General features: G+C 65.7%; 426 protein-coding genes, 10 tRNA genes and 2 pseudogenes (2 of these 438 only partly in view). 235 read left to right on the top strand and 203 right to left on the bottom strand.

Features of this window, described 5'->3' with window-relative positions; all coding sequences use genetic code 11:
• Positions 1-212: the 3' end of a proton-conducting transporter transmembrane domain-containing protein gene (locus H7F16_RS09095; protein ID WP_185797239.1), read on the top strand. Its footprint begins 1,321 nt before the window's first position; the window shows 212 of its 1,533 coding nt (coding positions 1,322-1,533); its start codon lies beyond the left edge, outside the window; it ends in the stop codon at positions 210-212.
• Positions 213-235: 23 nt separating this feature from the next.
• The gene (locus tag H7F16_RS09090) at positions 236-2,593 is read left to right on the top strand and encodes a YbcC family protein (RefSeq protein WP_185797238.1); all 2,358 of its coding nucleotides are present in this window, start codon (positions 236-238) and stop codon (positions 2,591-2,593) included.
• Between the two features lie 34 nt (positions 2,594-2,627).
• Here the strand turns inward: H7F16_RS09090 and H7F16_RS09085 are convergent, their stop codons facing one another.
• The 3 genes from H7F16_RS09085 to H7F16_RS09075 all read right to left on the bottom strand — a co-directional run bounded on the left by H7F16_RS09085 (position 2,628) and on the right by H7F16_RS09075 (position 3,748).
• A complete protein-coding gene (locus H7F16_RS09085) occupies positions 2,628-2,951 on the bottom strand; it encodes a type II toxin-antitoxin system HicB family antitoxin (RefSeq protein WP_185797237.1) in 324 nt (107 codons plus the stop codon).
• A gap of 269 nt (positions 2,952-3,220) precedes the next feature.
• A complete protein-coding gene (locus H7F16_RS09080) occupies positions 3,221-3,418 on the bottom strand; it encodes a hypothetical protein (RefSeq protein ID WP_185797236.1) in 198 nt (65 codons plus the stop codon).
• A 240-nt stretch (positions 3,419-3,658) separates the two neighbouring features.
• Positions 3,659-3,748 (bottom strand) — tRNA-Ser (locus H7F16_RS09075).
• Between the two features lie 200 nt (positions 3,749-3,948).
• Here H7F16_RS09075 and H7F16_RS09070 point away from each other — a divergent pair.
• The 9 genes from H7F16_RS09070 (at position 3,949) to H7F16_RS09030 (ending at position 13,308) form a co-directional block, all read left to right on the top strand.
• Positions 3,949-5,208 (top strand): Coenzyme F420 hydrogenase/dehydrogenase, beta subunit C-terminal domain, encoded by a 1,260-nt coding sequence (locus H7F16_RS09070; protein WP_185797235.1) that lies wholly within the window; start codon positions 3,949-3,951, stop codon positions 5,206-5,208.
• A gap of 252 nt (positions 5,209-5,460) precedes the next feature.
• Entirely contained in the window at positions 5,461-5,859 is a 399-nt protein-coding gene (locus tag H7F16_RS09065) for a hypothetical protein (RefSeq protein ID WP_185797234.1), read from the top strand.
• Between the two features lie 433 nt (positions 5,860-6,292).
• The gene (gene tgt, locus H7F16_RS09060) at positions 6,293-7,423 is read left to right on the top strand and encodes a tRNA guanosine(34) transglycosylase Tgt (RefSeq protein ID WP_185797233.1); all 1,131 of its coding nucleotides are present in this window, start codon (positions 6,293-6,295) and stop codon (positions 7,421-7,423) included.
• 215 nt (positions 7,424-7,638) lie between these two features.
• Complete coding sequence (gene lon / locus H7F16_RS09055) at positions 7,639-10,044, top strand: endopeptidase La (protein ID WP_185797232.1); 2,406 nt, start codon at positions 7,639-7,641, stop codon at positions 10,042-10,044.
• Between the two features lie 145 nt (positions 10,045-10,189).
• Positions 10,190-10,588, top strand: a complete 399-nt coding sequence (locus tag H7F16_RS09050) for an HU family DNA-binding protein (RefSeq protein ID WP_185797231.1) — start codon at positions 10,190-10,192, stop codon at positions 10,586-10,588.
• 13 nt (positions 10,589-10,601) lie between these two features.
• Positions 10,602-10,676 (top strand) — tRNA-Val (locus H7F16_RS09045).
• 128 nt (positions 10,677-10,804) lie between these two features.
• Positions 10,805-10,880: transfer RNA gene (locus H7F16_RS09040), tRNA-Val, on the top strand.
• A gap of 89 nt (positions 10,881-10,969) precedes the next feature.
• Complete coding sequence (locus tag H7F16_RS09035; RefSeq protein ID WP_185797230.1) at positions 10,970-12,010, top strand: phosphotransferase; 1,041 nt, start codon at positions 10,970-10,972, stop codon at positions 12,008-12,010.
• 2 nt (positions 12,011-12,012) lie between these two features.
• The gene (locus tag H7F16_RS09030; protein ID WP_185797229.1) at positions 12,013-13,308 is read left to right on the top strand and encodes an aspartate aminotransferase family protein; all 1,296 of its coding nucleotides are present in this window, start codon (positions 12,013-12,015) and stop codon (positions 13,306-13,308) included.
• A gap of 35 nt (positions 13,309-13,343) precedes the next feature.
• On the opposite strand, the gene H7F16_RS09025 is transcribed toward H7F16_RS09030, so the two are convergent.
• Complete coding sequence (locus tag H7F16_RS09025) at positions 13,344-13,544, bottom strand: hypothetical protein (protein WP_185797228.1); 201 nt, start codon at positions 13,542-13,544, stop codon at positions 13,344-13,346.
• Between the two features lie 215 nt (positions 13,545-13,759).
• Between H7F16_RS09025 and H7F16_RS09020 the strand changes: the two genes are divergently transcribed.
• From H7F16_RS09020 to H7F16_RS09010, 3 genes are all read left to right on the top strand, one after another.
• Positions 13,760-14,692, top strand: a complete 933-nt coding sequence (locus tag H7F16_RS09020) for a pirin family protein (protein ID WP_185797227.1) — start codon at positions 13,760-13,762, stop codon at positions 14,690-14,692.
• A gap of 214 nt (positions 14,693-14,906) precedes the next feature.
• Positions 14,907-14,983 (top strand) — tRNA-Asp (locus tag H7F16_RS09015).
• Between the two features lie 25 nt (positions 14,984-15,008).
• Positions 15,009-15,085, top strand: a tRNA-Asp gene (locus H7F16_RS09010).
• Positions 15,086-15,130: 45 nt separating this feature from the next.
• Here H7F16_RS09010 and H7F16_RS09005 read toward each other — a convergent pair.
• Together H7F16_RS09005 and H7F16_RS09000 are read right to left on the bottom strand one after the other, a co-directional pair.
• Positions 15,131-15,565: a GNAT family N-acetyltransferase gene (locus tag H7F16_RS09005; protein WP_185797226.1), complete on the bottom strand. Its 435-nt coding sequence runs from the start codon at positions 15,563-15,565 to the stop codon at positions 15,131-15,133.
• Positions 15,562-16,947: a M20/M25/M40 family metallo-hydrolase gene (locus H7F16_RS09000; RefSeq protein ID WP_185797225.1), complete on the bottom strand. Its 1,386-nt coding sequence runs from the start codon at positions 16,945-16,947 to the stop codon at positions 15,562-15,564. The genes H7F16_RS09005 and H7F16_RS09000 overlap by 4 nt, the downstream gene beginning before the upstream one ends.
• Positions 16,948-17,063: 116 nt before the next feature.
• Between H7F16_RS09000 and H7F16_RS08995 the strand changes: the two genes are divergently transcribed.
• The 4 genes from H7F16_RS08995 (at position 17,064) to ispG (ending at position 21,574) form a co-directional block, all read left to right on the top strand.
• Positions 17,064-17,630 carry a 5-aminolevulic acid synthase gene (locus tag H7F16_RS08995; RefSeq protein ID WP_185797224.1) on the top strand — a complete coding sequence of 189 codons (567 nt, stop codon included), beginning with the start codon at positions 17,064-17,066 and terminating at the stop codon, positions 17,628-17,630.
• Between the two features lie 142 nt (positions 17,631-17,772).
• The gene (gene hemA / locus H7F16_RS08990; protein WP_185797223.1) at positions 17,773-18,996 is read left to right on the top strand and encodes a 5-aminolevulinate synthase; all 1,224 of its coding nucleotides are present in this window, start codon (positions 17,773-17,775) and stop codon (positions 18,994-18,996) included.
• Positions 18,997-19,113: 117 nt separating this feature from the next.
• Positions 19,114-20,376, top strand: coding sequence for a helix-turn-helix domain-containing protein (locus H7F16_RS08985; RefSeq protein WP_185797222.1), 1,263 nt, complete (start codon positions 19,114-19,116; stop codon positions 20,374-20,376).
• A gap of 73 nt (positions 20,377-20,449) precedes the next feature.
• A complete protein-coding gene (ispG, locus tag H7F16_RS08980) occupies positions 20,450-21,574 on the top strand; it encodes a flavodoxin-dependent (E)-4-hydroxy-3-methylbut-2-enyl-diphosphate synthase (RefSeq protein WP_185797221.1) in 1,125 nt (374 codons plus the stop codon).
• A gap of 146 nt (positions 21,575-21,720) precedes the next feature.
• Here ispG and H7F16_RS08975 read toward each other — a convergent pair whose 3' ends face one another.
• Positions 21,721-22,479 carry a DsbA family protein gene (locus H7F16_RS08975; protein WP_185797220.1) on the bottom strand — a complete coding sequence of 253 codons (759 nt, stop codon included), beginning with the start codon at positions 22,477-22,479 and terminating at the stop codon, positions 21,721-21,723.
• An 88-nt stretch (positions 22,480-22,567) separates the two neighbouring features.
• On the opposite strand from H7F16_RS08975, the gene H7F16_RS08970 reads away from it, so the two are divergent.
• The 5 genes from H7F16_RS08970 to H7F16_RS08950 all read left to right on the top strand — a co-directional run bounded on the left by H7F16_RS08970 (position 22,568) and on the right by H7F16_RS08950 (position 29,666).
• Positions 22,568-23,716 carry a pyridoxal phosphate-dependent aminotransferase gene (locus tag H7F16_RS08970; protein WP_185797219.1) on the top strand — a complete coding sequence of 383 codons (1,149 nt, stop codon included), beginning with the start codon at positions 22,568-22,570 and terminating at the stop codon, positions 23,714-23,716.
• Complete coding sequence (locus tag H7F16_RS08965) at positions 23,716-24,912, top strand: N-acetylmuramoyl-L-alanine amidase (protein WP_185797560.1); 1,197 nt, start codon at positions 23,716-23,718, stop codon at positions 24,910-24,912. Before H7F16_RS08970 ends, H7F16_RS08965 begins: the two co-directional genes overlap by 1 nt.
• 110 nt (positions 24,913-25,022) lie before the next feature.
• A complete protein-coding gene (locus H7F16_RS08960; RefSeq protein WP_185797218.1) occupies positions 25,023-27,554 on the top strand; it encodes a PBP1A family penicillin-binding protein in 2,532 nt (843 codons plus the stop codon).
• Between the two features lie 117 nt (positions 27,555-27,671).
• A complete protein-coding gene (gene prfB / locus H7F16_RS08955) occupies positions 27,672-28,799 on the top strand; it encodes a peptide chain release factor 2 (RefSeq protein ID WP_185797217.1) in 1,128 nt (375 codons plus the stop codon).
• Between the two features lie 66 nt (positions 28,800-28,865).
• A complete protein-coding gene (locus H7F16_RS08950) occupies positions 28,866-29,666 on the top strand; it encodes a DUF2189 domain-containing protein (RefSeq protein WP_241741347.1) in 801 nt (266 codons plus the stop codon).
• Positions 29,667-29,711: 45 nt separating this feature from the next.
• Here the strand turns inward: H7F16_RS08950 and H7F16_RS08945 are convergent, their stop codons facing one another.
• The 4 genes from H7F16_RS08945 to H7F16_RS08930 all read right to left on the bottom strand — a co-directional run bounded on the left by H7F16_RS08945 (position 29,712) and on the right by H7F16_RS08930 (position 33,011).
• Positions 29,712-30,215, bottom strand: coding sequence for a bactofilin family protein (locus H7F16_RS08945; RefSeq protein WP_185797216.1), 504 nt, complete (start codon positions 30,213-30,215; stop codon positions 29,712-29,714).
• Positions 30,205-31,545: a DUF5930 domain-containing protein gene (locus tag H7F16_RS08940; protein ID WP_185797215.1), complete on the bottom strand. Its 1,341-nt coding sequence runs from the start codon at positions 31,543-31,545 to the stop codon at positions 30,205-30,207. The genes H7F16_RS08945 and H7F16_RS08940 overlap by 11 nt, the downstream gene beginning before the upstream one ends.
• Before the next feature lie 174 nt (positions 31,546-31,719).
• Positions 31,720-32,550, bottom strand: coding sequence for a ferritin-like domain-containing protein (locus tag H7F16_RS08935; RefSeq protein ID WP_185797214.1), 831 nt, complete (start codon positions 32,548-32,550; stop codon positions 31,720-31,722).
• The gene (locus tag H7F16_RS08930) at positions 32,550-33,011 is read right to left on the bottom strand and encodes a peroxiredoxin (protein WP_185797213.1); all 462 of its coding nucleotides are present in this window, start codon (positions 33,009-33,011) and stop codon (positions 32,550-32,552) included. Before H7F16_RS08930 ends, H7F16_RS08935 begins: the two co-directional genes overlap by 1 nt.
• 125 nt (positions 33,012-33,136) lie before the next feature.
• On the opposite strand from H7F16_RS08930, the gene H7F16_RS08925 reads away from it, so the two are divergent.
• The 8 genes from H7F16_RS08925 (at position 33,137) to H7F16_RS08890 (ending at position 46,955) form a co-directional block, all read left to right on the top strand.
• Positions 33,137-36,595: a DUF3971 domain-containing protein gene (locus H7F16_RS08925; RefSeq protein ID WP_185797212.1), complete on the top strand. Its 3,459-nt coding sequence runs from the start codon at positions 33,137-33,139 to the stop codon at positions 36,593-36,595.
• Entirely contained in the window at positions 36,592-37,623 is a 1,032-nt protein-coding gene (gene queA / locus H7F16_RS08920) for a tRNA preQ1(34) S-adenosylmethionine ribosyltransferase-isomerase QueA (RefSeq protein WP_185797211.1), read from the top strand. The genes H7F16_RS08925 and queA overlap by 4 nt, the downstream gene beginning before the upstream one ends.
• Positions 37,624-37,711: 88 nt before the next feature.
• Entirely contained in the window at positions 37,712-38,941 is a 1,230-nt protein-coding gene (locus H7F16_RS08915; protein ID WP_185797210.1) for an MFS transporter, read from the top strand.
• Between the two features lie 63 nt (positions 38,942-39,004).
• Positions 39,005-39,589, top strand: coding sequence for a DUF924 family protein (locus H7F16_RS08910; protein WP_185797209.1), 585 nt, complete (start codon positions 39,005-39,007; stop codon positions 39,587-39,589).
• A 72-nt stretch (positions 39,590-39,661) separates the two neighbouring features.
• Positions 39,662-41,059 (top strand): dihydrolipoyl dehydrogenase, encoded by a 1,398-nt coding sequence (gene lpdA / locus H7F16_RS08905; RefSeq protein WP_185797558.1) that lies wholly within the window; start codon positions 39,662-39,664, stop codon positions 41,057-41,059.
• A gap of 67 nt (positions 41,060-41,126) precedes the next feature.
• Positions 41,127-42,278, top strand: a complete 1,152-nt coding sequence (locus H7F16_RS08900; protein ID WP_185797208.1) for an MFS transporter — start codon at positions 41,127-41,129, stop codon at positions 42,276-42,278.
• Between the two features lie 122 nt (positions 42,279-42,400).
• The gene (uvrA, locus tag H7F16_RS08895; RefSeq protein ID WP_185797207.1) at positions 42,401-45,259 is read left to right on the top strand and encodes an excinuclease ABC subunit UvrA; all 2,859 of its coding nucleotides are present in this window, start codon (positions 42,401-42,403) and stop codon (positions 45,257-45,259) included.
• Between the two features lie 247 nt (positions 45,260-45,506).
• Positions 45,507-46,955 (top strand): NCS1 family nucleobase:cation symporter-1, encoded by a 1,449-nt coding sequence (locus tag H7F16_RS08890; RefSeq protein ID WP_185797206.1) that lies wholly within the window; start codon positions 45,507-45,509, stop codon positions 46,953-46,955.
• A gap of 49 nt (positions 46,956-47,004) precedes the next feature.
• Here H7F16_RS08890 and H7F16_RS08885 read toward each other — a convergent pair whose 3' ends face one another.
• The 3 genes from H7F16_RS08885 to H7F16_RS08875 all read right to left on the bottom strand — a co-directional run bounded on the left by H7F16_RS08885 (position 47,005) and on the right by H7F16_RS08875 (position 49,570).
• Positions 47,005-47,214 (bottom strand): YgaP family membrane protein, encoded by a 210-nt coding sequence (locus H7F16_RS08885; RefSeq protein ID WP_185797205.1) that lies wholly within the window; start codon positions 47,212-47,214, stop codon positions 47,005-47,007.
• 97 nt (positions 47,215-47,311) lie between these two features.
• Entirely contained in the window at positions 47,312-47,950 is a 639-nt protein-coding gene (locus H7F16_RS08880) for a Crp/Fnr family transcriptional regulator (RefSeq protein WP_185797204.1), read from the bottom strand.
• Positions 47,951-48,070: 120 nt separating this feature from the next.
• A complete protein-coding gene (locus H7F16_RS08875; RefSeq protein ID WP_185797203.1) occupies positions 48,071-49,570 on the bottom strand; it encodes a CoA-acylating methylmalonate-semialdehyde dehydrogenase in 1,500 nt (499 codons plus the stop codon).
• A gap of 236 nt (positions 49,571-49,806) precedes the next feature.
• Between H7F16_RS08875 and H7F16_RS08870 the strand changes: the two genes are divergently transcribed.
• From H7F16_RS08870 to coaD, 3 genes are all read left to right on the top strand, one after another.
• The gene (locus tag H7F16_RS08870; protein WP_185797557.1) at positions 49,807-50,694 is read left to right on the top strand and encodes a LysR family transcriptional regulator; all 888 of its coding nucleotides are present in this window, start codon (positions 49,807-49,809) and stop codon (positions 50,692-50,694) included.
• Between the two features lie 85 nt (positions 50,695-50,779).
• Entirely contained in the window at positions 50,780-51,214 is a 435-nt protein-coding gene (locus H7F16_RS08865) for a CBS domain-containing protein (RefSeq protein WP_185797556.1), read from the top strand.
• A gap of 72 nt (positions 51,215-51,286) precedes the next feature.
• A complete protein-coding gene (gene coaD, locus H7F16_RS08860) occupies positions 51,287-51,778 on the top strand; it encodes a pantetheine-phosphate adenylyltransferase (protein ID WP_185797202.1) in 492 nt (163 codons plus the stop codon).
• Positions 51,779-51,834: 56 nt separating this feature from the next.
• On the opposite strand, the gene H7F16_RS08855 is transcribed toward coaD, so the two are convergent.
• From H7F16_RS08855 to gap (H7F16_RS08840), 4 genes are all read right to left on the bottom strand, one after another.
• On the bottom strand, positions 51,835-51,999 hold the full coding sequence (locus H7F16_RS08855) for a hypothetical protein (protein ID WP_185797201.1): 165 nt from the start codon (positions 51,997-51,999) through the stop codon (positions 51,835-51,837).
• 318 nt (positions 52,000-52,317) lie between these two features.
• On the bottom strand, positions 52,318-53,322 hold the full coding sequence (gene gap, locus H7F16_RS08850) for a type I glyceraldehyde-3-phosphate dehydrogenase (RefSeq protein WP_185797200.1): 1,005 nt from the start codon (positions 53,320-53,322) through the stop codon (positions 52,318-52,320).
• A gap of 124 nt (positions 53,323-53,446) precedes the next feature.
• Entirely contained in the window at positions 53,447-53,593 is a 147-nt protein-coding gene (locus H7F16_RS08845) for a hypothetical protein (protein ID WP_185797199.1), read from the bottom strand.
• Between the two features lie 11 nt (positions 53,594-53,604).
• Positions 53,605-54,609 (bottom strand): type I glyceraldehyde-3-phosphate dehydrogenase, encoded by a 1,005-nt coding sequence (gene gap, locus H7F16_RS08840; protein ID WP_185797198.1) that lies wholly within the window; start codon positions 54,607-54,609, stop codon positions 53,605-53,607.
• 186 nt (positions 54,610-54,795) lie between these two features.
• On the opposite strand from gap (H7F16_RS08840), the gene H7F16_RS08835 reads away from it, so the two are divergent.
• The gene (locus H7F16_RS08835; protein WP_185797197.1) at positions 54,796-55,767 is read left to right on the top strand and encodes a DUF808 domain-containing protein; all 972 of its coding nucleotides are present in this window, start codon (positions 54,796-54,798) and stop codon (positions 55,765-55,767) included.
• A gap of 59 nt (positions 55,768-55,826) precedes the next feature.
• On the opposite strand, the gene tkt is transcribed toward H7F16_RS08835, so the two are convergent.
• Positions 55,827-57,842 (bottom strand): transketolase, encoded by a 2,016-nt coding sequence (gene tkt / locus H7F16_RS08830; protein WP_185797196.1) that lies wholly within the window; start codon positions 57,840-57,842, stop codon positions 55,827-55,829.
• A 240-nt stretch (positions 57,843-58,082) separates the two neighbouring features.
• On the opposite strand from tkt, the gene H7F16_RS08825 reads away from it, so the two are divergent.
• The 3 genes from H7F16_RS08825 to H7F16_RS19615 are packed head-to-tail and all read left to right on the top strand — an operon-like array spanning position 58,083 to position 59,262.
• Positions 58,083-58,562: a hypothetical protein gene (locus tag H7F16_RS08825; protein ID WP_185797195.1), complete on the top strand. Its 480-nt coding sequence runs from the start codon at positions 58,083-58,085 to the stop codon at positions 58,560-58,562.
• Positions 58,562-58,933: a cell division protein ZapA gene (locus H7F16_RS08820; RefSeq protein ID WP_185797194.1), complete on the top strand. Its 372-nt coding sequence runs from the start codon at positions 58,562-58,564 to the stop codon at positions 58,931-58,933. The genes H7F16_RS08825 and H7F16_RS08820 overlap by 1 nt, the downstream gene beginning before the upstream one ends.
• Complete coding sequence (locus H7F16_RS19615) at positions 58,930-59,262, top strand: MliC family protein (RefSeq protein ID WP_185797193.1); 333 nt, start codon at positions 58,930-58,932, stop codon at positions 59,260-59,262. Before H7F16_RS08820 ends, H7F16_RS19615 begins: the two co-directional genes overlap by 4 nt.
• 45 nt (positions 59,263-59,307) lie before the next feature.
• Here H7F16_RS19615 and grxD read toward each other — a convergent pair whose 3' ends face one another.
• The 5 genes from grxD to H7F16_RS08790 form a co-directional block, all read right to left on the bottom strand.
• Positions 59,308-59,670, bottom strand: coding sequence for a Grx4 family monothiol glutaredoxin (grxD, locus tag H7F16_RS08810; protein WP_185797192.1), 363 nt, complete (start codon positions 59,668-59,670; stop codon positions 59,308-59,310).
• Positions 59,671-59,823: 153 nt separating this feature from the next.
• Positions 59,824-60,060, bottom strand: a complete 237-nt coding sequence (locus H7F16_RS08805; protein WP_185797191.1) for a BolA/IbaG family iron-sulfur metabolism protein — start codon at positions 60,058-60,060, stop codon at positions 59,824-59,826.
• 25 nt (positions 60,061-60,085) lie between these two features.
• The gene (locus H7F16_RS08800; protein WP_185797190.1) at positions 60,086-60,595 is read right to left on the bottom strand and encodes a GNAT family N-acetyltransferase; all 510 of its coding nucleotides are present in this window, start codon (positions 60,593-60,595) and stop codon (positions 60,086-60,088) included.
• Positions 60,592-62,751 (bottom strand): phosphoribosylformylglycinamidine synthase subunit PurL, encoded by a 2,160-nt coding sequence (gene purL / locus H7F16_RS08795; protein ID WP_185797189.1) that lies wholly within the window; start codon positions 62,749-62,751, stop codon positions 60,592-60,594. The genes H7F16_RS08800 and purL overlap by 4 nt, the downstream gene beginning before the upstream one ends.
• Positions 62,752-63,221: 470 nt before the next feature.
• Complete coding sequence (locus H7F16_RS08790; protein WP_185797188.1) at positions 63,222-64,115, bottom strand: LysR family transcriptional regulator; 894 nt, start codon at positions 64,113-64,115, stop codon at positions 63,222-63,224.
• A gap of 245 nt (positions 64,116-64,360) precedes the next feature.
• Between H7F16_RS08790 and murI the strand changes: the two genes are divergently transcribed.
• The 11 genes from murI to H7F16_RS08735 all read left to right on the top strand — a co-directional run bounded on the left by murI (position 64,361) and on the right by H7F16_RS08735 (position 73,423).
• A complete protein-coding gene (murI, locus tag H7F16_RS08785) occupies positions 64,361-65,173 on the top strand; it encodes a glutamate racemase (protein WP_185797187.1) in 813 nt (270 codons plus the stop codon).
• Positions 65,174-65,325: 152 nt separating this feature from the next.
• Entirely contained in the window at positions 65,326-66,354 is a 1,029-nt protein-coding gene (gene argC, locus H7F16_RS08780; protein ID WP_185797186.1) for an N-acetyl-gamma-glutamyl-phosphate reductase, read from the top strand.
• A gap of 19 nt (positions 66,355-66,373) precedes the next feature.
• Complete coding sequence (ccmE, locus tag H7F16_RS08775) at positions 66,374-66,823, top strand: cytochrome c maturation protein CcmE (RefSeq protein WP_185797555.1); 450 nt, start codon at positions 66,374-66,376, stop codon at positions 66,821-66,823.
• Between the two features lie 65 nt (positions 66,824-66,888).
• Complete coding sequence (locus H7F16_RS08770) at positions 66,889-67,500, top strand: holin-associated N-acetylmuramidase (RefSeq protein ID WP_422121118.1); 612 nt, start codon at positions 66,889-66,891, stop codon at positions 67,498-67,500.
• Positions 67,491-67,889 (top strand): 3TM-type holin, encoded by a 399-nt coding sequence (locus H7F16_RS08765; protein ID WP_185797184.1) that lies wholly within the window; start codon positions 67,491-67,493, stop codon positions 67,887-67,889. The genes H7F16_RS08770 and H7F16_RS08765 overlap by 10 nt, the downstream gene beginning before the upstream one ends.
• 68 nt (positions 67,890-67,957) lie before the next feature.
• A complete protein-coding gene (argS, locus tag H7F16_RS08760) occupies positions 67,958-69,703 on the top strand; it encodes an arginine--tRNA ligase (RefSeq protein ID WP_185797183.1) in 1,746 nt (581 codons plus the stop codon).
• Positions 69,704-69,774: 71 nt separating this feature from the next.
• Positions 69,775-70,794 carry an SPOR domain-containing protein gene (locus tag H7F16_RS19885; RefSeq protein WP_185797182.1) on the top strand — a complete coding sequence of 340 codons (1,020 nt, stop codon included), beginning with the start codon at positions 69,775-69,777 and terminating at the stop codon, positions 70,792-70,794.
• Positions 70,791-71,807: a glycoside hydrolase family 3 N-terminal domain-containing protein gene (locus H7F16_RS08750; protein WP_185797181.1), complete on the top strand. Its 1,017-nt coding sequence runs from the start codon at positions 70,791-70,793 to the stop codon at positions 71,805-71,807. The genes H7F16_RS19885 and H7F16_RS08750 overlap by 4 nt, the downstream gene beginning before the upstream one ends.
• Positions 71,797-72,585, top strand: a complete 789-nt coding sequence (locus H7F16_RS08745; RefSeq protein ID WP_185797180.1) for a segregation and condensation protein A — start codon at positions 71,797-71,799, stop codon at positions 72,583-72,585. The genes H7F16_RS08750 and H7F16_RS08745 overlap by 11 nt, the downstream gene beginning before the upstream one ends.
• A complete protein-coding gene (gene scpB / locus H7F16_RS08740) occupies positions 72,582-73,229 on the top strand; it encodes an SMC-Scp complex subunit ScpB (protein ID WP_185797179.1) in 648 nt (215 codons plus the stop codon). Before H7F16_RS08745 ends, scpB begins: the two co-directional genes overlap by 4 nt.
• Before the next feature lie 5 nt (positions 73,230-73,234).
• Complete coding sequence (locus H7F16_RS08735; protein ID WP_185797178.1) at positions 73,235-73,423, top strand: hypothetical protein; 189 nt, start codon at positions 73,235-73,237, stop codon at positions 73,421-73,423.
• A gap of 49 nt (positions 73,424-73,472) precedes the next feature.
• Here the strand turns inward: H7F16_RS08735 and H7F16_RS08730 are convergent, their stop codons facing one another.
• The 8 genes from H7F16_RS08730 to H7F16_RS08695 all read right to left on the bottom strand — a co-directional run bounded on the left by H7F16_RS08730 (position 73,473) and on the right by H7F16_RS08695 (position 78,983).
• Positions 73,473-74,546 (bottom strand): 2'-deoxycytidine 5'-triphosphate deaminase, encoded by a 1,074-nt coding sequence (locus tag H7F16_RS08730; protein ID WP_185797177.1) that lies wholly within the window; start codon positions 74,544-74,546, stop codon positions 73,473-73,475.
• 73 nt (positions 74,547-74,619) lie between these two features.
• Positions 74,620-74,697 (bottom strand) — tRNA-Pro (locus tag H7F16_RS08725).
• 63 nt (positions 74,698-74,760) lie between these two features.
• Complete coding sequence (locus tag H7F16_RS08720; protein WP_185797176.1) at positions 74,761-75,504, bottom strand: MerR family transcriptional regulator; 744 nt, start codon at positions 75,502-75,504, stop codon at positions 74,761-74,763.
• Between the two features lie 15 nt (positions 75,505-75,519).
• Complete coding sequence (ihfA, locus tag H7F16_RS08715) at positions 75,520-75,822, bottom strand: integration host factor subunit alpha (protein WP_185797175.1); 303 nt, start codon at positions 75,820-75,822, stop codon at positions 75,520-75,522.
• Positions 75,823-75,912: 90 nt separating this feature from the next.
• Complete coding sequence (locus H7F16_RS08710; protein ID WP_185797174.1) at positions 75,913-76,884, bottom strand: beta-ketoacyl-ACP synthase III; 972 nt, start codon at positions 76,882-76,884, stop codon at positions 75,913-75,915.
• A gap of 1 nt (position 76,885) precedes the next feature.
• Positions 76,886-78,001 carry a phosphate acyltransferase PlsX gene (plsX, locus tag H7F16_RS08705; RefSeq protein WP_185797173.1) on the bottom strand — a complete coding sequence of 372 codons (1,116 nt, stop codon included), beginning with the start codon at positions 77,999-78,001 and terminating at the stop codon, positions 76,886-76,888.
• 26 nt (positions 78,002-78,027) lie between these two features.
• Positions 78,028-78,234, bottom strand: a complete 207-nt coding sequence (rpmF, locus tag H7F16_RS08700; protein WP_185797172.1) for a 50S ribosomal protein L32 — start codon at positions 78,232-78,234, stop codon at positions 78,028-78,030.
• A gap of 161 nt (positions 78,235-78,395) precedes the next feature.
• Entirely contained in the window at positions 78,396-78,983 is a 588-nt protein-coding gene (locus H7F16_RS08695; RefSeq protein WP_185797171.1) for a YceD family protein, read from the bottom strand.
• A 209-nt stretch (positions 78,984-79,192) separates the two neighbouring features.
• On the opposite strand from H7F16_RS08695, the gene H7F16_RS08690 reads away from it, so the two are divergent.
• A complete protein-coding gene (locus H7F16_RS08690; protein WP_185797170.1) occupies positions 79,193-79,672 on the top strand; it encodes an outer membrane protein assembly factor BamE in 480 nt (159 codons plus the stop codon).
• Between the two features lie 63 nt (positions 79,673-79,735).
• Here the strand turns inward: H7F16_RS08690 and msrB are convergent, their stop codons facing one another.
• On the bottom strand, positions 79,736-80,128 hold the full coding sequence (gene msrB / locus H7F16_RS08685; RefSeq protein WP_185797169.1) for a peptide-methionine (R)-S-oxide reductase MsrB: 393 nt from the start codon (positions 80,126-80,128) through the stop codon (positions 79,736-79,738).
• 104 nt (positions 80,129-80,232) lie between these two features.
• Between msrB and H7F16_RS08680 the strand changes: the two genes are divergently transcribed.
• The 3 genes from H7F16_RS08680 to H7F16_RS08670 all read left to right on the top strand — a co-directional run bounded on the left by H7F16_RS08680 (position 80,233) and on the right by H7F16_RS08670 (position 83,661).
• Positions 80,233-80,973, top strand: coding sequence for a GNAT family N-acetyltransferase (locus H7F16_RS08680; protein ID WP_338401984.1), 741 nt, complete (start codon positions 80,233-80,235; stop codon positions 80,971-80,973).
• A 46-nt stretch (positions 80,974-81,019) separates the two neighbouring features.
• On the top strand, positions 81,020-82,822 hold the full coding sequence (locus H7F16_RS08675) for an ABC-F family ATP-binding cassette domain-containing protein (protein WP_185797168.1): 1,803 nt from the start codon (positions 81,020-81,022) through the stop codon (positions 82,820-82,822).
• A gap of 221 nt (positions 82,823-83,043) precedes the next feature.
• Positions 83,044-83,661 (top strand): outer membrane protein, encoded by a 618-nt coding sequence (locus H7F16_RS08670; protein WP_185797167.1) that lies wholly within the window; start codon positions 83,044-83,046, stop codon positions 83,659-83,661.
• 34 nt (positions 83,662-83,695) lie between these two features.
• On the opposite strand, the gene H7F16_RS08665 is transcribed toward H7F16_RS08670, so the two are convergent.
• Positions 83,696-85,075 carry a pyridoxal phosphate-dependent decarboxylase family protein gene (locus tag H7F16_RS08665; protein ID WP_185797166.1) on the bottom strand — a complete coding sequence of 460 codons (1,380 nt, stop codon included), beginning with the start codon at positions 85,073-85,075 and terminating at the stop codon, positions 83,696-83,698.
• Between the two features lie 162 nt (positions 85,076-85,237).
• On the opposite strand from H7F16_RS08665, the gene cysS reads away from it, so the two are divergent.
• From cysS to H7F16_RS08645, 4 genes are all read left to right on the top strand, one after another.
• A complete protein-coding gene (cysS, locus tag H7F16_RS08660) occupies positions 85,238-86,629 on the top strand; it encodes a cysteine--tRNA ligase (protein WP_185797165.1) in 1,392 nt (463 codons plus the stop codon).
• 163 nt (positions 86,630-86,792) lie between these two features.
• Entirely contained in the window at positions 86,793-88,418 is a 1,626-nt protein-coding gene (gene cimA, locus H7F16_RS08655) for a citramalate synthase (RefSeq protein WP_185797164.1), read from the top strand.
• Positions 88,415-89,185, top strand: a complete 771-nt coding sequence (locus H7F16_RS08650) for a squalene/phytoene synthase family protein (RefSeq protein WP_185797163.1) — start codon at positions 88,415-88,417, stop codon at positions 89,183-89,185. Before cimA ends, H7F16_RS08650 begins: the two co-directional genes overlap by 4 nt.
• 138 nt (positions 89,186-89,323) lie before the next feature.
• Positions 89,324-89,866: a Hint domain-containing protein gene (locus tag H7F16_RS08645; RefSeq protein ID WP_185797162.1), complete on the top strand. Its 543-nt coding sequence runs from the start codon at positions 89,324-89,326 to the stop codon at positions 89,864-89,866.
• On the opposite strand, the gene H7F16_RS08640 is transcribed toward H7F16_RS08645, so the two are convergent.
• On the bottom strand, positions 89,863-91,095 hold the full coding sequence (locus H7F16_RS08640) for an MFS transporter (RefSeq protein ID WP_185797161.1): 1,233 nt from the start codon (positions 91,093-91,095) through the stop codon (positions 89,863-89,865). The two genes, H7F16_RS08645 and H7F16_RS08640, sit on opposite strands and share 4 nt — an antisense overlap.
• A 94-nt stretch (positions 91,096-91,189) precedes the next feature.
• On the opposite strand from H7F16_RS08640, the gene H7F16_RS08635 reads away from it, so the two are divergent.
• A complete protein-coding gene (locus tag H7F16_RS08635; RefSeq protein WP_185797160.1) occupies positions 91,190-91,819 on the top strand; it encodes a DNA-3-methyladenine glycosylase family protein in 630 nt (209 codons plus the stop codon).
• The gene (locus H7F16_RS08630; protein WP_185797159.1) at positions 91,816-92,481 is read left to right on the top strand and encodes an alpha/beta hydrolase; all 666 of its coding nucleotides are present in this window, start codon (positions 91,816-91,818) and stop codon (positions 92,479-92,481) included. Before H7F16_RS08635 ends, H7F16_RS08630 begins: the two co-directional genes overlap by 4 nt.
• 66 nt (positions 92,482-92,547) lie before the next feature.
• Here the strand turns inward: H7F16_RS08630 and H7F16_RS08625 are convergent, their stop codons facing one another.
• The 3 genes from H7F16_RS08625 to H7F16_RS08615 are packed head-to-tail and all read right to left on the bottom strand — an operon-like array spanning position 92,548 to position 95,890.
• Complete coding sequence (locus H7F16_RS08625; RefSeq protein WP_185797158.1) at positions 92,548-93,522, bottom strand: glucokinase; 975 nt, start codon at positions 93,520-93,522, stop codon at positions 92,548-92,550.
• 12 nt (positions 93,523-93,534) lie between these two features.
• Positions 93,535-94,857 (bottom strand): GH1 family beta-glucosidase, encoded by a 1,323-nt coding sequence (locus tag H7F16_RS08620; RefSeq protein ID WP_185797157.1) that lies wholly within the window; start codon positions 94,855-94,857, stop codon positions 93,535-93,537.
• Between the two features lies 1 nt (position 94,858).
• Positions 94,859-95,890 carry a LacI family DNA-binding transcriptional regulator gene (locus H7F16_RS08615; protein ID WP_185797156.1) on the bottom strand — a complete coding sequence of 344 codons (1,032 nt, stop codon included), beginning with the start codon at positions 95,888-95,890 and terminating at the stop codon, positions 94,859-94,861.
• Between the two features lie 267 nt (positions 95,891-96,157).
• Between H7F16_RS08615 and H7F16_RS08610 the strand changes: the two genes are divergently transcribed.
• From H7F16_RS08610 to H7F16_RS08590, 5 genes are all read left to right on the top strand, one after another.
• Complete coding sequence (locus H7F16_RS08610) at positions 96,158-97,504, top strand: ABC transporter substrate-binding protein (protein WP_185797155.1); 1,347 nt, start codon at positions 96,158-96,160, stop codon at positions 97,502-97,504.
• A 101-nt stretch (positions 97,505-97,605) separates the two neighbouring features.
• Complete coding sequence (locus H7F16_RS08605; RefSeq protein WP_185797154.1) at positions 97,606-98,829, top strand: carbohydrate ABC transporter permease; 1,224 nt, start codon at positions 97,606-97,608, stop codon at positions 98,827-98,829.
• 11 nt (positions 98,830-98,840) lie between these two features.
• A complete protein-coding gene (locus H7F16_RS08600; RefSeq protein ID WP_185797153.1) occupies positions 98,841-99,980 on the top strand; it encodes a carbohydrate ABC transporter permease in 1,140 nt (379 codons plus the stop codon).
• A 13-nt stretch (positions 99,981-99,993) separates the two neighbouring features.
• Positions 99,994-101,619, top strand: coding sequence for an alpha-amylase family glycosyl hydrolase (locus tag H7F16_RS08595; protein ID WP_185797152.1), 1,626 nt, complete (start codon positions 99,994-99,996; stop codon positions 101,617-101,619).
• An 11-nt stretch (positions 101,620-101,630) separates the two neighbouring features.
• Positions 101,631-102,719 (top strand): ABC transporter ATP-binding protein, encoded by a 1,089-nt coding sequence (locus H7F16_RS08590; protein WP_185797151.1) that lies wholly within the window; start codon positions 101,631-101,633, stop codon positions 102,717-102,719.
• A 55-nt stretch (positions 102,720-102,774) separates the two neighbouring features.
• Here H7F16_RS08590 and speB (H7F16_RS08585) read toward each other — a convergent pair whose 3' ends face one another.
• Positions 102,775-103,734 carry an agmatinase gene (gene speB, locus H7F16_RS08585; protein ID WP_185797150.1) on the bottom strand — a complete coding sequence of 320 codons (960 nt, stop codon included), beginning with the start codon at positions 103,732-103,734 and terminating at the stop codon, positions 102,775-102,777.
• Positions 103,731-104,654, bottom strand: a complete 924-nt coding sequence (locus tag H7F16_RS08580) for a LysR family transcriptional regulator (protein ID WP_185797149.1) — start codon at positions 104,652-104,654, stop codon at positions 103,731-103,733. Before H7F16_RS08580 ends, speB (H7F16_RS08585) begins: the two co-directional genes overlap by 4 nt.
• An 84-nt stretch (positions 104,655-104,738) precedes the next feature.
• Here H7F16_RS08580 and H7F16_RS08575 point away from each other — a divergent pair, with 84 nt between their 5' ends.
• Together H7F16_RS08575 and H7F16_RS08570 are read left to right on the top strand one after the other, a co-directional pair.
• Positions 104,739-105,527, top strand: coding sequence for a phytanoyl-CoA dioxygenase family protein (locus H7F16_RS08575; RefSeq protein ID WP_185797148.1), 789 nt, complete (start codon positions 104,739-104,741; stop codon positions 105,525-105,527).
• Positions 105,528-105,713: 186 nt separating this feature from the next.
• Positions 105,714-106,709: an SLAC1 family transporter gene (locus H7F16_RS08570; RefSeq protein WP_185797147.1), complete on the top strand. Its 996-nt coding sequence runs from the start codon at positions 105,714-105,716 to the stop codon at positions 106,707-106,709.
• A gap of 31 nt (positions 106,710-106,740) precedes the next feature.
• Here the strand turns inward: H7F16_RS08570 and H7F16_RS08565 are convergent, their stop codons facing one another.
• Both H7F16_RS08565 and hemB read right to left on the bottom strand, forming a co-directional pair.
• Positions 106,741-107,298 (bottom strand): lipid-binding SYLF domain-containing protein, encoded by a 558-nt coding sequence (locus H7F16_RS08565; protein ID WP_185797146.1) that lies wholly within the window; start codon positions 107,296-107,298, stop codon positions 106,741-106,743.
• Between the two features lie 173 nt (positions 107,299-107,471).
• Positions 107,472-108,485 (bottom strand): porphobilinogen synthase, encoded by a 1,014-nt coding sequence (gene hemB, locus H7F16_RS08560; RefSeq protein WP_185797145.1) that lies wholly within the window; start codon positions 108,483-108,485, stop codon positions 107,472-107,474.
• 126 nt (positions 108,486-108,611) lie between these two features.
• Between hemB and H7F16_RS08555 the strand changes: the two genes are divergently transcribed.
• Both H7F16_RS08555 and mfd read left to right on the top strand, forming a co-directional pair.
• Positions 108,612-109,139: a component of SufBCD complex gene (locus H7F16_RS08555; RefSeq protein WP_185797144.1), complete on the top strand. Its 528-nt coding sequence runs from the start codon at positions 108,612-108,614 to the stop codon at positions 109,137-109,139.
• A gap of 41 nt (positions 109,140-109,180) precedes the next feature.
• The gene (mfd, locus tag H7F16_RS08550; protein ID WP_185797143.1) at positions 109,181-112,627 is read left to right on the top strand and encodes a transcription-repair coupling factor; all 3,447 of its coding nucleotides are present in this window, start codon (positions 109,181-109,183) and stop codon (positions 112,625-112,627) included.
• Positions 112,628-112,703: 76 nt separating this feature from the next.
• On the opposite strand, the gene H7F16_RS08545 is transcribed toward mfd, so the two are convergent.
• From H7F16_RS08545 to H7F16_RS08535, 3 genes are all read right to left on the bottom strand, one after another.
• Positions 112,704-113,930 carry a multidrug effflux MFS transporter gene (locus H7F16_RS08545; protein ID WP_185797553.1) on the bottom strand — a complete coding sequence of 409 codons (1,227 nt, stop codon included), beginning with the start codon at positions 113,928-113,930 and terminating at the stop codon, positions 112,704-112,706.
• Between the two features lie 218 nt (positions 113,931-114,148).
• Positions 114,149-114,784, bottom strand: coding sequence for a DsbA family protein (locus tag H7F16_RS08540; RefSeq protein ID WP_185797142.1), 636 nt, complete (start codon positions 114,782-114,784; stop codon positions 114,149-114,151).
• Positions 114,781-116,259 (bottom strand): class I adenylate-forming enzyme family protein, encoded by a 1,479-nt coding sequence (locus tag H7F16_RS08535; RefSeq protein ID WP_185797141.1) that lies wholly within the window; start codon positions 116,257-116,259, stop codon positions 114,781-114,783. The genes H7F16_RS08540 and H7F16_RS08535 overlap by 4 nt, the downstream gene beginning before the upstream one ends.
• 63 nt (positions 116,260-116,322) lie before the next feature.
• Here H7F16_RS08535 and H7F16_RS08530 point away from each other — a divergent pair, with 63 nt between their 5' ends.
• Positions 116,323-116,946, top strand: a complete 624-nt coding sequence (locus H7F16_RS08530) for a helix-turn-helix domain-containing protein (protein WP_185797140.1) — start codon at positions 116,323-116,325, stop codon at positions 116,944-116,946.
• 121 nt (positions 116,947-117,067) lie between these two features.
• Positions 117,068-117,658, top strand: coding sequence for a hypothetical protein (locus tag H7F16_RS08525; protein ID WP_185797139.1), 591 nt, complete (start codon positions 117,068-117,070; stop codon positions 117,656-117,658).
• A gap of 57 nt (positions 117,659-117,715) precedes the next feature.
• On the opposite strand, the gene H7F16_RS19880 is transcribed toward H7F16_RS08525, so the two are convergent.
• Positions 117,716-117,838, bottom strand: coding sequence for a hypothetical protein (locus tag H7F16_RS19880; protein ID WP_277818366.1), 123 nt, complete (start codon positions 117,836-117,838; stop codon positions 117,716-117,718).
• A 7-nt stretch (positions 117,839-117,845) separates the two neighbouring features.
• On the bottom strand, positions 117,846-119,669 hold the full coding sequence (locus tag H7F16_RS08520) for an extracellular solute-binding protein (protein ID WP_422121114.1): 1,824 nt from the start codon (positions 119,667-119,669) through the stop codon (positions 117,846-117,848).
• A 316-nt stretch (positions 119,670-119,985) separates the two neighbouring features.
• On the opposite strand from H7F16_RS08520, the gene H7F16_RS08515 reads away from it, so the two are divergent.
• Positions 119,986-120,759: a 3-hydroxybutyrate dehydrogenase gene (locus H7F16_RS08515; protein ID WP_185797138.1), complete on the top strand. Its 774-nt coding sequence runs from the start codon at positions 119,986-119,988 to the stop codon at positions 120,757-120,759.
• Between the two features lie 111 nt (positions 120,760-120,870).
• On the opposite strand, the gene H7F16_RS08510 is transcribed toward H7F16_RS08515, so the two are convergent.
• Genes H7F16_RS08510 through H7F16_RS08500 form a run of 3 tightly spaced genes read right to left on the bottom strand, consistent with a single transcriptional unit; the run spans position 120,871 to position 123,481 of the window.
• Entirely contained in the window at positions 120,871-121,554 is a 684-nt protein-coding gene (locus H7F16_RS08510; RefSeq protein ID WP_185797137.1) for a DUF502 domain-containing protein, read from the bottom strand.
• 53 nt (positions 121,555-121,607) lie between these two features.
• Positions 121,608-122,516, bottom strand: coding sequence for a pseudouridine-5'-phosphate glycosidase (locus H7F16_RS08505; protein ID WP_185797136.1), 909 nt, complete (start codon positions 122,514-122,516; stop codon positions 121,608-121,610).
• Positions 122,517-122,566: 50 nt separating this feature from the next.
• Positions 122,567-123,481, bottom strand: coding sequence for a PfkB family carbohydrate kinase (locus H7F16_RS08500; RefSeq protein ID WP_185797135.1), 915 nt, complete (start codon positions 123,479-123,481; stop codon positions 122,567-122,569).
• Positions 123,482-123,669: 188 nt separating this feature from the next.
• Between H7F16_RS08500 and H7F16_RS08495 the strand changes: the two genes are divergently transcribed.
• The 3 genes from H7F16_RS08495 to tsf all read left to right on the top strand — a co-directional run bounded on the left by H7F16_RS08495 (position 123,670) and on the right by tsf (position 126,597).
• The gene (locus tag H7F16_RS08495; RefSeq protein ID WP_185797134.1) at positions 123,670-124,629 is read left to right on the top strand and encodes a homocysteine S-methyltransferase family protein; all 960 of its coding nucleotides are present in this window, start codon (positions 123,670-123,672) and stop codon (positions 124,627-124,629) included.
• Between the two features lie 223 nt (positions 124,630-124,852).
• Positions 124,853-125,617 carry a 30S ribosomal protein S2 gene (gene rpsB / locus H7F16_RS08490; protein ID WP_185797133.1) on the top strand — a complete coding sequence of 255 codons (765 nt, stop codon included), beginning with the start codon at positions 124,853-124,855 and terminating at the stop codon, positions 125,615-125,617.
• A 71-nt stretch (positions 125,618-125,688) separates the two neighbouring features.
• Positions 125,689-126,597 (top strand): translation elongation factor Ts, encoded by a 909-nt coding sequence (gene tsf / locus H7F16_RS08485; protein WP_185797132.1) that lies wholly within the window; start codon positions 125,689-125,691, stop codon positions 126,595-126,597.
• A 309-nt stretch (positions 126,598-126,906) separates the two neighbouring features.
• Here the strand turns inward: tsf and H7F16_RS08480 are convergent, their stop codons facing one another.
• On the bottom strand, positions 126,907-127,665 hold the full coding sequence (locus H7F16_RS08480; RefSeq protein ID WP_185797131.1) for a helix-turn-helix transcriptional regulator: 759 nt from the start codon (positions 127,663-127,665) through the stop codon (positions 126,907-126,909).
• Positions 127,666-127,784: 119 nt separating this feature from the next.
• On the opposite strand from H7F16_RS08480, the gene H7F16_RS08475 reads away from it, so the two are divergent.
• On the top strand, positions 127,785-128,957 hold the full coding sequence (locus H7F16_RS08475; protein ID WP_185797130.1) for an NAD(P)/FAD-dependent oxidoreductase: 1,173 nt from the start codon (positions 127,785-127,787) through the stop codon (positions 128,955-128,957).
• Positions 128,958-129,006: 49 nt separating this feature from the next.
• Here H7F16_RS08475 and rpe read toward each other — a convergent pair whose 3' ends face one another.
• Entirely contained in the window at positions 129,007-129,708 is a 702-nt protein-coding gene (rpe, locus tag H7F16_RS08470; protein ID WP_185797129.1) for a ribulose-phosphate 3-epimerase, read from the bottom strand.
• Positions 129,709-129,952: 244 nt separating this feature from the next.
• Here rpe and H7F16_RS08465 point away from each other — a divergent pair, with 244 nt between their 5' ends.
• Positions 129,953-130,987, top strand: a complete 1,035-nt coding sequence (locus H7F16_RS08465; RefSeq protein WP_185797128.1) for a LacI family DNA-binding transcriptional regulator — start codon at positions 129,953-129,955, stop codon at positions 130,985-130,987.
• A gap of 15 nt (positions 130,988-131,002) precedes the next feature.
• Here the strand turns inward: H7F16_RS08465 and H7F16_RS08460 are convergent.
• The 10 genes from H7F16_RS08460 to iscR form a co-directional block, all read right to left on the bottom strand.
• Positions 131,003-131,079: transfer RNA gene (locus H7F16_RS08460), tRNA-Arg, on the bottom strand.
• 64 nt (positions 131,080-131,143) lie between these two features.
• Positions 131,144-132,367 (bottom strand): cysteine desulfurase, encoded by a 1,224-nt coding sequence (locus H7F16_RS08455; protein WP_185797127.1) that lies wholly within the window; start codon positions 132,365-132,367, stop codon positions 131,144-131,146.
• Between the two features lie 3 nt (positions 132,368-132,370).
• Complete coding sequence (locus tag H7F16_RS08450; RefSeq protein WP_185797126.1) at positions 132,371-132,937, bottom strand: Yip1 family protein; 567 nt, start codon at positions 132,935-132,937, stop codon at positions 132,371-132,373.
• Positions 132,937-133,416 (bottom strand): YIP1 family protein, encoded by a 480-nt coding sequence (locus H7F16_RS08445; RefSeq protein WP_185797125.1) that lies wholly within the window; start codon positions 133,414-133,416, stop codon positions 132,937-132,939. Before H7F16_RS08445 ends, H7F16_RS08450 begins: the two co-directional genes overlap by 1 nt.
• 1 nt (position 133,417) lies before the next feature.
• Positions 133,418-134,704, bottom strand: a complete 1,287-nt coding sequence (gene sufD / locus H7F16_RS08440; protein ID WP_185797124.1) for a Fe-S cluster assembly protein SufD — start codon at positions 134,702-134,704, stop codon at positions 133,418-133,420.
• Positions 134,704-135,459 carry a Fe-S cluster assembly ATPase SufC gene (gene sufC / locus H7F16_RS08435; protein WP_185797123.1) on the bottom strand — a complete coding sequence of 252 codons (756 nt, stop codon included), beginning with the start codon at positions 135,457-135,459 and terminating at the stop codon, positions 134,704-134,706. Before sufC ends, sufD begins: the two co-directional genes overlap by 1 nt.
• 36 nt (positions 135,460-135,495) lie before the next feature.
• Positions 135,496-135,807, bottom strand: coding sequence for a YbjQ family protein (locus tag H7F16_RS08430; protein WP_185797551.1), 312 nt, complete (start codon positions 135,805-135,807; stop codon positions 135,496-135,498).
• An 18-nt stretch (positions 135,808-135,825) separates the two neighbouring features.
• A complete protein-coding gene (gene sufB / locus H7F16_RS08425) occupies positions 135,826-137,364 on the bottom strand; it encodes a Fe-S cluster assembly protein SufB (protein WP_241741385.1) in 1,539 nt (512 codons plus the stop codon).
• Positions 137,365-137,395: 31 nt separating this feature from the next.
• On the bottom strand, positions 137,396-138,415 hold the full coding sequence (locus H7F16_RS08420; RefSeq protein ID WP_185797122.1) for a cysteine desulfurase family protein: 1,020 nt from the start codon (positions 138,413-138,415) through the stop codon (positions 137,396-137,398).
• Positions 138,416-138,514: 99 nt separating this feature from the next.
• Positions 138,515-138,976: a Fe-S cluster assembly transcriptional regulator IscR gene (gene iscR / locus H7F16_RS08415; protein ID WP_185797121.1), complete on the bottom strand. Its 462-nt coding sequence runs from the start codon at positions 138,974-138,976 to the stop codon at positions 138,515-138,517.
• A 152-nt stretch (positions 138,977-139,128) separates the two neighbouring features.
• Between iscR and H7F16_RS08410 the strand changes: the two genes are divergently transcribed.
• From H7F16_RS08410 to H7F16_RS08395, 4 genes are all read left to right on the top strand, one after another.
• The gene (locus H7F16_RS08410) at positions 139,129-139,788 is read left to right on the top strand and encodes an alpha/beta hydrolase (protein WP_185797120.1); all 660 of its coding nucleotides are present in this window, start codon (positions 139,129-139,131) and stop codon (positions 139,786-139,788) included.
• A 1-nt stretch (position 139,789) separates the two neighbouring features.
• Positions 139,790-140,053, top strand: coding sequence for a hypothetical protein (locus H7F16_RS08405; RefSeq protein ID WP_185797119.1), 264 nt, complete (start codon positions 139,790-139,792; stop codon positions 140,051-140,053).
• Positions 140,053-140,649, top strand: coding sequence for an HD domain-containing protein (locus tag H7F16_RS08400; protein WP_185797118.1), 597 nt, complete (start codon positions 140,053-140,055; stop codon positions 140,647-140,649). Before H7F16_RS08405 ends, H7F16_RS08400 begins: the two co-directional genes overlap by 1 nt.
• Before the next feature lie 108 nt (positions 140,650-140,757).
• Complete coding sequence (locus H7F16_RS08395; protein ID WP_185797117.1) at positions 140,758-141,972, top strand: NADP-dependent isocitrate dehydrogenase; 1,215 nt, start codon at positions 140,758-140,760, stop codon at positions 141,970-141,972.
• Between the two features lie 81 nt (positions 141,973-142,053).
• On the opposite strand, the gene H7F16_RS08390 is transcribed toward H7F16_RS08395, so the two are convergent.
• The gene (locus H7F16_RS08390) at positions 142,054-142,266 is read right to left on the bottom strand and encodes a hypothetical protein (RefSeq protein ID WP_185797116.1); all 213 of its coding nucleotides are present in this window, start codon (positions 142,264-142,266) and stop codon (positions 142,054-142,056) included.
• A gap of 365 nt (positions 142,267-142,631) precedes the next feature.
• Here H7F16_RS08390 and H7F16_RS08385 point away from each other — a divergent pair, with 365 nt between their 5' ends.
• Positions 142,632-143,234 (top strand): YitT family protein, encoded by a 603-nt coding sequence (locus H7F16_RS08385; RefSeq protein ID WP_185797115.1) that lies wholly within the window; start codon positions 142,632-142,634, stop codon positions 143,232-143,234.
• Positions 143,235-143,327: 93 nt separating this feature from the next.
• A complete protein-coding gene (typA, locus tag H7F16_RS08380; RefSeq protein WP_185797114.1) occupies positions 143,328-145,145 on the top strand; it encodes a translational GTPase TypA in 1,818 nt (605 codons plus the stop codon).
• On the opposite strand, the gene H7F16_RS08375 is transcribed toward typA, so the two are convergent.
• The 4 genes from H7F16_RS08375 to recA form a co-directional block, all read right to left on the bottom strand.
• Positions 145,142-146,017 (bottom strand): LysR family transcriptional regulator, encoded by an 876-nt coding sequence (locus H7F16_RS08375; RefSeq protein ID WP_185797113.1) that lies wholly within the window; start codon positions 146,015-146,017, stop codon positions 145,142-145,144. The two genes, typA and H7F16_RS08375, sit on opposite strands and share 4 nt — an antisense overlap.
• A 202-nt stretch (positions 146,018-146,219) precedes the next feature.
• Positions 146,220-146,510, bottom strand: coding sequence for a DUF1330 domain-containing protein (locus tag H7F16_RS08370; protein ID WP_185797112.1), 291 nt, complete (start codon positions 146,508-146,510; stop codon positions 146,220-146,222).
• A 3-nt stretch (positions 146,511-146,513) separates the two neighbouring features.
• Positions 146,514-149,168, bottom strand: a complete 2,655-nt coding sequence (gene alaS / locus H7F16_RS08365) for an alanine--tRNA ligase (RefSeq protein WP_185797111.1) — start codon at positions 149,166-149,168, stop codon at positions 146,514-146,516.
• Between the two features lie 151 nt (positions 149,169-149,319).
• The gene (recA, locus tag H7F16_RS08360) at positions 149,320-150,393 is read right to left on the bottom strand and encodes a recombinase RecA (protein ID WP_185797110.1); all 1,074 of its coding nucleotides are present in this window, start codon (positions 150,391-150,393) and stop codon (positions 149,320-149,322) included.
• Between the two features lie 202 nt (positions 150,394-150,595).
• Here recA and H7F16_RS08355 point away from each other — a divergent pair, with 202 nt between their 5' ends.
• On the top strand, positions 150,596-151,198 hold the full coding sequence (locus H7F16_RS08355; protein WP_185797109.1) for a hypothetical protein: 603 nt from the start codon (positions 150,596-150,598) through the stop codon (positions 151,196-151,198).
• Here the strand turns inward: H7F16_RS08355 and H7F16_RS08350 are convergent.
• The 3 genes from H7F16_RS08350 to H7F16_RS08340 all read right to left on the bottom strand — a co-directional run bounded on the left by H7F16_RS08350 (position 151,168) and on the right by H7F16_RS08340 (position 154,859).
• Positions 151,168-152,874 (bottom strand): ATP-binding response regulator, encoded by a 1,707-nt coding sequence (locus tag H7F16_RS08350; protein WP_338401983.1) that lies wholly within the window; start codon positions 152,872-152,874, stop codon positions 151,168-151,170. The two genes, H7F16_RS08355 and H7F16_RS08350, sit on opposite strands and share 31 nt — an antisense overlap.
• A gap of 93 nt (positions 152,875-152,967) precedes the next feature.
• Positions 152,968-154,116, bottom strand: coding sequence for an RsmB/NOP family class I SAM-dependent RNA methyltransferase (locus H7F16_RS08345; RefSeq protein ID WP_185797107.1), 1,149 nt, complete (start codon positions 154,114-154,116; stop codon positions 152,968-152,970).
• A complete protein-coding gene (locus H7F16_RS08340) occupies positions 154,113-154,859 on the bottom strand; it encodes an SDR family NAD(P)-dependent oxidoreductase (protein ID WP_185797106.1) in 747 nt (248 codons plus the stop codon). The genes H7F16_RS08345 and H7F16_RS08340 overlap by 4 nt, the downstream gene beginning before the upstream one ends.
• A gap of 286 nt (positions 154,860-155,145) precedes the next feature.
• On the opposite strand from H7F16_RS08340, the gene H7F16_RS08335 reads away from it, so the two are divergent.
• Positions 155,146-155,781 carry a hypothetical protein gene (locus tag H7F16_RS08335; protein ID WP_185797105.1) on the top strand — a complete coding sequence of 212 codons (636 nt, stop codon included), beginning with the start codon at positions 155,146-155,148 and terminating at the stop codon, positions 155,779-155,781.
• A 28-nt stretch (positions 155,782-155,809) separates the two neighbouring features.
• Here the strand turns inward: H7F16_RS08335 and H7F16_RS08330 are convergent, their stop codons facing one another.
• A complete protein-coding gene (locus tag H7F16_RS08330) occupies positions 155,810-156,481 on the bottom strand; it encodes a glycosyltransferase family 32 protein (RefSeq protein ID WP_185797104.1) in 672 nt (223 codons plus the stop codon).
• A gap of 262 nt (positions 156,482-156,743) precedes the next feature.
• Entirely contained in the window at positions 156,744-158,192 is a 1,449-nt protein-coding gene (gene guaB / locus H7F16_RS08325; protein WP_185797103.1) for an IMP dehydrogenase, read from the bottom strand.
• A gap of 271 nt (positions 158,193-158,463) precedes the next feature.
• On the opposite strand from guaB, the gene H7F16_RS08320 reads away from it, so the two are divergent.
• Positions 158,464-159,162: a type 1 glutamine amidotransferase gene (locus H7F16_RS08320; RefSeq protein ID WP_185797102.1), complete on the top strand. Its 699-nt coding sequence runs from the start codon at positions 158,464-158,466 to the stop codon at positions 159,160-159,162.
• Here H7F16_RS08320 and H7F16_RS08315 read toward each other — a convergent pair.
• Positions 159,159-160,028 carry an NAD(P)-dependent oxidoreductase gene (locus H7F16_RS08315; protein ID WP_185797101.1) on the bottom strand — a complete coding sequence of 290 codons (870 nt, stop codon included), beginning with the start codon at positions 160,026-160,028 and terminating at the stop codon, positions 159,159-159,161. The two genes, H7F16_RS08320 and H7F16_RS08315, sit on opposite strands and share 4 nt — an antisense overlap.
• Before the next feature lie 113 nt (positions 160,029-160,141).
• Between H7F16_RS08315 and H7F16_RS08310 the strand changes: the two genes are divergently transcribed.
• Both H7F16_RS08310 and H7F16_RS08305 read left to right on the top strand, forming a co-directional pair.
• Complete coding sequence (locus H7F16_RS08310; protein ID WP_185797100.1) at positions 160,142-162,607, top strand: penicillin acylase family protein; 2,466 nt, start codon at positions 160,142-160,144, stop codon at positions 162,605-162,607.
• Positions 162,604-163,104: a GNAT family N-acetyltransferase gene (locus tag H7F16_RS08305; RefSeq protein WP_185797099.1), complete on the top strand. Its 501-nt coding sequence runs from the start codon at positions 162,604-162,606 to the stop codon at positions 163,102-163,104. The genes H7F16_RS08310 and H7F16_RS08305 overlap by 4 nt, the downstream gene beginning before the upstream one ends.
• Here the strand turns inward: H7F16_RS08305 and H7F16_RS08300 are convergent.
• Positions 163,101-163,934 carry an NAD(P)H-binding protein gene (locus tag H7F16_RS08300; protein ID WP_185797098.1) on the bottom strand — a complete coding sequence of 278 codons (834 nt, stop codon included), beginning with the start codon at positions 163,932-163,934 and terminating at the stop codon, positions 163,101-163,103. The two genes, H7F16_RS08305 and H7F16_RS08300, sit on opposite strands and share 4 nt — an antisense overlap.
• Before the next feature lie 105 nt (positions 163,935-164,039).
• On the opposite strand from H7F16_RS08300, the gene H7F16_RS08295 reads away from it, so the two are divergent.
• A complete protein-coding gene (locus H7F16_RS08295) occupies positions 164,040-164,414 on the top strand; it encodes a winged helix-turn-helix transcriptional regulator (protein WP_185797097.1) in 375 nt (124 codons plus the stop codon).
• 7 nt (positions 164,415-164,421) lie between these two features.
• On the opposite strand, the gene hflX is transcribed toward H7F16_RS08295, so the two are convergent.
• From hflX to dusB, 9 genes are all read right to left on the bottom strand, one after another.
• The gene (hflX, locus tag H7F16_RS08290; protein WP_185797549.1) at positions 164,422-165,672 is read right to left on the bottom strand and encodes a GTPase HflX; all 1,251 of its coding nucleotides are present in this window, start codon (positions 165,670-165,672) and stop codon (positions 164,422-164,424) included.
• A gap of 83 nt (positions 165,673-165,755) precedes the next feature.
• Complete coding sequence (hfq, locus tag H7F16_RS08285; RefSeq protein WP_023664101.1) at positions 165,756-165,989, bottom strand: RNA chaperone Hfq; 234 nt, start codon at positions 165,987-165,989, stop codon at positions 165,756-165,758.
• A gap of 156 nt (positions 165,990-166,145) precedes the next feature.
• Positions 166,146-167,657: a TrkH family potassium uptake protein gene (locus H7F16_RS08280; protein ID WP_185797096.1), complete on the bottom strand. Its 1,512-nt coding sequence runs from the start codon at positions 167,655-167,657 to the stop codon at positions 166,146-166,148.
• On the bottom strand, positions 167,657-169,033 hold the full coding sequence (gene trkA, locus H7F16_RS08275) for a Trk system potassium transporter TrkA (RefSeq protein ID WP_185797095.1): 1,377 nt from the start codon (positions 169,031-169,033) through the stop codon (positions 167,657-167,659). Before trkA ends, H7F16_RS08280 begins: the two co-directional genes overlap by 1 nt.
• Positions 169,034-169,100: 67 nt before the next feature.
• Complete coding sequence (gene ntrX, locus H7F16_RS08270) at positions 169,101-170,534, bottom strand: nitrogen assimilation response regulator NtrX (RefSeq protein ID WP_185797094.1); 1,434 nt, start codon at positions 170,532-170,534, stop codon at positions 169,101-169,103.
• Positions 170,531-172,834 (bottom strand): sensor histidine kinase NtrY-like, encoded by a 2,304-nt coding sequence (locus H7F16_RS08265; protein WP_185797548.1) that lies wholly within the window; start codon positions 172,832-172,834, stop codon positions 170,531-170,533. Before H7F16_RS08265 ends, ntrX begins: the two co-directional genes overlap by 4 nt.
• Before the next feature lie 87 nt (positions 172,835-172,921).
• The gene (locus H7F16_RS08260) at positions 172,922-174,286 is read right to left on the bottom strand and encodes a response regulator (protein WP_185797093.1); all 1,365 of its coding nucleotides are present in this window, start codon (positions 174,284-174,286) and stop codon (positions 172,922-172,924) included.
• A complete protein-coding gene (locus H7F16_RS08255) occupies positions 174,286-175,392 on the bottom strand; it encodes a two-component system sensor histidine kinase NtrB (RefSeq protein WP_185797092.1) in 1,107 nt (368 codons plus the stop codon). The genes H7F16_RS08260 and H7F16_RS08255 overlap by 1 nt, the downstream gene beginning before the upstream one ends.
• Positions 175,389-176,369: a tRNA dihydrouridine synthase DusB gene (dusB, locus tag H7F16_RS08250; RefSeq protein WP_185797091.1), complete on the bottom strand. Its 981-nt coding sequence runs from the start codon at positions 176,367-176,369 to the stop codon at positions 175,389-175,391. The genes H7F16_RS08255 and dusB overlap by 4 nt, the downstream gene beginning before the upstream one ends.
• Positions 176,370-176,561: 192 nt before the next feature.
• Here dusB and H7F16_RS08245 point away from each other — a divergent pair, with 192 nt between their 5' ends.
• From H7F16_RS08245 to H7F16_RS08235, 3 genes are read left to right on the top strand one after another with little or no spacing between them, the layout of a single operon-like run.
• On the top strand, positions 176,562-177,722 hold the full coding sequence (locus H7F16_RS08245) for a bifunctional 2-C-methyl-D-erythritol 4-phosphate cytidylyltransferase/2-C-methyl-D-erythritol 2,4-cyclodiphosphate synthase (protein WP_185797090.1): 1,161 nt from the start codon (positions 176,562-176,564) through the stop codon (positions 177,720-177,722).
• Positions 177,719-178,216: a phosphatidylglycerophosphatase A family protein gene (locus tag H7F16_RS08240; protein ID WP_185797089.1), complete on the top strand. Its 498-nt coding sequence runs from the start codon at positions 177,719-177,721 to the stop codon at positions 178,214-178,216. The genes H7F16_RS08245 and H7F16_RS08240 overlap by 4 nt, the downstream gene beginning before the upstream one ends.
• Positions 178,213-178,707: a CinA family protein gene (locus tag H7F16_RS08235; protein ID WP_185797088.1), complete on the top strand. Its 495-nt coding sequence runs from the start codon at positions 178,213-178,215 to the stop codon at positions 178,705-178,707. The genes H7F16_RS08240 and H7F16_RS08235 overlap by 4 nt, the downstream gene beginning before the upstream one ends.
• A gap of 17 nt (positions 178,708-178,724) precedes the next feature.
• On the opposite strand, the gene H7F16_RS08230 is transcribed toward H7F16_RS08235, so the two are convergent.
• Entirely contained in the window at positions 178,725-179,573 is an 849-nt protein-coding gene (locus tag H7F16_RS08230) for a CE1 family esterase (protein ID WP_185797087.1), read from the bottom strand.
• A gap of 60 nt (positions 179,574-179,633) precedes the next feature.
• Entirely contained in the window at positions 179,634-180,101 is a 468-nt protein-coding gene (locus H7F16_RS08225) for a type II toxin-antitoxin system RatA family toxin (RefSeq protein WP_185797086.1), read from the bottom strand.
• Between the two features lie 79 nt (positions 180,102-180,180).
• Between H7F16_RS08225 and hpt the strand changes: the two genes are divergently transcribed.
• The 4 genes from hpt to H7F16_RS08205 all read left to right on the top strand — a co-directional run bounded on the left by hpt (position 180,181) and on the right by H7F16_RS08205 (position 182,861).
• A complete protein-coding gene (hpt, locus tag H7F16_RS08220) occupies positions 180,181-180,720 on the top strand; it encodes a hypoxanthine phosphoribosyltransferase (RefSeq protein ID WP_185797085.1) in 540 nt (179 codons plus the stop codon).
• A complete protein-coding gene (locus tag H7F16_RS08215) occupies positions 180,717-180,884 on the top strand; it encodes a hypothetical protein (RefSeq protein WP_185797084.1) in 168 nt (55 codons plus the stop codon). The genes hpt and H7F16_RS08215 overlap by 4 nt, the downstream gene beginning before the upstream one ends.
• Positions 180,885-180,977: 93 nt before the next feature.
• Complete coding sequence (locus H7F16_RS08210; protein ID WP_185797083.1) at positions 180,978-181,871, top strand: cytochrome c; 894 nt, start codon at positions 180,978-180,980, stop codon at positions 181,869-181,871.
• Between the two features lie 90 nt (positions 181,872-181,961).
• Positions 181,962-182,861 carry a hypothetical protein gene (locus tag H7F16_RS08205; protein WP_185797082.1) on the top strand — a complete coding sequence of 300 codons (900 nt, stop codon included), beginning with the start codon at positions 181,962-181,964 and terminating at the stop codon, positions 182,859-182,861.
• Between the two features lie 15 nt (positions 182,862-182,876).
• Here H7F16_RS08205 and lipA read toward each other — a convergent pair whose 3' ends face one another.
• Positions 182,877-183,827: a lipoyl synthase gene (lipA, locus tag H7F16_RS08200; protein WP_338401982.1), complete on the bottom strand. Its 951-nt coding sequence runs from the start codon at positions 183,825-183,827 to the stop codon at positions 182,877-182,879.
• Positions 183,828-184,024: 197 nt separating this feature from the next.
• On the opposite strand from lipA, the gene H7F16_RS08195 reads away from it, so the two are divergent.
• Positions 184,025-184,585, top strand: coding sequence for a hypothetical protein (locus H7F16_RS08195; RefSeq protein WP_185797080.1), 561 nt, complete (start codon positions 184,025-184,027; stop codon positions 184,583-184,585).
• Here H7F16_RS08195 and H7F16_RS08190 read toward each other — a convergent pair.
• Complete coding sequence (locus H7F16_RS08190; protein WP_185797079.1) at positions 184,582-185,673, bottom strand: DUF6456 domain-containing protein; 1,092 nt, start codon at positions 185,671-185,673, stop codon at positions 184,582-184,584. The genes H7F16_RS08195 and H7F16_RS08190 overlap by 4 nt on opposite strands.
• A 203-nt stretch (positions 185,674-185,876) precedes the next feature.
• Between H7F16_RS08190 and H7F16_RS08185 the strand changes: the two genes are divergently transcribed.
• Positions 185,877-186,191 (top strand): DUF6477 family protein, encoded by a 315-nt coding sequence (locus tag H7F16_RS08185; RefSeq protein WP_185797078.1) that lies wholly within the window; start codon positions 185,877-185,879, stop codon positions 186,189-186,191.
• 64 nt (positions 186,192-186,255) lie between these two features.
• Here the strand turns inward: H7F16_RS08185 and H7F16_RS08180 are convergent, their stop codons facing one another.
• The gene (locus tag H7F16_RS08180; protein ID WP_241741372.1) at positions 186,256-187,821 is read right to left on the bottom strand and encodes a trimethylamine methyltransferase family protein; all 1,566 of its coding nucleotides are present in this window, start codon (positions 187,819-187,821) and stop codon (positions 186,256-186,258) included.
• A 279-nt stretch (positions 187,822-188,100) separates the two neighbouring features.
• Between H7F16_RS08180 and guaA the strand changes: the two genes are divergently transcribed.
• Positions 188,101-189,663, top strand: a complete 1,563-nt coding sequence (guaA, locus tag H7F16_RS08175) for a glutamine-hydrolyzing GMP synthase (RefSeq protein WP_185797077.1) — start codon at positions 188,101-188,103, stop codon at positions 189,661-189,663.
• Between the two features lie 76 nt (positions 189,664-189,739).
• Here the strand turns inward: guaA and H7F16_RS08170 are convergent, their stop codons facing one another.
• On the bottom strand, positions 189,740-190,336 hold the full coding sequence (locus tag H7F16_RS08170) for a nitroreductase family protein (protein ID WP_185797076.1): 597 nt from the start codon (positions 190,334-190,336) through the stop codon (positions 189,740-189,742).
• Between the two features lie 177 nt (positions 190,337-190,513).
• Between H7F16_RS08170 and H7F16_RS08165 the strand changes: the two genes are divergently transcribed.
• The 8 genes from H7F16_RS08165 (at position 190,514) to H7F16_RS08130 (ending at position 198,576) form a co-directional block, all read left to right on the top strand.
• The gene (locus tag H7F16_RS08165) at positions 190,514-191,509 is read left to right on the top strand and encodes a zinc-dependent alcohol dehydrogenase family protein (RefSeq protein ID WP_185797075.1); all 996 of its coding nucleotides are present in this window, start codon (positions 190,514-190,516) and stop codon (positions 191,507-191,509) included.
• Between the two features lie 42 nt (positions 191,510-191,551).
• Complete coding sequence (locus H7F16_RS08160; protein ID WP_185797074.1) at positions 191,552-192,847, top strand: MFS transporter; 1,296 nt, start codon at positions 191,552-191,554, stop codon at positions 192,845-192,847.
• A 208-nt stretch (positions 192,848-193,055) separates the two neighbouring features.
• Positions 193,056-194,144 (top strand): OmpP1/FadL family transporter, encoded by a 1,089-nt coding sequence (locus H7F16_RS08155; protein WP_185797073.1) that lies wholly within the window; start codon positions 193,056-193,058, stop codon positions 194,142-194,144.
• Positions 194,145-194,239: 95 nt separating this feature from the next.
• Complete coding sequence (locus H7F16_RS08150) at positions 194,240-195,106, top strand: ATPase (protein ID WP_185797072.1); 867 nt, start codon at positions 194,240-194,242, stop codon at positions 195,104-195,106.
• 83 nt (positions 195,107-195,189) lie between these two features.
• Positions 195,190-196,107 carry a homoserine O-acetyltransferase MetA gene (gene metA / locus H7F16_RS08145; RefSeq protein ID WP_185797071.1) on the top strand — a complete coding sequence of 306 codons (918 nt, stop codon included), beginning with the start codon at positions 195,190-195,192 and terminating at the stop codon, positions 196,105-196,107.
• A complete protein-coding gene (locus tag H7F16_RS08140) occupies positions 196,082-197,041 on the top strand; it encodes an alpha/beta fold hydrolase (RefSeq protein ID WP_185797070.1) in 960 nt (319 codons plus the stop codon). Before metA ends, H7F16_RS08140 begins: the two co-directional genes overlap by 26 nt.
• A 46-nt stretch (positions 197,042-197,087) precedes the next feature.
• On the top strand, positions 197,088-197,963 hold the full coding sequence (ppk2, locus tag H7F16_RS08135) for a polyphosphate kinase 2 (RefSeq protein ID WP_185797069.1): 876 nt from the start codon (positions 197,088-197,090) through the stop codon (positions 197,961-197,963).
• A gap of 1 nt (position 197,964) precedes the next feature.
• Positions 197,965-198,576: a TetR/AcrR family transcriptional regulator gene (locus H7F16_RS08130; RefSeq protein WP_185797068.1), complete on the top strand. Its 612-nt coding sequence runs from the start codon at positions 197,965-197,967 to the stop codon at positions 198,574-198,576.
• Between the two features lie 55 nt (positions 198,577-198,631).
• Here H7F16_RS08130 and H7F16_RS08125 read toward each other — a convergent pair whose 3' ends face one another.
• The 5 genes from H7F16_RS08125 to H7F16_RS08105 form a co-directional block, all read right to left on the bottom strand.
• Positions 198,632-199,708, bottom strand: a complete 1,077-nt coding sequence (locus tag H7F16_RS08125) for an ABC transporter ATP-binding protein (RefSeq protein WP_185797546.1) — start codon at positions 199,706-199,708, stop codon at positions 198,632-198,634.
• A 14-nt stretch (positions 199,709-199,722) separates the two neighbouring features.
• Positions 199,723-200,529, bottom strand: a complete 807-nt coding sequence (locus H7F16_RS08120; RefSeq protein WP_185797067.1) for an ABC transporter permease — start codon at positions 200,527-200,529, stop codon at positions 199,723-199,725.
• Entirely contained in the window at positions 200,526-201,401 is an 876-nt protein-coding gene (locus H7F16_RS08115) for an ABC transporter permease (protein WP_422121117.1), read from the bottom strand. The genes H7F16_RS08120 and H7F16_RS08115 overlap by 4 nt, the downstream gene beginning before the upstream one ends.
• A gap of 132 nt (positions 201,402-201,533) precedes the next feature.
• Positions 201,534-201,791: a hypothetical protein gene (locus tag H7F16_RS08110; protein WP_185797066.1), complete on the bottom strand. Its 258-nt coding sequence runs from the start codon at positions 201,789-201,791 to the stop codon at positions 201,534-201,536.
• 100 nt (positions 201,792-201,891) lie between these two features.
• A complete protein-coding gene (locus H7F16_RS08105) occupies positions 201,892-203,286 on the bottom strand; it encodes an aminotransferase class I/II-fold pyridoxal phosphate-dependent enzyme (RefSeq protein ID WP_185797065.1) in 1,395 nt (464 codons plus the stop codon).
• A gap of 84 nt (positions 203,287-203,370) precedes the next feature.
• Here H7F16_RS08105 and H7F16_RS08100 point away from each other — a divergent pair, with 84 nt between their 5' ends.
• Positions 203,371-203,583 (top strand): DUF1127 domain-containing protein, encoded by a 213-nt coding sequence (locus H7F16_RS08100; protein ID WP_185797064.1) that lies wholly within the window; start codon positions 203,371-203,373, stop codon positions 203,581-203,583.
• A 55-nt stretch (positions 203,584-203,638) separates the two neighbouring features.
• Here the strand turns inward: H7F16_RS08100 and kdsA are convergent, their stop codons facing one another.
• The 4 genes from kdsA to H7F16_RS08080 form a co-directional block, all read right to left on the bottom strand.
• The gene (kdsA, locus tag H7F16_RS08095) at positions 203,639-204,469 is read right to left on the bottom strand and encodes a 3-deoxy-8-phosphooctulonate synthase (RefSeq protein WP_185797063.1); all 831 of its coding nucleotides are present in this window, start codon (positions 204,467-204,469) and stop codon (positions 203,639-203,641) included.
• A 10-nt stretch (positions 204,470-204,479) separates the two neighbouring features.
• On the bottom strand, positions 204,480-206,213 hold the full coding sequence (locus H7F16_RS08090; protein ID WP_185797062.1) for a KpsE/RkpR family capsule polysaccharide export protein: 1,734 nt from the start codon (positions 206,211-206,213) through the stop codon (positions 204,480-204,482).
• Positions 206,197-206,856, bottom strand: a complete 660-nt coding sequence (locus tag H7F16_RS08085; protein ID WP_185797061.1) for an ABC transporter ATP-binding protein — start codon at positions 206,854-206,856, stop codon at positions 206,197-206,199. Before H7F16_RS08085 ends, H7F16_RS08090 begins: the two co-directional genes overlap by 17 nt.
• 151 nt (positions 206,857-207,007) lie before the next feature.
• A complete protein-coding gene (locus H7F16_RS08080) occupies positions 207,008-208,219 on the bottom strand; it encodes a Na+/H+ antiporter NhaA (protein WP_185797060.1) in 1,212 nt (403 codons plus the stop codon).
• Between the two features lie 129 nt (positions 208,220-208,348).
• Here H7F16_RS08080 and H7F16_RS08075 point away from each other — a divergent pair, with 129 nt between their 5' ends.
• From H7F16_RS08075 to H7F16_RS08050, 6 genes are all read left to right on the top strand, one after another.
• The gene (locus tag H7F16_RS08075; RefSeq protein ID WP_185797059.1) at positions 208,349-208,963 is read left to right on the top strand and encodes a uracil-DNA glycosylase family protein; all 615 of its coding nucleotides are present in this window, start codon (positions 208,349-208,351) and stop codon (positions 208,961-208,963) included.
• Positions 208,964-208,989: 26 nt separating this feature from the next.
• Positions 208,990-209,766: an SseB family protein gene (locus tag H7F16_RS08070; RefSeq protein WP_185797544.1), complete on the top strand. Its 777-nt coding sequence runs from the start codon at positions 208,990-208,992 to the stop codon at positions 209,764-209,766.
• 239 nt (positions 209,767-210,005) lie between these two features.
• Positions 210,006-210,470: a 50S ribosomal protein L13 gene (gene rplM, locus H7F16_RS08065; RefSeq protein WP_185797058.1), complete on the top strand. Its 465-nt coding sequence runs from the start codon at positions 210,006-210,008 to the stop codon at positions 210,468-210,470.
• A 2-nt stretch (positions 210,471-210,472) separates the two neighbouring features.
• Positions 210,473-210,961, top strand: a complete 489-nt coding sequence (rpsI, locus tag H7F16_RS08060) for a 30S ribosomal protein S9 (RefSeq protein WP_185797057.1) — start codon at positions 210,473-210,475, stop codon at positions 210,959-210,961.
• A gap of 128 nt (positions 210,962-211,089) precedes the next feature.
• Complete coding sequence (locus tag H7F16_RS08055; RefSeq protein ID WP_185797056.1) at positions 211,090-211,779, top strand: FkbM family methyltransferase; 690 nt, start codon at positions 211,090-211,092, stop codon at positions 211,777-211,779.
• 178 nt (positions 211,780-211,957) lie between these two features.
• A complete protein-coding gene (locus H7F16_RS08050; RefSeq protein WP_185797543.1) occupies positions 211,958-212,731 on the top strand; it encodes a class I SAM-dependent methyltransferase in 774 nt (257 codons plus the stop codon).
• A gap of 3 nt (positions 212,732-212,734) precedes the next feature.
• Here H7F16_RS08050 and H7F16_RS08045 read toward each other — a convergent pair whose 3' ends face one another.
• Entirely contained in the window at positions 212,735-213,913 is a 1,179-nt protein-coding gene (locus H7F16_RS08045; RefSeq protein WP_185797055.1) for a BaiN/RdsA family NAD(P)/FAD-dependent oxidoreductase, read from the bottom strand.
• A gap of 104 nt (positions 213,914-214,017) precedes the next feature.
• Here H7F16_RS08045 and H7F16_RS08040 point away from each other — a divergent pair.
• The 5 genes from H7F16_RS08040 to H7F16_RS08020 all read left to right on the top strand — a co-directional run bounded on the left by H7F16_RS08040 (position 214,018) and on the right by H7F16_RS08020 (position 218,239).
• Positions 214,018-214,092, top strand: a tRNA-Gln gene (locus H7F16_RS08040).
• A 360-nt stretch (positions 214,093-214,452) separates the two neighbouring features.
• The gene (locus H7F16_RS08035; protein ID WP_185797054.1) at positions 214,453-215,469 is read left to right on the top strand and encodes a polysaccharide pyruvyl transferase family protein; all 1,017 of its coding nucleotides are present in this window, start codon (positions 214,453-214,455) and stop codon (positions 215,467-215,469) included.
• Complete coding sequence (locus H7F16_RS08030; RefSeq protein ID WP_185797053.1) at positions 215,466-216,395, top strand: glycosyltransferase family 8 protein; 930 nt, start codon at positions 215,466-215,468, stop codon at positions 216,393-216,395. The genes H7F16_RS08035 and H7F16_RS08030 overlap by 4 nt, the downstream gene beginning before the upstream one ends.
• 89 nt (positions 216,396-216,484) lie before the next feature.
• Entirely contained in the window at positions 216,485-217,612 is a 1,128-nt protein-coding gene (locus tag H7F16_RS08025; RefSeq protein ID WP_185797052.1) for a WD40/YVTN/BNR-like repeat-containing protein, read from the top strand.
• A 171-nt stretch (positions 217,613-217,783) separates the two neighbouring features.
• The gene (locus H7F16_RS08020) at positions 217,784-218,239 is read left to right on the top strand and encodes a hypothetical protein (RefSeq protein WP_185797051.1); all 456 of its coding nucleotides are present in this window, start codon (positions 217,784-217,786) and stop codon (positions 218,237-218,239) included.
• Here H7F16_RS08020 and aroB read toward each other — a convergent pair.
• Both aroB and H7F16_RS08010 read right to left on the bottom strand, forming a co-directional pair.
• The gene (gene aroB / locus H7F16_RS08015) at positions 218,221-219,345 is read right to left on the bottom strand and encodes a 3-dehydroquinate synthase (protein WP_185797050.1); all 1,125 of its coding nucleotides are present in this window, start codon (positions 219,343-219,345) and stop codon (positions 218,221-218,223) included. The genes H7F16_RS08020 and aroB overlap by 19 nt on opposite strands.
• A gap of 5 nt (positions 219,346-219,350) precedes the next feature.
• Entirely contained in the window at positions 219,351-219,893 is a 543-nt protein-coding gene (locus H7F16_RS08010) for a shikimate kinase (protein ID WP_338401981.1), read from the bottom strand.
• Positions 219,894-220,131: 238 nt separating this feature from the next.
• Between H7F16_RS08010 and H7F16_RS19875 the strand changes: the two genes are divergently transcribed.
• From H7F16_RS19875 to H7F16_RS07995, 4 genes and pseudogenes are all read left to right on the top strand, one after another.
• Complete coding sequence (locus H7F16_RS19875) at positions 220,132-220,266, top strand: hypothetical protein (RefSeq protein ID WP_277818365.1); 135 nt, start codon at positions 220,132-220,134, stop codon at positions 220,264-220,266.
• Positions 220,256-221,800: a hypothetical protein gene (locus H7F16_RS08005; protein ID WP_185797048.1), complete on the top strand. Its 1,545-nt coding sequence runs from the start codon at positions 220,256-220,258 to the stop codon at positions 221,798-221,800. Before H7F16_RS19875 ends, H7F16_RS08005 begins: the two co-directional genes overlap by 11 nt.
• Before the next feature lies 1 nt (position 221,801).
• Positions 221,802-222,737 (top strand): site-specific tyrosine recombinase XerD, encoded by a 936-nt coding sequence (locus H7F16_RS08000; RefSeq protein ID WP_185797047.1) that lies wholly within the window; start codon positions 221,802-221,804, stop codon positions 222,735-222,737.
• Between the two features lie 71 nt (positions 222,738-222,808).
• Positions 222,809-223,540: pseudogene (locus tag H7F16_RS07995) on the top strand (transporter associated domain-containing protein); the annotation flags it as partial.
• Here the strand turns inward: H7F16_RS07995 and H7F16_RS07990 are convergent.
• Positions 223,537-225,108, bottom strand: coding sequence for a helicase HerA-like domain-containing protein (locus tag H7F16_RS07990; protein ID WP_185797045.1), 1,572 nt, complete (start codon positions 225,106-225,108; stop codon positions 223,537-223,539). The pseudogene H7F16_RS07995 and the gene H7F16_RS07990 overlap by 4 nt on opposite strands.
• 408 nt (positions 225,109-225,516) lie before the next feature.
• Here H7F16_RS07990 and H7F16_RS07985 point away from each other — a divergent pair, with 408 nt between their 5' ends.
• Positions 225,517-226,146, top strand: a complete 630-nt coding sequence (locus H7F16_RS07985; RefSeq protein WP_185797542.1) for an invasion associated locus B family protein — start codon at positions 225,517-225,519, stop codon at positions 226,144-226,146.
• Between the two features lie 46 nt (positions 226,147-226,192).
• On the opposite strand, the gene H7F16_RS07980 is transcribed toward H7F16_RS07985, so the two are convergent.
• The 4 genes from H7F16_RS07980 to H7F16_RS07965 are packed head-to-tail and all read right to left on the bottom strand — an operon-like array spanning position 226,193 to position 230,418.
• Complete coding sequence (locus H7F16_RS07980) at positions 226,193-227,401, bottom strand: beta-ketoacyl-[acyl-carrier-protein] synthase family protein (protein ID WP_185797044.1); 1,209 nt, start codon at positions 227,399-227,401, stop codon at positions 226,193-226,195.
• The gene (locus H7F16_RS07975; RefSeq protein WP_185797043.1) at positions 227,398-227,658 is read right to left on the bottom strand and encodes an acyl carrier protein; all 261 of its coding nucleotides are present in this window, start codon (positions 227,656-227,658) and stop codon (positions 227,398-227,400) included. The genes H7F16_RS07980 and H7F16_RS07975 overlap by 4 nt, the downstream gene beginning before the upstream one ends.
• A gap of 23 nt (positions 227,659-227,681) precedes the next feature.
• Entirely contained in the window at positions 227,682-228,776 is a 1,095-nt protein-coding gene (lpxD, locus tag H7F16_RS07970) for a UDP-3-O-(3-hydroxymyristoyl)glucosamine N-acyltransferase (RefSeq protein ID WP_185797042.1), read from the bottom strand.
• Between the two features lie 31 nt (positions 228,777-228,807).
• A complete protein-coding gene (locus H7F16_RS07965) occupies positions 228,808-230,418 on the bottom strand; it encodes a L,D-transpeptidase family protein (protein WP_185797041.1) in 1,611 nt (536 codons plus the stop codon).
• 315 nt (positions 230,419-230,733) lie between these two features.
• Here H7F16_RS07965 and mepK point away from each other — a divergent pair, with 315 nt between their 5' ends.
• A complete protein-coding gene (mepK, locus tag H7F16_RS07960) occupies positions 230,734-231,303 on the top strand; it encodes a peptidoglycan L,D-endopeptidase MepK (RefSeq protein WP_185797040.1) in 570 nt (189 codons plus the stop codon).
• Positions 231,304-231,355: 52 nt separating this feature from the next.
• Here the strand turns inward: mepK and H7F16_RS07955 are convergent, their stop codons facing one another.
• Together H7F16_RS07955 and H7F16_RS07950 are read right to left on the bottom strand one after the other, a co-directional pair.
• Positions 231,356-232,084 (bottom strand): RlmE family RNA methyltransferase, encoded by a 729-nt coding sequence (locus H7F16_RS07955; RefSeq protein ID WP_185797039.1) that lies wholly within the window; start codon positions 232,082-232,084, stop codon positions 231,356-231,358.
• Positions 232,081-233,217 carry a Ppx/GppA phosphatase family protein gene (locus H7F16_RS07950; protein WP_185797038.1) on the bottom strand — a complete coding sequence of 379 codons (1,137 nt, stop codon included), beginning with the start codon at positions 233,215-233,217 and terminating at the stop codon, positions 232,081-232,083. Before H7F16_RS07950 ends, H7F16_RS07955 begins: the two co-directional genes overlap by 4 nt.
• 266 nt (positions 233,218-233,483) lie before the next feature.
• On the opposite strand from H7F16_RS07950, the gene H7F16_RS07945 reads away from it, so the two are divergent.
• From H7F16_RS07945 to H7F16_RS07895, 11 genes are all read left to right on the top strand, one after another.
• Positions 233,484-233,798, top strand: coding sequence for a virulence factor (locus H7F16_RS07945; protein ID WP_185797037.1), 315 nt, complete (start codon positions 233,484-233,486; stop codon positions 233,796-233,798).
• 17 nt (positions 233,799-233,815) lie between these two features.
• Positions 233,816-234,736 (top strand): methylenetetrahydrofolate reductase, encoded by a 921-nt coding sequence (locus H7F16_RS07940; RefSeq protein WP_185797541.1) that lies wholly within the window; start codon positions 233,816-233,818, stop codon positions 234,734-234,736.
• Positions 234,737-234,751: 15 nt separating this feature from the next.
• A complete protein-coding gene (locus tag H7F16_RS07935; RefSeq protein WP_185797036.1) occupies positions 234,752-235,732 on the top strand; it encodes a methyltetrahydrofolate cobalamin methyltransferase in 981 nt (326 codons plus the stop codon).
• 44 nt (positions 235,733-235,776) lie between these two features.
• Positions 235,777-235,995, top strand: coding sequence for an N-(5'-phosphoribosyl)anthranilate isomerase (locus H7F16_RS07930; RefSeq protein WP_241741344.1), 219 nt, complete (start codon positions 235,777-235,779; stop codon positions 235,993-235,995).
• Positions 235,996-236,133: 138 nt separating this feature from the next.
• The gene (locus H7F16_RS07925) at positions 236,134-237,285 is read left to right on the top strand and encodes a CaiB/BaiF CoA transferase family protein (protein ID WP_185797034.1); all 1,152 of its coding nucleotides are present in this window, start codon (positions 236,134-236,136) and stop codon (positions 237,283-237,285) included.
• A 91-nt stretch (positions 237,286-237,376) separates the two neighbouring features.
• Positions 237,377-239,413, top strand: a complete 2,037-nt coding sequence (locus H7F16_RS07920; protein ID WP_185797033.1) for an ASKHA domain-containing protein — start codon at positions 237,377-237,379, stop codon at positions 239,411-239,413.
• 79 nt (positions 239,414-239,492) lie between these two features.
• A complete protein-coding gene (locus H7F16_RS07915) occupies positions 239,493-240,038 on the top strand; it encodes a sigma-70 family RNA polymerase sigma factor (protein WP_185797032.1) in 546 nt (181 codons plus the stop codon).
• Complete coding sequence (locus tag H7F16_RS07910; RefSeq protein WP_185797031.1) at positions 240,035-240,694, top strand: anti-sigma factor; 660 nt, start codon at positions 240,035-240,037, stop codon at positions 240,692-240,694. The genes H7F16_RS07915 and H7F16_RS07910 overlap by 4 nt, the downstream gene beginning before the upstream one ends.
• Positions 240,695-240,867: 173 nt before the next feature.
• The gene (locus tag H7F16_RS07905; protein ID WP_206682586.1) at positions 240,868-241,425 is read left to right on the top strand and encodes a fasciclin domain-containing protein; all 558 of its coding nucleotides are present in this window, start codon (positions 240,868-240,870) and stop codon (positions 241,423-241,425) included.
• 177 nt (positions 241,426-241,602) lie between these two features.
• A tRNA-Gly gene (locus tag H7F16_RS07900) sits at positions 241,603-241,676 on the top strand.
• 79 nt (positions 241,677-241,755) lie between these two features.
• Positions 241,756-242,109, top strand: coding sequence for a RidA family protein (locus H7F16_RS07895; protein WP_185797030.1), 354 nt, complete (start codon positions 241,756-241,758; stop codon positions 242,107-242,109).
• Positions 242,110-242,174: 65 nt separating this feature from the next.
• Here H7F16_RS07895 and pgi read toward each other — a convergent pair whose 3' ends face one another.
• The 11 genes from pgi to H7F16_RS07840 form a co-directional block, all read right to left on the bottom strand.
• Positions 242,175-243,776, bottom strand: a complete 1,602-nt coding sequence (gene pgi, locus H7F16_RS07890; RefSeq protein ID WP_185797029.1) for a glucose-6-phosphate isomerase — start codon at positions 243,774-243,776, stop codon at positions 242,175-242,177.
• Positions 243,777-243,780: 4 nt separating this feature from the next.
• Positions 243,781-244,452 carry a 6-phosphogluconolactonase gene (gene pgl / locus H7F16_RS07885; protein WP_185797028.1) on the bottom strand — a complete coding sequence of 224 codons (672 nt, stop codon included), beginning with the start codon at positions 244,450-244,452 and terminating at the stop codon, positions 243,781-243,783.
• Complete coding sequence (zwf, locus tag H7F16_RS07880) at positions 244,449-245,903, bottom strand: glucose-6-phosphate dehydrogenase (protein ID WP_185797027.1); 1,455 nt, start codon at positions 245,901-245,903, stop codon at positions 244,449-244,451. The genes pgl and zwf overlap by 4 nt, the downstream gene beginning before the upstream one ends.
• A gap of 293 nt (positions 245,904-246,196) precedes the next feature.
• Positions 246,197-246,781 (bottom strand): HNH endonuclease, encoded by a 585-nt coding sequence (locus H7F16_RS07875; RefSeq protein ID WP_185797026.1) that lies wholly within the window; start codon positions 246,779-246,781, stop codon positions 246,197-246,199.
• Positions 246,782-247,107: 326 nt separating this feature from the next.
• Positions 247,108-247,896, bottom strand: a complete 789-nt coding sequence (locus tag H7F16_RS07870) for an FAD binding domain-containing protein (protein WP_185797025.1) — start codon at positions 247,894-247,896, stop codon at positions 247,108-247,110.
• A 15-nt stretch (positions 247,897-247,911) separates the two neighbouring features.
• Entirely contained in the window at positions 247,912-250,290 is a 2,379-nt protein-coding gene (locus H7F16_RS07865) for a xanthine dehydrogenase family protein molybdopterin-binding subunit (protein ID WP_185797024.1), read from the bottom strand.
• Between the two features lie 21 nt (positions 250,291-250,311).
• The gene (locus H7F16_RS07860) at positions 250,312-250,797 is read right to left on the bottom strand and encodes a (2Fe-2S)-binding protein (protein ID WP_185797023.1); all 486 of its coding nucleotides are present in this window, start codon (positions 250,795-250,797) and stop codon (positions 250,312-250,314) included.
• Between the two features lie 36 nt (positions 250,798-250,833).
• Positions 250,834-251,361, bottom strand: a complete 528-nt coding sequence (locus H7F16_RS07855; protein ID WP_185797022.1) for an SRPBCC family protein — start codon at positions 251,359-251,361, stop codon at positions 250,834-250,836.
• Positions 251,362-251,432: 71 nt separating this feature from the next.
• The gene (locus H7F16_RS07850) at positions 251,433-253,631 is read right to left on the bottom strand and encodes a PAS domain-containing hybrid sensor histidine kinase/response regulator (protein WP_241741343.1); all 2,199 of its coding nucleotides are present in this window, start codon (positions 253,629-253,631) and stop codon (positions 251,433-251,435) included.
• Positions 253,619-254,779 (bottom strand): FIST N-terminal domain-containing protein, encoded by a 1,161-nt coding sequence (locus tag H7F16_RS07845; protein WP_185797021.1) that lies wholly within the window; start codon positions 254,777-254,779, stop codon positions 253,619-253,621. Before H7F16_RS07845 ends, H7F16_RS07850 begins: the two co-directional genes overlap by 13 nt.
• 84 nt (positions 254,780-254,863) lie before the next feature.
• Positions 254,864-255,550 (bottom strand): response regulator transcription factor, encoded by a 687-nt coding sequence (locus H7F16_RS07840; RefSeq protein WP_185797020.1) that lies wholly within the window; start codon positions 255,548-255,550, stop codon positions 254,864-254,866.
• 163 nt (positions 255,551-255,713) lie between these two features.
• On the opposite strand from H7F16_RS07840, the gene H7F16_RS07835 reads away from it, so the two are divergent.
• Positions 255,714-256,157, top strand: coding sequence for a transglycosylase SLT domain-containing protein (locus tag H7F16_RS07835; RefSeq protein WP_185797019.1), 444 nt, complete (start codon positions 255,714-255,716; stop codon positions 256,155-256,157).
• A gap of 102 nt (positions 256,158-256,259) precedes the next feature.
• Here H7F16_RS07835 and H7F16_RS07830 read toward each other — a convergent pair whose 3' ends face one another.
• The 6 genes from H7F16_RS07830 to H7F16_RS07805 all read right to left on the bottom strand — a co-directional run bounded on the left by H7F16_RS07830 (position 256,260) and on the right by H7F16_RS07805 (position 267,481).
• Positions 256,260-257,891 (bottom strand): alpha-D-glucose phosphate-specific phosphoglucomutase, encoded by a 1,632-nt coding sequence (locus H7F16_RS07830; protein ID WP_185797018.1) that lies wholly within the window; start codon positions 257,889-257,891, stop codon positions 256,260-256,262.
• Positions 257,892-257,902: 11 nt separating this feature from the next.
• Entirely contained in the window at positions 257,903-260,029 is a 2,127-nt protein-coding gene (gene glgX, locus H7F16_RS07825; protein WP_422121113.1) for a glycogen debranching protein GlgX, read from the bottom strand.
• Positions 260,026-261,459 (bottom strand): glycogen synthase GlgA, encoded by a 1,434-nt coding sequence (gene glgA / locus H7F16_RS07820; protein ID WP_185797017.1) that lies wholly within the window; start codon positions 261,457-261,459, stop codon positions 260,026-260,028. The genes glgX and glgA overlap by 4 nt, the downstream gene beginning before the upstream one ends.
• Before the next feature lie 87 nt (positions 261,460-261,546).
• Positions 261,547-262,818 carry a glucose-1-phosphate adenylyltransferase gene (glgC, locus tag H7F16_RS07815; protein WP_185797537.1) on the bottom strand — a complete coding sequence of 424 codons (1,272 nt, stop codon included), beginning with the start codon at positions 262,816-262,818 and terminating at the stop codon, positions 261,547-261,549.
• Positions 262,819-262,864: 46 nt separating this feature from the next.
• Positions 262,865-265,048, bottom strand: a complete 2,184-nt coding sequence (gene glgB / locus H7F16_RS07810) for a 1,4-alpha-glucan branching protein GlgB (protein WP_185797016.1) — start codon at positions 265,046-265,048, stop codon at positions 262,865-262,867.
• 39 nt (positions 265,049-265,087) lie between these two features.
• Positions 265,088-267,481, bottom strand: a complete 2,394-nt coding sequence (locus tag H7F16_RS07805; protein ID WP_185797015.1) for a glycogen/starch/alpha-glucan phosphorylase — start codon at positions 267,479-267,481, stop codon at positions 265,088-265,090.
• A 349-nt stretch (positions 267,482-267,830) separates the two neighbouring features.
• Here H7F16_RS07805 and H7F16_RS07800 point away from each other — a divergent pair, with 349 nt between their 5' ends.
• Positions 267,831-268,265, top strand: coding sequence for an RrF2 family transcriptional regulator (locus H7F16_RS07800; protein ID WP_185797014.1), 435 nt, complete (start codon positions 267,831-267,833; stop codon positions 268,263-268,265).
• A gap of 55 nt (positions 268,266-268,320) precedes the next feature.
• On the opposite strand, the gene H7F16_RS07795 is transcribed toward H7F16_RS07800, so the two are convergent.
• The 3 genes from H7F16_RS07795 to H7F16_RS07785 form a co-directional block, all read right to left on the bottom strand.
• Positions 268,321-269,376 (bottom strand): dipeptidase, encoded by a 1,056-nt coding sequence (locus H7F16_RS07795; protein WP_185797013.1) that lies wholly within the window; start codon positions 269,374-269,376, stop codon positions 268,321-268,323.
• 63 nt (positions 269,377-269,439) lie between these two features.
• Positions 269,440-269,844 carry a Cu(I)-responsive transcriptional regulator gene (gene cueR, locus H7F16_RS07790; RefSeq protein WP_185797012.1) on the bottom strand — a complete coding sequence of 135 codons (405 nt, stop codon included), beginning with the start codon at positions 269,842-269,844 and terminating at the stop codon, positions 269,440-269,442.
• Between the two features lie 4 nt (positions 269,845-269,848).
• A complete protein-coding gene (locus tag H7F16_RS07785) occupies positions 269,849-272,266 on the bottom strand; it encodes a heavy metal translocating P-type ATPase (protein ID WP_241741342.1) in 2,418 nt (805 codons plus the stop codon).
• 269 nt (positions 272,267-272,535) lie between these two features.
• Between H7F16_RS07785 and H7F16_RS07780 the strand changes: the two genes are divergently transcribed.
• The 3 genes from H7F16_RS07780 to H7F16_RS07775 all read left to right on the top strand — a co-directional run bounded on the left by H7F16_RS07780 (position 272,536) and on the right by H7F16_RS07775 (position 273,457).
• On the top strand, positions 272,536-272,739 hold the full coding sequence (locus H7F16_RS07780) for a heavy-metal-associated domain-containing protein (RefSeq protein ID WP_185797011.1): 204 nt from the start codon (positions 272,536-272,538) through the stop codon (positions 272,737-272,739).
• 158 nt (positions 272,740-272,897) lie between these two features.
• Positions 272,898-273,032: a hypothetical protein gene (locus H7F16_RS19870; protein ID WP_277818364.1), complete on the top strand. Its 135-nt coding sequence runs from the start codon at positions 272,898-272,900 to the stop codon at positions 273,030-273,032.
• Positions 273,033-273,100: 68 nt separating this feature from the next.
• Entirely contained in the window at positions 273,101-273,457 is a 357-nt protein-coding gene (locus H7F16_RS07775; protein WP_185797010.1) for a TfoX/Sxy family protein, read from the top strand.
• A 23-nt stretch (positions 273,458-273,480) separates the two neighbouring features.
• On the opposite strand, the gene ndk is transcribed toward H7F16_RS07775, so the two are convergent.
• The gene (ndk, locus tag H7F16_RS07770; RefSeq protein WP_185797009.1) at positions 273,481-273,903 is read right to left on the bottom strand and encodes a nucleoside-diphosphate kinase; all 423 of its coding nucleotides are present in this window, start codon (positions 273,901-273,903) and stop codon (positions 273,481-273,483) included.
• 227 nt (positions 273,904-274,130) lie between these two features.
• Here ndk and H7F16_RS07765 point away from each other — a divergent pair, with 227 nt between their 5' ends.
• The 3 genes from H7F16_RS07765 to H7F16_RS07755 are packed head-to-tail and all read left to right on the top strand — an operon-like array spanning position 274,131 to position 277,207.
• The gene (locus tag H7F16_RS07765; RefSeq protein WP_185797008.1) at positions 274,131-275,978 is read left to right on the top strand and encodes an ABC-F family ATP-binding cassette domain-containing protein; all 1,848 of its coding nucleotides are present in this window, start codon (positions 274,131-274,133) and stop codon (positions 275,976-275,978) included.
• Positions 275,975-276,589: a MarC family protein gene (locus H7F16_RS07760; RefSeq protein WP_185797007.1), complete on the top strand. Its 615-nt coding sequence runs from the start codon at positions 275,975-275,977 to the stop codon at positions 276,587-276,589. The genes H7F16_RS07765 and H7F16_RS07760 overlap by 4 nt, the downstream gene beginning before the upstream one ends.
• A 42-nt stretch (positions 276,590-276,631) precedes the next feature.
• Positions 276,632-277,207: a retropepsin-like aspartic protease family protein gene (locus tag H7F16_RS07755; RefSeq protein ID WP_185797006.1), complete on the top strand. Its 576-nt coding sequence runs from the start codon at positions 276,632-276,634 to the stop codon at positions 277,205-277,207.
• A gap of 7 nt (positions 277,208-277,214) precedes the next feature.
• Here the strand turns inward: H7F16_RS07755 and H7F16_RS07750 are convergent, their stop codons facing one another.
• Both H7F16_RS07750 and H7F16_RS07745 read right to left on the bottom strand, forming a co-directional pair.
• Positions 277,215-277,673 (bottom strand): DNA polymerase III subunit chi, encoded by a 459-nt coding sequence (locus tag H7F16_RS07750; RefSeq protein WP_185797005.1) that lies wholly within the window; start codon positions 277,671-277,673, stop codon positions 277,215-277,217.
• A 7-nt stretch (positions 277,674-277,680) separates the two neighbouring features.
• Positions 277,681-279,153: a leucyl aminopeptidase gene (locus tag H7F16_RS07745; protein WP_185797004.1), complete on the bottom strand. Its 1,473-nt coding sequence runs from the start codon at positions 279,151-279,153 to the stop codon at positions 277,681-277,683.
• A gap of 179 nt (positions 279,154-279,332) precedes the next feature.
• Between H7F16_RS07745 and lptF the strand changes: the two genes are divergently transcribed.
• The 6 genes from lptF (at position 279,333) to rsmA (ending at position 286,961) form a co-directional block, all read left to right on the top strand.
• Positions 279,333-280,457: an LPS export ABC transporter permease LptF gene (gene lptF / locus H7F16_RS07740; protein WP_185797003.1), complete on the top strand. Its 1,125-nt coding sequence runs from the start codon at positions 279,333-279,335 to the stop codon at positions 280,455-280,457.
• Complete coding sequence (gene lptG / locus H7F16_RS07735; protein WP_185797002.1) at positions 280,448-281,545, top strand: LPS export ABC transporter permease LptG; 1,098 nt, start codon at positions 280,448-280,450, stop codon at positions 281,543-281,545. Before lptF ends, lptG begins: the two co-directional genes overlap by 10 nt.
• The gene (locus H7F16_RS07730; protein ID WP_185797001.1) at positions 281,545-283,698 is read left to right on the top strand and encodes an LPS-assembly protein LptD; all 2,154 of its coding nucleotides are present in this window, start codon (positions 281,545-281,547) and stop codon (positions 283,696-283,698) included. The genes lptG and H7F16_RS07730 overlap by 1 nt, the downstream gene beginning before the upstream one ends.
• A 25-nt stretch (positions 283,699-283,723) precedes the next feature.
• A complete protein-coding gene (locus H7F16_RS07725; protein ID WP_185797000.1) occupies positions 283,724-285,085 on the top strand; it encodes a peptidylprolyl isomerase in 1,362 nt (453 codons plus the stop codon).
• Positions 285,082-286,053, top strand: a complete 972-nt coding sequence (pdxA, locus tag H7F16_RS07720; RefSeq protein ID WP_185796999.1) for a 4-hydroxythreonine-4-phosphate dehydrogenase PdxA — start codon at positions 285,082-285,084, stop codon at positions 286,051-286,053. Before H7F16_RS07725 ends, pdxA begins: the two co-directional genes overlap by 4 nt.
• Before the next feature lie 65 nt (positions 286,054-286,118).
• On the top strand, positions 286,119-286,961 hold the full coding sequence (gene rsmA / locus H7F16_RS07715) for a 16S rRNA (adenine(1518)-N(6)/adenine(1519)-N(6))-dimethyltransferase RsmA (protein ID WP_185796998.1): 843 nt from the start codon (positions 286,119-286,121) through the stop codon (positions 286,959-286,961).
• An 815-nt stretch (positions 286,962-287,776) separates the two neighbouring features.
• Here the strand turns inward: rsmA and H7F16_RS20040 are convergent.
• The 6 genes and pseudogenes from H7F16_RS20040 to H7F16_RS07685 all read right to left on the bottom strand — a co-directional run.
• Positions 287,777-288,043: pseudogene (locus tag H7F16_RS20040) on the bottom strand (DUF4167 domain-containing protein); the annotation flags it as partial.
• Between the two features lie 238 nt (positions 288,044-288,281).
• Positions 288,282-289,136, bottom strand: coding sequence for a peptide chain release factor N(5)-glutamine methyltransferase (gene prmC / locus H7F16_RS07705; RefSeq protein WP_185796996.1), 855 nt, complete (start codon positions 289,134-289,136; stop codon positions 288,282-288,284).
• The gene (gene prfA / locus H7F16_RS07700) at positions 289,133-290,191 is read right to left on the bottom strand and encodes a peptide chain release factor 1 (RefSeq protein ID WP_185796995.1); all 1,059 of its coding nucleotides are present in this window, start codon (positions 290,189-290,191) and stop codon (positions 289,133-289,135) included. The genes prmC and prfA overlap by 4 nt, the downstream gene beginning before the upstream one ends.
• A 51-nt stretch (positions 290,192-290,242) precedes the next feature.
• The gene (locus H7F16_RS07695; RefSeq protein ID WP_241741341.1) at positions 290,243-290,689 is read right to left on the bottom strand and encodes a DUF1499 domain-containing protein; all 447 of its coding nucleotides are present in this window, start codon (positions 290,687-290,689) and stop codon (positions 290,243-290,245) included.
• Positions 290,690-290,715: 26 nt separating this feature from the next.
• A complete protein-coding gene (gene speB, locus H7F16_RS07690; RefSeq protein ID WP_185796994.1) occupies positions 290,716-291,681 on the bottom strand; it encodes an agmatinase in 966 nt (321 codons plus the stop codon).
• A 469-nt stretch (positions 291,682-292,150) separates the two neighbouring features.
• Entirely contained in the window at positions 292,151-293,314 is a 1,164-nt protein-coding gene (locus H7F16_RS07685; protein WP_185796993.1) for a M20 aminoacylase family protein, read from the bottom strand.
• A 90-nt stretch (positions 293,315-293,404) separates the two neighbouring features.
• Between H7F16_RS07685 and mazG the strand changes: the two genes are divergently transcribed.
• The 3 genes from mazG (at position 293,405) to H7F16_RS07670 (ending at position 296,497) form a co-directional block, all read left to right on the top strand.
• Positions 293,405-294,241 carry a nucleoside triphosphate pyrophosphohydrolase gene (gene mazG / locus H7F16_RS07680; protein WP_185796992.1) on the top strand — a complete coding sequence of 279 codons (837 nt, stop codon included), beginning with the start codon at positions 293,405-293,407 and terminating at the stop codon, positions 294,239-294,241.
• A 135-nt stretch (positions 294,242-294,376) separates the two neighbouring features.
• Positions 294,377-295,384 (top strand): Fe(3+) ABC transporter substrate-binding protein, encoded by a 1,008-nt coding sequence (locus H7F16_RS07675; RefSeq protein WP_185796991.1) that lies wholly within the window; start codon positions 294,377-294,379, stop codon positions 295,382-295,384.
• A gap of 165 nt (positions 295,385-295,549) precedes the next feature.
• Positions 295,550-296,497 (top strand): nucleoside hydrolase, encoded by a 948-nt coding sequence (locus H7F16_RS07670; protein WP_185796990.1) that lies wholly within the window; start codon positions 295,550-295,552, stop codon positions 296,495-296,497.
• A gap of 17 nt (positions 296,498-296,514) precedes the next feature.
• Here H7F16_RS07670 and H7F16_RS07665 read toward each other — a convergent pair whose 3' ends face one another.
• Complete coding sequence (locus H7F16_RS07665; RefSeq protein WP_185796989.1) at positions 296,515-297,540, bottom strand: ATP-binding protein; 1,026 nt, start codon at positions 297,538-297,540, stop codon at positions 296,515-296,517.
• Between the two features lie 142 nt (positions 297,541-297,682).
• Here H7F16_RS07665 and H7F16_RS07660 point away from each other — a divergent pair, with 142 nt between their 5' ends.
• Entirely contained in the window at positions 297,683-298,003 is a 321-nt protein-coding gene (locus H7F16_RS07660; RefSeq protein ID WP_185796988.1) for a hypothetical protein, read from the top strand.
• Here the strand turns inward: H7F16_RS07660 and iolB are convergent, their stop codons facing one another.
• From iolB to H7F16_RS07620, 8 genes are all read right to left on the bottom strand, one after another.
• The gene (gene iolB / locus H7F16_RS07655) at positions 298,004-298,819 is read right to left on the bottom strand and encodes a 5-deoxy-glucuronate isomerase (RefSeq protein ID WP_185796987.1); all 816 of its coding nucleotides are present in this window, start codon (positions 298,817-298,819) and stop codon (positions 298,004-298,006) included.
• Between the two features lie 71 nt (positions 298,820-298,890).
• Positions 298,891-299,787, bottom strand: coding sequence for a myo-inosose-2 dehydratase (gene iolE, locus H7F16_RS07650; RefSeq protein ID WP_185796986.1), 897 nt, complete (start codon positions 299,785-299,787; stop codon positions 298,891-298,893).
• A gap of 14 nt (positions 299,788-299,801) precedes the next feature.
• Positions 299,802-301,631, bottom strand: coding sequence for a 3D-(3,5/4)-trihydroxycyclohexane-1,2-dione acylhydrolase (decyclizing) (gene iolD, locus H7F16_RS07645; protein WP_185796985.1), 1,830 nt, complete (start codon positions 301,629-301,631; stop codon positions 299,802-299,804).
• Positions 301,628-303,547 (bottom strand): bifunctional 5-dehydro-2-deoxygluconokinase/5-dehydro-2-deoxyphosphogluconate aldolase, encoded by a 1,920-nt coding sequence (locus H7F16_RS07640; RefSeq protein WP_185796984.1) that lies wholly within the window; start codon positions 303,545-303,547, stop codon positions 301,628-301,630. The genes iolD and H7F16_RS07640 overlap by 4 nt, the downstream gene beginning before the upstream one ends.
• Positions 303,548-303,646: 99 nt before the next feature.
• On the bottom strand, positions 303,647-304,477 hold the full coding sequence (locus H7F16_RS07635) for a MurR/RpiR family transcriptional regulator (RefSeq protein WP_185796983.1): 831 nt from the start codon (positions 304,475-304,477) through the stop codon (positions 303,647-303,649).
• A gap of 66 nt (positions 304,478-304,543) precedes the next feature.
• The gene (locus tag H7F16_RS07630) at positions 304,544-305,062 is read right to left on the bottom strand and encodes a gamma carbonic anhydrase family protein (RefSeq protein ID WP_185796982.1); all 519 of its coding nucleotides are present in this window, start codon (positions 305,060-305,062) and stop codon (positions 304,544-304,546) included.
• Positions 305,059-305,700, bottom strand: coding sequence for a guanylate kinase (gene gmk, locus H7F16_RS07625; protein ID WP_185796981.1), 642 nt, complete (start codon positions 305,698-305,700; stop codon positions 305,059-305,061). Before gmk ends, H7F16_RS07630 begins: the two co-directional genes overlap by 4 nt.
• Positions 305,701-305,716: 16 nt before the next feature.
• Positions 305,717-306,616, bottom strand: a complete 900-nt coding sequence (locus H7F16_RS07620; protein ID WP_185796980.1) for a YicC/YloC family endoribonuclease — start codon at positions 306,614-306,616, stop codon at positions 305,717-305,719.
• 233 nt (positions 306,617-306,849) lie between these two features.
• On the opposite strand from H7F16_RS07620, the gene H7F16_RS07615 reads away from it, so the two are divergent.
• Entirely contained in the window at positions 306,850-307,422 is a 573-nt protein-coding gene (locus H7F16_RS07615; protein ID WP_185796979.1) for a PAS domain-containing protein, read from the top strand.
• Positions 307,423-307,476: 54 nt separating this feature from the next.
• Here H7F16_RS07615 and H7F16_RS07610 read toward each other — a convergent pair whose 3' ends face one another.
• A complete protein-coding gene (locus H7F16_RS07610; RefSeq protein WP_185796978.1) occupies positions 307,477-308,847 on the bottom strand; it encodes a class II 3-deoxy-7-phosphoheptulonate synthase in 1,371 nt (456 codons plus the stop codon).
• A 157-nt stretch (positions 308,848-309,004) separates the two neighbouring features.
• Here H7F16_RS07610 and H7F16_RS07605 point away from each other — a divergent pair, with 157 nt between their 5' ends.
• The 8 genes from H7F16_RS07605 to H7F16_RS07570 all read left to right on the top strand — a co-directional run bounded on the left by H7F16_RS07605 (position 309,005) and on the right by H7F16_RS07570 (position 318,667).
• On the top strand, positions 309,005-310,021 hold the full coding sequence (locus H7F16_RS07605) for a GlxA family transcriptional regulator (RefSeq protein WP_185796977.1): 1,017 nt from the start codon (positions 309,005-309,007) through the stop codon (positions 310,019-310,021).
• Positions 310,022-310,163: 142 nt separating this feature from the next.
• Positions 310,164-311,345 (top strand): ABC transporter substrate-binding protein, encoded by a 1,182-nt coding sequence (locus tag H7F16_RS07600; protein WP_185796976.1) that lies wholly within the window; start codon positions 310,164-310,166, stop codon positions 311,343-311,345.
• Positions 311,346-311,479: 134 nt separating this feature from the next.
• Positions 311,480-312,271 carry an ABC transporter ATP-binding protein gene (locus H7F16_RS07595; protein ID WP_185796975.1) on the top strand — a complete coding sequence of 264 codons (792 nt, stop codon included), beginning with the start codon at positions 311,480-311,482 and terminating at the stop codon, positions 312,269-312,271.
• A 95-nt stretch (positions 312,272-312,366) separates the two neighbouring features.
• Positions 312,367-313,077, top strand: a complete 711-nt coding sequence (locus H7F16_RS07590) for an ABC transporter ATP-binding protein (RefSeq protein WP_185796974.1) — start codon at positions 312,367-312,369, stop codon at positions 313,075-313,077.
• Position 313,078: 1 nt separating this feature from the next.
• Complete coding sequence (locus tag H7F16_RS07585) at positions 313,079-314,089, top strand: branched-chain amino acid ABC transporter permease (RefSeq protein ID WP_185796973.1); 1,011 nt, start codon at positions 313,079-313,081, stop codon at positions 314,087-314,089.
• Positions 314,086-315,384 (top strand): branched-chain amino acid ABC transporter permease, encoded by a 1,299-nt coding sequence (locus H7F16_RS07580; protein WP_185796972.1) that lies wholly within the window; start codon positions 314,086-314,088, stop codon positions 315,382-315,384. Before H7F16_RS07585 ends, H7F16_RS07580 begins: the two co-directional genes overlap by 4 nt.
• Before the next feature lie 158 nt (positions 315,385-315,542).
• Positions 315,543-317,969 (top strand): GcvT family protein, encoded by a 2,427-nt coding sequence (locus H7F16_RS07575; RefSeq protein ID WP_185796971.1) that lies wholly within the window; start codon positions 315,543-315,545, stop codon positions 317,967-317,969.
• 89 nt (positions 317,970-318,058) lie between these two features.
• Complete coding sequence (locus tag H7F16_RS07570) at positions 318,059-318,667, top strand: nucleotidyltransferase family protein (RefSeq protein WP_185796970.1); 609 nt, start codon at positions 318,059-318,061, stop codon at positions 318,665-318,667.
• Here H7F16_RS07570 and H7F16_RS07565 read toward each other — a convergent pair.
• The 3 genes from H7F16_RS07565 to ypfJ all read right to left on the bottom strand — a co-directional run bounded on the left by H7F16_RS07565 (position 318,644) and on the right by ypfJ (position 321,618).
• A complete protein-coding gene (locus tag H7F16_RS07565) occupies positions 318,644-320,233 on the bottom strand; it encodes an ArnT family glycosyltransferase (RefSeq protein ID WP_185796969.1) in 1,590 nt (529 codons plus the stop codon). The genes H7F16_RS07570 and H7F16_RS07565 overlap by 24 nt on opposite strands.
• Before the next feature lie 360 nt (positions 320,234-320,593).
• Positions 320,594-320,677 (bottom strand) — tRNA-Leu (locus H7F16_RS07560).
• Positions 320,678-320,766: 89 nt separating this feature from the next.
• A complete protein-coding gene (gene ypfJ / locus H7F16_RS07555) occupies positions 320,767-321,618 on the bottom strand; it encodes a KPN_02809 family neutral zinc metallopeptidase (RefSeq protein WP_185796968.1) in 852 nt (283 codons plus the stop codon).
• Between the two features lie 87 nt (positions 321,619-321,705).
• Between ypfJ and H7F16_RS07550 the strand changes: the two genes are divergently transcribed.
• Both H7F16_RS07550 and H7F16_RS07545 read left to right on the top strand, forming a co-directional pair.
• Positions 321,706-322,290, top strand: coding sequence for a YqaA family protein (locus H7F16_RS07550; protein WP_185796967.1), 585 nt, complete (start codon positions 321,706-321,708; stop codon positions 322,288-322,290).
• Positions 322,290-322,757, top strand: a complete 468-nt coding sequence (locus tag H7F16_RS07545) for a disulfide bond formation protein B (protein ID WP_185796966.1) — start codon at positions 322,290-322,292, stop codon at positions 322,755-322,757. The genes H7F16_RS07550 and H7F16_RS07545 overlap by 1 nt, the downstream gene beginning before the upstream one ends.
• A gap of 197 nt (positions 322,758-322,954) precedes the next feature.
• Here H7F16_RS07545 and H7F16_RS07540 read toward each other — a convergent pair whose 3' ends face one another.
• Positions 322,955-323,707, bottom strand: a complete 753-nt coding sequence (locus H7F16_RS07540; RefSeq protein WP_185796965.1) for a DUF1684 domain-containing protein — start codon at positions 323,705-323,707, stop codon at positions 322,955-322,957.
• Positions 323,694-324,875, bottom strand: a complete 1,182-nt coding sequence (locus H7F16_RS07535) for a deoxyguanosinetriphosphate triphosphohydrolase (RefSeq protein ID WP_185797534.1) — start codon at positions 324,873-324,875, stop codon at positions 323,694-323,696. The genes H7F16_RS07540 and H7F16_RS07535 overlap by 14 nt, the downstream gene beginning before the upstream one ends.
• Positions 324,876-324,951: 76 nt before the next feature.
• Here H7F16_RS07535 and erpA point away from each other — a divergent pair, with 76 nt between their 5' ends.
• The 4 genes from erpA to H7F16_RS07515 all read left to right on the top strand — a co-directional run bounded on the left by erpA (position 324,952) and on the right by H7F16_RS07515 (position 327,389).
• Complete coding sequence (gene erpA, locus H7F16_RS07530; RefSeq protein ID WP_185796964.1) at positions 324,952-325,284, top strand: iron-sulfur cluster insertion protein ErpA; 333 nt, start codon at positions 324,952-324,954, stop codon at positions 325,282-325,284.
• Positions 325,285-325,379: 95 nt separating this feature from the next.
• Entirely contained in the window at positions 325,380-326,096 is a 717-nt protein-coding gene (locus H7F16_RS07525; RefSeq protein ID WP_185796963.1) for a hypothetical protein, read from the top strand.
• A 53-nt stretch (positions 326,097-326,149) separates the two neighbouring features.
• Positions 326,150-326,929, top strand: a complete 780-nt coding sequence (gene xth, locus H7F16_RS07520) for an exodeoxyribonuclease III (protein WP_185796962.1) — start codon at positions 326,150-326,152, stop codon at positions 326,927-326,929.
• A 175-nt stretch (positions 326,930-327,104) separates the two neighbouring features.
• The gene (locus H7F16_RS07515) at positions 327,105-327,389 is read left to right on the top strand and encodes a hypothetical protein (RefSeq protein ID WP_241741340.1); all 285 of its coding nucleotides are present in this window, start codon (positions 327,105-327,107) and stop codon (positions 327,387-327,389) included.
• A gap of 3 nt (positions 327,390-327,392) precedes the next feature.
• On the opposite strand, the gene H7F16_RS07510 is transcribed toward H7F16_RS07515, so the two are convergent.
• The gene (locus tag H7F16_RS07510; protein WP_185796960.1) at positions 327,393-328,568 is read right to left on the bottom strand and encodes an FAD-dependent monooxygenase; all 1,176 of its coding nucleotides are present in this window, start codon (positions 328,566-328,568) and stop codon (positions 327,393-327,395) included.
• Between the two features lie 91 nt (positions 328,569-328,659).
• Entirely contained in the window at positions 328,660-329,082 is a 423-nt protein-coding gene (gene dksA / locus H7F16_RS07505) for an RNA polymerase-binding protein DksA (protein WP_185797533.1), read from the bottom strand.
• Positions 329,083-329,245: 163 nt separating this feature from the next.
• Here dksA and H7F16_RS07500 point away from each other — a divergent pair, with 163 nt between their 5' ends.
• From H7F16_RS07500 to H7F16_RS07470, 7 genes are all read left to right on the top strand, one after another.
• On the top strand, positions 329,246-330,079 hold the full coding sequence (locus tag H7F16_RS07500) for an AAA family ATPase (RefSeq protein WP_185796959.1): 834 nt from the start codon (positions 329,246-329,248) through the stop codon (positions 330,077-330,079).
• A gap of 464 nt (positions 330,080-330,543) precedes the next feature.
• Entirely contained in the window at positions 330,544-331,944 is a 1,401-nt protein-coding gene (locus H7F16_RS07495) for a DUF2927 domain-containing protein (protein ID WP_185796958.1), read from the top strand.
• A 56-nt stretch (positions 331,945-332,000) separates the two neighbouring features.
• Positions 332,001-332,165 carry a hypothetical protein gene (locus H7F16_RS07490; RefSeq protein WP_185796957.1) on the top strand — a complete coding sequence of 55 codons (165 nt, stop codon included), beginning with the start codon at positions 332,001-332,003 and terminating at the stop codon, positions 332,163-332,165.
• A gap of 12 nt (positions 332,166-332,177) precedes the next feature.
• A complete protein-coding gene (locus H7F16_RS07485; RefSeq protein ID WP_185796956.1) occupies positions 332,178-333,359 on the top strand; it encodes a vWA domain-containing protein in 1,182 nt (393 codons plus the stop codon).
• On the top strand, positions 333,356-333,709 hold the full coding sequence (locus H7F16_RS07480) for a hypothetical protein (RefSeq protein WP_185796955.1): 354 nt from the start codon (positions 333,356-333,358) through the stop codon (positions 333,707-333,709). Before H7F16_RS07485 ends, H7F16_RS07480 begins: the two co-directional genes overlap by 4 nt.
• Complete coding sequence (locus H7F16_RS07475; RefSeq protein ID WP_185796954.1) at positions 333,706-334,305, top strand: DedA family protein; 600 nt, start codon at positions 333,706-333,708, stop codon at positions 334,303-334,305. The genes H7F16_RS07480 and H7F16_RS07475 overlap by 4 nt, the downstream gene beginning before the upstream one ends.
• 70 nt (positions 334,306-334,375) lie before the next feature.
• Positions 334,376-335,062, top strand: a complete 687-nt coding sequence (locus tag H7F16_RS07470; protein WP_185796953.1) for a M48 family metallopeptidase — start codon at positions 334,376-334,378, stop codon at positions 335,060-335,062.
• Here H7F16_RS07470 and H7F16_RS07465 read toward each other — a convergent pair.
• From H7F16_RS07465 to H7F16_RS07455, 3 genes are read right to left on the bottom strand one after another with little or no spacing between them, the layout of a single operon-like run.
• Entirely contained in the window at positions 335,059-335,601 is a 543-nt protein-coding gene (locus H7F16_RS07465; protein WP_185796952.1) for an RSP_2648 family PIN domain-containing protein, read from the bottom strand. The two genes, H7F16_RS07470 and H7F16_RS07465, sit on opposite strands and share 4 nt — an antisense overlap.
• Positions 335,602-335,605: 4 nt before the next feature.
• The gene (locus H7F16_RS07460; protein ID WP_185796951.1) at positions 335,606-336,868 is read right to left on the bottom strand and encodes an RSP_2647 family RNA methyltransferase; all 1,263 of its coding nucleotides are present in this window, start codon (positions 336,866-336,868) and stop codon (positions 335,606-335,608) included.
• A 43-nt stretch (positions 336,869-336,911) separates the two neighbouring features.
• Positions 336,912-337,607 (bottom strand): DUF6778 family protein, encoded by a 696-nt coding sequence (locus tag H7F16_RS07455; protein ID WP_185796950.1) that lies wholly within the window; start codon positions 337,605-337,607, stop codon positions 336,912-336,914.
• A 260-nt stretch (positions 337,608-337,867) separates the two neighbouring features.
• Here H7F16_RS07455 and edd point away from each other — a divergent pair, with 260 nt between their 5' ends.
• Both edd and eda read left to right on the top strand, forming a co-directional pair.
• Entirely contained in the window at positions 337,868-339,673 is a 1,806-nt protein-coding gene (edd, locus tag H7F16_RS07450) for a phosphogluconate dehydratase (RefSeq protein WP_185796949.1), read from the top strand.
• A gap of 91 nt (positions 339,674-339,764) precedes the next feature.
• Positions 339,765-340,403, top strand: coding sequence for a bifunctional 4-hydroxy-2-oxoglutarate aldolase/2-dehydro-3-deoxy-phosphogluconate aldolase (eda, locus tag H7F16_RS07445; RefSeq protein WP_185796948.1), 639 nt, complete (start codon positions 339,765-339,767; stop codon positions 340,401-340,403).
• Positions 340,404-340,497: 94 nt separating this feature from the next.
• Here the strand turns inward: eda and H7F16_RS07440 are convergent, their stop codons facing one another.
• Positions 340,498-340,773: a hypothetical protein gene (locus H7F16_RS07440; protein ID WP_185796947.1), complete on the bottom strand. Its 276-nt coding sequence runs from the start codon at positions 340,771-340,773 to the stop codon at positions 340,498-340,500.
• Positions 340,763-343,576, bottom strand: a complete 2,814-nt coding sequence (locus H7F16_RS07435) for a [protein-PII] uridylyltransferase family protein (protein ID WP_422121112.1) — start codon at positions 343,574-343,576, stop codon at positions 340,763-340,765. Before H7F16_RS07435 ends, H7F16_RS07440 begins: the two co-directional genes overlap by 11 nt.
• 331 nt (positions 343,577-343,907) lie before the next feature.
• Between H7F16_RS07435 and H7F16_RS07430 the strand changes: the two genes are divergently transcribed.
• The 4 genes from H7F16_RS07430 to H7F16_RS07415 all read left to right on the top strand — a co-directional run bounded on the left by H7F16_RS07430 (position 343,908) and on the right by H7F16_RS07415 (position 346,313).
• Positions 343,908-344,360 (top strand): DUF2852 domain-containing protein, encoded by a 453-nt coding sequence (locus tag H7F16_RS07430; protein WP_185796945.1) that lies wholly within the window; start codon positions 343,908-343,910, stop codon positions 344,358-344,360.
• Positions 344,361-344,450: 90 nt separating this feature from the next.
• Complete coding sequence (locus H7F16_RS07425) at positions 344,451-344,885, top strand: RDD family protein (RefSeq protein WP_185796944.1); 435 nt, start codon at positions 344,451-344,453, stop codon at positions 344,883-344,885.
• A 157-nt stretch (positions 344,886-345,042) separates the two neighbouring features.
• On the top strand, positions 345,043-345,882 hold the full coding sequence (locus H7F16_RS07420) for an arginyltransferase (protein WP_185796943.1): 840 nt from the start codon (positions 345,043-345,045) through the stop codon (positions 345,880-345,882).
• Entirely contained in the window at positions 345,879-346,313 is a 435-nt protein-coding gene (locus tag H7F16_RS07415; protein ID WP_338401978.1) for a VOC family protein, read from the top strand. Before H7F16_RS07420 ends, H7F16_RS07415 begins: the two co-directional genes overlap by 4 nt.
• A 29-nt stretch (positions 346,314-346,342) precedes the next feature.
• Here the strand turns inward: H7F16_RS07415 and gstA are convergent, their stop codons facing one another.
• Positions 346,343-346,948: a glutathione transferase GstA gene (gene gstA, locus H7F16_RS07410; RefSeq protein ID WP_185796942.1), complete on the bottom strand. Its 606-nt coding sequence runs from the start codon at positions 346,946-346,948 to the stop codon at positions 346,343-346,345.
• 409 nt (positions 346,949-347,357) lie between these two features.
• On the opposite strand from gstA, the gene H7F16_RS07405 reads away from it, so the two are divergent.
• Together H7F16_RS07405 and ilvN are read left to right on the top strand one after the other, a co-directional pair.
• Complete coding sequence (locus H7F16_RS07405; protein WP_422121111.1) at positions 347,358-349,124, top strand: acetolactate synthase 3 large subunit; 1,767 nt, start codon at positions 347,358-347,360, stop codon at positions 349,122-349,124.
• Between the two features lie 75 nt (positions 349,125-349,199).
• Entirely contained in the window at positions 349,200-349,760 is a 561-nt protein-coding gene (gene ilvN / locus H7F16_RS07400) for an acetolactate synthase small subunit (protein ID WP_185796941.1), read from the top strand.
• 102 nt (positions 349,761-349,862) lie between these two features.
• Here ilvN and H7F16_RS07395 read toward each other — a convergent pair whose 3' ends face one another.
• Both H7F16_RS07395 and H7F16_RS07390 read right to left on the bottom strand, forming a co-directional pair.
• Complete coding sequence (locus H7F16_RS07395; protein ID WP_185796940.1) at positions 349,863-350,309, bottom strand: cytochrome c-type biogenesis protein; 447 nt, start codon at positions 350,307-350,309, stop codon at positions 349,863-349,865.
• Positions 350,306-352,276 (bottom strand): heme lyase CcmF/NrfE family subunit, encoded by a 1,971-nt coding sequence (locus tag H7F16_RS07390; RefSeq protein ID WP_185796939.1) that lies wholly within the window; start codon positions 352,274-352,276, stop codon positions 350,306-350,308. The genes H7F16_RS07395 and H7F16_RS07390 overlap by 4 nt, the downstream gene beginning before the upstream one ends.
• Before the next feature lie 256 nt (positions 352,277-352,532).
• Between H7F16_RS07390 and rocF the strand changes: the two genes are divergently transcribed.
• Positions 352,533-353,453: an arginase gene (gene rocF / locus H7F16_RS07385; protein WP_185796938.1), complete on the top strand. Its 921-nt coding sequence runs from the start codon at positions 352,533-352,535 to the stop codon at positions 353,451-353,453.
• Positions 353,454-353,494: 41 nt separating this feature from the next.
• Here the strand turns inward: rocF and H7F16_RS07380 are convergent, their stop codons facing one another.
• Positions 353,495-353,773, bottom strand: coding sequence for an usg protein (locus H7F16_RS07380; protein WP_185796937.1), 279 nt, complete (start codon positions 353,771-353,773; stop codon positions 353,495-353,497).
• Between the two features lie 196 nt (positions 353,774-353,969).
• On the opposite strand from H7F16_RS07380, the gene gyrA reads away from it, so the two are divergent.
• From gyrA to gluQRS, 5 genes are all read left to right on the top strand, one after another.
• Positions 353,970-356,684 (top strand): DNA gyrase subunit A, encoded by a 2,715-nt coding sequence (gyrA, locus tag H7F16_RS07375; protein ID WP_185796936.1) that lies wholly within the window; start codon positions 353,970-353,972, stop codon positions 356,682-356,684.
• Positions 356,677-356,991: a hypothetical protein gene (locus H7F16_RS07370; RefSeq protein WP_185796935.1), complete on the top strand. Its 315-nt coding sequence runs from the start codon at positions 356,677-356,679 to the stop codon at positions 356,989-356,991. Before gyrA ends, H7F16_RS07370 begins: the two co-directional genes overlap by 8 nt.
• 113 nt (positions 356,992-357,104) lie before the next feature.
• Positions 357,105-357,479 carry a DoxX family protein gene (locus H7F16_RS07365; RefSeq protein WP_206682585.1) on the top strand — a complete coding sequence of 125 codons (375 nt, stop codon included), beginning with the start codon at positions 357,105-357,107 and terminating at the stop codon, positions 357,477-357,479.
• 85 nt (positions 357,480-357,564) lie between these two features.
• Complete coding sequence (trmFO, locus tag H7F16_RS07360; protein WP_185796933.1) at positions 357,565-358,899, top strand: methylenetetrahydrofolate--tRNA-(uracil(54)-C(5))-methyltransferase (FADH(2)-oxidizing) TrmFO; 1,335 nt, start codon at positions 357,565-357,567, stop codon at positions 358,897-358,899.
• Positions 358,881-359,735, top strand: a complete 855-nt coding sequence (gluQRS, locus tag H7F16_RS07355) for a tRNA glutamyl-Q(34) synthetase GluQRS (RefSeq protein ID WP_185796932.1) — start codon at positions 358,881-358,883, stop codon at positions 359,733-359,735. The genes trmFO and gluQRS overlap by 19 nt, the downstream gene beginning before the upstream one ends.
• Before the next feature lie 50 nt (positions 359,736-359,785).
• Here the strand turns inward: gluQRS and hisI are convergent, their stop codons facing one another.
• A complete protein-coding gene (gene hisI / locus H7F16_RS07350; protein WP_185796931.1) occupies positions 359,786-360,145 on the bottom strand; it encodes a phosphoribosyl-AMP cyclohydrolase in 360 nt (119 codons plus the stop codon).
• 66 nt (positions 360,146-360,211) lie between these two features.
• Here hisI and H7F16_RS07345 point away from each other — a divergent pair, with 66 nt between their 5' ends.
• A complete protein-coding gene (locus H7F16_RS07345) occupies positions 360,212-360,661 on the top strand; it encodes an iron-sulfur cluster assembly scaffold protein (RefSeq protein ID WP_185796930.1) in 450 nt (149 codons plus the stop codon).
• Between the two features lie 140 nt (positions 360,662-360,801).
• Here the strand turns inward: H7F16_RS07345 and H7F16_RS19865 are convergent, their stop codons facing one another.
• From H7F16_RS19865 to sciP, 5 genes are all read right to left on the bottom strand, one after another.
• Positions 360,802-360,924, bottom strand: coding sequence for a hypothetical protein (locus tag H7F16_RS19865; protein ID WP_277818363.1), 123 nt, complete (start codon positions 360,922-360,924; stop codon positions 360,802-360,804).
• A gap of 141 nt (positions 360,925-361,065) precedes the next feature.
• On the bottom strand, positions 361,066-363,150 hold the full coding sequence (gene recG / locus H7F16_RS07340; RefSeq protein ID WP_185796929.1) for an ATP-dependent DNA helicase RecG: 2,085 nt from the start codon (positions 363,148-363,150) through the stop codon (positions 361,066-361,068).
• The gene (gene ligA / locus H7F16_RS07335; protein ID WP_185796928.1) at positions 363,147-365,393 is read right to left on the bottom strand and encodes an NAD-dependent DNA ligase LigA; all 2,247 of its coding nucleotides are present in this window, start codon (positions 365,391-365,393) and stop codon (positions 363,147-363,149) included. Before ligA ends, recG begins: the two co-directional genes overlap by 4 nt.
• Positions 365,394-365,460: 67 nt before the next feature.
• Entirely contained in the window at positions 365,461-366,180 is a 720-nt protein-coding gene (gene ctrA, locus H7F16_RS07330) for a response regulator transcription factor CtrA (protein ID WP_185796927.1), read from the bottom strand.
• Between the two features lie 91 nt (positions 366,181-366,271).
• On the bottom strand, positions 366,272-366,550 hold the full coding sequence (gene sciP / locus H7F16_RS07325; RefSeq protein WP_185796926.1) for a CtrA inhibitor SciP: 279 nt from the start codon (positions 366,548-366,550) through the stop codon (positions 366,272-366,274).
• A gap of 132 nt (positions 366,551-366,682) precedes the next feature.
• On the opposite strand from sciP, the gene mnmA reads away from it, so the two are divergent.
• Positions 366,683-367,819, top strand: coding sequence for a tRNA 2-thiouridine(34) synthase MnmA (gene mnmA / locus H7F16_RS07320; RefSeq protein WP_185796925.1), 1,137 nt, complete (start codon positions 366,683-366,685; stop codon positions 367,817-367,819).
• 178 nt (positions 367,820-367,997) lie between these two features.
• Here the strand turns inward: mnmA and lpxB are convergent, their stop codons facing one another.
• From lpxB to pyrH, 13 genes are all read right to left on the bottom strand, one after another.
• Entirely contained in the window at positions 367,998-369,113 is a 1,116-nt protein-coding gene (gene lpxB, locus H7F16_RS07315; RefSeq protein ID WP_185796924.1) for a lipid-A-disaccharide synthase, read from the bottom strand.
• A complete protein-coding gene (locus H7F16_RS07310; RefSeq protein WP_185796923.1) occupies positions 369,110-369,910 on the bottom strand; it encodes an LpxI family protein in 801 nt (266 codons plus the stop codon). Before H7F16_RS07310 ends, lpxB begins: the two co-directional genes overlap by 4 nt.
• Entirely contained in the window at positions 369,907-370,704 is a 798-nt protein-coding gene (gene lpxA, locus H7F16_RS07305) for an acyl-ACP--UDP-N-acetylglucosamine O-acyltransferase (protein ID WP_185796922.1), read from the bottom strand. Before lpxA ends, H7F16_RS07310 begins: the two co-directional genes overlap by 4 nt.
• A 4-nt stretch (positions 370,705-370,708) precedes the next feature.
• Positions 370,709-371,173 (bottom strand): 3-hydroxyacyl-ACP dehydratase FabZ, encoded by a 465-nt coding sequence (fabZ, locus tag H7F16_RS07300; protein WP_185796921.1) that lies wholly within the window; start codon positions 371,171-371,173, stop codon positions 370,709-370,711.
• A gap of 105 nt (positions 371,174-371,278) precedes the next feature.
• Entirely contained in the window at positions 371,279-371,920 is a 642-nt protein-coding gene (locus H7F16_RS07295) for an OmpH/Skp family outer membrane protein (protein WP_185796920.1), read from the bottom strand.
• Positions 371,920-374,268, bottom strand: a complete 2,349-nt coding sequence (gene bamA, locus H7F16_RS07290) for an outer membrane protein assembly factor BamA (protein WP_185796919.1) — start codon at positions 374,266-374,268, stop codon at positions 371,920-371,922. Before bamA ends, H7F16_RS07295 begins: the two co-directional genes overlap by 1 nt.
• A 136-nt stretch (positions 374,269-374,404) precedes the next feature.
• Complete coding sequence (locus H7F16_RS07285) at positions 374,405-374,542, bottom strand: hypothetical protein (protein ID WP_185796918.1); 138 nt, start codon at positions 374,540-374,542, stop codon at positions 374,405-374,407.
• A 94-nt stretch (positions 374,543-374,636) separates the two neighbouring features.
• Positions 374,637-375,974 carry an RIP metalloprotease RseP gene (gene rseP, locus H7F16_RS07280; RefSeq protein ID WP_185796917.1) on the bottom strand — a complete coding sequence of 446 codons (1,338 nt, stop codon included), beginning with the start codon at positions 375,972-375,974 and terminating at the stop codon, positions 374,637-374,639.
• Between the two features lie 6 nt (positions 375,975-375,980).
• Positions 375,981-377,168 carry a 1-deoxy-D-xylulose-5-phosphate reductoisomerase gene (gene dxr, locus H7F16_RS07275; RefSeq protein ID WP_185796916.1) on the bottom strand — a complete coding sequence of 396 codons (1,188 nt, stop codon included), beginning with the start codon at positions 377,166-377,168 and terminating at the stop codon, positions 375,981-375,983.
• Position 377,169: 1 nt separating this feature from the next.
• Positions 377,170-377,961, bottom strand: coding sequence for a phosphatidate cytidylyltransferase (locus H7F16_RS07270; RefSeq protein ID WP_185796915.1), 792 nt, complete (start codon positions 377,959-377,961; stop codon positions 377,170-377,172).
• Positions 377,958-378,731 carry a polyprenyl diphosphate synthase gene (gene uppS / locus H7F16_RS07265; RefSeq protein WP_185796914.1) on the bottom strand — a complete coding sequence of 258 codons (774 nt, stop codon included), beginning with the start codon at positions 378,729-378,731 and terminating at the stop codon, positions 377,958-377,960. Before uppS ends, H7F16_RS07270 begins: the two co-directional genes overlap by 4 nt.
• A gap of 56 nt (positions 378,732-378,787) precedes the next feature.
• Positions 378,788-379,354: a ribosome recycling factor gene (gene frr / locus H7F16_RS07260; protein ID WP_185796913.1), complete on the bottom strand. Its 567-nt coding sequence runs from the start codon at positions 379,352-379,354 to the stop codon at positions 378,788-378,790.
• Positions 379,355-379,454: 100 nt separating this feature from the next.
• The gene (pyrH, locus tag H7F16_RS07255) at positions 379,455-380,189 is read right to left on the bottom strand and encodes a UMP kinase (protein ID WP_185796912.1); all 735 of its coding nucleotides are present in this window, start codon (positions 380,187-380,189) and stop codon (positions 379,455-379,457) included.
• Positions 380,190-380,368: 179 nt separating this feature from the next.
• Here pyrH and miaA point away from each other — a divergent pair, with 179 nt between their 5' ends.
• The 6 genes from miaA (at position 380,369) to H7F16_RS07225 (ending at position 388,663) form a co-directional block, all read left to right on the top strand.
• Positions 380,369-381,238, top strand: coding sequence for a tRNA (adenosine(37)-N6)-dimethylallyltransferase MiaA (miaA, locus tag H7F16_RS07250; RefSeq protein WP_185796911.1), 870 nt, complete (start codon positions 380,369-380,371; stop codon positions 381,236-381,238).
• 86 nt (positions 381,239-381,324) lie between these two features.
• Positions 381,325-382,167 carry a helix-turn-helix domain-containing protein gene (locus H7F16_RS07245; protein ID WP_185796910.1) on the top strand — a complete coding sequence of 281 codons (843 nt, stop codon included), beginning with the start codon at positions 381,325-381,327 and terminating at the stop codon, positions 382,165-382,167.
• A gap of 254 nt (positions 382,168-382,421) precedes the next feature.
• Positions 382,422-384,071, top strand: a complete 1,650-nt coding sequence (locus H7F16_RS07240; RefSeq protein ID WP_241741339.1) for an ABC transporter substrate-binding protein — start codon at positions 382,422-382,424, stop codon at positions 384,069-384,071.
• 146 nt (positions 384,072-384,217) lie between these two features.
• Positions 384,218-385,303 carry an ABC transporter permease gene (locus H7F16_RS07235; RefSeq protein ID WP_185796909.1) on the top strand — a complete coding sequence of 362 codons (1,086 nt, stop codon included), beginning with the start codon at positions 384,218-384,220 and terminating at the stop codon, positions 385,301-385,303.
• 7 nt (positions 385,304-385,310) lie between these two features.
• Positions 385,311-386,474, top strand: a complete 1,164-nt coding sequence (locus tag H7F16_RS07230; protein ID WP_422121110.1) for an ABC transporter permease — start codon at positions 385,311-385,313, stop codon at positions 386,472-386,474.
• Between the two features lie 101 nt (positions 386,475-386,575).
• On the top strand, positions 386,576-388,663 hold the full coding sequence (locus H7F16_RS07225) for a dipeptide ABC transporter ATP-binding protein (RefSeq protein WP_185796908.1): 2,088 nt from the start codon (positions 386,576-386,578) through the stop codon (positions 388,661-388,663).
• 63 nt (positions 388,664-388,726) lie between these two features.
• Here H7F16_RS07225 and H7F16_RS07220 read toward each other — a convergent pair whose 3' ends face one another.
• On the bottom strand, positions 388,727-389,326 hold the full coding sequence (locus H7F16_RS07220; RefSeq protein ID WP_185796907.1) for a lytic transglycosylase domain-containing protein: 600 nt from the start codon (positions 389,324-389,326) through the stop codon (positions 388,727-388,729).
• Positions 389,327-389,513: 187 nt separating this feature from the next.
• Between H7F16_RS07220 and ssb the strand changes: the two genes are divergently transcribed.
• The 10 genes from ssb (at position 389,514) to H7F16_RS07170 (ending at position 398,460) form a co-directional block, all read left to right on the top strand.
• On the top strand, positions 389,514-390,065 hold the full coding sequence (gene ssb / locus H7F16_RS07215) for a single-stranded DNA-binding protein (RefSeq protein WP_185796906.1): 552 nt from the start codon (positions 389,514-389,516) through the stop codon (positions 390,063-390,065).
• A gap of 131 nt (positions 390,066-390,196) precedes the next feature.
• Positions 390,197-391,513 carry a vanadium-dependent haloperoxidase gene (locus tag H7F16_RS07210; protein WP_206682584.1) on the top strand — a complete coding sequence of 439 codons (1,317 nt, stop codon included), beginning with the start codon at positions 390,197-390,199 and terminating at the stop codon, positions 391,511-391,513.
• The gene (locus tag H7F16_RS07205) at positions 391,510-393,144 is read left to right on the top strand and encodes a CRTAC1 family protein (RefSeq protein WP_185796905.1); all 1,635 of its coding nucleotides are present in this window, start codon (positions 391,510-391,512) and stop codon (positions 393,142-393,144) included. Before H7F16_RS07210 ends, H7F16_RS07205 begins: the two co-directional genes overlap by 4 nt.
• Before the next feature lie 93 nt (positions 393,145-393,237).
• Entirely contained in the window at positions 393,238-393,597 is a 360-nt protein-coding gene (locus tag H7F16_RS07200) for an SUF system Fe-S cluster assembly protein (protein ID WP_185796904.1), read from the top strand.
• Positions 393,598-393,699: 102 nt separating this feature from the next.
• Positions 393,700-394,317: a hypothetical protein gene (locus H7F16_RS07195; RefSeq protein WP_185796903.1), complete on the top strand. Its 618-nt coding sequence runs from the start codon at positions 393,700-393,702 to the stop codon at positions 394,315-394,317.
• Positions 394,310-395,023 (top strand): DUF3307 domain-containing protein, encoded by a 714-nt coding sequence (locus H7F16_RS07190; protein WP_185796902.1) that lies wholly within the window; start codon positions 394,310-394,312, stop codon positions 395,021-395,023. Before H7F16_RS07195 ends, H7F16_RS07190 begins: the two co-directional genes overlap by 8 nt.
• A gap of 31 nt (positions 395,024-395,054) precedes the next feature.
• Positions 395,055-395,414 (top strand): HesB/IscA family protein, encoded by a 360-nt coding sequence (locus H7F16_RS07185; RefSeq protein WP_185796901.1) that lies wholly within the window; start codon positions 395,055-395,057, stop codon positions 395,412-395,414.
• An 89-nt stretch (positions 395,415-395,503) separates the two neighbouring features.
• Entirely contained in the window at positions 395,504-396,247 is a 744-nt protein-coding gene (gene tpiA / locus H7F16_RS07180) for a triose-phosphate isomerase (protein ID WP_185796900.1), read from the top strand.
• Positions 396,248-396,331: 84 nt separating this feature from the next.
• Positions 396,332-397,279, top strand: coding sequence for a DMT family transporter (locus tag H7F16_RS07175; RefSeq protein ID WP_185796899.1), 948 nt, complete (start codon positions 396,332-396,334; stop codon positions 397,277-397,279).
• On the top strand, positions 397,279-398,460 hold the full coding sequence (locus H7F16_RS07170; protein ID WP_185796898.1) for a cytochrome P450: 1,182 nt from the start codon (positions 397,279-397,281) through the stop codon (positions 398,458-398,460). Before H7F16_RS07175 ends, H7F16_RS07170 begins: the two co-directional genes overlap by 1 nt.
• A 126-nt stretch (positions 398,461-398,586) precedes the next feature.
• Here the strand turns inward: H7F16_RS07170 and H7F16_RS07165 are convergent, their stop codons facing one another.
• The gene (locus H7F16_RS07165; protein ID WP_185796897.1) at positions 398,587-399,048 is read right to left on the bottom strand and encodes an Lrp/AsnC family transcriptional regulator; all 462 of its coding nucleotides are present in this window, start codon (positions 399,046-399,048) and stop codon (positions 398,587-398,589) included.
• A gap of 138 nt (positions 399,049-399,186) precedes the next feature.
• Here H7F16_RS07165 and cobA point away from each other — a divergent pair, with 138 nt between their 5' ends.
• The 6 genes from cobA to H7F16_RS07135 all read left to right on the top strand — a co-directional run bounded on the left by cobA (position 399,187) and on the right by H7F16_RS07135 (position 404,020).
• The gene (gene cobA, locus H7F16_RS07160) at positions 399,187-399,960 is read left to right on the top strand and encodes a uroporphyrinogen-III C-methyltransferase (protein WP_185796896.1); all 774 of its coding nucleotides are present in this window, start codon (positions 399,187-399,189) and stop codon (positions 399,958-399,960) included.
• Positions 399,957-400,259: a DUF2849 domain-containing protein gene (locus H7F16_RS07155; protein WP_185796895.1), complete on the top strand. Its 303-nt coding sequence runs from the start codon at positions 399,957-399,959 to the stop codon at positions 400,257-400,259. The genes cobA and H7F16_RS07155 overlap by 4 nt, the downstream gene beginning before the upstream one ends.
• 23 nt (positions 400,260-400,282) lie before the next feature.
• Positions 400,283-401,953 carry a nitrite/sulfite reductase gene (locus H7F16_RS07150; protein WP_185796894.1) on the top strand — a complete coding sequence of 557 codons (1,671 nt, stop codon included), beginning with the start codon at positions 400,283-400,285 and terminating at the stop codon, positions 401,951-401,953.
• 1 nt (position 401,954) lies between these two features.
• Positions 401,955-402,701, top strand: coding sequence for a phosphoadenylyl-sulfate reductase (locus H7F16_RS07145; protein ID WP_185796893.1), 747 nt, complete (start codon positions 401,955-401,957; stop codon positions 402,699-402,701).
• Complete coding sequence (locus H7F16_RS07140; RefSeq protein ID WP_185796892.1) at positions 402,698-403,105, top strand: DUF934 domain-containing protein; 408 nt, start codon at positions 402,698-402,700, stop codon at positions 403,103-403,105. Before H7F16_RS07145 ends, H7F16_RS07140 begins: the two co-directional genes overlap by 4 nt.
• Positions 403,106-403,183: 78 nt before the next feature.
• The gene (locus tag H7F16_RS07135) at positions 403,184-404,020 is read left to right on the top strand and encodes a ferredoxin--NADP reductase (RefSeq protein ID WP_241741338.1); all 837 of its coding nucleotides are present in this window, start codon (positions 403,184-403,186) and stop codon (positions 404,018-404,020) included.
• A gap of 117 nt (positions 404,021-404,137) precedes the next feature.
• Here the strand turns inward: H7F16_RS07135 and H7F16_RS07130 are convergent, their stop codons facing one another.
• The gene (locus H7F16_RS07130; protein WP_185796891.1) at positions 404,138-404,563 is read right to left on the bottom strand and encodes a hypothetical protein; all 426 of its coding nucleotides are present in this window, start codon (positions 404,561-404,563) and stop codon (positions 404,138-404,140) included.
• 281 nt (positions 404,564-404,844) lie between these two features.
• Between H7F16_RS07130 and infC the strand changes: the two genes are divergently transcribed.
• The gene (gene infC, locus H7F16_RS07125; RefSeq protein ID WP_338401976.1) at positions 404,845-405,333 is read left to right on the top strand and encodes a translation initiation factor IF-3; all 489 of its coding nucleotides are present in this window, start codon (positions 404,845-404,847) and stop codon (positions 405,331-405,333) included.
• Positions 405,334-405,495: 162 nt separating this feature from the next.
• Here infC and H7F16_RS07120 read toward each other — a convergent pair whose 3' ends face one another.
• The 6 genes from H7F16_RS07120 to H7F16_RS07095 all read right to left on the bottom strand — a co-directional run bounded on the left by H7F16_RS07120 (position 405,496) and on the right by H7F16_RS07095 (position 412,992).
• Positions 405,496-406,503, bottom strand: a complete 1,008-nt coding sequence (locus H7F16_RS07120) for a molybdopterin-binding protein (RefSeq protein WP_185796890.1) — start codon at positions 406,501-406,503, stop codon at positions 405,496-405,498.
• Positions 406,503-407,540 carry an XdhC family protein gene (locus H7F16_RS07115; RefSeq protein ID WP_241741337.1) on the bottom strand — a complete coding sequence of 346 codons (1,038 nt, stop codon included), beginning with the start codon at positions 407,538-407,540 and terminating at the stop codon, positions 406,503-406,505. The genes H7F16_RS07120 and H7F16_RS07115 overlap by 1 nt, the downstream gene beginning before the upstream one ends.
• A gap of 99 nt (positions 407,541-407,639) precedes the next feature.
• Positions 407,640-409,775 (bottom strand): OmpA family protein, encoded by a 2,136-nt coding sequence (locus tag H7F16_RS07110; protein ID WP_185796889.1) that lies wholly within the window; start codon positions 409,773-409,775, stop codon positions 407,640-407,642.
• Between the two features lie 157 nt (positions 409,776-409,932).
• A complete protein-coding gene (locus H7F16_RS07105) occupies positions 409,933-411,204 on the bottom strand; it encodes a vWA domain-containing protein (RefSeq protein WP_185796888.1) in 1,272 nt (423 codons plus the stop codon).
• Positions 411,197-412,090 (bottom strand): MBL fold metallo-hydrolase, encoded by an 894-nt coding sequence (locus H7F16_RS07100; RefSeq protein ID WP_185796887.1) that lies wholly within the window; start codon positions 412,088-412,090, stop codon positions 411,197-411,199. Before H7F16_RS07100 ends, H7F16_RS07105 begins: the two co-directional genes overlap by 8 nt.
• Positions 412,087-412,992: an AAA family ATPase gene (locus H7F16_RS07095; protein ID WP_422121109.1), complete on the bottom strand. Its 906-nt coding sequence runs from the start codon at positions 412,990-412,992 to the stop codon at positions 412,087-412,089. The genes H7F16_RS07100 and H7F16_RS07095 overlap by 4 nt, the downstream gene beginning before the upstream one ends.
• Before the next feature lie 89 nt (positions 412,993-413,081).
• Between H7F16_RS07095 and H7F16_RS07090 the strand changes: the two genes are divergently transcribed.
• Positions 413,082-414,101, top strand: a complete 1,020-nt coding sequence (locus tag H7F16_RS07090) for a glycosyltransferase family 2 protein (RefSeq protein WP_241741336.1) — start codon at positions 413,082-413,084, stop codon at positions 414,099-414,101.
• A 141-nt stretch (positions 414,102-414,242) separates the two neighbouring features.
• Complete coding sequence (locus tag H7F16_RS07085) at positions 414,243-415,208, top strand: phosphoadenosine phosphosulfate reductase (protein WP_185796885.1); 966 nt, start codon at positions 414,243-414,245, stop codon at positions 415,206-415,208.
• Here the strand turns inward: H7F16_RS07085 and H7F16_RS07080 are convergent.
• Positions 415,205-415,579: a lysozyme inhibitor LprI family protein gene (locus H7F16_RS07080; protein WP_185796884.1), complete on the bottom strand. Its 375-nt coding sequence runs from the start codon at positions 415,577-415,579 to the stop codon at positions 415,205-415,207. The genes H7F16_RS07085 and H7F16_RS07080 overlap by 4 nt on opposite strands.
• 108 nt (positions 415,580-415,687) lie before the next feature.
• Here H7F16_RS07080 and pyrC point away from each other — a divergent pair, with 108 nt between their 5' ends.
• From pyrC to H7F16_RS07015, 13 genes are all read left to right on the top strand, one after another.
• Positions 415,688-416,728, top strand: coding sequence for a dihydroorotase (pyrC, locus tag H7F16_RS07075; protein ID WP_185796883.1), 1,041 nt, complete (start codon positions 415,688-415,690; stop codon positions 416,726-416,728).
• Positions 416,729-416,780: 52 nt separating this feature from the next.
• Complete coding sequence (locus H7F16_RS07070) at positions 416,781-417,458, top strand: orotate phosphoribosyltransferase (RefSeq protein WP_185796882.1); 678 nt, start codon at positions 416,781-416,783, stop codon at positions 417,456-417,458.
• 504 nt (positions 417,459-417,962) lie between these two features.
• Positions 417,963-419,462 (top strand): replicative DNA helicase, encoded by a 1,500-nt coding sequence (locus H7F16_RS07065; protein WP_185796881.1) that lies wholly within the window; start codon positions 417,963-417,965, stop codon positions 419,460-419,462.
• Positions 419,463-419,564: 102 nt separating this feature from the next.
• Positions 419,565-420,353, top strand: a complete 789-nt coding sequence (locus H7F16_RS07060; RefSeq protein ID WP_185796880.1) for an L-fucose dehydrogenase — start codon at positions 419,565-419,567, stop codon at positions 420,351-420,353.
• Positions 420,354-420,705: 352 nt separating this feature from the next.
• A complete protein-coding gene (alr, locus tag H7F16_RS07055) occupies positions 420,706-421,752 on the top strand; it encodes an alanine racemase (RefSeq protein WP_185796879.1) in 1,047 nt (348 codons plus the stop codon).
• Positions 421,749-422,531, top strand: coding sequence for an MlaE family ABC transporter permease (locus tag H7F16_RS07050; protein WP_185796878.1), 783 nt, complete (start codon positions 421,749-421,751; stop codon positions 422,529-422,531). Before alr ends, H7F16_RS07050 begins: the two co-directional genes overlap by 4 nt.
• Positions 422,528-423,274 (top strand): ABC transporter ATP-binding protein, encoded by a 747-nt coding sequence (locus H7F16_RS07045; protein WP_185796877.1) that lies wholly within the window; start codon positions 422,528-422,530, stop codon positions 423,272-423,274. Before H7F16_RS07050 ends, H7F16_RS07045 begins: the two co-directional genes overlap by 4 nt.
• Positions 423,275-423,646, top strand: coding sequence for a hypothetical protein (locus tag H7F16_RS07040; protein ID WP_185796876.1), 372 nt, complete (start codon positions 423,275-423,277; stop codon positions 423,644-423,646).
• Between the two features lie 91 nt (positions 423,647-423,737).
• Positions 423,738-425,096, top strand: a complete 1,359-nt coding sequence (gene radA, locus H7F16_RS07035; protein WP_185796875.1) for a DNA repair protein RadA — start codon at positions 423,738-423,740, stop codon at positions 425,094-425,096.
• A gap of 20 nt (positions 425,097-425,116) precedes the next feature.
• The gene (locus tag H7F16_RS07030) at positions 425,117-425,704 is read left to right on the top strand and encodes a CvpA family protein (RefSeq protein ID WP_185796874.1); all 588 of its coding nucleotides are present in this window, start codon (positions 425,117-425,119) and stop codon (positions 425,702-425,704) included.
• 167 nt (positions 425,705-425,871) lie between these two features.
• Positions 425,872-427,335, top strand: coding sequence for an amidophosphoribosyltransferase (purF, locus tag H7F16_RS07025; RefSeq protein ID WP_185796873.1), 1,464 nt, complete (start codon positions 425,872-425,874; stop codon positions 427,333-427,335).
• A gap of 172 nt (positions 427,336-427,507) precedes the next feature.
• The gene (locus H7F16_RS07020) at positions 427,508-428,179 is read left to right on the top strand and encodes an SDR family NAD(P)-dependent oxidoreductase (RefSeq protein WP_185796872.1); all 672 of its coding nucleotides are present in this window, start codon (positions 427,508-427,510) and stop codon (positions 428,177-428,179) included.
• A gap of 73 nt (positions 428,180-428,252) precedes the next feature.
• Positions 428,253-428,987: an SDR family oxidoreductase gene (locus tag H7F16_RS07015; RefSeq protein ID WP_185796871.1), complete on the top strand. Its 735-nt coding sequence runs from the start codon at positions 428,253-428,255 to the stop codon at positions 428,985-428,987.
• 92 nt (positions 428,988-429,079) lie between these two features.
• Here H7F16_RS07015 and H7F16_RS07010 read toward each other — a convergent pair whose 3' ends face one another.
• The 6 genes from H7F16_RS07010 to H7F16_RS06985 form a co-directional block, all read right to left on the bottom strand.
• The gene (locus H7F16_RS07010; RefSeq protein WP_185796870.1) at positions 429,080-430,189 is read right to left on the bottom strand and encodes a cystathionine gamma-lyase; all 1,110 of its coding nucleotides are present in this window, start codon (positions 430,187-430,189) and stop codon (positions 429,080-429,082) included.
• A gap of 49 nt (positions 430,190-430,238) precedes the next feature.
• Positions 430,239-431,138, bottom strand: coding sequence for an NAD(P)-dependent oxidoreductase (locus H7F16_RS07005; protein ID WP_185796869.1), 900 nt, complete (start codon positions 431,136-431,138; stop codon positions 430,239-430,241).
• Entirely contained in the window at positions 431,135-432,565 is a 1,431-nt protein-coding gene (locus tag H7F16_RS07000) for an aldehyde dehydrogenase family protein (protein ID WP_185796868.1), read from the bottom strand. The genes H7F16_RS07005 and H7F16_RS07000 overlap by 4 nt, the downstream gene beginning before the upstream one ends.
• Before the next feature lie 7 nt (positions 432,566-432,572).
• On the bottom strand, positions 432,573-434,135 hold the full coding sequence (locus tag H7F16_RS06995; RefSeq protein WP_185796867.1) for a trimethylamine methyltransferase family protein: 1,563 nt from the start codon (positions 434,133-434,135) through the stop codon (positions 432,573-432,575).
• Positions 434,136-434,210: 75 nt separating this feature from the next.
• A complete protein-coding gene (locus H7F16_RS06990; protein ID WP_241741335.1) occupies positions 434,211-436,685 on the bottom strand; it encodes a GcvT family protein in 2,475 nt (824 codons plus the stop codon).
• Between the two features lie 42 nt (positions 436,686-436,727).
• Entirely contained in the window at positions 436,728-439,169 is a 2,442-nt protein-coding gene (locus H7F16_RS06985) for a GcvT family protein (protein WP_185796866.1), read from the bottom strand.
• A 123-nt stretch (positions 439,170-439,292) separates the two neighbouring features.
• On the opposite strand from H7F16_RS06985, the gene H7F16_RS06980 reads away from it, so the two are divergent.
• Positions 439,293-440,144: a LysR family transcriptional regulator gene (locus tag H7F16_RS06980; protein ID WP_185796865.1), complete on the top strand. Its 852-nt coding sequence runs from the start codon at positions 439,293-439,295 to the stop codon at positions 440,142-440,144.
• Between the two features lie 103 nt (positions 440,145-440,247).
• Here H7F16_RS06980 and H7F16_RS06975 read toward each other — a convergent pair whose 3' ends face one another.
• Positions 440,248-440,934: a UTRA domain-containing protein gene (locus H7F16_RS06975; RefSeq protein ID WP_185796864.1), complete on the bottom strand. Its 687-nt coding sequence runs from the start codon at positions 440,932-440,934 to the stop codon at positions 440,248-440,250.
• A complete protein-coding gene (locus H7F16_RS06970) occupies positions 440,931-442,334 on the bottom strand; it encodes a formimidoylglutamate deiminase (RefSeq protein ID WP_422121108.1) in 1,404 nt (467 codons plus the stop codon). The genes H7F16_RS06975 and H7F16_RS06970 overlap by 4 nt, the downstream gene beginning before the upstream one ends.
• Positions 442,335-442,368: 34 nt before the next feature.
• Here H7F16_RS06970 and hutI point away from each other — a divergent pair, with 34 nt between their 5' ends.
• The 3 genes from hutI to hutU are packed head-to-tail and all read left to right on the top strand — an operon-like array spanning position 442,369 to position 446,774.
• Complete coding sequence (gene hutI, locus H7F16_RS06965) at positions 442,369-443,565, top strand: imidazolonepropionase (protein ID WP_185796863.1); 1,197 nt, start codon at positions 442,369-442,371, stop codon at positions 443,563-443,565.
• Entirely contained in the window at positions 443,555-445,084 is a 1,530-nt protein-coding gene (gene hutH, locus H7F16_RS06960; protein WP_185796862.1) for a histidine ammonia-lyase, read from the top strand. Before hutI ends, hutH begins: the two co-directional genes overlap by 11 nt.
• A 4-nt stretch (positions 445,085-445,088) precedes the next feature.
• Entirely contained in the window at positions 445,089-446,774 is a 1,686-nt protein-coding gene (gene hutU, locus H7F16_RS06955) for a urocanate hydratase (protein ID WP_185796861.1), read from the top strand.
• 39 nt (positions 446,775-446,813) lie between these two features.
• Here hutU and H7F16_RS06950 read toward each other — a convergent pair whose 3' ends face one another.
• Entirely contained in the window at positions 446,814-447,761 is a 948-nt protein-coding gene (locus tag H7F16_RS06950; RefSeq protein ID WP_185796860.1) for a PHP domain-containing protein, read from the bottom strand.
• 127 nt (positions 447,762-447,888) lie between these two features.
• Between H7F16_RS06950 and H7F16_RS06945 the strand changes: the two genes are divergently transcribed.
• Both H7F16_RS06945 and H7F16_RS06940 read left to right on the top strand, forming a co-directional pair.
• On the top strand, positions 447,889-448,401 hold the full coding sequence (locus H7F16_RS06945; protein WP_422121107.1) for a flavin reductase family protein: 513 nt from the start codon (positions 447,889-447,891) through the stop codon (positions 448,399-448,401).
• 102 nt (positions 448,402-448,503) lie between these two features.
• Positions 448,504-448,863, top strand: coding sequence for an ArsR/SmtB family transcription factor (locus tag H7F16_RS06940; RefSeq protein WP_185796859.1), 360 nt, complete (start codon positions 448,504-448,506; stop codon positions 448,861-448,863).
• Here the strand turns inward: H7F16_RS06940 and H7F16_RS06935 are convergent.
• Both H7F16_RS06935 and H7F16_RS06930 read right to left on the bottom strand, forming a co-directional pair.
• A complete protein-coding gene (locus H7F16_RS06935) occupies positions 448,860-449,594 on the bottom strand; it encodes an SDR family oxidoreductase (RefSeq protein ID WP_185796858.1) in 735 nt (244 codons plus the stop codon). The two genes, H7F16_RS06940 and H7F16_RS06935, sit on opposite strands and share 4 nt — an antisense overlap.
• A gap of 4 nt (positions 449,595-449,598) precedes the next feature.
• Positions 449,599-450,186, bottom strand: the 3' end of a protein-coding gene (locus H7F16_RS06930) for a glycosyltransferase (RefSeq protein ID WP_185796857.1). 1,059 nt of this gene lie beyond the right edge of the window; 588 of the gene's 1,647 nt are visible here — the last part of the coding sequence; its start codon lies off the right edge, out of view — the gene reads right to left on this strand; the stop codon is at positions 449,599-449,601.

The raw sequence follows: 450,186 nt of genomic DNA, 5'->3' as shown, positions 1-450,186 counted from the left end.
GTGGCACCCTGCCTGCCACGCCCGCCCCCGGGCCGCTGGAATGGGCGCTGATCCTGCTTGCGCTGGCCAGTTTCGGCGCCGTGGCGCTGGCGCAGGCGATGTTCCCGCTCTGGTCGCAACACCCCGCCGCGCGTGGCTTGCGCGTCCACCTTGCCAACGGCCTTTACGCCAACGCCCTGTTCGACCGCCTGACCGGCGGCTTCGCACGGTGATCCCCTTGGAGATGGAGAAAGACATGCTCGTCAAACACCGCGACAATTTCACCGGCCCCTTCCTCGAGATCATCAGCGCCGCCCGCGCCGCGATGCAGGCCATTCCGCCCGCCTTCCCCCTGTCGGCCACAGTGGCGGTGAACCCCTTCCTCGGCCAATCGGCGCTGGGTCTGGCCGAAACCTCGGCGCGGCTCGGCCGTGTCGGGGGGCTGCGCCTGACCCTGCCGCGCAGCCACTTCGCGGCCGAGGTCGCGGCGGGGCGCATCACCCACGCCGATCTCGCAGCGGCAGCCAGCGAGGCCGATCTGACCTTGCCCGAACTTCTGGCTGCGCTCGACGCACCCGAAGCGCCGTTGCAGCCGATCCCGACGGTTGCCGACCTTGCCGCGCAGCTGTCCGGCATCGACTGGCCGACGATCCTTCTCGACCGGATCGGCAGCTTTTGCGCGGCCCGTTTCGATCAGGGTCAGGCCCTCTGGCCGCTCCCCGCGGGCGAAGGGCTTTACGCCGCATGGCGCGCCCATGCCACGCATGACCTTGTGCCCGAAATCGCGGGCTTGACCGGCTTTGCCGACCATGCCGCCGCCGCCCCCGACGATGCATGGTCTGCCGTGGCCCGCGCCGTGTCCTCGCTTGGCATCGGCGCGCCCGAGGCCGAGCTTTATTTCCACGCCCTGTTGCACCGCCTTGGGGGCTGGGCGCAGGCCGCGCGCTGGCAGCTATGGCAGGCCGAGCTTCAGGGCGGCACCGACGGGTCGCTTGCCGATCTTTTGGCGCTGCGGCTGATCTGGGACGAGGCACTGCTCGCCCGTTACGGCGCGCCTTTGGCCGAACTTTGGGCTGCGGCACGCGTGGCCTTTGGCGCGGCTGCGGCACCCGGCTATGACGACGCGCTCGACGCGGCGCTTCAATCGGCAGCCGAACGGGCGGCGCAGCGGCGGCTGGCAGATGCGCTTCAGGGGGAAACCCCGCAGTCCACTGCCCCGAAGCTGCAAGCGGCCTTCTGCATCGACGTCCGGTCCGAGGTGTTCCGCCGCGCGCTCGAAAGCCTCGATCCGGCCATCGAAACCATCGGCTTTGCCGGGTTCTTCGGCCTGCCGCTCGCCCATCGCCCCTTTGGCGCTGTCGCCGCCGAAGCCCATCTGCCCGTGCTTCTGGCACCCGCTCTGAACAGCGCGCCCGCCGCCGCGCCGCAGGTGGAAGAGGCCGCCCGCATCGCCGCCCGCTCGACCCGCGCTTGGGGCCGCTTCCGGCAGGCCGCCGTCTCGTCCTTCGCCTTTGTCGAGGCGGTCGGCCCGCTTTACGGTGCCAAATTGCTGCGCGATGCGCTCGGCTTCGGTGGCAAATCCGCAGCCCCCGAGCCCGCCCCCGTGATCGAAGGGCTGGACCGGAACGCCAAGGTCGCCATAGGTGCCAAGGTTCTGGGGGCCATGTCGCTGCGTGCGGGCTTCGCGCCCTTGGTGCTTTTGGTCGGGCACGGCGCGCATGTGGTCAACAACGCGCACCGCTCCGCCCTGCAATGCGGCGCCTGCGGCGGTCACAGCGGCGCGGTCAGCGCACGCGCCCTTGCCGCCCTGCTGAATGACCCCGAAACCCGTGCTGGTCTTGCGGGGCAGGGGATCGACCTGCCCGCAACCACCCGCTTCGTCGCCGCCCTGCACGATACGGTCAGCGACGAGGTCACCTTGTTCGACGCGCCCGAAGGCATGGCCGACGTGGGCCACTGGCTGCAACAGGCGGCGCAGATCGCACGTGCCGAACGGGCCGGACGGCTGCCGCGCGCGGGCCATCGGGGGCGCGCGCTGCAAGCCCGTGCCCGCGACTGGGCCGAAACCCGTCCCGAATGGGGCCTGTCGGGCTGCGCCAGCTTCATAGCCGCCCCCCGCTTTCGCACCAAGGGCCGCGACCTCGGCGGCCGGGCCTTCCTGCACAGCTACGACTGGCGGCAGGACGAGGGGTTCGCCACGCTGGAACTGATCCTGACCGCACCCGTCGTGGTGGCAAGCTGGATCAGCCTGCAATATTACGGCTCGACGGTCGCGCCGCAGGCGTTCGGCGGGGGCAACAAGCTTTTGCACAACGTCGTGGGCGGCTTCGGCGTCCTCGAAGGCCACGGCGGCGCGCCGCGTGTCGGCCTGCCGTGGCAATCGGTGCATGACGGGGAAAGGCTGCAACACGACCCGCTGCGCCTGACCGTGCTGGTCGAGGCTCCGGCCCAGGCGATCACCGACATCCTCGCGCGCCATGCAGGTGTCCGCGACCTGTTCGACCAGAAATGGCTGCATCTGCTGCGGATCGACGATGCCGGTCAGGTGGCCGACCGCTACCTGCAAGGCATGGGATGGGAACCCTTCGCCAGCCCCGCGCGCAAGGCTGCCTGACAGAAGAAGGGGGTGGCGGTCCGTGCCGCCGCCCTTACCCGGCTCTGTGGTCCGCCCCGGCAACCGGCGTGGTCACGGCGCCGGACGCCTGCCCGAAACTGCGGCGGGCATAGAAGACGGGCAAAAGCAAAGCCCCCATCGCAACCGACTCCGCGATGTCGTCACGATCCAGCAGCGCGGCCAGCGCCGAGGGTTCGACATGCGGCCTGCTTGCAAACCATGTCTCCATCGCCTGTTTTGCCGCTTCGGGCACCCCCGCCCAGGTTTCCGATCCGGCACGACATCCAGGAAGGTCAGGAAAGGTCACGCCAAAGGAACTCGGCCCTTCGGGGCGGATGACAGCCGTGTAGCAAAGCATCTGTGACCTTCCGCTGGATCGACAAGGCCATACACGCCGCCAAGATAAGCCCCTGTTGCACGCCATCGCATCGGGCAGGGCCTTTTTTGCAGGAATCGGGCAAAAATGATAGAATGAAAATTCCATCCATGCGGATGGGTAGAACGTTACACATCTTTTGCGCACCGATGGTCCGTAGGGTCACTCCCTCACGGCAGGGTCGCAACAGGCTAAAACGCGCGCCAGCCCGAAGGCTGCGCCCGCATTTGCGGCCCTGTGGCGTGGCCTATCTACGGGCCGCTGGCATTAGTGGGGGCTGTCTCGCTCAGCATTTGATACATGCCTGACCAGCTCCGCCAGTTTTCGCCCAGATAGCCCCCGAAGGCCAGCACGGTAAAAATCACCCCGCCGCCGATCAATCCGAGAAGAACAAGGTATTCCGTCAGTGCCAATCCGCTTTCGTCACGTCGAAAATCAATACGCAACATCCTGTCTCCTGTTTGTGCTGCCCGCGCCAAAAGTTATTAATTAAGCTTTACATACTATAGTTTGGGTCGCCTGTGCTGGAAAAAATCCTGGCGCACCCATTCCGGGCGCGGTGCTGCTGCATCCGCCACACAGCGGGGCAGGCCCAAGCGCCGCGACATAAGGGGCGCCGGAACGGGCTGAAAGGGCAGGGCGATGCCCGCGCCCGCCTGTTCGCGCCATGGCAGACGGATCGGCAGACTTGGCGGAAGCGGTGGGATTCGAACCCACGGTAGGGTTCCCCCTACGCTAGTTTTCAAGACTAGAGCCTTAAACCACTCGGCCACACTTCCTTGGGCAGGGTGGTTACCACGCCCTACGGCGTATTCAAGGGCCGCCATCGGGGTTTCGCGGCCAACCCCGGGGCGGGGCGCGCGCGGGCGTGACAAAACGTCCTGCGAAACTGTCAGATTTTTCTGACAGTTTCGTTGGACTGCACCGCGCTTTAACGCTACTCTGCCCGCGACGTCGCACCGACGTCTTGGGGCATGTGATGGCCGACGGACAGACCGCGAACCTTTGCTTCGATACCGGCTTGCAAAGTCCGGTGATCGGCGGCGCGGCGCGGCCGGGGCTTTGCACCGATTGCGGCGTCTCCCGGCTTGGCGACGGCAAGGCCTGCGGCAAGGCCTGCCAGTTCATCAACCCCGACTATGCCGGCCTCGAACGCCGCGTCCACGGGCGCACCGCCGATCCGGGCCTTGGCGAGGAAGGCTTCTTCGGCGTCACCCAAAGCATGATGCGCGCGCGCCTTGCCAAGCCTCTGGCCGGTGCGCAATGGAGCGGCATCACCACAGCCCTTGCCGCGCGCCTGCTGGAAACCGGCACCGTCACCGCCGTTCTGACCGTCGCCCCCGATCCCTTCGACCGCTGGAAACCGGTGCCCGTGGTGGTGACCGATCCCGCCGCCCTTGCCAATGTGCGCGGCATGCGGATGGGCTGGGCCCCGACGCTGGCGCTGCTCGAACCCGTCGCTGCGGCAGGCCACCGCCGCATCGCGCTGATCGGCATTCCCTGTCAGGTCCACGCCCTGCGCGCGCTCGAGGCGGAACTTGGCTTCGAAAGCATCCATGTCATCGGAACCCCCTGTTCCGACAACACCACGACCGAGAATTTCCACGCCTTCCTCCGCCAGATCGACCCGCATCCCCAGACGATCAGCTATCTCGAATTCCGCGCCGACTACCGCGTCGAGTTGCGCTTCGACGATGGCCGCAAGCCGCGTCTCGTGCCATTCCTGAAATTGCCGCTGTCCAAACTGCCCGCCGATTTCTTCCCCGTTACCTGCAAGACCTGCGTCGACTATACCAACCGTCTGGCCGATGTGACCGTGGGCTACATGGGCGGCGATGGCGACCAATGGGTGATCGCCCGCAACCCGCGTGGCGTTGCCCTTCTGGCCATGCTGCAAGACCGCCTGAAAACCCGCCCTCTCACCGACAGGGGCAAGCGCGAAACGGCGGTGCGCGGCTTCATGGCCAACACCGAACGCGCGGCGGGCGGCTTGCCCCTGCGCAGCATGCCCGACTGGCTGCGCCCCGTCGTCGCCTTCCTGCAACCGCGCATCGGGCCGCGCGGTCTCGAATTCGCGCGCGCGCGGGTCGAGATGAAGGCCATCGAGACCGTCCTTCACCTGCGCCGCAGCTTTCCCGCGCGGGTCAAGAACATGGTGCCCGCGCATGTCTGGGGATTGGTGCGCAAATACGGCATCGAACCCGCCGATCACGAGCGCCGCGACACCGACAAGACCTGACACGCGATTCGCTTTTCCGGCCAACGCCGCTGTGTCTTGGCCCGTCAGCCCACCGATTGTTTCCCGTTTGGAAACATGCCCCGCTTTGGCCCGGTAATTGTCGCGCATTCTTCCACAACGCCAAGGGCGCGCCCCATTCCGGCAGCATCTTGTTGATCGGGTGGCGGGAAAGTGCGATAAATAAAAGGCGTCCGAAATCCTGGGGGGGACAAGGGCGCCTGTTCCGAGTGTCCTCTTGCGAGTGGCTGCCAAATGACCGACCAGAGCTTTGCCTTGCTCTCTGTCCGCATGCTTGCGGCGGGGACGAAACTCCGAACCGGAGTGGCGCCCGACGATTACACCGCCGTCGAGGAACTCAGCGCCGGCGAGGCGATCTACGACCCCATAAGCCGCCGCTTCCACGATATCTCCGACATGTCTTGCGGCACGCTCGACCGCGACCGCGCGCGTGACTGCGGCCTCGACCTGTTCCAGCTCGGTCCCGTCGCGGGTGCCGCCCCGCCCGTCACCTGCATGATCGAAAGCCGCAATCTCTCGCCGATCCCGCGCAAGTCCGACGGTCCGAACACCGAACCGACGGTGTTCTACCGGCTCAGCTTCGGGGTGCGCGTGGTCATCGATACCGGCACCGCCCTGTGCGAGATGCGCTGACCGCGCAGGCCCGCTTCTGACGATCCTGTTGCACGGATGCGAACAGGGGGCCGCCCACCGACGGCCCCCCTTTTGCCCAATGGGCGAATATGACACTGACTGCGGGCATAATTCCCGGTTGAAAAGGCGGTCAAACCGCAGCCGTCGGGCCTGAAATCCGCGCCCTCCGACCAATCCAGTCGCGTGTCGGTCAATATGCGGTGCCCGCATCTACGGGCCAAAACAACCGTTCAAAGTCTTTGCCGTGGTTTCAAACACAGGCATCCTGTGCCTCTGCCCCCCTGTTGTGGCCGATTCCCCGCCCTGCCGCTGTTCCTTGGGGAACAGGGCACGGGAAAGCGGGCGGAAAATGCGGGGCAGGGCGCGGAACAGGGGGCTTTCCTTTGCGCGGCCTTTGCCGCAAAAGGGGCCGCTTTTCCAAAGGGGGCGCATCATGGCGGCAGGGTTCGGCTTCACGGTTCACGCGACCGACGGCAAGGCACGCACGGGCGTGATCGAAACCACGCGCGGCGCGATCCGCACCCCGGCCTTCATGCCGGTCGGCACCGCCGCGACCGTCAAGGCGATGCTGCCCGAAAGCGTGCGCGCCACGGGCGCCGACATCCTGCTTGGAAACACCTATCACCTGATGTTGCGCCCCACCGCCGAACGCATCGCGGCACTGGGCGGCCTGCATCGGTTCATGAACTGGGACAGGCCGATCCTTACGGACTCGGGCGGGTTTCAGGTCATGTCGCTCGCCTCACTGCGCAAGCTGACCGAAGAGGGCGTCCGCTTCTCGAGCCATATCGACGGCTCCAAGCACATGCTCTCGCCCGAACGCAGCATGGAGATCCAGAAGCTTCTCGGCTCTGACATCGTCATGTGCTTCGACGAATGCCCCGCGCTGCCCGCCACCGATGCCGAGGTGGCGAAATCCATGCGCCTGTCGATGCGTTGGGCGCAACGCTCGCGCGATGCCTTTGGCGACCGCCCCGGACATGCGCTTTTCGGCATCATGCAAGGCGGCGTCACCCGCGCGCTGCGCGAGGAATCCGCCGCCGCCCTGCGCGCCATCGGTTTTGACGGCTATGCCGTTGGCGGTTTGGCCGTGGGCGAGGGGCAAGAGGCCATGTTCGACGTGCTGAACTACGCCCCGGGCCTTTTGCCCGAGGACAAGCCGCGTTACCTGATGGGCGTGGGCAAACCCGACGACATCGTGGGCGCGGTCGAGCGTGGCATCGACATGATGGATTGCGTGCTTCCCTCGCGCTCGGGGCGCACGGGGCAGGCATGGACCCGCATGGGCCAGATCAACATCAAGAACGCCCGCCACCAGAACGACCCGCGGCCTCTGGACGAACACTGCGGCTGTCCCGCCTGCCGCAACTATTCCCGCGCCTATCTGCACCATGTGAACAAGGCCGGCGAGATCATCGCCTCGATGCTGATGACCTGGCACAACCTGCATTACTATCAGGAATTGATGCAGGGCCTGCGCGACGCCATCGCCGCAGGAAGCCTTGCGGCCTTTGTCGCCGATTTCCACGCCCGCCGCGCGCAGGGCGACATCGAACCGCTCTGACCGCCAAAGGGATGGAACCCACCGTTTCATGGGCGCAAATGCCGCGAATGCGCCGCAAAGCTTGCTTGCCCCCGCCTTGACAGGGGCGCATCATATTCGCCAAAGGCGTGGTTGACTCGCCCTATGTGCCCCCCCAGATATAGGGGGCGAACAGGGGAAAGCCGAGTGCTGCCGAAGACCGGGGCCGGAGCTTTCCTGCCAGACAAGGAAATATCATGAGCGAACCGCTTTCCCAAAGTTATCCGGTGCTTCCGCTCCGCGATATCGTGGTGTTCCCGCATATGATCGTGCCGCTTTTCGTCGGACGCGAAAAATCGGTGCGGGCACTGGAAGAGGTCATGGCCGATGACAAGCAGATCCTGCTGTCCAGCCAGATCGACCCCAGCGTGGATGATCCGGGCACCGATGCGATCTATCGTGTGGGTGTGCTTGCCAATGTGCTGCAACTGCTGAAATTGCCCGATGGCACCGTCAAGGTGCTGGTCGAGGGCAAGGCGCGGGTGAAGATCACCGAATTCCTCGCCAACCCCTCGTTCTTCGAGGCGCAGGCCGACACCCTCGATGAAACGCCCGGCGACAAGGCTTCGGTCGACGCGCTGATCCGTGCCGTGGCGGAAGAATTCGAACGCTACGCCAAGATCAAGAAGAACATCCCCGAAGAGGCGCTTGCCGCCGTTTCGGAAACGCGCGAACCCGCGCGTCTGGCCGACCTCGTCTCGGGCCATCTCGGCATCGACGTGGGCCAGAAACAGGATCTTCTCGAAACGCTCGACGTGGCCGAGCGTCTGGAAAAGGTCTACGGCCAGATGCAGGGCGAAATGTCCGTGCTTCAGGTCGAGAAGAAGATCAAATCCCGCGTCAAGACCCAGATGGAAAAGACGCAGCGCGAATATTACCTCAACGAGCAGATGAAGGCGATCCAGCGCGAACTGGGCGATGGCGAGGACGGCCAGAACGAGATCAACGAGCTTGAAGAGCGTATCCGCAAGACGCAACTGTCCAAGGAAGCCCGCGAAAAGGCGGATGCCGAGGTCAAGAAGCTGAAGTCCATGTCGCCCATGTCGGCCGAGGCCACCGTGGTGCGCAATTACCTCGACTGGCTTCTGGGCGTTCCGTGGGGCGTGAAATCCAAGGTCAAGAAAGACCTCGGCCGCGCCGAAGACGTGCTGAACGCCGATCACTACGGGCTCGAAAAGGTCAAGGAACGGATCATCGAATATCTTGCGGTGCAGGCCCGTTCGGCCAAGCTCAAGGGTCCGATCCTCTGCCTCGTCGGCCCTCCCGGCGTGGGCAAGACCTCGCTTGGCCGTTCGGTCGCGAAAGCCACGGGGCGCGAGTTCATCCGCATCTCGCTTGGCGGCGTGCGCGACGAATCCGAGATCAGGGGCCACCGGCGCACCTATATCGGCTCGATGCCCGGCAAGATCATCCAGGCGCTGAAAAAGGCGAAAACCACCAATCCGCTCATCCTGCTCGATGAAATCGACAAGATGGGGCAGGATTTCCGTGGCGATCCCGCAAGCGCCATGCTCGAGGTGCTGGACCCCGAACAGAACGCAACCTTCGTGGACCACTATCTCGAAGTGGAATACGACCTGTCGAACGTGATGTTCATCACCACCGCGAACTCCTACAACATGCCCGGCCCCCTGCTGGACCGGATGGAGATCATCACGCTGGCGGGCTACACCGAGGACGAGAAGCGCGAGATCGCCAAACAGCACCTGATCGAAAAGCAGGTCGCCAACCACGGCCTGAAAAAGGGCGAGTTCAAGATCGACGATGCCGCCCTGACCGAGATGATCCGCACCTATACCCGCGAAGCGGGCGTGCGGAACCTCGAACGCGAGATCGCCAAGCTCGCGCGCAAGGCCGTGACCGAGATCGTCAAGAAAAAGGGCAAATCCGTCGAGGTGACGCCCGAGAAGCTTGAAGAATACCTCGGCGTCAAACGCTACCGCTACGGTCTTGCCGAACAGGAAGATCAGGTCGGCGTGGTCACCGGTCTTGCCTGGACCAGCGTGGGCGGCGATCTCTTGTCCATCGAGGCGCTGAAACTGCCCGGCAAGGGGCGAATGAAGACGACCGGCAAGCTGGGCGATGTGATGAAGGAATCGATCGAGGCGGCGGCATCCTACGTCCGCTCGATCAGCCCCGAGCTGGGCATCAAGCCGCCCAAGTTCGAAACGCTCGACATCCACGTTCACGTGCCCGAAGGCGCCACCCCCAAGGATGGCCCCTCGGCCGGTCTGGCGATGGTGACCTCTATCGTGTCCGTCCTCACGGGTATTCCCGTGCGCAAGGACATCGCCATGACGGGCGAGGTGACGCTGCGCGGCAACGCGCTTGCCATCGGCGGGCTGAAGGAAAAGCTGCTGGCCGCCCTGCGCGGTGGCATCAAGACCGTGCTGATCCCGCAAGAGAACGCCAAGGATCTGGCCGACATTCCTGACAGCGTGAAAAACGGCATGACCATCGTTCCGGTCAGCCATGTGCGCGAGGTGTTGAAGCTGGCCCTTGTCCGCCAGCCCGAGCCTGTCGAATGGGACGAAGCCGCCGAAGAGGCCGCCGCAGCGGCGCGCAAGGCGGCCTCGGACCTGCCGGTGCAAACCGCGCATTGATCGCGTGACAATGTGACCGAAGGGGGCGTGCCACAGGGCGCGCCCCTTTTTCGTTCCGGCCCCTCGTGCCGCTGGCATCGCTCGCGTCTTGCGTCTATCTTTCGATAAAACAACGCCTGTTAGGGCGATATCAGGGGGCGAGCACATGGCCGCGACAGCGACGAAGAAGCCGACAGCGAAAAAGATCACCACACCCAAGGCAAAACCCGAAACGGCGGTCAGTGCCGACCCCGCAGCCGATGCGGCCAAGCCCGACCACGGCCCGCAGCTGAAGAAAAAGGAACTGGTCGACCGCGTCACCGAAGCCGTCGGTGGCAAGAAAAAGGTCGTCAAGGAAATCGTCGAAGCCACGCTCGCCGCCTTGGGCGAGGCGTTGCAAAAGGGCGAAGCGCTGAATCTTCCGCCCTTCGGCCGTGCCAAGATCGCCCGCTCCAAGGGCGAGGGGCGCGAGTCCTCGATGACCGTCAAGCTGCGCGGCGCGGGCGAAAAGATTGCCCCGAAACCGCGGAAAGAGGCCCTTGCAGAGGTCGGTGAAGACAGCTAAACACCGCGCCATCGGGCGATTAGCTCAGCGGTAGAGCGCTTCGTTCACATCGAAGATGTCAGCGGTTCAAATCCGTTATCGCCCACCATGCTACAGGAAGCGTCGCCCCGTGCGGCGCTTCTTGCATTTTGGCTCCCCCCAGCCCGACCCGCCTTTTGCCCTGCCTTTTGCGCTTGCCGCCACGGCCCCGCTTGGGCTAAACCCCGCGGCAAGGGCGGGCGGTTAGCTCAGTTGGTAGAGCGTCTCGTTTACACCGAGGTTGTCGGGGGTTCGAGTCCCTCACCGCCCACCATATCCCCCCCAGAAATCGCGCCGATCAATTCCGGCTTTCCTTTCGCGGCACTTCTTGGTCAAACAGGGGACAAGGGGCCGGAGGGGACCATGACCATCATCACGCCGCCGCTTGGCGGATCGCTCGACACCTTGCCACCCGCCTTTTCGGCGGATCAGGTGGCCGACCTTGCGGCCCGCCACTGGGGCCTGACAGGGCGCCTGTCACCGCTCACCTCCGAGCGCGACCTCAACCACCATCTGGCCGGACCGCAAGGCGGCTTCGTCGTCAAGATCGCCAACCTTGCCGAAGGCCACGGCATCCAGCGCATGCAGAACCGTGCCCTGCGCCATATCGCGGCACAGGATGCAGGGCTGCCCGTGCCCCGCGTTGTTGCCGCGCTGGACGGTCAGGATGATGTGGTCCTGCCCGATGGCCATCTGATGCGGGTGCTGACCTGGCTCGACGGCGTGCCGTTGCACGCGGCCCCGCAAAGCCCCGCTCAATCGGTGGCGCTGGCGCAGATGCTTGCCCGCCTGACCCGCGCCCTGTCCGGCTTTGCCGATTCCGGCGCCGACCACATCTTGCAATGGGATATCAAGAACGCAGCGCAACTCGTTGCCCTGCTTGATGATATCTCAGATCCCGTCGCGCGTGACCTTTGCGCCGACGTGCTGCATCGTTTCGCCGCAAGCGTGGCGCCGCACCTGCCCCGCCTGCGCTGGCAGGTGGTCCACAGCGACCTCAACCCGCATAACGTGCTGGTCGACCCCGCAGCCCCCGACCGCGTGGCGGGCATCCTCGACTTCGGTGACATGGTCCGCACGCCGCTTGTCTGCGACCTTGCCGTCGCGGCAGCCTACCGCATCGACCGCGAAGACGCGCTTGGCTCGCTCACCCGCTTTGCGGCGGCCTATCACGCGGTGAACCCTCTTACCCGCGACGAGCTGGGCGTCTACTTCGACCTTGTCGCCGCCCGCATGGTCACCACCATCGCCATCGCAAGCTGGCGCGCCGCGAAATACCCCGAAAACGCCCCCTATATCCTGCGCAATTTCCCCTCGGCGCGGGCGGGGCTGCAATCTCTTGCCGCACTCGACCCGGTCGAGGTCGCCGCCGCCCTTTCATCCGCTTGCCCCGTAGCGAGGTAGTCATGCGCGACCCGATGCCCAACGCCTTTGTCGCCGGAGCGGTCGACCTGCCCGAAACCGAAGCGCAACTCGTCGCCCGCCGCCAGCGCGTGCTTGGCCCCGCGTATCGCCTGTTCTACCAGACCCCCGTCCATCTGGTGCGGGGCGAGGGCGTCTGGCTTTACGACCCCGAAGGCAACGCCTACCTCGACACCTACAACAACGTGGCCTCGGTCGGGCATTGCCACCCGCATGTGCTGGCCGCCACCGCCCGCCAGTCGGCGCTGCTTGCCAGCCACACCCGCTATCTGCACGACACGGTTCTCAGCTATGCCGAAAGGCTGCTTTCCCATTTCCCGTCAGAGCTTTGCCACGTGATGTTCACCTGCACGGGGTCCGAGGCGAATGACCTTGCCATCCGCCTTGCCCGCGCGGCGACGGGCGGCATGGGGGTGATCGTCACCGAAAACGCCTATCACGGTGTGACGGCGGCCGTGGCCGAATTCTCGCCCTCTCTCGGCCCCGGCGTGCCGCTGGGCGGCCATGTCCGCACCGTTCCGGCCCCCGATGCGCGCCTTGGCGACCCGGCCGCAACCTTTACCGCCCATGTGCAGGCCGCCATCGACGACCTGATCCGCCACGGCATCAAACCCGCCGTGCTGATCGTCGATACCATCTTTTCCTCGGACGGGGTTTTCGCCGCCCCCGCCGGTTTTCTGCAAGGTGCGGTCGATGCCATCCACGCCGCAGGGGGCCTGTTCATCGCCGACGAGGTGCAGCCCGGTTTCGGCCGCACGGGCGATGCGATGTGGGGGTTCGCGCGTCACGCCGTGCTGCCCGACATGGTCTCGCTCGGCAAGCCGATGGGCAACGGCTATCCGGTGGCGGGGCTTGTCCTGCAACCGCATGTGGTCAAGGATTTCGGCGCAAAGGCCCGTTACTTCAACACCTTCGGCGGCAATGCCGTAGCCGCCGCAACCGCGATGGCCGTTCTTGACGTGGTCGAGGGCGAGGGGCTTCAGGAAAACGCCCGCAAGGTCGGGGCGGAATTCGCCACCGCCCTGCGCGGCCTGACCGACCCGCGTCTGGGCGATCTGCGAAGCGCCGGGCTGTTCCTGGGGCTCGACATCGTGACCGACGGCAAGCCCGATGCCGCAATGGCCGCCCGCATCGTCAACGGCCTGCGCGACGAGCGCGTTCTCATCAGCGCGACCGGCCCAAATGGCAACGTCCTCAAGATACGCCCGCCGCTGGTCTTTGGCAGCGCGCATGTCGCGCTCTTTGCCGAGCGGCTAGAGCGTGTCCTGAAGCGGCTCTAACGCAAGGGGGGCGCGAAAGCCCCCCTTGGCAGCGATCAATTCGAAACAGCCGCGGCAAGAACGACCAGCAGCAGCAAGGGCACGATCAGCCCCTGCGCACTCGAACTGGTCTGCTGTTCGACAACGGCGGGGGCCATGACCGGCTCGGTGACCGGCTCGGCCATGCCGCCGGCAAGGGCGGTCTGGGCGACAAGCGCGAAAAGCAGGGCGGCGGCGGTGGTTTTGACAGGTTTCATGGGCAGCATGTCCTTTGGCTGATCCGACCGCGCGGGCTGGGCAAGCGAAGCCAACCGGTCCACCCCCACAGCGCCCGAACTGCGGTTCCGGTTCCCTCGGCCCGCAAGATTCTTGCGCGCTCTGTGCCTCACCGCACAGAGACGGCGCGGGGCAGGGTGCATGACAGCGGCCCCCCGATCCCCTATCTTTTCAGAATGAAACTCCGGAGGCCGATATGAGCTGGAACCCCGCCCTCGACCCGTCGATCCCGATCGGCGATGCCGTCGATGCCATCGAGACGGTGATCGTGCCCCGCGCCCGCGACCTTGGCGGCTTCGAGGTGCGCCGCGCCTTGCCCTCGGCCCAGCGCCAGATGGTCGGGCCCTTCATCTTTTTCGACCAGATGGGCCCCGCCGAATTTCTGACGGGGCAGGGCATCGACGTGCGCCCCCACCCCCATATCGGGCTTGCCACGGTGACCTACCTGCTCAAGGGCAAGATGCACCACCGCGACAGCCTCGGCACCGACCAGTGGATCGAACCGGGGGCGGTGAACCTGATGTTCGCAGGCCACGGCATCACCCATTCCGAACGCACCGATGGCCCGATGCGCCAGTCGCCCCATGGCCTCTTCGGCCTTCAGACATGGCTTGCCCTGCCAAAGGCGAACGAGGATGACCCCGCCGCCTTCCACCACGCCCACGGCGCGGCCCTGCCCGACCTCGAAGGCGAGGGCAAGCAGGTCAAGCTGATCCTTGGCACGGCATGGGGCGAACGGGTCGATCTGAAAACCCCGTCCGAGGTGTTCTACGCCGATGCCACCCTGTCCCCCCGCGCCGCGATTCCCCTTCCCGATGACCACGAGGATCGCGGCATCTACATCATCGCGGGCAGCGTTTCGGTGGGCGGCCAGACCTTTCCTGCGGGCCAGATGCTGGTGTTCCGCCCCGGCGACCGCATCTCGGTCAGGGCGGGCGAGGATGGCGCGCGCCTGATGCTGCTGGGCGGTGCGACGATGGATGGTCCGCGTCATATCTGGTGGAATTTCGTCGCCTCGTCGAAAGAGCGCATCGAGGCCGCCAAGGAAGCATGGCGCGCCGGCGACTGGGCGCATGGCCGCTTCCGCCTGCCGCCGGGGGATGATGCAGAGTTCATTCCGGCGCCGTAAGGGCGATTTTTGATGCAAAAATCGCGCCGGAATTTGGCGCAAATTCCGGTTCTGCGCCAACGGTCGGAAGCGGTTTCTGCGTCAGAAACCGCTGCGGGATTTGCGTAAATCCCGCAAGTCGCGGCGAGCGGCGAAAAAATCCGAAAGGTCGCTTGACGCCGCCCGCGCCCTTCCGTAATACCCGCTCACGTTCGGAGGGCCGGGCCGTGGATACGCGGTTGTAGCTCAGTTGGTTAGAGTACCGGCCTGTCACGCCGGGGGTCGCGGGTTCGAGCCCCGTCAACCGCGCCACAGCCCTCCCTCCCGAACGTATTGCGCGGTTGTAGCTCAGTTGGTTAGAGTACCGGCCTGTCACGCCGGGGGTCGCGGGTTCGAGCCCCGTCAACCGCGCCACTCTTCAAAAAAGGCGACCCGATCGGGTCGCCTTTTTGCTTTTCCTCACAGCGTCATGCGGTAGCGCACATGCCCGTCATAGGGGGTGAAACGGTCGTAAAGCCGCCGGGCCACGCTGTTGCCTTCGTCGGTGTGCCAGTAAAGCCGGTGCCAGCCCTTGGCTCGGGCCAGCGCCTGCAAATCCTCGATCAGGGCACGCCCCATCCCCTTGCCACGGGCGGCGGGCGACAGGAACAGGTCCTCCAGATAGCAATCGTTCCCCAGAACCCAAGTCGACGGATGGTTGAGGTGGATGGCAAAACCCACCATCTCGCCGCCGTCAAAGGCCAGCCGCGCCTTGACGGGGCTGGCCGGGTCCATCAGCCGCGCCCATGTGGCCTCCGTCACCTCGGGCGCCAGCGTCACATCGTAAAAGGCAAGGTACTGGTCCCAAAGCCCGCGCCAGCCCGCCTCGTCCTGCGGGGTCGCGTCGCGGATCATGCCAGCCTCGCCAAGACGCGCGCCCAGGACCGGATGCCCTTGTGGAAACAGTCGAGGTCGTATTTCTCGTTGGGCGAATGGATCTGGTCGTCATCGCGGCCAAAGCCGATCAGCATCGCGTCCATGCCCAGATAGGTCTTGAAATACCCCGCGATCGGAATCGATCCGCCCGCGCCGACAAAGGCCGCCGACCGCCCCCATTCCTCGGTCAGCGCCGCCCGCGCGGCCTCGAAGGCGGGATCCTCGATCGACATGACCGAAGCGGGGCTTCCCTCGACCGCATCATGCCAGATGATCTCGCAATCGGGCGGCAGTTGCGCCTCGGCCCAAGTCCGAAAGGCGGTCAGCACCTTGGCGGGGTCCTGCGCCGACACCAGCCGGAAACTCACCTTGGCATGGGCCTCCGACGGCAGCACCGTCTTGAATCCCGCGCCATTGTAGCCGCCCCAAAGCCCGTTCACTTCGGCCGTCGGGCGCGACCAGATCATTTCCAGCGGCGTGCGGTCGGCTTCGCCCGCAGGCACCGACAGGCCGACATCGCCAAGGAACTTGCGGTGGTCGAAAGCCAGCGCCTGCCATTGCTGGCGCAGGCTGTCGGGCAATTCGGCCACGTCGTCATAGAAGCCCGGCACCTGCACACGCCCCGAGTCGTCATGCAGCCCCGCCAGAATCCGCGTCAGCACGTGCAAGGGGTTGCGCGCAAGGCCGCCATACATGCCCGAATGCAGGTCGCGGTCCGCAGCCCGCAGGGTGAATTCCGATTTCGCCAGCCCGCGCAGCATGGTCGTGATGGCGGGCACCGCATCCTCGAACAGCCCCGTATCGCAGATCAGCGCCAACTCGGCCCGCAACTCGTCCGCGTTCTCCTGCATGAACGGGATCAGCGAGGGCGAACCCGATTCCTCCTCGCCCTCGAGAAAGATCGTCAGCTTTGCGGGCAGGCTGCCATGCACGGCCTTCCACGCGCGGCAGGCTTCGATGAAGGTCATCAACTGCCCCTTGTCATCCGACGCGCCGCGCGCACGGATCACCTTGCCCTTGGGCGTATCCTGCACCTCGGGGTCGAACGGGTCGCGGTCCCACAGCGACAGGGGATCGACCGGCTGCACATCGTAATGGCCGTAAAACAGCACATGCTTGCCGCCTGTCCCGCCATGCGCCACCACCATCGGATGGCCCGGCGTGGGCCGCGACGCGGCCTCGAAGCCCAGCGTCCGCAAATCCTCGACCAGCCAGTCCGCCGCCTTCGCGCACTCGGCCTTGTAGGCGGGGTCGGTCGAGATCGACGGGATCCGCAACAGCTCCATCAGTCGCGCAAGCGCGTCGGGCAAGTCCTGATCGATCCGGTTCAGAACGGCGTCAAGATCGGCGCGGGCTGTCATGGGCTGTCTCCTTCTTGTGATGCGATGGCGACCCTATCAGCACTTCCGCCCCTGTCCAGAGCGGCAGAGCCGCGCTAAAAGACGCGCCAGACGGTACGAGCGGACGGAGAGAACGAATGTCAAAGGCAACCTTCGGCGGGCTGGCACTGGCCCTTTTGGCCGGCATCCCCTGCGCCTTCGCGCAAGATGTCGCCTCGGGCGATTCCGCATCGGCCACGCTTTTCGCCCCCAAGGCCGCCGAGGTCGAAATGACCGCCCCCGATCTTTTGCCCAAGGACCAGTCCAAGGTTCTGAAAATGGTCGCCCGCGACCAGCTTTACTATGCCGCCATCGCCATTTCCCCCGACGAGGGGCTGATGTCGGAAGCCACAGTCGCCGCCGCCAATTACCATTCGGTCGAAGCGGCCTCGGCCGTGGCGCTGGCCGAATGCAATGCCAAAAAGACGGGGGCCGCCGAATGCGTCGTCGCCGCCGTCGTCCGCCCCGAGGGGTGGCAGCCGGGCGGTGTGCAACTGTCGTCCGACGCGACCGCCGCCTTCCAGTCGGCCTATGACGGCGGCGCGATGGCGCTTTCTGCGGCCACGGGGTCATGGGGCATCGGCGCGGATGAAGCCGCCGCCATCGCCGCCTGTGTCGAAAAGAACCCGAAAGCCGTCGATTGCGCCGTGGCGATCAAGGGCTAGGGCTGCGACAATCGGCCTTGCCGGTTTTCGGCCAAAGGCCCTTTCCAAGCGGCGTGACTTGACCCAAGTCAAGGCCGCGTCCGGGACTCATCTTTACCACGGGTCGCAAACCGGCAGCGCCGGACCAGACCGGGAGACGACGATGGATTACGAAGCCGCACTCGATGCCAGCTTGCAGCGCCTGCATGACGAAGGCCGCTACCGCACCTTCATCGACATCGAACGCGTCAACGGGCACTTCCCCAAGGCGATCTGGCGGCGGCCCGACGGCACCTCGCAAGACATCACCGTCTGGTGCGGCAACGACTATCTCGGCATGGGCCAGCACCCCGAGGTTCTGGCCGCGATGCACGAGGCGCTCGATGCCACCGGCGCAGGCTCGGGCGGCACGCGCAACATCTCGGGCACCACGGTCTATCACAAGCGGCTCGAGGCCGAGCTGGCCGATCTGCACGGCAAGGACGCGGCACTGGTGTTCTCGTCGGCCTATATCGCCAATGACGCCACGCTCTCGACCCTGCGCAGCATCTTCCCCGGTCTCATCATCTATTCCGATGCGCTCAACCACGCCTCGATGATCGAAGGCGTGCGCCGGGGCGGCGGGCCGAAGCGCATCTTCCGCCATAACGATGTGGCACATCTGCGCGAACTCCTCGCCGCCGACGACCCGGCCGCGCCCAAGCTCATCGCCTTTGAATCGATCTATTCGATGGACGGCGATTTCGGCCCGATCAAGGACATCTGCGACGTCGCCGCCGAATTCAACGCGCTCACCTACCTTGACGAGGTCCACGCCGTCGGCATGTACGGGCCGCACGGGGCAGGGGTCGCCGAACGCGATGGCGAGATGCACCGCGTCGACATCATCAACGCAACCCTGGGCAAGGCTTACGGCGTGTTCGGCGGCTATATCGCCGCCTCGGCCCGCATGGTCGATGCCGTCCGCTCCTACGCGCCCGGTTTCATCTTCACCACCTCGTTGCCGCCCGTCGTCGCGGCCGGGGCCGCTGCGGCCGTCAGGGTGCTGAAAACCGCCCAGCACCTGCGCGACGCCCAACAGCTGCACGCCCGCGTCCTGAAGATGCGTCTCAAGGCGCTTGGCCTGCCGATCATCGATCACGGCAGCCACATCGTGCCGGTCCATGTGGGCGATCCCGTGCATTGCAAGATGCTTTCCGACATGCTGCTCGACCGCTACGGAATCTACGTCCAGCCGATCAACTTTCCGACCGTTCCGCGCGGCACCGAACGGCTGCGTTTCACCCCGTCGCCGGTCCACGATCTTAAGCAAATTGAACGGCTTGTGACCGCTATGGACGCACTTTGGCGCCATTGTGCGCTAAATCGCGCCGAGGCCTCGGCCTGAGCCTTTAGATAAATGCAATATCTCTTGCCCTGTGCTAGCTTGTCGTCAATACGACAGAACACGAGTCGGTGAACAACCGCGATTCGGACATCTTGGGGCAGTGAAGGGACAGAGCGCATGATCGGGCGGAGGTCAAAACCTTCGGCGGCTGAAATCGACAAGCCAAAGGGCTTTGACGATTTCGATCTGCGGCTTGGCGACCTCATGCGGGGCGAACGCGCGACGCTGGGCAAATCCCTGCTCGACGTGCAGCGCGAACTCAAGATCAAGGCCACCTACATCGCCGCCATCGAAAACGCCGACGTCTCCGCCTTCGAGACGCAGGGCTTCGTCGCGGGCTATATCCGGTCCTATGCGCGCTACCTTGGCATGGACCCGGACTGGGCCTTTGCCAAATTCTGCACCGAAGCGAATTTCACCGTCGCCCACGGGATGAGCGCGGCAGCCTCTTCCGCCACGATGACCGCCAAGCGCGTCGTCAAAGACTTCGGCGATCCGCTCGCCAATCCGAATGCGACCTTCATTCCCCGCACCGAAAGCCTGTTCTCGCGCATCGAACCGGGTGCCGTCGGGTCGGTTCTTGTCCTTGCGGTCCTGATCGGCGCCATCGGCTATGGCGGCTGGTCGGTGTTGCAGGAAGTGCAGCGCGTCCAGCTTGCCCCCGTCGATCAGGCCCCCAGCGTCGTCGCGGAAATCGACCCCTTGGGCGACATGAAGCCGGTCGAACCGATCGTCGCGGAAACCGCCGTTCCGGCCGATGCCGCCGCACCGGCCAGCGACGAAACCGCCGTGGCCGCGGCTGATGCCGCCTCGCCCGAATTGCTCGACCGCCTCTACCGCCCCGAGGCGCTGGACGTTCCCGTCCTGACCTCGCGCGATGGTCCCATCGCCTCGATCGACCCGCGCGAGACGGGCGCCCTTGCCGCGACCGCCGCCGAAACCGAAATCGCCACCGCCGTCGAGAATGCGGTCGGGGATGCGGTCTCCTCCGATGTGCAGGTCGTTGCCGACGCCGCCCCCACGCTCGAGGTTTTTGCCGTCCGCCCGTCATGGGTGCGTGTGCAATCGGCCGATGGAACCGTGCTGTTCGAAAAGATCCTCGACGCGGGCGAACGCTATGTCGTCCCGCAGCTCGAAGAGGCCCCGCTTCTGCGCGCCGGCAATTCCGGCTCGATCTATTTCGCCGTCAACGGCAAGACCTATGGCCCGGCAGCGACCGATGCCACCGTGGTCAAGAACCTTGCCCTTTCGGCTGAAAACCTTGCGCAAACCTATGCCGAGGCCGATATCGGTGCCGACGCCGATCTGGCAAAATTCGTCAACGTGGCCGAAGCGGCCCCCGCCGAATTGCCCGCTGCGAATACCGCACCCGTCGAGTAATCCGCACCACCTGTTGCCGTTCGCGCCGCAGCCCTTTATCTATGCTCCAAGGCCATCGCCAAAAGGGGCATCCATGTCGCTCAACGCCGTCCGTCCGTGGCGCAACATCTACCGCCGCCCCTCGCGCCAGATCAGTGTGGGCAAGGTCAAGGTCGGCGGCGACGCCCCGATCTCGGTCCAGACCATGACCAACACGCTGACCACCGATATCGCGGCCACCATCGAACAGGTGCAGCGCTGCGCCATCGCGGGGGCCGATATCGTCCGCATTTCGACCCCCGATCAGGAAAGCACCCGCGCCCTGCGCGAGATCGTCGCCGAAAGCCCCGTGCCGATCGTGGCCGATATCCATTTCCACTACAAACGCGCCATCGAAGCCGCCGAGGCCGGGGCCGCCTGCCTGCGGATCAATCCCGGCAACATCGGCGATGCCAAGCGCGTCGCCGAAGTGGTGCGCGCGGCCAAGGATCACGGCTGTTCCATCCGCATCGGTGTGAATGCCGGAAGCCTCGAAAAGCACCTGCTTGAAAAATACGGCGAGCCTTGCCCCGAAGCGATGGTCGAATCCGGCCTCGACCATATCAAGTTGTTGCAGGACAACGATTTCCACGAATTCAAGATCAGCGTCAAAGCCTCGGACGTCTTTCTTGCCGCCGCCGCCTACCAGCAACTGGCCGAAGCGACCGACGCGCCGATCCACCTTGGCATCACCGAAGCGGGCGGGCTTATGTCGGGCACGGTCAAATCGGCCATCGGCCTTGGCAACCTGCTCTGGATGGGCATCGGCGATACGATCCGCGTCAGCCTCTCCGCCGATCCGGTGGAAGAGGTCAAGGTGGGCTTCGAGATCCTCAAATCCCTCGGCCTGCGCCATCGCGGCGTGACCATCATCTCCTGCCCCTCCTGCGCGCGGCAGGGTTTTGACGTCATCAAGACCGTCTCGGCGCTGGAAGACCGCCTTGCCCATATCACCACCAGCATGAGCCTTTCGATCATCGGCTGCGTGGTCAACGGCCCCGGCGAGGCGCTGATGACCGACATCGGCTTCACCGGCGGCGGGGCAGGGTCGGGCATGGTCTATCTGGCGGGCAAGCAAAGCCACAAGCTCGGCAACGAGGCGATGGTGGATCACATCGTCGAACTGGTGGAAAAGAAAGCGGCCGAGATCGAAGCCGAGAAAGCCGAGGCCGCCGAATAGGCGGCCACGATTCTTCTGCAAAAAGTCACTCGCCCCGATCCCGGTCGCTGGTCCCTTGGCAGTCAGGCGAGCAAACGGAATTTTCGCAGAAAATGCGCCAAGGAAAAAGCGGCGCTGAAACGCGATAAGCGTTTCAGGCCAATCGCTTATCCCTCGCTCTTCGCGCGTTCCGACGCGATGATCTGGCGCATTCCGTCCAGCGGCACATAGCCCCGCACCATCGTTCCGTCGACGACAAAGGTCGGCGTGCCGGTGATTTCAAGCTTTTGCGCCAGCGCATGGTTCGCCTCGATCACCGCCGTCACCTCGGGCGCGTCCATCTTGGCCTTCAGCTCCTCCCAGTCATAGCCCAGATCGCCCGCCAGCCGCTCCAGCGATTCCGGCGTCGCATCGGCCCGCAGCGAGATCAGCGCGTCATGCGTCGTGGCATAGGCTTCGGGACCGTGCAATTGCTGCACCGCGATGGCAAAGCGCGAAGAGATCACCGATTGCTCGCCAAGGATTGGGAATTCCTTCATCACGAAGCGGATGTTGCCGTCGGTCTGGACCAGTTCGTCCACCTCTTGCCATGCCTTGCGGCAATAACCGCAGCGATAGTCGAGGAATTCGACCACCGTCACATCGCCCTCGGGGTTGCCGCCGACCCAGCTTGTCCCGTCGTTGAAGATCGCTTCGTGATTGTCCGCGACGATGGTCTTTTCCTTTTCGGCCGCCGCCGCCTCCTGGCGCGCCTGCAGCACATCCATCGCCTCTACCAGCACTTCGGGATGTTCCAGCAGGTAGGCCCGCACCTCGGCACGAAAGGCGTCGCGCGCCTCGGGGGTCATGCTGTCCTGCGCGAATGCGCTCGAAGCCGTCAGGCCCGCGAACAGGGCCAGCGATAGGGCGAAGGGACGGCTCTGCATCGGATACCTCGAACTGGTGCCCGCAACGGGCTATGGCTTGACCTTGCCCCGGCATCCGGGACACTTGGTACACCTTAAGGGGGGCGAGATGCGGATTTCAAGGCGGGGTCAGGTCGATCCCTTCATCGTGATGGATGTTCTGCGCGCGGCCCGCATGGCCGAAGAGGCGGGCCGCCACATCATCCACATGGAAATCGGCCAACCCGCCACGCCCGCGCCCGCCGCCGCGCGCAAGGCGCTGGCCCGCGCGATGGAGCAGGACGCGCTCGGCTATACCGTGGCCCTCGGCCTGCCCGAACTGCGGCGCGGGATCGCGGCGCTCTATGCCCGCTGGTACGGGATCGACCTCAACCCCGACCGCGTGATCGTGACCTCCGGCTCCTCTGCCGCCTTCCTTCTGTCCTTTACCACGCTCTTTGACGCAGGCGACCGCGTCGGGCTGGGCGAACCGGGCTATCCGAGCTACCGCCAGATCCTGCGCGCGCTGTCGCTCGACCCCGTCGGCCTGCCCGCAAGCGATGCGAACCGGCTGCAACCCGTGCCCGCCGATTTCGCGGATGTGGATCTTGCGGGGCTGATCGTCGCCTCGCCCGGCAACCCCTCGGGCACCATGCTCGACAAGCCGCGCCTTGCAGACCTCATCCATGCGGCGCAGGCCCGTGGCATCAGCTTCATCTCGGACGAGATCTACCACGGCCTCCACTACGCCACCCGCGCCGTCACCGCGCTCGAGGTGTCGGACAACGTCCACATCATCAATTCCTTCTCCAAGTATTTTTCGATGACGGGCTGGCGCATCGGCTGGATGGTCGTGCCCGAAGACCAGATCCGCACCGTCGAGCGGCTGGCGCAGAACATGTTCATCTGCCCGCCCCATGCCAGCCAGATCGCGGCCCTCGCCGCACTCGACTGCATCGACGAGCTTGAAGCCAACCGCGCCACCTATGCCGAAAACCGCCGCCTCATGCTGCAAGGGCTGCCAAAGGCCGGCTTTACCAGCATCGCCCCGCCTGATGGCGCCTTTTACATCTACGCCGATGTCTCGGACCTGACCGGCGACAGCCTTGCCTTTGCCGCCGAAATCCTTGACGGGGCAGGGGTCGCCGTGACCCCCGGTCTCGATTTCGACCCCCGCCGCGGCGGCCAGCGGTTGCGCTTTTCCTACGCCGGAGCCACCGCCGACATCGTCGAGGGGCTGGCGCGGCTTCAAACCTTCATGCAGGGGCGCAAGGCGTGATCCGCTTTATCCTCTCGGCCCTTTTGGCGCTTGCCCTGTCCGCGCCCCTTGCCGCGCCCCTTGCCGCGCAGGACCTGACGGCGCTGGCCCGCCTCGACCCCGCCGCCTCGCGCATCGCGGATTCGGCGGGCGGGGCCGACATCACCCTTGCGCTCAGCCAGCCCGTTCCGTGGCGCGTCCGGCTGCTGGCCGACCCGCCGCGCCTCGTCCTCGACTTCCGCGAGGTGGACTGGTCCGGCGCCGCCGCCATGCCGCATGAAAGCGCCATCGTCGAAACCCTGCGCGCGGGCGTGTTCCGTGCGGGATGGTCGCGCCTCGTGCTGCAACTCGCAGGCCCCTTTACCGTGACGCACGCTGCGATGCAGACGGGGGCGGGGGCCAAGGTGACCGTCCGCCTCGATCCGGCCAGCCCCGCCGCCTTTGCCGCCGCCGCCGCCTTGCCCGAACCGCCCGATTGGGCCTTGCCGCAACCTGCCGCGCTGCCCTCCTCCAACCCCGATCCGCAGGGGCCGCTGCGCGTCGTCCTCGACCCCGGTCACGGCGGCATCGACCCCGGCGCCGAACGCGATGGCGCGACCGAGGCCAGTCTCATGCTGTCCTTTGCCCGCGAACTCAAGGAACGGCTGATCCGCGAGGGTTTTCAGGTCACCATGACCCGCGAGGACGATGTTTTCGTCCCGCTCGAGACCCGGATCTCCATCGCCCGTGCCGCCAACGCGCAGGTCTTTCTCTCGCTCCACGCCGATGCCTTGGCCGAGGGCGAGGCGACGGGGGCCACGATCTACCATCTGGCCGATGACGCCAGCGACGAAGCCTCGCGCACTTTGGCCGAACGCCATGACCGCGACGATCTTCTCGCAGGTGTCGATCTCAGCCAGCAAGACGACCTTGTCGCGACAGTCCTGATGGACATGGCCCGCACCGATACCGCCCCGCGCATCCAGAACCTTGCCGCCTCTCTTGCCGGCGCGATGCAACAGGCAGGTATCCGGATGCACCGCCACCCGATCCAGCAGGCCAGTTTTTCCGTGCTGAAATCGCCCGATATTCCCTCGGTCCTGCTGGAACTCGGCTTTCTGTCCTCGGGGTCCGACCTCAAGCGCCTGAACGATCCGGAATGGCGCGAGACGATGCAGGGCGCAATCCTTTCGGGTCTGCGTGCATGGGCCGCCACCGACAGCAAACTGAAGCCCTAGGGGCGGCGTTTTTGTGCGCGTGGTCACGCCATCGTTTTGACCTTGCGCGCCTTGCGCGTGTATAAGGCGCGGGCGCAAGACTGGCGCGGCATCTTGGCGGGGTTTTGGGCGTGTTCAGATTCGTCGGTTCTTTTCTCGGGGCGATCTTCACGGCGATCACGCTGGGCATCCTCTTTGCCGCCCTGTCCATCGGCGGCATCTTCTACATGTATTCCCGCGACCTGCCGAGCCACGAGAGCCTTGCCAAATACACCCCCGCCACCATCAGCCGCATCTACAACGGCGAAGGCGAGATCATCGACGAATTCGCGCAGGAACGCCGGCTTTTCGTGCCGATCGAGGATATCCCCGATCTGGTCAAGCACGCCTTCATCAGCGCCGAAGACAAGAATTTCTACACCCACCACGGCTATGACGTGGGCGGCATGGCAGCGGCCTTCCGCGATGCGATCCTGACGCGCGGCAAGGAAGTGCGCGGCGCGTCGACGATCACCCAGCAGGTGATGAAGAACTTCCTGCTTTCCGGCGACCGCACGGGCGAACGCAAGATCAAGGAAATCATCCTCGCCACGCGGCTCGAGGAAACGCTGTCCAAGGACAAGATCCTCGAACTCTACCTGAATGAAATCTTCCTTGGCCAGAACAGCTATGGCGTGGCCGCAGCGGCGCAGACCTATTTCAACAAGCCGCTCACCGCCCTGACCCCGGCCGAAGCCGCCTATCTGGCAACCTTGCCCAAGGCGCCGTCCGAAATGCACCCCGTGCGCAACCGCGAAAAGGCGCTCGACCGGCGAGCCTATGTTCTGAACCGCATGGCCGAAGACGGCTACATCACCCCCGAACTGGCCAAGTCGGAAGCCGAGACCCCGCTTCTGACGGTGCAGAACGGCGATTTCCCCGCCTTCCGCGAATCCCTGCCGCCGCGCGGCTATTTCACCGATGAAATCCGCCGCCAGCTCTCGACCACCTTCGGCGAGGATGAATTCTTCACCGGCGGCCTGTCGATCCGCGCCACGGTCGACCCCGAGATGCAGGTGGTGGCCGCCGCCGCCCTGCGCGAGGCGCTCGAGAAATACGACCGCGCCCAAGGCATCTGGCGTGGCACCAAGAAAGCCCTGACCCCAGACGAGCTGGCCGACTGGCGCACCGCCCTTGCGGCCGTCGATGTGCCGCGCGACATCGCGGGCTGGTCGGCCGCCGTTGTCCTGTCGCTGGGCGAAACCGATGCCACCATCGGCATCGAAGGCCAGAAGGACGAGGCCACGATTCCCGCCAAGGACGTTACTTGGGCGCGCAAGCTGAACGCTGACGGCTCGCTCGGACGCAAGGCCAAGGTCGCGGGCGACCTCGTCTCGGTGGGCGATGTCGTGCTGGTGCGTCAGGTCACGGCCGAAGATGGCAGCTTCGAACGCTGGTCGCTGCGTCAGGTGCCCGAAGTGCAGGGCGCCTTCATGGCGATGGACGTCTATTCCGGCCGCGTCCTGTCGATGCAGGGCGGCTTCTCCTATCAGGACTCGGTCTTCAACCGGACCACGCAGGCCACGCGCCAGCCCGGCTCCAGCTTCAAGCCCTTCGTCTATGCCGCAGCCCTCGATTCCGGCTTCACCCCCGGCACCATCGTCGTCGACGCCCCGATCGAGGTGGAAACCGCCCAAGGGCTGTGGACGCCCAAGAACGCGTCCAACAAATTCTACGGGCCCACCCCGCTGCGCACCGGCATCGAACAGTCGCGCAACCTGATGACCGTGCGCGTGGCGCAGGAAATCGGCATGGAAAAGGTCGCGCAATACGCCGAACGCTTTGGCGTCTATTCTCCGATGCAACCCTTCCTCGCCAACGCCCTCGGCGCGCAGGAAACGACCCTGTTCAAGATGGTTGCCGCCTATTCCATGTTCGCCAATGGCGGCGAGCGGGTTGAACCCACCCTCGTCGACCGGGTGCAGGACCGCTATGGCCGCACCGTCTATCGCCACGACACGCGCGTCTGCACCGATTGTGCATCGCCGTCGCTTCCCGCCGGGCAGGGCGTGACGCTGCAATCCGAACGCGAACGCGTGATGGACGCGGTCACCGCCTACCAGCTCACCTCGATGCTGCAAGGCGTGGTCCAGCGCGGCACGGCCTCGGGGTCGGTGCGCCTGCCGGTGCCCGTGGGCGGCAAGACCGGCACCACCAACGACGCCAAGGACGTGTGGTTCATCGGCTTCACCTCGAACATCGCCGCGGGCTGCTACATCGGCTACGACCAGCCGCGCACCCTTGGCGGCGGTGCCTCGGGCGGCGGCTTCTGCGGCCCCGTGTTCCAGAAATTCATGACCGAGGCGGTCAAGAAATACGGCGGCTCCGAATTCCGCATCCCCCCCGGCGGCCATTTCGTCAAGCTAGACCGTTACACCGGCGCGATGCTGCCCGATGATGCCACCGGCCCCAATGTTCAGGCCGAGTATTTCCGCGATGGCGTCGACGGCATCGGGATGCTGGTCGATGGCGGCTTTGCGATGGGATCGAACCTGCCGCTCTTTGCCTATGGCGAAACCGACGCGGGCGAGGGCGAGGCCACCGTCACCACCTCGAGCGGGGAAACCGCCGTCATCCCCAAAAAGGCCGACTTCGGCACGCTCAGCTCGGGCGGTCTTTACTAGCCTTCTTCCCCGGCGCTGATTTCTCTGCCGTGAAATTCGCGGGCAAGGGCCGCACCCTTGCCCGTTCGCGCCCCCCGCGCTATCACCCCGCCCGTAGACCATGACAGGACTTGCCCCATGCGCGCCGAAACGCAGAACAACGTCGATGCGATCAGCAAATCGCTGAAACTGCTTGCGCAGCGGCTTGACTGGGAAACCGCGCCGCATCGCCTCGAGGAATTCGACGCGATGATCGAGGCGCCCGATCTGTGGAACGATCCTGCCAAGGCGCAAAAGCTGATGCGCGAGCGCCAGCAATTGCTTGATGCCGTCTCGACCTACCGCATGATCGAACGCGGTCTGAACGACAACGTCGAGCTGATCGAGATGGGCGAAGCCGAGGATGACGCCGAAATCGTCGCCGAAGCCGAAGCCGCGCTGAAGGCGCTTGTCGATGTCGCCGCCGCCAAGGAACTCGAAGCCCTGCTCGACGGCGAGGCGGACGGAAACGACACCTTCCTTGAAATCAACGCAGGCGCCGGCGGCACCGAAAGCTGCGACTGGGCCTCGATGCTGGCGCGCATGTATGTCCGCTGGGCCGAGAAAAAGGGCTACAAGGTCGAACTCCAGTCGGAAACCGCCGGCGAAGAGGCGGGCATCCGGTCCGCCGCCTACAAGATCACCGGACCCAATGCCTATGGCTGGCTGAAATCGGAATCCGGCGTCCACCGGCTGGTCCGCATCTCGCCCTATGACTCGGCCGCGCGGCGGCACACCTCGTTCTCGTCGGTCTGGGTCTATCCCGTGGTCGATGACAACATCGAGATCGTCATCCCCGACAACGAGATCCGCATCGACACCTACCGCTCGTCCGGCGCCGGGGGCCAGCACGTCAACACCACCGACTCGGCGGTGCGCATCACCCACCTGCCCACCAACATCGTCGTGACCAGTTCGATGAAGTCGCAGCACCAGAACCGCGAAATAGCGATGAATGCGCTGAAATCGCGGCTCTACCAGATGGAGCTTGACCGCCGCAACGCCGAGGTCAACGCCCAGCACGCCGCCAAGGGCGATGCCGGCTGGGGCAACCAGATCCGCTCTTACGTGCTGCAACCCTACCAGATGGTCAAAGACCTGCGCACCGGTGTCGAAACCTCTGACACGCAAGGGGTGCTTGACGGCGATCTCGACAAATTCATGGCCGCGACGCTGGCGATGGACGTGGCAGGCAAAAGCCGCGCCGAGGCGATGGCCGACGATTGATCTGAAATACATCTTTGCGCGCTGGCCGCTGCCGCATAGCCTCTCGGACCAGAGGAGTGTGACACGATGGCCGACACGACAGGGATGCAGCCCCACCCCCAAACCGCACCGCGTGCCGTGCCCGAGGTGCTGGAACTCGACCTTGCCGACCTGCGCCACGCGCTCGGCTCGGGGTGGCGCGACTTTCTGGCCGAACCCTTCTACGGGGCCTTCTTCTCGCTGGTCTATGTGATCGGCGGATGGCTTGTGGTCTTTGCCTTCACGGTCAAGGGGCAGGTCTGGTGGACCTTGCCAGCAGGGGCGGGCTTTCCCATCCTCGGCCCTTTCATCGCCTGCGGTTTTTACGAGATCAGCCGCCGGCGCGAGGCGGCAACCCCCCTTGTCCTGCGCGAAATCCTTGGCGTCGTCTTTCGCCAGAAGGACCGCCAGATCCCGTCGATGGCCGTGGTCATCGTCGTGTTCTTTCTGTTCTGGAACTTCCTTGCGCATATGATCTTTGCGCTTTTCCTTGGGCAGGCGACGCTGGTGAACGTGTCGTCCTCGCTTGGCATCTTCGCCACGGGGCAGGGGCTTTCGATGCTGGCCTTCGGAACGGCGGTAGGGGCGGCACTTGCCACGCTGTTCTATGCCCTGACGGTCGTAAGCCTGCCCATGCTGCTGGATCGTGACGTCGATTTCGTCACCGCCATGCTGACCTCGGTAGCACTTGTCCGCACCAATCCGGTGTTGATGCTGGGATGGGGGGCGATGATCGCTGCGGCACTTTTCCTCGGGATGGTGACGGGCTTCTTGGGCTTGCTGCTGGTGCTTCCGGTGCTGGGCCATGCAAGCTGGCACCTCTACCGCCGCGCGGTCGACTGGCAATGAAAAAGGGCGCCCGAAGGCGCCCTTGTATCGATCTATCGCGGCTTCTTACTCGGTCTTGGCCGCAGCCGTGGTCACCGGCGTGACCGGAGCCGACGAACGCCCGTTCGACAGCGGGTCTTCCTGCCGCTGGACCGAACCTTCGAAATGCGCGCCGCTTTCGATGGCGATGGTCTTGTGGATGATGTCGCCCTCGACCCGCGCGGTCGCGGTCAGGCGCACTTTCAGGCCACGAACGCGGCCGACGACCCTGCCGTTCACCACGATATCATCGGCAACGATCTCGCCGCGGATGGTGGCGCTTTCGCCCACGGTCAGCAGATGCGCGCGGATATCGCCCTCGACCGTGCCTTCGACCTGGATGTCACCGGTGGTGCGCAGGTTGCCGACAACCGTCAGGTCCGACGACAGGACCGAGGCCGCAGCCTTCACCTTGGGAGCCGAGGGCGAAAACTCGGCCTGGGGCTTCGGTGCGGTGGCTTCCGGCATCTTCGGCCTTTCGATTTCGGGGTTCTTCGGCCCGGGTTCGTTGATCTTGCTTTTAGAAAACATCTCGCGCTGCCTTTATGAAGGTCATCGGGTTGATTGCTTTGCCGTCGACCCGGATTTCGTAATGCAGATGGGTTCCGGTCGAACGTCCGGAATTGCCCATATCACCGATCCGGTCGCCGCGCGATACCCTATCGCCGACACTGACGCGGATCTGTGACAAGTGACCGTAGCGGGTCTCGAGTCCGAAGGCATGTTTGATCTTCACCAGACGGCCATAGCCCGATTCCCAGCCCGCATAGGTCACGACCCCGTCGGCCGTGGCCACGATCGGCGCGCCGTAGCTTCCGGCAAGGTCCTGCCCCTCGTGCTTGCGGTGGCCGCGCCCGAACGGGTCGTCACGCCCGCCGAAACCGCTTGTGTAGCGGACCGGCGTGTTCACCGGCATCGAGAACGGCGCCTTGAAGGCCGCGATGCGATACATGTTCATCCGGTCCAGCCCGGACAGCAGCGCATTGGCCCGCGTCTCTTCCGGCGTACCCGACAACCCCGAGGTCGACAGCGCCAGCGGCGCAAGCGGGCCGCCCTGACCGGAATAACCCTTGCGCACCGTCGACAGCAACTCGTCCGACGACAGCCCCGCCTGCCGGAACATCTTGTCCAGCGGCTCGACCGACACGGTCAGCGCCTCTTCCAGCTTGGTGAAGATCTCGTCCGTGCGGCGCTGCAAGGCGCGGCGCTCGGCCTCGATATCCGCGACACGCTCTTCCGACTGCTCGGCCTCGACCGCCATCGCGTCGCGTTCCTTGGCCGCAGCGCCAAGGGCATCGGTCATGTAGGACAACGTCGCCTCGGTGTCGCGGGCGCGGCCTTCGGCACCGACGGGCGAATTGCCCGCCTCGTTCATCGCCACCGTCACCGACTCAAGCGAGGCGCGCGCCTCGTCGCGTTCCTTGATCGTGCGGCGCAGCGTCTTCTGGATCACGTCGATGCCGGTTTCCAGCTCGCGCCGCCGGTCTTCCGAGGCAAGCAACCGGCTCTGCATTGCCGCCACCTGCGTCAGCGCAAGGTTGAAGCGTTCCTGCGCGCGCACGGTCTCTTCGGCGCGGCGGTCACGGTCGTCCGACATGCGGTTCAGCCGCTGTTCGTATTCGGCCTGCTGGCGCTGGGTCTGTTCGCGCGACGAACCGGCGCCGATCGTGTCCATCATCAGAATCGCCGTGGCGAGGATGGTCCAGCCCACGAACAGCGTCGCCGTGCCAAGCGCCACGGCCTGTGTCAGCGGGCGCAACCGGATGAAGCGTGTTTCGGTATCGGATTTCAGGAAAAGGCGTTGTTCCGGAAGATACCGCTCGACCGCAGCATTGATCCGGTATGAGACGCGGGTAAGCACTGTGGCGGGTTCCGTTCGTGGCTGCGGGATCCAACGCCCCTGCAGGGCAGGAACGCCCTGTGATTAGCCACGCCTCGCCCATGCCGCAACGGTTTTGACCGGACGGTCGCTTTCGCCTCCGCTTTTCCGCCCAAGATCGGCAGAAACCCGCCGAGACAGTCCTGGTTCCTTAATTCAGATTATTTTTTGTGACGGCGGGATGCCGTCGGCCAAGGGCCAGTAAAAGTCGGGCGGCAAGCCGGCCTCGGCGCGCTTTTCCTCGTTGAACGGCGGTTTCAGCGCCCCGTGGAAGTAGTGGCGCACCAGATCGTGGAAGACCTCTTTCGGGTCGCTGCCCGCCCGTCCGCACAGCCAGTTGAACCACTTCGACCCATAGGCGACATGGCCGACCTCTTCGGCATAGATCGTCTCGAGCGCCGCGACCGCGCCCGCATCGCCGCTTGCGCGAAACACCCCGATCATGCCGGGCGTCACATCCAGCCCGCGCGCCTCGAGAACCATCGGCACCACCGCAAGCCGCCCGAGCAGGTCGCCCGCCGTGTCCTCGGCGGCGCGCCACATGCCGGCATGGGCGGGCAGGGCGCCATAATGGCTGCCAAGCGCTTCAAGACAGTCGCTTACCAGATTGAAATGCTTGGCTTCCTCGTCCGCGGCCTTGACCCAGTCGTCATAGAAGCCAAGCGGCATCGGCTGGTCGGCAAAGCGGGCGATGATATCCCAGTGCAGATCGACCGCGTTCAGCTCGATATGTGCCACGGCATGCAGCAGCGCCAAGCGGCCGGCGGGGGTGCCGGGCCTGCGGCGCGGCACATCGCGCGGGTCGAGGAGATCGGGCTTTTCCGGTCGGGCAGGCCGCAGCGGTGGCAGGGCCTGCCCCACGGGAATCGGCGTTCCGGCCGCGCGGGCGGCGAACCACTCGGCGGCATGGGCACGGCCAAGCGCCGTTTTCTCCCGCCCGTCCGCCGTGGTCAGAACCTGAACCGCCCGCTCGGCCAGCGACAGCATCAAAGCGCCTGTGCTGCCGCCAACACCTCGTCGGCATGGCCCTTGACGCTGACCTTGTTCCAGACCCGCGCAACCTTGCCCGCGCCGTCGATCAGCACGGTCGTCCGCTCGATGCCCATGTAGGTCTTGCCGTACATGCTCTTTTCCAGCCAGACGCCGTAATCCTCGCAGGTGTGCCCGTTCTCGTCGCTGGCGAGGATCACGCCAAGCCCGTGCTTCTTGCAGAACTTGTCATGGGCCTTCACGCTGTCTTTGGAAATTCCGATGACAGTGGTGTTCGCGGCGGTGAAATCGGCAAGACGGGCGGTGAAATCCTGCCCTTCAAGCGTGCAACCGGGCGTGTCGTCCTTGGGGTAAAAATACAGCACCACCTTGCCCGGACGGAACGAGGACAGGGTCACATCCGTTCCGCCATCGCGGGGAAGGGTGAATTCGGGCGCATCGGCCCCTTGGGTCAGCATCTTGGGCGGCTCCTTGCATTTTGAAGTCCAATGCTTTGCGTTCTAGTTGCCTTCGGGCAAAGATAAAGGCAATCCCCGCCAAAGGGACGCGAATTGCGGGCGTCGGGCGGACAAAAGGGCAGGGCATGACCGACAGGGCGGAAACGGGCGACAGCCCCGGTGCGGATGGTTCCGCCGCCGGTCCGCTTGCCGTGCCGCCCGTGACGGCGCCGCATCCCGCGCCCGAAGCGACCCCCGAAGCGGCCCCTGAAGCGGCCCCCGACGCGCCGCCCGCATCCGAACCGGCCGCGCGCAAAAGGCGCAGCCGTCTGCCGCACGGGGTTTTCGCCTTCGTCCTGCTTCTTGGCTTTGCCATCGGCACGCTGATCGCCGTCCTTGGCCTGACGGGTGCCTCCCTGCGCCTTCCCGTCTTTGCCGTGGCCGAGGTGGAAAGCCGCCTCAACCGCGCGCTCTCCGATGCGCTGCCCGACGGGGCCGTGTCTTTGGGCGGAATCGAGATCGGCATCGATTCCGACTGGGTGCCGCGCCTGCGGCTCGAAGATTTGCGGGTCGAGAATTCCAAGGGCGACCCGCTGCTGACCCTGCCGGAAACCGGCATCACCTTCGACCTCGACTCGCTGCTCGACGGTCAGGTGCGCCCGCGCAACCTGCGCATCAGCGGGGCGCGCATCGACCTGCGCCGCGATGCGCAGGGCCGTTTCGATCTGGCGCTTGGCGCGGGCAATCTGGGCACATCCATCGACGGCATCCCCGCCCTGTTCGACATGGTCGACGCGGCCTTCGCCGTCCCGCTGCTCTCGCGGTTGCAAACGGTCGAGGCGGATGCCCTTGGCGTCTCGCTGCGCGACGACCGCCTGAACCGCACATGGGAGGTGGGCGACGGCCGCCTGCGCCTTGAAAACCGCGCCCGCGACATTCGTGCCGAACTGGGGATCTCGCTGCTCGGCAATGCCACGACGCCGGCGCAGGCGGTTCTGACCATCGTCTCGGACAAAAGCGCCACCGAAGCGCGGATCACCGCGACCGTCGATCAGGTCGCCGCCGCCGACCTTGCCGATCAGGCCCCCTTGCTGGCAGCCTTGCGCGTTCTCGACGCGCCGATCTCGGGCCGTCTTGCGGCGACGCTGGGCGGGCAGGGCATCACGGCGCTCGAAGCCAGCCTGTCCCTCGGCCAAGGCGCCCTCCACCCGACCGAGGCGGCCCAGCCCGTTCCCTTCGACCGCGCCACGCTCGACATCGGTTACGACCCCGACCACGGCCGCATCAAGCTGACCGCGATAGATGTGGAAAGCCCCGCGCTGCGCATCAAGGCCACGGGGCAAAGCTATCTGCAATCCGCCGATGGCACCTATCTGACCGGCCCGCTCGGCGGCCGCCTGCCGCAAGTGTTCCTGACACAGGTCCATGTCTCGGAAGCGATGGTCGATCCGGCGGGCCTTTTCGAAAAACCCGTTCTCTTCACCGAAGGCGCCATAGACTTCCGCCTGCGGCTTGACCCGTTCAGCGTCGACATCGGCCAGATCGCCCTGATCGAAAGCGGGCACAGGCTTTCGGCCAAGGGGTCGGTCGGTGCCGGAAACGACGGCTGGCGCGCCGCCCTCGATGTGATGCTGGACGAGATCACCACCGACAACCTGCTGCAACTCTGGCCGGTGACGCTGGTGCCAAAGACCCGCCAATGGCTTGCCGCCAATGTGCTGAACGGCACGCTCGCCGATGTGCGCTCGGCCGTCCGCATCACACCGGGCAAGCCCACCCGCATGCAGATGGGCTACGATTTCCGCGACACCGAGGTGCGTTTCATCCGCACCATGCCGCCCATCACCCGCGCCAACGGCTATGCCACCATCGAAGGCCAGACCTACACGATGGTTCTGTCGAAAGGCGTCGTCACCCCGCCCATCGGCGGCACCATCGACATGGCGGGTTCGGTCTTTTCCGTCCTCGACATCACCCGCAAACCCGCGCAGGCCGAGGTCCGGCTGAAAACCCGCTCCAGCCTGACCGCCGCCCTGTCGATTCTCGACGAACCGCCCTTCCGTTTCCTGACCAAGGCAGGACGCCCCGTCGAGATCGGCACGGGCGAGGCCACGCTCGACGCCGTGCTGCGCTTCCCGCTCATTCCGCGCATCATGCCCGGCGATGTCAGCTTTGCCGTCGACGGGCGTGTCAGCGGCTTCCGCTCTGACCTGCTGGTCAAGGGCAAGACCGTCGCGGCCTCTGACCTTTCGGTCAGCGCAGACCCAAAGAGCATGCGTATTTCCGGCAGCGGCACCGTGGGCAAATTGCCCTTCGACATCACCTTCTCGCAGCCCTTCGGTCCCGATGCCGCAGGCAAGGCGCGCATCGAGGGCACGGCAGAACTCTCGCCCCTGACAGTGTCGGAATTCAACCTCGGCCTGCCGGCGGGCATGGTCGAAGGCACGGGGAAGGCACAGGTCACCATCGCCCTGCCCAAGGGCGAACCGCCCCGCCTGTCGCTGGTCTCGGACCTGAACCGCGTCGCCGTCTCGATCCCCGGCACGGGCTGGTCGAAACCGCGCGACGCCTTGGGGCGGCTCTCGGTCGAGGCGGTGCTGTCCTCGCCTCCGGTCGTCGAACGGCTCGCCCTCACGGCTCCCGGGATCGATGCCGAAGGCTCGGTCCGCATGCGCAAGGATGGCGGGTTGGACATCGCCCGCTTCTCGCCCGTGCTGATCGGCCAATGGCTGCAAGGCTCGGTCGAGATCACGGGGCGCGGTGCAGGCCGCCCCGTCGCGGTCGCCATCACCTCGGGCAGCATCGACATCCGCAAGATGGCCGAAGGCGCGGGCAAGGGCGAGGGCGAGGGGGCCGATATCCCGATTGCCGTCAAACTCGAGGAATTGCGCATTTCCGACGACCTGCGCCTTACCGCATTCGAGGGCAACTTCACCCCGCGCGGCGGCTTCAACGGGTCGTTTCAGGGCCTCGTCAACGGCATTGCCTCGGTCACCGGAACGGTCGTGCCTTCGGCGAACGGCTCGGCGGTGCGCATCAGGTCCGACAATGCCGGCGCGGTGCTCGATTCGGCCGGAGTCTTCGCCTCGGCCCGTGGCGGCAGCCTCGACATGCGGCTGACACCCCGCGCGGAACCGGGCGTCTACGATGGCGTGGCCGATATCGCCGACGTCCGCGTCGCCAATGCGCCGGTTCTGGCAGAACTGCTCTCGGCCGTCTCGGTCATCGGCCTGCTCCAGCAATTGAACGGCGAGGGGCTGCTGTTCAACCAGTCGACCGGCGAATTCGTCGTCACCCCCGGCGCGGTGCAGATCACGCGCGCCTCGGCGGTCGGCGCGTCGCTGGGCGTGTCGATGGCGGGCGTCTACGGCACCGCCAGCAAAGAGATGCGCCTGCAAGGCGTGGTCTCGCCGCTCTACCTGCTCAACGGCATCGGCTCGGTCTTTACCAAGCGGGGCGAGGGTGTGTTCGGCTTCAATTACGAGGTCACCGGCAATGCCGAGGGCGCGACCGTATCCGTCAACCCGCTGTCGATCCTTACCCCCGGGCGCTTCCGCGAACTCTTCCGCAGCGCCCCCCCCAAACTCGGAGACAGCGGCGGATGAAACTGTCCGACTTCGACTTCCACCTTCCCGAAGACCTGATCGCCACGCGCCCCGCGCGGCCCCGCACCCATGCGCGGCTCTTGCTGGCGCAGGGTGACAGCATCAGCGACCGGCATGTCTACGACCTGCCGCAGATCTTTCGCCCCGGCGACCGTCTGGTGCTGAACAACACCCGCGTGATCCCCGCCCGCCTGACCGGCCAGCGCCAGCGCGGCGAGGCCGTGGCGAAGATCGAGATCACCCTGCTCGAACCCCTCGCCACGGGCTGGCGCGCGCTTGCCAAGCCCCTGCGCAAGGTGAACACGGCCGAGGTGATCCGCTTTTCCGACCGGCTTTCCGCCACCGTGACCGAGAAATCGGAAACCGACCTGCGGCTTGACTTCAACCTAGCGGGCGATGATTTCGACGCCGCCCTGGCCGAGGCGGGCGCCATGCCGCTTCCGCCCTATATCGCCGCCAAACGCGCCCCCGATGCGCAGGACCGCGACGATTACCAGACCGTCTTTGCCCGCCATACCGGCGCGGTCGCAGCCCCCACCGCCTCGCTCCACTTCGACCGGGCGCTGCTCCAGACCCTTGCCGACATGGGCGTCACCTTTACCGAAGTCACCCTTCACGTCGGCGCGGGCACCTTCCTTCCGGTGAAGGTCGAGGATGTGACCACCCACAAGATGCATGCCGAATGGGGGCAGGTCACCCCGCAGGCGGCGGCCGAGATCAATGCCACCAAGCGGGCAGGGGGGCGCGTCATTCCCGTGGGCACCACCGCCCTGCGGCTGATCGAATCCGCCGCCGCTTCGGGGCAGGTCGAACCCTGGACCGGACCGACCGACATCTTCATCTACCCCGGCTACCGCTTCCGCGTCACCGACGCGCTGATGACGAACTTTCACCTGCCCAAGTCGACGCTGATGATGCTTGTTTCCGCGCTGATGGGGCAGGACCGCATCCGCACGATCTATGACCACGCCGTCACCAACCGTTACCGGTTCTTCAGCTACGGTGATTCCTCTTTGCTGATTCCCTGACGCAGGTCGCGGGGCAGTCGTCGGTTTTCCGGCGCGCCAGCCCCTGCCGCCATGCTATATCTGCCCTGTCGCCCCGAAGGATGCCGCCATGCTGACCGTTCTGAAAACCTCGTGGCCGCTGCTTCTGGGCGTGATGCTCCTGATGGTCGGCAACGGCATACAAGGCTCGCTCCTCGGCATCCGCGGCAGTATCGAGGGGTTCTCGACCTTCGAGATCTCGGTCGTCATGTCGGCCTATTTCGCGGGGTTCCTGATCGGCTCGCAACTTGCCCCCGCGATGATCCGCAAGGTCGGGCATGTGCGGGTCTTTGCGGCACTCGGCTCGCTCATCTCGGCGGTGCTGGTGGTCTATCCCGTGGCCCCCGACTGGATCGTCTGGTCGCTCTTGCGCGTGCTGATCGGCTTTTGCTTCTCGGGGATCTACATCACCGCCGAAAGCTGGCTCAACAACGCGGCCACCAACGAAACCCGCGGGCAGGCGCTGTCTGCCTATATGATCGTGCAGATGCTGGGTATCATCGCCTCGCAGGCGCTGCTGAACGTGTCGGATCCTTCGGGTTTCACGCTTTTCGTGATCCCCTCGGTCCTCGTCTCTCTGGCCTTCATGCCGCTTTTGCTGGCCCCGACGCCCGCGCCCACCTTCGCCACGACCAAGGCCCTGTCCTTTCCGGCCCTGTTCCGCATCTCGCCGCTGGGCTGCGCGGGGATGCTGCTGACGGGCGGCGTCTTTTCGGCCATGTTCGGCATGGCGGCGGTCTGGGGCTCGATGAAGGGGCTGTCGGTGCGCGACATCTCGGTGTTCATCGGCGCGCTCTATGTCGGCGGGTTGATCCTGCAATATCCCATCGGCTTCCTGTCCGACCGCATGGACCGCCGCAAGCTGATCATGGCGCTTTCGGCCATTGCCGCCGTGGTGATGATCGTGCCGTCGATCTTCGATCTTCCCTTCTCGCTCTACCTTGTCGTGGCACTGCTTCTGGGCGGAATCACCAACCCTGTCTATGCGCTGCTCATCGCCTATACCAACGACTTCCTTGGCAAGGACGACATGGCCGCCGCCAGCGCGGGGATGATCTTCCTCAACGGTTTCGGCGCGATCTTCGGCCCCGTCGTCACCGGCTGGATCATGGGGCGCATGGGCCCCTCGGGGTTCTTCCTGTTCATCGCCATCCTCTATGTCGCTCTGGCCGGCTACGCGCTCTGGCGCATGACGCGCCGCGCCGCACCGGCGGGCACGGGCCATTTCGCCAACCTCGTGCCGACGGCCTCGCCCGTGGCGGCATCGGCGGTGATCGGTCAGGGGCAGTCGGGGCGCTGACCCGCCCGCGCTTGCCAGCCTTGCCAAAGCCTGTCACCCTTTCCCCGCAATGGGAGGCGCGCCATGTCCGATCCGGTCGAGGTTCTTGAATTCTGGCTCGGCACCATCGGGCGCGAGGGCTGGTATGCGGGCGGCGATGCGATCGACCACGCTTGCCGCGACTTTCACGCGGTGTGGGAGGCGGCACGCGATGGCGGGCTTGGTCACTGGATCGACGGCACCGTCGGCACGCTTGCCTTTCTTATCCTGACCGACCAGTTGCCGCGCAACATGTTCCGCGGCACGGCCGACAGCTTCGCCACCGACCCGCTGGCCCTTGCCGCGGCACGGACGGCGCTCGACAAGGGGTGGGACCTGAACGCGCCCGAACCCGACCGGCAGTTCTTTTACATGCCCTTCGAACATTCCGAAGACCCCGCCGATCAGGCGCTTTCCGTGCAACTCATGGCCGAACGCATGGCCTCTGATCCCGAAATGCTGCTGCACGCCCGCGCGCATCAGACGATCATCGCCCGCTTCGGCCGCTTTCCCACGCGCAATGCCGCCTTGGGCCGCGTCTCGACACCGCAAGAGACCGCGTTTCTGGAACAGGGTGGCTACATGGCCGTTGTCCAGGCCTTGCAGGAAAGCCATGCACCCAGTGCATAGGCCCACGGCGCTGCATGCGTTGCTTGGCAAATAAGAATAGTTTAAGGCCAAACTACTTTTCCAAGGGAGGAAATCATGGCCGCTTCATACGACGTCATCGTGATCGGCGCCGGCCCCGGCGGCTATGTCGCCGCGATCCGTGCCGCGCAACTGGGCAAAAAGGTCGTCATCGTCGAGCGTGAAAACCTCGGCGGCATCTGCCTCAACTGGGGGTGCATCCCGACCAAGGCCCTGCTGCGTTCGGCCGAGGTGTTCCACCTGATGCACCGCGCCAAGGAATTCGGCCTTGCCGCCACGGGCATTTCCTATGACCTGAACGCCGTCGTCGCCCGCTCGCGCGGGGTGGCGAAGCAACTGTCGTCGGGCATCGGCCACCTGATGAAGAAGAACAAGATCACCGTGGTCATGGGCGAGGCCACGCTTCCCGCCAAGGGCCGCGTCTCGGTCAAGACCGACAAGGGCGTCGAAGAGCTGACCGCCCCCGCCATCATCCTTGCCACCGGCGCGCGCGCCCGCCAACTGCCGGGTCTGGAAGCCGATGGCGACCTTGTCTGGTCCTATCGCCACGCGCTGCAACCCGTGCGCATGCCCAAGAAACTGCTCGTCATCGGCTCGGGCGCCATCGGCATCGAATTCGCGTCCTTCTTCAACACGCTGGGCGCCGATACCACCGTGGTCGAGGTGATGGACCGCATCCTGCCCGTCGAGGACGCCGAGGTCGCGGCCTTTGCCAAGAAGGCCTTTGTCAAACAGGGGATGAAGATCCTTGAAAAGGCCGGCGTCAAACAGCTTGACCGCAAGCCGGGCAAGGGTGTCACCGCCCATATCGAACAGAACGGCAAGATCGAGACCCATGATTTCGACACGGTGATTTCCGCCGTGGGCATCGTCGGCAACACCGAGAACCTCGGCCTCGAGGCGCTTGGCGTCAAGATCGACCGCACCCATGTCGTGACCGACGAATACTGCCGCACCGGTGTCGAGGGGCTTTACGCCATCGGCGACATCGCGGGCGCGCCCTGGCTTGCCCACAAGGCCAGCCATGAGGGCGTCATGGTCGCCGAACTCATCGCGGGGCTGCACCCCCATGCGATCAAGCCCAATTCCATCGCCGGCTGCACCTATTGCACGCCGCAGGTCGCCTCGGTCGGCCTGACCGAAGAGAAGGCCAAGGCTGCCGGCTACGACATCAAGGTGGGCCGCTTCCCCTTTATCGGCAACGGCAAGGCGATTGCCCTGGGCGAGGCGGAAGGCTTCGTCAAAACCGTGTTCGACGCCAAGACGGGCGAGCTGCTGGGGGCCCATATGGTCGGCGCGGAAGTGACCGAGCTGATCCAGGGCTACGTGATCGGCCGCAGCCTCGAGACCACGGAAGAGGACCTGATGAACACCGTCTTCCCGCATCCGACCCTGTCCGAGATGATGCACGAAGCGGTGCTTGACGCCTACGGCCGCGCGCTGCACTTCTGACGGCAGCGGGGGGCTGTCTGCCCCCCGCACCCCCCGAGGATATTTGAGGCAAGAGGAACAGGGCAGGATGCGCGCCGCTTTGACCGTTCTTGCCCTCTGGGCCGCGGGGCTTGGCGCTGCGGCGCAGTTCGGCAAGATGTCCTTCGCCTTCGATCTTTTCGCCGCCCGCTATCCGGCGGCGGGTCCTGTCGGGGTTGGCCTGCTGGTCTCGGTCGTGGGCATCGTCGGGCTGGTTTTCGGAACCACGGCGGGGCTTCTGGTGGCCCGCATCGGGCCGCGCCGCGCCATCGTGGTGGCGCTTGCCCTTGGCGCTGCCATGTCGGCGCTGCAATGCCTGCCCTTGCCCTATGCCGCGCTGTTCCTGACGCGGGTGGTCGAGGGGGTCTCGCATCTTTCCATCGTCGTCGTCGGCCCCACGATGATCGCAGGCATCGCCTCGCCGCGCCGGCAGGGGCTGGCCATGACGCTGTGGAGCAGTTTCTTCGGCGTGACCTATGCGCTTCTCGCGCTGGTCGCCCCGCCCTTGCTTGCCGGAGGAAGCCTGAGCGCGCTCTTTCTTGGCCATGCGCTCTGGCTTTCGGTGCTGGCGCTGGTCCTGTCGGCGCTTTTGCCGCCCGATCCGCCGGGCAGGACGCAAGAGATGGGCGGCATCCTTGCCGAACATCTGTCGATCTACGCATCCCCCCGCATCGCCGCGCCCGCCACGGGCTTTGTCTGCTACACGGCGCTTTATGTGGCGGTGCTGACGCTGCTTCCGCCGCTGATGCCGCCCGCGATGCAGGCCGGTGTCGCGGCAGGTATGCCGCTGGTCTCGATCCTCGTCTCGCTGACCCTTGGCGTCTGGCTTTTGTCGCGCATCACCGCCGTGCAGCTGGTGCAGGCCGGTTTTGCCGTCGGGGCGCTTGCCGCGGCGCTGCTCTGGCTGTGCTGGGGGCAGGGGGGGCCGATGCTGGCCGCCAGCCTGACGCTCGCCGCCGCGATGGGCATCGTGCAGGGGGCAAGCTTCGCCTCGATCCCGCAGCTGAACGCCGGCGCCGCCGACCGCGCCCGCGCCTCGGGTGCCGTGGCGCAACTGGGCAACCTTGGCACCACCACAGGCACGCCGCTTCTGGCATGGCTGATCCTGCACGTCGGCCCCGCCGGTGTCGCGGCCTTTGCCTTGCCGCTGTGCCTGCTTGGCATTGCGATCCACGGGCTGCAATCGCGCCGCCGTCGCTGATCCATCCCCAGGAAAATCGCGCGCGTTCACGGCGGTTGCCCTCTTGTTCACCACTTGTTCACTTTTTTCGGTTGGAGACTCGCCCCGCGTGACCTATCTCTGACGCATAGCCGGGGGATAGCATGGCCGAGCAAAAGTTCATCGAGGTGCGGGGCGCGCGCGAACACAACCTCAAGGGCGTGGATGTCGACATCCCGCGCGACCAGCTTGTCGTTATCACGGGGCTGTCCGGCTCGGGCAAATCCTCGCTCGCCTTCGATACGATCTACGCCGAAGGCCAGCGCCGTTATGTCGAAAGCCTCTCGGCCTATGCGCGGCAGTTCCTCGACATGATGGGCAAGCCCGATGTCGACCATATCTCGGGCCTGTCGCCCGCGATTTCGATCGAGCAGAAGACCACCTCGAAGAACCCGCGCTCGACGGTCGGCACCGTCACCGAAATCTACGACTACATGCGCCTTTTGTTCGCCCGCGTCGGCACGCCCTTTTCGCCCGCGACCGGCCTGCCCATCACCGCCATGCAGGTGCAGGACATGGTCGATGCCGTCATGGCGATGGAGGAGGGCAGCCGCGCCTATCTGCTTGCCCCGATCATCCGCGACCGCAAGGGCGAGTATAAGAAAGAGTTTCTCGAACTGCGCAAACAGGGCTTCCAGCGCGTCAAGGTGAACGGCGCCTTCTACGAGCTCGAGGAGCCGCCCACCCTCGACAAGAAGTTCCGCCACAACATCGATGTGGTGGTTGACCGCATCGTGGTGCGCGACGGCATCCAGACCCGCCTTGCCGACAGTTTCCGCACCGCGCTCGACCTTGCCGATGGCATCGCCATCATCGAAACCGCCCCGGCCGAGGGCGAAGGCCAGCGCATCACCTATTCCGAGAAATTCGCCTGCCCCGTGTCGGGCTTCACCATTTCCGAAATCGAGCCGCGCCTCTTCTCGTTCAACGCCCCCTTCGGCGCTTGCCCCGCATGCGACGGGCTCGGGGTGGAACTGTTCTTCGACGAACGGCTTGTCGTGCCCGATCAGGGCCTGACCCTGCTGCAAGGCGCGCTTGCGCCCTGGTCCAAGCAGAAATCCCCCTATTTCACCCAGACCATCGAATCGCTGGCAAAACACTACCAGTTCGACCGCAAGACCAAGTGGAAGGACCTGCCCGCCAAGGTGCAGCAAGTGTTCCTTCACGGCTCGGGCGAGGAAGAGATCAAGTTCCGCTACGACGAGGGCGGCCGCATCTACGAGGTGTCGCGCGTCTTCGAAGGCGTGATCCCGAACATGGAACGCCGCTACCGCGAAACCGACAGCTCCTGGGTGCGCGAGGAGTTCGAGCGTTACCAGAACAACCGCGACTGCGGCACCTGCCACGGCTACCGCCTCAAGCCCGAGGCCCTTGCCGTCAAGATCGCGGGCCTGCACGTGGGTCAGGTCGTCCGCATGTCGATTGCCGAGGCCTACGCCTGGATCGGCACCGTGCCCGACAGCCTTGGCCCGCAAAAGAACGAGATCGCGCGCGCGATCCTCAAGGAAATCCGCGAGCGGCTGGGTTTTCTGGTCAATGTGGGGCTGAATTATCTGACGCTCTCGCGCAATGCGGGCACGCTGTCGGGCGGGGAAAGCCAGCGCATCCGGCTTGCGTCGCAAATCGGCTCGGGGCTGACGGGCGTGCTTTACGTGCTGGACGAACCCTCGATCGGCCTGCACCAGCGCGACAATGACCGCCTGCTCACCACGCTGAAGAACCTGCGCGATCAGGGCAATACCGTGCTGGTCGTGGAACATGACGAAGATGCCATCCGCGAGGCGGATTATGTCTTTGACATCGGCCCAGGCGCGGGCGTTCACGGCGGCCGCGTCGTCGCCCACGGCACACCGCAGCAGATCGAGGCCGATCCCGCCAGCCTTACAGGGCAATACCTGTCCGGTCGCCGCGAAATCGCCGTGCCGAAAACGCGCCGCAAGGGCAGCGGGAAAAAGCTGACCGTGGTCGGCGCGACGGGCAACAACCTGCAAAACGTCACCGCCGAATTCCCGCTTGGCATGTTTGTCTGCGTCACCGGCGTTTCGGGCGGGGGCAAATCGACGCTTACCATCGAAACCCTGTTCAAGACCGCCGCCACCCGCCTGAACGGGGCGCGCGAAACCCCCGCGCCCTGCGAGACGATCAAGGGCTTCGAGCATCTCGACAAGGTGATCGACATCGACCAGCGTGCCATCGGCCGCACCCCGCGGTCGAACCCCGCCACCTATACCGGCGCTTTCACCCCCATCCGCGACTGGTTCGCCGGCCTGCCCGAGGCGAAAACCCGTGGCTACCAGCCCGGACGCTTCAGCTTCAACGTCAAGGGCGGGCGCTGCGAGGCCTGTCAGGGCGATGGCGTCATCAAGATCGAGATGCACTTCCTGCCCGACGTCTATGTCACCTGCGAGACCTGCAAGGGCCAGCGCTACAACCGCGAAACCCTTGAAGTGAAGTTCAAGAACAAAAGCATCGCCGATGTTCTCGACATGACCTGCGAGGATGCGCAAACCTTCTTTCAGGCCGTGCCCGCCATCCGCGAAAAGATGGATGCGCTGTGTCAGGTCGGTCTTGGCTATATCAAGGTCGGCCAACAGGCGACGACCCTCTCGGGCGGAGAGGCGCAGCGCGTCAAACTCTCCAAGGAACTGTCGCGCCGCGCCACGGGCCGCACGCTCTACATCCTCGACGAACCCACCACAGGCCTGCATTTCGAGGATGTCCGCAAACTGCTTGAAGTGCTGCACGAACTTGTCGATCAGGGCAATACGGTCGTGGTGATCGAGCATAACCTCGACGTTATCAAAACCGCCGACTGGATCATCGACATCGGTCCCGAAGGCGGCGACGGCGGCGGGCAGATCGTGGCCGTAGGCACGCCCGAGGATGTGGCGAAGGTCGAGGCCAGCCACACCGGCCGCTATCTGCGCGACACGCTCAAGCCGCGCCGTGTCGCGGCCGAATAGCGGGCAATTAGCGGAAAGCCGCCTGTAAAGATCGGTTTCCGCTCTAGCTTTTTCAAAAATATCCGAAAGGTCATGCTCAATTTACGGGCATTGCTCTGTTGGCCCATTGCGCGCATTTTCGCCGGACGCCGCTTTTTGCGGCCTTTGCCGAAGACTCATGCTGAACCGGCCACAGAGCCGGAACCGTCGCCTCATGGGGCAGCCGGGCCTATGCCTGCGCCCCGAAATAACAGGAAGGGACACGCCTTTGAAACTGACCAATCCGTCACCCTCGCTTCACAACGAGGATCTGGCCCCCGCGACCGAGCGGAAATGGGGAGCCTTCTCGATCTTCAACGTCTGGACCTCCGACGTTCATAGCCTTTGGGGCTATTACCTCGCCGCAAGCCTGTTCCTGCTTTGCGGCAGCTTCCTCAACTTCGTGATCGCCATCGGCATCGGGTCCCTGGTGATCTTCGCGCTGATGTCGATGGTCGGCAATGCGGGCGTCCGCACCGGCGTTCCGTTCCCCGTGCTGGCGCGCGCCTCCTTTGGCACCTTCGGCGCGAACATTCCCGCCCTTGTCCGCGCGGTCGTCGCCTGCTTCTGGTATGGCGCGCAGACCGCAGCGGCAGGGGGTGCCATCGTGGCGCTGCTCGTCCGCTCGCCCGCGCTTCTGGAATTCCACCAGACCAGCCATTTCCTCGGCCATTCCACGCTCGAGGTGATCTGCTACGTCATCGTCTGGGCCGCCCAACTGCTGATCATCCAGCGCGGCATGGAAACCGTGCGCAAGTTCCAGGATTGGGCCGGCCCCGCCGTCTGGGCGATGATGCTGGTGCTTGCGACCTATCTGGTCATCAAATCCGGCACCTTCTCGTTCGGGTCGGAAATCCCGCAGGACGTGCTGCTCAAGGCCACCGCCGATGCCGGCGTTCCGGGCACTCCGGGCAGCTTTGCCGCCCTTGCCGCCGTTGCCGCGACCTGGATCACCTATTTCGCGGCGCTCTACCTCAACTTCTGCGACTTCTCGCGCTATGCCACCAGCGAGGCTGCGCTGCGCAAGGGCAATCTCTGGGGCCTGCCGATCAACCTGCTGGCCTTCTGCCTTGTCGCAGGCGTCACCACCACCGCCGCCTTCTCGGTCTATGGCGAGGTGCTTCTGCACCCCGAAGCCATCTCTGCCAAGTTCGACTCGTGGTTCCTTGCGCTGCTTGCCGCGCTGACCTTTGCGGTCGCCACGCTGGGCATCAACGTCGTGGCGAACTTCGTCTCGCCCGCCTTCGACTTTGCCAACGTCTTTCCGCGCCAGATCGACTTCAAGAAGGGCGGATACATCGCGGCCGGCATCGCGCTGGTGCTTTACCCCTGGGCCCCGTGGGAAACCGGTGCCGCCCATTTCGTCAACTTCATCGGCTCGACGATGGGCCCCATCTTCGGGATCATGATGGTCGACTACTACCTGATCCGCAAAGGGCGCCTCGATGTGAACGCGCTCTATCAGGAAGAGGGCGAGTTCAAGTTCGCGGGCGGTTTCCACACCAAGGCGTTTATCGCGCTGGCCGTGGGCATGGTCTTCTCGTCGATCCTGCCGACCTTCACCACCGTGTTGCCCGCATGGTGGGGCACCTATGGCTGGTTCTTCGGCGTGGGCATCGGCGGGGCGGTCTATTACGCCCTGCGCGCCGGTGAAGCGGCCCGCACCCAAACCGCCTGACCGACAGGCGCAACATGCAAAGGGCGGGGGAAACCCCGCCCTTTTCCGTTCAGCCCCGTTTTACAGGGCAGGTCGACAGTCCCAGAACGCTGTACAGCGGGCAATTCGACACCGCAGCCGTTGCCAGCGGCACCACGCCGATCAGCAGCGCGTAATGCCACGGCCCCTCGCCCTTGCCGAAAAAGAAAGCCCCGAGCAACACCAGCCCGAGGATGACACGCAAGGTCCGATCAAGGGGTCCGACGTTCGTCTTCAGCATGTTCCCGATCCTTTGCCAACGGCCCGCTCAGGCGGGTCACGCAAAGGGTAACAGATTCGCCGCCGTCCCGTATTGATCTGGACACGGGGTCACGTGGTCAGGTGGCCGCCGCACGGCGCAGGGCGGCAGGGTCGCGCAGATGCACCTCGCCGCGTTCCGTGGTCACCCAACCCGATTTGGCAAAGGAATCGAGCTTGCGCGACACGACCTCGCGCGCCGACCCGATCCGCGCCGCGATCTCGGACTGTGTGGCCCGCACCACATGCCCCTCGGCCAGGTCCAGCAAGACCGACGCCAGCCGCGCATCGACACGGCCAAAGGCGACCGATTCCAGCAGCCGCGTCAAATCCGCCATCCGCTGCCCGAAGGACCGCAGCACAAAGGACCGGAACCCCGCGTCGGCATCCATCAGCCGCAGGAACATCGCCTTCGGTATGATGACGGTCTCGCAATCGGCCACCGTGGTCGCAGCCCCCGTATAGGGTTCGTCGCCCAAAAGCCCCAAGGTCGTCTGCACGCAGGATTGCCCCGGCTCGACCGCGTAAAGCAGAATCTCGCGCCCGTTCGGTCCGGTCAGAAACACCTCGACCCGCCCCGATAGCAGCACCGGATACCCCTGCGCCGTATCGCCGGGGGCGAAAAGGTCGATGCCCCTTGGCAAACTCCGCTTCGGCAATCCTGCCAATTCCGTCCGCGCCGCCTCTGACAGCGGCCCCACACGACCGATCCAGTCCATACGCACCACCCTTCGAAACTTGCCCGAATGAAACAGGCTGCACCCTCCGCAGGCAAGGCCAAGAATGACAAAGGGCCACCCTATAGGCGGCCCTTTGCACTTTGGTTTATGCCGTCAGGCTCAATCCATCGGCTTGAAATTCAACGATGCACCTTCCTTGATGCCCGAAGGCCAGCGCGAGGTGATCGTCTTGGTCCGCGTGTAGAAGCGGAAGGAATCAGGCCCGTGCTGGTTCAGGTCACCAAAGGCCGATTTCTTCCACCCGCCAAAGGTGTGATAGGCCAGCGGAACCGGGATCGGCACGTTGATCCCGATCATGCCGACGTTGACGCGGGCGGCGAAATCGCGCGCCGTGTCGCCGTCGCGGGTGAAGATCGCGGTGCCGTTGCCGTATTCATGGTCCATCGCATAGCCCAGAGCTTCCTCGTAGGTCTTGGCGCGGACGGTCGAAAGGACCGGCCCGAAAATCTCTTTGCGATAGATGTCCATGTCGGTGGTGACATGGTCGAAAAGATGCGGGCCGACGAAGAAGCCGTTCTCGTAGCCTTGCAGCTTGAAGCCACGGCCATCGACCACCAGCTTCGCGCCCTGCGCCACGCCCGATTCCACCAGCTTCAGGATATTGGCCTTGGCCGCAGCGGTCACCACCGGGCCATAGTCGATATCATTGCCGCCGGTATAGGGGCCGACCTTCAGCTTCTCGATCCGCGGGATCAGCTTTTCGATCAGCCGGTCGGCGGTTTCATCACCCACCGGCACGGCAACCGAAATCGCCATGCAGCGTTCGCCGGCCGCACCATAGCCCGCACCGACCAGCGCGTCGGCGGCCTGGTCCATGTCGGCATCCGGCATGATGATCATATGGTTCTTGGCCCCGCCGAAGCACTGCACGCGCTTGCCGTTCGAGCAGCCGCGCCCATAGATGTATTCGGCGATCGGCGTCGAACCGACAAAGCCGATCCCCGCGATCAGCGGGTTGTCAAGGATCGCATCGACCGATTCCTTGTCGCCGTTCACGACCTGCAACACGCCATCGGGCAGACCGGCCTCTTGGAACAGCTCGGCCAGCATCAGCGGAACCGACGGGTCGCGCTCGGACGGCTTGAGGATGAAGGCATTGCCGCAGGACAGGGCGGGGCCCATCTTCCACAGCGGGATCATCGCCGGAAAGTTGAAGGGCGTGATGCCCGCCGCCACACCGATGGGCTGGCGCATGGAATACATGTCGATGCCGGGGCCGGCGCTGTCGGTGAATTCACCCTTCAGCATATGCGGCGCGCCGATGCAGAACTCGATCACTTCCAGACCGCGCTGGATGTCGCCCTTGGCGTCAGGCACGGTCTTGCCATGTTCCGACGAAAGCACTTCGGCCAGTTTCTGCATGTCGCGGTTCAACAGGCGGACGAATTCCATCATCACCCGCGCGCGGCGCTGCGGGTTCGTGGCGCCCCATTTGACCTGCGCCTTGGCCGCATCGGCGGTGGCGGCGTCAAGCTCGGCCTTGGTGGCCAGCGCCACGCGCGCCTGCACTTCGCCCGTTGCGGGGTTGAACACATCGGCAAAGCGGCCCGAGGTGCCGGGAACATGCTTGCCGTTGATCCAGTGACCGATCTCTTTCATGGGAATCCCTCCGATTGCGTTGGGCTGACAATAGCCTTGCGGAAATGCCTGAAACAGAGAAGATATGGCAAAAGCGTTTTGCATTTTTGCAGGACGCCGGAAGCGTAACGATAGGGATTGCCCCGTGGCCCAAAGCCACGGGGCGCGCCCGACCCGCCCCCACGGGGCGGGCGCACGTATACGTGCACCCACCCCTCGGTTCGGGCGCGCCCCTACCGATGTTTTACGAGGCGGTTTTGGACTGGGACGACCTTCGCATCTTTCTTGCCGTGGCCCGCAGCGAAAGCCTGTCTGCGGCGGGCAAGCGGCTCAAGATCGACCCCGCCACCGTGGGCCGCCGCATCGCGCGTCTGGAAGAGGCGATGGGCGCGCGTCTTTTCGCCAAATCTCCCCAAGGCTACGCCCTGACCGAGGAAGGCACCCGCCTGCTTTCGCATGCCGAACGCGCCGAATCCGCGATGGAGGGCGCGCGCGAGGCGCTTTCCGGTCCCGAAGGCCTGTCGGGCCAGATCCGCATCGGTGCGCCCGACGGCTGCGCCAACTACCTGCTGCCACAGGTCCTCGCCGCCATCTGCGACGCCAATCCGGGGCTCGAGGTGCAGATCGTCGCCCTTCCGCGCGTGTTCAACCTCTCCAAACGCGAGGCCGATATGGCCATCGCCGTCAGCCGCCCGACGGCGGGCCGCCTGACGGTGCAGAAACTCACCGACTACCGCCTGCACCTTGCCGCCCACCCCGACTACCTGTCGCGGCACGACCCGATTCGCGCCCCCGAAGATCTGCGGGCGCACCGCCTGATCGGCTACATCCCCGACATGATCTTCGACAAGGAACTCGACTACCTTTCGGAAATCGGCGCGGGGCAGGTGCCGCTCGCCTCGAACTCGGTCTCGGTGCAACTGAACTGGCTGCGCTGCGGGGCAGGGGTCGGCATCGTGCATGACTTCGCCCTTCCCGCCGCGCCCGAACTTGTCCGTGTGATCCCCGACCGCATCAGCCTGACCCGCGCCTTCTGGCTGATCCGCCACGCCGATGATGGCCGCGTCGAACGGCTCAACCGCTTTGCCGACCTTCTCGCCAGCGGCATCCGGGCCGAGATGGCCCGCCTCGAACGCGCTGTCTGAGTCCCGTTTTGACAATCCTTTGCTTGACAGACTCCTGTCTGCGGGCTGACGCTGAGGCATTGCGGCTCGGAACGGGAGGTCCATGATGCATGTAAGCCAGATCCTGAAATCCAAATCCGACGATGGCGTGGTGACGGTTCCGCCCGGAACCAGCCTTGCCAAAGCGGCCGAGCTTCTGTCCTCCCGCCGCATCGGGGCTGTCATCGTCTCGTCCGACGGCAAGCGCGTTGCGGGGATTCTGTCGGAACGCGATATCGTGCGCGAACTTGGCCGCCGCGGGGCCGCCTGCATGACCGACAGCGTCGATACCGTCATGACCTCGACCATCACCTCATGCCGCCGCGACGACAAGGCCGACGAGGTCTTGCAGAAAATGACCGACGGCCGCTTCCGCCACATGCCGGTGATGGAGGGCGACCAGATGATCGGCCTCATCTCGATCGGCGATGTGGTCAAGGCGCGACTGATGGAACTGGCGATGGAAAAGGACGCGCTCGAAGGCATGATCAAGGGCTTCTGACCCCCGTTTTCACCTTGCATCGCACGGCGCAATATTGTTGCGTGCAAGCCAGTTGACAGGGCAGGGGGACCCATGCGCATCGGCCTTTATCCGGGAACCTTCGACCCGATCACGCTGGGTCATGTCGATATCATCCAGCGCGCGATGGCGCTGGTCGACCGCTTGGTGATCGGCGTCGCCATCAACCGCGACAAGGGGCCGATGTTCTCGCTCGAAGAGCGCGTCGCGATGGTCGAAGCCGAATGCGCCGCCATCGTCGCCAAGACGGGCGGCGAAATCGTCGTCCACCCGTTCGAGAACCTGCTGATCGATTGCGCCCGCGATGTCGGCGCCACCGTCATCGTGCGCGGCCTGCGCGCCGTGGCCGATTTCGAATACGAATTCCAGATGGTCGGCATGAACCGTGCCCTGGACGCCAGCATCGAGACCGTTTTCATGATGGCCGATGCCCGCCGTCAGGCAATTGCCTCGAAACTGGTCAAGGAAATCGCCCGCCTCGGCGGCGATGTGTCCAAGTTCGTGACCCCTCCGGTCGTCGACGCACTGAAGAAAAAGCTCGGCTGAAACGAAAAACGGGGGGCGTTTGCCCCCCGCTCCGGCACCGATGGCGCCCGAATTCCTTATTTGCCGTAGACGGCAGCCCATGCGATCTGGCTTGCATCTTCGGGGAAGATCCCCAGATCAAGCGCGATGTCGCGCGGCAGGCGGGCGATCTCGTCCCGCGTCCGCCGATAGGATGCCCGGTTGGCGGCGGCGGTTTTCAGCGTTTCGATCACGTTCAACATTTTCCAAATCCTTTGTATCGCCAAGGGCTTTTCGGTGTCCCTTCGGCTTGGTTGGAAGATGGGTGCGGATGGTTGCGCTAACAACGCCCAAGGCATGGATGCCGCTATGCGTTCAGCGCATAGGTCTTGCGGAAATATCAGGGCGGAATTTGACGCAAATTCCGCGTCGGAAAATGGCGCATTTTCCGGGCGCTTGCGTCAACCTCCGGAATTTGCGTCAAATTCCGTTGCGATTTCCGCGCCGGAAATCGCCCCGCGCAATGCAAAGGGCGGACGCCGTTGCCAGCGCCCGCCCCGGACTTCCGGCCTTGTGCCGGATCAGATCAGCTTGCCCATCGCCACGGCCGTATCGGCCATGCGGTTCGAGAAGCCCCATTCGTTGTCATACCACGTCAGGATCGACACGAAGGTTCCGTCCATCACCTTGGTCTGGTCCATATGGAACACCGAGGAATGCGGATCGTGGTTGAAGTCCGACGAGACATTCTTGAACTCGGTATAGCCCAGAATGCCCTTGAGCGGCCCGTTTGTCGCCGCGGCCTTGATCGCGGCATTCACCTCTTCGACGCTGGTCGCGCGCTTGGCGATGAACTTCAGGTCCACGACCGACACGTTCGGCGTCGGCACGCGGATGGCGAAACCGTCAAGCTTGCCCTTCAGCTCGGGCAGCACCAGCCCCACGGCCTTGGCCGCTCCGGTCGAGGTCGGGATCATGCTCAGGGCCGCCGCGCGGGCGCGATACAGGTCCTTGTGCATCGTATCCAGCGTCGGCTGGTCGCCGGTGTAGGAATGGATGGTCGTCATCATCCCCTTTTCGATGCCGATCACATCGTTCAGCACCTTGGCGACAGGCGACAGGCAGTTGGTCGTGCACGAGGCGTTCGAGACGACGATATCGTCCTTGGTCAGCGTGTCGTGGTTCACGCCATAGACGATGGTCTTGTCCGCACCGTCACCGGGGGCCGAGATCAGCACCCGCTTCGATCCGTTCTCGAGATGGGCAAGGCACTTTTCCTTGCTGGTGAAGATGCCCGTGCATTCCATCACGATATCCACATGGCCCCAGGGCAGGTCGGCGGGGTTGCGGATGGCGGTCACCTTCATCGGCCCGCGGCCCACATCGATCCAGTCCTCGCCCGTGGTCACGGTCGCCGGAAAGCGGCCATGCACGGAATCGAAGCGCAACAGATGGGCGTTGGTTTCCACCGGACCCAGATCGTTGATCGCCACCACCTCGATATCGGTGCGACCCGATTCGATGATCCCGCGCAGCACGTTGCGCCCGATGCGGCCGAACCCGTTAATGGCTACTTTGACGGTCATGGCGTATCCTTCCGATTGGTCCCTCTGGCGGTCTGCGCCACAGGCGATGCCCCGTGGCGAATCTCGCCACACCCGATAGCGCTAACATCGACAGAACGCGTCGGAATTCAACCCGAGTCTGTCGCTAATGCCGCCAGAATGACACGAAATAGATAAGCTCCGCCAGCTTTCGCAGCAGGAAGAAGCCCGCAGCCCCGCCATTCAGGGCCTGGTCAAGCAAAAGCGCGCCGATTGCCAGCGCGCCTATGATAAGTGCGATCCTGTCGGTCACGACACCTCCGCTTACTGGAGGAGCCGCCCCATCACACCGGCCACGTCGGCCATGCGGCAGGAAAAGCCCCACTCGTTGTCATACCAGGCCAGCACGCGCACGGTGCGGCCACCGACCACCTTGGTCTGGTCAGGCGCGAAGATAGACGATTGCGGCGTATGATTGAAGTCGATCGACACTTTCGGTTCTGGGTCATAGGCCAGCACCATGCCCATGTAGCCGGCCGCCGCCTCGCGCACGATCTCGTTCACGTCCTGCACCGTCACCGACTTGCCCGCCACGAAGGTCAGGTCCACGGCGCTGACATTCGGTGTCGGCACCCTGATGGCCGATCCGTCCAGCTTGCCGGCCAGCTCGGGCAGCACCTCGCCGATCGCCTTGGCCGCGCCGGTCGATGTCGGGATCATCGCCATTGCCGCCGCGCGGGCGCGGTAAAGGTCGTTGTGGCGGCGGTCCAGCGTGGGCTGGTCGCCCGTGTAGCTGTGGATCGTGGTCATGATCCCCGACTCGATGCCGATGGCGTCGTTCAGCACCTTGGCCAGCGGCGCAAGGCAGTTCGTCGTGCAGGACCCGTTCGACACCACCAAATGCTCGGCCGTCAGCCCGCGATGGTTCACGCCGTAAACCACCGTCCGGTCCGCCCGCTTGGCCGGGGCCGACACCAGCACCCGCTTGGCCCCGCGCCCCAGATGCACCGCCGCGCGGTCGCGGTCGTTGAATTTGCCGGTGCATTCCAGCACCACATCCACGCCCTCCCAGTCGAGCGTCGCCGGATCATAGCTCGACATCACCCGGATCGGCCCGCGCCCAAGGTCGAGCGCTCCGTCATGCACCTTGACCACCCCCGGAAAACGCCCGTGAACCGAGTCGTATTTCAGCAGATGCGCATTCGTCTCGATCGGCCCCGTGGCATTGATCGCCACCACCTGCACGTCGTTGCGGCCCGATTCCGCGATATGCGCCAGCGTGCAGCGCCCGATGCGACCGAAGCCGTTGATCCCGATGGTGATGGTCATGCGCGCCTTCTCCCTGTGTAGGTGACGCGTTTCTCTTATCGGCTCAAACCCGTGCTGCAAGTGCAAAACCGATGTATTTTCAATATGTTAACGCAAACATCGACGGTTTGCGCTAACAGGGCCAAGCCTTTGCAAAGCCATTGCTCTGCACTAGGTAGGAACACAGGCAATTTCGGAACGGTGAACATGAGCGGACTTCTCGCACTTCTCGACGATGTGGCGGCCATCGCCAAAGTGGCCGCGGCTTCGGTCGACGATATCGCCGGGGCCGCGGCCAAGGCAGGGGCCAAGGCAGCGGGTGTGGTGATCGACGATGCCGCCGTCACCCCGAAATACGTCCACGGCTTCAAGGCCGACCGCGAATTGCCGATCATCTGGAAAATCGCGCGCGGCTCGCTCAAGAACAAACTGGTCCTTCTGCTGCCCGCCGCCCTTCTGCTTGCCAATTTCGCGCCTTGGGCGATCACACCGCTCCTCATGGTGGGCGGGGCCTATCTCTGCTTCGAGGGGGCGGAAAAACTGTTCCACGCCATGCTTCCCCACGCGGATGAGGCGGTGGAAGAAGACTTCGACACCAAAGACCCCGCCCATCTGGAAGAGGACAAGGTCGCAGGGGCGATCAAGACCGATTTCATCCTCTCGGCCGAGATCATGACCATCGCCCTTGCCGCGATCCCCAACTCGACCTTCTGGATCGAGGCGCTGACACTGGCCATCGTCGGAACGGTCATCACCGTCGGCGTCTATGGCGCGGTGGCGCTGATCGTGAAGATGGATGATATCGGGCTGTTTCTTGCCAAGAACGGCCGCACGGGGGCAGGGCGCGCCTTCGGGCGCGGTCTGGTCAAGGGAATGCCGGTGCTGATGGCCTTCCTGTCGGTCGTCGGCACGGCGGCGATGCTTTGGGTCGGCGGCAACATCATCACCCACGGGCTCGAGGTGCTGGGCTGGCCTTGGCTTTATGAAACAATCCACCACGCCGCCGAAGCCGCAGCCCATGCGGTCCCCGTGGCGCAGGGCCTTGTCGCATGGGCCGTGACGGCAACGCTCGACGGTATCTTCGGCGTGGCTTTGGGCTTGATCCTGATCCCCGTTGCCACCCGCATCATCGGGCCCGCCATCGCGGCGGTCACCGGCAAGAAAAAGGCCGCGCATTAAGCGCGGCCCAATTTCCTTCGAAGGAAATTGCAAAACTCTTCAAAGAGTTTTGCCCCCCGTCACAGCATGGATTTCGCCACAGCCACGGCATTCTCTGCCGTGATGCCGAATTCCTTGTACAGCCGCTCCATCGGGGCCGAAGCGCCGAACGACGACATGCCGACGAACCCGGCCTTGGCCTCGCGCCCGCCTTGGCCCAGAAGCCAGCGGTCCCAGCCTTGGCGCACGCCCGCCTCGATGGCCACGCGCACGGGGCCGGGGGGCAGGACCTTGCGGCGATAGGCCTCGTCCTGAGCTGCGAACAACTCCATGCAGGGCATCGAGACGACGCGCGTGCCGATGCCTTCGGCCTCGAGCGCATCGCGTGCCTTCAGCGCGATCTCGATCTCAGACCCCGTCGCGATCAGGATCACCTGCCGCTTGGCAACGGCCTCGGCCAGCACATAGGCGCCTTTGGCGACCATGTTCGTGTTCGTATGCGTCTTGCGCACGGCGGGCAGGTTCTGGCGGCTCAGCGCCAGCACGGTCGGGCGCTTCGTCTCGGTCAGCGCCACTTCCCAGGCTTCGGCGGTTTCCACCAGATCGGCGGGGCGGATCACCAGCGTGTTCGGCGTCGCACGGCTCATCGCCAGATGCTCGACGGGCTGGTGCGTCGGCCCGTCCTCGCCCAGACCGATGGAATCATGCGTCATGACGTAGACGACCGGAATCCCCATCAGCGCCGAAAGCCGCATCGACGGGCGGGCATAATCGGTAAAGCACATAAAGGTGCCGCCATAGGGCCGCACGCCGCCATGCAGCGCCATGCCGTTCATCGCGGCGGCCATCCCGTGTTCGCGGATCCCGTAATAGACGTAACGGCCCTTGCGATCCTCGGGGGTGAACACGCCCAGATCGGCGGTCTTGGTGTTGTTCGACCCCGTGAGGTCAGCCGACCCGCCGATGGTTTCGGGCATCACGGGGTTCACCGCCGCCAGCACCTTTTCCGACGACGCGCGGGTGGCGAGTTTCGGCGCAGCCTCGACCGCCGCCTTCTTCACGCCACGGATTACAGATGCCAGCTTTGCCGGAGCGGTGCCCGCGAAGATCCGCGCGAATTCGGCCCGCTTGGCGGGCGACAGGGCGGCAAGCCGCGCCTCCCATTCCGCCCGCGCCGCCGCGCCGCGCTTGCCCATCGCTTCCCAGCCCGCTTTCACATCGGCCGGAATTTCAAAGGGCGCGTAGTCCCAGCCATAAGCCGCCTTTGCCGCCGCCATCTGGCCCGCGTCCGTCAGGGCGCCGTGGCCTTTCGACGTATCCTGCGCCGCATGGCCCAGAGCGATATGCGTCTTGCAGGCGATCATCGTCGGCTTGTCCGACTTTTTCGCCGCCGTGATGGCGCGGTCGATATCCTCGGGGTCATGCCCGTCGCAGGCCAGCACGTTCCAGCCGCTCGCGGCAAACCGCGCCTTCTGGTCGGTCACATCGGCGATGGAAACCTTGCCGTCGATGGTGATGCCATTGTCATCCCACAGCACGATCAGGCGGTTCAGCTTCTGCTTGCCCGCAAGCCCGATGGCCTCTTGGCTCACGCCTTCCATCAGGCAACCGTCGCCCGCGATCACATAGGTGTGGTGATCGACGATCTTCGCCCCCCAACGCGCGCGCAGGTTCTCTTCGGCAATGGCGAAACCGACGGCATTGGCAATGCCCTGACCCAGCGGTCCGGTCGTCGTCTCGACCCCGGCGACATGGCCGAATTCCGGATGCCCCGCCGTGATCGCGCCCCACTGGCGGAAATTCTTGATCTGCTCCAACGTCACATCGGCATAGCCGGTCAGGTAAAGCAGCGAATAGATCAGCATCGACCCGTGGCCTGCCGACAGGATGAACCGGTCCCGGTCCGCCCAACGCGGTGCCTTGGGATCGAAGCGCAGGTGCTTGTCGAACAGCACGGTTGCCACATCGGCCATGCCCATCGGCATGCCCGAATGGCCCGAATTGGCGGCAGCCACCGCATCCAGCGTCAGCGTGCGGATGGCGCAGGCGCGTTTCCAGTGATCCGGGTGACGGTCGCGAAGGGTTTGGATGTCCAAGGCCGTGGTCCTGTCTGAGAGCTTGCGGAAAACTTGCCTGCTCAATAGCAGCAGATGCGGCAAGTTCAAGCAAACAAGCCAAGTCCTTGGTTGCAAAGGCCGCTGTCGTCTTGCCAGTTTAGGTTAATATCCTCGGCTAGGGGCTTGCTGCCGATTCGCAAATTGGCTCTGGCAAGGGCGGCACGGCTCCGCGATAACAGACGGCAAGAAAGCACCGCAGGCATTGCGAAAGGTCACTTCATGCAGGAACTGGCAGAGTTCGAACGCCGGATCAACGCGGCCCTCCAGCGCATCGCCGCCGGAGTCGAGGGAACAGCCCCCGCAGACGGGGCCGCATCCGCCGAAATCGCCCGCCTGAAAGCCGAACTCGCCGCCGAACGCCAGCAGACCGCCGACCTTCGCGCCCAGCTTGCCGCCGCCCCCAAGGCCGCAGCGCGCCCCGCCACACCGGGCGAACTCGAAGCCCGCGTCGAAAAGCTGACGCGCCAGATCGACGTGCAGGGGCTGGAAATGCAGCGCATGCGCAAGAACGTGGTGCAACTGCGCGAGAACCTGCGCGCCCTGCGCCGCGCCGCTGCCGACAAGATTCCCGACTCCGACCAGATCAACCGCGCCATGATGGCCGAGCTTGAATCGATCCGCGTCACCCGCTTTGCCGAAATGGCCGAACTCGATGAAATCATCGCCGAACTCGATCCCCTGATTGCCGAGGTGTCCTGATGCCCGAACTGACCATCACCATTGGCGGCCGCAATTTCCAGGTCGCCTGCCAGTCGGGCGAGGAACACTTCCTCCAGACCGCCGCCGCCATGCTCGACACCGAAGCGCAGCCGCTTCTGTCCAGCATGGGGCGTCTGCCCGAAGCGCGCCTGCTTCTGATGGCGGGGCTGATGCTCGCCGACCGGACCGCAGCGGTCGAGGATGAGAACCGCACCCTCAAGGCGCGTCTGACCGAACTCGAACAGCGCCCCACGCCCGAACCGCAGCGGATCGAGGTTCCCGTGATCCCGCCGCAGGTGGGCGAGACGCTGGCCGAAATCGCCGCCCGTGCCGAGGCGCTTGCCGCCCGCATCGAGGAACGCCGCGCGTGAAGGCGGCGCTTCTCGCCCTCGTGGTCGCTGCCGCACCGGCCTATGCCGAAACGCAGGCCACCACCGCGCGCTATGCCTGCGACCGTGGCGTGACCGTGCCCGTCGTCTATGTGAACGGCGACGACCCGTCGCTTGCCGTGCTTGTGGTCGAGGGCAGCCAGATTCTGCTCTATTCCGAACCCGCCGCCTCGGGGGCGCGCTACGGCTGGCCGTCAGACGGGTCGTCCTATGTGTGGTGGACCAAGGGCGATACGGCCACGCTTTACTGGAAAGACGGCGAAGCGGGCAGCGAAGTCCCGCTCTTGTCGGGCTGCACCCTGCAAAACTGAAAAAGCCCGCACAAGGCGGGCTTTCTTGCGGCGCTTGGCGGCGGTTCAGCCGTTTGCAGCCCTGATCTTTTCGGCCGCGTCCTTGTCAAAGGCCACGCCCTTCGTCTCGAACAGCGTGTCGAGCTCGCCCGAAAGCGTCATCTCGGTGACGATATCGCAGCCGCCCACGAACTCGCCCTTGACGTAAAGCTGCGGAATGGTCGGCCAGTCGCTGAAATCCTTGATGCCTTGGCGGATTTCGGCATCGGCCAGCACGTTCACATCGGCGAAATTCACGCCCATGTAATTCAGCACCCCCGCCACGCGGGACGAGAACCCGCATTGCGGCATCATCTTGGTGCCCTTCATGAACAGAACGACATCGTTCTTTTCGATCGTCTCGCGGATCTGGTCTGTCGCAGAGGTCATGGCTCGTCCTTGGACTTACGTTTCAATGTTAAGATATATGGCCAAAGTCTGGCCCAGACAACCAGGGGAAAGGCGATAAGCATCGCGGCAACTCCCCAATTCTCACCTATCCAGCGCAGGCATTCGGCATAGATGCCGCTCCGCCCCATGCGTTCATTCCGGCGCCTTGGTCGTCAGCGCCAGCGCATGCAGCTCTCCATGCGCGCCATCCATCTTGCCCTTCAGCGCGGCATAGACCGCCCGCTGCTGCTGGACACGGTTCATGCCCTTGAAACTCGCATCGATCACTTCCGCCGCGAAATGCTGCCCGTCATCGCCCTCGACCGTGATCTTGGCATTCGGAAAGCTGGCCCGGATAAGGTTTTCGATATCGCGCGCGTCAACGGCCATTGCGGTCTCCCTCTTTGAGCCGAATTTAGGCGCGCGGGGCAGGGGCCGCAAGGGTCAATGCCGCCCATTCCGACCGCAGCATCCCGTAAAGCATGACGTCGACGTTGCGCCCCAGCACAGGCCGGAACCAGTGGTCGCGCAACCGCCCTTCAAGCGTGAAACCCGCCCGTTCGTAAACCTTTTGCGCGCGCAGATTCTCGCCCGAGGCGTCAAGCCACAGCTTGCCCGCCTGGAATTCGGCAAATGCGTAATCCACCAGCATCCGCACAAAGGCCGCACCCTCGCCACGACCCGCCCGCGCAAGGGCAAGACGCCGCAATTCCACCCGTCCCGAAGGGTCGCCAATCTCGCAAAACAGGGCCGACCCCATCGGCCCCGCGTCATCCCCGGCAATCAGCAGCCGCGCCTTGGGATCGGCCAGATAGGCCGCCAGCGCCACCTCGTCCTCGTCGGTGATAAAGGGCGCATAGTCCGGCCGCTGCGCCAGCGACCGGATGAATGGGAAATCGTCCGGGGTCGCGGCGCGAAGCTTCACGCCACCGCCTTGGCGAATGCGCTGCGATAAAGGTTCGACAGCTCCGCCAAAGACGCGGCCTCGGACCCGAAGGCCACGACCTCGCCGCCAAAGCTGCCCACGACCGCAACGGGCACACCTGCCGCCTTGCCTGCCGCCACCAGCTTTTCGGCATTTGCCGCCGAACAGGCCACCAGATAGCGCGCCTGATCCTCGCCGAACAGGAAGCCCGCTTCCGAAACGGGAAGCGTGACACCCAGCCCCGCGCCTTCGGCCATTTCAAAGGCCGCCAGCCCAAGGCCGCCATCGGCCAGATCGGTCGCCGCCCGCACCAGCGCACGGTTCGCCCGCAGGAATTCGCCATGCCTGCGCTCGGCCGCCAGATCGATGCGCGGCGCATCGCCCGCCTCGATCCCGAACATCTCGGCCAGCACCGCCGATTGGCCCAGATGCCCCTCGGTCACACCGATCAGCACCGCCGCATCGCCCGCAACCGGACGCCCCGCGATCAGCTCGTCCAGCGACGACAAAATCCCCACCGCGCCGATCGTCGGCGTCGGCAGAATGCCCGACCCGTCGGTTTCGTTGTAAAGCGACACGTTGCCCGACACGATGGGCATATCCAGCGCCGCGACCGCAGCCCCGATGCCTTTGATCGCACCCACGAACTGCCCCATGATCTCGGGCTTTTCGGGGTTGCCGAAGTTCAGGTTGTCGGTCGTCGCCAAAGGCCTCGCCCCCACGGCGCAGAGGTTGCGATAGGCTTCCGCAACGGCCTGCTTGCCGCCCTCGAAGGGGTTGGCCTTCACATAGCGCGGCGTCACGTCACTGGTGAAGGCCAGCGCCTTGCCCGTGCCATGCACCCGCACCACGCCCGCACCCGCGCCGGGGGCCACCACGGTATCGGCCATGACCATGCTGTCATACTGCTCGTAGACCCATGCCTTCTGCGCGTAGCTGGGCGACCCGATCAGCGCCCGCAGCCCCGCAATCGCGCCAATCGCCGGAACATCGGCCAGCGGTGCGGCGGCGGGCGTTTCCACCCAGGGGCGGTCATATTCCGGCGCGCTCGACGACAGTTTCGACAGCGGCAGGTCGGCTTTGACCTCGGTTCCATGCAGGATCAGGAAGCGGTCCTCGGGGATCGTCTCGCCCACGATGGCGAAATCGAGGTCCCATTTGACGAAAATCGCCCGCGCCACATCCTCGAGCTCCGGCTTCAGCACCATGAGCATCCGCTCCTGGCTTTCCGACAGCATCATTTCATAGGCGGTCATGTTCGCCTCGCGCTGCGGCACGTCATTCAATTGCAGCTTGATGCCCAAGCCGCCCTTGTCGCCCATCTCGACCGCCGAACAGGTAAGACCCGCAGCCCCCATGTCCTGAATCGAAATCACCGCGCCCGAGGCCATCAGCTCAAGGCAGGCTTCGAGCAGACGCTTTTCGGTAAAGGGGTCGCCGACCTGCACGGTGGGGCGCTTTTCCTCGATCGTGTCGTCGAATTCGGCCGATGCCATCGTGGCACCGCCCACCCCGTCGCGCCCCGTCTTGGCGCCAAGGTAGACGACCGGCATGCCGACGCCGCTGGCGACCGAATAGAAGATCTTGTCCGCATCGGCCAATCCGGCGGCGAATGCGTTCACAAGGCAGTTGCCGTTGTAGCTGCGGTGAAAGCGCACTTCGCCCCCGACCGTCGGCACGCCAAAGGCATTGCCATAGCTGCCCACGCCTTCGACGACGCCTTTCACCAGATGGCTGGTCTTGGGGTGTTCCGGCACCCCGAAAGACAACGAGTTCATCGCAGCGATCGGCCGCGCGCCCATCGTGAACACATCGCGCAAGATGCCGCCCACACCCGTCGCCGCCCCCTGATGCGGTTCGATGTAGCTGGGGTGGTTGTGGCTCTCCATCTTGAAGATCACCGCCTGACCGTCGCCGATATCGACAACCCCCGCATTCTCGCCCGGCCCGCAAATCACCTGCGGCCCCGTGGTCGGCAGCGTGCGCAGCCATTTCTTCGACGACTTATAGGAACAATGCTCGTTCCACATGGCCGAGAAGATGCCAAGCTCGGTAAAGGTCGGCGCGCGCCCGATGATCTGCAGGATCCGCTGGTATTCGTCGGGCTTCAGCCCGTGGGATGCGATCAGTTCCGGTGTGATGGCGGGTTCGGTCATGGTTGCATCCCTTGCAAGACGGCGTCCTTGCAGGCGCTTTACCGTCAACCCCCCAAAAGGGAAAGGGGCCAAGCCTTTCCCTGCGGCCTTGCCGCCGAATTTTCTGCAAAGCCGAATCGTCCCCGCCAGAACCCGCAGGCGCGGTCTTTCATCTCTGCCCTGATTTTGGTCGCCCCGGCCCCGCCCTGTCGCTTTGGCGTGCAGCGGTGGCGATAGTTGGGGCGAAAGCAAAAAAAAGGCCGAGGTTCCGCTCGGCCAAGTCCAACAGGGAGGTATGAGGTGGTGAGAGAAACCTCAATCACCGCCTCGCCGATGCATTTAGGGTCTGGGGCGCGGTGCCGCAAGACAAACCATGCTGCGAACGCAGCATTGCCGCTATGCATTTCTTGCATGGCTTGTTTCGCGTGGCCGTCTGGGCCACCCTCGGGCCACCCTCGGGCTTGCCGCGTTGCCCGTTCTCAGGCGCCTTCTCAGGCCTGTTCGCGCTTGCGGTATTTGAAGATTTCCTCGGTCACGAACTCGCGGAACGCCGCGACCCGCTTGGAATGGCGCAGCTCCTCTGGGTAGGCAAGGAACACCGGCACCTCGCCGCTTTCCACCTCGGGCAGCACCCTGACCAGATGCGGCAGGTCCTCGGTGATGTAATCGGGCAGAACCCCGATGCCGATATGGTTTATCACCCCTTGCAGCACGCCGAAGTAGTTGTTCACCGTCAGCATCGACGGAATGTCGTTCGACATCAGCTGCTGCACCAGCGTCGCCCCCGCCGCGACCTGCGCCGTGCCGGGGTGCTGGCAGATCAGGCGGTGGCTGTTGAATTCGGCCATCGTCAGCGGCGTGCCATGTTCCGCCAGATATTCCGGTGTCGCGTAAAGCCGCATCTTGATGTTCATCAGCCGCTTGCGGATCAGGTCGGCCTGCGACGGCTCTTTCATCCGGATCGCCACATCCGCCTCGCGCATCGGCAGGTCAAGCACGCGCTCTTCCAGCATCAGGTCGATCTTCAGCCCCGGATATTTCTGGTAAAGCGCCGTCAGGCGCGGGGCCAGCCACAGCGTGCCGAAGCCCGTGGTCGTGGTCACCCGCAATTCACCGAAAACCTCGTCCTCGCTGTCGCGGATGCGGGCGGCGGTGGCATCGAGCCGCTTGACCATCTGTTGCGTGGCATCGAACAGCAATTCGCCCTGTTCGGTCAGGATCAGCCCCCGCGCGTGGCGGTGGAACAGCGTGACATTCAGGCTTTCCTCAAGCGCGCGGATCTGCCGGCTGACCGCCGATTGCGACAGGTGCAACACCTCGCCCGCATGGGTCAGCGATCCCTTGTCCGCCACCGCATGGAAAATCCTCAGCTTGTCCCAGTCCATCGCGCCCGTCCTTCTGCCCGTGCCAACCCCCGCTGTCCCCAGCCCCCATGTAAACAGTATAGCAGCCATGTAAATCCTGCATAGGTCGCTTGCTGCCACAAAACCTGCGATTGCACGCCGCATGGGCAAATCCGGCGTCCGTCGCCCGCCTTGGCGGCGCAACCGTCTTTCGCAGGCGGCACTTAGCGCCTATGATCGGCCACAGGCAGCAGCGAACACGCCAAAGGGCGGGGCAGGGGGCAGATATGGCGGTTGGCATCTTCGACAGTGGCCTTGGCGGCCTGACCGTCTATGACGCCGTGGCGCGCCGCCTGCCCGATGTGCCCTTTGTCTACTTTGGCGACAATGCCCACGCGCCCTATGGCGTGCGCGACCACGAGGATATCTTCAACCTCACCTGCGCCGCGACCGAACGTCTCTGGGCCGAGGGCTGCGATCTTGTCATCCTCGCCTGCAACACCGCATCCGCCGCCGCATTGAAACGGATGCAGGAAACCTGGGTGCCGCCCAACAAGCGCGTCCTTGGCGTCTTCGTCCCCCTGATCGAGGCGCTGACCGAACGCCAATGGGGCGACAACTCTCCCCCGCGCGAGGTTGCGGTGAAGCATGTGGCCCTTTTCGCCACTCCCGCCACCGTCGCAAGCCGCGCCTTCCAGCGCGAACTGGCCTACCGCGCCATCGGCGTCGATGTCGAGGCGCAACCCTGCGGCGGCGTGGTCGACGCCATCGAACAGGGCGACGAGATTCTGGCCGAGGCCTTGGTGCGCAGCCATGTCGAAGCCCTCAAACGCCGCATGCCCGCACCCGAAGCCGCCATCCTTGGCTGCACCCACTACCCCCTGATGCAAAAGGTGTTTCAAGAGGCGCTGGGGCAGGGGGTCAAGGTCTATTCCCAAGCCAACCTCGTGGCCGAGTCGCTGGCCGACTATCTGGCACGCCGGCCCGAGTTTCTGGGCTCGGGGACGGACTCGAAGTTCCTGACAACGGGCGACGCAAGAAGCGTCTCGGACCGCGCCACGCAATTCCTGCGCAAGCGGGTGGTGTTTGAAGCGGCGTGACCCGCAACCAGCCTTGCGGTGTCATAGCCGCCGCAGCCTGCTTGTCATCACGGATCAATGAAGCCCCGCGTCGGGCGGCGGGCCTCTGACCCCTTGCCCTCCAATCTGTTTTCCCCCATCACAGCCCCATCCATGCCAAGGGGGGTAAGCCCATGACCGCATCCGTCGCCATCCTCGGCGCTTCCGGCTACACGGGGGCAGAGCTTGTCCGCCTCATCGCAACCCATCCGGGTCTGCGCATCACCGCGCTTTCGGCCGACCGCAAGGCGGGGATGGAGATGGCCGATGTCTTCCCCTTCCTGCGTCACCTGACCCTGCCCAAGCTGGTGAAGATCGACGAGATCGACTTTTCCGGCATCGACCTGTGCTTCTGCGCCCTGCCGCATGCCACCACACAGGCCGTCATCAAAGAGCTGCCGCGCAGCCTCAAGATCGTCGATCTTTCCGCCGATTTCCGGCTGCGCGACGTGGCGGAATACGAAAAATGGTATGGCCAGCCCCATGCCGCGCCCGATCTGCAAAAGGAAGCGGTCTACGGCCTGACCGAATTCTACCGCGACGACATCCGCAAGGGCCGGCTGATCGCGGGCACGGGCTGCAACGCGGCCACCGGCCAATATGCCCTGCGCCCGCTGATTGCGGGCGGGGTGATCGACCTTGACGATATCCTGATCGACCTCAAGGCCGGGGTGTCCGGCGCGGGGCGCTCGCTCAAGGAAAATCTGCTCCACGCCGAGCTTTCGGGCGGCACGCACAGCTATTCGGCGGGCGGCAAGCACCGTCATTTGGGCGAATTCGATCAGGAATTCTCGAAAATCGCGGGCCGTCCCGTGCTGGTGCAATTCACCCCGCACCTTCTGCCGATGAACCGCGGCATCCTTGCCACGACCTATGTGCGGGGCGATGCGAAGGCGGTCCATGCCACGCTGGCCGCCGCCTATGCGGACGAACCCTTCCTTAGGGTGCTTCCTTTCGGCGCACTCCCCTCGACACGCGACATCGCAGGCTCCAACTTCTGCCATATCGGCGTGATCGGCGACCGCATCGCCGGACGCGCCGTGGTGATCGCGGTTCTGGACAACCTGACCAAAGGCTCGTCGGGTCAGGCCATCCAGAACGCGAACCTGATCCTTGGGCTTGGGGAAACCGACGGGCTTATGCTCGCTCCGGTCTTCCCGTAAGGAGAATGCCATGGCCGGAATGAAGGGCCTCAAGAAGCAGCGCCGCATCCAGATCATCGCGCTGGCCGCGGTGCTTCTGGTCGGCTCGACCGCGCTGATCGGCTATGCCATGCGCGACGGGATCAACTTTTTCCGCTCGCCCAGCCAGATCGCCGAGAAGGCCCCCGCCGAGGGCGAGGTGTTCCGCATCGGCGGACTGGTCGAGGAAGGCTCGCTCAAACGCGGTCAGGGCAGCACCATCAGTTTCAGCGTCACCGACACCAAAACCTCGGTCCCCGTCAGCTATACCGGCGTGTTGCCCGACCTTTTTGCCGAAGGCCAGGGCATGGTCGGCACCGGCAGCATGGTGAACGGCACCTTCGTCGCCACCGAAATCCTTGCCAAACATGACGAAACCTACATGCCCAAAGAGGTCGTCGACGCGCTGAAGGAACAGGGCGTCTATGTCGAGCCGAAACCCGGCAGCTAGGCGCGCGCAGCCCTAGGCCCGCGTTAACCCCGCTTTGCCATGCTGCCCCCGAACGGAATGGGGGCATCATGGACATCGCAGCACTGGCCCGCGACATCGCGCAATCCGAAGGCGGCTACGTCGATGATCCGGCCGATCCGGGCGGGCCGACCCATCGCGGCGTGACCCTCTCGACCTTGCGCCGCCTGCATCTCGACCTGAACCATGATGGCCGCTGCGACACCGCCGATCTTCTTGCCCTGACGCTTGACCAGACGGCCGAGATCTATGTGGCGGAATTCTTCCACCGCCCGCGCCTGTCCCTGCTGCCTGAAATCCTGCAACCTTCGGTCTTTGACATGCAGGTGAACTCTGGCGCGCAAGCGGTTCGTATCCTTCAGAAACTTCTGAACAGAATGGGCTTTCCCTGCGCCGTCGATGGCCATGTCGGCCCGCAGACCGCCCGGGCCGCCGCCGCCGCCGCCCGCGCCGCACCCGACCATCTCGCCTGCGCCTATGGCATCGCGCGGCGCAATTACTACTACGCCCTTGCCGGCGCCCGCCCCGTCCTGCGCCGCTTTGCCCGCCGGCGCGATGGCGGCAAGGGCGGCTGGATCACCCGCGCCGAGCGTTTCATCGCCCCGCGCTACCACCTCACCGACAGCCAACACCGCGAAAGGACAGCCACATGGGCCTGATCGACCGCCTTCTTTCCTCGACCGAGGCGACCGCCACCCTGCGCGCCCTTGCCGATGCGCTGAACGCCGAAATGCCGGCCGCCGCCAAACGGGCAGGGCGCTATGACCAGATGGTCGACGCCGTGAACCGCCTGCCGCGCCCGATCATGGCGCTTGGCGCGCTTTTGCTTGTCGGCTACGCCATGCTTGACCCTGCGGGGTTCTCGGCCCGCATGACCGCGCTTGCCAACATGCCCGAGGCGCTGTGGTGGCTGATCGGCGGGGTCATAACCTTTACCTTTGGCGCGCGCGAAACCCATTACCTGCGCAACCGTCCCGCCAGCCCGCCGCAATCGGCACCGGCGGAACCCAATGCCGCCTTGGATGACTGGCAAAAGGCCCAACCCTGACGGGCCGTCCTTGACCTGTCGGGATGCCTCTGGCATTGCCAAAGGCAACCAGACAGGAACTTGATCAAATGAACCTCTTCTCGGATATCCGGGACCTCGTCCTTGCCGCGCTGAACGAAATGGCCGCCGAAGGCCAACTTCCCGCAGGTCTCGATTTCGCTGCCGTTGCCGTCGAACCCCCGCGCGATGCCGCCCACGGCGATATGGCAACCAATGCCGCGATGGTGCTGGCCAAGCCCGCAGGGCTGCAACCCCGCGCCATCGCCGATGCCCTCGCATCCCGCCTGATGGCCGATCCGCGCATCGCGGGGGCCGATGTGGCCGGGCCGGGCTTCCTCAACCTGCGGCTCAATCCGGTGATCTGGCAGGGCCTCGTGCGTTCGGTGCTGACCCAAGGCATCGCCTATGGCCGCGCCAACCTTGGCGCGGGGCTCAAGGTCAACGTCGAATTCGTCTCGGCCAACCCCACGGGGCCGATGCACGTGGGCCATGTGCGCGGCGCGGTATTCGGCGATGCGCTCGCCCGCCTGCTGGCCTTTGCCGGCTGGAACGTCACGCGCGAATATTACATCAACGACGGCGGCGCGCAGGTCGATGTCCTCGCCCGCTCCGCCTTTGAACGCTACCGCGAGGCGAACGGCCTCTCTCCCGAAATCCGCGAAGGCCTTTACCCCGGCGACTATCTCATCCCCGTGGGCGAGGCGCTCAAGGCCAAATACGGCACCTCGCTTCTCGACCAGCCCGAATCCGTCTGGCTCAGGGACGTGCGCGACTTCGCCTCGGCCATGATGATGGAGGAGATCCGTGGCGACCTCGCCCTGCTCGGCGTGCAGATGGATGTCTACTCCTCCGAAAAGGCGCTTTACGGCACGGGCGAGATCGAGGCCGCGATCGAAACCCTGCGCAGCATGGGCCTGATCTACGAAGGCACGCTCGAACCGCCCAAGGGCAAGGAACCCGACGACTGGGAACCGCGCATCCAGACGCTGTTCCGCTCGACCGCGCATGGCGACGATGTCGACCGCCCGGTCAAGAAATCCGACGGCTCATGGACCTATTTCGCCCCCGACATCGCCTATCACTACAACAAGGTGCGTCGCGGCTTCGACGCGCTGATCGACATTTTCGGGGCCGACCACGGCGGCTACGTCAAACGCATGAAGGCCGCCGTCTCGGCCCTGTCGAACGGCCGCGTGCCGCTCGACATCAAGCTGATCCAGCTTGTGAAGCTTTACAAGAACGGCGAACCCTTCAAGATGTCCAAGCGGGCAGGGACCTTCGTCACCCTGCGCGATGTGGTCGAACAGGCGGGGGCAGACGTCACGCGCTTCGTGATGCTGACCCGCAAGAACGACGCAGCACTCGACTTCGACTTCGACAAGGTGCTGGAACAGTCCAAGGACAACCCCGTTTTCTACGTCCAATACGCCAACGCCCGCATCAATTCCGTCCTGCGCAAAGCGCGCGAGGCCGGGCTTGCCGTCGATGACGCCACGCTTTCCGCCGCTGACCTTGCGGGCCTGACCCACGAGGCCGAAGTGACCCTCGCCAAGAAACTCGCCGAATGGCCGCGCCTTGTCGAAATCGCCGCCCGCAACAACGAACCGCACCGCGTCGCCTTCTACCTCTACGAACTCGCCTCTGATTTCCACGGCCTGTGGAACCGTGGCAACGACGACACCTCGCTCCGCTTCATTCAGGAAGGTGAATCGGCAACGTCCCAAGCGAAAATCGCCCTTGCCCGGGCCGTTTCGGTTGTGATTTGCAGCGGTCTTGCTATCTTGGGCGTCACTCCGGTCGAGGAAATGCGCTGAAAAACAAGCGTCCGACCAGAGAAGGCGGGCATTTGGCGGGGCGGGTCCAACCACCCCGTATGAGGCAGGGCATGGCGGACGTGGACTTCGAAGATTTCGATGACGGCTACGGTGCAGCCGACGGGCGGACCGAGGCGCGGGGGTTGCAACCCTCGCGGCTGGTGAACATCGCGGGTGCCGTCAGCTCGGTCGCCTTGGTGATCGGCCTTGGTGTCTGGGGCTACAAACTCGCCGTGCGCGACGTGAACGGCATTCCCGTCGTCCGCGCGCTCGAGGGGCCGATGCGCATGGCCCCCGCCAATCCGGGCGGCGAGGTGGCCGCCCATCAGGGTCTTGCCGTCAATGACGTCGCAGCCCTCGGCGCCGCAGCGCCCCCGCCCGAACAGCTCATCCTCGCCCCGCGCCCCGTCGAACTGACCGATGAGGACGCCGCCGCCGAAGACCTGAACGGCGCGGCCCCTGCTACCCCGTTGCAAGACACCGCCCTTGCCCCCGTCGTGGCCCCCGTGGCCCCCCTTGCCGCCACCGAAGGCGGGGCCGATGCCGACGCCGTGGCCAAGGCCCTTGCCGAAGCCCTCGCCGCCGATCCCGATGCCGCCAGCATCGAGGAAGACGTGGGCAGCGTTGATACCACCCTTGCCGCGACCGATGTCGCAACGCCCGAAACCGCCGCACCCGAAGCCGCCGCCGCCGCGCCGTCGACGCGCCCTCTCGCGCGTCCGGCCAGCTTTGGCGCCGCGTCCGTGGCAACCGACCCCGCCGCCACCGACACCGCCCCCGCCTTGGCCGAAACCGCCGCCCCGCCGCCCGTGGTCGAGGTGGACCCTTCCGCCATTCCCGTCGGCACGCGCCTTGTCCAGCTTGGCGCCTTCGACACCGCCGATCAGGCGCGGGGCGAATGGCTCAAGCTGACCAACCAGTTCGGCCCCGCCTTTGCGGGCAAGGCGATGGTCGTGCAATCCGCCGAAAGCGGCGGCTCCACCTTTTTCCGCCTGCGCGCCCACGGCTTCGCGGACGAGGCCGAAACCCGCAGTTTCTGCCTGACGCTGCTCGAACAGAACGCCGCCTGCATTCCGGTCGAACAACGATGACAGCCCGACCGACAGGGGCCACGATCTTCGGCTGTTCCGGGCCTGTGCTGACCGCCGACGAACGCGCCTTCTACCGTGACGCCGACCCCTTCGGTTTCATCGTCTTTGCCCGCAACGTCGAAACCCCCGACCAGCTGCGCCGCCTCACCTCTGACCTGCGCGACAGCGTCGGGCGCGAGGCTCCGGTTCTGGTCGATCAGGAAGGGGGGCGCGTCCAGCGCCTGCGCGCGCCGCATTGGCGCGAATGGCTGCCCCCGCTCGATCAGGTCGAAGCCGCTGGCCCGCATGCGGCACTGGTCATGGCCCTGCGCGCGCGGGTCATGGCGGCCGAATTGCGTGCCGTGGGCATCGACGCCAATTGCGCCCCCTGCGCCGATCTGGCTCTGCCCGAAACCCATCCTTTCCTGAAGAACCGCTGCTACGGCGGCAACCCCGGCCTTGTGACCGGCATCGCCCGCGCCGTCGCCGACGGCTTCCTTGCCGGCGGCGTGCTGCCCGTCATCAAGCACCTTCCCGGACATGGCCGCTCATCGGCCGACACGCATCACGACCTGCCCACCGTCACCGTAGACAGGGCCACCCTGCGCGACACCGATTTCGCCCCCTTCCGCGCCCTGAACGACCTGCCTATGGCGATGACGGCCCATATCGTCTTTGCCGCGCATGATGCGGATCATCCCGCCACGCAATCGCCCGAAATGATCCGCGTGATCCGCGACGAGATCGGCTTTTCCGGCCTTCTCATGACCGATGACCTCAACATGCAGGCCCTGTCCGGCACCTTGGCCGAACGTGCGGCCCGCTCCATCGCCGCAGGCTGCGACATCGCCCTGCATTGCAAGGGCGACATGGCCGAAATGCAGGCCGTCGCCGCCGCCGCAGGCCGCATGTCCGCCGCCACGGCCACCCGTGCCGCCGCGGCCCTGCGCTGCCGCCGCGACCCGGAACCTGCCGACATCGACGCGCTTCTGGCCGAATTCAACGCCCTCTCCGGTGCCGCCCATGTCCGATGACTGGAGCGAAGCCGAACGCCTCACCCCGGCCGAACGCCTCGCCTCCGAGGCGCTGATCGTCGATGTCGACGGCTTCGAAGGCCCGCTCGACCTGCTGCTGACCCTGTCGCGCACGCAAAAGGTCGATCTGCGCCGCATCTCGGTTCTGGAACTTGCCAACCAGTATATGGTTTTCGTCGAACGCGCCCGCGCGCTGCGGATCGAGCTTGCCGCCGATTACCTTGTCATGGCCGCCTGGCTTGCCTTCCTGAAATCGCGCCTCCTGCTGCCGCCCGATCCCGGCGATGACGGCCCCTCGGCCGAAGAACTCGCCGCACATCTCGCCTTCCAGCTCGAACGCCTCGAAGCCATGCGCGAAGCCGCCGCCCGCCTGATGGCGCGCGACCAGTTGGGCCGCGATATCTTTGCCCGTGGCGTGCCGGAAGACGTCACCCGCCACCGCACCGTGACCTATACCGCCACCCTGATCGACCTGATGCGCGCCTATGCCCGCATCCGCACCAAGGACGAATTCCGCCCCTTCGTGATGGACCGCGACCACGTTTTCACGATGGAACAGGCGCTCGACCGGATGCGCGGCCTGATCGGCTATGCCGGTGACTGGGCCGACCTCACCTCTTTCCTGCCCGAAGGCTGGGACGTGAACCCGATGCGCCGCCGGTCATCGACCGCCGCGCATTTCGCCGCCATCCTCGAACTTGCCAAACGCGGACAGGTCGAACTGCGGCAGGGCGAAACCTTCTCGCCGATCCAGCTTCGCCGAAGGGACGGCGCATGACCGACACGCCCGAACCCATCGAAAAGACCCTGTTCGAAGCCCCCCCGATGGGCGAGCAAGAGCGCATGGTCGAAGCCATCCTCTTTGCCAGCGCAGACCCCGTCACCGTGTCCGAGCTTCAGGCCCGCATGCCCCACGGCTGCGACCCGGCCGAAGCTTTGGTCCACCTGCGCAAACGCTACGAAGGGCGCGGCGTGCATCTGGTGCGCGTGGGGGATGCCCATGCCTTCCGCACCGCCGCCGATCTTGGCCACCTGTTGCAAAAGGAAACCGTGGAACAGCGCAAACTGTCGCGCGCCGCCATCGAAACCCTTGCCATCGTCGCCTATCACCAGCCCGTCACCCGCGCCGAGATCGAGGAAATCCGCGGCGTCGCCGTCTCGCGCGGAACCATCGACCAGCTTCTCGAACTCGACTGGATCCGCCTTGGCCGCCGCCGCATGACCCCCGGTCGCCCCGTCACCTTTGTCGTGACCGAACATTTCCTCGACCATTTCGGCCTTGAATCCGCCCGCGATCTTCCGGGCCTCAAGGAATTGCGCGCGGCGGGCCTGCTCGACAACCGCCCCCTCCCGGGCAGCATGCAAAAACAGGATGACGAGGACGAGGCCACCACCGGCCAAAGCGAATTGTTCGAGGATTAGTGAAAATGGACCTGTCGAAACTTCTGATGATGATCCTGAACCCGATCATCCGCCGTCTGGTCAACCGCGGCATCGACGCAGGCTTCGACCGCTTCGCGGGGCCGGAAGAAAAGGGCGCAAAGCCCGATCCGCAGACGCGGGCGACGATAAAACGGCTGAACCAGTCGATCCGCATCGGCCGCAAACTCTGGTAGCCAATTCCGTTCGAACGGATTTGCAAATTCCTTCCAAGGAATTTGCGCGCTATTTGAACTGTTTCGCCAGTTTCAGACCCTGACCCTGATAGTTCGATCTGATCTCGCGGCCGTAAAGCGTATCGGGCCGCTCGGCCATATGCTCGTAGACCAGCCGCCCCACGACCTGCCCGTGTTCCAGCACAAAGGGCGCCTCGTGGCAGCGCACTTCCAGCACGCCGCGCGACCCCGCGCCCCCCGCCGCCGCATGGCCGAAACCGGGGTCGAAGAAGCCTGCGTAATGCACGCGGAATTCGCCCACCATCGCCAGATAGGGGGCCATCTCGGCCGCATAGTCGGGCGGGATCGTCACGGCCTCGCGGCTGACCAGAATGTAGAAGGCACCGGGGTCAAGGATGATCCGCCCCTCGCTGGTGCGGACCTCCTCCCAGAACTCGCCCGCCGGATAATGCCCGATCCTGTCCAGATCGATCACCCCCGTATGCGGCTTGGCGCGATAGCCCACCAGATCGCCTGTCGCGGGCCGCAGATCGACCGAAAAGCCCAAGCCATCCGAAATCACCGCCTCGCCCGACACCAGCCCCTCGCTGGCATGCAGCCTTGCCAGTTCGGCATCCGACACCACGGCTTGCCCGCTGCGGAACCGGATCTGGTTCAACCGCATTCCCGGCCGCACCAGCACCGAAAAACTGCGCGGGCAGACCTCGGCGTAAAGCGGGCCTTTGTATCCGTCGGGAATCCGGTCGAACTCTGCGCCGCCATCCGTGATGGTCCGCGTCAGCAGATCCAGCCGCCCGGTCGAGGATTTCGCATTGGCCACCGCCGTGATCCCCGCAGGCAGGGCCAGCCCCTCCATCAGCGGAATCACATAGACGCAGCCCTTTTCCAGAACCGCGCCATTCGACAGGTCTACCGCGTGCATCTCGAATTCCGCGATGCGCTCGGCCACCGTCCGCCCGTGCCCTGCAAGAAAGCTGGCCCGCACGCGGTAAGCCACCGTGCCCAACCGCAGATCGAGGCTCGCCGGCTGCACCTGCGCCTCGATCACCGCCGGATGGGCCGCAATCGCGCCCGTGCCGATCAAACCGCAGATGGCCTGCGCCGGAAGTACGCCTGTCGTCACCATGACCCATCCCCCCGCAGGCCTGAAACGGAACCGCCCGCGCTGCCGGATGGCAGGCGGGCGGTTTCGGTGTTGGTCGGGCCGGAGAGATTCGAACTCTCGACCTTCCGCCCCCCAGACGGACGCGCTAACCAGGCTGCGCCACGGCCCGACACGCCGCCTACATACCGCTTTTCGGGGCAGGGGCAAGCAGGAAAAACCGCCAAAACGTCAATCACCGCGCCCGACGCCGCACGCCCAGTGCCAGACGCCCGCGCAGCTCGACCAGACGCGCGCGGATCGCCGCCAATTCGGCACGGCTGGCCGTAAGATCGGCCGGATCGGCCTGCCGCAACCGCATGGCAAGGGTGGTTTCCCCAAGGGTTTCAACAGGCTGCTTCGAATCGTCCTCGCCCCGTTCCTCGGTCGCGTCATCGGCCTGTGCCGCCTCCGGGGCAGGGGGCGGCGCAAAGGCGATCGGCTCGGGCAGGGGGGCTTCCTCGACCTCGACAAAGGGCGCTTCGGGAATGTCCTCCGGCTCGGGCGGGGCAGGGGCTTCGGTTGCGGCCGCCTGCCGCGCAAGGGCGGCTTCCAGCGAAATCACCTGCGCCGTCTGCACCTCGGCCGTATCGCTGGCCGTCTCGGCCGCAACGCCGAATTCGGCGGCCAGCACAGCCTCGACATCCGCCTCGGGCACTGCGGCCGGACCCATCCCGCCAAGGGCCGCCACATGGCGCACGCCCTGCTCGCGCAAGATCTTCTGCACGCCGCGTATGGTCAGCCCGTCCTCATGCAGCAGCTTCTTGATTCCCGCCAGCAGCGCCATATCGGCGGGGCGGTAATAGCGCCGCCCGCCCGCCCGCTTCACGGGCCGGATCTGGGGAAAGCGGCTTTCCCAGAACCTCAGCACATGGGCGGGCGTGTCGAGATGCTCGGCCACCTCGCTGATCGTGCGGAATGCGTCGGGCGATTTGTCCATCCGCGCCGGCGACCCTTACTTCTTCGATCCGGCGGCGACCCGGTCCTTCATCAGATGCGAGGGGCGAAAGGTCAGCACGCGGCGCGGGCTGATCGGCACCTCGTCGCCTGTCTTGGGGTTGCGGCCCACGCGGGCCGTCTTGTCACGGACCGAAAAGGTGCCAAAGGACGAAATCTTCACGACCTCGCCCGAAGCCAGCGCTTCCGACATGTGTTGCAGCACGCTTTCGACAAGCATCGCGCTTTCGTTGCGCGACAGACCGACCTCGCGGAACACCGCTTCGCTCAGGTCCATCCGCGTCAGAGTCTTCTCGCTCATCACCAAAACCTCCCCCGGCATTTAACCAAAGGATGGTCGGAATGGTTTCTCAAGTCAATATCAACAGCTTGCAGGGGTGTTTTCAGGCGCTCACCAGCGCAGGACCACCGATCCCCATGCCAATCCGCCGCCAATCGCCTCGGTCACCAGCAGGTCGCCCTGCTTGATCTGGCCGCGGCTCTTGCCCACTGAAAGCGCCAGCGGGATCGACGCGGCCGAGGTGTTGCCGTGGTCCTGCACCGTCACCACCACGCGGTCCATCGGCACCTGCATGCGTTTGGCCGTGCCTTCGATGATGCGGATATTGGCCTGATGCGGCACGATCCAGTCGACATCGCCGCCCGTCAACCCGACCTTGTCCAAAGCCGCATGCGCTGTTTCCGCAAGCTTTTCAACGGCATGGCGAAAGACTTCCTTGCCCTGCATCCGCAAGTGGCCGGTCTGTCCCGTCGAAACCCCGCCATCGACGTAAAGAATGTCCCTGTGCCGTCCGTCCGAATGCAGATCGGTCGAAAGGATCCCGCGATCCTCGGTGCTGCCGGTGCCTTCGGCCCGCTCCAGCACCACCGCGCCCGCCCCGTCGCCGAACAAAACGCAGGTGCCGCGATCGGTCCAGTCCATCAGCTTCGAGAAGGTCTCGGCCCCGATCACCAACACCCGCTCGGCCTGACCCGAGATGATCAGCGCATTGGCATTGGCCATGGCGAAAACGAATCCCGCGCAGACCGCCTGCACGTCAAAGGCAAAGCCCCGCGTCATGCCCAGATTGGCCTGGATCATCGTCGCCGCCGACGGAAAGGTCAGATCGGCGGTCGAGGTGGCAAGGATGATCGCGTCGATATCGTCCGCCACCAGCCCCGCATCCGCCAGCGCCGCCTGCGCCGCCCGCGTGCCAAGGTCCGAGGTGGTCTGCCCCTCGGCCGCGAAATGCCGCCGCTCGATTCCCGAACGCGACCGGATCCACTCGTCCGAGGTTTCGACCAGTGTTTCCAACTCGGAATTCGGGACAAGCCTTTCGGGCAGGTAATGCCCGACGCCTTTTACTACGGCGCGTATCGTCATTTTACGTGGTCCCGCCCTCTGCCCCCGACGGGGCCGCTCTTGCCGCGGCATCCTGCCCCGCCTGATCGGCCGAAGCAACCCGTGCCGCCAGCCGTTCCAGAAAGCCCGATTTCGCAAGCTGATAGGCCAGCCGCACCGCCGCCGCGACGCCCGTCGCATCGGCCGAGCCATGCGATTTCACGACCGTTCCGTTCAGGCCAAGGAACACCCCGCCATTGGCCCGCCGCGGGTCGATCCGCCGTTGGAACCGCTTCAGCGTGCCCATCGCAACCGCCGCCGCGATCTTCGACCAGATTGAACGGGTGAATTCCTCGCGCAGCACATCGGCGATCAGCTTGGCAACGCCTTCGCCGGTTTTCAGCGCGATATTGCCGGTGAATCCGTCGGTCACGATCACATCGACCGATGCCGTGGTGATATCGCTGCCCTCGACAAAGCCGACATATTCGAAATCGCCCACCTCTTGCAGCGCGATCAGGCGCTCTTGCGCCTCTTTCAGCTCGGCGCGGCCCTTGTGTTCCTCGGTGCCCACATTCAACAGGCCCACGCGCGGCCGCGTTAGTTTCAGCCCGTTGCGGGCATAGCTCGCGCCCATCGTGGCGAATTGCACCAGATCATCGGCGTCGGCCTTGATGTCGGCCCCCATGTCCAGCATCACGTTGAAGCCGGTCGGGTTGCGCGACGGCCAGAAACTGGCGATGGCCGGACGGTTGATTCCCGGCAGACGCCGCAGCCGGATCAGCGAAAGCGCCATCAACGCGCCGGTATTGCCGCAAGACACCGCCACCGCCGCATCGCCACGCTTCACGCTTTCGATGCAGGACCACATGCTGGTGCCTTCGCCGTTGCGCATCACCTGCGCGGGCTTGTCATGCATGGTGACCACGCGCTCGGCATGGCAAAGCGTCACGCGACCCCGCAACGCAGGCTCGCGCGACACCAGTTTGCCAAGCTCGACCTCGTTGCCATGCAGCAGAAAGGCGATATCGGGAAAGGTTTCGGCAGACAGCACAAGACCGGCAACCACCGCTGCCGGTCCGCGATCTCCGCCCATCGCGTCAATGGAAATGACGACCGGCGTCGCAGCCTTGGTTTCCGGAGTGGTTCCGTTGGCCATGATGCGACGCTAGGCTCGGGGGCGGCTTACGCCGCGTCCTCGTCCAGATCGACTTCTTTCGCCACGGCGACGATTTCGCGCGCGTCATAGTGGCCACAAGCGGGGCACACGTGGTGCGGGCGCTTCAGGTCGCCACAGTTCGAGCATTCCTGCGGATTGCCTGCGACCAAAGAGTCATGCGAACGACGCATGTTGCGGCGCGAACGGGTGACTCGGTTCTGAGGGACAGCCATGTCTCAACCTCGGGTAGCGGGGACATGCCCCTGGATTTATCTTTGCGATCAGTGGGTTGCCCGCTGCATCGCGAGCGTGGTCCAGCCATCGAACGAGGCGCGGAAAATAGCGGGATTTGGCACGGGCGCAAGCCCCTTTCTTGCCCGCCTTTCCAACCGCCTCATTCGGGCGTTTCCCCCCCGCCCAGACGGTCTTTCAGCGCGGCCAGACCGGCAAAGGGTTTCAGGTCGCCGTCACGCAGCGGGGCCTGTCCGGGCGCGGTAAAGACGGCCTCGCCCAGTTCCACACCCGGCGCGCGCGGATAGAGCGGCAGCGCCAGCGCCAGCGCCTCGAGGGCGACAGCCCCCAGATCGATCACCTCGGGCAGGGGTTCGGTCGTGTCATCCTCGGGCATCTCCGCCTCTTCGCCGTCGGGAAAGGCAAAGTCGGCGTCATAGCGCCGCGCCACCGCTTCCTGTAGCGGCGTGACCACCGGGGCCAGCGTCACCGAACAGGGTTGCTCCACCGTGGCCTCCATCTGGGCCTGCAACACGAAGTCGCGCTTTCCGGCCGCCCGCAACTCGCCCTTGAAGCGAAAGGCGGGCAGGGCGGTGATCTCTAGCGCCTCGGCCATCGCCGCCCGTGTCGCCGCATCGGGCTTCAGGTCGAAATGCACCGGCTTGCGGTTGGGCAGGTTCGCCACGCGCAAGGGATGCGACAGCGGCAGGTCGGCTTTGGCATCTGCGCCATGCGGCAGGGCATCGGACATGACCGTTTCTCCTTTTCGTCCTTGTCGCGGCGGCGGCCGCTGCGGGCAAAGCGGGCAACTCCGCCCTTCCGGCCCCGTTCCATTCTTGAACACTGGGCCGCTCTTCTGTAAGCCTGAAGCCACAAGCCGCCGGGGCTGCAATCCCTTTGGCAATTACGTCGCTTGCAGGCGCGTGACAAGGCGAAGCGGCAAAAGCTATGGGGACGGGGATGGGTTTCATCGCAAAGACGGTGCAGCGCGCGGGCGCAGGGGCTGGCCGGTTCGGCCTGATCGGCCTTCTGCTCATTGTCGTGACCGCCTGCACCACCCTGTACCGCAACCACGGCTACGTCCCGACCGATGACGAACTGGCCTTGGTGCAGGTGGGCGACAGCCGCGATGCCGTGACCGAAAAGATCGGTCGCCCCACCGCCTCGGGCCTGTTGAACGATGTGGGCTGGTTCTACGTGCAAAGCCGCTTTGCCTATCGCGGCGCGTTCGAGCCGCGCGAGATCGACCGTCAGGTCGTCTCGATCACCTTCGATCAGGGCGGCAAGGTCGCCAATATCGAGCGATTCGGTCTCGAGCGCGGCAAGGTCGTGCAACTCTCGCGCCGCGTGACCGAAACCAACATCAAGGGCATCGGCTTCATCCGCCAGCTTCTGGGCAGCTTCGGCAAGATCGGCCCGAGCGCCTTTGCCGACAACTGACACGGCAACCGGCCTGCCATCGCCGCCACGCGGCCCCGCAGCGGGGGCCGCGCCGGTTTCTTCCTAGCTTTCCGGCTCGAAGGTCAGCGCCACGCCGTTGATGCAATAGCGCAGGCCGGTCGGGGCAGGGCCGTCGGGAAACACATGGCCCAGATGCGCGTCGCAGCGGTTGCAATGCACTTCCGTCCGCCGCATCCACAGCGTGCGGTCCTCTTGCTCGCCCACCATCTCGGGGTCGATCGGTTTCCAGAAACTGGGCCATCCGGTGCCACTGTCGAATTTGGTCGCCTGCTCGAAAAGCGGCGCACCGCAGCAGACGCACATATAGGTGCCGGCCTCCTTGGGAAAATTGTCATGCGTAAAGGCCCGCTCGGTGGCGTGTTTGCGCGTGACCTTATAGGCCAGCTCGGGCAATTGCGCCCGCCATTCCGCATCCGATTTGACGATCTTGTCCATCCACCCGCTCCATCCTTGCGGCGCACCTACCGGCTTGCAGCCCGCGCCCGCAGCCTGCCATATCTAATCCGGCCAAGCCGCCGCGCCAAGGGAAAGGGGGGCAAGTGATCGTGACAGCCGCGTTTCCCGCCCTGAAACTGGGCCGCTACAGCCTGACCGAGCGTCCCGACGCCGCTTTCGCCCTGCGCGCGCTGTGCTTTCGCGGGGGCGCAAGCGACCGCGACGCGCTCGACGCGCTGTGCCAGCATCCGACCGTCACCGACACCGCCACCGGCACGACCGTCGCCGCCTTCCGCATCCAGCTTCTGCCCGATGCCGCCGCCCTGCGCCAAAGCTACGCGGCCCGCTTCTACGACCTGGCACGCCTCGCGGCCCTGTCCGGCCCCTTCCTCGAACTGGGCCGCTTCTGCCTGCATCCCGACTGGCATGACCCCGATATCCTGCGCCTCGCATGGGCGGGGCTGACCCGGATCGTCGACGCCCACGGCGTGACCCTGCTTTTCGGCTGCACCTCCTTTTCCGGCACCGATCCCGCGCCGCATCTCGACGCCTTCGCCCATCTGGCGGCCCGCCACCGCGCCCCGTCCGACCGCGCCCCCCTGCAAGGGGCCGACGCGCTCGACTATCCCGCCCTGACGCGGGGATACCGCGCCGACCCCAAGCAGGGCGTCGCATCGCTGCCGCCCCTGTTGCGCACCTATCTCGCGATGGGCGGATGGGTCAGCGACCACGCCGTGATCGACCGCGATCTGAACACGCTCCACGTCTTTACCGGCGTCGAGATCGCCCGCATCCCGCCCGCCCGCGCCCGCCTTCTGCGCGCTCTGGCCACCATGCCCGATTGACCAAGCCTGATTGACCTTCCCGCGCGGCCCGACTAACCCCTCGCGCATGGCACGCGCACCCCTCCTCCAGCTTTCCGGCATCTCGCTGACCTTCGGCGGCAATCCCATCTTCGACGGTCTCGACCTTGTCGTGCAACCGGGCGACCGTGTGGCGCTTGTCGGCCGGAACGGTTCGGGCAAATCCACCCTGATGAAGGTGATGGCCGGTCTCGTCGAACCCGATCACGGCGTCCGCGTCGTGCCCCCCGGCGTGACCGTGGGCTATATGGAGCAGGACCCCGACCTGTCCGGCTACGAGACGCTGGGCGACTATGCCGCAAGCGCGCTGGACGAATCCGAAAGCTACCGCGTCGCGATGGTGGCCGAAGGGCTGAAATTCCGGCCCGAAACCCCTGTCGCCACCGCCTCGGGCGGCGAACGGCGCCGCGCCGCGCTGGCAAAGCTGCTCGCCGAGGCGCCCGAGCTGATGTTGCTCGACGAACCGACGAACCACCTCGACATCCAGGCCATCGAATGGCTGGAAACCGAGCTGTCGACCACCCGCACCGCCTTTGTCCTCATCTCCCACGACCGCGCCTTCCTGCGCGCCCTCACCCGCGCGACGCTCTGGATCGACCGGGGCGAGGTGCGCCGCCGCGAATCGGGTTTCGACGGGTTCGAGGAATGGCGCGAAACCATCTGGGCCGAGGAAGACGAAGCCCGCCACAAGCTGGAACGCAAGATCAAGGCCGAGGCGAAATGGGCCGTCGAGGGCATCAGCGCCCGCCGCAAGCGCAATCAGGGCCGCGTCCGCGCCCTTGCCGCCCTGCGCGAGGAACGCGGCTCCATGATCCGCCGTCAGGGCACCGCCGCGATGGAATTCGAATCCGGCACCACCTCGGGCAAGCGCGTGATCGAGGCCAAGGGGCTGTTCAAGACCTACGGCGAAAAGACCATCGTCCAGAACTTCGACCTGCGCGTGCTGCGGGGCGACCGCGTGGCCTTCGTCGGCCCGAACGGTGTTGGCAAGACGACGCTTCTCAAAATGCTGGTGGGCGAGGTGGCCCCCGATCAGGGCAGCGTCACCCTTGGCACCAACCTCGAAATCGCCGTGTTCGACCAGACCCGCGCCCAACTCGACCCCGAAGCCTCGCTTTGGGACAACCTGACGGGCGATCCATCCATGCGCGTCTCGGGCGCATCGGATCAGGTCATGGTGCGCGGCGTGCCCAAGCATGTGGTGGCCTATCTCAAGGACTTCCTGTTCGACGAACGTCAGGCCCGCGCCCCCGTCCGCTCGCTCTCGGGCGGCGAAAAGGCGCGTCTTCTGCTTGCCAAACTCATGGCGCGGCCCTCGAACCTGCTGATCCTCGACGAACCGACCAACGATCTCGACGTCGAAACCCTCGACCTCTTGCAAGATATCCTTGGCGATTATGACGGCACCGTGCTTCTTGTCAGCCACGACCGCGATTTCATCGACCGCGTCGCCACGGCCACCGTCGCCCTCGAAGGCAAGGGCCGCGCCACCGTCTACCCCGGCGGCTGGTCCGATTACGCCGCCCAACGCCCCGAGGCCGAGGCCGAAGCCGAGCGCAACGCCAACAAACCCCAGCCCAAGGCCGAAGCCAGGCCGGAACCCAGATCCGACGGGCTCACCTTTACCGAACGCAAGCGGCTCGAGGCTCTGCCCGCCCTGATCGAACGGATCGAGGCCGAAATCGCCAAGCTGCACGACTATCTCGCAGCCCCCGACCTCTTCACCAAAGAGCCGGTGAAATTTCGCAAAGCGACCGAGGCATTGGCTGAACGGCAGCAAGCCCTTGCTGCGGCCGAAACCGAATGGTTGAACCTCGAGGAACGCGCCTAGTTCCCGCCTATCGCGGATATGTGAATAATTACAAACCCTTCGGCCATCTTTGGCCGAAAGGGCATGTCGCGCATCGCGGCTTCCCGCCCAAGTCCCGCCCCCTTCGGCATCGGCGGCTTAAGTTGTCTTGTTTCTCAAATCGATAGCCCGCAGGTGTGAACCCTCTGGCAGCCCCGACCTCCTGACACGGGGGCCGCCGATGGAACTTGAAGGAGAGACAGATGATGAAACTTGCAGTGCTTTCGATCGCGATCCTTGGCGCCGCTCCGGCCTTTGCCGGCGGTCCGGTGATCGTGGCCGACGATGCGGTCGTGGCGGCCCCCGCGCCGATGCGCGCGCCCGCGCCCTCGGGTGACTGGGGCGGCTTCTACGGCGGTGCGCAGCTTGGCTACGGCAGCGTGAACGGCAATGCCACCGTCGAGAACGCGCTCGATTTCGGCGGTGACGGCCTGATCGGCGGCATCCACGCCGGCTACCGCATGGACTGGGGCACCTTCGTCGGCGGCGCCGAACTCGCCTACGATCTGACCAACATCGAGATCGGCAACGGTGCTACCGGAAGCTTCGACAACATGGCCAGCCTCAAGCTGATGGGCGGCGTCGATTTCGGCCAGTGGCTCGCCTATGGCACCGTCGGCATGTCGCGCGTCGGCGCCGATTTCTCGGACACGCTGGCCGGCAACGACACGCTCGAAGGCCGCTTTGCCGGTCTGGGCGCGGAATATGCGCTCAGCGAGCAACTCTCGGTCGGCGGCGAGGTGCTTCAGCACAGCCTCAGCAACGACGCGGCCGATTTCGACATGACCACGGTTCAGGCGCGGGTCAACTTCCGCTTCTGATGCCGGAAGGGCGGGCGATGCAGCCCGCCCTTTCTCACATCATCTCGGCCACGACCTTTGCGATCATCGCCACATCCTCTTGCGTGCAGTCGAACTGCCCCACCTGCACCCGTATGACATAGCGCCCCTGATGCCGCGTCTGCGTCAGATAGATCCGCCCGTCATCGTTGATCCGCGCCAGAAGCGCCTCGGTCGCGGCCTCGTCTGCCAGCGCAAAGCTGAACAGCGACAGCGAGGGTTCGGTCACGATGTCGATCCCCTTGATCGCCGCGAGGGCATCCCTCGCATCGCGCGCCCAGGCCACATGGTTGCGGATGCGCGCGCGCAACCCCTCCAACCCGTAGGCCCGCAGCGTGAACCACAGTTTCAATGCGCGGAAGCGGCGGCCCAAAGGCACGGTCCATTCGTTGAAATTGGTGATCTCCTCGCGCCCTGCCGTTTCGAGATAGGTCGGCCGCAGGCCAAGCGTCCTGATCTGCGGGGCAGGGTCCGCGATGAACTGCACCGCGCAATCGAACTGCGCGCCCAGCCATTTGTGCGGGTTGAACACCACCGAATCCGCCCCCTCGACCCCGTCCCACAGGCTGCGGAACTCGGGGCAGATCATGGCCGACCCCGCCCATGCCGCATCGACATGCACGGGCAGTCCGTGCGATTTTGCCACAGCGATGCAATCGGCGATCCGGTCAAAGGCCCCCACGCTGGTGCCCCCCGCGCAGAGCACCACGCCCGCAGGCACGAACCCTGCCTTCAGGTCCGCCGCAATCGCCCCCGCCAGCGCCCCCGGCTTCATCGACAGCCGTGCATCCGTCGGAATCTTCACAAGGTTCTCTTGCCCGATCCCCGCAACACGCGCCGCCTTGTCCACGCTCGAATGCGTCTCGGCGCTGGCGTAAAGCCGCAACCGCGGCTGCCCGGAAAGCCCCGCCTGCACCCCCGCCCAGTCAAGCGCCCGCTCGCGCATCGTCAGCACCGCCGACAGCGTGGCGGTCGTGGCGCTGTCATGGATCGTTCCCGTGAACCGCGCGGGCAACCCCAGCGCCTGCGCCAGCCACGACACCATCACCTGTTCGATTTCCGTCGCCGCCGGCGAGGTTTGCCACAGCATCCCCTGCGACGCGATGGCATTGGCCAATTGCTCGGCCAGCATCGAGGCGGGTGCCGCATTGGCGGGGAAATAGGCAAAGAACCTCGGGTGCTGCCAATGCGTCATGCCATCGGGCACGATCCGCTCGAAATCGGCAAAGATCGTCTCCATCGGCTCGGCCGCTTCGGGCGGGGCGGGGGGCAACTGCCCCGCAATCGCCCCCGGCACCAGCGGCGCGCGCACGGGGCGGTCGCGCAGCCCCGCATGATAGCCATGCGCCCAATCCGCAGCCCGTTTCGACCAGTCGCGCAAATCGTCGTGATTCATCTGCCCCCCCCTTTTTGCCGAGACAAGGCCACGCCGCGCCGCCCCGTGCAAGGGCTCGTGCAAGGGCCCGTGCAAGGGCCCGTGCAAGGCCATGTGCAGATGCACGTTTTCAAGCCGCCGCGAAGTTGCTAGACCGCGCCACGGACTGCATAGGGGTAAACGATGGCGACGATCCGCCTGCACAATTCGAAGACACGGAAGAAAGAGGAATTCCTTCCCCTCGATCCCGCGAATGTGCGCCTCTATGTCTGCGGCCCCACGGTCTATGACCGCGCCCACCTTGGCAACGCCCGCCCCGTGGTGGTGTTCGACACGCTTTACCGCCTGCTGCGCCATGTCTATGGCGCGGATCATGTCACTTACGTCCGCAATTTCACCGATGTGGATGACAAGATCAACGCCACCGCCCTGTCGCGAAAACAGGCAGGCGCAAGCGGCACGCTCGAAGAGCTGATCGCCGAACGGACCGAGGAAACGATCGGCTGGTATCACGCCGACATGGACGCGCTCGGCGCGCTGCGGCCCGACCATGAACCCCGCGCGACCGCCTATATCGGCCCGATGATCGCCATGATCGAAACCCTGATCGCAGGCGGCCACGCCTATGCGCGCGAAGGGCACGTCCTGTTCCGCGTGCGGTCCTATGCGAATTACGGCGCCCTCTCGGGCCGGTCGGTCGATGACATGATCGCAGGCGCAAGGGTCGAGGTCGCGCCCTTCAAGGAAGACCCGATGGACTTCGTCCTCTGGAAGCCGTCCGACGCCGAAACCCCCGGATGGGACAGCCCCTGGGGCCGCGGCCGCCCCGGCTGGCACATCGAATGCTCGGCCATGAGCTACGAGTTGCTCGGCGCCTCCTTCGACATCCACGGCGGCGGCATCGACCTGCAATTCCCGCATCACGAGAACGAACTCGCGCAAAGCTGCTGCGCCCACCCGCAATCGGGCTTTGCCAGCGTCTGGATGCACAACGAGATGCTTCAGGTCGAGGGCAAGAAGATGTCCAAAAGCTTGGGCAACTTCTTCACCGTGCGCGATCTTCTGGATCAGGGCATCCCGGGCGAGGTGATCCGCTTCGTCTTTCTCGGCACGCATTACGGCCGCCCGATGGACTGGACGGCGGAAAAGGCCGCGCAGGCAGAAGCCACCTTGCGCAAATGGCGCAGCCTGACCGCTGGCGTGGCCCCGTCCTCTCCTGCGCAGGCCGTTCTTGCCGCCTTGTCCGACGATCTGAACACCGCAGGCGCAATCGCCGAACTCCACGCCCTTGCGGCCAATGGCGATGCGCAGGCGCTCAAGGCCTCTGCCGCACTCCTCGGGCTGCTTTCGGACGACCTTGGCGCATGGGCGACGGCGGGGGTGGACCTTGCCCCCTATGCCGCGAAACTCGCCGCCCTGCGCGAGACGGCGATGGCGGCCAAGGATTTCGCCCCCGTCGACGCGATGAAGGCCGCGCTTCTGGCGGCAGGGGTCGAGGTGCGCATGTCAAAGGCGGGCGTTGACCTGCTGGCCGGTGCCGGTTTCGATGCGGCGAAACTGGAGGGCCTGCTGTGACGCAAATTTCTTTGAAGAAATTTGCAAATTCCTTCGAAGGAATTTGTCGCGCGACCCGTCCGGCCTTTGCCTTGGCGAACGCGGGGCAGGGGGGCTGTCTGCCCCCCTCGGCCTGCGGCCTCACCCCCCGAGGATATTTCGGGCAAGAGGAAGGGGACCGCGCATGACCGAGACACTCACCCTCTTCGACACCACCCTGCGCGACGGGCAGCAGACGCAGGGGGTGCAGTTTTCCACCGCCGAGAAGCGCCTGATCGCGACGGCGCTCGATGACCTTGGCGTGGATTACATCGAGGGCGGCTGGCCGGGCGCGAACCCGACCGACAGCGACTTTTTCGCCGCCGCCCCGAAAACCCGCGCCACGATGACCGCCTTTGGCATGACCAAGCGCGTGGGCCGTTCGGCCGAGAATGACGATGTGCTGGCGGCCGTGCTGGATGCGGGCACGCCTGCTGTCTGTCTGGTGGGCAAGGCGCATGAATTCCATGTCCGCACCGCGCTTGGCTGCACGCTCGAAGAGAATGTCGAGGCCATCCGCGCCAGTGTCGCCCATTGCGTGGCCAAGGGGCGCGAGGCGCTGCTCGATGCCGAACATTTCTTCGACGGCTATCGTGCCGATCCGGCCTATGCGCTGTCCTGCCTGCGCGCGGCACTCGACGCGGGCGCGCGCTGGATCGTGCTTTGCGACACCAACGGCGGCACCCTTCCCGCCGAAGTGGGCCGCGTGGTGGCCGAGGTGATCGCGGCGGGCATCCCCGGTGAGCGGCTTGGCATCCATTGCCATGACGACACGGGCAATGCGGTGGCCAATTCGCTGGCGGCGGTGGATGCGGGCGCGCGCCAGATCCAGGGCACGCTGAACGGTCTGGGCGAGCGGTGCGGCAACGCCAACCTCACCACGCTGATCCCGACCCTGTTGCTGAAGGCCCCCTACAAGGACCGCTTCCGCACCGGCATCACCGAAGCCGCGCTTGCCAACCTGCTGCGCGTGTCGCGCCAGCTTGACGACATCCTGAACCGCGTGCCGCTGCGTTCGGCCCCTTACGTGGGCGCTTCGGCCTTTGCCCACAAGGCGGGGCTGCATGCCAGCGCGATCCTCAAGGATCCGACCACCTACGAACATATCGACCCCGCCCGCGTCGGCAACGAGCGCGTCATCCCGATGAGCAATCAGGCAGGCCAGTCGAACCTGCGCGCCCGCCTCGCCTCGGCAGGCATTGCCGTCGAGCCGAAAGACCCCCGCCTTGGCCGCATCCTCGAGATCGTCAAGGAGCGCGAGGATCAGGGCTACGCCTATGACGGCGCGCAGGCGAGTTTCGAGCTTGTCGCCCGCGCCGAGCTTGGCCTTTTGCCCACCTTCTTCGAGGTCAAGCGCTACCGCGTCACCGTCGAGCGGCGGAAGAACAAGTACAACCGGATGGTCAGCCTGTCCGAGGCCGTGGTGGTGGTGAAGATCGGCGAGACGAAGATGCTTTCGGTCTCGGAATCGATGGATGAGACCGGCACCGACCGCGGCCCTGTCAACGCGCTTGCCAAGGCGCTGGCCAAGGACCTCGGCCCCTATCAGGCCTGCATCGACGACATGCATCTGGTCGATTTCAAGGTGCGCATCACCCAGGGCGGCACCGAGGCCGTGACCCGCGTCATCATCGACAGCGAGGACAGCGCGGGCCGCCGCTGGTCGACCGTGGGGGTCAGCGCCAATATCGTCGACGCCTCGTTCGAGGCGCTGCTTGACGCCATCACATGGAAGCTGATCCGCGACCACGGCCAGCCGGTCGGCGCATGACCGTCGACGCCTGCGCGGCACTGGTCCAACGCGGCGACCCCGACCGTTTCGCCGCCACGATGACCGCCCCCGTCGCGGCCCGCGCGCCGCTTTTCGTGCTTTACGCCTTCAACCTCGAAGTTGCCCGCGCCCCTTGGGTGACGAAAGAGGCGATGATCGCCGAGATGCGTCTGCAATGGTGGCGCGACATTCTGGCCGAGGCGGCGAGGGGCCAGTCGCGGGCGCATGAAGTGGCAGGCCCCCTTGCCGCGCTGATCCGCGACAATGACCTGCCCGCCGGGCTGCTGGACCGTCTGGTCGAAGCCCGCCGCTGGGACATCTACGCCGACCCGTTCGAGGACCGCGCCGCCTTTGACGCCTATCTCGACGACACCGCCGCAGGGCTGTTCTGGGCCGGCGCTTGCGCCCTTGGCGCCCCCGCCGCAGCCGAGGCACCGGTCCGCGCCTTCGGCTGGGCTGCCGGCCTTGCCGCCTATCTTCGCGCCGTGCCCGCACTGGAAGACCGTGGCAGGGTGCCGCTGATCGACGGACGCGCCGAAGCCGTGGCCGCCCTCGCGCGCGAGGGTCTGGCGCGCCTTGACGACTATGCCCGAACCCGCGCTGCCATTCCGCAACCGGCCCGTGCGGCGCTTCATGCCGGTTGGCAGGCCCCGGCCCTGCTGCGCCTTGCCGCGCGCGAACCCCTGCGCGTTGCCGACGGCACGCTTGCGCTTTCGGAATTTGCCCGCCGTTTCGGCCTGACCCGGCTTTCGCTCCTCGGTCTCTGACCCTCTGCCGCAAACTTACCTTCTTTGCGTCGGCTCTGCGTCGCAAAGCGGCGTCAATCTTTCCCTAAGGAAATGATTGTCTCTGCCGTTAACGCTTTTGTCTTTCCGTGTAGCCGCCATTGCAGGAACCGCCCCGAAATGCGCCCGAGCCGAGCCATTCCCGTAAGAAGCGCCGCTTCGGTCGCCTATTCCATCCAGCCCGAACCCTGCGGCCTTGCGCAGGGCGCGCGTCTGCTGACGCCCTTTGGCTGGTGCGCGGTCGAAGACCTGCTTCCCGGCGATCTGGTGACCGACCGTGATGGCCATGCAACCTGCATCGCGGCGATCGAGACCGTCCATGTCCGCGGCCGCGCCGCCACCGTGCTGCGTGTCGCCGCCGATGCCTGCGGCTACGGCTGCCCCGAACGCCCCGTGCTTCTGCCCCATGATGCCGCGATGCTGGTCGCGGGCGATGCCTTGTCGCTGCATTTCGGGCTGGACGAGGCGCTGGTTCCCGTCGAGGCCCTTGCCAATGGCGAGGATGTCGCGGTCATCGAATTGCCGTCGGGCCTGACTTGGCACAACCTGACGCTCGAACGCCCCGCGCTCCTGGTGGTCGATGGCCTGCTGCTGGCGCAGGGCTGCGCCGCCGTTCCCAGCCTCAGCCCCGCCGATGGGCGCTTGCTGCGCCTGTCGCTTTAGGCTTTTTCCGTCGCGGGCCGCAGCGCCAGCCAGATCAGCGCGCCCCCCGCAAGGACAAGGAAGGGCAGCATGGCAAGGTTCACCGCCTGCCAGCCCGCATGCACCGATCCGCCCGAGCAGTTCATCAACCCCCCCGACGAGAACGACGCCATCGTCACCCCGCCAAAGACGACAAGATCGTTCAGCCCTTGCAGACGGCCCTTTTCGGCGGGGCTCTGTTCGGCCGTCAGCATGGTCGTGGCCCCGATGAAGCCAAAGTTCCAGCCAAGGCCAAGCAGGGCGAGCGCGATGAAGAAATGCTCAAGGTCAAAGCCGCTCATCGCCACCGCGCCCGCGCCCGCAAGAATGAACAGACCCACCGCCACCACCTTCTCGGCCCCGAACCGTGCGATCAGGTGGCCGGTGAAGAACGACGGGATATACATCGCCAGCACATGGCCCGTCACCACATCGGCCGCGTTGGATTTGGTATAGCCGCAGCCCACCACCGCCAGCGGCGACGAGGTCATCACAAGGTTCATGAGCGCATAGGACACGGTCGCGCAGATCATGGCGACCACGATGCGCGGCGTGCGGATCATCTCCATCCGCGTCCGCCCCTTGGACGCGCCCTCGACGGGCGGTTTCGGCTTGGGAATGTCGAGCAGCGTGAACAGGAAGATGCCCAGCAGGTTCAGCAGCATCACCGCGATATAGGTGCCAAGAAAGGGCACCACCATCGCATCCGCCGTCAGCTTCACCAGCTGCGGGCCGACCACGGCGGACAAAAGCCCCCCCGCCATCACCCATGAAATCGCCTTGGGGCGGAACGCCTCTGACGCCGTGTCGGCGGCGGCAAAGCGGTAGAACCCCTGCGCCGACATGTAGATGCCCGTGAACAGCGCGCCGATCACGAACAGCAGGAAACTTTGCGTCAAAAGGCCATAAGCCCCGATGGCCCCGCCCGCAGCGCCCCCCAGCGCCCCGACGGCGAACCCGGCCTTGCGCCCGTATTTCTGCATCAGGGCCGACAGCGGCGTCGCCGTCAGCATCGAGCCGATCACCGCAAAGCTGATCGGCAGCGTCGCCCAGCAGGCATTGGGCGCAAGGCTTTGCCCCGCCAGCCCCGCTACGATGAAGATCATCGGCATCTGCGACCCCATCACAGCCTGCGCCGCGACAAGGACAAGGACATTGCGCTTGGCCAAACGGTCGGACGCGGCGGCGGGAAGGGGGGATGTGGTGGTCATGATGCGCCTTGTCTAGGCCATGCTCCGGCTTTGGCGCAAGCCTGCCAGCGACACATGGCTTGCACATCTTGCCGCATGGGGGAATGCTGGGCGCATGGTCGGTCGCATCCTTTCAACCCCTGACTGTCTGGCCGAGGGCGCCGCATGGCTTGCCGCGCGCGATCCGCGTTTTGCCCGCGTCATCCCCCTGCATGGCCCGCTGCCGCTGCGCCGCAGGGACGAAGGGTTCGCGGCCCTTCTGGGGGCCATCGTCAGCCAGCAGGTCTCGGTCGCCTCGGCCCGGGCGATCATGGCGCGTCTGGAAGCGGCGGGCATGATCCACCCCTCATCCCTTGCCACGGCCAGCGACGAGGCGCTGCGCGCGCTTGGCCTGTCGCGGCAAAAGGCCCGCTATGCCCGCGAACTCGCCCGCGCGGGAATCGACTTCGACGCCCTGCGGCTTATGCCCGAAGAGGATATCGTCACCACCCTCACCGCCGTTCCCGGCATCGGCCGCTGGACGGCCGAGATCTACGCCATGTTCGCCCTTGGCCGCGCCGATGTGTTCGCGGCCAATGATCTTGCCCTTCAGGAAGCCGCCCGCCTGCTTTTCGACCTGCCCGCACGCCCCACGGAAAAGGACCTGCGCCGCATGGCCGAAGACTGGCGCCCGTGGCGGTCGGTTGCGGCGCAGATGCTCTGGGCCTATTACCACGTTGCCAAAAGCCGCGAGGGGATCACATGACGCGCCAACTCAGCTTCAAACGGGCAGGGGCCCCTTCGGGCAAGGCCCGCTCGATCGTCGTGCTGGTCCACGGCTACGGCGCGAATGGCGACGACCTGCTCGGCCTTGCCGACCCGCTGGCCCCGCACCTTCCCGGCACCGCCTTTTTCGCCCCCGACGCCCCCGAACCCTGCGCGGGCAATCCCTTCGGCTTCCAGTGGTTTCCCATCCCCCGCTTCGACGGCTCGACCGAGGCGCAGGCCCGTCAGGGGCTGGCCGATGCAGCAGACGACCTGAACGCTTTCCTCGACGCCCGCCTCGCGGACGAAGGGCTTGGCCCCGAAGCCCTTGCGCTGTTCGGCTTTTCGCAGGGGGCGATGATGTCGCTTCACGTCGCCCCGCGCCGCGACAGGGCCATCGCGGGCGTCGTCGCCTGCTCCGGTCGCCTGCTCGCGCCCGAAAGGCTTCAGGCCGAGATGCGGGTCAAGCCGCCGGTCCTGCTGATGCATGGCGACCGCGACGATGTCGTGCCCTTTTCCGACATGGCCGATGCCGGCGATGCGCTGGTCGGCGCGGGCTTCGACACCTATGGCCATGTGATGAAAGGCTCGGGCCACGGCATCGCCCCCGACGGGCTTGGCGTGGCACTGCAATTCCTGCGCGAACATCTGCCGCAGGCCTAGCAGAAGGGGGGCTTCGCGCCCCCCTTGAACCCCCCGCGGGATATTTGGACGAGTATGAAGGCCGCGTCAGGTGGTGGCGGCAAGATAGGCGGCGCAGCCCGTCAATGCCGCGAAATCATCCTCGACCACAGTGACCGAAAAGGCCGTTTGCAACAGATCGACCCGCCGCGCCTCGCGGAAGGTCTGCGTCAGGCCGAAGCGCGCGAAATGCGGGGTCATGGCGCGCGACATGCCGCCGATCAGGTAGATGCCGCCATAGGGCAGGTGGATCAGCGCAAGGTCGGCAAGGGCCTGCGCCAGAATGCGCGTGTAAAGCCGCGCGGCATGTTCGGCCACCGCATCGCCCGCATCCAGCGCTGCCAGCACATCGGCAGAGGCGAGCGCCCCCGCCTTGCCCGCCACGCTGGCCGCAAAGGCGTAAAGATTGGCAAGCCCCCGCCCGGCCAGCACTTCCTCGACCCCGCAATGCGCGGTCTCTCCGCGCGCGGCAAGCAGCCTTTCGATGAAGCGCATCAGCGCAAGGTCTTCCTCGGACCGCACCGGCATGTTGACATGCCCGCATTCCGACGGCGGCACCACCCGCGCCGCGCCGCTGCCATGCACGGGGGCCGCGTTCACACCCGTGCCCAGCCCCACGACCAGCATGGCCGCCCCGGCCTGTTGCGGCCCCTCGATCACGGGGCGCAGATTGGCCGCCGGAATATGGCCCAAGGCATGCCCCTGCGCCTGCAGGTCGTTCAGGATCGCGACCCGGCTTGCCCCCGTGACTGCCCGCAGCATCGGCGCATCCATCGCCCAGCGCAGGTTGGTCATCACCGCGACCCCGTCCTGCACCGGCCCCGCCGCCGCGACACAGACGCCCGACACGGCCGCCCCCGTTTCCGCCAGATAGTCACGCAGGATATCCGCGATATCCTTTCCCGCGGCCTTGTAGTCACCGTTCGGATAGCGCCGGATCGAGTCGGTCCGCACCACGGTTCCATCGGCCAGCGCCACACGTGTATTGGTTCCGCCGATATCGGCAAGGATGGCAAGCGTCATGGTCGAGGTCCCTCAGTCGTTGCGGGCCAATGCCCGTGCCAGCGCGTGGTACGAGGATTTGGGCACCCTTGCCAAGCTGTCGAAATCCACATGCACCAGTCCGAAGCGTTTTTCATAGCCCTCGGCCCATTCGTAATTGTCCAGAAGCGACCAGTAGAAGAAGCCCTTCACATTGGCCCCGTCCGAAATGGCCCGCTTCGTCGCGGCAAGATGGGCGAAAAGATAATCCTCGCGCACTGTGTCGGTCACCGCACCGCCCGCCAGCTCGTCTGCATTCGCCATGCCGTTCTCGGTCACGTAGATCGGCAGATCGCCGACATAGTCCCGCGCAAGGCGCGTCAGGAAATGGTGCAGGCCGTCGGGATAGATTTCCCAGCCCATCTGGGTTTTCGGCAGGTCGCCCGCAACATCGCCGATATTGGGCCACGGCCCCTCGACATGTTTCTGGATGTGGCGCGTGTAATAGTTCACCCCCAGCCAGTCGAGCTTTTGGCCGATCACGGCCATGTCGTCCTGCCATTTGGCGGGCATATGCGGGGCAAGCCCCTCAAGCACGGCGGCGGGGTAGCTGCGTTTGGTGATGGCTTCGATGAACCAGCGGTTGAAGATGCCGTCCCAGCGGTCGGCGGCGGCCACATCCCTCGGGTCGTCGCTTGCGGCATTGGCGTGGTCGAAGTTCAGCACGATCCCCAGATTGCCCTGACCCATGCCCCGCATCCGCTCGACCGCCAGACCATGCGCCAGCAGGATGTGATGCATCGCCCGCGCCGCCGCGCGGATATCGCGCAGGCCGGGCGCATGGACCCCCATGAAATGCGACAGCCACGCCACGCACCACGGCTCGTTGATCGTGGCGATGGCGGCGACGCGGTCGCCCAGTCTTTCGGTGACGGCCTGCGCGAAATCCGCAAAGCGCAGGCAGGTGTCGCGGTTGGTCCAGCCGCCCTGATCGGCCAGCGCCGAGGGCATCTCCCAGTGGTAGAGCGTCTGGAAGGGTTTCAACCCGCGCTCCAGCATCCCGTCGACCAGCCGGTCGTAAAAGGCCATGCCTTCGGGGTTCACCGTCCGCCCGTCCGGCATCACCCGCGCCCAGGATGTGGAAAAGCGGTAGCCGTCCATATTGGCCCGTTTCAACAGGTCAAGATCCTCGGGCCATCGGTGGTAATGGTCGCAGGCGCGCGCCCCGTCCTCGGCGCGCACCACATTGCCCGGCGTCGCGGCAAAGCTGTCCCAATGGCACGGCCCGCAGCCGCCGAACGCGCTGCCCTCGATCTGGTAGGCCGCCGTCGCGGCCCCGAAAACGAAGCCTTCGGGAAAGTCGAAACGGGACAGCATGTCAATTCCTCGCAGGGGCCGGTCCGGTCGACTGGCCGATGATCAGTTCCGCCTCGAGCAGCCTTTGCTGCGGCGCATGGTCGGGATGCGCGATGATGTCGAGCAGCATCTCCGCCGCCAGCCGCCCCGCCTCGCGCACCGATGACCGGGTGGCGGTGAAGATCGGCACATCCTCGCCGTTCTTCATGTAGGACAGGTCGTCGTCATGGATGATGATCGAGATGTCGCGTCCGATGGCAAGGCCGCGCTCCTCGACCGCGCGCCGCACGCCCATGCCCGAAATCATCGACGCGGCCAGAAAGGCCGTCGGCGGCGCGTCCATCGCCAGCATCGCCTTGGCCGCCCGATAGCCCGACACTTCCGTCATCTCGTCCGATGCCATGATCGCGCTGTCCGGTGCCAGCCCCCGCGCCAGCAGCGCATCGGTAAATCCGGTGCGGCGGCGGATGGCGAAATCCATGTTTTCCAGCCCGTTCACCAGCGCGATCCGCCGATGCCCGAGGTCAAGCAGGAACTCGGTCGCGCGCTGGAAGGCGCGGCGGTTGTTCACGTCAACCCAGGAATAGGGCAGGGCGGCGCCGGTCGCCCGGCCATGAACCACAAAGGGAATGCCGATCTCCACCAGAAGCGGAATCCGCGCATCGTCCATCTGCGGCGCGTGCAGGATCATCCCGTCCACCGTGCCCCGCGCCTTGAGGTCGCGATAGGTCTGCGTCTCGTCCTCGTCCGGCACGACCGACAGCACCATGTCATAGCCGTTCTTGGAATAGGTCTCGCCGGCGCCCGCGATGAAATCGGCAAAGATCGGGTTCATGATCTCGTGCCGCGTCGCCAGCGGGATCACATGGCCGATGGCAAAGGCGCGGCCCGTCGCAAGCCGGATCGCCTTGGTGTTGGGGCGATAGTTGTGCCGCTTCGCCGCCGCCATCACCCGTTCGCGCGTATCCTCGTTCACTTCGGGATAGCCGTTCAGCGCACGGCTCACGGTGGTCGGCGACAGACCGAGCTGCGATGCCAATTCCTTCAGATTCATGGCGGCACAACACCCAAACCGATTTCAATTCGGCAAGACACTAGACAGGATGGGCTGCAAGGTCAAAGCCAAACCCGACCTTTGCGAAAACGATTTCGCAGCCGCATAGCGCCGTAATCCCGCCTTTTGCGGCACTTCACAGCGCTTTGGATTGACAGGTGCGGGGCAATCGGCGACTGTGCGCCATCCAAAGCGGTTTGACCATTGATTCTGCCGGTGTTGGTAACATGCCCCGCGAGAGGGCGGGGTATTCTGGGAGGAATACGCATGAAATCGAAACTCTTCGCCAGCGCAGCCGCGCTCGCGCTTCTTTCCGGTGCTGCCTCGGCGCAGGACCTGAAATTCCCCGTGGGCGAAGGCCCGTTCAACTGGGACAGCTACAAAGCCTATGACGAGGCGACGAACCTCGATGGCCAGACCATCAAGATGTTCGGCCCGTGGCGCGGCGAAGACCAGGTTCTGGTCGAAACCATGCTGGCCTATTTCACCGCCGCTTCGGGCGTGAAGGTGGAATACTCCTCGTCCGAGAACTACGAACAGCAGATCGTGATCGACACCGAAGCGGGCAGCCCGCCCGATATCGCGATCCTGCCGCAGCCCGGCCTGATCGCCGACCTCGCCTCCAAGGGCTACATCGCCCCGCTGGGTGACGAGACGAAGAACTGGCTCAACGACAACTACGCTGCCGGCTCCTCGTGGGTCAGCCTCGGGACGTACAAGGGCAAGGACGGCGCCGATGCGCTTTACGCCTTCCCCTACAAGATCGACGTGAAGTCGCTGGTCTGGTATTCGCCCGACACCTTCGCCGATGCGGGCTACGAAGTGCCGCAGACGATGGAAGAGCTGAAGGCCCTGACCGACAAGATCGTGGCCGATGGCGGCACCCCGTGGTGCATCGGTCTGGGTTCGGGCGGCGCGACCGGCTGGCCCGCGACCGACTGGGTCGAGGACATGATGCTGCGCACGCAGTCGCCGGAAACCTACGACAAGTGGATCAAGCACGAGATTCCGTTCAACGATCCCGCCGTCGTGGCCGCCATCGATGAATTCGGCGCCTTCGCCAAGAACGACAAATACGTCGCCGGTGGCGCTGCCGCCGTCGCCTCGACCGACTTCCGCGACAGCCCCAAGGGCCTCTTCTCCTCGCCCCCGCAGTGCTACATGCACAAGCAGGCTTCGTTCATCCCCTCCTTCTTCCCCGAAGGAACCGAACTGGGCACCGACGCCGACTTCTTCTACTTCCCCGCCTATGAAGGAAAAGACCTCGGCAAGCCGGTTCTGGGTGCAGGCACGCTCGCCTTCATCACCAAAGACGGCGAAGGCGCCCGCGCCTTCATCGAATGGCTGAAAACCCCGATCGCACACGAGATCTGGATGGCCGGTTCCGGCTTCCTGACCCCGCTGAAATCGGCCAACACCGAAGCCTATGCCAACGCGGCGCTCAAGAAGCAGGGCGAAATCCTGCTCAACGCCACGACCTTCCGCTTCGACGGTTCCGACCTGATGCCGGGCGCTGTCGGCGCGGGCACCTTCTGGACCGGCATGGTCGACTACACCGGCGGCAAGTCCGCGCAGGAAGTGGCCGACGGTATCGAAGCCTCGTGGCCCAAGTGATCTGACGCAACGACGTCAACGGCAGGTCCGGCCCCGTCCGGGCCTGCCACTTCAAACAAGGCTGCGGCCCATGCGCCGCGCATAGGGGGGAGGGGTTCGGAATGCATCCTGCAGTGCAGGCCCTGTTCGTGATCGTCATCGGTGTCGGCGGTTGTGTGGGCTATTTCTACTTCTCGAACCTGTTTCTGGATAAAGTGCTCTATCCGGCGCGCGGTCCCCATGCGGGGCGCAACATCAACCGCGCCAACATGATCCGCCCGTGGCTCTTTCTCATGCCCGCGCTGGTCGCCCTCGGGCTTTATCTCGCCTATCCCGTTTTCGCGACCGCCTGGCTGTCGCTCAAGGGCAAGAACGGCGATTTCGTCGGTCTGGCCAACTACAGCCAGATGATGTCGGAAGCGAAGTTCTGGGAATCCATGCGCAACAACATGCTCTGGCTGATCGTTGTGCCCGCGCTGTCCACCGCCTTCGGCCTGCTTGCGGCCCAGCTCTCCGACCGCATCCGCTGGGGCAGCATCGCCAAGTCGCTGATCTTCATGCCGATGGCGATCTCGTTCGTCGGTGCCTCGGTCATCTGGAAGCTGATCTACGACACCCGCCCCGAAGGGCAGGCCCAGATCGGCCTTCTCAACGCGCTCTGGCTGAAATTCGATGGCGGCATCGGCTCGCTCCTGCTCCTCAAGGTGCTGCCCGCGCTGTTCCTTTTGTCGCTGGTCGCCGCTTTCGCCTATGTCGGCTGGCTCTTGCTGCGCCCCCTTGTCACCACCCCCCGGCGCGAGGGGGTCTGGGTCATGGCGGCCCGCGCGCTCGGCATCGCGCTGATCCTGTTCTTCGTGTTCGAGCTGGTCACATGGCTCGCGGGCCTTGCCGGACCGCTGCCCTATGGCACGCCGCAGACATGGCTGACGCTGCCTTACTGGAACAGCTACTTCCTGATGATCGTCCTCGTCTGGATCCAGACGGGTTTCGCAATGGTCATCCTGTCCGCCGCCCTGCGCGGCGTGCCCGAAGACACGGTCGAGGCCGCCATCATCGACGGCGCGAACCCCTTCCAGATCTTCTTCCAGATCAAGGTGCCGCAGATCATGTCCACCATCGTCGTGGTCTGGACCACCATCACCATCGTCGTCCTCAAGGTCTTTGACATCGTGCTGGCCATGACCAACGGCCAATGGGAAACGCAGGTCCTTGCCAACTACATGTATGACAAGCTCTTCCGCTCGCTCGACTGGGGCGTCGGCTCGGCCTCGGCGATGGTGATCATGCTTCTGGTCACGCCGATCCTTGTCTGGAACGTCTACAACGCACGCAAAGAAATGCGCTAAGGGGGCCGAAGATGGACAATATCGCAGGCAAGAAATCCGGCCTCGTCTGGGCTGTGCATCTTTCGACGCTGCTCCTCGTGGCGCTCTGGGTGCTGCCCACCTTCGGCCTTCTGGTCTCGTCCTTCCGCACGGGTGACCAGATCAGCTCCTCGGGCTGGTGGCGTTCGCTCATGACGCAGGAAAGCCAGCTCCCCGCCATCCGCCTTGCCGGAGACGAGGTGCAGAAAGACGGCGCCTATGTCATCGAAGGCCAGCTTTTCGACGGGGCAGGGGCCGAAATCAGCCGCTGGGGCACCTCCTCCAAGGAACCCGAGGCCTATGGTGCCGACGAAACCGCCACGCTCAACGACGGCGTCACCCTCACCGTCACGGCGGCAGGCAGCTTCGCCCTGAAATCGGCAGCCTCGATGGCCGACATGCGCATGCCGCGGGTGTTCGTCACTGCCGCGACACCGCCCGAATTCACCACCAACAACTATTCCCTGGTGCTGTTCAGCCCGCTGGCGGGGCAAACCATCGGTCAGGCCTTTCTCAACACGCTCACCGTCTCGATCCCCGCCACCATCATCCCGATCCTGATCGCCGCCTTTGCCGCCTATGCGCTGGCATGGATGGAGTTTCCGGGCCGCGCCCTGCTGGTCGCCATCGTGGTGGGCCTGCTTGTCGTGCCGCTGCAACTGGCGTTGATCCCGCTTTTGCAACTGCACAACATGATGGGCATCGGCAAAAGCTATCTCGGCATCTGGATGGCCCATACCGGCTTCGGCCTGCCGCTCGCCATCTACCTTTTGCGCAACTACATGGCCGGGCTTCCCCGCGACATCATCGAAAACGCCCGCGTCGATGGCGCGACCGATTTCCAGATCTTCGTCAAGATCATCCTGCCGCTGTCCTTCCCGGCGCTCGCCTCCTTTGCCATTTTCCAGTTCCTCTGGACGTGGAACGACCTGCTTGTCGCGCTCGTCTTCCTTGGCACGGGCAATGACCAGCAGGTGCTGACCGGCAACCTCGTCAACCTGATGGGTTCGCGCGGCGGCGATTGGGAAATTCTATCGGCCTCGGCCTTCATCTCGATCGCCATTCCCCTCGTGGTGTTCTTTGCCATGCAGAAATACCTTGTCCGCGGCCTTCTGGCCGGGTCCGTGAAATAAGAAAGCCTATCGAATGCAAGACGTTATCGGCACAGACGCCGGTTGGTGGCGCGGCGCGGTGATCTACCAGATCTACCCGCGCAGCTTTCAGGACAGCAACGGCGACGGGATCGGTGACCTTGCCGGTATCGCCGACCGTCTGCCCCATATCGCCGCCCTCGGCGCCGACGCCATCTGGATCAGCCCCTTCTTCACCTCTCCGATGAAGGATTTCGGCTACGACGTGTCGGATTACTGCGACATCGACCCGATGTTCGGCACCTTGGCCGATTTCGACCGCGTGGTGAAAACCGCCCACGACCTCGGCCTCAAGGTGATGATCGACCTCGTCCTGTCGCATACCGCCGATGTGCATCCGTGGTTCGCGGAAAGCCGCAAGAACAAGACCAACCCGAAAGCAGACTGGTATGTCTGGGCCGATCCGAAGCCCGACGGCACCCCGCCCAACAACTGGCTGTCGGTCTTTGGCGGCAGCGCGTGGCAATGGGACGCGCGGCGCGAGCAGTATTACCTGCACAACTTCCTCACCTCGCAGCCCGACCTCAACCTGCACCACGCCCCCGTGCAGGACGCGCTTCTCGACGTCGCGCGCTTCTGGCTCAAGCGCGGGGTCAACGGCTTCCGCCTGGATACGATCAACTTCTACTTCGCCGACAAATACCTGCGCGACAATCCTTCGCTGCCGAAAGAGCTGCGCAACGATTCCATCGCCCCTTCGGTGAACCCCTATAACCACCAGTTGCACCTCTTTTCGAAGAACCAGCCCGAAAACCTTGAATTCCTGCGTAAATTCCGCGCCGAGCTGAACCCCTACGGCGCCGCCGCCGTGGGCGAGGTGGGCGATGCCCAGCGCGGGCTCGAGATCATGGCCGAATACACCTCGGGCGGTGACAAGGTGCAGATGTGCTACCCGTTCGAGATGCTGCAACCCGCACGCCTGACCGCCGACCTTGCCGCCACAACCTTCGACCGTCTGGCCAAAGCCGCGCCCGATGCATGGCCCTGCTGGGCCTATTCCAACCACGACACCGTGCGCCATATCACCCGCTGGAACCTTTCCGAAGCGGCAGCAAAGACTTATGCGACGATGCTCATGTGCCTTCGCGGCTCGGTCTGCCTCTATCAGGGCGAGGAATTGGGCCTGCCCGAAGCCGACATCGCCTTTGATGAGCTGCAAGATCCCTACGGCATCCAGTTCTGGCCCGAATTCAAGGGCCGCGACGGCTGCCGCACCCCGATGATCTGGACGACCGACAATTCCCTTTGCGGCTTTTCCTCTGCGACCAAGGCGTGGCTTCCCGTCACCGCCCCGCACCGCCCGCTTTCGGTCGCCGCCCAAACGGGGCAGGCGGGCTCGATGCTCGAACATTACCGCGCCGCACTCGCCTTCCGCCGCGCCCATGCCGCCCTCCGCGACGGCACGATGACCGCATGGCACAGCGACGGCGCCGTGTTCTCGTTCCAAAGGCACGGCGGAGAAGACCTCTTCTGTGCCTTCAACCTGTCCGACGACAGCGCCACCGTCACCTTGCCCGCGGGCAACTGGACGGCCTTGGCATCCGAACTTCACGGCGCCGCCGTCACGGGGGGCGCTGCCCGCCTGACAGGTTGGGGCTTCGTCATTGCGAAAAGATCCTAGGGGGGAAGACGATGGCTGACCTGAAACTGGTAAACGTCGAAAAAGCCTATGGCGAGGTCAAGGTTCTCAAGAACATCAACCTCGACATCAAGACCGGCGAATTGATCGTCTTCGTCGGCCCCTCGGGCTGCGGCAAATCCACCCTTCTGCGGATGATCGCGGGGCTCGAGCGGATCACGGGGGGCGAATTCACCATCGACGGCGCCCTGATGAACGACATTCCTCCCGCCCAGCGCGGCATTGCGATGGTGTTCCAAAGCTACGCGCTCTACCCGCACATGACCGTGCGCGACAACATGGCCTTTGCCCTGAAGATCGCCAAGAAAACCGCCGCCGAGATCAGCGCCGCCGTCGACAAGGCCGCGCGCATCCTGCAACTCACCCCCTACCTCGACCGTCTGCCCAAGGCGCTGTCGGGCGGCCAGCGCCAGCGCGTCGCCATCGGCCGCGCCATCGTGCGCGACCCCAAGGTCTATCTCTTCGACGAGCCGCTCTCGAACCTCGACGCCGCCCTGCGCGTGGCCACGCGGATCGAGATTGCCCAGCTCAAGGAAAACATGCCCGACTCGACCATGATCTACGTGACCCACGATCAGGTCGAAGCCATGACCCTTGCCTCGCGCATCGTCGTGCTGGCGGGCGGGGGCATCGCACAGGTGGGCAGCCCGCTCGAACTCTATGAACGGCCCGAAAACGAATTCGTCGCGCAATTCATCGGCTCGCCCTCCATGAACCTGCTGGCCGGCGAAATCACCGGCACCGGGGCCATCACCACCGTCAAACTCGACAACGGCGGCACCGCCCGCTCCACCGTGCCCACGACCGACGCCGACAAGGGCCTGCGCGTCAACATCGGCGTCCGCCCCGAAGATCTGACCGCCGCCACGGCGGATTCCCTCTTCACGGGCGAGGTTGAAATCACCGAAGCTCTGGGCGAGGTGACGCTCCTCTACTTCAAACGCGCCACGGCCGAGGGCGCGCAACTCGTCGCCAAACTGCCCGGCATCCACACGGGCCTGCGCAAGACCACCGTCTCGCTGACGGCGCTTCCCGAAAAGGTCCATCTTTTCGCCAACGGGAAATCCTTGCTGTACCGCTAAGGAAAAAGGGGGCGAAAGCCCCCTTCAGTTCCTTTTATGGCTTATCTGCAAGCTGTTAGCGCGATTTTCTCGCGTGAAAGATGAAGCCCAGAAAGTTCAGCAACACCTGCGCGGCCAGAATGGCGGTCGTCCCGTCGCGGTCGTAATCGGGCGCCACCTCGACCAGATCGATTCCCACCACGTCATGCGCCTTGGCTGCCGCCTGCAAAATCTCCAGCACCTCGTAGTACAGGAACCCGCCGTGGCTCGGCGTGCCCGTTCCCGGCGCGATTGACGGGCAAAATCCGTCGATGTCGATGGTCACGTAAAGCCTTGCCCCTGCCGGAATGCGGGCCAGAACACCCTCGACCCCCAGCTTGCGCACCTGCCGCACCGACAGGATATCATCCCCCATCGCCCGCGCCGCATCGTAACCGTCCTTGCTGGTGGACGAGACATTGCGGATCCCCAGCGCGGTGATCCCCGTCACATAGTCCTTTTCCGCCGCCCGCCGCATCGGGTTGCCATGCCCGTGCCGCACCCCGTGGCGCACATCGACGAAATCCAGATGCGCGTCGATTTGCAGGATATGGATCGGCCCCTGGTCGTCAAAGGCGCGGATGCAGGGGATGTTGATCGAATGGTCCCCGCCGATGGTCACGGGCAGCGCCCCCGCCTTCAGGATCGCCCGCACGCCCTTTTCGATATTGGCATGGCTGGTTTCGGTGTCGGTATGCACGATATCGGCGTCCCCGATATCGACGATGCTCACCTCCGGCCCCAGATAGATCGCGTCATCCTCGTGGTCGTAAGCGCCCGCATGCCCGAACGAGAACAGCGTCGACGCCTCGCGCACCGCACGCGGGCCGAAACGCGCGCCCGACCGGAACTGCGTGCCAAAGTCGAAGGGCGCGCCCATCACCGCGATATCCGCGTCGATCCTGTCCCAGTCGCCCACATAGGGCCGCTTGCCAAAGGTCGAGATGCCGACGAAGGGCAGGTTCAACCGCCCGCTGTCATAGGTATTTCCGCTCATGCTGTATCCTGTTCTGATGCCGCCATGCTGTCGGCTTCCCTGCCAAAGGGCAAGAGGGCGGGAAGCAATTCCACCAGCCGATGCGCCGCCCCCGTGGGCGGATGCCCGGCATGATGCGCCAGAACCACCGGCTCGCTTCCCGCGTCCGAAATCGGCAGCGTCATCACCCGCTGCCCGTCATGGCTGTGCCGCGCAAGCGGCCGCGCATAGCTTATGCCCACGCCCAGACCGTTGGCCGCGAAGCTCCGCATCAACTCAAGGCTCGCCGTCCGGTGCGCGATGCGCGGGCTCAGCCCCGCCTGGCTGAACAGCCCGCGGATATGCCCGACCGACAGGCCCTGATCGGTCAGGATCAACGGCACTTCGGCCAGTTCGGCCAGAGTCACCGACCGCCGCCGCCGCAGCAGCGGATGGTCGATCGCCAGAACCGCATGGGGCACGACCCGCGTCAGCACCTGCCGCGCCACCTCTGTCCCAAGCCCGAGGTCCCATGTCAGCGCAAGGTCGATCCGTCCCAGCCGCAGCCCTTCGGTAATCGCCTCGAACCCCAGCACGGCGGGCTCCACGGCAATCCCCGTGCCCTCCAACCCGCGCAACACCCGCGCCAAAAGGGCAGGGGCCAGATCCTCGAAACAGGCAAGCCGCACAGGGGCCTGCACCACCGCCCCCGCCATCAGCCGCTCCATCGCGCCAAGCTGCGCCTGCGCCTCGGCCAGCCAGCCACGGCCAAAGGCCGTCGGCACCACCCGCCCACCGGCGCGCCGCTGGAACAGGGGTTGCCCCAAGGCCGCCTCAAGCTGCCCCAGCGCCACCGAAAGCGCCGGCTGCGAGACATGCAACGCCTCGGCCGCCGCCGTCACCCCGCCAAAGCGACCGACCGCGCAGGCATATTCGATCTGCCGCAAGGTGCCATTAATCATTGCTATGACCCATATCAGAACATATTATTTGAAACTATAAAGCCCCGCTGCCAGACAGGCCAGACCGAAGATAAGGGGCAAGTCATGGTCACCATAACCGATCAGATGGTCACGGATTTCCAGCGCGACGGCGCGGTCCTGATCAAGGGCCTTTGGGCCGATTGGGTCGAAACCCTGCGCGAGGGTGTCGCCCGCAACATGGCCGAACCGGGGCCCTACGCGGCCGAGAACCTCAAACCCGGCGAGGGCGGGCGTTTCTTCGACGATTACTGCAACTGGAACCGCATCCCCGAATTCGAACGCGTGATCCGCGAGTCGCAGGTGGCCGATGTGGCCGCGCGCCTCATGTCGTCGCGCCGCGTGCAGCTGTTCCACGACCACGTTCTGGTCAAAGAGCCGGGCACCTCGAAACCCACGCCCTGGCATCAGGACGGCCCCTATTACTTCGTCGCGGGCCGCCAGACCGTCAGCTTCTGGTCGCCGCTCGATCCCGTGCGCGAAGCCTCGCTGCGCTGTGTCGCAGGCTCGCACCGCTGGGAGAAAGAGGTGCTTCCCACCCGCTGGCTGGCCGAGACGAGCTTCTATCCCGACAGCGACAAATACATGCCCGTGCCGGACCCCGACGCCGAAGGCATGCGCGTGCTGGAATGGGAGATGGAGCCGGGCGATGCCGTGGCCTTCGATTACCTGACGCTGCATGGCGCGCGCGGAAACGAGACCGCCCAGCGCCGCCGCGCCTTTTCGCTGCGGTTGGTGGGCGATGATGCGCGCTATGTCGAACGCCCCGGCCGCACCTCGCCCCCCTATCCGGGACACGAGATGCAGGCAGGCCAGACCCTGCGGGAAGACTGGTTCCCCGTGCTGCGCGGCTAAGCGTTTCCTGACGCAGGAAACGCGACGCATTCTGCACGCAGAATGCGGTCCCACGCGGGGCAGCCGTTTTCTGCGTGCAGAAAACGTTGCGAATTCTGCGTCAGAATTCGCAGCCCGCCTGCGACCCGATGCCCCTTTCGCTTCCCGCGCCAATCCCTATCGTGGCGGGACGCAGAAGGAGACGTCATGGAACCCGCCCGCCACCGACCCAAGATGTTCCCCCCGCCGGAATTCCCGCCGCGCAAGCCGCGCCGCTTTGCCCGCACGCCCCCCGCGATCTTTCCGCCGATCCTCGGCCTGCTCGGTCTTGGCCTTGCCCTGCGGCGCGGCTTCGCGGCGCTGTCGCTTCCGGCCGAAATCGCGGACCTTCTGCTTGGCATGGCTGCGATGCTCTGGGCCTTTGCCCTGTTCGCCTATCTTGCCAAATGCGCGCAAAGGGCAGGGGTCGTGGCGCAGGATCTGCGCGTGCTGCCCGGCCGCAACGGCCTTGCCACCGCCACGATGGGCGGCATGGCGGTCGCCGCGGCGCTGGTTCCCGTGGCGCCGGCTCTGGCCTTTGCGCTGCTGGTCGCCGCGCTGGCCGCGCATCTGGCGCTGGCAATTACGGTCACAGCCCTTTTCCTGCGGCTGCCCGCCGCTGCCCGCCCGGTCGATCCGGGCTGGCATCTGGTCTATGTCGGGGCCATCGTCGGCGGACTGGCCGCCGAACCGCTTGGCCTGCACGGCCTGTCCGATGCGCTTTTCGGCCTGTCGCTGACTGCGGCGGTCCTGATCTGGGTCGCCTCGGCCCTGCAATTCGCCAAGGCGACACCTCCGGCACCGCTGCGCCCCTTGCTCGCCATCCACCTGTCGCCCGCGGCGCTTTTGTCCACGACCGCAACGGTCAACGGCTGGCCCATGCTGGCGCTGGCCTTCGCGGCCTTCGGAACGGCGCTGCTGGTGGCGCTTCTGTCGCAGGCGCGCTGGATCACGGCGGCAGGGTTTTCGCCGATGTGGGGGGCCTTCACCTTTCCGCTCGCGGCCTTTTCCGCCGCACTTCTTGCGCTGAAAGGGCCCTTTGCCTTGGGCGGCCTTTTCCTGCTTGCGGTGGCAACCCTTGCCATCCCCGCCATCGCGTGGCGCATCTTCACCCTCTGGGGGGCGGGCACCCTTGCCGCCAAGACCAACGCGGCCGAAGCCTAGGGCGCCCGATTTTTCGCAGAAAAATCGCCGCTTACGGGATGATCCGCGTGTATTTCACCCCGGCGAGCGTTGCCCCCGCGATCAGCCCCTGCTGGCCAAAGACAAAGGGAATGACCGGATCCAGCTCGGTCGTCTCCTTGCCGATGCTGGCGCCCTGTTCCGGCGTCGCATAGCGCAGATCGCCCGATGCCGCCCAGCCCGACCCGCGCCGGAACTCGGCCAAGGCTTCGTCGGTCATGAAGAACAGCGCATGCGCATATTGCTGCGCCCCGATCTGCAACCCGATGCTGGCCTTGGTGGCCGAATAGTAATCCACCGTCACATCGCGGATGCGCAACGCACCGCGCCCATAGGCCCCGCCATAGATGAAGCCCGCCTCGGTCACGAGCGGCATGTAAAGCACGCCCGCCGCCCGCTGCGACAACTCGCGCGTGCCGGGATAGCGCCCGAACAGATAGTCGCGCGTCGCGTCGACCCGCGCGTCGATCTGCCCCGCGCCGTTCGACCCCACGCCATTGGCGCAAGCCGCCGTCAGCAGCACCGCCGCGCCCGCACCGCCCAGCAAAGCCCTGCGTGTCACATGTTCCATCGTTCCGCCCTCTCCTGCCTCATTCGGGGCTCTCGTGCCGGCCCCGCTCGTTGCGCCAAGATTAACCTCTTTGCGCGGGCCTGTCATGCCCCGCCATCGCCTCAGGCAAAGCCCCGCCGATCACGTTGCAGGCACCCGCAGGGGCACCCGCAACCGTCAAAAGCGCCCGCGCCCTATCCCCAGACCCATCCCGCGCGCAGCTTTTTCGCCACGGCGGGGGCGAAATAGGTCAGCACCCCGTCGCATCCTGCCCGCTTGAACCCCATCAGGCTTTCCATCATCGCCTTCTCGCCGTCGATCCAGCCGCGCTCGGCCGCGCCCGTGATCATCGCGTATTCGCCCGACACCTGATAGGCATAGGTCGGCGCGCCAAAGGCGTCCTTCACCCGCCGGCAGATATCGAGATAGGGCATCCCCGGCTTGACCATGACCATGTCCGCCCCCTCGCGCAGGTCACGCTCGACCAGCCGCAGGGCTTCGTCGCCATTGGCGGGGTTCATCTGATAGGTTTTCTTGTCGCCCTTAAGCGCGCCCGAAGCCCCCACCGCATCGCGGAACGGCCCGTAAAAGGCGCTCGCGTATTTCGCCGCATAGGACAGGATCGCCACATCCCTGTGCCCCGCCGCCTCGAGCGCCTGCCGCATCGCGCCGATCCGCCCGTCCATCATATCCGAAGGGCCAAGGATATCGGCCCCGCAGTCGGCCTGCACCAGCGCCATCCGCACAAGGCATTCGATCGTCTCATCGTTCAGGATCACCCCGTCGCGCACCAGCCCGTCATGGCCGTTGGCGTTATAGGGGTCCAGCGCGATATCGGTCATCACCGCAATCTCGGGCACCGCCGCCTTGATCGCGCGGATCGCCTTGTTGGCCAGATTGTCGGGGTTCCACGCTTCCTCGCAGCCTTCGGTTTTCAGCGCGGGGTCGGTATAGGGAAACAGGCAAATGGCCGGAATGCCCAGCGCCGCCGCCTCCTCGGCCGCCTTCACCACCAGATCGACCGACAGCCGCTCGACCCCCGGCATCGAATGGATCGGCTCGCGCATGCCCACCCCGTCGCGCACGAACACCGGCCAGATCAGGTCACCGGTCGAGATCACCGTCTCTTGCGCAAGCGCACGCAGGGCAGGGCTGCGCCGCAACCGGCGAAAGCGTGTCATCGGGGTCGGGGCGGCGATGGGGCGCAAGGGCGGTTCCTCTCTCGGGTTGCAGGGGCTTGCGATATTGCTCTCTGACTGCCAGAGAAGAGGTCGCGCCTCAAGCCATGTCGCAACAAAGCGCGGGCTCGGGTCGGGAAACCGGCGGAGAATGCTTTGCAGTGGTATGACAAGATCTTCGAACTCATCGACCTGCGGTCGTTCTCGAACCTGTGGTATTGGCTCGGTCTCTCGATTTTCTGGTCCACCGTCGGCCATTGGGTGCTGGGCGTCCCCCATGACATGATCCGCCGCGCCGAGAACCGCGACGATCCCCACGCCTTGCACGATGTCGAGGCGCTCGCCGCCATCTACGTCCGCCGCCTTCTCTTCATCACCCGCACCGCCGGGGTCTGGCTCGTCGCGGGCCTGTCCTTCGTCCTCAGCGGGCTCGGGCTTCTGGCCGTGGCCTACCGTGTCGAATTCGCGCAGGCCCTGCTGTGCCTGCTTCTTCCCGCAACGGTGATTTTCCTGCTGACCCTGCGCACCGCCCGCCTGATCGAGGCGGGCGACACCCACGGCCCCGCGCTGCTGCGCCGCCTGCGCCGGCACCGCATGGTCGTGCAGATCATGGGCATGGTCGCGATCTTCCTGACGGCGGTTTTCGGCATGTATCAGAACATGCTGATCGGGGTTTACGGCTAAGCCCGCTTGACCCTGCCGCCGCGGCGGTTAAGTCAGGCGCCATGACAGCATCCCGCATTCTCCTCGGTGGCGCGCCCGAAGGCTTCGACGCGCGTCTGCTCGCCCGCGAACTGGCCAAGGGCCAGCCCCTCATCCACATCGCCCGCGATGACAAACGGGCCGAGGCGATGCGTGCCGCGCTGGCCGTCATGGCGCCCGGTGCCGTGGTGCTGGACCTGCCCGCATGGGATTGCCTGCCTTACGACCGCGTCTCGCCCAACCCCGATATCTCGGCCCGCCGCATGTCGACCCTTGCGGCCCTTGCCGAAGGGGTGCGCGGCCCCTTCATCCTGCTCACCACGCTGTCCGCCGCCACCCAGCGCCTGCCCACCCGCGCGGTGATCCGTGACGCCGCCTTTTCCGCCCGCGTGGGCGACAGGGTCGACGAGGCGCGTCTCAAGACCTTCCTTGTCCGCATGGGCTTCTCGCCCTCGTCCACCGTGGCCGAACCGGGCGATTACGCGCTGCGCGGCGGCATCATCGACATCTGGCCCCCGGGCAGCCGCACGCCGATCCGGCTCGATTTCTTCGGTGACGTGCTCGACGGCGCGCGCCGCTTCGACCCCGAAACCCAGCGCACGACCGAGAAACTCTCCTCCATCGATTTCGCCCCCATGTCCGAGGTCATTCTCGACGAGGCCGCGATCACCCGCTTCCGCCAGACCTACCGCATCGAATTCGGCGCCGCCGGCACCGACGACCCGCTGTATGAGGCGGTAAGCGCGGGCCGCAAGCATCAGGGGATGGAGCATTGGCTGCCCTTCTTCCATGACCGGCTCGAAACGCTCTTCGACTATCTCCCCGATGCCACCGTCATGCTCGACGACCAGCTGACACCCGCCCGCCTCTCGCGCTGGGAGGGGATCGAAGACCAGTATGACGCGCGGCGCGAGGCGCTGACCGCCCGTGGCCGGCTCGATTCCGTCTACAAACCCTGCGCCCCCGGCCTTCTCTACCTCGACGACGCGGCATGGGAGGCCGCAATCGCCCCCCACCGCGTCATCCAGCTTTCGCCCAACCCGCAGGCCCCCGGTCCCGGCGTGCTTGATGCGGGCGGTCGCATGGGCCGCAACTTCGCGCCCGAACGCCAGCAGGAAAGCCTTAGTCTTTTCGGTGCTTTGGCCGATCACGTGAAAGCATTGCTTCAAGATGGCAACGTGGTCATCGCCTCATGGTCCGAAGGCGCGCGCGAACGTCTTGAGGGGTTGCTCAAAGATCAGGGCGTAACTGGCCTGAAACACGCCAAAGATTTCCGCGACATCCCCGAAGGCAAAGGCGCGCTCTACCTCATGGTCTGGGCGCTTGACGCAGGCTTCACCGCACCGGGCCTTGCCGTCGTCTCGGAACAGGATGTTCTGGGCGACCGCCTCGTCGGCAAACCCAAACGCCGCCGCAAGGCCGAGAATTTCCTGCGCGACGCCGACACCCTGACCCCCGGCGATCTGGTCGTCCATGTCGAACACGGCGTCGGACGCTACCTCGGTCTGGAAACCATCACCGCCCTCGGCGCGCCCCATGCCTGCGTATCGCTCGAATATGCCGAAGGCGCGAAACTCTACCTTCCGGTCGAGAATATCGAACTGCTGTCGCGCTACGGCCATGAAGAGGGGCTGCTTGACCGTCTGGGCGGCGGTGCATGGCAGGCCAAGAAGGCCAAGCTCAAGGAACGCATCCGCGAAATCGCCGACCGCCTCATGCGCATCGCCGCCGAACGCGCCCTGCGCCACGCCCCGATCCTCGAGGCCCCCCATTCGATGTGGGAGGCTTTCGCCGCCCGCTTTCCCTATACCGAAACCGACGACCAGCTTTCCGCCATCGCCGATGTCGTGGCCGATCTCGAATCCGGCCGCCCGATGGACCGCCTCATCGTCGGCGACGTCGGCTTCGGCAAGACCGAGGTGGCGATGCGCGCCGCCTTCGTCGCGGCCCTTGCCGGCATGCAGGTCGCGGTGATCTGCCCGACCACGCTTCTGGCCCGCCAGCACTACCGCAGCTTTGCCGAGCGCTTCCGCGGCTTTCCCATCAACATCCGCCCGCTGTCGCGCTTCGTCGGCACCAAAGAGGCCAACGCCACCCGCGAGGGGCTGGCCGACGGGTCGGTCGACATCTGCGTCGGCACCCACGCCCTTCTGGCCAAGGGCATCCGCTTCAAATCGCTGGGCCTTCTCATCATCGACGAAGAACAGCACTTCGGCGTCACCCACAAGGAACGCCTCAAAGAGATGCGCTCCGAAATCCACGTGCTGACGCTGACCGCCACGCCCATCCCGCGCACCCTGCAACTCTCGCTCACCGGCGTGCGCGATCTTTCGATCATCGCCACCCCGCCCGTCGACCGCCTCGCCATACGCACCTATATTTCCGAATTCGACAGCATCACCCTGCGCGAGGCGCTCTTGCGCGAACGGTTCCGCGGCGGCCAATCCTTCATCGTCGTCCCCCGCATCGCCGACCTGCCCGAGATCGAGGATTTCCTGCGCACCCATGTTCCCGAATGCTCTTACGTCATCGCCCACGGCCAGCTTGCCGCGGGCGACCTCGACGAGCGGATGAACGAATTCTACGACGGCAAATACGATGTGCTTCTGTCCACGACCATCGTGGAATCCGGCCTCGACATCCCGACCGCCAACACAATGATCATCCACCGCGCCGACATGTTCGGCCTGTCGCAACTCTACCAGATCCGTGGCCGCGTCGGCCGCTCAAAGACCCGCGCCTATTGCTTCCTGACCACCAAGCCCCGCGCCCCCCTGACACCGCAGGCCATGAAACGCCTGCGCCTTCTGGGCGGTCTCGACAGCCTTGGCGCAGGTTTCAACCTCGCCTCGCACGACCTCGACCTGCGCGGGGCAGGCAACCTCTTGGGCGAGGAACAGTCCGGCCACATCAAGGAAGTCGGCTACGAACTCTATCAACAGATGCTCGAGGACACGATCGCCAAGATCAAATCGGGCGAGTTGTCGGGCCTCACCCCGCTCGATGACCAATGGGCGCCGCAGATCAACCTCGGCGTGCCGGTCCTCATTCCCGAAGATTACGTGACCGACCTCGACGTGCGTCTGGGCCTCTACCGCCGACTCTCCAGCCTGCAAACCAAGGTCGAACTCGAAGGCTTCGCCGCCGAACTCATCGACCGTTTCGGCGCCCTCCCGCGCGAGGTGAACACGCTGCTCCTCATCGTCCGCATCAAGTCGATGTGCAAACGCGCAGGGATAAGCCGGCTCGACGCGGGGCCAAAGGGGGCAACGGTGCAATTCCACAACGACAAATTCGCCAACCCCGCAGGGCTGGTCGATTTCATCAAGGCCGATCCCGCCGCCCGCGTGGCGGGCAACAAGATCGTCATGCAACGCGACTGGAAAACCGAAAGCGACCGCATCAAGGGCGCCTTCGCCATCGCCCGCGATCTGGCGGAAAAGGTGGTCAGGCCCAAGGAAAAGGCCTGACCCAGCGCTTAACGTGACCCCGCGCTTAACGTGACCCCGCGCTTAACGTGACCCCGCGCTTAACGTGACCCCGCGCTCAACGCTTGGGCAGCACCCGCATCAGGCCAAGACAGACGATCCCGAAACACAGCACCCCGATCATCAAGGGCAGGGGCGAGCCGTCAAAGGCAAGCCCCACCGGCACCGCCAGCACGACCGACAGCACCGTCGAAATCGCCCCGATCACGCTCGACGCCATCCCTGCCTGATGCCCCACCGGCTCCATCGCCAGCGCGTTCAGGTTGCCCATCGTCAGCCCGGTGACGAAAAAGACCGAAATCGTCCAGACCAGATGCGCCCAGAAGGCCGCAGCCTCGGGCCACAGACCAAAGGCCCAGGCCGCCGTCATCGCGGCGGTGAACAGCGTATGGGCCAGAAGCGCCCGCCCGATCATCCCCCGCATCCCGATCCGCATCACCAGCCGCGCATTCAGGAACGACGCCGTCCCCGACATCAGCGCGATCAGCGCAAACCACATCGGAAATTCCGAAGCCCGCCCGAAGGTCACATCGAAGATCGGCTGCGTGGCCGACAGCGTGGCGAAGAGCCCCGCCAGAAACAGCGTCTGCATCGCCGTCGACACCACCACCACCCGATGCGACAGCACCATCCTCAGCGCCTCCCACAGCGCTGCGGCCTGCAGCGGGCGGCGGTCCTCGGGGTGGATCGTCTCGGCCTGCCGCAGCCCCAGCCACAGGCAGGACACCAGCGAGAACAGCAAAAAGCCAAGGAACACCGCCCGCCACCCCGCCAGCGCGATGATCCCCGCGCCGATGAACGGGGCCACCGCCGGCACCAGCATGAAGACCATCATGGCAAAGGACATGATCCGCGCCATCTCGCGCCCCTTGTGCAGGTCGCGCACCAGCGCCAGCGACACCACGCGCGGCCCGGCAGCCCCCAGCCCCTGCACCACCCGCGCCAGCAGCACGGTTTCCAGCGTCGGCGCGAAATAGGCCGCCACGGCCGCCAGACAGTACAGCACCGCCCCCGCCATGATCACCGGCTTGCGCCCGAACGTATCCGACAGCGGCCCCGCGAACAGCGTGCCCAGCCCCATCCCGAAAACGAACGAGGTCAGGATCAGCTGCGCCGCATTCGGCGCATCCGGCGTCAGTTCCCGCGCGATCTGGGGCAGGGCGGGCAACATGGAGTCGATGGAAAAGGCGATGGTGGCGAAAAGCATCGCGATCATCGCGATGAATTCGGTCTGCCCCAGACGGGGAACGTCGGGGCGTTGCTGGGCGGGGCGCAGGGCGGTCATGTCGGTCATCCGCGCGCCATAGCACAGGGCCTGACCCGCCACCATGCGCGGCAATGCACAAAGACCCCGCCGCCTGCGCCCAATCGGCCCCGCTTCCTCTTGCCCCAAATATCCTCGGGGGGTGAGGGCCGGAACGGCCCGAGGGGGGCAGACAGCCCCCCTTGTCTCCGGCGGCCCCAGCCCGCCGTCGTCAGCCCGCCGTCGTCAGCCCGCCGTCGTCAGCCCGCCGTCGATGTCAACTCGTCGATCACGCCCTGCCACAATTGCACGGGCTGCGCGCCCGAAACCACATATTGCTGCGCGATCAGAAAGGTCGGCACCGCCGAAACCCCCTTCGACCGCGCGTCCTGGTCCCGCGCCAGCAGATCGTCGCGGTCCGCATCCGTCGCGAGCAGCCGCGCCACGGCTGCGGCTTCCATGCCGACCTCTCCGGCGATCCGCGCAAGTGTCGCTGCATCGCCCACATTCTCGCCCTCGCGCCAATGCGCGCGGAACAGGCGCGACACCATCGCGTTCTGCTTGCCCTCGATCCCCGCCCAGTGGATCAGCCGGTGCGCGTCCATCGTGTTGGGCAGATGGGCCACCTTCTCGATCTCCATCTCGGCCCCCGCCTCGCGCGCCGCCTTGGCCACGTTCTGCATCATCGAAAGCGCCCGCTCGCGCCCGCCGAATTTCTGGGCCAGATACTCCACATGCCCCACACCCGCAGGCGGCATGTCGGGGTTCAGCTGGAACGGATGCCATTCGATGCGGAACGGATGCGCCGCACGGCTTTCGAGCGCGCGGTCCAGATGGGTCTTGCCGATGTAGCACCACGGGCAGACGATGTCGGAAAAGATGTCCAGTCGGATCACGGCCTGCCCCTTTCGGCATAAAGCGCCACAAGGGCGCGTCGGTTCAGCTTGTTGTTGGCATTGCGCGGCAGGGCGTCAAGCCGGACCCACAGGCGCGGCTGCTTCCAGCGGGCCAGCCGTTCCTCGGCGCGGGCCTGCATCTCGGCCTCGCTGGCATCGCCCACATAGAAGCCGCCGATCACCCGCACCCCGGCCTTGACCTCGATCTCGGTCACGGCCACCTCGGCCAGCCCTGCAAAGGCCGCCTCCACTTCCAGCGGCGAGACACGGTAGCCGCCCGCATTCATCATCTCGTCACCGCGCCCCAGATAGGTGATCGCCCCGTCCGGCGCCATCCGCACCATGTCGCCGGTCACGAACCACTCGCCCCGATAGCGCGCCGCCGTGGCCGCCTCGTCGCCCAGATAGCCCAGCATCAAACCGGGGTCTGACCGGTGGACCGCCAGCACCCCCGCGCCCTCCTCGGCATCAAGCACCGTCACCCGCCGACCGTCCTGCGCATATCCCGCAGCTCCCTCGGGGGCGGGGCGGCGCGGTGATGCCGAAACAAAGGTCGAACATTCCGACATGCCAAGCGCCTCGTAAACGCCGGTTCCGGTCTTTTCATGCCAGTCGCGGGCCAGTGCCGCGGGCATCGCCTCTCCTGCCACCAGCGCATGGCGCAGCTTGGGCAGGGGGGGCAGGGGCGCGCGCAACATCTGCCGCACCACGCCGGGGGCTGCGGCAAAGATCGTCGCGTCGAACCGCTTCAACAGCAGCGGCAAGGCCTCGACCTTCACCCCCGCCGCAGGGATCAGCGCGGTGGCCCCCAGCGTCCAGGGGTCCATCAGCCCCGTGCCCAGCGTATAGGTCCAGTTCATCGCGCCCGCATGCAGCAGCCGGTCGCTTTCCCCCAGCCCCTCCCAGCCCTGATGCATCATCCCCCGCGCCCAGATCGCCCGATGCGCATGGCCGACCGCCATCGCCCGCCCGCTGGTGCCGCTGGTAAAGACGGCATAGGCCAGCCGCTCCGGATCGCCCATCGCCCAGTCGCAGGGCGGCAGCGCCTCCCATTGCGCCAGCCTCTCGGCCATCACCACCGCGCAAGGCAGCGGATCGGGCAGCGCCACGCCCGCATCGGCCACGATCAGCTTCGGCCCGATCACCGCCGCCATCCGCCCGATTTCGGCGGTGGTCAGGGCGGCATTCGTCGGCACCGGCACCAGCCCCGCCGCGATCGCCCCCAGAAACAGCACCGGAAAGGCCACGCCATTGCCCAGCCGCATCAGCACGCGGTCCCCCGGTTCCAGCCCCAGCGCCAGAAGCCCCGTGCCGCATCCGCGCACCGCCGCTTCCAGCCGGGCATAGCTCCAGCGTTCGGCCCCCGTGGGCGTCACGATCTGCAAGGCCGACTTGTCGGGCAATCGCGCTGCAGACGCTGCCAGCACATGATGGGCAAGGTTGAAGGGCGCGGGGCAGGGGGGCCAGATATCCATGCCCCTGTTCTAACCACCGTAACCAAGGTTGCAAGGCGGCCCGCACCCCTGTAATCGCTCTGCATGGCTGGTAGCGATCCAAAATCTATGATCCGCATCGCCCGCGAAAGCGGTGCCGATACCCCTGTCGCCCCCCTCAACCTGGGCGAACGGGTCCGCGAATTGCGCAAGGCGCGCGGCTGGACGCTGGAACAGGCCGCAGGACAGGCCGGTCTCGCCCGCTCGACCCTCTCGAAAATCGAAAACGGCCAGATGTCGCCCACCTACGAGGCGCTCAAGAAACTGGCCGAAGGCCTGTCCATCACCGTGCCCCAGCTTTTCACCCCGCCGTCCAAGGCGCAGGTTTCCGGCCGCATGACCACGACCAAGGCGGGCGAGGGGCAGGGCCACGCCACCGCCACTTACGAACACGAACTCCTCGCCGCGCAGATGACGCGCAAGCAGATGCTGCCCTACCGCGCCCGCATCCGCGCCCGCGACATCGACGAATTCAACGGCTGGGTCCGCCACGATGGCGAGGAATTTCTCTATGTCCTCACCGGCGTCATCCGCCTTTACAGCGAATTCTACGAACCCGTAGACCTGCGCCGCGGCGACAGCGCCTATTACGATGCCAGCATGGGCCATAACGTCATCAGCCTGTCCGACGAGGATGCGACCATCCTCTGGGTCACCTCGCTGGTCTAGGCAGCAGGCCGCCCGCCCCCCCACACATGCATCAGACACGCCTGCCTTGCGGCGCGACCGCTATCCGGCCGAGTAGGGATATGTCGAAAGTATCTATGGATTGCAGACCCCGTTCCGACGAATGTGGCCTACCACTCCGCCCGAAAGCCTGCACGTGCATAGACTCGCCTCGCGCTATCTCATTCCTGCCGCCCTCGTGATGCTCGCCTACGGTCTGGCGATGGTCGCGACCTTTGCGCTTCTCATGCCGCTGCAACTGAAAGTCCTGCCCGAATATGCCAATCACGCCAGCCTTCTGTTCCTGCCCCACGGGGTGCGGGTTCTGACGGCGTGGCTCTACCGCTGGCGCTCGGTCATCCTGCTGCTTCCCGCCTCGCTGGCAGGTCATGTCTATCTTGACGGGTTCGACTTCGCGCTTTCCGAACTCCTCGCCTCTCTGGCCGGGGTCGTCTGCGCCGTCATGGTGTTCGAGGCGCTCTTGCGCCTCGGCGTCGATCTTTATCCCGCCAAGGGCAAGCGCGTGCATTGGCTCGAACTGGCGCTGGTCGGCGGCCTTGCCTCGATCATCAACGGGATCGGCACGGCCCTGTTTTACGGCAACGACCTTACCACCGCATCGGCGCGGTTCCTGGGCGATGTCACCGGCGTCGTGGCGTCCCTGTTCCTGCTGGTGGTCTTTGTCCGCTTTGCCGAAAGGCTGGCCCGGGCCTGACCGGCTTTTGCCACGGCAGGCGAACGGGGGCCGGACGCAACGGTCCGGCCCGCGTCGTCAGCGGTTGAACCACCCCTGAACCGTGTTGGCACCGGCAGAGATATCCTGCCCCGCGCCGGAAACCGTGTTGCAGCCCGCAAGGACCACAGCCACCACACCCAAAATCAGCAGCTTGCGCATCACGCCCTCATTCCTGATACCACCAGACATCCGGCTGGAACCCCGGCCAATCGCCATAGATCGGCAAACGGTCGGGATGGTGCAAGCCCTTGGCATAGGCCAAGCGCGACACATCCGAATACCAGATGGGTATAACGTAGCGCCCCGTGGTCAAGACACGATCCAGTGCTTCGACATGGTCGCGGAACTCGGCCGGATCGGCGGCAGCCAGCAGCCCCGCGATCAGCGCCTCGGCGGCGGGCGAATTCATCCCCATCCAGTTGCGCGATCCCGGCTCGGTCACACCCGCCGACCCCCAATACAGGGTCTGCTCGTTCCCCGGCGACAGCGAAAGCGACCGGACGTAATGCGTCATGTCGAAATCGTAATTCGTCGTCCGTTCCTTGTATTGCGCCGAATCCACCGTGGTCACCCGCGCGTCGATCCCCAGCCGCTTCAACGCCTCGACATAGATCGTCGCGGCGTTGATGATGTCATCGGCCCCGTTGGTGATCAGGATCTCAAAGGCAAAAGGCTCGCCCTTGGCGTTCTTCAGCGCACCGTCCTGCACCGTCCATCCGGCCTCTTCCAGCAGCTTCGCCGCCGCGCGCACGTTCTTGCGGTTGGCCTCGCTCCCGTCCGAAACCGGCAGGCTGTAGCCTTCCAGCGCACCGGGCAAAAGCTGGTCCTTGAACGGGGCCAGCAATTCCGCGACCCGCCCTTCGGCAGGCGCACCCGCCTGCATCCCCAGCGTCGAATTGGCGAAATAGGATGTGATGCGCGGCGGAATGCCCCCGTTCAGCGTCTTGTTCACCAGCTCGAAGTTGAACGCATAGGTCAGCGCCTCGCGCACCCGCCAATCCGCAAACATCGGCTTGCGCGTGTTGAACACGAACCCCTCGATCCCCGAGGGCCGCTTGTGCGGGATGACCTCCTTGACCACGCTGCCTTCGGTCACGGCGGGGAAGGTATAGTTCTGCTCCCACTTCACCGGATTGGTCTCGCGCCAGCTGGTGATGTCGCCCGCCTTGAACGCCTCGAACACAACGCCCGCGTCCCCGAAATACTCGTAGCGGATTTCGTCGAGGTTATAGAGCCCGCGGTTGAACGGCAGGTCGCGGCCCCACCAGTCGGGATTGCGCCTGTAGCTGATCGACTTGCCCGGATCGACCGCGTCCACCACATAAGGCCCCGACCCGATGGGCGCTTCAAGCGTCGAGGCGGTGAAATCCTTCCCCTCCCACTGCGCCTTTTTCAAAACGGGGCGCAGGCCGAGGATCAGCGGCAACTCGCGGTCCTCGGTGTTGAAGGTGAACTTGACCGACCGCTCGCCCGTCTGTTCCGTCTTGGCGATCTTCTTCCATGCTGCGGCATAGCGCGGCTGCCCCAGCGTGCCGAGCGTCTCGAAAGACCAGATCACATCCTCGACCGTCACGGGGCTGCCGTCCGAGAATCGGGCCGCAGGATTGAGCGTGAATTCCACGTAACTCCGCGCGGCATCGGTGCGAATCGATTCTGCCAAAAGCCCGTAAAGCGTGAAGGGTTCGTCGATCGACCGGCCCATCAGCGTCTCGACCGTGTAGCCGGTGATCCCGCTCGGCGCGATGCCGTTCACGATGAACGGGTTGAGCGAATCGAAACCACCGCTTTCCCCGAAGATGATCTTCCCGCCCTTGGGTGCATCGGGGTTGGCATAGGGCAAAGACACAAAATCAGGGGGAAGGGCAGGGGCGCCATACATAGCTATGCCATGAGTCGGCACCACCTCCTCGGCCCGAAGCGCCGCCTCGGGCATCCAGATTGCGAAAGCTACGGCAGCACCACGCAATGCCTGCAAAACAACGTGTCTCATACTGGCAACAATCCTCCACGGTCTTTCCTGCTTGGGGGCAAGCCTAAGCCCGCATCCCAGCAGTTTCAAACTTTTAACTTGGCCCCCGCGATCAGGCGGCGTATATAAGACCCACTGCTCGATAGGTTTCTTGCCTGTATGAAACCTGCCTCAATAACTGAACGCCGGCCTTGTGCCGGCGTTTTTTTCTGCCCGATGCGCATCCGTCGCGGGCCTTCCCTGCCGAAAAATCACGCGATCCGCGAATCCGCAGCGCTGGATTTCGCACCCGCAGCATGCCATCCTGCCGCAAAGCAGCATGAAGCGGGAGCGTCAGATGATCCTCAAGGGAAAGACCGCCATCGTCACCGGCTCGAACTCGGGCATCGGTCTCGGCGTGGCCGAGGAACTGGCGCGGGCAGGGGCAGACATCGTCCTGAACAGCTTCACCGACCGCCCCGAAGACCACGCGCTCGCCGCCCGCATCGGCTCGAACTTCGGCATCAAGGCGCGCTACATCGCCGCCGACATGTCGCGCGGCGACGCGTGCCGCGCCCTGGTCGAACGGGCAGGGGGCTGCGACATCCTCGTGAACAACGCCGGCATCCAGTTCGTCGCCCCGGTCGATGAATTCCCGGCCGAGAAATGGGACCAGATCATCGCGATCAACCTCTCGTCCGCCTTCCACACCTCGGCGGCGGCGCTTCCCTTCATGCGCCAGCGCGGCTGGGGCCGCATCGTCAACATCGCCTCGGCCCACGGCCTGACGGCAAGCCCGTTCAAATCGGCCTATATCGCCGCCAAGCATGGCGTGGTCGGGCTGTCCAAGACCGTCGCACTCGAAACCGCGGGGCAGGGCATCACCTGCAACGCCATCTGCCCCGGCTACGTCCTGACCCCCCTCGTCGAGGCGCAGATTCCCGACCAGATGAAGGTCCACAACATGGACCGCGAAACGGTGATCCGCGAGGTGATGCTGCAACGCCAGCCCTCGCGCCAATTCGCCACCACCGAACAGATCGGCGGCACGACCCTATTCCTCTGCTCGCCCGCCGCCGACCAGATCACCGGCACCACGATCAGCGTCGACGGCGGCTGGACGGCGCTCTAGCAAAGTCTGACGTCCGGGCCCGCACCGGACTCTGGCGCAAACTCCGGCGGCCAGCCCCGCGCCCCCGATTTCTGCACCAGAAATCGTCGCGGAATTTGCGTCAAATTCTGCTTACTTCGCCAGCAACGGCTCTTTATGCGCCGGATAGACCAGCCCGCCCGAGACGATCAGCTTGGCCGCCTCGTCCGGCTTCATGTCCAGCATCACCACATCCGCCGCCGGCACGTAAAGCAGCATCCCCGACGTCAGCGGCGTCAGCGCCACGAAGACCGCGATCATCTCCTCGCCCTGCGGCAGCTTCATCGCGATCTCGCCGCGCGGCTTGCTCGCCACCAGCCCGACCGCCCATGTCCCCTCTTGCGGAAAGCGGATCAGGCAGGTCCGGTCAAAGCTCTTTTCCTTCTGGCTGAACACGGTTTCCGCGATCTGCTTGAAGCCGCCATAGACCGACCGCACCACCGGAACGCGGTCGACCAGCGCCTCGGCCTGCCGCACCAGCGACCGCCCGATCAGCCCCCGCGCCATCCAGCCGATGATGACGGTAAAGACCAGAAACACCGCGACGCCCACACCGCGCAGCGGAAAGGTCGCCTCGGGTCCGAAGATCCGGTGGACGATGGCCTCGGGCTGATAGGCCGCCGGAATCAGCGGCAGAATCCAGCCATCAAGCCACCCTATCGCCGACCATGTCAGCCATAGCGTAAGCCCGACAGGCAGAACCACCACCAGCCCCGTCAGGAAACTCGTCCTCAGCCCTGCAAGGAAACCCCGCTTCGGCCCCGTATTCACTGTCATCTGCGCGCCTTTTCCATTCCGCCCAATCTATGAAGCGGAACCGCGCCGCACAATCACCCTTTGGAGAGCGCCGCCGCGATCCTTGCGCCCAGACGCGCATTGTTCAGCACAAGGGCGATATTGGCCGCCAGCGACCGCCCTTCGGTCAGCTCGAAGATGCGTCCCAGCAGAAAGGGCGTCACCGCCTTCGCGGCGATCCCCTTGGCAGCGGCCTCGGCCAGCGCCGCCTCGATCACGGGCATGATCTCGCCCCGCGCGATCTCGTCACCCGCCGGAATCGGATTGGCCACCAATTGCCCGCCCGGCAGGCCAAGCCTTCCCCGCATCCGGTGCGCGGCGGCAATCGCTTCGGCACTGTCCATCCGCAAGGGCGCCTTCAACCCCGATGACCGCGACCAGAAGGCGGGAAAATCGTCTTGCCCGTAGGCGATCACCGGCACACCCGCCGTTTCCAGATATTCCAGCGTCTTGGGCAGGTCGAGAATCGCCTTCGCCCCTGCGGCCACCACCGTCACGGCCGTCTGCGCCAGTTCCGCCAGATCGGCGGAGATGTCGAAACTCGTCTCGGCCCCGCGATGCACCCCGCCGATGCCACCCGTGGCAAAGACCGAAATCCCCGCCAGCCGCGCGCAGATCATCGTGGCCGCGACCGTCGTGGCCCCCGTTCCCCCTGTGGCAAGGCAGGCGGCCAGATCGGCGCGGCTCAGCTTCGCCACGTCCTTCGCCTGACCAAGCGCCTCCAGCCCGGCATCCGTCAGCCCTACATGGATGCGCCCGCCCGTCACGGCCATCGTGGCCGGCACCGCCCCCTCGGCCCGCACCGCCGCCTCGACCGCCCGCGCGGTCTCGACGTTCTGCGGCCATGGCATCCCGTGGGTGATGATCGTCGATTCCAGCGCCACCACGGGCTTTCCCGCCTTCAACGCGGCGTCGACCTCGGGGGCAAATGTCAGCGGCAGCATATCCTGTCCTTTGTCTCGAAGCGGCTCTCCCGCCGTCTTTGGCCGGCCGGTCAGGCCGGAACCTCGCCACCCACATAAACCGCCGCCGCGCGGATGGCAGCCTGCAAAGCGTCCTCGCGGCCCGCCCCGCGCTTTTCGGCCACGATATGCGCGGCCATGAACGTATCGCCCGCGCCCGTCACCCGCGCCACCATCACCTTGGGCGGCACACCGGAAATCACGCCCAGCCCGCGGCTGCCTTCGGCGCAGGTCCGCCCGCCATCGGTCACCAGCACCCGCCCCGCACCGCGCGCCAGCAGCCCCTCGGCCGCCGCCACCGCATCGGGAAACTCGACCTTTGCCAGCAATCCCGCTTCCTCGAGGTTGACGTAAAGCACCGCCCCCGCATGGCCCAGCAACGGCAACAACCGCTCGGCCTTGCCCGGTGAGGCCGGGGCCACCCGCAGATCGGCCGCCGCAAACAGGGGCGAGCGCGCGATCTCGGCCAGCAGCGCCGCCGTCAGGTTCCCGTCCAGCGCGATCGCCCCCCCCCAGGGCGCCGCACCCGACCCGAGCGACCCGTCCGCCAAGGGGCGCAATATCTTGTCTCCCGCCGCCTCGAGCGAATGGGCATCCGCAACGGCGGCGATCAGCCCGTTCGCCCCCTCGACCGCCATGTAGCGGTCTGTCGGCAAATCCTCCGAGCGATAGGCAAACCCCGTCTCGACACCCAGCCGCCCGCAGGCGGCAACCAGCTCGTCCCCCTCGTCATCGCGGCCTATCGCGGTCAGCACCGCAGGCCGCAGCCCGAACCGCGCCAAGGTCATGGCGATGTTCATTGCAACACCCCCCGGCAGCCGGGTGATCCGGCCGGGCACATCCGATCCCTGCCGCATCGCCAGATGGGACCGGCCGATAATGTCCCAAAGGACGGAACCGATGCACAGGATATCGGGTCGGGCGGGCAAGGGGGGCTTGGCGTTCATCCCCCCTTTCTAAAGGCCAGCCCCCCGCACTGGCAAGAGAAGCAACCCGCCCATCCACGGCCTTGGCCCCACATCTGGTGGCCTGCGATGAAATTCTTTCGACATGTCCGGTTTCCTGCTATCGTTTTGCGGAACTCGCCTGCGCTTTTTTCCCGAATTCCCTTTTCCCCTTGCATCGGAACCCAAAAATGGCCCCCACAGCACTTTCCGGCCTGATCGAAACCCGCAGGCCCTGGCTTGCCGATGGCGGCCTCGAAACGGACCTGATCTACAACAGGGGCTTCGATCTGCCCGATTTCGCCGCCTTCACCCTGCTCGGCGATGCGCGGGGCGAAGCGGCCTTGGGCGACTATTTCGACGGGTTCCTTTCACTCGCCCGCGCCAATGGCACGGGGTTCGTCCTCGATACCGCGACATGGCGGGCAGGGCAGGTCTGGGGCGAACGCATGGGGCTCGACCATGCCGCCATCGCCACCGCCAATGCCCGCGCCACCGATTTTGCCCGAACCCTCCGCGACCGCTGGCCCGATGTGCCCACCGTCATCAACGGCGTCATCGGCCCCGCGGGCGATGGCTACCGCATCGACCAAGAAATGTCGGCATGGCACGCCCGCATGGCCCATGCCGTCCAGATCGAGGCCCTCGCCCTCGCCGGGGTCGACCTCGTCACCGCCATGACCATGACCTATGTCACCGAAGCCATCGGCATCGCGGGGGCCGCCGCCGCCGTCGGGCTGCCTTGCGTCATCTCCTTCACCGTCGAGACCGACGGGCGCCTTCCCTCGGGCCAACCGCTCGACGAGGCGATCTACGATGTCGAGCAACTCGAAACCCCGCCGCTCTGGTACATGGTCAATTGCGCCCATCCCGAACATTTCGCCCATCTCTTCGACCCCGCGCAGGACTGGACGCAGCGCATCGGCGGCCTGCGCGCCAATGCCTCGCGGGCCTCGCATGCCGTGCTGGACAGCATGACCAGCCTCGACGACGGCGACCCGCAGGATTTCGGCGCGCTCTATGGCGCCGTGGCGCAGGCCCTGCCGAACCTCAGGCTCATCGGCGGCTGCTGCGGCACCGATCACCGCCACATCTCGGCTGCGGGCGAAACCTGCCTGCATCACGGCACGGCGCGGCAGGCCCGCGCCTGAACGTCCCGCGCTGAAACATCCCGCGCTGAAACATGCCGCGCGCGGGCCTTTTGCCGCCGCAGGGCAGGGCAGGGCTTGCGCCCCCCCCCGAAACCCGCTAAGGCACCGCCACTTCACAGGCGAGGCTTGGGCCTTGCGGGGAGAAATCCCGCAAAGTCCGCCGGTTGGGGGCATCCGCCCCTGAGACAGCTTCGCCAAGGTCCAAACCGGAAAGGATAAAGACATGGCTCTTCCCGAGTTCACCATGCGCCAACTGCTTGAAGCTGGCGTTCACTACGGCCACCAAACCCAGCGCTGGAACCCGCGCATGGGCGAATACATCTACGGTGACCGCAACGGCATCCACATCATCGACCTGACGCAGACTGTTCCCATGCTGGACCAGGCGCTCAAAGTCGTGCGCGACACCGTCGCCAAGGGCGGCCGCATCCTCTTCGTCGGCACCAAGCGTCAGGCCCAGAAAGCCATCGCCGAAGCCGCCGAGAAATGCGCCCAGTTCTACATGAACCACCGCTGGCTCGGTGGCACGCTGACCAACTGGCAGACCGTCTCGAAATCGATCCAGCGCCTGAAGCAGATCGACGAGCTGATGGCCCACGGCGCCGAAGGCCTCACCAAGAAAGAGCGCCTGAACCTCGAGCGCGAGCAGAACAAACTGCAAGCCTCGCTCGGCGGCATCCGTGAAATGGGCGGCACCCCCGACCTGATCTTCATCATCGACGTGGGCAAGGAAGACCTCGCCATCCTCGAAGCGCAAAAGCTCGGGATCCCGGTCGTCGCCGTCGTCGACACCAACTGCTCGCCCAAGGGCGTGGACTACCTGATCCCCGGCAACGATGACGCCGCGCGCGCCATCGCCCTCTACTGCGACCTGATCGCCCGTGCCGCGCTCGACGGCATGTCGGCCCAGCTCGGTGCCGCCGGCGTCGACATCGGCGCGCTGGAAACCGCGCCCGAAGAAGAAGCCGTCGCCGACGTCGAAGCCTGATCGGCTGTCATACGACATTTACCCGGCAGCCTTAGCTGCCGGGTCATTCAATTCGATACATGGAGTCTGACATGACCGTCACCGCTGCAATGGTCAAAGAACTGCGCGATTCCACCGGCGCAGGCATGATGGATGCCAAAAAGGCACTCACCGAAACCAACGGCGACATGCAAGCCGCCGTTGACTGGCTGCGCACCAAGGGCCTTGCCAAGGCCGCCAAGAAAGCCGACCGCGTCGCCGCCGAAGGCCTCGTCGGCGTCTCGGTGACCGATGGCCGCGGCGTTGCCGTGGAAATCAACTCGGAAACCGACTTCGTCGGCAAGAACGCCGATTTCCAGTCGCTCGTCCGCGAAGTGACCAAACTCGCCCTCGAAACCGGCGAGTCGATCGAGGTTCTCAAAGCCGCCCACCTCAACGGCGAGCCGGTCGAGACCGTGATCCAGAACGCCATCGCCCGCATCGGCGAGAACATGACCCTGCGCCGCATGCACGTGCTGGAAGGCGACACCGTCGTCTCCTACGTGCATAACGCCGCGACCGAAGGCATGGGCAAGATCGGCGTTCTCGTGGCGCTGAAGGGCGATGCCGCCAAGGCGCAGGCCATCGGCAAGCAATTCGCCATGCACATCGCGGCCACCTCGCCGCTGGCGCTGTCGGAAGCCTCGCTCGACCCGACCGTGGTCGAACGCGAACTCGCCGTGCAGACCGCCAAGGCGCTGGAAGAGAACGCAGCCTCGGCCAAGCCGAAGCCCGAAGCCGTGATCCAGAACAACATCATTCCGGGCCGGATGAAAAAGTTCCTCTCCGAAGTCACGCTTCTGGGTCAGGCTTTCGTCATCAATCCCGACCTGACCGTTGAACAGGCCGCGAAAGAAGCCGGCGTCGAAATCACCGGCTTTGCCCGTGTGGCCGTCGGCGAAGGCATCGAGAAAGAGAAAGAAGATTTCGCAGCCGAAGTCGCCAAGATGGCGCAGGCCTGAAATCGCTGGCCGGGTCCGCCCGGCCAGTCCTTTCGCGACCGAAGTCTTTCGACAAATGAAAACGGTGCGAGCCTTGCGGCCGCACCGTTTTTTTGTGCCTCTCGGGGAAGAAAGGGCACAAGGTCACTGCAAGATGCCGGACGGTGGGGAAATTTCCGACCGGCAGATACAAGGCCGGACTTGGGGAAAAGCCCGACCCCTTCGGCAAAACGGGGACAAATCTTCCCGCATCACCTTTGCTCCGCATTGCGGAACCCCGCCACAGTCCTGCTTTACGTCGGGTAACGGAAGTAAGGGATTCCCTACCTTTCAGCCCGGCTTGCTGAAAATCATGTTCAAAAGCGCGGCCTTGGCCACCGCCTGCGCCGTGGTCTCCACATCCAGCGTCTCGCGCGCAAGCTTCAGGTGCTTTTCCACCATCGCGGGCGACACCTCCATCAGCAGGGCGATATCCCCCGTGGTCTTGCCATCGGCCACCCATTCCAGCGCCTCGCGCTGCCGCGGGGTCAGGTTGCGCCTGCGGTTGGGGGCGGGCAACTGGATGATCTTGAGATGCATCATATGCGCCACGGCCTGAATCTCGGCACCACACCGCGCCCAGATCTCCTCGACATCCTCGCTGCTCAGCCCCGCATCGGCGATCAGCCCCAAGGCCCCCTTCGACCGGCTCGAGCTTTGCGGAAAACTCACCGTCACCCCCGCCGTGATGCCCATTTCCGCATTCTGGCGCAGCGCGTCCATCTCGTCGGCCGTCAACTCGCCCCGCGCCGCCTTTTCCCGCACCCATGCCCAGGTGCAGCAGCCCACATTCTCCTGCGCCCATTTGAACACGGGCGTCCGCGCATAAAGCCCTTCGGCAAAATAGCGCCGCGCATAGTCCGGCCCTGCGGTTGTCAGGTAAAGCGCATCGTCGGGGTTCCCGATCGACTGGTCATGGCGAAAGCGCGTATAGCCGTAATTCGCCCTTGAAAATCCGCAGGTCGCGAAGAATGCCGCCGCTTCCTTCCAAATCGCATCGATGTTGCCGGCTTCCGCGACGCGGACCAGCAATCCGATAATCCCGTTCATAGAAAATCCTTCTTCCCGACCGCCGTCTGAATTCCGGCACGGGTTGTCCTGTCCCTTTACCTGTCATAACCAAGCGACAGGCGCCCTGTCGAGGGCCAAGAACCAAAGGGAAGCGAACGATGCAGGCAGATGTGGTGGTGATCGGCGGGGCCGTCATGGGCGCATCGGTGGCCTTCTGGCTGACGAAACTCCACCCCGGTCTCGATGTTCTGGTGGTCGAACGCGACCCCACCTTTGCCCGCGCCTCGACCGCGCTGTCGGCCGCCGGAATCCGCCAGCAGTTCACCAACCCCGTGAACGTCGAAATCTCGCGGTTCGGCATCGACTTCATCAAGAATTTCGAGACCCGCCTTGGCCATGACGTCGGCATCCCGACCCTTGGCTTGCGCGAGAACGGCTATCTCTTCCTTGCCACGACCGAATCCGCCCGCGACACCCTGACCGAGGTTGCCGCCATGCAGCGCAACCACGGGGCCGCGACCGAAATCATAAGCCCCGCCGAAACCGCCGCCCGCTTTCCGTGGCTCAACACCGAAGACCTCGTCGCCGCCTCGTTCGGCCCGCGCGACGAAGGTTTCTTCGACAACATGGGCCTGCTCTCGGGCTTTCGCGCGGCGGCCAAGGCGCAGGGCGCGCGCTTCATCACCGATACCGTCACCGGCCTGACCGTCGCCTCGGGCCGCGTCACGGGGGTCACGCTGGGGCAGGGGGGCCATGTCGCCTGTGCCAAGGCGGTCAATGCCGCAGGCCCCCGCGCAGCCGAGGTCATGGCCTGGGCCGGCCTTCCCCTCGCGGTCGAACCGCGCAAGCGCACCGTTTTCGTGATCGACGCGCCCAACGCCCGCCATCCCGGATCACCCTTGATGATCGATCAGGATTACTGGATCCGTCCCGAACACGGCCAATGGGTCACCGCCACAGTGCCCAGCGACGACGGACCCTGCGACATCGACGATTTCGACGCCGACTTCCAGCTTTGGGAAGATGTCATCTGGCCCGCGCTCTGGCACCGCGCGCCGGGCTTCGATGCGGTCAAGGTCATCCGGCACTGGGTCGGCCATTACGCCTACAACACGCTCGATCAAAATGCGATTCTCGGGCCGCACCCCGACATGCCGAACCTTTACCTGATGAACGGCTTCTCGGGCCACGGGCTGCAACAGGCGCCCGCCGTCGGTCGCGGCATCGCCGAACACATCCTGACAGGGGGGTGGCAGACGCTCGACCTCTCGGATCTTTCGGTCGAACGGATGCTGTCAGGCAAACCTTTCGCAGAGCTTGCCATCGTTTGACCAAAGCGTGCATCGGTTGTGCATTCGCGAATGCACAACCCCATGCGCCTCAGACAAGCCCGGCAACCGCGCTCTCGGCGGCCTTGCGGATTGCCGCGATATTGCGCCCGTAAACCTCGGGGTTGTCGACAGAACCCCCTGAAAACACGGCAGAACCTGCCACAAGCACATCGGCCCCGGCCGCCGCGACAAGTGGGGCCGTTTCCACGGTCACGCCGCCGTCGATCTCGATATGGATCGGGCGCGCGCCGAACATGGCACGCAAAGAACGCACCTTATCTATCTGGGAATGAATGAATTTCTGCCCGCCAAAGCCGGGGTTGACCGTCATCACGCAGACAAGGTCGATCAGGTCCAGCAGATGCGCCACCGCATCGATTCCCGAACCCGGATTGATCGCCAGACCCGCTTTTTTCCCCGTGTTCCGAATGGCTTGCAAGGTGCGGTGAATATGCGGCCCGCTTTCCAGATGCGCGGTGATCACATCGGCACCCGCCGCAGCATAGGCCTCGATGTACTGGTCAACCGGCGCAATCATCAAATGGACATCCATGACCCCTTTGATATGCGGTCTGATCGCCTTGCAGGTGGCAGGGCCAAAGGTCAGGTTCGGCACAAAATGCCCATCCATTACATCGACATGCACCCAGTCCGCACCTTGCGCCTCGATGGCGCGGCACTCGGCACCGAAGTTCGCGAAATCGGCCGAAAGGATCGACGGCGCAATCTTGATCGGGGATGGGAACGCCATGATAACCTCCGGTTCAGCAATCCGGTGTAGGCTTTACAGCGCATGACCCGACAGGACCAGAGTTTCGTTGCAGAAAGCGGAATGTCACGGCAATATTTGACATAATATAGATTATACGATTATCACCCATACGAAAAGACGTCTTTTACAGTTATCTTTTTGATACTTTGCCCCCGAGATTTGATAGTGTTGCCTTAACAGCCCTTCTCTGACATAGGGCTTTCTCAGTCATCGGAATGCGCAAATGCCCGACCGTTTTATCGATCCTGCCGTTCAACGGCCGGTGACGCTGAAAAGCATCGCAAAGCAGCTCGGCGTCTCTGTGACGACTGTCGCGCGCTCGTTGAAGGATGGCCACAAGATCAGCGCCGAAACCGTCCGCCTCGTGCGCGAAACGGCCGAGGATCTGGGCTACGTCCGCAATCTCGACGGCCTGCGCCTTCGCACCGGACGCACCATGTCGATCCTCGCTTTCCTCGGCGCCTCTGCCGATGACGAAATCGGCGATGCCGACTCGGTCGGTATCCTTGCCGGTATCCACCGCCGCCTTGCCGGAACCGACTATACCGTCCGCGCCGTGCCGGTGATCCCCGGTGTCGACATCCTGCCCGAACTGGCCAACGCCGTCCGGATGCGCCAGGCCGATGGCGTCATCATCGACCACACCCGCCCGCAAGACGAGCGTGTCGATTACCTGCGGGAAAGCGGCATGCCCTTCGTCACCTTCGGGCGCACCGATACCAGCACCGACCACGCCTTTTTCGACCTCGACAACCATGACGCGGCCTTCAAAAGCACGCGCTCGCTGATCGACCTCGGTTACAAGCGCATCGCGATCATCGGCTCGGACCCGTCCTTCCGTTTCGTGCAGGACCGTCTCGAAGGCTATCGCCACGCTCTCACGGCGGCCCGCCTGCCCTTCGATCCGGCGCTTGCCCTCAACGTCGAGCGGCAGCCCCGCTTGATCCGTGCGGCCACGTCGCGCCTTGTCGCCGAAGCGCGGCCCGATGCCTTTCTCTGCGAGAACGAGCTTTACCTGATCCCGACCATCGCCGGTGTGCGTGACGCCGGTGCAAAACCGCTCGACGATTACGGCTTCTCGCTGCGCAGCACCAACAATCTTGCCGAATACCTCGCGCTGCGGGTTACCTCGGCCCATTATTCGCGCGAAAGCGCCGGCTGGAACCTTGCCGACCTTTTGTTGCGCCAGATCGGCGGCGCCGCGCCCAAGTGTTTGCAAACCATCGCAAAAACCGATTTGCGGCATTTTAACCTTTGATTTTGCGGGGATTTTTGGCGCACCCAGCACGATTCGAACGTGCGACCTTTGCCTTCGGAGGGCAACGCTCTATCCAGCTGAGCTATGGGTGCGTCGTGGGTTCCGATTATCGAAAAGCGGGGGCGGTTGCAACGTCTTATCCGCCGCCCTGCCCCGCTAACCGTTGAAAAGTTCGTTGGCCAGTTCCAGCGCCGACACCAGCGCGTCAACCTCTTCCACCGTGTTGTAAAGCCCGAACGAGGCGCGGCACGTCGCCCCCACGCCCATATGCTCCATCAGCGGCATGGCGCAATGCGTTCCCGCTCGCACCGCGATGCCGCGCTTGTCGAGGATGGTGGATATGTCGTGCGCATGGGCCTGCCCTGCCAGCGTAAAGCTGAAGATGGCGCCCTTGCTCTCCGAATTTCCCTGCACGTTCAACCAGTTGAGTCCCGCAAGACGCGACCGCGCATAATCGCGCAGGCGGCGTTCATGGGCCGCGATGTTCTCCATCCCCAGCCCCATCATATAGTCCAGCGCCACACCCATCGCGGTCTGCGACACGATGCTCGGCGTTCCGGCCTCGAACTTCATCGGCGGGTCGTTCCATGTGATCGCCTCGCGCCCGACCTCGCGGATCATGTCGCCGCCGCCGATAAAGGGGCGCATCTCGGCCTGTCGTTCGGCCCGCACATAGACCGCCCCCGAACCCGAAGGCCCGTAAAGCTTGTGACCCGTGATCGCGTAAAAGTCGCAGCCGATCGCCTGCACATCCACCGGCATATGCACCGCCGCCTGCGACCCGTCGACCAGCACGGGCACGCCCTTATCCCGCGCGCCACGGCAGATTGCCGCCACATCGACGACCGTTCCCAGCACGTTCGACATATGCGTCACGGCCACCAGTCTGGTGCGCGGCCCGATGGCATCGATCACCGCCTGCGGGTCGAGATCACCCTTGGCGTCGCACTCCACCCATTTCAGCACCACGCCCTGCCGCTCGCGCAGAAAATGCCACGGCACGATATTGGCGTGGTGTTCCATGATCGACAGCACGATCTCGTCCCCGGCCTGCAACCGCGGCGCGGCCCAGGCGTAAGAGACAAGGTTGATCGCCTCGGTCGTGCCGGAATTGAAGATGATCTCGTCTTCCGATCCGGCATTCAGAAAGCGTTTCACGATCCCGCGCACGGCTTCGTATTTCTCGGTGGCAAGGTTCGACAGGTAGTGCAAACCGCGATGGACATTTGCATATTCCATCGAATAGGCCTGCGTCACCGCATCGATCACCACCTGCGGTTTCTGCGCCGAAGCCCCGTTGTCGAGGTAAACCAGCGGCTTGCCGTTCACCTGCCGCGACAGAATGGGAAAATCCTTGCGGACCTGTGCCACATCATACATCGCTCAGACTCCCATATAAGGGTAAAGCAGGGCCGACAGGACCAGAACCATGATCGCAAAGGTCACCAGAACCCCGCCCATGACCCGCCCCACCGACTGGAAGCCATGCGCCTCGGCCATGAAATAGGCCAGCAGCCACAGGAAGGCGAGGACCGAGGCGATCTCGAGCACCCCGCCCAGCATCGGCAGCGCCAGCATCAGAACCACCTGTGCGGCCGCCAGCACCAATTGCACGAACTGCAACCACGCCACCAGCACCGCCACATCTGACAGCCGCGCCCGCCCCCCGAACAGCCGCCCGACGCCAAGCGCGATCCCCGTCAGGATCACCATCCCGGCCCCGACCGTCATCGCCCAGAAGAACGGGCCCGGCGGTTCCATCACCGTTCCGTCCGGCCCGACCAGCGGCCCGATCGACGACAGCAGATGCATCAAAAGCGCCGACAGCACCACCATCAGCGCAAAGGCCGCCCAGCGTCCGTTCTCGCCCAGCGGCCAGCGCAGAATGCCTTGCGCCGCCTGACGCGGGGCCAGAAAACTCAGCTTCACAAGGGACCAGAGCAATTGCATCACCGCTCCGCCTCGACCAGCATGTTGATCCAGAGATAGAGAAATCCGATGCCGACACAGGCACCGACGGCCGTGGCCTGCACCCCCTGCCCCAGAAAACCCGCGACAAGCCCTTGCAGCAGCATCAGCGGCGTCACCGTCAGCAAGGACCAGAACAGCGCGAGCCTTGCGCCATACCAGCTTCCCTTGCCGCCAAACAGCCGTGCGACCAGATGGCTTGCCGTCGCCAGCGCGTAAAGGATCAGCGGCAACAGGAACAAGACCCCCATCATCGCCCCGCCCAGCCGCGCCTCGAAGGGCACTTCGGGGTTCAGGAACGCCTCGCGCCGCAGTCCGGGCCATTGCGCGACGAAGATCAGGAAGCACGCCCCCATCAGCACGGCAAAGGCACGGTCCTCGCGCGGGGCGGCTGCCAGCTTGTCACGCAAAACGCCTTTCGGGTGACGCCATGCCCTTACGATGTCAAGCGTGACGGGCATCTCAGTGATCGTGCCGTGCAAGCCAGCCTTCCAGCCGTGCGCGGATGTCTTCGGCAATCTCCTCGTCCTCGATCTCGGCAATCGCCTCGGCAAGGAAGGCCAGCACCAGCAAGCCCTGCGCGGCCCGCATCGGCACACCGCGCGACCGCAGGTAGAACAGCGCCGTCTCGTCGATCGCCCCGCTGGTCGACCCGTGCGAGCATTTCACGTCATCGGCATAGATTTCCAGCTCGGGCTTGGCAAGGAACTGGCTGTCCTCGTCCAGTAGCAGCGATTGGCTGATCTGGTAGCCGTCTGTCTTTTGCGCGCCCTGCTTCACAAGGATCTTGCCCTGGAACACGCCAACCGCGCCGTTCTTGAGCACCTTCTTGAACACCTGACGGCTTTCGCAACGCAAGCCCGCATGGGTCACAAAGACTGTATCGTCATGGTGGAACTGCCCGTCACCGACCGCGGCCCCGGCCACATGGGCAACCGCATCGTCACCCAGAAGCTCGATCACGGCCTCGTTGCGCGTCAGCACGCCATTGGCGGTCAGCGTAAAGGATTTGAACACAGCCGCCTCGGCCAGACGCGCAAAGACATGCGTCACCGCACGCCGCTCATGGTCGCGCCCTTGCGAGCGGATGTGGTGGAACCGCGCGCCCTTGGCAACATCGACTTCCATGACCTTGTTGAACCGCGCAGCCGCCGGCCCATTCTCGAGGATGGTCAGCTCGGCGCCTTCCTCGAGCTTCACGCAATGGTGCAGGATCGCGTCCGAAGTTTCGGAATTATGGACATAGATCAACGATACCGGCTTTGCCGCCTTGCCCGTCACACGGATCAGCAGACCATCGGTCGCAAAGGCCGAATTCAGCGCCGCCAGCGGGCGCTGCACCGGAACCTGCCCGCGCGCTTCCAGCACAGCGTAAAGACCGGCAGCCCAATGGATATCGCGCGCGCCCGCATCCGCCAGACGCTCGATCTCGACCCCTGCAAGTGCCAGATCGTCCGACTGCGCCGCGTCGAACACGCCATCGACAAAGACCAGTTTCACACGGTCGATCCCGTCGAACACCGGCGGTTCGTCATCGGCCGCAAACAGCGACGCTTTCGGCGCCACCGTCGCCTTAAGGCTTGCCGGGTCGGTATATCGCCAGTATTCGTCGCGCTTGCCCGGCAGACCCATCGCGCCCAACCGCTCGAGCGCGGCCCCCCGCGCGGCCCCCAGCCAGCCGCCCGCAACAAAGGACAGCCCCGCGATCCGCGCAGCCAGCGCGTCCTGCTTCGCTACGGCAAGAGCCATCAGACCCCCTCCGCCAGCAGGTCGGCATAGCCGTTATGCTCGACCTCGAGCGCCAGTTCCGGCCCGCCTGTCTTGATGATCCGGCCCGCCGCCATGATATGCACGACATCGGGTTTGATATGGTCCAGCAGACGCTGGTAGTGGGTGATCACCAGAAACGACCGCCCCTCGCTCCGCAGAGCGTTCACGCCTTCCGAAACCAGTTTCATCGCGTCGACGTCAAGGCCCGAATCCGTCTCGTCAAGAATGCACATGCGGGGTTCCAGCATGGCCATCTGCAAGATTTCGTTGCGCTTCTTCTCGCCGCCCGAGAACCCCACGTTGACGGGGCGCTTCAGCATCTCGGCATCGATCTTCAGCGTCTTGGCCTTTTCGCGCACGACCTTCAGGAACTCGCCCGCCGACATCTCTTCCTCGCCACGCGCCTTGCGCTGCGCGTTCACCGCCGTGCGCAGAAAGGTCATGTTGCCCACGCCCGGAATTTCCACCGGATACTGGAAGGCAAGGAACAGCCCCGCCGCCGCCCGCTCTTCGGGTTCCATGTCAAGAAGCTCTGCGCCCTCCAGCTTGGCCGAGCCTTCGGTCACCTCATACCCGTCGCGGCCCGAAAGCACATAGGACAGCGTCGACTTGCCCGACCCGTTCGGCCCCATGATCGCATGCACCTCGCCCGGCCCGATCGACAGGTTCACGCCCTTGAGGATCTGCTTATCCTCTTCCTGAAGCTTTACGTGCAGGTTCTTGATCTCAAGCATTTTTCTGTCCCGTCATATTCCGTGGCCCCAAGGGCCTTATCCCAGTCTGACCGCCGTGCCGCTGGCCGAAACCATCAGCATCTGTCCGATCACCTCATAGTCGAGGTCCACGCCCACGACCGCATTCGCGCCCTTGTCACGGGCCTTGGCTTCCATTTCCGACAGCGCGGTTTCGCGCGCCTCCGCCAGTTTCGCCTCATAGGCACCCGACCGGCCGCCGATGATGTCCGTCACGCTGGCGAACAGGTCGCGCACGATATTCGCCCCCATGATCGCCTCGCCCGTGACGATCCCGAGGTATTCCGCGATCTGGTAGCCCTCGACCGAAGGCGTCGTCGTCACGATCATCGGCTTGGTCCCCCGCATCTACCCGACAGAGCCCTCGAGGCTGATCGCCACAAGGCTTTGCGCTTCCATTGCAAATTCCATCGGCAGGGCTTGCAGCACTTCCTTGCAGAAGCCGTTCACCACCAGCGCCACGGCCTCTTCCTCGTCCATGCCACGGCTGCGGCAATAGAACAGCTGGTCCTCGTCAACCTTGGACGTGGTCGCCTCATGCTCGACGCGGGAAGAGTTGTTCTTCACCTCGATATAGGGAACCGTATGCGCCCCGCATTTGTCACCGATCAGCAGGCTGTCGCATTGCGTGTAATTGCGGCTGTTGGTGGCCTTGGGATGCATCGACACAAGCCCGCGATAGGTGTTCTGCGCCCGTCCGGCGCTGATCCCCTTTGATACGATCCGGCTTTTCGTGTTCTTGCCCAGATGGATCATCTTGGTGCCGGTATCGGCCTGCTGCGCATTGTTGGCGATGGCGATGGAATAGAATTCCCCCTGCGACTCATCCCCCCGCAAGATGCAGGACGGGTATTTCCAGGTGATGGCCGACCCGGTTTCCACCTGCGTCCACATCACCTTTGACCGGTGCCCGCGGCAATCGGCGCGCTTGGTGACAAAGTTGTAGATGCCCCCCACCCCGTTCTCGTCGCCCGGATACCAGTTCTGCACGGTGGAATACTTCACCTCGGCATCGTCGAGCAGCACGATCTCGACCACCGCGGCATGAAGCTGGTTGGTGTCGCGCTTGGGCGCGGTGCAACCCTCGAGATAAGAGACATAAGACCCCTTGTCCGCGATGATCAGCGTGCGCTCGAACTGACCCGTATTCTCGGCATTGATGCGGAAATAGGTGGAAAGCTCCATCGGGCAGCGCACGCCCTCGGGGATGTAGACAAAGGACCCGTCGGAAAAGACAGCCGAGTTCAGCGTGGCGAAAAAGTTGTCCGACTGCGGCACGACCGAGCCGAGATATTTCTTCACCAGTTCCGGATGCTCGCGCACCGCTTCGCTGATCGAACAGAAAATCACCCCCGCCTTGGCCAGTTCCGCCTTGAAGGTGGTCCCGACCGAGACCGAGTCGAACACCGCGTCGACCGCAACCTTGCGCTCGCCCGCGTTCTCCGCCCCTTCCACACCCGCAAGGATCAACTGCTCCTTCAGCGGAATCCCCAGCTTGGCATAGGTCGCCAGCAACTTGGGGTCGACGTCATCCAGCGACTTCGGCTTGACCGACATGCTCTTCGGCTTGGCGTAGTAATACTGGTCCTGATAGTCGATCTCGGGGTAATGCAGCATCGCCCATTTCGGCTCTTCCATCTGCAACCAGCGCCGATAGGCCGCCAGACGCCACTCCAGCATCCACTCCGGCTCGCCGTTCTTGTCCGAGATCAGCCGGACGATATCTTCCGACAGGCCCTTGGGCGCGTATTCGGTCTCGATATCCGTTTCCCAGCCGTATTTGTACTTGCCGGCCATCGCCTGCACGGTCTCGATGGTCTCGCGGTCCACGCCGTCGCGGACTTCGGTTTCCTCAAGCACAGCTTCTGTGGCAAGCTCGGTCATCATCGTCTCCATCGGGCGAAACGCCCCTGTCTTGTCAGGCAGCCCGTGCAAGGGCCTTGCGGTATTGCGCCAGCCAAACATCGGCAAAGCGCTCCACCTCGTCCTTCGTCGTCTCCGGCCCAAGCGAGATGCGGATCGCCTGCGCGGCCAGCCCCTCGTCGAAACCCATCGCCTTCAGCACCCGGCTCGCCCGCACCTTGCCGCTGGAACAGGCCGATCCCGCCGAAACCGCGAAACCGGCAAGGTCCATCGCCATCACCTGCGTCTCGCCTTTCCAACCCGGCGCGATCAGGCAAAGGGTGTTCGGCAAACGGGGTCCGCCTTTTCCGACTGAAATAGTATTGTTTGTGCCAGAGGACAACGCCGTTTCTAGAATATTTCTAAACTCGCCCACGCGATCCCAGACCCCGGCCTCCAGATCACGCTGTGCCGCCTCGGCCGCGGCACCCATTCCGGCGATGCCGATGATGTTCTCGGTTCCCGCGCGGCGGCCCATTTCCTGCCCGCCGCCCGTCAGCAGCGCCGGCACCTCGAATCCGTCGCGGACGATCAGCGCGCCGACGCCTTTCGGGCCACCGAACTTGTGCGCGGACACGATGGCCATCTCGGCCCCGCTCCATGCAAAAGAGAACGGCACCTTGCCCACCGCCTGCACGATGTCGAGCATCACCGCCCCCTCATGCGCGGGGGCCTCGGTGATCACGCCCGTCTCGTTATTGGCATATCCCCAGCCCAGAACCGCCTGCCCCCCGCCCTCGCGGGCCTGGCTCCACAGGCAGTCATGCGCCGTCGCATCCACCCTGACCGAAGCAAATCCGCGCAGCACGGCCGCGGCTTCCGTGGCGCAGCTGGTAAAGACCACCTCGGCCGGTTTGCAGCCCACGGCCACCGCCACCTGCGCCCTTGCCCGCTCGACCAGCGCCCGCGCCGCCCGCCCCTCGGCATGCACCGAGGACGGGTTGCCACCCAGATCCATCGCCGCGATCATCGCCGCCCGCGCCTCGGGGCGCAGCGGTGTGGTCGCGTTCCAGTCGAGGTAGATGCGCTGTGTCATGCCGCTTCCTCTTGCCCGAAATATCCTCGGGGGGAGTCAGGCCCCGCCTGACGGGGGGCAGACAGCCCCCCCGATTTTTTGCAGAAAAATCGCCGCCCCTCAGACATCGTCGACCACGCGGAACAGGGCGGGCACGGCGGGGCAAGGCGTCATCGAGTTGCCGATCACATCCGAAAGCCGCGTCTGGTGCAGAAAGACATAGACCTGCGCCGACAACCCCTCCCACAGCCGGTTGGTCAGGCTTTGCGCCCTTGTCCCCGACACCCCGCCCGAGACCCCTGCCCCCGTGTGCAGCGCGTCGACCGTCTCCTCGACCGCCTCCATCACATCCGAGATGCGGATCGCGTCGGCGCTCTTTGCCAGCTTGTATCCGCCCCCCGGCCCGCGCACGGCTTCCACCAACCCGGCCCGGCGCAGCTTGACGAACAGTTGTTCCAGATAGGGCAAGCTGATGTCCTGCCGCTTGGCGACCGCCGCCAGCGACACAAGGTCATCGCCCTTGGCCAGCGCCAGATCCGCCAGCGCCACCATCGCGTAACGCCCTTTGGTCGAGAGTTTCATGCCCAGCACCCCGCAAAAACATTGACGCCAAGGCATCGGCCCATTACCTGAAACCGACCCCGTGGGGCAGCGCGATCCGTGCGCCCTTTGGAATGGTTCTAAATTACCCTAGCGATTTCGTCAACAAATCGCTCAAAGACAGGCGCGACACAATGCCCGAAGTCATTTTCGCCGGTCCCGAAGGCCGTCTCGAAGGCCGTTACCATCCGCAAAAGGACCGTGACGCGCCGATTGCCATCGTGCTCCACCCCCACCCGCAATATGGCGGGACGATGAACAACAAGGTTGTCTACAACCTGCATTACGCCTTCTATAATCTCGGCTTCACCGTCTTGCGCTTCAACTTCCGCGGCGTCGGACGGTCGCAGGGCGAATACGATCAGGGCATCGGCGAACTGTCCGATGCGGCCTCGGCGCTCGACTATCTGCAATCGATGAACCAGAACGCCAAGCATTGCTGGGTGGCAGGGTTCTCGTTCGGTGCGTGGATCGGCATGCAGCTTCTGATGCGCCGCCCCGAGATCACGGGTTTCATCTCGGTGGCGCCTCCGGCCAACATGTATGACTTCTCCTTCCTCGCCCCCTGCCCCTCGTCGGGTCTTATCATCAACGGCACCGCCGACCGCGTGGCACCGCCCAAGGATACCAAGACCCTCGTCGGCAAGCTGCACGAGCAGAAGGGTATCACCATCACCCATACCGAGATCGAGGGCGCGGACCACTTCTTCAAGGACGAAGAGGCGCATATGAAGCCGATGATCGATACGGTCTCGGATTACGTGCGCCGCCGGCTGGGCGAAGGGTCGCGTTAAGATGGGCGTCGTCGAAGACCTTGCCGACGGTCTTGCCCGCGACGTCCTCGCCGCGCAGGTCGAACTCGACGACGACCGGTTCTACGAAAAGGTCTCGAAGGTGCTGGGCGATCTGTCGCCCACCACGCAAGAGGCCTTCATGACCGCAATCCGCGTCCGCCTTGCCGAACGGCGCGGGCGCGAATTCCTGGAACGGACGCTCCGCGCCAAGCGGGGTGACGGCGTGGCCCCCGTGGCTCCACGCGGCCCCGACAGCGGCCACTGATGGCTCCCCCGCCCGATGACCGCCTGACCGCCCAGTTCGCCTTTCTGAACGAGGCGGACCGCCTGAAATCCGTGCTTCGCGCAACGACGCTCTGCGATGGCTCGCGCCCCGAGAATTCGGGCGAGCACAGTTGGCACCTTGCGCTTTACGCGATGGTGCTTGCCGATCAGGCCGGTCCCGGTGTGCGGATCGACCGCGTGATCCGCATGCTGCTCATCCACGATCTTGTCGAAATCGACGTGGGCGATGTGCCGATCCATTCCAAGGGCGGCGCGGCCCATGCCAGCGCCGAGACGCAAGCCGCCGAACAACGCGCCGCCGACCGCATCTTCGGCCTGCTGCCCCCCGACCTCGGCGCCGATTTCCGCGCCCTCTGGGACGAATTCGAAGCCGCCGAAACGCCCGACGCGGTTTTCGCCAAATCCCTCGACCGCGTGCAGCCCGTCATGGCGAACCTGCAATCGGGCGGCGGGACCTGGGTCACCTACAACGTCACCGCCGAGCAGCTTGAAACCCGCGTCGGCGCGAAAGTCGCCCGCGGCGCGCCGCGGCTTTGGGATTGGGTGAAGGCGCGCACGCGCGTCTATTTCGGCTGAGCGCCCCGCGACATTTCGCTTCGGTATGCCGTTGCATACAACGCTTCCCAAGCCGCCACTTTTCCACTATAGCGGCGGCAATCGAATCCAACACCGAAAGGGCAGACCATGACCAAGATCAAGGTGGCAAACCCCGTCGTCGAACTCGACGGCGACGAGATGACCCGGATCATCTGGGACTTCATCAAGCAAAAGCTCATCCTGCCCTATCTCGACATCGACCTGAAATACTACGACCTCGGGATCGAAGAGCGCGACCGCACCAACGACCAGATCACCATCGACGCCGCCAATGCGATCAAGCAATACGGCGTGGGCGTCAAATGCGCGACCATCACCCCCGACGAACAGCGGGTCGAGGAATTCAACCTCAAGCAAATGTGGAAATCGCCCAACGGCACCATCCGCAACATCCTTGGCGGCGTGATCTTCCGCGAACCGATCATCTGCAAGAACGTGCCGCGCCTCGTTCCGGGCTGGACCCAGCCCATCGTCGTCGGCCGCCACGCCTTTGGCGACCAGTACAAGGCCACCGATTTCCGCTTCCCCGGCGCGGGCAAGCTTACCATGAAATTCGTGGGCGACGACGGCACCGTGATCGAGAAAGAGGTCTATCAGGCCCCCTCGGCGGGCGTCTACATGGGCATGTACAACCTTGACGACTCGATCCACGATTTCGCCCGTTCGTCGATGAACTACGGCCTGCTCAAGGGCTGGCCCGTCTACCTGTCGACCAAGAACACCATCCTCAAGGCCTATGACGGCCGCTTCAAGGACATCTTCGCCAAGGTCTATGCCGAAGAATTCGAAGAGCAGTTCAAGGCCAAGGGCATCCATTACGAACACCGCCTGATCGATGACATGGTGGCCTCGGCGATGAAATGGTCGGGCGGCTATGTCTGGGCCTGCAAGAACTATGACGGCGACGTGCAGTCCGACACCGTGGCCCAGGGCTTCGGCTCGCTTGGCCTGATGACAAGCGTGCTGATGACGCCCGATGGCAAGATCGTCGAGGCCGAAGCCGCCCACGGCACCGTGACGCGCCATTACCGCGAACACCAGAAGGGCAAGGCGACCTCGACCAACTCCATCGCCTCGATCTTCGCCTGGACCGGTGGCCTGAAGCACCGCGCCAAACTCGACAGCAACGACCAGCTGATGCGCTTTGCCACCACGCTGGAAAAGGTCACCGTCGACACGGTCGAGGATGGCTGGATGACCAAGGACCTCGCGCTGCTCGTCGGGCCCGACCAGAAATGGCTGACCACCATCGGCTATCTGGAAAAGGTCGACGAATACCTGAACAAGGCCCTCGCCGGCTGAACGCAAAAAAGGCCGGAGCGGAAGCTCCGGCCTTTCGCATTTCCCCCCGGGTGGATTTGCCGGTTTCCCGATTCAGGCGGCTTACCACCGCACCGGCCGCATCGGGGCCTCGGGCAAGGGGGATCCGCGCGGCGGCAGGCCGATGTCGCGGCGCATATGGTCGGACAGCAGCTCCAACTCTTCGGCGGCACTGCGCCGCGCAGTCAGCAGCGCCAGCAGCGATGCCCAGAAGACGCGCGCCGCGCCATGCTCGTCGATCACCAGATGCAGCGGTGTTTTCACGGTATTGATCATGTTTTCCTCCGGTCGGTGGAACACACCTGACCGGCCTCTCTGTTTGGGTTTGGGTGGAATCGTCCCGTCAGGGCCAAAGGGCGACGTTCAGGACAGGGTCAGGAAAATGCCCGCTGGGGGCGGCGAAGCGTCAGACGGCGGTGCCGCTGCAAGCTCGCTCGGCCAAGGCAATCCCGAACGACGGCGCGTTACAAATCGAATCCATTGCGCCCTCCTTCCTTTGATTGCAGGCTTTGCACGCTTAGCGCGAGTGGGCCGGCCCTGTAAACCACCCGCCCCACGCCGGACCGGCGCTGCGATCTTTCCGCCACAGCCGCCCGTGCTGCCCACTGGCGGCGCGCCCGCCGCTCGGCTACACCGCGCCCATGACCGACCCGAAAACCCATAGCCTGATCGAGGATGCCCAGGGCCTCGCCTTCGGCGCGACGATGGCGGCCTTTGGCATCACCATCCTGACCCATCTTGGCCTGATCACCGGCCAGACGGCGGGGCTGGCCGTGCTGCTGTCCTATGCCACGGGCCAATCCTTCGGGCTGGTGTTCTTTCTGGTCAACATCCCCTTCTACTGGTTCGGTTACCGCCGCCTCGGGCTTGCCTTTACCGTCAAGACCGCGCTTTCCGTGGCGATGCTGTCGGTCCTGTCGCATTTCATGCCCGGCTGGATCGGTTTCGACCACCTGAACCCGGCCTTCGGAGCGGTGCTTTTCGGCTTCGTCTCGGGGGCGGCACTTCTGGCGATCTTTCGTCACGGTGCCTCGCTTGGCGGGATCGGGATCCTCGCGCTTTACCTGCAAGACCGCACCGGCTTTCGCGCGGGCAAGACGCAGCTTCTGTTCGACGCCGCCCTTTTCGCCATCGCCGCGACCTTCCTGCCGTGGCAGACCGTGGGCTGGTCCTTCCTTGGCGCGGCGGTCGTCAACCTTGTGATCGCCATCAACCACCGCCGCGACCGCTACGTCGCCACCTGACCTTTCGCAGCCGCAGCAAGGTTTCTCTGGCCTTTCCGGCCAATCCAAGCTATGGCCCGCGCCGAACCATATAGATTGAAAGAGACCTCCCCGATGGAGCTTCGCAACATCGCCATCATCGCCCACGTCGACCATGGCAAGACCACCCTCGTGGACGAACTCCTGAAACAGTCCGGGTCCTTCCGTGACAATCAGGCCGTTTCGGAACGTGCGATGGACAGCAACGACATCGAACGCGAGCGTGGGATCACGATCCTTGCGAAATGCACGAGCGTCGAACACAACGGCATGCGCATCAACATCGTCGACACCCCCGGCCACGCCGATTTCGGTGGCGAGGTCGAGCGTATCCTGAACATGGTCGACGGGGTCTGCCTGCTGGTCGACGCCGCCGAAGGCCCGATGCCGCAGACGAAATTCGTGACCTCCAAGGCGCTCGCCCTTGGCCTGCGCCCCATCGTGGTGCTGAACAAGGTCGACAAGCCCGATGCCGAACCCGACCGCGCCCTGAACGAGGTGTTCGATCTTTTCGCAAACCTCGGCGCGACCGATGAGCAGCTCGATTTCCCGCATCTCTACGCTTCGGGCCGGTCCGGCTGGGCCGATGAATCGCTTGACGGTCCGCGCAAGAACCTCGACGCGCTCTTCGATCTGATCGTGCGCCACGTTCCCGCACCCAAGCAGGTCGCCAAGGCCGCCGAACCCTTCCGCATGCTTGCGACCACGCTGTCGGCCGACCCGTTCATCGGCCGCATCCTTACGGGCCGCGTCGAATCCGGCACGCTGAAGGTGGGCGAGCAGATCAAGGCCATCACCCGCACCGGCGAGCGGATCGAACAGTTCCGCGTGACCAAGGTTCTTGCCTTCCGTGGCCTGAACCAGACCGCCATCGACGAGGCACAGGCCGGCGATATCGTCACCATCGCGGGCATGACCAAGGCCACCGTGGCCGATACGCTTTGCGCGCTGGATCAGGATATCCCCCTGCCCGCCCAGCCGATCGACCCGCCGACCATCACCGTCACCTTCGGCATCAACGACAGCCCGCTTGCGGGCCGTGACGGATCGAAGGTGCAGTCCCGCGTCATCCGTGACCGGCTGATGAAGGAATCCGAAGTCAACGTCGCGATCAAGGTCGCCGACACCCCCGGCGGCGAAGCCTTTGAAGTGTCGGGCCGGGGCGAACTCCAGATGGGCGTTCTGATCGAGAACATGCGCCGCGAAGGGTTCGAGCTGTCCATCAGCCGCCCCCGCGTGATCATGAAGGAAGAGAACGGCGTCCGCATGGAACCGGTCGAGGAAGTGATCGTCGACGTCGATGACGAATACTCGGGCGCGGTCATCGACAAGCTGACCGGCGAACGCAAGGGCGATCTGGTCGAGATGAAACCCGCAGGCGTGGGCAAGACCCGCATCGTGGCGCATGTCCCCTCGCGCGGGCTGATCGGCTATCATGGCCAGTTCCTGACCGACACGCGCGGCACCGGCGTTCTCAACCGCATCTTCCACGGCTGGGTCCCCCACAAGGGCCCGATCCAGGGCCGCCGTCAGGGCGTTCTCATCAGCATGGAGAACGGTGTTTCGGTCGCCTATGCGCTGTGGAACCTTGAAGACCGTGGCCGCATGTTCATCGGCCCGCAGGAAAACGTCTACGAGGGCATGATCATCGGCGAACACAGCCGTGACAACGACCTCGAGGTGAACCCCCTCAAGGGCAAGAAACTCACCAACGTGCGCGCCTCCGGCACCGACGAAGCCGTGCGCCTGACGCCGCATATCAAGATGTCGCTTGAAGAGGCCATCGCCTATATCGACGACGACGAACTGGTCGAGGTGACGCCCAAGATCATCCGCATCCGCAAGCGCGTGCTTGATCCGCACGAGCGCAAGCGTTCGGCAAAGGCCTCTTAACCGGCCCGACGATCTGCGGGCGCGTGATTGCGAAAGTGATTGCGCGCCCAGCGGAAGAAACCGGCGATCTGCGGCTCTTCGGCCCGCGCCGCATCCGCGATCATCCACACTTCCGAAGGCGCGGGCCGTGGCCCGTCGATCGGCAGCAGGCGCGCGTCCGTCTCGGCCAGCGCGACCGGCAGCAGCGCGATGCCCATGCCGGCGGCGCATCCCTCGATCATCGCCGTGGGAGCGCCCGTCATAAGGGCTATGACGCCGCCCTGACGCCCCAGCCAGCGATAGGCCGTGGTCTCGGCCAAAGCCCCCGATGCCCGGATGACCGACTGCCCTTCAAGCGAGGCGAGACGCCCGCGAATGCGGTTCGACGCCACATAGGACGGCGCGGCGTAAAGCCCCCATTCGACCCGCCCGATGGATTGGCCGACACAATGCTCGGGCACGGCCGGCATGACACCCACCAGCACGTCATAGACCGCCAGCGCAGGCACATCCTCGATCACATGCATCTCGGCAGGCGTCTCGGCCCGCCCCGACCAGACCGGAAGCGCCTGTGACAGGAACAACCGCGCAGCCGACTCGCACGTTGCAATGCGCAGGGGCGGCGGCGCATCGGTCAGGCGCAGGCGCAAACGGTCGTAGACCGCGCGCATCTCGGTCGCCGCTGCCACCATGTCGCGCCCGCGCGCGTTCGGCGTCATCCGCCCCGTTTCGTCGCGCAAAAAAACCGGCTGTCCCGTCGCCTCGATCGCGGCAAGCCGTCGTGACATCGTCGACTGGCTGACCCCCGCCGCCCGCGCCGCCGCCGACAGCGTGCCTGCCTCGGTGATCAGCAGAATATCGCGTAAGTCGTTCCAGTCGGGGAAAGCAGCCATCAGACGTAACCTCGGAAATTTCGATGCACCGGAAAAACAGCGAAACTCGTGAGGGCACTTGCCGTGTGGTAACACGGATTTGAATGTCAGCTAACCTTAACTATTGTTACCAAATCGTCAACAGAAGGCCGCGCCGCCGTTGCGGGCAAAGAAAAACGGCCCCGCAAGACGCAGAGCCGTTCCACCAGACGGGCCGAAACCGTCAGCCGATTTCTTCGACAACCATCAGATCGCGCACCGAAGCGCCCTTGGCATGGGCCAACGCGGCCTGATACTCGGCCGAATTGTAGCAGGCCACCGCCGCCTCGAGGCTGGGGAAACGCGCCACGACATTGCGCGCGCGGTCATTGCCCTCAAGCTGGACGTAGCGCCCGCCACGGGCCAGAAACACCCCCCCATGCGCGGCTATGGCCGGACCGGCGCCCGCGGCATATTTGCCGTAGGCATCGGCGTCGGTCACATGCACATGGGCAATCCAAAGTGCTGTCGGCATCTCTCAACCCTCCAGCACGGCTTCGGCGGCCTTGATAGCGGCCTCGGCCCCCGCGATGTCGGCCCCGCCGGCTTGCGCCATGTCGGGACGCCCGCCGCCACCCTTGCCGCCCAAAGCCTCGGCCGCCGCCTTGACCAGCGACACGGCGCTGATGCGCCCCGTCAGGTCAGCCGTCACCCCTGCGGCGACGGCAGGCTTGGCCCCCGTATCCGCGATCAGCAGAACCGCGCCCGATCCGAGCCGCGCCTTCATCTCGTCGATCAGCGCGGGCAGATCCTTGCCAGACACGCCCGTCAGCACCTGCGCGATGAACTTCACGCCGCCGATCTCCTTGGCGTCCGGCCCTGCGGCCTTGCCGCCCATGGCGACCTCGCGCCGCAATTGCGCAACCTCGTTCTGCAGCGCGCGGCGTTCCTCGGCCAGCGCCTTGACACGATCGACCACTTCCGCAGCCGAAGCCTTCAACACCGCCGCCACATCGGCAAGCCGCGCATCCTGCATCCGCAGATGGTCCAGCGCCGCCTGCCCCGTCAGCGCCTCGATCCGCCGCACCCCTGCCGACGAGGCACTTTCCGCCAAAAGCACGAAAGCCCCGATGTCGCCCGTCCGCGCCACATGCGTCCCGCCGCAAAGCTCGAGGCTATAGGTCCGCCCGTCGGCACCCTTGCCCGATCCGTCAAGCGCCCCCATCGACACGACGCGCACCTCGTCGCCGTATTTCTCGCCGAACAGCGCCTGCGCGCCAAGCGCCCGCGCATCGTCGGGCGTCATGATCCGCGTCTCGACCGGCGTGTTCTGCCGGACGTATTCGTTGACCTCGGCCTCGACCGTCGCGATCTCATGCGCCGACATCCCCGCCGAATGGCTGAAGTCAAAGCGCAGCCGATCCGGCGCGTTCAACGACCCGCGCTGTGCCACATGCTCGCCAAGCGCGCGCCGCAGCGCCTCGTGCAACAGGTGGGTGGCCGAATGGTTGGCACGGATCGCCCCGCGCCGCTTGTGTTCGACCTCAAGCTTGGCGGGCTGCCCCTTGACGATCTTGCCTTCCACGACTTCGGCCACATGGATGAACACACCGGCCGATTTCTTGGTGTCGGTCACATGGGCCAGCCCCGTCGCCGTGCGGATATAGCCCGCATCGCCGACCTGACCGCCCGACTCGCCATAGAAAGGCGTCTGGTTGACAACGATCTGCACCGCCGACCCTGTCGCCGCATCGGCCACTTCGCCGCCGTCGCGCACCAGCGCGTTCACGACGCCCTCGGCGGTTTCGGTGTCATAGCCAAGGAACTCGGTCGCCCCATGCGCTTCGGCCAGTTCGAACCAGATCTTGGCGTCCTTCGCCTCGCCCGTGCCCGACCATGCGGCGCGCGCCTTGGTCTTTTGCTCGGCCATCGCGGCATCGAATCCGGTCACGTCGACAGCACGACCCTTTTCGCGCAGCGCGTCCTGCGTCAGGTCAAGCGGGAAGCCATAGGTGTCATACAGCTTGAAAGCCGCGGCCCCGGGCAGATCGGCGCCTTCGGGAATGCGCGCCAATTCATCGTCGAGCAGCTTCAGGCCGCGATCCAGCGTCTGCTTGAACTTGGTCTCTTCCAGCTTCAGCGTCTCTTCGATCAGCGATTGCGCCCGCGCAAGCTCCGGATAGGCCGCGCCCATCTGACGGACAAGCGCCGGCACAAGGCGGAACATCACCGGATCCTGCGCGCCAAGGATATGCGCGTGGCGCATCGCCCGCCGCATGATCCGCCGCAGCACATAGCCGCGCCCTTCGTTCGACGGCATGACACCATCGGCGATCAGGAAGCTCGTCGAACGCAGATGGTCCGCGATCACGCGGTGATGCACCTTGCCGGGGCCATCGGGATCATTGCTCGTGGCATGGGCGCTGGCCTCGATCAGGCTGCGCATCAGGTCGGTGTCGTAATTGTCATGCTTGCCCTGAAGCAGCGCGCCGATCCGCTCGAGCCCCATGCCGGTGTCGATCGACTGCATGTCGAGAGGGCGCATCGTCCCGTCGGCGAACTGCTCGTTCTGCATGAAGACGTTGTTCCAGATCTCGATGAAACGGTCGCCGTCCTCGTCATTCGATCCCGGAGGGCCGCCCCAGATATGGTCGCCGTGGTCGTAGAAAATCTCGGTGCAGGGCCCGCAGGGACCGGTCGGCCCCATGCGCCAGAAATTGTCATCCGTCGGAATGCGGATGATGCGTGCGTCGTCAAGGCCCGCCACCTTTTTCCAGATGCCCGCCGCCTCGTCATCGGTATGGTAGACGGTGACGCACAGCTTTTTCGGATCGATGCCGAAATCCTTGGTCAGCAACTCCCAGGAAAAGGCGATGGCTTCGGCCTTGAAGTAATCGCCGAAGCTGAAATTCCCGAGCATTTCAAAGAAGGTATGGTGCCGCGCCGTATAGCCCACATTGTCGAGGTCATTGTGCTTGCCACCCGCCCGCACGCATTTCTGCGCGGTGGTCGCCCGCTTGTAATCCCGCGTCTCTACCCCGGTGAAGCAATTCTTGAACTGCACCATGCCGGAATTGGCGAACATCAGCGTCGGGTCGTTGCGCGGCACAAGCGGCGACGACTCGACAACGCGGTGCCCGTTGCGCTGGAAAAAATCGAGGAAGGTAGAGCGGATATCGTTCAGCGACGCCATGCTCGGAATGCCCTTTCAAAAGGCGGAAAGCCGGTTTTCGGCCCCTCAATTAGCCCCGCCTTACGCCTCTGTCCACCGCTTGGGGCGCATGGGCAGAAAAAAGGCCGGAACCAATGGGTTCCGGCCTGCTTTTTGACCCTTCGGTCAGCGATTACATGTCGACGACATCCGGCTCGTCGCCCGTATCGGCCATCATGAAATCCAGCCCGTTGGCGGCGCGGATCTTGTCCTCGATCTCCTGTGCCATGCCGGGGTTCTGCTTGAGGAACAGTTTCGCATTCTCGCGCCCCTGCCCGATCCGCTCGTCACCATAGGAATACCAGGACCCCGACTTCTCGACCACGCCGGCCTTGACGCCGATATCGACCAATTCCCCCGTCTTCGAGATGCCTTCGCCATACATGATGTCGAATTCCACCTGCTTGAAGGGCGGTGCGACCTTGTTCTTGACGACCTTCACGCGGGTCGTGTTGCCCACCACATCGTCCTTTTCCTTGATCGCGCCGATGCGGCGGATGTCCAGACGGACCGAGGCGTAGAATTTCAGCGCGTTGCCACCCGTCGTCGTTTCCGGGCTGCCGAACATCACGCCGATCTTCATGCGGATCTGGTTGATGAAGATCACCATGCAGTTGCTGCGGCCGATGCTGGCCGTCAGCTTGCGCATCGCCTGGCTCATCAGACGGGCCTGCGCGCCGACCTGCGCGTCGCCCATGTCGCCCTCGATCTCGGATTTCGGCGTAAGCGCCGCGACCGAGTCGACCACGATAAGGCTGACCGCCCCCGACCGCACCAGCGTATCGACGATCTCCAGCGCCTGTTCGCCCGTGTCGGGCTGCGAAATCAGCAGCTCGTCAAGGTTCACGCCAAGTTTCTTGGCGTATTGCGGGTCAAGCGCGTGTTCGGCGTCGACAAAGGCGCAGACGCCGCCCTTCTTCTGTTCCTCGGCCACGACATGCAGCGTCAGCGTGGTCTTGCCCGAGGATTCCGGCCCGTAAATCTCGATGATCCGGCCCTTGGGCAGGCCACCGATTCCCAGCGCGATATCGAGTCCCAGCGATCCGGTCGAGGTCGCCTCGACATCCATGATGGGGTTGTTTTCCCCAAGACGCATGATCGAGCCCTTGCCGAACTGCCGTTCAATCTGCGCCAGTGCGCTTTCCAGCGCCTTCGTCTTGTCCATTTCGCGCTTTCCGTTCAAATCGAGGAGTGTCGCTGTCGACATGTTCCGTCTCCCTATATTTCACAGCCGCGATCTGGCGGCAATTCCTGCGCTTGTTCCCCAAGTGTTCTCATACTTATGAGCACAAAACAGGAACATGGCAAATGGTTTCTCGCCTGTTCAGCATGGAATCGATTGGTTAAGGCTTGGTTTAAGCCGCAGCGCCCGTTTATGTAGGGCGCTGATGAATTACGGGTGCCGTGTCATGCTGGTTTTCTGGGAACAACGTCTCGCCATTCTCGCCACGCCCAAGACAGGCTCGACGGCCATCGAATCCGCGCTCGAGCCGCTGGCCACGATGGCGATCCTGCGGCCTCCGGTGCTGAAGCATACGCCCGTGCAGCGCTACCACCGCTTCATCGGCCCCTATCTCGAGGTGACCTCGGGCAAGCCCTTTACGGTCGTCGCCCTTATGCGCGAGCCGCGCGACTGGCTCGGTTCGTGGTTCCGCTATCGCCAGCGCGACGACGGTGTCGAGGCGTCGAAAAGCACCGCAGGCAAGACCTTCGACCAGTTCGTGACCGCGTGGTGCGACGATCCGCAACCCGAATTCGCGGCTGTCGGCAGTCAGGCGAAATTCCTGCAACCAAAGGCGGAAAAGGGTGTCGACCATCTGTTCCGCTACGAAGAGATCGACAGTTTCGTCCATTTTCTCGAAGACAGGCTCGGCTGCGAAATCGTGCTGCCGCGCCTCAACGTCTCGCCCCCCGGCGCGCTCGACCTCTCGCCCGCGACCGAGGCGCGGTTGCGCAAGGCCGCCGCCCGCGACTTTGCGCTTTACGAAACGCTCAGCGCCTCGGAGATCTGAGCTTTGCCACCCGCAATCCGCTCGGACACCAGATCGCCCAGATCCGCCAGCGTGAATGGCTTGGCCAGAAACACCGAATTCGGCACCTTGCCTTGCGAGGCCGAGGGGCTGTCGGCGGCATAGCCCGACATGAACACTACCGGCAAACCCGGACGTTTCCGCAGGGCCTGCCCCACCCATGACGGCCCGTCCAACCCCGGCAGGACAAGATCGCTCAGCAAAAGATCGACGCAAAGCCCCGCGTTTTCCAGAACCGCAAGCGCCTCTTCCCCGCTGCCAGCCTCAAGCACGGTCAGGCCGCGCAGGCGCAGGGCGCGGGCGGCAAAGGCGCGGACGGGCGCCTCGTCCTCGACCAGCAGAACCACGCCCTCGACAGGTGCGCGCGCACGGCTCCTTGCGGGTGCGGGCTTCGCGCGCGGCGCCTCCTCGCGCAGGGCGGGAAACCACAGCTGGAATTCCGTCCCTTCTCCGGGGACCGATTCAACAAAGACATAGCCGCCCGATTGCTTGACGATGCCATAGACGGTCGACAGGCCAAGCCCCGTCCCCTCTCCCGCCCGCTTGGTGGTGAAGAAGGGTTCGAAGATCTTGTCCAGATGTTCGGCCGCAATGCCCGTGCCGGTGTCGCGGATGCGGATCGTGGCATAGCGGCCCGCAGGCACCGTCACGCTGTCGCGCGGCATCGGGGCTGCCAGATCGGCGACATCGGTGGTGATCCGCAGCACCCCGCCCAAGGGCATCGCATCGCGGGCATTCACCGCCAGATTGGTCACCACCTGTTCGAATTGCTGCCGGTCGGCACGGATCGCGACGCCGACGGCGACGTGATGCAGGTCAAGCGTCACAGACCCGCCGAGCAGACGGTTCAACAGATGCGAAACCTCGCCCAGCACCTCGGTCAGGTCGATGCGTTCGGGCACCAGCGTCTGCTTGCGCGAAAAGGCCAGCAACTGCCGCACCAAAGCCGCGGCACGGCGCGCGTTCTGCTGGATCTGGTCCAGATCGGCATGGTCAAGGTCGCCGGGCGCGTGGCGCATCAGCAGCAATTCGCAATGCCCGTTGATCGCGGTCAGAAGATTGTTGAAATCATGCGCCACGCCTCCGGCCAATTGTCCGATGGCTTGCATCTTCTGGCTTTGCGTGAACTGCACCTCGAGCCGCTTCATGGCGGTGGCATCCTGCAACACGCCCAGCACCTCGCCCTCGCCCAGCGGTTCCAGCGCAAGCTGCACGAAACTGTCCGGATCACGCCCCGCCCCGCGCAGGCGCAACACCTCGGCCCCGCCCGGATGCCGCCCGCCCGCCACCTCGGCGATCCAGTCGGCCACGGGCCTGCCCAGATCCTCGAACAGCTCATGCACCGGCGGCAAGGCCCCGTCGCGCAAGCCGATCATCCGCCGCGCGGCAGCATTTGCGGCAACAAGGCCCCCTTCGTCATCCAGCCGCAACAAGGGCACGGGAAGCGAGTCGAAATCGATCACGCGGCGCGGCGGGGCGGGCGCGCGCCGTGACCAGCGCCGCAGGCTGCGGGCCGCCTGCACGCCCTTTGTGCGCAGCGCATAGACCAGCCCGCCCGAAGCCATCGCGCCAAGCGCCATCAGCAGCAGTGTCAGCCCCCGTTCCGCAGGCGCGGCCAGCACAAGCAAGACCAGCAGGCACAGAAGCACCAGCGCCATGCACCGCCGCCGCCAGCCTGTCTGCCCCCCGCTGAACGCCATCTCGCCCCCAAAGACTTTTCCACCCTTTGGCGGGGAAATCTTAACAGGGGGTTAAGGCGTGGCCGTCTTGCGCAGCACGGCGCAAAAGAATCCGTCTCCGCCTTCAAGCGGCGTAAAGCGGCGCTCGGCTTCAAGGGTGAAATCCGCATGTTCCGCAAGGAAGGCCCGCACTTGCGCGCCGTTCTCGGACTCGATCAGCGAACAGGTCGCATAGCCCAGCACGCCGCCCGGCCTGACCAACCGCGCCGCCTGCCCCAGAATCGCGGCCTGCATCGCGGTCAGCGCCGCCAGCCGTTCGGGCGTCAGCGCCCATTTCCCTTGCGGATCGCGCCGCCAACTGCCCGACCCCGAACAGGGCACATCCGTCAGCACAAGGTCATAGGGCGCGGCGGCATCGGGCTTGCCAAGGAGTTTCACCGAAACGCCCGCCCGCTTGGCCCGCGCCCCGAGGTCCGTCATCCGCCGCGCTTCCGCATCATGCGCATGCATCTGCAACCGCGCCCGCGCCGCCATCGCCAGCGTCTTGCCCCCGCCACCCGCGCAATAGTCGAGCACCCGCAGCCCATCGCGCAGGGGCATCATCTCGACCACCGCCTGCGAGGCCGCATCCTGCAATTCGACCAACCCCTCGGCATAGGCGGCCGAGGCCTGCACCTTGCGCCCCCCCTCGACCACTTCGATCGCACTCGCGGCAAGCGGATGGGCCTGACCGACGATCCCTTCATCCGCCAAGGCGGCAATCGCCTTGTCACGGGTCGTGCGCGCAAGGTTCGCGCGCAGGAACAGCGGCGCGCGATGCCGCATCGCCTGCATCACGGCCGCGAAATCCGCGCCAAGGCTTGCCTGCAAAGGCGCGGCCAGCCAGTCGGGACAATCCAGCGCCTCAAGCCCCTCGGGGATGCGCCCTGCCTTGGCGGGCTGCGCGGGGGCGTGCCCCTCGCCCGAGAACAGCGCCTCTTGCCCGCTTTCACGCGCCCAGCCCAGCACAAGGCCATAGCCGTCCCCGTCCCCGCCCCGCGCGGCGAATGACCGCCGGCACCGCAACGCCGCATAGACGATGTCGCGCACCGCCGCCCTGTCGCCCGACCCGGCATAGCGGCTTGCGCGGCCCCAGTTCGTCAAGGCGACCTCGGCGACCTGTCCGTCCAATATACGGTCAAGCACCCCGATGGCCGCTGCGGCCCGCGCGGCCGGAGTCATGCCTTGCGCTCCTGAAGGATATTGCCGCCATCCACCACCAGCACCGCCCCGTTCACGTAAGAGGCCCCGTCCGATGCAAGAAAGGCCACGACCGCCGCCACCTCCTCGGGGCGTCCGGCCCGGCCGGGGGGCGTGGCGCGCGCGGCACGCCGCTCGGCTTCGGTCAGCGCCTCGGTCCCGATCCATCCGGGGGCCACGGCATTCACCGTCACACCCCGCGCGGCAACTTCCAGCGCCAGCGCATGGGTCAGCCCGACCATACCCGCCTTGGCCGTGGAATAGGCCGCCTCGCCGATGTTGCTGACCATCGGCCCCGTGACCGAGGACATCATCACCACCCGCCCCCAACCGCGCGCCACCATGCCCGGCAGGAAAGCGCGGGTGACAAGGACGGCCGTGGTCAGCGAAGCATCCATCGCGCGCCGCCACTGGTCGGGATCGATGTCGAGAAAGGCCACCTGCTCGGCGGGCGCGCCGACCGATCCCATGCCCGCATTGTTCACCAGAACATCGACCGGCCCCACTTCGGACAGCAACCGCCCGACCTGCTCTGCCTCGGTCAGATCGGCGACATGCGCCGTGACCTTATATCCTTCGGCGATCAGTTCCGCCGCCCGCGCATGGATCCGCCCCGTGGTCGCGGTGATGGCAAGCGCATGGCCCGCCGCCCCCAAGGCCCGCGCCGTGGCAAGGCCGATGCCGCCCGCCGCCCCTGCCCCCGTGATCAATGCCTTGCGCTGCATACGGCCTCCTGTTTGCCGCGAAACCTACCCTGCCCGTCCGGCAGATGCCAGCGCAGGCGGCCCGTGTTCTCGCGTTGCCCAAGGCCCCACCCGCAACCGCCCGGAACAGCCGCCCCCTTGCCGCGCCGCGCGTGTCTGTGGCCGCAAATCCGCCCCGACCATGCCGCCCCACCGCCCCGTCCTGCAAAATCCGCCAAGACATCGGGCGTTCCTTGGGGAACAGCGCCGCAATTTTGGGCAGGTCATAAACCTTAAGCGCGCAACCCCTGCGGCACCGGAGGATAGGATGACCCTGCAACTCGTCTCGATGAACCGTGAAATCGCGCTGCGCCTCAGCGGTCCGGGCGGGCTTTACAACCTTGGCAACGGGCTTGGTCTGATGGGAGGTCTTGCGCTGCACATCTCGGCGGCGATGGCGGTTCAGGGCGCGGGCCTCACCAACGGGGCCTTTGCCATCCTCGACTATCTGGCAGGCAGTCTCGGGGCGACCGCCATCACCCTTGCCATGCTGGTGTTCTTCTGGAGTGGCGAGCGCTATCACCGCGCATGGTCCAAGGGCGCCCCGCCCGATGCGCGGCTGAACCGGACCGGAGACCTGTCCTCGGGCTATGGCGCGCTGCTTCTCGGGTTGGGGCTGTTGCTTCTCGGGCAGCCGGTTCTGGCCGCGACCTCGGGGCTGATGCATGCGGCGGGCAAGTTCGGCAGCGCGCTGCCGCCGCAGGTTCAGGCGCGGCTGCCCTTTGGTCCGCGCGCCTTTCGGCTGATCGTGGTCGCAAGCCGTGGTCCGGCGCTGGTCGCGGTCCTGCTTCAGGCTCAGGCCGCGCTTGCCACGGGTGGCGGCCAAGCGTTGGCTGCCAGCGCGCTGCTGGTGCTGTGCTACATGCTCTGGCTCAGGGCCGATCTGGCGCTCTTGCGCGCCTGACCGCGGGCGGGCCGCCACATGCGCCGTCTCAGGCGTAAAGCGGCTCGCTCTTCTGGCGTTCGGACCAGTGCTTGCCGCCCTTGTTGTATTCCATGCCGACACGCTGGATCCAGTCCTGCCAGCACAGTTGGGCGCGGATGGGATAGGGCTGTTCCATGCCCTCGCGTCTTGCCAATCGTGTGAACACCCCGCCGCCGGTGATCCAGGGGATGCTGTCCTCGGCCGACCGCGCCGCGACCTTTTCAAGCGCAAAGGCAAGCGTCGCGTTGATGAACCCGTTGTCCGCCTCGGCTCCGAAGAAACTGTTCGAATAGAAACCCGTCGTATCCGGCTTTTGCGGAATCGGCCAATGCTCGGCGATGAACAGCTTTTCCTGCAAGGGAAGCTGCCCCCGCAGGTCGATGCGCGGGCGGTTCTTCACATCCGACCAGATGCCGCCCAGACGGGCGATGATGGCAAGCCGCATGATATCGGCCTTCATCGCATTCAGACGACAGGCGCGGATCAGCTCGATGGTGCGCCTGCCCTCTGCGTCGTCCATCAGTTCCTCGAAATCCGCCCAGCTCCAGCAGCGGATCGCGCAGTCAGACGCGTGGTGGTGCCAGCGAAAGATCTGGTCGCGCACCTCGTCGGGGATGGGGTCCTCCATCCGCGCGGCTTCCTTGGTCATCCAGATGAAGTGGATCACATTCGGGATCATCGGCAGCCTCCCTGTCCGGCACGCGTGGCACGGGCGTCGCGCCCCCCACCGGCTTCGCGCCCCATGCGTTCCACCCGAAGATGGCAGCCCTTGGGCCAAGGCGTGGCGCGGGCCGATCGCGCCGCCCTGTCGCGGAAACAATGACCGCCCCCGTCCCGCCGCCACAGGCCCCGCTGTCACCAATCGCGGCCCCCCGCCGCGAATCGAAAAGCCCCGGCCGGGTGGTCCGGTCGGGGCTTTCGCAATTGGTCAGGCGCGCGCGTCAGCCGACGCGGTAGTTTGGGCTTTCCCGCGTGATCTGCACGTCATGGACGTGGCTTTCCTTCAGCCCCGCCCCAGTGATGCGCACGAACTGGCAGTTGCTGCGCATCTCGGCCACGGTGGCGCACCCCGTATAGCCCATGGCCGCGCGCAAGCCGCCCACCATCTGGTGGATGACCGCCGCCGCCGAGCCCTTGTAGGGCACCTGCCCCTCGATCCCCTCGGGCACCAGCTTGTCGCTCGCGGCATCCTTCTGGAAATAGCGGTCGGCCGACCCCCGCGCCATCGCGCCAAGGCTGCCCATCCCGCGATAGGCCTTGAACGAGCGGCCCTGCCACAGGATCACCTCGCCGGGGCTTTCATCGGTTCCGGCAATGGCGCTGCCCACCATCGCACAGGAGGCACCCGCCGCGATGGCCTTGGCGAAGTCGCCGGAATACTTGATGCCGCCATCCGCGATGATCGGGATATCTCCGGCCGCGCGGGCCGAATCCATGATCGCGGTCAGCTGCGGCACACCCACACCCGCCACGATGCGCGTGGTGCAGATCGAGCCCGGCCCGATCCCGACCTTGACCGCATCCGCCCCCGCGCCGATCAGGGCGCGCGTGGCTTCGCCGGTCGCCACGTTGCCGGCCACGACCTGCACGGTGTTCGACAGCCGCTTGATCCGCTCGACAGCCCGCGCCACGCCCTCGGAGTGGCCATGCGCGGTGTCGATCACCACCATATCCACCCCCGCATCGATCAGCGCCTGGCTCCGCTCGAAGCCCGCATCCCCCACGGTCGAGGCCGCAGCCACCCGCAGGCGCCCCATCTCGTCCTTGCAGGCATTGGGGTTCAGAACGGCTTTCTCGGTATCCTTCAGCGTCAAAAGCCCCGTCAGCACGCCCTTGCCATCGGTCACCAGCAGCTTCTCGATCCGCCGCGCCTTCATCAGGCTGATCGCGGCGTCGCGGTCCACGGGTTCGCGCAGCAGCGCAAGGTTGTCCGAGGTCATCATCACCGAAACCGGCGTCTTGTCGTCCGAGGCAAAGCGCATGTCGCGGTTCGTCACGATCCCCAGCACACGGCCCGCCGCATCGACGACCGGAAAGCCCGTGATGTTGTAGCGTTCCATCAGCAGCTTGGCATCGGCCAGCGTCTGGTCGGGCGTCAGCGTGATCGGCGCATAGACCACGCCGCTTTCGAAACGCTTCACCCGCCGGACCTCGCGCGCCTGCGCCTCGGTATCCAGATTGCGGTGGATCACCCCGATCCCGCCCGCCTGCGCCATGGCAATCGCCATCCGGCCCTCGGTCACGGTATCCATCGCGCTCGACAAAAGCGGAATGTTCATCCGGATGGATTTCGTCACGAATGTCGCGGTATCGGCCTCTGACGGCAGAACCGAACTGGCCGCCGGAACCAGCAGGACATCATCGAACGTAAGTGCCTCGCGAATCTCCATGGGTCGCCTCCGTGGGAGTGTTCGTTTGGCGGTTCCCCATTTCACGACATTCAGACAGGCGCAAGCGGGAATCCCCCGTCATCCCCCCGGACTCCGTCCCCGCACCCCGCTGCGGCCCGCGCAATGACGCGGAATTGGGCAAAGGCCGGAACCCTTGCGGCTTTCACACTGCCCAAATATCCCGGGGGTGCGGGGGTTGGCCCCCGCTTCTACCCTTGCCGCGATGCACAGGCCATGCAGATTGGGGCGCGCAGAACAGCAAGAGGCCCCCATGCGCGTCGCGATCGTCGAGAACACCCGCATCACCCATCACGGACAGGTCGGTGTCGCCCTGCATGAACAGGCCGCGCGGATCGACCTTTACAAACCCTGGCACGACGGCCGCCTCCCCGAGGCCGGCGCGCATGACGCGCTGGTCGTGTTCGGGGGCGAGCAATCCGCGCGGTCGGACGACACGCATCCCTATCTGCCCGCCCTGTCCGCACTGATGCGCGACACGTCGGAAACCGGCCGCGCGGTGCTGGGCATCTGTCTTGGCGCGCAGCTTCTTGCCCGTGGCTTCGGGGCGGAAAACCACCTTGGCACCGCGCCCGAATTCGGCTGGCGCGAGGTTGCGCTGACCGGCGAGGGCCAGACCGATCCGGTGCTGTCGCACCTGCCCGACCGCTTTCCCACCTTCCAGTGGCACTCCGACACCTTCAGCCTGCCCGAAAGCGCCGCCCGTCTTGCCCTTTCGCCCGTGGCACAGAACCAGTGCTTCCGCATCGGCCGCGCCACCTATGGCATGCAATTCCATTTCGAGGCCTCGCGCGCCCTCGTCGCCGACTGGACGCGCGAGTTTCCCCACATCACCGACAGGCTCGAACCCGGATGGAGCGCGTGCCTTCATGCCGAACGTGCCGCAACCATCGGCGCGGCCGCCGATGCCACGGGGCTTGCCATCGCCCGCGCCTTCGTCGCGCTGATCTAGCCCTTGCGCAGGCGGCGGATCAGGCTCGAGGTGTCGTTGCGCCCGCCACCCATCTGCTGCACGTCCTTGTAGAACTGGTCCACAAGCGCGGTCACGGGCAGGCTGGCCCCGATCTCGTCGGCGGTTTCAAGGCAGATCTTCAGATCCTTGCGCATCCAGTCCACGGCAAAGCCGAAGTCGAAGGTGCCCGCCAGCATGGTCTTGTGGCGGTTCACCATCTGCCACGATCCCGCCGCCCCCTGCGAGATCACCTCGACCACCGCCTCGCCGTCCAGCCCTGCCTTCTCGCCAAAGGCCAGCGCCTCGGCCAGCCCCTGCACCAGACCCGCGATGCAGATCTGGTTCATCATCTTGGCCAGCTGCCCCGCCCCGCTTTCGCCCAGACGCTTGCAGACCCGCGCATAGGCAGCAATCACCGGCTCGGCCCGCGCATAATCATCCCCGGTCCCGCCGCACATGACCGACAGCACCCCGTTTTCCGCTCCGGCCTGACCGCCCGACACCGGCGCATCGACGAACCCGATCCCGAGCGCCGCCGCCGCCTCGGCCAACTCGCGCGTCACCTGCGCCGAAACCGTCGTATGGTCGATGAAAAGCGCGCCCTTCGACATTCCGGCAAAGGCCCCGTCCGGCCCGGTGCAGACAGCCCGCAGGTCGTCGTCGTTGCCGACGCAGGCCAGCACCACATCGGCCCCCGAAGCGGCGGCGCGCGGGGTCGGCGCGTGGCGTCCGCCGTGGGCCGCGACCCAGGCCTCGGCCCGCGCGGCGGTGCGGTTGTAAACCGTCACCTCGTGCCCCTTGGCCGCCAAATGCCGCGCCATCGGGCCGCCCATCACGCCCAAGCCCAGAAACGCAAGTTTCGCCATCCGCCTACCCCTTTGCCCAAGCGTTGCCCTCCGGCACGTTCTCGACTAGGAAACCATCGCAGCACGCAGGTCAAGAACCCCCCCTTCCGCCACAGGCAAAGAGCTGGTCACCGATGTATCTCGTCTTCCGTTGGCTCTTGCGTCTTGTCTCGGCACTCGTCGTGCTGTCGCTGCTGGCCCTGCTGGTGGCCTATTACTTCCTGTCGCGCTCGCTTCCCGACTATTCGGCCGACTACAGCCTGTCCGGCCTGTCCGCGCCGGTCGAGGTGGTGCGCAACAACGACAACGTGCCGCATATCTTCGGCAAGACCGACGAGGACGTGTTCTTCGCCCTCGGCTTTGCCCATGCGCAGGACCGTCTTTGGCAGATGACCATGCTGCGCCGCACCGCACAGGGCCGCCTGTCCGAGGTTTTCGGCACCCGCACCCTGCGCATCGACGAGCTGACGCGCCGCTATGACCTTTATACCCTCGCGCAGGCCTCGCTCGCCGCGCAGGACGCCGCGACAAGACGCGCGCTCGACGCCTATTCGCGCGGCGTCAACGCATGGATCGAGCAGGTCAACAAGGATGCGCTTGGCCGTGGCGCGCCCGAGTTCTTTTTCTTCACCAATGAAATCGCCGCGTGGCAACCGGCCGATTCCATCGCCCTCATCAAGCTGATGGCGCTGCAACTGACCGGCCAGCTTGAAAACGAGGTGCTGCGCGCCCGGATCTCGCTGCTGCTGCCCGCCTCCCGCGTCAGGGACATCCTGCCCGATGATCCGGGACAGGGCGTCATGGCCCTGCCCGATTATGCCAGCCTCTTTCCCACCGTCGCCCCCTCGGCGGCGCCGCTGCGCATGGCATCGACCGATCCGCTCTCGCCCGTGCCGCAGCTTGGCATGGCGGGGGCCTCGAACGCATGGGCGGCCGCCCCGAACCGGTCTGCGGCAGGTGGCGCGCTTCTGGCGAACGATCCGCATCTTGGCTTCACCGCGCCGTCGCTGTGGTATCTGGCCCGCCTGCAACTGCAATCGGGCGGCGTGATCGGTGCCACGATCCCCGGCATTCCTGCCGTTCTTGTCGGCCGTTCCGATGTGCTGGGCTGGGGCCTCACCTCGAGCTACCTCGACGATCAGGACCTTTACATCGAGGAAGTGAACCCCGCGAACCCCGAGGAATACCGCACCCCCACGGGATGGAAGCCCTTTGCCACGCGCAAATCGATCATCACCGTCAAGGATGCCGCCCCCGTCACCATCACCCTGCGCTGGACCGACAACGGCCCCGTCCTGCCCGGCACGCATTACGACCTCGCCTCCATCACCCCTTCGGGCCATGTCGTCTCGCTTTCCTGGACGGCCCTGTCGGACCGCGACACGACCATGACCGCAGCCATCCGCATGATGCAGTCCAAGACCGTCGATCAGGCGATCGAGGCGGGGCGGCTTTTCATCGCCCCCTCGCAGAACCTGATGCTGGCCGACCAGAAGGGCATCGCCCTGCAAGTGATCGGCGCCATGCCCCGGCGCGACCCCGCGAACCAGAGCAAGGGGCGCATGCCCTCGCCGGGGTGGATCGCCACGAACCGCTGGCAGGGCCTGTTCCCCTACGAGGACAACCCGCGCGAGGTGAACCCCCGCTCGGGCCTGCTGGGCAACACCAACAACAAGACCGTCGACCGCCCCTTCCCGAACCATGTCAGCTACGACTGGGGCGACACGCAGCGCATCCAGCGCTGGCTGGGGCTGATGAAGGAACGCGAGGTCCACACCCGCGAAAGCTTCATCGAGGCGCAGCTCGACACCGTATCCTTTACCGCCCGTTCGCTTTTGCCACTGATCGGGGCCGACCTGTGGTTCACCGGCGAAGCGGCACCCGAAGGCACCCCCGACCGCCTGCGCCAACGCGCGCTGGCGCTGCTTGCCGCCTGGAACGGCGAAATGAACGAACACCTGCCCGAACCGCTGATCTATCAGGCATGGCTGCGCGCGCTTCAGGACCGGCTGATCCGCGACGAACTCGGCCCTCTGGCCGACAGCTTCACCCATGTCGAACCGCTGCTGATCGAACGCATCTACCGCAACATCGACGGCGCAAGCATCTGGTGCGACGTGGTGCAATCGGCCGTGGTGGAAAGCTGCACCGACACCGCCCGCATGGCGCTTGACGATGCGCTGCTGAAGCTGACCGAAACCTACGGGCCCAACCCCGAAAGCTGGCGCTGGGGCGATGCGCATCAGGCGGCGCAGGATCACCCGATCCTCGGTCAGGTTCCGGGCCTGCGCCATTTCGTCAACATCCGCCAGTCGACCAGCGGCGACGACAACACCCTGATGCGCGGCGTCACCAAGGGCACCGAGCCTGATCCCTTCCTCAACGTCCACGGCGCGGGCTATCGCGGCGTCTACGACTTCGCCGACCCTGATTCTTCGGTTTTCATCATCTCGACAGGCCAATCGGGCCACCCGCTCTCGCGCTTTTACGACGATCTGGGCGAGTTGTGGCGCAGGGGCGAATATATCCCCATGTCGCTCGACCCCGAACTTGCCCGCGCGGCGGCGGTGGGCATCACGCATCTGACCCCCGCGCCATGATCCACACCGCACGCCTGATCCTGCGCCGCGCGCGGCCCGACGATCTGGCCGATGTGCATTCCATGCTCTCGGACCCCCGCGCCATGCGCTACTGGTCGCGGCCCGAACATGACAGCATCGACGAAAGCCGCGACTGGCTTGACCGCATGATCGCGGCCCCCGATGCCGATGACTACCTGATCGAACGCGAGGGCCGCGTCATCGGCAAGGCCGGCATGTGGCGCCGCCCCGAAGTGGGCTTCCTGCTCCACCCCGACCATCAGGGCGCGGGCCTTGCCTCCGAGGCGATGACGGCTGTCATCACCCATCTTTTCGACCGCCACGACATGCCCGAACTGGTGGCCGAGGCGGACCCGAGGAACACGCCCTCGCTGCGCCTTCTGGCCCGCCTCGGCTTTACCGAAACCGGACGGGCCGAACGCACCATGAAATGGCGCGAGGAATGGTGCGATTCCGTCTACCTCGCCCTTCCCCGCGCCGCTTGGCCCTTGGCCTAAAGCGCCGCCGCGACCGCAGCCGCCAGCGTTGTCGTCGGTCGCCCGATCAGGCGCGACAGCGTTCCCGAACCATCCTCGAGCGCCCCCTGCGCCGCTTGGACATCGCTGTCCGCCAGCACGGTCGCAAAGCCTTCGGGCAGGCCGAAGGATTGCAGGATGCCCGCATAAACATCGGGCGGCAGATCGTTGTAACCAATTGCCTTTCCGGTCTGGCGCGACACCTCGGCGGCCATCTCGGCAAGGCTGTAGGCCGCGTCTCCGCCCAATTCGTAGACCTTGCCGTCATGCCCGTCACCAAGGGCGGTCACGGCAATCGCCTCGGCATAATCCGCCCGTGCCGCAGCACTGAACCGCCCCGCCCCTGCCGAACCGATCAGCGCGCCCGCCGCAATGGCACCACCAAGGCTGCCGGTGTGGTTTTCCGTATACCACCCGTTCCGCAGCAGCGTCGTCTTCAACCCCGACGCCGCAAGATACCCCTCGGTCGCCTTGTGGTCGGCAGCAAGGATCATCGGCGAGCGGTCGGCTTTCAGAAGGCTGGTATAGATCACCCGCCCCACGCCCGCAGCCTTGGCCGCGTCGATGACCCGCCTGTGCTGCCCGACACGGTCGGTGAAATCGCTCGAGGAAATCAGCACCAGCGTCCTGACGCCGCCCAAGGCGCCAAAGGTTGCGGGATCGTTGTAGTCAAAGGCGCGCGCCTCGGCGCCAAGCCCCGCAGCCTTGGCCGGATCGCGCGCCAGCGCGATGGCCCGCCCGCCGCGTGCCGCTACGGCGGCAAGCGCAAGCCGGCCCAACTGTCCGGTCGAACCCGTGATGGCGATGGTCATGATCGTTCTCCTTGAATGACGATCCCACCCAGTTACGCCTTTACTTACGAAAAGGAAGTACGTACATTTCTGTTAGTATTCCCACCCCGCGCACAGGTCTGCCGCATGAAGGACTATCCCGTCCCGCCGCTCGGTCCGAAACCCGATGTCCTGCACCCGCTTTGCCCGTCGCGGCAGGTGCTGCAACACCTGACCAGCCGTTGGGGCGCGTTGATTCTCGTGGCGCTTCAGGGCCGGACGCTGCGCTTCTCGCAGCTGCGCCGCGCCTTGGGCGATGTCAGCGAACGCATGCTGGCCCAGACACTTCAGGGGCTGGAAGCCGACGGCATGGTCCTGCGCGTGGCGCATGACGTGGTGCCGCCGCATGTCGACTATTCGCTGACCGAAATCGGGGCCGAAGCGGCGGTTCTCGTCAACGGGCTTGCGAAATGGGTCGAACGCCGGTTGCCCGACATTCTGGGCAACCGCAAAGACGCCTGACTGCGGCCTAAAGGTCGCGGTAACGCTTTTCCTGCCGCGCGGTCCAAAGCACGGTCATGGCAAAGCCCGTGTCCGTCGCCTCTTCCGCCAGCACCACGCCTTCGGCATGCAGCCAGGCGCGTCTGCGGCCATCGCTGAAGGGAACGGCAATGACGCGCTCGGTCTTTTCCTCGTCGAACACGCCCGAGATCACATCGAGCAGATGACCGATCCCCTCGCCCGTCAGGGCCGAGACGGGGAACACCCGTTCGCGGGTCTCGGCCTGAACGCGCAGCGCCTCGCGTTGGCTCGGATCGACCAGATCGAGCTTGTTCCAGACCTCGAGTTGCGGCGTGGCCGCATTGACCCCCAGCGATTGCAGGATATCGGCCACATCCGCCGCCTGTTCGGCGCTTTCGGGATGGCTGATATCGCGCACATGCACGACGAGATCGGCTTCCAGCACCTCTTCCAGCGTGGCGCGGAACGCGGCAACCAGTTGCGTCGGCAGATCGGAAATGAAACCCACCGTATCCGAGACGATGATCTTGCGCCCCGAAGGCAGCGTCACCCCCCGCATCGTCGGGTCAAGCGTCGCAAAGAGCATGTCCTTGGCCAGAACATCGGCCCCCGTCATCCGGTTGAACAGCGTCGATTTTCCGGCGTTGGTATAGCCCACCAGCGCCACGATCGGAAACGGCACCTTCCGGCGCGAGGCGCGGTGCAGCTCGCGCGTTCTGACGACCTTGTCCAACTGCCGCTTCAGCCGGATCACCTGATCGTCGATGGCGCGGCGGTCGGCCTCGATCTGCGTCTCGCCCGGACCGCCGACGAAGCCGAAGCCCCCGCGCTGCCGTTCGAGGTGGGTCCATGCCCGCACCAGACGCGTCCGCTGGTAAGACAGCGCCGCAAGCTCGACCTGCAACACGCCCTCGCGTGTCCGCGCCCTGTCGGCAAAAATTTCAAGGATCAGACCCGTCCGGTCCAGCAGCTTGACGCCCCATTCCTTTTCGAGGTTCCTTTGCTGCACGGGCGAAACCGGCCCGTCCACCAGCACCAGCCCCACGTCCAGCGCCTCGAACTTCGCCTTCAGCTCCTCGACCTTGCCGGTGCCGAACAGCATCCCCGGTTGCAGACGCGGCAGGCGCACCACCTCTGATCCGACCACCTCCATATCCGGCAGCGCGGCGGCAAGGCTGACAGCCTCGGCCAGGCCATGCTCGGGCAGGCGGCGCGATTTCGCGGCGCGTATGTCAGGATGCAGCACATAGGCGCGCATCACCTCGGCGGCGGTCGAACGGTCACGCTCTTCCCGCCGCAGGGGCAGGAAGTCGTCCTCGTCATCTTCGGGCAAGTCGGAAATCAGTCTTCGCCTTCATAAAGGTTGATAGGCGCGCCCGGCATGATGGTCGAAATCGCATGTTTGTAGACAAGTTGCGATTGCCCGTCGCGGCGCAGAAGGACGCAGAAATTGTCGAACCAAGTGATCACGCCCTGCAACTTCACCCCGTTGATCAGGAAGATGGTCACCGGAACCTTGGCTTTCCGAACATGGTTAAGAAACGCGTCCTGCAAATTTTGTTTGTCGCCGGCCATTTTTGTCTTTGCCTTTTTTCTTGGTCTTGTCGCGCATATGCGGGCGTCCCTGATCCCTCGTTCAGGTTAGCAGCCCGATTTTCCAAGTATGTAACGGGTTGCGTGGAGTTTCCAGCGTGAAATACCATTTTGCAACTTTGTGCTGAACAAAGCGGTTCAGCGCCGCCATCCGTCCGGCGCAAGCAGAACCAGAATCGCCAAAAGCTCGACCCGCCCCAGCACCATGACGGCCGCAAGCAGCACCTTTGCTTCGGCGCCAAGGCTTGCGTAAACCAGCGGTTCGCTTGCCGCGATCGACGGCAACGGCCCGGTCGAGGTGAGCGCCGCCACGGCAAAGATCATTGCGGGTTCGAACTCTACCCCGACAAGGGTCAGCGCCGCCGTGGCCACGCCGATGGCACAGGCAAAAAGGATGAAGAAGATCCAGGCGAGATAGGCCCCCTCGCGCCGCAAGCGCCGCATCGAGGCGCCCGACCCGCCGACCGAACTCGGATGCACGAGACGCTCCATCTCGCGCTGGCCGTGCCGGAACAGGGCATAGACGCGCAACAGCTTTACCCCGCCCGCCGTCGTGGCGATTCCGCCGCCGAAAATCGCCAGCCCCGCCATGACCAGACCGGGCGTGCCCAGACCCGACCACCCCGTCGCCGCGCGCCAGTCGGCCGATACGAAACCCGTCGTGGTCAGAAAGGACAGGGTCGTAAAGGCTCCGCCCCACAGGGCATGAAGCGCATCGCCGATCCCGCCCCTCTCGCCCGCCGTGGCGATCCAGTGGCGCAGGAACAGCAGCACCGGCAGGACAGCCACGATGCCCAGACCCAGACGCAACTCGGGGTCTTGCCACAGGGGCGTGCCGCGCTGGTACAGCGCCGCCCCGGGCCAAGCCCGCCGCGACAGGGCCGCCACCAGAACGACGAAAATCGCAAGCTCGCCGTAAATGCCCGATGGCCCCGCCGTCATGTCGCCCAAGGGCGTGATGCCGCTTGTCGAAACCGTCGACATCGCATGGCTGAAGGCCACAAGGCTGCGGTCTCCGGCCATAGCCAGCACGGCCCACAGCACAAGCGTCAATCCCAGATAGGCCGGCAGCACCGCCACCGCCTGCAAGGCCATGCGCCGCGCCGGGGTCGCGGTATGGGTGATCTGGCTCAGCCCCTCGGCGCTGCGCCCCGGAACGCGGCCCGACACCACCTCGACCCCGCCAAGGTTCATCGGGGCCAGTATCGCGATACCTGCCACCAGAATGAAGAACCCGCCCATCCAGCCCACCTGCGCCCGCCACAGATGCACCGCATCGGGCAGGCGCGCCGGTTCGTAGAGCGTCGCCCCCGTCGTGGTGAACGAGGACACCATCTCGAACCACGCGTTCAGAAACCGCGTGTCGCGCACCGCCTCGTGCAGCGGCAGGGCCATCACCAGCGGCAGCACCAGATAGGCCAGCACCAGCGCCGCCAGACTTGCCCGCACCGGATTGCGCGGCCTGCGGTTCGCCGTGGCGATGGCGATCAGTCCCGTCAGCACCAGCACGATCACGCCGGAATAAAAGAACGCCCGCGCGGTACGGTAATCAGAGTGGATCACGGCATATGACGCGGGCAACCACATCGACAGCGCCGTGATGCCGGTCATCAGCACCAGAAGCGGCAGGTCGAGCAAACGCCGCAGCATCAGAAGAAATCGATCGAAACTTGCAGCAGGCGCTCCACCTCGCGCACATCCGCCGCCATGGTGAACAGCGCGATAACATCGCCCGCCTCGATCCGCAGATCGCCCGTGGGTTTCACCACCTTGTCGCCCTTCATCAGCGCGCCGACCAGCACGCCTTCGGGAAACTCGACATCGCGCACCAGCTTGCCCGCAAGCGGCGATGTGGACAGAACCTGCGCCTCGATCATCTCGGCCTCGCTGTCGCCCAGCGAATAGATCGCCCGCACCTTGCCGTGCCGGATATGGCGCAGGATCGAGGAGACGGTGGTCGCCCGCGGGTTGATATAGGCATCAATGTCGAGAGGCCCCATCAGCGGCGCAAGCGTCGGGTCGTTGACCAAAGCGATGGACATCTTGCAGCCCGCCTGCTTGGCGCGCACGGCGGCCAGAATGTTGGTCTTGTCGTCATCGGTCACGGCCAGCACGGCATCGGCGCGGTCGATGGCGGCCTCCATCAGGATATCCATGTCCATCCCGTCGCCGTTCAGCACGATGGTCCGCTCAAGCCCGTCTGCCGCCCGCTCGGCCACCGCGCGGTTCTTCTCGATGATCTTGGCGCGCACACGGTCGGTCCGCGCCTCGAGCGCCCGCGCCACACCCAGCCCGACATTGCCACCGCCGATGATGACGATGCGCTCCTGCTTCTTGTTCTGCTTGCCGAATATCTCGAGCGCGCGGTTCACATCCTCGGAATGCACGAAGGCGTAGATCTGGTCCGAGGCGAAAAGCTGGTCCCCCGGTTCCGGCGCGAACAGCCGCCCCTCGCGCCGCACACCCACGACGATGGCCCGCAGCGAAGGGAACAGCTCGTTCAACTGCCGCAGCGGCGTGTTCAGCACCGGACAATCCTCGCCCAGCTGTATCCCCAAAAGCTGGGCCCGCCCGAGCATGAAGCTTTCCGTATCAAAGGTTGCGGGCGCGGCCAGCCGCTGCAACGCGGCTTCCGCAACCTCGCGCTCGGGGCTGATCACCACGTCGATGGGCAGATGGTCGCGGCGGTAAAGATCGGAATAGATCGCGTCGAGGTAGCTTTGCGCCCTCAGCCGCGCGATCTTGCGCGGCACCGAAAAGATCGAATGGGCCACCTGACAGGCCACCATGTTCACTTCGTCGGAATGGGTGGCGGCGATGATCATGTCTGCATCGCGCGCGCCGGCCCGTTCAAGCACGTCGGGGTAGCTCGCAAATCCCACCACGCCCTGAACATCAAGCGTGTCCGAGGCGCGGCGCACCAGATCGGCGTTCACGTCGACCAGCGTCACATCGTTCTTCTCGCCCGAAAGCTGGCGCGCGATCTGCCAGCCGACCTGTCCCGCGCCGCAGATGATTACCTTCATGGCCGTCCCCGCCCTGTGCGAAAGCCTGTCTTGTCAGCTTGCGCCCCACCGGTCAATGCGCGGCCTGTCACGCCTCTTCGGCCTCGTCCTCGTCCATGCCCTCGAAATCCTCGTCAAGCCGCGCCATCCGCCCGCCCGCCTTGGCCGTGGTGACCACGCCCAGCGACTTCAGCTTGCGATGCAGGGCCGAACGTTCCATGCCGACGAAGCTGGCGGTGCGGCTGATGTTGCCGCCGAAACGGTTGATCTGGGTCAGCAGGTATTCGCGCTCGAACACCTCGCGCGCCTCGCGCAGGGGCAGCGTGGCCATGGCACCCCCCAGAACCAGACGGTTCCCCTCGCCCGTGGGCGCCTCTTGCCCCGGCAATTCGCGCGCTTCGATGGGGCCAGACCCGTCCCCCAGAATCAGCACCCGCTCGATCACGTTGCGCAACTGCCGCACGTTTCCGGGCCAGGGCATGGTCTGCAACATCGCCTCGGCCTCGGCCGACAGGTCCCGCAGCGGCAAGCCCTGGCTGCGGTGGAACAGGTCGACGAAATGCCGCGTCAGTTCCGGAATGTCCTCGCGCCGCTCCTCAAGGCTCGGCACGGCGATCGGTACCACGTTCAGCCGGTCGTAAAGCTCTTGCCGGAACCTCCCCGCCGCGATTTCCGCCCGCAAGTCCCGCGTCGTGGACGAGATCACCCGCAAATCGACCCGCACCTTGTCGGTCCCGCCCGACCGCGTGAACTGCTGCTCGGTCAGCACGCGCAAGATCTTCGACTGCGTGCCAAGCGGCATGTCGGCCACCTCGTCGAAATAGACGACACCGCCGTGGCCCTGTTCGAGCATGCCCTTTTCCACGCCACGTTCCGGCGTCTCGCGGCCGAAAAGCACCTCTTCCATCCGCTCGGGTTCGATGGTGGCCGATGACACCGAAACGAACGGGGCCGAGGCGCGGTTCGAATTCACATGGACATAGCGCGCCGCCATCTCCTTGCCCGATCCGGCGGGGCCTGTCAGCATCACCCGGCCGTTGGATTTGGTCACCTTGTCGAGTTGCGATTTCAACGCCTTGAAGGCGGGGCTCGAGCCAAGCATCTCGGTGCTGGTCACATCCTTGCGCCGCAGCTCCGAGTTTTCGCGCCGCAGCCGGCTCGTCTCCATCGCGCGGCTGACCACGACCATCAGCTGGTCGATGTTGAAGGGCTTCTCGATGAAGTCATAGGCCCCCTGCTTGATCGCGGCCACCGCGATCTCGATATTGCCGTGGCCCGAGATGATGACCACCGGCACATCGGGATTGTCGCGCTTGACCGATTTCAGAATGTCGATCCCGTCCATCCGGCTGTCCTTGAGCCAGATGTCGAGGATCATCAGCGCCGGCGGTTCGGCATTGATCTCGGCCATGCAGTCATCGGATGTTCCGGCCAGACGGACCAGATACCCCTCGTCCTTGAGGATGTCCGCAATCAACTCTCGAATGTCTTTTTCGTCGTCGACGATCAGGATGCTGCTCATGATCCCCCCTCGGTGGCATGTTCTGTTGTGGGTGCGGTCTGCGCCGCAGGTTTCTTCGCCCGTTGCGGGCGCTGGGTGCGCGGCAGCCTGATTTCGGCCATCGCGCCCGCGTGGTCATTCCCCTCGAAGACGGGGGCATCCAGCAGGGCCAGCGTGCCGCCATGTTCCTCGATGATCTTCTTTACGATGGGCAGGCCAAGCCCCGTGCCCTTCTCGCGCGTGGTCACATAGGGCTCGAACAGCCGCGTCCGGTCGGGCGGCAGGCCCGTGCCATTGTCCATGATGCGGATGATCGCGGCTTCCGGCTCTTCGGTGAAACTGACGCGGATTTCCGGCACGAACCCGACGGGTTTTCCCTTTTCCGTATAGGATTCAATCGCCTCTCCGGCGTTCTTGATCAGGTTTGTAAGGGCTTGCGAAATCATCGTCGCGTCAAGGTCCATCAGAACCGGCCCCCCGGGAAGGTCCTTGCGCAGCGTCACATCGGGTTGCCCGCTTTCCTGCAACAACACCGCATCCCGTACGAGGGCGGTCAGATCCTGCTCGCGCCGGTCCGGTTCGGGCATGCGCGCGAATTTCGAGAATTCGTCGACGATCCGCCGCAGGTCGTTCGTCTGGCGCACGATCACATCGGTATATTGGTCAAGGTCCGCAGGCTCGGCCACCTGATTGCGGAACTTGCGTTTGATCCGCTCGGCCGAAAGCGCAATCGGTGTCAGCGGGTTCTTGATCTCGTGCGCGATGCGCCGCGCCACATCGCCCCATGCCGCCATGCGCTGGGCGCTGACAAGTTCGGTCACATCGTCAAAGGCGACGACATAGCCTTCCAGCCGCCCGCTGTCGCTGCGCCGCACCGACATGCGCACGAGCAGGCTTTCCAGCTTGCCCTTCCGCGCCAGCCGCACCTCCTCCTGAGCGGCCGGAAGCCCGCCCTCGCGCAGCCGCTCGAACAGCGGCGCGAATTCGGGCACGGCCAGCGAAAGCGCGACCTCGGCGGTGCCGTCGCTGATGTCGAGCAGCTTTTCCGCCGCCCGATTGGCGAAATCGACACGGCCCTCGCTGTCCAGCCCGATCACCCCCGCCGTCACGTTCGACAGCACCGAATCGAACAGACGCCGCCGCCGTTCGGTCTGGCTGTGGCTGACCACCAGCGCATCGCGCTGCCCCTTCAACTGGCGCGTCATCTGGTTGAACAGCCGCCCCAGCGTGGCGATTTCGTCATCGCCCTCTTCTTCCACGACCTGCACGTCCAGATCGCCCTCGCCCACCCGCAGCGCGGCCCCTGCAAGGCGTCCCACGGGCCGCGACAGCCGTTCCGCGAACCACAGCCCGACCCAGACGGCGGCAAGGATCAGGATCAGGGCGAAACCCAGATACAAAAGCCCGAATTCGAACAGCAGACGCCCGCGCTCGCTTTCAAGCTGGTGATACAGGTTCACCGTCTCGCGCGTTTCGTCCAGCAGAGACAGGATCGACCCGTCCACCGTGCGCGAGATGTAAAGGTAGCGGTCGGCAAAGGCATCCAGATGGATCAGGGCGCGGAACTCGTTGTTCTCCCAATCCTGGATAAGCACGGTTTCGCCGGCCCTTGCGCGGTCAAGCTCGTCCTGTGTCGGCTTCTCGAAGTCGAACAGGTAGCTCCGCTCTCCGCGGGTGCGCAATTCGCCCCCGCCGTCGATCAGATAGGCCTCTTTCAACCCCCGCTGGATCGTCGCCTGCGCCTGCGTCAGAAAGGGGCGCATCTGGCTGTCTTCCAGAAAGAACATCGACTGCTTTTGCAGGTTCAGGTCGGCCGCCAGCTTTTCGGCATCCTTGACCAGATCCTGCCGGTGTTCGGCCTCGTAGGCTTCCGCCGCCGACATGCTGGTGCCGACGACCGACCGCACGCGTTCCGAAAACCACCCTTCAAGCCCGAAGTTCACCGTCACCACGGCAAAAACCGCGACCAGCACCGTCGGCACAAGTGCGACGCCCGCGAAAACCCCCGTCAGCCGCAGGTGAAGCCGCGATCCCGCCGACTGGCTGCGCCGGTCCGAAACCATGCGCACGACCCGCGCCATCACCAATGTCGCGACAAGCAGGATATAAACGAAGTCCGCCAGCAGGATCAGCCGCAGCGCGGGCGAGTTTCCCGACTGGTTCAGCGGCCCCAGCGCCAGAAAGGTGCCGACCGCCAGCAAAGGCCCCAGAAAGACCAGACCGAAGGTCATGGCGTTCTGCACCTGCCGCTTCCGCCGCAAGCGCAGCAAGCGCTGCCAAGTGTTGCGTCCTACCGTGCGCTGCACGCCCGCCAACCCCATCCTGCGGGGTAGGACCTGCGCCCCCACCCGCCACATCTTGTGTCCGCGCCGCGGTGATACCCGCAGGACACGCTTGATGTTGCGGTTTTACATCAGTTTGCGGCGGCGTGTCACGCGGATATCGAGGTCGGTGATCTTCTTGCGCAAAGTATTGCGGTTGATACCCAAAAGATCGGCGCATTTCGCCTGATTTCCCGCCGTGGCATCCAGTGCGATCTCGATCAGGGGCATCTCCACCTCGCGCAGGATCCGCTGGTAGACGCCCGCAGGCGGCAATTGCCCGCCATGCAGGTCGAAGTAGCGTTTCAGGTGCCGCGCGACCGAGGCCGACAGCTTCTCGCCCTCGCCTCCGCCTTTCAGCGGCTCCATCGCGGGCTGGCTGCCCAGCACGGCCTCGACCTCGCCGCGCGCGATCTCCGCCTCGGAGCTTGTGACCATCAGCCGCCGCAGGGTGTTTTCCAGCTGGCGCACGTTGCCGGGCCAGCTATAGGCGCGCACCAGTTCGCGCGCGTCGTTCGACAGCCGCCGAAGGGTGCCGAAATCGCGCTCGCCCTTGGTCAGGAAATGCTCGGCCAGCAGCGGTATGTCGTCGACCCTCTCGCGCAGCGAGGGCACGTGCAGCGTGACGCCCGACAGACGGTAGAACAGGTCCTGCCGGAAGCGCCCGCCCTCCATCTGCGCCGAAAGATCGGTCTGCGAGGTCGCCATGATCCGCGGCGCATTCTCTCCCATCATGTCGAGCATCCGCACGATCCGCGCCTGCGTGTCCTCGTCGTAATCTCCGACCTCGTCGAACACCAGACTGCCGCCCTTGGCGCGGCCCATCAGCGTCGAAGGCCCGTCCACCCCCTGAAGGTCCGAGGCCTGCGCCACGACAAAAGGCTGGCTGCGCCGGTCCGAGAAATCGTGGATCGCCTTGCCGATCAGGCTTTTCCCCGTGCCCGATTCCCCGGTGATCAGCACGGCAAGATCGGTGTTCATCACCCGCGCCACCAGACGATACAGCGCCTGCATCGCGGCCGTGCGCCCCACCAGCGGCAGGTCGTCGCCCGCCTCGCGCGCCACGACCACCTTGGCCGGCGCGCGCCGCTTCTGTTCCAGCGCCCGGGCCGAACGCTTCATCAGATCGGGCAGATCGAAGGGCTTGGGCAGATAGTCGAAGGCCTCGGCCTCGGCTGCCTGGATCGCGGTCATGATGGTGTTCTGCGCCGAAATCACGATCACCGGCAGACCGGGCCGCATCTTGCCGATGCGCGGCAGGGCATCAAGCCCGTTGCCATCGGGCATGATCACGTCTGAAATGACCAGATCGCCCTTCCCTTCCTCGACCCAGCGCATCAGCGTCATCAGGCTGCTCGTCGCATGCACCTTGCACCCCGCCCGCGTCAGCGCCTGCGTGAGCACCGTGCGGATCGTCCGGTCGTCATCCGCCACCAGAACCGTGCCATCCATCAGCCTTGCTCCTTCTTGATCTTGGGAACCATCGGCAAGGACACGCGAAACACGGTGCGCCCCGGCACCGAATCCACCGATATCCAGCCCTCGTGGTCTGAAATGATTTTCGAGACCAGCGCGAGGCCAAGCCCCGTGCCGTTCTCGCGCCCTGAAACGAAGGGCTCGAAGATATCGCCGGCCAGATCGGCTGGAATGCCCGGACCGTCGTCGATGATCTCGATCTGCAACGGCAGGGCGGCGGGCGTGCCATCCTTGCGCCGCAGCCGCAGCGACAGGTCATAGAACGTCCGCAGCCGGATCGTCGTGCCCTCGCCGGCCCTCTGGCAGGCCTCGGCGGCATTCTTGATCAGGTTCAGGAACACCTGCATCAACTGGTCCGGATCGGCAAAGGTGGGCGGCAGCGAGGGGTCGTAATCCTCGACGATATGCATATGCGCGGCAAAGCCGACCATCGACGATTTGCGCGCCCGATCCAGCGCGTCATGGATGTTCACCGCGCGCCGCTCGGGCGGGCGCAGGTTGCCGAACTGCTCGACCTGTTCGAGCAGCTTCACGATCCGCCGCGTTTCCTCGACGATCAGGTCGGCCAGTTCCCGGTCTTCCGGCGAAAGCCCCATCGCCAGAAGCTGCGCCGCCCCCGAAATCCCCGCCAGCGGGTTCTTGATCTCGTGCGCCAGCATCTCGGCCATGCCGATGGCCGATTTTGCCGCCGACTTCACATGCATCGACCGCCCCAGACGGTCCGCGATATCGCGGGGCGAGATGATCATCAGGATCACCTCGGCATTGTCATGCATCGGGGCGACCTGCACGTTGCATTGCACCGGCGGGCGCTCTCCGGTCGTCACATCGACGTCGTTGATGAACAGCGGCGACTGGTTCGACCTTGCGCGCCGCAGGGCCTCGTCCATCGGCGCATCGATCGACAAGCGGTCAAAGGCGGGTTGCCCCATCAGCGACCGGCTGGATGCGTTGAGGAAAATCTCGCCCGCGGGGTTCACCTCGGCAATCCGGTTGTCCGGCCCGATCAGCAAGGCGGGCAGCGGAAGCGAGGCCCAGACGACCCCCGGAACCGGATAGGGCGAACGGTAGCCCGGGTTCATGCCGCCACCTGCCCTGCGCCCGCAAAGGCCGCGCTGACCAGCCGCAACACCGTGGCCGGGTCCTCGGCGGTCAGGATCGCGCCCCGCGCGCCAGCCAGTCCCGCCTCGTCCAGATACCAGCCCAGATGCTTGCGGGCGCATTTCATGCCAAGATCGCGGCCATAAAAGCCCAGCATCGCCTCGTAATGTTCGGAAACCAGATCGCCAAGTGCGGCCCCCTGCGGCACCACCGGCGCGGGCGTGCCATAAAGCGCGTGCGAAATCTGCGCGAGCCGCCAGGGCGCACCCTGCGCCCCCCGACCGACCATCACCCCGTCGGCCCCCGATTGCGCCAAAGCCGCCTTGGCGGTCGCCCCGTCCACGATGTCGCCATTGGCGATGACCGGAATCGCCACCGCATCCTTGACCGCGCGAATGGCCGCCCAATCGGCATTGCCCTTGTAGAACTGGCACCGCGTGCGCCCGTGGATCACCACCATCCGCACGCCGTTGTCCTGCGCCCGCTTGGCAAGTTCGGGCGCGTTCAGCAGCGCGTCATCCCAGCCAAGCCGCGTCTTGAGCGTGACAGGCACCGAAACCGCGCGCACCACGGCGCGGATCAGATCAAGCGCAAGGTCCAGATCGCGCAGCAGGGCCGACCCGCACAGCCCCGTCGTCACCCGCTTTGACGGGCAACCCATGTTGATGTCGATGATCTTTGCCCCCTGCGCCTCCATCAGGCGCGCGGCCTCGGCCATCCAATAGGGTTCCCGCCCCGCAAGCTGCACCGAAGTCGCCTGCTCGCCCAATCCCAGCTCGGCCCGCGCCCGCGCCTCGGGCTGGGCGCGCACCACCTCTTGGCTGGCAACCATCTCGGACACGACAAGACCCGCACCGAAGCGCGCCACCATGCGGCGAAACGGAAGATCGGTGATCCCCGCCAAAGGTGCCAGCAGCACCGGAGGGTCGATAAGATTCGGTCCGAGGCAGAGCGCCAATTGCCTGTTCCTTGTGCAGTTGGGTTGGTGGTAGCGCCCGCTTGGCACCAAGACCAAGGCATCGCGCCATGAATATGGACGAAAAACAGCAGATGCACAAATTTTGTGCAGTTTGCCCGATAACCCGCCAGATTGTCAGGCGCAGCGGTCTGGCCTAAACAGGGCGCAAGCCTCAGGAGTGCGACCCTTACCATGCCCACAGACCGCGACACAGCGGCTATCATCGTCGCGGCCGGACGCGGCACCCGAGCGGGGGGCGATCTTCCCAAACAATGGCAAAGCCTCGCAGGGCGGCCCGTGGTCGCACATACCATTTCCGCCTTCCGCGCGGCCTCCATCGCCAACATCGTCCTCGTGATCCACCCCGAAGACCGCCCCCGCGCCGAAAGCCTGCCGCCCGAAGTGCTGACTGGCGTCACCTTCGTCGAAGGCGGGGCCACGCGCGATGCCTCGGTGCGCAATGCGCTCGAGGCGCTTGCCCTCGGTGCCCCTCCCGCCACGGTGCTGATCCACGACGGCGCGCGCCCCCTCGTCTCGGCCGAGGTGATCGGCCGCGTTCTCGACGCGCTGGCCCAAAGCCCCGGAGCAGCCCCCGCCCTTGCCGTGACCGATGCGCTCTGGCGCGGCGAGGCGGGCCTTGTCACCGGCACGCAGGACCGTTCGGGTCTGTGGCGCGCGCAGACCCCGCAGGGCTTCCGCTTTCCCGATATCCTCGCGGCCCACCGCGCCCACCGCGCCCCTGCCGCCGACGATGTCGCCGTGGCCCGCGCCGCAGGGCTTGACGTTTCCATCGTCGAAGGCGACGAGTCCAACATCAAACTGACCTTCGCCGCCGATTTCGCCCGTGTCGAAGCCATCCTGAAAGACCGCGCAATGACCCTCCGCATCGGCAACGGCTACGACGTTCACGCCTTCACCGCGGGCGACCATGTCTGGCTTTGCGGCGTCCGCATCCCGCATGACAAGGCGCTCTTGGGCCATTCCGACGCCGATGTCGGAATGCACGCCCTGACCGACGCGATCTACGGCGCGCTGGCCCAAGGCGACATCGGCCGACACTTCCCGCCCAGCGATCCGCAATGGAAGGGGGCCGAAAGCCATATCTTCCTGCGCCACGCGGTCGAACTGGCCGCAAGCATGGGCTGGAAACTGGGCAATTGCGATGTCACGCTTGTCTGCGAACGCCCGAAGATCGGCCCGCATGCCGCTGATATGCAAGCGAAACTTGCCGAAATAATGGGCGTCTCGCCCGATCAGGTCAGCGTCAAGGCCACCACCTCCGAACGCCTTGGCTTCACCGGCCGCGAGGAGGGGATCGCCTCGCTCGCCACAGCCCTGCTGGTGCGCGCATGACCCTCGCCTATCGCATCGCCACGGTCTTCGGCATCGGCCACCTGCGCCCGGCCTCGGGCACATGGGGGTCTGCGGCGGCCATCGTCGCGGGTCTGCTGATCGACCGCTTCCTTGGCGCGCCGGTGCTTGCGCTCGCAACGGTCGCAGCCACGCTGGCAGGGTTCTGGGCCTGCCGGAGCGAATTGTCCGGCAAGCCCGGTGCAGACCCTTCGGAATTCGTCATAGACGAGGTTGCCGGACAGTGGATCGCCCTGCTCTTTCCCGCCGTCGCCTTCTGGTGGCGCGGACACGAAGGGTTCATGCCCTACCCCGGCTGGGTCGCGGCCTTCTTCTTCTTCCGCTTCTTCGACATCTGGAAACCCTGGCTTGCGGGCCGCGCCGATGCGCGCGGCGACGCCGACGGGGTGATGATCGACGATCTCTGGGCCGGTCTTTTTGCCGGAGTGGCGGTCGTCATCTCGGCAGGCATCGCCCACGGGATCTTCATGCGATGACCGACCCCGCTGCCCTGCTGCAAGCCGCCCGCCAAAAGGGCCTGCGGATCGCAACCGCCGAAAGCTGCACGGGGGGCATGATCTCGGCCGCGCTGACCGATATCGCCGGATCGTCCGATGTGTTCGACCGCGGTTTCGTCACCTATTCCAACGCCGCCAAATCCGACATGCTGGGCGTAAGCCAAACCACGCTCGGCGCATTCGGTGCCGTGTCCGAGGAAACCGCCCGCGAAATGGCCGAAGGCGCCTTGGCCCGCTCGGCCGCGCAACTTGCCGTCTCGGTCACCGGAATTGCCGGACCCGGCGGGTCAGATTTCAAGCCCGAAGGCCGCGTCTGCTTCGGCCTTGCGCAATCTGGCCGGCCCACCCGCTGCGAAACCGTGGATTTCGGCCCCCTCGGCCGCGCCAATGTCCGCAAGGCCTCCGTCGCGCATGCCTTGGCGCTTTTGGCGCAGGCACTGGGCCAGACCGGGGGCCAGTTCGGGGGCTAGACCGGCGCCCGCAAGGGCTAACGGTGCAGGGCAAAGAATCGCAGCACTTCTGCGGTCGCATCGATGTCGCGCGTTTCCCCCTGCCGCGTGGCGCGCAGGCTTCCCGGCCAGGCATGGCCCCCGCCTTCGACCGTCATGACCCGCACTTGCACCCGCCCCTTCGCGTCGGCATGGTTTCTTTCGACCACCCGCATCCCGTCATCTGCCCGATCGATCACCCGCTCGCCCTGCGCCAGAACCGGAAACGGCGCAAGGAATGCCGCCTCGACCGCCGCGACCGGCGCGAAATCGGTTTGCGTCAGGCTCGTCTCTCCCCGACCTCCGGCATAGGGCACCATCGCGTCGGCAGTCCCGTGGATGACCAGAAGCGGCACGGGGGCCGTCACCCTGAACCGCCCCGTATCCATCGTGCCCGAAACCCCGGCCACCGCCCGCAAGCGGCCGGGACGCAGCGCCGCATAGGTTTCGGCCATGATCGACCCGTTCGACATGCCCGTTGCGTAAAGCCGCGCCCCATCAAGCCCGAAGCGCAGCACCGCATCGGCCACCACCGCATCGAGAAAGGCCGCATCATCCACCCCCTCGCGCTGGGCCGCCCCGCAGCAATAGCCGCCGTTCCATGTGGCAATGCGCCCCGTCCCTTGGGGGTAGATCACCGCAAATCCCATGCGAACAGCGGGTCGCGACAGGCCCGAGGCGCGGGCGAACTGCTTTGCGCTGCCGCCCCCGCCATGCAGGGCAAGGATCACGGGCGCCCCCTCGGGCCGGGGCGGCAGGTCGACAAGATAGGACCGCCCGTCCAGCGTGACGGTCTCTGCCACGGCGGGCAGCGCGATCAGGCACAGCAAAAGCACAAGGCGCAGCATCGGCGTCTCCCTTTCAAGGGTGTTTTGCTGATACGCGCCGCCCCGCCCGTTCCGTCGCGGTCAGACCTTTGGGCCGTGCAATTCGGCCGCGCGCCGCTCGAAGGCGCGGACCACGCGCTGCATTGCATCGTTGAACACGACCCCGATGATCCCCTGCAACAGCGCGTTGCGGAATTCGAAGTCCACGAAGAACTCGACCTCGCAGCCCCCCTCGACATCGCGGAAATCCCAGGTCGAGCGCATGTGCCGGAAGGGGCCGTCCAGATATTCCGTCTCGATCCGCTTGCGCGCGGGCCACAGGGTCACGCGGCTGCCGAAACGCTCGCGGAACACCTTGAAGCTGATCACCAGATCCGCCTCCATCACCTCGCCCGCCTCGCCACCCGTGCCGGTGACGGGCATGCGCGACCGGATGCGCGCGGCGGAATTCCACGGCAGAAACTTGGGATAGGCGGCCACATCGGCCACAAGGTCATACATCTGCGTCGCCGAATACGGCAGCCGCTTGACTTCATGATGGGTTGGCATCTGATCGATCCGTGACTTGCCCCACGGTATTGGTTAAGCGGGGGCCGGAAATCAAGAGGCCCAAAGCCGCAGGGACAGTATGACCGACCAACCTTATGTCATCGACCAGATGATCAGCGCCAAAAGCATCGCCGCACGGGTCGAGGCCTTGGCCAAGGAAATCACCGCCCATTACAAGGGCACCGACAAGCTCATCGTCGTGGGGTTGCTGCGCGGCTCTTTCGTCTTCATCGCGGATCTCGTGCGCGAGATCGACCTCCCCGTCGAGGTCGACTTCCTCGAGGCCTCCTCTTACGGCGATGCCATGCATTCCAGCCGCGAGGTCCGCATCCTCAAGGACCTGCGCGGCGAAATCGCGGGCCGCGACGTGCTGGTGGTCGAGGATATCGTCGACACGGGCTTTACGCTGCATCACGTCAAGAACCTGCTTCTGTCGCGCGAACCCAAGCGCCTCGAGGTTTGCGCCCTGCTCGACAAGCCCTCGCGCCGCGAGGTGGATATCCGCGCCACATGGACGGGTTTCGAGATCCCCGACGAATTCGTCGTGGGCTATGGCATCGACTTTGCGCAGCGCAACCGCAACCTGCCCTATATCGGCAAGGTCCGCTTCACCGCATGACGCCGATCTGGTTCATCCGGATGGCCCGCTGGGCGCGCAACCCGCCATCGGCAGACCGCGTCAGGCTGGTTCTGGTGGTGGTGGCGCTGTGCCTGCTTGTCGCGGGGGCCGAACGGCTTTGGGGCTTTCCCGACTGGCTGACCCCGCAAAAGCTGAAACCCTGACCGCCACTTGACCAAGTCACTTGGCGAAAACGTCATTTGTCCGACACCTTCGTCACCACCTAGCATCCTGCCATCAACTTCGGGGTAACCTTCATGCGGCGTGTTCTGACAGTGCTTTGCGGCCTTGCCCTTCTTGGCCTTGCCGCCTTCTGGTATCTCACCGAACCCGCCCCGCTTCCGGCTGACAGCTTCGCGGGCCTCAGCCCCGATGCGGCGCATGGCCAGCAGGTGTTCACCGCCGCAGGCTGCGCCTCGTGCCACATGGCCGAAGGGGCCACGGGCGAGGCGCAATTGATCCTGTCCGGGGGACAGAAATTCCCCTCTGCCTTCGGCACCTTCATCGCCCCCAACATCTCGTCTGACCCCGACCACGGCATCGGCGCATGGTCGCTGCAAGACCTTGGCAATGCCCTGCAACGCGGCATCGGGCGCGACGGCGAACACCTCTACCCCGCCCTGCCCTATACATCCTACCAGCTGATGCAGCCGCAGGACGTGGTCGATCTTTACGCCTATCTGCAAACCCTGCCGCCCGACGCCACCCCCAGCCAGCCGCATGACATGGCCTTTCCCTTCACGCTGCGCCGCGGCCTCGGCCTTTGGAAAACCCTTTTCGCCGCCCCCGCATGGGCCATCGACGCCCCCGACCTGACGCCCGTCGAAACCCGTGGCCGCTACATCGCCGAGGCCCTTGCCCATTGCGGCGAATGCCACACGCCGCGCAACGCGCTGGGCGGTCTGGACCGGTCGCGCTGGCTTGCCGGTGCGCCCAATCCCTCGGGCGAGGGGCGCATTCCCAACATCACCCCCGCCAAGCTGACATGGAGCGCGGACGAGGTCGTGGAATACCTGACCTCGGGCTTCACGCCCGACTACGACTCGGTCGGCGGCCATATGGCGCATGTGGTGGAAAACATGTCCAAACTGCCCGAATCCGACCGTCAGGCCGTGGCGGCCTACCTGCAACGCGTGGCGCCGGTCGAATAGGCCGGTTGCCGCGCCCCGGGCCACGAATGGTTGCGGGTAAACCCAACTTGTGGTAGCCCGTAAAAAAAACCGAGCAGCAGGTTGTATATAATGAACAGGTTCCCCCCCGCGCTTCCGGCGCTTCTCGTCATGCTTTGCCCGTTTGCGGCGCAGGCTCAGGGTCTCGAAACCTCGGGCCAGTTCGAACTCGAATATCTTCGTGGCAACGGTGCCGAGACGATGCTCTTTTCCGCCGACGCCATGCTGCGCTACCGTGGCGGCGCGCTTGGTGTCGAACTTGGCACCGATTCCGACTTTGCGCTGGATAACGGGCCGGAACTCAAATCCTTCTACGCCGCCGCACTGGTCAATTCGGGCTTTGGCGAATTTGCCATCGGCGCACCCGAATCCGTGGCCGACATGCTGATCGACGTGCCCTCCTTTGCGGGCATGAAGGGCATCGACGCGGGCGGCATGATCCCCGGCCAGAACGTCGCCCTCGGCACGCCGTCGATGGTCGGCGTCATCGCCAAGCGCGAAGACCGCCAAAGCTACGGCCTGCGCTATTCAAACAGCGCGGGCGCCATCCGCTACGGCGCTTCGGTGCATAAATTCGAGGGAACCGGCAGCACGCTCTTCCAGCTTGCCGGCGAATACACGATGGGCCAGACGCAGATCGAAGGCATGATCGAGAACAAAAGCCTCGAAGGCGGTTTTTCGGGCCTGATCGGCGTGGCGCATGATCAGGGCCAGTTCACCGTTTCCGCCTACCTGTCACGCCAGACCATCGACGGCGACGGCACGACCTTCCAGCTTTCCGGCGATTACCGCCTGTCCGACAACATGACCATCGGCGGCAGCCTTGCGCGCAAGGACTTCACCGAAGAGGAATATCTTTACGGCGTGACGGCGGCTTGGGGCTTTGGCAATGGCGCCTACCTGTCCGGCGGCATCGCCGACGGAGACAATTCCACCGTGCTGATGGATGCTTCGGTCGGCTACAAGTTCTGATCGCTTCGGGGCGGGTCAGACCCGCCCCAGTTTTTCCAGCCGCGCCGCGCGCAGCCGCTCGAAATCGTCGCCCGCATGATAGGACGACCGCGTCAGCGGCGTTGCCGAGACCATCAGAAACCCCTTGCCATAGGCGCTGGTCTCATAGGCCTTGAATTCGTCGGGAGTGACGAAACGGTCGATCCTGTGGTGCTTGGGCGTCGGTTGCAGGTATTGGCCGATGGTCAGGAAATCGACATCCGCCGCGCGCATGTCGTCCATCACCTGCAAGACTGACTGCCGGTCCTCGCCAAGGCCCACCATGATCCCCGATTTGGTGAACAGCGTCGGGTCAAGTTCCTTGACCTTCTGCAACAGGCGCAGCGAATGGAAATAGCGCGCACCGGGCCGCACCTCGGGGTATAGTCCCGGCACGGTTTCAAGGTTGTGGTTGAACACATCGGGCCGCGCCGCGACAACCGCCTCAAGCGCCGAGGGCGGGCATTTCAGGAAATCGGGCGTCAGCACCTCGATCGTCGTTCCAGGCGCGCGGTGGCGGATCGCACGGATGGTCTGGGCGAAATGTTCGGCCCCCCCGTCCTCGAGATCGTCGCGGTCGACCGAGGTCACGACCACATGTTTCAGACCAAGTTCGGCCACCGCATGCGCCACCCGACCCGGCTCGAAAGCGTCAAGCGTTTGCGGCTTGCCGGTCGCCACGTTGCAAAAGGTGCACCCCCGCGTGCAGATCTCGCCCATGATCATCATGGTGGCGTGGCCCTGGCTCCAGCACTCGCCCACATTGGGACAGCCCGCTTCCTCGCAGACTGTCACCAGCTTCTTTTCCTTAAGGATATCGCGCGTCTGCTTGTAGCCCGCGCTGGTCGGGGCCTTGACCCTGATCCATGCCGGTTTCTTCGGCTGCTCGTTGTCGGGCCGGTGCGCCTTTTCGGGGTGGCGCTGTTCGGGCAGTTTCAGGTCGCGCACGCTCGCTCTCCTTGCTCCGGCCCTGCCCCTGCCAACATCGCGGCAACGCCGATCTTCCCCCGAGATAAGCCCTTTCCCCGCCATGCGCAACCAAGCGTCGGGACTATGCGGCCCTTGGCAAAGCGGCTATTTGATCCATGTCATGGCCCGAATGGTGCCGTTTTTGCCAAGTCGGGCTGACATCAGGGAAACCACACATGCCGACACCCGAAATTGCCTTGGCCATCTTGCTGCTTCTGCTTACGCCGGGGCCGACCAATACGCTGATGATGCTTTCGGGTGCCGACCGCGGGCTGCGCGCCTCGCTGCCGCTCATTCCGGTCGAACTGGCCGCCTATCTTTGCACCGTCGTGCCGCTTACGTTGCTGGCCCATGCCGCAAGCCCGTGGCTCGGCGCGCTGCGTCCGGCCATCGCCATCATCGCCGGCCTCTGGGTTCTGTCGCTTGCCATCCGCCTGTGGCATGTCAGCCCGCATCAGGGCGACCGCCCGCTTGTCAGCCCGGCCCGCGTTTTCGTGACCACCCTTCTGAACCCCAAGGCGCTGATCTTCGGCCTTGTCCTGCTGCCCGCCACCGCACCGGCACAGGGGTTCGCGCTTTTCACGGCGCTTGTGGTTCTTGTCGCCGTGGCATGGGTCTGGATCGGACAGCGCCTGCCTTCGGCGGCGGGCACGGGCCTTGCCCTGATGCGCCGCGCCGCCGCCTGCTGGCTTGGCCTGCTCTCGCTCGGCCTGCTGGCCAAGGGCTTCGGCGCCTAACCGAACAGCGGCCCCGACCGGCCATACCGCTCTTCGTAATGCCGTTTCAGGCGCTGCAAGGCGATGCGCAGCACGATCTTGCCCGACCGCGCCGCCCAGCCCATATGCCGTTCGGTCGTCTCGATCCCCTCGACAAAGCAGCACACGCGCAACACCACATCGCCAAGCCCCGGCCCCAGATCGGCCAGCGCCAGCAACACCCGTTCCCGCGCCGCCCTCGGCCCCTCGGCAAGGCCCGAATCCGACCGGAAACCACCCCTGTCGCCCGCCGTCAGAAAGCGGTCCCAGTTCTGCGCCACGCGCGGCCCCATCTGCGCCAGTTCGAAATCCTCGCGCAGACGTTCGGCCACGCGGATCAACTCGCCCTCCAGATAGGGCTTGCCGTCCTTGTCGCGCTTGCGCCCCAGCATCACGATCGGGCTTTCCGCGACATTGACCCGAATGCGCTGCGGCCCGCCCGCCTCGTCGATCTCGCGCATCTCCATCTGCCGGTGCTGCGCGCCATAGCCGCCGTCGGACTGCGCGGCCGCCATGCGCCGCAGCGCCGCCCGCCCCGCCACGGTCAGCCGGTAAACCGAAACCCGGCCCGGCTTGTCGCAGGTGATCCAGTCCTTCAGCGCAAAGGCCTGCGCCACAGACCGCTCGACCGTGCAAAGCCGCTGCGTCTTGCCCTCGCCGCCCTGCCGCAGCACCACCGCCGTCCCGAGATCGGCCGAGACCGCCAGCACCGCCGATGTTTCCGCCATCCGCCCCAGAACCCGCCGCGCCTCGCGCGACAGCTCCGCCTCTTGCGGCACCGCACCCGCACGCGGCACGGGCCGGTCGGGTCCGGTCCCTGCCTGCGTGGCCGCGTCCGGGTCGCTGACCGCCTTCAACCCGTCAAGCGCCTGGTCCACCAGCACATCGTCGCGCCTGCTTTCATAGCGCCGCACCTGCCGCATCACGGTCGAGGCATGCACCCCCCGTTGCCGCGCAAGTTCGCGCAGCGAGACCCCGTCGCCGGTATGCGCCAGATAAAGCCGCGCGGTTTCGGGCACCCATCCGGGCAAGGGCGCACCCTCGCCGCCATCCTGCTGGCCGTTTTTCATATCGACACCCCCAAAGTGTAAACACAACCCCAACGTGCAATGGTTACCGAACCGTTAACACGACGGGGTTTAGCGACGAATTTGTCAATAATTCAGGTATTTGCGTTAAAATAGTGCCGCAGCACCGCACGGTTGCCCTGCCGATTGCGCAACGCAAGGTTGTGTCACGCTAGATTGACAGCACCCTGACCAAAGGTGTTGCCATGTCCTTCAACTTCGCCCCCCCGCCACGTACCGCCCAAGCCCTGGCCCCGACCGAGGGGGTGGCCGACCGCCGCCGCCCGCGCCTGTTGCTCAGCGCCGCGCGTCACGGCCTGTCGCTCTACCGCCGCGACCGCGACCTGCCGCGCCTGCTGACCCTTGCCGAAAGCCGGATGCCGCCGCTCGACGCGCTTTTCACGGCCGAGGCGCGGATCGAAAGCGCGCGCCGGACCGGTGCGGCCACCTATTCCTTCGCCCGCCATATCGAGGTGCTGATCGCCCTTCTGGCCGAACTGCGCCTGACCTTGCACGCATAGAAAAACCCGCACCGTTTCCGGCGCGGGTCCATTCGCAGCGGTGCAGTCGCAGTGGTGCAGCCGCTCAGATGAAAGCGTCGGGCATCGAGGCTTTCTTCTTCGCCACATACTCGTCCAGCGACTCGCGGATCCCTTCGTCCAGCGCGGGTTGCTGGTAGTCGCCCAGCATCTTCTTGACCCGCTCGGCCGCCAGCGTCTGCGTGTCGCGCGCGCCTTCCTCGGCCCAGGTCTCGAAGGGCTTGTAGTCGAACAGGTCCGACCGCCAGAAGGCCGATTTGAAATTGTCCTGCGTATGCTGGCAGCCAAGGAAGTGGCCGCCCGGACCAACCTCGCGCAGCGCGTCCATGCCCTGCCCGTTGGCGTCCATGTGGATGCCCTGCGCCAGATGGTGCAAGGTGCCAAGCTGGTCGGCGTCCATCACGAATTTCTCGTACGAGGACACAAGCCCCCCCTCGAGCCAGCCGCAGGCATGCAGCATGAAGTTCACGCCCGCCAGCAAGGCCATGTTCAGGCTGTTCGCGGTTTCATAGGCCGCCTGCGCATCGGGCAGTTTCGACCCGCAGAACGACCCGCCCGACCGGTAAGGCAGGTTCAGCCGGCGCGCCAATTGCCCCGCGCCATAGGTGATGTGCGACGCCTCCGGCGTGCCGAATGTCGGCGCGCCCGAGTTCATGTCGATCGAGGTCACGAAAGCGCCAAAGATCACCGGCGCGCCGGGACGGATCAACTGGCTATAGGCCACACCCGCCAGAACCTCGGCCAGCACCTGCGTCAGCGTGCCCGCCACCGTCACCGGCGCCATCGCGCCCCCGACGATGAAGGGCGAGATGATCGCCGCTTGGTTCGCCTTGGCATAGACCTCAAGCGCGCCCATCATGATCCCGTCAAAGGTAAGCGGGCTGTTGATGTTGATAAGCGAGGTCATCACCGTGTTCTGGTCGACGAAATCCGCCCCGAAAAGCAGCTTCGACATCTCGACCGAATCCGCAGCACGGCTCGGCTCGGTCACCGACCCCATATAGGGCTTGTCCGACAGCACCATATGCGCATGCAGCATGTCGAGGTGGCGCTTGTTCACCGGAACGTCGGTCGGCTCGCAGACGGTGCCACCCGAATGGTGCAGCCATTTCGACATATAGCCCAGTTTCACGAATTTCTGGAAATCGTCGATGGTGGCATAGCGGCGCCCGCCTTCGATATCGCGCACAAAGGGGGGGCCATAGACCGGCGCCAGCACCAGATTGCGCCCGCCGACCACGACGTTGCGGTCAGGATTGCGGGCATATTGCGTGAACTGCGACGGGGCCGTGGCGCACAGCTTGCGGGCCAGACCGCGCGGAATCCGCACGCGCTCGCCCTGCACATCCGCTCCCGCTTCCTTCCAGCGCCGCAACGCCTCGGGGTTCTCGACGAAATTGACGCCGATCTCTTCCAGAACCGTATCCGCGTTCCATTCGATGATCTGAAGCGCTTCCTCGTTCAGGATTTCGAAATTGGGAATGTTGCGCTGGATGAATTTCGCGGTCTCGAGGCTGACCGCCGTCCGTTCCGCCCGACGCGCCGACCCGCCGCCGCCCCGCGCCGAACGCCGTCCGCCCGCTGCCGCACCCGCAACATCCATGTCGCCCATCGTCATTCTCCTCGTTCAGGCCCGAAATCGGCCTCCGTTTGACCCGCTTATGCGCCCGAAACGCAAAGCCCCCGCCCCCGAATACGGCGCTTGAGGTGCAAAAACGACATCGCCGCATCACGGCAGCGACCTGTCCCGCCCCCCGCTTCATCCTTGCCCAAATACTCTGGGGGTCTGGGGGTGAAACCCCCATGGCGCAGCGCGGGCGCGGGCGAAAACCTCTCGGGGCCATCGCTTCCCCCCTCTTGAAGAATTCCGCGCTTCATCCTATGCGGGCGCATGACACAAATCGCGCATGACCGCCTTCTCATCATCGACTTCGGCAGCCAGGTAACGCAGCTCATCGCCCGTCGCCTGCGCGAGTTGAACGTCTATTGCGAAATCCACCCCTTCAACAAAGTGGATGACGCCTTCCTGAAATCCTTCGCCCCGAAAGCGGTGATCTTCTCGGGCGGGCCCGCTTCGGTCTTTGCCGATGGCGCGCCGATGCCGCCGCGCGGGGTCTTCGGTCTGGGCGTGCCGATCCTTGGCATCTGCTACGGCCAGCAGGTCATGATGCATTGCCTTGGCGGCAAGGTGGAACGCGGCCACGGCACGGCCGAATTCGGCCGCGCCTATGTCACCCCCACCGATGCCACCGACCCCATCCTTGCCGGCTGGTTTGCCGACGGGCGCGAACAGGTCTGGATGAGCCACGGCGACCACGTGTCGGAAATCGCCCCCGGCTTTGCCGTCTACGGCACCTCGCCCAACGCGCCTTTCGCCATCACCGCCGACACCGCGCGCCATTTCTACGCCGTCCAGTTCCACCCCGAGGTGCATCACACCCCCAAGGGCGCGAAGCTTTACGAAAACTTCGTCAAACTCGCCGGGTTCAAGGGCGACTGGACGATGGGGGCCTACCGCGAAGAGGCGATCCGCAAGATCCGCGAACAGGTCGGCAGCGAAAAGGTAATCTGCGGCCTTTCCGGCGGCGTCGATTCCTCGGTCGCGGCGGTCCTGATCCACGAGGCGATCGGCGACCAGCTCACCTGCGTTTTCGTCGACCACGGCCTGCTGCGGTTGGGCGAGGCTGAACAGGTCGTCTCGATGTTCCGCGACACCTACAACATCCCGCTGATCCATGCCGACGAATCCGACCTGTTCCTCGGCGCGCTCGAAGGGGTCTCGGACCCCGAGGTGAAGCGCAAGACCATCGGGCGGCTCTTCATCGAGGTGTTCGAGAAACACGCCAAATCCATCGGCGGCGCGAAATTCCTTGCCCAAGGCACGCTTTACCCCGACGTGATCGAAAGCGTCAGCTTCTCGGGCGGGCCTTCGGTCACGATCAAATCGCACCACAACGTGGGCGGCCTGCCGGAAAAGATGGGCATGAAGCTCGTCGAACCCCTGCGCGAGCTGTTCAAGGACGAGGTCCGCGCTTTGGGCCGCGAACTGGGCCTTCCCGTCCCCTTCATCGGGCGGCACCCCTTCCCCGGACCGGGCCTCGCCATCCGCTGCCCCGGAGAGATCACCCGCGAAAAGCTCGACATCCTGCGCCGCGCCGATGCCGTTTACATCGACCAGATCCGTAAGCACGGCCTGTATGACGAAATCTGGCAGGCCTTTGCCGCCATCCTGCCGATGAAGACCGTGGGCGTGATGGGCGACGGGCGCACCTATGACTACGCTCTCGCGCTGCGCGCCGTCACATCGGTCGACGGCATGACCGCCGACTATTACCCCTTCACCCACGATTTCCTCGGTGAAACCGCCACGCGGATCATCAACGAGGTGCAGGGCGTCAACCGCGTCTTCTACGATTGCACGTCAAAACCGCCGGGAACCATCGAACTCGAATGACATCCCGTGACCTGTATTGCGAAAGGGCCGCGTCACCAGACGCGGCCCTTTCCTTTCGGATCAGGAAAAGAACGGCTTACGCGCCAAAGCTGCCACGCGCCGAAATCTCGGCAAGGGCAAGGCGCGGGCTCGGAACTTCGCGGGCGCGCAGCCCCTCGGGCAGGCTTGCCGCGTCGCCCCGATGCCCCACGGCCACCACGGCATGCAGCACATGGTTGGCGGGCAGCGCCACGGCTTCGGCTGTCTTGGCATGGTCAAAGCCGCCCATCGCATGGGCGACCAGCCCTTGCAGATGCGCCTGCAGGGCCAGATAGCCCCAGGCGGTGCCCGTATCGAAGGCGTGGAAGGAATTGGCCACCTCGGCCTCTTCCTTCAGAACCGTCGCCTTCGACGCCACGACGATCAGCGCCGCCGCCTTCTCGGCCCATGCCTTGTTGAACGGCACCAGACCATCGGCGATCCGGGCAAAGGCCGCATCGCCGCGCAGCGCCCAGACGAAGCGCCAGGGTTGCAGGTTCGACGCCGAAGGCGCCCAACGCGCCGCTTCCAGCAAGCTCTGGACTTCGCCCTCGCCAAGGGTCGCGTCGGTAAAGGCACGCGGCGACCAGCGGCCAAGGAATTGCGCATCGACGGGCTGTTCTGCGACGCGGATATCTTTAACGGGGGCATTCATGGCTTCACCTGACATTCAAGAAACTTGCCCCGGGAAGATACTCTTGCTGCACCTGCAAACAAGATCGCCGCAGTGCAGACAGACCTCTGCACCGATAAACAGAACTTTCGCATGGCAAAGCACCTTGACGGCAGCACCCGCTTTCCCCCCATCCTGCCCCCGATAGGAGAAATTTCCATGCGCGCGCTTCGCCTTCTGGCCCTGAACGACCTGCAACTGTGCGAAATCCCGATTCCCGACCCCGCCCCCGGCGAGGTTCTGGTCAAGGTCGAGGCCTGCGGGATCTGCGGCACCGACCGGCACCTGTTCAAGGGCGAATATCCCTCGGCCATGCCGGTCACGCTGGGCCATGAATTCTCGGGCCATGTGGTCGCCTGCGGCGCGGGTGTTGCCATCCCCTTGGGCACGCGCGTCACTTGCGATCCGAACACATGGTGCGGCGAGTGCGAGGCCTGCCGTCGTGGCCGCGTCAACCTCTGCGCGCGCAACATCGCAACCGGCCTTGGCCGCGACGGCGGCTTTGCCGAATACTGCGCCTTTCCCGCGCACAAGGCCCATGTCCTGCCCGCCGGCCTGAACCCGCTGCACGGCGCATTCGCCGAACCCCTCGCCTGCACGCTGCACGGACTCGACATCGCGGCCCCGCGGGCGGGCGAGCGTGTCATCATCCTTGGTGGCGGGGTGATCGGAATGCTTGCCCTGCAACTCGCGGCCCTCGCGGGGGCCGAAGTGATGCTCGTCACCCGTCAGGCCGACAAACGCAGCCTCGCGCTGACCCTTGGCGCGCAGCAGACCGCCGCCACCGAACAGGAAGCCCGCGACCTCTGGCCCGCAGGGGCGGATATCACGCTGGAATGTGCAGGCGTGGTCGAAACGGTCGAGATGGCACCCCGCCTCACCCGCTCGGGGGGGCGCGTGGTCATCCTTGGCGTCCTGCCTGCGGGTCAAAGGGTGCAGATCGAACCCTTCGACCTTCTGTTCCGCGAGGTGCAGTTCCTCTCCTCTTTCATAAACCCCTTCACGCAAGACCGCGCCGCAGCCCTGATCGCCGCAGGCCGCATCCGTCTCGACCCGCTGGTTTCGCGCAAACTGACCCTCGATCACGCCGCCGAGGCCATCGCCAACCCGCCGCGCGCGGGCGAAATCCGCGCTATCGTCCTGCCGCAGGGCTGATTGCGTCTGGCAAGGCCGCAAAAGCGCCGCTAGACCTTGCGCATGAACCTTTCGCGCAGCTTCCCCGTCCGCCACAAGGATTTCGGCCTGTTCTGGGCCGGAATCTTCCTTGTGAACATCGCCGTCCAGATCGAGGCCGTCACCATCGGCTGGCAAATCTACGGCATCGGGCGACAGACCATGTCCATCGGCGAAAGCGCCTTTCTGGTCGGCATGGTCGGCCTTGCGCAATTCGTGCCGCTGTTCCTGCTGACGCTCTGGGCAGGCTCGCTGGCCGACCGCCATTCGCGGCGCGGCATCGTCATGCTTGCCCTGCTGGTCGAGGCCGTCTGCGTGCTGGGCCTTGTGGGGGTCGCACTCGAACCCAGCCCGAACGTCTCGCATATCTTCGCCATCGCCGCCGTCTTTGGCGCGGCCCGCGCCTTCCTGTCTCCGGCCTCCTCGGCCACGGTGCCGATGCTGGTGCCGAAATCCGAAATGCCGCAGGCCATCAGCCTGAAATCGCTGGCATGGCAAACCGCCGTCATCATCGGCCCGTGGATCGGCGGCCTGCTCTGCGCCATTTCCACCGCCACCTCATACGGGGTGACTGCGGCGCTTTACCTTGCGGGCCTTGCGATCATCCTTTTCATCCGCACCAACACCACGCCCGAACGCCAGCCCGGCAGCCAGATCCAGCAGATCAAGGAAGGGCTGGTCTACACCTGGCAGAACAAGATCATCTTCGGCGCGATCAGCCTCGATCTCTTCGCCGTGCTGCTGGGCGGGGCGACCGCGCTTTTGCCCGCCTTCGCCTCCGACATCCTGCAAGTCGGCCCCGAAGGCTTCGGCATCCTGCGCTCGGGCCCCGCGCTTGGCGCGGTGGTGATGGCGCTTGCCCTCTCGCGCTGGCCGCTCAAACGCAAGGCGGGCGCGCGCATGTTCCTTGCCGTGGGGGCCTTCGGCCTTGCCACCATCGTCTTTGCCCTCTCGCGCAACATGTGGCTTTCGGTCATCGCGCTCGCCGCCCTCGGTGCCGCCGACATGATCTCGGTCTACGTCCGCCAGACCCTTGTGCAGATCGTCACACCCGACCACATGCGCGGCCGCGTCTCGTCGGTGTCGGGCCTGTTCATCTCGGGCTCGAACGAGTTGGGCGAATTCGAATCCGGTGTCGTGTCGCGCTTCATCGGCCCCGTCGCGGCGGCGGTCGTGGGCGGAATCGGGACCATCGGCGTAACCGGCCTCTGGGCGTGGATGTTCCCCGACCTGCGCCGCGCCGACCGTCTTGACGGAGCCGACGAGACAGGCCCCATCACCGCCCATTCCGCGACCACACCGGCCAGCACGGGCGGCTGATCTGCCACAATCCTGACGCGAAATCTTCACGCTTTGAACAAGATCAAGCGGTCCGCCCGCGGGTTGACCGAACATATTGACGTTTTCTGAACACAGGTAACCATCATGATCACGCGTCAAGTCAATCTTCGTTGACCAGTGTTAAGCCCCTGCATAGCGTAAAATCATGAATTCGCCGCGGGGACACGGCGGTCGCGGAGGGGATCTCATGACAAAACATTTCTGGACGGCGGCACTTCTGCTTTCCACCACCACCCTTGCACAGGCGGGCGGGATCGACCGGTCGGGACAGGGCATCGACATTCTCTTCGCGCAGGGCCGCACGCTCGAACTCAGCTACGGCCGCGCCCAACCCACGATCGAAGGCACCGACCTTGCTTCGACCTCGACGGGCGATGTCGCGGGCAACTACAGCCAGATCGGCATGGCCTACAAAGCCGACCTGACGGACAAGCTGTCCTATGCGGTGATCCTCGACCAACCCTTCGGCGCCGATATCCTTTACGGCGGCGGCCTGTTCCTTCCGGGCACGACGGCACAGGCGCAATCCCATGCCGCAACCGTCTTGCTGCGCTACAAGCTGTCCGACAACTTCGCCGTCCACGGCGGGTTGCGCGCCCAGAAAGCCGATGCCTACATCGCGCTCGGCGGCTTTGCCTATAACGGTGTCGGGCTGAACGGCTACAACGTCACCCTCGATGACGATGTCGGCTACGGCTACACCCTCGGCGCCTCATACGAGATGCCCGAAATCGCCCTGCGCGTGGCGCTGACCTACAACTCCGAAATCACCCATGATTTCGACACGACCGAAGTCGTCCCCGGCTTCGGAACTGTCTCCAGCACGACCGAGGTTTCGACCCCGCAATCGCTGAACCTCGACGCGCAGTCGGGCATCGCCGCCGATACGCTGCTTTTCGGCCAGATCCGCTGGGTGCAATGGTCCACGCTCGAAATCGCGCCGCTCATGCTTGGCGGGGCAAGCCTCGTCACGCTGGACGATACGGTCACCTACACGCTGGGCGTCGGGCACAAGTTCAACGACGCATGGTCCGGCGCGGCCTCTCTCAGCTACGAACGTCCCATCGACCCTGCCGTTTCCCCCCTCGCCCCGACCGATGGCCGCAGGGGTGTCACGCTGGCCGCGATCTACACGCATGAAAACATGAAGGTCACGACCGCTCTCAACTACACCAAGATCGGCGATGCCGTGGCCTCCATCGGCGGCACGGGCATCGCGTCCATGTCCGGCAACTCGGTCCTCGGCGTGGGCGTCAAGCTCGGCTTCCAGTTCTGAAACCAAAGGGCCCCCGCGCGGGGCCCTTTCGTTTTCCGCGTGAAATCCCCCCTGCGCCGCGCTATCACCCGCCAAGGGACCAAGGGGGCAGAACCATGATCTACACATCCGGCGCCGAATTCCTTGCGGCAAAACGCAAACGCGTGCTGCTTTTCGGCATGTCGGGCCTTGGCAAGACGCATCTTTCGAACCTGCTGCGCGATGCCGGAAACTGGTTCCACTACTCGATCGATTACCGCATCGGCACGCGCTACATGGGCGAATTCATCGCCGACAACTTCAAGCGCGAGGCGATGAAAGTGCCGCTTCTGCGCGAATTGCTGATGACGGATTCGGTCTACATCGCCTCGAACATCACCTTCGACAACCTCGCCCCCCTGTCCACCTATCTTGGCAAACCGGGCGATCCGTCGCGTGGCGGCGTGCCCTTTGCCGAATATTGCAAACGTCAGGACCAGCACCGCGAAGCCGAGGTGTCGGCCCTGCTCGACACGCCGCGCTTCATCGACCGGGCGTCCGACATCTACGGCTACGACAATTTCGTCTGCGACTCGGGCGGTTCGATCTGCGAAGTCGTCGATGCCGCCAACCCCGCCGATCCGGTGATGAAGACGCTGTCGGAAAACCTTCTGCTCGTCTGGATCAAAGGGTCCGAAGCCCACCGCGAGGAGTTGAAACGCCGGTTCGACCGCGCGCCCAAGCCCATGTATTACCAGCCCGGATTCCTGCGCGACCTCTGGGCCGAATTCTCGTCCGGCAAGCCCGGATCCGCCATCGACCCCGATGCTTTCCTGCGTTTCGGCTATGCGCGACTTCTGGAACACCGCCAGCCGCGCTATGCCGCGATGGCCAACTGGGGCCTCACCGTCACCGCCGAGGAAGTCGCCACCGTCAAGGATGCGGCGGGCTTTCACGCCCTTGTCGCCGCCGCCTTGGACCGTGCCTCCCCAGACCGTGCTTGACCAGACCGTGCTTGCCCAGACCGTGCTTGATCGTGCCAGCCGGAACACATAAATAAACCTTCCCGTTCAGTTTCAGGTCCACCATGCCCATCACCCTGCCCGAGAGCCTGCCCGCCTATGACGTTCTGCGGAACGAGGGCGTCTCGGTCATGTCGCCCGAACGCGCCGCGCGTCAGGATATCCGCCCGCTGCGGATCGGCCTGCTCAACCTGATGCCGAAAAAGATCCAGACCGAAAACCAGTTCGCCCGCCTGATCGGGGCCACGCCCTTGCAGATCGACCTGCACCTGATCCGCATGACCGAACACCAGACCCGCAACACCGCTGCCGCGCATATGGAAACCTTCTACCGCCCGTTTCAGGACGTGCGCGACGAAAAGTTCGACGGACTCATCATCACCGGCGCGCCCATCGAACACCTGCCCTTTCACGAAGTGACCTATTGGAAAGAGCTGGAACAGGTTTTCGACTGGACCCAGACCAACGTGCAATCCACCTTCGGCGTCTGCTGGGGCGGGATGGCAATGATCAACCATTTCCACGGCGTCCAGAAGCACATGCTGCCGCACAAGGCATTCGGCTGCTTCCGCCACCGCATCCTTTGCCCGACCTCGCCCTTCCTGCGCGGCTTCTCGGATGATTTCGTCATCCCCGTCTCGCGCTGGACCGAAATGCGGCAGGCCGAGATCGACGCGAAACCCGGCCTGACCACCCTGCTCGGGTCAGACGAGGTCGGCCCCTGTCTGGTCGAGGACAGCGCGCATCGCGCGCTCTACATCTTCAACCATTTCGAATATGACAGCGACACGCTCAAGCAGGAATATGACCGCGACATCGCGGCGGGCACCCCGATCAACGTGCCGATGAACTACTATCCCGATGACAATCCCGCGATGCCGCCGCTCAATCGCTGGAGAAGCCACGCCCACCTTCTATATGGCAACTGGATCAACGAGATTTACCAGTCCACGCCCTATGAGATTGAAAAGATTGGCACGTAGCCTGACCTTCCTCGCCGCCGTCGCAGCCACTGCGACGGCGGCAACGCTTTACCGTGCCGGCAACCGCGAAGCCCGCGCCCTTGTCGCCCATCCGCCCCAAGGCCAATTCGTCGACGTGGACGGCACGCGCGTGCATGTGCTGGTCAAAGGCAGCGGTCCCGATCTGGTGCTGATCCACGGCGCATCCGGCTCTCTGCGCGATTTCAGCTTCGATCTGATCGACCGCCTGTCACCCGACTACCGCGTGATCGCGATGGATCGCCCCGGTTTGGGCTATTCCGATCCGCTCCCCGATGGCGACCCCTCGCTTGCGGCGCAGGTCGCCGTGCTGAAGGCCGCCGCCGACAGCCTCGGGGCAACACGGCCCATCCTCGTCGGGCAAAGCTATGGCGGGACGGTCGCGCTGTCATGGGCGCTCGATCACCCTGCCGCCGCATTGGTGACCATAGGCTCGCCCTCGCTGCCCTGGCCGGGCGGGCTTGATCCCTGGTACCGGCTGACAGAAACCGCCCTTGGCCGCGCCCTGCTGATCCCGCTCGCCTCGGCATGGGTGCCTCAGTCCTATGTCGAAGCCGCCGTGACCGGCGTCTTTGCCCCCCAGCCCGTGCCGGCAGGCTACCTCGCCCATCTCGGCACCGACCTTACGCTGCGCCGCACCGCACTTGCGGCCAATGTGCAGCAGATCAACAGCCTGCGCCCGCAGATCGTCGCGATGGAGCAGCGCCTGCCCTCGCTCACCCTTCCGATCGAGCTGGTTCACGGTGACGCGGACAGCATCGTTCCGCTTTCCATCCACTCGGCCCCGCTGGCCCTCCGCCTGCCCAACGCGCATCTGACCGTGCTTCCCGGCGTCGGCCACATGCCGCACCACGCCGATCCCGAAGCCGTGCTTGCCGCCATTGACCGCGCAGCAACCCGTGCCGGATTGCGCTGACCGCCCCGCCCCGCCTAAACTCGTCGCGACTGTGATGGAGGCTTTCATGTCAGATCTGCCCTTTGACGGCGCAATCACCCGCTATTTCGAAAAAGGCGCGCCGAAATCCGTGCGCAAGGCCATCGAAAAGGCGGGCAAGGACGCCATCATCACCGATACCTACCCCTACCGCGAAGAGATGAAGCGCAAGGATTACGACAGCGCGCTCGAAGGGTTGCAGCGCCAGCTTGTCCGCATGCTTGCCGATGTCAAAGCCACCGGAAAACGCGTCGTCGTGGTGTTCGAAGGGCGCGATGCCGCGGGCAAGGGCGGCACCATCGACACGATGCGCGAAAACCTGAACCCCCGCGTGGCAAATGTCGTCGCCCTGTCGAAACCCTCGGACCGCGAGGCCGCAAGCTGGTATTTCCAGCGCTACATCGACTGGCTTCCCGCCGCGGGCGAAATGGCGATGTTCGACCGCTCCTGGTATAACCGCGGCATCGTCGAACAGGTGTTCGGCTTCTGCACCCCCGAACAGCGCACCCGCTTCTTCCGCCAGTTGCCCGATTTCGAACGGATGCTGGTCGACGAGGGCATCATCCTCGTCAAACTCTGGCTCGAGGTGGGCCGCGCCGAACAGCTCCGCCGCTTCCTCGCCCGCGAAGGCGACCCGCTGAAGCAATGGAAACTCTCGTCCATCGACATCGACGGCTTGGGCAAATGGGACGACTATTGCCACGCCATCGACGAGACGATGGAGAAATCCCATTTCGACTATGCCCCGTGGAACGTCGTCCTGTCGGATGACAAGAAACGCGCCCGCATCGCCGCCATCCAGACAGTCCTGCTTGCGGTCGATTTCAAGGGGCGCGACAAAGGGTTGATCGGCACGCCAGACCCCGCGATCTGCGGCGGACCGGGCCTGCGACCCAAGGAATGACATGAAGCGCGGCTATCATCACGGCAATCTGCGTCAGGCGCTTGTCGATGCCGCGCTTACCCTCATTGCCGAAAAGGGGCCGACCGGCTTTACCCTGTCCGAGGCCGCAAAGCAGGCCGATGTCACCCCCGCCGCCGTCTACCGCCATTTCGCCGGACGCGACGACCTGATCGCCGAGGTCGCGCGGCAGGGCTATGACGTTTTCGCTGCCCTCATGGATTACGCCTATGGCGACGGCAAACCCACGGCCCTTGCCGCCTTTGAATCGACGGGCCGCGCCTATCTTGCCTTTGCGCGCAAATATCCCGGCCATTACATGGCGATGTTCGAAAGCGGGCTTTCCTTCAACGCCTATCCCGACCTTGCGCTTGCCGCACAAAAGGCCCGCGCCGTGTTCGAACGCGCCGCCGCTGCCCTCTCCGACCAGATGCCCGCCGACCGCCGCCCCCCGGCCACGATGTTTTCGGCCCATATCCTCGCACTCAGCCACGGCGTGGTGGAACTTTACATGCGCGGCGCTGGCGCCAAATCGCCCTTCGTTCCCGAAGACCTGCTTGAAGCGGGCATAGGCATCTACCTGCGCGGCCTCGGCCTGCTGCCCCCCGACGCGTGACGCGGGCATCCCCCAAGGGGCCCACGCCTTTCCGTCACGAAAACCGCGCCCGTCCCTAGCGGAACAGCACCAGCGCCCCCGGCGACCAGCCCACCCGCGCGCGCGCGCCGATATCAAGCACCGGGCGCCCGAATACGTTGCGCATCGAAATCCGCACCGGCGCATCGGTGCCGTCGATCCGCACGTCGTAATAGGTCATGTCCCCGAAATAGACGACTTCCTCGATCGTCGCCATGCTTTCGCGGTCTGCCGCCGCCGATCCTTCGTAAAGGATCGTCAGCGTCTCGGGCCGGAAGCCGACCGTCGCGCCTTCGTCGGTCTTGCCGCCCATGACCTGACGCGCCTCGATATGGATGCGTCCGAAGCCCGCCGCATCGACCTCGACAGCATCCGCCCCCTCTTCCAGAACCTTGGCGGGCAGGAAGTTCATCGTTCCGATGAAATCGGCCACCTTCCGGCTGCCCGGGCGGCGATACAGCGTTTCGGGGTCTGCCAGCTGCGCGATCTCGCCCTCGAACATCACGGCGATCCGGTCCGACATGACCAAGGCTTCCTCCTGGTCATGCGTCACCAGAATAAAGGTGATCCCGACCTGCCGTTGCAGCTTGATCAGCTCCATCTGCATCTGCTCGCGCATCTTCTTGTCAAGCGCCGAGAGCGGCTCGTCCAGCAACAGCACCTTCGGTTTCAGGATCAAGGCCCGCGCCAGCGCCACGCGCTGCCGCTGCCCGCCCGAAAGCGCATGCGCCGCCCGTCCGCCATAGCCTTTCAGCCCGACCATCTCCAAGGCCTCGGCCACCGCCTTTTCCTTCTCGGCGGTCGAACGCGCATCCTTGCGCAAGCCAAAGCCCACATTCTGCGCCACGCTCAGATGCGGAAAGATCGCGTAGGACTGGAACACCATGTTCGTCGGCCGCTTGTTGGCCGGAACCCCCGCCATATCGCGCCCGTCGACCAGAACCGCGCCGCTCGAGATATCCTCGAACCCCGCGATGGTGCGCAGCAGCGTGGTCTTGCCACATCCCGATGGCCCCAGCAGCGAAAAGAACTCGCCCGGCCGGATCGTTCCGGTGATCCCGCGCAGCGCGTGGTAATCGCCATAATACTTATGAACGTCCCGGAACTCGATCATCGTGTCTTTGGTGCTCACAGGAAGCCTCCGGTATCAGTGCCGCCGGATTTCGCGATGCCACGGCGGCGGAACCATTCGGCGATCGCAAGAAGGGTGATGGACAGACAGACAAGGATGGTGCCAAGCGCCATGATCGCCGGAACCCGCGCGGGGAACCGGAACTGCCCGTAGATATAGGTGGAAAGCACAGGCTCGTTCCCGCCAAGGAAATAGGCCATGATGAATTCATCGAGGCTGATGGTGAAACAGATCAGCAGGGACGAGATGATCCCCGGCATCACCAGCGGCAGGATGATCAGCCAGAACGTCGAAAGCGGCGTCTCGCCCAGATCCTGCGCCGCTTCCTCCAGCGACCGGTCCAGCGACTGGAACGCGCTGCTCAGGATTGCCACGGCAAAGGGCGTGCACAGCAGCACATGCCCCAGAATGATGGTAAAGATCGACAGCGGGAACCCGATGGTCAGCAACACCGCCAGCATCGCCATCGCCACGATCATCTCGGGCAGAACCAGCGGCAGCATGATCAGCCCCAAGGCCCCGCCGCTGCCCGGAAAGTTGAAGCGCGTCGACGCCCGCGCCGCGAACAGCCCTAGAAGCGTGGCAAAGATCGCCGTCGTGGTCGAGATGATCAGCGAATTCTGCGCCGCATTCCACAGGTTCTGGTCCTCCCACATGGTCGCGAACCAGCTTGTGGTAAAGCCCGACAGCGGAAAGGCGATCACCTTGCTGTCGTTAAAGGCGAACAGCGGAAGCAGGATGATCGGCGCATAAAGGAACAGCAGATAGGCGATGGCATAAAGCCGGAAACCGGGGCTTTTCATTTCGACCCCTTCAGGAAGCGGCGGTTCAACAGCAGGAAGACAAGGCTGACAACCGCCACGATCAGCATGGCGGTCATCGCGATGGCCGACCCCAGATGCCGGTCATTCTGCTTGAGCATCGTCACCTCGATCATATTGGCGATCATCGGCAGCTTGCCCCCCCCGATCAGGTCCGGCGTCACATAGTCGCCCACCGTCGGGATAAAGACGATCAGCACTGCCGCGATCACCCCCGGCATCGAAAGCGGCAGCGTCACGCGGAAGAAGGTCATGAAACTGCTTTCGCCCAGATCACGCCCCGCTTCCAGCAAGGAGCGGTCGATTTTTTCGAGGCTGACGAAGATCGGCAGAATGGCAAAGGGTGCATAGGCATGGGCCAGCGTCAGGATCATGGCCTGCACGTTGTAGTTGATCGCCTGCAACGGCGCGTCGATCACGCCAAGGCTCAGCAGGCCCGAATTGACCACACCGTTATAGCCAAGGATCACTTTCCACAGGAACACGCGGATCAGATAGCTGGTCCAGAACGGAATGGTGATCAGGAACAGCCAAAGCGACTTCTTCGACGGCTGCACGTGGAAGCTGACGAAATAGGCCACCGGATAGGCAAGCAGCACCGTCACCGCCGTCACGCTGAACGATACGGTCAACGACCGGCTCATCAGCTTCTGGTAGATCGGCTTGGTCCAGACGGTCAGGAAGTTGTCAAAGCTGACCGCCCCCGTCTCGCGCAGCGTCAGCGAATAGACCAGCACCGCAACCAGCGGGGCGGCCAACAACAGCACTGCGTAAATGAACGTCGGACTTATCAGCAACCAGCCGCTGGCCGCTTCCGACCGACCGCCCGTCGGGCCCTGCTTCTGCGCCATCATCACCCCTGTCGACAGCCACACGGACGAGATGCCGCGTTTGATCAAATTATGCGCATCGCCGCGCAAAGAGCAAGCGCCGTCGCGGCAGGGCGCTCATTTGCCCCGCAACTGCCCGAAAATCAAGCAGTTAGATCAACCCGCGATGCGTTCGACGGCAATGGCGCGCTTTTTCAACTCGTCATGCAGCGTCGGAACCACCCGCACCGCGCCCACCGCCGCGCGCAGGGCCTCGCTCAACCGCGCCTCGCTCGGGCTGCCGCCCACGCGCCACACGATGCGCCGCGCCACGCCATCATCATAGATGATTTCCGTGGCCCCGCCCTTGCCCGTCCGCAAACCGAGGAAATCCGCACCGCCATGCGGCGCGTGGAAGAATGCCTGTTGTCCCATGTTAGGGTCTTTCTGCTCTTGTTGTTGCAAAAAGACTCGTCCAACCCCGCCTTTCGGTCAACCCACGCCTGCGTGAGCAGCGCCTCCTGCGCCGAATCGGTCACACCGCCGGATCGTAGGGCGGTTTTGCCAGCACGCCCGACAGGATCGACACGCCCCGCCCAAAGGCCTCGGGCGAGATGTTTCCCGCAAAGGCCAGACGCACCGCATGGGGCGCCCGCGCATGGCTCAGCGCATATTCGTCGGCCGACCGGACAAGCACGCCCGCCGCCTCGGCCTCGCGGGTAAAGGTCGATCCGCGCCATCCCTGCGGCAGGCGCAGGAAGGCAAAGCGCAACCCCCTTTGCCATGTCAGATCATACCGCCCGAGGGCCGCCACCACCGTCTCGACCTTGGCCGCCAGTTCCTCGGCCACGCGCGACCTGATCTCGGCCGCCGCGCCGCTTTCGAAAAGATGCAGGCAGATGTCCGACACAGGCTTTGCCAGCGCGAAATAGGTGTGCTGCGCCGTGATCCGCCCCGTCTCGCCCATGCCCGAGGGGCAGACGATATAGCCGAACCGCAGTGCCGCACTGATCGTCTTTGACAGGCTGCCCACATGCCAGACCCGCTCGGGCGCAAGCGCGCGCAAGGTCGGCCAATCCGATTCAGACAGGCTGTAGCAATCGTCCTCGATCACCTGAAGGTCGAAATGCCGCGCCAGCGCGACGATCTTTTGCCGCCGCTCCAGCGACATCCGCGCGCCGGTCGGGTTCTGCGCCTCGGGGGTCACGCAAAGCACCTGCGCCCCGTGGCGGCGACAGGCGGCTTCCAGCGCCTCGGGAACCAGTCCCTCGGCATCGGTCTCGACCCCCACAACATCGGCCCGCGCCAGCCGCGCGGCATAGCGAAAGCCGGGATAGGCCAGATCCTCGGTCAGCACCACGGGCCGGTCCCCGCGCAGGCAACACAGCAGGATCAGGCTGATGGCGTTCTGGCCGCCCGCCGTCAGGGCGATGTCATCGGGTCCGAATGCCCCCAGAACCCGGTCGCCCAGCCAGTCGCAGACAGCCGCCCGCAGCGGCATTTCGGCCCGCTGCGTGGTATAGTCCACCCAATCCGGCCCGATGGTGCGCGACAGGGCCACCAGCGCCGCCGAAATCGCCTCACTCTGTCCCACTTCGGGCAGGCGCGGCGCGCGCAGGTCGATCCGCCCGCCATTCTCGCGCTCGATGATCAAGGGTTGGGTCGGCCCCAGACGCGGCACCCGCGCCGCGACAAAGGTGCCGCGCCCCACGGTCGCCGCAAGCAATCCCTCTTGCGTGGCAAGGGCATAGGCGCGGCTCACCGTTCCCGCCGTCACCCCCAAAGCCCAGGCAAGGTCGCGCACCGTGGGCAGTTGCGCCCCTTCGGCCAATTCCCCCGCACGGATCGCCTCGCGCAGCGCCCGGCTCAGCGCGAGGTATTTCGGACCCGGATATTGTGCCAGATCGGGCTTCCATATTGTGTCAGTCACAATGTTCCTCTGGCATTGATACACGGCGCATTGTATCAATTCACAACGGAAACGCAACAATTGTATCGACACAAAGGAAAGATCATGTCCTCCCGGCCTTACGCCCTGCCCCAGTCCGCGAGCCTGCCGCCGCTGTCGCGCATGCTGGTCTCGGTCGCGCTGGCGCTTGCCGCTTGGGAAGACCGCCGCCGCACACGCTCGTCGCTGGCGCGTCTTGATGGTCACCTGCTCAATGACATCGGCCTCGGCGCGGATCGCGCGGCCCTCGAATGCGCCAAACCCTTCTGGCGCGACTGATCCGGCAACGGACCCCTGACTGGACGGGCCGCGATCCCTCGTGGCCCATTTTTTCTTACACCCGCAGCGGATCGGCCTTGGCCAGACGGTCAAAGGCCATCAGGCTTTCGACCAGCGCCGCCATCTGCGAAAGCGGAATCATGTTCGGCCCGTCGCTCGGCGCGGTATCGGGCGCCTCGTGCGTTTCGATGAACACGCCGGCAATGCCCAAAGCCACCGCGCAACGCGCCATCACGGGCGCGAATTCGCGCTGCCCGCCGCTGGAATTGCCCTGCCCGCCGGGTTGCTGCACCGAATGGGTGGCATCCATGATCACCGGATAGCCCGTCTTCTCCATCGTCGGCAGCGACCGCATGTCCGCCACCAGCGTATTGTATCCGAAACTCGTGCCGCGCTCGGTCAGCAAGATCCGGTCATTTCCGGTCGAGGCGACCTTTTCGGCCACGTTCGCCATATCCCACGGGGCCAGAAACTGCCCCTTCTTGATATTGACGACCGCGCCGGTTTCTCCGGCGGCAACCAGCATGTCGGTCTGGCGGCACAGAAAGGCGGGTATCTGGATCACATCCACCACCGCCGCCGCCGCCCGCGCCTGTTCGGGGTCATGCACATCGGTCAGCACCGGCATTCCCATGCCGCGCACGGCCTCGAGCACCTTCAGCCCCGCCTCCATGCCCATGCCACGCTTGCCCTTCAGGCTGGTGCGGTTGGCCTTGTCGTAGCTGGCCTTGAACACGTATTGCGCGCCCGCCTTGGCGCAGGCTTCCGCCATCACCCCCGCGATCATCTGCGCATGGTCCAGACTTTCCAGCTGGCACGGTCCGGCAATCACCAGAAGCGGGCTGTCGTTCGAAACCGACAGCCCGCCGATCTTCACAGTTTTCATATCCTCATCCTCAGGCCGAGACCTGTTCGCGCAAGATCGCGGCGGTCATCGAGATGAGCAGGTATATACCGGCAAAGATGATCAGTGCCACCAGCGTATTCTCGAAAGCCCGCGGATAGGTCGCCACATCCGGCGCGACCGGCGAAACCGAGATCGACACGTAGCGCGCCTGTCGGTTCGCCTCGATCCGCGCCAGCTCCATCGTCTCGAGCGCCTTAGACAGCATCACCTGCCGCGTCTCCGCATCGGCATCGGCAATCGTCATCTCGCTCTTCATCCGCGCCAGCGACTGGCCCTCGCTGTCGTTCTCGACCAGCTTGGCCCGCAACAGCGAGATTTCGTTCTCAAGCGTCGCGATCCGCCGTTTCAGCGGGTCGAGCCGCGCCTGATTGGGGTTCTTGTTCGACTCGATCTGCGCGATGGACAGACGGTCCTGCGTCAACTGCCCTTCCAGCGTGCTGATCTGGCTGGTGATCAGCGACACCTCGACATCCGACGACAGCACCTTGAACCGCTCTTGCAGGTCCACCGCCCGTTGCCGCGCCTCGAGCAGCGCCCTTTCCGCGTCCTGATAATTCTCGCGCGCGCCCTTCATGCCCTCTTCGCGCAGGCGCTGCGTCAGCTTGTCGACCTGCTCCTCGGCATAGCCGATCAATTGCTGCGACATCCGCACCGACAGATCCGCATCGGGGGTGATGACCTCGAGCCTGATGATCCCCTCGGTCGGGTCATAGGAAATGCGGATCATCTTCTGGTAAAGCGAATAGGTCGCCTCGTCCGTCGCATCCGGTTCCAGCCGTTGCAGCGGGTCGATGCTCTCGGCGCTGAACACCTTGCGGAAGCCCAGATCGCGGTCCAGCCGCAACATCGCATCGCGCGATTGCAGATAGCCCTGGATCGCGATGGAATCCTGCATGTTCAGCATCGGGTTCGACTGCAACCCGCCCATCGACGTGCCCGTCGCGGTGGGCGGCATCGCGGTCTGGATGATGAACTCGGTCTTGCTGGCATAAAGCGGTGTGGCGATGGTGTAATAGTAGATACCCGCCAAAAGTCCGGGCAGCCCGACAAAGAACAGCAGTCGCAGCATCAGCAGGAACGACCGCCGCTTGCGGCGACGCGCCAGATCTTCCTGCATCTTGCGGATTTCGGCGGCGTGGTTCATCTCGGCCCGCTGGTCGGGCGCGGGCAGCTTCATCGGCTTGATCGTCTCGGGCAGGCGCTGCTGCGCGGGCACAAGGGCGGTGTTGCGCGGGGCAGCACCCTCTTCCTCGTCCTCGGCCAGAACCTCGATCATCGCGCCGCGCTGGAACGGGTCGATCCCCGCCGCCCGCAACAGCCGCACCGCGTCGAAATCCGAGGTGGCGGGCAGGCCGTATTTCTGCGCCATGCGCCGCGCCATGCGCAGTTGCCGCCCCGTCAGCCCCTCGCGGCGGATCGCATCGATATCGGAATTGGCCGCCACATCCTCGGGTGTCGCAGGCGCGGGCGCCCGTGCCGTGGGAAAGGGCTCCGACCCGAAGCCGTCCTCGGCCACTTCGAACAATTGCTCGGCCTGCACCTGTGCCGGGGCCTGCCCTGCCCCCGCCGCGATCCGCTGGCGCGGCGCGGTCGAGGTTTGCGCAATCGCCGCAGGCACGGGCCGCGCCGACGCCTGCGTCGCCACGCGTGGCGCCGCCGTGACCACAGGCTCGGCCACCGGATCCGGACGCCGCGTGTTGAACCGCTTAACCTTGAGTTTCATAATCGTAGAGCCGTTTCGCTTCTTCGAGTGTGTCGAACATGTACAACTGCCCGTGGCGCAGCACCGCCGCCGACCGGCAGAATTTCTCGATGGTCGAGGGCTGGTGCGACACCACGATCACCGTGGCATTCTCCAGCTTCTCGCGCAGGATCGTGCCTGCCTTTCGGTTGAACTCGGGGTCGGTCGAATTGGGCATCCCCTCGTCGATCAGATAGATGTCGAAATCCAGCGCCAGCAGCAGCGAGAACGAGAACCGCGACCGCATCCCCGACGAATAGGTGCCGACCGGACGGTCGAAATATTCCCCGATCCCGCAGACCCAGCGGCAAAAGCTTTCCACATAGTCGGGATCAAGCCCGTAAAGCCGTGCCACGTAGCGCGCGTTCTCTGTCGCCGAATGGCGCGACACCACCCCGCCCATGAAGCCCAGCGGAAAGGAAATGCGCGACCGCCGCGTGATCGTGCCCTCGTCCGCCTGTTCAAGACCGGCCATCATGTTGATCAGCGTCGTCTTTCCCGTGCCGTTCGGAGCAAGAATCCCGAGGGAGTTGCCCAGATCGACGCGGAACGAAGCACGGTCGAGGATCACCTTGCGCGTCTTGCCGGTCCAGAAGGACTTCGAGACGTTGTCGAACTCGATCATACAGCACCCTCGCGGCCCGCCTTGGCGTCGGGACCGACTGCCCTCACCGGCGTTTCATGACGCCTTTGGGATGATATTAGCCATCCTTTAAGGCATCATTATGGTGCAAACGATGTACCATTTACAATGGTCCGCTGCGGGCGTGATTGTTTCAGCGCCCGATGATGCGCGACAGCCCCAGCGCAAAGGGTCCGGCCAGCAGCGAAATCGCCAGACCAAGGCGCGCCGCTTCAGACATGGCACCGCCCGGAAGGGCCGTGTCTATGGCCAGAACCGGCGCGGTGAAGCCCATTCCCGAAATCACCGCGATCAGCACAAGGTCGCGGATCCGCACCCCCGCAGGCATGGGCAGACGGAACAGCCGCGCCGCAAGCAAGGCCCCCAGCACCAGCCCGACGGGCTTGCCGATCCACAGCGCCGCTAGCACCGTCAGCGTCGTCGGCGCATAGGCCTGCAAGTCGATTCCGCCCCGCGTCAGCCCGAACAGGAACAAGACCAGCGCCAAGGGCCGCACCATCATATGCGCAAGCCGGTTCAAGGGATCGTGCAGGAATTCCTCGGCCTCGGCGAACAGGCCAAAGGCGCGGTCGGCATGGGGAATCACCACCAGCACCGGCAACAACCCCAGCTCCGCCGGAAGACCCGAGGCCGCCACCCCGATCCAGCTTGCGATCCCCGCCGCGACATAGGGCCAAAGCACCATCGCCCGCCGCCGCGCCAACTCGGTCCGCCCCGCTACAGGCATCCGCCCGTAGCTGCGATAGACCAGCCCGCAGGCCAGAATGGGCAACAGCAGCCACAGCAGTTTCAACCCCGTCGCCGGATAGGCAAAGCCAAGGATCAGCGTGCCAAGGATATTGCTGGCGATCGTGGTCAGCAGCAGCAGATGCAGCGCCGGATGCCCGCCGCCGAACACCCGCCGGCCCACGACATAGCCGATCACGATCTCGGACCCGATGGGCACGGGCCACCCGGCCCCCGCCGTCGCCTCGTAGGCCGTCTCGAACCTTGCGCCATACAGCAGCCAGACCAGAACCGACCCCAGCATCGCCCCCAGCACGGCCCCCGCGGGCAGCATCGCGCGCCGTCCCGCCAAGGCCCCGCGCGACAGGACAAGCGCCTCCCACAATTCCTTGCCGACAAAGAACAGGAACAGCGACATCAGCACATCCGACACGATGGCCATCGGCGTCACGACCACCGCATCCCCCGCAATCCACGCGGGCAAAGGCCGGTCGATCAGCCGCCATTCGATGGCGTCGTAATAGCTTCCCGGCCACAGGTTGACCCAAACCGTCGCCAGCGCGATGCCACCCAGCAACGCCCAGGCAAAGCGGCGAACAAAGGGCGAGACGCGATACATCGAAAACCGTCACGTTAAAGGGGATGAAGTTGCTTGCCGCCTACGCCTCTGCGCGGGCGCAGACAAGGCAACCTTGGCGATTGCGCCACGGGTGTTGCCCCGCAGCCATGCGCGCGCCATCCTAGCGCGATGCAAAGCCCGCCCTTCCCCGATCTGGTGGCCGAAATCCGCGCCTGCACCCTCTGCGCCGCGCGGTTCTCGGCCACCGCCACCGCCCATACTCCGCGCCCCGTGCCGTGGTTCGCGCCGACCGCCCGCATCCTGATCGCAGGGCAAGCCCCCGGCGCGCGGGTCCACGCATCGGGCCGCCCCTTCACCGATCCCTCGGGCGACCGCCTGCGCGACTGGACCGGCCTGACCGAAGCCTGTTTTTACGACATGACCCGCATCGCCATCGTGCCCATGGCCTTCTGCTTTCCGGGTTACGATGACAAAGGGGCCGACCTGCCGCCCCCGCCGCTTTGCGCCGCGACATGGCGCGCCCGTGTGATGCAGACCTTACCCGACCTGCGCCTGACCCTCGCCATAGGCGGGGCGGCGATGCGCTGGCACATCGGACCCTCGGCCGCCACGGTCTCGCAGACGGTGGCGGATTGGCGCAGCCATGCCGCGCGCGGCATCTGGCCCTTGCCCCATCCCTCGTGGCGCAATACCGGATGGCTCAAACGCAACCCGTGGTTCGCGGCCGAACTTCTGCCCGCCCTTCGCATAGCCGTCGCCCTCGCCCTCAGGAACGCCCCATGACGCCGCCCAACATGACGCCGCCCACCGTGACGCCTCTCGACGCCGCCCTTGCCGACATGCTCGCCCATCCTTCCGACGATGCCGCGCGCCTGCGCTTCTATCGCACCCTTGCCGATGCCGAACTCTTCCTTCTGCTTCAGGCCGAAGCCAGCGAAGACACCGTCATCCCCCGCGTCTTCGGGCTCGAGGACGGTCCCGTCCTCCTTGCCTTCGACCTCGAGGAACGACTTGCCGCCTTTGCCGAAGGCCCCGCCCCCTATGCGGCCCTGCCCGGTCGCATCATCGCCGCCCAACTTGCCGGGCAAGAGACCGGGCTTGGCCTGAACCTCGGCAGCGACCCCTCGCTCATCCTTCCGGCCGAGGCGATGGACTGGCTTGCCGCCACCCTTTCGGGCGGACCGACCGAAACCACAGCGACCCCTGTCGCCTTCGCCGCCCCCAAGGCGCCCGAACGGCTGATCGCCGCGTTGTCGGAAAAACTCGCCCGCGCGGGGGGGCTTGCCCGCAGCGCGCATCTTGCGGCCGTCGATTACAGCGATGGCCGCCGCAGCCATATGCTGGCCTTCCTCGATGCCTCTCCGGCGGCGCATGACGCGCTCGCCCGCGCCGCCTCCGAGGCGCTGACCTTCTCGGGCCTCGACGCAGGCGAGATGGACGTGACCTTCCTTGCCGCGACCGACCCTGCCGCAACGGCCCTGCTGCGCGCGGCCCTGCGCTTCGACCTGCCCGAACCCCTCCGCACCGAACCCATTGCCCCCGCAGCCCCGGGGATGGACCCCGACCGCCCCCCGCGCCTGCGCTGACGCGCGCCATCCCCCCGGCCAAGGATGGCCCCCTGCATCGCAAAGGTGGTGGCGGGCGCGGTTTTCACCCGCAAGATCGGCGCTAATTTATGGGGTAATATAATACCGTTTTTGCAAGACACTGTTATTGAACGATTTTATACCAAACCAACCCCTTGACCCCGCAGCCGCTTCACGCGATAAGCCGCCATCCAAGATCCCGGGGGAGCGAAACCCCCGCTTCACTCATAGGGTTCAATATGAAAACCTTCACCGCTACTCCGGCGGACATCGAGAAGAAGTGGATCCTGATCGATGCCGAAGGCATCGTTCTGGGCCGCCTCGCCACGATCGTCGCCAACATCCTGCGCGGCAAGAACAAGCCGACCTTCACCCCCCATATGGACATGGGTGACAACGTCATCGTGATCAACGCCGACAAGATCCAGATGACCGGCAACAAGCGCGAAGACAAGCGTTACTACTGGCACACCGGCCACCCGGGCGGGATCAAGTTCCGCACCGCGCGTCAGGTGCTCGAAGGCGCCCACCCCGAGCGCGTCGTGACCAAAGCGGTCGAGCGTATGATCACCCGCAACAGCCTTGGCCGTCAGCAGATGACCAACCTGCGCGTCTATGCCGGTGCAGCCCATCCGCACGAAGCCCAGCAGCCCACCGTTCTCGACCTCAAGGTCCTGAACCCGAAGAACACGCGGAGCGCCTGATCATGGCTGACATCAAGTCTCTCGACGATCTGAAATCGGCTGTTGCCGGTTCCGCCCCCGCCGTGGCCGAAGCCGCTGCCCCCAAGACCCCGCAGCGCGACTCGCTCGGCCGCTCCTATGCGACCGGCAAGCGCAAGGACGCGGTCGCCCGCGTCTGGGTCAAGCCCGGCACCGGCAAGGTCGTGGTGAACGGCAAGGAAATGGCCGTCTACTTCGCCCGTCCCGTGCTGCAGATGATCCTGAAGCAGCCCTTCACCATCGCCAATGTGGAAGGCCAGTTCGACGTCTTCGCAACGGTCGCCGGTGGCGGTCTTTCGGGTCAGGCCGGCGCGGTCAAGCACGGCATCTCCAAAGCCCTGCAACTCTACGAACCCTCGCTGCGTGGCGCTCTGAAAGCCGCAGGCTTCCTGACCCGCGACAGCCGCGTCGTGGAACGGAAAAAGTACGGCAAGGCCAAAGCCCGCCGTTCCTTCCAGTTCTCCAAGCGCTGATCGCTGGACCCAAGCTTCCGAAAGGCCCGCCCCACGGCGGGCCTTTTGCTTTGCGCGCAGCACTTCGCTTGACAGGCGGAAAGCCGAAAAGCTACCCTTCCGGCCGTGTGGTCAGGGAGAAATCCTAGGTGCTTTCAGCGATTGTCGAAACGACCTACAATCTTTTCGATCAGCTCCATACCCGCCGCCTGCGCAGGTTCTACGCGACAAAATCCTTCGATGCCGTCATCGATGTCGGCTCGCACAAGGGCGAGTTCATCAACCTCGTGGTGGCAGGCCGCACGCCAATCTACTCGTTCGAGCCGCAATCCGCCGTGCGGGACGAGCTGAAGCGCAACACGGCCGACAAGAATGTCATCGAATATTTCGACTGTGCCGTTTCCGACAGGGTCGGAACCGTCGATTTCTACCTCAACAGCCTGTCCTCGACATCCTCGATCAAGGCACCCGCATCAGGCAGCCCGTGGATCCGCTTCAAGACCGCGCTGCTCGGCGGCACGCTGATCAAGGGCAAGACGACGGTGGCGGTGCAGACCCTCGACACAGCGCTGGCCAACCGCATTCCGGCAGGCGCGCGCATCCTGTTGAAGATCGATGTCGAGGGCGCCGAGGGCGAGGTTCTGCGCGGCGCGCGCAACCTCTTTGCAACGCATGATATCACGGCCGTCCAGATCGAGCAGGCAAGCTACCGCATCTACTCGGGCTCCGAGCTCGATCCCGTCCGCATCTTGGCCGAATACGGCTACGACGTCGAGGCTCGCTTCCTCTTTCCGCTCCTGAATTTCAGCGACATCGTCTTTTGCAAGCGCCAGCCCTGAAGCCCCAAACCTGAAGCCTTAACCCCGAAACCGCACCCCTCGGACAGGGCCAGCCCATGCGGGCTTCGGCTTTTGCCACGCTCCGGCTTGCCGCCTATCGCGTTCTGTGAAACCTTCGCGCGCGCAATGTTCCTTGTGGAGAGTATCCTTGACCTCGTTCAAAGCCACCGTGAAACGCATGCTTCCCGCATGGCTGACCGATGCCATCCTGCGCCGGACCACCGCCGGCCTGCTCGACACGGCTTTCACCGGACCGGACATTGCCGCCGACATCCGCGAGAAATACGGCTTCTCCGGCGATCTGCTCGACATCTACACCACAGGCTCGCCGCGCCTCGTGCATAAATGGCACCACTACATCCCGATCTACGACCAGTATTTCGCCAGATGGCGCGGCAAGCCTGTGCGTTTTCTCGAAATCGGCGTGTTCAAGGGCGGGTCGCTTTCCATGTGGCGCCGCTATCTCGGCCCCGAGGCTATCATCTACGGCATCGACATCGACCCCGCCTGCGCGGCCTTCAACGGGCCGGAAGCGCAGGTCCGCATCGGCTCGCAGGACGACCCCGATTTCCTGCGCCGCGTGGTCGAGGAAATGGGTGGTGTCGATGTGGTGCTTGACGATGGCAGCCATATGATGGGCCATATCCGGACAAGCCTCGAAACCCTGTTTCCGCTGCTGTCCGTCGGCGGCACCTACATGGTCGAAGACCTGCACACCGCCTATTGGCGCCTTTACGGCGGCGGCTATTTGCGCCGGACGAATTTCTTCCATCTGGTCCGCGAAATCGTCGACGACATGCACGCCACCTATCACAGCAAGGGCAAGCGTCACGCCGCTGTCTCGGACTGGTGCGCGGGCATCCACCTCCACGATTCCATCGTCGTCCTCGACAAGGCGCAGACCCATCGCCCGACCCATTCGATGGTCATCACCGAACCACCCGCAAGCTAGGGGTCAGGCGACCTGCCCCGCAGCCCAGCCGGATGACCAGGCCCACTGGAAATTATACCCGCCCAGCCAACCGGTTACGTCGACAACCTCACCCACGAAGTAAAGACCGGGAACCCCCTTCGCCTCCATGCTGCGCCCGTCAAGCGCGTCGGTGTCGACGCCGCCCAGCGTCACCTCGGCGGTGCGGTAGCCCTCGGACCCCACGGGCACCAGACGCCAGGCCCCGACCGCCTGCGCCACCTGATCCAGCGTCGCGCGCCCCATCTCGGCCATCGGCCCCGCTACACCCGCCTGCGCCTCGACATGCCGCGCCAGCCGCTCGGGCAGCAGCTTGCCTAACGCCGTGCGCAGCATCGCCCGCCCCGCCGCCTGCTTCTCGCCCCGCAGAAAGGCCGCCACATCCACCCCCGGCGCAAGGTTCAGCACCACCGCCTCGCCCTCGCGCCAATAGCTCGAGATCTGCAACACCGCAGGCCCCGAAAGCCCCCGATGCGTGAACAGCACCGCCTCGTCGAAACCCGTCTTGCCGCAACTCACCCGCGCCGGCAGGGCCACCCCGGACAGCGGCTGCATCCAGTCCAGCTCTTGCGCGGCAAAGGTCAGCGGCACAAGGCCCGGCCGCGTCTCGACCAGCGGCAGCCCGAACGCCTCGGCCACCCGATAGCCGAAGCCCGTCGCCCCCATCTTCGGAATCGACTTGCCCCCCGTCGCCACGATGACCGAGGCCCCCCCGACCGGCCCGCGCGCGGTATCGACCTCGAAGCCGGTCTCCACCCGCCGCACCGCGGACAGGGCGCAGCCCAGCCACAGCTCGCAGCCCGCCTGCGCCATGTCGCGCAGCAGCATCTGCACGATCTGCGTGGCCGACCCGTCGCAGAACAGCTGGCCCAGGGTCTTTTCATGCCAGGCGATTCCCGCCGCATCGACCCGCGCCACGAAATCGCGCGCCGTGTAGCGTTTCAGCGCCGAAAGCGCGAAACGCGGGTTGCGGCTGATGAACCGCTCGGCCCCGACGCCGAGGTTGGTGAAATTGCACCGCCCCCCGCCCGAGATGCGGATCTTCTCGCCCGCGGCCTTGGCATGGTCGATCACCAGCACCCGCCGCCCGCGCCGACCGGCCTCGATCGCGGCGAACATTCCGGCCGCTCCGGCCCCGAGGACGATGACATCATAGCGTTGCATGCCCCAGACCTACCCTTCGCGGCAAGCACGTGCAATCGGCTGCTTTTTTTCGGCAAATCCCCCTTGCAGCCCCCCGCACCCTTCGCTAATAACCCCCCCACGGTTGGGGCGTCGCCAAGTGGTAAGGCAGCGGTTTTTGGTACCGCCATACCTAGGTTCGAATCCTAGCGCCCCAGCCAAAACTCTCCTTGAAACCAGCGATATCAGTGGCTTGCCCGCAAGGATCTGTGCGCGTCTGCGTCGTCGGGTCATGCGGCGTCTTGGTCGGCGGGCTTTCTTGGCCAGCGGGGCGCGGCCTGCGGCATTGGCGGGTGCCAAGGATCGGGCGGTCGTCTGCCCTTTGGCATGCACGGCAGCGCGGCGGCGGGGGGGGCATGACGGCTTGACCGACAGGGCGGCCCCAAACCCGCGCAGCGCATCGCTTCCGGCAGGGATCGATCCGCGTCATGCGCGCCGTGATGGGGGCGCCCGGTTGCGGCGCGCGGAAACATATGCGACCAAGACAGCCACAGGTTAACAAGTGTTCACCCCGAGGATGCATGTCCGCCAATCCGGTCCCTGTCGAGAAGCGGGCCCTCGTCATCGGCTTCCTGTCGACCGTGGGCGATATCGAGGTTCTGTCGCAGGTCGAATCCCGCCTGCGGCAACGGGGCCTTGCCTATGACGTCGCCCCCTTCGTCGAACGCGTCAGGGCCGCCAATTCCGCTTGGGTCGATGCCCGCCGCGTCGATCCCGCGCGCTACACGCATCTGATCGTGGTCTGCGGCCCCTTCTCCGAATTCCTGATGCGCCAGCAGCGCGACATCTATGCCCGCTTCGCCAATTGCGTCTGGATCGGCGTCAACCTGTCGATGATCGACCCGACCGACCGCTTCGATCCCTTCGATGCCCTGCTCGAACGCGACAGCGCAAAGGGGGCCAAGCCCGATCTCAGCCTGCTCGAACCCGTCGCGCGCGTTCCGGTCGTCGGTCTGTGCCTTGCCGGTCGCCAACCCGAATACGGCAAGCGCCAGCGCCACGGCCTTGCCGAAAGCAGACTGCGCGCCCTCGCACAGCGCCACGGCGCGGCAGTGCTGGACCTTGATACGAAATGGCCCGCATGGCGCAACAGGCAGGGCACCGCCACGCCCGCGCAATTCGAATCCCTGCTCGCGCGGGTCGATGTGCTTCTGACCACGCGGCTTCACGGCACGGTGCTGGCGCTCAAGAATGCGGTGCCGGTCATCGCCATCGACGCCATCGCCGGTGGTGACAAGGTCACGCAACAGGCCCGCGCCCTCGGCTGGCCCGAGGTGTTCGACGCGGAAACCGTCTCCGACGCGGCGCTCGATGCCGCATTGTCGCGCTGCCTCTCCCCCGGGGCAAAGGCCGAGGCACGCGCCGCAGCCGAAGCGGCGATGCGCCAGCTCGACGGGTTCGACGCGGCCTTCGCTGCGGCATTTGAGGCGCAGGCGGGCAAGCGGTCCGCCGCGCTCGGCTCGCCGCTCTCGAACGAGATCCGGCGGCGCTGGATCCTCTACCGTCAGGGCCGCAAATCGCGGAAGGGGCTGGAATGACCTCTCATGCCGTCGTCATGGCCTGCAACGCGGGCTATGCGCCCTATGCCTTTTGCATGGCCGAACAGATCGCCCGCGCCCATCCGGACCGCGATTTCGACATCTGCATCTTTTCCGACGAGGCCCTGGCGCTTCCCCCCTCGCTCGCGGCGCTTGGCTTGCGGCTCGTCACGCTCGGGGCCGACAACCCCTTTCTCGACATCCCGAACCCCAGCCGCCACGGGCATTCCACCTATCTGCGCCTGCTCGTGCCGCAGCATCTCGGGCAAAGCTACGACCGCATCCTTTACCTCGACAGCGACATCCTCCTGCACGGCGGTGGACTTGACCGGCTCATGCGGGCCGATCTGCATGGCCGTGCCATCGGGGCGGTGCGCGACCACCAGCAATGGCGCAACCCCGCGCGGCAGGTCGCGGAATTCAGGCGGATGGGCCTGCCCCAAGCCGGCTATTTCAACGCCGGAGTGCTTTTGATCGACGTCGCGCGCTTCGCGGCGAAAGAGGTTCTGCCCAGGGCAATCGCCCTCATGCGGGGCAAGCCCGAAGTGCTGCTTCGCCACGACCAATCCCTGCTGAACCTGCTGCTGCGCGATGACTGGGCCGAACTCAGCCCCGTGTGGAACTGGCAATACACCTCGGCCTCGCGCCATTTCGCGGCCTTGGCCGAACCGCGCCTGCTGCATTTCATCGGGTCGCGCAAACCCTGGGCCGACCTGAAGAACCAGCTTCCGGCCTCGTTCCGGCGGACCTACCGCGATTTCCAGACCCGCCACTACCCCGACCGCCCTGACATCTGCACCGCCGATCCTTCGGCGCTGGGATGGCCCGACAAACTGGCAAGCTCGCTCCTCCGCCATGCCATCAGCGCAGGGCGGATGCACAGCTACCTTGCCCGCTTCCCCGACCCGTTCCGCGCCGCCCCCTGAAACGCCGCACCACGCCGCCGCGCAAAACCGGTGGAAAATTCGCGCAACCGGCGTAACCTGTCTTATCCGGGCCGGTTGCAGAGGGCGCCATGCAAGATCCCACACTTCTGGTCGGCACCACCAAGGGCGCCTTCCTGCTTGAACGCACCGCGAACAAGGATTGGGCGCTGCGCGGTCCCTTCTGCGACCGCTGGCCAATCAACCACATGGTGGGCCGTGGCCGGAACCTCTGGGCCGCAGGCGGGGGCGAATGGAACGGGGCGGGCATCTGGCGGTCGACCGATGGCGGCGAAAGCTGGACCCTGTCCAAGCTCTCGAACGGCAAGGGTGACGCCTTCCTTGCCGAACATCCCGAAATCGCGGCGCAGATCGGCCAGACAGCCGCGCCCCCTGCCCCCTATACGGGCCGCGTTTCCGACATCTGGTCGCTGCACATGGCGGGCGACACGCTTTACGCGGGTGCCAAGCCTGCCACGCTCTTTGCCAGCCATGACGGCGGCGTCACATGGGAACCGGTCGAGGGCCTGACAAACCACCCCTCGGGGCCAAGCTGGGAGCCGGGGGCCGCGGGCCTTGTGCTGCATACCATCCTGCACGACCCTGCCCGCCCCGCGCACCTCTGGGTCGGCATCTCTGCCGCAGGGGTCTTTGCCAGCGAGGACGGCGGCGCCACATGGGAGCGGCGGAACCGTCTTGCCAACGAACCCGCCGACCACGGCGATTGCGGCCATGACATCGGCTTTTGCGTGCATAACATGGCGCGGGCCACGGGGTCCGACCTCATCTACCAGCAAAACCACCACGGCGTTTTCCGCAGCCCCGATGGCGGCCGCTCGTGGCACGACATCACGGCAGGCCTGCCTTCGAGCTTCGGCTTCCCCATCGCGGTGAACCCGCATGATCCGCGCATGATCTGGACCTTGCCGCTGAACGGCGACACCAAGGGCCGCTTTCCACCCGACGCGCGCGCGCTTGTCTGGCGGTCCTGCGACGGGGGCGACACATGGCAGGGCTTCGGCGCGGGCCTGCCAGACCGCAACTGCTATTTCACCGTGCTGCGTCAGGCGATGGCGACCGATCACAACACACCTGCAGGCGTCTATTTCGGCACCAACTCGGGCAGCGTCTTTGCCAGCCATGACGCGGGCGAAAGCTGGCAGGCCGTGGCGAACCATCTGCCCACGGTGCTTTGCGTGGAAACCCTGTCGCGCGGCTGAACCGGCCCGCCACAGGCATCGGCGAGAGATTGCCACCCGCACCGGCGCGCGGCATGCCGCGCCCTGCCGCAGCCCCTGCATTCTTGACACGCCCCCAAGGCTGGTCCACACCCCCCGAACCCCGAACTGCCGCCAAAGGCTTTCACCGGCCAGAACCGCAAGGATTTCAACGTGTCCCGTATCCTGCCCGTATCCTTTGCCCTCGTCGCCTCCGCAGCGCTTACCGCTTGCGGCGCGACGACCGAAATCCGCATGTATCCCGTCTCGGGCCCGCTGTCGCAGGAACAACCGCTTCCCGTGATCGAAGCCTCGGCCAAGAACGCCAAGGAAGCCTCGGGCAACCTGACCTTCCGCCTGCCCGACGGCACCCGCTGCGCCGGCACCTGGGCCTCGGTCGCGCCCAAGGTCGTCTCGAAGAAGCGCGGCCTCTCGCTGCGCCTCTCGGGTCCCGGCGGCGACTACGGTCGCGAGATCGAAACCGTCGGCGGCGTGAACCCGGGCGAGCTGTTCGCCGTCTGCCGCGACAACACGCAGGTTCAGGGCGAATTCGTCATGGGCAGCGGCACCACCAGCGGCACCGGTCAGGCGACCGACACGCGCGGCAACACCTACCGCCTGCTTTTCTGATCCAACGCCTCGGCCAGCAGCCCGGTCACCAGACCGGGCGGCACATCCTCGGCGACAAAGGCCTCGCCGATGCCGCGCGCCAGAACAAAGCGCAGCCGCCCGTCGATCACCTTCTTGTCCTGCCCCATCAGCGCCACCAATGCGGCGGCATCTGGCAGATCACCCGGAATATCGGCCAGATCGACCTTCATCCCCATGCCGCGCAAATGCGCCCGCACGCGGCTCGGCGCTTCCTGCGAACACAGGCCCATGCGCTGCGACAGCTCGAAGGCCAGCGCGCAGCCGATGGCGACCCCCTCGCCATGCAGCAACCGCTCGCCGTAGCCCGTGGCCTTTTCCAGCGCATGGCAGAAGGTATGCCCAAGGTTCAGAAGCGCGCGCTCGCCCTCTTCCGTCTCGTCGCGCGACACGATCCCGGCCTTCATCTCGACCGAACGGCGCACCGCGAATTGCCGCGCCACGGCATCGCCCGCCGCCATGCGCGGCCCGTTCGCCTCGAGCCAGTCGAAGAAGGCGGCATCGCCCAGCAGCCCGTATTTCACCACCTCGCCATAGCCGGCCAGAAAATCGCGGGCGGGCAGCGTGGCCAGCACATCGATATCCGCCAGCACAAGCGAGGGTTGGTGAAACGCGCCCACAAGGTTCTTGCCCTGCGCGGTGTTGATCCCCGTCTTGCCGCCGACCGAACTGTCGACCTGCGCCAGCAGCGTCGTGGGAAGCTGCACGAAGCGCACACCCCGCCGCAAGACCGCACAGGCAAAGCCGACCAGATCGCCCACGACCCCGCCGCCAAAGGCCACCACCACATCGCGCCGCTCGACCTTTTCCTCAAGCAGCCATTCCACCGTGCGCGAGAACTGCGGCCAGCCCTTGGTGCCTTCCCCCGGCGGCAAAGCGAGTGCTGACACGGCGATGCCCTCGGCCTCGAACGCGGCCACCAGCGCCGCCAGATGCGCTGCGGCCACCGTCTCGTCCGTGACGACCGCCACCTTGCGCCGCTTCAGCAGGGGCGCAATCTCTGCCCCCGCCCGCCCGATCAGGCCGGGACCGATCCGCACCTCATAGGACCGTGAACCCAGATCCACGGCGACGGTATCGATGCCCATATCCCTCAATCCTTCCCCAGCACCTCGGCCCGTTCGGCCAGTGCCGCGACCACTTTGCTCGCCATATCCTCGACCGACAGGTCCGCAGCCGAGTCCACCGCGATATCGGCCATCGCATAAAGCGGCACGCGGGCCTCGTAAAGCTGGCGCAGGGTCTCGCGCGGGTTCTCGGTGCGCAAAAGCGGCCGCGTCGTCTTGTGCCGCACCCGCTGCCACAGCAGGTCGAGGTCGGCCCGCAACCAGACCGAAACACCCGCCTCGCGGATCAGGTCGCGGTTGACCGGCGACAGGAACGCCCCGCCCCCCGTCGACAGGATGCAAGGCTCCCCCCGCAGCAGGCGGCCCAGCACCTCGGTCTCGCGGGCGCGGAAGAACGGCTCGCCATCCCGCGCGAATATCTCGGCGATCGAGCGGTGCGCCGCTTTGACGATCTCTTCATCCGAATCGAGAAAAGGCACCCCGAGTTGCCGCGCAACCGCCGTTCCCACGGCCGTCTTGCCCGCGCCCATCATCCCGACCATGACGACCGTCTTCTTCAGCCGCAGCACGCCTTGCCTCGTCCGTCCAAAATTCCGGCGCAGCCCATCCGGCAGGAACCCGCCGCATCCTACACTGCCCCAAGCTCTCTGAATGGCGTGAACGCCGCCCGAAAGCCATATATAAAAACAGCGGATGCCGTGGCATTCGCGCGGAAAAAGGGCTATCACAGGCCAAAGTCGCAGGCGCGCCGCCAATTCCGGCCGCCGAAAAGCGGCACAGGGCAGACGCAAGGGCAAAGGGGCAGGCATGGGCCGGATCATCAAGGCACTTCTGGTATTGGCGCTGCTGGCTCTGGTCGCCCTCACGGGCTATGCCTATGTCGCAGATCTCAGCCCTGCCACGGGCGAAGTGAAGGTCCCGGTGACCCTGAATGCCGATTGACGCGCGGCTCTGGCTGCTGCTTTCCCTCTCGCTGCTTGCGGCCCCCAAGGCTTGGGCCGAAGACCCGCTTTCCGCCATCGACTGGCTGTCGCAATCCGTCTCGCAACCCGCCTCTGCCGCCAAACCCGGCCTGAACGAACCCCCCGTTTCCGAAGGCGTCAGCAATGGCGATGTCTCGGTCTCGGTCATCGGCGGCCCCTCGCTCGATGCCGTGGGGCTGCTGCGTCCCGATGTGACGGGGCTTCCCGCCAACCTCTGGGGTCTGGGGTCCACCGACGGCATCATCCAGTCCATCGCGGCCGAACGCATCACCACCCTGCCCGCCCTGCGCGGCCTTCTCATGTCGGTCCTGCTGGCCGAGGCCGATCCCCCCGCCGACAGCCAGCCCGGCGCGCGCCTTCTGGTGGCACGCATCGACAAGCTGCTCGACCTCGGCGCGCTCGATCAGGCACGCGCCCTCCTCGACGCCTCGGGCGCGCGCAGCCCCGAGCTGTTCCGCCGCAGCTTCGACGTGGCACTTCTGACCGGCGAGGAAGACCGCGGCTGCCGCGTGATGATCTCCTCTCCCGGCCTTGCCCCGACCTTCCCCGCCCGCATCTTCTGCCTTGCCCGCTCGGGCGACTGGAACGCCGCCGCCCTGACGCTGCGCACCGCGCAAGCCCTCGGCTACGTCACACCCGAAGAAGATGCGCTTCTGTCGCGCTTCCTCGACCCCGACCTGTACGAGGGCGATCCCGCGCTTGCCGCACCCGAACGCGTCACCCCGCTGGCTTGGCGCATGTTCGAGGCCATCGGCGAACCCCTGCCCACGGCCCCGCTTCCCATCGCCTTCGCCCATGCCGAACTGCGCCCGCAGGCCGGCTGGAAAAGCCAGATCGAAGCGGCCGAACGCCTGTCGCGCGCCGGCGCCATCGCCCCCAACCTGCTGCTCGGCCTTTACACCGAACGCGCGCCCGCCGCCTCGGGCGGGGTCTGGGACCGGGTCGATGCCTTCCAGCGGTTCGAAACCGCCCTGACCGGCGTCAAGCGCCTCGATGTCGAAAAGATCCTGCCCGAACTCTGGCAGCGTCTGGCCGAGGCCGAACTCGAATCCCCCTTCGCCGAGCTTTACGGCGAACGTCTCGACACGCTGGGCCTGACCGGCGATGCCCGCCGCATCGCCTTTGAAGCGGGGCTGCTCTCGCCGGCCTTCGACACCATCGCCACCAACCACGTCGCAGCCTCGCCGCGCGAGCTGTTCCTGATCGGCCTCGCCAAGGGCGATCTTACCGCCGTCCCCGCCCCCGACAGCCTGTCGCGCGCCATCAAACCGGCCTTTACCGGCACCGCCCCCCTGCCCCCCGACCTGCAAACCCTGCTTGACGAGAACCGCACCGGCGAAGCGATCCTGTCGGCCATCGACCGCATCGAAAGCGGCGTGCAGGGCGATTTGGGCAAGGTGACCGAAGGTCTGGCCCTGCTGCGCGCCGTGGGTCAGGACCGTATCGCCCGCCGCGCGGGGCTGGAACTCATGCTGCTTGAACGGCGCGGCTGACATGGCACCCGCCACAGCCGACCAGTGGATTTCCACCTTCCTCGCCGCCATCGCGGCCGAACTCGATTCGGCCCGCAACACGCAACTGGCCTATGGCCGCGACCTCAAGGATTTCGCCGACTGGCTGGCCCGTCGCGGCAGCGATTTCGCCACAGCCGACCGCGCAGCGGTCGAATCCTACCTTGTCTCCTGCGAAGCCTCGGGCCTGTCCAAGGCGACGCGCGCGCGCCGTCTCTCCTCGATCCGCCAGCTCTACCGCTTCGCGCACGAGGAAGGCTGGCGTTCCGAAAACCCCGCCCTGCGCCTGCATGGCCCCGGCGCCAGCAAATCCCTGCCCAAGACGCTCGACATGGCCGACGTCGAACGCCTTCTTGCCGCCGCCAAGACCAAGGGCCGGACCGAAGGCGAACGCCTGCGCAACTATGCCCTGCTCGAACTCCTCTACGCCACGGGCCTGCGCGTGTCGGAACTGGTCGAACTGCCGGTCGCGGCCATCCGGGGCGATCCGGCGATGATCCTCGTGCGTGGCAAGGGGGGCAAAGAGCGCATGGTTCCCCTGTCCACCCCCGCCCGCGCCGCCCTGCGCGCATGGCTCGACCACCGCGACACGGCCGAAGACCTTGCCCGCAAACAGGGCACGCCCCCCTCGCGCTATCTTTTCCCCGGTCCGGGCAGCGCAGGCCACCTCACCCGCCAGCATTTGCACCTGATGCTCAAGGACATTGCCGTGCTTGCGGGCATCTCTCCGGCCAATGTTACGCCCCATACCCTGCGCCATGCCTTTGCCACGCATCTGCTGGCAGGCGGGGCCGACCTCCGCGTGATCCAAACCCTGCTCGGCCATGCCGATCTTGCAACCACCGAAATCTACACCCATGTCCTTGACGAGCATCTGAAATCCCTCGTCCTCGACCATCATCCGCTTGCCCGCAAATGAAGATGCCCTCCCTCGTCCGCCGCCTGTTCCGCCGCGAGGATGCGACGACCCTGCGTCAAGACATCCTTGTCGGCCCGATGGAAAAGGAACACCGCGACCGCCTGATCGGGGCGCTCGACCTCGACCAGCGCACGGTTGACGAAATCATGCGCCACCGCCGCGAGATCGAGATGATCGACGCCGACAAATCGCCCGATGCGATCCTGACGCAAATCCTTGCCTCGCCCTACACGCGGCTTCCGGTCTTTCGCGAAAGCGACGAAAACATCCTCGGCGTCGTCCATGCCAAAGACCTTCTGCGCGAGGTTGACCGCCTCGTGCGGGGCGAGGGCGAGGGGCTCGAAGCCCTCGATATCGTCAAGGTGGCGATGAAGCCCTACTTCGTCCCCGAAACCACCGCGCTTGACGAACAGATGCGCCAGTTCCTGCGCCGCCGCACCCATTTCGCGCTTGTCGTCGACGAATACGGCGCGCTTCAGGGGCTCATCACCCTCGAAGACATCCTCGAAGAGATCGTGGGCGAGATCACCGACGAATTCGACGTGACACCGCGCGGCAGCAAACTCTCGCAAACCGAAACCGGCGATTACCTCGTCGATGGCGCAATGACGATCCGCGACCTCAACCGCGCCCTCGACTGGACCCTTCCCGACGACGAGGCGAACACCGTCGCGGGCCTCGTGATCCACGAGGCCCAGTCCATCCCCAACGAAGGACAGGCCTTCCGCTTCCACGGCTACCGCTTCGAGGTGGTGCAGCGGCGCGAGAACCGCCTGTCGCGGCTCAAGATCCGCCCGCTCTAGCGGCTTTTGAACAGCGACCCCAGAATGCCGCGCACGACGGCCTGCCCCGCCTTCGTGCCGATCTGCCGCGCAAAGCTCTTGGCCATCGCCGTCCCGATCGAATCCGACCGGCCCGCCGTGCTGCGCTTCGGCGCGGCCTCGCGCGGGCCGCCATCGTAGCGCCGTGCATTGCGCAGGCCGTCATCCTCGGCAGCGGGCCGCTCCCAGGGCGAAGCCTGTGGCGCAGCTTTCGCGGCCTCCGCCTCGGCCGCCGCCTTCGCCGCACCATCCGCCCGCGCCCGCAGCTTCTCATAGGCGCTTTCGCGGTCGACCACCGCGTCATACTTCCCCTTGACCGGCGAGGAGACCATCAACTGCGCCCGATAGGCCGGATCGACCGGCCCCAGCTGGCTCGACGGCGGCCGGATCAGCGTGCGCTGCACGATCCCCGGAATCCCCTTGGCCTCGAGGAAGCTCGTCACCGCCTCGCCCGTCCCGACATCGCGGATCGCCTCATCCGTCTTGAAGGCCGGATTGTCCCGATAGGTCTCTGCCGCCATCTTCAGGTCTTTCTGGTCCTTGGCGGTAAAGGCCCGCAGCGCGTGCTGCACACGGTTGCCGAGCTGGCCCAGAATCGTCTCCGGCACGTCGGCGGGGTTCTGGGTGATGAAATAGACCCCCACCCCCTTCGACCGGATCAGCCGCGCCACCTGCTCGACCTTGCTGACAAGCGCGCGCGGCGCGTCCTGAAACAGCAGATGCGCCTCGTCGAAAAAGAAAACCAGCTTCGGTTTCTCGGGGTCGCCCACTTCGGGCAAATCCTCGAACAGCTCCGACAGCAGCCACAGCAGGAATGTCGCATAAAGCCGCGGGCTCTGCATCAGCTTGTCGGCCGCCAGAATATTGACCCGCCCCAGCCCCTGCGCATCCACCAGCATCAGGTCGGCCAGATCAAGCGCAGGCTCTCCGAACAGCTTCGCCCCGCCCTCGTTCTCAAGCACCAGAAGCCGCCGCTGGATCGCCCCGATGGACGAGGTCGCAACCAGCCCGTAGCGCGTGGAAATCGTGTCGGCATTCTCGCCGATGAACACCAGCAGCGCCTGAAGGTCCTTCAGGTCCAGAAGCGGCAAGGCCTCTTCGTCCGCCAGACGGAAGGCCACGTTCAGAACCCCCTCTTGCGGTTCGGTCAATTCCAGCAGCCGCGACAGCAGCAGCGGCCCCATCTCGGCCACCGTGGCCCGAACCGGATGGCCCTGTTCGCCGAACATGTCCCAGAAGGTCACCGGAAAGGCGCGGTATTGCAGGTCAAGCCCGATGGTCTTGGCCCGCGCCATGAACGGCTCGTGCAGCTTGTGCGTCACCGATCCGGGCGCGGAAATCCCCGCCAGATCGCCCTTCACATCGGCCATGAACACCGGCACCCCCGCCGCCGAAAACCCTTCGGCCAGAACCTGAAGCGTCACGGTCTTGCCGGTTCCGGTCGCCCCCGCGATCAGCCCGTGCCGGTTGCCATAGCGCAACAGCAGCGACTGCGGCTCTGCATGACCTTCGCCGCCACCGCCCACGAAAATGCTGGCCTCTTCGGTCATTGCCCGTCTCCTTACCCTGTCACACACGCAAGGCGCGTTCCCGCCGCGCCGGTTTCAGCCCGAAGATACATGCTTCGCGCTGTCCCGCCACAGCGATCTTGCCCCCTGTCGCCCGGACAGCCCGCCGCGAATCCGCCAATATATGCCAATTATACAACGATTTCAGAGACCTCACGGACTGTCACATTCCTGTTGACGCATTCCCTTTTCCCGAATAGCGTCCCTGCCATGAAGTCGGCCAGTCCGACAGGGAGCAAATAATAACGATGGAAAGGGCCGGTCACTCCGGCCCTTTCTCGCTTTTGATGCCCTGCCCCGTTCACGACAGCGCGCAAGCCGGATTTCCCCGCTGACAGTGCTGCCCCGTCATGCTAGACGCGCGGCAAAACAACAGTGAACTGGACCCGCATGATGTCGAGCATCCTCTCCCGCATTCTGTCCGCAGCGGCTTTCGTCGCGCTGACCTCTTCCGCGATCTCCGCCCAAGAGGCCACGCCCGCGCCCGAAGCGCCCGCCGCCGATGCCGCGACCACCGACAACCTCTCGATGGGCCAGCAACCCGCCGATGGCGTCGGCAGCACCTATACCAAGGAAAAATTCGAACTCTGGGAACAGCGTTGCGTCAAGACCGCCGACGGGAATGATCCCTGCCAGCTCTACCAGCTTCTGAAAGATGCACAGGGCACCTCGGTTGCCGAGATCAACATGTTCTCGCTTCCCGAGGGCGGACAGGCCGCTGCGGGCGCCACGGTCATCGTACCGCTGGAAACCCTGCTGACCGCCGGTCTGCGCTTTGCCATCGACACCGCCGAACCCAAGGTCTACCCCTTCACCTTCTGCGCCCAGATCGGTTGCGTGGCCCGCATCGGCTTCACCGCCGACGAACTGGCCTCGTTCAAAAAGGGCGCCAAGGGCGTGCTGACCATCGTGCCCGCCGTCGCCCCCAAGGAAACCGTCGTCCTCGACGTCTCGCTCAAGGGGTTCACCGCCGGTTTCGATGCGGTCAAAGCCTCGAACGAAGCCCTGCCCAAACCGTAATCCTTTACGAACCATCCCGAAAACCCGCGCCCCGGCGCGGGTTTTTTCATATCCGGCGCAGGGCAAGCACCGCGTTCAGCCCGCCAAAGGCAAAGGCGTTGGACAAAACCGCCCCGACCCGCACCTGCCGCGCCGCATTCGCCACCACATCCAGCGCGCAATCGGGGTCGGTCCCGCTGTGGCCGATGGTCGGCGCGATCACCCCGTCCCGCAGCGCCATCAGACAGGCGACCATCTCGACCGCCCCCGTGCCGCCGATCACATGGCCATGCATCGCCTTGGTCGAGCTGATCATCACCCGCTCTGCGGCGGCACCGAAAACGGCCCGCACCGCCGCGCATTCCACGCGGTCATTCGCCGCCGTCCCCGTGCCATGCGCGTTGATATAGCCCACATCACCGGCCGCCAGCCCCGCATCGCGCAGCGCCCCCGCAATCGCCCGCGATGCCCCCTCGACCGATGGCATGACGATATCGCCCGCGTCCGAGGTCATGGCAAATCCCGCCACTTCGGCCAGAATCACCGCCCCCCGCGCGCGGGCGTGGTCATATTCCTCGAAGACAAAGACCCCCGCCCCCTCGCCCATCACCATGCCGTTGCGATCGGCGCTGAACGGACGGCAGCCATCGGGCGACATGACGCGCAACCCCTCCCAGGCTTTGATCCCGCCAAAACACAGCATCGCCTCGGCCCCGCCGGTCAGCATGACCTCGGCATTGCCCGCGCGGATCATCTGAAAGGCCAGGCCCATCGCATGGTTGCTCGACGCGCAGGCGGTCGACACCGTGAACACCGGCCCGCGCAAGCCAAAGGCCATGCTCACATGCGAGGCGGCGGCACTGTTCATCAGCTTCGGCACCACAAAGGGATGCACGCGGTTCTTCCCCTCGGCATAGACGGCGCGGTAACTCTCGTCCCAGGTGGTCACACCCCCCGCCGCCGTGCCAAGCACAACCCCCGCGCCAAGCCCCGCCTCACCGGCCAAGTCCAGCCCCGACTGCGCCACAGCCTCGCGCGCGGCGACAAGGGTGAACTGCGTGAACCGGTCGCAAAGCGCCAGCTCCTGCCGGGCGAAATGCGCCTCGGGCTGCCAGCCCGCCACCTGCGCGCCGATCTTCACGCTTAGCCGGTCCACATCGGGCAATTGCAGCGGCCCGATCCCCGAGCGCCCCTCGGCCATCGCCGCCATCGTGCCGCGCAGGTCCTGCGCCAGCGCGTTGACCGTTCCGGCCCCCGTGATGACAACCCGCCTCATGCCGCCTTCTGCGCGACCAGCCCCTCGACCGCCGCGATGACCGAACCGACCGAGGTCAGATCGAACCCGCCCGCCGCCGGATCATTGGCGTTGAACGGCACCGAAATGTCGAAGGCTTCCTCGATGGCGAAAATCGCCTCGACCAGCCCCAGACTGTCGATCCCAAGTTCGGCAAGGCGGCTCTCCGGCGTCACATCCGCCACATCCAGCACCGCCTGTTCGGCGATGATTGCGATGATCCTGTCACGCATGTCCATCTCCTGCACCCGTCCGGCCCTTCCTACTCTGCCTCGGGTAAACGCGCGGTGACAGCTTTCTCGATCTCGGCCACCCGTGCCGCCAGACGCGGCAGGCGGCGCAGCGCCTTCTGGATTTCCACATGGCTTTCCATCTTCACCGCCGGATATCCCAATAGCACCCGCCCCGCAGGCGCATTGGTGAAGATCTTCGTCGCCCCGCCCGCGATCACATCGTCACCCACGAAGATGTTGTCGTTCACCCCGCATTGGCCCGCCAGCACCACACGGTCCCCGATCCGCGCCGATCCGGCGATGCCGACCTGCCCGCACAGCAGGCAATCCCGCCCGATCTGCACATTATGCCCGATATGCACCAGATTATCGAGCTTGCTGCCCGACCCGATCACAGTATCGCGGATCGTGCCCCGGTCGATGCAGACATTGGCCCCCAACTCCACATCATCCCCGATCGTCACCGCCCCGAGCGAGTGGATCCGTGTCCAGCTCTGCGCGCGGATTTCGCTGCGTTCTCCAAGGGTTTCGCGAATTTCTTCAACCCCCGATTTCTCGGGCGTGACAAAGCTGAACCCGTCCGACCCCACCACCGCCCCCGGTTGCGCGATGAAGCGGTCACCGATGGTGACCCGCGCCCCGATCCGCACGCCCTGGCACAGCAGCGCCTGCGCGCCGATGCGCGCGCCTTCGGCAATCGACACATGGCTCGCAATCCGTGCCCCGGCGCCGATCCGCGCCCCGCGCCCGATGGTGACAAAGGGGCCGATGGCCGCACCCTCGCCGATCACCGCCTCGGGGTGGATCACCGTCATCGGATGCACACCCGCCGCAATCTCCGGCCCCGCATCCATCAGCACCGTCAGGCCCGCCATCGCCAGCCGTCCGCGCGGCGCGAAGATCGCGGCTTTCAGCCCAAGCCCCTGCCAATCCGCCCCCGCCCACAGCAGCGCCGCCTGCGCCTGCCCTTCAGCAAGCCCGCCCGCGTATTTCGGGTCCATCGCCAGCGCCAGCGCATCCGGCCCCGCCGCGCGCGGCTCGGCGGCCCGCGACACCACAAGGCTCAGGTCGCCGGCAGCCTCGGCCCCAAGGGCGGCTGCAATCTCGCGGATCGTATGGGCCATCTTCAGGTCTCCGGGTCACGTCCCGCCGGATTTACCCCTGAACGCCGCCCAAGACCACCCCGGCCTCGGTCAGCGCGTCGAAAATCCGCCCGTCGCGGCCATAGACATCCCGCCGCCATGTCATTTGCCCCTTCGACGTGGGCCATGCGGTGAAATAGACCAGATGCACCGGCACCGGACGATCGAGCTTGAGCATCTGCTCCCCAGACCGGTCGAGCGCCGCCTTGAACACGCCCTTCGGGTCATCCGACTGCGCCGACAGCAGCGCATAGGCAAAATCGAACGGATCGGCCAGCCGGATGCAGCCGTGGCTATAGGCGCGCACTTCCTTGGCGAACAGGTCCTTGGCGGGCGTGTCGTGCAGATAGATGTTATAGGGGTTCGGGAACATGAACTTCACCTTCCCCAGCGCGTTGCCGTCCGAAGGCGGCTGCCGCAGCCCGAAGGGAAAGCTCTTGGCCGTGAACGAGGCGAAATCGATCTGCTCGCGCGGCACCACGCGGCCCTGGCGGTCAACCACCTGCAAATGCCCCACCGCCTGCGGGTTCTGCTGCAACAGCGGCAGATATTCCTTGACGATGATCGACCGCGGCACCCCCCAGCTCGGGTTCACGATCATATGTTCCATCTGGTCGGAAAACTCGGGGCTGCGCGTATCGACCGAATTCTTGCCGACGACCGAGCGCGTCTGGAACGTCACCCGACCGTGGTCGATGATCTGCGCCGTGAAATCGGGCTGGTTCACCCAGATGTAACGCCCGCTGCGGTCGAAATCGCCCATCCAGCGCAGCCGCTCCATCGCGACGACCACCGATTTCAGCCGCGCTTCGGGGCCGATGTTGATCTCGGCCACCGTTCCGGCCCCCGCGACGCCGTCGGGCAACAAGCCGTGGTCGCTCTGGAACCGCTGCACCGCCGCCGTGATCGCCGCGTCATAGACCGCCGTCGCCGACACCGGCATATAGCCAAGCGCCACCAGACGGTCGCGCAGCGCGATGACCGCAGGGCCGGTATCACCCGGCTCCAGCTTCTCGGCTGCGACCTCTGGCCCCCAGCCGGCGGCCACCGCGCCCTGAAGCGCCAGCTTTTCCTTCATCAGGCGCGCATATTCCGGCGCTTTCGGCGGCAGGTCCAGCAAGACCGCCATCGGGTCCGCCCCGGCGATAGCCGCCAGCAACCGCGCCTCGTCGGGCCGTTCGACCACCCGCAAGATGCCGGGGTCTACCTTGGCAGGCTCGAGCACACCGCTCTTCACATCATGCGCATAGGCCAGAAAGGCGCGCGTCAGCGCAGCCTCGATCCGGCCTCTGTCGCCCTCGGTCTTGACCGCCTCGATCGCGGCGACCAAGGCGCCGGCATCGTAGCGGCTGACCGGAAGCCCGTGGTCCCCCGCCCGCGCCAGCACGTTCAGCAGGGCCGACCGCCGCGCGGCATCTTGCGCACCGGTCCAGATCGGCGCGAAATTCCGGCCCTGGTAAAAGGCGGAAATCGCCGCATCTTCCGATACAGACTCGCCCAAAGACTGCACATAAGCAGGTACTTCGGCCTGCAGCACCCCCGCCCCCAGACCAAACGACAGGGCCACGCCGACAGCCGCAGCAGCCACATGCGAAAGTAGGTAAGACTTGGAAACCACGGCCATCGCCACCTCGTCATCTCTCGTGAAAACCCAATAATTACAGGTGTTAACCAATTCTCCGCGCCTGTCCATTCACAACCCGCGCGTGCCGTGCGGCGCCCCGTCAAAGCGGCACAGAGGCAACAGTTGCGGAAATCCCCGATTGGTTCCCTGCCTTTGGGCAAGAATTTGCCGATGCGGGCAAAGTCCGTGATCCGGCAACAATCGCGGCTTGGGCTGAAAGTGATCCTGTGCCATAAAGTTCGGGCACTTGGGGATAAGTGGCACGAAAGCTGCCGATACAGGCGGCAACAAGGCGAAACTGGGGACAGGCTTTTCATGACCAACACGGCAAAATCGGGCGTCACTCGGCGTGGACTCTTGGGCGTGTTCGCGGCCACCCTCGTGACAGCGGCCCCCACCTACGCCAACGCCTTCGGCCTTCTGCGCGGGGCGGGCGATATCCGCCGCGTCAAGATGTACTCGGGCCGCACCGGTGAAACCCTCGATACGATCTACTGGGTCGAGGGTGAGTATATCCCCGAGGTCATGGACGAGATCACCCATTTCATGCGCGACTGGCGCACCAACGAAACCAAGGTGATCGATCCCCGCACCGTCGACATCATCGCCGCAGCCCACAGCCTGATGGATGTGAGCGAGCCTTACATGCTCCTGTCCGGCTACCGTTGCCCCAAGACCAACGCCATGCTGCGGGAATCCTCGCGCGGGGTCGCCCGCAACTCCTTGCACATGAAGGGTCAGGCCGCCGACCTGCGCCTGAAATCCCGCTCGGTCGGCCAGATGGCTAAAGCGGCCGAGGCTTGCGCCGCAGGCGGCGTCGGCCGCTACCCCCGCTCGAACTTCGTCCACATGGATTGCGGCCCGCTGCGCCATTGGGGCGGCTGACACAGGCAAAACTCTTCGAAGAGTTTTGCAAATTCCTTCGAAGGAATTTGCCCTATTCCCCGCTCTCGGCCTGACGCCCGCGGAACCCCTGCGCCACCACGAACTTCTCCGAACTGTCCGCGCGGCTCGCCGGCGGTTTCACGTTTGCGACCTTCCTGAAGTTCTTCTTCAGCATGGTCTGCATCTCGTTTTCGGCGCCACCGGCCAGAACCTTGGCGACAAAGGTTCCGCCATCCTCCAGCACATCGAAGGCAAAGGCGAGTGCGGCTTCCACCAGCGCGATGATGCGCAGGTGGTCGGTGCCCTTGTGCCCCGAAGCCGCCGCCGCCATGTCGCTCATCACCACATCGGCGCGGCCGCCCAGCCAGCCCTTGACCAGCTCATCCGCATCATCCGACAGGAAATCGAGCTGGTGCAGCTCGGCCCCCGGTATCGCCTCGACCTCTTGCAGGTCGATCCCCAGCACCGTGCCCACCGGCTTTTTCGTATTCTCGCCAAGGGCGTTCACCCGCGCGACAGCCACCTGCGTCCAGCCCCCCGGCGCGCAGCCAAGATCGACCACCCGACAGCCCGGCTTCAGAAACCCGTAGCGGTCGTCGAGTTCGAGGATCTTGTAGGCCGCCCGCCCGCGATAGCCGTCCTTCTTGGCCTGAATGACATAGGGGTCATTCAACTGCCGTTCGAGCCACAGCGTCGAGGACAGCTTGCGCCCCTTGGCCGTCTTGACCCGCACCCGCAGCTCGCGCTGCCCGCGTCCCGATGATCCCTTGATAGCCGTCATGCGTAAGGTCCGTCCTCAAGAACGCCATCGGCGCTCATCTGTGCATAAAGTAACCCTTCGCGCAGGCCACGGTCGGCCACGCTCAGGCGATCCGTGGGCCATATCCGCATCAGCGCCTGAAGGATAGCCGCCCCGGACATGATCAGCGCGTGGCGGTCCCGCCCGATGCGCGGGTCAGTCCGCCGCCCTTCCGGCCCCAGCGCCAGATATTCGCGGATCACAAGGTCGATCTGGTCCGAGGTCATCTGCAACCCGTCCACCTTGGTCCGGTCATAGCGGCGCAGGTTCAGATAGCTGGCCGCAACAGTCGTCACCGTGCCGCTGGTGCCGATGATCTGGAACCCGTCGCGCGGGTTCTCGGCATTGTAGGGCGAAAAGCTCGACAGGTTTTCCTCGAAGAACCACGACATCAGCGCAAAGCGCGCGCCGTCGTCATCGACATCCGCGAACTGGTCCTTCAGCGTCGCCACCCCCAGCGGCACCGAAATCCAGTCCACCACCCGCGCCTCGGCCTCGCCCTGGGCGTGAAAGCCCCGATGCAGCCGCATGATCGACCGCGGCCGTTCTTCGGGCGGCACGCGGCTCAGGTCGATCCAGACCAGCTCGGTCGATCCGCCGCCGATATCGACCACCAGCAATTGCTCGGTCTTGGGGTTGACCAGCGGCGCGCAGGAAATCACCGCCAGCCGCGCCTCTTCCTCGGGTGCGATGATTTCAAGCTGCAAGCCCGTTTCCCGCCGCACTTGCCGGATGAAATCCTTGGCATTGCGCGCACGGCGGCAGGCTTCGGTTGCCACCAGCCGCATGTTGCGCACGCCGTGCTTCTCGATCTTCTTCTGGCAGATGCGCAAGGCCTGCACCGTCCGCGACATCGACGCGCGCGAAAGCCGGCCGCTGGCTTCCAGCCCGACGCCAAGCTGGACAGTCTTTGAAAAGCTGTCCACGACCTGAAACTGGCTGCCCTTCGGTTGGGCAATCAGCATCCGGCAACTGTTCGTGCCCAGATCGAGCGCCGCATAAAGCAGCCCCGGTCCGGGTTCTGCGGGAGGTGACGGTTCGACCGACGGCACAACCGGAAAAAACTCGGCAGCCTGCGGGATCGCGTCCGCCTCCCGGGGACGCTCGGGCGCCATGATCGCCCTCCATAAGTGGTTGGATCAAGCCTAGCCCCTGCGTCCCCCTGACGCAAGACCGCGATGCCCGCCCGCGCGGCACTCATGACCAAGTTGAAAATTTCGATGAATTCCGCGCCAACTTGCCCGTCGCCCGACGCGCTCTTTTGCGATAGTCAAGGCGCAGCCCGCAGCAGGGTCGCTACATGCGTCCGCCATGTCGAAAACCGACATCGCGGGTCGCGCATTGGCGCTATTACGGAACGGACAAAAACAGGGTGACTCGGATGCCGGAAGTGACAGTGGTGTATTGGCGCGACATCCCCGCCCAGGTGATCGTGGGCAAGGGGCGCAGCGGATCGAAGGTCCAGCTTCCCGAACGCTTCGAGCAGGCGATCGACCGTTGCGCCATGAAAGTCGGCGCACGCGACACCGACAGCTATCTGGCCGAATGGCGCAAGGCCCCCTCCTACACGGTCGAAGGCGACGACCCCGCCGCCATCGCCCGCGCCGAAGCCGACCGGCTCGAAGCCGAATTCGACACCGCCCGCATCAAGACGCTGATCGACGCCGACGGCTGGTCCACCCCCCGTTCCGCATGACCCTCACGGAGACCCTCATGGCCCTCTTCAACTTCCGCCGCGAGGCGACCGCTCCCGCACCGGCTTCCGCCGCGCTCGAAGCCTTCCTCAAGGGCTATTCGATCGAGGTCATGCCGCGCACCGCCGAAAAGGTTGACAGCTTCCGCGACATCCTGCCCGCAGGCACCCGCGTCTACATCGCCCATATCGACGGCACCCCGATCGAGGACATGGTCGCCACCGCCAAGCGCCTGAACGCCGAAGGTTTCCCCGTGATGCCGCACTTCCCCGCGCGCATCATCAAGGACAAGGCGACGCTTCTCGACTGGGTCGCCCGCTACAAGGGTGAAGCCGGCGTCAAGCAGGGCCTTCTGCTCGCAGGCGGCGTGGCGCAGCCCGCGGGTGATTTCCACACTTCGATGCAGCTTCTCGAATCCGGCGCCTTCGACGGGTTCGAACGGCTCCACGTCGCGGGCCACCCCGAAGGCAACAAGGACATCGACCCCGATGGCTCCGACCGCGCCGTGATGGAGGCCGCCCGCTGGAAATCGGCCTTTGCCGAGCGGACCGATGCCAAGATGGCAATGGCGACCCAGTTCTGCTTCGAGGCCGACCCCGTGATCGCATGGGTCGACCGCCTCAAGGCCGAAGGCGTCAACCTGCCCGTCCACATCGGCGTGGCGGGCCCTGCCAAGCTGCAAACCCTGATCAAATTCGCCATCGCCTGCGGCGTCGGCCCCAGCTTGCGCGTCCTGCAAAAGCGCGCGATGGACGTGACCAAGCTTCTGATGCCCTACGAGCCGACCGAATTCGTGCAGGCCCTTGCCGCGCACAAGGCGGCGAACCCCGGCTTCGGCATCGAATCCGTCCACTTCTTCCCCCTTGGCGGCATCAAGACCAATGCCACCTGGGCCACCGAAAACGGCGGCGCCTCTGGCGTTCCCGCCAGCCAAGCTTAACGCAAAGGTTTCAGAATGACCCGCACTGTATTGGAATCGAAAACGAAAACCGTCATCATCGGTTTCGACGAACCCTTCTGCGTCATCGGCGAGCGCATCAACCCCACCGGGCGCAAGAAGCTCGCCGCCGAGCTCGAGCTTGGCAATTACGACACCGTCATCCGTGACGCGCTGGAACAGGTTGCCTGTGGCGCGACCGTGCTCGACATCAACTCGGGCGCCGTCTTTACCAACATGATGGCGCAAGACCCGCGCTATGCCGACAACAACTTCGTCGAACCGCCGCTGATGAAGGCGCTGATCGAGATCGTGCAGCAAACCGTCGACGTGCCGCTCTGCATCGACAGCTCCGTTCCCGGCGCGCTGGAGGCCGGCCTTCTCGCCTGCGAGGGGCGTCCGCTGCTGAACTCGGTCACGGGCGAGGAAGAGCGGCTCGAACTCGTCCTGCCACTGGTCAAGAAATACAACGTGCCGGTCGTGGCGATTTCCAACGACGACACCGGCATTTCGCCCGATCCCGACGTCCGCTTTGCCGTGGCCAAAAAGATCGTGCAGCGCGCCGCCGATTTCGGCATTCCCGCCCATGACATCGTGGTCGACCCGCTGGTCATGCCCGTGGGCGCGATGGCCTCGGCCGGACAGCAGGTCTTCGCCCTCGTCCGCCGCCTGCGCGAGGAGTTGGGCGTGAACACGACCTGCGGTGCCTCGAACATCTCCTTCGGCCTGCCGCACCGTCACGGCGTGAACGGGGCCTTCCTGCCGATGGCCATCGGCGCCGGCATGACCAGCGCCATCATGAACCCCGTGCGTCAGCAGGAAATGGAGGCGATCCGCGCCGCCAACATGCTGATGAACCACGACGCCAATGGCGGCGAATGGATCCGCTTTTCCAAGGTTCTGGAAGCGGTCGAGGGCGGCATGACCTTTGCCGAAGCCTCTGCCGCCGCAAGCCAGGCCGCCGGTGGCCGCCGTGGCGGCCGTCGCGGCCGCGCCTGATAAGGCTTTGTTAAGCATGGGGCGGCTAGGGTCGCCCCATGCAGATGAGTCGCCTAAGTACCGCAGACACCTGGATCAGGCTGATATTCTCGGCCAAGGCCGCCGATGGCCATGTGATCCGACGCAACGTCGACTGGATCGACCGCGAGGTCGGTCGCGACAGGTTCTTGCGCGAAGTGCGCGCGCGGGGGTTTCACCTTATCCAGACGTCCGACCAGTTCATCGTGGTTTGCCATTCCGGCGCAATCCATCTGCTCTTCTGACGGCCAACGAATTTTCTGGCGAAAATTCAGGCCATGTGACCGCCTCTGATTTTTCGCAGAAAAATCGTTGAGGCGCGGCATTGCAATAAGCGCAGGTTAACGCTTTGCTCGCCGCGAAGCCACGCACAGGTCCCGCCCATGCCCGCCCCCCTTTCCGGCATCACCGTCCTCGATCTCACCCATGTCCTTGCCGGTCCCTTCTGCTCGTCCACGCTGCAAGACCTCGGCGCCAGAATCATCAAGGTCGAACGCCCCGTCACGGGCGATGACACCCGCGCCTTCCCCCCCTTTCTCGGCGGCGAATCCGCCTATTTCGCGGCCCTGAATGCGGGCAAGCACTCCATCGCGCTCGATCTGAAACAGCCCGCCGACCGCGCAATCTTCGACCGCCTGCTCGGCCGCGCCGATATCCTGCTTGAAAACTACCGCCCCGGCGTGATGGAGCGTCTGGGCTACGGCTACGACAGCCTGCACGCCCGCTTTCCCCGCCTGATCTACGGCGCGGTGTCGGGCTTTGGCCATACCGGCCCCGATGCGGCCAAACCCGCCTATGACATGGTCGTGCAAGCCCGCGGCGGCGTCATGTCGATCACGGGCGAGGAAGGCGGCCCCCCCGTCCGCGTCGGCGCCTCGATCGGCGACATCGTGGCGGGCATGTATCTGGCCCAAGGCGTGCTTGCAGCCCTCTATTCCCGCGAGAAGACGGGCGAAGGCGCCAAGATCGACATCGCCATGCTCGACGCCCAGATCCCGATACAGGAACACGCCATCGCCATCGCGACAGCAACCGGCCACCCGCCCGGCCCGACAGGGGCGCGCCATCCGACGATCACGCCCTTTTCCACCTTCCGCGCCGCCGACGGCTTTTTCGTCATCGCCGCCGGAAACGACGCGCTCTTTGGCAAGCTCTGCACCACCCTCGGCCTCGATCCCGCCGATCCGCGCTTTGCCACCAACGGCCTGCGCTGCGACAACGTCCACCTGCTGAAACGGCTGATCGAGACGGTCACGCTGCAACAGCCCGTGGCCCATTGGATCGCCACGCTCGATGCCGCAGGCATCCCCACCGGACGCGTGCAGAACATGGCGCAGGCGCTGGCCGATCCCCAGATCCTCGCCCGCAACATGGTGCTGCCCGTCACCCCGCGCGACGGCGGCGGCCCCGCCTTCACCGCTGCGGGCAATCCGATCAAGATGTCCACCCTGCCCGAACAGTCGGCCCGTCCCCCCGCCCCCACCCTCGACGGCGACCGCGCGGCCATCCTCGACTGGCTCGATCACCCCGCTTGACGCGCTTTAAGCCTTTTCTGCCGCGAACAGACATTGCCCCCGCCCCAACGCGGCTTAAGAAGAGCATGCGCGAACGTAGAACCGGTGACCCATGTCCAATCAAGATGCCCTCGTGATCTTCACCCCTTCGGGCAAGCGCGGGCGCTTCCCGCTCGGCACTCCCGTGCTGACTGCCGCCCGCCAGCTGGGGGTTGACCTCGATTCCGTCTGCGGCGGGCGCGGCATCTGCTCGAAATGCCAGATCACGCCCTCTTACGGCGATTTCCCCAAGCATGGCGTCAGCGTCGAATCCGACGCGCTGACCGAATGGAACTCGGTCGAGGAACGCTACAAGTCCAAGCGCGGCATGGCCCCCGGTCGCCGGCTCGGCTGTCAGGCGCAGGTGATGGGCGATGTGGTCATCGACGTGCCGCCGGAATCACAGGTCCACAAGCAGGTCATCCGCAAATCCGCCACCCAGCGCGACATCGTGATGGACCCCGCCACCCGCCTTTTGTACGTCGAGGTGGCCGAACCCGACATGCACGAACCCACGGGCGATTTCGAACGCCTCGCAAATGCCCTGCGCGACCAGTGGCAGGTGCAGGACCTTACCGCAGGCCTGCCGCTCATGCGCCGCCTGCAACCCGCCCTGCGCAAGGGCGAATGGAAGGTCACCGTGGCGCTGCACAAGGGCAACCACGACGCCCGCCCCCGCATCCTCGACATTTTCCCCGGCTTCTACGAAGGCGGGCTCTACGGCCTTGCCATCGACCTTGGCTCCACCACCATCGCGGCGCATCTGTGCGACCTGCGCGACGGATCGGTGCTTGCCTCCTCGGGCCTGATGAACCCGCAGATCCGCTTCGGCGAAGACCTCATGTCCCGCGTCTCCTACGCCATGATGAACCCCGGCGGCGATGTGGAAATGACCCGCGCCGTGCGCGAGGCGATCAACGCCCTCGCCACCTCCATCGCGGCCGAGGCGCAGATCGACCCCGCCCTGATCTACGAGGTGGTCTTTGTCTGCAACCCGGTGATGCACCACCTGCTTCTGGGCATCGACCCTGTCGAACTCGGTCAGGCGCCCTTTGCGCTTGCCACCTCGGGCTCGATGTCGCTCGATGCGCGCGAACTGGACCTGACCAACATCAACACCGCCGCCCGCGTCTATATCCTGCCCTGCATCGCGGGCCATGTGGGGGCCGATGCCGCCGCCGTGGCCCTGTCGGAAGAGCCGAACAAATCCAAGGACATGGTCCTCATCGTCGATGTGGGCACCAATGCCGAGATCCTGCTTGGCAACGAAACCCGCGTCCTCGCCTGCTCCTCACCCACCGGCCCCGCCTTCGAGGGGGCGCAGATCTCCTCGGGCCAGCGCGCCGCACCGGGGGCCATCGAACGCGTCGAGATCGACCCCGTCACCAAAGAGCCGCGCTTCAAGGTCATCGGCTCCGACCTCTGGTCCACCGACGCGGGCTTTGCCGAGGCGACCAAACAATCCGGCATCACCGGCATCTGCGGCTCGGGCATCATCGAGGCCGTGGCCGAGCTGCGCCTTGCGGGCCTGCTCGATCCGGGCGGCCTCATCGGCAGCCCCGAACAGACCGGAACCTGGCGCTGCACCCCCGAGGGGCGCACCCACAGCTATGTCCTGCACGACGCCAGCGCCGAAGGCGGGGCAAGGATCATGGTCACCCAAGGCGACATCCGCGCCATCCAGCTTGCCAAATCCGCCCTCTACGCCGGCGCGCGCCTGCTGATGGACGAAATGGGCATCGACCATGTCGACCGCGTCACCCTTGCCGGGGCCTTCGGCGCGCATATCAGCCCCAAACACGCGATGGTGCTGGGCATGATCCCCGACGTGCCGCTGGACAAGGTGACAAGTGCCGGCAACGCCGCAGGCACGGGCGCGCGCATGGCGCTGTGCAACATCGGCCTGCGCAACCAGATCGAGGCGACCGTCCACGACATCCACAAGGTCGAAACCGCGATCGAACCGCGCTTTCAGGAACATTTCGTCGCGGCCAACGCCATCCCGCACAAGACCGACCCCTTCCCCAACCTCAACGCCATCGTCACCCTGCCCGATGTCAGCTTCAACGCGGGCGGCGCGGGCAGCGAAGGGCGCAGACGGCGGCGCTAGGGAAAAATCGCGCCCTGCCTCAACCTTCTTTCCTTTTCGTCGTCCTGCCTTATAACCCGATCAACCCGACAGGATGGACATGGAAGAAGATACGGTTGCCGGATTGATCGCAAAGGTGGCCGCCGCAGACCGCGCCGCCTTTCGCGACCTCTATTCCGCGACCTCGTCGAAACTTATGGGCACGCTTCTGCGTATCCTCGGCACAAGATCCGAGGCTGAAGATGCATTGCAGGAAGTGTTCACCCGTGTCTGGCTCCGCGCCGGACGCTTCGATCCCGAAAAGGGGCGCGGCATGACATGGCTCATCGCCATCGCGCGCAACCATGCCATCGACCGCCTGCGCAGCCGTTCCCCCGCCGCCGCAGGCGATGACGGCGACGAACTGGACAGCGTGGCCGACACCTCCCTTTCCGCCGAAGGCAGCCTTATTGCCAAGGGCGAGGCCCGGCGCATTTCCGATTGCTTCGCCACGCTCGAACCCGACCGCGCCGCCGCCGTGCGCGGGGCCTATCTCGACGGGCTGGCCTATACCGATCTTGCCGACCGCTACGCCGTGCCGCTGAACACCATGCGCACATGGCTGCGCCGCAGCCTTCTCAAATTGCGGGAGTGTCTCGACCAATGACCTCCGATGATCTCGCCATGACCCCGCAAGACAAGGACGACGTCCTCGCCGCCGAATATGTGCTTGGCGTGCTGGACCTGCCCGAACGCCTGTCGGTCGAGACACGCGCCAAGACCGACACGGCCTTTGCCGCCCGCATCACCGCATGGGAAAACCGGCTTGCAGACCTCAACGGGGGTTTCGCCGAAGCCCCCGCCCCGAACCTGCTGCCGCAGATCGAGGCGCGGCTTTTCGGAACGCCCGCGCCGCGCCGCCGCCCGCTTTTCGGCTGGCTTGCGGGGGCCATCGCCGCAGCCGCCGTGGCGATTGCCGCCGTGGCCCTGCTGGTCCCGCCCGCCCCCGCGCCGCTTGTGGCGACCTTGGGCGCCGAAGCCGATCCGCTGCGGTTCGAGGCGCGGCACGATGGCCAGACGCTTGTCGTCACCCGCGTTGCGGGAACGCCCGCTCCGGCTGGGCAGGTGCAGGAACTCTGGATCATCGCGCCCGATGCAGCGCCGGTCTCACTCGGCCTGCTGACCGACGCGCCCCTTGCCGTGGCCTATCCCGACACGCCCGAAGGCTGGACCCTCGCCGTGTCGCTGGAACCCGAAGGCGGCTCGCCCACGGGCGCGCCCACCGGCCCCGTGCTGGCCGCAGGCACGATCACCGACCTGTAACCCCCGCCCCCCCTCTCCGCCTTGCGCGGCAGAGGGGCGGGCTGCACCGCACCGCGCCGTGCCGAAAATTTTTTCTCCGAAAAATTTTCATCCCCCTGAAACTTCCCCCCACCACCCCCCGTAAGTCCTGATGCAAGGCGGGATTGGCCCGCCGCAGTACCGGAGACAGACACATGAAATTCCGCATGGCCACCGCCATCCTCGCCCTGACCGCTTCCGTCGCCTTCGCCGCCTCGCACAGCGGTGAAAACCCGATGGTCGGCGGGGCCGCGATGTTCGCCGACAAGAACATCATCGAGAACGCCGTGAACTCGGCCGATCATACCACCCTCGTCGCCGCCGTTCAGGCCGCGGGTCTGGTCGAGACGCTGCAAGGCGCGGGCCCCTTCACCGTCTTTGCCCCGACCAACGAGGCTTTCGCCAAACTGCCGGCAGGCACGGTCGAAACCCTGCTGAAGCCCGAGAACAAGGACACGCTGGTCAAGGTTCTCACCTGCCACGTCGTGGGCAAGGCCGTTCTGGCCGAGGCGCTGAACAAGATGATCATGGATGACAACGGCAAGCACCCGGTCCCGACCCTGGGCGGCTGCACCCTGCAGGCCAGCTACGAAGGCGACATGATCAAGCTCACCGACGAGAACGGCAACGTCGCCACCGTCACCATCGCCGACGTCAAGCAGTCGAACGGCGTCATCCACGTGATCGACACGGTCATGCTGCCCAAGGGCTGATCACGTAACAGGGGCGGCCCCCACCGCCCCGCATCCCAAAGCCCCCGGGCTTGCGCATATGTCCCCGCGCAAGTCCCGGGCGGCCTTGCGGGGGGACCGGTCACTCGGTCCCCCCGTTCCGCATTGCCCGTTCCCGCTTGACGCCGCCCGCCCCATCGCTTACCTCAAACCCCGCAGGCGGGTGTAGCTCAATGGCAGAGCAGCAGCTTCCCAAGCTGAATACGAGGGTTCGATTCCCTTCACCCGCTCCAATCCTTCCTTTCGCCTGCCCTTCCCTTCGCCCGCGTCCGGCGTTAGGCATCTGGCATCGTCAAGACAGGGGTTTTCCAGATGAACAGCGATATCACCCGCTACGGCACCGGCCCGCGCATGTCGGAAGGCGTGGCCTATAACGGAATCCTATGGGTTGCCGGACAGGTCGGCAAACCGGGCGACTCGGTCGCCGACCAGACCCGCACCTGCCTTGCGGAAGTGGACCGCATCCTTGCCGGCGCGGGCATCGACAAGACGCGCATCCTGTCGGCGCAGATCTGGCTGGCTGACATGGCCGACTTTGCCGAGATGAACAGCGTCTGGGATGCATGGGTGCCGCAGGGCCACACCCCCGCCCGCGCCACGGGCGAAGCCAAACTCGCCACTCCCGCCTATCGCGTCGAAGTGATCGTGACTGCCGCGCTGAAGTAAGACGGAAGCGGGGGGCATTCTGCCCCCCGCACCCCCCTGAGAGTATTTGCCCAAAGGTGAAGGGGTCAGGGTTTCAGATATTCGACCAGCGCCTGCGTCGACCCGTCCTTGCCCGCCGCCGACTGCTTGCCTTCAAGGATCGGCTGCAAGGCCAGGGCCAGCTCCTTGCCCAGCTCGACCCCCCATTGGTCATAGGAATTGATGCCGAGGATCACGCCCTCGACAAAGACGCGGTGTTCGTAAAGCGCGATGATCTGGCCCAGCACAAAGGGCGTCAGCTTGGGATAGGCCAGCACCGTCGAGGGCCGGTTGCCCGGAAACACCCGATGCCGCGCCTGCCGGTCGAGTTCGTCGCCCGCCAGCCCCTTGGCCGCCATGATCGCCCGCGCCTCGGCCAGCGACCGGCCGCGCAGCAGCGCTTCGGCCTGTGCCAGACAGTTCGACACAAGCAGCACGTGCTGATGCGCCAGATGCGGCTCGTGCCCCTGCCGCGCGACAAGGAATTCGCAAGGCACCACCCGCGTGCCCTGATGGATCAGCTGGTAAAACGCATGCTGCCCGTTGGTCCCCGGCTCGCCCCAGACCACCGGCCCCGAATGGATCGTCAGGTCTGACCCGTCCATCGCCACGCGCTTGCCGTTGCTCTCCATCTCGAGCTGTTGCAGATAGGCGGGCAGCCGCGACAGCCGCTGGTCATAGGGCAGCACCGCCCGCGTGGTATAGCCGCAGATCTGGTTGTGCCAGATGCCCACAAGCGCCAGCAGCACGGGCAGGTTCTCGTCGAAGCCGGCCGTCAGGAAATGCTCGTCCATCGCCCGCCCACCGGCAAGGAAGGCGCGGAAATCCTCGGGGCCAACGGCCAGCATCAGCGCAAGACCGATCGGCCCCCACATCGAATAGCGCCCGCCGACCCAATCCTCGAAGCCGAAGACGCGGCTGGCATCGATGCCAAAGGCTGCCGTCTTGTCGGCCGCCGTCGACACGGCGGCAAATTGCGCGGCGGGGTTCTTCACCACCCGCGCCATCCAGTCGCGCGCGGTCATGGCATTGGTCATCGTCTCGATGGTGGTAAAGGTCTTGGACGCCACGATCACCAGCGTCGTCTCCGGGTTCAGCCCGCGCAGCACATCCGCGATATGCGCCCCGTCGACATTCGAGACATAATGGCAGCGCGGACCGTCATGATAGGGCGCCAGCGCCAGCGTCGCCATCGCAGGGCCAAGGTCCGACCCGCCGATGCCGATATTGACCACATCGGTGATGCGCCCGCCCTGCCCCGCAAAACGCCCCTCGCGCACGTCGCGCGCAAAGGCCTCCATCCGCTCCAGTGTCTCAACGATGGCGGGGACCACGTTCTTGCCCCCGACGATCACCGTTCCATCCAGATTGCGCAGCGCCGTATGCAGCACGGCGCGGCCTTCGGTCTCGTTGATCGTCTCGCCCGTGAACATGGCCGCCCGCTTCGCCGCCACGCCTGACGCCTCGGCCAGCGCCACCAGCATCGCCCGCGCATCGGCATCGATATTGGTCTTGGACCAGTCAAAGACCATCTCGCCCGCCCGCGCGGTGAAATGCTCGGCCCGCGTCGCGTCGTCGAACAGCGACAGGATCGACCGCCCCGCGACGCCCTCGTGATGCGCCGAAAGCGCCTGCCAGATCTCTTTCATCGTCTCACTCCGCCCAATGCACGGTTGCGTTGTCCAGCACCGCCCGCACCGGCGCCTCGAGAGGTGACAGCTCCATCGCCCGCTCGAGTGCCGCACGCTTCTCGGCTCCGGTGATCAGCACATGGATATTCATCGCCCCGCGCAAGACCGGCGCGGTCAGCGTGATGCGCGGCTCTCCCGCCGCCTCTGCCCGCAGCGCCATCAGCACCGGCGCATCGGCGGCCAAAGCCTCCTCCAGCCGGTCAGCCCCGGGAAAAAGCGAGGCCGTGTGCATATCGGCCCCCATCCCCAGCAGCAGGACCGAAATCGGCAGATGGGCGGCGATGCCTTCGGACAATGCCTCGAGCGCCTGCTCGGGCGCGGGCACGGGCGCGTAAAGCGGCACCAGCCGCGCCGCCGCCGCCTTGCCGCGCAGGAACCGCTCGCGCAACAGGCGCGTGTTCGACCGCGGGCTGCCCTCGTCGACCCAGCGCTCGTCGTTCAGGAAGACGGCGACATTGCCCCAATCGATGTCGACCCCCGACAAGGTGTCGAAGATCGGCCCCGGCGTGGTTCCCCCCGGCACCGAAAGCGAAGCCTTGCCCTCCCGCCGCAGAAAATCCGCAAGCTGCCCCGCGATCACATTCGCAAGCCCGAGCATGAGGAATTCGCGGTCGGGATAGGTCTCCAGCTTCATTCCTTGATCTCCCTCCAGCGCCGCCCGTCGCGATGCATCAGCATCAACGCATCTTCGGGGCCACTGGATCCCGGATCATATCCCTGCGGCTTCTGGCCACGCTCTTCCCAACCCTGGATGATCGGGTCGGCCCAGGCCCAGGCGGCCTCGACCTCGTCGCCGCGCATGAACAAGGTCTGGTTGCCGCGGATCACATCCATGATCAGCCGCTCGTAGGCGTCGGGAATATCCTCGGCATCCGCGCCAAGGGCATCGGCAAAGGCCATGTCCAGCGGCACCTGCATCAGACGCATGCCCCCCGGTCCCGGTTCCTTGATCATCATCATCAGGTTCATGCCCTCGTTGGGCTGCAACCGGATGACTAGAACATTCTCGCGCCAGCCTTCGGCATCGTCAAAGATCGAATGCGGCGGTTCCTTGAAGGTGATGGCAATCTCGGACGCGCGCGCACGAAGCCGCTTGCCCGTGCGCAGGTAAAAGGGCGTGCCCTTCCAGCGCCAGTTCGAGATATGCACCTTGAGCGCGACATAGCTTTCCGTCTTGCTCGCGGGGTTTTCCGAATGCTCGACATAGCCGCCCTGCCCGCCGCCGGCCAGATACTGCCCCCGCACGATGTCCTCGGGGCGCACCGCGTCAAGCGCGCGGATCACCTTCAGCTTCTCGTCCCGCACGGCATCGGGGTCAAAGTGATAGGGCGGCTCCATCGCGATCAGACACAGCAACTGCATCAGGTGGTTCTGCACCATGTCCCGCATCGCGCCCGACTTGTCGTAATAGGCTCCACGCCCCTCGACACCGACGGTCTCGGCCACGGTGATCTGCACATGGTCGATGTATTCGGCCTTCCACAGCGGCTCGAACAGGATATTGGCAAAGCGCACCGCCATCAGGTTCTGGACCGTCTCCTTGCCCAGATAATGGTCAATCCGGTAGATCTGCTGTTCGTTGAAATGCTTGGCCAAAGTCCCGTTCAGCGCCCGGGCCGAGGCAAGGTCGCGCCCGAAGGGCTTTTCGACAACGATCCGGCTCCAGGCATCGGCGATGCCATGCTGGTGCAACCGCTCCGCAATATCCCCGAACAGCGCGGGCGCCACTGAAAAGTAAAAGGCCCGCACGACATTCTCGCGCATCATCGCCTTCAACTCGGTCCAGCCGCCGGTGCCCTTGGCGTCGATCGAGACATAGCCGATCCGCCCGATGAAGGCGTCGATCGCCGCCTTGTCCTGCCGCTCGGCGGGAACGAATTCGACGATGGCCTCGCGCACCGTGTCACGGAAGGCCGCCTCGGTCAGATCGGCCCGCGCCGCACCGATGATCCGGCTCGTCTCGGGCATCTGGCCGGCCAGATACCGCCGGTAAAGACCCGGCAGGATCTTGCGCCGCGCAAGGTCTCCCGTCCCGCCAAAAATCACAAGGTCGAAGGCGTCGACCGGAATGACACGCGAAACCATTGAATTCCCTCGCTGCTGCTGGTCGTGCGCTGCGTTGTTAGCGCTAACGCCGCCGCTTTTACCCCCGCGAACCCGCCCTGTCTAGCACCGCTTTCACGCCGGGCAAAGCACGTTGCTGCTCTGCAGCATGGTTCAGGCCAGCTCCCGCGCAACCGCAACGCCGCTCCGAAGCGCCTGCCGCCTTCCTCTTGCCCCAAATATCCTCGGGGGGAAGGGGCGCGGCAGGCGCCCCGCGGGGGGCAGAAGGCCCCCCGAACAGCGCCCCGCCCGACGCTGCGGCAAATCTCCTTGCCTCAGGCGTCCAGTTCGGCGTCCCAGTAGAGGTAATCCATCCAGCTCTCGTGCAGATGGTTCGGCGGAAAGCGCCGCCCGTGCGACTGCATCTCCTCGGCCGAAGGCTGGCGCGGCGGGCGGCGCAGATGCATTCCCACCTGCCGCAGCGTCTTGGACCCCTTGCGCAGGTTGCAGGGGCTACAGGCCGCCACCACATTCTCCCAGCTCGTCACCCCGCCCCGCGACCGCGGCAACACATGGTCAAAGGTCAGATCCCCCTTCGCGCCGCAATACTGGCAACAGAACTCGTCCCTCAGAAAAAGATTGAAGCGCGTGAAGGCCACGCGCTTCTGGGGTTTGACGAATTCTTTCAGCACCACGACCGAGGGTATGCGGAACTCCTGCCTCTGGCTGCGCACCACATGGTCGTATTCCGCCACGATCTGCACACGGTCGAGGAAGGCCGCCTTGATCGCCTCCTGCCAGGGCCAAAGGCTCAGCGGGTAGTAGCTGAGCGGCCGGTAATCGGCGTTCAGCACCAAAGCCGGATAATGCTTCAGCGCCGCCGGATCCCTTACGAACTGTGTCCTGAAATCGCCGTCCATCGGTCTTTGAGACTCCGCTTTCGACCCGCCGCCTTCCGACCCGGGGCGGGGAGCCCCGCCCCGACAGCTTTGACTATATATGGCGTAACCTCTCTGGCAAGCCCCTCAAGCTGTTGGGTCCGCGCCGATCACAGCTAGCCTGCGCCTGTAACGCCCATGTGACCCGCATCGCCGCTTTTTTCTGCACGGAAGTCCCCCGGCACCGCCCCGCACCGGATTTTCGCAGAAAATCCGCACGAAGATTTTTCGCCGAAAAATCTTCCCCCCGCCCCAAAAGGAAACGGCCCCGCCGATGGCAGGGCCGCTCCGACCGTTTTTGCCCGGGCTCAGCGCGCCGCGTCGACAGCGCGCTTGGTCAGCACCTTCACCAGATGCGCCCGGTATTCGGGCGTGCCGTGCAGGTCGCCGATCATCTCGGCGGCATCCACCTTCAGCCCCGCCACCGCAGCGCCCGAGAAGTTCGACGACAGCGCCGACTCGCCCTCGCTCCAGCGGAAGACGCCGTTGTTCGACGCCCCCGTGACTGCCACGCGCACGCCGCCCTTGAACTTGGCAACGAACACGCCGGTCAGCGCGAACCGGCTGGCGGGCTGGTTGAACTTCACATAGGCGGCCTTCTCCGGCACGGGAAAGGTGACACCGGTGATGATCTCGCCCTCTTCCAGCGCCGTCGTGAACATGCCCTGAAAGTAGTCGTCCGCCGCGATCTTGCGCTTGTTGGTCACGACCGTCGCCCCCGACCCCAGCACCGCCGCCGGATAGCAGGCGGCAGGGTCGTTGTTGGCCAGCGACCCGCCGATGGTCCCGCGGTTGCGCACCGCCGGATCGCCGATGCCCCCCGCCAGTGCGGCCAGCGCCGGATAGTGCTTGGCCGCCTCGGCGGCAACCACCGCATGCGGCGTCGCCGCCCCGATGCTCAGCCCGTCATCGCCAAGGCAGACACCCTTCATCTCGGCGATTCCGGTCAGGCTGACCAGCACGCTCGGTGCGGCAAGCCGTTGCTTCATCGTCGGCGTCAGCGTCTGCCCGCCCGACAGCGCCTGCGCGCCCTCGTTCGACAGGGCCTTCACCGCTTCCGCGATGGACGAGGGCTTCACGAAGTCAAAGTTATGCATGTCTCGACCCTCCCTTCAGGCGTTCATCGCCGACCAGACCCGCGAGGGGCTGACAGGCATGTCGATATGGGTGACGTGCGTATGCCCGCCACGATGCAGCGCGTCGATCACCGCGTTCACCACCGCCGGCGGCGAACCGATCGCCCCCGCCTCGCCGCAGCCCTTCACCCCCAGCGGGTTATGCGTGCAGGGCGTGATGCACGAGGCGTCGACCGTATAGAACGGCACGTCATCCGCGCGCGGCATGGCATAGTCCATGTAGGAACCGGTCAGCAACTGCCCGTTCTCGTCATAGGAGGTGTTCTCGAGCAGCGCCTGCCCGATCCCCTGCCCCACGCCGCCATGCACCTGCCCCTCCACGATCATCGGGTTCATCACATTCCCGAAGTCGTCGGCACAGGTGAACGAGCAGACCTCGACCTTGCCGGTCTCGGCATCGACCTCGACCTCGCACAGATAGGCGCCCGCCGGATAGGTGAAGTTGGCCGGATCATAGAAGGCCGTCTCTTCCAGACCCGGTTCCAGCGTCTCGAGCGGGTAGTTGTGCGGAACATAGGCCGAGAAGGCGATCTCGCCGAAGGTCTTGGCCTTGTCGGTGCCCGCCACGCTGAACTTGCCGTCTGCAAAGGTGATGTCGCCTTCGGCCGCTTCCAGCATATGGGCCGCGATCTTCTTGCCCTTGGCGATGATCTTGTCCACCGCCTTGGTCATCGCCGTGCCGCAGACCGCAAGGCTGCGCGACCCGTAAGACCCCATGCCGAACGGGATCTTCGACGTATCGCCATGCACGATCTCGATCGAGCTTTCGGGAATCCCCAACTGCTCGGCCACGACCTGCGCAAAGACCGTCTCATGCCCCTGCCCGTGGCTGTGCGCCCCGGTCATGACGCTGATGTTGCCGGTGGCATTCACCCGCACCGTCGCCGCATCGTAAAGCCCGACGCGGCTGCCAAGGATGCCGACAAGGTTCGACGGCGCGATACCGCAGGCCTCGATCCAGGTCGAAAGCCCCATCCCGCGCAGCTTGCCGCGCTTGGCGCTCTCGACGCGGCGCTTCTCGAAGCCGGCCACATCGCCCAGCTCCATCGCCTTGTCCAGCGTCGCCTGATAGTTGCCGGTGTCGTAAACCAGCCCGACCGGGGTGGTATAGGGGAACATGTCCGTGGTCAGGAAGTTCTTGCGACGCACCTCGAACGGGTCGAGGTTCAGCTCGCGGCACATCTTGTCGATCACCCGTTCAAGGCTGTAGGTCGCCTCGGGCCGCCCCGCACCGCGATAGGCATCCACGGGCGCGGTATTGGTGAACACGGTCTTCACGTTCACATAGACATGCGGCACCTTGTAGGGGCCGGCCATCAGCGTGCCATGCAGGAAGGTCGGCGTCGCGGTCGAGAAGTTCGACAGATAGGCGCCCACGTTGGCCATGGTCGAGGTGCGGAAGGCAAGGAAATTGCCCTGCTTGTCGCACGCCAGCTCGATCTTGGTCACATGGTCGCGGCCATGCGCATCCGACAAAAAGCTTTCCGACCGCTCGGCCACCCATTTGACGGGGCGCTTGATCTTTTTCGCCGCCGCCAGAACCAGCGCCTCTTCGCCGTAATGATAGATCTTCGACCCGAACCCGCCGCCCACATCGGGGGCGACAACGGTCAGCTTGTTCTCGGGAATCCCCATGACGAAGGCCGCGATCAGCAGGCGCGTCAGGTGCGGGTTCTGGCTCGTCGTGGTCAGCTTGTAGTCGCCCGTGCCGGGGAAATACTCGCCGATGCTGGCGCGCGGTTCCATCGCGTTCGGCACCAGACGGTTGTTGACCAGCTCAAGCGTGGTCACATGCGGCGCCGATTTGAACGCAGCCTCGGTCGCGGCGCGGTTGTCCTCGATCCAGCCCCAGTCAAAGCACTGGTTGTCCGGAATCTCGTCATGCACGCGGTTGGACGAATCGGCCAAGGCCTGCGCCATGTCGACGATCGCGGGCAGCTCCTCGATTTCCGTTTCGTCTGCAATGACTTGCGCGGCGTCCTTCGCCTGCTGCAAGGTCTCGGCCACCACGGCGGCATAGGCGTCGCCCACATGGCGCACCTTGCCATGCGCCAGCACGGGCCGCTTGGGTTCGCGCATCGGCGTGCCGTCGCGGCTGTTGATCAGCCAGCCCGCAGGGTTGCCGCCGACATCCTTGAAATCCTCGCCCGTGAACACGGCCAGAACCCCCGGCATGGCCGAAGCCGTGGCCGTGCCCACCGATTTGATCCGCCCGTGCGCGACGGTCGAACGGACAAAGACCGCATAGGTCTGCCCCGCGATCACCACGTCATCGGTATAATTGCCAAGCCCGCTCAGAAAGCGGACATCCTCGCGCCGTTTCGAACTGGCGCCGATCCCGTAATCCTTCGGCATCTGGTTTCCTCCCCTGTTGCTTTATTCCGCCGCGACCGACGACACATCCTGACCGGATGCAGCCAGAACGGCCTTGACGATGTTATGGTATCCCGTGCAGCGGCAGATATTGCCCTCGAGGTAATGGCGCACCTCGGCCTCGGTCGGCTTGGGGTTCTCGGCCAGCAGCGCCGCCGAAGACATCACCATGCCCGGCGTGCAGAAACCGCATTGCAGCCCGTGATGGTCCTGGAACGCCTGCTGGATCACCCCCAACGAGCCGTCTGCATTCGCCATGCCCTCGATGGTCTTGACCGACGACCCCGCCGCATCCAGCGCGAACATGGTGCAGGACTTCACCGCCTTGCCGTCGACATGCACCACGCAGGCACCGCACTGGCTGGTGTCGCAGCCGATATGGGTGCCGGTCATGCCCAGCCCTTCGCGCAGAAAGGCCGACAGAAGCGTGCGGCCCTCGACCTCGCCCGAAACGGCCTTGCCGTTCACGGTCATCGTGACTTTCGTCATGGTTTCCTCCCTGTTTTCCGTGTCTTTAGGGTTCCGTCAGCCGATCAGCTTCTTGAACCATCCCTTTTTCTTTTCGCCCTCGCCCTCGCCCCCGGCGGCCTCGTCGGACGCCTCTTCCACGGCAGGCCCCTCGATTGCCTCCTGGAAGCGGGTGAAGAATTCATCGGCCATCTTCTTGGCGAAGCCGTCGATGATCCGGCTGCCCAGCTGGGCGATCTTGCCGCCCACGCTGGCCTCGACCTCGTAGCTCAGCCGCGTGCCGGTCTCGGTCGCGGTCAGCGTGACATTGGCCCCGCCCTTGGCAAAGCCCGCAGGCCCGCCCTTGCCCTCGCCGCTGATCCGCAGGCTCTGGCCCGGCACCATGTCCGACAGGGTGACGATCCCCTTGAAGGTGGCCTTTACCGGCCCGACCTTCTGCGTCACCACGGCCTCGAATTGCGTGTCCGGCGTTCCGGTCATGCTTTCGCAACCGGGCACACAGTCTTTCAACACATCTGGGTTCAGGATCGCGGCCCATACCGTTTGCGGATCGGCCTTGATGTCTCGGTGGTCGGATAGCTGCATGGTCCCCCCTGAATTTGACCGAAGTCTAAGCGGCCCGCGCAACCGCGCAATGGAACAATGGTCGTAAACAGCTATTCGTGAACGGCCAGCCCCGCGATGAAATCCTGCAAGGCCCGCGCGTCGATGGGCTTGGCCATCACCGCCACTCCGGCCGCCTGAACCCGCGCGTCGAACGCGGCCCCGCGCATCGCCGTGACCAGCCGCGCCGGCACCGCGCCATGCACCGCCCTGACCCGCGCCAGAAAGGAAATCCCGTCCATCCCCGCGCCAAGGTCCTGATCCACAAGGAAACAATCCGGCAGTATGCCCAGCTCCTCGAGCAATTCAAGCGCCGCTTCGCCGCTGGGCGCGTCAAGCACGCTCACCCCCCATTTCTCCAGCAGCAGCCCCATCGCCCGCCGCAGGTCGGCATCGTTCTCGACCAGAAAGACGATCCGCCCCTCCATCGCTCCCTGCGGCGCCTCGGCTTTCGGCCGGTCGACCAGCACCTCGCCCCCGGTATAGGCGGGCACCTGCACCATGAAGGTCGTCCCCCGCCCGACGACCGACCGCAGCCCCAGCGGATGGCCCAGCAGCGCGCAGGCCCGCTCAACGATGGCAAGCCCCAGCCCCAGCCCCTCGCTGGCTGAAGCTTGCGCGTTCAAGCGGTGGAATTCCTTGAAGATATCGTCCTGCGCCTCTTCGGGAATCCCCGGCCCCGTGTCGGTCACCTCGATCCGCAGCATCGGCCCCGCGCGCCGCACGCCGACCAGCACGCGCCCGCGCTCGGTGTAGCGAATCGCGTTCCCGATCAGGTTCTGCAAGATCCGCCGCAGATAGGCCGCGTCCGAAACCACCACCGCCCCCGACCCGACAACCCGAAAGGCCAGCCCCTTGGCCGCCGCAATCGCCCCGAACTCGTCGTTCAGCTGCGCCAGCAAGCGGTCCAACCTCACCGCCCCCACCGACACCGCCGCCTTGCCGCTTTCCAGCTTGGAAATGTCGAGCAGCGCCGCCAGAATCCCCTCGACCGACACCAGCGCATTCTGCGCCTTGTCCAGCGCCCCCCGTGCAACCGGCGTCAGCCCCTCGTCCCCGATGGACGACAGGAACAGTTTCGCCGCCGACAGGGGTTGCAGCAGATCATGGCTCGCCGCCGCGACAAAGCGCGTGCGCGAGGCATTGGCCCGCTCCGCATTCCCCAGCGCATCCTCGAGTTCGAGCGTCCGCGCCATCACCCGCGCCTCCAGCGTCTCGTTGGCGCGGCTCAACGCCTCGATCGCGGCGCGCTCGGCGGTGACATCGGTAAAGCTCATCACGAAACCGCCGTCCGGCATGCCTTGGGCAAAGACATCGAGGATCAGCTCCGCATCCCGCCGCAACTCGAAGCGCAGCGCCCCCCGTGCCGCATCCTCGACCCAGTCCCCCAGCCGCGCGCCGGTCATCCCGATGCCAAAGGTGAAATCGGGCCGGAACCGGTCGAGCAGCGCGTCGAACCCCGTCCCCAGCCGGAACCGCGCCATCGGAATCGCCAGCAATTGCCCCAGCCGCTGGTTCCACCCCACCAGCCGCGCGTCGGCATCGAAGATGCACACCCCCTGCCCGATATGGTCGAGCGTGGCACGGATCACCCGCGCCTGATCGTCCAGCATCTTGCCGCGCTCGCTGCGCTCCAGCCGGATGATCTCGGTCACATCGGTCTGCAAGATCACCGTGCCGCCGTCGCCGGTGCGGTGTTCGGACACCTGCACCCAGCAATCGCCCGTCATGCGCACGTTGAACATGACATGCCGGTCCTGATGCCGCCGCCGCCGTCCCACGGCCCAGTCCTCGGGCCGCTCTCCCGCGGGAAGTTCCAGAAACCGCGACCGGCTCACAAGGCCCACGTAATCGCCGAACCGCAGCCCCGGAGTCAGATGCGGGCGCACATCGGCCATATGCATCCCGAAGCGCGAATTGCACATGACCAGCACGTCATCCGCATCGAATAGCGCAAACCCCTCCTGAATCGTCTCGATGGCATTGGCAAGGTTCTGCCGCGCGGCCTCGGTCTCGCGGTTGGCCTGCGCCAGTTGCGCGTTCGACTCGTTCAACAGGTCCAGCGCCCGCTCCAGATCGCGCGTCCGCTCGCGCACCTGGTCCTCCAGCATCGCCGCGCGCTGGAACTGGGCATAGGCGGCCCCGCTGTCATCGGTGATCTGCTCGACCCGCCGCATCAGGACCTGCGCGATGGTGCGCAGCTTCTCGACCTGCCGCTCGGGCGGATCGGCGGGGTTGATCAACGTGTCCAAGCGCCGCCCCCTTCGGGCGGATAGATCGCCACCCCGGTCATGGTCTGGTTCACATGCATGGAATTCAACTGTTCGCCATAGGTCGAAAAGCCGACCACGCGGTTTTCCCGCAACAAGGCCGACACCGCGCCCGACTTCTGCTTTTCCTGCGCTTCCATGCGCCGCAGGATGCAATCGCAGGCAAGGATCACCTCGGGCCGCCCCTGCCGCGACAGCGCCGCCATTTCGGCCGCCAGATGCGCCACCATGTCCTGCGGTTCGGCCAGCGTCAGCACCACCCCCTCGTCGATGGCCGAAAAGAACACAAGATCGCCGTTCTCTCCCACCTGCTGGATCGCCCGCACATGATGCTTGCCCCCGATCCGCACCACCACCGGATGGGCGGCAAAGGTAAAGGTGGTCAATTGCGCCGGGTCCTTGCCCAAGAGCCGCGCATATTCCTGCGCCGCAGGCTCGGCGTTGATCGTCCGCACGATCCGCCGCGCGGGGTCGGCCCCTGTCACCACCATCCGCTTCTCGGTCGGCACCAGATGGTCAAGGCTGAACACCTTTACACGGCAATCGGTGCGCACCAGCGTCAGCACCGCCGCATTCTGCAAGGCCTGCCCGCCATGCAGCACGAAGGTCTGCTTGAACCGCGTCCCGTCCCCCGCGCTGCCCCCGAACAGCGGCACCGGGCCAAGCCCGCTGGCCAGCGCCGAGGCAAGCGCATCCTCGCGCACCGAAAGCCCGTCGACCATCAGAAAGGCGAATTCCCCCTGCCATCCGGCACGCCCCCGCGCCAGCCCCTGCCTGCGCCGGATCAACTCGCCGATCAGCGTGTCACGCTCCAGCACCGACAGATCGGGCACCAGCAGCACATCCGCCGCGAAATGCGCCGCAGGCAGCCCCACCGCCACGATCTCGCGCTCGCTGTATCCCGCGCCCGAAATCTCGCCCGCCGTGGTGCAGCCGATCACCGTCGCCCCGCCGAACCTGTCGGCCATCCGCCCGGCCAGCCGGCCCATGTCGACATCGGGCGAGATGAACAGGATCACAACCGCAAAAGGCCCCGGCCCCAGCGCCGCCTCGAGCGCACGGATCGGATGCGCCTCGCCCACATCGACCGAAGCCCGCGCCACCAGCGACAGCCCTGCAAGTGCCTCCATCCGCGCGTCCTCCCCTTGGCCACGCTACAAGCCCCGCCCCGACGCGCAACCGGAATTTGCCGCGGCCTCCGCCCCTCGCGACTGCTACCCCTCGGGCATCAATGACGAAAACGAAGCCTCCCGCGCGATCAGAACCGCCTGCGTCCGGCTCTGCACGCCCAGCTTGCGCATGATGGCCGTGACATGCGCCTTTACCGTGGTTTCGGCAATCGTCAGCTCATAGGCGATCTGCTTGTTCAGCATCCCCTCGCAGATCAGTTGCAAGATCTTCGCCTGCTGCCGCGTCAAAAGCGCCAGCCGCGCGATCGACGCCTCGCGCTGGCTCGCCGGTGCCTTGGGGTCGCCCTGCGGCACGAACCCCTCGGGAACATAGCCGATCCCCGACCGTATCGCCTCGAAGGCGGCGCGGAACACCTCGCGGTGCGAATGTTTCGGCACGAAGCCCGCCGCCCCCGCCCGCAACGCCGCCCCGATCACACGGTTGTCGGCCAGCGACGACACCACCACCACAGGCACATCCCGGGCCGAGGCTTTAAGCCGGATCAACCCGTCCAACCCCGTCACATCCGGCAGGTTGAGGTCAAGCACCACCACATCCGGATGGGCGGCCTGATCCAGCCGCGCAATCGCGGCCTCGATCCGGTCGGCGGTCGCGATCTCCTCGATCCCGGCCACGGCCCGCAACGTCATGGAAAGCGCATCGCAAAACAGCGGATGGTCATCCACGATCAGCGCCGACCGAAGCACCCTTTCGCCCGTTTCCGCCATCATCCCCGCACCTCGCTCTCGCGCCTACCCTAGCAAGCCGCGCCCCGCCCCGCTACGCGCCAAAAGTCTTACCCCCTTGGCGACATTCCGCACGGCCCGCATCGCCGCGCTTCCCCCTGCGGCCTTCGCCCGCTATCACCGCCCAAACCGCACGGAAAAGGCCCGCATGCCCCAGATCACCCGCCGCTCCGCCCTCGCCCTGTCTTTCGCGGCACTCCTTGCCGCCTGCGGCTCTGCCCGCCCCGAACCGCAGGGCCCGGCCGAGATCAACCGCCTGATCGCGAAATACGCGCGCAAATATGACGTGCCCGAACGGCTGGTGCATCACGTGGTCAAGATCGAAAGCGGCTACAACCCAGCCGCCCGCAACGGCCCCTATTACGGCCTGATGCAGATCGTGCCGCAAACCGCGCAGACGATGGGCCACCGTGGCCCCGCCTCCGACCTGCTCGATGCCGACACCAACCTGAAATACGGCGTCAAATACCTGCGCGGCGCCTATCTCGTGGCGCGGGGCAACGAAAAACGCGCCTATGACTGGTATCGCCGCGGCTACTACTACGAAGCCAAGCGCATGGGGCTACTGGAAGAAACCGGCCTGCGCTCCTGACAGCCCGCCGCAGCCTCTCGCCCCGCATATTTACGGGGCCAGACGTTGCGCGGCCGAATGCGGGGGGCAGGATGCCCCCGCCCCTCTCACGCCCGGTCCCTCTCAGGTCACGACATCCGGCACCGTCCGGCCCGTGAACTCGGCGATCCGCGCAATCCCGTGGGCGGCGCGGATCACAGGGGCAAGCGCCTCCTGCGGATCGAGGTCCAGCCCCGCCGGCCCCGCCGCATAGCGTTCGAGGTAAAGCCGCAGCGTCGCGCCCTCGGTCCCCGTTCCAGACAGGCGCAGCACGAAACGAGAACCATCCGCGAACATCACGCGCACGCCCTGCTTCACGCTCACCGATCCGTCGACCGGATCGGTATAGGCAAAGTCATCCGCCCCGCCGACCACCATACCCTCGACCGTCTGCCCCTTCAGCCCGGCAAGTGCTGCGCGCAATTCGCCCATCATCGCATCCGCACGGGCGGCATCGACGGCTTCAAAGTCGTGCCGGCTGTAATAGTTGCGCCCGAACTTCGCCCAATGACCGGCCAGAATCTCTGCCACCGGCTGCTTGCGCACCGCCAGAATGTTCAGCCACAGCAGCACGGCCCATAGCCCGTCCTTCTCGCGCACATGGTCCGACCCCGTGCCGAAACTTTCCTCGCCGCACAGCGTGGCGCGCCCGGCGTCGAGAAGATTGCCGAAGAACTTCCACCCCGTCGGCGTCTCGTATGACCCGATCCCGAGTGCCTCCGCCACACGGTCGACCGCCGCACTCGTCGGCATCGAACGCGCCACGCCGGCCAATCCCTTGGCATAGCCCGGCGCCAGATGCGCATTCGCCGCCAGCACCGCCAGACTGTCCGAGGGCGAGACATAGATCCCCCGCCCGACCACCATGTTCCGGTCCCCGTCCCCGTCGCTCGCCGCGCCGAAATCGGGGGCATCCGCTCCGAACATCTCGTCCATCAGCGCCTTGGCCCATGTCGGGTTCGGGTCGGGATGCATCCCCCCGAAATCGGGCAGGGGCGTGCCGTTGACCACCGTCCCCTTGGCGGCCCCCAGACGGTTCTCAAGGATCTCGACCGCATAGGGGCCGGTCACCGCGCACATGCTGTCCATCCGCATCCGGAAGCCGCCCGCGAACATCGCGCGGATCGCGGCGAAATCGAACAGGCTTTCCATCAGCGCGGCATAATCCGCCACCGGGTCCACCACATCGACCGCCATCGCCCCCAGCATCACCCGCCCGACGCGCCCCAGATCGACATCCTGCGCATCGGCGATGCGATAAGAGGTCAGGCTTTGCGTGCGGGCATACATGGCCTCGGTCACCGCCTCCGGCGCAGGCCCGCCATTGGGCATGTTGAACTTGACCCCGAAATCCTCCTCAGGCCCGCCGGGATTGTGCGAGGCCGACATGATGATCCCGCCATCCGTCCGGTTCAGCCGGATCAGATGGCTTGCCGCAGGCGTGGACAAAATGGCCCCCTGCCCCACGATCACCCGTGCCGCCCCGTTCGCCGCCGCCATGCGCAAGATCACCTGCGCCGCGCGGTCGTTGAAATAGCGCCCGTCCCCGCCCAGCACAAAGGTTTTGCCCTCGGCCCCGACCACATCGAAGATGCTCTGGACGAAATTCTCCAGATAGTGCCGCCCCATGAACACGGGTGTCTTTTTCCGCAACCCCGAGGTTCCGGGCTTCTGCCCCGCGATCGGCGTGGTGGCGACGGTGTGGATGGTGGTCATGGCGTCTCTCCCTATGCGCGGCCCGCCGCGACGGACCGGAACAACAGAACCGATTGGGCAGGCGCACGGGTTCCCGGCCCTGCCGCTTCGGGTGCGGCCGCATGGGGCCGCGTGGTATCGAGCATCAATTCCCAAAGGGGCGCGGTATCGGGCAGGCGCAGCACGCATTCCGGCCCCGCATTGAACACGGCATAGACCGCCCCCGCACTCGGATCGCCCGCTTCGGCGGCCATCCGCAATTCCACGCAAAGACAGCGGAACGCCGGATCATGCCAGTCCTCGGGCCGCGGCGGCTGCCCGTCCGCCCGCCGCCAGATCACATCGGGCAAACCGTCCCCCGGTCGCGGCTTGGCATGAAGGAACCGCTTCTGCCGCAGCACCGGCAGGGTAGCGCGCAGCGCGATCAACCGCGCAACGAACCCCTGCAAGCCACGGTCGCCCTGCGCCCAGTCGATCCAAGTCGTCTCGTTGTCCTGCGCATAGGCGTTGTTGTTGCCGCCTTGGCTGTGGCCGATCTCGTCCCCCGCCAGCAACATCGGCACCCCCTGCGCCAGCATCAGCGTCGCCAGCATGTTGCGCTTTCTCAGCGCCCGCGCCGCCAGCACCGCCTTGTCACCGGTCGTCCCCTCGACACCCATGTTGTCGCTGTGGTTCTCGTGATGCCCGTCGCGGTTCTCCTCGCCATTGGCGAAGTTGCGTTTGAGCGTGTAGCTCACCACATCCTCAAGCGTGAACCCGTCATGCGCGGTGATGAAATTCACCGAACTCGTCGCCGCCCGCCCGTGATGGTCGAACCGCTCGGCGCTGCCCAGCAGGCGCTTGGCCAGATCGGGTGCAAGCCCCGCATCGCCCTTCCACCAGCGCCGCACACCATCGCGGAAACGGTCGTTCCACTCCATGAACGGATGCGGATAGCCGCCAAGCTGGTATCCCCCCGGCCCGATATCCCAAGGCTCGGCGATCAGCTTCACGCGGCTCAGCACGGGGTCTTGCCGGATCGCGTCGAAAAACCCGCCCTGCGGGTCGAAGCCATGCGCCTCGCGCCCCAGCACACTGGCAAGATCGAAGCGGAAACCGTCGACATGCCCCACCTCGACCCAGTAGCGCAGGCTGTCCATCACCATCCGCAACACCATCGGATGCGTCAGGTTCAGCGTGTTTCCCGTGCCGGTGTCGTTGATGTAATGCCGCCCGCCATGCATCAGCCGGTAGTAGCTCGCATTGTCGAGCCCCCGGAAAGACAGGGTCGGCCCCCATTCGTCGCCTTCGCCCGAATGGTTGTAGACCACATCCAGCACCACCTCGAGTCCCGCCGCATGGAACCGCCGCACCATCGACTGGAATTCCCACAAGGCGCCCTTGGTCATGTAGCGCGGCTCGGGCGCGAAAAAGGCGATGCTCTGGTAGCCCCAATAGTTCCGCAACCCCTTCGCCACCAGAAACCGCTCGTCGGCAAAGGCCTGCACCGGAAGCAATTCGACCGTCGTCACCCCCAGCTTCACCAGATGCTCGATCACCGCATCCGACGACAGCCCCAGAAACGTCCCGCGCAGCCCCTTTTCCACCCCCGCATTCAGCATGGTCATGCCGCGCACATGCGCCTCGTAGATCACCGTCTCCGAGGGCGGCACCATCGGCGCCACATCGCCCGCCCAGTTGAAACTCGGGTCCACCACCACCGATTTCGGCACCGCAAAGGCGCTGTCGCGGGTGTCATAGGACAGATCGCCCCGCGCGCTGCCCACCCTGAACCCCATCAGCGCATCCGACCATTTCAGCCGCCCCTCTAGGCCGCGCGCATAGGGGTCGATCAACAGCTTGTGCGGGTTGAAACGGTGGCCCTGTTCAGGGGCATAGGGTCCATGCACGCGGTAGCCGTACAGCGTGCCGGGCGTCAGCCCGCCCACATGCCCGTGCCAGATATCCCCGTCCCGCTCGGGCAAGGCGATCCGCGCCAGTTCCTTGCGGCCATCGGGCGAGAACAGGCACAACTCCACCTTTTCCGCATGGGCCGAGAACACCGCGAAATTCACCCCCTCGCCGTCGAAATTGGCCCCCATCGGAAAGGGTCGCCCCGCGCTCACCGCATGGCCCGTCAGCCGCGGTTGCAACAGCGGATTGAGCTTGGCCGAATTCACCCGACCAACCCCTCGTAAAGCGCCGCATAGGCTGCGGCACTCGTCTCCCAGCCCACCGGATGCCTCATCGCATTGGCCTGCACCTTGGCCCAAAGCCTGCCATCGGCATAAAGCCCGCACAATTGCCGCAGCGCCTGACCAAAGGCAATGGCGTCGGTCGGGTGGAACTGCACCCCCGTCGCCACCCCTGCGGCCAGCGCTGCGGGCGAGGCGTGGATGACCGTATCCGCCAGCCCCCCGACCGCCGCCACCACCGGCACCGTGCCATAGCGCAGGCCATACATCTGCGTCAGCCCGCAAGGCTCGAACCGGCTCGGCACCAGCACGGCATCTGCGCCCGCGAACATCCGGTGGCTCAGCGCCTCGTCATAGCCGATCCGCACCGCAACCTTGCCCGGAAACCGCGCCTCGAGGCCGCGCATCGCTCCCTCGAGCGCCGGGTCACCCGACCCAAGCACCAGAAGTGCCCCGCCCGCCCCGATGAAATCGGGCACCACGGCGGGCAAAAGGTCGATCCCCTTCTGGTCGGTCAAGCGGCTCACCACAATGGCAAGCGGCCCCTCGGGCAGCGTCAGGCCGAACTCGTCGCAAAGCGCCGCGCGGTTGGCTGCCTTGCCCTTCATCGCCTTGACCGAATAGGGCAAAGGCTCGGCCTCGGGCGACCAGACGGCGGTATCGACCCCATTCAATATCCCCGAAACATCCGCCCCCCGCGCCGCGATCACCCCTTCCAGCCCCATGCCAAAGGCGGGCCGCAAAAGCTCGGTCGCATAGGTGGGCGACACGGTCGTCACCCGGTCCGCCGTCACCAGCCCCGACTTCAGGCTCGACAAGCCCCCGTAATACTCCAGCGCCCCCGGATGGAACGCCTCGCGCGGCAGGCGCAGCGCCTCGATCATCCCGGCACTCGCCCATCCCTGAAACGCGATGTTATGCACCGTGATGACCGACCCGACCCCGCCCGATCCGCCATAGGCAAGATAGGCCGGCGCAAAGCCCGCCTGCCAGTCATGCGCATGCAGGATATCGGCCTTCCAGCCCTCCACCCCGTCCCGCGCCATCCGCGCCCCCACCCATGACAGGGCAGCAAAACGCTGGGCATTGTCGCCCCAATCCCCCGCCGGCCCCGAATAGGGCCCGCCCTCGCGGTCATAAAGATGCGGCGCATCGAGCAGCATCACCGGCACCCCGTCGAGGTCACCCTGAAACACCACCCCGCGCCCGCCGAACAGTTCCGCCTCTTCCCAGACCTCGTGCAGCCCCGAAAGCCGCGCGCGCAGCGCGCGATAGGCCGGCATCAGCACCCGCATCTCCCAGCCCAAAGGCGCCAGCGCGGCAGGCAGCGCCCCCACCACATCGGCAAGCCCCCCGGTCTTGACCAGCGGCACGCATTCCGACGCCACCGAAAGCACCCGCCCCCTGACCTGCATCCCGTCCCCCGTTCCTCTTGCCCCAAATATCCTGCAGGGGGGTCCGGGGGGACGCAAAGTCCCCCCGGCCGTTCCGCCGCGCCGCCCTCAGGACAGCTTCGCCGCCCGCGCGTCAAGCATATCCTGCGTGATCAGGACAATGCCGCCCTCGCTCACACGGAACCACTTGGCATCCTCGACCGGGTCCTGCCCCACGACCAGCCCCTCGGGGATCACCACATTGCTGTCGAGCACGCAATTCTTCAGCTCGGCCTTGCGGTTCACCGTCACCCGCGGCAGCGCCACCACATATTCGAGGCTGGAATAGCTGTGCGTCCGGCAGCCCGTGAACAGCAGCGAATTGCTCACCGCCGACCCCGAGACGATGCAATCCCCCGAGACGAGCGAACTCACCGCCGACCCGCGCCGCCCGTCCTCGTCATGGATGAACTTCGCGGGCGGCACGATCTCGGAATAGGTCCAGATCGGCCAGCTGTTGTCATAGATGTCGAGCTTGGGCACGAAATCCGTCAGGTCGATATTGGCCTGCCAGAAGGCGTCGATTGTCCCCACATCGCGCCAATAGGGCTCGTGCTCCAGGCCGCTCTTCACGCAGGAATCGGCGAACTTGTGCGCCATCGCCTTGCCGTTCTTCACGATGGCGGGGATCAGGTCATTGCCGAAATCATGGCTGGAATTCGGATCGGCCATGTCGCGGATCAGCAGGTCGCGCAAAAAGGCCCAGTCAAAGACATAGATCCCCATGCTCGCCAGCGCATGTTTCGGATCGCCCGGAATATGCGGCGGGTTCTTCGGCTTTTCGAGGAACGCCGTGATCTGCCCCTTGCCGTCCACATCCATCACGCCGAAGGCCGTCGCCTCGGCCACCGGCACCGTCAGGCAGCCGATGGTCACATCGGCCCCCGTCTCGACATGCTGGCGCAGCATGATCTCGTAATCCATCTTGTAGATATGGTCGCCCGCCAGCACGATCACATATTTGATGCCGTAGCTGTCGACGATGTCGATGTTCTGCGCCACGGCATCCGCCGTGCCCAGATACCACTTGTTCTCGTCCACCCGCTGGGACGCGGGCAGGATATCCAGATATTCGTTCCGTTCCGCGCGAAAGAAGTTCCAGCCCCGCTGGCAATGCCGGATCAGGCTGTGCGCCTTGTATTGCGTGGCAATCGCCATCTTGCGGATCCCGCTGTTCAGCGCGTTCGACAGGGCAAAGTCGATGATCCGCGTCTTGCCGCCGAAATAGACCGCAGGCTTGGCGCGGCGGTCGGTCAACTCCTTCAACCGGCTTCCCCGTCCCCCCGCCAGCACGAAAGCCATGGCCTGGCTGGAAAGCCGCGCATTCGGTCTCGGTGTCATCATCGTCCTAGCCCCTCCCAAAGCCGCGGGTCGCCCCGCCTTGTGTTCATGCCTTCCTGAAATAGACCGCCGACAGCGGCGGCAGCGTCACCAGCGCCGACTGCGCCCGCCCGTGCCATTCCACCGCCTCACTCGTCACACCACCCAGATTGCCGCGGTTCATCCCGCCATAAAGCTTTGCATCGGTATTGAGGATTTCGTCCCAATGCCCCGCCTCGGGCAGCCCGATCCTGTAGCGCCGCTCGACCGGCGTCAGGTTGACCACCGCCACCACGGTCGCATCCCCGGCCCCGCCCTTGCGCGCCCAGACATAGACCGACGCCCCCGCGTCATTGCTCTCGATCCACTCGAACCCCTCGGGCCGCGTGTCGTTCACATGCAGCGCGCGGTTGTCGCGATAGACGCGGTTCAGGTCACGCACCAGCGCCTGCACCCCGCGATGCTCGGCAATCTCCAACTGGTGCCAGTCAAGCGATTGCTTGTGGTTCCATTCGGCCCCTTGGGCGAATTCGCAGCCCATGAACAGCAGCTTCTTGCCCGGATGCGCCCACATGAACCCGTAATAGGCCCGCAGGTTGGCGAATTTCTCCCAATCCCCTCCCGGCATCTTGGCCAGCATGCTGCCCTTGCCGTGAACCACCTCGTCATGGCTTATCGGCAGGATGTAATTTTCCGACCACGCATAATGCAGGCCAAAGGTCATCTGGTGATGGTGATACTGCCGGTAGATCGGGTCTTTCTCGATGTAGGACAGGGTGTCGTTCATCCACCCCATGTTCCACTTGAAACCAAAGCCAAGCCCGCCGTGGCTGACGGGCCGCGACACGCCGGGAAAGGCCGTGCTTTCCTCGGCCACGGTCATGATCCCCGCCACCTCGCCGTAAGCCACCGCATTCATGCGCTGCAACAGCGCGATGGCCTCGTAATTCTCGCGGCCCCCGTCCTTGTTCGGGATCCACTCGCCCTCCTTGCGGGAATAGTCGCGGTAAAGCATCGACGCCACCGCATCCACCCTCAGCCCGTCAAGGTGGTATTCCTCAAGCCAATACAAGGCGTTGGACACAAGGTAATTCGCCACCTCGATCCGCCCGTAATTGTAGATCAGCGTGTTCCAGTCCTGATGGAACCCCTCGCGCGCATCGGCATGTTCGTAAAGCGCCGTGCCGTCGAACCGGCCAAGGCCATGCGGATCGGTCGGGAAATGCCCCGGCACCCAGTCGAGCAGAACGCCAAGCCCCTTGCGATGCGCCGCATCGACAAATGCGCGGAATTCCCCCGGCGTTCCGTGCCGGATCGTCGGGGCATACATCCCGACGGGCTGGTATCCCCAAGACCCGTCGAACGGATATTCCGACACGGGCAGCAATTCGATATGGGTAAAGCCCATATCCGCGACATAATCCACCAACTGCTCGGCCAGTTCGAGGTAGGACAGCATCCTGTCCCCCGGCGCCCGCCGCCATGACCCCAGATGCACCTCATAGACCGAGATCGGCGCGTCGATCGAATGCCGTGCCGCCCGCGTCTCCATCCAGTCGCCGTCGTGGAACGCACCCGCGATCCGCCGCACGACCGAGGCATTGGCCGGAGGATGCTCGGACCCGAATCCCACGGGGTCCGCCTTCAGCGGCCCGACATGGCCATGCTGCCCGCGGATCTCGTATTTGTAGGTCGTCCCCTCGCCAAGGCCCGGAACAAAGGTCTCCCAGACCCCCGTCGCCCCGCGCCGCCGCATCGGATGGCGCCGCCCGTCCCAGATGTTGAAATCCCCGACGACCGAGACCCGCTCGGCATTGGGCGCCCAGACCGCGAAATGCGTGCCCGACACCCCTTCATGCGTGACGATATGCGCCCCCAGCACCTGCCACAGCCGCTTGTGCGTGCCCTCGCCCAGCAGATATTCGTCCATCTCGCCCAGAACGGGGCCGAAGCGGAAGGGGTCGTCGAACTCCCAAGCCGTGCCATGCCCCTCGGCCCGCAGGCGGTAGGGCTGGTTCTTGTCCAGCTTCGCCGCGAAAAGCCCCGCGAAATCGGGCACCGCCTCGGCCACCACCTCGGCCTTGCCGCACAGCACCGTCAACCGCTCTGCCCCCGGCACAAAGGCCAGAACCACCCAGTCCTTGCCGATCTTGTGGGGGCCAAGCACCCCGAAAGGGTCGCCATGCCGCCCCTCGACGATGGCCCGCGCCGCCGACGAGTCGATCACGCGGTCGATCCATGTCTCGGTCATGGCCTGCCCTCCCAAGCTTGCCGGTATCGCAACCCCGCCTTACAGCGCGGGCTCGATGCCCCAGATGTCATCCATGTAACTCCGGATCGTCCGATCCGACGAGAAGAATCCTGACCGCGCCGTGTTCATCGCCGCCATTCCCAGCCAGCGCTGCCGGTCGGCATAGGCCTTGTCGACCTCGCCCTGCGCCGCATGGAAGGCGTCGAAATCCGCCGCGACAAGGAAATAGTCATGGTGCCAGACCCGATGCACCAACCCGTGGTAACGGTCTTTCTGCGTCGGGCTGAAACGCCCCTCGGCAATCATCTGCAACACATCCTGCAAGGCCTTGCTCGCCTCGATGGCCTTGCGGCTGTGGTCGGGGTCCTGCCTGCGGATCATGACCTCTTCCGCCGTCAGACCGAACAGGAAGAAATTCTCCGCCCCGACCTCTTGCAGGATTTCCACATTCGCCCCGTCCAGCGTGCCGATGGTCGGCGCGCCGTTCATCATGAACTTCATGTTGCCGGTGCCGCTCGCTTCCTTTCCGGCGGTCGAGATCTGCTCCGACAGGTCCGAGGCCGGGATCAACCGCTCGGCCATGCTGACGTTGTAGTTCGGCGGATAGACGATCTTCAGCAGATCGCCCGTCACCGGATCGGTGTTGATGACCGCCGCCACGTCGTTGATCAGATGGATGATCTCTTTCGCCACCGCATAGCCCGGCGCCGACTTGCCGCCGAAAATCTTGACGCGCGGCACCCAATTTGCCTTGGGATTGGCGCGGATCGCATGCCAGCGGGCGATGGTTTCCAGAATGTTCAGAAGCTGGCGCTTGTATTCGTGGATGCGCTTGATCTGCACGTCGAACAGCGCGTCGGGAGACACCTGCACCCCGCATTCCGCGCCGATCCAGTTCGACAGCGCAACCTTGTTCACCCGCTTTGCCGCACCGAAGGCCTCGCGGAACTGCTTGCCCTTGATCGCGGGCTCCAGCTCGCGCAGCCGGTCCAGATGGTCCTCCCATCCCTCGCCGATCGTGTCGGTGATCAGTTTTGCCAGCGGGCGGTTCGCCATCTTCAGCCAGCGCCGCGGCGTCACCCCGTTCGTCTGGTTGATGATCCGCCCCGGATGCAGCTTGTCCAGCTCGGGGAACAGGTTCTTCTTGACCAGCTCGGAATGCAGCGCCGAAACGCCGTTCACCTTATGCGCCATGATGAAGGCCAGTTCGCCCATCCGCACCTCGTGATGCTTCACGATCCCGATGTAATGCGGGCGGTGGTAATTCTCGTCCTTGTGCCACTGGTCGATGCGTTCCACGATCTGCATGTGGCGCGGCAGCACATTGCCGAAGGTGAACGTCGCCCACCGCTCCAGCGCCTCGGGCAGCAGGGTGTGGTTGGTATAGCCCAGACAGCCCCGCGCCGTCTCGAGAGCATCGGCAAATTCCATCCCGTTCTCGTCGACGAGCAGGCGCACCAGTTCCGGCCCCGCAATGGCCGGATGGGTGTCGTTCATCTGGATCGCCACGTATTTCGGCAGGTCGCGCAGGTTGGAATGCGTCGATTTGAACCGCCGCAGAATGTCCTGCAACGCGGCGCTGGTCAGAAAGAATTCCTGCTTCAGGCGCAATTCCTTGCCCTGATAGGTGGTGTCATCGGGATACAGCACGCGGCTCAGCGTCCGCGCCAGCGCCTCGGGCTCTGCCGCCGCCGCGTAATCGCCGCGGTTGAACCGTTCGAGGTCGAACATCGTCGTGGGCTTGGCCGCCCAAAGCCGCAGCGTATTGGCCCATTTGCCCTGCCAGCCGACGACCGGCGTGTCATGCGCCTCTGCCAGCACCGTCTCGCCCGCAACCCAGCTTTCGCGCCCGCCGACCGTTTCGACAGCCCCCTTGAACGGAATCGTGTAACTGCTCTCGGGCCGCGCGAATTCCCACGGATGCGCCTGCGACAGCCAGTCCTCGGGCGTTTCCACCTGCTGGCCGCCCTCGAACCGCTGGCGGAACAGCCCGTGTTCGTAGCGGATCCCGTAGCCATAGGCGGGGCAACCCAGCGTCGCCATGCTTTCCATGAAACAGGCGGCCAACCGCCCCAGACCGCCATTGCCCAAAGCCGCGTCGGGTTCGTTCTCGATGATCGCGCGGAAATCCTGCCCGAACCCCGCCATCACCTCCTCGGCCACATCCCGCAGGCCAAGGTTGATCGTCGCATCCTCGAGGATCCGCCCGATCAGGAATTCCATCGACAGATAGTAAACGCGCTTGCGATCCTCGGCCCATGTCCGGCGGGTCGAGGCGAACCACGGCTCCACGATCCGGTCGCGGATGGCGAAAGACAGCGCCATGCGCCAGTCATAGACGCTCGCATTCGGCGCGTCCTTGCCCAGCGTGAATGTCAGATGCCGCGCGACATCGGCTTGCAACAGGTTCGGGGTCAGGCTGAGGTCGTTCATCCGGCATCCGTTATGGGCAATTTCACCAAGCCTACCCTAATCCCCAAGGGTGCGGGGTCAAGCAAGCGAACAGCAGGTGCGAAAGCCGGCATGGACACCGCCGATCTTTCAAACCGCTTTCAGTGTTAGCGCAATCATTTGCCCGCGTCACCCTGAATCTTCGCGGCATACCTTTTTCAAACCGCTTTGGGCAATTCCCGCCCAACCCCGCCCGCACGCGGTTCTGCCAGCCATGCATCCCGTGCAAACCACCCTCCCGCTACCACGGGCAAACTGATCTGCATCAAGGCGCCCAAGGTGCGCGCAGCATAAACCTTTGGCAACCCGCCCCCGGAAAAGGCTGCCAAAGATGAGACTCACCACCCGCACGAACCTCGCGATGCGCACGCTGATGTACTGCGCCGTGAACAAAGGCCGCATCGTCCGCAAGCAAGAGGTGGCCGATGCCTGCAACGCGTCGGAAAACCATCTGGCACAGGTCATCCATCTTCTGGCGCAGCGCGGCTTTCTCAAGACGGTGCGCGGCCGCTCGGGCGGGCTTACCCTTGGCCGCGCCGCCGATGACATCAGGGTGGGCGAGGTGTTCCGCAGCTTCGAAGCCTGCCTTCCCTTCGCCGAATGCTTCAGCGCCGAGGAAAACTCCTGCCCGCTTTCGGCCGCCTGCGCGCTCAAGGGCGTGCTGACCGGCGCGCTTGCGGCCTTTTACGCCGCCCTCGACAAGGTCACCGTCGCCGAACTGGTGAACGGCAACAGCCAGTTGCACGCCCTTCTCAAGGCCGCCTGACCACGGCCTTGCGCAATCCGGCGGCCGATGCCCCTTGCGGGACGCGCCGCGCGTCTTAACCGCCCCAGACGCGGCGCAAGACGCCGATCCAGTTGCCCCAAGCCAGCTTGCGCAGCAGCGCCTCGTCGTAACCATGCGCCCGCATCGCGTCGATCAGGCGCGGCAGGCCCGCCACATCGACAATTCCGTCCGGCATCGTCGCCCCGTCGAAATCCGACCCGAATCCCACATGGTCCTCGCCCAGACGCCCGATCAGATGGTCGAGATGGCGCAGGATCGCCTCCCATCCCATCACCGGATCGCGCCGCCCGTCGGGGCGCAGGAAGCCCGTGGCAAAGTTCAGCCCGACCATCCCCTTCGTCTCGCGGATCATGTCAAGCTGCCGGTCCGTCAGGTTCCGGCTCGACGGTGTCACCGCATGGGCGTTGGAATGGGTGGCGACCAGCGGCGCATCCGAAATCCGCGCCACATCGTCAAAGCCCTTTTCGTTCAGATGGCTCAGGTCGACCATGATCCGCAATGCGTTGCAGGTCTTGACCAGCCGCTTGCCCGCCTCGGTCAACCCCGGTCCCGTGTCGGGGGTCGAGGGGAACTTGAACGGCACCCCGTGGCCAAAGGCCGTGGGCCTGCTCCACACCGGACCGAGTGACCGCAGACCCGCCGCGTGCCACAGGTAAAGCGCCTCGCAATCGGGGTCGATCGCCTCGGCCCCCTCCATATGCATGATCCCCGCAATCGCGCCGGCCGCCCGCGCCGCCTCGATCTCGGCCACCGACCGCACGATCCTGAAGCGCCCGCCCGACGCGCGCTCCATCCAGATCAGCTGCGCCGACAGCTCCACCGCGATGGCCTGACAGGGGCCAAGCGGCAAGGGCGCGGGCAAGGGCACCTCATAGGGCGGGGCATCCATGATCGCGTCCATATCCGCATCGGGATCATGCGGCGAGGGCATGTAGATCGCAAAGAACCCGCCCGCGAATCCGCCTTCCGCCATGCGCGGCAGGTCGAGATGCCCCTTGCCTTCCCCCGTAAGCCAGATCGCCTCGCGCTTTTCGGGCGCTTGCAGGATGCGGTAGAGAATGTCGTTATGGCCGTCGAAAACAGGGATCATGGTCGCGGACTCCTTGGGTCGCCGCCACCTTTGCACGGCCCGCGGCAGCCGAAAAGCCCCGCGTCACGCGCAGCACGCATCTCCCGCATCGGCAAGACCCGTCAGGATCGGACAGTCGGGGCGATGGTCCCCCGCGCAGGCCCGGACCAGCCCCTGCAAGGTGGCCTCCATCGCCCGAAGCTCGCGGATCTTTCCGGCGATCTGCACCAGATGTTCCTCGGCAAGCGCCTTCACATCGGCACTCGCCCGTCCCTTGTCGTCATACAGCGCCAGAAGCTTGCGACATTCCTCGATGGAAAAGCCAAGGCCCCGCGCCCGCGCGATGAAGGACAGCTTGTGCATGTCGCTGTCGCGGAAGGCCCTGTAGCCGTTGCCGCCGCGCAACGGGCGGATCAGCCCGATCTCCTCGTAATAGCGGATCGTCTTGGCAGGCAGCCCCGCCTTTCTGGCCACTTCGTTGATGTTCATGGCCTCACACTCCCTTCACCAGCCGCAAGCGCAGCGCATTGGTCAGAACGAAAACGCTCGAAAGCCCCATGGCCCCGGCGGCCAGCATGGGCGAAAGCTGCGGCCCGCCAAAGGGCACCAGCGCCCCCGCCGCCACCGGAATCAGCGCCGCATTGTAGCCAAAGGCCCAGGTCAGGTTCTGCCGGATGTTGCGCATCACCGCGCGGCTGATCGCCACGGCATTGGCAACCCCCAGGGGGTCGCCCGTCATCAGCACCACATCCCCCGCCTCGATCGCCACATCCGTCCCCGTGCCCATCGCAAGCCCCACCTCGGCCGCCGCAAGGGCGGGCGCGTCATTGATGCCGTCCCCGACAAAGGCCACCCCCGCCCCCATGGCGCGGATCACCTGCCCCTTGCCTTCGGGCAGGACCCCCGCCTCGACGCGGGCAATCCCGATCCGCCGCGCAATCGCCCCGGCCGTCACCGCATTGTCGCCCGTGACCATCGCCACCTCTAGGCCAAGCGCCCCCAGCGCCGCCAGTGCTGCGGGCGTGCTCTGCTTCACGGGGTCCTCCACCGCGATCAGCCCCGCCGCCTCGGCCCCGTAGCCGACGAAAAGAAGCCCCTTCCCTTCAGCCGCAAACCGCTCTGCCGCCATATGCAACGCGTCCGGCACGGCCGAAAACATCCGCTCCGACCCCACCGAAACCGCAACGCCCCCCACGACGGCCCGCGCGCCATATCCCGGCACCGCCTCGAAGCCCTCGGCATGGACCACCGCCAGCCCCCGCGCCGCCGCCTCGGCCAGGACGGCCGCGGCAAGCGGATGCTCCGACCCCGCCTCGACCGCCGCCGCCAGCGCCAGCACATCGCCCAGCACATCCGTCACCACCGGATGCCCCTCGGTCAGCGTTCCCGTCTTGTCAAAGGCCACCAGCCGCACCGTGGACAGCCGCTGCAACGCCTCGCCCCGCCGGAACAGCACGCCCATTTCCGCCGCCCGCCCCGTGCCCACAAGGATGGAAACCGGCGTCGCCAGCCCCATCGCACAGGGGCAGGCGATGATCAGCACCGACACCCCCGCCACCAGCGCCTGCACGATCCCGCCGCCCGCCGCCAGCCAGACCAGCACCGTCAGCGCGGCAATCCCCATCACCACCGGCACGAACCACAGCGTCACGCGGTCCACCACCTCTTGCACCGGCAGTTTGGTGCCCTGCGCCTCCTCGACCAGCGCCACGATGCGGGCCAGCACTGTCGCCGCCCCCACCTCGCGCACCTCGACAACCAGCCCCCCCGTGCCGTTCACGGTTCCGCCCGTCACCGCATCGCCCACCCCCCGCGCCACCGGCACAGGCTCGCCCGTCAGCATCGACTGGTCCACCGCCGAGACACCGGACACCACCACCCCGTCCACCGGCACCCGCTCTCCGGGGCGGATCACCACCCGCATCCCCGGAACAAGCGCCGAGACGGGAACCTCCTCGCCCCCCTCGAGCCGCGCCACCTTGGGCTGCAACCGCACCAGCCGCGCAATCGCCGCCCCGGCCCGCCCCCGCGCCCGCGCCTCGAGCGTGCGCCCCAGCAGGATCAGCACCACGATCACCGCCGCCGCCTCGAAATAGACGGCCCGCGCCTCCTCGGGCACCAGTTCGGGCGCGAATGTCACGATGGTCGAATAGACCCAGGCCGCCCCCGTCCCCACCGCGACAAGGCTGTTCATATCCGGCCCCCCGCGCAGCAATGCGGGAATCCCCTTCAGAAAGAACCGCCGCCCCGGCACCGCCAGCACCAGCGTCGACAGGATGAACTGCATGACAAACAGCGGCATCATCCCCAGCGTTCCCATCAGCCAATGGTGGAACGCAGGCACCAGATGCCCGCCCATCTCGGTGACAAAGACGGGTGCCGCCAGAACGGCCGCGAAAACGGTCTCGCGCGCCAGCGCCCTGATCTCGGCCTCGGGATCATGCGGTGCGGCCTCTTGCATCAACGAAGCCGCATAGCCCGCCTTGCCGACGGCGGCGATCAGCCGCCCCGTATCGCCCTGCGCCCCGTCCCACAGCGTGACCGTGGCCCGCCGCAGCGCCAGATTCGCCACCGCGTCCTTGACCCCCGCCTGCGCCTTCAGCACCCGCTCCACCCGCCCCGTGCAGGCGGCGCAGGTCATGCCCTCGACGGCCAGCGTCACCACCGCCTCGCGCGCCGGATAGCCCGCCTTGGCAAGGGCCGCCGCCATCGCATCGGGCGCGGCGGGGGCAGAAAAACGCACATCGGCGGTTTCGGTCGACAGGTTGACCACCGCCCCCGACACACCCGGAACCGCCTTCAGCACCCGCTCCGCCCGCGCCACGCAACTGGCGCAGGTCATCCCCTCCAGCTTGAAGCGGATGCTTTCGGTCGGGGCCTGTGGCGGGGTCATTTTCGCAGCAGCTGACATGGCAAAGTCTCCTTCTGCCCACCCAGATAGGGGTTCCAGTCACGGGAAGGTCAAGCCCCTTCTTCGCCACCCCGCTTACAAGCCCCCAGACTGCCGATTTTACGCCGGTATCCCGCCCCGGCATTGATGCAAGGCAAGCATCCGGCCCAAATCGAAAGATCGGGCCCCGCCTGACAATGCGGTGTGGCGTTCCGTAAATTTCCTATAATTCCCCCCCTTGACCTTCCCCCAGGGGGAACGCCCATGTCGGACCAGGAAAGGAGTCTCCCATGACCAAACTCTCAGTCCCCGACATGACCTGCGGCCATTGCAAAGCCAGCGTCGAAAGCGCCCTCGCGGCCCTGCCCGATGCGGGCGCGATCACCGTCGACCTCGCCGCCAAGACCGTGACCACCACAGGCCCCGCCGCGCCCTCGGCCTTGCTGAAAGCCCTCGACGAAGTCGGATTTCCCGCCTCCCTCGTCGGGAATTGACTGGCTCCCCATCCGAAAGTTGCTGTTGCAAAGGTCGCACAACTTTCATAATCCGTCGCGAATTCGCCATAAGGGGGTCTTGCAACGGCCCAAAGCCAAGCGCACCTTCCTCTGACGACGAAGAATAAAACCGTAACGGCACGAAAGAGCAGCCCGAAATGGCAACCAAATCTTCCGCCCCCCAGCAACAGCAGGGCGGCGCCTCGGCCCCGCAACAGCAGCAGGGCCAATCGACCCCCAGCCAGCAGCAACAGGGCCAGACGCCCGTGATCCGCGACTGGGCCTCGATCTAGGCCAGCACATGCTTGCAAGCACACAGGGCCAGCCGCTAGGCTGGCCCTGTTGCATTCATAGGCCCCCGATGCCCAGCCCCGTCCCGTCCAGCCCCGTCTCGTCCATCCCCAACCTCGGCCCCGCCTCGGAAGCCGCCTTCGCCAAGGCGGGCATCCACTCGGCCGAAGAGCTGCGCGCCCTCGGCGCCGACGAAGGCTACCGCCGCCTTCTCGCCGCGGGCACCCAGCCGCATTTCATCGGCTATTACGTTCTGGTGATGGGCCTTCAGGGCCGCCCCTGGAACGATTGTCAGGGCGAGGAGAAAAAGCAGCTCCGCGCCCGCTTCGACGCCCTCAAGGCCGCAATTCCGGCCAAGACAAAGGGCCGCTCCGATCTGGAAGCGGCCCTCGATGCCTTGGGCGTCATAGAGCGACGCAAGTCATAACGCGTCCGGCAAGGACGCCCCGATCAGCCGACCAGTTCGAGGCCCGAGAAGTAGAACGAGATCTCGCGCGCGGCCGATTCCGGGCTGTCCGACCCGTGGACCGAGTTTTCGCCGACCGACAGGGCGAATTCCTTGCGGATCGTGCCCTCGGCCGCGTTCGCCGGATTGGTGGCGCCCATGACTTCGCGGTTCTTCAGGATGGCGCCTTCGCCTTCCAGAACCTGCACCACGACCGGCTCCGAAGCCATGAACTCGCACAGCTCGCCATAGAAGCCGCGCTCGGCATGCTCGGCATAGAACTGGCCCGCCTGCTTCGGGGTCAGATGGATGCGCTTCTGCGCGACGATGCGCAGACCGGCTTCCTCGAACTTGGCGTTGATCTTGCCGGTCAGGTTGCGTTTGGTGGCGTCGGGCTTGATGATCGACAGCGTGCGTTCGATGGCCATTCGGAAGTCTCCATGACAAAGGGCGCGGAAAGGGTCCCGCGCCTGAATTGATGCGCGCGCCTCGTAACACGCATGCCGGCGATTGAAAAGCCGGACAGCGGGGTAAAGCCCGACAGCGGGGTGAAGCCTTCGTTAAACGGCCGCGCAAAACCCGTGCATCGCCTGTGCATGCGCGATTCCCCTTGTTTCGGTTGACGACAGCCCCGCCATCAGGCAAGCCCCCCGCCATGCTCAAGATCGAAAACATCACCTATTCCGTCGAAGGCCGTCCCCTGCTCGAAGGGGCCTCGGCCACCATTCCCTATGGCCACAAAGTGGGCCTCGTCGGGCGCAACGGCGCGGGAAAGACCACGCTTTTCAAGCTGATACGCGGCGAACTGGTGCTCGAGGGCGGCGAGATCTCGCTCCCCTCCCGCTCGCGCATCGGCGGCGTGGCGCAAGAGGTGCCCTCCTCCTCTACCTCGCTGCTCGACACGGTCTTGCAGGCCGATACCGAACGCAACGCCCTGCTGGCCGAAGCCGAAACCGCCACAGACCCGCATCGCATCGCCGAAATCCAGTCCCGCCTGACCGACATCGACGCATGGTCCGCCGAAGGCCGCGCGTCCAGCATTCTCAAGGGCTTAGGCTTCGATTCCGAAGCGCAGCTGCGCCCCTGCTCCGACTTTTCCGGCGGCTGGCGCATGCGTGTCGCCCTTGCTGGCGTGCTTTTCTCGCAGCCCGATCTGCTGCTTTTGGACGAACCGACAAACTACCTCGACCTCGAAGGCGCGCTCTGGCTCGAATCCTACCTGCAAAAATATCCCCATACCGTCATCATCATCAGCCACGACCGCGGCCTTCTGAACCGCGCCGTGCAGGGCATCCTGCATCTCGACCAGAAGAAATTGACATATTGGACAGGCCCTTACGACCAGTTCGCGCGGCAGGTCGCCGAACGCCGCGCCGTTCTGCAAGCCGAAGCCAAGAAGCAAGAGGCGCGGCGCGCGCATCTGCAATCCTTCGTTGACCGTTTCAAGGCAAAAGCATCCAAGGCGGTGCAAGCCCAGTCCCGCGTCAAGATGCTCGAGAAAATGACCCCGATCACCGCGCCCGAAGATGCAAAACGCGTCGTTTTCACCTTCCCCGCGCCCGAAGAACTGTCGCCGCCGATCATCAACCTCGAAGGCGTCTCGGTCGGCTATGGCGGCCCGCCCGTCCTGAAGAAACTGTCGCTGCGCATCGACCAAGATGACCGCATCGCGCTACTGGGTCGCAACGGCGAAGGAAAATCAACTCTTTCCAAGCTGTTGGCTGGAAAACTTAAACCGATGGAGGGGAAATTCACCTCCTCGTCCAAGTTAAGGATCGGTTACTTCGCCCAACATCAGGTCGATGAACTCCACATCGACGAAACGCCGCTGCAACATGTCCAGCGCCTGCGCCCCGCCGAAGGCCAGCCCCGTCTGCGCGCCCGCCTTGCAGGCTTTGGCCTGATGGCCGATCAGGCCGAAACCGTGGTCGGTCGCCTGTCGGGGGGCCAGAAAGCCCGCCTTTCGCTGCTGCTTGCCACCATCGACGCACCGCATCTGCTGATCCTCGACGAACCGACCAACCACCTCGACATGGAAAGCCGCGAGGCGCTGGTCGAGGCGCTGACCGAATATTCCGGCGCGGTCGTCCTCGTCAGCCACGACATGCACCTGCTGTCGCTTGTGGCCGACCGTCTCTGGCTGGTTAAGGGCGGGGCCGTCACGCCCTATAACGAGGACTTGGAGGCCTATCGCCGCATGCTTCTGGCTGGCGACGAAGACGCGAAGCCCGCCGCGAAACCCGTTGAAAAGCCAAAGAAAGCCAGCCGCGATGAAATCCTCGCCCTGCGGGCCGAGGTTCGCAAATGCGAAGAGCGTCTGACCAAGATCAACGACATGCGCGACAAGCTGGCCAAGAAACTGGCAGACCCCGAACTCTACGAGAACGCCCGCGCGGGCGAGCTTGAAACCTGGAACCGCAAATATGCCGAAGTGATGGAGGCGCTCGACCGCGCCGAGGCACTCTGGCTGGCCGCCTCGGAAAAGCTGGAAAGCGCCGCATGATCGAAACAGGGTTCCTGATCACCGCCTTTGCCACGCTTTTCGTGGTGATCGACCCGCCCGGTCTGGTGCCGCTTTTCATCGCGCTGACCCAAGGCATGGACAATGCGCATCGCAAGCGCCTTGCCCGCCGCGCCTGCATCATCGCGGCGATCCTGCTGACGCTCTTTGGCCTGCTTGGCGAACAACTGCTTGGTTTCATTGGCATTTCCATGCCGGCATTCCGCATCGCGGGCGGCATTCTGCTGTTTCTGACCGCGCTCGACATGCTGTTCGAGCGCCGCACCCAGCGGCGCGAGGGGCAGAAATCCGAACCCGATCACGACCCTTCGGTCTTTCCGCTTGCAACACCGCTCATCGCAGGGCCGGGGGCCATCGCCACCATGATCCTGCTCGTCGGCCAGACCGAGGACTGGACCGGCACCGTTGCCATCCTTGCCCTGATGCTGGCGATGATGCTGGCGACCTTTGTGTTTCTGCTCGCCTCTCCGCCCATCGAACGGATCATGGGGCGCACCGGAACCATCGTCGTCACCCGCCTGCTGGGCATGCTGCTCGCCGCACTTTCGGTGCAATTCGTCATCGACGGTGTCAAGGGAACCGGCCTGATCTGACGGGCCTTACATCCGGACCATCCGCATCCCATATCGGCCATCATGGAAGCTGACCACCTTGCCCGACTTGCCTATCTCGCGCTGCTGCTCGTGGCGGTGGCGGGCTGGGTGCTGGTCGAATACCGCAAGCGGATGGGCGAAGCGATGCGCGTCGCCATCGCCTGGGGTCTGATCTTCGGAGGAGTCGCGGCAGGCTACGGCTTGTGGAACGACATGGGCGGTTTCGCCCCGCCGCCGCAGATGGTGGCACAGGGCGGGGAAATCACCGTCCCCCGCGCCGCCGACGGGCATTATTACCTGACGCTGCAAATCAACGGCACGCCGATCCGGTTTCTGGCCGACACCGGGGCGTCAAACATGGTTCTGTCGCTGAAAGACGCCCGCAAACTCGGCATCGACCCCGAGGCGCTGGTCTATCTGGGCCAAGCCTCCACCGCCAACGGACCCGTCGCAACCGCCCGCGTCACCTTGCCCAGCATGCAGCTTGGCCCCTATGACGACACCGATTTTTCCGCATGGGTGAACCGCGGCGAAATGGACGGCTCGCTTTTGGGAATGGATTACCTGCGCCTCTATCGGGTCGAGATCGCGGGCGATGAAATGATCCTGCGGCGTTAACCTGCCGTTAATTCTTTTCCACCTTCTTTTCCCAGCGCCCCGTCTCCTCGGACCAATACTGTGCCGGCACCCCCGCATCGGTCAGCGCCTTCCACTTGCCCCGCGCATCCGACAACTGCGCCCCGTCGCCCCCGTCGAACAACAGCCAGACCCGTTCAAGCCCGCGCGCCTCGGCCACGGTGACATCGGCCCCGTCGATCACGAACAACCCTTTGGCATCGTTTACGATTTCTCCCGTCCCGATCAGCACGGGCTGGGCCGCGTCATGCGGCCCGCCCTGCAATCCATGCGGCAGAAACGCCTCTTCCGGCCCTTGCCAAAGCCGCTCGTCCAGCCGCTCCAGCCCGGCGCGGTCCGTTCCACGCACCATCACCCGCCACCCCTGCCGCAAGGCACGGTCCAGCAGCGCCACCAGCGTCTCCTCGGCGCTCGAGCGGGTCAGATGGTAGAACATCACAACGCCCATCGGCGGCTCACTTCCCCTCGAACCGGTCGCGGATCAGGCGGTTCAGCGCCATCACCCCCCAGCCCGTCGCCCCCTTGGGCGCAAGGGTCGAGTCGCCCTTCAAAAGCGCCGTCCCCGCGATGTCGAGGTGGATCCACGGCACATCCTTCTTGACGAAGCGTTGCAGGAACTGCGCCGCCGTGATCGACCCGCCATCACGCCCGCCGACGTTCATCATATCGGCAATCCGGCTTTTCAGCTTGGCGTCATAGGCATCGCCCATCGGCATCCGCCACGCGCCCTCGCCCTCGGCCCTGGCGGCTTTCAGGAATGCGTTGCACAGCTCGTCATCGTTCGAGAAAACGCCCGTATTCTCGTGGCCCAAGGCAATGATGATCGCCCCGGTCAGCGTGGCAAGGTCGATGATCCCCGTGGGTTTGAACCGCTCTTGCGTGTACCAAAGCACGTCGGCCAGCACCAAACGGCCTTCGGCATCGGTGTTGATCACCTCGATCGTATCGCCCTTCATCGAACGGACCACATCGCCCGGCCTTTGCGCGCGACCGTCGGGCATGTTCTCGACCAGACCGACCAGCCCCACGACATTGGCCTTGGCCTTGCGAAGCGCAAGCGTCCGCATCACCCCCGCCACGACGCCCGCGCCGCCCATGTCCATCGTCATCTCTTCCATGCCACCCGCGGGCTTGATGGAAATGCCGCCGGTGTCAAAGACGACCCCCTTGCCCACCAGCGCAAAGGGTGCCGCCCCCTTCTCGCCGCCATGCCATTGCATAACAACGACTTTCGAGGGGCTTTCCGACCCCTGCCCCACGCCGAGCAAGGCCCCCATGCCCAGTTTCTCGAGCTGCTCCTCCTCGAGGATTTCCACCTCGAGGCCAAGTTCCTGCATCGCCGCAAGCCGCGCCGCAAAGTCGTAGGTGGTCAGGATATTGGCCGGTTCGTTCACCAGATCGCGGGTGAAGAACACCCCCTCGGCCACAGCGGCACCGGGCGATGCCGCCGCCGCCACGGCCTCGGGGTTGGTCACCATCATCACCACGGGGCCAGGAACCTTGGCCTCGCCGGTCTTGTGCGGCGTGAAGTCATAGGCGCGCATGGCAAGGCCAAAGGCGATTTCCGCCGCCTGCGCATGGCCCTCGGCCAGAACGGTCGCCCCCGAAGCGCCAAGCGCCTTGGCCACCGCAGCCCCCGCCTTGCGCGCCACGGCAATCTCGCAGCGCTTGGGCAGGCGCACCACCTGAACCGCCTCGGCAGCCAGCCCCGCAGGCCATGCAAGGTCGAGCGCCTCGCCTGCCTTCATCTTTCCGAAAGCCTCCGAGGCCACGAACCGCCCCAGCCCCCCGCGCATCAGCCGGTCCAGCCGCCGCACCGCCGGCGTAAGCCCTGTCGGCCCGTCGGCAAAGACGACGATGCGCCCCGCAAGCGCGGGCAGCGCCTCGAGATCGGTGGCGCGGAACTGGATCGGAACGGGATGGCTCATGGTGACTGTCGCCCCTTGCTCTGTGACGGGATTGCCGCCCCGCCACGGTCGGAAAAGGACCGCTTCGGCGGGATTTGGGCGGACGGTAGCCCGCCCGCACGGGCTTGACCAGATAGCAGTTTTCCCCGCCCGCCAATTCGGATAGTTTCACCGCAACAAGAAACGGGGGGCCAGGGCGCGTGTCGAGATTCGACAGATATCTGCTGTCGCAATTGCTTGCGCTGTTTGGCTTCTTCGCGCTTGTCATGGTCGCGGTGTACTGGATCAATCGCGCGGTCGGCCTGTTCGACAAGCTTCTGGGCGATGGCCAGACCGCCCTTGTTTTCCTCGAGTTTTCTTTGCTGTTGCTGCCCAATGCCATCCGGCTTGTGCTGCCCGTCGCCGCCTTTGCGGCGGCCGTCTACGTCACGAACCGCTTGATGCAGGAAAGCGAACTGGTGGTGATGCAGGCCACGGGATTTTCCGCCTTCCGTCTGGCGCGGCCCGTGTTCTACTTCGGCGTCGTTGTGACGGTCCTGCACCTTGTGCTGGTCCATCTTCTTGTGCCGTGGAGCTATGCCATGCTCAACGCGCGCCAGCAGGACGTCTCTCAGGACATGACGGCGCGGTATATGAACGCGGGCCAGTTCATGCATCCGGCGACCGGTGTCACGCTTTACATCCGCGACATCACCGCCGAGGGCGAGTTGCTGGACCTGTTCCTGTCGGACAACCGCAACAAGGAAGCGAGCGTCGTCTACAATGCCAGCCGCGCCCTGATCGTGCGCAGCGATACCGGACCGCGGCTTCTGATGCTCGACGGCACGTCGCAACGCCTTGCGATCACCAGCAACCGTCTCTCGATCACGCGGTTTTCCGACGCCACCTACGACCTCGGCAAGATTATCGAGACCGCACGGGCCCGCTTGCCGCATCCGCGCGAGTTGACCACGCTCGCCTTGTTTTCGACCAACGGCGGGCTTGACTGGACCGATCCGCGCACCGCCCCGGCCGTGACACTGGAAGTGCATTCCCGCATCAGCCAGCCGCTGCTGGCCCTTGCCGCGGCGATGCTCGGCTTTTCCAGCCTTCTGATCGGCGCATTCAGCCGCTTCGGCCTGTGGCGCCAGATCATCGGGGCCGTGCTGGGGCTGATCCTCGTGCAACTGGTCAGCACGACCGCCACATCGGCAACCCTGCTCGACGCAAGCCTTTGGCCTGCGCTCTATCTTGGGCCGCTTCTGGGGTGTGGGCTGGCTTGCGGTCTGCTTTGGCTGTCGCAGCGCCCCCGCAGGCGTCCGGGACGGAGGGCGGCATGGTCCTGAACCTTTACATCGCCCGCCGGTTTCTTGGCATGTTGCTGCGGGTTCTGGGCGTGTTTTACGGCATTCTGCTGCTGATCGACACGATCGACCAGCTTCGCCTTGTCACCGATCGTGGCGCGGGCGTGGGAACGGCGCTGCGCCTTGCCGCGCTGAACGTGCCCGAAAGCCTTTACCGGATTTTCCCGCTGATCGTGGTGCTGTCGGCCATTGCGCTGTTCATCGGTCTTGCCCGCAGTTCCGAGCTTGTCGTCGTGCGGGCGGCGGGCCGGTCAGGGCTGCGGTTCCTGATGGCTCCGGCCGGCACGGCGCTGCTTGTCGGGCTATTCGCCGTCTCGGTCCTGAACCCGCTGGTGGCGGCCACGACCCGCGCTTTCGACGTAGCACAGGCCGAAGTGGCGCGGGGCGGCAAAAGCGTGCTGTCGGTCAGCGGTGCGGGCCTGTGGCTGCGGCAGGGCGGCGACGAAGGACAGACGGTCATTCAGGCCGCGCGCAGCAGCAGCGACGCGACGCAGCTTTACGATGCCACCTTCCTGCGCTTCGATGCCGAAGGCATGCCGACGGAGAGGATCGGCGCAAAAAGCGCCACGCTGGTTCCCGGCGCGTGGAAGCTGGACGGGGCGAAACGATGGGACCTTACGGCCCCGAACCCCGAAATGTCGGCCACGCAAGAGCCTGACGGTTTCCTTCTGACATCCGACCTGACACGCGAAGGCATTCGCGACAGCTTCGGAAAACCCTCGGCCATCCCCTTCTGGTCGCTGCCCGACTATATCGACGGGCTTGAACGGGCCGGTTTCTCGGCCCGCAGCCACGAGGTCTGGTTCCAGATGGAACTGGCACAACCGCTTCTGCTCATCGCCATGGTCCTGATCGCCGCGGGCTTCACCATGCGCCATGCCCGCTTCGGCAAGACCGGAACCTTGGTGCTTCTGGCGGTGCTGAGCGGATTTGCCATTTTCTTTTTGCGCAACTTCGCGCAAGTGCTTGGCGAGAACGGGCAGATTCCTGTCCTTCTGGCGGCATGGAGTCCGCCGCTCGCCGCCGTCATGATGGCGCTTGGCCTGTTGTTGCATCTGGAGGATGGCTGATGGCCCTGTCCCCGTCGCTGCGCCGCCTTTTGGCAACCGCCGCTCTCGGGCTGGTGCTGTGCACCCCCGTTTCGGCGCAAGACCGTGCCACGCTGGTCGCCGACAGCCTCCAGATCGCCGGCGACTCGCAGCTTGTGGCGGATGGCTCGGTCGAAGTGTTCTTTCAGGGCCGCAGGCTGACAGCCTCGCGCATCGTCTATGACCAGAAGGCCGGAACGCTGAAGATCGACGGTCCCATCCGCCTGACCGACGAAACCGGCGAGACGGTCATTCTGGCAAGTCAGGCCGATCTGTCCGCCGACATGACCGAAGGCCTGCTGACCAGCGCGCGGGTCGTGCTGAACCAGCAATTGCAGATCGCCGCGGCCGAGGCCCGCCGGATCGGCGGGCGCTACCTGCAACTTGACAATGCCGTCGCATCCAGCTGCCGCGTCTGCGCGGGCAGCGACATTCCGCTTTGGGAAATCCGCGCAAGGCGCGTGACGCATGACCAGACCGAACGGCAGATCTATTTCGACCATGCGCAACTGCGCTTTGGCGGGGTGCCGGTTCTTTACATCCCGCGCCTGCGGCTTCCCGACCCGACGCTGAAGCGCGCCTCGGGCTTCCTGCTTCCGACCTTTACAAGCTCGACCCTGCTGGGCACGGGCATCAGCCTGCCCTATTTCCTGACCCTCGGGCCATCGCGGGACCTGACGATCACGCCCTTCGCCTCGAATGCCGAGGTGCGGAACGTCACCCTGCGCTACCGGCAGGCCTTTGCCACCGGCGAAATCACCGTGACCGGAGCGGCAGCGCAGGATGACATCGACGGCAAAAGCAAGCTGCGGGGCTATGTCTTTGCCGACGGCAGCTTTGCATTGCCGCATGATTACCGGCTGACATTCCGGGGCGAGGCGGTCAGCGACCCCTCATACCTCTCCGACTACGACATCCGCGAGGCCGACAGGCTGACCAGTTCGGTCGCCGTTTCGCGCGTCAGCCAGCAAGAGCTGGTCTACGGCACCCTGCGCAACATCGACACCCTGCGCAGCGCCGATGTCGGATCGTCGATCCCCACGCTGCTGGCCGACGCGCTTTGGCAGCACCGCTTCGCCGCGATGGGCGGAAACGGCAATCTGCGCTTTGCAAGCCACGGCCATCTGCGCAGTTCCACATCGCAAGCCGATGCGAATGGCGACGGCATCCCCGACGGGCGCGATGTCGCACGCGCCTCGATCTCGGCCGATTGGCGGCGCGACTGGGTCTTGCCGCACGGTCTGCTCGGCGCGGTCATGGGCGAAGCCAGCCTCGATTTCTACGACGTGGCGCAAGATCCCGTCTATGCCGGCAGCATCCCCCGCGTCTGGGGTGCTGTGGGGGCCGAATTGCGCTGGCCGCTGGTCAAGACCGAACGCGGCGGCGGACGGCAGGTTCTTGAACCCGTGCTTCAGATCGTCGCCGCACCGAATAGCAGCAAGGCCGTTCCGAACGAGGATTCGACCCTTGTCGAATTTGACGAGGCGAGCCTGTTCTCGCTGAACCGCTTTCCCGGATCGGACGCGGTCGAAACCGGACTGCATGCCAATATCGGCGTCAACTGGACGCGCTACGACCCCGACGGCTGGTCGATGGGCGCGACGGTCGGGCGCGTGCTGCGGGCCGAGGACGGCAACGGCTTCAGCGATGCATCGGGCCTCGGGGGCATGGCGTCCGATTGGCTGGCGGCGCTTCACGTGCAAAGCGCGGGCGGGCTTTATGCGGCCGGACGCATCATCGCCGACGACAGCCTTGACGTCGCGCGCGGTGAAATGCAGCTCGAATATTCGAACAAGGGCGCGAGTTTCTCGTCAGGCTACATCTGGTCGATCGCCGATGTGACCGAGGCCAGAACCGACGACATCTCCGAACTTGTCATGGCAGCGGGCTATAACCTGACCGACAGTTGGCGGGCCAAGGTGTCGGGGCGCTACGACTTTGCCGCAGAAGAGGCCAGCCGCGCCGATCTGGGGCTGACCTTCCGGAACGAGTGCGTGCTGCTCGATCTTTCACTCTCGCGTCGGTTCACGACGTCGACTACTGTGCAACCAGGCACGAAATTCGGGCTGACGCTTGAACTCATCGGGTTCGGCGGCAGCGACGGTGCGGGGCCGGCACGGATGTGCCGGCGATAGGGGCGGCGAAATGCAGGAATTGCGAATGACCAAACGCAGCGATTTGACACTGGCCTTTGCCTTTCGGGCATCAGTGGCTTTCGGCCTTTCCGCGATGGGGGCAGGAGCTGTCTTCGCACAGGACGATGCCGGACTTTTCGCGCCGAAAGTGGTGATCAACGGTCAGGTCATCACAAATTACGAATTCGAGCAGCGGGTCCGGTTCCTTTCGGTGCTGCGCGTGCCCGGCGACCCCGAGAAAGAGGCGTTGAAGGGGCTGACGACCGACCGCCTTGGCGCGCAAGAGGCCAAGCGGCTCGAGATCAAGCTGACCAAGGACCAGATCGATGCCGGCATGGCCGAATTCGCGGGCCGCGCCAATCTTGACGTGCCCGCCTTCGTCAAAGCCATCAGCGACGAAGGGGTCGAGCCCGAAACCTTCCGCGATTTCGTGACCGCCGGTCTTTTGTGGCGCGAGGTCGTGCGCAAGAAGTTCGGCGGCACGGTGCGGATTTCCGAAGTGCAGATCGACCGCGCCCTTGCCGAAGCCGCGCGCAAGCCCGATGTGCGGCTGCTTCTGTCGGAACTGGTCGTTCCGGTGCCCGAAGGTGCCGACGCGGCCGACGTGCTGGCCGAAGTGCGCGACATCAAGGCCAATCTGGGTGCCGAAGGCGGCTTTGCCGCTGCGGCACGCAAATATTCGGCCGCGCCCACCGCCGACCGTGGCGGGCGGCTCGACTGGCTGGAATTGAGCAAACTGCCCCCTGCGATCGGCAACCAGTTGCTCGGACTGGCGCAGGGCGAGGTCTCCGATCCCGTCGTGGTGCCGCAAGCCGTGGTTCTGTTCCAGCTCAACGGGTTGAGCGACCTGGAAACCCCGCAACCGACCGAGGTTCTGGTCAGCTACGCGCGCTTTGCCCTGGCCGCCGATCAGGACCCGGCCGAGATCCTGTCGCGGGTGGATGGCTGTGACGATCTTTACCCGCTCGCCCGCGACCTTCCCGCCGACCGGCTGACGGTGACCGAGGAAATGCCGATGGCGCAGGTTCCTCTCGATATCGGTCTGGCGCTTGCCAAGCTCGATCCGGACGAGGCCGTGGTCAGGCCGCAATCGGGCTACAACGAGCTGCTGATGCTTTGCCTGCGCAACGGCATCGTGGCCGAACCCGAAGCGACAGCGGCACCGGAAGCGGCCGATGCGGCCAAGCCCACGCCCGAGCCGCAAAAGCCCGCCGCCACCGAGGGGACCGAAAAGCCCGCCGCAGAGTCGACCGTATCGGGCGAGTTCGAGAAGCCCGATCCGCAGCGCGAGGCCGTGCGCGGACAGTTGGGCAACCGGCAGATATCGGCACTGGCCGACGCCTATATGGAAGAGCTTCGCTCGGAAGCGATCATCGAGACGCCGTGACCGCGCCCGTTGTCCTGACCTGTGGCGATCCGGCAGGGATCGGGCCGGAAATCGCGGTTTCGGCGCGGCATGTTCTGGGAGGCGAGGTGCCGTTCTTCTGGCTTGGCGATCCGCGCCACCTGCCGGCTGGCACGCCCCTGACCCTGATCGACAGCCCGCACGAGGCGGCAGAGGTCGCGGCAGATCGTCTGCCGGTTCTGGCCCACCCCTTCCTGCACGAGGTAAAGGCCGGCGCACCGGACCCTTCCTTGGCGCAGGATGTGATCGATGTCATCGCGCGGGGTGTCGATCTGGTCCGAACGGGGGCCGCTTCCGCCATCTGCACCGCGCCGATCTCGAAAAAGGTGCTCAAGGACGGGGCGGGCTTTGCCTATCCGGGGCATACGGAATTTCTGGCGCATCTGGGCGGCGTTGGTCGCGTGGTGATGATGCTGGCCTGCCCCGCCCTGCGTGTGGTGCCCACGACGATCCACATCGCGCTGTCCGACGTGCCGCGTCAGCTGACACCCGAACTGCTGGAAGAGACCATCCGCATCACCCACGCCGGATTGCGCCGCGACCTTGGCATCAACGGGGCGCGGATCGCCGTGGCGGGATTGAACCCGCATGCCGGTGAAGGCGGGTTGATGGGGCGGGAAGAGCTGGACTGGATCGCGCCGCTGGTCGAGCGGATGCGGGGCGAGGGCTTTGATCTGCGCGGCCCGATGCCGCCCGACACCATGTTCCACGCCGCCGCCCGCGCGGGCTATGACGTGGCGGTCTGCATGTATCACGATCAGGCGCTGATTCCGATCAAGACGCTCGATTTCGACGGCGGGGTGAATGTGACGTTGGGCCTGCCCTTCATCCGCACCTCGCCCGATCATGGAACCGCCTTTGACATTGCCGGAAAAGGGGTCGCCAAACCGACGAGCCTTGTCGCGGCGCTGCGAATGGCGCAACAGATGGCCAAGGCGCGTCTGGGTTAGGCCGCGGGGGGCCAGCCCCCCGCCCCCCCGGAGTATTTGCCGCAAGGATGAACAAGGGGGCCGCAATGGCGACCATCGATGGGCTGCCACCGCTGCGCGAAGTGATCCAGACGCATGATCTGGTGGCAAAGAAGCAGTTGGGGCAGAACTTTCTGCTCGATCTGAACCTCACGGCCAAGATCGCGCGTCTGGCGGGGGATCTGTCGGGCTGCGATGTGCTCGAGGTTGGGCCCGGCCCCGGCGGGCTGACCCGCGGGCTGCTGGCCGAAGGCGCGCGGCGGGTGCTTGCGGTCGAGAAAGACCCCCGCTGCCTGCCCGCTTTGGCCGAGATTTCAGCGGCCTATCCGGGGCGGCTTCAGGTCATCAACGGCGACGCGCTCGAGGTGGATGTGCTGTCGCACCTGACCGCGCCGATCCGCGTGGTGGCGAACCTGCCCTATAACGTGGGTACCGAATTGCTGATCCGCTGGCTGACACCCGCACAATGGCCGCCCTTTTGGGACAGCCTGACGCTGATGTTCCAGAAAGAGGTGGCCGAGCGGATCGTGGCCAAACCGCGCAGCGACCATTACGGGCGTCTGGCGCTGCTGGCGCAATGGCGCTGCGATGCGAAGATCGTCATGCATCTGCCGCCCGAAGCCTTTACCCCGGCCCCCAAGGTGCATTCGGCGGTGGTGCATCTGACGCGTCTGACCGAGCCGCGCTTTCCGGCGGACGGGGCGGTTCTGGGGCGGATCACGGCAATGGCCTTCAACCAGCGCCGCAAGATGCTGCGCTCCTCGCTCAAGGGGATGGGGGCGGGGATCGAGGACAAGCTGGTCGCGGCGGGGATCGAGCCCACGGCGCGGGCCGAGGAAATCCCGCTCGAACGGTTCTGCGCCCTTGCCCGGCTGGTGGCAGCGGGCTGACAGGCAAAAGGCCGGACCTTCGGGTCCGGCCTTTGCGCTGCATGGTTAAGAAAGTCTTACTCGGCCGCTTCCTGCGACCCGCCGCCGTTGCCGTCGTCGGTCGGCTTTTCGGCCTTGGGCTTGCGCGGGGCGCGGGTCTTTTTGGGCGCGGCCTCGGCTGCGGGAGCGTCCAAGGCGGGCAGCACCGGCTGCGTCACAGGTGCTTCGGCCACGGGTTCGGCCTTGGGCTGGGTGTCACGCGGACGGTCTTCGCGGTTCTGGTCGCGCGGGCGTTCTTCACGCGGGCGGTCGTCACGGGGGCGGTCGTCACGGGGGCGATCATCGCGCGGACGCTCTTCACGGGGGCGATCGTCGCGGGGACGGTCACGGTTCTGGTCGCGCGGGCGGTCTTCGCGGTTCTGGCGCGGCTGACCGTTATCGGTTTGTTGCGGATTGTTCGCATTTTGCGACGCATCACGCGGGCGATCATCGCGGCGGCGGAATTCGCCACGGTCGCGGCGTTCGCCGCCCTGCCGTTCGCCGCCCTGTTGCGCGCGGTCACCCTGCGGGCGATCATTCTGGCGGTCGTCGCGGCGCGGCTGGTAGGGGCGCGCCTCGGGGGTTTCGACGAGATTGGCGTCGCCATCGGCCGGATAATCGGCGGCGGGGCGATCATCGTCGCTGCGGTCGTCGCGGTATTCGGGGCGATAGTCGCGGTCGTTGCGGTCGCGCCACGTGTCGCGGTTGCCGCCGTTTCCATTGCCGCCGTTGCCGCCGTTGTTGTTGTAACCCTGTCCGCCGCCCTGCTGGCCCTGTTGGCCCTGCTGGCGCTGACGCTCTTCCTGTTCGGCGGCCATTTCACGCTGCGCCTCGCCCAGAAGGCGGGTGTAATGCTCGGCGTGTTGCAGGAAGTTCTCGGCCGCGACGCGGTCGTTCGACAATTGCGCATCACGGGCGAGAAGCTGATACTTCTCGATGATCTGCTGCGGCGTACCGCGCACCTTGCCTTCGGGGCCGGAGCTTTCGAAGACGCGGTTGATGATGTTGCCGAGGGTGCGCGGGCGGTTCGCCTTGGAACGCGAGCGGGACTTGGAAGATCTCATCTTGTCCTTTGGTCCAGATGACCTGGCTTTCTGCGAACGCCATTGACGATGGCCCTATGGACCGTGGCGTTACGAGCATGTCTGGCATAATCCGCAAGGGGGAGCCTTCGCCCTGCCCCGTCACGTGGTTTGAGTAAGCATTGCTGCGCGCCGATGACAAGGGGAAAGTTGGACTTCGGCCATCCTGCGCTGCAATTCGTCGCGGGAAAAACCGTGCTGTGGCCGAATTCCCGCAGGGTCAGACGGTGCCGCAGCCGGAATCGTCCTGCGGCTTGCGCGCGCTTACCACGCGGTCGCGCCCGTCGAGATCGGGCAAGATGCGAATGCCGGTCAGACCCTGTGCGGAGAAGAGGGCCGCGACGGCCTTGCCCTGGGTCGGCCCGATCTCGACCAGCAGGCGCCCGCCGGGCATCAGACGGGCGGGCGCCCCCCTTGCGATGGCGCGATAGGCATCAAGCCCGTCGCCCCCCGGTGTCAGGGCGCGGCGGGGTTCGCGCTGCACCTCGGGCGAGAGGGCGGGCATCTCGGCCTCGGCGATATAGGGCGGGTTCGAGACGATCAGATCGAAGCGGCCCTGCACCGCGGCGAACCAGTCGGAAAGCTGGAAGCGGGCGCGCGTGCCAAGGTTCAGGCGGGTGGCGTTGTCTTGCGCCACGGCAAGCGTCGGGGCGTGGATGTCGGTTCCCGTGCCCGTCGCCATCGGCATTCCGGCAAGGCAGGAGAGCAGCACGCAACCCGTGCCTGTGCCAAGATCGAGCAGTTTCAGGAAAGGTTCGGCCAGAGCCGCCTGAACGAGGATTTCGGTTTCCGGGCGCGGGTCGAGCGTGTCGGCTGTCACGCGGAAGGTCCGGCCCCAGAACAGGCGCGTGCCCGTGATGTGGCTTACGGGTTCGCGGGCGGCGCGGCGGTCGATCGCGGCCTCGAACGCGGCAAGCGCATCGGGTGGCAGCGGGTCGGCAAGGTGCAGGGTCAGGCGGTCGGGCGCAAGGCCTGCGGCATGGGCCAGAAGGGCGCGGGCATCGCGCGGGGCATCGGGCACACCCGCGGCCACAAGGCGCGGCAGGGCGGCACGCAATGCCTCGTTTCCGGTCATGCGCCTTCCATCTCGGCCAGTTTTTCGGCCTGGTCATGGGCGACCAGCGCGTTCACCACGGCGTCGAGATCGCCCTGCATCACCTGCCCCAGCGAATAAAGGGTCAGGTTGATGCGATGGTCGGTCAGGCGCCCTTGGGGGAAGTTGTAGGTGCGGATGCGTTCCGACCGGTCGCCGCTGCCGACCTGCGACTTGCGCTCGGCGGCGCGGTCGTTGGCCTGCCGATCGCGCTCCATCTCGAACAGACGGGCGCGCAGCACCTGCATGGCGATGGCGCGGTTCTGGTGCTGCGACTTTTCCGACGAGGTGACGATAATCCCCGTGGGGATATGGGTGATGCGCACCGCCGAGTCGGTGGTGTTGACGTGCTGTCCCCCTGCCCCGCTGGAGCGCATGGTGTCGATGCGGATATCCGAAGCGGGGATGTCGATGTCGACCTCTTCGGCCTCGGGCAAGACGGCGACGGTGGCCGCCGAGGTGTGGACGCGGCCCTGCGCCTCGGTTTCCGGCACGCGCTGGACGCGGTGGACGCCGGATTCGAACTTCAGCTTGGCAAAGACGCCCTCGCCCTGCACATGGGCGGTAACTTCCTTGATCCCGCCCAGTTCGGAAAATTGCTGTTCGAGGATTTCGAAGCGCCAGCCCTGCTTTTCGGCGTAGCGCTGATACATGCGAAGCAGATCGCCTGCGAAAAGTGCGGCCTCGTCCCCGCCGGTGCCGGGACGGATTTCGAGGATCGCGGGGCGGGCGTCGGCGGCATCCTTGGGCATGAGCGCCACGCGGAGGCTTTGTTCCAGTTCGGGGATCAGCGCCTTGAGACGCGGGATTTCATCTTCGGCCAAAGCCTTCATTTCCGGATCGGACAGCAGGGCCTGCGCCTCGGCCAGATCGTCGAGCGCACGGCGATAGGCGGCGATCTCTTCGGCGACGGGCTTGAGGTTGCTGTATTCGCGGCTGACTTCGGCGATTTCGGCGGGGGGCGCGCCAGCGGACAGGCGCGCTTCGAGATATTCGAAGCGCTGCGTGATCTGGGCGAGTTTGTCGAGCGGAACCATGCGGCGGGTGTGGCGCGGGAAAGACGGGCGGTCAAGTGGGCAACGCGGCCCCTATTCGGCGGTAAGCCTTGCGAACCAGACCGAAAGCCGGCCTGCGTTGACGCCCATGTCATCGCCGCCAAAGCGCAGGCGGGCAAAAATGTCGATCCGCGTGCCGGTGCAGGTTTGCGAAACCTGGACGGTCGTGTAGTCGGGAAAGCCCCACAGGCGGCTGCGGGTGATCCATGTGATGCGGCCTTCCTCGGGCGATCCCGCAAGGCGGGTGGTGCGCGGCGTGGCAAGGACGATGCCCTCGAGCTGGCGCAGCAGGACGGTCGGGTCCTCGGCGATCAGGCAACTGACCGAGGCGCTGCCCCGCGCGGGACGCACCATGCAGTCATCGGGTGCATCCATCGGCAGCGATATGTTCCAGCGCGCGGGGTCCGAGGGCGCAAGACGGACATAGATGGCAAAGGCCGCGACTAGCCCCAGCCCCCCGAGCAAGATCATCGTGACCATGCGTGCCCCCCTGCGCCCCGCCGCTGTCATCTTTGCGTCCGCGCCCAGTGATAGAGGCAGATCAACTCATAGGCGACATGCGCCCCCGCGACGGCGGTGATGCCGGTCGGATCATAGGGTGGCGAGACTTCGACCACATCGCCGCCGACAAGGTTGATGCCGGCAAGATCGCGCAGGCAGGCCGCCGCCTGCCACGAGGCAAGCCCGCCCCAGACCGGCGTTCCCGTGCCCGGCGCGAAGGCGGGGTCGAGCGCGTCGATGTCGAAGGTCAGGTAGGTCGGCGCATCGCCCACGATGTCCTTGGCCATGGCCACCACCTGCGCCGCGCCCTTCTCGTGGACCTCGCGGGCGGTGATGACGTTGAAGCCAAGGTAATCCTCGGTCGTGGTGCGGATGCCGATCTGGACCGAGCGGGCCGGATCGACAAGGCCGGTCTTGACCGCCTTGTACATGAAGGTGCCGTGATCGATGCGCGACATGTCGTCATCGACCCAGAGGTCGGAATGGGCGTCGAAATGGATCACCGACAGCGGGCCGAACTTGGCCGCATAGGCGCGCAGGATCGGCAGGGTGATGAAATGGTCGCCGCCAAGCGTGATCGTCCCCGCCCCCGCTTTCAGGATGCCCGCGATATGCGCCGTCAGCGCGGCGGGGAAATCGGCGGTCTTGGCATAGTCGAAGGCGACATCGCCGTAATCGACGATATCCATATCTTCCAAGGGGTTGGTCGGCCAGCCATGCGGCGGGTCATAGGGCTGGAGGGTCGATACCTCGCGGATCGCGCGGGGGCCGAAGCGGGTGCCGGTGCGATGGGTGACGGCCTGGTCGAACGGAACGCCCGTGATGGCGAGATCGACGCCCGTCAGGTCCTTGCTGTAGCGGCGGCGCAAGAAGGATGTGGCCCCGCCAAAGGCGTTCTCGAACGACAGGCCACGGTTGGAGCTGCGGGTGAAAGCGGTATCGACTTCGGTCTTGGCGTCTTCGAGTGCCATGTTGGGAATCCGTAACGGTCGGGCGGAGTCGTTCATGTCCGAGACACCGCGGATCGGTCGGGGCGACTGGAACAGGCCGCCAGACGGGAGTCAAGCGGGGGGCGTGGGGAAGGAGGCGGCAATGCACAGCTGATGCACGCCTGCGCGCGGCTGTCTTGGGGATTCGTTAGCCCCCCCGCCGCCTGCCGCCTGTCGGTCCGCCCCGCATCCCCCGCCCCCCCCCCCGCGACACGAAAGGGCGGGCCGCATTTTCGGCACATGCTTTGGCAGGGTGCAGATGTCGTCGGGGGGCCAGCCCCCCGGCTCGCAGGGCGAGCCGCCCCCCGGAGTATTTTGGCAAAGGTGAAACGCAATGGGAAACGCCAGCTTCCTCTTGCCCCAAATATCCTCGGGGGGAGGCGCGGCACGCGCCGTGGGGGGCAGACAGCCCCCCGGCGACGGTTGTCGCAGCCCTGCCCTTTTTCGTCTTTCAGACCAGCGGTTGCGCCCGTTCGACCAGACGGGCGAAGAAGCTGGCACCGATGGGGGCGGCCTCGTCGTTGAAGTCATAGGCGGGGTGGTGCAGCCCTGCGCCCGGTCCGGTGCCAAGGAAGAGATAGGCGCCGGGGCGGGCTTCGAGCATGTAGGAGAAATCCTCGCTGCCCATCTCGCGGTTGGCATCGGCCTGGACGGCATCGGCGCCTGCGACCTCGGCGGCAACCTCGGCGGCGAAACGGGTTTCGGCGGGATGGTTGACGGTTGCGGGATAGCCCCAGTCGTAATGGACATCGGCCTTGACGTTATAGGCCAGCGCATGGCCCTCGACGATTTCGTAGAAGCGGCGCTTCAGCAAGGCGCGCACGCCCGGGTCGAAGGCGCGGATCGTGGCCTGGAACATCGCGGTTTCCGGGACGATGTTCGATGCGGTTCCGGTGTGGATTTGCGTGACAGAAATCACCGCCTCGTCCAGCGCGTAGACGTTGCGGGGAATGATGGTCTGGATTGCCCCGACCATGCCCACGACGGCGACCACGGGGTCGATGCATTCATGCGGTGTCGCCCCGTGCCCGCCCTTGCCCGTCAGGGTGACGGTGGCGGTATCGACCGAGGCCATCAGCGGGCCGGGGGTGGTGTGGAAATGGCCGAAGGGCACGTTGGGCGCATTGTGGATGCCGTAGACCTGCGACACGCCGAACCGGTCCATCGCCCCCTCTTGCACCATGACCTGACCGCCGCCGCCATCTTCTTCGGCGGGCTGGAAGATCAGCGCGACGCGGCCTGCGAAGCGGCGCGTCTCGCACAGGTATTTGGCAGCCCCGAGCAGCATGGTGACATGGCCGTCATGGCCGCAGGCATGCATCTTGCCCGGAACGGTCGAGGCGTATTCCGCCCCCGTGATCTCGGCGATGGGCAGGGCATCCATATCGGCGCGCAGGCCGATGGTGGGGCCCTCGCCCTGCCCGTTGATCAGGGCCACGATTCCGGTTCTGGCGATGCCCTCGTGGATCTCGTCCACCCCCATCTCGCGCAGGCGCTCTGCGATGAAGGCGGCAGTGTTGTGGCAATCGAACCCCAGTTCGGGATTGCGGTGGAGGTGCTGACGCCAACCCTTCATTTCGCCGGAATAGGCTGCGATACGGTTCAGGACAGGCATGGGGGGCTTCCTTTCGGGACGCTGTTCGGTGTTTGATCAAATCCGAAAACCACGGAGGCTGCAATGCCCGCACCCGACAGCGCATCGGAAATGAGCGACAGACTGGTCCGCGACCCCGAGGGCGGGATGGCGCGGCTGCGCGAGATCATGCGCCGCCTGCGCGACCCGGTGGCCGGATGCCCCTGGGACATCGCGCAGGATTTCGACACGATCGCCCCCTATACGCTGGAAGAGGCGCATGAGGTGGCCGATGCCATCACGCGCAGGGCCTGGGACGAATTGCCCGGAGAGCTGGGCGATCTGCTGTTGCAGGTGGTCTATCACGCGCAGATGGCCGAGGAGGCGGGGCTGTTCGGGTTCGACGATGTGGCGCGGGCGATTTCCGGCAAGATGCTGGCACGGCATCCGCATGTGTTCGGAGATGAAAGCCGCGACAAGAGCCCTGAACAGCAGACCGCCGACTGGGAGCGGATCAAGGCCGCCGAGCGCGGCGCGAAAGACGGGGCGCGGGTGCTGGACGGGGTGGCGCTGGGCCTGCCTGCGCTGACGCGGGCGGTCAAGCTGCAAAAGCGGGCGGCGCGGGTCGGGTTCGACTGGCCCTCGACCGACGAGGTGGTGGCCAAGATCGCGGAAGAGGCGGCCGAACTGGTCGAAGCCCGCGACAGCCTGACCGAAGCCGAGGTCGAGGAAGAATTCGGTGACCTGCTGTTCGTCATGGCCAACCTTGCGCGGCATCTGAAGGTGGACCCCGAGGCGGCATTGCGCGCGGCGAATGCCAAGTTCACCCGCCGCTTCGGCCGGATCGAGGATTGGCTGGCCGAGGCGGGCAAGACCCCCGAGCAAAGCGACCTTGCCGAGATGGACGCGCTGTGGAACCGCGCCAAGGCCGAGGAAAAGGCGGCCAAGGCGCGCGCTGGGCGCGGGTGACGGGACGGGCGTTACAGGCAGGGTCGGCAGGCAAGATCGCGCGGCCGTGATACCTGATTTTTTCACTCAACTATTGACCAAAGTAAAATAGTCAGGTTTATGGGGCGCATCGACGAACCCTCATGGAGCGCCCCCATGCGCCTGCATCTTTCGCTAGCCGCCCTTACCCTTGCCAGCGCGGCCCTGCCCGCCTTTGCCGATCAGGTGAACATCTATTCGCACCGCCAGCCCGAGCTGATCCAGCCGCTGCTCGACGCCTTTACCGCCGAGACCGGGATCACCACCAACGTGGCCTTCGTCGACAAGGGCATGGCCGAGCGGCTGGTGGCCGAGGGCGCGCGCTCGCCTGCCGATCTGGTGTTGACGGTCGATATCGCGCGGCTGAAGCAGATCGTCGATGCCGGCGTGATCCAGCCGGTGACCGACCCCGTGCTTGACGCCAATATCCCCGAGACGCTGCGCGACAAGGACGGGATGTGGTTCGGCCTGACCACGCGGGCGCGGATCGTCTATGCCAGCAAGGACCGCATCAAACCCGGCGAGATCACCACCTACGAGGATCTGGCCGACCCCAAGTGGAAGGGGCGCATCTGCATCCGGTCGGGGACCAATGACTACAACATCGCGCTGCTGGGGGCGATGATCGTCCACCACGGCGAGGATTACGCAAAGACCTGGGCCGAGGGGGTGAAAGCCAACCTTGCCAAGAAGCCGAACGGCGGCGACCGCGACCAGATCAAGGCCATCGCGGCCGGAGAATGCGACATCGCGCTGGGCAACACCTATTACATGGGCCAGATGCTGAGCGACCCCGAGACCAAGCCCACCGCCGACATGGTGCGCATCGACTTTCCGGTGTTCGAGAATGGCGGCTCGCACCTGAACATCTCGGGGGTTGCGCTGACCAAATCGGCCCCGAACAAGGAGGCGGCGCTGAAGCTGATGGAATGGCTTTCCTCGGACGAGGCGCAGCGCATCTATGCCGAGAAGAACCACGAATTCCCGGTGAAGGATGGCGTGCCGCGGTCGGAGCTGGTGAAAAGCTGGGGCGAGTTCACGCCCGACACCGTATCGCTGACCGATGTGGCGGCGGCACGGCCCGCTGCGCTGAAGATCATGGAAGAGATCGATTTCGACAACTGACACGGCATCTCATGCCAGTCAAAGGGGGGCCGTGGCCCCCCTTTCCCCTTTGCAGCGCAGGGCGCGCGCGCTTTACGCAGCGGGAACTGCCGTTAAAAATTTGTCCATCTGGACAAGAACGCCCCCTTGGGCTTTTCTGCGCCCGAACGACCAACCGAGGACCGCATGACCCATTCGCCGCGCAAGATCATCATCGACACCGATCCGGGGCAGGATGATGCCGTGGCGATCCTTCTGGCGCTGGCCTCGCCCGAGGATGTCGAGGTGCTGGGCATCACCGCCGTCGCGGGCAACGTGCCCCTGCCGCTGACGCAGAAGAACGCGCGGATCATCTGCGAACTGGCGGGCAAGCCCGCGACGCGGGTCTTTGCCGGATGCGACGCGCCCTTGAAGCGCAAGCTGGTGACGGCGGAACATGTGCATGGCAAGACCGGCCTCGACGGGCCGCAGATGGCCGATCCGGTGATGCCGTTGCAGCCGGAACATGCCGTCGATTTCATCATCGAAACCCTGCGGCGCGAGCCTGCGCATACGGTCACGCTTTGCCCGCTCGGCCCGCTGACCAACATCGCCACGGCCTTTGCCAAGGCGCCCGACATCGTGGCGCGCGTGCAGCAGATCGTGCTGATGGGCGGCGCCTATTTCGAGGTGGGCAACATCACGCCCGCGGCCGAATTCAACATTTACGTCGATCCGGAAGCCGCTGAAATCGTGTTCAAATCCGGCATTTCGCTTGTCGTCATGCCGCTTGATGTGACGCACAAGGCCCTGACCAACCGCGCGCGGGTCGAGGCGTTCCGCGCCATCGGCAACGAGGCGGGCCGGATGGTCGCGGAATGGACCGATTTCTTCGAGCGCTTCGACATGCAGAAATACGGCAGCGAAGGCGCGCCGCTGCATGATCCTTGCGTGATCGCCTATCTGATCCGGCCCGGGCTGTTCACCGGGCGGCATATCAATGTCGAGATCGAAACCCGGTCGGAGCTGACGCTGGGCATGACCGTGGCGGATTGGTGGGGGGTGACCAAGCGCCCCGCCAACGCGCTGTTCATGGGCGGGGTCGATGCGGCGGGGTTCTACGGGCTACTGACCGAACGTCTGGCGCGGCTTTAGGCTTTAGGCTTTCGGCATCAGGCTTCGGGCAGGACCACGGTAAAGACCGATCCCTTGCCCTTTTCGCTTTCGATCCGCATCCGCCCGCGATGGCGGTTCACTATGTGCTTGACGATGGCAAGGCCCAGACCCGTGCCGCCTTTTTCGCGGCTGCGGTGCCCGTCGACACGGTAGAAGCGCTCGGTCAGGCGCGGCAGGTGCTGGCTTTCGATGCCTTCGCCCGTGTCGATCACGTCGATCCGCAGGCCCGGACCACGGGGCAAAGCCTCGCGCGACAGGCGGATGGTCACCTTGCCGCCCGCGCCACCGTATTTCACCGCGTTCTCGATCAGGTTGGTCAGCACCTGCGTGATCTGGTCGGCATCGCCCGGAACCGGAAGCGGGCCGTCCAGACCCGTCGTCGTCAGGGTGACGTTCTGCGCCTCGGCCAGGGGGCGCAGCAGGGCGAGGGCCGAGGCCAGCAGCGCCGCGATATCGACACGGTCGGTAGGGCGCACACGCTCTTCGGATTCGACGCGGCTGAGGTGGAGAAGGTCGCGGATCAGACGGTTCATCCGCTCGGCCTCGCGCTCCATGATGGCAAGGAAGCGGTCGCGGGCGGCGGCATCGTCCCGCGCCGCGCCGCGCAGGGTTTCGATGAACCCCAGAAGCGCCGTCAGGGGGGTGCGCAGCTCGTGGCTGACATTGGCCACGAAATCGCGGCGCATCTGGCCCATCTGCTCGGCCTCGGTCACATCCTCGAAGGTCAGGGCGGCCGCACCCGGCCCTGCCACCGGCGAGACGGTGACGCGATAGGCCACATCCTGCGACGGTCCGGGAATGACATGGCGCGCCTGCCCGCCGCGCCCTTCGGTCAGGGCTGCGGCGATGGCCGATTGCAGCGCGGGCTGGCGCAGGGTCAGCAGATGGTGCCGCCCCTCGATCCCCGCGCCGAACAGCGTGGTGGCGGCAGGGTTGGCGGCAAGGATGCGTTCATCCTGCCCGATCACGATCATCGGCAAGGGCACGGCATCGGCCATGGCACGTATCGTCAGGCTGTCCATTCCCCGCCCCTTCGCGTTCGATCTGTGCCCTCATTACCATGACTGCAAGGCTTGGCCAGTGCAGGCTTGGCAAGGCGGTTCTGATGCGGTACCGCACGAAACCGGGTGGGGCCCTTGTCGTTTGTGCTGTGGACGGATCGGGATGAGTGACGGAACGGAACAGGCGGCGGCACCGACGCTGCTGATCGGCGAGGCGCCCGGCCCCGAAGGGGCGCTGCGCATCGCTTTCGCAGCCCTCGATTCGGGGCTTCTGGCGCGTGTGGGACCGGCGCGCGTGATCTGCCGCCTTTTCGCGCCGGAGGCCGATGCGATGGCCGTGGCCGAAACGCTGGCGGCCCTGGGCTGGGCGGGCCGCCTGACGGTCGTCGCCCCCGGCTTGCCGAATCGCGCCATGGTGCAGCGCGAATTGCAGGCCAGCGCGGGCCGCGTGAAGATCGAGGTCGTGCCCGCCTTGCAGGGCTGATCAGGCCTGCGGGTTGTCGCGGCGGTAGATCCAGTCGTGGTCGGGATCGTTCTGGAAGCGCCAGTTGCGGCGCGGACCGGCCATGACGTTCAGATAGTAGAGCTCATAGCCATAGGGCGCACCGCAGGGGTGATGGCCCTTTGGCACCAGCGTGACATCGTGGTTCTTGACCGACATGGTTTCGTCAAGCGCGCCGTCCTCGGTGTAGACGCGCTGGATGGCGAAACCCTGTGCGGGGTTCGTGCGCATGTAATAGGTCTCTTCCAGATAGGTCATGCGGGGGAAATCGTCCTCGTCATGGCGGTGGCTGGGGTAGCTCGACCAGTTGCCCTGCGGGGTAAAGACCTCGGTCACGAGCAGGCTGTCGGCCACGTCGAGCGCCTCCATCGCGATGTTGTTGATGAAGCGGGTGTTCGCCCCCGTGCCGCGCTGGGTCAGGGTGATGCCTTCGGGACCAAGGCGGCGGACGGGGTGGTTGCCCTTGCCCGGTGCGGTGCAGATGGCAAGGGTGCAATCGGTGGTGGCAACGGCCGACCAGTCGGACCCGTCCGGAACATAAAGGCAATGCGGCGGGGTCTTTTCAAAGACATCCATCCGCTCGCCCATCTCGCCCATGTCCTGCCCGCCTGCGGTGATGCGGGCCTTGCCCTCGACAAGGACAAGGATGGCTTCGCGCTCCCCCGTGGCCTCGGCCGCCGATTGGCCGGCCGTCAGGCGGTAGAGGCCGAAGCCGACATAGCCCCAGCCCGCATTGGCGGGGGTGATGTCATGCACCTTGCCGTTGGTGCCTCGCGGTTTTCGCAGCAGGTCGGCCATGCACGTCCCTTTCATCCTTGCGGAAATACTCCACGGGGGTGCGGGGGTGTGAAACCCCCGCTCCTGCAAGTTCAGATCAGCCCGACCTCTTTGGACAGGCGCTTCAGCGTCGCAAGGCCGAGCGTCTGGTAAAGCAGCGGGTTGCGGACCCCGGGGTCCTGTTCGGCCTCGATCACGATCCAGCCGTCATAGCGGGTGTCGGCAAGGATTTGCAGCAGCGGTTTGAAATCCACCCCGCCCTCCTGGTCGCCCGGAACGGTGAAGGCACCGCCGACGACCCCCTTGAGGAAGGACCAGCCCTCTTTGCGGACCTTGTCCACAATCGCGGGGCGGACGTTCTTGGCGTGGAAATGGCGCACGCGGGCGGCATGTTTCTTCAGCACGGCCACGGGGTCGCCGCCGCCAAAGGTGCAATGGCCCGCGTCGAAGAGCAGATGCGTATGCGGGCCGGTCGCGGCCATCAGCGCGTCGATCTCGGCGGGGGATTCGACGATGGTGCCCATGTGGTGGTGGTAGACCAGCGTGACGCCCTGCCCTGCCAGATAGGCGGCAAAGGCTTCGAGCTTCGCGCCGAAGGCTGTCATCTCGTCCGCCGTCAGGCGCGGGCGGTCGTTCACCGCTTTGGCCGCGTCGCCGTGGATGGCGTTCGAGGTTTCGCAGACGATGCAGACCTTGCAGCCGTTGTGCTTCAGCTTGGCAAGATGCGGCTGGACGGCGGCGATCTCGTCCTCGACCGTGCGGATCAGGAGTTCGGTGGAATACCAGCCGGAGATGAAGGCAAGGCCGTATTCCGCGAGCAGCGCGCGCAGTGCCTCGGGCTCTTCCGGCCAGCGGTGGCCGTTCTCGATACCGTCGAAGCCGATCTGGCGACCCGCCTCGTCAAGGATGCGGGTGGTGGGGATGTCGGCGCCGATGGAACGGTCGTCATCATTCGCCCAGGCGATGGGGTTGGTTCCGAAAAGGATCATGTTCTTGTTTAGCCTTAGTCCGCAAGACGCTGTTTTTGTTTGGAGGATTCGTATTTGGCACGGGCCTCGTTCACCGCGGGCCGCACCGAGACTTCGGGCACGCCCACCTCCCACCATGTGCCGCCCGCGGCGGTCGAGGGCATGGGGTCGGTGTCGATCACGATGACCACGGGGATGGTGCTGGAACGGGCGGCATGCAGTTCCGCCTCGAGCGCGGCGATGCTGCCCGCCTTGACCGCCTTTGCCCCCATCGAGGCCGCATGCGCCACGAAGTCGATGGCCGAGGGGTTCACGTGGTAGCTGTCGTCCAGAAGGTTGTTAAAGGGCGCGCCGCCGGTGTGCTTTTGCAGCCGGTTGATGCAGCCGTAACCACGGTTGTCGGTCAGCACCACGGTAAAGGGCACGCCCATCATCACGGCGGTCGCAAGTTCCGAGTTCGCCATCATGTAGGACCCGTCGCCCACCATGCAGACGACGTCGGCCTTGGGGCGGGCCATCTTGATGCCAAGCGCGCCCGCAACCTCGTATCCCATGCAGGAAAAGCCGTATTCCATGTGGTAGCCGCCCTGCGGGGCATCCCAGATCTTGTGCAACTCGCCCGGCATGGTGCCTGCGGCCCCCATGACCACGGTTTCGGGGGTGGCGGCGCGCTGCACGGCCCCCACCACCTGCATGTCGGTGGGCAGGGTGTTGCCTGCGGCGGGGGCGGCCTTGACCGCGGCCTTGGCCTGCGCCCAGTCGGCTTTCAGCGCGGCGTCGGGGGCGGCGTATCTGTGGGATTTCAGCGCCGCACCAAGGGCTTGCAGCGCGACCTTTGCATCGGACACAAGGCTGATCGCGCCGTGTTTGGCGGCATCATAGGCTTGGACGTTGATCGACAGGATCTTCCGGTTCGGGTGTTTGAACAGCGACCACGAGCCGGTGGTGAAATCCTGGAACCGCGTGCCGAGGCCGATGACCAGATCGGCCTTCTCGCAGACGATATTGGCCGAGGATGCCCCCGTGACGCCCACGGGGCCGAAATTCATCTGGTGGTCATGGGCCAGCGCCGATTTGCCGGCCTGGGTTTCCACGACCGGAATGCCGTGGGTTTCGGCAAAGGCCGCAAGGGCGGCTTCGGCTTCGGAATAGATCACCCCGCCGCCTGCGACGATGACGGGGGCTTTCGCGGCTTTCAGCGCGGCGATTGCGGCGTCGAGTTCCACGGCATCGGGCTGCGGGCGGCGGATGTGCCAGACCTTGGGGGTGAAGAAGGCTTCGGGGTAGTCATAGGCTTCGGCCTGCACGTCCTGACAGAAGGCAAGCGTGACGGGGCCGCATTCGGCGGGGTCGGTCATCACCCGCAGGGCGCGGGGAAGCGCGGTCAGGATATGTTCGGGGCGCGAGATGCGGTCGAAATAGCGGCTGACGGGGCGGAAGCAGTCATTGGCGGAAACGGTGCCATCGGCGAAGGATTCGACCTGTTGCAGCACCGGATCGGGGGCGCGGTTGGCAAAGACATCGCCCGGAATCAGCAGGACCGGCAGGCGGTTGACATAGGCGAGGGCGGCGGCCGTCACCATGTTGGTCGCCCCCGGCCCGATCGAGGTGGTCACCGCCATCGCGCGTTTGCGCTTTTGCGCCTTGGCATAGGCGATGGCGGTATGGGCCATGGTCTGTTCGTTATGGCCGCGCCATGTGGGCAGCGTGTCGCGGATGCCGTGCAGCGCCTCGCCCAGACCAGCCACGTTGCCGTGGCCGAAGATGCCCCAGACGCCGTCGATGAAACGGTCGCCCTCGGGCGTCATCTGCACCGAAAGCCAGCGGACAAGGGCTTGGGCGGCGGTCAGGCGGATCGTTTTCATGCGGCGATGTCCTTGTTGGCGCGGGCGCTGTCCCAGATCCGGCACAGGCGGCTGTAGCGGTCGACCATCATGGCGATGGCGTCTTTTTCGGTCATGGTGCCGGCAAGCCAGCCACGGGCGGCATCGGCAAAGATGGTGCGGCCCACGGCGAAACCTTTGACCAGATCATGTTTCGCGGCGATGGCAAGCGAGGCGGAAAGCTCGGCTTCGGGCGCGTCGAGGCCAAGCACCACGATGCCGCGCGTGTGCGGATCGTTGCGGGTGATGGCGGCGCAGGCTTTCTCCCATGCGGCCGTGGTGGCGAAGGGTTCGAGCTTCCACCAATCGGGATAGACGCCAAGGTCATAAAACCTTTGTATGACCAAAGCCGAGGTGTCATCGTTCACGGGCGCGACCTTGGACGGGATGATTTCCAAGAGCATTTCCAGACGGTTGCGGCGGCAGGCGTGGAACAGGCGCAGAACCGTTTCCTCTTGCGCGGTCTTTACCTCGGCGCTGTCGTCGGGGTGGTAGAAGCACAGCACCTTGACCACATGTTCCAGCGGCCATTCCTGAAGGCCGCCGAAATCGGGGCCGAGTTCGGGTTCCAGCGACAGCGGGCGCGAGCCGGGCCATTCCACGGGGCGGCCGATCCACAGGCCGGTTCCGGCAGCGGCGTAAAGCGCATCGCGGCCAAGGCGGCTGTCGCACAGGATGCCGTGGCCCGGCTTGCCATCGGCCACGGTCAGGGCGGCTTTCAGGCACAACTCCTTGAAAGCGCCGATCTTGGCGGGGGTGGCACCCTCCATCGCCTCGAGCTGCATGCGGTGGTCGAAGGCAAAGACCCGCATGGTAGACCAGTCTTTATGGCGGTTGGTCGCCCAATGGACCTGTTCCAGTTCGCGGTCCTTGCGCAGCGCCTTGGTCACCACGCCACGGCCAAGGAAGAATTGCAGCTCCTCCCACGAGGGATAGGCCGGCGTGCAGCCGTGGCGCGACACGGCAAAAGCACCGCAGGCGTTGGCATATTTCAGCGCGGTGGGCCATGCCTCGCCATCGAGCCAGCCCTTGATGAGACCCGACATGAAGCCGTCGCCCGCGCCGAGGACGTTGAACACCTCGATCGGGAAGCCGGGTCCGGCCTCGCCTTGGTCAAGGCTGTCGGGGATGGCACCGATAAAGGCAGCGGCCCCCATCGGGCCGCGTTTGCACACCAGCGTGGCATCCGAAACGGCCCGCACGGCGCGCAGGGCTGCGATGGTGTCGGTGCTGCCGCCCGCGATGTGGAACTCTTCCTCGGTGCCGACGATCAGGTCGAACAGGTGCAGCGTCGCTTGCAGCTTGGCGGTGACGGCGGCGGATTCGATGAAACGGCTTTCGCCATCGCCATGCCCCGCCAGACCCCAGAGGTTGGGGCGGTAGTCGATGTCGAGTGCGGTTTGCGCCCCATGCTTGCGGGCGAGGTTCAGCGCCTTCATCACCGCCGCTTCGGTGCGGGCGTGCGACAGATGCGTTCCGGTGGCGACGACCGCGCGCGAGGATGCGATGAAGGCTTCGTCGATGTCGTCCTCGCACAGCGCCATGTCGGCGCAATTCTCGCGGTAGAAGATCAGCGGGAACTGGTGTTCGTCGCGGATGCCGAGAAGGACGAGCGCGGTGAGACGTTCCCTGTCGGTGATGACGCCGCGGGTATCGACGCCCTCTTTTGCCAGTTCCTCGCGGATGAAACGGCCCATATGCTCATCGCCGACGCGGGTGATGAGCGCCGATTTCAGGCCAAGGCGCGCGGTGCCTGCCGCCATGTTGGTGGGCGAGCCGCCGATGTATTTCTGGAAAGACCCCATATCCTCGAGCCGTCCGCCCACCTGCGCGCCATAGAGGTCGACCGAGGAGCGGCCGATGGTGATGACGTCGAGGGTTTTGGCAGAGTCGGTCATGAATATTCCCCATGTCGGCAGCGGCTGGCAGGAAGACTCAGGACCGCGTCACGTTTTGGAATATTTATTCCATTTCCGGCAACAGGGGAAGTGCTAATTTCAATCGCGGGCCGATCCGATGGCAACCGCCAGCGACAGCGCGAGCGCGATGGTGGCCGAAAGCGAGCGGAAGGCGCCGAAGTCCACCTCGGGCACGGTGATGATGGCATCGGCGGTGCGGGCCAGCGGGCTGGTGACGCGGTCGGTCAGGCCGACGACGGGCAAACCACGGTCGCGGGCGTCTTGCGCAAGGGTCAGGGTTTCTTCGGAATAGGGCGCGAAGGTGATGGCAAGCACCGCATCGCCCTGACGCAGCGCAAAACGGTGGTCAAGCTTGCCGACCCCGTCATGCAGCATTGCGGGAACCGACATCTTCTCGAAGACGTAGACCAGATAGGCGGCAACGGGGAAGGTCCGGCGGAAACCGACGACATGGATGGTTTCAGCCTTGGACAGAAGCTTGACCGCATCGGCCAAGGACGCCTCGTCCACCGTTTTCGCCAAAGCCTCGAGCGAGAGGCGACCGGCTTCGATGAATTCGGCCAGAAGTGCCGCAGGGCTGCCCGCGCCGCCCTCTTTGAGGTTGCGCAGGCGGGTGGTGTAGTCGGGCCAACCGGGGGCATAGGCCTCGCGGAAGAGCTTTTGCATTTCGGAAAAGCCGGAAAACCCCATGATCTGGCAAAAGCGCATCAGCGCCGAGGGCGGAACGTCGGCCCCCGAGGCAAGCTCGGCCACGGTCGAGACGGCGATGCGGTCGGAATGGGCGGCGATGAAATCGGCGCATTGCCGCAGGCGGCGCGGCAGGTCGGGCGTGACGGCGGCAAGGCGGTCGCGGAATTCGTCGACCGAGGCCGGAGCCTGCACATGCGGTTCAATCGTATCGTCGGACATGCGGCTACCCCTTGTTCGGGTGCAGGCTATCAAGATGGAACGAATATTCCAACTGATTTTGGAACATCACAGCGCGATCATTCCAGCGCGGAAGCGGCGGGCGTTTGCCTGATAGCCGAGCGCGGATTTCACCAGACGCGCCTGCGCCCCGGCGTCGAGCAGCCGCACCACCTTGGCCGGAGCGCCCATGACAAGCGCGCCATCGGGAATTTCCTTGCCTTCGGTCACCAGCGCCCCTGCCCCGATCAGGCAGCCTTTGCCGATAACCGCGCCGTTCAGCACGATGGCCCCCATGCCGATCAGCGACCCGTCACCGATGGTGCAGCCGTGCAGCATCGCCTTGTGGCCTATGGTGCAATTGGTGCCGATGGTCAGCGGATAGCCCATATCGGTGTGCAGCACGCAGTTTTCCTGCACGTTGGACCCCTGCCCCAGCGTGATCCTCTCGTTGTCGCCGCGCAGGGTGCTGCCGAACCAGACAGAGGCATCGGCCAGCAGCGTGACGCGCCCGATCAGGTTCGCATCGGGGGCGACCCATGCGCTGGCGTCGATCACGGGGGCGATGCCGTCGAGGGAATAGATCATCGGGCTGCGAACTCGGCATTCAGGCCGCGCACGAAATCCGACAGGCGGGGCTGGCGGTCGCGGCGCAGGCGTTCGGCGGTGAGGATGGTCTTCAGGCTCTCGAATGTGTCGCCAAGGTCTTCGTTCACCAGCACATAGTCGTATTCCGCCCAATGGCTGATCTCGTCGCGGCTTTTGGCCATGCGTCCGGCGATCACCTCGTCGCTGTCCTGCCCGCGGCTGCGCAGGCGGCGGTCGAGTTCGGCGATCGAGGGGGGAAGGACGAAGATCGACACGACATCGCGGCCAAGCGCGGAGTTGCGGATCTGCTGGCCGCCCTGCCAGTCGATGTCGAACACCGTGTCGCGGCCGTCGCGCATGTTCGCCTCGACCGGGCCTTTGGGGGTGCCGTAGAAATTGCCGAACACCTCGGCATGTTCCAGCATCTCGCCCGCGGCGACCATCGCCTCGAAATCCTCGCGCGAGCGGAAGAAGTAGTCGCGCCCGTCAGCTTCGCCCGGTCTTGGCTTGCGGGTGGTGGCCGATACCGAAAAGCGCATGGTGTCATCCCATGCCATCAGCATCTTGGTCAGTGTCGACTTGCCCGCGCCCGAGGGCGAGGACAGGATGAGCAGAAGGCCGCGCCGGTCTTGCGCCATGATCTTTCCCCCCTGCCTATTCCACGTTCTGAACCTGTTCGCGCATCTGATCTATGACGGTCTTGAGGTCAAGACCGATGCGGGTCAGCGCCGTGGACTGCGATTTGGAACACAGGGTGTTCGCCTCGCGCATGAATTCCTGCATCAGGAAATCGAATTTCCGGCCCACGGGGGCGGTGTCGGCCAGCAAAGCGCGGGCGGCGGCGACATGGGCGGTCAGGCGGTCGAGTTCCTCGGTCACGTCCTGTTTCACCGCGAGAAGTGCCAGTTCCTGCGCGATGCGGGTTTCGTCCATGCCCTCGGCCTGCGACAGCAGTTTTGCCAAGGCGTCGCGAAGCGCGGTTGCGGCAAGGTTGCGGCGGGCCTCGGCTTCGGTTTTCGCCTCGGCGTGCAGGGTTTCGATCCGGTCGAGCTGCGCCGCGATCACGGCGTTCAGCGCGGCCCCTTCGGCGGCACGCATGGCGGTGAAATCGGCCAGCAGCGCGGGCAGGTCCGACAGGATGGCCGCGCGCAGGGGGGCGGTATCCTCGTCGGCGGATGACGTGTCGAGCACCCCGCGCACGGCCAGAACATCGGCGGCGGTGGCCTGCGCCAGCGTGACGCCCGCCGTCATCGCCGCCTGCTCGATCTGGGCCAAGGCCCGCAGCACCTGCGACAATGCGGGCGGGTTGACGCGCAGCCCCTCGGCCCCTTCGGCCATGCCGTCGCGGGCGACCTTGAGCGAAAGCGAGACGTTGCCGCGACCGAGCGCCTTGGCGATCTCGCCGCGCAGGGCCAGTTCCAGCCCGTCGATCCATTCGGGCACGCGCAGGCGCAAATCGAGGCCCTTGCCATTGACCGAGCGGATGTCCCAGCTCCAGCTATGCCCTGCGCCCTGCCCTTTGGCGGCGGCGAAACCGGTCATCGAAATCGTCATGCGCTCTTCCCCTTTGCGGCGATGCGGCGGCACCCGTTTACCATTTGTTTAGAATTTTTCCCGACTCGCCCAATGCGCGTCTATCCCTGTCCAAACGGATGGGGCGCTTATGGTCCCCCTGTTCCCGTCCGTAACAGAGGGGGAGTTGACCGACAACAGGCGGAACGGGCGAAGAGATGGGCGCGGAAAGATCGAACCTTGCAAGATTGCAGCGGGCACCTGCGACAGCCCCGATGGCGGCGGTGCTGCGCGCGCATTGGCAGCGGTTGCGCAAGGGCGAGGCCCTGCCCCGCCGCGACGAATTCGCGCCGCGCGAACTGGCCCCCGTGCTGTCGTCGATGTTCCTGATCGAGGGGACCGAACGCGGGGCGGCGCGCTTCCTGATCGCCGGGCGGGTGCTTTGCGCGCTTTACGGCATGGAATTGCGCGGCGCGCCGCTGGCCTTGCTGTTCGAACCCGCCGCGCGGGGCGAGATCGCGGGGATCGTCGCTGCGATGAGCGAGGATCCGGCGACGGTCGATCTGACGCTGCGGGCGGGGCAAAGCACGGGGCGGCCGGCGCTTCTGGCGCGGATGACCCTGCTCCCCCTCGCCAACCGTGCGGGAACGCGCGACCTTGCCATCGGCACGATGGAGGTTTCCACCCCCTTCATGGAAAGCGCGCCCCTGTGGCCGAACGGCGAATTCGGGCAGGCGCCGCGCCGCTTTGGCATCGAACGCTGCCTGCGCGGCCCGTTGCGGGCCGGAGGGGCCGATGCCCCCGAACCGCCGCCAAGGGGCGTTCCGCTGTTGCGCCTGGTGGAATGAGAAAAGGGCGGCCCCGAGGGACCGCCCTTTCCGTTTCGCCCCAAGGCTGTTCGCTTACAGCGCGACGCGGCGTTGCGTGTCACGCAGCGCGGTCAGCTCTTCGGCCACGAGGAAGGCAAGCTCGAGCGACTGCGAGGCGTTGAGGCGCGGGTCGCAAGCGGTGTGGTAGCGGTCGGACAGATCCTCGTCCGTCACGGCGCGCAGGCCGCCGGTGCATTCGGTCACGTCCTTGCCGGTCATCTCGAAATGCACGCCGCCGGGGATGGTGCCTTCGGCTTTGTGGATGGCGAAGAATTCGCGCACTTCGCGCAGGACCGAGTCGAAGGGACGGGTCTTGTAGCCCGAGGACGATTTGATCGTGTTGCCATGCATAGGGTCGCAGGACCAGACGACGTTGGCGCCTTCGGCCTGAACCGTCTTGATCAGACGCGGCAGATGGTCGCCCACCTTGCCCGCGCCGAAACGGGCGATCAGGGTCAGGCGGCCGGCTTCGTTCTGCGGGTTCAGTTTCGCCATCAGGACCTTGAGGTCCTCGGCCGTGGTCGAGGGGCCGCATTTCAGACCGATCGGGTTCAGCACGCCACGGCAGAATTCGACATGCGCGCCATCGGGCTGGCGGGTGCGGTCACCGATCCAGATCATATGGCCCGAACCCGCCACGTTCTGGCCGGTGATGCTGTCGACGCGGCAAAGCGCCTCTTCGTATTCGAGCAGCAAGGCTTCGTGGCTGGTGTAGAAATCGACCGCCGAAAGCGTATGGGCGGTGTCGGCATTGACCCCTGCGGCATTCATGAAGTCGAGCGCATCGGAAATGCGGTTCGACAGCTCGCGGTAGCGTTCGGCCTTGTCATGTTCGGCAAAGCCCAGCGTCCAGGCGTGGACGCGGTGGATATCGGCAAAACCGCCGGTCGAGAAGGCGCGCAGCAGGTTGAGCGAGGCGGCAGCCTGCGTATAGGCCTGCAACATGCGCTGCGGATCGGCGACGCGGGCTTCGGGGGTCGCCTCGAAGCCGTTGATGATGTCGCCCTTGTACGAGGGCATCTCGACGCCGTCGATCACCTCGGTCGGGGCCGAGCGCGGCTTGGCGAACTGCCCCGCCATGCGGCCGACCTTGATGACCGGCACCTTGGCGCCATAGGTCAGCACGACCGCCATTTGCAGCATGACGCGGAAGGTGTCGCGGATGTTGTCGGCCGAGAATTCCGCGAAGGATTCAGCGCAATCGCCGCCTTGCAGCAGGAAGGCTTTCCCCTCGGCGGCAAGGGCGAGCTGCTTTTTCAGCTTGCGCGCCTCACCGGCAAAGACCAGCGGCGGATATTTGGCAAGCTGCGCCTCGACGGCGTTGAGTGCTGCCTGATCCGGATAATCGGGCATCTGGATCCGCGGTTTCGCGCGCCAATCCGATTTGGTCCAGCCCTTGGTCATAGGTCTTCTCCGAGAGTTTGCGGTAACAGGCGCGGTATAAGGAAATGAACGGCATATGCAAAGGGTGAAACTGGCCTGATCGCGGCCGCCACAGCCCTTGCAGTCAAAATGATTTCCTGTTTGGCTGCGCCCAATAACGACACCCAAAGGTCGCAACATGTCCACCGCCCCGAAGAAAGCCCAAAATGTAGGCAAGGCCGTCGAGCCGCGCCGCTTTGTCTTTCTGCTGCTCGACCGTTTCACCATGCTTTCCTTTGCCAGCGCCATCGAGCCGTTGCGGATTGCCAACCGCGTGACGGGCCAGCCGCTCTACACCTGGAAACTGGCCGGCGAAGGCGGCGATTTCGCCACCTGCTCGAACGGGGCCGCCTTCAAGCTTGACATGGGGCTGGACGAGATCGAGCGCGAGGATACCGTGCTGGTCTGCGGCGGCATCGACGTGCAGCGTGCGACAAGCAAACCCGTGCTGAACTGGCTGCGGCGCGAGGCGCGGCGCGGGGTGACGATGGGGGGCCTTTGCACGGGGGCCTATGCGGTGGCCAAGGCCGGGCTGCTCGACGGCAAGAAAGCCACGATCCACTGGGAGAACCAGGACGGCTTCCTCGAGGAATTCGAGGATGTGAAGCTGACGAAATCGGTCTTCGTGATGGACGGCAACCGCTGGACCACGGCGGGGGGGACAAGCTCGCTCGACCTGATGCTGAAGGTGATCGCCGCCGATCATGGCGAGGATATCGCCAACACCGTGGCCGACCAGTTGATCTATTCCACCATCCGCACCGACCAGGACACGCAGCGCCTGTCGATCCCGACGCGGATCGGCGTGCGGCATCCGAAGCTGTCGCAGGTGATCCAGATGATGGAAGGCAACATCGAGGACCCGATGTCCCCCGCCGATCTGGCCGAGGAAGTGGGCATGTCCACGCGGCAACTGGAACGGCTGTTCCGCCGCTACCTGAACCGCAGCCCCAAACGCTATTACATGGAGCTGCGCCTGCAAAAGGCGCGCAACCTCTTGATGCAGACGGATATGAGCGTGATCAACGTGGCCCTCGCCTGCGGCTTCGCCAGCCCGTCGCATTTCTCGAAATGCTACCGCGCGCATTACAACACCACCCCCTACCGCGAACGCGGCACGCAAGGCGGCGGAACCGGGATCAGGCTGTCGATCTGACGCGGCCCCCCGCCCGAATCCCGCGCCCGAATCCCCCGCAGCGGGGCGCGGGCGGGACGACCGGACCCAACGGTCCTTTTCTTTTCATCGCGGGCACACTAGCTTGCCCGATCAGGACAACGATCCAGACAGGGAGACCACCATGAAGAAACTACTGCTTGCCACGGCCGCGACGGCGCTTTTCGCCGGTGCCGCTTCGGCGGATGACGTGAAACTGGGCATTCTGCTCGGCTTCACCGGCCCGCTCGAATCGACCGTGCCGGACATGGCGAAAGGCGCGGAATTCGCGGTCAAGGAAGTCAACGATTCGGGCAAGTTCGCGCTCGGCACCGTGACGACCGTCAACGGCGACACCACCTGCGTCGACGCGACTGCCGCGACCGCTGCGGCCGAACGCCTGATCACCTCGGAAGGCGTCAAGGGCATCGTCGGCGGCGACTGCTCGGGCGTGACCGGTGCGGTCCTGCAAAACGTCGCGCGCCCGAATGGCGTGGCGATGATCTCGCCCTCGGCCACCTCGCCGGCGCTGTCGACCGCCGAAGACGACGGCCTCTTCTTCCGCACCGCGCCCTCGGACGCGCGCCAGGGCGAAGTGATGGCGGATATCCTGACCGGAAAAGGCATCAAGTCGGTTGCGGTGACCTACACCAACAACGACTACGGCAAGGGTCTGGCCGACAGCTTCGGCGCAGCCTTCACCGCCAAGGGCGGCAGCGTGACCGTCTCGGCACCGCATGAAGACGGCAAGGCCGACTATTCGGCCGAAGTCGCGACGCTGGCCTCGGCCGGCGGCGAGATGCTGATCGTTGCGGGCTATGTCGACCAGGGCGGCAAGGGCATGATCCAGGCGGCACTCGACACCGGCGCGTTCTCGAGCTTCTACCTCGTCGACGGCATGTATGGCGAAAGCCTGATCGAGGCCATCGGCGCTCCGCTGAACGGTGCCATCGGCGCGGTTCCGGGCACGGATTCGCCCGGCGCGACCTCGTATGAAGCAGCGGCCAAAGCCGCCGGCTTCGACGGCTCGAACGCCTTCTCGAAAGAAAGCTACGACGCCGCGGCCCTGATCATGCTGTCGATGGCGGCCGCCAACTCGACCGATTCGAAGGTCTGGTCGACCAAGGTCATGGACCTTGCCAACGCTCCGGGCGAGCCGATCATGCCGGGCGAACTGGGCAAGGCGCTCGAACTGATCGCGGCCGGCACCGACATCGACTACGTCGGCGCCTCGTCGGTGGAACTGATCGGACCGGGTGAATCGGCCGGCAACTACCGCGAATACGAGATCAAGGACGGCAAGATCGAAACCGTCGGCTACCGTTGATCATCCGCACGGCTTGACGACACAAGACGGCCCGGGCATAGCCCCGGGCCGTTGCTTTAATAAAAAGCCACCGCAGGACGCCGCACAACCGGCGCGGGACGCGTGGCCTCAGGGGACCATTCGGGGGATAACGGATGATCGTTGTCGAGAATCTGCACCGGCATTTCGGCGGGTTCCACGCCGTTGACGGGGCTTCGCTTGTGATCGAGACGGGGTCGATCACGGGTTTGATCGGACCGAACGGCGCGGGCAAGACCACGCTGTTCAACGTGATCGCAGGACGACTGCCGCCGACATCGGGCCGCGTCGTCATGGATGGCGAGGATATCACCGGCCTGCCGCCGCACGAACTGTTCGGCAAGGGCCTGCTGCGCACCTTCCAGATCGCGCATGAATTCGGCTCTATGACCGTGCGCGAGAACCTGATGATGGTGCCGCCGCGGCAAAAGGGCGAAAGCCTGATCAACGCATGGTTCAACCGCAGCGCCGTCGCAGCCGAGGAAAAGGCCCTGCGCGCGAAGGCCGACGAGGTGCTGGACTTCCTGACCATCAGCCACCTGGCCGACCAGAAGGCGAGCCAGATTTCCGGCGGACAGAAGAAACTGCTGGAACTGGGGCGCACCATGATGGTCGACGCCAAGATCGTCTTTCTCGACGAGGTCGGCGCCGGCGTGAACCGCACCCTGCTGAACACCATCGGCGATGCCATCGTGCGCCTGAACAAGGAGCGCGGCTACACCTTTTGCGTCATCGAGCATGACATGGATTTCATCGCGCGGCTTTGCAACCCGGTGATCTGCATGGCCGAGGGCAAGGTTCTTGCCCAGGGCACCGTCGACGAGGTGAAGAACGACGAGCGCGTGATCGAAGCCTATCTCGGCACCGGCCTGAAGAACAAAGTCAAAGGGGAGGCCGCCCATGCCTGACCAACTGCGGCTGAACGAAGAATTTTCGTACGAAAATTCTTCGGACCGGGAAAAATCTTCGGAGGAAGATTTTTCGGCAACGGAGGGGGCGCGTCATGGCTGAACCCTTCCTGATCGGAGAAGCGATGACCGGCGGCTATGGCGCGGCCGACATCCTGCACGGCTGCACCATCGCCGTCGAAAAGGGCGAGATCGCCGTGATCGTCGGCCCGAACGGGGCGGGCAAATCCACCGCGATGAAGGCCGTTTTCGGCATGCTCAACCTGCGTCAGGGCCATGTGAAGCTGGCGGGCGAGGACATCACCGGCCTTTCGCCGCAGGACCGCGTGGCCAAGGGCATGGGCTTCGTGCCGCAGACGCATAACATCTTCACCTCGATGACGGTCGAAGAGAACCTCGAGATGGGGGCCTTCATCCGCCGCGACGATTTCAGCGATACGATGGCGCAGGTCTACGACCTCTTCCCGATCCTAAAGCAAAAGCGCCTGCAACCGGCCGGAGAACTTTCGGGCGGGCAGCGCCAGCAGGTGGCCGTGGGCCGCGCGCTGATGACCCAGCCCAAGGTCCTGATGCTGGACGAACCCACCGCAGGCGTCAGCCCCATCGTGATGGACGAACTTTTCGACCGCATCATCGAGGTCGCCCGCACGGGCATCTCGATCCTGATGGTCGAGCAGAACGCGCGTCAGGCGCTGGAAATCGCGGACAAGGGCTACGTTCTGGTTCAGGGCGCAAACCGTTTCACCGACACCGGGGCGGCCCTGCTTGCCGATCCGGAAGTCCGCCGTTCGTTCCTTGGGGGTTGAGATGGATTTCCTGAACGCACTTGTCGTCTTTCTCAACTTCGTTTTCGTGCCGGGCCTTGCCTATGGCGCCCAGCTTGCGCTGGGGGCACTGGGGGTGACGCTGATCTATGGCATCCTTCGTTTCTCGAACTTTGCCCATGGCGACACGATGGCTTTCGGCACGATGGTGACGATCTATGCCACATGGGGTTTGCAGGCGGCGGGGATCACCTTCGGCATTCTGCCGACCGCCCTTCTGGGCCTGCCCGTGGGCATTGCCGTGACGGCGCTGCTGGTTTTGGCGACCGACTGGCTGGTCTACAAATTCTACCGCAAGAAAAAGGCCGTTCCGACGATCCTTGTGATGGTGTCGCTGGGCGTGATGTTCGTGATGAACGGCATCGTGCGCCTGTTCATCGGGGTCGAGGAACAGAACTTCGCCGATGGCGAGCGGTTCTTCATCTCGGCCGGTGACTTCAAGGCCATGACCGGCCTGACCGAGGGGCTGGCGATCAAGACGACCCAAGGGGTGACCGTGGTCACGGCGCTGATCGTGGTGGCCTGGCTGTTCTGGTTCCTGCAAAAGACGCGCACCGGCAAATCGATGCGGGCCTTTTCCGACAACGAGGATCTGGCCCTGCTGTCGGGCATCAACCCCGACCGCGTGGTGCAGGTGACTTGGATCATCGCAGCCGCCCTCGCCACCATTGCGGGCGTGCTTTACGGGCTGGACAAGTCCTTCAAGCCCTTCACCTATTTCCAGCTTCTGCTGCCGATCTTTGCCGCCGCCATCGTGGGCGGTCTGGGCAACCCGATCGGGGCGATTGCCGGGGGCTTCGTGATCGCCTTTTCGGAAGTCACGGTCACCTATGCGTGGAAGAAGGTGCTGACCTATGTGCTGCCGGAAAGCATCATGCCTGACAGTCTCGTGCAGCTGATGACCACCGACTACAAATTCGCGGTGAGCTTCTCGATCCTGATCCTTGTGCTGCTGTTCATGCCCACGGGTCTTTTCAAGGGGAAATCGGTATGAGCCGGAACCTTCTGCTTTTCGCGGGCGTCGGCCTGCTATTCGTGCTCACCGGCGTGTTCCAAAGCTGGAATTTGGCGCTGTCGATCCTGCTGATGGGGCTTTTGTCGTCGATCATGGCGCTGGGGGTCAACATCCAGTGGGGTTATGCGGGGCTGTTCAACACCGGCATCATGGGCTTTACCGCGCTCGGCGGTCTGGCCGTGGTGCTGGTCTCGGCGCGGCCCGTGCCCGAAGGCTGGGCGGCGGGCGGCAGCGGCATCGTGGCGGGGCTGGTCATCGGCGCGGTCTCGATCGCGGTGGCGGTGCAGGTCTGGAAGCGCATGCCCAAGGGCATGGGGCGCAACCTGCTGGTGCCGGCCATCCTGATCGCGGGCTTCATGGTCTATCGCTGGGTCTTCGATCCGGCGGTCACCGCCGTCGAGGCGAACAATCCCGCCAGCGCGGGCAATATCGGCGGGCTGGGACTGCCCTCGCTTCTGGCCTGGCCCGTGGGCGGCCTGCTGGCCGCCGCTGCGGCATGGGCCATCGGCAAGACCGCGCTTGGCCTGCGGTCGGATTACCTTGCCATCGCCACGCTGGGCGTGGCCGAGATCATCGTGGCGGTCCTGAAGAACGAGGACTGGCTGGCGCGCGGCGTGAAGAACATCATCGAACTGCCGCGCCCCTGGCCCGTCCCCTACGAGACCGACCTGCAGAAATCGGCCGAATTCATCGATTGGGCGACGCGCTGGGGCTTCGATCCGCAAGGGGCCTCGATGATCGTGGTCAAGCTGCTTTACGTCCTGCTGTTCGGTCTGGTCCTGCTGGCGGTGATCTGGTTCTCGGAACGCGCGCTGCACAGCCCCTGGGGCCGGATGATGCGGGCCATCCGCGACAACGAGGTTGCGGCCAGCGCGATGGGCAAAAACGTCACCAAGCGGCATCTGCAGATCTTCATCATCGGGTCGGCCGTGGTGGGCATCGCGGGCGCGATGATGACCAGCATGGAGGGCCAGCTTGTTCCCGGCACCTACAACCCCTTGCGCTTCACCTTCCTGATCTGGGTGATGGTGATCGTGGGCGGGTCGGGCAACAACTGGGGGTCGGTACTGGGCGGGCTGCTGATCGGCTGGCTGTGGCTGATCGTCGAGAGCCTCGGGCCTGCGCTGATGGGGCAGCTTACCTCGATGATGGCGGAAGGCACGCTGAAGGCGCATCTGATCGACGCAGCCCCGCATATGCGGCTTTTGACGCTGGGGGTGATCCTGCTTGTCGTGCTGCGCTTCAGCCCGCGCGGGCTGATGCCCGAAAAGTAGACCGGCACCTGTCGCCGGAAACGGGGCGGGCCGCAGGGCCCGCCCTTTTGCTTTGGCGAAAGCGGCGGAAGGCTTGCGACATTTTTTGTCGCGGATCGGCATGATGCCTTGCGGGGCTGCGGCCAATGTGGCGGCAACATATTTGCGAGGGATCCCCCATGAAAACCCATACCCGTGTGCTTGTCATCGGCGGCGGCGTCGTCGGCTGTTCGGTGCTTTACCACCTGACCAAGCTCGGCTGGTCGGACGTGATGCTGGTCGAGCGGTCGGAGCTGACCTCGGGCAGCACATGGCACGCGGCGGGGGGCTTTCACACGCTGAACGGCGACACCAACATGGCTGCGCTGCAAGGCTATACGATCCGCCTTTACAAAGAGCTTGAAGCGATCACCGGCATGTCCTGCGGGCTGCACCATGTGGGCGGCATCACGCTGGCCGACAACGCCGCGCGCTTCGAGCAGTTGAAGGCCGAACGCGCCAAGCACCGCTACATGGGACTGGACACCGAAATCCTTGGCCCTGACGAGATCAACAAGCTGACCGACGGGATGGTCAACCTCGAAGGGATCATCGGGGCGCTTTACGACCCGCTTGACGGGCACCTCGACCCGTCGGGCACGACCCATGCCTATGCCAAGGCCGCGCGCATGGGCGGGGCCGAGATCGTGCTGCACAACCGCGTGCTGGAAACCAACCCGCGCCCCGACGGGTCGTGGGAGGTGGTGACGGAAAAGGGCACGATCATCGCCGAACATCTGGTCAACGCAGGCGGGCTTTGGGCGCGCGAGATCGGCGCGATGGCGGGGGTCTACCTGCCGCTTCTGCCGATGGCCCACCAGTATCTGGTGACCGACGACATCCCCGAGATCATGGATATCCTGAAATCGGGCCGCGAATTCCCGCATGTGATGGACCCGGGCGGCGAAAGCTACCTGCGGCAGGAAGGGCGCGGGCTGTGCATCGGCTTTTACGAAAAGCCCTGCGAGCCGTGGTCGGTCGACGGCACGCCGTGGACCTTTGGCCACGAGCTGCTGAACGAGCAATTCGACAAGATCGAGGATTCGGTCAACTTCGCCTATCGCCGCTTCCCGGTTCTGGAGCGCACCGGCGTCAAGCGCGTGATCCACGGCCCCTTTACCTTTGCCCCCGATGGCAACCCGCTGATCGGCCCCGTGCCGGGGCTGCGCAACTACTGGTCGGCCTGCGCCGTGATGGCGGGCTTCAGCCAGGGCGGCGGCATGGGCCTTGCGCTGGCGCAATGGATGATCGAGGGCGAGGTGGAACGCGACCCGCGCGGCTTCGACGTGGCGCGCTTCGGCAACTGGACCACGCCGGGCTATACGGTGCCCAAGGTGATCGAGAATTACCAGATGCGCTTCTCGGTCGGCTATCCGAACGAGGAACGCCCCGCCGCCCGTCCCTTCCGCACCACGCCGATGTATGACACCAACACCGCGCTGAATGCGGTCTGGGGCCAGCAATACGGGCTGGAAGTGGTGAACTACTACGCCCTGCCGGGCGAGCCGACCTACGAGACGCCGACCTTCAAGCGCTCGAACGCCTGGGAGGCGACGCGCCAGGAGGTGCTGGCCGTGCGCGAGGGCGTGGGCATCAACGAGTTGCAGAACTTTGGCAAGTATACGGTCAAGGGGCCGAATGCGCGCGCATGGCTTGACCGGATCATGGCGGGGGCGATCCCGAAGCCGGGGCGGCTGTCGCTGACGCCGATGCTGGCGCATTCGGGCAAGATCATCGGCGATTTCACGGTGTCCTGCCTGTCGGAGACCGAATTCCAGCTGACCGCCAGCTATGGCGCGCAGGGCTGGCACCACCGCTGGTTCGAGCAGAACATGTCTGACGGGGTGACGGTCGAGAACGTGTCGGACAGCCGCTCGGGCTTCCAGATCGCCGGACCGAACGCGCGGGCGCTTCTGGCCCGCGTGACGCGCAGCGATGTGTCGGCGGATGCGTTCAAGTTCATGGATGTGAAGCGCATGACCGTGGGCATGGCCAATTGCATCGTCCAGCGCGTCAGCTACACCGCCGATCTGGGCTACGAGATCTTCTGCGACCACATGTCGGTGCGCCATCTGTGGGACATCCTGACCGCGCATGGCGCCGATCTTGGCATCCGCCCCTTTGGCATGCGGGCGATGATGAGCTTGCGTCTGGACAAGTGGTTCGGGTCCTGGGGGCGCGAGTTCAGCCCCGACTACACGCCCTGCGAAACGGGGCTGGACCGGTTCATCCGCTGGAACAAAGAGGCCGACTGGATCGGCAAGGCCGCGGCCACGGCCGAAAAGGCGGCGGGGGCCAAGCGCAAGCTCGTGTCCTTTGTCGTCGATGCCAAGGATGCCGATGTGGTGGCATGGGAGCCGATCTGGCTGGACGGTGCGGTCGTTGGCTTCTGCACCAGCGGCGGGTTCAGCCATTGGACGGGCAAGTCGGTCGCGATGGGCTTCCTGCCCGCCGACAAGGTGAAGGACGGTCTTGACTGCGAGATCGAAATCCTTGGCGAGCGCCGCCGCGCGACGGTCCACCTTGCCCCGCTTTGGGATGGTGACGGGGCGCGGATGCGCGGGTAAGACCGCCCTTCCCTTTCGCGTCCTTTGTCAAATATCCTTGAAAGGTCCGGGCGGCGGCAGGCCACCCGGGCCTTTTTCACGGGGCGCGCATGCAAACCCACATCCTGATCCTTGCCGCCGGCGCGTCGTCGCGCATGCGGGGGGGCGACAAATGCCTTGAACCGGTCGCGGGCGAGGCTTTGCTGCGCCGTCTGGCGCGGCTCGGGCTGGGGGCGGGCTGCGCGGTGACTGTGGCCCTGCCCCCCGACAGGCCCGCGCGGGATGCGGCGCTGGATGGCCTTGCCGTCACGCGGGTCACTGTGGCCGATGCGGCCAAGGGCATGGCGGCCAGTCTGGTGGCAGGCGTCTCGGCCCTGCCGCCCGATGCTGCCGTGCTGCTGGTCTTGGCCGATCTGCCGATGCTTGATGCGGCCGATCTTGCCACCCTGCTGGCGGAAGCTGCGGCCCATCCCGATGCCATCCTGCGCGGCGCCGATGCGGGGGGGGCGGCGGGGCATCCGGTGCTGTTTCCCGCCGATCTGCGCGGCGAGTTGCTGGCCCTGACAGGGGACGAGGGCGCGCGTTCGGTGCTGCGCCGCCATGCGGGGCGGGTGCGGCTGGTCCCCCTGCCCGCGGGCCATGCCACGACCGACCTCGACACGCCCGAGGATTGGGCGGCGTGGCGCAAGGCAGGCTCAGGGGCGGGAAAAGACCGATAGCTCCAGCTTGCGCCCGTTGCCAAGGGCGATGCCCCGCAGGGTGGATCGGGGTGCTGCGTCGGGGGTGTAATCCTTTGCCACGCGCGATTCGATCACGGCGGTGATGCAGCCCGGTTTGGCCCATTCGGCCCGTGCCTCGTCTGCCGTGGCCCGGATCGCGCGGTTCTGCGTCAGGAACACGAGCGAGGGTTCGTTGAACCCCGCGACGACAAGGCGGCAGTCGGGACGCGCAAGCGCCGCGATGGCAGGGGCGGGCCAAAGCACGGGCATGCGGGCAAGCGTGGGGTAGAAGGCAAAGGACAGGGCAAAGCCGCAGCAGGCAAGCGCAAGCGTCGCGGCACCGATCCGTGCCCGTGCGACGCTGCCGAGCAGAAAGACCACGGCGGCGACCAGCCCGAGGCCGCCTGCGACATAGGTCCATGCCAATCTGCCGCCGACTTCTCGCGCGCCATAGGCCAAGGCTCCGAGCAGAAGGAAGGGGACCAGCGCAAGGCCGCGCGCAACCCAGCGGTTGCCCGCGCCCCGGGTGGTGAAGGCCCATGCGGCAAGGATGGCCAGCATCGGATAGGCGGGCATGGTGTAATGGATCAGCTTGGTCGGCGTCGCCTCGAACACCGCCCAGAAGGGCAGCGCCCAAAGTGCTGCAAAGACCACCAGCGGATCGCGCCGCGCCCGCCAAAGCGCAGGCAGCACCGTTCCGAACAGGATGGCGGCGGGCCAGAAGGTCAGCCAGAGCGCCAGCAGATAGCTGCCGGGCGGTGCGCCGTGGCTTTCCTTGGCGCTGCCGACCTTGGCCAGCATGTCCTCGCCCACCGAGGCCGTCCAGAAGGCCCCGTCCGAGCGGATGGTGATGGCGATGACCCAAGGCAGCACAAGCGCCGCAAACAGCGCCAGCCCGCGCAGCGGACGCAAGGCGCGCAGGATCGCAAGGTCGCGGCGCAAAAGGCACAGGCCCGCCAGCAGCGGCAGGGTCACAAGCGGGCCGATCGGCCCCTTGACCAGCACCTGCACCGCCAAGGCGACCCAGAACAGCACCGCATAGGGCCAAGCCAGCGCCACCGGTTGCCCCCGCCCCGCCGGAAGCCAGAGCCGCGCCAGCACGAAGCCCGCAGCCGCGATGCTGCCCAGAAGGAAGGCGTCGGTCTTGGCCAGCCGCATCTCGGCCCCGAGGATGAAGCACGACCCCAGCATGACGGCGGCCAGACAGGCCCCTGCGGGTGCCATCACCCTGCGGGCCATGCCATAGGTAAAGCCCACCGCGATCAGCCCGCCCAGAACCGAGGCGAGCCGATAGCTCTGGATCGCCTGCGGTTGCCCCGTCAGGAAGGCCAGCACCGATTGCACCCAATAGATGCCCACGGGCTTTTTGTAGCGCACCTGATCGGCAAAGCGGATATCGACCGGATCACCCGAGGCGAGCATCTGCGCCGAGGATTGCGCAAAAAGCACCTCGTCGCGGTCCACGGGCGGAAGCGAGAAGAACCCCGGAAGCGCAAGCAGCAGCGTCAGCGCAAGCGCGAGCCAAAGCCCCGCCCCCTGCCGCATCATGGCCTCGATCCGCTCCATCCGCCGCCCCGCTTGCCACCGCCTTGCGCAGGCTATAGCGCCAAGGGGCACGGTTGGAAACCGCCAGCGGCGCGCGGGGCAAGGTGAAAGCCGGTCTCCGGCTTGGCAGAGGCGGGCTTGGCAGTAACGGGCGGCGTTTCGTCGGGCCAAGGCAGGCGCAACGCATAGCGGTTGCGGACGGACCCTGCATCGAGGCTTGTCTTGCCGCTTCGATCGCTGTCGCAACCGGACCGCTGCCGCAGGGCGCCGCGCCCCTGCCACTCGTCGTAAGACGCAAAGCGAAAGGCGATGCGCGGTTGTCTCTTCAGCTTGTCGATGTGGCGGGGGACGCTGGCAGTTCGCCTTGCGGCAAGGGGCCTTTGGTGCGGGTGGTCGGACTCGAACCGACACTCCTTTCGGAAACAGAGTTTGAGTCTGTCGCGTCTACCATTCCACCACACCCGCACTGCGGCACGACATAGGAGAGGCGGGGGGGCAGTGTCAAGCGGGGGCAGAAGGCCTTTGCCCGCCACCCCGCGCTTTGGCAACACACCTCAGGGCGTGTCGCTGCCAAAGGTATCGCAGCTTTCGATCAGGCCCGATTTCTGCCCTGTCCGAAACCATGCGACCCTTTGGGCGGAACTGCCGTGGGTAAAGCTGTCGGGCACGGGGCGGCGGCCTGCGGCGCGTTGCAGCGTATCGTCGCCGATGCGCGAGGCGGCGTTCATCGCCTCTTGCACATCTCCCGCCTCGACCGAGCCGAATTGCGCCTGCGCCGCATTGGCCCAGACACCGGCAAGACAATCGGCCATAAGCTCGACCCGCACCGAAACCGCGTTGCTGTCGGCCTCGGACATCGACTGGCGCAGGCGGGTGGTCTGCTCGAGGATGCCAAGCTCGTCCTGAACATGGTGGCCGATTTCATGGGCGACCACATAGGCGGCGGCAAAATCGCCCCCCGCGCCAAGCTGGTCCTGCATCACGCCGAAAAAATCGGTGTCGAGGTATACTTTCTTGTCGACGGGGCAGTAGAACGGACCGGACGCCTCGCTCGCCGTGCCGCAGCCCGATCCGGTCGAGCCCGAGAACAGCACGAGGGTGACAGGCCGATAGTCTTGCCCGACCTGTTCGCGGAACAGGCGCTGCCAGACCTCTTCGGTATCGGCCAGCGTGACCGAGACGAAATCGCCGATCTCGCGGTCGGCGGCGGTCAAGCTGCGCGGGGGCTGGCCTTGCGTCGACACAGGGCCGCCCTCTTGCAGAAGCGGTGTCAGATCGACGCCGAAGAACCAGCCGATCAGCACCACGGCGATCACGCCTATGCCCCCGACCCCGGCCCTGCCGCCGCCGCCCATGCGCCTGCGGTCCTCGATATTGCCGCTGCCGCGACGCCCGCGCCATTCCATGCCTGACCCTCCGCTCGCCACCCTGTCACTTGACCTCTGCATGGTGGCGTGATGCAAGACCCTTGTGCAACGCCGGAAAGGGCAAAGATGATCCGTGCGCTTTATGACTGGACGTTGCGCTGGGCGGCCTCGCCGCGTGCGCCTGTGGCGCTGGGGGCGGTGTCCTTTGTGGAAAGCTCGGTCTTTCCGGTGCCTGCGGACGTGCTTTTCCTGCCGATGTGTCTGGCGCGGCCCGACCGCGCGATGCGCTATGCGCTGATCGCCACCGTCACAAGCGTGCTGGGCGGGGTTTTCGGCTGGGCCATCGGGCATTGGGCCTTTCACGCGCTCGCCCTGCCCCTGCTGGATTTCTACGGCAAGACCGCCGCCTTCGAGGCGCTCAAGGCGCGCACGGGGACATGGGCGATCCTGACGATGCTTGTCACCTCGGGGCTGTCACATATTCCACCGATGAAGGTGGTCACGATCCTGTCAGGGGTGGTTGCCTTTGACCTCAAGCTGTTCATCCTGTCGGCCATCGTGGCGCGGGGCGGGCGGTTCTATCTTCTGGCCTTCCTGCTGCAACGCTACGGGGTAAAGATCGCCGCCTTCATCGAGACGCGCCTGCACTGGATCGCGCTGGGTGTGCTGGCGGTGCTGGGGCTGCTGTTCGTCCTGATCGAGGTGCTGTGATGCTGAATTCCGCGCGGAACAAACTGGTGGCGCTTGCGGCGGGCGGCTCGGCGCTGCTGCTTGGCGGAGCCTTCGCCTTCCAGTACATCGGCGGGCTGGCCCCGTGCCAGCTTTGCCTTTACCAGCGCTGGCCCCATGCGGCGGCGGTGCTGATCGGGCTGGTGGCACTTCTGGTTCCGGGGGCGGCGCTGCCGCTTCTGGGCGCGCTGGCGGCGCTGGCCACGGCGGGCATCGGCGCCTTTCACGTAGGGGTCGAGCAGAAGTGGTGGGAGGGGCTCGCCTCATGCACCAACAGCTCGATCGAGGGCATCTCGACGGCCGATCTTTTGAACCCCGATGTGACTGTGGGCGCGGTGATCCATTGCGACCAGATCGCATGGCAGATGCTGGGAATTTCGATGGCGGGCTGGAACGTCATCCTCTCGCTCGGGCTGATGCTGCTCTGGCTGCGCGCGGCGCGGCGCTAGGCAACCGCGATTTTCCTGCGAAAGATCCGGCGCGACGGCTGGCGAAGGAGGCGCATTCTTGCGCTTCATCCTTGCCCAAATACTCATTCCGCCCTGTCACCCTGCCCTGCCCCTCCAGAACGGGCGCCAGAAAGGTTGCCAGAACGGGCGCCAGAACGGGCGCCAGAACGGTTGCCGGAATTTTCGCAGAAAATTCGTCAGCCCCGCGGAAGCTTCTCGCCCGCCTCGATGCGGAAGGGCAGGATGTTCTCGCGCGGGGGCAGCGGGCAGATGGCGTGTTCGGAAAAGGCGCAAGGCGGGTTGAACGCCATGTTGAAATCAAGCGTGATCGTCCCCTCGCCCGTTTCGTGACCGTAAAGAAAGCGCCCCGCGCCATAGGTCTCGCCCGCCGTCCGGTCGCGGAAGACGAACATCGGCCCCTCGGCCTTGCGATGCGCCACGGTCAGGGCGATGGCGTGGCCGTCATGGGTGAATTCGGCGCGGTGGGTCTGGTGCAAGGTCACCGTGGCACCGTTGACCATGTCGATCCGCACCGCCTGCGGCGTGGCCAGCGGCACCCATCGGGCAGTGATGCGCCATGCGGGGTCGACCGGAAAGCGCGGGATTTCGGGCGGGGTGACGGCCTTGCCAAGGTCGCGCACCCGCAGCGATTTCTGCCCGTCGACCGTCATCACCTCCAACAGCAGGCCCGCGATCCGCAGCACCGGATTGCCGCCGCCACCGGCCTCGAAGACGACCGTGTCGTCCCCCTGCGTCAAGGTGATGCTTTCCCCGACCTCGAGCACGCCAAGCCGCGCCGGACCCACCGACAGCACAAGATCGCAGGCCGGATCGCTTCCCACGCTTTGCGGTCCCTGCCCCAGCTCGACCCTGTCGGTCAGGTTCAGCCAGCCATCGGGGGCTGCCAATTCGGCCAGCCTTGCGCGGGCCCAGGCGTCATAATCCGGCATCGGTGCCTCCGAACAGGCGGGCATGTTCCTGAATGGCGAAGCGGTCGGTCATGCCAGCCACATAATCGGCCACGATGCGCGCCAGCGTCACCTCGTCGGTCGCGGCCTGCACATCGGCGCGCCATTCGTCGGGCAACAGTTCTGGCCGGGCGATGAACAGCGGGAAAAGGTCATTGACCACCCGCGTCACCTTGGCGCGTTCGGCCATCACGCTGGGCGCCCGATACATGCGGTGAAACAGGAAAGAGCGGATCGCCTTGAGTTCCTGATAGAGCGGTTTGGAAAAGCGGATGACCGTGGTGCCCATGTGGCGGATCTCGTCCACCGATTTCGGCTGCGCGGCGGTCAGGCGGTTCTGGGCCACGGCGATCACATCCTCGACCATGCGGCCAAAGACGCGGCGCAACGCCTCGTGCCGGCGGCGCATGCGGTCGAGACCGGGGTAAAGGCGGTCCACCTCGTCAAAGGCGGGGCCGGTGACGGGCAGTTCCATCAGGTCGTCTTCGCTGAACAGGCCCGAGCGCAGGCCGTCATGCAGGTCATGGTGCGAATAGGCGACATCGTCGGCAATGGCTGCGACCTGCGCTTCGGCGCTGGCATGGGTGGAAAGTTCGAGGTCCCACATGGCGTTGACCTCGGCAAGCGCATAGGGAAGCGGGCCTGCGTGTTTGGCATCGGCATTGGGGCCGATGACCGGGCCATTGTGCTTGGCGATGCCTTCAAGGCTTTCCCATGTCAGGTTCAGCCCGTCGAAATCGGCGTAATGCCGTTCGAGCCGCGTCACGATGCGCAGGGCCTGCGCGTTGTGGTCGAACCCGCCATAGGGTTCCATGAGCAGGCCGAGCGCATCCTCGCCCGTATGGCCAAAGGGCGTGTGGCCAAGGTCATGGGCCAGCGCGATCGCCTCGGCAAGATCGGTGTTCAGTCCCAGAACGCCCGAGATGGTGCGGGCGACCTGCGCCACCTCGATCGAATGGGTCAGGCGGGTGCGGTAGTAATCGCCCTCGTGCTCGACAAAGACCTGCGTCTTGTGCTTGAGACGGCGGAAGGCGCTGGAATGGATGATCCGGTCGCGGTCGCGCTGGAAGGGTGAACGGAAGGAGGACATCCGTTCCTGAAAGAGCCGCCCGCGCGATTGGTCCGGCTGGCAGGCATAGGGCGCAAGCATCGGGTAAGCCTGTTCTTGTTGATGCGTCATCGCTCACCTATATTGACTATACCCTGACAGGACCACGGATTTCAGCATGGACCTTACGCTTCCCCCCCGCGTCACCGACCGCGCCTTCGCACGGCTTGCCGAGATCTGCGAGGCGACGGGCGAGGACAAGGCCCTGCGCGTCGCGGTCGAAGGCGGCGGCTGTTCCGGTTTCCAGTATGACATCAGGCTCGACGACCCTGCGGCCGACGATCTGGTTCTGGAAAAGGACGGGAAAAAGGTGCTGGTCGATGCGGTCTCGCTGCCCTTTCTGGCCAATGCCGTGATCGATTACAGCGAAGAGCTGATCGGCGCGCGCTTTGTCATCCAGAACCCCAACGCCACCGCATCCTGCGGATGTGGAACGTCTTTTTCCGTCTGATCCGACCTGACGCCGCGGAAAAATCGGCAAGGCAGACTCGCCTTTCCGGCCCGTCGCGCTAACCTTTAACTTGGGTAAAGCGAAGGGTGTGAAGGATGACGGTTGTGCTGATGCTCGGCTCGGCGCCGATGGCGTTGCAGGCGGCGGCGTGGAAGCGCGCGGCCTTTGACAGCCTGCTTGCGATCAACAATGCCCATGCGGTGCGGCCCGACTGGGATTACCACATCTACCCGTGGGACTACCCCGAAGAGCGCCGCCCCGTCGCGCAGGCGGGGCAAAGGACGATCCTTCAGGAAGATTTCGTCCCCGCGCAGAATGCCTATGGCGGCTTTGTCTATGCGGGCGGAACGATGGCCTTTACCGCCGCCTATTGGGCGCTGCACGCATTGCGGCCGCAGGTGATCGCGGCCTTTGGCTGCGACATGCATTACGGCAGCGGCCAGACGCATTTCTATGGCAAAGGGTCGGCCGACCCGCTGCGCGACGACATCACGCTGCAATCGCTCGAAGCGAAATCGGCGCGGCTGATGGTGCTGGCAGCCATGCAGGGCTGCGCGATGGTGAACCTGTCGGCGGGACCGTCGCGGCAGGTGTTTCCGCGCGTGACGCTGGCCCATCTGCGCGCGGCGCGGCCCCCGGCCTATGACGCCGAAATCGCCGGACGGGCGCTGCGCCGCGAGGCAGAGCTTGGCTATTTCGTCGCCTCGGGCCGCTATTGGGAAGAGGCCGCGCGCTTCGACCCCGCGGCCTTGCGCGAGCTGGACGCGCTGTGGCTGGCCGCGGCACAGGAACCGCTTGCCGCCATCGCCTGACTTGCCCGCCCCCGTGGCGCGGCCTATGACGGGGGGCAAAGGGAGTGCCTGCCATGAAACTCGCCACGTTCAACATCAACGGGATCAAGGCGCGGATCGAGGCCCTGCCCGCATGGCTGTCCGAGGCGAAGCCCGATGTCGTCTGCCTGCAAGAGATCAAATCCGTGGACGAGGCCTTTCCGCGCGAGGTCTTCGAGGACATGGGCTACCGCGTCGAAACCCACGGGATGAAAAGCTTCAACGGGGTGGCGATCCTGTCGAAGCTGCCGCTCGAGGATGTGGCGCGCGGCCTGCCGGGGGATGACAGCGACGAACAGGCGCGCTGGATCGAGGCCACGGTGATCGGCACCCGCGCGGTGCGGGTCTGCGGGCTGTACCTGCCCAACGGCAACCCCGCGCCGGGGCCGAAGTATGATTACAAGCTTGCATGGATGGCGCGGATGGAGGCGCGGGTGCGCGCACTTCTGGCGACCGAGGAGCCGGTGGTCTTTTGCGGCGATTACAACGTGATCCCGCAGGCCGAGGATGCGGCCAAGCCTGCCGCATGGGCCGAGGACGCGCTGTTCCTGCCCGAAACGCGGGCGGCATTCCGGCGGATCGTCAACCTCGGGCTGACCGATGCGTTCCGCGCGGTGAACCAGAACGCCGGTCACTACAGTTTCTGGGATTATCAGGCCGGCGCATGGGAGCGGAACAACGGTATCCGCATCGACCACTTGCTCTTGTCGCCGCAATGCGCCGATCTTCTGTCGGATTGCCGCATCGACAAGGCCGTGCGGGGGCTCGAGAAACCTTCGGACCACGTTCCGGTCTGGATCGAACTGGATGCGTGACAAGATCACGGGGCCGTGATGCAAGCAGGGCACAGGGTCTTGGTGATTGTGAAATAAAGATTAAATTTCATTGTCGAAGCGGGGCAAAAACGACTCAGATCGGAACAGGACATTCCATCTCGGGGAGTTTTTATTCATGTCGCGCCTTGCCGCAGCCCTGTTTGCAACCGCCCTCATGACCGCAGCGCTTCCGGCCCGGGCCGAGGACCGCCGCGTGACGATCGTGAACAACACTGGCTACACGATCACCAATTTCTACGGCTCGAACACGGGCGCGGACAGCTGGCAGGAAGATATCCTCGGCAAGGACCTGCTGCCCCCCGGCGGGTCTGTGGTGATCAACTTCGACGACTCGTCGGGCTATTGCATGTTCGACTTCCGCGCCGTGTTCGAGGATGGCGACGAGATCATCGACCAGAAGATCGACGTCTGCACCATCGGCACATTCACCTACAACTGACGGTCACGCCGTCACGTCGTGGCGGTAGATCCAGTCGTAGCGTTTCAGCGCCATGCCCGGGGCGACCATGCCGCCGAGCCTTAGCCCCAGATGCGCAAGGCTGCGCGCGCCCCCCGACAGGTGGTAGGCGCGGGCCGAGGCATTGGCGGCCTCGACGATGCGCGCCGTGCGCGGGGCGCGAAGGGCCTGATAGGCCACAAGCCCCGCTGCGGGCGTTTCCGAACTGGCAAGGCAGTCGGCCAGAACCCATGCATCCTCGAGCGCCATGTTCGCCCCCTGCGCCAGAAACGGCAGGGTCGGATGCGCGGCATCGCCAAGGATGGCGGCGGCCCCCTGCGGCAGGATCGCATGCCAGCGCCGCGCCACCGGATGCCGGAACAACCCCCAAAGCCAGACATCGGTGACCTGATCGAGCCAGCCGCGCACGCGGGGGGAAAACGACTCGAAGGCGAGGCGGAGTTCCATCGGGTCGTCACGCAGCGACCAGCCCTCTTCGACCCAGCGGCGGCGCTCCTCGACCGCGACGATGTTGCGCAGGCTGCCGCCGCGCAGCGGGTAGCTGACAAGATGGCGACCGGGGCCCATATGCACCTCGGCCACGTTCGGTTCGTCGGCGGAGGCGGGCAGCAGGGCGCGCCATGCGACCTGATGGGTGAAGAACGGCGCGACGATGCCCGTCAGCGCGGCGCGGGCGGGGGAATGCAGCCCGTCGGCCCCGATCAGAAGATGCGCCTCGATCCCGAGCCCCTGCGCGGTGATCGCCTTGGGCCGGTCGCCCGACAGATCGACACGGTCGATCCGTGTCAGCAGGCGGATATCGACCCCGGCTTCGCGCGCGCCCTGTGCCAAAAGGTCGATCAGATCGGCGCGGTGCAGGAAATGCCAGCCCATGTCGGGCCGCAGACGCGCCAGATCAAGCCGCAGCACGCGGGAATTGTCGAAACCGTCGCGCAGTTCGACCGCCTCGGCGCGGGTCGAGATGCGGTCGAGGTCAAGCCCCAGCGCCCGCAGCACCACGGCACCGTTGGGGCTGATCTGCAAGCCCGCCCCAACCTCGCGGATGGCATCGGCCTGTTCCAGAACCGTGACCGAAGCCCCCCGCAAGGCCAGGGCGCGGGCCAGTGCCAGACCCGCCACCCCTGCCCCGAGGATGGTCACCGGCAGACCGATCAGACTCATGGCTTACCCCTGCAAAGCGAAACGCCGGACCTTGCGATCCGGCGTCAGTCTTTCCCTATGCCGCGCAGGGCGCAAGCCCCGCGGGGTGCGGTCAATCTTCGCGGTGGACCTTTTCGCGGCGCTCGTGCTTTTCCTGCGCTTCCAGCGTCATCGTGGCGATGGGGCGCGCGTCGAGGCGCTTGAGGCTGATGGGTTCGCCCGTCATCTCGCAATAGCCGTATTCGCCGTTTTCGATGCGGCGCAGGGCGGCGTCGATCTTCGAGACCAGCTTGCGCTGGCGGTCGCGCGTGCGCAGTTCGAGGGCGCGGTCGGTCTCTTCCGAGGCGCGGTCGGCGATATCGGGCACGTTGCGGGCCGAATCCTGCAGGTTGTCGATGGTTTCGGCGCTTTGTTCGATCAGTTCGTTCTTCCAGTTGATCAGCTTGCGGCGGAAGTATTCAAGCTGTCGGTCGTTCATGAACGGCTCGTCCTCGGCGGGACGATAGTCATCTGGCAGGAACACCTCGGGCTTCATAGCTGCTCTCTCCATTTTGTCGGATCGCGCCGACAGGTGGCCGTCTGTCATGGCTGCGCTCCTGTTCGGGGTGCATCTAGCCCATCGTTAAGACGTTGTCACTAGCGGTTGCGACGAAAACCCCCCGTCGATAGGGTCGGCCCACCCTACCGATGGACCCGCCATGAAATTCGCCTCGACCGACCGCTATATCGCCACCGAAGAGCTGACGATGGCCGTGAACGCCGCCGTGACGCTTGAACGTCCGCTGCTGGTCAAGGGCGAACCCGGCACGGGCAAGACCGAGCTGGCGCGGCAGGTGGCGGCGAGCCTTGGGCTGCCGCTGATCGAATGGCATGTGAAATCGACCACGCGGGCGCAACAGGGGCTTTACGAATACGATGCCGTCAGCCGACTGCGCGACAGCCAGCTGGGCGAGGAACGCGTCCACGAGGTGCGCAACTACATCCGCAAGGGCAAGCTGTGGCAGGCCTTCGACGCGCCCGGGAAGGTGGTCTTGCTGATCGACGAGGTGGACAAGGCCGATATCGAGTTTCCCAACGACCTGCTGCAAGAGCTGGACCGGATGGAATTCCACGTCTACGAGACCGGCGAGACGGTGCGGGCAAGGCACCGGCCCGTGGTCATCATCACCTCGAACAACGAAAAGGACCTGCCCGACGCCTTCCTGCGGCGGTGCTTCTTTCATTTCATCCGCTTCCCCGACCCCGAAACGCTGCAAGCCATCGTCCGCGTCCATTTTCCGGCGATCAAGGATGAGCTGCTGGCGGCCGCGCTGACGCAGTTCTTCGAGATCCGCGAGGTGCCGGGGCTGAAGAAGAAGCCCTCGACCTCGGAGGTTCTCGACTGGCTCAAGCTTCTCTTGGCCGAGGACCTGACGCCCGAGGACCTGCGGCGCGATGCCAAATCCATATTGCCCAGATTGCACGGCGCGCTTTTGAAGACCGAGCAGGACATCCACCTGTTCGAGCGGCTGGCCTTTGCCGCGCGGCGCTAGCCGATTCGCAAGATTTCGCCATGCTTTGGCCTTGGTTCTGCCACAAAGCGGTAACGGAACGGGCGATTACTGCATTATTTTGAAACAATCCGTGATCGCCCCGTGCCAGATGTGGCGATGGACGGATGGCGCTAACCCAAGGGTTGATCCGCCTTCGGTCGTGAAGATACCCGCAGATTGACACCGATGCGCCCAAGTGCGGACATTTCGGCAGGGTTATCTGTCCCTGTCGGTTCCAGTTCCGGATTTTACGCCCGTGTCGTCGTTTGTGTCCCCATGCCCTTCCGAAAGCCCGCGCATTGCGCGGCGGCTGCGGCATGATGCAAGCGCGCTGCGGGCAGACCGGAAACCAGCCGGCCCGGTGATGCGGGGGCGTCAGACGGGCCGGAAAACAGATGCCACGGGCATCGCGTGCGGCCGGATTGTCCGGCCGTTGTATCAGTGCCAAGAACGAGCTGCCATTCATGCACAAGCAACCGCATTTCCGCGCCCTGAGCCGGACCCTGCCCTTTCTCGCCCTGTTCCTCGGGGCATGCGCCCCGATGCCGGTGGCCGAGGTGACGATGAACCGTGGCGCGCCCGCAAGCGATGCCGCGCGGGTCGTGGTGCAGGGCTTTCCCGGACGGGCCGGCACGCCGCCTGAGATCGGCAATGCCGAAATCGCGCAGGATATCCTCGATCTGCAATTTGCGATGGAAAGCGGGCGCCCGCTTCCGGTGCTGAGCCGTTTCGAAGGGCCGATCACCATCGCGCTGACCGGCGATGTGCCGCCCACGGCACAGACCGATCTGGAGCGCGTCATCCACCGCTTCCGTGCCGAGGCCGGGCTTGACGTGCGGCAGGCCAAGGCAGGCACGCGGGCCAGCATCACGATGGATTTCCAGCCACGGTCGGCGCTGAACAAGGTGGTGCCTTCGGCCGCCTGTTTCGTGGTGCCGCGCGTCAGCTCGTTCAAGGAATATCTGTCCAACCGCACCGCGCCGGAAACCGACTGGACCACGGTGCGGCAGCGCGAACATGTGGCGATCTTTGCCCCGTCCGACACCACCCCGCAAGAGGTGCGCGACTGTCTGCACGAAGAGGTGGCGCAGGCGATGGGGCCGCTGAACGACCTTTACCGCCTGCCGGATTCGGTCTTCAACGACGACAATTTCCACACCGTGCTGACCGGCTTCGACATGCTGGTGCTGCGCGCCCATTACGACCCCGCGCTGCGTGTCGGCATGACGCGCTCGGAAGTCGCGGCGCGGCTTCCGGCCATCCTGTCGCGGTTGAACCCGCGGGGCGATGCGATCCACAGGGCGGGCGATACCAGTGCCACACCGCGCGCCTGGGAGGCGGCGGTTGCCGCCGCACTGGGTGCGCGCGGGTCGCAATCGGGCCGGACCGAGGCGGCGGCACAGATGCTCAGGATCGCCCGCGCGCAGGGCTGGCAGGACGGGCGAATGGCCTTCAGCCTGTTCGCCTATGGCCGCACGCAGGTGCGTTCCGACTTTTCCGCAGCCCTTGCCGCCTTTGAACGGGCGGGTGAAATCTATCGCAGCCTGCCGGGGGGCGAGATTCAGGCCGCGCATGTCGACATGCAGCTTGCCGCCTTCGCCATCGGTCAGGGCCAGCCGGAACGCGCGCTCGACCTGACGCGGCGTGCAATGCCCGTGGTCACCGCGGCCGAGAACGCATCGCTTCTGGCGACGCTGCACCTGATCCGCGCGCAGGCCTATGCCAAACTTGGCCGCAAGGCCGAGGCGGACGCGGCGCGTCTCGACAGTCTGGTGTGGGCAAGGTATGGCTTCGGCTCGGACGCGCAGGTCCGCGCCCGCATGGACGAGATCGCGGGTCTGGCCGCGCGCGCCGTCAAGGGCTGACACGGGGGAACGGGCCAAGACCGGCTTGCCCCCGAAACATCGGGGGCAAGTGCCAGATGATCGTGATTGCAGGGCTGGTTCTCGGGGCCGCCATCGGCGCGCGCACCGCGCTGAAACGCGGGGGCCGCAAGCTGGATGCGTTGCAATACGGCGCGGGCTACGGCATCCTTTTCGCACTGTTCGGGCTGGTCATCACGATCATCGTCGGCCGCATGGTGTAACGGGGGACGCCCATGTTCCTGCCCTTTTTCGCGCGGCTGCGGACTGAGGGCGTTCCGGTCTCGATCCGCGAATTCCTTGTCTTTCTGGAAGGGTTGGCCCAAGGGCTGGCCCGATACGACTTGCAGGGGTTCTACCATCTGGGCCGTGTCGTGATGGTCAAGGACGAAGGCCATCTCGACCGCTATGACCGCGCCTTTGCCGCCAGTTTCAACGGCCTCGAGGCGCTGGACGATGCGGCGGTGATCGAGGCGCTGGACCTGCCGCGCGACTGGCTGGAAAAGCTGGCCGAAAAGATCCTGACCGAGGAAGAACGCGCCGAGATCGCGGCCACGGGCGGATTTGCCGCGCTGATGGAGCGGTTGCGCCAAAGGCTTGCCGAGCAGCGCGAACGGCATCAGGGCGGCAACAAATGGATCGGCACCGCCGGAACCTCGCCCTTCGGGGCCTATGGCTACAATCCCGAAGGCGTGCGGATCGGGCAGGACAAGGGGCGGCACGGGCGCGCGGTCAAGGTCTGGGACCGGCGCGAGTTCCGCGACCTCGACGACAAGATCGAGATCGGAACCCGGTCGATCAAGCTGGCGCTGCGCCGCCTGCGCCGCTGGGCGCGCGACGGGGCGGAACAGGAGCTGGACCTTGACGGCACGATCCGCGCCACCGCCGAACAGGGCTGGCTTGACGTGCAGACGCGGCCGGAACGGCGCAATGCGGTAAAGGTGCTGCTGTTTCTCGACGTAGGCGGGTCGATGGATGCGCATGTGCAGGTGCTGCAAGAGCTGTTCAGCGCCGCGAAATCCGAGTTCAAGACGCTGGAAAGCTGGTATTTCCACAATTGCCTTTACGAGGGCGTCTGGCGCGACAACGCGCGGCGGCGGGACGCGCAGACCCCCACATGGGACATCCTGCGCAGCCACGGGCCGGACTGGACCTGCATCTTCGTCGGAGATGCGGCGATGAGCCCCTATGAGGTGCTGCACCCCGGCGGCGCCAACGAGCATTGGAACAAGGAAGCCGGCAAGGTCTGGCTTGAGCGGGCCTGCGCGCAATGGCCACGGCACCTGTGGATCAACCCGACACCCGAAGCGCATTGGCCCTATACCCAAAGCACGCGGCTCATTGCCGATATCGTCGCGGGCCGTATGGTGCCGATGACGCTCGACGGGCTGACGCGGGGAATGGGAATGCTGAAATGAGGCGGGGTCCGACCATCCGGCGGCTGTGGCTGCGCCATCCGGTGCTGCTGCCCGCCTTTCTTCTGGCGCTGGCGGCGGCGCTGTTCTTCGGGCTGCGGGCGCTGAGCTTCGTGGTCGCGCAGCCGTGGCGGTCCGGGCAGCCGGTGGCGGGCTGGATGACGCCGCGCTACATCCAGCGCACCTATGACCTGCCGCGCGACACCATCGCGGCCATTCTGGACATCGACGACCAGTCCGAGGCGCGCATGCCCGTCGACGCGCTGGCGCGTCAGGCGGGCAAGCCCCTGCCGCAGGTGCTTGAGGCGATCGACGCCGCCATCGCCGCGCAAAAGGCGGATCAGGGCGAATGACGGAAACCCTGCTCGCCCTTGTGCCGGAGTGGGGGTTCCTGCTGGTATTCCTCGGGAATTTCCTCGCCTGTCTGGCCGTGCCGATTCCGGCCTCGCTTATCATGCTGGCGGGCGGGGCCTTTGCGGCTTCGGGCGACCTTGCCTTTGGCGTGATGTGGACGGCAGGGCTTTCGGGTGCGGTGATCGGCGATCAGGCGGGCTATCTGCTGGGGCGCCGTGCGGGCGGGCCGATGACGGCCTGGATCGAGCGGCGGCCCAAGAGCGGGCGGCTGATGCGGCGCGCGATCGAGTGGCTGACCGAACGCCAGCGCCCCGCCGTCTTTTACTCGCGCTGGCTGGTTTCGGCTTTGGGGCCATACATCAACCTTGCGGCGGGTGCGGCACGGCTGCCCTGGCCGGGCTTTGCCCTTGCCTCGGCCAGCGGCGAGGCGATCTGGGTGACGGTCTATCTGGGGCTTGGCTACGGCTTCTCGGGCAATGTGCAGGCGCTGGGGTCGACGCTTGGCAACCTCGGGATGGCGCTTGCGGCGGGGGTGGTGGCGCTGATCCTTGGCCGCGTCCTGTGGCGGACGGCGCAAGAGAACGGCGCCGGGTAAGATGCGTCAGGCGCGATAATTCCGCCCCTCCCCCCTTTTTCAGGCCGGGGATGCGGTCCATATCTGCGCCATGACCAAGTTCCTTCCGCTCATCCTTGCCTTGGCCTATGGCTTCCTGATGTACCGCTTTTCGGTCTGGCGGACGCACAGGATGCTGGACGCGCGCTCGCGCCCGCTGACCGATCCGTCGATCCTGCGGCTGGCCGACCGGATGGCGGCGGCGCTGGATTTGCCCGCGATCAAGGTCAATGTCTTCGAGGTGGAGCCGGTGAACGGCCTTGCCGCCCCCGACGGGCGCATCTTCCTGACGCGGGGGTTCCTGAACCGCAAGGCGCGGGGCGAGGTCACGGCCGAAGAGATCGCCGCCGTGATCGCGCATGAGCTGGGCCATGTGGCCCTTGGCCATGCGCGGCGGCGGATGATCGATTTCACGGGGCAGAACGCGGTTTTCTTCATGCTGACGGCACTTCTGAGCCGCTTCATCCCCGTGCTGGGGGTCTGGATCGCCAATGTGATCACCGGCGCTTTGGCCGCGCGCCTGTCGCGGCGAGACGAGTTCGAGGCCGACGCCTATGCCAGCGCGCTGCTGATCAAGGCGGGAATCGGCACGGGGCCGCAGAAAACGCTGTTCCACAAGCTCGACACCATGACCGGAAACCCCGCCGAAGGGATGCCCGCGTGGCTTTTGTCGCATCCGAAAACCGCCGAGCGGGTCGCGGCCATCGAAGCGAACGAGCGGCGCTGGGTGCAGGCCTAGGCGGTCACCGCCTTGGCAAGCCGGTTCAGCCGCGCGCGTTTGAGCAGGGCCGTCAGGGAAAGCGGCCCGCCGGCCATGCGTTCGGCGGTGGCATGGACCTTGGCGACCACCGCGCCCATCTGGTCGGGATGATGCGACCACAATTCCCACAGGAACCCGTCGGGATCACGGCGGGAGATGCCTTCCTCGGCCAGAAGATGGCGGGGAAAATCCTTGGCGTTGGTGGTGACGATCGCGTCGGCATGCGTGGTGATGGCCGTCGCGAGGACATGGACATCGTCGGGATCGGGCAGGATCAATCGCGCCTCGACCCCCGTGGCGGGCAAGGCGAAGGCAGAGGGGAAGTGCAGCCGCATCTGCGCGATATCGGCCCGCGCCACCGCTTCGGCAGCGGGGCCGAGTTTCACGGTCGCCCGCGCCCATTCCTCAAGGATGCGGTCGGACCAGCGGGGTTCGTAAAGCCCCCGCGCCGCCGCACCCAGAAGCAGATCGCGCATGACCGACGGGTAAAGCACGCAGGCATCGAGGACGGCGCGCAACGGGTCAGTCCAGCCGGAAGACGAGCGACTTGAGATAGCCCGATTCCGCCAGTTGCGGCAGCATCGGATGGTCCGGCCCCGCAAAGCCCGTATAGATCAACTGGCCCTTCCGGCCGCCACGCCCGATGCCACGGGCCGAGGCGTTGCGGAAGGCATGCAGGTCGGCGGCATGCGAGCAGGAGCAGAGGACGAGGTAGCCACCCGGTGCCACCAAGGGCGCGGCAAGGCGGGCAAGGCGTTCATAGGCGCGAAGCCCCGCTTCCAGCGCCGGTTTGGCCGGGGCAAAGGCGGGCGGGTCGCAGATCACCAGATCGAATTTCGCCCCTTCGCTGCCAAGCTTTTCCAGCACGTCGAAGGCATCGCCCTGACGGGTGGCGAAACGCTCGGCCACGCCGCTGGCTTCGGCGCCGCGTGTCGCCAGCGCAAGCGCGGGGGCCGAGGCATCGACCGCAAGGGCCGACGTGGCCCCCGCCGCCAATGCGGCAAGGGCAAAGCCGCCCACATGGGTAAAGACGTCCAGCACCGCAGCCCCCCGCGCCAGACGCGCGGCAAAGGCATGATTGGGGCGCTGGTCGTAGAAGAGGCCGGTTTTCTGCCCGCCGGTCACATCGGCCATATAGGTGGCCCCGTTCATCGGCACCGCGATCGGCCCGTCGACCGCGCCCGCCAGCACGGCATTTTCCTCGGCCATCCCTTCAAGCCCGCGGGACCGGCCCGTGCCGTTCTTGACCACGGTTCCAACACCCGTCACCGCCTGCAAGGCGGCGGTCAGGGCGTCAAGATGCGCCTCGGCCCAGGCGGCGTTGGGCTGGATCACGGCGACATCGCCGAAGCGGTCGATGATGATGCCCGGCAGGGCATCGGCCTCGGCATGGACCAGACGGTAGAAGGGCGCGTCGAACAGGCGCGCACGCATCGCAAGGGCGCGCGACAGACGCGCCTCGAACCATGCCTGATCGATCACGGCGGCAGGATCGCGGTCGAGCATGCGCGCGATGATCTTGGATTTGGTATTGACCGTCACAAGGCCAAGGGGACGGCGCTCGGCGTCCTCGAGCACGGCCAGCGCACCGGGGGCCAGCTTTTGCGTGCGGCGGTCGGTCACCAGCTCGTCGGCATAGACCCAAGGGAAGCCGTGGCGGATGGCGCGCGCCTCGACCTTGGGGCGCAGGCGGACGGCGGGGTAGCCGTAGGCATTCGCCTGAACGGCGTCGGCTGCGGCATCATCGGAAGCGGGGTCCGGCATGGACGGGGAGGAAGTGTTCATTCCCCGTCCATAGCGCAATTGCGGCGCGAAGGGAAACCGCCGTTCAGCGGGTGATGATCAACGGCTCGAGCGCCTGTGCCTGCGCACGGGCAACCAGCGTCGGGTCACTGACCGGACCCGAGAGTTCGCGGCGCAGCACCTCGGCCAGACGTTCGGTCACCACGACCTTTTGCGTGCGGCCCGCCGCCTCTTCGGCGATGGCCTGCGCGCCGCCTGCCCCGTGCGTGTCGGCCACGATCAGGCGCGGGCCGTCCAGAATCTCGCCCGTGGTCGCATCGCGCACGACCATGTCGAAGCGCAACTCATGCGTGCCGCCGATGGTGTAGCGGGTCTTTTCGGTCAGGGCGTGGAACTTGACCAGCGTCAGCTCGAGCGTGACGGGGCGGCCTTCGGTCATGCCCGCCGTCGCATCGGTGGCGGCAGCGGTCAGGATTGCGCCGATCTGCGCGTAGCGGTCGCCGGGAAGATCGCCGTGCCAGACGATGTCGGCGCGCGGTTTGAAAGTATTCGCTTCCGAGACCTTCAGCGTGCGCGGCACGATGATCTGGAAGCCCTGCACCGCATATTTCGCGGCCAGAACCTTGGGCCCCTGCGGCAAGACCTGCGGCATCGGGCCGCCGCCTTGCGAGGCGATCGTCAGATTTTCGACCCCGACCGAGCGGGTGGCAGGTTCACCCGAGGCACAGGCCGAAAGACCAAGGGCGAGACCAAGGGCGAGAAAGATCTTTTGCGCGTTCATATCCATACCTCTGGGGACATTAACCATCCCTTTGACTGGGTTTATCGTTGGAGAATGTGGCAACACTTGGCTATTCGCGGTGTTTTTTCGAGTTTCAACCTTAAGGGGAAACAATTGCCATTCTCTTGCCTTAACCTGTTTGAACGCCCAGGATTGCGCATCACAACGACGGGACGCAGGGTTGTTAGCGCTAACAACATCTGTTAGAAACCCGACAGCCGACTCTGCCGCCCGACGCGGCACCAGAACAGGAGAGCGCCATGTCGCTTCACCCCACCATCGCCCGTGTCACCGACCGCATCCGCGCCCGCTCGGAAAGCGCGCGGGGCCTCTATCTGGAACGGATGGGCAAGGCGGCGCTGCAAGGACCGGCGCGGGGGCATCTGGCCTGCGGCAACCAGGCCCATGCCTATGCCGCGATGGGCGCGGACAAAGAGGCACTGGCCGCCGGACGCCTGCCCAATATCGGGATCGTCACCGCCTATAACGACATGCTCTCGGCCCACCAGCCCTTCGAGACCTATCCGCAGCTCATCCGCGAGGCCGCGCGCCGCGCAGGGGCCACGGCGCAGGTGGCGGGCGGGGTTCCGGCGATGTGCGACGGGGTCACGCAAGGTCAGGCGGGGATGGAGCTGTCGCTGTTCTCGCGCGATGTCATCGCGCTGGCGGCGGGGGTGTCGCTGTCGCACAACACCTTTGACGCGGCGCTGTTCCTTGGCGTCTGCGACAAGATCGTGCCCGGCCTGATCATCGCGGCGGCCACCTTCAGCCATCTGCCCGCGATCTTCGTGCCTGCGGGTCCGATGACAAGCGGGCTGCCCAATGACGAGAAGTCGGCGGTGCGCAACGCCTATGCCAAGGGCGAGATCGGGCGCGATGCGCTGATGGCCGCCGAAATGGCCAGCTACCACGGCCCGGGCACCTGCACCTTTTACGGCACGGCGAACACCAACCAGATGCTGATGGAGTTCATGGGCCTGCACCTGCCCGGCTCGTCCTTCGTCAACCCCGGCACCCCCCTGCGCGAGGCGCTGACCGTGGCGGCCGTGGAACGCGCGGCCCAGATCACCGCGCAAGGCAACGATTTCCGCCCCGTGGGCGAGATTCTCGACGAGCGGGCCTTCGTCAACGGTCTGGTCGGGCTGATGGCGACGGGAGGGTCGACGAACCTTGTGCTGCACCTTCCCGCAATGGCACGGGCGGCGGGGGTGCTGCTCGACCTTCAGGATTTCGCCGATATCTCCGAAGCCGTGCCGCTGATGGCCAAGGTCTATCCCAACGGTCTGGCCGATGTGAACCATTTCCACGCGGCGGGCGGGCTTGGCTATATGATCGGGCAATTGCTCGACGCGGGGCTGCTGCATGGCGATGCCAAGACCGTGGCGGGCGATGGCCTGTCGCTTTACCGTCAGGAACCCAAGCTGAAGGACGGAAAACTCGTCTGGGAAGGCGGGGCCGAAACCACGCTGAACGACAAGATCCTGCGCCCTGCCGGCGATCCTTTCGCCAAGACGGGCGGCTTGAAGCAACTGACCGGCAATCTGGGACGCGGCGTGATCAAGGTCTCGGCCGTCGCGCCCGAACGCCACATCATCGAAGCCCCGGCCCGCATCTTCCACGATCAGGAAGAGGTGAAGGCCGCCTTCAAACGCGGCGAGTTCACCACCGACACGGTGGTCGTGGTCCGCTTCCAGGGACCGCAGGCCAATGGCATGCCCGAGCTGCATTCGCTGACGCCCACGCTTTCGGTGTTGCAGGAACGCGGGCTGCGCGTGGCGCTGGTGACCGACGGGCGCATGTCGGGTGCCTCGGGCAAGGTGCCCGCCGCCATCCACGTCTCGCCCGAAGCCGCCGCAGGTGGCCCGCTGGCCCGCCTGCGCGAGGGGGACATTATCCGTCTTGACGCCGTGGCGGGAACGCTTTCGGTGCTGGCGGCCGATTTCGACAGCCGCACCCCGGTGACAGCCGACCTTTCCGCCAACGGATTCGGCACCGGACGCGAGCTTTTCGAAGCCTTCCGCCGCATGGTCGGCCCGTCCGATCAGGGCGCGGGCGTGGTCGTCTGACCCGCATTCACTGTCTGCAACGATCCTGCGGGGGTCCGGGGGGGCAAAACCCCCGGCGGTGCCGCAAAAGCCGCAACGAAAGGACTGTCCCATGACCCCCGCCGAACAAAGCGCCGCCGCCGCCCGCGTCTGCGCGCTTGCCCCCGTGGTGCCCGTGCTGGTGATCGACGATCTGGCCCATGCCAGACCGCTGGCCGAGGCGCTGGTGGCGGGCGGGCTGCCCGCGCTCGAGGTGACGTTGCGCACGCCCTGCGCGCTTGACGCGATCCGCGCCATGTCCGAGGTCGCGGGCGGCGTGGTGGGCGCAGGCACCCTGCTGACCCCTGCCGATGTCAAGGCGGCCAAGGCGGCGGGGGCCACCTTTGGCGTCAGCCCCGGCGCCACCGACCGCCTGATCGCGGCCTGCGAGGACGAAGGCCTGCCCCTGCTTCCCGGTGCCGTCACCGCCTCCGAGATCATGGCGCTGCTGGAACGCGGCTATACGGTGCAAAAGTTCTTTCCCGCCGAGCAATCGGGCGGCGCGGCCTTCCTCAAATCCATCGGCTCGCCGATCCCGCAGGTCAAATTCTGCCCGACGGGGGGCATCAGCCTGAAGAACGCGGGCGATTATCTGGCGCTGAAGAACATTCTCTGCGTCGGCGGATCATGGGTTGCCCCGAAAGAGGCGATGCTGCGCGGCGACTGGGCCGAGATCACGCGCCTCGCGGCCGAGGCAAAGCGCCTGCGTTAAGGGCAAAGCACGGCCCCGCCCTGCGCCATGCGCCATGCGCCCTGCACCCCGCGCCATGCCACACGGGTCGGGGTGGCCCGCGTGGCGGCTTGCGCTAGACCGCGCCCTGCACCCGTGCGGCGCGGCCACCCTTGCGCTTGGGGTTCTCGGGGGCCATCAGCCCTTGCTCCATCACACCGCTCATCGGATGGTCGGGTTCGGCCATCCCGTAATGCGCGATCAGCGCCCTGAGCGCCTCTTTGGTATTGGCATCGACCGGCAGGCTTAAGGCCCAGTCGACAAAGATGGACCGGCATTCGCCCAAGGTGATGCCCTCGATACGGTAGCTTTCGCGTATCAACCCCTTGGGGTCGGCTTCCTCAATCCGCATGATGCGTCTCCCCATCTTCCACCTCGCCCAGATGCGCGTCGATCACCCGCGCCGCAAGTCCCGCGACCTGTTCGATCCGCGCGGTCAGGGCGTCGGCATCCGCCTCGCCCGTCTCGCGCAGAACAAAGGCCCGGGCCCCCTCGCCCATCGTGGCGGGGTCGAGCGTGCCTTCGGTGATCAACCGCGTCGCCGCCTGCACCCGCCACAGCAATCTGTAGCCATCGGTCAGGGTCTGCTGGTCCGAATCCGACAGGACAGAGGCCTTTCCCCCCGCGCGGAGCTGCGCCTCTACCCCGCGCGCGGGGCTTGCGGCGATCAGGGCTGCGGTCTCGGCCATCAGCTCGATATCCATGATCCGGCCCGGACCATTCTTGGCCTCCCACAGCCCCTTGGCGGGTTTGGCGGCCTGAAGGCGGGTGCGCATGGCCGCCACATCGGCGCGAACACCCGCGCCCTGCCCCTTTGCATGCAGAAGCCCGCGGCGGAAATCCTCGATCTCGGCGCGCAGCGACATCTCGCCCGCAAGGGGGCGCGCGCGGGTCAGCGCCAGATGTTCCCAAGTCCAGGCTTCGGTTTCCTGATAGCTGCGGAAGCTTTCCAGCGCGGTCGCAACCGGCCCCTGCCGCCCGCTGGGGCGCAGGCGCATGTCGACCTCGTAAAGCTTGCCCTCGGCCATCGGCGCGGTCAGCGCGGTGACAAGGGCCTGCGTCAGGCGCGCGTAATAGGGCCGCACGGCCAGCGGGCGCGGACCGTCCGAGGCCTCGGCCCCTGCCGCATCATAGATCACGATCAGGTCGAGGTCGGATCCCGCATTCAGCCGCGCCGCCCCGAGACTGCCCATGCCCAGCACCACGGCCCCCCGCCCCGGCATCGGCCCGTGCTTTCGCGCCACCTCGGCCACGACCAGCGGCCAGACAGCGGCGATCACCGCCTCGGCCAGATCGGCATAGTTCTTCGCCGCCTCGAAGGCATCGACCAGCCCGCGCAGGTGATGCACGCCGATGCGGAAATGCCATTCCTTCATCCAGCGGCGGGCGGCATCGAGCTTGCCTTCGTAATCCGCCGCCTCGGCCATGCGCGCCGCGCCATCCTCGACCAGCGCCCCGACACCGGGCCAGGGCGCAAAGAACGACCCGCCGATCACCCCGTCCAGCACGGCGGCATTGCGCGACAGGTATCGCGCCAGATCGGGCGAGGTGGCGGCGATGTCGATGATAAGGTCGATCAGCGCGGGATTGGCCTCGAACAGCGAGAAGATCTGCACCCCCGCAGGCAGGCCGCGCAGGAACCCGTCAAGCGCCACCAGCGCCTCGTCGGCATTGGCCGCCCGCGACAGCCGCGTGAGAAAGGCCGGGCGCAGGCGGCGGAAGATCTGCTGCGCGCGGTCCGACCGCAGGGCGGGATAGCTGCTCCAGCCTTCGACGATCGAGCGGGCGCTTTCGGACAGATCGGGCAGCGGTTCCTCGGCGGCACCGGGGGCGAAGAAGCCCTCGGTCAGCCGGTCGGTCCGCGACAGCCGGTCAAGAAGACCGGTGCGGAACGCCCCCTCCTCCATCCCGCAAAAGGCGGCGATGCGGGCAACCCCTTCGGCGCTAGCGGGCATGGTATGGGTCTGGGCGTCCTGCACCATCTGCAAGCGGTGCTCGACCTCGCGGTGCGCGCGATATAGCGTCACCAGTTCCTCGCAGACATCCTGCGGAATCCAGCGCTGCGCGGCAAGGGCGCGCAGCCCCCCCACCGTGGTCCGGTCGCGCAGCGACGCATCGCGCCCCCCCGCGATCAGTTGCCGCGTCTGGGTGAAGAACTCGATCTCGCGGATGCCGCCCTGCCCCAGCTTCATGTCATGCCCTTCGACGGCAAGGGCGCGGTTCAGCTGCCGATGCTCGCGGATGCGCAGGCGCATGTCATGCGCGTCCTGGATCGCCGCGAAATCAAGGTGCTTGCGCCAGACAAAGGGCACCAGCGTCCTCAGGAAGCGGTTCCCCGCCGCAAGATCGCCGCCGCAGGGGCGGGCCTTGATATAGGCGGCACGTTCCCATGTGCGGCCCACGCTTTCGTAATAGGCCTCGGCCGCCGCCATCGAAAGGCAGACAGGCGTCACGGCGGCGTCGGGGCGCAGGCGCAGGTCGGTGCGAAAGACATAGCCCCCCGCCGTCAGGTCCGAAAGCAGGGCCGTCATCCGGCGCGTGACGCGGATGAACGACTGGCGGGCCTCTTGCTCGACCCCTTTGTAACGGGTTTCGTCGAACAGGCAGACAAGGTCGATGTCCGAGGAATAGTTCAATTCCCCAGCCCCCATCTTGCCCATCGCCAGCGCCACCATCCCCGCGCCATCGGCCGCATCATCGGGCGTGGCACCGGGCAGGCGACCGCGGCGGATTTCCTCGGCCACGCCGGTCCTGATCGACAGGTCCACCGCCATGTCGGCCAGACGCGTCAGCGCCCCCGTCACCTGCTCGAGCGGCCAGACCCCGCCCAGATCGCACAGCGCCGTGAACAGCGCCGCGCGCCGCTTGGCAAGGCGCAGCGCATCGGAAAGCTGCTCGGACGGAACCGCTGCCAGATCGGCGAGCAGGCGGTCGAAAGCGGCCTCGGGGACGGCGGACAGGGCCTCGCGCAGCCAGACCCCCTCGCGCGTCATCAGGTCGCGCAGAAAGGGGCTGCATCCCGCCGTGGCGGACAGCAGCCCCGCCAGTTCGGGCGCAAGATCGCCAAAGGCGGCACGGGTCTCGGTTGCGGTCGCGGCATCATGGGCGACGGGCGAACGGGTCAGGCGGGAAAGGAATGTCGGGCTGTTGCTCATCATTTCACCATGCGACCGCAGCGCGGCAGGGTCAACCAAGCGCGGCGCGGCACTTGGCCCCGCCTGCGGTTCAGCCTTGGCCAAATACTCTCGGGGGGAAGGCGCGTCTTGCGCGCCTCGGGGGGCGGAAAGCCCCCCGTCCGCCCTCCCGTCCGCCCTCCCGCCCGGCACCCCGCCCGGCACCCCGCCCGGCCATTCGCCCGTGCGATGTGAATTATTTTAACATCGACCCTTGAAAGCGCATCCCGCGCTGCGCATCTTGCGTCATGTGAAAGACATTCACATCCACAGACGCCCCACCAACCCAATCACGACAGGGAGCCCGCCGCCGATGAGTTATACGACCCACACCGCACCGCGCTTTGGTTCGCGCCTTGGCGGTATCCTCTCCGCACCGCGCCGGGTCGAAGCCTGGCTCGACGATCGCGGCAAGCCCGCATGGATCGCGGCGATGGTGCTTGCCTTCATCTTCGTCTGGCCTGTCGGCCTTGCCCTTCTTGCCTATATGATCTGGAGCAAACGCATGTTCAATCGGTCCTGCCGCCACAGCCAAAGCCACAGCCGCAGCGCATGGGGCGGCGGCGTCTACGCCTCGTCCGGCAACTCGGCCTTCGACGCCTACAAGGCCGAAACCCTGCGCCGCCTCGAAGAGGAACAGGCCGCCTTCGAAGGCTTCCTGCAACGCCTGCGCGAGGCCAAGGACAAGTCCGAGTTCGATGCCTTCATGGAAGACCGCAGCCGCAAGGCACGCGGCGAAGGCGACGCGCCGCAGGCGCAGGCCTGATCCGGCCCGAACCTGCCAAGGGGGCGCGGCCCGCAAAGCCGCCCCCTAACACCCTTTTCACCGAAAGGCCCCGCCCCCATGTATTCCGGCATGACCCATGACACCGCCCTGCCCGACCCCGAGCGCCATGCCGAATTCTATGACGGCGTGGCGATCAAGCGCGGGCTGGCATGGCTGGTCGACACGCTCTTCGTCACGCTTCTGGTGATGGTGGCGACCCTGTTCACCGCCTTTACCGCGCTGTTCTTCCTGCCGCTGCTGTGGCTGACGGTCAGCTTCATCTACCGCTGGTCCACCCTGTCGGGGCGGTCGGCCACATGGGGCATGCGCCTGATGGGGGTCGAGTTCCTTGACCGCACGGGGCTTCGCTTCGATGCGGCGACGGCCTTCCTGCACACGCTTGGCTACACGCTGTCGATGGCCTTCGTGCTGCCGCAGGTGATCTCGGTCGGGCTTATGTGCCTGTCGCGGCGCGGTCAGGGCCTGACCGACATGCTGCTCGGCACGGTCGCGATCAACCGCTAGGCGATGCGGCGGGCAGCGATGCCCGCCCTGCGCCGCCGGAAATCAGGTTCGGGGTCGTATCATGGCTTGGCGGGTGGCGCGCGGCTTGCTAGGGTAGGTGCGCACTCCTATCCCGGATCGCCCGTCCTGCGGCTTTCAACGGCGTCAAATCGGCTTCATGCGGCACACCCTACCCATCGCGCCCCAATTCTATGTGACGGCACCGCAACCCTGCCCCTATCTTGACGGGCGGATGGAGCGCAAGCTGTTCACGGCATTGCAGGGCGAACATGCGCAGCGCCTGAACGACACGCTTTCCAAACAGGGATTCCGCCGCAGCCAGAACGTGCTTTACCGCCCCTCTTGCGCGGAATGTTCGGCCTGCCTCTCGGCCCGCATCCGGGTCGCCGATTTCGCCCCCTCGCGCGGGCATCGCCGCATCCTGAAGAAAGCGGCCGAGCTGCGCCGCAACGCCACCAGCCCCTGGGCGACCGAAGAACAGTTCGGCCTGTTCCGCCGCTATCTCGACACCCGCCATGCCGATGGCGGGATGGCCGACATGGACATCTTCGAATTCGCCGCGATGATCGAGGAGACGCCGATCAAGTCGCGCGTGATCGAATACACCCGCCCCCCCGGCTTGGGCGAGCGCGGGCGCCCGCTGGCCGCCGTCTGCCTGACCGATGTGTTCGATGACGGGCTGAGCATGGTCTACAGCTTCTACGACCCCGATCTGGCCGACCTGTCGCTGGGCACCTATGTCATCCTCGACCATATCGCCATCGCGCGCGAGGCGGGTTTGCCCTATGTCTATCTGGGCTACTGGGTGCCGGGCAGCCGCAAGATGGGCTACAAGGCGGGCTTTCCCGCGCTGGAAATCTACAAGGGCGGGCGCTGGCAGGACATCGGCGACCCCGCCGACCACAAGGCCGAGTTGCACCCCCTGTCGGTCGACCCGATCGCGGAACAGGTGGCCCGCATCAACCTGCCCGACACCCGCCAGACAGCACGCGAGTGACGGGCACGCGAGTGACGGGCGCGGGCGCGACGGAATCCCGCGCGACGGGCGCGCGACTTGCCGCCGTGGCGCTGATCGTTCCCGATTATGATCCGGCGATCCGCTTCTTTGTCGATGTGCTGGGCTTTTCGCTGGTCGAGGATATCCCGATGGGCGCAAAACGCTGGGTCACGGTCGAGCCGCCCGCAGGCGGGGCGCGGCTGGTTCTGGCCCGCGCCGAAGGGGACGGGCAGCAGGCCGCCATTGGCGCGCAGGGCGGCGGACGGGTCTGGCTGTTCCTGACCACCGACGACATCGCCCGCGACCGCGCAAGGATGCAGGCCGCAGACGTGGTTTTCGAAGAGCCGGTCCGACACGAACCCTATGGCAAGGTCTGCGTCTGGCGCGACCCGTTCGGCAACCGCTGGGATCTGATCGAACCCGCGGGGTAAGGCGGGGCCTTGCGACCCCGCCGCCGGTCTTACTTCAACAGGCCTTCGGCCTTCATCGCCGCCTGCACCGCAGGGCGTGCGGCGACGCGGTCGCGCCATGCCAGCAGGTTCGGAAAGGCCGAAAGGTCATGCTTCACGCCCGCCGACCAGTTGGTGACGGTGAAAAGATAGGCATCCGCCGGGGTGAAGGCATCGCCCAAAAGCCAGGTGCGGCCATCGGCAAGCTTTGCCTCGACCAGTTTCAGACGGCTTTCCAGCAGCGCGATCTGGGCAAGGCGGGCGTCGCCCTCGATGCCGCGGAAGAAGGGGGAATAGGTCTTGTGAACCTCGGTCGAGATGAAGTTCAGCATCTCTTGCAGACGGGCGCGTTCCAGCGTGCCGAGCGCGGGAAGCGTGCCGGGGGTCAGGCTGTCGGCCACGTATTGCATGATGGCCACGCCCTCGCAAAGCACCTCGCCCGAGTCGAGTTGCAGCGCGGGCACGGCGCCGCGCGGGGTGATGGCAAGGAAATCGGCCCCCGTCTCGGTCGTCTTGGCGCGGATGTCGGCGCGTTCGATCTGGAAGGGTTTGCCGGTCTCGGCCAGCACAATATGCGAGGCGAGCGAGCAGGCGCCGGGGGAATAGTAAAGTTTCATGGGGCACTCTTTGCTGGGGTCATTCGCCGACAGCAGTAGCGCCGCAGGGCGCATGCGGCAACGCGCCCGGGGGGTTTGGGGCGACTCAGCAGCGCGCAAAGCCTGTGCAATATCGCGCGGCTTTGCATAAATTGCGCGATCCCGGCCGCACGGGAAAGAAAACTTCAATTTTTGCACCCCCTGCGACACTTTCGATGCGTTTTTGCGGTTGACGGCCCCTTGGGGCGCCCCTAGGTTCCGCCGAGACGAAAACCTTGAGGGGGCGGTTATGACCGGCATTCTTGTAGAGGTAAGGAAACGGCGCATGGGGCGGTAACGCTGACCATATGGTTCCCATGCGCCCCCGACGAAAATCGGGGGCTTTTTGTTGGCGAAAGGGTCGGCTGACCCGACGAGAGGATGAGACGAGATGACCAAGGCTGCGAACATGACGATGACGGGCGCCCGTATGGTGGTGCAAGCGCTCAAGGATCACGGCGTCGAAGTTGTTTTCGGCTATCCCGGTGGCGCGGTGCTGCCCATCTATGACGAGATCTTCCAGCAGAACGACATCCGCCACATCCTTGTGCGCCACGAACAGGGTGCGGTGCATATGGCCGAGGGCTATGCCCGTTCGACCGGCAAGCCCGGCGTGGTGCTTGTCACCTCGGGTCCGGGTGCGACCAATGCCGTCACGGGGCTGACCGACGCGCTGCTCGATTCGATCCCGCTTGTCGTGCTGACGGGTCAGGTTCCGACCTTCATGATCGGCACCGACGGCTTCCAGGAGGCCGACACCATCGGCATCACCCGCCCCTGCACCAAGCACAACTGGCTGGTCAAGGACACGGCCGATCTTGCCTCGACCATCCACACGGCCTTTCACGTGGCCACCTCGGGGCGTCCGGGCCCCGTGCTGATCGACATTCCGAAGGATGTGCAATTCGCCACGGCGCAATACACGACCAAGGAAATCTCGCGCGCGCCGCATTACCAGCCGCGCGTCAAGGGCGACATGGAGCAGATCACCCGTCTGGTCGAGATGATGGAGGCCGCCGAGCGCCCCGTCTTCTACACCGGCGGCGGCGTGATCAACTCGGGCCCCGAGGCCAGCCGCATCCTGCGCGAGCTGGTGGCGGGCACCGATTTCCCGATCACCTCGACGCTGATGGGGTTGGGGTCCTATCCCGCCTCGGGCAAGAACTGGCTGGGCATGCTGGGGATGCATGGCCTTTACGAGGCCAATCTTGCCATGCACGGCTGCGATCTGATGATCAACGTCGGCGCAAGGTTCGACGACCGCATCACCGGACGGGTCAAGGATTTCTCGCCCCATTCGAAAAAGGCGCATATCGACATCGACCCCTCGTCGATCAACAAGGTGATCCGCGTCGATGTGCCGATCGTGGGCGATGTGGGCAATGTGCTGGCCGATGTGCTGGCGCTGTGGAAATCGCGCGGCTCCAAGACCAACAAGGCGGGTCTGGCCAAATGGTGGAAGCAGATCAACGAATGGCGCGCGGTCGAATGCCTGAACTACAAGCCCTCGACCAAGACGATCAAACCGCAATACGCGCTGCAACGCCTCGAGGCCCTGACCAAGGGCATGGACCGCTACATCACGACCGAAGTGGGCCAGCACCAGATGTGGGCGGCGCAATACCTCGGCTTCGAGGACCCGAACCGCTGGATGACGAGCGGCGGATTGGGCACGATGGGCTATGGTCTGCCCGCCAGCATCGGCGTGCAGATCGCGCATCCCGAGGCGCTGGTGGTGAACGTCGCGGGCGAGGCCTCGTGGCTGATGAACATGCAGGAGATGGGCACGGCGATGCAGTTCCGCGCGCCGGTCAAGCAGTTCATCCTGAACAACGAACGCCTTGGCATGGTGCGCCAGTGGCAGGAATTGCTGCATGGCGAGCGCTATTCGCATTCCTGGAGCGAAAGCCTGCCCGATTTCGTCAAGCTGGCGGAAGCCTTCGGCTGCAAGGGGCTGAAATGCTCGGACCCGAAAGACCTTGATGATGCGATCATGGAGATGATCCGCTATGACGGTCCGGTGATCTTCGACTGCCTTGTCGAGAAGCACGAGAACTGCTTCCCGATGATCCCGAGCGGAAAGCCGCATAACGAGATGCTGCTGGGCGAGGCGGATACGCAGGGCGTGATCGGCGCAAAAGGGGCGGTTCTGGTGTGATCTGGCGGAGCGGGGGGCCATATGCCCCCCCGCACCCCGAGGATATTTCAAGACAGAAAATGAAGGGAGCAGTCGATGTCGGCGCTCAACATCAAAAAAGGCTCCAGCAGCCATTCGGCCTATGATCTGCGCGACCCGAATGCGGTGGTGATCGAGCAGCATACGCTGGCGGTGCTGGTCGATAACGAAAGCGGCGTTCTCGCGCGGGTGATCGGCCTGTTCTCGGGGCGCGGCTACAACATCGACAGCCTGACCGTGGCCGAGGTCGACCATGCGGGCCACCGGTCGCGCATCACGGTCGTCACGCGCGGCACGCCGCAGGTGATCGAGCAGATAAAGGCGCAGCTCGCGCGGATGGTTCCGGTGCATGACGTGCATGACCTGACCGCCGAAGGCCCGGCCGTGCAGCGCGAACTGGCCCTGTTCAAGGTGGCCGGCAAGGGCGACGCGCGGATCGAGGCGCTGCGGCTGGCCGAGATCTTCCGCGCCAATGTGGTGGACAGCACCCTCGAAAGCTTCGTTTTCGAGATCACCGGCACGCCCGAGAAGATCGACGCGTTCGGCGACCTGATGCGCCCGCTCGGTCTGGTCGAGATCGCCCGCACGGGTGTTGCGGCACTGGCGCGCGGCGTCTGACGGGCGGAGTCTAAGGGGCGGCGTCTGACGGGCGGCGGGTGCCGTCCCGACACGGCAGCAGACAGGCGACAGGGCGCGGGACAGTCCCGCGCCTTGTCCCGTTCAGTCCTTCATCAATTCGGCCAGCCGCGCCTCTTCCTCGGCGCTGAGGGCGGACTCGCCCGCGCCACGGCGGCGCAGGGTGACGGCGGCGACCGCAATTCCGCCCAGAAGCATCAGCGGACCTGCCGCCCAGAGCATCAGGTTCCAGCCCGATGTGGCGGGTTTGAGCAGCACGAATTCGCCGAAACGGTCGGTGACGAAGGCCATCACCTCGGCATCCGTGTCGCCTTCGGTGATGCGGGCGCGGATCACCTCGCGCAGGGTCTTGGCGATCTGCGCGTCACTGTCATCGATGTTCTCGTTCTGGCAGACGGGGCAGCGCAGCTCTTTTGACAGCTCGCGCGCCCGCGCCTCGAGTGCGGGATCGGCCAGCATTTCCGAGGGTTGCACCGCAAAGACCGGTGCCGCCGCCCCGAGGGCAAGCGCAAGGACGAGCGCGCGCTTCATTCGGCAGGCACTCCGGCCGGTTGGCGGCGGGCGCCGGCGGCAAGGCGGTAGCGGCGGTCCGAAAGGCTGAGCAAGCCGCCAAGCGCCATGACAAGCGCCCCGCCCCAGAGCCAGTTGGCAAAGGGTTCGATATAGCTGCGCACCGCCCAGCCGCCGTTGTCCTGCGGATCGCCGATCACCACGTAAAGGTCGCGCCACAGGCCCTGGTCGATGGCGGCCTCGGTCGTGGGCATTCCGGCGATGGGGTAGTTGCGCTTTTCGGGATGCAGCAGCGCCACCTCGTCCCCGTTGCGCATCACCCGCATGTCGGCCGTGGTCGAGGTGTAGTTCGGCCCCTGCACCTGCCGCACGTCCTGCAAGGTGATCTCGTAGGGGCCAAGGGGGAAGGTCTCGCCCTTTTGCACGACGCGGATGTCCTCGGTCTTCCACGACATCATCGCGGCCACGGCGAAGATGGTGATGCCAAGCCCCGCATGGGCCGTGGCCTTGCCCCAGTCGCTGCGCGGCAGGCGGGTCAGGCGGGCAAGCCGGCCCGCAAGCGCCCCGCGCCCCGTGCGTTGCCACAGGTCGGTCAGCGCGCCCCCCACGACCCAGAGCGCAAGGATGACCCCCACAGGACCAAGCGCCGAGCGCCCCGTCTGCATCGCCCAGACCAGCGCGCCGCAGGACAGCGCCAGAACCGCCACGGGCCAAAGCGGGCGCAGCGTGCGCGTCACCTCGCCCCGCTTCCACGGCAGCATCGAGCCGAGCGGCAGCAGGGTCGCAAGCGCCACCATGAAGGGCGAGAAGGCGGCGTCGAAGAAGGGTTCGCCCACCGAGAGTTTGCGGTTGAAGAACATCTCGGCCACCAGCGGCCAGATCGTGCCGACAAAGACCACGAAAGCCGAGACGGCCAGCAGCAGGTTGTTGGCCACCAGCGCGGATTCGCGGCTGACGAGGGCGAAGACGCCCTTGCCCTCCATCGCGCCGGCGCGGGCGGCGAAAAGTGTCAACGCGCCGCCCATGAACACCCCGAGGATGGCAAGGATGAACACCCCGCGGTCGGGGTCGTTGGCAAAGGCGTGGACCGAGGTGATGACCCCCGAGCGCACGATGAAGGTGCCGATGAGCGAGAAGCCGAAGGCGAGGATCGCCAGCAGGATCGTCCATGCCTTCAGGGTTTCGCGCTTTTCGACGACGATGGCCGAATGCAGCAGCGCCCCCGCGAGAAGCCAGGGCATGAACGAGGCGTTCTCGACCGGATCCCAGAACCAGAAGCCGCCCCAGCCCAGTTCGTAATAGGCCCACCACGACCCGAGCGCGATGCCGATGGTCAGGAAAACCCACGAGATCAGTGTCCAGGGCCGGACCCAGCGCGCCCATGCGGCATCGACACGGCCCTCGATCAGGGCGGCGACGGCGAAGCTGAAGGACATCGAAAGACCGACATAGCCGAGGTAGAGGAAGGGCGGGTGGAAGGCGAGACCGGGGTCTTGCAGCAAGGGGTTCATGTCCTGCCCGTTCAGGGGCGGAATCTCGAGCCGCAGGAAGGGGTTCGAGGTGAGCAGCATGAAGAGCAGGAACGCCACGGCGACCATCGCCTGCACCGACAGCACGCGCGCCTTCAGCTGCGGCGGAAGGTTGCCGCCGAACCAGACCGCACAGGCCCCGTAGAGCGACAGGATCAGCACCCAGAGCAGCAGCGAGCCTTCGTGATTGCCCCAGACCCCCGACACTTTGTACAGCATCGGCTTGAGGGTATGCGAATTCTCGACCACCACCTTGAGCGAGAAGTCCGAGGCGACGAAGCCCCAGGTCAGCACGCCGAAGGAAAAGGCGATGAGCAGGAACTGCGCGATGGCCGCAGGGTCGCCCACCGCCATCCATGCCGCATCGCGCCGTTGCGCGCCGACCAGCGGCACCACCGATTGCACCACGGCCACCGCGAGGGCGAGGATCAGGGCGAAATGTCCCAGTTCGATGAGCACGGCATTGCCTCCTGCAAGTCGGGGCTGAGTCTAGGGGGAAACGGCGCGCAGTTCCATGCCCCTGCGTCGCCACGGCGCAGGGGTGACGAAAGGGTGAACGCCGCGCCCGCCGCCGCCGCCGCGCCCGCCGCCGCCCCCGGGAGGGCTGTCTGCCCTCCCGGACCCTCCCGAGGATATTTGGGGCAAGAGGAAGCGGGCGTCGGGGGTGACGCTTGGCGCGGAAGGCGGTAAGACAGGGCGAAACGGGAGAAGAACCATGTCGAACGCCATCCTGATCGGCGCGCCGGTCGACAGCGGGCAGCGCTATGCCGGCTGCATGATGGGGCCTGCGGCCTATCGCGTGGCGGGGATCGCTGCGGCCTTGCGCGATCTGGGCCACGGGGTCGAGGATTGGGGCGACGTCGCCCTGCCCGAACTGGCCGAGGTGGCATGTGCCAATCCGTCGGTGCATCATCTGGCCGAGACGCTGGGCTGGACCGAGGTGCTGTGCGACCGTGTCGATGATGCGCTTTCGGCGGGCGCGCTGCCCGTGGTGATGGGGGGCGACCATTCGCTGGCGCTGGGGTCGGTGGCGGGGGCCGCCGCCTATGCGCAGCGCAGCGGCCGGCCGCTGTTTCTGCTCTGGCTTGACGCCCATTCCGATTTCCATACGCCGGTGACGACCACTTCGGGCAATCTGCATGGCACGCCGGTCGCCTATATCGCGGGGCGCGAGGGGTTCGACGCCTTCCCCCCCTTCCCCGCCCCGATCCCGCCCGAACGCATCTGCCTTTACGGGATCCGTTCGGTGGACCCGGCCGAACATGCCGCCCTGCTGCTGCATGACATCGCCATCAACGACATGCGCGTGATCGACGAGCGCGGCATCGTGGCCCCCTTGCGCGAATTCCTGCAACGGGTCGCGGCGGCGGGGGGGATGCTGCATGTCTCGCTCGATGTCGATTTCCTCGACCCCTCGATCGCGCCTGCGGTGGGCACGACCGTGCCGGGCGGCACCACCTTTCGCGAGGCGCATCTGGTGATGGAACTGCTGCATGAAAGCGGGTTGGTCACATCGCTCGATCTGGTCGAGCTGAACCCTTTCCTCGACGAGCGCGGGCGCACGGCGCGGCTGATGGTCGACCTTGTCGCCAGCCTGATGGGGCGCAAGGTCTTTGACCGTCCGACACGGGCGTAATCCGACAGGGGCGCAAGCGGTTCGCGCGGCAGCTTTCGCGGTCAGTGCAGGCGGAATTCGCCCACCACGTTGCGCCATTCGCCCGGTGCGATCAGCTTGCGATGGGTGAAGCGGACCGAATGCAGCGGCCCCTCGATCTGGCCCTGCCAGAATTCGATGAAGCGGAAAAGCTCGGGGTAATCCGGCGCAAGATCATAGGTCTGCCAGACGAAGGTGTTGAGAACATTGCGATAATCGGGGATGCGGTAGAAAAGTTCGGCCGTGGTGAGCCCGTAGCCTTTCAGCATCTTTTCCGTCTCGGTCAGCTGGGTGGTTTGCATGGTGTTTCCCACGTTTGAAATGCCCGTAAGGAAACTGTGCCGCGAATCGTTTTATTCTTCAACGAAAACAATATGTTGGCACTAGGCCGGGGTGGCTGCCAAAAGCGGCGAGCCAGGGCCATTGCACCCTATATCCGCGATGGTGTAAGGTCGCGCCAACCATATATTGATCCCTTGCTGGAAGGTGCGGCCCGCTGTGACCGATACGCCCGAAACCCCTGAAAACACCGAAGAATCCGCGCCCAAATCGGCTTGGACCGGACAGCAGCGATCCATCTCGGAAGAGATGAAGACCGCCTATCTCGACTACGCGATGAGCGTGATCGTCAGCCGGGCGATCCCCGATCTGCGTGACGGGTTGAAGCCGGTCCACCGCCGCATCCTTTTTGCGATGCATGAAAGCGGCAACAACCACGAAAAGCCCTATCGCAAATCGGCCCGCCCCGTCGGCGATACGATGGGGAAATACCACCCCCACGGCGACTCGGCGATTTATGACGCGCTGGTGCGGATGGCGCAGCCCTTTTCCATGTCGCTGAAGCTGCTGGACGGTCAGGGCAACTTTGGCTCGATGGACGGCGATAGCGCCGCCGCGATGCGCTATACCGAAGTGCGGATGGACAAGCCCGCCGCCTTCCTTTTGGCCGATATCGATAAGGAAACGGTCGAATTCCAGGACAACTACGACGGCAAGGACCGCGAACCCACGGTTCTGCCCGCACGGTTTCCCAACATGCTGGTCAATGGCGCGGGCGGCATCGCCGTCGGCATGGCCACCAACATCCCGCCCCATAACCTTGGCGAGGTGATCGACGGCACGCTGGCGATGATCGAGAACCCCGACATCTCGACCGAGGCGTTGATGGAGATCATCCCTGCCCCCGATTTCCCGACGGGCGGCGTGATCCTTGGCCGCTCGGGCGCGCGCAAGGCCTATCTGGAAGGGCGCGGCAGCGTCATCATCCGCGCCAAGACGCGGATCGAGGAAATCCGCAAGGACCGCTTCGCCATCATCCTGGACGAGATCCCCTATCAGGTGAACAAGTCCACCATGATCGAGAAGATCGCCGAAATGGTGCGCGAGAAGCGCATCGAGGGCATCGCCCATGTGCAGGACGAATCCGACCGCATCGGCGTGCGGGTGGTGATCGAACTCAAACGCGATGCCACGCCCGAGGTGGTGCTGAACCAGCTTTACCGCTTCACCACCATGCAGGTGCATTTCGGCTGCAACATGCTGGCCTTGAACGGCGGCCGCCCCGAACAACTGACCTTGCGCGATTTCCTGAGCCATTTCATCGTCTTCCGCGAGGAAGTGGTGGCCCGTCGCACGGCCTTTGAACTGCGCAAGGCGCGCGAGCGCAGCCATATCCTCTGCGGTCTGGCGGTCGCCGTCTCGAACGTCGACGAGGTGGTGCGCACCATCCGCGCCAGCGCCGATGCCGCCGAGGCCCGCGAGAAGCTGATGACCCGCCGCTGGCCCGCACAGGACATCGCCGATTACATCAAGCTGATCGACGACCCGTCGCACCGGATCAACGAGGACGGCACCTACAACCTGTCGGAAATCCAGGCCCGCGCCATCCTCGATCTGCGCCTGCAACGCCTGACCGCGATGGGGGTGAAAGAGGTCACGGACGAGCTGGCCGACCTTGCCGCCAAGATCCGCGACTATCTCGACATTCTCGGCAGCCGCGAGCGGATCATGGCGATCATCTCGGACGAGCTGCGCGAAGTGAAAGCCGCCTTTGCCGTGCCCCGCCGGACCGAGATTCAGGACTGGGCCGGAGACATGGACGACGAGGACCTGATCGAGCGCGAGGATATGGTCGTGACCATCACCTCGGGCGGCTACATCAAGCGCACGCCGCTTGCCGAATTCCGCGCCCAGAACCGCGGCGGCAAGGGGCTGTCGTCGATGGCGACGAAAGAGGATGACGTCGTCACCACGCTGTTCGTGGCCAATACGCATACGCATCTTTTGTTCTTCACCACCGACGGCATGGTCTACAAGATGAAGACATGGCGTCTGCCGCTGGCGGGACGCACGGCCAAGGGCAAGGCCATCGTCAACATCCTGCCCATCGCCAGCGGCGTGTCCATCGCGGCGCTGATGCCGGTCGATGTGCCGGAAGCCGATTGGGACAAGCTTCAGATCGTCTTTGCCACCAGTGACGGCGATGTGCGCCAGAACGACCTGTCGGATTTCACCAACGTCAAGCGCAACGGCAAGATCGCGATGAACCTGCCCGAGGGGGTCAGCCTTGTGAACGCCGCCATTGCGGATGAAAACGATGACGTGATGCTGGTGACGGCGGGCGGGCGGGCGATCCGCTTCCCCACCACCGATATCCGCGTGTTCAAATCGCGCGGGTCGACCGGCGTGCGCGGCATCCGGCTGGGCAAGGACGACCAGGTCGTGTCGATGGCGATCATCCGCCATTTCGAGGCCGATCCCGCCGAGCGCGAAGCCTATCTCAAGCAGCGCCGCCTGATGGCCGGCGCCCCCGACGAGGCCGAGGCGGACGAGGACGAAGTCACCGTCGAGGCGGGCCAGCTTTCGACCGAGCGCTATGCCGAAATGTCGGCGGCCGAGGACCTGATCCTGACCATCACTGCAGGCGGATCGGGCAAACTGTCGTCAAGCCACGATTACCCCGTGCGGGGCCGTGGCGGCATGGGCGTCAAGGCGATGGACGGCGCGATGCGCGGCGGCAAGCTTGTCGCCTCGTTCCCCGTCGAAACCTCGGACCAGATCATGCTTGCCACCTCGACCGGACAGTCGATCCGCGTGCCTGTGGACCAGATCAGCTTCCGCTCGCGCAGCGCAGGCGGGGTCAAGGTGTTCAACGTGGGGGCCGATGAACAGGTCGTCTCGGTCGCCCGCGTGGCAGAACAGGGCGATGAGTGATGCCCCTGCCCTGCTGGCCGAACGGCTGGCAGGGCTGGCGGCTTCGCGGGAAACCGTGACCTATGGTGCGCTTGCGGCGGCACTCGGGCTGCGTATGGCCGAACTGACCGCGCTTCTGGAAGCGACGATGGAGGCCGATGCGGCAGCAGGGCGACCGCTGCGGGCGGCGGTGATGGAGGGCAAGCTTTCGGGTGGGCTTCCGGCAAAGGGGTTCTTCGACAAGGCGGCCGGGCTTGGCTTCGATACGTCGGATCCGGCGGGATTCACCGGGCAGATGCGCGCAGCTCTGGCCGTTCACCCGGAATAACAGTGCATTTGCGCACATAGGCTTTGCGCCCCTTGGGCTGTGGAAACGCCGAAGCTGCGGGTAATCAATCCCCATCCGGCAGCGAAAAGCCGGGCCAGATCAGGGGAACCATGATGAACAAAGTGAATGACTTCGGACCCGTTGCGGCACGTCTGCTGATGGCGGCGCTGTTCCTGCTTGCGGGGCTTGGCAAGCTTGCGGATGTGCAGGGCTTTGCGGGCTATCTGACCTCGGGCGGGCTTCCGGCTTTCCTTGCATGGCCGTCGATCCTGTTCGAGATCGCCGTGGGCGTGCTGCTGGTCATCGGCTACCAGACGCGGATCGTGGGGCTTGCCGGTGCGGCCTTCTGTGTCGTCGCGGCGGCGCTTTACCACAACAACTTTGCCGACCAGACGCAGATGGTGATGTTCCTGAAGAACCTTGCCATCGCGGGCGGCTTCCTGCTGCTCTCGGCCAACGGGGCCGGAAAGTTCGCACTGGACAAGTGATCCTGCCGCAACCGGGGCCGAACGAGGGGCCGGGGGGTGAACCCCGGCCCTTTCCTATTGCGGGGAAAGGCCCTAAATCAGCGCCATGACACAAGAACTCCACATCATCGGCGGCGGCATGGCCGGTTCGGAAGCGGCATGGCAGGCAGCGCAAATGGGCGTGCCGGTCGTGATCCATGAAATGCGCCCCAAGGTCGGCACCTTTGCCCATCGAACGGGGCATTTCGCGGAAATGGTCTGCTCAAATTCCTTCCGCTCGGACGATGACGAACGCAACGCCGTGGGCTTGCTGCATTGGGAAATGGGCGCGGCAAACGGGCTGATCATGGAAACGGCCCGCGCCCACCGCCTGCCCGCAGGCGGCGCGCTTGCCGTTGACCGCGACCCCTTTGCCGAGGCGGTCACCGCACGGCTTCTGGCGCATCCGCTGATTTCCACCGCCTATGACGAGATCACCGAGCTTCCCGCCGACGGCCACTGGATCATCGCCACCGGCCCGCTGACCAGCACGGCGCTGGCCACCAGCATCCGCAGCGCGACGGGGGCCGATAGCCTTGCCTTTTTCGACGCCATAGCACCCATCGTCTATGCGGAATCGGTGGATATGTCGGTCGCCTGGATGCAGTCGCGCTATGACAAGGGCGAGACCGAGGAAGAACAGACCGCCTACATGAACTGCCCGATGGACCGCGAGCAGTACTACGCATTCATCGACGCGCTGCTGGCCGCCGACAAAACCGAATTCCACGAAGGCGAGACGGCGGGCTATTTCGACGGCTGCCTGCCGATCGAGGTGATGGCCGAACGCGGCCGCGAGACCTTGCGCTTTGGCCCGATGAAACCCGTGGGGTTGACCAATCCGCATTCGGATAAAAAGCCCTATGCCGTGGTGCAACTGCGGCGCGACAACAAGCTTGGCACGCTCTACAATATCGTAGGGTTCCAGACCAAGATGAAGTATGGCGCGCAAACCGCTGTTTTCAAAATGATTCCGGGGCTAGAGAACGCCTCGTTCGCGCGACTGGGCGGGATACACCGCAACACCTTCATCAATTCGCCCACCCTGCTTGATGCGCAGATGCGCCTGAAATCGCGGCCCAACATCCGCTTTGCAGGTCAGGTCACGGGCGTCGAAGGCTATGTCGAAAGCGCCGCGATGGGGCTTTTGGCGGGGCGCATGGCGGCGGCGGAACTGCTGGGGCGCAGCCTGCCCCCGCCCCCGCCCGATACGGCGACGGGCGCGCTTATCACCCATATCACCGGCGGGGCCGAGGCCAAGACCTTCCAGCCGATGAACGTGAACTTCGGCCTTTTCCCCCCGATCGACGCAAAGGGCGGGCGCAAGGGACGCAAGGACCGCTACAAGGCCTATACCGACCGCGCCAAGGAAAGCTTCACCGCATGGCTGGCCACCCAGTAAGGTTTCGCACGCGCTTTGCCCCCTCTCCGACGGGGCCGCTGCATCTGGGACATGCCTATTCCGCCATCCTTGCCCATGACATGGCCCGCGCGGCAGGCGGCGAATTCCTGCTGCGGATGGAGGATACCGATCTGGAACGCTGCCGCCCCGAATGGGAGGCGCTGATCGTCGAGGACCTGTCATGGCTGGGCCTGCGCTGGGACGGGCCGGTCCTGCGGCAGTCGGACAGGATCGACAGCTACAACCGCCGCCTTGAACCGCTTGCGCATCGGGGGCTGCTCTATCCCTGTTCCTGCACCCGCGCCGACATCCGCGCCGCCCTGTCCGCCCCGCAAGAGGGCGTGGCCTTCTCCGTCTATCCCGGCACCTGTCGCGGGCGGGCGATGCAGACGCGGGCGGCGGGTGATGCGCTGCGCCTCGATCTTGCGGCGGCCTTCGACGCGCTCGCAAGCGCAGACCTGCGCTTTCAGGAAACCGGCCCCGCCCATGCCGGCCCCCACCGGATCGACCGCGCCACTGCCTTGCGGCAGATCGGCGATGTGGTCCTGTCACGCAAGGGCGAGGATATCGTGGCCTATTTCCTCGCCTCGGCCTTCGACGATGCCGATCAGGGCATCACCCATGTCATCCGCGGCGAGGATCTGTTCGACTTCACCCCCGTGCAGGTGATCTTGCAGCACCTGTTCGGCCTGCCGACCCCCGTCTATCACCACCACCGCCTGATCCGCGACGAGGCGGGCAAGCGGCTGGCCAAGCGCGATGATGCGCGGGCCTTGCAGAAATACCGCGCCGAGGGGATGACGCCCGCAGGAATCAGGGCGATGGTCGGGCTTTAGCGCCAAATTCCTTGCAAGGAATTTGCAGTTTTCTTCAGGAAAATTGCGCCCTAGGCCATCGGTTCGGTCAGGATGACGGCCTCGCCGCCCCGCACGGCCGTGTAAAAGCACGACCTGCGGTTGGTGTGGCAGGCGGGGCCTTCCTGATCGACCAGCGCCAGCAGGCAATCGCTGTCGCAATCCACGCGCAGCTCGACCAGCTTTTGCACATGGCCCGAGGTTTCGCCCTTGATCCAGAACGCCTGCCGCGACCGGCTCCAATAGGTCACCCGCCCCGTGGCAAGCGTTTGCGCCACGGCTTGCGCATTCATCCATGCCATCATCAAGACCTCGCCCGTGGCATGGTCCTGCGCGATGCAGGGGATCAGGCCGTTGGCATCATACTTTAGGCGTGTCGGATCGAAGGGCATGCGCCTTCTCCTTGGCAGGGCGTCAGGTCGGGTCTATCTATGACGGGCCGAGAGGAAGGGAAAGTCATGTCCGACAGCGATCTGGTCAAGCTCTATTCCGGCCGCATCCTTGCGCTGGCAGCCGACATTCCCCATCTGGGCCGACTGACCGACCCCGATGGCACGGCCAAGAAACGCTCGCCGCTGTGCGGGTCGACCGTGACGGTGGATGTGATGCTGGATCACGGGCGCATCGCAGGCTTCGGGCAGGATGTGAAAGCCTGCGCCCTTGGTCAGGCCGCCGCAGCCGTGGTCGGTGCCGCCATCATCGGCCGCACGCGGGACGAGGTGGCCGAGGCACGCGATCAGTTGACCGCGATGCTGAAAGCGGGAGGCCCTGCCCCGTCCGCCCCCTTCGACGGGCTCGAGGTGCTGCTTCCGGCGCGGGACTACACCAACCGCCACGCCTCGATCCTGCTGGCGCTCGATGCGACGCTCGAGGCGATGGACAGCGCCGCCGCCAAGCAAAGCGCATAAAAAAACCGCCGCGCGTCACGGGACGGCGGCGGCAAGTCGCGTGTCTTTGCGGGTGGGGGCTTGGGGAACCCCGGGCGCGTCACTTGGGGACCGACGCGCCTGACCGGCAGCAAGACCGCAGGCAGAAAGCGAAAGCGGCGTCAGGCATTGCCCGAGATGTAAAGCCCGACGATGAGCAGCGAGAACAGCGTGACCATGCCGAGCGCGTCTTCGATCAGCGTGGCGCGCGAGCGGAGGATGATGTCTTTCAGTTCCGTCAGCATGTTCAACCCCTGTTTGGTTAACCTGTTCTTTATTTGTTCTCACATTCCCGCGAATCGCGCAAGAACTTTTTAGGAACATTTGGGAACACAAGGGCAACAAACGCCTAAGCGCCGGAAATATCGGGAAAACTTGGCGCGGCCTCAGCCGACCGAAAGCAGGCGGATCGCGCGGTCCTGGTCAAGCAGCCACAAGAGCGTGCGCGCCGCCTGACCGCGCGGCGAGGTCAGTGCCGGGTCATCGCCAAGCAGCCGCCGCGCGTCGCTTTGCGCGATCGCCATCAACGCCCCCTGCCGTTCCAGATCGGCCACGCGAAAGCGCGGCAGGCCCGATTGCGCCGTGCCGATCAGGTCGCCCGCGCCGCGCATGGCAAGATCTTCCTCGGCGATGCGGAAGCCGTCTTCGGTGTCGCGCAGCACTTTCAGCCGCCGCTCGCCGCTTTCGGACAAAGGCGCCTGATACATCAGCAGACAGGTCGATTCCGCCGCCCCCCGCCCCACGCGCCCGCGCAGCTGGTGCAACTGCGCAAGGCCGAAGGTCTCGGCCCGTTCGATCACCATGATGCTGGCATTGGGCACGTTCACGCCCACCTCGATCACCGTTGTCGCAACCAGAACCTTGGTTTCGCCCGCGACAAAGCGCGCCATCGCGGCATCTTTCTCGGCGGGGGGCATCTGGCCATGCACCAGACCGACCACATCGCCAAGCGCCGCGCGCAGGGCGGCAAAGCGGGCCTCGGCGCTGGCATAATCCAGCACCTCGCTGTCCTCGACCAACGGGCAGACCCAATAGGCCTGCCGTCCCTCGGCCACGGCGCGGGCCAGATGGGCCACCACCTCGTCGCCGCGCGCCGTCGGGATCAGCGCGGTCTTGATCGGCTTCCGTCCCGGGGGCTTTTCGTCCAGCACCGACACATCCATGTCACCGTAGCTCGCCAGCGCGAGCGAGCGGGGAATCGGCGTCGCGGTCATCACCAGCGTATCGGTCGCGGCCCCCTTGGCCCCCAGCTCCATCCGCTGGGCCACGCCGAAGCGGTGCTGTTCGTCGATGATCGCCAGACGCAGGTCGTGAAAGACCACGTCCTTCTGGAACACGGCATGGGTGCCCACCAGAATGTCGATCCGGCCCGCCGCAAGATCGGCCAGCTTGGCCGCCCGCTCCGCGCCCTTGTCGCGCCCCGTCAAAAGGTCAAGCCTGACGCCCGCCTGAGCGGCCAGCGGGGCAAGCCCTTCGTGATGCTGGCGCGCCAGAATTTCGGTCGGGGCCATCATCGCGCCCTGCCCGCCCGCCTCGACCGCGATCAGCAGCGACTGAAAGGCGACCAGCGTCTTGCCCGCCCCGACATCGCCCTGCAACAGGCGGTTCATGCGCAGCGGTGCCTCCATATCGGCGGCGATTTCGGCAATCGCGCGGGTCTGCGCGGCCGTGGGCGAAAACGGCAAGCCGCGCAAGACCTTGGCCTGCAACGCGCCGGTGCCGATGGTGGGCAGGCCCTTTGACTTGCGCAGGGTCGCGCGGGCAAGGGCAAGGGTCAGCTGATGGGCGAAAAGCTCGTCATAGGCGAGGCGCTGGCGTGCCGGATCGGTGGGCGCAAGATCGGCTTGGCTTTGCGGCGCATGGACGCGGGCGAGTGCCGCATTCCATGCGGGCCACCCCTCGCGCGCGATCAGGGGGCCGTCGATCCATTCGGGCAGGTCGGGGGTGCGGGCCAGCGTTCCGGCGACCGCCTTTGCCACCTGACGCTGGGTGATGCCGTTGGTCAGCGGATAGACCGGCTCGAACGGGGGCAGATCGACCGCCTCTTCCAGCCGAAGCACGTGGTCAGGGTGCGGCATCTGGGCGATACCGTCGAAAAGCTCGACCTTGCCCGACACCACACGCCGTTGGCCGGGGGGCAAAAGGCCAAGCAGATACTCGCCCCGCGCGTGGAAATAGACCAGCTGGAACTCGAGCGCGGCATCGCGCACGCTGATGCGGTAGGGCCGCCCCTTGCTGCGGGGTGGCAGATGCTGGCCCACCTCGACCTCGACCGTCACCACGCAGGGCGGCACCACATCGCGCACCGAGGCCTTGCGCGCGCGGTCGATACCGGAATGCGGCAGCAGGAACAGCAGATCCTTTGGCCGCTCGACCCCCAGCCCCTGAAAGGCGCGCGCGATCTTGGGGCCCACGCCTTCCAGCGTTTCAAGCCCGGCAAAAAGGGGGAACAGCGCGGGCGGGCGGGTCATGCGTCGCCGATGAGGGCGAGCCACGCGTCCTCGTCTATCATCGGCACACCGAATTTCTCGGCATCCTTGGCCTTCGATCCCGCCCCCGGCCCTGCCACGACCAGATCGGTCTTGGCACTGACCGACCCCGAGACCTTGGCCCCGAGGGATTCGGCCCGCGCCTTGGCCTCGGCCCGGGTCATCTTTTCCAGACTGCCGGTAAAGACCACCGTCTTTCCCGCAACGGGGGATTCGGTCGCCCGCGCCTCGGGCGGCAGGATCGTCAGATGCGCCACCAGCCGGTCGATCGAGGCGCGCTCTTCGGGGTTGGCCAAGGCGTCCGACAGCGACAGCGCCAGAACGGGGCCGATGCCGTCGGCGGTGATCAGCTCGCTCCATGCGGCGGCGGACGCGGGCGGAACGGCACAGGCGGCAATCGCGGCGTCGCGCAATTCCTTGATCCGCGCGCGGCGGCCCGCAAGGGCTGCGGCGGCGCGTTCTTCCTCAACCGCCTCGTCACCCGCGCGATGGGCCAAGGCGGCAGGGCGGGCCAGATCGACGGCGGCGACAAGGGCCTGCCAGCTTTGGTAATGGCGGGCAAGGTCCTGTGCCGCAACCTCGCCCACATGGCGCAAGCCAAGGGCAAAGATCAGGCGGGCCAGCGGAATGCTGCGCTTGGCGTCGATGGCGGCCCACAGATTGGTGACCGATTTCTCGCCAAAGCCGTCGCGGTTTTTCAGCCGTGTCAGACCCTGCGCGTCACGGGCCTGAAGGGTGAAGATATCGGCAGGTTCACGGATCGGCAGGGTCGGGTCGGCGAAGAACAGCTCGATCTGTTTCGCCCCCAACCCCTCGATGTCGAAGGCCCCGCGGCTGACGAAATGCTTCAGCCGTTCGACGGCCTGTGCGGGGCAGATCAATCCGCCCGTGCAGCGGCGGACCGAATCCCCCTCTTCGCGCACGGCGTCAGAGCCGCATTCGGGGCAGACATGCGCAAAGACATAGGGCGCCGCCCCGGCGGGGCGCTGCGACAGGTCGACATCGGCGATCTTCGGGATCACATCGCCCGCGCGGTAAACCTGCACCCAGTCGCCGATGCGGATGTCCTTTCCGTCGCGGATCGGGTTGCCCGATGAATCGCGGCCCGCGATGTAATCCTCGTTATGCAGGGTGGCGTTCGAGACGACGACCCCGCCCACGGTAACGGGTTGCAGGCGCGCGACGGGCGAGATGGCCCCCGTGCGGCCCACCTGGATGTCGATGGCCAAAAGCCGCGTCCATGCCAGTTCGGCCGGGAATTTATGCGCGATCGCCCAGCGGGGGGTCGAGGAGCGGAAGCCGAGGCGGGCTTGCAGGGCCAGTTCGTTGACCTTGTAGACCACGCCGTCGATATCATAGCCCAGCGTTGCCCGACGCGCTTCGATGGCGCGGTAATGGGCAAGCATCTCGTCCGGCCCCGCGCAAAGGGCGGTCAGCGGGTTGGTCTGGAAGCCAAGGGCGCGCAGCCGTTCGATGGCCCCCATCTGCGTGTCGGAAAGCGGTTCGGACACGGCGCCCCAGCTATAGGCGAAAAAGCGCAGCGGGCGGGCACGGGTGATCGTGGCGTCGAGCTGGCGTAACGATCCGGCGGCAGCGTTGCGCGGGTTGGCGAAGCTTTTGTCCCCCGCTTCCGCCTGACGCGCGTTCAGCGCGGCGAAATCCGCGTGCGACATGTAAACCTCGCCGCGCACTTCCAGCACGGCGGGCGCATCGGTCAGATTGTGCGGAATGTCGGCAATGGTGCGGGCGTTTTCGGTGACATTCTCGCCCGTCTCACCGTCGCCCCGCGTGGCGGCCTGCACCAGACGGCCGTTTTCATAGCGCAGCGACAGCGACAGCCCGTCGATCTTGGGTTCCGCCGTATAGGCGACCGCCCGCGCAAGGCCGAGGTAGCGCTTCACGCGCTCGTCGAAATCGGCCACCTCGCCATCCTCGAAGGCGTTTTCGAGCGACAGCATCCGCACCTCGTGCCGGATCTTGCCAAAGCCCTCGGCCACGGCGGCCCCGACCTGATCGCTGGGGCTGTCGGGACGTTTCAGCGCGGGAAAGCGCGCCTCGAGTGCCTGATTGCGCCGCTTGAGCGCATCATAGGCGGCATCCGAAATCTCGGGTGCGTCAAGGCGGTGATAGGCGTCGTTCGCGGCGGCGATGGCACGCGACAGCCGCGCGAGTTCGTCGCGGGCTTCGGCCTCGGTAAGCTCCGCCACATCCTTTTCCGCCACCATGCGAAGCTCTCCCTTTGCCGCCCCCTTGGTTTAGGGGGCGGTCAAGGCGGCGTAAAGTGCCGAGCGGTCAGCTTGCCGCGGCGATAGAGACGCGGCGCAGCGCAACCTCGGGAACCGGATCGCGCATCACATAGCCGCGGCCCCAGACGGTTTCGATGTAATTCTCGCCGCCCGTCGCTTCCGACAGTTTCTTGCGCAGTTTGCAGATGAAGACGTCGATGATCTTCAGCTCGGGTTCGTCCATGCCGCCGTAAAGGTGGTTGAGGAACATTTCCTTGGTCAGGGTCGTGCCCTTGCGCAGCGAAAGGAGTTCGAGGATCTGGTATTCCTTGCCGGTCAGATGGACCGTCTTGCCCTCGACCTCGACGGTTTTGGCGTCAAGGTTCACCCCGACCATGCCGGTGCGGATGATCGACTGGGCATGGCCCTTGGACCGGCGGATGATGGCGTGGATACGCGCGACCAGCTCTTCGCGGTGGAAGGGCTTGGTCATGTAATCGTCGGCGCCGAAGCCGAAACCGCGGATCTTGTTGTCGGTATCGTCCGACCCCGACAGGATCAGAATCGGCGTGTCGATCTTGGCCATGCGCAGCTGGCGCAGCACTTCATGCCCGCTCATGTCCGGCAGGTTCAGGTCGAGCAGGATAAGATCGTAATCGTAGAGCTTGGCCAGATCGACGCCGTCTTCGCCCAGATCGGTGCAATAGACGTTGAAGTTGGCATGGGTAAGCATCAGTTCGATGCTGCGCGAGGTGGCAGGATCGTCTTCGACAAGAAGGATTCGCATTCGTTACACTCTCCGTAAAGCCGCGTTAAGCGACATTGCAGACCACTCATTAAACAAAGATTACTATGACCAGATTTGCATGGAAAACAACTCAAAATTGCCGATAATCCTGTATTTTCGTAACACGCAGCCCCGCTTCGCCATGCAGCGCCACGGCACTTTCCCAAATCGAGAACTCCTCGTCCGACAGCGCGTAGCGTTCCAAGGCGGCCTCGCGGCTGATCAGTCCCGCCTGGACTGCCCGCACCACCAGCGCCTTGCGCCGTGCCACCCAGCGCCGCGTTTCCGCAGGCGGCAGATCGGCGCGGCTGATCACCGTGCCATCGGGAAGCGTGACCTGCCGCGGCCCGTCGACGCGTTTGATATACATCGGCCCCTCCATCCTCATCGGGCCTGCATCTTGCGGCGCTTTCGTTAAGCAATGCTGAAGCCGCGCCTCTCTTGTGAATCCCCCTGCTTTTCCTGTAATGCTTCGGTTTCGCCAAACCTCCGGAAGGCTGCCATGCTCGACCGTCCGCTCAATTCGCTGGGCCTGCCCAAGCCCCCGTCGGAAACACGGGTCGTCGTCGCCATGTCGGGCGGGGTCGATTCGTCGGTGGTCGCCGCCGTGCTGAAGGACGAGGGCTACGATGTCGTCGGCGTGACCTTGCAGCTTTACGACCACGGTGCTGCGCTGGCGAAAAAGGGGGCCTGCTGCGCGGGGCGCGACATCCACGATGCGCGGCGCGTGGCGGAAACGATGGGCTTTCCGCATTACGTGCTGGATTACGAAAACACCTTCCGCGAGGCGGTGATCGAGGAATTCGCCGATGCCTATCTGGCCGGCGCGACGCCGGTGCCCTGCATCCGCTGCAACGAACGGGTCAAGTTCAAGGACCTGCTGGCGACGGCCAAGGAGCTTGACGCCGATTGCATGGCGACGGGCCATTACATCCAGCGCAAGGACGGTCTGCACGGGCCGGAATTGCACATGGCCGCCGATCCGCGCCGCGACCAGAGCTATTTCCTGTTCTCGACCACCGCCGAACAGCTTGCCTATCTGCGCTTTCCGCTTGGCCATCTGGAAAGCAAGGCCGAAACGCGGGCCCTCGCGGCACGCTACGGGCTTTCGGTCGCGGACAAGCCCGACAGCCAGGACATCTGCTTCGTGCCCAACGGCGATTACGCGGCGGTGATCGAAAAGCTGCGCCCCGGTGCTGCCGACCCCGGCGAGATCGTGGATCTTTCGGGCAAGGTTCTGGGCACCCATCGCGGGGTGATCCATTACACCGTGGGGCAGCGCAAGGGTCTGGGCATCGGCGGCTTGGGCGATCCGATCTATGTGCTGCGGCTCGACCCCGAAAGCCGCCGCGTGATCGTCGGGCCGAAAGAGGCGCTCTCGACCCGCGTCGTGCCCCTGCGCGAGATCAACTGGCTGGGCGACGAGGCGTTCGATTCGCGCCCCGAATGGCATCTTCAGGTCAAGGTCCGCTCGACCCGCCCGCCGCGCCCTGCGGTGATCCGCCCCCTCTCGGCGACCGAGGCCGAGGTCGAACTGCTCGACCCCGAAGACGGGGTATCGGCAGGGCAGGCCTGCGTCTTCTATGCCAACGAAGGCTCCCGCGTCTTTGGCGGCGGCTGGATCTGGCGCGGGCGGTGAAGGGCGTTTTCTGACGCAGAAAACGCGCCGGAATTTGACGCAAATTCCGGTGGCTGGCGTCGGGGGCGTTCTCGACGCCATAAAACGCGCCGGAATTCGGCGCAAATTTCGGTGGCTGGTGTAGGGGGCGTTTTCTGCGTCAGAAAACGGCGCGAAATCTGCGTCAGATTTCGCCGTGTCAGAGATGCATCAGGACCGACCGCGCGGCGCGCAAACCGGGGGCCTCGCCGCCCTTGCCAAGGCGCTGCATCGTCATCTCCATCGCTGCGGCTTGTCCTGACGGGTCGGCCAGCAGGGCTTCGATGGCGGCGGCGATGGGTTCGGGGCGGCAGGCGGGGCCGATGAATTCGGGAACGCTGCGGCTGTCCGAGACAAGGTTGACCAGCGTCACCGTGTCGATCAGCGCCGCGCGGCGCATGAGCCAGAGGGTGACCGCGTTCATGTCATAGGCGATGACCATCGGGCAGGCATTGGCGGCAAGCTCAAGCGAAACGGTGCCGGATGCGGCGATGGCGGCATCGGCCGCGGCAAAGGCGCCGCGCTTCAGCGCGGGGTCGGTGATGACCTGCGGGACGACAGGCCAAGCCGCGGTGAGGTCACGGACAAGGCTTTCGACATTCGGCACGGTGGGCAGGGCCACGCGCAGGTCGGGGTGGCGGGCCTTCAGCAGGCCAAGGGTTTGGCCAAGGACGGGTGCCAGCCGCGCAACCTCGGCCCTGCGGGATCCGGGCAGGGCAAGGACAAGCGGGCCGGACCCGTCAAAGGCCGCGCGTTCGGCCGGGCTGGCAAGCGGTTCCGACACGACCGGATGGCCGACGAAATCGCAGCTCATGCCTGCGGCGGTCATATAGGGCGGCTCGAAGGGCAGCAGCGCAAGCACATGGTCGATGTGCCGCGCCATCTTTGCCGCCCGCTTCGGACGCCATGCCCAGACCGAGGGGGCGACGTAATGGATGGTGCGGAAGCGCGGATTGGCGGCTTTGACGATCGCCGCGACGCGCAGGCAGAAATCGGGGCTGTCGATGGTGACCAGCGCATCGGCCCCGCTGGCAAGCACGGCTTGGGCCGTTTCGCGGATGCGGCGCTTGAGGTGGCGGTATTTGGGCAGCACCTCGGCCAGACCCATGATCGACAGCTCGTCCATCGGGAACAGGCTGGCCATGCCCTGCGCCTGCATCAACGGGCCTGCGATGCCCTGAAAGCGGGTGTCGGGGGCAAGGCTGCGCAGCCCCCCGATCAGCGCCGCGCCAAGGCGGTCGCCCGAAGGCTCGCCCGCGACAAGAAACAGGCTCACGCCGGACGTGCGCACAGGAACAGGCCCCGTTCGTCCGCCTCGCGGACCATCGCCGGCAGGTCTAGGGTGATCACCCCGCCCGCTTCCCAGACGATGCCGCCAAGGCCCGCCCCGGCCACGTTGCGCACCGTATCGGGGCCAAGGGTGGGCAGGTCGATGCGGCGGTCTTGCAGCGGTTTCGGGGCCTTGTAGAACAGCCCCTTTGCCCCCGCCGGACGCAAGCCCGACAGGCCCGCGACCGAGGCGAGCATGGCATCGGTGCCCGACAGCGTCTCGACCCCGAGGCAAAGCCCCTGCTGCACCACCGCGCCCTGCCCGACATCGACACGGCCAAGGGCCGCGACGATCGTGGCGGCGCGGGCGGCATCGGCCTCGTCGCGCGGGCCCATCGCGCCGGCGTAAAGCCCCGCTGCGGGGACAAGGGCGGGCGCGATCTCGGCCACGCCGCGGATGGCAAATCCCGCTTCCTCGAAAACCGCGATCACCTCGCGCAGGGTGGCATCGTCGCCCTGCCCCATCGCGGCCAGAAGGCGCGGGACGATGGTGGCGGTCGCCGGATCGAACAGCGCAGGGTCAAGGCGCGGGCGCTGCACGGCCCCCGCGAAACAGACCGCAGTCACCCCCGCATCTTCGAGCTGCCGCAAAAAGGGCATCAGCCGTTCGACGCGGAATGTCACATCGGGCGCGACCCCCTCAGGGGCAAAGCCGTCAAGCACGGCGACAAAGGGGCGCTGCGGCAGTGCCGCCACCAAAGCGGCGGGCAATCCCCCTGCCCCTGCGATCAGCGCCAGCGTCATTTCGGTGTCAGGAACGACCGGTCCGACGCGGCGAGGATGAATTCGGTCATCTCGCGCACGGGGAGGCTGTCGGTCTCGTCCTGCAGGCGGCGCGCGCGGTCAAGGAACGTCCCCTCGCCCTGCGCCAGCATCTGGTAGGCGGCGCGCAATGCGGTGATATCGGCCCGCTCCATCCCGCGACGTTTAAGGCCGACAAGGTTCAGCCCGTCCAATTCGCCGCGCGGGGCCTGCACAAGGCCATAGGGGATCACGTCATTGGTGACCATCGTCACCGCGCCGATGATGGCCCCCTGCCCGATGCGCACCCATTGATGCACGCCCGACAGGCCGCCCACGATCACATCGTCGCCCAGCACGCAATGCCCTGCGATGGCGACATGGTTCACAAGGATCACACGATCCCCGATCTGGGCATCATGGCCGACATGCGCGCCGGTCATGACCAGCACGTCATCGCCCACGCGGGTGATGCCGCCGCCGCCCTCGGTGCCAAGGTTCAGCGTCGCCGCCTCGCGGATGCGGCAACGTTTGCCCACGACTAGACGCGTCCGCTCGCCCTTGTATTTCAGGTCCTGCGGCACCTCTCCCACGGTGGCAAAGGGGAAAATCACCGTCTCTTCGCCGATCTCGGTCCAGCCCGTGACGACGGCGTGGCTTTTCACCTCGACCCGCGCGCCAAGGGTCACATCCGGCCCGATCAGCGAAAAGGGGCCGACGCTCGCCCCCGCGCCGATGGTCGCCCCGTCTTCGATCACCGCCGAGGGGTGGATGCGGGCGGTGGGATGAATGCTCATCGGATCAGGCCTTTGCCACGTCGAACATGGCCATGAAGGTCGCCTCGCAGGCAAGCTCGCCCTCGACCATCGCGCGGCCCTCGAATTTCCACACGCGGCCACCGCCACGCAGCGCCTTGACATGCAGTTCCAGCACATCGCCCGGCACCACCTTGCGGCGGAATTTCACCCCGTCGACACCCATGAAGAAAACCTTGGCGTTCTTGTCCACAAGGTCCATCGACAGGCCGACAAGGATGCCGCTGGTCTGCGCCATCGCCTCGATGATCATGACGCCCGGAAAGACGGGCATTCCGGGAAAATGGCCGGTGAACTGGGGTTCGTTGATCGTGACGTTCTTGATGCCGACGCAGCTTTCGTTGACGACGATGTCGCGCACCTTGTCGACCAGCAGGAAAGGATAGCGATGCGGAATGATCCGCTGGATCAGGTCGAGGTCGGCGCTTTGCACGGGCGCGCTGGTGGTCATCGCAATCTCCTTCACGTCTGTCCCTGACGATGCCCTCTGCGGGCGTTCCTTGGCCCTTCGGGCTTGCCGGATGTGACTAGCAACTTGCCCGACGCGAAACAAGCATCAGGGCTGCGGTGACGGCGACGGCGCAGGCGACGGGGTCGCAGTCGGGGTAACGGTCGGGGCCGGAGACTGCGCAGCCCCGTCCTCGCCCGAACCAAGCACGGCATCGACGCGGGCTACGGCCGCATCGGTGATGTCGACGGCCCGCAACGAGACGATGATCATCTGCTTGTCGAACACCGCCGCCGCCCCGCTTTCGCGCATGAGACTGCCGATCACCGGAATGGCGGCTTCCAGAAAGCGCTGCTGCTCGCCCTCGCGCTTCTTGCCGATGGCGCGGGATTTGGCCTGCTGCGCGGTGCGGATGCTTTCGGCCTTGGCATCGAAGGCGGCGGCAAGGGCCTTGAACTCGGCGGCGGGCAGCGTGTTGCGCCGGTCGGTCAGGTCACGCTCCTCCGTCTCGAGCGCCTGTTCGAGCCGCAGGTTCTCGGCGATCAGCGCATCGGAATCGGCCTTGAACCGCGCCTCGACGGCCTTGCCATACATGGTTTCGGCATAAAGCCTGTCGCGGTCGATGGTCAGGATCGGCGACTGGATCTGCGACGCGGCCGCCGCCTCTTGCGCAAGGCCGGGGGCAGGCAAAGCGCCCGCCGACAGCGCCGCCATCAGGATCGTGGCAAGGCACAGCCGGCGGTCACGCATCAGAACTTGGTCGAAATGGTCAGGTCGAACGCCTGTTCCCTGTCGTAGTCCTGTTTGACCAGCGCCTTCGAGAAGTTGAAGCGCAAGGGGCCGATGGGCGTATCCCAGAACACCGAGAAGCCGATCGAGGACCGCAGATGGAAGGCGTCATCCACCGCCTGACCACCGGCAGCGCCGCCGTCGGTGTCGTCAAGGCTCCAGACCGAACCGATGTCGAGGAACAGGCCGCCGTTGATGCCATATTCCTCGGGCAGGCCAAGCGGGAACTCGGCCTCGAAGCGGGCGACGGCATAGAGGTTGCCGCCAAGCGCGTCCTCGTTCGGCGCGTTCAGGTCGCGCGGGCCGATGCCGTTCGATTCGAAGCCACGGATCTTGTTGTTGCCGAAGAAGCGGTTCGTCACGCGGCTCGGATCGTCGCCCAGCATCGCCAGCGCTCCGCCTTCGAACACGGCGCGTACGGTGACCTCTTCCTTGAGGATCTTGTTTTCCGCAAGGGCAAGGCCGCTGGTCAGCAGATAGGTGTCGTTGCCCCCCAGTCCGGCGAAATCCTGGCTGAAGCGCAACAGGATGCCGCCCTTGGGGTTCACGCCGCTGATGCGGGTGTCATAGCTGAAGGTATAGCCAAGCGCGCTTGTCGTGATCGTGCCGCGATCCTGATCGCGGGTCAGGATTTGCGAGCTGTCGGTGTCATCCACACCGCTCAGCGTCGATTGCGCAAAGCTGAAGCGGGTTTCCAGACGGCCCAGTTCGCTGATCGGGAATTCCAGCGCGGGCGTGATGTTGATCGACTGCGTGTTGTAGGCCGCGTTCTGGTTGTTCGTCTCGCGGTAGGCGGACGAGAACTTGAGCGCCACGTCACGGCCAAGGAAGGCCGGTTCGGCAAAGGAGAAGCTGGCCGAGTTGGAATCGGTCCCGCTGGTGATGTTGGCCGAAATCGACTGGCCGCGACCAAGGAAGTTGCTTTCCGCAAAGCCGACGTTCAGGCCAACCCCGTCCGAGACCGAATAGCTGGCCCCGAGCGAGAGCGAGCCTGTCGGCTGTTCCTCGACATCGACATTGACGACGACCTGATCCGAGCTGCTGCCCGGTTCGGCATTGACCTGCGCGTCCTTGAAGAAGCCAAGCGCGCGGATGCGTTCTGCCGACTGGCGGATTTCGCGCGGGTTGAAGGGGTCGCCTTCGACCGTGCGGAACTGGCGGCGGATGACCTGATCGAGCGTCGTGGTATTGCCTTCGATGTCGATGCGTTCGACAAAGACCTTTTCCCCGCGCACGATGGCGAATTGCACGTCGAGCGTGCCGTCGCGTTCGTTCTTGACGATGCGCGGGTCGATGCGCACGAAGTTCAGCCCCTTGCGCAGGGCAAGGTTTTCCATCCGCGTCACGTTGTTGTCGATCAGCGCGGGCGACCATGTCTCGCCGCTGCGGATGCGCTGGACGGCTTCGAATTCGGCGGCATCGACGCCTTCGATCTCGGACACGGTGTCGACCTTGCCGATGTTGAAGGACTGGCCTTCGCGGATCGAGAAGGTGACGAAATAGGCGTCGCGTTCGCGGGCGATGTCGCTTGACGCATCAAGCACCTGAACATCGGCATAGCCGCGCGACAGGTAGAAATCGCGCAGAAGCTGCTTGTCGAGGTCGAGCCGCTCGGCCACGAAGGTATCGCGCTGGATGAAGGTGCGCAGCAGTCCCGCCTGTTTGGTCTGCAAGACCTGACGCAGGCGGCGGTCCGAAAAGGCGCGGTTGCCGTTGAAGGACAGGCGCTCGATCTCGACCACCTTGCCTTCGGTGATCTCGAAGACGAGGTCGACGCGGTTGCCGTCACGGCGGATGATGCGCGGATCGACGGTCGCGGCCATGCGGCCCTGAAGCCGGTAGGCCTCGGCGATGGCGGCGGCATCGGCTTCGGCCTGCGAGGGCGAATAGACGCGGCGCGATTGCGATTTGGCGATGCCGGCCAGATCTTCGTCCTTGAGCCGCTTGTTGCCCTCGAAGTTCACGATGCTGATGGTCGGATATTCGACGACCTTGACCAGCAGCTCGTTGCCCTGCGGCGCGATCTCGACGGATTCGAACAGGCCCGAGTCGACCAGCCGCTGATAGGCATCGTTCAGCGCCGCCGCCGAGATTTCGGCCCCGCGCGGGATCTTGAGGTAGGACAGCACCGTGGCCGTTTCGATCGTGGCGTTGCCCTCGACCCGGACCGAGGAAAAGCTGTAGCTTTGCGCGAAGGCGGGCGTCAGCATCGGGGCCGTCAGGGCCGTTCCGGCAAGCATTGCGGCCACCAGCGCCGGTCGCAGCAAGCCCTGCTTAGGCACCATCCGGCCTTGGATGTTCTTTTGCATGTCCCTGCCCCGCATCTTCCACAAACTGTTGTGTCTCCTAGTAGCGGGAAGCGCGACACATGTCAAAAGGACGAAGGGATTTTACATCCGCTTCGTCCTTGATTTCCGCACGAAAGACTAAGGGGCGGCGCGCCGCTCAATGCCCGAGGATCATCGTCCCGATGAAGGCCCCCGCAAGCAGGCCTGCAAGGGTCGTGGCGACCGTGAAAAGCCGGTCCGAGTTCAGGCCGACCATCAGCGTCAGCCCGCGGTAGCCCTGGATTACATGTGCCATGTCGCCCTCCGATTGCATGTCTTTGCAACGGCATGCCGCAGGATTGTGGCCTGAATTTGGCCCCGATCTGGCAGAACCGGACCGAAGCCCCGTCTTACGGGCAGAACAGGTCGTTCGACAGCGCGAAAGCCATCAGCCCGAGGATCAGCGCAAGGCCCACCGACATCAGCACATTGAGCGCCCGCGCGGTCGGCGGCTTGCCCGTCACCGCCTCGTAGGCGAAGAACACCAGATGCCCGCCATCGAGAACCGGCACGGGAAACAGGTTCATCAGACCCACCGCCGTGGACAGCATGGCGACGAACCAGATGAAGCTGGAAATCCCCATGCTTGCCGCCTGCCCCGAGGTTTCGGCAATGCCGATCGGGCCTTGCAGGTTGCACGAGGAAATCGAGCCCGTGATCATATGCCACAACCCCGAAACCGAGGTATAGGCGATGGTCCAGCTTTGCGACGCCCCCAGCGAGACCGCCTCCCACAGGCCCGGCGTGCGGGTTTCGGGCTCGAAGAACAGATTGCCCGACACGCCGATCAGCCAGCGCGTCTCGAACCCGCCATCGGCAAGCGGCAGGTCCATGCGGCGCGGTTGCAGATCGGCGTCAAAGGTCGATCCGTCGCGCCAGACCGTCAGCTTCAGCGGCTTGCCGTCCGATGCGCCGACCATGTCGCGCAACTGGTCAAAGGCGGTGATCGGCGTGCCATCGACCGCAAGCACCACGTCACCCGGTTCCAGACCGGCATCCTTGGCGGCGGAATTGCCCGCGACATTGTCGGCCAGCGGCGGCAGGGGATAGGGGCCGCGCACGTCGAGTTCCGCGCCATCGCGGCGGATGCGGTAATCGACCACGGCGGCGGGCGGCAGAACATTTGCCGCGTCGATCAGCCCCTGGAAATCGGCCACGGGTTTGCCCGCCAGACCAAGGATCGCGTCGCCGGGCTGCAATTCCTGCACCTCGGCCGGCACGTTCTTGAGAGCGCCGATCACCGGAAGATCGGTCGCGACCCCTTTGGCAAGGAAAAGACCCGCGAAAATCGCGATGGACAGCACGAAGTTGAACACCGGCCCCGCCGCGACCGTGGCGCTGCGCGCCCAAAGCGGCGCACCATGCATCGTTGCGCGGCGCTGTTCGGCGGTCAGCGCCTTCAGATCGTCGCTATGCCCGCCCGAGGCCGCATTGGCATCGCCGAAGAATTTCACGTAGCCGCCAAAGGGCAGCGCCGCCAGTTGCCAGCGCGTGCCGTGCCGGTCGACCCGTTTCCAGATCACCGGTCCGAAGCCGAGCGAGAAGACATCGGCATGGATGCCCGACCAGCGGCCAACGATGTAATGGCCGAATTCATGCACGAAGACGATGATGAGAAGGGCAAGGACGAAAGCAACGACCGTAAAGCCAAGGCCGCCGAAACTCGGGATGAGGGTGGAGATGTCCAAACGGGTCTACCTGTTCTGTCGAATGGCTTCGGCCAGTTCCGTGGCCCTTATACGTGCGAGATGGTCAATGTTTAGCACGTCCTCAAGACCTGTGGCGGCATTTCCAAGGCCCGTCTCTGACGAAAGACGGGCAAGCGTGGCTTCCACAAGGCCCGCCATATCAAGAAATCCAAGGCGCCCGGCCATGAACTGGTCCAGCGCGATTTCCTTGGCGGCATTGAACGCCGCCCCCGCCAGACCGCGCGTCCGCATCACCTCGCGCGCCAGACGAAGGGCCGGAAATCTTTCGATATCAGGGGCTTGGAACGAAAGGTTCGCAATCTGCGCCAGATCGAGCCGCGCCACGGGCAGCGATTTGCGGTCAGGCCAGTTCAGCGCGAAGCCGATGGCGTGGCGCATGTCGGCCGGGCCAAGATGCGCCATGATCGCGCCATCACGGAATCCGACAAGTGCGTGAACGATGCTTTGCGGATGCACCACGGCCTCGATCATGTCGGGGGCAAAGCCGAAATACTCGCGCGTCTCGATCAGCTCGAGCGCCTTGTTGAACATCGAGGCCGAATCGATGCTGATGCGGCTGCCCATCGACCAGTTCGGATGCGCCTTGGCCTCGGCCACCGTGGCCTTGGCAAGCCGCTCGAGCGGCCAGTCGCGGAACGGCCCGCCCGATGCGGTGATGATCACCCGCTCGACCGCTGCCGTCTCTTCACCCGTCAGCGCCTGAAACACCGCAGAATGCTCGCTGTCGACCGGCAGGATCGTCGCGCCATGCGCCTTGGCGGTCGCCAGCAGCAGCGGACCTGCGGTCACAAGACTTTCCTTGTTCGCCAGCGCCAGCGTCCGCCCGTGGCGCAGGGCGCGCAGACCCGGAACAAGCCCCGCCGCGCCGACGATGGCGCTCATCGTCCAGTCGGCGGGGCGGTCGGCGGCTTCGGCAATCGCCTCGGGCCCTGCGGCGGCCTCGATCCCGCTGCCCGCCAAAGCCTCGCGCAATGCGCCCAGCCGCGCGGGGTCTGCGGTGACGGCGACTTCGGCGCGCAGCGCGCGCGCCATTTCGGCCAGCCGCGCGATGTTCGCCGCTCCGGTCACGGCGACGGTGCGATAGGCCCCAGGCCCCCCTGCCCGCTGGATCAAGTCGAAGGTGCTTTCGCCGATGGAGCCTGTCGCCCCGAAGATGGATATGCTGCGCGTCATGTCAGTGGATCGGTAGATGAAGGACAAGGCCGATCAGCATCAAGGCGACTGTGGCGCCGATCAGCGCATCGAACCGGTCGAGAAGCCCGCCATGCCCGGGGATGAGATGCGAGGAATCCTTGATCCCCGCGCGGCGCTTCAGCCAGCTTTCCACGATATCGCCCATCTGCCCCGCAAAGGCGATGATGGGCGACAGGACCAGCACGCCGATGGTGCCGAAATCGCCACGGAAGAACAAAAAGCCCACCACGACCGCGCCCAGCCAGCCCGCCACGGTGCCGGACCATGTTTTCTTGGGGCTGACCGCAGGCCAGAATTTCGGCCCGCCAAGGATGCGCCCCGCGAAATAGCCCGAGACATCCGAGACGACGACGACCGAGATCAGCCACAGGATCGCACTTTGCCCGTTGGCAAAGCGCAATTCGATCAGCCCGAACCCCGAGATCATGATCGCCGCGGCATAGCAGGCGGCGATGCGCCGGTCGCGGCGCGGGGTCAGCGCCAGCGCCAGCGACGGAACCAGCAGCGCCGCCGTGGCAAGGTCGGAATGCAGGACCAGCGCCGCCAGCAGGGAGGCGGCCCCGATCAGCGCCATCGCCACCGGCGTTGCCTTGCGCTGCGGCGCGGTGATGCGGGCCAGTTCCCAGATCATCCCGCCGGTCAGCAGGATCACAAGCGCGGCAAAGGACCGCCCGCCCAGCCAGATTTCGGCCGCCCCCACCGCAACCATGACAATGGCGGACAGCACGCGGGGCCGCAGGTCGGCCCAGCGGTTGGGATCGGGAGAGGTCATCCGTTCACCACCCCGCCGAAGCGGCGTTCGCGGTTGCCGAAGCGGGCGACGATCTCGCCCAGCTCATGCGCGGTAAAGTCGGGCCAGAGCGTGGGGGTGAATTCGTATTCGGCATAGGCCGTCTGCCAGGGCAGGAAATTCGAGGTGCGGGTCTCGCCGCTGGTGCGGATCACCAGATCGGGATCGGGCAGATCGGCGGTGTCGAGATGCGCGGCGATGGTGGCTTCGGTCACCGCGCCGGGGGCAAGGGTGCCTGCGGCCACATCGGCGGCCAGCGCGCGCACGGCGCGGGCAATCTCGTCCCGGCCGCCGTAGTTGATGGCCACGGTGAAATCGAGCCGCGTCCCCGATGCCGTCCGCGCCTCGATCCCCGCCATCATCCGTTGCAGCTTCGGGTCAAGCTTGCTGCGGTCACCGATGAACCGCAGGCGCACGCCTTCGGCAAGCAGGCGGTCGGCCTCGCGGTCGATGTAGCGGGCAAAGATCGCCATCAGGCCAAGCACTTCCTCGGTCGAGCGTTTCCAGTTCTCGGTCGAGAAGGCATAGACGGTCAGAAAGCGGATGCCGAGGTTGGGGCAGGCGCGGACGATCTCGCGCACGCGCTCGGCGCCGCGGCGGTGGCCGACAAGGCGCGGCCAGCCGCGCTGCGTGGCCCAGCGGCCATTGCCATCCATGATGATCGCCACATGCTGCGCCAGACGGGGCAGCCGGTCCGCACCTGTGCTTTCTGAACCGCCCGCCTTGGCCAAACCCGCTCTCCCGTGTCGCATCCTTTATGGGGCCACGAATTTTCTGCGAAAATTCTGCCCCGCCCCACCGCGATGCGTCAGACCTGCATGATCTCGGCCTGTTTCTGTTCCAACTGCCGGTCGACGGCGGCAATCGCCTTGTCGGTCAGTTCCTGCACTTCCTCGGAATACATCTTCTGGTCATCCTCGCCCATGCCCGCCGACTTGGCCTTCTTGATCTGGTCCATGCCGTCGCGGCGCACGTTGCGGATCGCCACCTTGGCGCTTTCGGCATATTGCGCGGCGACCTTGGTCAGCTCTTTGCGGCGCTGTTCGTTCAGTTCGGGAATCGGCAGCCGGATCAGCGGCCCGTCCGTGACGGGGTTGATCCCGAGGCCGGATTCGCGGATCGCCTTTTCGACCTTGTTGATCATGCCCTTGTCCCAGACGTTGATCACAACCATGCGCGGTTCGGGCACGTTCACGGTGCCAAGCTGGTTGATCGGCGTCATCTGGCCATAGGCGTCGACCTGGATGTTGTCGAGCATCTGGGCCGAGGCGCGGCCCGTGCGGAGCGAGGCGAATTCGGTCTTGAGCGCGGTCATCGCGCCCTCCATCCGGCGCTGGATCGCATCGAGGTCAATGTCGAGATCGTCTTGCGACATGCGTGGTCTTCCTTCGTTCGGTCCGCGCAAGCGGCGCGGTCATTTCCTGCTCTATAGCAGAGCGGCACGGGCGCGGAACAGTTTTCAGCGCCCCCCGCCCCTAGCCGTGGACGCGGGTATAGGTGCCCTCGCCGCGCAAGATCCCGCGGAAGCCGCCGGGCTCGTCGAGGCTGAAGACGATGATCGGCAGGTTGTTGTCGCGGGCCAGTGCGATGGCCGAGGCATCCATGACGCCAAGGTGCTTGGCAAGGCATTCGTCATAGCTGACCGTGTCATAGCGCTTGGCGTCGGGGTATTTCTTCGGGTCCTTGTCATAGACGCCATCGACCTTGGTGCCCTTGAAGATCGCCTGGCAGGCCATTTCGTTGGCCCGCAGCGTGGCCGCCGTGTCGGTGGTGAAATAGGGGTTGCCCGTGCCGGCGGCAAAGATGCAGACGCGCTTCTTCTCGAGGTGGCGCACGGCGCGGCGGCGGATGTAGGGCTCGCAGACCTGATCCATCGGGATGGCGCTGATGACGCGGGTAAAGACCCCGATCTGTTCCAGCGCCGATTGCATCGCCAGCGCGTTCATCACGGTGGCCAGCATGCCCATGTAATCGGCCGTGGTCCGCTCCATCCCCTGCGCCGATCCAGCCAGACCGCGGAAGATGTTGCCGCCGCCGATCACCATGCAGATCTCGACGCCCATCTCGGCGACGGTCTTCACCTCGTTCGCGATGCGCTGGACGGTGGGGGGATGCAGGCCGAAGCCCTGGTCGCCCATCAGGGCCTCGCCGGATATCTTGAGCATGACGCGGCTGTATTTGGCCGATGGCTCAAGGACCGGTTTGGACATGGGAAGACCCCGCTTTTCGCATTGTGGTTGGACTGGGACGCAAAATGTAGGAAAACGGCGGCAAGTTCAACCGGGAACGGCAGGCTTTCGGCGGGGCGCCCGCCGCTGGCCCCGGAGAGGGCCCTCTGCCCTCTCCGGACCTCACCCGAGGATATTTGGGCAGTGTGAAAGCGGGGACAATGGCCGGCATCGCGGGCATATCACGGGAAGCGCCGGTCCTGATCGCGGGGCCGACCGCAAGCGGCAAGTCGGCGCTGGCGATGGAGATCGCGGCGCGCGACGGGCGCGTGGTGGTGAACGCCGACGCGCTTCAGGTCTATGGCTGCTGGCGTCTGCTGACCGCGCGCCCGTCGCGCGAGGACGAGACCGCCCTGCCCCATGCGCTTTACGGCCATGTCGGGCGCGACCAGCCCTATTCCGTGGGCCACTGGCTGCGCGAGGTGGCAGGCTGGCTTGACCGGCCCGTGGTGATCGTCGGCGGCACGGGGCTTTATTTCAGCGCCCTCACCGAAGGTCTGGCCGAGGTGCCGCCCGTTCCGCCCGGTGTGCGCGCCGAGGCCGACAGACGGCGGCAGACGGAAGGCTTTGGCGCGCTGCGCGACGAACTCGACCCGGCCACGGCGGCAAAGACCGACCTTGCCAACCCCGCCCGGGTGCAACGGGCCTGGGAAGTGCTGCGCGCCACGGGTCGCGGCCTTGCCGACTGGCAGGCCGAAGGGGGCGCCCCGCTTCTGCCGCTGCACCGCGCCGAGGCGCTGGTCCTGCGCCCCGATGCAGGCTGGCTCAACGACCGCATCGACCGCCGCTTCGACGCGATGATGGCCGCAGGCGCGCTTGACGAGGCGCGGGCCGAGCGGCCGCACTGGAACCCGTCTGCCGCCGCGGGCCGGGCCATCGGCGCGCCCGAACTCATGGCCTTTCTGGCCGGAGAGGTGACGCTGGATGCGGCGGTCGCGGCGGCCAAGATCGCCTCGCGCCAATATGCCAAACGGCAGCGCACCTGGTTCAGGTCACGCATGAAAGCGTGGCGCGAGGTAACATTGCCCTGAGAATCGAAGGGCTTGGCGCTTATTCTTCTTGGGTTCCCCCCTCGGGTCGCGTTATGATTCGTTAACGAGAGAAGGGAACCCTTCCGATGACGCGCAGAGCAGCGACCAAAACAGACGCCCCGAAACCCGAGGCGGGCAGCGCCCCGCCCGTTGCACAGCCACGCCTTGTGGCCATTCCGCGCCTTGCCGCAGGCGGGCGCTGGCGGGTCGAGGCGATGCGCAGCCTGTCAGAGCCGCTGCTTTTGTGGTTCACCAAGGGACAGGGCCGCATCACGCTGGCCGGATCGACCCGCGGCTATACGGCGCACAACGCGGTCTTCATACCCGCAGGCGTGATGCACGGATTCGAGGTCGGCCCGCAAACCTTTGGCACGGCGGTCTTTTTCGGACGCGACCCCGCCATGCCCCTGCCCGCGACGCCGCAGATCCTGCGCATCCGCGAGGTTCACGCCCAACAGGAATTGAACGTGCTGATCGACATGATCCAGCGCGAGATGCTGTCCGAGGCTCCGGCATCGGACCGCGCGGCGCGCAACTATCTGGGGCTGCTGGGTGTCTGGCTCGAACGACAGGTGACCCGCGCCGCCCCCGAACAGACCAAGCCCGATGCGGCCAAGCGCCTTGTCGCGCGCTACACGACGCTTCTGGAACGCGAATTCCGCAGCGGCGCGGGCGTGGGCGACATGGCGGCAGCGCTGGGGGTCACATCGACCCACCTGACGCGCTGCTGCCGCCTTGCCTGCGGGCGTTCGGCCATCGACCTGCTGCAGGACCGCCGCCTGTTCGAGGCGCGCAAGCTTCTGTCGGAAACCAAGCTGCCCGTCGGACAGATCGGCGAGAGCCTCGGCTTCACTTCGGCGGCCTATTTCACCCGCGCCTTCCAGCACTTGACCGGAAAATCCCCCAGCGCCTTCCGCCGGGCACCGTGAATCGCGGCGGTTGCCCTGCGAAACCGGTTGCAACTGGAAGATAAGCGCCGCTTTCTGTCGCAAACAGGCCATCGGGCGGTAAAACCAAGCGTTGACGGAAGCGCGAAAAAGATGCGCTATTGAGTCTGCGCTATTCGCTTCGGACTGTTGCCTTGGCTGCGTTTTCTGCCCTCGCGGGCCAGATCGTCGCGGCACAACCCAAGCGCGAGACCGCCAGAACAAGAATAAACCGACTGCCACACAGGGAGACCCACATGCTAGACGATACCAAGGGGGCCACGATCCATCCGGCCGCCATCATGCACGCCGAGGAAGTCCGCGCCGGCACGCTGTCGCGCCGCGAATTCCTGGCCCGCTCGACCGCGCTGGGCGTTTCGGCGGTTGCCGCCTACGGCTTGCTCGGCCTCGACGCGCCCGCGATGGCGCAAGACACCCCGACGGCAGGCGGCACGCTGCGCATGTCGATGGAGATCAAGGGCCTGAAAGACCCGCGCACCGCCGACTGGTCGCAGATCGCCAACGTCACCCGCGGCTGGCTGGAATACCTTGTCGAATACAACAACGACGGTTCGATCCGCGGCATGTTGATCGAATCCTGGGAGGCCAATGCCGACGCGACCGAATACACGCTGAAAGTGCGTTCGGGCGTCAAATGGAACAACGGCGACGATTTCACCGCCGATGACGTGGCCAACAACATCACCCGCTGGTGCGACCAGTCGGTCGAAGGCAACTCGATGGCGGGTCGCTGCACCTTCCTGATCGACGCCGACAAGAAAGCCGCCCGCGACGGCGCGATCACCGTCGTCGACGCCACGACCGTCAAGCTGGTGCTGTCGGCCCCCGACTGCTCGCTGATCGCAGGCTTTGCCGACTATCCGGCCGCGGTCGTCCACAAGTCCTATGACAACGGCGACCCGACCAAGACCCCCGGCACCGGCCCCTATCTGCCGGAAACCGTGGAAGTCGGCGTCAAGGCGCATCTGGTCAAGAACGCCGACCACACCTGGTGGGGCACGGCTGTCTATGGCGGCCCGTACCTCGACCGCATCGAATACACCGACCTCGGCACCGATCCCTCGGCCGAAGTCAACGCCGCCGCCGCGGGCGAGCTTGACGCCACCTACCAGTCGACCGGCGATTTCATCGAACAGTTCGACGCGCTGGGCTGGACCAAGTCGGAAGCGGTCACCGCAGCCACCCTCGCCGTGCGCTTCAACCAGATGGCCGAGGAATACAAGGACGTGAACGTCCGCACCGGCCTTGTGCAATGCGTGGACAACAAGGTCGTGCTGGAACTGGGTTATTCCAACCTCGGCACTCCGGCTGAAAACCACCATGTCTGCCCGATCCACCCCGAATACTTCGCCCTGCCTCCGCTGACGGTTGATCCGGCCGCCGGCGCGCAAAAGGTCAAGGATGCGGGCAAGGGCGATTACGAGTTCGAGCTGATCTCGCTCGACGACAGCTGGCAGGCCGCGACCTGCGACGCCGTCGCCGCCCAGATCCGCGATGCGGGCCTCAAGATCAAGCGCACGGTCCTGCCGGGCTCGACCTTCTGGAACGACTGGACGAAATACCCGTTCTCGGCCACCGAATGGAACATGCGCCCGCTTGGCGTGCAGATCCTTGCGCTGGCCTACCGCTCGGGTGAAGCCTGGAACGAAAGCGCCTTCTCGAACGCCGAGTTCGACGAGACGCTGGCCAAGGCGCTGTCCATCGCCGATGCGGGCGAACGCTCCAAGGTGATGCAGCGTCTGGAAGAGATCATGCAAGAGCAGGGCGTGATGGTTCAGCCCTACTGGCGCTCGATCTACCGCCACTTCGATCCCAAGGTGAAGGGCGCGGACATGCACGCGACCTTCGAGCATCACCACTACAAGTGGTCGATCGCCGCAGCCTGAGGCCCATGCAAAGGGCGGCGCGCGGGTTCACGCGCGCCGCACTCCGACAGGCCCGTCCGCGGTGCGGTGCTGGCCGTGATTCACTGACAAACCGCACCCAAGTGCCTGCCACAAAGTGCATATCCCCCTTCGGGAAAGGGTGACCCATGCTGTTTTTCGTCCTGCGCCGACTTGGCGTCATGCTGCTGACGGCGCTCGCGCTGACCTTCATCGTCTTTTACATGACGAACCTGCCGCCGAACCTTGAAAAGCTTGCCAAATCCGAGGCTTCGGTCCGGATGGCGGACGACGCCGTGGCAAGCTGGCTGGAAGAGAACGGCCACGGCGGGCCGGTCCTCTTGCGCTATGCGCAATGGATCGGCGTGGCCCCGGGATGGGTGCGGCTGGAAGATGACGGCACGACGCGGGGGCGCTGCATCGCAAGCGGCATGGCCCCCGAGGACGCTCCCACCTATTGCGGCGTGTTGCAGGGCCAATGGGGCTATTCCACCGTGTTCAAGCAACCCGTCTCCGAGGTGCTGGGCCGGTCGGTCGGCGCCACGGGCTGGCTGATGCTCTGGGTGATGGTCGTGATGGTGCCGACCTCGCTGCTGCTCGGGGTGCTGTCGGGCATGCGCGAAGGCTCGCGCACCGACCGCGTCCTGTCGACCTTCGCCATCGCCTCGACGGCCACACCCGAATACGTCTCGGGCGTGATCCTGATCGCCATGCTGGCCTCGGCCACGGCGGGCATCTCGCCCCTCCTTGCCGACTGGGGCTGGATCTCGGGCAAGACCCTGTTCCAGGGCACCGCCACCAGCGCGATGGACGACATCACCTTCTGGAACTTTGCCCTGCCGGTCGCCACGATCGCGCTTTACGGCATCGGCTACATCGCCCGCATGACACGGGCGAGCATGACCGAGGTGATGACCCAGCAATATATCCGCACCGCGCGGCTCAAGGGCGTGTCCTTCAAACAGGTCGTCATGCGCCACGCGCTGCGCAACGCGCTGATCGCGCCCTTCACCGTGATCATGCTGCAATTCCCCTGGCTGCTGAACGGGGTGGTGATTTCGGAAACACTGTTCAATTACAAAGGCTTCGGCTGGACACTGGTTCAGGCTGCGGGCAACAACGACATCGACACCCTGCTTGGCTGTTCGGTGGTGGCGGTCTTCGTGGTCTTGGTGACGCAGCTGATATCGGACATCGGCTACGTCTTCCTGAACCCGCGCATCCGGCTGGCGTAAGGGGGAAATGACGATGCAGGACATGATGACATGGGGCCAGATCATCGCGGCCATCGCGCTGCGGCTGGTGCCGGTCTGGCTCTCGCTCGCGGCACTCTTCGCCGTCAGCTTCGCGCTCAAGCGCCGCCTCGGCCTTTACGGGCGCATCTTCGACAGCCCCGTGGGCATGATCGGCTTCGGCATGGTGATGTTCTGGGTCTTTGTCGCCTGCTACGCGGGGATGATCATCACCCATGACCCGCTGGTTCAGGTTTCGGGCATGAAGAACGCCCTGCCCGGCAGCCCGGTAAAGGGGGTCGAAGGCGCCTTCTACCTGCTCGGCGGCGACCATCTGGCGCGCGACGTGTTCTCCCGCGTGATCATGGGCGCGCGCGAGGTGCTGAAGATCGCCCCCGCCGCAACGGTGGTGGCCTTCATGGTGGGCATCACGCTGGGCCTGCCCGCAGGCTACATCGGCGGCAAGCTCGACACGTCGATCAGCTTCGGCTCGAACCTCGTTCTGGCCTTCCCGGTGATCCTGCTCTTCTACCTGCTCGTCACACCCGAAATCCGCGTGACATGGATTCCCACGGTGCTGGCCGCCATCCTCTTCATCTTTCCGGTGGTGTTCCTGACCATCCTCTTCAACTCGCGCTTCTTCACCAATCCGAAACAGCGCAACCTCTACGTGGGCGCGGTGCTGGTGATCGGGCTCTGGGCCTATTCCGGCCTTGCCTTCAACGCCGATCCGCTTGGCATCTGGTCGATGGACCCGAACGTGCTGAACGTCTTCGTCTCGGTCGTCTTCGTCAACTCGCCCGGCGTGTTCCGCATCGTGCGCGGCATGGTGATGGACATCAAGACACGCGACTATGTCGCTGCCGGCCAGACCCGGGGCGAAGGGCCGTGGTACATCATGCTGTGGGAGATCCTGCCCAATGCCCGCGGGCCGCTGATCGTCGATTTCTGCCTGCGCATCGGCTACACCACGATCCTGCTCGGCACGCTCGGCTTCTTCGGCCTCGGCGTGACACCCGAATCCCCCGACTGGGGGTCGACCATTAACTACGGCCGCCGCCTGCTCGCCATAGCGCCCCACCCCGCCGTGGTTCCCGCGCTGGCTTTGATGAGCCTTGTCCTCGGCCTGAACCTGCTGGCCGACGGCTTGCGCGAGGAAAGCATGAAGGACTGACCATGTCCCGTTCCGCCCGCTTCTTCTTTTCCCAAATATCCCACGGGGGCGCGGGGGTGTGAAACCCCCGCTCCTGCGCCATCAACCCGCGCGAGGCTGCCATGACTGACACCAACTGGGACCCGTCGAAACCGATCCTCGAAATCGAGAACCTCTCGATCAGCTTCTTCACCCGCCTGCGCGAGATTCCGGCCGTGATGGATTTCTCCTGCACCGTGATGGCGGGCGAGGCGATGGGGCTGGTGGGCGAATCCGGCTGCGGCAAGTCCACGGTGGCGCTGGCGGTGATGCGCGATCTGGGCAAGAACGGGCGCATCGTCGGCGGCTCGATCAAGTTCAAGGGCCGCGACCTGACCCATATGACCGAAGAGGAACTGCGCCACATCCGCGGCTCCGAGATCGCGATGATCTATCAGGAACCGATGGCCTCGCTGAACCCCGCCATGAAGATCGGCGCGCAGCTTGCCGAAGTGCCGATGATCCATCAGGGCATGGCCCGCGACGAGGCGTGGAAACTCGCCCGCCAGATCGTGGCCGATGTCCGCCTGCCCGACCCCGACCGTATCCTTGGCAGCTATCCGCACCAGCTTTCGGGCGGGCAGCAGCAACGCATCGTCATCGCGATGGCGCTGATGTCGAAGCCCGCGCTTCTCATCCTCGACGAACCCACCACCGCGCTCGATGTGACGGTCGAGGCGGGGGTGATCGACCTCGTCAAGGATCTGGGCCACAAATACGGCACCTCGATGCTGTTCATCAGCCACAACCTCGGCCTCGTCCTCGACGTCTGCAACCGCCTGTGCGTGATGTATTCCGGCGAGGCGGTCGAGACGGGCAACGTCAAGGACGTCTTCGACAAGATGCGCCATCCCTATACGCAGGCGCTCTTCCGCTCGATCCCGCTGCCGGGGGCGGACAAGAACTCGCGCCCGCTCGTCGCCATTCCGGGCAACTTCCCCTTGCCGCACGAACGCCCGCAGGGCTGCAACTTCGGCCCGCGCTGCGACTACTTTGCCGAAGGCCGCTGCAACAAGGCCGAAATCCCGATGGCCGACGTGGCCGACAGCAACCGCCACGAAAGCCGCTGCCTGCGCATCGGGGAAATCGACTGGGACGCCCCGCTGAAAGCCGCCAAGGTGTTCGAGAAGACACCCGTCGGCAAGGTGGTTCTCAAGCTCGACGACCTGAAGAAATACTACTCGGTCTCGACCGGCGCCTTCGGGGGCGGTTCGAGAAAGGTGGTCAAGGCCAACGAGACGCTGTCCTTCGAGGCGCACGAGGGCGAAACCCTTGCCATCGTGGGCGAATCCGGCTGCGGCAAATCCACCTTTGCCAAGGTGCTGATGGGGCTGGAAACCGCCACCAGCGGCGAGATCATGCTCTTTGACGAGAACATCCAGTCCACGCCCATCCAGCAGCGCAACACCGACACGATCAGCCAGGTGCAGATGGTGTTCCAGAACCCCTTCGACACGCTGAACCCCTCGATGAACGTGGGCCGCCAGATCATCCGCGCGCTCGAGATCTTCGACTACGGCAAATCCGATCAGGAACGCAGCGACCGGATGCTGGAACTTCTCGACCTCGTGAAATTGCCCCGCGCCTTTGCCGAGCGGATGCCGCGCCAGCTTTCGGGCGGCCAGAAGCAGCGCGTCGGCATCGCGCGGGCCTTTGCGGGCGGGGCCAAGGTCGTCGTGGCCGACGAACCCGTCTCGGCGCTTGACGTATCGGTTCAGGCGGCGGTGACCGACCTGTTGATGGACATCCAGCGCAAGAACCGCACCACGCTTCTGTTCATCAGCCATGACCTGTCGATCGTGCGCTACCTCTCGGACCGGGTGATGGTGATGTATCTGGGCCATGTGGTGGAAATGGGCACCACCGATCAGGTGTTCCAGCCGCCCTACCACCCCTATACCGAGGCGCTGCTCTCTGCCGTTCCGATTGCCGACACCCGCGTCATCAAGCAGCGCATCGTGCTCGAGGGTGACATTCCCTCGGCCATGAACCCGCCGCCCGGCTGCCCGTTCCAGACCCGCTGCCGCTGGAAGGGCAAGGTCGCGGGGAACCTGTGCGAGACGGTCATGCCGCCGGTGCGGATGCTTGAGGGCCAGCACCAGATCAAATGCCACCTGCCCGACGATGTGCTGGCGAACATGGAGCCGGTGATCAAGATGGCGGCCGAATAGGCGAAATCAGCCGCGTTTTCCGATGCATTCCCCGCGTCGGAAAGTGCCCTTTCGCGCCCGTGGTCAGCCGAGGATCGCCTTGACGTAATTCTGCGTCTCGTCGAATTCCGGCACGCCGCCCGCCGACTCGACCGCTTTCGGGCCTGCGTTATAGGCGGCCAGCGCCAGACGCCAGCTGCCGAACTTGTCATACATCATCCGCAGGTAACGCGCCCCGCCGCGCAGGTTTTCCTGCGGGTCGTTGATGTCCACGCCCAGCAGATCGGCGGTTTCCGGCATCAGTTGCGCCAGACCCGTTGCCCCCTTGGGCGACACGGCACCCGGGTTCCAGCCGCTTTCCTGCTGCACCAGCCGCAAGAACAGGTCTTCGGGCACATCATGCGCGCGCGCGGCCTCCTTGGCGGCTTCGAGGAATTCGCCTTTGTAGCTGCCGCGATAGGCGGGCAAGGGGCCATCGGCCAGAACCCCGCTGTAATCGGGCTTCAGCCGGACCGAGGCGGAATATTGCTTTGACAGCTTCCTGTCCATCAGGCGCGTCTGCGAGGCGAAGACATCCGAGCGCGAGGTGCTGCCGCCAAAGGTCAGGCCCTCGGCATGGGCTGCCCCTGCCAGCAGGGCAAAGCTGCTGGCCAAAAGCCATCTTCCGCCAAGTTGATACACCATTCCCGTCCCTGACGCCGATTTTGCGCCAGACTATTCCCGAATTGAGGCGTTTTGACCAGCCCCCTCGCCGCAACGGGGCGCAAAGCCGCAGCGGCTGATTGCGGCAGGCCGGTCGTGCCGCTATAGCGTTTTGTTAACCAAGCGGCGGATAGGGTTCCGTCACGGAAAAGATTCGGGAGAGGTACGAATGGCAGGTTCGGTCAACAAGGTCATCATCGTCGGCAATCTGGGGCGCGACCCGGAAGTGCGCAGTTTCCCCAATGGCGGCAAGGTCGTGAACCTGCGCATCGCCACCAGCGAGACATGGCGCGACAAGGCCACGGGCGAGCGCAAGGAGCGCACCGAATGGCATTCGGTCGCCATCTTCAACGAAGCCCTTGCCAAGATCGCCGAGCAATATCTGCGCAAAGGCTCGACCGTCTATATCGAAGGGCAGCTCGAAACCCGCAAATGGCAGGACCAGTCGGGCGCCGACCGCTACACGACCGAAGTCGTCCTGCGCCAGTATCGGGGCGAGTTGACGCTTCTTGGTGGCCGTGGCGAAGGCGGCGGCGGCGGTGCGGGCGGTGGCGACGACCGCGGCTATGACGATTATCAGGGCGGCGGCGGCTCTTACGGCGGTGGCGCATCGGGCGGTGCCCCGGCCGCGCGCGGTGGCGGCGGTGGCGGTTATGGCGGCGGGGCCGCAGGCGGCGGCGGCGGCCGTGCCAACGACATGGACGACGAGATCCCCTTCTGATCCCCGACAGTTTCCAAGGCCCGGCCCGCAAGGTCCGGGCCTTTTCCTTGCGCGCAAGCTCCCCCGCGGAATCCCCCTTGCCACGCCCCGCGGCGGCGTGGTTCCTTCGCTTTCGCGCTTGGGAGGGCCGGATGATGGGGTTTGCACGTTTTTTCAGCAGGTTCGCCGCCGTTCTGGCGCTTGCAACCCTGCCTCTGGCCGCGCCGGCGCAGGCCGCCAGCGATCCGGCCTATGTCATGGCCAACTGGTACAAGCTGATCCTCGAACTGATCCGCCATACGCCGACCTATTCGCCCCCCGTCGCCGCCCGAACGATGGGCTACCTTGGCGTCACGGCCTATGAGGCGACCGCCTCGGGCACCCCCGGCCTGACCAGCCTTGCCGGACAGGTGAACGGCCTGACCCCGCTGCCCCCCCGCGAAGCGGCTGCCTATGACGAGGGCGCCGTGATGGAAGCAGCCCTCACCGCCTCGGTCGAGTATTTCTTCTTCAACACTGGCCCGACCGGCCAGCGCGCCAAGGCCGCGATGGCAAAACAACTCGGCGCGCAGGCGGCCGAAGGGGTCGATCCCGACACCCTGTCGCGCAGCCGCGCCTATGGTCAGGCGGTGGCGGCCCATATCATCGCCTGGTCTGAAACCGACGGCGGCGCCAAGATCGAGAACATGGGCTTTCCCTATGCCTATGACGCGCCGAAGGGGCCGGAAAAATGGGTGCCCACCAGCCTGATCGTTCAGCAGCAGGCCCCGCTTCTGCCCGACTGGGGCAAGGTCCGCCCCTTTGCAATGAAGGACGGCGCCACCTGCGACCTGCCCCCCCCGCCCGCATATTCCGAAGACCCGGCCTCGGATTTCTACAAAGAGGCGAAAGAGGTCTATGATGTCTCGAAATCGCTTACCGACGAGCAAAAGCTGATCGCCCGCTTCTGGTCGGACGACCCGATGCTGACATGGACCCCGCCCGGACACTGGATGTATCTCGCCCTGCAACTGCTCGAAGAGGACAAGGCCGACGCCCCCCGCATGGCCGAGGTTCTGGCCCGGCTGGGCATGGTGACGGCCGATGCCTTCATCGGCTGCTGGCAGACGAAATACGAATACGACCTGCTGCGCCCCGTGACCTATATCCGCCGCGTGATCGACCCCAAATGGGAGACGCTTCTGATCACCCCGCCTTTCCCCGAATATCCCTCGGGCCATTCCACCCAGTCGGGGGCGGCGGCGGCGGTATTGAACGCGATGTTCGGCACCGACCGCGCCTTTGACGATGCCGCCCACGAGGACGAGGGGATGGAAGCCCGCCACTTCGCCAATTTCGACGCGGCCGCTACCGAGGCCGCGCTGTCGCGGCTTTATGGCGGCATCCATTTCCGCGCCGCCATCGACCGCGGGCTGGAACAGGGCCGCTGCATCGCCACCCATGTCATCGACCTGAGGATGGGGAAATGACGGCACTTCGCCTTACCCCCGCCCTGCTGCTGCCCGCCCTGCTGACCGCTGCCCTCTTGCCCGCGGCGGCAGGGGCGCAGGACCCTGCGGTCCCCGCCTATGCCGACGAAACCGCAAGCTCGGGCCTGACCCACAGCTTTACCGGCGAATGGACCTTCATGGTCGGCGGCGGCGCGGCCGCCTTCGATTGCAACGGCGACCTCAAGCCCGAGCTTTACCTTTCGGGCGGCACCGCAAAGGGCCAGCTCTTCCGCAACGACAGCGCCATCGGCGGCGCGCTGAAATTCACGCCCGTCGACAGCGGGCTGGATCTGGATCAGGTCGGCGGGGCCTATCCCGTCGACATCGACAGCGACGGGCAGACCGACCTTGTCCTGCTGCGCGTCGGCCCCGACAAGGTGATGCGCGGCTTGGGCGAATGCCGCTTTGCCGAGGCGACCGACTGGGGCTTCGACGGGCTGGACCTGTGGTCCACCGCCTTTGCCGCCACATGGGAAAAGGGCGCCGATTGGCCCACGCTTGCCATCGGCACCTATATCGACCGCACGCAAGAGGCCTTTCCCTGGGGAAGCTGCACCCCGAACCACCTCTATCGCCCCAAAGGCAAGGGCTTTGACGCCCCCCTGCCCCTGACACCCGGCTTCTGCGCCCTGTCGATCCTGTTCACCGACTGGAACCGGTCCGGCACGCCCTCGCTGCGCATGTCGAACGACCGCGAATATTACAAGAAGGGGCAAGAGCAGATGTGGAAGGTCGACCCCGGCCAGCCTCCGGCGCTCTATACCGACAAGGACGGCTGGGCGCGGCTGCGCATCTGGGGCATGGGCATTGCCAGCACCGATGTGAACCTTGACGGCTATCCCGACTATTTCCTGACCAGCATGGCCGACAACAAGCTGCAAACGCTGGCCGAGGTGCCCGAAGGCGGCAAGCCCAAGCCCAAATTCGCCGATGTGGCCTTTGCCAAGGGGGCCATCGCGCAGCGCCCCTACACGGGCGGCGACATCCGCCCCTCGACCGCGTGGCACACCGAATTTCAGGATGTGAACAACGACGGTCTGTGGGACATCTTCATCGCCAAGGGCAACGTCTGGAAAATGCCGGACTTTGCCGAGAAAGACCCCAACAACCTGCTGCTGCAACGCCCCGACGGCACCTTCATGGAGGCGGGCGACAAGGCGGGCGTCGCCAGCATGCGGCAGGGGCGCGGCGGGGCGCTGGCCGATTTCAACCTCGACGGTCTGGTCGACATCGCCGTGGTGAACCGCAACGAACCCTCCGAGATCTGGCGCAACACGGGCGCGGGTTCGGGTGGCGCGGCTGCTGCGGGCGGCATGGGGCATTGGCTGTCGCTCATGCCCGTCCAGCCCGCCCCGAACCAAAGCGGCATCGGCGGCTGGATCGAGGTGAAGCGCGCCGACGGGAAGATCTTGCGGCGCGAACTCACCATCGGCGGCGGACATGCGGGCGGGCAGCTTGGCTGGTGGCATTTCGGACTTGGCGAGGCCACGGAAACCGAAGCCCGCGTCCTGTGGCCCGACGGCAGCGAGGGCCCGTGGCAAAAGCTGGCGGCAGACGGCTTCTACCTTCTGGAACGCGGCAAAGACGCGCGGGCATGGCAGCCGCAGTAAAGGAACGGCAAAGGCTGGACCTCGGGACGCAATTCCCTATATATTCAGTCAACAACCGATTGGCCCGCTTTTGGCCTCACCTACGGACATGCCATGACCCAAGCTGAAAAGATCGAGGGCGCCCCCCTGATCGAGCCTTCGACCACCGAGCATCCGCTTTACGACAGCGTGGTCGAAGCCTGTCGCACGGTCTATGACCCTGAAATCCCCGTGAATATCTTCGACCTCGGTCTGGTCTACACCATCCAGATCGGAACCGAGAACGATGTCGACATCATGATGACCCTGACCGCGCCGGGCTGTCCCGTGGCGGGCGAGATGCCCGGTTGGGTGGCCGATGCGGTCGAACCCGTGGCAGGGGTGAAATCGGTCAACGTGCAGATGACCTTCGATCCGCCCTGGGGCATGGAGATGATGTCGGACGAGGCGCGGCTGGAGCTTGGCTTCATGTGACGCCGTGGCTTGCGCAACCCATGTGCAAGCCTTTTAACTTGCAAGACGCAAATGCAAGCCCATAGACTTGCATAAAGCCCGACATGGTGGCAAGATGCCGTCATGAAGCATTTCGCCGTCCTGACCGGAGACATCATCGCCTCGACCCAAGCGCCAGACCGTCTGGCGGCGGCGATGGGGCTGCTTGGCGATGTGGCCGCAGATCTGGCCCGCCTTTCCCCCGTAGCACCACGCCTCACGCGGTTTCGCGGCGATGGCTGGCAATGCGTGACGCCTGCCCCCCTTGCCCTGCGCGCGGCCCTGCTGGTGGCGGCGCGGCTCAGGGCGGGCGATGCCCGGCTGGAAACCCGCATCGCCATCGGCATCGGCGCCATCGACCAGACCGGAACCCGCGACCTTTCCGATGCGGCAGGCGCCGCTTTCACCGCCTCGGGCCGCGCGCTCGACCATATGGCGCGGGGGCGCGTCTGGGCCATCGCGGGACAGATCGCCCCCTGGCACGAGGCGCTGGTGGCCCTTGGCGAATGGCACAGCGCCCGCTGGTCGCGCGAACAGGCCGAGGCGATGGCGCTGGCCCTGACTGCGCCGGATATGACGCAATCACAGGCTGCATCGCGCCTGGGCGTCACACGTCAGGCTTGGCAAGCGCGGCTTTCGGGGGCAGGCTGGTCGGCGTGGCGTCCGGCCCTGTTTGCTTTCGAAAGTGCATTTGATGTTTGAAACCCTCGCCGCGCTGCTTTTCGCGCATGCTCTGGCAGATTTCCTGCTGCAACCCGCCGCGATGGCCGCCGCCAAGCGCCGCCCCGTCATGCTGGCAGCCCACGGCGGCGTGGTGCTGGCGACAGCCCTTCTGGCCAGCGGCAGCCTGCATCCTGCCCTGCTGGTGCTGACCGTCCTGCACATGGCGACCGATTACGCCAAGGCGCGGCTGCCTGCCCGCTTTGCCACCTTCCTTGCCGATCAGGCCCTGCATCTGGCCACCCTTGCCGCCATCGCCGCCACCGCCCCCGCGATCTGGGCGGGGGGCCTGTGGTCGGGGATGACAGCCCTTCCGCCGCTTTATGCCCTGCTTGCGGGCGCGATCATCGCCATCCGCGCGGGGGGCTTTGCCATCGGCCAGCTCATGCAGCCCTGGGCCGACCAGATCGCGCTCGACGGTCTGCCCGGCGGCGGGCGGGCCATCGGCCATCTCGAACGCGGGCTGATCTTCCTGATGGTGCTGGGCGGCATGGCCGAAGGCATCGGCTTTCTCATCGCCGCCAAATCCGTGCTGCGTTTCGGCACCGTGCGCGAAGAGGCGAAGCTGTCCGAATATGTCATCATCGGCACGCTCGCCTCCTTTGCATGGGCGCTTGTGACGGCTTTCGCCACTTTGGCGCTGCTTGCGCATCTGGCACCGCTTGGAATTCCTGACTTTACGCCCTAAGTTAAAGGCCAAGGACCAAGGAGCCTTCCAGATGTTCGGCATTCCCGGAAAACAGGCCGTCACCCTCACCCCCGCCGCCGTGCGGCAGATCAGGCGGCTGATGGACATGCAGCACAGCGCCGGCCTGCGCATCGGCGTGAAAAAGGGCGGCTGCGCGGGCATGGAATACACGATGGATTACGTGGCCGACGTCAACCCGATGGACGAGGTGATCGAACAGGACGGCGCACGGGTGATGATCGCCCCGATGGCGCAAATGTTCCTTTTCGGGACCGAGATCGACTACGAGACGTCGCTGCTTGAATCCACCTTCAAGTTCAACAACCCCAACGTGGCCGAGGCCTGCGGCTGCGGCGAGTCGATCAAGTTCAAGGACCAGCCCGCCGCCTGAGGATTTTTTCGGCGTGGCGCTGTCGACGCGGGCTTTCCCTTTTTGTGTGCAGCCTCTAACCCTTTCGCAGGGATTTAACGGAGTCGATTATGAAAAAGCTCGCGGCAGGCAACTGGAAGATGAACGGCACGGCAGCCAGCCTGTCCGAGGTCGCGGCCCTGCTACAGGCCCATCCGGCCCCCGCCTGCGAAATGCTGCTTTGCCCGCCCGCCACGCTGGTTGCCGCAATGGTGGCCACCGCCAAGGGCACGCCGCTTCAGGTCGGCGGGCAGGATTGCCACGTCAAGACCTCGGGCGCGCATACGGGCGACATCTCGGCCGCGATGCTAAAGGATGCGGGCGCCGCCTATGTGATCGTGGGCCATTCCGAACGCCGCACCGACCACGGTGAAACCGATGCGCTGGTGCAGGCCAAGGCCATCGCCGCACAGGGCGCGGGCCTGATCCCCGTGGTCTGCATCGGCGAGACCGAGGCCGAACGCGACGCCGGTGCCACGCTCGACGTGATCGGCACGCAGCTTCACGCCTCGGTCCCCGACGGATCGACCGCGGCCACCCTCGTCGTCGCCTACGAACCCGTCTGGGCCATCGGCACGGGCCGCACCCCCACCCTCGATCAGATCGCCGAGGTCCATGCCTTCCTCCGCGCCCGCCTGACCGCGCGTCTGGGGGCCGAGGCTGCGGGCGTGCGCCTGCTTTACGGCGGCTCGGTCAAGCCCTCGAACGCGACCGAAATCTTCGCCATTCCCCATGTGGATGGCGCGCTTGTCGGCGGGGCCAGCCTGAAGGCCGCCGATTTCGGGGCCATCGTCTCGGCGCTTTCGGCGGCCTGATCGCGCCCCCGAACGGTCGGTTGCGGAACAGCATTGCCCCGGCCTTGCGGGGGATGCTGGCCCCGACCGCTTTATGGACATGACATGACATCGCCCGCCGACACCGTCCCCCGCAGCTATTCCCCGCTGAGCGCGAACCTGATCTGCATGGCCTCGATGCTGATCTGGGCCGCCGCCCTGCCCGCGGCCGAGGTGCTGATCCGCCCTGTTCCCCCGATCATGCCGCCGCTGTCGCTGACCGCCGCGCGCATGGCGATGGCGGCGCTGTTCCTGCTGCCCGTCTGGATCGCGGTCGAGGGGATCGATGCGCTGCGCCGCACCAACTGGCTGCGCGGGCTGATGGTCGGCTCGATGATCGGGCTTGGCGCGCTGTTTCTGGTGATGGGGCAAACCCGCACGACGGCGGTGATGGCGGCGGTGGTGTCCTCGGCCATGCCGCTTGTCGGCATCACCATCGAAATCGTCCTCGACGGGCGCAAGCTGAACCGCGGCATCGTGATCGGGCTGCTGCTCTCGATCGCGGGCGGCATTCTGGCGGCGGGCAAGTTCGACGGGGGCCTCGGTTTCGGCCTCGGCGCGCTGCTCTGCCTCGCCTCGGTCGTGACCTTCACGCTGGCCTCGCGCCTGACCGTCACCTCGCTGCCGGGCCTGACGCCGCTCGGCTCGACCACGGTGACGGTGGTGGGGGCCGCCATCGCGGCCTGCCTCTTTGCCGCCGTCGGCATGGTGGCGGGCCTGCCGGGACCGGACTGGCCGGCCTTCGGCTGGTTCGAATTCGGCGCGCTGGCGCTGTTCGGCATCGGCGGGCTGGCGATTTCGCAGGTGCTCTGGATCGTCGCGGTCGGACAACTGGGCATCGCCATGTCCTCGCTGCACATCAACATGACGCCCTTCTACGTCATGGTGATCCTGCTGGCGCTTGGCGGGTCGTGGAACTGGATGCAGGCGGGCGGGGCCGCACTGGTGGCCGTGGGCGTGCTGATCGCGCAGGGGCTGATCGGGCGCAGGCTCATGGGAACGGCGCGCGCCTGATGCAAAGCCTGTCGCAATCGCCCACCGATCCCGCCTTTGTGCAGAACCCCTACCCGTTCTACGAACGCGCCCGCGCGGCGGGGCCGTTCTTTCACTGGACCGATTATTCCCTGCCCTGCACCGGCAACGCGGCGGCGGTCAACGCCATCTTCCGCGACCGCCGCTTCGGGCGCGAGGTGCCGCCGGAACTTGCCCGCCCCGTCCCCGACCATCTGCGCGCCTTCTACGCGGTCGAGGCGCATTCGATGCTCGAACTCGAACCCCCGCGCCATACCCGCCTGCGCGCGCTCGTCCTGCGCGCCTTCACCTCGCGCCGGATCGCGGCACTGGCCCCCGAAATCGCAGAGCTGAGCCACCGGTTGATCGACGCGATGCCCGATGGGGGCGCCGACCTCCTGCGCGACTTCGGGCAGAAACTGCCCGTCATCATCATCGCCCGCCTGCTCGGCGTGCCCGAGGACATGTCGGACGACCTGTTGCGCTGGTCGAATGCCATGGTGGGCATGTACATGGCCGGCCGCACGCGCGCGGCGGAAGACCGCGCCGATCGGGCCGCCGCCGATTTCGCATCCTTCCTGCGCGGCTATGTCGAGGCCCGCCGCGCCGATCCGCGCGACGATCTCATCACCCATCTCATCGCCGCCGAAAGCGAGGGCGAGCGTCTCACCACCGACGAGCTGATCGCAACCTGCATCCTGCTCCTGAACGCGGGCCACGAGGCGACGGTGCATACACTCGGCAACGGCGTCAAAACCCTGCTCGAAACCAGCACCCCCGCCACGGCCCTCGGCCCCGACCTTGTCGAAGGCACGGTCGAGGAGATTTTGCGCTACGACCCGCCGCTGCATATGTTCACCCGCTGGGCCTACGAGGATATCGAGGTCATGGGCCAAAATTTCCGGCGCGGCGACCAGATCGGCCTGCTGCTTGCGGCGGCGAACCGCGACCCCGGCGTCTGGGACAAGCCCGCCCGCTTCGATCCCTCCCGCCCGGTCCGCGCCAACGCAAGTTTCGGCGCGGGGCTGCATTTCTGCGTCGGCGCGCCGCTCGCGCGGCTCGAATTGCAGATCGCCCTGCCGATCCTGTTCGCGCGCCTGCCCAAGCTGCACCTTGCCGAAGCGCCGCGCTACGGGGATGTCTACCACTTCCACGGGCTGACGGGGCTTGCCGTCACCTATTGATCCGCCGCTTCATCCTTGCGGCAAATACTCCGGGGGGTGCGGGGGGCTGGCCCCCCGCCCTTTACGTCCCCCGCCCTTTACGCCCCCCGCCCTTTCCGGCCCCGGCCCTATCCGGCCCCCGCCCGATCAGACGGGCAGAACGGTCGTGGCCTTGATCTCCTCCATGCTTAGCAGGGCGGTGACGTTGTAGATCTTCACCTCGGAAATCAGCGCCTGATAAAAGGTGTCATAGGCCCGCGCGTTCCTGACCCGCACCTTCAGGATATAGTCGATATCCCCCGCCAGCCGGTGCGCTTCCAGCACCTCGGGGCGCTCCTTCAGGGTCTTCAGGAATTTGCGCTGCCATTCCGCCTCGTGCTCGCTGGTGCGGATCAGCACGAAGAAACAGGCCTCCAGCCCCAGCGCCTCGGGGTCGAGGATCGCGGTCTGCCGGGTGATGACGCCCGCTTCCTTCATCCGGCGGATGCGGTTCCAGACGGGGGTCTTGGACGACCCCACCTTGCGGGCGATCTCGTCCAGGGATTGCTCGGCATCGGCCTGCAACTCGGCAAGGATTTTCCTGTCCATCTCGTCCAGCCGGACCGCCATTCGCCCAATCTCCCGTTTTGCGGAACCACGTTCCGATGCCGCCCAGTATCGGAACATTCTTCCTTATCTTCAAGGGTGCCTGTGCAGAAACAGGGAAATTATCCTATATTGCCTGCATCAACCCATCTGGATTCCACCATGACCGATCTGCCCCAGTTCCAGCCCGCCCAAGTGGCCGTCACCTTCGTCGGTGCCGGTCCCGGCGCGGCGGCCCATCTGACGCTGGGGGCTTACCGCGCGCTGCAAGGTGCCGATGTGGTCATCCACGACCGTCTGGTCGGGGCCGAGGTGCTGGCGCTGGTGCCGCCCCATGTCACGCTGGTCGATGTCGGCAAGGAAGGTTTCGGCCCCTCGACCGCGCAGGCCGACATCAACGCGGCCCTCGTCGCCCACGGCGTGACGGGCAAGCGCGTGGTCCGGCTCAAGGGTGGCGACTGCGGCATCTTCGGACGCCTCGACGAAGAGATCGACGCGATCGAGGCCGCGGGCCTGTCCTTTGCCATCCTGCCCGGCCTGACCTCGGCCGCCGTGGCCGCGGCCGGCATCGGGCAAAGCCTGACAAAGCGCGGGCGCAACCGTGCGCTGCGCATCGTGACCGGTCACGACATGGCCGGTTTCGCCGATCAGGACTGGCGCGGCATGGCGCAGGCGGGCGAAGTCACCGCGATCTACATGGGCAAGAAATCGGCCCGCTTCATCCAGGGCCGTCTTCTGATGCATGGCGCCGATGCGGCAACCCCCGTCACCGCGGTCGAAAACGTCTCGCGCGCCGACCAGCGGGTGGTTGCGGCGACGCTCGGAACCCTGCCGCAGGCCGTCGCAACGCTTGACGGTCCTGCCGTCCTTCTTTACGGCCTCGCCCCACGGCAGGCCCGCATTGCCCTCACCCAGCTTCAGGAGGCCCGCGCATGAGCCGCCGCTTCATTCCCAAGGTCGTCACCGCCAACCGCCTGCGCGAAGGCGATGTCGTCTATCTGACCGCCGACGACCGCTGGTCGCTTCACCATCACGAGGCCGAGCTGATCGAGGACGACGCCCACGCCCAGATGCGCCTCTTGCACGCCACGGCGCAGAAGCTGCTGGTCGTCGGGGCCTATCTCGCCGATGCCAAGCCCGGCCCCGACGGGCCCGAGCCCGTGCATTTCCGCGAGGAATTCCGCACCCGCGGCCCGTCGAACTACATGCACGGCAAGCAAGCCGATCTCGTCTGACACCTCATCGAAAGCCGCCGCAGATGTATTCCTATTCCGAATTCGATGAAGCCTTCGTCCGCGAGCGCGTGGCGCAATTCACCCAGCAGGTCGAGCGCCGGCTCGACGGCTCGCTGACCGAGGATGAATTCCGCCCGCTGCGCCTGATGAACGGGCTCTACCTGCAACTGCATGCCTATATGCTGCGGGTGGCCATTCCCTACGGCACGATCAACCCGCACCAGATGCGGCAACTGGCCCATATCGCGGACACGTGGGACAAGGGCTACGGCCACTTCACCACGCGCCAGAACATCCAGTTCAACTGGCCCAAGCTGCAAGACGTGCCCGCCATGTTGCAGGCGCTGGCCGATGTCGGCATGCACGCCATCCAGACCAGCGGCAACTGCGTGCGCAACGTGACGGCCGACCATTTCGCGGGTGCCGCCGCCGATGAGATCGAAGATCCCCGCCCCGTGGCCGAATTGCTGCGCCAATGGTCGACCGACCACCCCGAATTCCAGTTCCTGCCGCGCAAGTTCAAGATCGCCATCACCGGCAGCCCGAACGACCGCGCCGTGACCCGCGCGCATGACATCGGCTTGCGCATGGTCCGCAACGCCGCGGGCGAGCCGGGGTTCGAGGTGATGGTGGGCGGTGGCCTTGGCCGCACGCCGATGATCGCCCACACCGTGCGCGACTTCCTGCCCAAGGCCGATCTGCTGCCCTATGTCGAGGCCGTGCTGAGCGTCTACAACACGCTCGGCCGCCGCGACAACAAATACAAGGCCCGCATCAAGATCACCGTGCATGAAACCGGCAAGGAAGAAATCACCCGCCTGATCGAGGACCGCTTCGCCGAGCTGCGCCCCCTCTTCGGCGGCAATGACCAGACCCTGCTGGCCGAGATCGAGGCGGCCTTCGCCCCTCCGGCCTTCCTTTCGGCCCCGACCGATGGCTATGACGCCTTCTACAAGGCCGATCCGGTGTTCCGCGCCTGGGCCGATACCAACCTGCACGCCCACAAGCGCGCCGATTACGCCATAGTCACCGTCAGCCTCAAGGCGCATGGCGAAACCCCCGGCGACGCGACAAGCGCGCAGATGCGCGAAATCGCGGCCTTGGCAGAAGACTACGGCCATTCCGAACTGCGCATCAGCCACGAGCAGAACGTGATCCTGCCCCATGTCCACAAATCGCACCTGCCCGCCCTGCATGCGCGGCTGGTCAAGGCGGGTCTGGGCACGGCCAATGTGGGCCTGATCTCGGACATCATCGCCTGCCCCGGCATGGACTATTGCGCCCTTGCCACCGCCCGCTCGATCCCGATCGCGCAGCAGATCGCCACGCGCTTCGACGCGCTCGACCTCGAACACGAGATCGGGCCCCTCAAGATCAAGATCTCGGGCTGCATCAACGCTTGCGGCCACCACCATGTCGGCCATATCGGCATTCTGGGCCTCGACCGCGCAGGGGTTGAAAACTACCAGATCACGCTGGGCGGCGACGGCACCGAAACCGCGACCATCGGCGAAAAGACCGGACCGGGCTTTGCCTATGACGAAATCGTTCCCGCCGTGGAACGGCTGGTGCGCGCCTATCTCTCGTTGCGCTCCTCGGCCGAGGAAACCTTCCTCGAAACCTATCGCCGCACGGGGATCGACCCGTTCAAGGCCGCGCTCTACGAAGGCGAGGACGAGCAGGATGCCGCGTGACATGGCACGCTTTCCCGAAGGGTCGGTGGCTGACCGCGTGGCCGCGCTGAACGCGCGCTACAAGCATCATGCCGCCACGACCGTTCTGGAACACGCGCTCAAGGATGCGGACCTTGGCCGCGTGGCGCTGGTCTCGTCCTTCGGGGCGGAATCGGTGGTGCTGCTGCATCTCGTCTCGGTGATCGCGCCGGAAACGCCGGTGCTGTTCGTCGACACGCGGATGCTGTTTCAGGAAACGCTCGACTACCAGCGCGCCTTGGCCGAACGGCTGCACCTGTGCGACGTGCGCACCATCCGCGCCGCCCAGCCGCGTGTCTCGTTCGAGGACCCCGACGGCACGCTGCACCAGTTCAACACCGATGCCTGCTGCGCCGTGCGCAAGGTCGAACCGCTCGAACGCGCGCTTGCCACCTTTGACGGCTGGATCACCGGGCGCAAACGCTTTCAGGCATCGACCCGTCAGGCGGTCGAATTCTTCGAGGCCGAGGGCGACACCCGCATCAAGGTCAATCCTCTGGCCCATTGGGGCCGCGAGGACCTCGAGGAATACATGGTCGAGAACCGCCTGCCCCGCCACCCGCTCGTGGCGCAGGGCTATCCCAGCATCGGCTGCGCCCCCTGCACCAGCAAGGTCGCCCCCGGCGAGGACCCGCGCGCGGGCCGTTGGCGCGGGCAGGACAAGACCGAATGCGGCATCCACTTCATCGACGGCAAGGCCGTTCGGATCACAAAGGAAAACGCGGCATGAGCGTGATCGTCACCGACACCGGCTTTCAGGGCGAAGACTGGAACGCCCCCATCGTGGCCCTGGCCGAGATCGCCGACCACAAGGGGGCGGTCGATCTTGCCCATACCGATGACCCCGCGGCCCTTGCGGGGCAACTCGACGATCTGCACCTGATCCGCGTGGCCTTTCCCGCCTTCAACGACGGGCGCGCCTTTACCATCGCGCGGCGTCTGCGGATGATGGGCTACACAGGCCGCCTGCGCGCCAAGGGTCCGGTCATCGCCGACCAATATGCGATGGCCCGCCGCGTCGGCTTTGACGAGGTGGAAATCCCCGACGATCTCGCCGCGCGCCAGCCCGCCGAGCAATGGGCCTTCCGCGCCGACTGGAAGGCACATGACTATCAGGCCAAGCTGCGCGCCTGATCCGCTACAGATCGCCCCATGCCTGCGTCGGGGGCTTCCCCCGCCCGCGATGCTGCACTATTGCCGAAAGCGACCGACATGACCGAAGCGAGCCTTGCAATGGACGCCAAGACCGAACCGACCGCCGCCAAGCCCCATCTGCCCGACGCGCAGACGGTGACGCAGGTCACCCATTGGACCGACCGCCTGTTCTCGTTCCGGGTGACGCGGCCGCAATCCCTGCGCTTCCGCTCGGGCGAATTCGTGATGATCGGCCTGCTGGGCGACACCGGCAAACCGCTTCTGCGCGCCTATTCCATCGCCTCGCCCGCCTGGGACGAGGAGCTTGAGTTCTATTCGATCAAGGTGCCCGACGGCCCGCTGACCAGCCGCCTGCAGCACATCAAGGTGGGCGACGAGATCATCCTGCGCCCCAAACCCGTCGGCACGCTCGTGCATGACGCGCTGCTTCCCGGCAAGCGGCTGTGGTTCCTTGCCACCGGCACGGGCCTTGCCCCCTTCGCCTCGCTGATGCGCGAGCCCGAGACCTACGAGAAATACGATTCCGTCATCATGATGCACACCTGCCGCGAGGTGGCCGAACTGGAATACGGCCGCCAACTGGTGGAAAGCCTCAAGGACGATCCGCTGATCGGCGAAATGGTGGGCGACAAGCTGCGCTACTACCCCACCACCACGCGCGAGGCATTCCACCACATGGGCCGCGTCACCGACAACCTGACCAGCGGCAAGGTCTTTGCCGACCTCGGCCTTCCCGCGATGAACCGCGACGAGGACCGCGCGATGGTCTGCGGCAGCCTTGCCTTCAACGTCGACGTCAAGAAGATCCTCGAAGGGTTCGGCCTGACCGAAGGCGCCAATTCCGACCCGCAGCAATTCGTCGTCGAAAAGGCCTTTGTCGGCGACGGCATCTGACCCTCCCTTCGGCATGGAAAACGCCGCGCGGGTTCCCCCTGCGCGGCGTTTTCCGTTTCATACTCGGACAAACATCCTCGGGGGGTGAGGGGGGCGGAAAGCCCCCCTCTGCCGACCTCAGAGGCCGAGCGCGGCCTTGACCTGATCGACCGCACCCTGCACCAGCGCCGGGTTCGACGCGGCGGCGGTGACGGCGGTCTTCAGCGTGGTCTTGGTGGCATCGTCCAGCGACGAGGCATCGATCATCGCGGTGACCTTGGCCGCATCGAAAGCGGCGGGATCGAGTGCCGCGGCATCGGCAGCGGCCTTGGCGGCAGCCTCTTCGGCGGCCTTGGCGGCAGCGGCGGCTTCCTCGGCGGCCTTGGCGGCGGCGGCTTCCGCTTCCTTGGCGGCAGCGGCGGCGGCCTCTTCGGCGGCCTTGGCTTCGGCCTCGGCGGCAGCGGCGGCCTCGGCGGCGGCCTGCTGCGCGGGCAGGTACGAGAACTTGTAGTAGCCGCCCAGTGCGGCAACGACGACAACGAGGGCAATCACGATACGCTTCATGGAACACACTCCTTGACCGGAGACAGCCTCCGGAATGGCGCGGCTATGACAGAAAACCGGCAACAATCAATCCCCGTCCGCCCGCGACGCGCCCGGATCGGCAACGATTCCGCCTTCCCGGACCCCGCTTCCTGCCATCGGCGCTTGCACTTCGGGCGATTCCCGTTGAAAGGCTTGACGAGCGCGTTTAAATTGCCCGCTGCCCGTTGAACCACAAAAGGACGACCACCATAGCCCGCAGACCCCACAACGCCCCTCCGCAACGCGAGACGGGCCCCCGTGTGAATGATCGCATCCGTTCGCCCGAGATCCGGCTCATCGGGGCCGAGGGTGAGAACATCGGCGTCGTGACCCCCGCCCGCGCCATGGCGCTGGCCGAGGAGGCCGGTCTCGATCTGGTCGAGATCTCGCCCAACGCGGAACCGCCGGTCTGCAAGATCATGGACTTCGGCAAGTTCAAATACGAAACGCAGAAGCGCGAGGCCGAGGCGCGCAAGAAGCAGAAGATCATCGAGATCAAGGAAATCAAGTTCCGTCCCGGAACCGATACCCATGACTACGATGTGAAGATGCGTTCGGTGATGAAATTCCTCGAGGAAGGCGACAAGGTGAAAGTCACCCTGCGCTTCCGTGGCCGCGAAATGGCGCACCAGGAACTCGGGCTCGAGCTGTTGAACCGTGTGGCCGCCGACGTGGGCGATGCCGGCAAGATCGAATCGATGCCGCGTCTCGAAGGTCGCCAGATGGTGATGATGATCGGCCCGAAATAAGGCCGCCCCGCAGGATGCTTCAAAGGCGCGCCCCGGCGCGCCTTTCGTTTTTTCCTGCACCCCGATTTTTCTGCGAAAAATCCCCGCCCGTCCTGTGCCGTGCCCGCCCTGACCCGCGCGTGGCGTTTCGAGTATTTGGGCAAGGATGAAGCGGCAGGCAGGCTATGGCTTGGCGGCGGGTTCGCGCAGTTGCGGGCGTTGCGGAATTTCCTTGAGCAATCCGCCCACCCCCATGCCGGCGATGTCGGCATCGGTCACGGCAAGCCCGCAGGCCAGCCGCTCGAGCACCCAGTCCGCCCCGTTCAGCGCGGGCGAGCGGGCGCATCCGGGCAGGCCGATGACCGGGCGGTCGCCAAGGTCGCCGAGAAACAGCAGGTTGCCCGGATCGACCGGCATGCCGAAGCGCATGACGCGCCCGCCCGCGCGGCGCAGCGCGGCGGGGGCGGTGTCCATCGGGTCGGATGTGGCCGACCCTGTCAGGATCAGCAAAAGCTCCCCCGGCAGCCGCGACAGGGCGGCGGCGATGGCGGCTTCGTCATGCGCCACGGTCTCGACCGCCGCGAGGGTGATGCCAAGCGCGCGCAGGCGGGTTTCGACCGCGCGGCGGCCTTTGAGGTTCAGCTTGGCCTCTTGCCCCGCGACATCCGTCAGCACGAGACCGGCACTTTTGCGCGTGACCGGCAGCACCCGCAGCCCCACGGCCGCCGCCACCGCGCAGGCCTGCCCGAGCGCCCCTTCGCCCACGCCATAGGTGATGATCTTCACCGTTCCCACCAGCGTCCCCGCCGCGACGCGCTGGAAGGGGGCAAGGGTCGCCAGCGTGATCGCCGGATCGGTCAGGTTCAGCCGGTGCACGGCGGCAGCGTCGAGTGCCACGATGCCGGGGCCCGTGGCGTTGAGGTTCACCCGTCCGGTAAAGGCCGCGCTGGCGACAAGGCCCGATCCTTCGACATGCAGCGCCTTGGCAAGGCGGGTGGCGGCGGCATCCTCGGCCACATCCCCCGGCCCGAGCCGCGCCACCGTCACGCGGGCATATCCCGCATCCCGCAGTGCCGCGATTTCGCCCGCCCCCAGCACCTGCCCCTTGCGCAGCCGCCCGCCGGGCAGCATTTCCGAATGGGCAAGGATCGCCCCCCCGGCCGCATCGACTGGCACCTCGCCGAACTCCATCACCCCTTCCTCAGCGCAAGCGTCACCTGCGCCATGACGGAAACGGCGATTTCCGCAGGGGTCTTGGCGCCGATGTCCAGCCCCACGGGCGCATGGATGCGGGCGATCTCGGCTTCGGTGAACCCCGCCCCGCGCAGCCGTTCGACGCGTTTGGCATGGGTCCGCGTGCTGCCCAGACAGCCAAGGTAGAACACCGGCGCCCGCAGCGCGAAGCGGATCGCGGGGTCGTCGAGTTTCGGGTCATGCGTCAGCGTCACGATGGCGGTGCGGGCATCGGGGGCAAGGGCTTCCAGCGCCTCGTCGGGCCAGTCCTCGAGAATGGTCTCGCCCGGAAAGCGTTCGGCCGAGCCGAAGGCCGAGCGCGGGTCGATCAGCGTGCAGTCATAGCCGCAGGTGCGGGCGACCGTCAGCAGCGCCTGCGCGATGTGGACCGCCCCCACCACCACCAGCCGCAGCGGCGGGTTGTGGATGGCGACAAAGCGGCCGTCCTCCTCCATCCCCGATCGGTCGGCGCGGAAACGGGCATCCACACCCGCCTCCTGCCCCGGGCGTATCACCTGCCGCGCCCATGTCTCGGGGTTGACTGCAAGGGCCACCGCACGGCGGGCGGCGCGTTCGGCGACGAGTTCCTCAAGCAGTGCCACCGGCAGGCCCGAGGGCGCCCCCTGCCCCTGCCCCTGCCCCTGCCCCACGGGTTCGACCAGCACGCGGATCGTGCCACCGCAGGCCAGCCCCACGGCAAAGGCCGTCTCGTCGCTGACGCCAAAGGTCAGCACGCGCGACCGGCCATCCCCGAGCGCGGCAAGCGCTTCGGTCACCACCGCGCCCTCGACGCAGCCGCCCGAGACCGAGCCCATCATCTGCCCCTCGCCCGAGATGGCAAGCTGGCTGCCCGCCTGTCGCGGGGCCGAACCCCATGTCTCGATCACCGTGGCCAGAACCGCGCCCTTGCCGGCCCTGTGCCAACCCAGCGCGCATTCGGGAATGCTGTCATGTTCGGCGCGTTGTTCCATAGCGTCCTCCACCTTGTGCATCATGCGGCGGGGCGGGGCGCATTTCCATTGGCAAAAGGTGGGGGCCACATGCGAAAGCGCCGCAGGGTTTCCCCCGCGGCGCCTTGCCTCTGTCCGTGGCGCTTATTGCAGACCGGCGGTCGTCGTCCGCAACAGCGGCGTGATGATCCGCACCGCGACGCGGCGGTTCTGGCGTTCGTCGGCATCGGTCGCCACGCGCAGGTCCGATTCTCCGTAGCCCTGAACCACCATGTTCTCGGGCGGCACGTCGAAGTATTCGGTCAGCGCCAGCGCCACCGATTCCGCCCGACGGTCCGACAGCGCGAGGTTCGCGGCAGCCGAGCCCACGGCATCGGTGTGGCCTTCGATCAGGAAGACCTCGTTCGGGTTGTCCTTGACCATCTGGGCAAGGAAGCGGCCCAGCGCGGCAAGGCTTTCGGCCTGATTGGTCTTGATCGCGGAAGATCCCGTGTCGAAGGTGATGTTGTTCACATCGACCGTCGCCGCAAGGTTGCGCACTTCCTTGATCTCGCGGATCTGGCGCAGGCTGAAGGTGCGTCCGATCTCTTTGGCATCAAGCGCCGCCATGCGGGCCTTGAGCAGCGCGTCGTCCTCCGAGGTGGACATGCTGATGACACGGGCGCGCGGCTTGGGCAGGGTGGCCACGTCGATCCGCTCTTCGGGGGCCAGATCGTCGATCAGGATCACTTCGCGGCCGTAACCGTCATAGGTGGCACGGCGCAGCACGCGGCCCGTCACGTCGCGGATGGTCACGATCTGCGTGCCATCGGCGCGGGTCACGATCGTCCGGGTAGAGCCATCGCGGAAGGTTTCGGTCCGCACGGTCGAACCCGGGCGGCGCAGCAGGGTGTCGTCATCCTTGTAGACGACATAATCGCCGTTGTCGCGGCGCACCACGACACGGTCGCCGCTGTTCGAGACGACTTCGTCCCGCGTGTTGGCGCGGCCGTTGTTGATGATCGCACCGACGACCAGCGCGCCCAGGGCGACAAGACCGACCTTCTCGAGATCGGTCAGCCCCTTGTCCTTCTTCTTCTTGCCGTCCTTGGTGTTCGCGACCGCTGCGGGGGCCGTGAACTCTTCCGAGGACGAGCGGGTCGTTGCCTCGGTGATCGTCTGGGTCAGGACATTCTCGGCATCCTGCGATTCCGGAATGGCGACCTTTTCGCCATCGGTGGTTTCGACGGGGGCAAGGGTTGCCGCCGCTTCAAGCGCCGCGGGTTCCACCGCATCGGGTTCCGACAGCAACGTGGTCAATTGCTCGACCGCCTGTTCGGTCGGCGGGGCGACCTCGACCGGATCGGCGGTCGTGGCCTCGGCTGCGGGGTCTGTGGCCGCAGCGGGTTCTTCGGTCGCTGCGGGTGCTTCCGTCGCGGCAGGTTCTTCCGTCACTGCGGGTTCTTCGGTCGCGGCAGGTTCTTCCGTCGCTGCAGGTTCTTCCGTCGCGGCAGGTTCTTCGGTCGGGGCGGCAAGGCCCTCGGCCTGCGCGGCAGCGGCGTCAGCATCCGCCTGCGCCTTGGCGGCGGCATCGGCCTCGGCTTGGGCAGCGGCGGCAGCATCGGCTTCGGCCTGTGCAGCAGCGGCGGCATCGGCCTCGGCCTGTGCAGCGGCAGCGGCGTCAGCATCCGCTTGCGCCTTGGCGGCGGCATCGGCCTCGGCTTGGGCAGCAGCGGCAGCATCGGCCTCGGCCTGTGCAGCAGCGGCGGCGTCAGCATCCGCCTGCGCCTTGGCGGCAGCATCGGCCTCGGCCTGTGCTGCGGCAGCGGCGTCAGCATCCGCTTGCGCCTTGGCAGCGGCATCGGCCTCGGCTTGGGCAGCGGCAGCGGCATCGGCTTCGGCCTGTGCAGCGGCAGCGGCGTCAGCATCCGCTTGCGCCTTGGCGGCAGCATCGGCTTCGGCTTGGGCAGCGGCAGCGGCGTCAGCATCCGCTTGCGCCTTGGCAGCGGCAGCATCGGCTTCAGCCTGTGCGGCGGCGGCGGCGTCAGCCTCGGCCTGTGCGGCAGCGGCGGCGTCAGCCTCGGCCTGTGCGGCGGCTTCGGCGTCGGCCTGCTGGGCCTTCAGCTGGTCCATCACCGCGTTCAGGTCGCAGGGCTGTTCCTGCGAACCAAGGCACAGCACCGAGCCATCATCGGCGATGATGCTGCCATCCTCGGTCATTGTCTGCGCCATAAGGGCGGCAGGGTTGATCTGCATCAGCGCCACCGAAAGCGCCGTCGTCGAGATCAGGAGCCGTTTCATGCGAATTCCTTTCCATGTCAGGTCGGCAGAGACCGCCAGCGATTCCCCGAACAGGGGTGCAACCTGGGCCTTCCCTGCCGGATGTGACCTTCAACTGCTCTGTTATGCGATATCACCGCCTATAACGCGAGGCCAAGGCGCAGGTTCCAACGAAACGCTACGCGCTGTTATGCGATAGCATCCGCATCAGCCTTGATTTCTCGCCCCCGTCGCCGGGATCGGAAATCGCGCGCGCCAAAGCCTCGAGCGAGGCGATGGAATGGCCCGCGCGAAAGGCGTCGACATGGGGCAGCATCGCGCGGATACCGCCTGCCTTGGGGGCAAAACCATCCCAGCGCAAAAGCGGGTTCAGCCAGATCAGGCGGCGACAGGACAGGTGCAACCGCTCCATCTCGGAGGCAAGGGCGCCCGAATCGTCGCGGTCAAGCCCGTCGGTGATCAGCAGGACCACCGCCCCCTGCCCCAATACGCGGCGCGACCAGTCGCGGTTGAACCCGCGCAGGCATGACCCGATCCGCGTGCCGCCCGACCAGTCCTGCGCCTCGGCTCCGGCGGCGCGCAGGGCGGCATCGACATCGCGCCCCCGCAGATGGCGGGTGATGTTGGTCAGCCGCGTGCCAAAGGTGAAGGCATGCACCCGCGCCCAGCCCTGCCCTTTGCGGTTCGCCACCGCATGGACGAAATGCAGGATAAGGCGCGAATACTGGCTCATCGACCCCGAGATGTCGCACAGCACGATAAGGTTGGGCCAGCGCGTGCCGGGCGAGCGCATCTCAAGCCGCGTGATCTCTCCGCCCTGCCGCAGGGCCGCGCGCATCGTGCGGCGCGGGTCGATCGCATGCGCCCCGCCCGCCGCCATGCGCCGCGTGACCAGCGGCTTCACCGGAAGCGACATGCGCGCCAGCATCCGCTTGGCCTCGGCCACCTCGGCCACGCCCATCTGTTCGAAATCGAGCGTCTTGAGCCGCTCCTCATGGCTCAGCGTTGCCGAGGCGTCGATCTCGATCTCGGCATCCTCGTCGGCGTCATCCGCTTCGGGCGGGGGGGGAATGTCGCGCTCTACCCCGTCAAGCAGCGCCTCGGCCGCCCGCTTCTCGGCGCTGTCGGCAAGCCGGTCCTCCTGCGCGCCGCGCACGGCGGGCAGCATCAGGCTCATCATATGTTCAAGATAGCGCGGATCGCGCCAATACAGCCGGAACACCTGCGCAAAGACCGCCCGCTGTTCGGGGCGGCTGACAAAGCAGGCATGCAGCGTCCAGTAGAAATCGCCCCGATGGGTGAAGCCCGCCGCCTCGACCGCGCGGATGGCATCGACCACCCGACCGGGCCCGATGGGCAAGCCCGCCTTGCGCAGGGCGCGGGCGAAATGGACGATGTTGTGGGACAGCTTGCCATCCTCGGGCAGATCGAGCGGGGCATAGTCAGCCATGCAGCACCGCCAGACTGCGCGCGATGTTCTGGGCATGGACCCGTTCATAGGGCGCAAACCACGTCAGCGCCCCGCTTGCCAGCTGCGCGGCGATGGCCTCGTGCAGGGGGGTGTCCTGCCGCGCCGGATCGTCACGCAGCCCCGTCAGCCAGCGGATGTAATCGGCCGTGGCGGGAATGAGGCTTGCCCCGTAGCCGCCGCCCGCGATCACCGCCTCGGCCCCGTGATTGGGCAGGATGGCGCGCGGGGACAGCGCCGCCAGCCGCGCCAGATCGGCCAGATGCGTGGCAAAGGCCGCCGGATCACCGACATAGGTGACCGTATCCTCGACCGTATCCCCCGCCAGCAGCAGCCCGCTTTCGGGCAGCCAAAGCACCGTCGCATCGTCGCTGTGGATGTTCGCCTCGACCAGCCGCACCTCGGTCGCGCCGATCTGCAAGACCGTCTCACCCGAAAACACCCTGTCAGGCAGGACCAGCGGCGCGATGGCGGGCAGGCCCGACAGGCTTCCCGCCTCGATCGCGGCCCTGTCGCGGGCCAGATGTGCGGCGGTGCGGGCATTGGCCACCACCTCGCAGCCCGCGAATTCCGCCGTGCCCGCGATATGGTCAAGATGGCAATGGCTCAGCACCACGGTGATGTCGCGCACCCCCTCGGCGGCCAGCCAGCCCTTGATGCGGGCGGCATGGGCGCGGCTGACATGGGTGTCATAGACCAGCGCCGCAGCGCCGCTCACCACAGCATAGGACGCGATGCCCAGCGACAGCGCCCCGTCATCGACCCAGTTCGCCCCTCGGGCAAAGCGATGCCCGTCGCGCCCGTCGTAAAAGGCCAGCACCCCCTTGGCGGGGCGGAGCATCCGCAGATGGCGCGCGGGGTCGGTCATGCCACCAGACCCTTGCGCACCTCGTCGAGCAGCTTCTTCGCCTCGGAGCCCTGTATCTTCTGGATATCGTCCTGATATTTCAGGATCGCCCCGAGCGTATCGGCAATCACCTCGGGCGAAAGCTGCACCACATCCAGCGCCAGCAGGCATTTCGCCCAGTCGATGGTTTCGGCCACGCCGGGACGCTTGAACAGATCCTCGCCCCGCAGCTTCTGGACAAAGGCCACGACCTCGCGGCTCAGCGCCTCTTGCGCCTCGGGGGCGCGGGCGCGCAGGATGTCAAGCTCGCGCTCGAAGCTGGGGTAATCGACCCAGTGGTAAAGACAGCGCCGCTTGAGCGCATCATGCACCTCGCGCGTGCGGTTCGAGGTCAGGATCACGATGGGCGCCTCGGGCGCCTTGATGGTGCCAAGCTCGGGGATCGTCACCTGAAAATCCGACAGCGCTTCCAGCAGAAAGGCCTCGAACGGTTCGTCGGTGCGGTCAAGTTCGTCGATCAGCAGCACGGGCGCGCCGCCGTCCTGCGGGCGCATGGCCTGCAAAAGCGGGCGCTCGATCAGGTAATCTTCGGTGAACAACTCGGCCTTCAGCGCATCGCGGTCTGCCCCGCCCCCGGCTTCCGCCGTGCGGATGGCGATCATCTGCGCGGCAAAGTTCCATTCATAGACGGCCGAGGCCGCATCCAGCCCCTCGTAGCATTGCAGCCGGATCAGCCGCCGCCCCAGGGCCTGCGCGATGGCCTTGGCGATCTCGGTCTTGCCCACCCCCGCCTCCCCCTCGAGGAACAGCGGCCGCCCGAGCCTGAGCGCCAGAAACACCACCGTCGCCAGCGGGCGCGACGAGACATAGCCCTGCCCCGCCAGAAGTGCTTCAACCGCGTCGATGGATGCCGGAACCGTCACAGCCAAACCCTCCCCCAAGTGCCGCCCCATGCTTGGCCCTGCCCGCTGCGGGGGTCAAGCGAACAAGCCCCGCTTGCGACCAATGGACGATGCCCGCCCGCCCGTGCTATCGCTTGGCCATGCGCGTGCTGGCCATTCTGACCGTGAAAGACGAGGCGAGCTTCCTGCTCGAATGGCTGGCCCATCACCGCGCCACGGGCTTCACCGATTTTCTGGTCTTTTCCAACGACTGCACCGATGGCACCGATGCCATGCTCGACCGTCTGGCCGACCTTGGCTGGCTGACCCATATCCGCAACGCCCCGCATGACCGCGGTCCGCAATGGGCCGCGCTGAAGGCCGCCGAAAGGCACCCGCTGCTTCGCGCCGCCGATTGGGCGATGGTCCTCGATGTCGATGAATTCGTGAACATCCACCTCGGCGACCGCCGCCTGCCCGCGCTTTTCGCGGCGCTGCCCGCCGCGACGGCCATTCCGCTGGCATGGCGCATGTTCGGCAACGCAGGGGTGGTATCGCTGCCCGATGCCCCCGTGACCGAAACCTTCGTTCAGGCGGCGGGCGACCCGATCGACTGGCCGTGGCGGGCGGTGATGTACAAAACCCTGTTCCGTCCGGCCGGGGGCGTGAAACTTGGCGTCCACCGCCCCAAGGGCGATTTCCTCTGGTTCGACGGCGCGGGCCGCCCCCTTCCCGATGGCCCGAAACGCATCTTTGCAGGTCTCGGCACGCCGAATTACACGCTGGCACAGATCAACCACTACGCCCTCGGCTCGATGGAGGGCTATCTGGTCAAAGCCGCGCGCGGGCGGGCGAACCGCGACGCCTCGGCCTTCGACCTTGGCTACTGGATCGAACGCAACCTGAACCATGCGACCGACCGGTCCATCCAGTCGCTCGACAGCCGCCCGATCCGGGATGCGCTTCATGCCGACCCCGTCCTTGGCGCGCTGCACGCCAGCGCGCAGGGCTGGCGCAAGGCGCGCTTTCTGGCGCTGATGCAGGACGAGGCGTGGCGCAGCCTGTTCGGACGCCTTCTCATGGCCCCGCCAAGCCATGCGCTGACGGCCGAACAGGCGCGGCTCGTCTGGTCGCACGGCCTGCCGAAATAGCAGCCAGCCCGTCATCCGCAGGGCAGAAACAGTCACCCCCCACTGTCCACGAAACCCCGCGCTTTCAACCTTGCCGCGCGGGGGGTGCCTCTGCGAAACTGCACGGGCACGTTGCAGACGATCACAAAGGGGCATCCGCCCATGTCCGACACCCTTTCTCTGCCCGAGGCACCTGCCAAGGGCCCGGCTCCGGTGCATCGCAACCGGACGGAATGGTTCGCCTTCATGGATGAAACCAGCGCCGAGGAAGGGTATTTCGTCACCGTAGGCGACCGGCACTGGGCCTTTTTCCACGATGACGGCCCGACCCTGCTTGTCACCTTCGAACAGATCGACTCGGTGCGCGAACGCCCCACCGCCCTGCCCTATGGCCACGAGGTGGCGCAGGCCAACGGCTGGTCGCACCTCTGCCTCATCTCCGAGGGCGAGACGTGGTACCGCGATGCCGCGGTCTATTCCTATATCGACCGGCTCGTGGACGAAGCCTTCTTCGAGGATTTCGACAAGGTCGTCTTTTACGGTGCGGGCAGCGCCGGATATGCGGCCTGCGCCTTTTCCGTCGCGGCACCGGGGGCCACGGTGCTTGCCATCAGCCCGCGCGCCTCGCTCGACCCTGCGGTCGCCGGATGGGACAGGCGGCACATGGCGCGGCGCAAGCTGGATTTCACCTCGCGCTACGGCTACGCGCCCGACATGACCGAAGGCGCGGCCTCGCTGCACATCATCTACGACCCGCGCCAGACCGAAGACGCGATGCACGCGGCCCTGTTCCGCGCGCCCTGGATGAAAAGCTATGCCACGCCCTTTCTGGGTGACGGGATCGAGGCCGCCTTTGCGCTGATGCAGCTTTTGCCGGTGCTGATCCTTGCGGCCGCCGAGGATACGCTTGACGCAAGGGCCTTTTCCCGCTGGTGGCGCAACCGGCGCAGTTTCGGCCCCTATCTGCGCGCCATTCTGGCGGAAAACGAAACCCGGCCGCGCCGCGCGCTTGGCATCTGCCGCTCGGTCACCTCGCGGCTTGGCGCGCCGCGCTTCCGCCGCCGCATGGCCCTGCTGGAAGCGCAACTTGGCCTTGCCCCGCAAACCCCGCCCGAGGCCGCGCGCTAGTTCGGCAGGAATTCCGACAGGCCCGTGACCCGCTCGGTCGTCAGCCGCAGCAGGCATCCGGTCCGGACCACGCCCGCAATCGACCCGCCCTCGTAAAGCGCCGCTTCCGAGGCACAGGCCAGATCGCGATAGCCGATCCAGGCCCGCTGCGCCGCGCGCAGGGCCTCGGCCACCGCATCGGCATTCTCGGTGCCACCGGCGGCAAGCCCCTCGATCGCGGCCTTGTAGCTGTCGTTCAACTCGGCATCGGCCGCCTCCAGCGCCGCTTGCAGGCAGGTGCCCATCTCAAGCGTCGATCCGGCCGCGTCGCAATCCTGCGCCACCGCCGCAACCGGCCATAGGGCCAGAACCGCCCCGCACATCCACCGCATCCCCGCACACTCCCCTGACGCCCGATCCACAAGAACCGCCCCAGTCTAGCAGGACCAGCCGCAAATCCCACTGGAAAGGCCGCGCCGTTTCGGCTAGGCGCGGGGATCATGACCCAGACCCTGACACTCCGCCGCCCCGATGACTGGCACCTGCACCTGCGCGATGGCGCAATGCTGCAAGGGGTGCTGCCCGAAACCGCCCGCCATTTCGCGCGCGCGATCATCATGCCGAACCTCGTCCCCCCCGTGGTGACAGGGGCGCAAGCTCTGGCCTACCGCGAGCGTATCCTTGCCGCCCTGCCCGAGGGCATGGCCTTTGCCCCCCTGATGACGCTTTACCTCACCGAAGACACCGACGCGGCCGATGTCGCCGCCGCCCATGCCTCGGGTCTGGTCAAGGCCGTCAAGCTTTACCCCGCGGGGGCCACCACCAATTCCCACGGCGGCGTGCGCGATTTCGCCAAGGTGCAGGGCGTTCTGGAAAAGATGGCCGAAATCGGCCTTCCTCTCTGCGTGCATGGCGAGGTGACGACACCCGAGGTCGATATCTTCGACCGCGAGGCCGTGTTCATCGACACCGTCCTCGACCCGCTGCGCCGCCGCATTCCCGAATTGCGCGTGGTCATGGAACATATCACCACCGAGGAAGGTGTCGCCTATGCCCGCGACGGCGGCGACCGTCTGGGGGCCACGATCACCACCCATCACCTGATCATCAACCGCAACCACATCCTCGTGGGCGGGATCAAGCCGCATTACTACTGCCTGCCCGTGGCAAAGCGCGAAAAGCACCGTCTGGCGCTGCGGGCTGCCGCCACCGGAGGCGAGGGGCGCTTCTTCCTCGGCACCGACAGCGCCCCGCATGTCGACGCGCTGAAGGAACATGCCTGCGGCTGCGCGGGCTGCTTCACGGCGACGAACACGATGCAGCTTCTGGCCCATGTCTTCGAGGAAGAGACCGCGCTCGACAGGCTCGAGGCCTTTACCAGCCTGAACGGCCCGCGCTTCTACGGCCTGCCCGTCAACGAGGCGACGATCACCCTGACCAAGGGCGACGTGGCCGCATGGCCCGCGAAAATCTTCACCGAGGCCGGCCCCGTCACCGTCTTCGACCCCGGTTTCCCCGTGCATTGGCACGTCAACGCCTGATCCCGCCGCGATTTTTCTGCGAAAAATCCCGCCCTTCGCCAAAGGACACCGCATGATCCCCGCCGCTTTCCCGCCCAAGGACGAAATCGCCCGCCTGACCGCCCGCGCATTGCTCGAGATCAAGGCCGTGCATTTCAACGCCGAGACCCCCTTTACGCTCGCAAGCGGCCTGCCCTCGCCCACCTATATCGACTGCCGCAAACTCATCTCCTACCCGCGCATCCGCTCGGTGCTGATGGATTTCCTTTCGGTCACCGTGATGCGCGACGCCGGATTCGAGGCCTTTGACAACATCGCGGGCGGCGAGACGGCGGGCATCCCCTTTGCCGCCCTCGTGGCCGAACGCCTTGCCCTGCCGATGACCTATGTGCGCAAGAAGCCCAAAGGCTATGGCCGCAACGCCCGCATCGAGGGCGCCATGACCGAAGGCCAGCGCGTGCTTCTGGTCGAGGATCTGACCACCGATGGCGGCTCGAAACTCTCCTTCGTCGATGCGATCCGCGAAACGGGGGCCACCTGCGCCCATACGGCGGTGATCTTCTACTACGGCATCTTCCCCGAAACGACCCAACGTCTGGCAGACCACGGGGTCGCGCTGCATCACCTTTGCACCTGGTGGGACGTATTGGCCGAGGCCCGCGCCAGCGGCGCCTTTGACGAAAAGACCCTGACCGAGGTCGAAGCCTTCCTCCGCGATCCCCGCGCCTGGCAGGCCGCACGGGCAAAATAACCCCGCCCGCTTTGCGGCACCGGCCGCGCAAGGGGGCTTTCCGCCCCCTGCCGACGCGGCAAGGCCGCGTCGCCTCCCCCGAGGATATTTGCGCGAGTATGAAAGCAGCACGTCCTGCGGCCCCGTTCACGCGGGCAAGAGTTTCCCAAGGGCGCGCCTTGGGGGCAGACGGGCAGCGGCCCGACGACATGCGGTTTTCCGCCCGGCGTCTCGTTGCCAAACTGCCACGTTAACCAAGCCAAACGGATGGGGGGCTGTGGATGGTTCGGGATAACTCGGCCAGATGGCGCGAAAAACCCGCCTCATATCGTGGCTCGGCTGTTTGAAAAGCCGACATCTTGTGGCACCATAAGGGCAAGGCAGCGTCGCGCCGCTTTCACGGGCAGTTGTCCACAGACTTACCCAGATTGCGCCCGCCGTGGCTTCGTCTAACAAAGGGCGCTCGGGCCCGTGACGCGCGTCGCGCGAAAAACGGGGCCGAGGCCAGCCAACAGGGGTTCAGGAATGACCGATATCGCCACCTTGCGCCCGCTTGCCCCCGCGCTGCAACCCGCACCCGAAGGCGATTTCCTGCCCCATAATATCGAAGCCGAACAACAGCTTCTCGGCGCGATCCTGACGAACAACGACGTCTATGACCGCATCGCGATTCTGGTGAAGGCCGAGCATTTCTACGACCCCGTCCACCAGCGCATCTTCGAGAAGGCCGCCGCCCGAATCCAGAAGAACGCCCTTGCCAGCCCCGTTACGCTGAAACCCTTTTTCGAGGATGACGAAGGGCTGAAAGAACTCGGCGGTCCGGCCTATCTGGTGCGTCTTGCGGGGGCGGCGATCTCGGCCTTTGCCGCGCGCGATTACGCGCAGATGATCTATGACCTTGCCGTGCGGCGCGAACTCATCGCGCTTGGCAAGGACATCTCGGCCAAGGCGGCCAAGGTCGATGTCGTCTCGGAACCGCGCGAACAGATCATCGAGGCCGAACAGAAGCTTTACAAGCTGGGCGAACAGGGCGTTGCCGAACGCGGCTTCGTCTCGTTCCTCAAGGCCGTGACCGAGGCGGTCAACGTGGCCAACGCCGCCTACCAGCGCGACGGTGGCCTTGCCGGGATTTCGACGGGGCTGATCGACCTCGACAAGAAACTCGGCGGGCTGCACCCCTCTGACCTCCTCATCCTTGCGGGTCGCCCCTCGATGGGGAAAACCTCGCTCGCCACCAACATCGCCTTCAACATCGCCAAGGCGTTCAAACGCGGCCGCATGCCCGACGGATCGGAAGGCGCTGTCGAAGGCGGGGTGGTGGGCTTTTTCAGCCTCGAGATGTCGTCGGAACAGCTTGCCGCCCGTATCCTGTCGGAAGCCTCCGAAGTGCCATCCGAGCAGATCCGCCGCGGCGACATGACCGAACAGGAATTCCGCCGCTTCGTCGAAGCCGCCAAGGCGCTGGAATCCTGCCCGCTCTACATCGACGACACCCCCGCCCTGCCGATTTCGCAGGTCGCCGCCCGCGCCCGCCGCCTCAAGCGCACCCACGGGCTCGATGTGCTGATGGTCGACTATCTCCAGCTTCTCAAAGGCTCGTCCAAAGAGAACCGCGTGCAGGAAGTGTCCGAGATCACCCAGGGCCTGAAGGCCATCGCCAAAGAGCTGAACATTCCCGTCATCGCGCTGTCGCAGCTTTCGCGCGCGGTGGAAAGCCGCGACGACAAGCGCCCGCAACTGTCCGACCTGCGGGAATCGGGGTCGATCGAACAGGACGCCGACGTGGTCATGTTCGTGTTCCGCGAGGAATATTACAAGGAACGCGAAAAGCCCGCCGATCACGAGCTGGAAAAGATGGCCCAGTGGCAGACCATCATGGAAAACGTGCATGGCAAGGCCGAGGTCATCATCGGCAAGCAGCGCCACGGCCCGATCGGCACGGTGGAACTGTCCTTCGAGGGCCGCTTCACCCGCTTCGGCAACCTTGTGAAACCCTGGCAAAGCGACAGCCGCGTCGAATACTGACGCGGCGGCGAAACGGCCGACGGCAAACTGACATGTCAGTTCCCCCTTTCCTTCCGCACGCGCGGCGGTAAGGTCACGCCCGAAGATTGCAGGGGGGCGGATATGGATCTGGGGCTGAGGGACAAGGTTGTCATCGTGACAGGCGGCGGCGCGGGCATCGGCGGGGCCATCACGCGCTGCCTTGCCGCAGAAGGGGCCATCCCCGTCATCCTCGCCCGCCGCGCGCCGCCCGACGCCTTCCTGCAAGAGATCACGGCCGCCCAGCCCAAGGCGGGATGGGTCAGGGTCGATCTTGCCAAGGACGCCGAGGTCCGCGCCGCCGTTGCCGAGGTGCAGGCGAGATGGGGCCGCGTCTACGGTCTTGTGAACAATGCGGGCACCAATGACGGAATCGACCTGAACGCCGGACCCGATGCCTTCCGCGCCTCGCTCGACCAGAACCTGATCCATTACTACACGCTGGTGCATCTGCTGCAGAACGACCTGAGGGCCGAGCGTGGCGCCATCGTCAACGTCTCGTCCAAGACCGCCGTGACGGGGCAAGGCTCGACCTCGGCCTATGTCGCGGCCAAGGCGGCACAGCTGGGCCTGACCCGCGAATGGGCCGCAGCCTTCGCCCCCCACGGCGTGCGCGTCAACGCCGTGCTTCCGGCCGAGGTGCTGACACCCATGTATGACGCCTGGCTCGACACCTTCCCCGATCGTGCCGGAAAGCTGGCCGAGATCACCGCCCGCATCCCCCTCGGGCAACGCATGACGCTTGATACGGAGATGGCCGATACGGTGGTGTTCACCCTCTCGCCCCGGGCGGGCCATACCACGGGGCAATGGCTTTACGTCGATGGCGGCTATGTCCACCTCGACCGCGCGATGGCCGGGTTGCGCGACTGATCCGGCCAAAGGGGGGCCGTCTGCCCCCCTCGGGGCTTCGCCCCTCACCCCCCGAGGATATTTGGGGCAAGAGGAAGCATGGCAAGCAGTCCGGCATCCCGCGGGCGCTTCCGTCCAGCGCGGGATGCCTTCCCCTTGCACGGTCATCGGGATCCCTCCCTGTACCGCGCCTCCAGCGTCGCAGGGAAAGGTTAACAAAACCTTGGTGGCTTCCTCTTGCCCGAAATATCCTGCGGGGGGAGGCGCTGGCTGCGGCACGCAGGCAGCGGCGGGGGGCGCAAAGCCCCCCTTCTTGGGCGGCAAGGCCAGAATTGACTTGACCCCGCGCGCGCCCCTGCCGAAAACCCCCCGCATGGCACAAGCGACCCTTTCCATCGACCTCGACGCGATTTCCGCAAACTGGCGGGCCCTTGACCGGCTGTCAGCCGCCGGCGTGCAGACCGCCGCCGTGGTCAAGGCCGATGCATACGGCCTCGGCGCCGCCCGCGTGGGCCGTGCGCTGGCCGAAGCGGGGGCGCGGCGGTTCTTTGTCGCCATGACCGAGGAAGGCGCCGCCCTGCGCCAAAGCCTTGGACCGGGGCCGCAGATCAACGTGCTTGGCGGTCACATGGCGGGCGATGCCGATATGATCCGCGACCTTGACCTGACGCCGATGCTGAATTCGCTCCAGCAGGTGACGCGGCATTTCGAATCCCTCTCGGGCCACCCTTTCGGCATCCAGCTCGACAGCGGCATGAACCGCCTTGGCATCGAACCCGCCGAATGGCAGGCCATCGCCCCCATCGTGCTGGCGGCCAAGCCCGAGATGCTGATGTCGCATCTCGCCTGTGCCGACGAAGCCGACCATGCGATGAACCCGCTGCAACTGGCGAATTTCCACGCCATGACCGACGGGCTCGGCATCCCGCGCTCGCTGGCTGCGACGGGCGGCATCCTGCTTGGCCCGGCCTATCACTTCGACCTGACCCGCCCCGGCATAGGGCTTTACGGCGGGCGGCCCTTTGCCGGCCAGTCGGTGCTGCGCCTTTCGCTTCCCGTGATCCAGACGCGCAGGGTCGAGCCGGGCGAGACCGTGGGCTATGCCTGCGCCTGGACCGCCACGCGGCCCTCGGTCGTGGCCACGGTCGCTGCGGGCTATGCCGACGGGCTGCCGCGCAGCCTGTCGGGGCGCACCCCGCTTTGGGATGGCGAACAGCCCGTGCCGATGATCGGCCGCGTCTCGATGGACCTGATCACCGCCGATGTGACCGATCTGGCCGAGGTGCCGCGCAGCCTCGACATCCTGTGCCCGGCGCAGGGGGTCGACGATCTGGCCGATATCGCGGGCACCATCGGATACGAGATCCTGACCGCGCTCGGCCCGCGCTATGCGCGGCGCTATTCGGGGGGGCAGGCATGATCCTGACCGCGCCCCTTGCGGCCATCGGCAGGCCGGTGCTGGCGCTTCTTGCCTTTGTCGGGCGCATCGCGATCTATGCGGTGCAGGTGGTGAGCCACCTGTTCCGCCCGCCCTATTACCCGCGCGAATTCCTGACCGCGCTGATGCAGATCGGCTGGTTCTCTCTGCCGGTGGTGGGCCTGACGGCGGTGTTCACCGGCGGGGCGCTGGCCTTGCAGATCTATTCGGGCGGCGCGCGCTTCAATGCCGAGGCCGCCGTCCCCTCGATCGTCGCCATCGGCATGGTGCGCGAGCTTGGCCCCGTGCTGGGCGGCTTGATGGTCGCGGCCCGCGTGGCATCCTCCATCGCGGCCGAGATCGGCACGATGAAGGTCACCGAGCAGATCGACGCGCTGGTGACGCTTTCGACCAACCCGCTGAAATACCTTGCCCTGCCCCGGGTTCTGGCCGCCACCCTTGCCGTGCCGGTTCTGGTCGGCGTGGGCGACGCCATCGGCATTGCCGGCGGCTGGCTGGTGGGGGTGAACCGGCTGGGCTTCAACCCCGCGACCTATCTGCAGAACACCCATGATTTCCTTGAAAGCTGGGATGTTGTCAGCGGCCTCTGGAAAGGGGCCGCCTTCGGCTTCATCGTGGCCATCATGGGCTGCTATCACGGCATGAATTCGGGCCGGGGCGCGCAGGGCGTCGGCGCTGCGACCAAGGCCGCCGTGGTGGGTGCCTCGGTGCTGATCCTCGCCACCAACTACCTGCTGACCGAGGTGTTCTTCACCTCATGATCACGCTGTCCGCCGTCCACAAATCCTTTGGCGCCAACCGCGTGCTGCGCGGGGTCGACCTGACCATTCCCAAAGGGGAAAGCATGGTCATCATCGGCGGGTCGGGCACGGGCAAGTCGGTGCTGCTGAAATGCATCCTCGGCCTTGTCACACCCGATGCCGGAACCATCACGCTCGACGGGCAGGATGTGTCCCGCGCCGACCGTGACGCCTTTCTCGCCCGGTTCGGGATGCTGTTCCAGGGCGGCGCGCTGTTCGATTCGCTCCGCGTCTGGGAGAACGTCGCCTTCCGCCTGCTGCGCGGCAGCCTCAAACGCCCCAAGCACGAGGCGCGCGAGATCGCCATCGAGAAGCTGCGCCGCGTCGGCCTCAAGCCCGAAACCGCCGACCTGTTTCCGGCCGAGCTGTCGGGCGGCATGCAAAAGCGCGTGGGCCTAGCCCGCGCCATCGCCGCGAACCCCGAGATCATCTTCTTCGATGAACCGACCACCGGCCTCGACCCCATCATGTCCGGCGTCATCAACGCCCTGATCCGCGAGATCGTCACCGAGATGGGGGCCACCGCCATGACCATCACGCATGACATGTCCTCGGTCCGCGCCATCGCCGACCGTGTGGCCATGTTGCAGGACGGGGTGATCCACTGGACAGGTCCGGTCGCGGAAATGGACGCCGCACCAGACCCTTACCTGCAACAGTTCATCCACGGCCGCGCCGACGGCCCCATTGCCTCGGTCCGCTAGATGGAGCCGCTGGTCGACCGCGCCCTGATCGCCGCGCAATCGCTGACCGTCATTTTCCTGCTCTATCTCACCCCCGTTGCCATCACCGTGGCCACCATCGCAAGCTGGCGCAAGTCCGTGCGGGGCGCCCCGCTGATCGCCGTGTCGGGGCTGCTCTACTGCCTCTGGCTGCTCGCCCCTGTCCCGTTTTCCCTGCCCGAGGCGCGGCAGATCTCGCAATATGTCTCGATCCTCGGTTGGATCTGGCTGGTTCTAGCATGGGGGCGGCATGTGCTGACCGAATGGCCGGTGCCGATGTGGGGCCATTGGCTGGCGGGGACGGTGCTTTTCGCCCTGCCCTTCGCCATCCTCATTGCCATGCTGACCCCGTGACGCGCCCCGTGACGCACCCCATGACGCGCCCCTTGAAGCACCCCGTGACGCGCCCCTTGAAGCGGCACGCCCTTTCTGTTCAGGCTCGGGCATGAGCAAGAATACCCCCCAGTTCACCTGCACCGCCTGCGGCGCCGTCCATCGCAAATGGGCCGGCAAATGCGATGCCTGCGGCGCCTGGAATTCGATCATCGAGGAAGCGCCCCTGTCCAGCGGCCCCAAGCCCCTCGGCGCCAAGGGACGCACCATCCCCCTCACCGACCTCGCGACCGAGGAAGCCCCGCCCCCCCGCGCAAGCTCGGGCCTTGACGAGCTTGACCGCGTTCTGGGCGGCGGCCTCGTGCCCGCTTCGGCCATCCTTGTGGGCGGCGATCCGGGGATCGGGAAATCGACCCTGCTCTTGCAGGCCACCGCCGCCTTTGCCCGCCGTGGCCTGAAATGCCTCTACATCTCGGGCGAGGAGGCGAGCGCGCAGGTCCGCATGCGCGCACAAAGACTTGGCCTTGCCGATGCGCCCGTCTCGCTTGGCGCCGAAACATCGCTGCGCGACATCCTCACCACGCTCGATGCCGAACGCCCCGACCTTGCGGTGATCGATTCGATCCAGACCATGTGGCTCGACACCGTCGATGCCGCCCCCGGTTCCGTAAGCCAGGTCCGCGCGGCGGCGCATGAACTTGTCACCTTTGCCAAACGGCGCGGCGTGGCGGTCATCCTTGTCGGCCATGTCACCAAAGAGGGGCAGATCGCAGGCCCCCGCGTGGTCGAGCATATGGTCGACACCGTCCTTTACTTCGAGGGCGAGCGCGGCCACCAGTTCCGCATCCTGCGCGCGGTGAAGAACCGCTTCGGCCCCGCCGACGAGATCGGCGTCTTCGAGATGACCGGAAACGGGCTGGCACAAGTCACCAACCCCTCGGCGCTGTTCCTGTCGGATCGCGGCCAGACCACGCCGGGATCGGCCGTTTTCGCCGGAATCGAAGGCACCCGCCCCGTGCTGACCGAAATTCAGGCCCTTGTCGCGCCCTCGAACCTCGGCACGCCGCGGCGCACGGTCGTCGGCCTCGATTCCGGCCGCCTCTCGACCATCCTCGCCGTCCTCGAGGCGCGCTGCGGCATTCCCTTCGCGGGGCTTGACGTGTTCCTGAACGTCGCGGGCGGCATGCGCGTCAGCGAACCCGCCGCCGATCTGGCGGTCGCCGCCGCCCTTCTGTCGGCGCGCGAGGATGTGGCCCTGCCGCCCGATATGGTGCTTTTCGGTGAAATCTCGCTCTCCGGAGCGTTGCGCCCTGTCGGCCAGACCGAAAACAGGTTGAAAGAGGCCTCGAAACTTGGTTTCTCACAGGCGGTCGCGCCCGAACGGTCCAAGCTCGGGGCGGATACAGGCATGAAACTGCGCCAGATGCCGGATTTGACGGCCTTTGTCGGTGAGATGTTCGGGGCCGGTTAAGGCCGAAACGGGAGAGTGCGATGGAAGGCTTTACCTTGGTCGATGCGGTCGTGGCGGGTGTCATCGTGCTGTCGGCCATCCTTGCCTATGCGCGGGGTCTGGTGCGCGAAGGCATGGCCATCGTCGGCTGGATCGGTGCCGCCGTGGTGGCCTTCCTCTTTGCCGGATCGGTCCAGCCGCTGGTCAAGGAACTGCCCGTCGTCGGCAAATTCCTCTCCGACAGCTGCGAGCTGTCCATCGTCGCGGCCTTCGCCATCGTCTTTGCCCTCGCGCTCATCGTGGCCTCGCTCTTCACGCCGCTTCTCTCCTCGGCCATCCACAAATCGGTTCTCGGCGGCATCGACCAGGGGCTCGGCTTCCTGTTCGGGGCGGTGCGCGGCGTGCTTCTGGTGGCCGTCGCCTTCATCGTCTACGACCGCGCCGTCGCCTCCGAAGCCATCCCGATGGTCGAGGAAAGCCGCTCGGCCAAGATCTTCGCCTCGCTGCAAGACCAGCTCGACGCGCAGATCCCCAGCGACGCCCCCGGCTGGATCGTCGAACGCTACAACGATCTGACCAAGGTCTGCGGTGGCACGACGACCGACGCGGCGGCCGCCCCCGCCAACTGACGCGCCCGCCCCCCGGCCGCCCCCGCCAACTGACGCGCCCGCCAACCGTGCATTGGCGCAGGTCTCGCCTGCGCCCCCCGCCCCGCCGCGCTGCGGCATATGGGGGTGACAGCCGCATGACAAAGCACTAAACGGTGCCCATGCCCATCCTCGGATTCGGAGGCCTAATGCGCCCGTTCCTCTCGCACCCTTTCGATGACGACAAACTGAAAGAGGAGTGCGGCGTTTTCGGCGTGGTCGGCGTTGCCGATGCCGCCAATTTCGTGGCCCTCGGCCTGCACGCCCTGCAACATCGCGGTCAGGAAGCCGGCGGCATCGTCAGCTACGATCCCGACCACGGCTTCAACTCGGCCCGCCGCTTCGGCTATGTGCGCGACAACTTCACCAAGCCCGACGTGATGGAAACCCTGCCCGGCTCGCTCGCCATCGGCCATGTGCGCTATTCCACCGCAGGCTCAAAAGGGGCCACCGCCATCCGCGACGTGCAACCCTTCTTTGGCGAGTTTTCGATGGGCGGGGCCGCCATCGCCCATAACGGCAACCTGACCAACGCCGCCGCCTTGCGCCGCGAGCTGATCGAGCGCGGCTCGATCTTCCAGTCCTCGTCGGATTCGGAATGCATCATCCACCTGATGGCCCGCTCGATCCAGAAGAACATCCCCGAACGCATCAAGGACGCCCTGCGCCGCGTCGAGGGGGCCTTCTCGGTCGTCGCCATGACCCGCACCAAGCTGATCGGCGTGCGCGACCCCCTTGGCGTGCGCCCGCTGGTCCTTGGCCGCGTCGGCGATTCCGGCTGGGCGCTCTCGTCCGAAACCTGCGGCCTCGACATCATCGGCGCCGAGTTCATCCGCGAGATCGACCCCGGTGAAATGGTCGTGATCGAAGGCAACAAGGTCGAAAGCTTCCGCCCCTTCGCCCCGGCCAAGTCGCGCTTCTGCATCTTCGAACATGTCTATTTCAGCCGCCCCGACAGCATCCTCGGCGGCCGCTCGGTCTACGAGACCCGCCACCAGATCGGCGTGGAACTGGCGAAAGAGGCCCCGGTCGAAGCCGACCTCGTCTGCCCCGTCCCCGACAGCGGCACCCCGGCAGCCATCGGCTACAGCCAGCAATCGGGCATTCCCTACGCGATGGGAATCATCCGCAACCAGTACATGGGCCGGACCTTCATCGAACCGACCGAACAGATCCGCAACATGGGCGTGCGCCTCAAGCTCAACGTCAACCGCGCGCTGATCAAGGGCAAGCGGGTGATCCTTGTCGACGATTCGGTCGTGCGCGGCACCACCAGCCGCAAGATCAAGGACATGATCCTCGACGCGGGCGCCGCCGAGGTCCACTTCCGCATCGCCTCGCCCCCCACGGCATGGCCCTGCTTCTACGGCGTCGACACGCCCGAACGCTCCAAACTCCTCGCCGCCACCATGTCCGAGGACGAGATGCGCGACTGGATCGGCGTCGACAGCCTGAAATTCATCTCGCTCGACGGCCTCTACCGCGCCGCAGGCGAAGCGGCGGGCCGCGATGCCGCAAGCCCGCGATACTGCGACGCCTGCTTCTCGGGCGATTATCCCATCGCGCCCTCGGACAAGATCGAAGAGGGATTCGAGATGAAGGCCGCGGAATAACCCCCGGCTTCCTCTTGCCGCAAATATCCTCGGGGGGAGAAGGGTCGCGGCACGCGATCCTTCCGGGGGGCAGACAGCCCCCCGCGCCCTTGGCCACCTTGACACGCCGCGGCAGGAGTGATCCATCCGGCGGGAAATTGGCCTGACGGGGCCGGATCGGAAAGGTGCTGCCATGGCCGACACGGAAACACGCATCGCACTCGTCACAGGGGCATCGCGCGGACTGGGTGCCGCACTGGCCGAACAGCTTGCCCTGCGCGGCTGGCAGGTCGTGGCCGTGGCCCGCACCGTGGGCGGCCTCGAAGAACTGGATGACCGCGTCAAGGCCGCTGGCCTGCCCGGCGCGGGGGCGATGACCCTCGCCCCGATGGACGTCACCAACGAGGATGCGATGCGCCACCTGTGCCTGTCGATCCACCAGCGCTGGGGCAAGGTCGATCTCTGGGTCCATACGGCGGTCCATGCCGCCCCCCTCTCGCCCGCAGGCAGCATCGACATGAAGGACTGGGACAAATCCTTCGCCACCAACGCCCGCGCCACCGGATCGCTGATCCCGATGGTCGAACCCCTGCTGCGCTTCGCCCCGAACGGCACCGCGCTTTTCTTCGACGACCCGCGGGGGGGAACCAAATTCTTCGGCTCCTACGGCGCGTCGAAAGCGGCACAAATGGCCGTCGCACGGTCATGGCAGGCGGAAACGGTCAAGATCGGCCCCCGCGTCCGCATCGAGACCCCCGCCCCCATGCCCACCGCCACCCGCGCCCGCTTCTTCCCCGGCGAGGACCGCTCGGTCCTCACCGATCCGCGCGTCGAAGCGGTGCGCCTGCTCGCCACACTCAACTAACATGTCAGTTCCCTCTTGCGCCTAGGCGCCAATCCCGCTTGACTGCGCCGCAGCACAATTCGGGAAAAGCACCATGCGCCTTCAGGGAAAAACCGCCTTCTGCACGGCTTCGGGTGCGGGCATCGGCCTTGCCACCGTCCGCGCCTTCGCTGCCGAGGGTGCGCGCGTCATCGCGACCGACCTCTCCACCACCGCGGTCGAGGCCCTGCGCGCCGAAGGGATCGAGGCCCACCGCCTCGACGTGACCGACGGCGCCGCGATCACGGCGATGGCAGCACAGGTCGGCGCGGTCGACATCCTGTTCAACTGCGCGGGCTTCGTCCATGCCGGAACCATCCTCGACTGCGAGGAGGACGCCTTCGACTTCTCGGTCGAACTCAACGTCAAATCGCTCTACCGCATGACCCGCGCCTTCCTGCCTGCCATGCTCGACAATGGCGGCGGGTCGATCGTGAACATCGCCTCGGTCGCGTCGAGCATCATCGCGGCCCCGAACCGCTTCGTCTATGGCGCGACCAAAGCCGCCGTGATCGGCATCACCAAATCGGTGGCCGCCGATTACGTGACCCGTGGCATCCGCTGCAACGCCATCTGCCCCGCCACCGTCGAAAGCCCCTCGCTCGAAGCCCGCATGCGCGCGCAGGGCGACTATGAAACCGCGCGCGCCGCCTTCATCGCCCGCCAGCCGATGGGCCGGATCGGCAAGCCCGAGGAAATCGCGGCGCTGGCCGTCTACCTCGCCTCGGACGAAAGCGCCTTCATGTCGGGACAGGCGATCAGCATCGACGGCGGCTGGACCAACGTCTAGGAATTTTCCGCGAAAGTTCCGCGAAACGGATTTTCTGCGAAAAGCCTGATTTTTCGCAGAAAAATCGTCCCGCAAATTCTTCGCAGAAGAATTTACCGCTCCAGCGCCCCGGCCATCGCCGCCCACAGGGCCTCGACCGGCTCAAGGCCGATCGACAGGCGGATGAACCCTTCGGCCACCGCATCGCCCCAGCGCGCGCGCCGCTCGCCCGCGCTATGGGTCGAGCCGAAAGATGTCGATCGCGCAAGATAGGGGCATTCCGCCAGAAACCGCTCGGCGGCCTCGGCGCTTTCCAGCTCCATCCCGATCAGGAAGCCGAAGCCGCCCGCCTGCCGCAGCATCACCGCATGCGCCGCATCCCCCGCCAGCCCCGGATAGCGCACCCCGCGCACCCGCCCATGCGCCGCCAGCCGCGCGGCGATCACAGCGGCGCTGGCGCACATCCGCTCCATCCGCACCTCAAGCGTTTCCAGCCCCCGATGCACCAGCCATGCCTCGAATGCCCCCGGAACCGCGCCCGAAAGCTTCCGCCAATCCTTCACCCGCTGCAAAACGGCTGCATCCCGCGTGGCGACATGGCCGAACAGCACATCCGAATGCCCGCCCGGCGCCTTGGTATCGGCGGCGACCACGATATCCGCGCCAAGCTCCAGTGGCCGCTGCAACACCGGCGTCAGCGTGGTGTTGTCCACGATCACCACAGCCCCCGCCGCATGGGCGCGGGCCGCCACGGCGGCAATGTCGCAGACATCGAGAAACGGATTCGACGGCGTTTCCAGATAGACCACCCCCGCGCCGGTGAAATCGGCAGCCTCCACAGCCGTCGTCGCCACATAGTCCACCGCCACGCCAAAGGGCCGCAGGAACCCTTCGGCAAAAAGCCGCGTCGTGTAATAGCCATCCGATGGCAGCACCACCCGCTTGCCCGCCGACACGCTGGCAAACAGCGCCGCCGAAATCGCGGCCATTCCGGACGGAAAGCTTACGCAATCGCCGCCTTCCAGAATGGCAAGCTGGGCTTCCACCTCTTCCCACGTCGGCATCGACATGCGGCCATACATGAAGCCGCCCTGATCGACCCGTGGCAGATGGTATGTCGCAGCCGAGACCAGCGGCGGGGTGATCGGATCACCCTGCGCCAGCCGGTCGCGGCGGTGGTGCAAAAGCTCGGCAAAACGGCGGTCGTCGGAATTGCGGGTCATGTCTCACCTCTTTGCCCGCATCTTCCCCGCCCCGCCGCGCCGTGCAAGCCTATTCCAGCCGCGCGGGGAAACCTGCGGCGCGCAGATCGGTGCCAAGCGCATCTTCCAGCAACTTGACGATCTGCGTCGATTGCGCCCCGCCGCCATAAACCGCCTTGCCCTTCATGAAGGTCTGGTTCGTCATCGCCGCAAGGTCGAGCGGCACGCCGAACTCTTTCCCGAAGCCCATCGCGAAACCCAGATCCTTCAACGCAAGATCCATGCTGAAGGCGATGTCGTAGCTGCCGTTCAGGATCAACTGCCCCTCGGTCTCATGCACGAAACTGGTCCCGGACGAGGCCGCAATCGCCTCCCACGCGGTTTTCAGGTCAAGCCCGCCGCGCTTGGCCAGCATCAGCGCCTCGCCATCCGCGACCAGATGGATAAAGGCCAGCATGTTGGTGATCACCTTGATCACCGCCGCCGAGCCGAGCGGACCCATATGGAAAATCTTGTCGCCAATCGCCTGAAGCGCGGGTTTGTGCATCTCGAACAGGTCCGCATCGCCGCCCACCAGCACGGTGATCTCGCCCCGCGCGGCAAGGTGGACCCCCCCGGTCACGGGCGCTTCCAGAAGCCGCACCCCGCCCGACCGCGCCAGACCGGCCAGCCGCAAGATATCGTCCCGCCCCAGGGTCGAGTTCTCGATCCATGTCGCGCCGGGCTGCATCGCCGTCATCAACTGCGCCAGCACCGCCTCGGACACGGCGGGCGAGGGCAGGCAGGTGAACACATGGTCCGACAGTTCCGCCACCTCGGCGGGGCTTGCCGCCACCTTGGCCCCCATCGCGCGGTGCCGTTCGGCCAAAGCGGGGTCGCGGTCATGCACCACCACCTCATGCCCCGCGCGGATCAGGCTGGCGGCCAGATGCCCGCCAAGGTTTCCAAGCCCGATATAGCCGTATTTCATGCCCCTGCCCCCACCAGCGCCTTCACTTCACAGAAATCATGGATGCCCCAATCGGCATATTCGCGTCCGTTGCCCGATTGCTTGTAGCCGCCGAAGGGCGCGAAAGTGTCCCAGGCCGGATAGTTCAGGTTCACCTGCCCCGCCCGCAACCGCCGCCCCACGGCAACCGCCTCGGCCACGTCGCCCTGCACATAGGCGGCAAGGCCGTAAACCGTGTCATTCGCCATCTCGACCGCCTGATCGACGCTGTCATAGCCGATCACCGACAGCACGGGGCCGAATATCTCCTCGCGCGCGATGGTCATGTCATTGGTCACATGGCCAAAGACCGTCGGCCGCACGAACCAGCCGCGATTGACCCCGACAGGGCGGCCGACACCCCCGGTGACCAGCGTGGCCCCCTCGTCGATGCCCTTCTGGATCAGCCCCTGCACCTTGTCGAATTGCAGTTTCGAGATCAGCGGCCCCATCGTCACCGCAGGGTCGTTCGGATCGCCCACCACCACCTTTTCGGCAGCGGCCTTCGCCACGGCCAGCGCCTCGTCCATCCGCGCCATCGGCACGAACATGCGCGTCGGCGCGTCGCAGGACTGGCCCGTATTGCCGAAACATCCCTCGACACCGCCCGCCACCGCAGCGGCAAGATCGGCGCTCGGCAGGATGATATTGGCCGACTTGCCGCCCAGCTCCTGCGCCACGCGCTTCACCGTGGGGGCAGCGGCTGTCGCCACCTGCACGCCCGCACGGGTCGATCCGGTGAAACTCACCATATCCACCTCGGGGTGGCTCGACATCCGCGCGCCGACCTCGGGCCCCGTGCCGTTGACCATGTTGAACACGCCCGCAGGCACCCCCGCCGCATGGCAGACCTCGGCAAACAGCACCCCCGACAGGGGCGCGATTTCCGAAGGCTTCAGCACCATCGTGCAGCCCGCCGCGATGGCAGGGCCAACCTTGCAGGCGATCTGGTTCATCGGCCAGTTCCACGGCGTGATCAGCGCGCAAACCCCGATGCCTTCGCGGATCAGCAGGGTGTTGCCGCGCTTCTCCTCCCAGTGGAACGCCTTGGCGGCGGCGATGGTGCTTTCCAGATGCACCTGCCCCGCCCAGGCCTGCGCCTCGCGTGCCCAGGCCATCGGCGCGCCCATCTCGGTGCTCATCGCCTGCGCAAAGGCGTCGTAGCGTGCGTTGTATTCGGCCAGTATCCGCTCCAGCAGCGCGATCCGGTCATCGGCCGACCACAGCGAAAACCCCGCAAAGGCCGCCCGCGCCGCCGCAATGGCGCGGTCCGCATCGGCCACGCTGCCCAGCGCCACCTGCCCCACGATCTCCTCGGTGGCGGGATTTTCGACCCCCATCGTGGCCTTGCCAAGGGGCGCCACCCACTCCCCGTTGATGTAGAACTTTGAAAGATTGGCGTAAGTCATTCTATCCTCACCGGAAATGGATATTGTATTTGGCGCGGATCGCGGCGTCGATCTCGGGATCGATGCGGCAGCCCGCCTTGGCCAGAATGGCATTCTTGCGCGCAATCGCCGTGTCGAGCAACAACGGCTTTCCCGCCTCGTTCCATTCCTTCGGGCTCATCCGGTTGCCCACGGCGGGGTAGATGTATTCGGTCTGCATCAGGCTCAGCGTCTGGTCCGAGCCCAGATAATGCCCCGGCCCGCCCAGACAGACCTGCTTCATAGCCTCGATGCTGGTGCTGTCCGGCGTCACGTCGATGCCCCGCACCAGACGCATCGCCTGCCCCAGCAGGTCGTCTCCCAGCACCAGCGATTCAAGGCAGAACCCCAGAAGCGAGGCATGCATCCCCACCGCCTCGTAGCACATGTTCAGCCCCGACAGGCCCGCCAGCGCATTGGTGATGCCCTGCTCCCATCCGGCCTGCATGTCGGGCAGCTTGCTGTCGGAAATCCCGCTCGCCGCCCCGCCGGGCAGGCGGTAGAAATGGTGCATCTGCGCGCAGCCCGCCGTCAGCAGCGCCTGCTCGGCCGATCCGCCGCTCATCGCCCCCGTCCGCAGGTCCGACACGAAGGGCCAGGTGCCAAAGATGCAGGGCGCGCCCTTCTTGATCGCATTGGCATAGACCACACCGGCCAGACATTCCGCCATCGCCTGAACGATGGTCAGCGCGATGGGCGCGGGTGCCGTCGCCCCCGCCTGACCCGCACTCAGCAGCAGCATCGGCATGCCACGGCGGATGCAATCCTCCATCGTGATGCAGGATTCCTCGGCAAATTTCATCGGCGGCACGACGAAACAGTTCGAGTTCGAAACGAAAGGCCGCTCCAGCCATTTCTCCTCGCCGCCCGCCACCATGTAAAGCATGTCGAAACAGTCGGCCACATGGCTCGGGTCGCTGAAGCTGGTGCCGACATGCTTGGTCGTTCCGGCAAGGCAGCCGTAAAGCGTGTTGAGGTCCATGTCGCGGTTGTCCACCACATCGCGGCAAACCATCGTGCGCTGGTAGAAGTGGATGTTGTCGAGGTTGTCGACCAGCCGCGCGGCATCATAAAGATCCTGCGCCGTGCTGTCGCGATACTCCAGCGTGATCGGATCGACGATATGCACCGCCGCCCCCGCCGTGCCGAAATGCACATTGTTCCCAGACAGATGCAGGTCGTGCTTGGGGTCGCGCGCATGCAGCGTGATGTCGCGCGCCGCGACCGCCAGCATATCCTCGACCAGTGCGCGCGGAAAGCGCAGCCGCCCGTCATCGCCCTGTATCGCCCCTGCGGCGGTCATGATCTCGACCCCCGATTTCGGCGCCTGCGACAGCCCGATCACCTCGAGCGCATCCAGCGCGCTGGCATGGATCGCGGCCATCCCCGCCTCGGTCAGGGGTTTGTATTGCCCGCCGGGCATCCCCCCGCGCACGGGGCGCAAATTCTCGGCCAAGGGCGCCGAGCGCAGCGCCACGCGGTTCGCCCGCCCCCCTGCCCGCCGCGCCCGCGACGGCTCGCAGGTCTCGCCCGTCATGATGTCGTCGCTCATCCCCGCACCCTCATGTTCTGTCTGTCAAATATCCAGGGCAGGACCGGGGGGCCGAACGCCCCCCTTGCCCCGCCGTCAACCCTTCACACGTTCCGATTTCGGATCATGCATCGGCACCAGCGACGCCACCGCCGCGTGGCGCACGCCTGCAATCTCGATCTCGTAGCGGCTCGCCAGCACATCGGCCTCGCTCTCGCCCTTGCAGGGCACATAGCCAAGTCCCACCGCCCCCCCGAGGAAATGGCCGTAATTGCCGCTCGTCACCGGTCCGACGATCTTGCCGTCGCGCACCACGGCCTCGTTGTGGAACATCAGCGGTTCGGGGTCGGTCAGCCGGAACTGCACCATCCGGCGCGACAGCCCGGCCTCTTGCTTGGCCAAGACCGCATCACGCCCGATGAAATCGCCCTTGCCGGTCTTGACCGCAAAGCCAAGCCCCGCTTCCAGCACATGGTCCTCGTCGGTGATGTCATGGCCGAAATGGCGATAGGCCTTTTCGATCCGGCAGGAATCGAGCGTGTGGATGCCGCAAAGCTTCAGCCCGTGTTCCGCCCCCGCCTCCTCCACCGCCTCGAACACATGCGCGGCCTGATCGGCGCTGACGTAAAGCTCCCAGCCCAGCTCGCCCACATAGGTCACCCGATGCGCCCGGGCGAGGCCCATGCCCACCTCGATCTCGCGCGCCGTGCCGAAGGGATGGCCCGCATTCGAGAAATCGGCAGGGCTGACCGCCCGCATCACATCACGCGCCTTGGGGCCCATCAGGCACAGCACCGCCTCGCCCGCCGTCACATCGGTGATGACCGCGAAATCCTCGCCCAGATGCCGCCGCAACCACGCCAGATCGCGCTGCAAGGTCGCCCCCGGCACCACCAGCAGGAAGGCCGTTTCCGAAAGCCGCGTCACCGTCAGATCGCTTTCGATCCCGCCCTTGCGGTTGAGCATTTGCGTATAGACGATCCGCCCCGTGGCAACGTCGATCTGGTTGGCGCAGACGCGGTTGAGAAAGGCGCAGGCATCCCGCCCCTCGACCCTGATCTTCCCGAACGAGGACATGTCGAACAGCCCCACCCCGTTGCGCACCGCCAGATGCTCGGCCCGCTGGTTGCCGAACCAGTTCTGCCGCTTCCAGCTGTAGCGGTATTCGCGCTCCTGCCCCTCGTTGGCGAACCAGTTCGCCCGCTCCCAGCCCGCAACCTCGCCAAAGACCGCGCCGCGCGCCTTCAGATGCGCGTGCAAGGGCGTGCGCCGCACCCCGCGGCTGGTTTCCACCTGCCGATAGGGGAAGTGGTCGGCGTAAAGCAGACCCAGCGTCTCGGTCACCCGCTCCCTGAGGTATTTGCGGTTGCGCTGGAACGGCTGGGCGCGGCGGATATCCACCTCCCACAGGTCGAACGGGGCCTCGCCTTCGGTGATCCAATGCGCCAGCGCCATCCCCGCCCCGCCCGATCCCGCAATCCCGACCGAGTTGTAGCCCGCCGCGATCCAGTAGCCCGCCACCTCGGGCGCCTCGCCCAGATAGTAGCGGTCGTCGGGCGTAAAGCTCTCGGGTCCGTTGAAGAAGGTGTGGATCCCCGCCGTCTCGAACAGCGGCATCCGGTTCATCGCATGTTCGAGGATCGGCTGGAAATGGTCCCAGTCCTCGGGCAACGTGTCGAACATGAAATCCTCGCGGATGCCGCCCATGCCCCAGGGCTTCGCCTTCGGCTCGAAAGCGCCGATCATCATCTTGCCCGCGTCCGACTTGTAATAGGCGCATTCGTCCGGCACCCGCAGAACGGGCAGATGGCCAAGGCCCTCGACAGGTTCGGTGATCAGGTAGAAATGCTCGCAGGCATGCAGCGGCAGCGTCACGCCCGACTGTTCGGCAAGGTCGCGCCCCCACATGCCGCCGCAGTTCACCACCACATCGGCGGCGATATGGCCCGGCTCGCCCTCGGCACCGATGTAATCGACACCCGTCACGCGGCCCGCAACCTTGGTGACCCCTGTCACCTTGGTATGCTCGAAAATCTGCGCCCCGCGCATCCGCGCGCCCTTGGCCAGCGCCATCGCGATATTGGCGGGGTCGCATTGCCCGTCAAGCGGCAGCGCCACCGCCCCCACCACATCCGACACGTTCAGATGCGGATAGCGCGCCTTGACCTCGGCGGGGGAAATCTCGTGCACCTCGACATCGAAGATCCGCGCCACCGTGGCCTGACGCAGCAATTCCTCGTGCCGCTCGCGCGTCAGCGCGACCGAGATCGACCCCACTTGCCGCATCCCCGTCTCGACCCCGGTCTCGGCGGCAAGCTTGACGTAAAGATCGGCGGAATACTTCGCCAGACGGGTCATGTTGGCCGATCCGCGCAACTGCCCGATCAGCCCCGCCGCATGCCATGTGGTGCCGCTGGTCAGCTGCTTGCGCTCCAAAAGCACGATGTCGGTCCAGCCGGCCTTGGCCAGATGATAGGCGACCGAGCAGCCCGAAACCCCGCCCCCGATGATGACCGCCCGCGCGCGCTCTGGAATCTGCCCCACACCCGTCTCCATTTCCTGCCAACACATTCTCCGGCGGCGCGGGGGGCTGGCCCCCGCTCCCGCCGCCCCTCAGGCGCGCAACCGCTCGTTCTTCGCGTCCCAAAGCGGTGCATCCTCCTGCACCACCGCCGGGCAGCGCCTGCCGAAGATTTCCACCTCGACCCGCGTTCCCGCCACGTTCAGGTCCGCCCGCAGCATCCCCAGCGCGATCACCTTGCCGACACGGTGGCCGAAATAGCCGCTGGTGGTTTCCCCCACGACCTTCCCGTCATGCCAGATGGTCGACATGTAGGGCGGGTCGCAATCGCCCGCCTCGATGGTCAGCGTGACGAAGCGCTTGCCCACCCCCGCCTGCTTCTCTGCCGCCAAAGCAGCCTTGCCGCGGAAATCGGGCTTGGTCCAATCGACGAACCGCTCCAGCCCGCCCTGCAAGACCGTGTAATCGGTCGAAAGATCGCCCTTCCACGCCCGATAGCCCTTTTCCACCCGCAAGCTGTTCAGCGCGAACATGCCAAAGGGGCGCAGCCCGACCGGCTTGCCCGCCGCCACCACCGCATCATAGACCGCTGCCGTATCGGCCACGGGGGAATGAATTTCCCACCCCAGCTCGCCCGCGAAACTGACACGGAACAGATAGACCTCCGCCCCCGCGATCCGCGCCTTCTGAAAGGTCAGCCAACCCTTGGTCAGGTCGGCATCCGAACAGGCCGCCAGCACCTCGCGCGATTTCGGCCCCGTCAGGATCTGGCACGACCACTGGTCGGTCGCATCGAACAGGCTCAGCCCCGGCGCCATGTGCCGCAACAGCCATTCCTTGTCATGCAGCTGCGCGGTCGCGGCGGTGATCAGCAGGAACTGCTCCTCGCCCATCCGTGCCACCGACATCTCGGTGACGATCCGCCCCTTGTCATCGGCGAAATAGGCCAGCCCCAGCCGCCCGACCGACGGCAGCTTGCCCGTGATCTGCTCTGCCAGCCACTCCGCCGCCCCGGCCCCCGTCAGCATGAAGCGCGAGAACCCCGGCAGATCGAGTATCCCGCAAGCATCGCGCACCGCCAGACATTCCTCGCGCACCGCACCGAACCACGGCCCCTCGCGGTCCCATGTCCGCTGCGCGGCCTCGGATGTGTCATCCCCCTCGCGCGCATACCACAACGCCCGCTCCCAGCCGTTGTAGGGGCCGAACTGCGCCCCCGCCGCCGCCACACGGTCATGCACGGCAGACAGCTTCTTGCCGCGCCCCACGGGCCATGCGTGATGCGGGAAGTGGATGGCATATTCGTGCCCGTAAACCTCCATCCCTTTCTTCACGCAATAGTCGCGGTCCTCGAAACCGGTGAACCGGCGCGGATCGCAAGACCACATGTCCCATTCCGTGGCGCCCTCGGTCACCCATTCGGCCAGCACCTTGCCCGCGCCGCCCGCCTGACAGATGCCGAAGGTAAAGACGCAGGCCTCGAAGGCATTCGGCACACCGGGCATCGGCCCGATCAGCGGGTTGCCATCGGGCGTATAGGGGATGGGGCCGTTGATCACCTTGGTCAGGTTCGCCTGCGCCAGCAGCGGCACGCGCTCCATCGCGTCGTTGATATGCCATTCCAGCCGCTCCAGATCGTCGGGGAAAAGCTGGAAGCTGAAATCCTCGGGCATCGGATCGTCAGGTGTCGCCCAATGTGCGCGGCAGGGGTTTTCATAGGGGCCAAGGTTGAAGCCCATCTTTTCCTGCCGCAGGTAATAGCTGCTGTCCACATCGCGCAGCAGCGGCAGCTTGTGGCCCGACTCCCTGGTCCATGCCTCAAGCTCGGGGATCGTGTCGAAAAGCATGTACTGGTGGCTCATCACCATCATCGGCAGATCGCGCCCGAACCACTTGGCCACCTCGCCCGCATAGTAGCCCGCGGCATTGACAACAATCTCGCAGCGGATCTCGCCCTTGGGGGTCGAGATGACCCAGTCCTCCCCCTCGCGGCGCACGCCGGTTGCGGGGCAGAACCGCTCGATCCGCCCCCCCATCTGCCGCGCCCCCTTGGCCAGCGCCTGCGTCAGCTGCGCGGGGTCGATGTCGCCGTCATAGGGGTCGTAAAGCGCCCCCGTCAGCCCGTGCGTCTCGACGAAAGGATAGCGCGACCTGATCTCGTCGGGCGACAGGATGGTCAGGTCCATCCCCTGATAGCGCCCCATCCCCACCACGCGCTGGAATTCCTGCAACCGCTCCTTGCTGTGACCCAGCCGCACCGATCCCGTGACATGGTAGTTCATCGGGTAATCGACCGCCTCGCCAAGCCCGCGGTAAAGCTGCGCCGAATAGCGCTGCATGTTCATGATCGACCAGCTCGACGAAAACGTGGGCACGTTGCCCGCCGCATGCCATGTGCTGCCCGCCGTCAGCTCGTTCTTTTCCAGCAGCACGCAATCGGTCCAACCCGCCTTGCACAGGTGGTAAAGCGACGACGCCCCCACCGCGCCCCCCCCGATGATGACAACCCGCGCGCGGTTCGGAAAATCGGCCATCTTGCACTCCCTGCCCGCCCTCTGCGCGGGGCGGCTTTCGCGGCGCATGGTGCCCCAGCGACGGCCCGCTTTCAATTCGGAGCGGGACGGGCTATTGATCGGATAACCCGATTAGGCGCGCCCATGCAGATCGACCAGCTCGACACCTTCCTCGACCTTTGCGAAACCCGCAGCTTCAACCGCACGGCGGACCGGCTCGGCATCACGCAATCCACCGTCTCATCCCGCATCGCAGCACTGGAAGCGGCACTCGGCGCGCGGCTCTTCACCCGCTCGCGCGCGGGCACCGACCTTACCACCGAAGGCGCGCGCTTCGAGGGGCATGCCCGCACCCTGCGGCACGAATGGCATCAGGCGCGGCGGCGCATCCAGGTTCCCGACCGCGCCGCGCATCTGGTGCGTCTGGGCATCCAGAACGACCTTGCCGCCCAGCACATCGGTGAATGGATGGCCGATTTCCGCCGCGCCCTGCCCGATACGGCCTTCTACATCGAACCCGACTATTCCAACCAGATGTGCGCCGACGTCCTGACCGGCACGCTCGACTTCGCGGTGATGTATGCGCCAAAACCCCATCCCGACCTGCATTTCTCGGAACTGGGCGAGGTGAGCTACCGCATGGTCAGCACCGACACCGACCGCCGCGCGGGCGTGAACCCCGAAACCTTCATCTTCGCCCATTTCTCCCCCGCCTTCGAGGCGATGCACCGCGACCTGACACCCGAGCTTGCCGGAAGCCCGATCTCGGTCGGCCAAAGCGCCACCGTCGCCTCGCTTCTGGGGGCCATGGGCGGGGCGGGCTATGTGCTGGAACGCACCGCCGCCCGCATGGTCGCGACCGAAGGCTTTTCCGAGGTCACCGATGCCCCCGTCCTGCGCCAGCCCGTCTATGCCGCCATCCACCTGCGCCACCGCACCAGCCCGATGCACCGCCGCCTGAACCGCATCGTGCAGCGCAGGCTCGCCGGGCGCTAGACGCGGCGCCCCCCTTCCTCTTGCCCGAAATATCCTCGGGGGGAGCCGCGGCACGCGGCGTGGGGGGCAGACAGCCCCCCGCGATCCGCCACAGGGGCTGCGGTCAGACCATCGTGACCATGCGATAGCCCGGCGCATGGATCAGCCGCACGAAGGTGATGGCGGTCTCGGTGGTAAAGGTCGTCCGCTCGGTGACGAAAAGCGCTGCCCCCTGCGCCACGCCCAGCACCTCGGCGCTGCGGGCATCGGCCGCTTCGGCGGCAAAGGCGATGTCGCCCGTGGCAAAGGCGACATGGGTCACCAGCCATTCGTTCACGCTGACGGCCGCGAAATCGGGGCGCGGATCGGGCAGATGCGCAGGGTCAAGCCAGCGCGTCTCGTGGGCATAGGGCTTGCCATCGGCCAGATGCAGGGTCTCGAGATACAGCTTCTCCGCATCGGGGGCCCAGCCAAGCTGGCCCGCCACAGGCAGGGGCGGCACCGCCATGCGCATGGCCAGCAGCCGGAAGGAATGGCTCTGCCCCCGCGCCTCGACCTCCTGGCGGATCACCGGAATCTCCAGCGTCGCGCGCCGCACCGGCAGCAGCGCCACCCGCGTGCCCGCCTTGCGCCGCCGTTCCAGCAACCCCGCCTCGGCCAGATCGCGCAGCGCGCGGTTCACCGTCGCCCGGGCCACGCCGAATTCCGCCGCCAGCGCCTCTTCCCCCGGAATCAGCGCCCCCGGCGCCCAAAGGCGCGCACGGATGCGGCGCAGCACCTCGGCGCGGACATCTTCCCACCCCGCGATCACAGCCGCGTCCGCAGCTTGCCCATCACCGCGCGGAACCGCGCCTGCACGGCAGCGCGCGCGACATGCCGCCCGCCCTGCACGATATGCCGCCCCGCCGACCACAGATCGGCCACCAGCCGGTCATCCCCCGCAAAGATGAAGGCGTCCAGCAGGTCATCGCCCGCCAGCCCCTCAAGATGCAGATGCCCGGTGTCGAGCGCCACCAGATCGGCCCACATGCCCGGGCTGATGGCCCCGGCCGCGCGCCCTGCCGCCTGCGCGCCCCCCTTGACCGCCCCCTCGTAAAGCACGCGCCCCGTCGAACGCTCGGCCGTTGCCAGCACCGCCCGCCCGCGGTCGCGCAGGCGTTGGGAATATTCCAGCAGCCGCAACTCCTCGGTCAACGAGATGCGCACATTGCTGTCGGAGCCAACGCCGAAAGCCCCGCCCGACACAAGATACCGCGCCCCGTCGAAGATGCCGTCGCCCAGATTCGCCTCGGTGATCGGGCACAAACCCGCCACCGCCCCCGACTGCGCCAGCGCCGCCGTTTCGGCAGGCCGCATCTGCGTGGCGTGAATCGCGCACCAGCGGGCATCGACATCGGCCTGCGACAGCAGCCATTCCACCGGCCGCGCGCCGGTATGGGCCAGAACCTGTTCGACCTCGGCCATCTGTTCGGCCAGATGGATATGCAGCGGCCCCCCCAGCGTTGCGGCAAAGCGCAGGCCCTCGCCCGTGACCGCCCGCAGCGAATGCGGGGCCACCCCCAGAACCGCATCGGGCAAAGCGGCAATCGCCGTCCCCGCCGCCTGCCAGAGCTTGCCGAAACGCTCGGGATCATTGCCAAAGCGCAACTGCCCCGCCCCCAGCGCCCGCCCGTCCAACCCGCCCTGCTGGTACAGCACCGGCAGCAGCGTCAGCCCCAGCCCCGTCGCCTCGGCCGCCGCCGCGATCCGCCCCGCCATTTCGGCCAGATCGGCATAGGGCGCCCCGTTGGGCCGGTGGTGCAGGTAATGGAACTCGGCCACACCCGCGTAACCCGCCTCGGCCATCTCGACCATGACCTGCGCCGCGATCGCCTCGACATCCTCGGGCGTCAGCCGGTCGAGGAAGCGGTACATCAGATCGCGCCATGTCCAGAAACTGTCCGCCGTGGCCCCGCGCCTTTCGGTCAACCCCGCCATCGCCCGCTGGAAGGCGTGGGAATGCAGGTTCACCGGCGCGGGCAGCAGGCAACCGACGCTTGCATCGGCCGCCCCGTCCGGCTGCCCCCTCCCTTGGCCCGCCGCGTCCACCGAAACGATCCGCCCTCCGTCCACCCCGACCACGACATTCCGCGCCCAGCCTTGGGGCAAAAGGGCGGTTTCGGCGAAAAGGCGCATGGGAACCTCGCTTGACGGATCATTATGTATAGACATAATAACGTCACATCTGGACATAAGGCAAGGCGTCATGGCGATTCTGCTCACCGATCTGACGGCGGCGACCATGCAGGGCGGCTACGGGCTGCTCCCCGATGCCGCCATCGTCATGGATGGCGCGATCCGCTGGATCGGCCCCCGCGCCGACCTGCCCGCCGAATACGGCGCCCTGCCGCACAGCGCGCTCGGCGGCCGCCTCGTGACGCCCGCCCTGATCGACTGCCACACGCATATCGTCTTTGGCGGCAACCGCGCGGCGGAATTCGAACTGCGCCTGCAAGGCGCAAGCTACGAGGAAATCGCCCGCAAGGGCGGCGGCATCCTCTCGACCGTCACGGCCACGCGCGCCGCCACCCCCGAGGCGCTGGTCGCCGCCGCCCTGCCGCGCCTCGATGCGATCATGGCCCAAGGGGCGGGGACGGTTGAAATCAAATCCGGCTACGGGCTGACGGTGGCGGACGAATTGAAACTCCTTCGCGCCGCCCGCCACCTTGGCACGCTGCGCCCCGTGACCGTCACCACCACCCACCTTGCCGCCCATGCGATCCCGCCCGAATACGCAGGCCGCGCCGATGCCTATATCGACGAGGTGGCGATCCCCTCGCTTGCCGCCGCCCATGCCGAAGGACTGGTCGACGCGGTCGACGCCTTTTGCGAAGGCATCGCCTTTTCCCCCGCTCAGGTCGAACGGCTGTTCGCCCATGCCCGAAGCCTCGGCCTTCCGGTCAAACTCCACGCCGAACAACTCTCGGACCTTGGCGGCGCGGCCCTTGCCGCCCGCTTCGGCGCGCAATCGGCGGACCACCTCGAATACCTCTCGGCCACGGGCATCGCCGCGATGGCCGCCTCGGGCAGCGTCGCGGTGATCCTGCCCGGCGCCTTCTACACCCTGCGCGAGACGCAGATGCCCCCCGTCGCGGCCCTGCGCGCCGCAGGCGTGCCGATGGCCGTGGCGACCGATTGCAACCCAGGCTCCTCGCCCATGACCTCGCTTCCCTTGGCGATGAACATGGCCTGCACCCTGTTTCGCATGACGCCCGAAGAGGCGCTTCTTGGCACCACGGCCCATGCCGCCCGCGCGCTTGGCCTTGCCGATCGCGGCACCCTTGCCGCAGGCCAGCGCGCCGACCTTGCCGTCTGGAGCGCCGACCACCCCGCCGAACTTTCCTACCGCATCGGGGCCGAAGCCCTGCACGCCCGCTACATCGGAGGCCGCCTTGTCGCCTGAACTTCTGCACCCCGGCGAAACCACCCTCGCCCAGCTCGAACGTCTTTACCGGACCGAAGCGCCCGCCGCCCTCGCCCCCCATGCCCGCGCAGGCGTCGAGGCCGCCGCCGCCCGTATCGCCGCCGCCGCCGCGGGCGATGCGGCGGTCTACGGCGTGAACACGGGGTTCGGCAAACTCGCCTCGCTCAAGATCGCGGCCAAGGACACGGCGACCCTGCAACGCAACCTGATCCTGTCGCATTGCTGCGGCGTGGGCGACCCCATGCCCCGCCCCGTCGCCCGCCTGATGATGGCGCTCAAGCTTCTTTCCCTCGGGCGCGGCGCATCCGGCGTGCGCTGGGAGGTGGTGGCCCTGATCGAGGCGATGCTCGCCAAGGGCGTGACACCCGTCATCCCCGCCCAAGGCTCGGTCGGCGCATCCGGTGACCTTGCCCCCTTGGCCCATATGGCCGCCGCCATGATCGGCGCGGGCGAGGCCGAGTTCGCAGGTCAGGTGAAGCCCGCCGCCGAAGCCCTTGCAATGGCAGGTCTTTCCCCCGTCACCCTTGGCCCGAAAGAGGGGCTTGCCCTCATCAACGGCACCCAGTTCTCGACCGCCTATGCCCTTGTGGGCCTGTTCGACGCATGGCGGGGCGCGCAGGCGGCGCTGGTCGTCTCGGCCCTTTCGACCGATGCGATCATGGGCTCGACCGCCCCCCTTCACCCCGAAATCCACAGCTTGCGCGGCCATGCGGGGCAGATCGAGGCGGCAGCCACGCTGCGCGCCCTGCTCGACGGCTCGGTGATCCGCGAAAGCCATGTGACGGGCGATACCCGCGTGCAGGACCCCTATTGCATCCGCTGCCAGCCGCAGGTCACGGGGGCCGCGATGGATGTGCTGCGCCAAGCCGCCCGCACGCTGGAAATCGAGGCCAACGCCGCCACCGACAACCCGCTTGTCCTGTCGGACGGGCAGATCGTCTCGGGCGGCAATTTCCACGCCGAACCCGTGGGCTTCGCCGCCGACATGACCGCGCTTGCCATCAGCGAGATCGGCGCCATCGCCCAACGCCGCGTGGCGCTGATGGTGGACCCGACGCTCTCCTTCGACCTGCCGCCCTTCCTGACGCCCAACCCCGGCCTCAACTCGGGCCTGATGATCGCCGAGGTCACCACCGCCGCCCTGATGAGCGAGAACAAACACCTCGCCCATCCCACCGTGACCGACAGCACCCCCACCTCGGCCAACCAAGAGGACCATGTCAGCATGGCCGCCCACGGCGCGCGCCGCCTGTCGCGCATGAACGCCAACCTCTCCGTCATTCTGGGCGTCGAGGCGCTTTGCGCCGCCCAAGGCGTCGAATTCCGCGCCCCGCTCACCACTTCGGCCCCGCTGCAAGGGGTCGTCGCCCGCCTGCGCGCCGATGTGGCGACCCTTGGCGATGACCGCTACCTCGCCCCCGACCTGAACGCCGCCGCCCGCCTGATCGCCAATGGCGACCTCGCCGCCGCCGCGGCCCTGCCCCTTCCCCAACTCTGAGGCCATGATGAACAAGCGCCACAACCTCCGCGACATCTTCCCCGCCACCGGAACCGAGATCACCGCCAAAAGCTGGCTGACCGAAGCGCCCATGCGGATGCTGATGAACAACCTGCATCCCGACGTGGCCGAAAACCCGCATGAACTGGTGGTCTATGGCGGCATCGGCCGTGCCGCCCGCACGTGGGAGGATTTCGACCGCATCGTCGCCACGCTGAAAACGCTGAACGACGACGAAACCCTGCTCGTGCAATCGGGCAAGCCCGTGGGCGTGTTCCGCACCCACAAGGACGCCCCCCGCGTGCTGATCGCCAATTCGAACCTCGTGCCGCATTGGGCGACATGGGACCATTTCAACGAACTCGATAAGAAGGGTCTGGCGATGTATGGCCAGATGACCGCAGGCTCGTGGATCTACATCGGCACCCAAGGCATCGTGCAAGGCACCTACGAGACCTTTGCCGAAGCGGGCCGCCAGCATTACGGCGGCAACCTCAACGGCCGCTGGATCCTGACGGGCGGCCTGGGCGGCATGGGCGGGGCGCAACCGCTGGCCGCCGTCATGGCAGGCGCCTGCTGCCTCGCGGTCGAATGCGACGAGACGCGCATCGATTTCCGCATCCGCACCAGATACTTGGACGCCAAAGCTCAGACGCTTGACGAAGCCCTTGCCCTGATTGCCGACTGGACAGCCAAGGGCGAGGCGAAATCCGTGGGCCTTCTCGGCAACGCCGCCGACATCTTCCCCGAACTCGTCGCCCGCATGAAGGCAGGCGGTCCCCGTCCCGACATCGTCACCGACCAGACCTCGGCCCATGACCCGCTGCACGGCTACCTGCCGCAGGGCTGGAGCGTGGCCGACTGGCGCGCCAGACAGGAAACCGACCCCAAGGCGGTGGAAAAAGCCGCCCGCGCCTCGATGCGCACCCATGTCGCCGCGATGGTCGATTTCTGGAACGCGGGCGTGCCCACGCTCGATTACGGCAACAACATCCGTCAGGTCGCACAGGACGAAGGGCTGGAAAACGCCTTCGCCTTCCCCGGCTTCGTGCCCGCCTATATCCGCCCGCTCTTCTGCCGTGGCATCGGCCCCTTCCGCTGGGTCGCTCTTTCGGGCGACCCCGAGGATATCCGCAAGACCGACGCCGCGATGAAGCGCCTGTTCCCCGACAACACCCACCTGCACCGCTGGCTCGACATGGCGGGCGAGCGCATCGCCTTTCAGGGCCTGCCCGCCCGCATCTGCTGGATCGGTCTGGGCGACCGTCACCGCGCGGGGCTGATGTTCAACGAGATGGTCGCAAGCGGCGAATTGAAAGCCCCCATCGTGATCGGACGCGACCACCTCGATTCAGGCTCCGTCGCCTCGCCCAACCGCGAGACCGAGGCCATGAAGGACGGCTCCGACGCCGTGTCGGACTGGCCGCTTCTGAACGCACTGCTGAACACCGCTTCGGGGGCCACATGGGTCTCGCTGCACCACGGCGGCGGGGTGGGCATGGGCTATTCGCAACATTCGGGCATGGTGATCGTGGCCGATGGCACCGAAGATGCGGCGCGGCGTCTTTCGAACGTGCTGTGGAACGACCCTGCCACCGGCGTCATGCGCCATGCCGACGCGGGCTATGACATCGCGCTCGACCATGCCAAGGCCATGAACCTCCGCCTGCCGGGCATTCTGGGCAACTGACCGCGAAAAAGGGGGGCGCAAAGCCCCCCGACCCCGCCGTCACACGCGCGGATTGCCCGCATCGACCTCGCGCCAGAACGGGTTCGACCAGGCCCGCTTTCCCGCCGCATCGATCACCGACACCCGCAGCCACGGGCTGTTGAGCAAGCGTTGCAGCGGCACTTCCGTCCGCGTCATCGAATGCCCGTGAACACCCTTTGCCCCCGTGCCCCATCCCTGCACGATGACCGACGCGACGGCCGAGCTTTCGACGACCACCACATCCCCCTCGATCCGGACATCGCGCAATTCCGGGCCCTGGCTCGAATAGAACTCGCCCCGCTTCAACGCCGCCAGCAGGGCCGCAGGCTCGTTCGCTTCCGATTTCACCATGACCCAGCCGCCGAAATGGTCAGGCTCCGAGAAATGCGCGTCATCGGTGGCGATCATGCTCAGCTTGCGCCCCTCGGTCAGCAGCAGGTCGGCGATGGCAAAGCCGTCGGGCCGGTCGCACCCCGTGGCGCAGCCGTGGTTATAGACCTCGACCGCATGGGCCGCCGTGACCGCCCGCGCATCGGCCAGCGTCAGCCCCGACCATTGCGGATGGGCGATGGCGACAAAGGCCCCCGCCGCCACCGCCCGCGCCGCGATCTCGGCCGCGCTTTCCTGATCGGCGCGTGGCACGAAATCGGGGCTGTTCGACGGCGCGAAATCGGGCGGCAGGCCCACGGCAAGGATATGCCACAACTCGCCGTTCGCCATCGCCCCCGAATGCAGCTCGGCCCCCAGAATCGTGGTGAACCCCTCGGCGCGGAACGGCACGGTATCGACGATGGGATAGCCCCACATCCCCACGAAATGGTCGGTCAGCGCCAGAAAATCATAGCCCTCGGCACGATAGCGGCGGCACACTTCCTCGGGCGAGAGCACCCCGTCCGAACGGGTGGAATGCGTGTGCAGGTTGCCGCGCCAGAAACGGCCCGGTGCGGTGAATGCGGAAAGGCGCATGCGAGTCTCCCTCGGTTGTCGCGGCAGAGCCTATCCATGCGAACGCAAAGGTCCAGTGACAGCGATCGCCCATTGCCGTGGCGGACTTTTCCCTTATGTCAGGGAAACATAACTCCAGAGGCCGTCCGTGCAGAGTATCGACCACCCGCAAGACGCGGAATTCCAGCCCGCCACATCCGACCCGCGCCTCTTGCGCGACGCGCTTGGCCGCTTTGCGACCGGCGTGACCGTGATCACCTGCCTCACAAAGGACGGCCCCGTCGGCATCACCGCAAACAGCTTCGCCTCGGTCTCGCTCGATCCTGCGCTGGTGCTTTGGTCCATCGCGCGCAGCTCGTCGCGTTTTGCGTCCTTTTCGGCGGCGCAGAACTTCGCCATCCACATCCTCGGGGCCGATGAACGCGACCTCGCCGCCCGCTTCACCCGTGGCGGCGCGGGGTTCGAGGGGCTGCCCCTCGCCGCAGGGCACGGCGGCACCCCTCTCATCGGCGGCACGCTGGCGCGGTTCGACTGCGCGCTCGACCGCGCGCTCGACGGCGGCGACCACCTGATCCTGCTTGGCCGCGTTCTGGCAGCCAGCTTCCGTCAGGGCGCGCCGCTCGTCTTTTCCCAAGGCCACTTCGGCGGCTTCGCGGCCTGAAAGGCCAAAGCGCGCGGGGCGAGACGCAGAACCCCGCCTCTCGCCCCCTTGCGCCGCCTGTGCTATGCAAGGGGGGCAAAATCCCATCGCAACCGGTATTCCATGCCCCCGACCGCCATCCCGACGTCCGCCCAAATCGCGCCCGACGCGCCGGTTCCGCCCGACGCCATGACCGCGCGCGCGACCGAGGCTGCCGATTTCCTCAAGGCCCTCGCGCATGAGGGGCGGCTGATGATCCTGTGCCATCTCTCGGCGGGAGAAAAGTCGGTGACCGAACTCGAACGCCTGCTCGACAGCCGTCAGGCCGCCGTCAGCCAGCAGCTTGCCCGCCTGCGCCTCGAAGGGCTGGTCTCGGCACGGCGCGACGGCAAGGCAATCTACTACTCGATCGAGGACCCCAAGGTCCGCAGCACCATCGCACTGGTCTATGACATGTTCTGCGGGCCGGCCAAGGCCGGTTAACCCCGACCGATAAAGGGCATGTCCCGCGCCATGATCGTCAGGAACGGCACGTTCACCGAAAGTGGCAAGCCCGCCATGTGCAGCACGGCATCGGCGACATGGGCCACATCCATCACCGGCTCGACCTTGATCGACCCGTCCGCCTGCGGCACGCCCTTGGTAAAGGCCGCCGCCATATCGGTCATGGCATTGCCGATGTCGATCTGCCCGCAGGCGATGTCGAACCGGCGTCCGTCCAGCCCCAGCGTCCGCGTCAGCCCCGTCACCGCGTGTTTCGACATGGTATAGGGCGCCGACCCCGGTCTTGGCACATGGGCCGAGATCGAGCCGTTGTTGATGATCCGCCCGCCTTGCGGCGATTGCCGCCGCATCAGGCCAAAGGCCGCGCGGGCGCAAAGGAACATGCCGGTGATGTTCACCCCCGAAAGCTGCAACCAATCCTCGACCGCGATCTCGTCGATGGGGGCTGCGGGCAAGGACTGGCCCGCGTTGTTGAACAGAACGTCCAGCCGCCCGAACCCGGCCTCGAGCGTTGCGAAAGCCGCCTCGACCTGCCCCGCATCGGTCACGTCGCAGGGCAGCACCAGCGCATCCGCCCCCGCCGCCGTTTCCACCAGCGCCCCCTCGCGCCGCCCGAGCAGCGCCACGCGCCACCCTGCCGCCATGAAGGCCCGTGCCGTGGCGCGCCCGATGCCGCTTCCGGCACCGGTGATCAGGATCGTCTTTGTCATGGGATCATCCGATGAAGTCGTATTTCAGCAGCCATAGCAGGCAACGCTCGACCCGTGTTACCGGAATTTGCAGCCCCGCCGCAACTTCCGCCGCCGTGGCCCCGCCGGCCGCTTCCGCCACCGCCACCAGAACCCGCTCGACCAGCGCCAGCGGCTCGAACTCGCGGCCCGTCTTGGCATAGTCGCGCAAGGCCCAGACCTCGGCCAGCCCCGCCGTCACGGGGCGCGGCGCGTATCTGTGCGGCGAATCCTTGGCAAGATGGCCCGAGGGGAAGCTGTCAAACATCACCATCGGCGACGGGGCGACCGGCATGTGATGGGGCGAAATCGGGGGGTGCCGCGCAGGGTCCGCCGCCTTGCGGATCGCGGCCAGCTCGGCAAACAGGTCCTGCATTTGCGGAATGATAACCGACCAGTCGAACACCCCCCGCGCCCGCGCCAGCGCCGCAGCCCCCATCCGCGCCCGCAGATCGGGGTTCTGCATCAGGGCGCGCACCGCCCGCGCCATTCCGGCAACCGAAAGCTCGGTCATCGCCGAATTCTGGCTGAGGTATTGCACGTAATTGTCCGTGCCCCCCGCATGGCGCAGCCC

The sequence above is a fragment of the Paragemmobacter straminiformis genome (assembly GCF_014243445.1).
Lineage (GTDB): Bacteria > Pseudomonadota > Alphaproteobacteria > Rhodobacterales > Rhodobacteraceae > Paragemmobacter > Paragemmobacter straminiformis.
The sequence above is the reverse complement of the archived record's forward strand: the minus strand, read 5'-3'. Positions and strand labels throughout refer to the sequence as shown.

What these genes read in the sequence shown, in the direction of transcription:
- H7F16_RS09090 (WP_185797238.1), top strand. Translation starts at nt 236, where the DNA reads ATGCTCGTCAAACACCGCGACAATTTCACCGGCCCCTTCCTCGAGATC.
- H7F16_RS09085 (WP_185797237.1), bottom strand. Translation starts at nt 2,951, where the DNA reads ATGCTTTGCTACACGGCTGTCATCCGCCCCGAAGGGCCGAGTTCCTTT.
- H7F16_RS09080 (WP_185797236.1), bottom strand. Translation starts at nt 3,418, where the DNA reads ATGTTGCGTATTGATTTTCGACGTGACGAAAGCGGATTGGCACTGACG.
- H7F16_RS09070 (WP_185797235.1), top strand. Translation starts at nt 3,949, where the DNA reads ATGGCCGACGGACAGACCGCGAACCTTTGCTTCGATACCGGCTTGCAA.
- H7F16_RS09065 (WP_185797234.1), top strand. Translation starts at nt 5,461, where the DNA reads ATGACCGACCAGAGCTTTGCCTTGCTCTCTGTCCGCATGCTTGCGGCG.
- tgt (WP_185797233.1), top strand. Translation starts at nt 6,293, where the DNA reads ATGGCGGCAGGGTTCGGCTTCACGGTTCACGCGACCGACGGCAAGGCA.
- lon (WP_185797232.1), top strand. Translation starts at nt 7,639, where the DNA reads ATGAGCGAACCGCTTTCCCAAAGTTATCCGGTGCTTCCGCTCCGCGAT.
- H7F16_RS09050 (WP_185797231.1), top strand. Translation starts at nt 10,190, where the DNA reads ATGGCCGCGACAGCGACGAAGAAGCCGACAGCGAAAAAGATCACCACA.
- H7F16_RS09035 (WP_185797230.1), top strand. Translation starts at nt 10,970, where the DNA reads ATGACCATCATCACGCCGCCGCTTGGCGGATCGCTCGACACCTTGCCA.
- H7F16_RS09030 (WP_185797229.1), top strand. Translation starts at nt 12,013, where the DNA reads ATGCGCGACCCGATGCCCAACGCCTTTGTCGCCGGAGCGGTCGACCTG.
- H7F16_RS09025 (WP_185797228.1), bottom strand. Translation starts at nt 13,544, where the DNA reads ATGAAACCTGTCAAAACCACCGCCGCCGCCCTGCTTTTCGCGCTTGTC.
- H7F16_RS09020 (WP_185797227.1), top strand. Translation starts at nt 13,760, where the DNA reads ATGAGCTGGAACCCCGCCCTCGACCCGTCGATCCCGATCGGCGATGCC.
- H7F16_RS09005 (WP_185797226.1), bottom strand. Translation starts at nt 15,565, where the DNA reads ATGATCCGCGACGCGACCCCGCAGGACGAGGCGGGCTGGCGCGGGCTT.
- H7F16_RS09000 (WP_185797225.1), bottom strand. Translation starts at nt 16,947, where the DNA reads ATGACAGCCCGCGCCGATCTTGACGCCGTTCTGAACCGGATCGATCAG.
- H7F16_RS08995 (WP_185797224.1), top strand. Translation starts at nt 17,064, where the DNA reads ATGTCAAAGGCAACCTTCGGCGGGCTGGCACTGGCCCTTTTGGCCGGC.
- hemA (WP_185797223.1), top strand. Translation starts at nt 17,773, where the DNA reads ATGGATTACGAAGCCGCACTCGATGCCAGCTTGCAGCGCCTGCATGAC.
- H7F16_RS08985 (WP_185797222.1), top strand. Translation starts at nt 19,114, where the DNA reads ATGATCGGGCGGAGGTCAAAACCTTCGGCGGCTGAAATCGACAAGCCA.
- ispG (WP_185797221.1), top strand. Translation starts at nt 20,450, where the DNA reads ATGTCGCTCAACGCCGTCCGTCCGTGGCGCAACATCTACCGCCGCCCC.
- H7F16_RS08975 (WP_185797220.1), bottom strand. Translation starts at nt 22,479, where the DNA reads ATGCAGAGCCGTCCCTTCGCCCTATCGCTGGCCCTGTTCGCGGGCCTG.
- H7F16_RS08970 (WP_185797219.1), top strand. Translation starts at nt 22,568, where the DNA reads ATGCGGATTTCAAGGCGGGGTCAGGTCGATCCCTTCATCGTGATGGAT.
- prfB (WP_185797217.1), top strand. Translation starts at nt 27,672, where the DNA reads ATGCGCGCCGAAACGCAGAACAACGTCGATGCGATCAGCAAATCGCTG.
- H7F16_RS08950 (WP_241741347.1), top strand. Translation starts at nt 28,866, where the DNA reads ATGGCCGACACGACAGGGATGCAGCCCCACCCCCAAACCGCACCGCGT.
- H7F16_RS08945 (WP_185797216.1), bottom strand. Translation starts at nt 30,215, where the DNA reads ATGTTTTCTAAAAGCAAGATCAACGAACCCGGGCCGAAGAACCCCGAA.
- H7F16_RS08935 (WP_185797214.1), bottom strand. Translation starts at nt 32,550, where the DNA reads ATGCTGTCGCTGGCCGAGCGGGCGGTTCAGGTTCTGACCACGGCGGAC.
- H7F16_RS08930 (WP_185797213.1), bottom strand. Translation starts at nt 33,011, where the DNA reads ATGCTGACCCAAGGGGCCGATGCGCCCGAATTCACCCTTCCCCGCGAT.
- H7F16_RS08925 (WP_185797212.1), top strand. Translation starts at nt 33,137, where the DNA reads ATGACCGACAGGGCGGAAACGGGCGACAGCCCCGGTGCGGATGGTTCC.
- queA (WP_185797211.1), top strand. Translation starts at nt 36,592, where the DNA reads ATGAAACTGTCCGACTTCGACTTCCACCTTCCCGAAGACCTGATCGCC.
- H7F16_RS08915 (WP_185797210.1), top strand. Translation starts at nt 37,712, where the DNA reads ATGCTGACCGTTCTGAAAACCTCGTGGCCGCTGCTTCTGGGCGTGATG.
- H7F16_RS08910 (WP_185797209.1), top strand. Translation starts at nt 39,005, where the DNA reads ATGTCCGATCCGGTCGAGGTTCTTGAATTCTGGCTCGGCACCATCGGG.
- H7F16_RS08900 (WP_185797208.1), top strand. Translation starts at nt 41,127, where the DNA reads ATGCGCGCCGCTTTGACCGTTCTTGCCCTCTGGGCCGCGGGGCTTGGC.
- uvrA (WP_185797207.1), top strand. Translation starts at nt 42,401, where the DNA reads ATGGCCGAGCAAAAGTTCATCGAGGTGCGGGGCGCGCGCGAACACAAC.
- H7F16_RS08885 (WP_185797205.1), bottom strand. Translation starts at nt 47,214, where the DNA reads ATGCTGAAGACGAACGTCGGACCCCTTGATCGGACCTTGCGTGTCATC.
- H7F16_RS08880 (WP_185797204.1), bottom strand. Translation starts at nt 47,950, where the DNA reads ATGGACTGGATCGGTCGTGTGGGGCCGCTGTCAGAGGCGGCGCGGACG.
- H7F16_RS08875 (WP_185797203.1), bottom strand. Translation starts at nt 49,570, where the DNA reads ATGAAAGAGATCGGTCACTGGATCAACGGCAAGCATGTTCCCGGCACC.
- H7F16_RS08865 (WP_185797556.1), top strand. Translation starts at nt 50,780, where the DNA reads ATGCATGTAAGCCAGATCCTGAAATCCAAATCCGACGATGGCGTGGTG.
- coaD (WP_185797202.1), top strand. Translation starts at nt 51,287, where the DNA reads ATGCGCATCGGCCTTTATCCGGGAACCTTCGACCCGATCACGCTGGGT.
- H7F16_RS08855 (WP_185797201.1), bottom strand. Translation starts at nt 51,999, where the DNA reads ATGTTGAACGTGATCGAAACGCTGAAAACCGCCGCCGCCAACCGGGCA.
- gap (WP_185797200.1), bottom strand. Translation starts at nt 53,322, where the DNA reads ATGACCGTCAAAGTAGCCATTAACGGGTTCGGCCGCATCGGGCGCAAC.
- gap (WP_185797198.1), bottom strand. Translation starts at nt 54,609, where the DNA reads ATGACCATCACCATCGGGATCAACGGCTTCGGTCGCATCGGGCGCTGC.
- H7F16_RS08835 (WP_185797197.1), top strand. Translation starts at nt 54,796, where the DNA reads ATGAGCGGACTTCTCGCACTTCTCGACGATGTGGCGGCCATCGCCAAA.
- H7F16_RS08825 (WP_185797195.1), top strand. Translation starts at nt 58,083, where the DNA reads ATGCAGGAACTGGCAGAGTTCGAACGCCGGATCAACGCGGCCCTCCAG.
- H7F16_RS08820 (WP_185797194.1), top strand. Translation starts at nt 58,562, where the DNA reads ATGCCCGAACTGACCATCACCATTGGCGGCCGCAATTTCCAGGTCGCC.
- grxD (WP_185797192.1), bottom strand. Translation starts at nt 59,670, where the DNA reads ATGACCTCTGCGACAGACCAGATCCGCGAGACGATCGAAAAGAACGAT.
- H7F16_RS08805 (WP_185797191.1), bottom strand. Translation starts at nt 60,060, where the DNA reads ATGGCCGTTGACGCGCGCGATATCGAAAACCTTATCCGGGCCAGCTTT.
- purL (WP_185797189.1), bottom strand. Translation starts at nt 62,751, where the DNA reads ATGACCGAACCCGCCATCACACCGGAACTGATCGCATCCCACGGGCTG.
- H7F16_RS08790 (WP_185797188.1), bottom strand. Translation starts at nt 64,115, where the DNA reads ATGGACTGGGACAAGCTGAGGATTTTCCATGCGGTGGCGGACAAGGGA.
- murI (WP_185797187.1), top strand. Translation starts at nt 64,361, where the DNA reads ATGGCGGTTGGCATCTTCGACAGTGGCCTTGGCGGCCTGACCGTCTAT.
- argC (WP_185797186.1), top strand. Translation starts at nt 65,326, where the DNA reads ATGACCGCATCCGTCGCCATCCTCGGCGCTTCCGGCTACACGGGGGCA.
- ccmE (WP_185797555.1), top strand. Translation starts at nt 66,374, where the DNA reads ATGAAGGGCCTCAAGAAGCAGCGCCGCATCCAGATCATCGCGCTGGCC.
- H7F16_RS08765 (WP_185797184.1), top strand. Translation starts at nt 67,491, where the DNA reads ATGGGCCTGATCGACCGCCTTCTTTCCTCGACCGAGGCGACCGCCACC.
- argS (WP_185797183.1), top strand. Translation starts at nt 67,958, where the DNA reads ATGAACCTCTTCTCGGATATCCGGGACCTCGTCCTTGCCGCGCTGAAC.
- H7F16_RS19885 (WP_185797182.1), top strand. Translation starts at nt 69,775, where the DNA reads ATGGCGGACGTGGACTTCGAAGATTTCGATGACGGCTACGGTGCAGCC.
- H7F16_RS08750 (WP_185797181.1), top strand. Translation starts at nt 70,791, where the DNA reads ATGACAGCCCGACCGACAGGGGCCACGATCTTCGGCTGTTCCGGGCCT.
- H7F16_RS08745 (WP_185797180.1), top strand. Translation starts at nt 71,797, where the DNA reads ATGTCCGATGACTGGAGCGAAGCCGAACGCCTCACCCCGGCCGAACGC.
- scpB (WP_185797179.1), top strand. Translation starts at nt 72,582, where the DNA reads ATGACCGACACGCCCGAACCCATCGAAAAGACCCTGTTCGAAGCCCCC.
- H7F16_RS08735 (WP_185797178.1), top strand. Translation starts at nt 73,235, where the DNA reads ATGGACCTGTCGAAACTTCTGATGATGATCCTGAACCCGATCATCCGC.
- H7F16_RS08720 (WP_185797176.1), bottom strand. Translation starts at nt 75,504, where the DNA reads ATGGACAAATCGCCCGACGCATTCCGCACGATCAGCGAGGTGGCCGAG.
- ihfA (WP_185797175.1), bottom strand. Translation starts at nt 75,822, where the DNA reads ATGAGCGAGAAGACTCTGACGCGGATGGACCTGAGCGAAGCGGTGTTC.
- H7F16_RS08710 (WP_185797174.1), bottom strand. Translation starts at nt 76,884, where the DNA reads ATGACGATACGCGCCGTAGTAAAAGGCGTCGGGCATTACCTGCCCGAA.
- plsX (WP_185797173.1), bottom strand. Translation starts at nt 78,001, where the DNA reads ATGGCCAACGGAACCACTCCGGAAACCAAGGCTGCGACGCCGGTCGTC.
- rpmF (WP_185797172.1), bottom strand. Translation starts at nt 78,234, where the DNA reads ATGGCTGTCCCTCAGAACCGAGTCACCCGTTCGCGCCGCAACATGCGT.
- H7F16_RS08695 (WP_185797171.1), bottom strand. Translation starts at nt 78,983, where the DNA reads ATGTCCGATGCCCTGCCGCATGGCGCAGATGCCAAAGCCGACCTGCCG.
- H7F16_RS08690 (WP_185797170.1), top strand. Translation starts at nt 79,193, where the DNA reads ATGGGTTTCATCGCAAAGACGGTGCAGCGCGCGGGCGCAGGGGCTGGC.
- msrB (WP_185797169.1), bottom strand. Translation starts at nt 80,128, where the DNA reads ATGGACAAGATCGTCAAATCGGATGCGGAATGGCGGGCGCAATTGCCC.
- H7F16_RS08675 (WP_185797168.1), top strand. Translation starts at nt 81,020, where the DNA reads ATGGCACGCGCACCCCTCCTCCAGCTTTCCGGCATCTCGCTGACCTTC.
- H7F16_RS08670 (WP_185797167.1), top strand. Translation starts at nt 83,044, where the DNA reads ATGATGAAACTTGCAGTGCTTTCGATCGCGATCCTTGGCGCCGCTCCG.
- H7F16_RS08665 (WP_185797166.1), bottom strand. Translation starts at nt 85,075, where the DNA reads ATGAATCACGACGATTTGCGCGACTGGTCGAAACGGGCTGCGGATTGG.
- cysS (WP_185797165.1), top strand. Translation starts at nt 85,238, where the DNA reads ATGGCGACGATCCGCCTGCACAATTCGAAGACACGGAAGAAAGAGGAA.
- cimA (WP_185797164.1), top strand. Translation starts at nt 86,793, where the DNA reads ATGACCGAGACACTCACCCTCTTCGACACCACCCTGCGCGACGGGCAG.
- H7F16_RS08650 (WP_185797163.1), top strand. Translation starts at nt 88,415, where the DNA reads ATGACCGTCGACGCCTGCGCGGCACTGGTCCAACGCGGCGACCCCGAC.
- H7F16_RS08645 (WP_185797162.1), top strand. Translation starts at nt 89,324, where the DNA reads ATGCGCCCGAGCCGAGCCATTCCCGTAAGAAGCGCCGCTTCGGTCGCC.
- H7F16_RS08640 (WP_185797161.1), bottom strand. Translation starts at nt 91,095, where the DNA reads ATGACCACCACATCCCCCCTTCCCGCCGCCGCGTCCGACCGTTTGGCC.
- H7F16_RS08635 (WP_185797160.1), top strand. Translation starts at nt 91,190, where the DNA reads ATGGTCGGTCGCATCCTTTCAACCCCTGACTGTCTGGCCGAGGGCGCC.
- H7F16_RS08630 (WP_185797159.1), top strand. Translation starts at nt 91,816, where the DNA reads ATGACGCGCCAACTCAGCTTCAAACGGGCAGGGGCCCCTTCGGGCAAG.
- H7F16_RS08625 (WP_185797158.1), bottom strand. Translation starts at nt 93,522, where the DNA reads ATGACGCTTGCCATCCTTGCCGATATCGGCGGAACCAATACACGTGTG.
- H7F16_RS08620 (WP_185797157.1), bottom strand. Translation starts at nt 94,857, where the DNA reads ATGCTGTCCCGTTTCGACTTTCCCGAAGGCTTCGTTTTCGGGGCCGCG.
- H7F16_RS08615 (WP_185797156.1), bottom strand. Translation starts at nt 95,890, where the DNA reads ATGAATCTGAAGGAATTGGCATCGCAGCTCGGTCTGTCGCCGACCACC.
- H7F16_RS08610 (WP_185797155.1), top strand. Translation starts at nt 96,158, where the DNA reads ATGAAATCGAAACTCTTCGCCAGCGCAGCCGCGCTCGCGCTTCTTTCC.
- H7F16_RS08605 (WP_185797154.1), top strand. Translation starts at nt 97,606, where the DNA reads ATGCATCCTGCAGTGCAGGCCCTGTTCGTGATCGTCATCGGTGTCGGC.
- H7F16_RS08600 (WP_185797153.1), top strand. Translation starts at nt 98,841, where the DNA reads ATGGACAATATCGCAGGCAAGAAATCCGGCCTCGTCTGGGCTGTGCAT.
- H7F16_RS08595 (WP_185797152.1), top strand. Translation starts at nt 99,994, where the DNA reads ATGCAAGACGTTATCGGCACAGACGCCGGTTGGTGGCGCGGCGCGGTG.
- H7F16_RS08590 (WP_185797151.1), top strand. Translation starts at nt 101,631, where the DNA reads ATGGCTGACCTGAAACTGGTAAACGTCGAAAAAGCCTATGGCGAGGTC.
- speB (WP_185797150.1), bottom strand. Translation starts at nt 103,734, where the DNA reads ATGAGCGGAAATACCTATGACAGCGGGCGGTTGAACCTGCCCTTCGTC.
- H7F16_RS08580 (WP_185797149.1), bottom strand. Translation starts at nt 104,654, where the DNA reads ATGATTAATGGCACCTTGCGGCAGATCGAATATGCCTGCGCGGTCGGT.
- H7F16_RS08575 (WP_185797148.1), top strand. Translation starts at nt 104,739, where the DNA reads ATGGTCACCATAACCGATCAGATGGTCACGGATTTCCAGCGCGACGGC.
- H7F16_RS08570 (WP_185797147.1), top strand. Translation starts at nt 105,714, where the DNA reads ATGGAACCCGCCCGCCACCGACCCAAGATGTTCCCCCCGCCGGAATTC.
- H7F16_RS08565 (WP_185797146.1), bottom strand. Translation starts at nt 107,298, where the DNA reads ATGGAACATGTGACACGCAGGGCTTTGCTGGGCGGTGCGGGCGCGGCG.
- mfd (WP_185797143.1), top strand. Translation starts at nt 109,181, where the DNA reads ATGACAGCATCCCGCATTCTCCTCGGTGGCGCGCCCGAAGGCTTCGAC.
- H7F16_RS08545 (WP_185797553.1), bottom strand. Translation starts at nt 113,930, where the DNA reads ATGACCGCCCTGCGCCCCGCCCAGCAACGCCCCGACGTTCCCCGTCTG.
- H7F16_RS08535 (WP_185797141.1), bottom strand. Translation starts at nt 116,259, where the DNA reads ATGGATATCTGGCCCCCCTGCCCCGCGCCCTTCAACCTTGCCCATCAT.
- H7F16_RS08530 (WP_185797140.1), top strand. Translation starts at nt 116,323, where the DNA reads ATGGCTGGTAGCGATCCAAAATCTATGATCCGCATCGCCCGCGAAAGC.
- H7F16_RS08525 (WP_185797139.1), top strand. Translation starts at nt 117,068, where the DNA reads ATGTGGCCTACCACTCCGCCCGAAAGCCTGCACGTGCATAGACTCGCC.
- H7F16_RS19880 (WP_277818366.1), bottom strand. Translation starts at nt 117,838, where the DNA reads ATGCGCAAGCTGCTGATTTTGGGTGTGGTGGCTGTGGTCCTTGCGGGC.
- H7F16_RS08520 (WP_422121114.1), bottom strand. Translation starts at nt 119,669, where the DNA reads ATGAGACACGTTGTTTTGCAGGCATTGCGTGGTGCTGCCGTAGCTTTC.
- H7F16_RS08515 (WP_185797138.1), top strand. Translation starts at nt 119,986, where the DNA reads ATGATCCTCAAGGGAAAGACCGCCATCGTCACCGGCTCGAACTCGGGC.
- H7F16_RS08510 (WP_185797137.1), bottom strand. Translation starts at nt 121,554, where the DNA reads ATGACAGTGAATACGGGGCCGAAGCGGGGTTTCCTTGCAGGGCTGAGG.
- H7F16_RS08505 (WP_185797136.1), bottom strand. Translation starts at nt 122,516, where the DNA reads ATGCTGCCGCTGACATTTGCCCCCGAGGTCGACGCCGCGTTGAAGGCG.
- H7F16_RS08500 (WP_185797135.1), bottom strand. Translation starts at nt 123,481, where the DNA reads ATGAACGCCAAGCCCCCCTTGCCCGCCCGACCCGATATCCTGTGCATC.
- H7F16_RS08495 (WP_185797134.1), top strand. Translation starts at nt 123,670, where the DNA reads ATGGCCCCCACAGCACTTTCCGGCCTGATCGAAACCCGCAGGCCCTGG.
- rpsB (WP_185797133.1), top strand. Translation starts at nt 124,853, where the DNA reads ATGGCTCTTCCCGAGTTCACCATGCGCCAACTGCTTGAAGCTGGCGTT.
- tsf (WP_185797132.1), top strand. Translation starts at nt 125,689, where the DNA reads ATGACCGTCACCGCTGCAATGGTCAAAGAACTGCGCGATTCCACCGGC.
- H7F16_RS08480 (WP_185797131.1), bottom strand. Translation starts at nt 127,665, where the DNA reads ATGAACGGGATTATCGGATTGCTGGTCCGCGTCGCGGAAGCCGGCAAC.
- H7F16_RS08475 (WP_185797130.1), top strand. Translation starts at nt 127,785, where the DNA reads ATGCAGGCAGATGTGGTGGTGATCGGCGGGGCCGTCATGGGCGCATCG.
- rpe (WP_185797129.1), bottom strand. Translation starts at nt 129,708, where the DNA reads ATGGCGTTCCCATCCCCGATCAAGATTGCGCCGTCGATCCTTTCGGCC.
- H7F16_RS08465 (WP_185797128.1), top strand. Translation starts at nt 129,953, where the DNA reads ATGCCCGACCGTTTTATCGATCCTGCCGTTCAACGGCCGGTGACGCTG.
- H7F16_RS08455 (WP_185797127.1), bottom strand. Translation starts at nt 132,367, where the DNA reads ATGTATGATGTGGCACAGGTCCGCAAGGATTTTCCCATTCTGTCGCGG.
- H7F16_RS08450 (WP_185797126.1), bottom strand. Translation starts at nt 132,937, where the DNA reads ATGCAATTGCTCTGGTCCCTTGTGAAGCTGAGTTTTCTGGCCCCGCGT.
- H7F16_RS08445 (WP_185797125.1), bottom strand. Translation starts at nt 133,416, where the DNA reads ATGCCCGTCACGCTTGACATCGTAAGGGCATGGCGTCACCCGAAAGGC.
- sufD (WP_185797124.1), bottom strand. Translation starts at nt 134,704, where the DNA reads ATGGCTCTTGCCGTAGCGAAGCAGGACGCGCTGGCTGCGCGGATCGCG.
- sufC (WP_185797123.1), bottom strand. Translation starts at nt 135,459, where the DNA reads ATGCTTGAGATCAAGAACCTGCACGTAAAGCTTCAGGAAGAGGATAAG.
- H7F16_RS08430 (WP_185797551.1), bottom strand. Translation starts at nt 135,807, where the DNA reads ATGATCGTGACGACGACGCCTTCGGTCGAGGGCTACCAGATCGCGGAA.
- sufB (WP_241741385.1), bottom strand. Translation starts at nt 137,364, where the DNA reads ATGATGACCGAGCTTGCCACAGAAGCTGTGCTTGAGGAAACCGAAGTC.
- H7F16_RS08420 (WP_185797122.1), bottom strand. Translation starts at nt 138,415, where the DNA reads ATGACACAGCGCATCTACCTCGACTGGAACGCGACCACACCGCTGCGC.
- iscR (WP_185797121.1), bottom strand. Translation starts at nt 138,976, where the DNA reads ATGAAACTCTCGACCAAAGGGCGTTACGCGATGGTGGCGCTGGCGGAT.
- H7F16_RS08410 (WP_185797120.1), top strand. Translation starts at nt 139,129, where the DNA reads ATGCCCGAAGTCATTTTCGCCGGTCCCGAAGGCCGTCTCGAAGGCCGT.
- H7F16_RS08405 (WP_185797119.1), top strand. Translation starts at nt 139,790, where the DNA reads ATGGGCGTCGTCGAAGACCTTGCCGACGGTCTTGCCCGCGACGTCCTC.
- H7F16_RS08400 (WP_185797118.1), top strand. Translation starts at nt 140,053, where the DNA reads ATGGCTCCCCCGCCCGATGACCGCCTGACCGCCCAGTTCGCCTTTCTG.
- H7F16_RS08395 (WP_185797117.1), top strand. Translation starts at nt 140,758, where the DNA reads ATGACCAAGATCAAGGTGGCAAACCCCGTCGTCGAACTCGACGGCGAC.
- H7F16_RS08390 (WP_185797116.1), bottom strand. Translation starts at nt 142,266, where the DNA reads ATGATCAATACCGTGAAAACACCGCTGCATCTGGTGATCGACGAGCAT.
- H7F16_RS08385 (WP_185797115.1), top strand. Translation starts at nt 142,632, where the DNA reads ATGACCGACCCGAAAACCCATAGCCTGATCGAGGATGCCCAGGGCCTC.
- typA (WP_185797114.1), top strand. Translation starts at nt 143,328, where the DNA reads ATGGAGCTTCGCAACATCGCCATCATCGCCCACGTCGACCATGGCAAG.
- H7F16_RS08375 (WP_185797113.1), bottom strand. Translation starts at nt 146,017, where the DNA reads ATGGCTGCTTTCCCCGACTGGAACGACTTACGCGATATTCTGCTGATC.
- H7F16_RS08370 (WP_185797112.1), bottom strand. Translation starts at nt 146,510, where the DNA reads ATGCCGACAGCACTTTGGATTGCCCATGTGCATGTGACCGACGCCGAT.
- alaS (WP_185797111.1), bottom strand. Translation starts at nt 149,168, where the DNA reads ATGGCGTCGCTGAACGATATCCGCTCTACCTTCCTCGATTTTTTCCAG.
- recA (WP_185797110.1), bottom strand. Translation starts at nt 150,393, where the DNA reads ATGTCGACAGCGACACTCCTCGATTTGAACGGAAAGCGCGAAATGGAC.
- H7F16_RS08355 (WP_185797109.1), top strand. Translation starts at nt 150,596, where the DNA reads ATGCTGGTTTTCTGGGAACAACGTCTCGCCATTCTCGCCACGCCCAAG.
- H7F16_RS08350 (WP_338401983.1), bottom strand. Translation starts at nt 152,874, where the DNA reads ATGGCGCTGGTGCTTCTGTGCCTGCTGGTCTTGCTTGTGCTGGCCGCG.
- H7F16_RS08345 (WP_185797107.1), bottom strand. Translation starts at nt 154,116, where the DNA reads ATGACTCCGGCCGCGCGGGCCGCAGCGGCCATCGGGGTGCTTGACCGT.
- H7F16_RS08340 (WP_185797106.1), bottom strand. Translation starts at nt 154,859, where the DNA reads ATGCAGCGCAAGGCATTGATCACGGGGGCAGGGGCGGCGGGCGGCATC.
- H7F16_RS08335 (WP_185797105.1), top strand. Translation starts at nt 155,146, where the DNA reads ATGACCCTGCAACTCGTCTCGATGAACCGTGAAATCGCGCTGCGCCTC.
- H7F16_RS08330 (WP_185797104.1), bottom strand. Translation starts at nt 156,481, where the DNA reads ATGATCCCGAATGTGATCCACTTCATCTGGATGACCAAGGAAGCCGCG.
- guaB (WP_185797103.1), bottom strand. Translation starts at nt 158,192, where the DNA reads ATGGAGATTCGCGAGGCACTTACGTTCGATGATGTCCTGCTGGTTCCG.
- H7F16_RS08320 (WP_185797102.1), top strand. Translation starts at nt 158,464, where the DNA reads ATGCGCGTCGCGATCGTCGAGAACACCCGCATCACCCATCACGGACAG.
- H7F16_RS08315 (WP_185797101.1), bottom strand. Translation starts at nt 160,028, where the DNA reads ATGGCGAAACTTGCGTTTCTGGGCTTGGGCGTGATGGGCGGCCCGATG.
- H7F16_RS08310 (WP_185797100.1), top strand. Translation starts at nt 160,142, where the DNA reads ATGTATCTCGTCTTCCGTTGGCTCTTGCGTCTTGTCTCGGCACTCGTC.
- H7F16_RS08305 (WP_185797099.1), top strand. Translation starts at nt 162,604, where the DNA reads ATGATCCACACCGCACGCCTGATCCTGCGCCGCGCGCGGCCCGACGAT.
- H7F16_RS08300 (WP_185797098.1), bottom strand. Translation starts at nt 163,934, where the DNA reads ATGACCATCGCCATCACGGGTTCGACCGGACAGTTGGGCCGGCTTGCG.
- H7F16_RS08295 (WP_185797097.1), top strand. Translation starts at nt 164,040, where the DNA reads ATGAAGGACTATCCCGTCCCGCCGCTCGGTCCGAAACCCGATGTCCTG.
- hflX (WP_185797549.1), bottom strand. Translation starts at nt 165,672, where the DNA reads ATGCGCGCCTATGTGCTGCATCCTGACATACGCGCCGCGAAATCGCGC.
- hfq (WP_023664101.1), bottom strand. Translation starts at nt 165,989, where the DNA reads ATGGCCGGCGACAAACAAAATTTGCAGGACGCGTTTCTTAACCATGTT.
- H7F16_RS08280 (WP_185797096.1), bottom strand. Translation starts at nt 167,657, where the DNA reads ATGCTGCGGCGTTTGCTCGACCTGCCGCTTCTGGTGCTGATGACCGGC.
- trkA (WP_185797095.1), bottom strand. Translation starts at nt 169,033, where the DNA reads ATGAAGGTAATCATCTGCGGCGCGGGACAGGTCGGCTGGCAGATCGCG.
- ntrX (WP_185797094.1), bottom strand. Translation starts at nt 170,534, where the DNA reads ATGAGCAGCATCCTGATCGTCGACGACGAAAAAGACATTCGAGAGTTG.
- H7F16_RS08265 (WP_185797548.1), bottom strand. Translation starts at nt 172,834, where the DNA reads ATGGGGTTGGCGGGCGTGCAGCGCACGGTAGGACGCAACACTTGGCAG.
- H7F16_RS08260 (WP_185797093.1), bottom strand. Translation starts at nt 174,286, where the DNA reads ATGGATGGCACGGTTCTGGTGGCGGATGACGACCGGACGATCCGCACG.
- H7F16_RS08255 (WP_185797092.1), bottom strand. Translation starts at nt 175,392, where the DNA reads ATGAACCCGGGCTACCGTTCGCCCTATCCGGTTCCGGGGGTCGTCTGG.
- H7F16_RS08245 (WP_185797090.1), top strand. Translation starts at nt 176,562, where the DNA reads ATGCCCACAGACCGCGACACAGCGGCTATCATCGTCGCGGCCGGACGC.
- H7F16_RS08240 (WP_185797089.1), top strand. Translation starts at nt 177,719, where the DNA reads ATGACCCTCGCCTATCGCATCGCCACGGTCTTCGGCATCGGCCACCTG.
- H7F16_RS08235 (WP_185797088.1), top strand. Translation starts at nt 178,213, where the DNA reads ATGACCGACCCCGCTGCCCTGCTGCAAGCCGCCCGCCAAAAGGGCCTG.
- H7F16_RS08230 (WP_185797087.1), bottom strand. Translation starts at nt 179,573, where the DNA reads ATGCTGCGCCTTGTGCTTTTGCTGTGCCTGATCGCGCTGCCCGCCGTG.
- H7F16_RS08225 (WP_185797086.1), bottom strand. Translation starts at nt 180,101, where the DNA reads ATGCCAACCCATCATGAAGTCAAGCGGCTGCCGTATTCGGCGACGCAG.
- hpt (WP_185797085.1), top strand. Translation starts at nt 180,181, where the DNA reads ATGACCGACCAACCTTATGTCATCGACCAGATGATCAGCGCCAAAAGC.
- H7F16_RS08215 (WP_185797084.1), top strand. Translation starts at nt 180,717, where the DNA reads ATGACGCCGATCTGGTTCATCCGGATGGCCCGCTGGGCGCGCAACCCG.
- H7F16_RS08210 (WP_185797083.1), top strand. Translation starts at nt 180,978, where the DNA reads ATGCGGCGTGTTCTGACAGTGCTTTGCGGCCTTGCCCTTCTTGGCCTT.
- H7F16_RS08205 (WP_185797082.1), top strand. Translation starts at nt 181,962, where the DNA reads ATGAACAGGTTCCCCCCCGCGCTTCCGGCGCTTCTCGTCATGCTTTGC.
- H7F16_RS08195 (WP_185797080.1), top strand. Translation starts at nt 184,025, where the DNA reads ATGCCGACACCCGAAATTGCCTTGGCCATCTTGCTGCTTCTGCTTACG.
- H7F16_RS08190 (WP_185797079.1), bottom strand. Translation starts at nt 185,673, where the DNA reads ATGAAAAACGGCCAGCAGGATGGCGGCGAGGGTGCGCCCTTGCCCGGA.
- H7F16_RS08185 (WP_185797078.1), top strand. Translation starts at nt 185,877, where the DNA reads ATGTCCTTCAACTTCGCCCCCCCGCCACGTACCGCCCAAGCCCTGGCC.
- H7F16_RS08180 (WP_241741372.1), bottom strand. Translation starts at nt 187,821, where the DNA reads ATGGGCGACATGGATGTTGCGGGTGCGGCAGCGGGCGGACGGCGTTCG.
- guaA (WP_185797077.1), top strand. Translation starts at nt 188,101, where the DNA reads ATGACACAAATCGCGCATGACCGCCTTCTCATCATCGACTTCGGCAGC.
- H7F16_RS08170 (WP_185797076.1), bottom strand. Translation starts at nt 190,336, where the DNA reads ATGAATGCCCCCGTTAAAGATATCCGCGTCGCAGAACAGCCCGTCGAT.
- H7F16_RS08165 (WP_185797075.1), top strand. Translation starts at nt 190,514, where the DNA reads ATGCGCGCGCTTCGCCTTCTGGCCCTGAACGACCTGCAACTGTGCGAA.
- H7F16_RS08160 (WP_185797074.1), top strand. Translation starts at nt 191,552, where the DNA reads ATGAACCTTTCGCGCAGCTTCCCCGTCCGCCACAAGGATTTCGGCCTG.
- H7F16_RS08155 (WP_185797073.1), top strand. Translation starts at nt 193,056, where the DNA reads ATGACAAAACATTTCTGGACGGCGGCACTTCTGCTTTCCACCACCACC.
- H7F16_RS08150 (WP_185797072.1), top strand. Translation starts at nt 194,240, where the DNA reads ATGATCTACACATCCGGCGCCGAATTCCTTGCGGCAAAACGCAAACGC.
- metA (WP_185797071.1), top strand. Translation starts at nt 195,190, where the DNA reads ATGCCCATCACCCTGCCCGAGAGCCTGCCCGCCTATGACGTTCTGCGG.
- H7F16_RS08140 (WP_185797070.1), top strand. Translation starts at nt 196,082, where the DNA reads ATGAGATTGAAAAGATTGGCACGTAGCCTGACCTTCCTCGCCGCCGTC.
- ppk2 (WP_185797069.1), top strand. Translation starts at nt 197,088, where the DNA reads ATGTCAGATCTGCCCTTTGACGGCGCAATCACCCGCTATTTCGAAAAA.
- H7F16_RS08130 (WP_185797068.1), top strand. Translation starts at nt 197,965, where the DNA reads ATGAAGCGCGGCTATCATCACGGCAATCTGCGTCAGGCGCTTGTCGAT.
- H7F16_RS08125 (WP_185797546.1), bottom strand. Translation starts at nt 199,708, where the DNA reads ATGATCGAGTTCCGGGACGTTCATAAGTATTATGGCGATTACCACGCG.
- H7F16_RS08120 (WP_185797067.1), bottom strand. Translation starts at nt 200,529, where the DNA reads ATGAAAAGCCCCGGTTTCCGGCTTTATGCCATCGCCTATCTGCTGTTC.
- H7F16_RS08115 (WP_422121117.1), bottom strand. Translation starts at nt 201,401, where the DNA reads ATGATGGCGCAGAAGCAGGGCCCGACGGGCGGTCGGTCGGAAGCGGCC.
- H7F16_RS08110 (WP_185797066.1), bottom strand. Translation starts at nt 201,791, where the DNA reads ATGGGACAACAGGCATTCTTCCACGCGCCGCATGGCGGTGCGGATTTC.
- H7F16_RS08100 (WP_185797064.1), top strand. Translation starts at nt 203,371, where the DNA reads ATGTCCTCCCGGCCTTACGCCCTGCCCCAGTCCGCGAGCCTGCCGCCG.
- kdsA (WP_185797063.1), bottom strand. Translation starts at nt 204,469, where the DNA reads ATGAAAACTGTGAAGATCGGCGGGCTGTCGGTTTCGAACGACAGCCCG.
- H7F16_RS08090 (WP_185797062.1), bottom strand. Translation starts at nt 206,213, where the DNA reads ATGAAACTCAAGGTTAAGCGGTTCAACACGCGGCGTCCGGATCCGGTG.
- H7F16_RS08085 (WP_185797061.1), bottom strand. Translation starts at nt 206,856, where the DNA reads ATGATCGAGTTCGACAACGTCTCGAAGTCCTTCTGGACCGGCAAGACG.
- H7F16_RS08080 (WP_185797060.1), bottom strand. Translation starts at nt 208,219, where the DNA reads ATGTATCGCGTCTCGCCCTTTGTTCGCCGCTTTGCCTGGGCGTTGCTG.
- H7F16_RS08075 (WP_185797059.1), top strand. Translation starts at nt 208,349, where the DNA reads ATGCAAAGCCCGCCCTTCCCCGATCTGGTGGCCGAAATCCGCGCCTGC.
- rplM (WP_185797058.1), top strand. Translation starts at nt 210,006, where the DNA reads ATGAAAACCTTCACCGCTACTCCGGCGGACATCGAGAAGAAGTGGATC.
- rpsI (WP_185797057.1), top strand. Translation starts at nt 210,473, where the DNA reads ATGGCTGACATCAAGTCTCTCGACGATCTGAAATCGGCTGTTGCCGGT.
- H7F16_RS08050 (WP_185797543.1), top strand. Translation starts at nt 211,958, where the DNA reads ATGCTTCCCGCATGGCTGACCGATGCCATCCTGCGCCGGACCACCGCC.
- H7F16_RS08045 (WP_185797055.1), bottom strand. Translation starts at nt 213,913, where the DNA reads ATGCAACGCTATGATGTCATCGTCCTCGGGGCCGGAGCGGCCGGAATG.
- H7F16_RS08035 (WP_185797054.1), top strand. Translation starts at nt 214,453, where the DNA reads ATGTCCGCCAATCCGGTCCCTGTCGAGAAGCGGGCCCTCGTCATCGGC.
- H7F16_RS08030 (WP_185797053.1), top strand. Translation starts at nt 215,466, where the DNA reads ATGACCTCTCATGCCGTCGTCATGGCCTGCAACGCGGGCTATGCGCCC.
- H7F16_RS08025 (WP_185797052.1), top strand. Translation starts at nt 216,485, where the DNA reads ATGCAAGATCCCACACTTCTGGTCGGCACCACCAAGGGCGCCTTCCTG.
- aroB (WP_185797050.1), bottom strand. Translation starts at nt 219,345, where the DNA reads ATGGGCATCGATACCGTCGCCGTGGATCTGGGTTCACGGTCCTATGAG.
- H7F16_RS19875 (WP_277818365.1), top strand. Translation starts at nt 220,132, where the DNA reads ATGGGCCGGATCATCAAGGCACTTCTGGTATTGGCGCTGCTGGCTCTG.
- H7F16_RS08005 (WP_185797048.1), top strand. Translation starts at nt 220,256, where the DNA reads ATGCCGATTGACGCGCGGCTCTGGCTGCTGCTTTCCCTCTCGCTGCTT.
- H7F16_RS08000 (WP_185797047.1), top strand. Translation starts at nt 221,802, where the DNA reads ATGGCACCCGCCACAGCCGACCAGTGGATTTCCACCTTCCTCGCCGCC.
- H7F16_RS07990 (WP_185797045.1), bottom strand. Translation starts at nt 225,108, where the DNA reads ATGACCGAAGAGGCCAGCATTTTCGTGGGCGGTGGCGGCGAAGGTCAT.
- H7F16_RS07985 (WP_185797542.1), top strand. Translation starts at nt 225,517, where the DNA reads ATGATGTCGAGCATCCTCTCCCGCATTCTGTCCGCAGCGGCTTTCGTC.
- H7F16_RS07980 (WP_185797044.1), bottom strand. Translation starts at nt 227,401, where the DNA reads ATGAGGCGGGTTGTCATCACGGGGGCCGGAACGGTCAACGCGCTGGCG.
- H7F16_RS07975 (WP_185797043.1), bottom strand. Translation starts at nt 227,658, where the DNA reads ATGGACATGCGTGACAGGATCATCGCAATCATCGCCGAACAGGCGGTG.
- lpxD (WP_185797042.1), bottom strand. Translation starts at nt 228,776, where the DNA reads ATGGCCCATACGATCCGCGAGATTGCAGCCGCCCTTGGGGCCGAGGCT.
- H7F16_RS07965 (WP_185797041.1), bottom strand. Translation starts at nt 230,418, where the DNA reads ATGGCCGTGGTTTCCAAGTCTTACCTACTTTCGCATGTGGCTGCTGCG.
- mepK (WP_185797040.1), top strand. Translation starts at nt 230,734, where the DNA reads ATGACCAACACGGCAAAATCGGGCGTCACTCGGCGTGGACTCTTGGGC.
- H7F16_RS07955 (WP_185797039.1), bottom strand. Translation starts at nt 232,084, where the DNA reads ATGACGGCTATCAAGGGATCATCGGGACGCGGGCAGCGCGAGCTGCGG.
- H7F16_RS07950 (WP_185797038.1), bottom strand. Translation starts at nt 233,217, where the DNA reads ATGGCGCCCGAGCGTCCCCGGGAGGCGGACGCGATCCCGCAGGCTGCC.
- H7F16_RS07945 (WP_185797037.1), top strand. Translation starts at nt 233,484, where the DNA reads ATGCCGGAAGTGACAGTGGTGTATTGGCGCGACATCCCCGCCCAGGTG.
- H7F16_RS07940 (WP_185797541.1), top strand. Translation starts at nt 233,816, where the DNA reads ATGGCCCTCTTCAACTTCCGCCGCGAGGCGACCGCTCCCGCACCGGCT.
- H7F16_RS07935 (WP_185797036.1), top strand. Translation starts at nt 234,752, where the DNA reads ATGACCCGCACTGTATTGGAATCGAAAACGAAAACCGTCATCATCGGT.
- H7F16_RS07930 (WP_241741344.1), top strand. Translation starts at nt 235,777, where the DNA reads ATGAGTCGCCTAAGTACCGCAGACACCTGGATCAGGCTGATATTCTCG.
- H7F16_RS07925 (WP_185797034.1), top strand. Translation starts at nt 236,134, where the DNA reads ATGCCCGCCCCCCTTTCCGGCATCACCGTCCTCGATCTCACCCATGTC.
- H7F16_RS07920 (WP_185797033.1), top strand. Translation starts at nt 237,377, where the DNA reads ATGTCCAATCAAGATGCCCTCGTGATCTTCACCCCTTCGGGCAAGCGC.
- H7F16_RS07915 (WP_185797032.1), top strand. Translation starts at nt 239,493, where the DNA reads ATGGAAGAAGATACGGTTGCCGGATTGATCGCAAAGGTGGCCGCCGCA.
- H7F16_RS07910 (WP_185797031.1), top strand. Translation starts at nt 240,035, where the DNA reads ATGACCTCCGATGATCTCGCCATGACCCCGCAAGACAAGGACGACGTC.
- H7F16_RS07905 (WP_206682586.1), top strand. Translation starts at nt 240,868, where the DNA reads ATGAAATTCCGCATGGCCACCGCCATCCTCGCCCTGACCGCTTCCGTC.
- H7F16_RS07895 (WP_185797030.1), top strand. Translation starts at nt 241,756, where the DNA reads ATGAACAGCGATATCACCCGCTACGGCACCGGCCCGCGCATGTCGGAA.
- pgi (WP_185797029.1), bottom strand. Translation starts at nt 243,776, where the DNA reads ATGAAAGAGATCTGGCAGGCGCTTTCGGCGCATCACGAGGGCGTCGCG.
- pgl (WP_185797028.1), bottom strand. Translation starts at nt 244,452, where the DNA reads ATGAAGCTGGAGACCTATCCCGACCGCGAATTCCTCATGCTCGGGCTT.
- zwf (WP_185797027.1), bottom strand. Translation starts at nt 245,903, where the DNA reads ATGGTTTCGCGTGTCATTCCGGTCGACGCCTTCGACCTTGTGATTTTT.
- H7F16_RS07875 (WP_185797026.1), bottom strand. Translation starts at nt 246,781, where the DNA reads ATGGACGGCGATTTCAGGACACAGTTCGTAAGGGATCCGGCGGCGCTG.
- H7F16_RS07870 (WP_185797025.1), bottom strand. Translation starts at nt 247,896, where the DNA reads ATGCATAACTTTGACTTCGTGAAGCCCTCGTCCATCGCGGAAGCGGTG.
- H7F16_RS07865 (WP_185797024.1), bottom strand. Translation starts at nt 250,290, where the DNA reads ATGCCGAAGGATTACGGGATCGGCGCCAGTTCGAAACGGCGCGAGGAT.
- H7F16_RS07860 (WP_185797023.1), bottom strand. Translation starts at nt 250,797, where the DNA reads ATGACGAAAGTCACGATGACCGTGAACGGCAAGGCCGTTTCGGGCGAG.
- H7F16_RS07855 (WP_185797022.1), bottom strand. Translation starts at nt 251,361, where the DNA reads ATGCAGCTATCCGACCACCGAGACATCAAGGCCGATCCGCAAACGGTA.
- H7F16_RS07845 (WP_185797021.1), bottom strand. Translation starts at nt 254,779, where the DNA reads ATGGAGGCACTTGCAGGGCTGTCGCTGGTGGCGCGGGCTTCGGTCGAT.
- H7F16_RS07840 (WP_185797020.1), bottom strand. Translation starts at nt 255,550, where the DNA reads ATGATGGCGGAAACGGGCGAAAGGGTGCTTCGGTCGGCGCTGATCGTG.
- H7F16_RS07835 (WP_185797019.1), top strand. Translation starts at nt 255,714, where the DNA reads ATGCCCCAGATCACCCGCCGCTCCGCCCTCGCCCTGTCTTTCGCGGCA.
- H7F16_RS07830 (WP_185797018.1), bottom strand. Translation starts at nt 257,891, where the DNA reads ATGACCACCATCCACACCGTCGCCACCACGCCGATCGCGGGGCAGAAG.
- glgA (WP_185797017.1), bottom strand. Translation starts at nt 261,459, where the DNA reads ATGCAGGTCAGGGGGCGGGTGCTTTCGGTGGCGTCGGAATGCGTGCCG.
- glgC (WP_185797537.1), bottom strand. Translation starts at nt 262,818, where the DNA reads ATGACACCGAGACCGAATGCGCGGCTTTCCAGCCAGGCCATGGCTTTC.
- glgB (WP_185797016.1), bottom strand. Translation starts at nt 265,048, where the DNA reads ATGACCGAGACATGGATCGACCGCGTGATCGACTCGTCGGCGGCGCGG.
- H7F16_RS07805 (WP_185797015.1), bottom strand. Translation starts at nt 267,481, where the DNA reads ATGAACGACCTCAGCCTGACCCCGAACCTGTTGCAAGCCGATGTCGCG.
- H7F16_RS07800 (WP_185797014.1), top strand. Translation starts at nt 267,831, where the DNA reads ATGAGACTCACCACCCGCACGAACCTCGCGATGCGCACGCTGATGTAC.
- H7F16_RS07795 (WP_185797013.1), bottom strand. Translation starts at nt 269,376, where the DNA reads ATGATCCCTGTTTTCGACGGCCATAACGACATTCTCTACCGCATCCTG.
- cueR (WP_185797012.1), bottom strand. Translation starts at nt 269,844, where the DNA reads ATGAACATCAACGAAGTGGCCAGAAAGGCGGGGCTGCCTGCCAAGACG.
- H7F16_RS07785 (WP_241741342.1), bottom strand. Translation starts at nt 272,266, where the DNA reads ATGTCAGCTGCTGCGAAAATGACCCCGCCACAGGCCCCGACCGAAAGC.
- H7F16_RS07780 (WP_185797011.1), top strand. Translation starts at nt 272,536, where the DNA reads ATGACCAAACTCTCAGTCCCCGACATGACCTGCGGCCATTGCAAAGCC.
- H7F16_RS19870 (WP_277818364.1), top strand. Translation starts at nt 272,898, where the DNA reads ATGGCAACCAAATCTTCCGCCCCCCAGCAACAGCAGGGCGGCGCCTCG.
- H7F16_RS07775 (WP_185797010.1), top strand. Translation starts at nt 273,101, where the DNA reads ATGCCCAGCCCCGTCCCGTCCAGCCCCGTCTCGTCCATCCCCAACCTC.
- ndk (WP_185797009.1), bottom strand. Translation starts at nt 273,903, where the DNA reads ATGGCCATCGAACGCACGCTGTCGATCATCAAGCCCGACGCCACCAAA.
- H7F16_RS07765 (WP_185797008.1), top strand. Translation starts at nt 274,131, where the DNA reads ATGCTCAAGATCGAAAACATCACCTATTCCGTCGAAGGCCGTCCCCTG.
- H7F16_RS07760 (WP_185797007.1), top strand. Translation starts at nt 275,975, where the DNA reads ATGATCGAAACAGGGTTCCTGATCACCGCCTTTGCCACGCTTTTCGTG.
- H7F16_RS07755 (WP_185797006.1), top strand. Translation starts at nt 276,632, where the DNA reads ATGGAAGCTGACCACCTTGCCCGACTTGCCTATCTCGCGCTGCTGCTC.
- H7F16_RS07750 (WP_185797005.1), bottom strand. Translation starts at nt 277,673, where the DNA reads ATGGGCGTTGTGATGTTCTACCATCTGACCCGCTCGAGCGCCGAGGAG.
- H7F16_RS07745 (WP_185797004.1), bottom strand. Translation starts at nt 279,153, where the DNA reads ATGAGCCATCCCGTTCCGATCCAGTTCCGCGCCACCGATCTCGAGGCG.
- lptG (WP_185797002.1), top strand. Translation starts at nt 280,448, where the DNA reads ATGGTCCTGAACCTTTACATCGCCCGCCGGTTTCTTGGCATGTTGCTG.
- H7F16_RS07730 (WP_185797001.1), top strand. Translation starts at nt 281,545, where the DNA reads ATGGCCCTGTCCCCGTCGCTGCGCCGCCTTTTGGCAACCGCCGCTCTC.
- H7F16_RS07725 (WP_185797000.1), top strand. Translation starts at nt 283,724, where the DNA reads ATGACCAAACGCAGCGATTTGACACTGGCCTTTGCCTTTCGGGCATCA.
- rsmA (WP_185796998.1), top strand. Translation starts at nt 286,119, where the DNA reads ATGGCGACCATCGATGGGCTGCCACCGCTGCGCGAAGTGATCCAGACG.
- prmC (WP_185796996.1), bottom strand. Translation starts at nt 289,136, where the DNA reads ATGACCGGAAACGAGGCATTGCGTGCCGCCCTGCCGCGCCTTGTGGCC.
- prfA (WP_185796995.1), bottom strand. Translation starts at nt 290,191, where the DNA reads ATGGTTCCGCTCGACAAACTCGCCCAGATCACGCAGCGCTTCGAATAT.
- H7F16_RS07695 (WP_241741341.1), bottom strand. Translation starts at nt 290,689, where the DNA reads ATGGTCACGATGATCTTGCTCGGGGGGCTGGGGCTAGTCGCGGCCTTT.
- speB (WP_185796994.1), bottom strand. Translation starts at nt 291,681, where the DNA reads ATGGCACTCGAAGACGCCAAGACCGAAGTCGATACCGCTTTCACCCGC.
- H7F16_RS07685 (WP_185796993.1), bottom strand. Translation starts at nt 293,314, where the DNA reads ATGCCTGTCCTGAACCGTATCGCAGCCTATTCCGGCGAAATGAAGGGT.
- mazG (WP_185796992.1), top strand. Translation starts at nt 293,405, where the DNA reads ATGAGCGACAGACTGGTCCGCGACCCCGAGGGCGGGATGGCGCGGCTG.
- H7F16_RS07675 (WP_185796991.1), top strand. Translation starts at nt 294,377, where the DNA reads ATGCGCCTGCATCTTTCGCTAGCCGCCCTTACCCTTGCCAGCGCGGCC.
- H7F16_RS07670 (WP_185796990.1), top strand. Translation starts at nt 295,550, where the DNA reads ATGACCCATTCGCCGCGCAAGATCATCATCGACACCGATCCGGGGCAG.
- H7F16_RS07665 (WP_185796989.1), bottom strand. Translation starts at nt 297,540, where the DNA reads ATGGACAGCCTGACGATACGTGCCATGGCCGATGCCGTGCCCTTGCCG.
- H7F16_RS07660 (WP_185796988.1), top strand. Translation starts at nt 297,683, where the DNA reads ATGAGTGACGGAACGGAACAGGCGGCGGCACCGACGCTGCTGATCGGC.
- iolB (WP_185796987.1), bottom strand. Translation starts at nt 298,819, where the DNA reads ATGGCCGACCTGCTGCGAAAACCGCGAGGCACCAACGGCAAGGTGCAT.
- iolE (WP_185796986.1), bottom strand. Translation starts at nt 299,787, where the DNA reads ATGATCCTTTTCGGAACCAACCCCATCGCCTGGGCGAATGATGACGAC.
- iolD (WP_185796985.1), bottom strand. Translation starts at nt 301,631, where the DNA reads ATGAAAACGATCCGCCTGACCGCCGCCCAAGCCCTTGTCCGCTGGCTT.
- H7F16_RS07640 (WP_185796984.1), bottom strand. Translation starts at nt 303,547, where the DNA reads ATGACCGACTCTGCCAAAACCCTCGACGTCATCACCATCGGCCGCTCC.
- H7F16_RS07635 (WP_185796983.1), bottom strand. Translation starts at nt 304,477, where the DNA reads ATGTCCGACGATACGATTGAACCGCATGTGCAGGCTCCGGCCTCGGTC.
- H7F16_RS07630 (WP_185796982.1), bottom strand. Translation starts at nt 305,062, where the DNA reads ATGATCTATTCCCTCGACGGCATCGCCCCCGTGATCGACGCCAGCGCA.
- gmk (WP_185796981.1), bottom strand. Translation starts at nt 305,700, where the DNA reads ATGGCGCAAGACCGGCGCGGCCTTCTGCTCATCCTGTCCTCGCCCTCG.
- H7F16_RS07620 (WP_185796980.1), bottom strand. Translation starts at nt 306,616, where the DNA reads ATGACGATTTCGATGACCGGTTTCGCCGCCGCCAAAGGGCAGGGCGCA.
- H7F16_RS07615 (WP_185796979.1), top strand. Translation starts at nt 306,850, where the DNA reads ATGGCGGCGGTGCTGCGCGCGCATTGGCAGCGGTTGCGCAAGGGCGAG.
- H7F16_RS07610 (WP_185796978.1), bottom strand. Translation starts at nt 308,847, where the DNA reads ATGACCAAGGGCTGGACCAAATCGGATTGGCGCGCGAAACCGCGGATC.
- H7F16_RS07605 (WP_185796977.1), top strand. Translation starts at nt 309,005, where the DNA reads ATGTCCACCGCCCCGAAGAAAGCCCAAAATGTAGGCAAGGCCGTCGAG.
- H7F16_RS07600 (WP_185796976.1), top strand. Translation starts at nt 310,164, where the DNA reads ATGAAGAAACTACTGCTTGCCACGGCCGCGACGGCGCTTTTCGCCGGT.
- H7F16_RS07595 (WP_185796975.1), top strand. Translation starts at nt 311,480, where the DNA reads ATGATCGTTGTCGAGAATCTGCACCGGCATTTCGGCGGGTTCCACGCC.
- H7F16_RS07590 (WP_185796974.1), top strand. Translation starts at nt 312,367, where the DNA reads ATGGCTGAACCCTTCCTGATCGGAGAAGCGATGACCGGCGGCTATGGC.
- H7F16_RS07585 (WP_185796973.1), top strand. Translation starts at nt 313,079, where the DNA reads ATGGATTTCCTGAACGCACTTGTCGTCTTTCTCAACTTCGTTTTCGTG.
- H7F16_RS07580 (WP_185796972.1), top strand. Translation starts at nt 314,086, where the DNA reads ATGAGCCGGAACCTTCTGCTTTTCGCGGGCGTCGGCCTGCTATTCGTG.
- H7F16_RS07575 (WP_185796971.1), top strand. Translation starts at nt 315,543, where the DNA reads ATGAAAACCCATACCCGTGTGCTTGTCATCGGCGGCGGCGTCGTCGGC.
- H7F16_RS07570 (WP_185796970.1), top strand. Translation starts at nt 318,059, where the DNA reads ATGCAAACCCACATCCTGATCCTTGCCGCCGGCGCGTCGTCGCGCATG.
- H7F16_RS07565 (WP_185796969.1), bottom strand. Translation starts at nt 320,233, where the DNA reads ATGGAGCGGATCGAGGCCATGATGCGGCAGGGGGCGGGGCTTTGGCTC.
- ypfJ (WP_185796968.1), bottom strand. Translation starts at nt 321,618, where the DNA reads ATGGAATGGCGCGGGCGTCGCGGCAGCGGCAATATCGAGGACCGCAGG.
- H7F16_RS07550 (WP_185796967.1), top strand. Translation starts at nt 321,706, where the DNA reads ATGATCCGTGCGCTTTATGACTGGACGTTGCGCTGGGCGGCCTCGCCG.
- H7F16_RS07545 (WP_185796966.1), top strand. Translation starts at nt 322,290, where the DNA reads ATGCTGAATTCCGCGCGGAACAAACTGGTGGCGCTTGCGGCGGGCGGC.
- H7F16_RS07540 (WP_185796965.1), bottom strand. Translation starts at nt 323,707, where the DNA reads ATGCCGGATTATGACGCCTGGGCCCGCGCAAGGCTGGCCGAATTGGCA.
- H7F16_RS07535 (WP_185797534.1), bottom strand. Translation starts at nt 324,875, where the DNA reads ATGCTTGCGCCCTATGCCTGCCAGCCGGACCAATCGCGCGGGCGGCTC.
- erpA (WP_185796964.1), top strand. Translation starts at nt 324,952, where the DNA reads ATGGACCTTACGCTTCCCCCCCGCGTCACCGACCGCGCCTTCGCACGG.
- H7F16_RS07525 (WP_185796963.1), top strand. Translation starts at nt 325,380, where the DNA reads ATGACGGTTGTGCTGATGCTCGGCTCGGCGCCGATGGCGTTGCAGGCG.
- xth (WP_185796962.1), top strand. Translation starts at nt 326,150, where the DNA reads ATGAAACTCGCCACGTTCAACATCAACGGGATCAAGGCGCGGATCGAG.
- H7F16_RS07515 (WP_241741340.1), top strand. Translation starts at nt 327,105, where the DNA reads ATGACCGCAGCGCTTCCGGCCCGGGCCGAGGACCGCCGCGTGACGATC.
- H7F16_RS07510 (WP_185796960.1), bottom strand. Translation starts at nt 328,568, where the DNA reads ATGAGTCTGATCGGTCTGCCGGTGACCATCCTCGGGGCAGGGGTGGCG.
- dksA (WP_185797533.1), bottom strand. Translation starts at nt 329,082, where the DNA reads ATGAAGCCCGAGGTGTTCCTGCCAGATGACTATCGTCCCGCCGAGGAC.
- H7F16_RS07500 (WP_185796959.1), top strand. Translation starts at nt 329,246, where the DNA reads ATGAAATTCGCCTCGACCGACCGCTATATCGCCACCGAAGAGCTGACG.
- H7F16_RS07495 (WP_185796958.1), top strand. Translation starts at nt 330,544, where the DNA reads ATGCACAAGCAACCGCATTTCCGCGCCCTGAGCCGGACCCTGCCCTTT.
- H7F16_RS07490 (WP_185796957.1), top strand. Translation starts at nt 332,001, where the DNA reads ATGATCGTGATTGCAGGGCTGGTTCTCGGGGCCGCCATCGGCGCGCGC.
- H7F16_RS07485 (WP_185796956.1), top strand. Translation starts at nt 332,178, where the DNA reads ATGTTCCTGCCCTTTTTCGCGCGGCTGCGGACTGAGGGCGTTCCGGTC.
- H7F16_RS07480 (WP_185796955.1), top strand. Translation starts at nt 333,356, where the DNA reads ATGAGGCGGGGTCCGACCATCCGGCGGCTGTGGCTGCGCCATCCGGTG.
- H7F16_RS07475 (WP_185796954.1), top strand. Translation starts at nt 333,706, where the DNA reads ATGACGGAAACCCTGCTCGCCCTTGTGCCGGAGTGGGGGTTCCTGCTG.
- H7F16_RS07470 (WP_185796953.1), top strand. Translation starts at nt 334,376, where the DNA reads ATGACCAAGTTCCTTCCGCTCATCCTTGCCTTGGCCTATGGCTTCCTG.
- H7F16_RS07460 (WP_185796951.1), bottom strand. Translation starts at nt 336,868, where the DNA reads ATGAACACTTCCTCCCCGTCCATGCCGGACCCCGCTTCCGATGATGCC.
- H7F16_RS07455 (WP_185796950.1), bottom strand. Translation starts at nt 337,607, where the DNA reads ATGAACGCGCAAAAGATCTTTCTCGCCCTTGGTCTCGCCCTTGGTCTT.
- edd (WP_185796949.1), top strand. Translation starts at nt 337,868, where the DNA reads ATGTCGCTTCACCCCACCATCGCCCGTGTCACCGACCGCATCCGCGCC.
- eda (WP_185796948.1), top strand. Translation starts at nt 339,765, where the DNA reads ATGACCCCCGCCGAACAAAGCGCCGCCGCCGCCCGCGTCTGCGCGCTT.
- H7F16_RS07440 (WP_185796947.1), bottom strand. Translation starts at nt 340,773, where the DNA reads ATGCGGATTGAGGAAGCCGACCCCAAGGGGTTGATACGCGAAAGCTAC.
- H7F16_RS07435 (WP_422121112.1), bottom strand. Translation starts at nt 343,576, where the DNA reads ATGAGCAACAGCCCGACATTCCTTTCCCGCCTGACCCGTTCGCCCGTC.
- H7F16_RS07430 (WP_185796945.1), top strand. Translation starts at nt 343,908, where the DNA reads ATGAGTTATACGACCCACACCGCACCGCGCTTTGGTTCGCGCCTTGGC.
- H7F16_RS07425 (WP_185796944.1), top strand. Translation starts at nt 344,451, where the DNA reads ATGACCCATGACACCGCCCTGCCCGACCCCGAGCGCCATGCCGAATTC.
- H7F16_RS07420 (WP_185796943.1), top strand. Translation starts at nt 345,043, where the DNA reads ATGCGGCACACCCTACCCATCGCGCCCCAATTCTATGTGACGGCACCG.
- gstA (WP_185796942.1), bottom strand. Translation starts at nt 346,948, where the DNA reads ATGAAACTTTACTATTCCCCCGGCGCCTGCTCGCTCGCCTCGCATATT.
- H7F16_RS07405 (WP_422121111.1), top strand. Translation starts at nt 347,358, where the DNA reads ATGACCAAGGCTGCGAACATGACGATGACGGGCGCCCGTATGGTGGTG.
- ilvN (WP_185796941.1), top strand. Translation starts at nt 349,200, where the DNA reads ATGTCGGCGCTCAACATCAAAAAAGGCTCCAGCAGCCATTCGGCCTAT.
- H7F16_RS07395 (WP_185796940.1), bottom strand. Translation starts at nt 350,309, where the DNA reads ATGAAGCGCGCGCTCGTCCTTGCGCTTGCCCTCGGGGCGGCGGCACCG.
- rocF (WP_185796938.1), top strand. Translation starts at nt 352,533, where the DNA reads ATGTCGAACGCCATCCTGATCGGCGCGCCGGTCGACAGCGGGCAGCGC.
- H7F16_RS07380 (WP_185796937.1), bottom strand. Translation starts at nt 353,773, where the DNA reads ATGCAAACCACCCAGCTGACCGAGACGGAAAAGATGCTGAAAGGCTAC.
- H7F16_RS07370 (WP_185796935.1), top strand. Translation starts at nt 356,677, where the DNA reads ATGAGTGATGCCCCTGCCCTGCTGGCCGAACGGCTGGCAGGGCTGGCG.
- H7F16_RS07365 (WP_206682585.1), top strand. Translation starts at nt 357,105, where the DNA reads ATGAACAAAGTGAATGACTTCGGACCCGTTGCGGCACGTCTGCTGATG.
- trmFO (WP_185796933.1), top strand. Translation starts at nt 357,565, where the DNA reads ATGACACAAGAACTCCACATCATCGGCGGCGGCATGGCCGGTTCGGAA.
- gluQRS (WP_185796932.1), top strand. Translation starts at nt 358,881, where the DNA reads ATGGCTGGCCACCCAGTAAGGTTTCGCACGCGCTTTGCCCCCTCTCCG.
- hisI (WP_185796931.1), bottom strand. Translation starts at nt 360,145, where the DNA reads ATGCCCTTCGATCCGACACGCCTAAAGTATGATGCCAACGGCCTGATC.
- H7F16_RS07345 (WP_185796930.1), top strand. Translation starts at nt 360,212, where the DNA reads ATGTCCGACAGCGATCTGGTCAAGCTCTATTCCGGCCGCATCCTTGCG.
- H7F16_RS19865 (WP_277818363.1), bottom strand. Translation starts at nt 360,924, where the DNA reads ATGCTGACGGAACTGAAAGACATCATCCTCCGCTCGCGCGCCACGCTG.
- recG (WP_185796929.1), bottom strand. Translation starts at nt 363,150, where the DNA reads ATGACCCGCCCGCCCGCGCTGTTCCCCCTTTTTGCCGGGCTTGAAACG.
- ligA (WP_185796928.1), bottom strand. Translation starts at nt 365,393, where the DNA reads ATGGTGGCGGAAAAGGATGTGGCGGAGCTTACCGAGGCCGAAGCCCGC.
- ctrA (WP_185796927.1), bottom strand. Translation starts at nt 366,180, where the DNA reads ATGCGAATCCTTCTTGTCGAAGACGATCCTGCCACCTCGCGCAGCATC.
- sciP (WP_185796926.1), bottom strand. Translation starts at nt 366,550, where the DNA reads ATGTATATCAAACGCGTCGACGGGCCGCGGCAGGTCACGCTTCCCGAT.
- mnmA (WP_185796925.1), top strand. Translation starts at nt 366,683, where the DNA reads ATGCTCGACCGTCCGCTCAATTCGCTGGGCCTGCCCAAGCCCCCGTCG.
- H7F16_RS07310 (WP_185796923.1), bottom strand. Translation starts at nt 369,910, where the DNA reads ATGACGCTGGCGCTGATCGCAGGGGCAGGGGGATTGCCCGCCGCTTTG.
- lpxA (WP_185796922.1), bottom strand. Translation starts at nt 370,704, where the DNA reads ATGAGCATTCATCCCACCGCCCGCATCCACCCCTCGGCGGTGATCGAA.
- fabZ (WP_185796921.1), bottom strand. Translation starts at nt 371,173, where the DNA reads ATGACCACCAGCGCGCCCGTGCAAAGCGCCGACCTCGACCTGATCCAG.
- H7F16_RS07295 (WP_185796920.1), bottom strand. Translation starts at nt 371,920, where the DNA reads ATGCGTGACCGCCGGCTGTGCCTTGCCACGATCCTGATGGCGGCGCTG.
- bamA (WP_185796919.1), bottom strand. Translation starts at nt 374,268, where the DNA reads ATGCAAAAGAACATCCAAGGCCGGATGGTGCCTAAGCAGGGCTTGCTG.
- H7F16_RS07285 (WP_185796918.1), bottom strand. Translation starts at nt 374,542, where the DNA reads ATGGCACATGTAATCCAGGGCTACCGCGGGCTGACGCTGATGGTCGGC.
- dxr (WP_185796916.1), bottom strand. Translation starts at nt 377,168, where the DNA reads ATGACGCGCAGCATATCCATCTTCGGGGCGACAGGCTCCATCGGCGAA.
- H7F16_RS07270 (WP_185796915.1), bottom strand. Translation starts at nt 377,961, where the DNA reads ATGACCTCTCCCGATCCCAACCGCTGGGCCGACCTGCGGCCCCGCGTG.
- uppS (WP_185796914.1), bottom strand. Translation starts at nt 378,731, where the DNA reads ATGCGACACGGGAGAGCGGGTTTGGCCAAGGCGGGCGGTTCAGAAAGC.
- frr (WP_185796913.1), bottom strand. Translation starts at nt 379,354, where the DNA reads ATGTCGCAAGACGATCTCGACATTGACCTCGATGCGATCCAGCGCCGG.
- pyrH (WP_185796912.1), bottom strand. Translation starts at nt 380,189, where the DNA reads ATGTCCAAACCGGTCCTTGAGCCATCGGCCAAATACAGCCGCGTCATG.
- miaA (WP_185796911.1), top strand. Translation starts at nt 380,369, where the DNA reads ATGGCCGGCATCGCGGGCATATCACGGGAAGCGCCGGTCCTGATCGCG.
- H7F16_RS07245 (WP_185796910.1), top strand. Translation starts at nt 381,325, where the DNA reads ATGACGCGCAGAGCAGCGACCAAAACAGACGCCCCGAAACCCGAGGCG.
- H7F16_RS07240 (WP_241741339.1), top strand. Translation starts at nt 382,422, where the DNA reads ATGCTAGACGATACCAAGGGGGCCACGATCCATCCGGCCGCCATCATG.
- H7F16_RS07235 (WP_185796909.1), top strand. Translation starts at nt 384,218, where the DNA reads ATGCTGTTTTTCGTCCTGCGCCGACTTGGCGTCATGCTGCTGACGGCG.
- H7F16_RS07230 (WP_422121110.1), top strand. Translation starts at nt 385,311, where the DNA reads ATGACGATGCAGGACATGATGACATGGGGCCAGATCATCGCGGCCATC.
- H7F16_RS07225 (WP_185796908.1), top strand. Translation starts at nt 386,576, where the DNA reads ATGACTGACACCAACTGGGACCCGTCGAAACCGATCCTCGAAATCGAG.
- H7F16_RS07220 (WP_185796907.1), bottom strand. Translation starts at nt 389,326, where the DNA reads ATGGTGTATCAACTTGGCGGAAGATGGCTTTTGGCCAGCAGCTTTGCC.
- ssb (WP_185796906.1), top strand. Translation starts at nt 389,514, where the DNA reads ATGGCAGGTTCGGTCAACAAGGTCATCATCGTCGGCAATCTGGGGCGC.
- H7F16_RS07210 (WP_206682584.1), top strand. Translation starts at nt 390,197, where the DNA reads ATGATGGGGTTTGCACGTTTTTTCAGCAGGTTCGCCGCCGTTCTGGCG.
- H7F16_RS07205 (WP_185796905.1), top strand. Translation starts at nt 391,510, where the DNA reads ATGACGGCACTTCGCCTTACCCCCGCCCTGCTGCTGCCCGCCCTGCTG.
- H7F16_RS07200 (WP_185796904.1), top strand. Translation starts at nt 393,238, where the DNA reads ATGACCCAAGCTGAAAAGATCGAGGGCGCCCCCCTGATCGAGCCTTCG.
- H7F16_RS07195 (WP_185796903.1), top strand. Translation starts at nt 393,700, where the DNA reads ATGAAGCATTTCGCCGTCCTGACCGGAGACATCATCGCCTCGACCCAA.
- H7F16_RS07190 (WP_185796902.1), top strand. Translation starts at nt 394,310, where the DNA reads ATGTTTGAAACCCTCGCCGCGCTGCTTTTCGCGCATGCTCTGGCAGAT.
- H7F16_RS07185 (WP_185796901.1), top strand. Translation starts at nt 395,055, where the DNA reads ATGTTCGGCATTCCCGGAAAACAGGCCGTCACCCTCACCCCCGCCGCC.
- tpiA (WP_185796900.1), top strand. Translation starts at nt 395,504, where the DNA reads ATGAAAAAGCTCGCGGCAGGCAACTGGAAGATGAACGGCACGGCAGCC.
- H7F16_RS07175 (WP_185796899.1), top strand. Translation starts at nt 396,332, where the DNA reads ATGACATCGCCCGCCGACACCGTCCCCCGCAGCTATTCCCCGCTGAGC.
- H7F16_RS07170 (WP_185796898.1), top strand. Translation starts at nt 397,279, where the DNA reads ATGCAAAGCCTGTCGCAATCGCCCACCGATCCCGCCTTTGTGCAGAAC.
- H7F16_RS07165 (WP_185796897.1), bottom strand. Translation starts at nt 399,048, where the DNA reads ATGGCGGTCCGGCTGGACGAGATGGACAGGAAAATCCTTGCCGAGTTG.
- cobA (WP_185796896.1), top strand. Translation starts at nt 399,187, where the DNA reads ATGACCGATCTGCCCCAGTTCCAGCCCGCCCAAGTGGCCGTCACCTTC.
- H7F16_RS07155 (WP_185796895.1), top strand. Translation starts at nt 399,957, where the DNA reads ATGAGCCGCCGCTTCATTCCCAAGGTCGTCACCGCCAACCGCCTGCGC.
- H7F16_RS07150 (WP_185796894.1), top strand. Translation starts at nt 400,283, where the DNA reads ATGTATTCCTATTCCGAATTCGATGAAGCCTTCGTCCGCGAGCGCGTG.
- H7F16_RS07145 (WP_185796893.1), top strand. Translation starts at nt 401,955, where the DNA reads ATGGCACGCTTTCCCGAAGGGTCGGTGGCTGACCGCGTGGCCGCGCTG.
- H7F16_RS07140 (WP_185796892.1), top strand. Translation starts at nt 402,698, where the DNA reads ATGAGCGTGATCGTCACCGACACCGGCTTTCAGGGCGAAGACTGGAAC.
- H7F16_RS07135 (WP_241741338.1), top strand. Translation starts at nt 403,184, where the DNA reads ATGACCGAAGCGAGCCTTGCAATGGACGCCAAGACCGAACCGACCGCC.
- H7F16_RS07130 (WP_185796891.1), bottom strand. Translation starts at nt 404,563, where the DNA reads ATGAAGCGTATCGTGATTGCCCTCGTTGTCGTCGTTGCCGCACTGGGC.
- H7F16_RS07120 (WP_185796890.1), bottom strand. Translation starts at nt 406,503, where the DNA reads ATGGAGTTCGGCGAGGTGCCAGTCGATGCGGCCGGGGGGGCGATCCTT.
- H7F16_RS07115 (WP_241741337.1), bottom strand. Translation starts at nt 407,540, where the DNA reads ATGATGCACAAGGTGGAGGACGCTATGGAACAACGCGCCGAACATGAC.
- H7F16_RS07110 (WP_185796889.1), bottom strand. Translation starts at nt 409,775, where the DNA reads ATGAAACGGCTCCTGATCTCGACGACGGCGCTTTCGGTGGCGCTGATG.
- H7F16_RS07105 (WP_185796888.1), bottom strand. Translation starts at nt 411,204, where the DNA reads ATGGCTGACTATGCCCCGCTCGATCTGCCCGAGGATGGCAAGCTGTCC.
- H7F16_RS07100 (WP_185796887.1), bottom strand. Translation starts at nt 412,090, where the DNA reads ATGACCGACCCCGCGCGCCATCTGCGGATGCTCCGCCCCGCCAAGGGG.
- H7F16_RS07090 (WP_241741336.1), top strand. Translation starts at nt 413,082, where the DNA reads ATGCCCGCCCGCCCGTGCTATCGCTTGGCCATGCGCGTGCTGGCCATT.
- H7F16_RS07085 (WP_185796885.1), top strand. Translation starts at nt 414,243, where the DNA reads ATGTCCGACACCCTTTCTCTGCCCGAGGCACCTGCCAAGGGCCCGGCT.
- H7F16_RS07080 (WP_185796884.1), bottom strand. Translation starts at nt 415,579, where the DNA reads ATGCGGTGGATGTGCGGGGCGGTTCTGGCCCTATGGCCGGTTGCGGCG.
- pyrC (WP_185796883.1), top strand. Translation starts at nt 415,688, where the DNA reads ATGACCCAGACCCTGACACTCCGCCGCCCCGATGACTGGCACCTGCAC.
- H7F16_RS07070 (WP_185796882.1), top strand. Translation starts at nt 416,781, where the DNA reads ATGATCCCCGCCGCTTTCCCGCCCAAGGACGAAATCGCCCGCCTGACC.
- H7F16_RS07065 (WP_185796881.1), top strand. Translation starts at nt 417,963, where the DNA reads ATGACCGATATCGCCACCTTGCGCCCGCTTGCCCCCGCGCTGCAACCC.
- H7F16_RS07060 (WP_185796880.1), top strand. Translation starts at nt 419,565, where the DNA reads ATGGATCTGGGGCTGAGGGACAAGGTTGTCATCGTGACAGGCGGCGGC.
- alr (WP_185796879.1), top strand. Translation starts at nt 420,706, where the DNA reads ATGGCACAAGCGACCCTTTCCATCGACCTCGACGCGATTTCCGCAAAC.
- H7F16_RS07050 (WP_185796878.1), top strand. Translation starts at nt 421,749, where the DNA reads ATGATCCTGACCGCGCCCCTTGCGGCCATCGGCAGGCCGGTGCTGGCG.
- H7F16_RS07045 (WP_185796877.1), top strand. Translation starts at nt 422,528, where the DNA reads ATGATCACGCTGTCCGCCGTCCACAAATCCTTTGGCGCCAACCGCGTG.
- H7F16_RS07040 (WP_185796876.1), top strand. Translation starts at nt 423,275, where the DNA reads ATGGAGCCGCTGGTCGACCGCGCCCTGATCGCCGCGCAATCGCTGACC.
- radA (WP_185796875.1), top strand. Translation starts at nt 423,738, where the DNA reads ATGAGCAAGAATACCCCCCAGTTCACCTGCACCGCCTGCGGCGCCGTC.
- H7F16_RS07030 (WP_185796874.1), top strand. Translation starts at nt 425,117, where the DNA reads ATGGAAGGCTTTACCTTGGTCGATGCGGTCGTGGCGGGTGTCATCGTG.
- purF (WP_185796873.1), top strand. Translation starts at nt 425,872, where the DNA reads ATGCGCCCGTTCCTCTCGCACCCTTTCGATGACGACAAACTGAAAGAG.
- H7F16_RS07020 (WP_185796872.1), top strand. Translation starts at nt 427,508, where the DNA reads ATGGCCGACACGGAAACACGCATCGCACTCGTCACAGGGGCATCGCGC.
- H7F16_RS07015 (WP_185796871.1), top strand. Translation starts at nt 428,253, where the DNA reads ATGCGCCTTCAGGGAAAAACCGCCTTCTGCACGGCTTCGGGTGCGGGC.
- H7F16_RS07010 (WP_185796870.1), bottom strand. Translation starts at nt 430,189, where the DNA reads ATGACCCGCAATTCCGACGACCGCCGTTTTGCCGAGCTTTTGCACCAC.
- H7F16_RS07005 (WP_185796869.1), bottom strand. Translation starts at nt 431,138, where the DNA reads ATGAAATACGGCTATATCGGGCTTGGAAACCTTGGCGGGCATCTGGCC.
- H7F16_RS07000 (WP_185796868.1), bottom strand. Translation starts at nt 432,565, where the DNA reads ATGACTTACGCCAATCTTTCAAAGTTCTACATCAACGGGGAGTGGGTG.
- H7F16_RS06995 (WP_185796867.1), bottom strand. Translation starts at nt 434,135, where the DNA reads ATGAGCGACGACATCATGACGGGCGAGACCTGCGAGCCGTCGCGGGCG.
- H7F16_RS06990 (WP_241741335.1), bottom strand. Translation starts at nt 436,685, where the DNA reads ATGTGTTGGCAGGAAATGGAGACGGGTGTGGGGCAGATTCCAGAGCGC.
- H7F16_RS06985 (WP_185796866.1), bottom strand. Translation starts at nt 439,169, where the DNA reads ATGGCCGATTTTCCGAACCGCGCGCGGGTTGTCATCATCGGGGGGGGC.
- H7F16_RS06980 (WP_185796865.1), top strand. Translation starts at nt 439,293, where the DNA reads ATGCAGATCGACCAGCTCGACACCTTCCTCGACCTTTGCGAAACCCGC.
- H7F16_RS06970 (WP_422121108.1), bottom strand. Translation starts at nt 442,334, where the DNA reads ATGTCTATACATAATGATCCGTCAAGCGAGGTTCCCATGCGCCTTTTC.
- hutI (WP_185796863.1), top strand. Translation starts at nt 442,369, where the DNA reads ATGGCGATTCTGCTCACCGATCTGACGGCGGCGACCATGCAGGGCGGC.
- hutU (WP_185796861.1), top strand. Translation starts at nt 445,089, where the DNA reads ATGATGAACAAGCGCCACAACCTCCGCGACATCTTCCCCGCCACCGGA.
- H7F16_RS06950 (WP_185796860.1), bottom strand. Translation starts at nt 447,761, where the DNA reads ATGCGCCTTTCCGCATTCACCGCACCGGGCCGTTTCTGGCGCGGCAAC.
- H7F16_RS06940 (WP_185796859.1), top strand. Translation starts at nt 448,504, where the DNA reads ATGCCCCCGACCGCCATCCCGACGTCCGCCCAAATCGCGCCCGACGCG.
- H7F16_RS06935 (WP_185796858.1), bottom strand. Translation starts at nt 449,594, where the DNA reads ATGACAAAGACGATCCTGATCACCGGTGCCGGAAGCGGCATCGGGCGC.